Genomic DNA, 456,034 nt, shown 5'->3' with positions numbered 1-456,034 from the left:
GCCTTGCTGCGTCTTGCGCTGGTCTACGACATCCCGATGGCACTCAACCTTTCGACCGCCGAAATCCTGCTGCGTTCTGCCCGTCTTACGGGCCTTCGCACCTCCTCCGATACTCCAGAAGTGGCCGGTCCGCGCACATGAGCCTGACTGTTACCCGCGAACGCCCGTTCGCCTTCCCCGTTCTGGTGGGCGACGTGGGCGGCACCAACGCACGCTTTGCCCTTGTGCTGGATGAAGCAACGCCCGCCGTCAAGCTGCCGTCCCAGCCAACGGCCGCTCATCCGGATATCAACGCCGCCATCCGCGCCTGCCTTGAGGGGCAGGACGTGCCTGCGCCACGCTCGGCGGTCATTGCCGTGGCAGGTCCCGTCACCGGTGACCGTATCCCGCTGACCAATGCCAAGTGGGTGGTGGAGCCGCTGCAAATGATCGCCGGCCTTGGCCTTAAGGACGTGGTGATCCTCAACGATTTCGAGGCGCAGGCGCTGGCGTTGCCCGGCCTTTGCGGGGAAGATGTCGAGCAGATCGGCGGCGGTGAACCGCTGTCCGGCGCTTCCAAGTTCGTGGTGGGTCCCGGCACAGGTCTGGGCGCTGCGGCGATGATCTATGCTGCGGACACCTGGGTGCCTGTGCCCGGTGAGGGCGGGCACGTGGAACTGGGCCCAGTGACGCCGGAAGACTATGAGATCTGGCCGCATATTCCGCGCAACGGCGGGCGCATCGGCGCCGAAGAGGTGCTGAGCGGCACTGGCCTGCCACGCCTTGCCGGAGCCGTTGCCAGTGCCCGCAAGGCGGAGCCGCGCTTCAACTCTGCGGCGGAAATCACGCAGGCTGCCAGCGCCGGGGATCCGGTGGCGGTGGAAACGCTGGAGGTCTTCGCCCGCTGCCTTGGCCGTGTGGCGGGGGACTTCGCCCTTTCGGTTCTGGCGCGGGGCGGTGTCTATATCGCGGGCGGCGTGTCGTCCCATATCGCGCCCTTCCTGCGCAAGGGCGGCTTCCGTGCGGCTTTCGAAGCCAAGGCTCCCCATGCGAAGCTGATGGCCTCCATCCCGGTATTCCTGATCCATCACCCCAATCCGGCGGTAGACGGACTTGCTGCCTACGCCCGCAACCCGGACCGCTTTGCCGTCGGCACCAAGGGCCGCCATTGGTCCGCACAAGGTTGATGGTTTGGGCGGTGTGATCTTTATGCGGGACCTCTCCGCCCCTCCCTCCTGGTGCTGCCGTGTTTACATCTGACCGCCAGTCAGGCACCAGTTCCTCTCCCACCCAAGGGGGAGAGGGGCGCTGCGGCAAAAGGAGAGAGCATCTGATGTCTGACTGGCGGTCACCGCCTCTGCCTATTGATGCGGCGCTGCCGGAACTGCTGGCAGCGCTTGAGGCGGGCAGCAATGCTGTGCTGGTGGCAGAGCCCGGTGCAGGCAAGACGACCCGTGTGCCGCTGGCGCTGCTGGAGGCACCCTGGCGCGATGATGGCCGTATTCTCCTTCTGGAACCTCGGCGCCTTGCTGCCCGTGCTGCCGCCCGGCGCATGGCTGCAAGCCTTGGCGAGGAGGTGGGCGGCACTGTCGGCTACCGGGTGCGCATGGAAAGCCGTGTCAGCGCCCGCACCCGCATCGAGGTCATCACCGAGGGCGTATTCACCCGGATGATCCTGGATGACCCGGAGCTTGCCGGCGTTGCCTGTGTGCTGTTTGACGAGTTCCATGAACGCTCGCTCGAAGGCGACCTCGGCCTTGCACTGGCGCTCGATGTGCAGGGGGCGCTGCGTGACGACCTGAGGCTGGTGCCCATGTCGGCAACGCTGGATGCCGCCAGTGTCGCAAGGCTGCTCGGCGGTGCGCCAGTCATCGAGAGCAAGGGCCGCAGCTTCCCGGTTGAAACCCGCTATCTCGGCCGCAAGGCGGAAGAGCGGATCGAGCCGCAGGTGGTGCGGGCGGTGCGCAAGGCGCTGGCCGAGGAGCATGGCTCGCTGCTGGTGTTCCTGCCCGGCCAGGGGAAATCCGCCGGGTGGCCGAGGCGCTTGAGGGGCAGGTGCCTGCCAATGTGCGCATTGCCCCGCTCTATGGCGCGCTCGATGGCAAGGCACAGGATGCTGCCATCCGTCCGGCAAAAGACGGCGAGCGCAAGGTGGTGCTGGCCACCTCCATCGCCCAGACATCGCTTACCATCGAAGGTGTGCGCACGGTGATCGACAGTGGCCTCTCCCGCGTGCCGCGGTATGAGCCGCAGACAGGGCTGACGCGGCTGGAAACCGTGCGGGTGTCACGTGCAACGGCAGACCAGCGCCGGGGCCGTGCGGGCCGTACGGAGCCGGGAGTGTGCTACCGGCTCTGGGACGAGGCACAGACACACGCGCTGATGCCGGCTGAACGGCCGCAGATTCTGGAAGCTGATCTTTCCTCGCTGGTACTGGATCTGGCAGCCTGGGGCACGGCGGACCCGGCCACGCTGTCCTTTCCCGATGCCCCTCCCTCCGGTGCCTGGGCAGAAGCGCGCAGCCTGCTGACGCAGCTTCACGCCCTTGATGCCGAAGGCCGCCTGACGCCGCATGGCCAGCGCCTTGCCCGTCTGCCCATCGAGCCGCGTCTGGCGCATATGATCGTGGAAGCTGAGGCGCTGGGCCTTGGACGGCTGGCGGGAGAGGTCGCGGCCATCCTGTCCGAACCCGGCCTTGGCGGCATGGATGTAGACCTGCGCGAGCGGGTGAGACGCCTGCGCCGTGACAATGATCCGCGCAGCCGCGATGCCCGCGCCCTTGCGGCCCGCTGGCAGAAGATGGCAGCCGAAGGCAGCGCGAAGACGGAGCAGGACAGCGGTGGCGGTGCGCCGGAACTGGCCGGCGAAGTGCTGGCACTGGCCTTTCCCGAGCGGGTGGCACAAAGACGCGGCCAGCGCGGGCGCTTCCGCCTTGCCAATGGGCGGGGGCGGAGCTGCCGGAAGAGCATGCGCTGGCCGCTGAGCCCTTCCTTGCCATTGCCGATATTCAGGGCAAGGCCCAGTCAGGCCGCATCATGCTGGCAGCGCCGCTTGGGCTTGAAGCCATCGAGACGATCTTTGCCGCCGATATCGCGGAGGCTGATGACGTGCGGCTGGAGCCTTCCGGCCTCGTGCGGGCGCGCCGTGTCGTGCGGCTGGGCGCGCTGGAACTTGCCTCCCGGCAGATCACCAGCCCGGATGCGGCGATGGTGGCAAAGGCGCTTCTGGGGAAATTGCCCGGCGCGGGGTTGCCCGTCTGCCCTGGAGCAATGATCAGCTGCGCCTGCGTGCCCGCGCCGGGTTCGTGCGTGCTGCGGGTGCTGAGCATCTGCCGGACCTTTCCGACGCTGCCCTTCAGGAGACGCTGGAAGACTGGCTGCTGCCCTATATGGCCGGATCTACCCGTGTTTCGGACGTGGATGCCGCCTGCCTTGGCAACGCGCTGGCCGGACTGCTGGGGTATGGCGGCGCAGCGGAGATTGACCGGCTGGCGCCATCGCATTTCACAGCGCCCACCGGCTCGCATGTGCCGATTGATTATGGGGCGGAGAGCGGCCCCTCCATATCAATCCGCGTGCAGGAGCTGTTCGGTCTCGCCCGGCATCCCTCCGTTGCCGATGGCCGCATTCCGCTGACGCTGGAGCTGCTGTCACCCGCTCACCGGCCCATTCAGATCACGCGGGATCTGCCGGGCTTCTGGGCAGGGTCCTGGGCAGATGTGAAGGCGGAAATGAAGGGCCGCTATCCGCGCCATCCCTGGCCGGATGACCCGGCATCCGCAGAGGCGACAAGACGCGCCAAACCACGTGGAACGTAAATTCAAGCCCGTGCGGCGCCTGAGCAAGTTCAAGGCGTGATGCGTCAGCATCTCAAAGCCTTGGAATAAGAGCTTCGCGGTCGCTTATCGGCAGTCTTCGTGGTAGATCTGCGTCAACTTCAGTTCCAAGAGAGTATCTGCCATGACCGCCGCCGCCTTTGATCCCAAGGATATCATCGCCCGTTTCACTGCAGGCGAGGGCTTCCCGGAGGCTGACGTCCGCGAATGCCTGTCCACGCCGTCTGCCTCCGTTCCGGCGCTGATGGCCATCCTGGAAGACCGCGTGGCGGGTGGCACGGGTGAGCTCAGCCAACTCGACGAGAAGGGCGATGCCTGCTTCCTCGCAATTCACATCCTTGCCGATCTCAAGGTTACCGCTGCATTCCAGCCGCTGATGCGCCTTCTGCGCAGCACAGACCAGGATCTTGAAGCCCTGTTTGGTGACTGCCTGATCGAAACCATGGGGCCGATTCTGATCGCCCTCAATCCGGGCGGCTACAGCGTTTTCGAGGAAGGGTTCTCCGACCGCACGGCGGACGATTACGCCCGCGATGCCATGATGGTGGCCTGGGTCTATGGCGTGCTCTCCGGTGAAGTGCCGCGCGAACATGCGCTTTCCGTGCTGAAGGCCTTCCCGAAGACCGTGCGCCCGGCTCCGGACAGCTATCTTTGGGGCAGCTACATCGGTGCTGCCGGTGACCTTGGCTTTGAGGAACTGGAGGAGCCGATCGCAAAGCTGTTCACCGATGGCTCGATCATGATGGACGAAGGCGGTTTCCGTCCGGTGGACCCGGAGGACTTCGCCCTTCATCTGGAAGCGGCCAGCCTGTCGGAAGAAAACGAAGAATCCCGTGAGCTCTGGATGGCATCGAACCGCTATTTCCCCTTCGAGGACACGGTCGAGCTTCTGGGCGAATGGTCCTGGGATGGCGATGAAGACGAGTGGATGGATGTGCCCTTCCTGGAAGCTGCCGAGGACGAAGAGCCCTATCTGCCGAACTGACGGGCGCTGGCTGCCGGTCCTTGCTGTCTACTGCTTTGCCCTCTGCTGCCTTGCGGTGCTTGCCCCGCTGGCCGCAGGGCAGGCAATGGCCCAGGACATGGGCAGCCGCTTCCGCATTGGCGTGGTCACGGCCGGGCGCGATGATGCCCGGTCCGAGGCCGAGCCCTTTCGCGACGAGCTGGAATACCGTCTTGGTCTTCCGGCTGACCTTTTTCTCATGGATACACTGGGCGAACTGACGGACGCGCTCATTGCTGGTCACGTGCACTATGGCCGTCTGTCGGCCAGTGCCTATGCCGCGGCGCAGAAGGCCTGCGGCTGCATTGAGCCGCTGGCCGCGCCACGGGACGGAGACGGTGCAGACGGCTTTCACGCCATCCTGGTGGCCAAGGCTGGTGAAGTGGCCTCTCTGGAGGCGCTGGCGGGAAAGCGGTTGACCGTTGGTCCTGCCCGCTCCACGGCTTCCTTCCGCGTGCCGCTTGCCGGTCTTGCGGCCTCAGGACACGATCCCCGCCAGTTCTTCTCCGCGTTTGTTCCGGTCTCAGGCCCCGAAGAGGGTCTTGCCGCGCTCTATGACGGTCTGGCCGAGGGCGCGCTGGGCTGGTCCACATTGCTCGGCGAAGCAGACACCGGCTACAGCGCCGGAACCCTGATGCAGGCCTATGACAGGATAAGGCTGGATGTGGGGCGCCTGACCGTGGTCTGGCAGTCGCCGCGCATTCCCTTTGCCGTGCATGTGGTGCGCTCCGATCTGGCTCCAGAGCTGAAGGACCGGCTGCGGCAGATGCTCTCCGCCCTGCAGGACGAAGCGCCGGGCGCCTACTTCGCCATTGAGCCGGACTTTGGCGGGGGCTTCGTGCCGGTGCTGCCGGAAGATTTCTCCGCAGTGATGCTGCCGCTGGAGCCGCAATGGCAGGCGATGCTGAAAGACATCGCGGACCAGCAATCCAGTGCTCTTGCACCCGTGCCGGAAGACGGCGCGGCAGGGGATCTGCCGCCGCCGTGAACCGGGCTGTTGTTTATGCCCCCAGCGCCTTCAGCGTATGCCGCCGGATCATTTCTTCCTCGTTGGCTGGCACCACCATGAGGGTGACGCGGGAGGCAGGAGTGGAGATGATGCGGGCACTTGCGCGGTTGGCGCCGTCATCAAGCTCCGCACCCAGCCAGCCGAGCGGCGCGCAAACGTCGCGGCGGACATTGACCGCATGCTCGCCGATGCCGCCGGTGAAAACTATGGTGTCCACGCCATTGAGAATGGCCGCCATGGCGCCGATTTCGCGGCGGACGCGGAAGGTGAAATACTCGATGGCCTTGCGGGCCGCCTCTGTTCCGGCAGCTTCCAGCTCGCGCATATCCTGGCTGAGGCCGGACAGGCCCTTGAGGCCGGACTGCTTGTAGAGCAGATCCGATATTGCCTCAGCGCCCATGCCCTTTTCCTGCATCAGATAGAGCAGGACGCCCGGGTCCAACTGGCCGCAGCGGGTGCCCATGGGCAGGCCGTCCAGCGCGGTGAAACCCATGGTGGAGCCGATGCTGCGCCCGTTCTCAATGGCGCACATGGAAGCTCCGTTGCCAAGGTGAGCGACAATCAGCCGGCCTTTTGCAGCCTCAGGCACCGTCTCGGCCAGATGCTGCGTGATGTATTCATAGGACAGGCCGTGGAAGCCGTAGCGCCGCACGCCCTCGTCATAGAGGGAGAGCGGCAGGGCGAAGGCATCACTCACCCAGGGGTGATTGCGGTGGAAGGCCGTGTCGAAACAGGCCACCTGCAGCGCATCGGGAAAAGCCTTCTGCGCGGCACGGATGCCCGCGAGGTTATGCGGCTGATGCAAAGGTGCAAGGGGAACGAGGCGCTCCAGATCAGCCATCACGGTTGCATCAATGACGGCAGGGGCCTCAAATCCGATGCCGCCATGTACCACCCGGTGCCCGGCGGCTGAAATCCGCAGGCCCTCGAAGGCCTCACGGATGAGGCCTAGAACCGCAGAAAGGGCCGCTTCGTGCCCGGTTGCCGCAACAGCTTCGGCAGGAGCCTCCAGAGTAGCGTCAAGCCGCGTGCCATCGGCTGGCCGCTGTGCCTTCAGCCGCATGGTGGTGCTGCCGATGCCTTCGACCTGGCCTTTCATGAGCTCAGCCGAGCCCTGATAGAGGTTGAATTTCAGCGATGAGGAGCCAGCATTCAGCACCAGTATCGCCTGATCCATCTGTGCTCTGCTCATTCGGCGGGGTCCATGTCACCGCTAACGGCCGAGGAGCCCGTGGTCAGCCAGTGCTGATAGAGCAGGGCCAGCGCGCAGGAGGCAAGACGTGCCCGGTCATCATCGGCGCGGCTGGTCAGGATCACCGGCACCTTGGCCCCGGCAACGAGACCAGCTGTCTCGGCATGGGCGAGGAACGTCAGTTCCTTGGCCAGCATGTTGCCTGCCTCAAGGTTCGGCACGATCAGCACTTCCGCCCGGCCTGCCACCAGTGAATTGATGCCCTTGGTCCGGGCGGCCTGCAGATCGATGGCATTGTCCATGGCCAATGGCCCGTCCACGAGGCCGCCGGTAATCTGGCCGCGCTCGGCCATCTTGGACAGGACGGCGGCGTCGAGGCTGGAGGTGATGGCCGGATTCACCGTCTCGATGGCCGACAGAATGCCCACCTTCGGCTCTGCGAGGCCAATGGCGTGGCCGACGTTGATGGCGTTCTGGATGATGTCCACCTTGGTCTCCAGATCCGGCGCGATGTTGATCGCCGCATCGGAAATGAGAACAGGCGTGGGGTGGCCGGGTACATCCATGACGAAGACATGGCTGATGCGCCGCCGTGTGCGCAGGCCGCCATCACGCTTCACCACATGTTTCAGCAGGAGGTCGGTGTGCAGATGCCCCTTCATGACGGCGGAAACGCGGCCCTCATGCACCATGGCAACACCACGTGCGGCGGCGTCGGATTCGTCGGGTACATGCTCAATTTCGAAAGCGTCCAGCGGCGCCTTCAGGGACTGCGCGGTCTTTTCGATCTTTGCCCGGTCACCAATCAGGATGGGGCGGATCAGGCCTTCGTTGGCAGCCAGAAGCGCGCCGCCCAGCGAGTTGGCGTCTTCGGGAGCAATCACTGCCGTTGCCAGCGGCGGCAGGCGGCGGGCGGCACTGATGAACCGGTCGAAATGGCGGTGCCGCTCCAGCAGCAGCGACGGCAGGTCCGCCGTGTCAAAGGTGATCTGCTCATCGGGAGCGGTGACGATGGCGATGCCGTCCGCCACGGCCGTACCATCGGCACGGGTGACCCGCGTCGCAAGCCGCACGATCCGGTCAGCTTCCTTGGCCAGCACCTGCACGCTGACGTTCAGCGTGTCGCCCAGAAGGACGCGGCCATGGAAGGAAAAGGTCTGGCTGCGGTAGATGGTGCCGGGGCCTGGCAGGATGTTGCCCAGGACGGCTGAGACAAGCGCGCCAATCCACATGGAGGGCGCGAAGGGCGGCTCACCTGTGCGCACACTGCCCTCCGCCTTCGGCAGATGCAGCGGGTTGGTGTTGCCGGAGGCGTGGGCGAAGATATAGAGGTCGTTCGCAGTGCAGGTTCTTGAAACGGTTGCCGTTTCGCCAATGGTGATCTGTTCGTAGGTGCGGTTGCTCGCCATGCGTTCTGCCTCGGTCTTACCTATGCCTGCCGTCTGTCACAGCATCGCATGGCTTTTCGCAGCGATGATGACAGCTGCCCATGACACAGCTCAAAGGCGCCTGACGAAAATTTTGGCGCCCTAATTAAATGTCACCTTGTTGCTCAGCCGCGGCAGCAGGAAATAAGTGTCTTCCATGAAAATGGATGCAGCGCGCGGGAAGAGGCTCTGCGCCATGCTGGCGAACAGGGGAGTGTAAGTGCTGCTGGCGCGGCCAATGACAATGCTGGTTCCCGCTTGCGCTGTTCCTTCAGGGAAGTTTACCGGCGGGGCCGAGCCTTTGCTCCAGGGGTGCCGCCAGCCTGATTCACGCTCCAGTCCACAGTTGCCTTGCCTCTTGAGTCAAAGCTCACGCTTGCAATCACCACTGTGAGGTCATCTGCGGGAAAAGGCTCCATGATGGCTCGGGCTGCCACCATGATGTCGTTCATCTCGGCAGAGGATAGGCTTGATGATTGCGACACCAGATCAGCCATCGAAAAGGCAACCTGAGAAATCTTGCGCTTATAGCTGAGCGCTGTCGTGGTCTCTGCCATGCCGATCATCAAAATGAGAAGGAACGGCAGGATGAGCGCAAATTCGACGGCTGCCACACCCCGCCGGTCCCGTATCAGGCGGCGGGTTGAAGATGCGCATGCAGTCAGGGCTTTGCGCATGGGGACGAGCAGGGTGCGGGGGCTGACCATGGGAAAGGCTCATTGCGGAAGACGGCGGTGGAAAACAGCAGACGTTCCATGTTGCCGGTGTCTCCAGCATTCGTCTGCAGCAGTGAGGTGAACATCGGCCACCGGTAAAGCACCCGAGCGACGACAATCTGTCCGCCGTTGCCGGTGGCATAGCTGGACCGGCCCGTCGTGTTGCCGTCTGCATCAACAAGATCCGGCAAGGCAATCTGCGAGAAGCTGTTGAAGACCCGGACATCGACTTCAAGACGGCTTTCGTTGCAAAGGGCTGTTGTAAGCTGCTGGCAGATGGCCGTCTTGAACTCAGCTTCGTTCAGACCTTGTTTCTGCGCCTGGCCGGTCTTGATCAGCCGGGTCGCATCCGCCACCGAGTTATCCAGGACCCGGTTGATGAAGAAGGCAAGGCCAAACTCGATAATGGCAAAGACAACGGCCAGGAACGGCATGGCGACAATCGCAAACTCGATCGCCGTTGCTCCGGAACGGTCACGCCGGAACGCGCGGAACAAGCTCCGTACTTGTTTGCGCTTGTTTTCCTGCTGCACCTTCTGTCTTCCCCTGTCCAGAACACTTTCAATGAAAGCGGAGCTATTGAAAGTGCTCGATCTGTTTGTCTGCACACAATTCCGGACGTCGCTCAGGCCCCGGCTTTGCTGGCCCTGCTCTAGCGCGGCATCGGCAGGCCCGAGGCTTCCTTGCCCACAGCCTGCAGTGCCATCTGATCACGCTGCGTAATCTGCTCGGCAACTGTCGAGAAAGCCTCCTTGCCGTCACCCGTTACAGGTATCGCGGCGCAGTTCGGCGCGCAGCTGTAGCTGTAGCGTGTGTCTTTGCGCGTCACCGTGACGGTGTTCTGCGACCCGGCGGTGACGAAAAGCGGCTCGTCGATGATCGGCTGGGAGTCAGCATCCAGTATGATCAGGTTCGTGGTGCCCGCTGACTTGCCCGTGACCACGACCGTGTAACGGTCATGCATGGTGACGGCGGCAAAGACCGGGTTGCCGACAATCACGGTGCTCGCAGGCTGCTCGATCCGGAAGACCTTCGACTGGTCTACAGGGACAGAGACACCCTCAGCGGCCATCAGCGCGACCGGCAGCAGGACAGCCAGTCCAGCCAGTGGTGCAAGCGCCCGTGCTGCAAGCGCCCGTGCAGCAAGCGAATGTGTGATGCGCGGCATGTCTCACTCCATCAGGGCCATAAAGGTCATGAATCCCGTCAATCATGACGTTGTTTGGTGAATGAAACCCTAATGAGAAGCTCCAGTTTCTAAACGGCATGGTGCCATGGATAAGTATCGATACTTAGGATTATTTGGGAAATTATAGGAAAATTTTACCGATAAAGGAAGCTCTTCATTAACCATTAAAGTAACATCGGGGCGTCTTATGATAAATGCCGATAATTTTAACTAGATAGAAACATGGGGGCCGTAGCGTCAGCTCAAGTTCGATCGGCCGGAAACAAGGCCGGCGGGCGGAGCTGTCAATCATGTGACGTTGGAGCAAACCAGATGAAGAAGCTTTTTGCGCGTTTCGCCAAGGATGAATCCGGCGCAACCGCCATTGAATATGGCCTGATCGCAGGTCTGATCTCAGTCGTGATCGTGGGTATTCTGCAGGCGACGGGCGGTTCGTTGACTGCAGTGTTCACCAATGTGAACACTGCTCTTCAGGCCGCAGTGGGTGGTGGCGGCAACTGATCCGCATCAGTTAATCGCATGCCTCGTCTTCTGGACGGGGCGGGGCATGCGTCACCCGAAGGCTCGGGCCCTGAGATGCCTGAGTGTGTCAGGGCCTGGCCTGCCAGTATATCTCTAACCTGCTATTGAAGCTCAAACCCGGTGAAACAGGATGATTGAAGCAGCCCTTCTTGTCGTCTTTCCGGTTTTGGCCGCTTTCGCTGCCTCGTCTGATCTGTTGACCATGAAGATCCCCAACAGGGTGTCTCTCCTGCTCGCCGGTGCTTTTTGCATCCTGGCGGCCGCGACGGGCATGCCTGTTTCTGCCTTTGGCCAGCATCTTGCCGCTGGGGCGCTCGTGCTTTCCGTCTGTTTCGGGATGTTTACCATGGGCTGGATGGGGGCGGTGATGCCAAGTTTGCCGCCGCTGCTGCGCTCTGGTTCGGACTGGGCCAGTCCCTGACCGAGTTTCTTCTTCTCACAGCAGTCTATGGCATGGTGCTTACGCTGGGTCTCTTGCAGTTGCGCCAGATGCCATTCGTTCCAAAAATGCTCGGACGTCATGATTGGTCTGCGCGGTTGCTTGATCATAAATCCGGCATTCCCTACGGAATTGCCATCGCAGCGGCGGCACTTCACGTCTATCCCTCCAGTTATTGGTTCGGCTTGATCGGTTAATGTGCCGACCGTAACCTTTGCATGACTAAATTTACTTCTTCAGCTGAACGCAGGAGCGCGCCGCAAGCGGTTAATACGGGTTAACCAATTCTCCTCACTCTTGGTTAACTATGTTTTGACGAATTGCCTGCCACACTATCAACAAGCCTGCGAAGGGCTGAATTGTGTTGGTGGATGAGTTGCGATGAAACATGCAAGGCTTCTGGTGCTCGGCATCGCGATCGGCGCGGGACTTCTCGCGGCGCGCATGGTGATATCGTCGCGCGCTCCCGAACAGCCTGCGCCTGTTCAGGCAGAGGTTACCGTCCAGCCCACGGTCCCTGTTCTCATCGTCACCCGCGACATCAAACCTGGCGAGTTGCTTCAGCCTCACGATCTGAAGTGGACCGATTGGCCACGTGACGTGGTGCCAGCCGGTGCCATCACCCGCGACCAGCAGCCTGAGGCAGAGCTCTCGATGGCGGGTCAGATTGCGAAGACGCCGCTCTACAATGGTGAGCCGGTGCGCGAGCAGCGCCTGATCACCGCGGCCAATGGTTACATGGCATCCGTTCTGCCCAAGGGCATGCGCGCAATCGCAGTGTCGGTCGAAACGGAAACGATGGCTGGTGGTTTCATCCTGCCGGGCAACAAGGTTGACGTGATCCTCACAAGAACCGTTCAAGGCAGTGTCACCACCGCTGTTTCCGAAACGATCCTGCAGAACGTCAGAGTTCTGGCCATCGACGCGATCGTTGCCGGAGAGCGGGATGTCAAGATTCTGGAGCCTGAGCGCACCGCCACACTCGAGCTTTCTCCGGAACAGGCCGAGATGATTGCTCAGGCACAGCAGCTCGGCAAGATTGCCCTCACGTTGCGCAGTGCCCAGGATTCTGCTGATGGCGATGTCGAGGATACGCCGCGCAGAGGCAACGACGGCGTCAGCTTCGTGCGCTACGGCGTTTCCAGCAATGGCGCAGGACAGTGAGGCCGCGATGCGTATTGATGGCGGGACAGCAACCGGGAAGGAAAAGGCCATGACTGGGAGATGGCTGGCCGTCATGCTGCTGGCAGCACAAGTGGCTCTTGGCACTCTCCTGGGCGCCCCGGCGCCTGCCGCGGCACAAGGCTTCCCCAAATCGGTCAGCATCGCCGCAGGCGAGGGCGGGCGAGCGTATCCTGCGTGTCGGCCTTGGCCGCTCCGTGGTGGTCGATATCGCCGAAGATGTGGCGGATGTGCTGGTGTCTGAGCCGGAGATCGCAAATGCCACGGTGCGCAGCCGCAACCGCATCTATGTTGTTGGCAACAAGGCGGGCCAGGCGAGCGTGGTGCTCTTCGGCACTTCCGGCCGCGAGATCGCAAGCTTCAGCGTGCGGGTTGAGCCGGATACATCGGACCTGAACGCCATCATCCGCAAGCTGATGCCGAACACGGATATCCGAGCGGATCTCGCTCAACGGAAGCGTGGTCCTGACGGGCACGGCGCAAAGCACAGGGGATGCACAGAAGGCGGCTGACCTGGCAGCACGGTTTCTGGCGCAGTCCGGAGGCAGTGGCGGTCAGGGCGGTTCTGAGCAGGCCGTGCTCAACATGATCACTGTCGGCGGCAAGGATCAGATCCAGCTCAAGGTGACCGTTGCCGAGGTCGACCGTTCTGTCATCAAGCAGCTCGGCGTCACCATGTCCGGAACGCTGTCGAGTGGCAGTTTCGGCTTTGGAATCGCCAATGCGGCCAGCTTCCCCGTCAATACCGGGATTACATCCCAAGGCAGCCTTCTGGGGAGCTTCTCCTCTGGCGGTTCCACCTTTTCGGCCCAGCTCCGCGCCTTGCAGCGCGATGGTGTCATCCGCACTCTGGCCGAGCCGACACTGACGGCCATTTCCGGCGAGAACGCCAGCTTTATTGCGGGCGGCGAGTTCCCCATTCCCGTGAGCTATGACAACGACAAGCTCGGCATCGAGTTCAAGAAGTTCGGTGTCGGCCTGGATTTCACGCCCATTGTTCTGAACGAAGGCAATGTCAGCCTCCGGATCAAGACGGAAGTCAGCGAGCTTTCGGATGAAGGGGCGGTGATGACAGGTGGCATCACGATCCCGGCGATCAAGGTGCGCCGGGCAGAATCGACAGTTGAGCTTCCCTCCGGCGGCACGCTGGTGATGGCGGGCCTGCTGAAGGAGAGCTACCGGCAAACCGCGAGCGGCGTGCCCGGTCTCATGCAGATCCCCGTGCTGGGGGCATTGTTCAAGAGCCGCGACTTCCTTCGCCAGCAGACGGAGCTGGTGGTTTTCGTGACCCCCTATGTCGTCAAGCCGGTGGCGCAGAGCGCGCTTGCCCGGCCGGACAGCAACTTTGCGCCTTCTTCCGACGGTGAGGCCATTTTCTTCAATCAGCTGAACCGGGTGTTCAACACCGCCGGGGCTCCGGTTCCGGGCAGCTATCAGGGCCAGGTGGGGTTCATCTATGAATAGGGAACAGACCAAGCGCTCCGTGAAGGGGAAAATTGCCATCGCCGTTTGTGCGGCAGCGGTTCTGGCGGGATGTCAGACCCAGCCCACGCCTGCAGTCATGGCGTCCAACGACTACCGGGTCAGGCACCCGATCATGATCTCCGAGCAGGCGGAAGTGCTCGACATTCAGCTCGCTGCCTCGGCGCGCAACCTTGGGCGTGACTATGCGGCCCGCATTGCGCAGTACGGAGCAGAGGCACGTGCCTCGGGTGCGTCCACGGTCGAAGTGCTGGTCCCGTCTGGCTCGGCCAACGAGATCGCCGCCAGTACGGTTGTGCCGCAGATCCGGGCGGCGCTTGTGCAAGGTGGCGTGGCGCAGCGGAACGTGCAGGTCCGCAGCTATGGCGTCGCTGATGCCCGTCTCTCCACGCCCGTCCGCCTTTCCTATGCAAAGATGAAAGGGGCGGTGGGACCTTGCGGCACCTGGCCGGAGAATATGGCCAGCACCATCGGCCCGAACAACGACTATTATGACTTCGGCTGCGCAACGCAGTCCAATCTCGCCGCCATGGTCGCCAATCCGGCTGACCTCATGGGCCCGCGCGCGATTGGAGCTTCGGACCAGAACAGGCGCGGCGTTGTGCTCGAGAAATACCGCAAGGGCGAGCAGACGGCGACCGACTACAAGGAAGGTACCGGTGCCAATGTCTCCGGCGTGGGCAACAACTGACGGCATGGCAAGGAGGGCGGCATGAGCAATGCAAGCGGCCAGAACTGGGCCATGCAGGAGCCGGAAGACGGGCTTGCCGGCGAGGCATCCTATAAGCCTGTGCAGGACATCCGCCCGGTGCCGCGCATTTCCATGCAGGCCTTCTGCATGGACGCGGAGACGGCGCGTACAATCGAGGCTGCGGGCGAAGACCGCCGTATGACCAAGGCGCACCTGAAGGTGCACATGGGTGGCATCCAGGCGGCTATCGAGCACTTCTCGCAGGCTCCGACGCCCAATCTGATCGTGATCGAGTGCGGCGCGAGTCAGCAGAGCCTTATCGCAGATCTGGACCGGCTGGCCGAATATTGCGACGCGGGCACCAAGGTGATCGTTATCGGGCGCATCAATGATGTGGCGCTTTACCGCGATCTGATCCAGCGTGGGGTCAGCGAGTATCTCGTGGCGCCTGTCACAATCCTGCAGGTCATCGGTGCTGTTGGCGGCCTCTACAGCGATCCTCAGTCCGAACCGCTGGGCCGGACCATGGCCTTTTTCGGGGTCAAGGGAGGATGCGGCTCCTCGACACTGTCGCACAATGTGGCATGGAGCCTCGCTCGTGCATTTGGCAGTGAGGTCGTGCTGGCTGACCTTGACCTGCCGTTTGGGACGGCTGGCCTTGACTACAATCAGGACCCGCTTCAAGGGGTCTATGAAGCCGTTTCGGCGCCCGAGCGGCTGGATGAGACTTTCCTCGACCGCATTCTGTCGCGCTGCACGGATCATCTCAGCCTTCTGGCCGCTCCCGCTTCTCTGGAGCGCGGCTACGATTATTCAGAGACCTCGTTTGACCCGCTGGTGGATGTGATGCGGCAGGGCACGCCAGCCATTGTGCTGGATCTGCCTCATGCCTGGAACAACTGGATCCGTCATCTGCTGCAGATCTCCGACGACGTGGTGATGGTGGCAGAACCGGACCTTGCAAACCTGCGCAATGCCAAAAACCTGGTCGACACTCTGAGGCAGATGCGTCCCAACGACCAGCCGCCTCATCTGGTGCTGAACCGTGTCGGCATGCCGAAGCGGCCTGAGATCAAGCCGGAAGAATTTGCCAAGGCTCTCAATCTGCCTGTCCTGGCATCGATTCCTTTGATCCGCATCTGTTCGGGACCGCCGCCAACAATGGCCAGATGATTGGCGAGCTGGATTCCCGCCACGCGGTGAATGACCTTATTTCCCAGATTGCCCATTCGGTCTCTGGCCGGGGTGAAATCAAGCGGGGCCGGCGCTCGCCGGTGTCGGCCCTTATGGACCTGCTCAGGAAGGGCAAGTAACGGCTGTAAGGCCGCAGGAGCAAGAGCTGCAGATGTTTGGCAGGCGCGGTACCCCAACAAGCGGAACGGAGCAGGGCGGTAAGATCCGCCCGGCCGCACCTGTTTCGCGTGCGCCGGATCAGGCATCGCAGTTGATCAACGATCTGCGTGATGCTCCGGTGGCATCTTCCCGGCCTGCTGCACAGTCCTCTGCTTCGCAGGCAGAGGCGCCAGCGGAAGACCGGCTGCGCAAGCGCTCGGCTGAATATTACGCCACGAAGGCTGCCATTTTCAGCGCGCTCGTCGAGGCGATTGACCTGTCGCAGCTGAGCCGCCTCGGGCCGGAAGACGCGCGTGACGAAATCCGCGATGTGGTGAATGACATCATCGCGCTGAAGAACGTGGTCATGTCCATTTCCGAGCAGGAAGACCTGCTGGAGGACATTTGCAACGACGTTCTGGGCTACGGGCCGCTGGAGCCGCTGCTGGCACGTGACGACATTGCCGACATCATGGTCAATGGTGCCCACACGGTTTACATTGAAACCGGCGGCAAGATGCAGAAGACGGGCATCTCCTTCCGCGACAATGCGCAGCTGATGAATATCTGCCAGCGCATCGTCAGCCAGGTGGGCCGCCGCGTTGATGAATCGAGCCCGATCTGCGACGCCCGCCTGCCGGACGGTTCGCGCGTCAACGTCATTGCGCCGCCGCTTGCCATTGACGGGCCTGCGCTCACCATCCGCAAGTTCAAGCGTGACAAGCTGACGCTCGACCAGCTCGTCCGCTACGGGTCGATCTCGCCGGAAGGTGCCGTGGTTCTCCAGATCATCGGCCGGTCGCGCTGTAACGTGCTGGTCTCGGGGGGCACGGGCTCAGGCAAGACAACACTGCTGAACTGTCTCACGGCCTATATAGACACCTCCGAACGCATCATCACATGTGAAGACTCTGCCGAACTGCAGTTGCAGCAGCCGCATGTGGTCCGGCTTGAAACCCGTCCGCCGAACCTCGAAGGTGAAGGCGAGGTCACGATGCGCGATCTCGTCAAGAACTGCCTGCGCATGCGGCCGGAACGCATCATCGTCGGCGAAGTGCGCGGACCGGAAGCTTTTGATCTGCTGCAGGCCATGAACACCGGCCATGACGGCTCCATGGGCACGTTGCATGCCAACTCGCCCCGTGAAGCGCTGTCGCGTCTTGAGTCCATGATCACGATGGGCGGCTTCTCGCTGCCCTCCAAAACACTGCGCGAGATGATTGTGTCTTCCGTGGACGTGGTCGTTCAGGCCGCCCGCCTGCGCGACGGGTCCCGCCGTATCACACACGTCACCGAGGTGATGGGAATGGAAGGTGACGTGATCATCACGCAGGACATCTTCCTTTACGACATTCTTGGCGAAGATGCGCAGGGCCGCATTCTTGGCCGGCACCGGTCCACCGGCATTGGCCGTCCACGGTTCTGGGACCGCGCCCGGTATTATGGTGAGGAACAGCGGCTGGCTGCGGCGCTTGATGCCTCCGAAGCGCCGGAGATGGGCTGATGGAGATCTTTGGTGTCACCCTCAGCCCTGAGATGACCAATCTTGCAGCTGCGCTTCTGGTGGCCCTCAGCATCGGCAGCGTTCTCTATGTGCTGCTGGAACCGTTGCTCAATGGATCACGCAAGAGAAAAGAGCGTCTTGAGACGATTTCGGCGCGGGAAGTCTCTGCTGTCGACCGCCGTCCGCAGCGGGATGCGGACCGGCGCCGCAAGTCGGTGCAGGACCAGCTCAAGGAGTTCGAGGACAAGCAGAAGGCGCGCCAGAAAAAGCCAGCAGCATGCCGCTTGCTGCAAGGTTGGAGCAGGCAGGCCTCGACTGGGAACGCAAGCACTTCATCTATTTGAGCGCCGCATGTGCTGCGGTGTTGCTGTTTCTGGGGTTGATCATCTCGGGCGGGTCGTTGCTGATTGCGCTGGCTCTCGGTTTCGTCGGTGCCTTGGGCGTGCCGCGCTTTTATCTCAACATGCGGCGCAAACGGCGCCTCAACAATTTCATCGATGAGCTGCCCAACGCCGTGGACATTATTGTGCGCGGCGTGCGTGCGGGGCTTCCGTTGACGGACTGCATCCGGATCGTGGCTGCAGAATCGCGGGAGCCTGTGGCCACCGAGTTCCGCAAGATCGTCGAGGCGCAGGTCATGGGCATATCCTTGACGGATGCTGTCGCCCGAATGCCGGACCGGATACCACTGCCGGAAGCCAATTTCTTCTCGATTGTCGTTGCGATTCAGCAGCAGGCCGGTGGCGGCCTGTCTGAGGCGCTCAGCAACCTTGCAAAGGTTCTCCGCAGTCGAAAGACGTTGAAAGGGAAGATCAAGGCGCTTAGCGCAGAGGCCAAATCTTCCGCTGCAATTATTGGGTCGTTGCCAATTGTTGTGTCTCTAATTCTGTATACGGTAGCCCCAAAGTACATAACTCTCCTTTTTACGACGACGGGAGGTCATTACATCCTTGCTGGCAGTGCTATCTGGATGTTCATGGGGGTTCTCGTCATGCGCAAAATGATCAATTTTGACTTTTAGGGGGAAGACATGGTGTTTTTCGGCTTCTTCCTGGACACTCAGTTCCTCATCGCGCTGCTGACGATGGTTGCGGTCGCTGGCACAGTGTTCGCGCTGGTCTTGCCTGTGCTGGAGCGTGATGGCCTGAAAAGCCGAATGAAGTCGGTTGCGCTCGAACGCGAGAAGATGCGCGCCCGCGAAAGGGCCCGTCTTGCCACAGAGAAGGCGGAGACCCGTGTCTCCTTGCGCAACCAGCCGAAGGACCGGGTCCGCAATCTGGTGGACAGGCTCAATCTCAAGGCGGCGTTTGCTGACGAGCAGACGAATGACAAGCTGCGCATGGCTGGTTTCCGTGGCCCTGCGCCGCTCTACACTTTCGTCCTGTCCAGGCTCGTGGTGCCTGTTGTGCTTTTCCTGCTGGTGCTTTTCTACGGCTTTGCGGTCATGCCGGCATCTCTGCCGCCCCTGACCAAATTTTGCATTGCGCTCTTTGCCGGCGGCGTGGGCGCGTTTCTGCCCAATCTCTATGTGCAGAACCTCATCACAAAGCGTCAGCAGTCAATCCGCCGGGCTTGGCCGGATGCACTGGATCTGATGCTTATCTGTGTGGAATCCGGCATGTCCATCGAGGCGGCTTTCCGCCGGGTGGCAGAGGAAATTGGTATCCAGTCGGTGCCGCTTGCCGAAGAACTGACGCTTACCAATGCCGAACTGTCCTTCCTGCAGGAGCGGCGGCAGGCCTATCTCAATCTGGCGGCCCGTACGGGTGTTCCAGCAGTGAAGAACGTCACCATGGCGCTCATTCAGGCCGAGCGCTACGGCACGCCGGTTGGTCAGGCCTTGCGGGTCATGTCTGATGATGTGCGCGAACAGCGCATGCAGGAGGCAGAGAAGCGGGCAGCCTCGCTGCCGCCGAAGCTGACCGTGCCGATGATCATCTTCTTTCTGCCGGTCCTGTTTGCCGTGATTATGGGACCCGCGATCATGCAGGTAATGGACACTTTCCGCTGAAGAAGCGCTCTGCTCAGCCTTGCCGTTGAGGGCTGACTTGCCGTGTCTTCTGGGCGGCGAGAACGGCGCGCAGATAGGCCATGTTGGCCTCCGCCTGCTGTGGGTCCAGTTCATTGAGCGCCACCTGCTGGGCCTCGGCGAACTTCCCCTGCAGACCCAGCGCCAGTGCGAGATTCTGGCGGATGCGGCTGTCAGCACGCGGACTTGCGGCAGCGCGGCGCAGATAATATTCCGCGTCCGGCGCCTGACCTGCCAGTAGGAAGGACAGGCCCAGATTGTTGAGCACAGTCGGCTCTTCCGGCACGATCTTCAGGGCCTGATTGTAAAGTGCCCGTGCCCGCTGCGGATTGCCCATCTGGTCATGTACGGCGCCTTCGGCCGAAAGCAGGCGCCAGTCCGGGTTCGCCGGTGTCTGGGCATTCTGCAGCACATTCAGGGCTTCCTGCAGGTTGCCGTTGATGGCGAGGATCTTGCCGTAGGCCGATGCAATGTCCCGGTCTGAGCCGTGCTTGATGATGGCGGCACGCAGCACAGCCATGGCCTGTTCGGACTGCCCATTGCGGCGCAGGGCATTGGCAAAACCGATGATTACCTGCCGGTCATCCGGGCTGCGCTGGTAGGCACTGGACCATGCGGAAACCTCTCGCATGGCTTCGGCAGACCCGGGCTGCACGTATGCGGCAGTGGCAGAGGAATTGGTGCTGGTCTGTTGCCGGGTGGAGTTGCAGCCGGCGGCCAGGATCACGGCGAGTGCGGTCATGGCAATGCGGCAAGCTTTCGCCGCGCGATGCCTTGTCCGGAGTTTCCCAGCCTGTTCCATGGACAGCTCCCTGTGCGGCCTACTGTTGCGGCCTGCTGCTGCGGCGAGGCCTGCCGATTTGACTCGATCACAGAAATAGCTTGTTAACCCTAATGCATGGTTAACCTGCCGCAGATTGCAAAAGCTTAATGCCTGGAAGCATTTGCACGTGATTGCATTCGCTGCTCCGGGGCATTACCACTTGTGTCAATCCTGAAGGTCATTGGAAGGAAATGAACATGCCTCATGCTCTTCTGCCTGGCGATGCCAGCCTGACGCCGGTGCCTGTCGAGGCCGTAACTCCGGCGACTTTGCCCGATGTTCTGGCCCGGATTGGCGGGACGGCAGAGGCATGGGCCAGCCTGCAGGGTTACAAGGCCGCCGCAGGCTCTGTCCTGCTGGTTCCGGCCGCTGATGGAACGCAGGCTGCGGCGCTTTTCGGGCTTGGCGACAATGGCCTGATTGATCCCTTCGCGCCTGGCGCACTGGCAAATGCACTGCCCGAAGGGGACTACGTGCTGACCGAAGGCTTCCCGGATGCGGAGACTGCGCTCGTCGCCATCGGTCTGACTGCGTACCGCTTTACCCGTTACCGTTCTGAAATGCCCAAACCGCTGCCACGTTTCCGCGTCGCCGATGAGGCGGTGCTGACCCGAGTAGCCCGGATCGTGCGTGCGGTGTCTTTGGCGCGTGATCTGGTCAACACGCCCTCGAATGACATGGGGCCGGACGAACTGGAAGGTACGGCTCGTGCCCTGTTCAGCGCTCATGACGGGGCTTCAAGCGTCATTTGCGGGGATGCGCTGATCGAGCAGGGCTTCCCGATGATCCATGCGGTGGGCCGGGCCAGTCCCCGTGCGCCGCGCCTCATTGACTGCACCTGGGGTGATGAAAGCCATCCGAAGATCACGCTGGTTGGCAAGGGCGTGGTGTTTGACACCGGCGGTCTCGACATCAAGCCCTCCAGCTCCATGCTGCTGATGAAGAAGGACATGGGCGGGGCGGCCAATGTGCTGGGTCTTGCTTCGCTGATCATGGATGCCCGCCTGCCGGTGCGCCTGCGCGTGCTCATTCCGGCAGTGGAAAACGCCGTCTCGGGCAACTCCTTCCGTCCCGGCGACATCCTGCCAAGCCGAAAGGGCCTGACCATTGAGATCGGCAACACCGACGCGGAGGGCCGTCTGGTTCTCGCCGATGCACTGACGCTGGCCGACGAGGAAGAGCCGGACCTTCTGATTGACATGGCGACCCTGACCGGTGCGGCGCGTGTGGCGCTGGGCCCGGATCTGCCGCCCTTTTACACCGGCGATGAGGCCCTTGCGGGCGAGATTTCCGCGCATGCGGTGAAGGTCAATGACCCGCTGTGGCGTCTGCCGCTGTGGCAGCCTTACATGAAGTATCTCGACAGCAAGTGTGCCGACATGAACAATGTCAACCAGTCTGGCGGTGGCTTTGCCGGGTCGGTGACTGCGGCGCTGTTCCTGTCCCGCTTCGTCGCTAAAGCCAAAGCCTGGGCGCATTTCGACATCTTCGCATGGACGCCTATCGATCGGCCCGGCAAGCCCTACGGCGGTGAGGCGCAGGCTATCCGGGCGCTGTTCTCCCTGCTGGAAGCGCGCTACGGCGCAGGTAAATAACGCATCCGAAACGATTTCGTGCTCTTCTCCGGATCTGAACAGGATCTGGGGAAGCGCCTTACATGGCAGTGGACATCCGCGCCTCGCAGGCGCTCAGGCTGTGGCACGAAGTCAATCTTGAACTGGTGCGCGACGGGGAGCAGGATCTCTCCGCCCGCCAGATGACGATCCTGCTCACGGTCTATCTGGAACCGCCTCCGCACACCGTGCGCGGGCTGGCGGCAAAGCTGAACGTGACCAAGCCCGCCATCACCCGTGCGCTGGACACGCTGGGCAGCATGCGGCTTCTCTCGCGCAAGCGGGATGAGGCCGACAAGCGCAACGTCATCATCACCCGCACCGTTGAAGGCGCGCTGTATCTTGACCGGCTGGGCGATCTGGTGTCCGAAAAGGCCAAGGAACTGCCGCGCTGATCCTCCTGCTTCGATTGTCTTTGAGGGCCATCCATGTCTGACATGCTCGACCGCCGCCGCCATCCCGTGCGCCCGGATCTTGCCGCCCGCACCTATGAGGGCCGGGTGAGCCCGCGCCGCTTTGCCGATGGGGAACGCTTCCGGATCGCGGCGGATGTTGTGGCCCTGCGCAAGGAGCCGCGCCCTGATTGCGGACTGGATACGCAGGCGCTCCATGGGGAAACGGTGATGGTCTACGAGACCACGGCGGAGGGCTGGGCCTGGGGCCAGCTGGACAGCGACGGCTATGTCGGCTGGCTTCCATCCGACGCTCTGGCGCCGGTGGAAGAGGTCACCCATGTGGTGCGGGCGCTGCGCACCTTCCGTTATCCGGGTGCGGACCTGCGGCTCCCGGCACTCGGGCATCTTTCTCTCGGTGCGAAGGTGCGTGTCGTGGGGCAGGTGGAAACACGCGGTCTGGTCTATGCAGTTCTTTCCGACGGTTCGGCTGTGGTCTCCGGCCATCTGGTACCGGTGGGCAGCGCTGAGCCGGATTGGGTGACGATTGCCGAAAGCCTTTTGGGCACGCCCTATTTGTGGGGGTAAGTCTTCGCTGGGGCTCGACTGTTCGGCCCTGATCCAGCTCTGCGCGTCTTTTGCCGGTCACACCCTGCCGCGTGACAGTGACATGCAGGAAGCCGAAGCCGGTGAGCGTCTGGATTTCGCGGAAGGTGGTCCGCTGCCGCAGGATCTGCGCCGGGGGACCTGCTTTTCTGGCGCGGCCATGTTGGTGTGCTCAGCAGCCCCACTCTCCTGACCCATGCCAACGGTTACACCATGACCGTTTCGCAAGAACCCCTCGACGCCGCCCTTGCCCGCATTGGCGCCAAGGAATATGGCGCGCTGACCTCCATCCGAAGGCTTTGAGGGGAGTGAGATTGCAGGGGCGCACTGCCTTCCTGCTCACTCAGGCGGTTGCCCTTATTCCTCCCCCGCCATCAGCCGCACACGCTCTCCTGAAGAAGACACTGCCTCGCCACGCACTTCTCCAAGATCCAGTTCCTCAATCCGGCGGCCGCGCTTTGAGATCTTGTCGGTGGAGATCAGGATCTGGTCGATGTCCTTGCTGGCCTGCGCAAAATGCGCTTGCAGTTTGCCGGTGCGGTCGTTGAGGCGGGCGATATCGGCGGTGAGATGCGCGACTTCGGCCTGAATGAGATGGGCCTGCTCACGCATGCGTGCATCGCGCAGCACAGCCTGAATGACCTGGATGGACAGCATCAGCAGCGACGGGGAGACGATGACGACGCGGGCCCGGTGGGCTTTCTGCACCAGATCCTCGAAATTCTCGTTGAGCTCGGCAAAGACGCTTTCCGAGGGCACGAAGAGGAAAGCCGTATCCTGCGTCTCGCCGGGGATGAGGTAGCGCTCCCGGATGTCCTGAATGTGCTTGGTAAAATCACGCCGGAACTGCGTCTGCGCCTGTTTCAGTTCCTCCTCCGACTGGGCCTTGCGCAGGAGGTTGAAGGCCTCCAGCGGAAACTTGGCATCAATGGCCAGCGGGGGCGCGCCGTTGGGCATGTGCACCAGACAGTCGGGCCGTGAGCCGCTGCTGAGTGTGGCCTGAAAGCTGAAGCCGGACGGCGGCAACTGGTCCTGAATGATGGCTTCCATCCGCCCTTGCCCGAAGGCGCCGCGCGTCTGCTTGTTGGCAAGGATCGCCTGCAACTGGCCAACCTGACCGGAGAGATCCGTGATGGTTTTCTGTGCCCGGTCGATCACCGCCAGCCGTTCGTGCAGCTGGCGCAGGCCATCGTGGGTTTGCCGGGTGGTATCGGCCATGGAGAGGCCAAGCTTGTGGCCCATGCCATCCAGCCGCTCGTTGACGGCGCGCATCATGTCGCCCTGACGGCTGGAGAACACCTCGGCCATGGTCTGCATGCGGCCGGTGATTTCCCCTGCGAGCGCAGCATCCGGGCCAGATGCTCCTCCAGTTCCTCGATCCTGTCTGCCGCAATGGCTTCACTGGTGGCCCGCGCCTTGATCTGGCGCAGGGCGCTGACCACCAGAAGGGTGATAAAAGCCAGCAAAAGGAGCGCGGCGAGAACGCTGGCTTCCAGCAGGCTGACGGGTCGGGTGCCGAAGGTGAAAACTGTGTCTTGCATGAAACAAACATAGAACGATTCGCCCTTGGGCGCAGACTCTGCCTTGCGCGGGCCCGGCGCAGGACACAGAAGACCGAAAGCTGGTGCTCCGGCATGCGAAAGCTTGCGGAAACGCGTTGACCGGCTAACCGCCTTTGCCTATCTGGATCACATGACGAAACGCACCATCATCACCCTTCCCGATCCCGTGCTGCGGCAGGTCTGCGCGCCTGTTGCCGCCGTTGGCGATGACATCCGCCAGCTGGCCGACGACATGCTGGACACCATGTATGACGCACCGGGCATCGGTCTTGCCGCAAGTCAGATCGGGGTGCTGCAGCGCATCTTCGTGCTGGATGTGGCCAAGGAAGACCAGCCGAAGGCGCCCATGGTCTTCATCAACCCGGAAATCGTCTGGTCCTCTCCGGAGCTGTCCGTGTATCAGGAAGGCTGCCTGTCGATCCCCGAGTACTACGATGACGTGGAACGTCCGGCTTCCGTGCGCGTGACCTTTCAGAACCGGGAAGGCGCGCAGCAGGAAATTCTTGCGGACGGGCTTCTGGCCACCTGCATCCAGCACGAGCTGGATCACCTCAACGGCAAGCTCTTCATTGACTACCTGTCGAAGCTGAAGCGCGACCGGGTGGTGAAGAAGTTCCAGAAACAGGCCCGCACCACGGGCAAGCCCTGACATGGCAGACGGCCCATTGCGGGCCGTTCGCATTTTCCGGGCCATGACGGCCCCGCACAGATTTTCGGAACCAGCGGCATGACACTTCGCATCGTCTTCATGGGTACGCCTGATTTCTCCGTGCCTGCCCTCATGGAAATCGTGGGGCAGGGGCATGATGTGGTGGCCTGCTACAGCCAGCCGCCGCGCCCCGCAGGCCGTGGCATGGAGCTGAAGAAATCGCCCGTGCATGAGGCGGCAGAAGCGCTGGGCATTCCGGTGTTCACCCCGCTGAGCCTCAAGGGCGCAGAGGAACAGGCCGTCTTTGCCGGGCATGACGCGGATGTGGCCGTAGTCGTTGCCTATGGCTTGCTGCTGCCGAAGGCCATTCTGGATGCCCCGCGTGAGGGCTGCCTCAACATCCACGCCTCGATCCTGCCGCGCTGGCGCGGGGCTGCCCCGATCAACCGGGCGATCATGGCGGGTGACACGGAAACCGCCGTGCAGGTGATGCGCATGGAAGAGGGGCTGGACACCGGCCCCGTCTGCATGTCCGAAACCGTGGCAATCACCCCGGACATGACCGCGGGCGATCTGCATGACCGGTTGTCGGCGCTGGGCGGGGACCTGATCGTGCGGGCGCTCGCTGCCCTGTCGCGCAATGCGCTGGCGCAGGTGCCGCAGACGGAAGAGGGCGTGACCTACGCAAAGAAGCTCAGCAAGACTGAGACGCGGATCGACTGGACGCGGCCCGCCAGTGAGGTCCACAATCACATTCGCGGCCTCTCGCCCTTCCCTGGCGCCTGGTGCGAGCCGGTGATTTCCGGCACGGCCGAGCGGGTGAAGGTGCTGCGCTCTGCGCTGGCCGAAGGGCAGGGTGCGCCGGGCGAAGTGCTGTCCGTCGACGGCGCTCCGGTAATTGCATGCGGAGACGGCGCGGTGCGCCTTGTCAACGTGCAGCGTGCAGGCAAGAAGCCGATGGGCGGCGAAGAGTTCCAGCGCGGTGCCAAGCTTGCCGCTGGCGAGCAGGTCGGCTGAGCGGCGTTAGTTGAGATTGAGGGAGCATCCGGTGATGACTGCAGCGCAGAACAGCCCCGTCTTCACGGTCCGTCCCGTCACTGAAGGTGACGAGAAGGAGGTGGCTGGTATCATCACCGCCGCCTTCAACCAGCAATCTGAAGTCCGGCTGGTTCATAACCTGCGCCACTGCGGCGCGCTGCTGGTGGAACTGGTGGCGCAAGGCGAAGATGGACGGCTTCTGGGCCATGTCGCCTTCAGCCGGGTGACCGGGGCTGGCGCTGGCCACCGGCTGCAAATCTCCTGCCTTGCGCCCGTTTCCGTATTGCCCGAGGTGCAGAAGCTTGGGGTCGGCTCGGCGCTGATCAAAGCCGGGCTTGAGGAACTTCGGTCGCAGGGCGAGGATCTCGTTCTGGTGCTGGGCCCGCCTGCCTATTATCCGCGTTTCGGCTTTGATGCCGGGCTGGCAAAGCAGGTGCAGGCGCCCTACGCAGGTGCAGCTTTCATGGCGCTGGCGCTGACGGATGCCGGGCGCACGCAGCTGCCGGTGGAAGTGAGCTTCGCAACGCCCTTCCAGGAATTCGAATAGATCAGGGAATTCGAGTAGGCCGATGCCCCGCTATAAGCTGACCATCGAATATGACGGCCGTCCCTTCTGCGGCTGGCAGCGGCAGGCCAATGGCCCCTCCGTGCAGGCGGTGCTGGAGCGCGCCGTCAAGGCCTTCAGCGGCGAAGAGGTTGCCATTGGCGGCGCCGGGCGCACCGATACGGGCGTACATGCCACCGGGCAGGTGGCGCATGTGGATCTGGAGAAGGACTGGCCGGCCGAAACCGTGATGGGGGCGATGAACTTCCATTGCCAGCCGGACCCGGTCGCCATTCTCGCCTGCGAGAAGATGCATGAAGGCTTCGACGCCCGCTTTTCCGCCATCCGCCGCGCCTACCGCTACCGGATCCTCAACCGCCTGCCGCCGCTGACCTTCGAGAAGGGGCTGGCCTGGCACGTGAAGCAGCCGCTGGATGTGGAGGCCATGCACGAGGCCAGCCAGGTCTTCATCGGCCACCACGACTTCACGACCTTCCGCCACACCCGATGCCAGGCGAAGAGTCCGGAAAAGACGCTGGAGACCTTCAGCGTCCGCCGGGAAGGGGATTTCGTGATTGCGGAATGCTCCTCCCGCTCCTTCTTGCACAATCAGGTGCGCTCCATGGTGGGCACCCTGCGGCTGGTGGGGGAGGGGCGCTGGACGGCAGATACCGTGCGCGAGGCTCTTGCAGCCCGTGACCGCAAGGCCTGTGGTCCCGTCGCGCCGCCGGACGGGCTCTACCTCACCCGCGTTGACTACCGCCCCGCCGCCACCGACATCGCTTCCCACGCCGAGTGGCACGCCCGCTCAGCGGCGGTGGAGGATGACGGGGATGACGGTGAGGTGTGAGGGAATGCCTCAGACCCCGCACCGCTGAAAGAAATCCCGCTTGTCCCTCACTCCGCCTCCGGTTCCACCGCGATCCTGTAGATGTGCCAGGTCGTGTGGCCTAGGATGGGGAGGGTGAAGACGAGGCCCATGAAGGACGGCACCATCGAGACGATCAGGGTCAGCGTCACCGCAATGCCCCAGCCGATCATTGGCAGGGGCGAGGTGGCGACGGTGCGCACGCTGGTGATCATGGCGGTGATGAAGTCCCGGTCCCGGTCGAGCAGCAGCGGGAAAGAGATGACCGTCAGCGAGAACAGCAGCAGCGACAGGATAGCCCCGACGATATGACCGGTGAGCAGGAACATCAGGCCTTCTGGTGTCGAGATCACCGTGTCGATGAATTCGGGGAAGCTGGTGAATGACTGGAAGCCGAGGAACAGTGCCAGCAGCAGCCGCACCTGATACATCCACATGATCAGCACGAACAGGACGGCAAAGGCCATCCAGCCGATTTCACGGCTGCGCTGTGCCCAGATGACGCCGAGCACGCCGCCCCATGTGAGCGGGGCATCCTGCTCCAGCCTCCGGCTTACCTCGTAAAGGCCGCAGGCGATGAAGGGGCCAACGAGGGCAAAACCCGCCGCCAGCGGATAGCTGAGATAGCTCATGTGCAGGGCAGAGGCCGTCAGCAGCACGAGGATGCCGCCAAGCGCATAGATGCCGCCGAAGAACAGGCCGAACTGCGGAGCCCGCCTGAAGTCACGCAGACCCTTGCCAAGAGCGGTAATGATGTCCGCTGTCCTGATCTTGCGGACCTTTGGGTCCGGCCGGTGTGCCGGAGCTGCTTGAGGCGAGGCGCCGCCTGTTTTGTCGATACTGGTCTCTTCCATCGCCGGTTTCTCCTCCCTGCGTTGCAGACCTTCGTGTCAACAGTGGCGTGAAAACATCACGCCGCCAATCGTATTTTCCGGTAGGGGCTACCGAAATTTTCCATTCTGCACCTACATATTGGGTGTGGTGCTGCTTTTGCTTGATCCCCATGACGGACCGCAGTACCTGCCACGTCAGGATCTGACCTCATCCGCTGGAGCAACAATGGTTTCCGGACTTCCCCTGCCCAGCTGAGCCCCGGCATCCGCTGGCTACTGCTCAGCCCGATTGGCCGCGTCTCGCGCAAGGTCTATTGGTACGGGCTTGCCTTCAACTGGGTGATCATCGCGATAGCTGCGAACATGTGGGTGAAGTCGCTGCCGGGTGATGTGGACCTCGCCTCGCTCACCTTTGGCGACTTCATGGGCTCCAACCCGCTGTTTCCCGTGCTGTTCGTCGTGGTCACCTGGTTCGAGATGGCGCTGCTGATCAAGCGGCTGCAGGATGTAGGGCTGCCCGGCTTCTTTGCGCTGGTGGCCTTTGTGCCGGTGATCAATTTCTTCGCGGTACTGACGCTTGGCTTCCTTCCCAGTGCTGAAGGGCCCAACCGCTATGGCCCGCAGCCCGACAGTTATTACCGCCGCCGCTGAAACGGCACGCATTGACCCATGCCCCCAAGCGGGGCTAGGACTTTAGCCATGACCCAAGCTCTGTCTCCTGCCGTTGCCATCGCCCGCGATCTCATCCGTTGCCCTTCTGTCACGCCCGCCGAAGGCGGTGCGCTGGCGTTTCTGGAGCAGCTTCTGGGGGATGCAGGCTTCACCGTCTCCCGTGTCACCTTCTCCGACGCGGATACGCCGGACGTGGAAAATCTCTTTGCCACCATCGGCAGTGGCGCGCCGCATTTCGTCTTTGCCGGCCATACCGATGTGGTGCCGGCAGGTGCGGAAAGCGACTGGCAGCATGATCCCTTCGGCGGCGATATCCGCGATGGTGTGCTTTACGGGCGCGGCGCCGTGGACATGAAGGGCGGCATCGCCTCCTTCGCAGCTGCTGCACTGGGCTTTATCGCAGAGCGCGGCAAGGCCTTCGGCGGCACCATCTCCTTCCTCATCACCGGCGACGAGGAAGGCCCGGCGGTCAATGGCACGTCGAAGCTCCTTGCCTGGGCGAAGGAGCAGGGCCACGTGTTTGATGCCTGCATCGTCGGTGAGCCGACCAATCCGGCAGCGCTTGGAGATGCCATCAAGATCGGCCGCCGTGGTTATCTTTCTGGCATCGTCACGGTGGAGGGCACGCAAGGCCACGCCGCCTATCCGCAGCTCGCCGACAACCCAATCCCCGGCCTTCTGGCGCTGATGAGCGCGCTGGATGCGCTGGTGCTGGACGGGGGCAACGAGCGGTTCGAGCCCTCGAACCTCGAGATCGTCAACCTGCATGTGGGCAATCCGGCCTTCAACGTCATCCCGGCCCGCGCCGAGGGGCGCTTCAACATCCGCTTCAACGACGAATGGACGCTGGATGCACTGAAGGCCAGGCTGCATGAGACGCTGGCTACGGCTGCCCGGCCCGGTCTGCGCTACAGTCTCGACTTCCGCCGCGATGCGGGCGAATCCTTCCTCACCCGTGATGATGCACTGATCACGGCACTGGCCGATGCGGTGGAAGCTGTCACGGGCCGCCGTCCGGAACTGTCCACCAATGGCGGCACTTCGGATGCCCGCTTTATCAAGAGCTACTGCCCGGTGGTGGAATTCGGTCTTGTCGGCCAGACCATGCACAAGGTGGACGAGTGCACGCCGGTCGCCGATCTCGACCAGCTCGCCGCCGTCTACCGCCGCTTCCTCGACAGCTATTTCGCGGGCTGAAGCGGCGGCATTCTTCCCCGCGTTAATCGGCAATTATCAGTAGCCTGTCATAGTCCCTGTCATTGGGTCCCGGCATCAGCCGGGACTGCAGAGCCTTTGCTGTGCCCAGATCCGGGAGTTGTCCCTTGCTCGATGTATCGCCGGTTTCCACCCAGAATTCGTTTCGCAAGAAACGCGTTCAATCTCTCGCCCGCATCATTGACGACTATATCGCTGCGAAAGGCCATTGCCAGATCATTGACCTGGGGGGCACGCGCGGCTTCTGGGGCGTGTGGAAGAGCGAGCTCGATTTCGCCAATCTGTCGGTTGATTGCGTCAACCTGTTTCCGGACAGCGATCCCAACACCACTGACATGCCCAATGTGCGCATGACGCAGGGCAATGCCTGTGACCTTGCCGGCGTGGCGGACGGGGCTTACGACCTCGCCTTCTCCAACTCGGTCATCGAGCATGTCGGCTCCTGGAGCAACAAGAAGGCATTTGCGCGGGAGGCGGGGCGTGTGGCGCGCAGCTACGCCATCCAGACGCCGAGCTTTTCCTTCCCGGTCGAACCGCATGCCCGCAGCCTGTTTCTGCACTGGCTGCCGGACCCGGTGCGCTACCGCATCCATCTGGCGCGGACAACCGGCTTCTATCCGAAGGCTGCGAATATCGACGAGGCCATGGCCTCGCTGGAAGACGCCCGCATGCTGGACCTGCGCCAGATGCGCTATCTCTTCCCCGATGCAGTGATGGAAAAGGAAAAGTTCTTCGGTCTCACCAAATCCTTCACTGCCGTGCGGCACCTGCCGCTGCGCTGAGCTTCGTCAGAAATAAAAATCCCCCGCCGGAGCATCCTCCGGCGGGGGATTTTCTTTGCGTGATGTCAGCCCTGGCGCAGGGTCTTGACGAACTCAACCACTTCCCGCTGCAACGTGCCGGACTGATCGTTCAGGTCGGACGAGAGCGTCATAAGCTGGGTGGAGGCGGCGCCGGTCATTTCGGCGGCAGTGCCGACACCCGCGATGTTCTGCGTCACGTCATCGGCACCCGTGGCGGCGCGCTGGGTGTTGGCTGCAATCTCGCCCGTGGCTGCGCCCTGCTCCTCGACGGCGGCGGAAATCGCCTGCGCCACTTCCTGAATGTTGCCGATGGTGCGGACGATGCGCGAGATGGACTCCACCGTGGTGTTGGTCGAGGACTGGATTTCACCGATCTTCTGGCTGATTTCCTCGGTGGCCTTGGCGGTCTGGCTGGCCAGTCCCTTCACTTCGGAAGCAACAACCGCAAAGCCCTTGCCGGCTTCGCCTGCGCGGGCAGCTTCAATCGTGGCGTTGAGGGCCAAAAGATTGGTCTGCTCGGCGATGCTGGTGATCAGCTCGACGACCTCGCCGATCTGCTGGGCAGCAGCCGAGAGGTTCTGCACATTGCGACTGCTGGCCTCCGCTTCCAGGGCTGCATCATTGGCAATCTGGGCAGAGCGGGCAACCTGGGAGGAAATCTCCCGGATCGAGGCGGACAGCTCTTCTGCGCCGGAAGCAACGGTCTGAACATTGAGGAAGCTTCCTCAGCCGCACCTGCAACAACCTGAGCCTGGCGGGAGGTCTCTTCCGCCGTGGCCGAGAGATTGCGCGCAGCTTCTGCGACCTCGTTCGACGACCTGACGAAGGACGTGGCCAACTGGCCCATGGTCGCCTCAAAGCGATTGGCGATCGAGTGCCGTTCGCTTGTAAGCTTCTCCGCGTTCAGGCGCTCGGTTTCCTGCTGCTCGGCGCGCAGGCGCTCGGTTTCAAGCAGATTGTCACGGAAGGTTTCCAGCGCGCCCGCCATGCTGCCAAGCTCGTTCTTCTTGTCCGTGTAAGGGATTGCCGTTGCCAGCGCGCCGGACGCAATCTGACGCATTGCTTCCGTGATCTGGTTGATGGGGCCCGTTACCTGGAAGACCACGAAGTACAGGCAGACCAGACCGATGAGACCGGCGATGACGGCACTGATGATGGTGGTGTTCATCACGCTGGCATAGACGGCCTGGCTCTCCTCTCCTGCTTTCTGCGAACCGGCAACATTCATTTCGGTCAGCTTCTCAAGCACGTCTGAGGCGGCGTTGTAGGCCGTACGCAGCTCTCCTTGAAAAAGCTCAACAGCCTGCACTTTGTCCCCGGTTCGGGAAATGGAAACCAGTGTATCATTCAGCCTGGCATACTGTTGCCATGCACTCTGGAAATCCATGAACATCTTGCGCTCTGTTTCGGATGCAATCAGGGGCTCGTAACTGCGCTTGATTGCCTCTATTTTCTGCAACTCTTCTTGCAGACGGCGTTCTGCGCGGCTCATCTCTTCAGGACTTTGGGCGATGACGTGATTTGCGCCGCTGATACGATAGTCGGCGGTTGCAGTGTTCATCTCGCCCAGATACCGAACGCTTGGCAGCCAATTGTCCTTTATCTCGATGAGGTTCCCATTCAATTGATTGGTACCGCGAAGCGCGATAACCGCTAGCGCGCCGGTGAGGGCGAGCATAAGAATTGTAAGCGTGATTAATAAATTCCGGATCGAGAGTTTCATCTGCCAGGCTCCAATACATTTCTTTTCATGTACATCTCCGATTCTATGTTAATGTATTATGAATCATGAAATATAATTCATCCGAATTAATTACGATAACCTAGAGTTGCTATGTATTAATATGGTGAATTTTAGAAGATAAACTTCGATCATATGTGAGTTCTGAGATCAAATATCGATATTTGCCTATATGGTATCGTTTTCATTCTTTCTGGTATGATTTTTGAGAAAGTATATTGACAGCTTTCGATGCATTTTCGGGATGTGCCCTATTTTTGGGCGAGTGCGGCTTTCGTACGCTACGGCAGATTTGCAGAGGCCCCGTTGAACGACTTGGTGTGCAAGCTCATCCGGTGCCGGGAACTCTTTTAGGCTTCAAGGAAATGGAAAGCGCGCGGGGCTGAATGTGGCGGCATAACAAATGATGCAGCCCTTGCGTGTGGTTTGATTGTTTCGAGCAGTCCGGATGCCGGAACTCTGGCCGCCCCACGCAAAGAAAAAGCCCAGGATGAAGTATCCTGGGCTCGGTGACCGCTTGCTATGCAGAGCCTTGGAGCTGTTGCTCCAAGGCATCTGATTTCAATCGCGCAGCAGCTCGTTGATGGCGGTCTTGGCGCGGGTCTGGGCGTCGACGCGCTTGACGATCACGGCGCAATAGAGGCTCGGGCCGGGGGTGCCATCCGGCAGCGGCTTGCCGGGCATCGAGCCGGGCACCACGACGGAATAGGCCGGAACCTCGCCGATGAAGACTTCGCCGGTGGCGCGGTCGATGATCTTGGTGGAGGCGCCGATGAAGACGCCCATGGACAGCACCGCGCCCTCACGCACGATCACGCCTTCCACCACTTCCGAGCGGGCGCCGATGAAGCAGTTGTCCTCGATGATCACGGGGCCTGCCTGCAGCGGCTCCAGCACGCCGCCGATGCCGACGCCGCCGGACAGGTGCACATGCTTGCCGATCTGGGCGCAGGAGCCGACGGTGGCCCAGGTGTCCACCATCGTGCCTTCACCCACATGGGCGCCGAGGTTGACGAAGGAGGGCATCAGCACCACGCCCTTGCCGATAAAGGCCGAGCGGCGGACGATGGCGCCCGGAACGGCGCGGAAGCCGGCTTCCTCGAAGTCCACACCGCGCCAGCCGTCAAACTTGGACGGCACCTTGTCCCACCAGGTCGCATCGCCGGGGCCGCCCTTGATGACGTCCATCGGGTTGAGGCGGAAGGAGAGCAGCACGGCCTTCTTGGCCCACTGGTTCACGATCCAGTCACCGCCGTCCTGCTTTTCTGCAACGCGCAGCTGGCCACGGTCCATCAGGTTCAGGGCAGTGTCCACGGCCTGACGCACGTCACCCGTCGTGTGCGTGTCGATATTGGCGCGGTCTTCGAAGGCGGCGTCAATGGTGGCGGCAAGTTTCACGAGATCGGTCGACATGGAAATGATCGGCTCCGCAAAGGGGTCGGTTAGGGTTCGCCGGATAAAAGGCGGGTGCGGGGCTTGAGTCAATGGTTCATGCGGCTTGAGAAGCGCTCAACTGCGCAAAGGCCGCAAACAGGCGACATTGAGGACGGTTTCTCCCGCATCTTCTCAAGCCCGCAGGCCGCCTCTCATGGAACTCTGGATTCCCATCACTCTCTTTGCCGCCTTCTGCCAGAACCTGCGCTCGGCGCTGCAGAAGCACCTGAAGGGCCGCCTTGGCACCAGCGGGGCGACTCTGGTGCGATTCGCCTATGGCTTTCCCTTTGCCCTTGCCTATGTGCTGGTGCTGCATCTGGCCTTCGGCATGGCCTTTCCGGACATGAACGGCCGCTTCCTTCTGGCGGCGGCTCTCGGCGGTCTCGCCCAGATCATCGCGACCTTTCTGCTCGTCCACCTCTTTTCCTTCCGCAATTTTGCGGTCGGCACGGCTTATTCCAAAACCGAGCCGGTGCAGGCGGCGATCTTTGGCGTGGTCATCCTTGGCGAGCATGTGACGGGCTTGACGGCGGCTGCCATCGGCATTGGCGTTGTGGGGGTGATCCTCATTTCGATGGCACGTGTGCCGCTTACAGGCCGGGCCATCGTGGCCTCACTCGCCGGGCGTCCGGCGCTTATTGGTCTGGCTTCTGCGGCCTTCTTCGGCGGTTCGGCTGCGCTCTACCGCATGGCTTCTCTGTCACTGGAAGGGCCCGGCTATCTGATGCAGGCCGCCTACAGCCTTGCGGTGGTTACCCTGATGCAGACGGTTGCCATGGGGCTCTACATGGCCTGGCGTGAGCCGGATCAGCTGGCTGCGTCTGTTCGCCACTGGCGGCAGGCGGTGTGGGTAGGGCTTGCCGGCGTCGCTGGATCTGCCGGCTGGTTCACGGCCATGACGCTTCAGCAGGTTGCTCATGTGCGGGCGCTGGCTCAGGTGGAACTGGTCTTCACCCTCATTGCGTCCTGGTTCTTCTTCAAGGAACGCATCAATGGCCGCGAGATCAGCGGCTGCGTGCTGATTGTTGCCGCCATTCTGGTTCTGCTGGCCGGAACGTGATCCTCACCCGGCATCCGCCGCAGAGGTGCCGATCAGCCAGTCCCGGAAGCCTGAGATTGGGCGGGAGAGGGGCGGTTGGGTGAACGGACGAACCAGTAGCCACTGTCGAGTTGCAGCACCGGCCAGTCCGGCATGACGAGATGCCCGGCGGCCAGCTCCAGCATGACAAAGCGCCGGTCGATGACGATGGCCCCCATGCCCGCAATGGCGGCCTGAATGGCAAGGTCGCGGCTTTCCAGCACCATGCCGGAACCTGCGTCCGGAAGCTTCAAGCCAGCATGGGCCAGCCAGCGTGACCAGTCATCGCGCCGTGAGGCGCTGTGCAGCAGCTTGATGCCGGGAAGTGCGGTCTCTGGCCCCGTTGCCTCGCGCATCAGGCGCGGCGCCATGGCGACGGCCAGATGTTCGCGCCACAGCAATGTTGCGTCGATGCCCGGCCAGTCACCCCGGCCAAGCCGGATGGCGCAGTCATAGTTCTCCCGGTCAAGATCGACAACGCGGGTTGAAGCCGAAAGCAGCAGCTCAACATCGGGCTGCGCCGTCTGGAAGTCAGGCAGGCGCGGGATCAGCCAGCGGGTTGCGAAGGTGGAGACGGTGCTGATGCGCAGCTCCGTCCGGCCCCGGCGGCGGAAGCCATCCACGGCGGACTCAATGCGCTCGAAGGCATCGCCCAGTCCGGCCGCCAGCCGCTTTCCTTCTTCTGTCAGAGACAGGCCGCGCCCGTCGCGCAGCACCAGCGTGGCACCCAGCTCGCTTTCCAGCTTGCGCAGCAGATGCGACAGGGCGGATGGCGAAATGCCGAGGTCATCTGCCGCCTGCGCGGCGCGGCCATTGCGGGCAAGAAGAGCAAAGGCATGCAGGGCGCGCAGGGAGACCATGGGTTCACACGAAGGGGTTGGCAGGCCGGGGAGGCTTGCGGGATTATTGAGTTTACATCAATAAACCGGCGAAGCTCATCCGGTCCAGTGCCTCACGCCTCAATCGCCCCCAGAACCCCTTCGAGAAAGCCTGCAAGATTGCCGGTCACGAAGTCGATGTGCGGAGCATCGTGGCCTTCCATCTCCCACTCCTCGCGGAAGACTTCGCGGGTTTCCTTCGGCACGATCAGCGCCGTGCGCATGCCCAGCTTGTGCGGCACCAGCAGATTGCGCGGCAGATCCTCGAACATGGCCGCCCTCGCGGGCGAAACACCAGTCTTTGAAATGAAGGTCTGGTAGGTCTCAAGGTTCGGCTTCGGCAGCAGGCCTGCGGCAACAATGTCGAAGATATCCTCGAAATGATCGCTGATGCCAAGGGCTGCCGCAGTCCGTTCCGCATGGGGGCGGTCGCCATTGGTGAAGATGAACTTGCGGCCCGGCAGCCGGCTGATTGCCGCACCGAGTGCAGGGTCCGGCTTTACCGGCGAATAGTCGATGTCATGCACATAGGCCAGAAAGTCGTCCGGATCGATCTTGTGCTGCATCATCAGCCCGCGCAGCGTGGTACCATAGTCGCGGTAGAATTCTTTCTGCTTCACCCGCGCGGCATCTCTGCCAATGTCCAGCAGCTTCGCGATGTAATCGGAGATGCGGATGTCGATCTGCGAGAACAGATCAATTTCCGCCGGATACAACGTGTTATCCAGGTCAAAGACCCAGGCCTCCACGCCGGTGAAGGCCCGCAGATCATTGCGATGGGCGCCCTGGCCTTCGCCAGGTGAGGGATTTGTGTCTGTCACTTGCTGATCAAGGTCCCGGCGCCACGGTCGGTAAAGAGTTCCAGCAGAACGGCATGCTGCACCTTGCCATCCAGGATGACCACGCCTTCGACGCCACGGTCCAGCGCCTCGATGCAGGTTTCTACCTTGGGGATCATGCCGCCGGAAATGGTGCCATCGGCAATCAGCTCACGCGCATGGGCGACGGTGAGGTTCTTGATCAGCTTGCCTTGCTTGTCGAGCACGCCGGGCACATCGGTCAGGAACAGCAGGCGCGAGGCATGCAGCGCACCGGCAATGGCGCCGGCAAAGGTGTCAGCGTTGATATTGTAGGTCTCGCCATCCGCACCGGGCGCCACCGGGGCTACCACGGGGATCAGGTCCTCCTTCAGCATCATTTCCAGCATCACTGGATTGACGTGCGCAGGCTCGCCGACGAAACCGAGATCAAGGATCTTCTCGATGTTGGAATCCGGATCCACTTCGGTGCGGGTCAGCTTGGTGGCCGTCACCAGATTGCCGTCCTTGCCGCACAGGCCGACCGCACGGCCACCCTCGGCGTTGATCAGCTGGACGATTTCCTTGTTGATGGAACCGGCCAGAACCATCTCGACAATCTCGACCGTTGCCTTGTCGGTGACACGCAGGCCGCCACGAAACTCGCTGGCGATGTTCAGCCGCTTCAGCATGTTGCCAATCTGCGGGCCGCCGCCATGGACGACAACCGGATGCACGCCGGACTGGCGCAGCAAGGTAATGTCAGCGGCAAAGGCCTTTCCCAGATCTGCATCGCCCATGGCGTGGCCGCCGTACTTCACCACGATACGCCGCTTGTCGTAGCGCTGCATGTAGGGCAGTGCCTGGGCGATGATGTGGGCGTTGTTGCTGAAGTCCGGTGTGCTCATGGGTGGGAACACTCGCTGCTGCGGTGGCGGGAAAGGACGCGGACCCTTGATCGGAAACAAGGGCATGCAGCGTCTATAACCGGTTTGGGTGGGTATCTCAACGGATGGGATAACGATAGAGGCGGGTTGTGTCAGCCCGCCTTCCGGCGTCCTGGGGTCAGGAATACGCCTCCGCGGCCAGCTTCCGGGCAAATGCTTCTACTGTCATGGGGAGCATTTGCTTCTCGCGCGCGCAGATAAAGCTCGTGCAGCCAAGGGCGGCCAGCCGGGCATCAGGGCCGCCCTGAATGTATCCTTCACCGGTAATGGCGATACCAAGTGTGCGGGCCATTTGCGCAAGTGCATCGTGCAGCTGCGCATCGCCGGGGTGGCAGTTGTGCCCTGCCGGCAGGCTGACCATTTGAATACCGGCAGCGAGCAAACGGGCAGGTGCTGTTGTTCCCGAGCCGTAGCCGCTGATTGAAAGGGTGACATCCATTTCCCTCAGCGACCTGAGTGTGTTCAGCGTCTCCTCTCCGGCAAGGGCAAACACGTCTTCACTGAGGTCAATCTGGAGCGTCGAAGCAGGCATTCCAAGCAGATCAAGGACGGATGCGACTTTCCGGGGCAGTGCCGAGTCACCCAATTGGGCTCTCCCCAGCCCTGCCTTGATCGTGAGAGTGCTGAACAAGCTGCCGCAACAGCCTTGCAGCTCACGCAGCGCACTGACGAAATACCGTGCCGAAATTTCCGCAGCCCTGTCATCACGGGCGATGCTGTCTTCAAGCCGCTCGACCACAGTGGCAGATCCGTCTGGCTTTTCCCAGACGATGCAGGTCTGGCATCCTGTGATCCTGCCATCTTCGGCTGAGCGTAGAGGCCATACGCCAACGCGCGCGCGTCCCTGGTCTGCGGCCTCTATCAGCTGCTGCGCTTCAGCAGCGAGCCTGTCCGCCTTGTGCTGCATACCGGATTGGAACAGCCGGGCAATGCCCCTTCCTGCCTCCTTGGCGGCGTACAGGGCAAGATCGGCATTATCCATGATCTTGCTGGTGCTGCCACCGTCAGCGGGGATCAGGCTCACCCCCATGCTGGCACGGCAGACAAGCTCACGGCCCTTCACATGCATTGGCTGGGCAAGAGCCGAAAGAAGCCTGTCCGCGAAGTCCATTGCATCGCCGGGGCTGTAGCGCCCCTTGAGGACCATGACAAACTCATCCCCGCCAAGGCGGGCGAGGAAACCGCCATCGGGGAGCGCCGTGGACATACGCTCTGCGGTGATGGTGAGGATGCTGTCTCCGGCCGCGTGGCCCATGGTGTCATTTATGAACTTGAACCGGTCCAGATCGGCCATGATCAGCATACCGGGACTGCCTTCCTCAAGCAGCTCCGTCATCCTTGCGGAAAGACCGGCGAAGTTCAGCAGGCCGGTCAGCTTGTCATGAACTGCCAGGAATTCGATCTCGCGGCGGCTCTCTTCCTCAGTGGTGACATTGCGGCTTATGCCCCGATAGCCCCGGATGACACCTCCGGGGCCGGCAAAGGCTTGGCGCTGACGCTGAGATGCACGGTGCTGCCGTTGCAGGGCACTGAATAGCGCTGCTCGCGGAAGGCGTTGACACCGTTCTGTTCGATGAGCATGGCGAGGCCGGGCGTCGGCGTTACGCCCGCTGTGATTAGCCCCTGAGCTTGTAGTGACGATACATAAGCGCGGGCCTGCGAGGACAGAAAGGTCATGTTGCCGTTCATGTCCAGTTCCCAGACCCAGTCGGTCGCAATTTCAAGATAGTCGTTGAACCGGTCCAGTCCGGTTTTTGCTTCAATCAGGCGTCCGGCAAGGCGCAGGACCTGTTCGAGGCGGCGGCAAGCCACTGCCGGAAGGATGTTCAGCTGGCCATCTTGCGTCCAGAGCGTGAGAAGCCCGGCAGTTTTCCCGTTGGTATCGCGCAAAGGAAAGGCGGCGGCAAGTTCATCAGGGATGTCAGAAGCTGAGCCACTGCCAGCCTCACGAAACCAAGGGGAAGCGGCCGATGCCAGCCTTTTGCTCAAGGCAGCGTTCAGGCCGGCAAAGGGTGGCCGCACTCCTGTGTCTGCCTGAGCGGCAGCAGACTGGACACCATGCAGATGCACTGCGCAACCGTGAGCGCCGGAGAGTTCCAGAGCGAGCGCTGCAATATCCTGCATGCAGTCTGAACCGGACGCAGGAAAACCCTTTGGTGAGCCGCCATCATCGCCAGGGGACTGGCCACGAGCATCATCGATGGCTTCGCACGTCACCCGTGAGGCGGAGTGGCTCGGCATCTGGTTCAAAGATCTATACACCCGGCTTGATATTAGTTTGACAGTGAATTGCCGCCGTTAAACAAGCGTATATGCCGTCGCGTAAAGACCGGTCTACCGAATGAAAACCACCTAAATTTATCGTGCTTTAAAGATTCCGCGCCCTGCTGCTATGCAGAGGCGAGAGAATGGATCTCGGCACGCAGCAGATCGATCCCCAGCCCCTTCTCTGAAGAAGTGGGAATGAGCACCGGGTGTGCCGCCGGCCGCTTGCGCAGGATCTCCGCCGTCGCAGCTATCAGCGTGGCGAGCTGGCCGGACTTGATCTTGTCGGACTTGGTCAGCACCACCTGATAGACCACGGCTGCCTTGTCGAGCAGCTGCATGGTTTCAAGATCGTTGTCCTTGATGCCGTGGCGGCTGTCGATCAGAAGGAAGACGCGGCGCAGGTTTGGCCGCCCGCGCAGATAGGAGAAGACCAGCCGCGTCCAGGCGTCGACCAGTTCCTTTGGCGCCTGCGCGTAGCCATAGCCGGGCATATCGACCACGGTTACATCCGCCCCGTCTGCGCCGAAAAAGTTCAGCATCTGGGTGCGGCCAGGTGTGTTGGACGTTCGGGCAAGGCCCTTGCGGCCCGTCAGTGCGTTGATGAGGCTGGACTTGCCCACGTTTGAGCGCCCTGCAAAGGCAATCTCGGTGCCGCGGGAGGCCGGAAGCTGGCGCATGTCGGCAACGCTGGTCTGGAAGGTCCAGGGGCGGTTGAACATCAGCCGGCCGGCTTCAAGCTGTTCGTCGGTATATTCGGGCAAGTCGGTCATGATGTGCTTTTAGCTGGCTCTGGCCCTGCCGTCGAGCGGCTCCGGCAGGCGGATTTTGCAAACAGAAGGGCCTGCCGAGTGGCAGGCCCTTCGAACTCTTGTGCTGAAGAGGACTGGATCAGCTCTTCTTTTCCGCTTCAGGCGCAGCCTTCTTGCGCTTGAACGTGTCCTTGACGTTACCCCAAAGCTCCATCTTCACGCCCTGACGGCGCATGATGATGTACTGCTGGGTGATCGACAGGCTGTTGTTCCAGGCCCAGTAGATCACCAGACCGGCCGGGAAAGACGCCAGCATGAAGGTGAAGAGCACGGGCATCCAGGTGAAGACGATCTGCTGGGCCGGATCGGTCGGCGCCGGGTTCATCTTCATCTGGAGGAACATGGTGATACCCATGATGATCGGCCAGATGCCCAGCATCAACATGTGCGGAGGCGTCCAGTCGATCAGGCCGAACAGGTTGAAGATCGTCGTGGGATCCGGCGCAGACAGGTCCTGGATCCAGCCAAAGAAGGGCGCGTGGCGCATTTCGATGGTGACGAACAGAACCTTGTAGAGCGAGAAGAACACCGGGATCTGCACCACGACCGGAAGACAGCCCGCCAGCGGATTGATCTTTTCGGTCTTGTACAGCTCCATCAGGGCCTGCTGCTGCTTGGCCTTGTCGTCCTTGTACTTCTCACGGATGTCCATCATCTGCGGCTGCACGAGCTTCATCTTGCTCATGGACACATAGGACTTGTTGGCCAGCGGGAAGAAGATGGCCTTGACCAGAACTGTCACCAGCAGGATGGCGATACCGAAGTTGCCAACCAGATGGAACAGCCAGTCGATGACGTAGAACATCGGCTTAGTCAAGAAATAGAACCAGCCCCAGTCAACCAGTAGGTCGAAGCGGTCAATGCCGATGCTCTCTTCGTAGGAGGCCAGAAGCTTGGTCTCCTTGGCACCGGCGAAGAGGTAGGTGCTGGCTTCCTGCGTGGCGCCTGCAGCGACGGTCAGTGCATCGCCAAGGTAGTCAGCCTGGAAGTTGTCGGTTGCCTTGTTGTAGCTGAAGCTCGGCTGGAAGCTCGTGCCTGGAGCCGGAGCAACCGTTGCCGCCCAGTACTTGTCGGTAATGCCGATCCAGCCGCGATTGGACTTCGCGGGGACCTTCTTGCCCTCTTCTGCAAGGTCCTTATACTTGACCTCCAGCAGACCTTCGTCGCCGGCAACGCCGATCAGGCCTTCATGCAGAATGTAGAAGCCTGCCGTGTGCGGCGTGCCATTGCGGACAATCAGGCTGTAGGGATAGAGCGTCAGCCCATTGCCTGTGTTGTTGGTCACCGACTGGGTGACCTTGAACATGTAGTTCTCGTCGATGGAGAAGGTGCGGTTGAACACCACGCCCTGGCCATTGTCCCAGGTCAGGGTAACCGGCGTGCCGGGTGTCAGCTTGTCTTCACCTGCAACGGTCCACACCGTGTCTGCGCCGGGCAGGGTAATCTGTGCGCCAGGCTCGGACACCCAGCCGTTGTCGGCATAATAGGCGCCCTGCGTGCCACGGGGTGAGAACAGGGTGATAAGCGGGCTGTCTTTCTCGACGGTCTCCCGGTAGTCCTTCAGGCGCAGGTCATCGACGCGTGCACCGGTAAGGCTGATGGAGCCGGTCAGGCGAGGTGTCTCGATGGTGACGCGCGGCGAGGCGGCAATGGCCTGCTCACGGCTGAGAGGGCCAGTGGCGGCGCCGGCGGTGCCCGGAACGCCGGCAGCGGTGCTGTCCGGAGTGGCTCCCGGTGTTACGCCCGGTGCGGGGTTGGCACCCTGCTGCGCCTCGGCCTGCTGCTGGGCGGCTTGCTGCTGCTGCTGCTCCAGCTGCGGGCGGGCCACGAAGTACTGCCACCCAAGAAGGACCACCAGCGACAGCGCGATGGCGATGAAAGTGTTGCGGTTGTCAGCCATGAGCTGCGGTTACCCCTGTCTCTGTCCTGACCCCTGTGCGGGTTCCTTGCCTTGTGCCTTCCCGCCAGCCTTTGGCTTGCGGTTGTCGCGGCGGCCCTGCCATGATCCGTTGCCCTTGCGCTCCAGAGCAGGCTTGAGCCCTGAGTTAAGCTCTCTGACCAGATCTGCAAAGGGCTGATTCAATGCGGCGCGGCGTCCGATGATCACAAAATCCGCACCGGATGGCACGGTCTCGTCCTCAAGTTGCGCAACAGCCGCGCGCAGCCTTCTCTTGATCCGGTTCCGCTCGACCGCGTTGCCGGTCTTCTTGGTCACCGTATAGCCGACGCGGGCGGGGCCTTCATCGGTTCGTTTCAGGCCCTGTAACGCAAAAGCGCGCCGGTCTGTCCGTCCACCTTTGGCGACGGCCAGAAACTCGGAGCGCTTTTTAAGAGTTTTCATGTGCTGCGGCGTTCTGAAATCCAGAGCCTCGAAAGGGTGGGTCCGAAGCGCCGCTGCAGGGCGCTATCAGGCGCTCAGGCTCTTACGGCCCTTTGCCCGGCGGCGGGACAGGACCAAACGGCCATTCTTGGTCGCCATGCGTGCGCGGAAGCCATGACGGCGCTTGCGGACGAGGCGGCTGGGTTGATACGTACGCTTCATTTTTCTATTCCGCGCCGTCGCGCGGCCCTTTTATTTGAAACTTGAGGCTGGATGCATCCTGCCGCCACAAGGCAAGCCTGCTCCATGAGACAGGCCGGATGCCGGTCCGAGTCGAGCGCGCTTATACGAGGGCTCTGGCGGTGAGTCAACGCAGAACCGCCTTTTCCCGCGCCATTGCATGGCTTTGCCCTGCCTTCGGGCCGCTGGAGGCAGGATTTACACAGCTGGCTCAGGTTCTGCCATCCGGCTGGCTGCCCGCATCTGCCGTTGCGTTGGGGAATCGCCTGCGTGCGGCGGCTTGACGGCGGGGTAGCTGACATGGCGCCCGTGCCACGTTATAAAGCAGAAGCAGGTGCTTGGGGCGGATGAGGGGCGCTGGAGCAGAGTGATGAAGCACGAACAGCCGCCCATGGCGTCCGGAGGGGCCGTTCCATCCCCCGGTGAAGGGCTGCCCGCCGTCCCGCCCGCCTCTGTTCCCGCAGGCGCCACGGCCCGGCGCCGCTCTGCAGGACTGTCTGCCAAGCTGCTGCTGCTGACGGTGCTTTTCGTCATGCTGTCGGAAGTCTTCGTCTATGTGCCGTCAGTCGCCAATTTCCGCAACACCTGGCTGAAGGACAAGCTCAACACCGCCGGTGTGGCCGCTGCCGTCCTGTCCGAAACCAACACCATCGCCCCCGCCTTCAGGAAGAACTGATGCGGGTGACGGGCGCCGTCGCCATCTCCCTCACCCACAAGGGCCGCCGCAGCCTGATTGCCATGAGCGGCCTGCCGGAGGAGATCCGCTATGTCATCGACATGGAGAAGGAGACGCCCTTGAGCGCCATCCGCGACAGTGTCGAGGTGCTCTTCTCCGATGGCTCCGGCCTGATGCGCGTCAGCCAGCCGCTGCCGATGGGCTCCAGCGCCGGTGATGACGTGCAGAAGGTGGACATCGTCCTCCCGGTCTCAATGCTGCGCAAGGACATGCTGGCCTTCTCGGGCCGCATCCTCGGGCTGACGCTGATCATCTCGGTGATCACGGCCAGCCTCGTCTACCTGGCGCTGCGCTGGATGTTCGTGCGCCCGCTTCAGCGGTTGTCGGCGTCCATGGCCCGTTTTGCCGAAGACCCTGAGGATACGGCGCGCATCATTGTACCGGGCGGACGTGACGACGAGATCGGCGATGCGGAAAAGCGGCTGGCGGACATGCAGCAGGGCCTTTCCCGCGCCCTGCACCAGAAGCAGAGGCTGGCTGACCTCGGCCTTGCCGTTTCCAAGATCAATCACGACCTGCGCAACCTTCTGGCCTCGGCACAGCTCTTCATGGAGCGTATCGAGCATGTGCCCGATCCAACCGTGAAGCGGCTGGTGCCGAAGATTCTGGCGACGCTGGATCGTGCGGTCGGCTACACCCAGGCCGTGATGGCCTATGGCAAGGCACGGGAAGAGCCGCCGCGCCGCCGCCTGATCCGCCTCGAGCGGGTGGTGAGCGACGTGGCCGAGCTGCTGGCGCTTGCCGAGCACCCGGACATTGAATTCGAGAGCCGCGTGGCCGAAGGCTTCGAGCTGGAGGCAGACCCGGAGCAGCTGTTCCGGGTGCTGGTGAATCTGTGCCGCAATGCTGTTCAGGCCATGGAGGCAGGGGCAGATGCCGCACATGTCTGCCGGCTGACCATTGAAGCGGCGCTGGTTGAAGGCGAATGCCTCATCCGTGTCAGGGATACGGGGCCCGGCATTCCCCCTGCCGTGCGTGCGGGCCTATTCCGGGCCTTCCAGAGCGGAACAAAGAACGGCGGCACCGGCCTGGGTCTTGCCATCGCCCTTGAAATCGTGCGCGCCCATGGCGGACGCCTCGTGCTGGAAGAAACAGGCCCTGGCACCACCTTCTGCATTCAGCTGCCCCAGCGCGCCGCGCCGGAGGCGTGACAGGCTTGCGGCAAGCCTGACCCATCGAGACGCGCCGGCCTCTCTGCGTCTGGTTATGCGTAGGCAAGTGGTTGGTGGAGCGAGGCGTCAGTCTTCACGGCGGGGTGGATGCTGTTCCGGCCCCATGAGCAAATCAGATTGATGGCTTTTGCGAAGGCATGTTCGCCAGGGCCCTTTGCCGGATATGTTATCCACCGCCATGCACAGCGGCGTGCCTGTTATTTTTCCGCAAGAGACTGCGGTTTTCCGGTGCGCGATAAAAAACTCGAAAACGCCCCTTGCATTCCGGCCGGGAGGCCGGTAGATACCCCTCGTTCGCAGCCGCCGCGGCAACGCGGTGAACGAACAGCTGTCCGGTTCCTTCAACGGTTTATCCTGAAGGCCAGCAACCGGACACTGCCTCACACAGGCAATGCGCGCCCGTAGCTCAGCTGGATAGAGCACCAGACTACAGAATCTGGGGGTCAGAGGTTCAGAATCCTTTCGGGCGCGCCATTTCTTCTCAGAGCGTTTTCCGGCCATTCTGTATCATATCAACATGATGCGAAGTCGTTTGCGTCGTCTCTCGGCTTGAAGATGTCGACGAGTTTGCCGATGAGGTTGCACAGGCCTGACACGGTACGTTCTCCGGCCTTTCGGAGCATCGCTTTCAGGCGCGGGAATGCTTTTTCGACGGGGCTGAAATCCGGACTGTAGGGCGGAAAGAACCGGAGCGTGGCGCCCGCCGCCTAGATCTTCAACAGCTCGGTGCGCAGTTCATCCATGGTGATGTCCCGGTTGGCTTCCCAAAGCTCAAGAATGCCGGTCGCTTTCGCCTCGACTGATGCGAGCGCATGTCGCCGCCTTGGGCCTTGGGTTCAAAGTGGCCAACATCGCACTGCTGCGCGTGCCGCCGGATCGCCGTAGAAGGCGCAACGTCAAATCGGGCCGCAGCCGCCCGGCAGCTCATCCCCTCATCAATCGCCGCGATCAAGCGAACACGCAGATCCATCGAAGGAGGCTGTCCCATCCGATTCAAGAGGCTCGAAAGCCTATTCAGACGCGCTGTCATGGCTGCGCCCTACATAGAAGAGGGATGGAGAGCAAAAGGGCATTCGACTGCCTGATCTGCGTCCGCGAGGGCCTCAACAGTGATTGAATGCCGCCAGTCGGCGCAGAATTCATGGATATAATTGAAGGCAGTGATACTGCGGTCCACAGTTCATGGTGCCGCAGAATTGCTTCCGCAGGCGCTTGGTGCTCGGGTTGGCGAGCTGAAATAGGCTTCGGTAAAGGCTGTAAAAGCCTGAATGACTGGCCGCCGAAGCGTCGCGCCGCGATGGGCAATGGCAATCCGATGCGGTGGCGGATGGCCGGCCAGAGGCACACGGACTACTGGACTGCCATCGTAACAGGTGTCGCCAGGCAGGTCAGTTGCCAACAGGCCGATACCGAACCCGTTGGCCACCATTGATCGCAGCATTTCAATCGAGCCGGTTTCGTGGGCGACCCGTACCGGGACGCTGGCATTCTGCAACAGCGACAGGAAATAGCTGCGGCTGTGCGGCAGGTTCACCAGGATGACCGGCTCCTGTGCCAGCTCTTCGCCGTGCAGGCTGCTCCGTCCGGCGAGCCTGTGTCCCTGCGGCAGCAGGGCATAGGGCTCGGCCGCGGCCAGGGGCCTGATGACGAAGTCGGACGGAATACCGAAATCGTAGAGCAGCGCCAAGTCAATCCGGCCCTCGCTGAGCCAGTCGAACAGCGTTTGCAGGTCGCCTTCAAGGATACGGACTTCGGTGTTGGGGTGGGCGTTCAGAAAGTTTCGCACCAACTGCGGAGCGTGGCGCGGCCCCAGGGTGGAAAACACCCCGAGATGCAAGAATTCCGGCGTTCCTTCACCGCCGCTCAGGACCCAGCGCGCCTGCTTCTCCAATTCGCGCAACTGGGCGAGCTTGTATTGCCCGAATGGGGTCAGTTCCATCCCGCGTCCGGGGATACGGATGAAAAGCTTCTGCCCGAACACTTCCTCGCAGCGGGAAATGGCCAGCGAAACTGCGGGCTGCGAGGTATTCAGCGCGCGGCTTGCCGCAGCGGTGCTTCCGGTGTCCGCGACTGCCAGCAGGACTTCGACTTGACGGAAGTTCAATGGTATATTCAAACGAGAATATCCTTTATATCGCGCTCTTATTTCCGAGTATACCCAACCGGACGCTATCCTCCAGTAAACAAATGATGGGGGATGCATGTTCGAAACTAACAGAACCGCAGGCCGCAAGCCGCTCGAGGGTGTTCGGGTGCTGGATTTCTCCCGCGTTCTGGCCGGGCCCTACTGCACGGCGCTGATGGCCGATCTGGGTGCGGAGGTTATCAAGGTCGAGCCTCCTGCGGGCGACGATTACCGCCATATCGGTCCGTTCAGGGACGGCGAGAGCCTGCTGTTCCAATCGGTGAACCGCGGCAAGAAATCGATCATTCTGGATCTGAAATCCGAAGAAGGAGCGGCGGCGGCCCGCGCGCTGGCGGCGGAGTGCGACGTACTGGTCGAAAACTTCCGCCCCGGTGTGATGGAGCGGTTCGGGTTGGGGGCGCAGGCGCTGTGCGAGGCCTGTCCCAGGCTGGTCTATGTTTCTGTGTCCGGGTTCGGCCAGACAGGCCCGAACCGGATGCTGCCGGCCTATGACGTCATCATCCAGGCGATGAGCGGGCTGATGGATATGACTGGCGCCGGAGACGGGCCGCCCATGATGGTCGGCGAAGCCTTTGCCGACGTTGCCGGCGGCATGTTCGCGGCCTTCGGGGCAATGGTGGCGCTGTTCGACCGCAGCTGCAGCGGCAGGGGGCGGCATGTCGATCTGGCGCTCTACGACTCGTTGGTGTCGATGATGCCGGTTGCGGCCTGCCGGGCTCTGATGGCGGGTGAGACGCCAAGACGGACGGGCAACAAGCATGCGCTTTCGGCCCCCTTCGGCACCTATCCGGCGAGTGACGGCGGATTCACCGTCGCGGTGCTGAACGACCGGCTGTTCGAGCGTTTCGCGGCCGCCATCGGCGCGCCGGACCTGGCGGGCGATCCGCGTTTTGCCAGCGATGCCTTGCGGCGGCAGAACGAGCCGGCGCTGGCGCAGCACATCGAAAGCTGGGCCGCCGACCGCAACGCGAAGGAGGCTGTAGCGATTCTGTCCGAGGCGGGCATTCCGGCTGCGGCCCTGTGCTCGGTATCCGAGGCCTGGAACTCGCCGCAAGTGCGCGCTCGCGGGCTGGCATCAACAGTGGAGCATCCCGCCCTCGGCACTGTCACCGTGCCAGAGCAACCGGTGCATTTTAGCGGTGCGCCGCGGGGCGGGCGCCGGCCGGCGCCCGCCCTGGGCGCCCACACCCAGGATATTCTGCAACAACTGCGGCACAAGCAGGAGAACCCCGATGAGCCTTGACCTGAACAGCGAAGAACAGGCCGTCATCGGCCAGATCGAACGGTTCTCCAGAAAGATACTGGCGCCTGCCGCCGCCGAAATCGATGCAAAGTCCCGATTTGCGACCCTGCATCGTCCGGCGTTGGCCGAGATGGGCATCATGGGGATGAACCTGCCCGAAGCTTATGGCGGCATCGGCCTGTCCGGGCCGGCGCTCTACTGTGCGGTGGAGGCCATCGCGGGGGCCTGCGGCTCCACCGCCTCAATGCTGACCGCGCATTTCCTGGCCACGGATTCGCTGCTTCTGGGCGCGGATGAAGCGCTGAAGCAGCGCATTCTGCCTGCCGCAGCGGCGGGTGAGGCTCTGGGGGCCTTTGCCCTGACGGAACCGATGGCCGGCTCCAACCCGGCGGACATGCGCAGCACCGCCACCCGCGACGGCGACGGCTACCGGCTGAAGGGCTCCAAGTGCTTCATCTCCAATGCGGGAGAGGCGGATTTTATTGTAGTCTACGCCAAGACAGACAGTGCTGCCGGCGCCCGCGGGGTCAGCGCTTTCGTGGTGGAGCCGGCCAGGATCGAGGGGTGGAGATCGGCAGGCACGAGGAAACCATGGGCCTGCGCGGCGGCCATGTGTTCCCGGTCTCGTTCGACTGCCACGTGCCTGCGGAAAACCGGCTAGGCGACGAAGGCACCGGGTTCCGCACCGCGATGAAGGTACTGGACAATGGCCGTATCGAAGTGGCTGCTCAGGCCACCGGCATTGCACGCGCCGCGCTGGATGCGGCTGTGTCCTATGCCAGGGAACGCGAGGTCGGCGGACAGCCGATCGGCAGTTTCCAGGGGCTGCAATGGATGCTGGCCGACTGTGCCACCGAACTGGCGGCTGCGCGGGCCCTGGGGTTGCAGGCCGCCCGCAAGCGCGGAACGGGAGAGCGCTATTCGCGGGACTCCGCCTTTGCCAAGCTCTACGCTAGCGAGGCGGCCTGGCGCATTGCAGACCGGGCGCTGCAAATCCACGGCGGATACGGCTACACCCGCGACTTTCCGCTGGAACGCCACCTGCGGGACCTGCGGATCTTCCGGATCTACGAAGGTTCCTCTGAGATCCAGCGAACCATCATTGCCCGTGACCTGCTGAGCTAGATATTTAGTTCCGGGAATGGCGATCACGTCTGCCCCGCTCTTGAAGCGGAAGAGCGGGGCGACAGGGCCGAAGGTGTCCTTGCGGACCAGCATCACCCCGGTGCCGAGAGGCTGACACATCACCCCTGTCTCCCCTTCGTTTGGCGCTTCCTCCGAGGTCTAGCAAGACAACAGAAAGGCGCTCCATAAGGGGGCGTTTTTGCCTCGCAGAGGTTAGATGCGTGACCAATGTCAATTTGGTGGCATGCCGGGTCAGTTCACTCTTGCGGCCGCTCCACCCGGCGGGCAGCGATGACGGAACGGCCGCAAGAGGCTGGGCTACCATTCAACGGGCAGCCCTGTCTGGTGTGTTTTCAGCCTTGAGAGGAGTTAAAAGGCGTAGGACGCACCAAACATCAGACGGTGACTGGTGGAGCTTTCCTTGAAACTCGTGGAGCCGAAAGACTGCTTCTTGTTGCTGCCCATCGTCAGCGTGTAGTCGGCGCGCAGGCGCATGTTGCCAGCCATGGCCATCTCCAGACCGCCACCGACCACCGGCCGCACAGAGACAGACTTCTTGTCCTTGAAGCCTTGCATTTGATAGGTGTGCTGTGTCAGGGCAACGCCTGCCGACAGATAGGGCATGAAATGACCCATCGGCATCCCGACGCGGCCTTTGATGTCCGCCGCCCAGGGCGAATGGGCGCGTATGCCGCTAAGTGCACCGGTTCCTACGGCTGTCTTTTTGTTGCCGAGATACATGGCAGAGCCTTCTACACCGGCGACAGCATTGCCTACCTGCCAGTTGTAGCCACCGAATAGACCAAAGGCCGCGTCCATCCGCGACGAGGACTTCTTGCCGCTATCCTTGCTTTTGTCAGTCTTGCCGGACAGTCCGGCCGCAAGGCCCATGTAGCCGCCGGCAAAGCGCGGTTTCCCGTGCTCGTGAGCACCGGTGTTCTCATAGTCCGGCAGGCTGCCGGGCAAATCGGCGGCAAAGGCTGGCAATGCAGCCGAGTAAACAATCGCCACAGCGAGGCCGCGTACTCCTGTGCGGACGGCAGAGCGGCTCAGGGAAACAAAGGAAAGACGCATAGAGAGTTCTGCTCCGGTTGATAACCGCTGCGCCAGCAGTGTCACTGGCGGCGGAGATGGCACTTCAATTACACAATCGGTTGCATTGTAAAATTAATGCAAAACGATAATTTATTGATGTTTGATTCTGATTTTTTTGTCAATAGCATTATTTTTAGGGGCTCCGCTATGCCTAGAGCCGGATCCTGCAAAAGCTGCCCGGGCAGATTTCACGGAACTCGGGCGCTGCGTTTGTCCCGTCCCTTGTTTGATCTGGAGTCACACTGAAGGGGCCTGCAGCCAAGGCTGCTGCGACGAGCAGGGCGGTGGACAAAAGTGCTGCGGCGATTGCCCGTGCAGGCATGGGGCCGCCGGTGTGTTTGCAGGAAGCTGCGGAAACACGCATGGGTTCTTCTCCAGTGAAGTGATGGCAGACTGGCAAGCTGTCCGGGGACGGATAGATTCCACCGGTCCGGGCAGGCTGAGTTTTATATTTTCTTACTGTCTAACAATAATTTTCAAATGAAGTAATTATATTTTTTTGTCAATAGCATTGTTTTTTGATTGCGAGCTGTCGCGCCGGGGGCTACAAGCGAGCCTGGAAAGATCATGAGGAGGTTTTCCATGACGTCCGGTAGCCGTGTATCCCCATCCGAACTCAGCAATGAACGGGCATTTCGCCTGCAGCGCATTCAGTCCGTCTCGATCTGCATGAAGTGGATACTAACCGGACTTGTTGCCGTTACGGGTCTGTTGGGCTTGCTGGTCTGCTTGCAGCTTCTCGCACCGTGGCTGCTCGGCCTTGACCCATCTGAGACGGTTGACATCGGTGATGTTAACCGCGTCATTCTGGATCTCAGCCTCACGCAGCGCATTGGCGTAACTCTGTTCCTGCTTGTCCTGCTCGATGCCATGCTGATGATGCTGTGGAGACTGCGCCAGCTCTTCACCCAGTTTGCTCAGCTCGACTTTTTCTCCAGCCACACCTTGTCTTGCGTCGTCCAGGCGGGTTGGTGGCTGGTGTGCCTTGGCGCTATGGATCTGGCGTTCGATCCGGTCAGCTCAGTGTTGATGACACTCGATTTGCCCGCCGGGGAAAAGCAGTTCTCCCTTTCCCTGGAAGGTGGACAGATCCTGTTCCTGGTTATGGGCGCACTTGTGCTTCTGTTCGGATGGGTGATGCGCGAAGCGGCCCTCGCGCATGAAGAAAACCAGCAGTTCGTCTGAGGTCCCTGTCATGCCCATCATCATCGAACTTGACGTCATGCTCGCCCGCCGCAAGATGCGGTCAAAGGAACTGGCCGAGAAAATTGGTATTACGGAGCAGAATGTCTCCTTGCTGAAGTCCGGCAAGGTAAAGGGTGTCCGCTTCGAGACACTGGAGCGGATCTGCGAAGTGCTTGAATGCCAGCCAGGTGATATTCTCATTTACCAGCGCGAAGAGAGTGCCGGTTAGCGCGGGGTCACTGCGTGGAGCATCCGGGCCTCAACATCCCCAAAAAATCCCCCGAAGCCTGTCAGCTCCGGGGGATTTGCGTTTCAGTCTTTCGCTGTCCTCAGATGCTGAGGCAGAGGTATTTCATCTCGGTGTAGTCCTCGAGGCCATAGCGGGAGCCTTCGCGGCCCTGGCCGGACTGCTTGATGCCGCCGAAGGGGGCGACTTCGGTGGAGATGAGGCCGGTGTTGATGCCGACCATGCCGTATTCCAGCGCCTCGGCGACGCGGAAGATCTTCGACACATCGCGGGAGTAGAAATAGGAGGCGAGGCCGAACTCCGTGTTGTTGGCCATGGCGATCACGTCCGCCTCGGTATTGAAGCGGAAGAGAGGTGCGACCGGGCCGAAGGTTTCCTCGCGGGCAATCTTCATGGCCGGGGTCACGTCGGTCAGCACCGTCGGCTCGAAGAACAGACCGCCGCGCTGGTGCGTCTTGCCGCCCAGCATCACCTTGGCGCCCTTGGAGGTGGCGTCGGCGATGTGATCGTTGACCTTGGCAAGGGCGGCGTCATCAATCAGCGGACCGGCATTGACGCCTTCCTCGAAACCGTCACCCACCTTCATGGCTGATACCTTGGCCGCGAGCTTTTCGGCGAAGGCGTCGTAGACATCCGCATGCACGTAGATGCGGTTGGCGCAGACGCAGGTCTGTCCGTTGTTGCGGTACTTCGAGACCATGGCGCCTTCGACGGCGGCGTCGAGATCGGCATCCTCAAAGACGATGAAGGGCGCGTTGCCGCCCAGTTCCAGCCCCAGCTTCATGATGTTATCCGCGCCCTGACGCATCAGGATGCGGCCAACCTCGGTGGAGCCGGTGAAGGTGAGCTTGCGCACCTTGGCGTTGCTGGTGAATTCCTGGCCGATGGCGGGCGCATCGGTGCCCAGGATCACGTTGTAGAGGCCTGCCGGAAGACCGGCGCGCTCTGCGAGCACGGCAAGGGACAGGGCGGACAGCGGGGTTTCGGCGGCGGGTTTGGACACCATGGCGCAGCCGGCTGCCAGCGCCGGGGCGAGCTTGCGCGCCAGCATAGCATTGGGGAAATTCCACGGGGTGATGGCGGCGACCACACCCACCGGCTGGCGGATGATGATGATGCGCTTGTCCGGCTGGTGGCCGGGGATGGTGTCGCCGTAGACGCGCTTGGCCTCTTCGGCGAACCATTCCATGTAGGAGGCGCCGTAGAGGATTTCGCCGCGCGCTTCGGCCCAGGGCTTGCCCATTTCCATGGTCAGGATGGTGGCCAGATCATCGGCATTGGCGACCATCAGGTCGAAGAGCTTGCGCAGCACGGCTGCCCGGTCCTTGCCCGTGCGGGCGGCCCAGGCCACTTGTGCCGCATGGGCGGCGTCGATCGCCTGCGCGGTTTCCTCGCGGCCCATGTCCGGCAGGGTGGCGATGACCTCGCCGTTGGCCGGGTTGGTAACCTCAAAGGTGGCACCGCTCTCGCTGGCCGAGCGCCAGGAGCCGTTGATATAGGCCTTGTCGGTGACGAGCGAAGCGTCCTTCAGGCGGGACAGGAGAGAGTTGGAAATCGTCATGGTTCAGCCTTCCTTCGCGCTCAGAAGCGCGGCTTCGAGAATGTCCAGCGCCTCGCTGAACACATCATCGGGAATGGTGACGGGCGCAAGGAAACGGATGACGTTACCGTAGACGCCGCAGGTGAGAAGGATCAAGCCGCGCTCCAGCGCCTTTTCGCGTACCCTGTTGGTGAACTCCGGGTCCGGCGTGGTGGTTCCCGGAATGTTGAACTCCACCGCATTCATGAAGCCGGGGCCGCGCACATCGGCGATCTGCGGCACGCTGGCGGCAAGGCCGGAAAGGCGCTGCTTCAGCCGGTTGCCGAGGTTGACAGCGCGCTCGCACAGGCGCTCTTCCTCGATCACTTCCAGCACGGCGAGACCGGCTGCAACGCCAATCGGGTTGCCGCCATAAGTGCCGCCCAGGCCGCCGGGGGCAGGGGCATCCATGATCTCGGCCCGGCCCGTGACGGCCGCAATCGGGAAGCCGCCGCCGAGGCCCTTGGCCATGGTGGTGATGTCCGGCACCACGCCGTAATGCTCCATGGCGAAGAGTTTGCCGGTGCGGGCAAAGCCGGTCTGCACTTCGTCGGCAATCAGCAGGATGCCGTGCTTGCGGGCGATCTCCTGTAGCTTTTCCATGAAGGCGCGCGGCACTTCATAGAAGCCGCCTTCGCCCTGCACGGGCTCGATGATGAAAGCGGCAACGCGGGCCGGGTCCACATCCGCCTTGAACAGCTTGTCGAGCACGGAGAGCGTGTCCTCAACGGAAACGCCATGCAGCTCAACGGGGAAAGGCACGTGGAACACATCCGGCATCATGGCACCGAAACCGGCCTTGTAGGGCTGCACCTTGCCAGTCAGCGTCATGCCCATGAAGGTGCGGCCATGGAAGGCGCCGGTGAAGGCGATGACGGCAGGCCGGTTCGTGGCCGCACGGGCGATCTTGACGGCATTTTCCACCGCTTCGGCGCCGGTGGTGACGAAGATGGTCTTCTTGGCAAAATCGCCGGGCACGGCAGCGTTCAGTTTCTCGGCCAGCGCCACATAGTTCTCGTAAGGCACGACCTGGTGGCAGGTGTGGGTGAAGCTGTCGAGCTGCGCCTTCACGGCTTCGATCACCTTCGGGTGCCGGTGGCCGGTGTTGACCACGGCGATGCCTGCCGCAAAATCGATGTAGCGGCGGCCTTCCACATCCCAGATCTCGGCATTCTCGGCCTTGTGGGCATAGACCTGCGTCGTCACGCCGACACCGCGTGAAATTGCAGCAGCCCGCCGGGCCGCGATCTGTGAATTCTGCATCTTTATCTCCAGACAGGGAAACATGGCGAAAATTGCCAGTCCGCACCACCAGGTCAAAACTCTACATTTTTTCTGTAGAGTTGCAATCCCGCCTGTGCCACTTTTTAGTGCCTTGAGGATTCGGACAGCGGAGCGGCGCAAAGCCATGACAGAACCGGTGCGTTTCAAGATCGCCGAAGCGGCGCGCATGGCCGGAGTATCTGCGTCCACGCTGCGGCTTTGGGAGAGCCAGGGCCTGATCGAGCCGCTGCGCACGGACAAGGGCCAGCGGCTCTACAGCGAGGCCCATGTGGAGCAGCTGAAGAAAATCAGCTGGCTGCGGCAGGAAAAGGGGATCAATCCGGCTGCCATCCGCGAGGGGCTGGCGGAAACGGCGGGCAAGCCATCCCGGCAGCGCAAGGCTACCCGCCGCACCGCTGTGCCGCAGCTGGGGCCGAAGTTCCGCCATCTGCGGCGGGAGGCAGGGCAGACGCTGGGACATGTTAGCATGGCTATCGGGGTGTCATCTTCCGTGCTGTCCACGTTCGAGCGCACCTCGCAGGGGCTGTCGCTGAAAGCGCTGCGGGATCTGGCAGGGCATTTCGGCACAACGCTGGCAGGCCTTACGGGTACGCAGGGCAGTGGGACGGGTGAATCTCTGGTGCGCAGCGGCACCTGGGCCAGCTGGCCGCCCACGGCGTCGGGGGTCGTGGTGCAGGTGCTGGCGGAAGGGCCGTTCCAGATGGAGTGCCACCGCTTCGTGCTCGCCCCCGGCGCGTCGAGCGAAGGCGCCTATGCGCACGAGGGCGAGGAGTTCGTCCATGTGCTGTCCGGGTCGCTGGAAATCGTTCTGGAGCAGGACCGCTTCATCACGCTTCAGGCGGGCGACTCCTTCTACTTCGAAAGCCGCCGCCCGCATTCCTGGCGCAACCTCAGCGATGGTGAAACCGTGCTTCTGTGGGTCAACACTCCGGCCTCGTTCTGAGGAGCCTGAAGGCGAAAGGGAGGCCGGGAGGGAACGGCCAGTGTGGTGCGGTGGTGCCGCCCCTCCCGTCCCGGACGGGCGTTACCGCCCGCCGGTCAGCATGCGGTAGCGGTACTGGTCCGCTACCACGGCAAGGATGAGCAGCCCGCCCAGCAGAACCATCTGCATGTAGGAGCCGATCTGCATGATGTTCATGCCGTTCTGCACCAGCACGATGAAGAAGGCGCCCAGCACCACATTCTCCACCCGGCCAATGCCGCCGCGCAGCGACACCCCGGCAATGACGCAGGCGGCGATGGATTCCATGGCGATCGTGCCGCCCAGATTGGTCTCACCGCTTTCCACCCGCGCCGTCAGCAGGATGCCGGCGATGGAGGCAAGCGCGGCGCAGACGAGATAGGCGATAAAGAGGGTGCGTGCCGTATTGATGCCGGAAAGCTGCGCCGCCTTGATGTTGCCACCGATGGCATAAATGCGTGCGCCTGTGCGGGTGCGGTTCATCAGCACCCACATGGCCAAGATGGCAAGCACTGCCACAAGAACGGGGACAGGAATGCCAGCCACCCGGCCAAAACCGAAGAGGTCGCCGAATTCATAAGGCAGGTTGCCGACCGGAACGCCGCCGGTCAAAAACAGCGCCACGCCTGCGCCAGCCGACTGCACGCCCAGTGTCATGATGAAGGGCGAGACCCCGAATTTGGCAACGCCAAAGCCATTGACCATGCCGATGGCCAGCGCCGCAGCAAGGCCCGCAACAAGGCCGGGCAGGATCACCAGCCAGCCAGCATCCGGATAGAGCCCGGCGAAATGCACCATGGTCATGGCCGAGACCACGGATGTCATGGCGATGGCGGTACCAACGGCAAGGTCAAAACCGCCGGTTATGAGCACGGTCATCTGGCCCAGCGAAACGAGGATCAGATAGACCGACTGGCGCGCCACGTTGGTGAGGTTGTCCAGCGTCAGGAATTGGGGCGAAGTGAGTGTAAAGATCACCACGGCGGCGGTCATGAACAGAGGCAGAACCCCCGTGCGCAGGAAGGTCTCCCGCGCAAACGAGCCTGCGCGGCTGGGCAGCGTTCTGGCGGTCATGGGTGCGGTCCCGGCGTCGAGCGTCATGCGGCATGCCTTTCGTTGCTGAAGAAGGCGCGCAGCACCGCCTCTTCGGAAATCTGGGTCTGGTCGAATTCGGCGGAGATGCGCCCTTGTGAGAAGACGATGAGCCGGTGGGCGAGGTGCATGACCTCATGCAGGTCTGAGGAGATGACGACGACCGCCTTCCCCGCTTCCGCCACCTGTTTGATGATGCGGTAGAGTGCGGCGCGCGTGCCCATGTCTACACCGACAGTTGGCTCGTCGAAGATGTAGATCTCGCGGTCTTCGGCAAAGCCCTTGCAGAAGAGGATCTTCTGCTGGTTGCCGCCAGAGAGGCTGGAGGCCATGCGGCCCATGTAGGCATCCGCCAGATCTACCTTCCTGCCAATGCGGCCCGCCTCTGCGGACAGGCGAGAGGGGAGAGCAGCCCGGCCGTGCTGCGCATGTCTGCCCGGTCCATCAGCGCCAGTTTCAGGTTGTCACGGGTGGTGGCGCCCAGCACGAGGCCTTCGCTCTTGCGGTCAGATGGCAGGTAGAAGATCCCTTCGCGCAGCAGCTGGCGAATGGGCTTGCCCGTCACGTCCTGTCCCTTCAACCGCACTTCACCCGCCTCGATGCGGTTGAGGCCCAGCATGGCGCGGAAGCAGCGGGACTTGCCCGAGCCGACCAGTCCGGCGACGCCCAGCACCTCGCCCCGGCGGATATCGAGATCCACCCCTGCAACGCCCCAGGCATGAAGACCGCGGATGGAGAGTACCGGTTCGGGCAGGGCAGCGCGGTCAATGGCCGGATAGATCTCGTCCACGGGACGGCCCGTCATCATCTCCACCAGCGCCTTATCGCTAATGCCCTGTGCGTCCACCGTGCCGATCAGCCGCCCGTCGCGCAGCACGGTGATGCGGCTGGCGATGGCCTGAAATTCCTGGATGCGGTGGGAGATGTAGACGACACCCACGCCTTCGGTCACGGCAGAGCGGATGAAGGCGAAGAGCCGTTCTGTCTCGCGCTCGGTCAGTGAGGCTGTGGGCTCGTCCAGAATGAGAATGCGAGCCTTGCGGTGCAGCGCTTTGGCGATCTCCACCATCTGCTGCTCGGCGCGGGAGAGCGACAGCACCCGGCGGCTCACGTCGACATCGAAACCGAGACGGGCGAAAAGGGCCCGTGCCTCGCGCCGCATGGCACGCCGGTCAATGAAGGCGCCGCGCCGGGGCTCGTCGCCCAGATAGATGTTCTCGGCCACCGTCATGGTGGGCACCAGCGAGAATTCCTGAAACACCGCGCCGACACCTGCGGCCTGTGCATCACGCACACTTGTAAAATGCACCGGCTCCCCATCAATGCGGATCTCTCCGGCGCTGGGCTGGTTCACGCCCGCAAGGATCGAGATGAGCGTGGACTTGCCCGCGCCATTCTCGCCGAACAGCACATGCACTTCCCCCGCCTCCAGAGTGAAATTCACGCCATCGAGGGCTTTCACGCCGGGATAGTGCTTGGCAATCCCGGTCATCTCTACGAGTGGCTTCCGGCTCACGGACATCTGCCATTCTCCTTCAGGACTGTACCTGTGGTGTCTTCCTGGCTGTTGCGGCAGCGTTCTTGACGATGATCCGGGCACCATCCCCCTCCCCGCAAAGGGGAGGGGGCAGAGGCGCGTCGTCACAGATCCGTTTCATCGCTGCGGGCTTTGCCTCGCATCATTCCACCGTGAACACCGGCTTGAAGCCGTCCGGGGGCAGGATGCTGGTCTTGGAGACGGTGGCGATGTTGTCCCCATCCACGACGAAGATCTTCGGGCCCACGTGCTTGATCAGGTTCTTGCCTTCGAGGGCGCGGACGGCCTGATCAATGGCGATGCGGCCCTGGATGACCATGGAGTCGGCGGGGGCGGCTGCGATGAAGCCGCGCTTGATGCCTTCATAGACGCCCGGTGTCATGTAGAAGGCGAGAAGGTCCACCTTCCCCTTCAGTCCGCGCTCGCGGATGAGGCCCTGTGCGGCTTCGGCGGTGACGGCGGTTCCGGCGATGTAGCGCACGTCCGGCTCGGCCTGCAGCACGTCTTCCACCAGCTTCAACTGGGCTTCCTTGCCGGTGTCGCCATATTTGGGGTCGAGCACGTTGAGGGCAGAGTCCTTCACCGCATCCATGAAGCCCTTGTTGGCCGCTTCCACCCAGCCTGCGCCAGCCGGGCCGGGGAACCAGCCCACCTTCACCGGATCGCTGCCTTTCGGGTGCTTGGCGGCAAGGTATTTCCCGGTCTCAAAGCCCATGGTGTAGAAGGAGACGAGTGACTTCGCGGTCAGATCCGGCGAGGACATTCCGTTGACGACATCGATGACCGGGATCTTCTTGGCCGCCAGTTCGGAGACGAGGTTGTTGAGCCCGTCATAGGAGATGGCGCCGATCACAACGGCCTGCGCCCCGCCGGCGACGCAATCCTCGATCTGCGAGATTTGCTTGGCGAGCTCCGTGTAGCCCCCTGCTTCCACGAGCGTCATCTTGACGCCGAGGTCTTTGGCCTGTTCGGCAACGCCATAGTCCACGCCCAGCCAGTAGGCATCCTTCATATGCGGGAAGGAAACGCAGATCCGGTAAGGCTGGCTGGCCTTTTCGAGCGGCGTGTATTTCACTTCGGAGGCCTTGCCGTCCGACGAGAAGGCAGGGTGATCTCGATGGCATCATAGGGATACCAGGTCTCGGCCAAAGACGGGACCATCGAGGCAAGCAGGATCATTGAGGCAGAAAGCCCCTTGAAGGCAGTGCGTGTCATGTTGTCTTCCCCGGTTGAAAGGTTGCGTCTTGTTCTTGTTATGCGAAGTCAGAAAAGCGCCCTGATGCGGCTGATCAGCTCTGCCCGTTCCCGGCGGGCATTCAGGGCGTCCTCCATGTCCACCCGGACAAAGCGGGTGGGGGTGTTCGGCTGCATCTGGCCGATGAGGTCCATGTCAGCCGAAATCACGGTACCCACCATGAAGTAGCCGCCTCCCGACACAGCGTCGCGGTGCAGGATGATCGGCTCGCTGCCGCTGGGCACCTGAATGGAGCCATAGGGGTAGCAGCTGTCGACGATGTTGGACGGGTCCGAGCCTGCGCCGAAGGGCGGCTGGCGCGGCACGAAATCGAGCGGGCGCCCGCCTCGGAAGCGGTAGCCCATGCGGTCGGCTTCCGGTGCCACCTTCCACTCATCGGCAAAGAAGGCTTCCTGTGCCTCTTCGGTGATGCGGTGCCAGTAAAGCCCTGGCAGCACGCGCAGTTCTGCCGGAGTGCCCGGCTTGCGGCGAAGGTCTTCCGGAATGGTCCGCCCTTCCGTACTGGTGCCGGCGTCCCCGACCGGCAGTTCGTCACCGGCGGCAATCGCCCGGCCGTTGAAGCCGCCAAGGGCGCCGATGGCATAGGTGGAGCGGCTGCCAAGCGCCTGCGGCACGTCGAGGCCTCCCGACACGGCGATACAGATACGGGCACCGGATTTCAGGAAGTCGAAACTGAGCACCTGTCCAGCCTTCACCGCAAACGCAGTCCAGCCGGGCCGGGCCTCGCCGTCGAGCTTCACGGGCATGTCCGCACCGGTGACGGCGACGGTGGCATCGCGGGTGAACTCCAGCTTTGGGCCGATGAAGACCGCCTCAAGACCGGCAGCGCCCTCGTCATTGCCCACCAGCAGGTTGGCTGCCCGCATGGCCAGCCGGTCCATGGCCCCGCCAATGGGGATGCCGAGATGGAAATATCCAGGGCGGCCGAGGTCCTGAACCGTGGTGGCAAGGCCGGGATGGAGAACCTTAATCGCCATAGAGGACGCCCTCCAGTTTCTGGTTGTAGCCGTCGATGTCCTTGCTGAATTCGGTGAGGTCGAAGCTCACCTCGCGGACCGGCGGGGTGAAGTGCCCCTTGGCCACTTCTTCCACCGCCGTGTCATAGCCATCCCGGTCCACCGGCTTGAACTTGACGATGTCGCCAGGGCGGAAGAACACCATGAAGTCCTTGAGGTAGCTCGTCTCCTGCGCCGGATCATAGATCGGCATGGGGGTGATGCCGAACATCTGGTAGCCGCCTGCACCGCGCACCGAATAGATGCAGCCGAAGCAGCCGCCATGGCCCACCGTCAGCCGGGGCGTGTCCGTGCGTGGGCGCAGGTATTTCGGCACTTCGATCTGCCGCTGCCGCTCCACCATCTGGTACATGAAGGGCAAACCCGAGACGAAGCCCACCATGGAGACGAACCAGGGCGAGCCGGAATGGGCGGTGATGAAATCGCTCACCGTCTCATAGCCGTTGATCCGGGCGGCGTAGTCGAGGTCGGTTCCCGTTGGGTCCTGATGGCGCTCGCGGAAACGCATCAGCGTCTCATGTGTCCACGGGTCATTGTAGAACACCGGGATCTCGACGATGCGGGTGCGGATCACCGGCTCGGCTTTGGCGGCGGCCGCCTCAATGGCTTTCACCTCGCGCATGAGGTCGTCCGGATGGATCACATCGGGATTGAACTTCACCTGAAACGAGGCATTGGCCGGGCAGATTTCTGTAACACCGCTGATGCCTGCATCCCGGATGCCATTGGTCATGGACAGGGACTGGAAGAAGGCATCGAGGGACATGTCCTCGCTGCATTCCACGAAGAGGTGCTCGTCACCGCCGAATGTGTAACGCATCGCCATTACGCAACCTCCTCAAGTCCAGCATCCGGCCGGAAGCTCTCTTCGAGCCAGGGTTCCAGGAAACGTGTGTGAACGGCGCCCGCCGTCACGCTGTCATCGCGGCACAGGGCCAGATGCAGCGGCACGGTGGTGGCAAGTCCGCCGATCTTCAGCCCCTTGAGGGCCTGTTCCAGCCGGGCGATGCAGGCGGCGCGGTCATCGCCATGGACGATCAGCTTGCCGAGCAGGGAATCGTAGAAGGGCGGCACCGTGTAGCCCTCGTAGAGCATGGTGTCGAAGCGGATGCCCTTGCCCTCCGGCACAGTGAGGCTGGTGATGGTGCCAGGGCCGGGAACGAAGTTGCGGGAGGGATCTTCCGCATTGATGCGGCATTCGATGGCATGGCCCGACAGGCGGATGTCCTCCTGCCGCAGGCTCAGCTTTCCGCCGCCTGCAATGCGGATCATTTCCTGCACCAGATCAACGCCGGTGATCATTTCGGTCACCGGGTGTTCCACCTGAATGCGGGTGTTCACCTCGATGAAATAGAAGGCGCCTGCGTCCTCGTCATAGAGATATTCGACGGTGCCAGCGCCCTTGTAGCCAACCGATTTTGCGAGCGCGACAGCACTGGCGCACAGGGCATCGCGGACATCAGCGGGCAGGGTAGAGGAGGGGCTTCCTCCCAGACCTTCTGGCGGCGGCGTTGCAGCGAGCACTCCCGCTCGAACAGGTGAATTGCGTCCACCCCGTCGCCCAGGATTTGCACTTCCACATGCCGGGCACGCTCGATCACCTTCTCGATATAGAGCCCGCCATCGCCGAAGGCGGCCTTGGCCTCGGCGGAGGCCAGTGGGAACTGGCGCTCGAAGTCTTCCATGCTGGCGGCAATGCGGATGCCACGCCCGCCACCGCCGGCTGCGGCCTTGATCATCACCGGAAAACCAGTGCGGGCGATAACGGCGCGGGCAGCCTCGATATCTGCAATGAGGCCATCGCTGCCCGGAACGGTGGGCACACCGGCAGCCGCTGCCACCTCGCGTGCTTTCACCTTGTCACCGAGCAGGCTGATGGCCTCTGCGCTGGGGCCAATGAAGATCAGCCCGGCATCGGTGACGGCCTGCGCGAAGGCGGCATTTTCGGACAGAAAGCCATAGCCGGGATGGATCGCATCAACGCCGGCCTCCTTGGCGGCGGCCACCACGCGCTCGATGTTGAGATAGGATTTGGCGGCAGACGGCGGGCCGATATCGATGGCCTCATCCGCCAGCTTCACCGCCAGCATGTCGGCATCGGCGGCGGAGTGGACCTGCACGGCACGCAGGCCCATGGCCTTTGCCGCTTTCACGATCCTGACGGCGATTTCGCCCCGGTTGGCCACAAGGAGAGAGCGGATCGTCATGCGTCAACCTCTGCCAGAACTTGCCCTGCCATCACCGGCTCGGCATCTTCCACATGGAAGATGATGTTGCTGCCGGAAAGGCCTGCCGGGATCTCGTGGAAGGTCTTCATCACCTCAATAAGGCCGATTACATCCGCCTCGCCAACACTTGCGCCGTCCTGCGTGAAAGCTGCCGCATCGGGGGAGGGCTTGCGGTAGAAGATGCCCGGAAGGGGCGATCTGATCTCGAGCTTGCTCATGCGCTTCTCCGGAAGTTTTCTTTTGCGATTTCTGAGACGGGAATGATCTTGATGCCGGCGGCCTTCAGGCCCTCGCGCATGGCTTCGCCGATTTCCTTTGCGCCCAGCGTGTCGGAATGGAAGCAGATGGACTCGAACGGTACCTTGATGTCGGTGCCCGTTACGGTTGTCACCACGCCTTCCTTGCAGGCACGCACCACCTTGCGGGCAATGGCTTCCGGGTCCGGCCGCCCCACATCGCGGGTGAAGACGATGGAGCCGCTGTCGTCATAGTCACGGTCGGCATAGAACTCGCGGATGACCGGCTGGCCCGCTTCAAGCGCGGCGGTTTCGGTGGCAGAGCCCGCCATGCAGAAGACAAAGGCGTTCGGTGCCACGGTCTGCATGTAGGTCATGAACAGCTGGGAGAGTTCGGTGTTGACCGCCATCTCCATGTAGAGCGCGCCATGCGGCTTCACGTGCTGCAGGCTGGCGCCATGGCGGCGGGCGAATTCACGCAGTGCGCCGACCTGATAGATGATGTCGTTCAGAAGCTCGCGTGCCGTGCCGTCGATCCGGCGGCGGCCAAAGCCTTTGAGGTCGTTGTAACCGGGATGTGCGCCGATGCCGACGCCATGCTCCACCGCCATGCGCACGGTGCGGTCCATCAGGTTGGGATCGCCCGCATGAAAGCCGGTGGCGATGTTCGCCGAGCTGATCAGGCCCATCAGTTCGGCATCCTCGGTATCACCGATGCGCCAGCGGCCGAAGCCCTCTCCCAGATCACAATTGATGTCGACAGCTTCGAGTGCCAATGTCCGCCCTTTCACCGCCTGCCTGCCTTTTGAGCAGGGAGGTGGGGTGCCTCTGTTTTCGTCAGAAATGACGCTAGGACAAAAAAGAGCGTTTGAAAATTTTTATGTTTTGCGCTTCTGTATCTGGAAAGAAGAATAATGACGTCCGTGCACAGAGGGAATTAATCAATAAATATCAATAAGTTACCGATTTATGAGCAAGTTTTGTCAGCTTGTTGCTCAAGATGAAGGCGGCGTCATCTGAAAATCAGATAAGGAATGATTGGAAAAAGTGGGGGAGATACAATCATGTCGATCAGCTTGAGGCAGATCCGCTACTTTGTGGCGACGGCTGAGCAAGGTCAGGTGTCACAGGCGGCTATTCATCTGTCGATCTCTCAGTCGGCGGTGACGACGGCGATCAAGGAGCTGGAGCAGATTGTCGGTTCCCCCTGTTCGAGCGTGTGTCCCACGGCATGGAACTGACGGAGGCCGGGCGTCAGTTCCTCTCCCACGCCTATGAGATCCTGCGCAAGGTGGAGGAGGCGACGCATCTGTCGCTGACGGGCAGTGAGTTGACCGGGCGGCTGACGGTGGCCGCGACCTATACGGTGATGGGCTATTTCCTGCCCTTGCATATCGAGCGCATCCGCCGCCGCCTGCCGGGGCTGGACATCCAGCTGCTGGAGATGAACCGGGAGTCCATTGAGGAGGGGCTTCTGACCAACCGGCATGACATCGCCGTGCTGCTGACCTCCAACATTCTCAATCCGGAGCTGGTCACGGAAAAGCTTATGAGCTCCGCCCGCCGTCTCTGGGTGCCGGGTCAGCACCGGCTTCTGTCTGCTCCTTCAGTCGGGCTGCGGGAAGTGGCGGAAGAGCCCTACATCATGCTGACAGTGGACGAGGCTTCGCACAGCTCTCTGAAATACTGGAGTCAGTCCGGCTATCAGCCGCGCATCACCTTGCGCACCTCATCGGTGGAGGCGGTGCGCTCGCTGGTCGCAAACGATCAGGGCGTCGCCATTCTGTCCGATATGGTGCACCGGCCCTGGTCGCTGGAGGGGCGGCGCATCGAGACGATCAACCTGCGCGATCCGGTGCCGTCCATGGATGTTGGCCTTGCCTGGCGCAAGAACGCAGAATTCACCCCCGCCATGGCTGCCATCCGCCGCTATTTCCGCCAGACCTTCCATCTGCCTGGGTGAGATCTGTCCGGCGCTTCCTGACTGAACCTGCGTGACGTGATGACCTTTCAGGGAACGTCCGCCGCCAGGCTGATCCGGGTTAGCACAAGGCATTGACGATTGCAGCCCGCCGCGCCGGGGTCAGCCTCAACAAGTGGGTGACCTCGACGCTGGAGCGGGCTGTCAGCTAGGGCCGGTTTCACACCCCTTGCGTGCAAGGCCGGTGATCACATCGAAAGACAGCATCACGTCCTCGCGAGTGGCTTCGAACTGGCCTGCCTGGAAGCGCAGGACGAAGCGGCCGTCCACCAGCGTCTGGGTGAGGTAGATCCGCCCGTCCGCATTGATGGCCTCCAGCAGCGCCCGGTTGGCGGCGGCAATCGCCTCTTCATCGCCGGAGAGATGCGCCGGGCGGTAGCGGAAGGTGAAGAGCGAGAGCATGGGCTCGGTTCCGATCTCGAAGTCGGGCTCGCCGCGGAGTTTTTCCGCCAGTTCCACCGACCAGGCCACGTGATTGCGGATCATCTCACGCAGACCGGCAAGGCCATGGGCACGCATCAGGAACCAGAGTTTCAGGGCCCGGAAACGGCGGCCCAGCACCACGGACCACTCGGAATAGTTGGTGATTTCGTCCTGACCCGCCGTCTTCAGATATTCCGGCCGGATGGCAAGGGCGCGCACCTGCTGTGAGGGATCGCGCAGGAACTGCACCGTGCAATCGAACTGGGCACCCAGCCACTTGTGCGGATTGATGACGATGCTGTCCGCGCCCTCAATGCCCGCCCACAGTTCACGGAATTCCGGGCAGATCATGGCAGACCCGGCCCATGCCGCGTCCACATGCAGGTACAGATCTTCGCGGGCCGCAATCTCCACTACGGCGTGGATATCGTCCGTGCCGCCGCAACCCGTGCCGCCCACGCAGGCGATGATACCGGCGGGCTGATATCCGGCCTCACGGTCGGCCGTGATCGCGGCTTGCAGCGCCTGCGGGTTCATCGCCCGGCTAGGTCCTTCAACGGGAATGCGCACCAGATTGTTCGCGCCAAGGCCTGCAAACCAGACCGCCCGGTCGATGGAGGTGTGGACTTCGCCCGAGCAATAGACCCTGAGGCGCGGCTGGCCGGAGAGGCCTTTCTGGTTGCCTTGCCAGCCAAGGGCACGTTCGCGCAGGGTCAGAACGGCGGCCAGCGTCGCAGAGGAGGCTGTGTCCTGCAGCGTTCCGGCGAAATCTGCAGGAAGACCAATGGCCTGACGGAACCAGTCCGTCACCCGGCCTTCCAGCTCGGTTGCCGCCGGTGAGGTCTGCCACAGCATGCATTGCGCGGCCATGGCGCTGACGAGATATTCGGCAACGACGGAGACCGGTGCGGCATTCGCGGGGAAATAGGCGAAGAAGCGCGGATGCTGCCAGTGGGTCATGCCGGGCAGGATATCGGCCTCGAAGCTCTTGAAGATCGCCTCCATGGCCTCCGGCTCTTCCGGCGGAGAGGCGGGAATACGGGCGGCAATTTCCCCGGGGATGTCTGGGCGCGAACGGGAAGGTCCCTGAGGCCTGCCCTGTAATCAGCGCCCCAATCGGCTGCGCGCCGCGACCAGTGCCGGAACTCTTCGCCGTCCATATATGCCTCCCTGTAAAGACGTAAGGCAAAACTGTTAGCGCCAGTCCTGCGGTTCAACAAGCTGCAAGCAGCTGGACCGGCAGCAGGCGGGGGTGAATATTCAACTCGCGCGCATGCCGCCGGGTCTATGTACCGGCGCCGCGCAGCCGGCACATGAAGGACGGTTGTTGCCACTGCACCAGACCATTTTGCCCTGTTCTCTCCGTCTGTCAGAACACGCCATCCTTGGAGTTGCGCTACAAAAACAGTTTGAATTAGATTTTCACGCCAGACAGCTCATTTCACGCTGGCGCTGCTTGTTTCCCGATGAGATATTCATTATTGATAATTTGGTAATATCATTACATTGCAGCGCCTCCGCTCATTCGGGCGGTGCCTGTGCCGTCCGCAGATATGGTTCAGTGGAGGGGCTGAGGTGACGCCCGAGCAGATACAACTTGTGCAAACGAGCTTCGACCGGCTGCGTCCGCAGGGGGCATCGATTGTATCCGGCTTTTACTGCCGCTTCTTTGAACTTTCGCCCACCTTGCGCCCGTTGTTCCGCACCCCGCTGCCTGCTCAGGAGTTGCGTCTTCTTGAGGCTCTGTCTGCAGTTATCAGCATGCTGTCCAATCTGCAGATGCTTCTTCCGGAGCTTGAAGCCCTCGCCAAGCGCCATGTTACCTATGGCGTCAGCGCCGCCCATTATCATGCGGCTGGCGATGCCCTTCTGTGGACACTCGAGCGCCACCTTGGCGAAGCCTTCACACCTGCGGTACGCTCTTCATGGATAGCGGCCTATGCAACGCTGTCTGACATCATGATTGCGAGCGCGGAGTACCGCGCAGCCTGAGCAGGCGTGCAAAACTGGCAGCTTGCCGGGGTGCCGCGCCCGCGCCGGCAAACCGGAGTTTCAGCCATGGACCCGATTACAGTGCTCGGCACGATCAGCGGCACCTCTGCCGATGGGATCGACATGGCCCTGATCACGACAGACGGAGAGCGGCTGCTGTCGGCAGGGCCAGCAGAAACCGAAGCCTATGCTCCCGAAACCCGCGAGGCCATTCTGGCGACCATTGCGGCAGGCCCATCCCGCCGGGATCTGTGGCCGGGGCTTGCCGAGGCAGTCACCCGCGATCATGCCGTGGCCATAGCCGCCTTTCTGGCGCGGCTGGAGCGCAAGCCGGATCTTGTTGTCTTCCATGGCCAGACAGTCTGGCATGATCCTGCTGCAGGCGAGACCGTCCAGCTCGGAAATCCGCAGAAGCTGGCGGATGTTCTGGGCCTGCCGGTCGTTGGCGATGTGCGGCAGGCGGATATGGAAGCTGGCGGGCAGGGGCGCCGCTGGTGCCGGTCTATCACCGGGCGCTGGCCGCCAGCCTGAAGCAGCCGCTGTGCTTCCTCAATATCGGTGGGGTGTCCAACCTCACTTACATCGACGGCGAGCACCTGATGGCTTTCGACATCGGCCCGGGCAATGCGCTGCTGGATGACTGGATACGTCAGTCAGGCCTTGGCGATTTCGACCGGGATGGACGCTGGTCCGGGGCGGGGCATGTGGAAGCCTCGCGTCTGGAGATTGCCCTGCGGCATCCCTATTTCGCTCAGCCCGCGCCCAAGTCTCTCGACAGGAACGCCTTCACGCTGCAATGGGTGGAGGGACTGTCCTGGCTGGATGGTGCCGCCACACTTGCCGCCATCACGGCGGAGGCTGTGGCCCGGTCCTCGGCGCTGCTGCCACGCACACCCAAGAGCTGGATCGTCTGCGGTGGCGGGCGGCGCAATCCGACGATCATGGCGGAACTGGCGCAGCGCCTGGATGCAGATGTGGTCAATTCGGATGTGCATGGCCTTGACGGTGATTCACTGGAAGCACAGGCAATGGCTTTCCTTGGCGCGCGCTTCATGGCAGGTCTTCCTACCAGCTATCCGCATACGACGGGCGCGCGCGAGCCGGTGATCGGCGGACGCCTCTACCGCCCTACAGTCCGAGGCGCCTGAAGATACATGGATAAGAGCAGACCCATTGACGAAGACGAGGTCTTCGGAAACCGCGAGCGGCACGACGAGCGGCTGAACGGCGCCGAAATCTACCGCCGTCTGGTAGAGGCCATCGAAGACCGGACACTGAAGCCGGGTGACCGCCTGCGTGAGGCGGAGCTTGCCGAGATCTTCGGCGTCAGCCGCACGCCGATCCGCGAAGGCCTCAAGCGGCTGGAAGCGCAAGGCCTCGCCATCCACGAGCCGAATCGGGGCATGGTCATCCCGACGCTGGACCACCGGCAGATCTCCGAGGTGTATTACATGCGCGAGGTGCTGGAAGGCACAGCCGCCCGCCTTGCTGCCCAGCATGCGTCCAATGCCGAAATCGAGATCCTGAGCGAACTGGTTGAGGCGGACCGGCAACGGGTGGCGGACGAAAAGTCCATGGTGCGCTCCAACAGGGAGTTCCACCGGCGCATCTATCTCGCCTCCCACAACCGCTATCTTGTCGGTCAGATCGACCATCTGCGCCTGTCGATGATCCTCATGGCGGGCTCGACGCTGGACACGCCCGAGCGGCGTGAAACGGCCATTGAAGAGCATGCCGCCATCGTGCGGGCCATCGCCTCGCGTGATCTGGATGCCGCCGAATCTGCCGCCCGCCGCCATATCGAACACGCCCAGAAGACCCGCCTCAAACAGAACTGAGGCGCGCGCCTGTTTGTCTCACTCAGCCGGAAAGAACCGCCAAAACAACAGTTTCCATCTGGTCAAGCGGCCTTTCTGCGGTCTACGATCAGGAGTGGAAATTCTGTTTCGGGTCAGGAACCCGCCGGGAGGTTAATCAATGAAACGCCGTGATTTTCTGAAAACGGGCGCGCTTGCGGCTGCGGCTGCGCCTGCCCTTGCAGCGCCCGCCCTTGCTCAGGCAACGCTGAACCTCAAGCTCGTGGGCGGTTTTCCGCGCGGCTTCCCCGGTGTGGGCACTGGCGCCGAAAAGCTCGCCAAGCGCATCGAGGCGATGAGCGATGGCAAGGTGAAGATCACCTATTACGGCGGTGGTGAACTGGTCCCCCCTTTGAGGTGTTCGGGGCAGTGTCGAGTGGTGCAGCCGACATGGGCCATACGGCGTCTTATTACCACGCGGGCAAGGTGCGCGCTGCGATGTACTACACCACCGTGCCCTACGGTCTGGAGCAGTCGGAACTGTCCGGCTGGATCGCCTATGGTGGTGGTCAGGCATTGTGGGACGAGGCTTATGCCCCCTTCGGCGTGAAGCCCTTCTACGCGGGCGGCTCGGGTGCGCAGGCCGGCGGCTGGTTCAAGAACCCGGTCGCCAAGCTGGATGATCTGGCGGGCCTCAAAATGCGCATTGCCGGTCTTGGCGGCGATGTCATGCGCAAGCTGGGCGTCGTGACGGTGCTGACCCCGCCGCCGGAAATCTATCCGGCGCTGCAGTCCGGTGTCGTCGATGCGGCCGAGTTCGTCGGCCCGTGGAACGACGTGGCGCTAGGGCTCTACAAGATCGCACCCTACTACTACCTGCCGGCTTTCCATGAGCCGGGCGCCGCTCTGGAAATGATCGTCAACCAGAATGTCTGGGGCAACATGTCTCCGGCATTGCAGGCGATCTTCGCCAGCGCCGCACAGGCGCAGGGCGAGGATACGATTGCCGAGTTCCGCTACAACAACACGCGTGTTCTGGCCGATCTGGTCAGCAAGGGTGCCAAGGTCTCGGCCTTCCCGGATGACGTGGTGGCGGCGCTGGGCAAGGCCTCGCGCGAGGTGCTGGAAGCCTATCCGAAGGGTGATGCCGTGGCCGAAAAGGTCCACGCCTCCTACGTTGACTACATCAAGCAGTGCGCTTCCTACACCAAGGCCATGGAAGAACGCATGTATCACGACCGCGCTGCCGTCTGGGGCGTATGACATGAAAAAGCCCGGACGGCTGGCAGGCCGTTCGGGCTTTCATCTTTTGGCGGGCGGATGGCCTTTCCGCCGGGACCTGAGTTAAGCCACAGTCAGGACGATGCCCGTCACCGCAGAGATGGCGAGGGTGGCGAAGGTGAGGATCATGCCGCTCATGCGGAAGATGAGATTTTCCTTCCGCTGGGAGACACCGTAAGCGTGCGAGATGCGGCCGATCGTGAAAGCAAGGCCGAGGGCATGCACGAGCAGAACCGGCGCCCCCTGCAATTCGCACATGAGGATCAGGATCAGCACCAGCGGCACATATTCGGCGAAGTTGCCGTGGACGCGCTGGCGGCGCAACATTTCCGTGTCGCCGCCATCACCCAGCGCCAGCTGAAGGCTCCTGCGGCGGTCGACGACGCGGAAACTCAGGTAAATGTATATCAGCCCCAGAATTCCGGCATAGATGGGAGTGGCGCTGAGAAGAAGTGCTGTCTGCTGCAAGATAGTTCTCCCGCTTCGGGCGTTGCATGCTGCCCTTGCCCTGACGCGATGGGAACGTCCGTCTCCCGCCAGTGTTTCAGCACTCGACAATATTCGCGGCGAGGCTTCTGGTCGAGCTTTCTTGTATTCTCCCGGCAGACCTATCTGATGCTACGGCGCATGCCAGACCTCTTGCCGCTTTGCCGCGCAGATAGGATCCTGCGAACAAGCATTCCTGTCACGGAGCCGTGTCAGGACCACAAAGCCTCAAAAACCGCGAGCGAGAAGCCGATATGATCCGTCAGAAGGCGGGCGGCGCGGTCCGGGTCCCTGTCCAGCGCTGCCTGCATCAGTTCTGTATGCGGTCCAAGGCCAAGCGTTTTTTCATAGGTTTCCCGCAGCCGCCCGTGCGGGTCGTCATCCATGCGGGCGCGCACCTCAGGAGAGCTGAGCATGTGCCGCTGGTGGCGCCGTAGCTGATCATTCACCTGGCTGGCAAAAAGCTGCAGCCAGGGTGCCTGCGTGCCCGAAAGAAGGGCGGCGTGAAATGCATCGTGCCGCCGCTCCCACAGGTGGATGGCATCGCGCGCTGCATGCGGCACCGGAACAGGCGTGGAAGCCAGCTGGTGATGGGCCGCGACCACACGCCCTTCCCAGTCTTCCCCACCCTCGGCAATGGAGCGGATGAAAAGCCTTGGTTCGATTGCAAGCCGGGCCTCCTGCAAATCGCGCAGACTTTCCGCCGAGACGCCGCAGACCCTGTAGCCGCGATTGGGCATGAGAACCACCAAGCGCTCAGCCTCCAGCCGCGACAGGGCTTCGCGCAGCGGTGTCCAGCCAAAGCCGAACCGCTCTTTCAGCAAGGAGACGGTCAGAGGCGCATCCGGTGGCAGTGCGCATTCCAGAATGGCGGAGCGCAGGGCGTTATAGGCGTCTTCGGTCTTCGGCATTCCGCACGGGGGTCCCGGTTGTGATTTCCCGTGCATCTGATCAGGAATATATGACCTGTCAAATTATATATAATCCTTGCGGGCGTGCAGGTCCCCTGTTAGCGTGACCGCATGAGGCAGCCGTTGCTGTGGCAGTGTGCGCCCAAGGGCGCAGCAAGTCTGACTGAGGGAGATTTCATGACCGGAGCATCCAGCGTTCATCCGCTTGATCAGGGCGACCCGCTTGGCCCCAAGCGCGCCGCCTTTGCCCTGCCCGAGGGCGTCATCTATCTGGACGGCAACTCCTCGGCACGCTGCCGGCGCATGTGCCGCAGCGGGTGGCAGATGTGGTGAGCAAGCAGTGGGGTGAAAGCCTCATTCGCGCCTGGAACGAGCATGACTGGGTTGATCTGCCACGCCGCGTGGGTGACAGGATCGGCCGTCTGGTGGGCGCGGCGCCCGGCACGGTGATCGCCGGTGACAGCACCTCGATCAACCTGTTCAAGGTGCTCTCGGCTGCCCTTGCCCTGCGCCCGGAGCGCAAGGTGATCCTCTCCGACACCGGCAATTTCCCGACGGACCTCTACATGGCGCAGGGCTTGCGGGACCTGCTGGATGCGGGACATGAGCTGCGCCTCGTCGCGCCGGAAGAGGTGGCGGGCGCCATCACGGATGAAATCGCGGTGACAATGATCACGCAGGTCGATTACCGCACGGGCCGCCGTCATGACATGGCTGAGCTGACCCGGCTTGCGCATGAAGCTGGCGCTTTGGCCATTTGGGATCTCGCCCATTCTGCCGGCGCCTTCAAGGTGGAGCTGGACGCCTGCGGTGCCGATTTTGCCATCGGCTGCGGCTACAAGTATCTCAACGGTGGGCCCGGTGCTCCGTCTTTCCTCTATGTGGCAGAGCGCCATCAGGCCGTTGCCCGCCAGCCGCTGAATGGCTGGATGGGCCACGATGCGCCTTTTGCTTTCGATCTCGATTACCGCGGTGCCAAGGGTGTTGACCAGTTCCGCGTCGGCACGCCGCCAATCCTGTCGCTCTCCGCACTCGATGCGGCGCTGGATGTGTTTGACGATGTGGACATGGAGGTGCTGCGGGCCAAGTCCGTTTCCCTGTGCGAGTTGTTCATCCGTGAGGTGGAGAGCCGCTGCGAGGGGCTGGAGCTTGCGAGCCCGCGCAATCCGGATGAGCGTGGCAGCCAGGTGTCCTTCCGCTTTGCCGAGGGCTATGCCCTGATGCAGGCACTGATCGCGCGCGGCGTCATCGGCGATTTCCGGGCGCCGGATATTGTCCGCTTCGGCTTCACCCCGCTCTACCTGTCGCATGCTGATGTGGTGAAGGCCGTCGACATTCTGGCCGATATCCTTGCCACCCGCAGCTGGGATGCGCCGCAGTTCAAGACCCGCGCCAAGGTGACCTGAGATGACCGCCAAGACCCCTTATGATCCATCGGAAGATGGCGCGCAGATGCGCTTTGACGGGCGCATGTCCTATGGCGACTACCTGTCGCTGGACAAGATCCTGACGGCTCAGGCGCCTCTGTCCGAAGCGGATGACGAATTGCTGTTCATCATCCAGCACCAGACTTCCGAATTGTGGATGAAGCTGGCGCTGCATGAGCTGGCTTCGGCCAAGGCCCATATCGCCAGCGGCAACGTTCAGCCAGCCTTCAAGCTGCTTACCCGCGTGGCGCGGATATTTGAGCAGTTGAATTCGGCCTGGGACGTGCTGCGCACCATGACGCCCAGTGACTACACGACGTTTCGCACGGCGCTTGGCCAGTCTTCCGGCTTTCAGTCGTTCCAGTACCGGGCGATCGAATTCATGGCGGGCAACAAGAACGCAGCCATGATGCGTCCGCATGAGCATGTGCCCGGCGTTCATGGCTGGCTGGAAGCAATCCGTCAGGAAACCAGCCTTTATGACGAGGCCATCCGCCTGCTTGCCCGCTCCGGCTTCGAGATTTCAGACGCAATGCTCAACCGGGATGTGTCGCAACCCTATGCCGCCGACGAGACCGTTCGCGCCGCATGGATCGAGGTCTACCGCGACCCGGCGCGTTACTGGACGCTCTACGAGCTGGCGGAAAAACTGGTCGATTTCGAGGATTATTTCCGGCGCTGGCGCTTCAACCATGTGACCACGGTGGAACGTGTGATCGGCTTCAAGCGCGGCACCGGCGGCACCAGCGGTGTGGTCTATCTGCGGCGCATGCTCGAGGTGGTGCTCTTCCCCGAACTATGGGATCTGCGCGCAGACCTGTGATCTTGCTGCAAATCCCGATGCGCGGGTTTCATCGGGACCGGGTCAGCCCCGGCGGGCGCTCACCTGCCGGGGCTTGCGCACTTTCAGCACCTTGGACTGCGTGCGCCGCCGCTCCTGATCCTCTTCGCACTGCTGGATGAGATCGGCAAAAGGCACCGGCCGGCTGAAGAGGAACCCTTGATATTCATCGCAGCCATTGGCTCGCAGCCATTCAAGCTGCTCGGCTGTTTCGACACCCTCCGCCACGATCCGCACATTCAGCACATTGCCGAGGGAGATGATCAACCGGGTGATCGGAGCTGCCGTCTTCAGGTCATTGATGAAGGTACGGTCAATCTTCAGCACATCAATCGGATAGTTCTGCAGATAGGCCAGGTTGGAATAGCCCGTGCCGAAATCATCGATCAGGATATTGTAACCGCACTTCTTCATGCGTGAGAGGGAGAAGCGCATGGAGGGGCTGTCCCCCAGAAGCATGGACTCGGTGATCTCGAAACCGATCCTGTGCGGATCACATCCGGTCTCCTGCGGCAGCAGCAGGAGCTTTTCGATCAGCTCCTGATCCTGGAACTGGCGCACGGAGAGGTTCAGCGAAAGGCTGATGTCAACGCCTGCGTCCTGCAGGTGCTTCTGGTGCTGAGCCACTTGCCGGTAGACCCATTCGCCCACCTCCACGATCAGGCCGGTCTCTTCACAGGCCGGGATAAAGCTGCCTGGGCCCAACAGTCCGCGAGTGGGATGCTGCCACCGGATCAGGGCTTCGGCTGAGAGGATAGCGCCGGTTCTGACGCAGACACGAGGCTGGAAATGCAGCAGGAACTCGTTGTTCTCCAGCGCCCGCCATAGGTCTTGCTCCAGCGCCACACGCTCATCAAGACGCTGACGCAGGTCCATGGAGAACGGGGTGACCTTGTTGGCGCGTCCGCCCCGCGCTTCGTACAGCGCAAGATCGCCATGACGCATCAAGGTGTCCATGTCCTTGCCGTCGTTCGGGCAGACGCTCATGCCTGCCGAAGCGGTGACCTGCAGCAGCTGGCCGCCGATGTCCATGGGTTCACTGAAAAGATCCAGCAGCTGACGGCCGAACTCCTGCGGGTTGAGGCCGTCGATCTGGTCAGGAATGCAGACAATGAACTCATCGCCGCCAAGCCGCGCAACTGTTCCTCTGTCTCCGGTAAATCCGGACAGGCGGGCAGCGGCCGCGCTCAGCAACAGATCTCCCGTGACATGGCCCAGCGTGTCATTGATGACCTTGAAGCCATTGAGATCGATGAAATAAAGATAGAGGCTCCGCCCCCGGTCAGAGCCGCGTTGATCATGGCCGGGAGATGAGACTGAAGATAGAGCCGGTTGGGCAGGCCGGTCAGGAAATCGTGGTCGGCCAGAAACCTTGCCCGTTCCTGGGTTTCCTTCAACTCGGTGACATCAATCTCGCTCACCAGATAGGCCTGCACACCGGTGACCGCATCGCGGCAGGTTCTGGCGGTTATCTCGTGCCAGCGGATGCCATTCGAGGTGCGGGTCTGCGCCACGACCTTGCAATCCGAGCCATAGTCCAAGGCTCCCATCATGGCCTCTGCGATGGACCCGTCCACAAGCCGGTTCTGGAGGGTGAGATCTGTCTCGATCTGCGAGGCGCGTGAGGCAGGATTGCGGTAGAGCGGAGCGCCTTTGCGGGAATAAAGGGAGATCATGACAGGCGTATGCAGCAGCGCTTCAGCACTGCGCAGGGTCTCCGGCCTGATCTCGTGATTGACGATTCCTTCGCACAGCATGCCGGTGCGGCCATCCTTCAGACGGATACCCCGGAAGATGACCTGCAGCGTCTTGGGCACACCGAGAGGATACAGCGTCCAGGTTTCCGCGAAGCTTGCATCGCTTCGCTGGAAGTCAGCCTTATACTGATTCAGCCGCTCAGCCACTGTTCGGGACATATCCGAGCCGAGATCACGGGACCGCAATTGTTCGAGGCTCGACGCTCCCCAGACCTCGAGGCCGCTGGCATTGGCCCACATGATACGCTTCAGATCGAAGTCATAGATCCACAATGCGGTCGCGATCCGTCCAAGCTGGTCAAGCAGCTCGTCTGCCTCCACCTCGCAAGTCCGGAGGATATCGTCCGTCTCTGACTTCATTGACCTGGTGCCATATAGCCTTGGGGTTAATTCTCAAAAATCAGCATTTGCATCTACGATGACGAATTGATGTTGGCATTGTGAGGTTTAACAGGTTTTGACAGGATCCAAGAAATGCCAAGCCCCTTTCAATCTCTAATCGCACTCTTGTATGTCAGTATTCATTGAATGTGTTTTTCAAGGCTTAATCGGGATAGTTACGAATAAGTAAATTCCAATGCGTGCATGTTGCCAATTTCATTTGAAATTATGCGCTTTCCGGCATTTCTTGCCCTCGTTCCCTATGCCTATGGTAAACAAGGGGGAAGCGCCAGTGTCATGGAAGGGTCTGAAAATACTTGGAATTTCTCTGCCGTATTCATCGGATTGAGGCTTTTTGTGGCGATATGTGTATCTAAGGTTGAATATGGGTGGTTGTGGCTGGTCAAGTCTGCGGAATTAGGAAACGTTTTCATCTCGCCGGATTTGGCTTGTCACGAAAAGCCGAAAGGCACTCTTGATATGTTTTAAATTTAAAGTAATCTCATTTTCAGACTGCTTTTGCGCTGTATTGCGCCCTGCTATCTGGAGGCCGTGAGCTTCTGCCGCATCCCGCCTTGATTGTTCAGTCGCGGCAATGGCTTTAGCTGTGTTCAGTGTGTCAGGCCCTTTCAGCGTTGGTATGACTGGCCGTAACCGGAGTTTGCCTTGTCCCGTCTTATCGACATTACACCACCGCTTCGGGCCAGTTCTGCCGTGTTTCCAGGGGATGCCAGTTTTGAGCTGCGGCAGACTTTTTCCATAGGTCCCGGCTGCCCGGTCAATGTGGCGGCTTTTTCCATGTCGGTGCATTGCGGTGCCCATGCGGACGCGCCGCTGCATTACGCAAAGGATGGCGCCACAATCGATCAGCTGGCGCTGGAGGATTACGTCGGTCCGGCCCGGGTGATTGACGCAAGAGGCGCAGGCCCGCTCGTTGAGCCGCAGGACATTGAGGCGGCTCTTGCGGGCGTGCCGCAACGGGTGCTGCTGCGCTGTGAGGAAAGCCTTGACCCGGATGTCTGGCCGGAAGGCTTCCGCACCCTTGCGCCGGAAACGGTCGAGCTGCTGGCATCACGAGGTGTGCGCCTGGTAGGTGTCGATGTGCCGTCGGTAGACCCCGATACCTCAAAGGACCTTCCGTCTCACATGACTGTGTTCCGCCATGACATGCGGATTCTGGAAAATCTGGTACTGGCGGGCGTTGAGCCGGGGGATTATGAGTTGATTGCTTTGCCCATCCGGCTACAAGGACTGGATGCGGCGCCTGTCAGGGCTGTCCTGCGTACGCTCGCGGGAGGGTGAGGGAAACCTGATACGGGGCGCAAAAAGAAACAATAAGGGCGCTGCCAATTGCAGCGGCGGGGAAAAACAGATGCTGGAACTCGACCAGCTTGTCATGCAGTTTGGCGGCTTTACGGCTGTTGATCACTGTACCTTCCAGGTGAAGGAAGGCACGATCACAGGCCTGATCGGTCCCAATGGCGCTGGCAAGACCACACTCTTCAATCTCATTGCAGGTGCATTTCCTCCGGTGGCGGGCAAGATCCGCTTCTGTGGCGAGGATGTCACCGGCCTTCCGGCCAACAAGCTGTTCCACAAGGGTCTGGTGCGCACCTTCCAGATCCCGCATGAGTTTCACCGGCTGACGGCGCTGGAAAACTTGATGATGGTGGCTCCGGCGCAGCCGGGGAGAACCTTCTGTCCAACTGGTTCAACTGGGGTAAGGTGGCCAGCACAGAGGCGGAAGTGGTGCGCCGGGCGTGGGAGACGCTGGACTTCCTTGAACTTACCCATGTCGCGGGCGAGCGGGCCGGCAATCTCTCCGGCGGGCAGAAGAAGCTGCTGGAACTTGGCCGCACCATGATGACGGATGCCAAGCTGGTTTTGCTGGATGAGCCGGCGGCCGGCGTCAACCGCACACTGTTGCGCAAGCTGGAAGAGAAGATCCAGATCCTCAACCGGGAACGCGGTTACACTTTCATCCTCATCGAGCATGACATGGAAATGATCGAGAAGCTCTGCCATCCGGTCGTTTGCATGGCGGAAGGCAAGGTTCTCATCGCCGGAGACTTCCAGACCGTGCGCTCCGATCCAAGGGTGCTCGAAGCCTATCTCGGTGAATCGCAGGGAGATGCAGCATGAGCGCGCTCCTGACGATGCAGTCCCTCACCGGGGGCTATGGCGAGACCAATATCCTCAATGAGGTGTCGATGACGGTGAATGACCGCGAGATCGTGGTCATCGTCGGTCCCAACGGCGCGGGAAAGTCGACCGCGATGAAGGCCATCTTCGGCCTTCTCACCATTCGCGGCGGTTCCATCACCTTCGATGGCACCGATATCACCAGCTGGGAACCGAACCAGATCGTCCAGCGCGGCATTTGCTATGTGCCCCAGGTGGACAACATCTTCCGCGAAATGAGCATCCACGAGAATCTCGAAATGGGTGCCTTCCTGCGCAAGGGTGATCTCTCGGCGGCCTTTGACCGGGTCTACACACTGTTCCCGGATTTGAAGGAGCGCCGCAAGACGCCCGCAGGCAACCTGTCTGGTGGCCAGCGGCAGATGGTTGCCATGGGCCGGGCGCTGATGCTCGATCCCAAGCTCCTGTTGCTGGATGAGCCGACGGCGGGCCTCTCGCCGAAATACATGGAGCAGATCTTCCAGATCAGCCGCGATGTCCGGGAAACCGGCGTTGCCATCCTGCTGGTGGAGCAGCATGCCAAGCAGGCTCTTGCCTTTGCTGACCGGGCCTATGTGCTGGCGGCAGGGGCAAACCGGCACGAGGGCACGGGGCAGGCGCTTCTCGCCGACCGCGAGGTCGCAGAAATGTTCCTGGGCGGGTGAGGCTGAGACAAGATGACCTTTCTGGATTTCATCAATTTCTACATCGTGCCGGGGCTCGTCATGGGCTCCATCTATGCACTGGGCGCAGTCGGCATCACGCTGGTGTTTGCGATCTTGCGCTTTGCGCATCTGGCCCATGGTGATCTGGCAACGCTGGGCGCCTTCCTGGCGCTGGCAATGGTGACGGCCCTTGGCATTCCGCCCCTGGCGGCGCTGCCCTTTGCCATCCTGGCGACGGCTGGTGTGGCGGTGGGGCTCGACAAGCTGTTCTATGAGCACCTGCGAAACCGGCCGAAGATCATCACCGTGATGGCAACACTGGGTGCGGCTCTGATGGTCCGTGCCGTGGTGCAGGTGGTCTGGGGTGTTGATACCCAGACCTATTCCCGTGGGCTGGTGCGGCCGGAGGACTACTTCGGCATCCGCGTGCGGGACCGGGAGATCTACACGCTCATCGCCATGCTGGTGCTGGTGGCCGGGCTTCAGCTCTTCCTGTCCCGCTCCAAGTGGGGCAAGGCGATGCGCGCCATGTCGGACAACCCCAATCTGGCGCTGCTGTCGGGCATCGACAACCGCAAGGTCGTGATGCTGACCTGGATCATCGCGGGCGGCCTTTGCGCGGCCTCCGGTGTCTTCCTCGGGCTTAACACCGAGCTGAAGCCGATGATGGGCTGGTCCATGCTGCTGCCGATGTTTGCAGCCGCCATTCTGGGCGGCGTCGGCCGTGTGGAAGGGGCCGTGCTTGGCGGGCTGATCGTCGGCATCGCGGAGGAAATGTCCGTGATGTTCATTCCGAGCGAGTACAAGGCAGGCATGGCCTTTGCCATCCTGCTGTTCATGCTGCTGGTGCGGCCTACGGGCCTGCTGCGCGGCAAGGTCCTCTGACAGGGAGATTGCGCCATGGAACTCATCGGCCTTGCAAACTATGCCCTGTTCATGGGCGTCTTCATCGGCATCTATGCGCTTCTGGCGCTGGGGCTGAACATTCAGTGGGGCTTCACCGGCCTGTTCAATGCCGGCATCGCGGGTTTCTTTGCCGTTGGTGCCTACACCTCTGCCATTCTGACGAGCCCGCACGTGGACGGCCGGATCGGCGGCTATGACATGCCGGTGCTCGTGGGCTGGGCCGGTGCCATGCTGGCAGCCGGCGCCATCGCCTGGCCGATCGGCAAGATCTGTCTGCGCTTCCGCTCCGATTATCTGGCGATTGCGACCATCGGCATCGCCGAAATCATCCGCCTCGTCATCAAGTCGGAGGACGCGCTGACGGGCGGCGCTCGCGGCATTACCGGCATTCCGCGCCCCTTCGGAGACCTGCCTTACGTTCAGTCGCAGATGGCCTATCTGGCCATCGTGATTGTGGTGCTGGGCGTCGCCTACATGCTGATCCAGCGGCAGATCAACTCGCCCTGGGGCCGCATGATGCGCGCCATCCGCGACAACGAACTAGCAGCGACGGCCATGGGCAAGGACATTGCTTACCGCCGTTTGCAGTCATTCATTTTCGGTGCAGCGATGATGGGTCTCGGCGGAGCGCTGTTCGCCCATTTCAACCGCTCGATCACCCCCGAAGCCATCGACCCGATGATTGCCACGTTCCTCGTCTGGATCATGCTGATCCTCGGCGGGTCGGGCAATAACAAGGGGGCAATCCTGGGTGCAGCGATTGTATGGATCATTTGGTCTGTTTCAGAGATTGCAACGGACCGCCTGCCGCATGAATATGCGGTTAAGGCCAAGTATATCCGCGTCTTCCTTATCGGACTGATGCTGCAGCTTGTCCTGCGCTTCCGCTCCGAAGGGCTGTTGCCGGAAACCCTTCCGGATAACCCGCCCAGGCCGCAGAAGCAGGGGACTGGTGCCTGACCTGGCCGCGGGACTGAAAGTTTGTAATGAGGGGCAAAAGCCCCCGCTTTGTGGAGGTAATGAAATGACGCATAAGCTTCTCGCTCTGGCAGGTTCGCTCCTGGCCGCGACTGCTCTGGCCAGCGTTCCGGCCAAGGCAGATGTGAAGGTTGGCCTGCTCGGCGGCATTTCCGGCCCGATTGCGGCCATGGCCCCGGCCATGATCGATTCCGCCCAGCTGGCGATTGCCGAAGTGAACGAGCAGGGCGGCATTATGGCCGGTGAAAAGCTCGTCCCGGTCATCGGCGACAGCGCCTGTAACCCGCAGAACGGCACGGACGCAGCCACCAAGGCTGTCAACATCGACGGCGTTGTCGGCATTGTTGGCCCGCACTGCTCGGGCGCCGTGATTGCCACCGCCAACTCGGTCACCATCCCGGCTGGCATCGCGCTCATCACCCCGTCGGGCACCTCGCCGGAAATCACCGGCCTGAAGGACAATGACACCGTGTTCCGCACTGTGCCGTCCGACGACTTCCAGGGCCGTGCCCTTGCTCGTACGTTGAAGGCTCAGGGCTATGGCAAGGTGGCCGTTGCCTACCTCAACAATGACTACGGCTCCGGTCTCGCCAATGCCTTCAAGGCCGAATACGAGGCCATTGGCGGCGAGATCGCTGGTTTCGCAGCCCATGAGGGCGAGAAGGCCTCTACCGCTCCAACCTGGCCGAACTCGCAAAGGGCGGTGCAGACACGCTCGTCATCTTCGACTACGGCGATGGCAGCGGCCTGACCATGCTGCGCGAGGCACTGGAAAACGGCTTCTTCGAGAAGTTCGTCGGCGGTGACGGCATGAAGTCCGACGCTCCGATCCGCGAGCTGGGTGCTGACAATCTCACCACCTTCGTGGCGTCCTCGCCAGTCGGCGAGAAGTCGGCAGCTCTTGAAGCCTTCAATGCAGCCTTCAAGGCCAAGGGCGGCGATCCGGATGCGATCTTCGTCACCACCTCCTATGACGCAGCCTTCCTGATGGCTCTGGCCATTGAAAAGGCCGGTGGCGACAAGTCCAAGGTGGCAGCTGCCATCCGTCAGGTGGCCGGCGCTGAAGGCGGTGAGCCGATCCTTCCGGGCGAGTGGAAGAAGGCCAAGGAACTGATCGCCGCTGGCAAGGCCATCGACTATCAGGGCGCTGCAGGCGAGCATTCCTTTGACGAGGCCGGTGACGTTCCGGGCGCCTACTCCCTGTTCAAGGTCGGTGCAAACGGCTTCGAAGTCCTGACCGAAATGAAGTGATGTGAGGTGTTGGCCCCAAGGTTGGGCTGGCACTTGGCATAAATGATCACATGAGACCGGCGGCCCCAAAGGCTGCCGGTTTTCGTTTCTACAGGGCAGGAATCAGCCGCGGAAGATGAAGCCTGCGCCAAGGGCGATGAGCGAGAAGCCGATCAGGTGATTGAAGCGCAGCGGCTCCCCCAGATAGAAAACGGAGAAGAGCACGAAGACCGTCAGCGTCAGCACTTCCTGAATGGTCTTCAACTCGGCGGCATTGAAATAGCCGTAGCCGATGCGGTTGGCTGGAACCTGCAGGCAATACTCGAAAAAGGCGATCCCCCAACTGACCATGATGACGATCCAGAGCGCAGTGCTCTTGAACTTCAGATGGCCATACCAGGCGAAGGTCATGAAGATGTTGGAGGCCAGCAGGAGACCGATGGTCACCAGCGGAACGGGAAGGGAAGCCATGTCTGGATATACTCCGGCGGGGAAAGGCGCTGGTCAGGCATGTTTCCTGCCGTGTGACCAGACGCCTTCACTTGCGCGCAGTTTGCGGCGCGCGCAAGGCCTTCTTGCTTCCTCTTGGCATCATTTTGTCAGAATCAGTTTGCCGAGCTTGGTGATCGTCAGCCGGTAGGTCTCGTCATTGTGCCGGATGCGCACTTCGCGTGCGCCCTTGAACAGGGATGTGCTTTCCAGCGCGCCGTTGTGGTCTGCCGCTGCGCTCTTGCGCATGCCGGGCAGGCTCAGCTTTTCCTGGCGCAGGCTGTTCTGGCTGGGCACGGCGTGGGAGGGAGGGACGTGGCGCATGAAATTACCTCGACAGCTCAACAGTTTGGACAAGTTCCAATGTGCGGCGAGCCCGCAACATTTAACTTGACTGTAATACTCATAATAAGCTATCAAGACAAGGCCTGAGCGGCGGTGCTTCGGAAATCGCGTCCTTCGAACCACACTCCTCAGGAGGCTGACCTTCAGTCAAAATGCCTGGCAAGCCAGCTGTTTTCTCCTCTCCCTCAGACAGCAAGCCAGCCCGGCGTTCCCCGCCTCAAGCGGGGAGGCCTGCGGGCCCGATTCTGCCCTTTGAGGCACACTCTCCCAGAACAGTTTCCGGAAAAGACATTCATCCGCAGGCAACCCTTCGGTTGACGCGGCATGAGCGCCTCATCGCTGCCCTCCAATAAAAAACGCCGGACCTGTCAGGACCGGCGTCTCAATGCGATGGCCTTTCGGCCCGGCTCCAGGCCGTGCTGCCGGTCAGCTGGCGGCGGCGAGAGAAATTTCGCCGATGTTCAGCAGCTGGCGCAGGTCCTTGCGGTTCTCGGAGATGTCCTCGATGGTCTTGCTGTCGAGCACGTCCATGAAAGCCTCCAGCGCCTCATGCAGAACGCCGTTGAAGCCGCAGGTCGTCAGGATCGGGCAATCCTTCCGGCCGGAGTTGAAGCACTCAGCCAGATAGAAGGATTCTTCGGCAACCCGCACGACCTCGCCCAGCGTGATCTGGTCGGCGGGTCTCGCCAGCACGATCCCGCCATTGCGGCCGCGAAGGGTCTTGATGAGGTCCGCATCCACCAGGATCTTCATGATCTTGAACAGGTGCGTTTCGGACATGCCGAAGCTGGCGGCAATCTCTGCCACCTTGCTGGGACGGTCCGGGTTCGCTGCGCAGTACATCAGCGTGCGAACGGCATAGTTGGTTTGTTGAGTAAGACGCATAGGTTTTAATATGTCCTCAACAGGGGCTACCGTCAATGGGATAAACGCGTAAGGACCGCAGCATTCTGCGGCTCACGGCCTTGGTGCCGATACGTCAGTTTTTGAGCGTCTCCGGCGGGAGATTCCCCGGCAGGAAGATGTCGATGCCGATCCGCTCCTGCTCTGCGATCACCGGCGTGCCGTCGATCAACGCCTTCAGCACCCGGACTGCACTGCGGATCTCGTGTCCGGGGTTCTGGGCGATCAGCGCATCAATGGTGCCGTCGATCAGCGCCCGGCGGGTGTAGGGTGTCAGCTCATGGGCGATGAAGGTCACCTGCCGCGCAACACCGCGTTCCTCCAGCGCCGAAATGACTCCCCGGTTGCCTCCGCCTGCATTGTAGAGCCCCTCAAGGTCCGGATGCTCGTCCAGCAGGCGCAGGGTGATGTCGCGGGTGCGCTCGTTGTCGTCACGGCCTTCACGCACCTTTAGGGCCTGCAGTCCGGGCTGAAGCTCTTCCAGCACCTCAAGACAGCTGCCGTGACGCTCAGCGTGATCGCGCAGGCCAAGCGAGCCTGCGATGAAGCCGACCTTGGCCGTAGCACCGGGCCGGTTTCCGGCAATGAACCGGGCAAGCAGCTGCCCGGCAGAGCGCCCCGCCGCCACGTTGTCGATACCGGCGAAATGCGCACGTGCCGAGGCTGGATGATCGGAAATAAGGGTGACGACCGGAACCTCCCGCATGGCCAGCCGGTCGATGGCGGCGCGCACTTCCGGTGAACTTGGGGCAACCACGGCCACCCCGTCGCAGATGGTCTTGTCGAGCACGGCCAGCGTTCCGGCGACCGAATGGCTGTCGAAGGCATCGATGGGGGTGATGGTCATTACCACCCGCTCGCTGGCAACGCGCTGTGCCACCTGTTCGGCCTCACGCTTCAGGTCTTCCATGAAGGCGTTGGTGCTTTGGGGGATGAGGAAGTGAAGCCGGTAACGGCGGCGTTTGGCAAGGTTGGCTGCATGAACATCGGGCGTATAGCCCAGCTCCCGCACGGCTGTTTCAACCCGTTCCACCGTGGCCGCCCGCACACCGGGCCGGCCGTTCAGCACTCTGTCAACGGTGGCAAGGCTCACTCCGGCCCTTGCCGCCACATCATGAATGGTCACACGCTGCATCATCACTCCCCAGCTGCCCCGACTATAGCGGCCGCAACGGGCTTGTCAGCAAATTTGTGCGATGCAGCAAGTGCAGCTTTTAGCCGAGTACAGCCTGCCCTGCCGCATGGCCCGAGGCCCAGGCCCACTGGAAATTGAACCCGCCGAGATGCCCGGTCACATCCACCACCTCGCCGATGAAATAGAGCCCCGGCACATCATTGGCTTCCATGGAGCGGGAGGAGAGGGCGGTTGTGTCCACACCGCCCAATGTCACCTCCGCCGTGCGGTAGCCTTCCGTGCCTGCGGGCAGCAGCTGCCAGCTGTTGATGGCGCTGCCCATCTTTTGCAGCACCTTGTCGGGCTGGTCGGCCAGCCGTCCGCCAAAGCCATGGGCGGCGCTCAGCTCTTCGGCTAGCCGTTTGGGCAAAAGCCCGGCGAGCGCAGTGCGCACATCCTGCTTGCCGTGGCTGGTCTTGCCCGTCTTTAGTGCGGCAAACACATCCGTCTGCGGCAGCAGGTCGATGGTGACCGGCAGGCCCTCGCGCCAGTAGGACGAGATCTGCAGGATCGACGGGCCGGAAAGCCCCGGTGCGTGAAGAGCAGCCCCTCGCGGAAGCGCGTCTTGCCGAAGCTGACGACCGCATCCACCGACACGCCCGCAAGTTTCGTGCAGAGGATCTTGTTGTCGTCCGAAAAGGTCAGCGGCACCAGCGCGGGGCGGGGCGGAACCACGGCAAGGCCAAACTGCTTTGCAATCTCGTAGCCGATGCCGGTGGCACCCATTTTCGGGATCGAAGGCCCGCCTGTCGCCACCACCAGCGCCCGGGCGCGCAGGGCCCGCGTGAGGTGGCAACGGAAAACCGGTCATCCGGCTTGCTGACGGCGGTAAAGGACGTTTCCATCCACAGCTTCACCCCCGCCGCCTCCGCTTCGCGCAGCAGCATATGGATGATGTCCATGGCCGCGTTGTCGCAGAACAGCTGGCCCAGCGTCTTCTCATGCCAGGGAATGCGGTGCGCCTCCACCAGCTTGAGGAAATGCAGCGGCGTATAGCGCTTCAGCGCCGAAACGCAGAAGCGCGGGTTCTGCGACAGGAAATTGGCCGGCGTGGTGTGCAAATTGGTGAAGTTGCACCGCCCGCCGCCGGAAATGCGGATCTTCTCCGCCGGGCGTTTGGCATGGTCGATCACCAGCACGGAAAGCCCCCGCTTTCCCGCCTCAATCGCACACATCAACCCGGCCGCCCCGGCGCCGAGGACAAGAACATCAATATCTGTCATGGGCTGCTTATAGGGCTTTGCCGGTGGGACGGCTAGCGGGGGCTATCCGCTTCCTATGCTTGTTGGTGCAGTCTGATTATAAGGTTGCAATGTGCCGGGGTTACGAGAGAGACACAGCACTGTCCGGTGGCCGCAGCGCCCCTCTCCCCCTTGAGGGGGAGATGTCTGCGTTAGCAGACAGAGGGGGGCAGCGCTTCAGTACGGCAGGACCTCTCTCACATGCGGGCAGGCCGTTACCCCCTCTGCCCCCCTGCCGGGGGCATCTCCCCTCAAGGGGGAGAGGAGTTGGTGCCTGACGGGCTAACCGGACTAATCCCTGCCCTGTTCCCCCTCAATAAGCCGCCTCAGTCCGTCCCATTTCCACGTAGACGCTCTTGATCTGGCTGTAGTGGGCAATGGCCGCGTGGCCGTTTTCGCGGCCGATGCCGGAAGATTTGAAGCCGCCGAAGGGCATTTCGATGGGTGTGAGGTTGTAGGTGTTGATCCAGCAAGTGCCCGCCTGAAGCTGGCCGATGACCCGGTGGGCGCGCTGGATGTCGCGGGTGAAGACACCGGCGCCGAGGCCGAATTCGGTGGCGTTGGCGCGGGTGACGACTTCTTCTTCCGTTTCGAAATCGAGCACGCACATCACCGGGCCGAAGATTTCTTCCCGGGCAATGCGCATGGAGTCCTGAACATCGGCAAAGACGGTCGGCTCCACGAACAGGCCTTGCGGGAACTGCGGCACCTGCGCGGCCTTGCCGCCGCAGACGAGCCTTGCGCCTTCGTCCTGGCCCAGCTTCATGTAGCCGAGCACCTTGTCGTACTGCGCCTTTGACACGAGCGGGCCGAGGTTGACGGCCTCGTCCAGCGGGTCGCCCATCACCGCATTGGCGGTGCGCTCGGCAAGGCGCTTCAGGAAGGCTTCCTTCAGGCCCTTCTGCACGAAGACGCGGGTGCCGTTGGAACAGATCTGGCCGGTGGAATAGAAATTGGCGTTGATGGCTGCCGAGACGGCGCTTTCCAGATCTGAATCATCGAACAGGATCAGCGGCGACTTGCCGCCGAGTTCCAGCGTCAGATGCTTGAGGTTGGAGCCCGCAAGGCCAGCCACCTTGCGGCCCGTCGGCACGGAGCCGGTGACGGAGACCTTGGCGACAGCCGGATGGGAGACGAGCTTTGCCCCCACATCGCCCGCGCCCTGCACCACGTTGAACACCCCGGCAGGAACGCCAGCCTCCGTGAGCGCTTCAGCCAGCTTCAGGGCGGAGAGCGGCGTCACTTCCGAGGGCTTGAAGATCATGGCATTGCCGCAGGCAAGGGCGGGAGCGGCCTTCCAGCAGGCGATCTGGATCGGGTAGTTCCATGCGCCGATCCCAACGCAGATGCCCAGCGGCTCGCGGCGGGTGTAGGCGAAGGAGCCGCCCAGATCGATGTGCTCGCCGGTCAGCGTGGCGGCGAGATTGCCGAAATATTCGAGGCAGTCCGCGCCGGAAGCCGCATCGGCGATGAGCGTTTCCTGCAAGGGCTTGCCAGTGTCCAGCGTTTCAAGCTCGCTCAGCTCCCGGTTCTGCTGGCGCAGGATGTCCGCCGCCCGGCGCAGCACCCGGCCGCGCTCGGCGGCAGGTGTTGCGGCCCAGAGTTTCTGCCCTTCGCGGGCGGCTGCCATGGCCGCTTCGATGGTGGCGTCATCTGCGCCATGCAGCCGGGCGATCACTTCGCCGGTAGCCGGGTAGATGCTGTCGAATGCAGAGCCTTCGGGGCTCTCCACATAGGCGCCGCCGATATAGTGGGAGGCTGCGGGTTGCGCGCGCATGGGCTTCGCTCCGTTCTGTTGACTGGGTGCCGCTTCGGGCACTCTTCTGTTCGGTCTTTTGGATCAACGCTGGCTGTTTTGCCAGTCCGGATGGATCCACGGTTCCTGATTGGAGGCGGGCAGGGGCGTGCGGCCAAGGATATGGTCCGAAGCCTTCTCGCCCACCATGATCGAGGGGGCATTGAGATTGCCGTTGGTCACCTGCGGGAAGATGGAACTGTCCGCCACCCGTAACCCATCAACGCCGATCACCCGGCATTCCGGGTCCACCACGGCCATGGGATCGTCCTTGGCCCCCATGCGGCAGGTGCCGCAGGGGTGATAGGCGCTTTCCACATGCTCGCGGATGAAGCCGTCCAGCTCCTCGTCGCTTTGCAGATGGCTGCCGGGCTGAATTTCCTTGCCCCGGAAGGGAGTGAAAGCCTCCTGCCCGAAGATCTCCCGCGTCAGGCGGATGCAGGCACGGAAATCGGCCCAGTCATCGGCATGGGACATGTAGTTGAAGCGGATCGACGGCTTGTCCAGCGGATCACCGCTTCTGAGCCGCACCGCGCCGCGTGACTTGGAGCGCATCGGCCCCACATGGGCCTGGAATCCGTGCCCCTCCGCCGCCGCCTTGCCGTCATAGCGCACGGCAAAGGGGATGAAGTGGAACTGGATGTCCGGATAGTCGATGCCGGCCTTGGAGCGGATGAAGGCGCAGGTCTCGAACTGGTTGGAAGCCCCAAGCCCCTTGCCGGTGAGAAGCCACTGCGCCCCGATCAGCGCCTTGGAAATGAGATTCCAGTGCTTGTAGAGCGTGACCGGCTGGGTGCAGGCTTGCTGCAGGTAAAGCTCCAGATGGTCCTGCAGGTTGGCGCCGACGCCGGGCCGGTCTGCCACAACCTCGATGCCGTTGTCCTTCAGATGCTGCGCCGGGCCGATGCCGGAGTGCATCAGCAGCTTGGGCGAGTTGATCGACGAGGCGGAGATGATCACCTCGCGCCGGGCATGGACCACCTGAGGTGTGCCGCTGCCGCGCTGATATTCCACGCCTGTGGCCCGGCCATTTTCGATCACTACCCGCCGAACAAGCGCGCCGGTGATCAGGTCCACATTGCCGCGCTTGAGGGCGGGCTTCAGATAGGCATTTGCGGCGGACCAGCGCTGACCCTTGTAGACGGTCATCTCCATGTCGCCGAAGCCTTCCTGCTTCTCGCCATTGTAGTCGGCAGTGGTCTCATAACCCGCCTGCCGCCCGGCTTCGATGAAGGCATTGAACAGCGGGTTGTGCTTGGGCCCGCGCTGCACATGCAGGGGCCGCTGCGCCCGCGCCAGCCATCGTCACCAGCCTTGGCATTCTCCATCCGCTGGAAATAGGGCAGCACATGCCGGTATCCCCAGCCGCTGGCGCCCATCGCTTCCCAGGTGTCGAAGTCCTTCGCGTGACCGCGCACATAGACCATGCCGTTGATTGAGGAGGAGCCGCCGATCACCTTGCCGCGGGGTGTCGCCAGCACGCGGCCGCCCAGATGCGGCTCCGGCTCGCTGGCAAAGCCCCAGTCATAGCGGCGCATGTTCATGGGATAGGAGAGGGCGGCCGGCATCTGGATGAAGGGCCCGGCATCCGTGCCGCCAAATTCCAGCACAAGCACGCGGCTAGACGGGTCTTCCGACAGCCGCGCGGCCATGGCGCAGCCCGCAGAACCGGCGCCAACGATGATGAAGTCATATCCGCTCATGGCTGCACCTCGGGTCTGGCATTGGACTTTGAAGCGGCCTGACGCATACGGATCTGCGCTTCCACATAGTCCTCCACCATGCGGATGGCGGCTTCCCGGTCCGGCGATTTCCGGCTCAGGGCCTGACGGATCCACACGCCGTCGATCATGGAGGCGGTGCCTTCGGCGACTTCCGCCGCATCTCTCGCAGACAGGAAGGCCTTGAGGTTGAAGGTGAGGTTGGAAGTCAGGCGCGCGGCATAGATGCGCAGCAGGCGCTGGTTGGATTCGGCTGTCTGGGCCTGCGCGTAGAACGACAGCCACGCGGCAATCACGGCCTCGCGGAACTGCTCCGGATCGAAGTTCCCGGCGATGATGGCAGAGATCCGTTCACGCGGGGTTGAGGCGGCAGCAAGCCTTGAGCGGATGCCCTGACCCAGCTCGTGCAGCAGGTGCCGCATGGTGGCCGCAAGCAGTTGATCTTTCGAGCCAAAATAGTGGTGAGCCAGTCCGCCGGATACTCCGGCGCGGCGGGCGATCTGCGCAACTGTCACATCACAGAAACCCGTCTCGTGAATCGCGTCCACCGTCGCTTCGATGAGGGTGCGGCGGCGTTCCGCTTCCATCCCGATTTTCGGCATCAGGCACTCCTTTCCATGCCCTATGGATATTTTTAATTGATCGATCAATCAATCAAAACTTGCCAAGCCTGCGGCAAAATGTTTCATTAGCAAAATCCAGAGGGGCAATCCGCACCGCAAAGACGGGCATAGAAAAGGTTCCCCATTGCATAAGGGGTCCTGCCGGGTTCATTTGACCGTGAACACCGGGGACGAGTCCTGTTATTACAGGGCGTCAACGCGAAAGCAGGAGAAAGAACCGGATGAAGCGTAGATCCACTTTCATCGCCGGGACGGCAGCGGGTTTTGCCCTTGCCATGACCTTGACGAGCAGCGCCATGGCGCTGGAACCTGAAAGCTGCAAGATGGTGCGGTTCTCGGATGTGGGCTGGACCGACATCACCGCGACAACCGCCGTCACCACCACGCTTCTCCAGGCGCTGGGCTACGAGACGGACATCAAGATCCTCTCCGTCCCGGTCACCTATGCATCGCTCAAGAACAAGGACATCGACGTCTTCCTGGGCAACTGGATGCCGACGATGGAGGCCGACATCGCCCCTTATCGCGAGGATGGCTCGGTCGAGACGGTGCGCGCCAATCTGGAGGGCGCCAAATACACGCTCGCTGTGCCGCAATATACCTACGACAAGGGCCTCAAGAGCTTCGCTGATATCGCCAAGTTCAAGGACAGTCTGGACGGCAAGATCTACGGCATCGAGCCTGGAAACGACGGAAACCGTCTCATCATCGGCATGATCGATCAGGACCAGTTCGGCCTGAAGAGTTTCGAGGTGGTGGAAAGCTCCGAGCAGGGCATGCTGGCGCAGGTCGCCCGTGCCACCAAGCGCAAGGAAGATGTGGTCTTCCTCGGCTGGGCGCCGCATCCGATGAATGCCAATTTCGAGATCGCCTATCTGGAAGGCGGCGATGACGTGTTCGGCCCCAACTATGGCGGCGCGACCGTCTACACCAATGTGCGCAAGGGCTATGTGTCCGAATGCGCCAATGTGGGCAAGCTGCTGACCAATCTCGAGTTCTCGCTCGACATGGAAAACGAGATCATGGGCGCGATCCTGAATGAGAGCGCCGATCCCGCCAAGGCGGCAACCGCATGGCTGAAAGCCAATCCGGCCAGCTTCGAAGGCTGGCTTGCGGGTGTCACCACCCGTGACGGCGGCGAAGCCATTCCTGCCGTGAAGCAGGCCCTCGGTCTCTGATCCCACCCGCTCTGCTCCGGTGAGTGGCCCGCAAGGCCGCTCCCGGCTGGATGACACGTTGACTGGCCGGAGGCTCCATTCCGGCTGGAAGGGGGTGAATATTGACCTTTCCTGACTTTACCTTTCTCACCACGGCGCAAGCCGGGGCTCCCCGCTCTCGCAGGCCGTGGACTGGCTGACCAGCCACAAGATTCCGATCGGCCAGTGGGCCAAATCCGTGGTCGACTGGCTGACCACCCACGCCTACATGGTGTTTGATGCCATCGCCTATGCCATTGAGGGGCTGATCGACGGCATTCTCTGGTGCCTGCAAACGCCGCATCCTCTGGTCCTCGTCGCCGTTGTAACCCTGCTGGCCTATGTAGTCCGCCGCAACATCGGCTTTCCGCTTCTGGTTCTGGGCTCCCTGCTGCTGATCATCAATCAGGGCTACTGGGATGCCACCATGGATACGCTGGCGCTGGTGCTCGGCTCGACAGCAATCTGCATGGCAGTGGGCGTGCCGATTGGTGTCGTGGCTGCGCATAACCCGCGCTTCTATGCCTTCCTTCAGCCGGTGCTGGATCTGATGCAGACGATCCCGACCTTCGTCTACCTCATTCCCGCGCTTATCCTCTTTGGTCTCGGCATGGTGCCGGGGTTGATTGCCACGGTGATCTTTGCGCTGCCTGCGCCGATCCGCCTGACCCAGCTTGGCGTGTCTTCGACTCCCACACAGCTGCTTGAAGCGGGCGAGGCCTTTGGGACTACGCGCTGGCAGCTGCTTTGGAAGGTGGAACTTCCTTATGCCCTGCCGCAGATCATGGCCGGCCTGACGCAGACGATCATGCTGTCCCTGTCCATGGTGGTGATTGCCGCGCTGGTGGGTGCCAACGGCCTTGGCGTGCCGACGCTGCGGGCGCTCAACTCGGTCAACATCGCCATGGGCTTCGAGGTGGGCGTGGCCATTGTTCTCGTCGCCATCGTTCTCGACCGGTTCTTCAAGGGGCGCTCGGACAAAACCCGCAAGGGAGGCGCAAATGACTGAAGCTGCCGTTTCCTTCCGCAACGTGGATATTGTCTTCGGCCCAGAGCCGAACTCCGCCCTTCCGCTGATTGATGCGGGCCGCACCCGCGCCGAAATCCAGGAAGAAACCGGCCAGACGCTGGGCGTTGCCGGGGCCACGTTCGACATCATGCCGGGCGAGGTGATTGTGCTGATGGGCCTGTCTGGTTCGGGCAAATCCACGCTTCTGCGCGCGGTCAATGGCCTCAACCCGGTCATCCGGGGCGAGGCGCTGGTGCGGGACGAGGACGGGCTGGTCAATCCGGCCACCTGCGGGCCGGAGCGCCTGCGCCGGTTGCGCCGCAGCCGGGTGGCCATGGTGTTTCAGCAGTTTGCCCTGCTCCCCTGGCGCACAGTGGCCGAAAATGTCGGCTTCGGCCTCGAGGTCGCTGGCATGCCGGTGGCTGAGCGGCGGCGCAAGGTTGCCGAACAGCTGGAGCTGGTCGGCCTTGCAGGCGTGGGCGGCAAGCAGGTGCATGAGCTGTCCGGCGGCATGCAGCAGCGCGTTGGCCTCGCCCGTGCCTTTGCCACGGATGCGCCGATCCTGCTGATGGATGAGCCCTTCTCGGCACTGGATCCGCTGATCCGCGACCGGCTGCAGGATGAGCTTCTGGAGCTGCAAAGCAAGCTCAACCGCACCATCGTCTTCGTCAGCCATGACCTCGATGAAGCGGCCAAGATCGGCTCGCGCATCGCCATCATGGAAGGCGGGCGGATCATCCAGCTCGGTACGCCGCAGGAAATCGTCCGCTCTCCTGCAACGCCCTATGTGGCGGATTTCGTCGCCCACATGAACCCGCTCAACGTGCTGCGGGCGCAGGATGTGATGGTGCCGCTGGAGCCGCAAGGCACTGCGCCGGAAGGCAGCACGTCCTGTGGTCTGGCAACCCCCTTGCGAGAGGTCATTGCCCTCAAGCGCCAGTCGGCAGGCCCCGTTGTGGTCCTCAATGGCGGCGTGCCTGCGGGTATCATCCGTGAGGGAGAGCTGCTGGCGGCGATGGGGTAAGGGGAAACAGGCTTCTGCCTCTCCGCCGTGATGCCATGGCCTTAATCATGGCATCTACTTCCTTTGCTGCGGCTGTGTTTACAACGGATTGTAAGTCAGGCTCCAACTCCTCTCCCCTCAAGGGAGAGGGGGCGCAGCGGCAAAAAGAAGGCCCGCTCCTTCTTCCTGCGTTCAAAGTGAACATTGGCCTTTCCTGCCGGTTGGCGCAAAGGCTGATGCGGGGGAGAGAAGCCCTCTCGAGCCCGTGACCGGGCAATGGCATGACGGATACGGATAGTGCGTGGGGAGGGTCTCCTCCTCCGCAATGCTCTCAATCCGCCGGGCGTTCCGGATCGCGGGCATGGCGCAGGGCTTCGAGGGCTTTCATGCGCTGCTCGCTGCGGTCCCAGTTTTCCTGCGTCACACCGGCAATCAGCGCTTCGGCGATGGCCATCAGCGCGGTGGAGGAATCCCAGGGTGACGGAACAGCCACGCGGGCAGGAAGCACGTGGGCAGCAATCCGGGCAATCGGCGACATCCAGCTGTCGGTGATCAGTCCCACGGTCACCCCTGCCGGGCTGCGGCTTCGGCAAAGCGGATGATTTCGGTCTGATAGCGGCGTATGTCGAAGACGACCAGCACATCCTTGGGGCCCATGCCGATCAGCTGGTCCAGCCAGTTGCCTTCCTGTCCGGCCACGTGCTGCACGCCGGGGCGCACGATGCGCAGATGCGCGGCCATGTAGCGGGCAAGGGCATCGGTGAAGCGCCCGCCAATGAGGTGGATTGTCCGCTTTTCGTCCGCAAGCAGCCGGACAAAAGCGTCAATGTCCTTCTGCGGCAGATGCTGGAAGGTCTCGCGCAGGTTCTCGACAAGCTTGTCGGCAAAGGCGTTGCCACAGCCTGCGCCTGCTTCCGGCAGCGCAGGGTCGCGGGCGAGAGGAGATTTCAGCTGGTTCTCAAGCTCCGCGCGCAGCCGTTTCTGGAAATCGGCAAAGCCAGGAAAGCCAAGCCTCGCCACGAAGCGCAGGATTGTCGGTGAACTGACGCCTGCGGCCTCCGCGAACTGAGCAACAGTCTCCAGGCCCAGCATCGGGTAATTGGCCAGCAGTGCCACTGCCGCCCGCCGTTCGGTGGTGGTGAACTCGTCCAGCCGCTCCCGGATTTCCTCGGTCAGTGCACGTTCCATGGGCTGTTCCCGGTTCTGTCTGCCGCTTGCCGAGGCAGGTGGCACATGTTGGGCAGGTGCCGTCGTTTTGTGTTTGACACGGCTTCAAACTGTGTATCAAATCATACACAGACAGCCGGACTTCGCAAATCTGTAACAAAAAATACAAGCGCAGATCCGGCCGCCAGAGGTATCGGGAGCAGCTATGGGGCAGGCAGGGGAGCCGCAGCCGGAGCACGGCACAGGGGCGGCCATTTCCATCGAGAACCGCAAGGGACAGAGCGATTTTGTCCTGCTTGTCGATCACGCCTCCAACGTGATCCCGCCGGAGTACGGCGATCTTGGCCTCAGCGCGGAAGCTCGTGTGGCCCATATTGCCTGGGACCCCGGCGCGCTGGGTACCGCCCGCGAGATGGCGCGCCTGCTGGATGCGCCGCTGATCTATCCGTTGGTTTCGCGTCTCATCATCGACTGCAACCGCCAGCATGATGCCCATGACCTGATCCCGGCCATCAGCGAGACGACCCGCATTCCCGGCAATGAAAATCTGACGGACGAAGAAAAGCAGAAGCGCATTTCGCTGGCTCACGCCCCGTTTCATGCGGCGGCGGAATCCGTGCTCGCCGAGCGTGAGGCACGCGGGCAGGCCAGCATCGTCGTTTCGGTGCACACCTATACCCCGGTCTACAAGGGTGCCAGCCGCCCGTGGGAAATCGGCATCATCGCTGCGCAGGACCGGCGGCTGGCCGATTTCATGATCCGTGAACTTGAAGCCGAAGGCGGGCTGACGGTGGGCGACAATGAGCCCTATTCCCCCGCCGATGGCGTCTATTACACAGTGAACCGGCATGGAGAATCCAAAGGCCGGGCCTGTGTGATGATCGAAGTGCGCAACAACGAGCTGGTGACGGCGCAGCAGGAACTGGAGTGGGGCGCAAGGCTTGCCCGCATTCTTGAGGCTGCGCGCGCAAGCCTCGCCCTTTCCGGAAACGGGGAGGGGCGCAATGCCTAAGGCAGCGCTTGCCTATATCCGCTGGGTTGATGGCTTCAATCAGGGGCTCGGCAAGCTCGTCATGTACGGGCTGTTCATCCTGATGGCGATCCTGCTGTGGTCGTCCATCTCCAAGACCTTCTTTCAGCCCTCGCTCTGGACACTGGAAGCGGCTCAGTTTGCCATGGTCGCCTATTATATCCTCGGCGGCCCCTATGCCATGCAGGCGGGTGGCAGCGTGCGGATGGACCTGTTCTATGCAGAGTGGTCCTTGAAGAAAAAGGCCTGGTTCGACGCTTTCACTGTCTTCCTGCTGATATTCTATCTCGGCGTGCTGCTCTATGGGGCGGCCGGTTCGGCGGCCTATTCGCTTGGCTATTTCGGTGATCAGCCCTTTCATTTCTTCGGTGAGCTGATCCATGCCTATGTTACCGGCGGCAGCGAGGCTGCGGGCAAGGTGATGGGCTATCTGGAGCGCAGCCGCACCGCCTGGCGGCCCTACCTGTGGCCGATCAAATTCGTCATGTGCCTCGGCTTCCTGCTCATGCTCATGCAGGCCTTTTCGGAGTTCCTGAAGGACGTTGCGCGCATCCGTGGGGAGGAAATCTGATGTCCTACGAGATGATCGCCATCCTGATGTTCTCCTCGATGATGCTGATGCTCCTCACCGGGCAGCGCGTCTTCGGGGCCATCGGCGGTATCGCCACCATCGCCTCCCTGGCTCTTTGGGGCACCGGCTCCTACGACATTCCCTTTGCACAGGCCATGAAGCTGATGGCTTGGTATCCGCTGCTCACGCTGCCGATGTTCATCTTCATGGGCTATGTGCTGTCGGAGTCGCGGATCGCTGAAGATCTCTACCGCATGTTCCATGTCTGGATGGGCCCGGTGAATGGCGGCCTGGCCATCGGCACGATCCTCCTCATGGTGCTGGTGTCGGCCATGAACGGGCTGTCGGTCGCCGGCATGGCCATTGGCGCCACCATCGCCCTGCCGGAGCTTTTGCGGCGCGGATATGACAAGCGCATGGTCTCGGGTGTCATTCAGGCCGGGTCATCGCTCGGCATCCTCGTGCCGCCCTCCGTGGTGCTGGTGCTCTATGCCATGATCGCCCGCGCGCCTGTGGGCCAGTTGTGGCTGGCAGGCGTTCTGCCGGGCCTCATGATGGCAGCCATGTTCATCCTCTATGTGGCCGTGCGCTGTGCCCTGCAGCCCAAGCTCGGGCCTGCGCTGCCGGTGGAAGAGCGCGACATTTCCATGGGCGAAAAGCTGCGTCTGCTGACGGCGGGCCTTCTGCCTATCGGCATCTTCCTCATCATGATGGTGCCTTTCGTGCGCGGCTGGACCAGCCTCGTCGAAAGCTCGGCCATCGGCGCAATCGCAGCCTTTGCGCTCGCCATTCTGAAGCGGCGGATGACGCTGCAGATTTTCCGGTCCTGTGTTCGGCAGACCCTGCTGATCTCCTGCATGTTCATGTGGATCATTCTTGCTGCGCTTGGCTTTGGCGCCGTGTTCGACGGGCTCGGGGCGGTGAAGGCGATCGAGAGCTTCTTCACGGTGGAGCTGGGGCTCAACCCATGGACCATCCTGATTCTGATGCAGGTGTCGTTCCTCGTCATGGGCACGTTCCTGGACGATACGGCCATGCTGGTGATTGTCGCGCCGCTTTACGTGCCGCTGGTGGCCAAGCTGGATCTGGGCCTTCCGGCAGATCAGGTGCTGATCTGGTACGGGGTGCTCTACACGATCACGACGCAGATCGCCTACATGACGCCGCCCTTCGGCTACAACCTGTTCCTCATGCGCGCCATGGCGCCGCCGGAGATCAGGCTCAGCGATATTTACGCCTCCATCGTCCCCTTTGTTCTGGTGATGCTGCTGGCGCTGATTATCATCATGCTGTTTCCGCAAGTGGCGCTCTGGCTGCCGCAGCAGGTCTATGGATAGGGCACGGGGGCACCAGCCCGCGTGCAGGCAAGGCAAGCCGCTTCATCTGCTTTCGGGCGGAACCGGGGCGGACGGGGAGGACTGAAACCGGAACGGGCGCGGGGCAATCCGCAAGGCCCGCCGCTTAGGGGAAGCCGGACAACCGAGAACAAAGGCCGCAAAGGCAACCGTCTGGCGCATCATGAATGTCCATCAGGGCATGACCAACAGGGGAGTTAGCAGACATGACCAGCAGACGTGATTTCCTGAAGAATGCGGGCCTTGGCGCAACTGTTGCGGCGGGCGCCACCACGCTGGCCGCTCCGGCGGTTCTCGCCCAGGCACCGATCAAGTGGCGGCTGCAGACCTATGCCGGTCCTGCCCTCGGCGAGCACGTGATCAAGCCTGCCATCGACGCCTTCAATGCGGCAGCCAATGGCCAGATGGAAATCGAGCTGTTCTACGCCGACCAGCTGGTGCCAACGGCCGAACTCTTCCGCGCCATGCAGAAAGGCACCATCGACGCAGTGCAGTCGGACGATGACTCGATGGCCTCGCCGACGGAAGTCACCGTCTTCGGCGGCTACTTCCCCTTCGCCACGCGCTACTCGCTGGATGTGCCGGTGCTGTTCAACCAGTATGGCCTGAAGCAGATCTGGGAAGAGGAATATGCCAAGGTCGGCGTGAAGCACATTTCGGCAGGCTCCTGGGACCCGTGCCACTTTGCCACCAAGGACCCGATCAACTCGCTGGCTGATCTCAAGGGCAAGCGCATCTTCACCTTCCCGACCGCCGGCCGTTTCCTGTCGCAGTTCGGCGTCGTGCCGGTCACTCTGCCGTGGGAAGACATCCAGACGGCAGTGCAGACCGGCGAGCTGGACGGCATCGCCTGGTCCGGCATTACCGAGGATTACACCGTCGGCTGGGCGGACGTGACCAAGTACTTCCTCACCAACAACATCTCCGGCGCCTGGATCGGCCACTTCTTCGCCAACATGGACCGCTGGAATGAGCTGCCGGATCATCTGAAGATCATGCTTCAGCTGGCCATGGATTCCTCTCATCTTTACCGCCAGTGGTGGTACTGGGGCGGCGAGGCGGACCTGCGCGTCAACGGCACCAAGTTGCAGCTGACCTCCATTCCGGATGAGGAATGGGCGACGGTTGAAACCGCAGCGGGCAAGTTCTGGGAAGAGATTGCGGCCGAGTCCGAGACCAAGGCCAAGGTTGTCGAGATCATCAAGAAATACAACGCAGCCATGACCAAGGCCGGCCGTCCGTACCGTTACGGCTGATCTGCCTGAAGCCAGCGGCGGCGCGGAAGCCCTGCGCCGCTGCCTGCGATCAACGGCGGCGCGGGAGGCTGCGCCGCCCGGTCACTTTCAAGAATGAACGGAACGATCATCCAGATGGCTGCCAACATGACATTCGACGCCCTGAAACAGGCCGTTCAGGAAGGTACGGTCGACACGGTTCTGGCCTGTATCATCGACATGCAGGGCCGCCTGATGGGCAAGCGCTTCCATGCGCGCCACTTCATCGACAGCGCGTATGACGAGACCCATTGCTGCAACTATCTGCTGGCAACCGACCTCGAAATGTACACGGTCGAAGGCTATGCCTCGACCAGCTGGTCGCGCGGCTATGGCGACTATGTGATGAAGCCGGATCTTTCCACCATCCGCCGTCTCGGCTGGCTGGAAGGCACGGTGATGGTGCTGTGCGATGTGCAGGATCACCACACCCACGCCGACGTGCCGCATTCGCCCCGCGCCCTGCTGAAGGGGCAGGTGGCCCGGCTGAAGGACATGGGCTTTCAGGCAATGATGGCGACGGAGCTGGAGTTCTTCCTGTTCGAGAAGAGTTTTGACGAGATCCGCAAGTCCGGCTTCCGCGATCTGGAGCCGATCTCCGCCTATAACGAGGACTACCACATCCTCGCCACCACCAAGGAAGAGCATGTGATGCGCCCGGTGCGCAACCATCTCTACAACGCGGGCATTCCGGTGGAGAACACCAAGGGCGAGGCTGAGGCCGGGCAGGAGGAGCTGAACATCCGCTACGCTCCGGCCATGCTCTGCGCTGATTATCACACCATCGCCAAGCATGCGGTGAAGGAGATTGCCTGGCAGAAGGGCCATGGCGTCACCTTCCTGCCCAAGTGGCACAAGGACCGCACGGGATCTTCCGCGCATATTCACCAGTCGCTGTGGACGCTGGACGGCAAGCCCGCCTTCTTTGATGGGGCAGACAGTCTCGGCATGTCGGCGCTGATGAAGCAGTATATGGCCGGCCTCATCAAATATGCGGGCGATTACACCTATTTCCTGGCGCCCTATGTGAACAGCTACAAGCGCTTCCAGCGCGGCACCTTCGCGCCCACCCGCACGGTCTGGTCCATCGACAACCGCACGGCCGGTTTCCGCCTTTGCGGCGAAGGCAGCAAGGGCGTGCGCGTGGAATGCCGTATTGGCGGTTCCGATCTCAATCCCTATCTGGCTCTTGCGGCCCAGATCGCGGCTGGTGTTCGCGGCATCGAAGAAAAGCTGGAGCTTGCTCCGCCGATGACCGGTGATATCTACCAGGCGCAGAAGGCCAAACAAATCCCGCGCACCCTGCGCGATGCGACGGAGACCTTGCGCAAGTCGAAGATGCTGCGCGAGGCCTTCGGCGACGGCGTTGTCGAGCATTACGCCCGCGCCGGGGAATGGGAGCAGGAAGAATTCGACCGCGTGGTCACGGACTACGAGCTGGCCCGCGGGTTTGAACGCGCCTGAGAGGTGCCCGGCTGGTGCCGGGCGCCCTTCCGGCATAGCATTGCCGCCTGAGGGGCGGTGTTTTTGAGGTTATCTCATGTCTGAAACGGTGAAACTCATCTCCCCGGTCGATGGATCGGTTTACGCCGAAAGGGCGGCAGCCGATGCTGCGGCGGTCGACCGGGCGGTAACGGCGGCAAAGGCGGCGCAGCCGGGCTGGGCGGCAACGCCGCTGGACGAGCGCATCGGCCTGTGCCTGAAGGCGCTTGAGGCGCTTTTGGCGATGAACGAGGAAATCGTGCCGGAACTGGCCTGGCAGATGGGCCGTCCGGTGCGTTTCGGCGGCGAGAAGGGCGGCGTGGAAGAGCGCGCCCGCTATATGGCCAGCATTGCCAAGGAAGCGCTGGCGAACATCATCCCGCCGGAGCGTCCCGGCTTCAAGCGCTACCTCAAGATGGAGCCGCTGGGCCTCGTCATGGTCATTGCGCCGTGGAACTACCCGTTCCTGACGGCGGGCAACACCATCTTCCCGGCGCTGATGGCGGGCAACGTGGTGCTGCTGAAACATGCGGCGCAGACGCTGCTGGTGGGCGAGCGCTTTGCCGCTGCCTTCAAGAAGGCAGGTCTGCCGGAGGGCGTGTTCCAGAACATCGTCATGACACACGAGGGCACGGAGAAGCTGCTCGGCTCCGGCCTTGTTGATCACGTCAACTTCACCGGATCTGTCGCAGGTGGCCGGGCTATCGAAAAGGCGCTGGCCGGAACCTTCGCGACCATGGGGCTGGAGCTGGGCGGCAAGGACCCGGCCTATGTCATGGCCGATGCCGACCTCGACTATGCCGTCGCAAATCTGGTGGATGGCGCCTTCTTCAACTCCGGCCAGTGCTGCTGCGGCATCGAGCGCATCTATGTGCATGAAAGCCGTTACGACGCCTTCGTTGATGGCTTCGTGGATTTGACGAAGCAGTACAAGCTTGGCAATCCGCTCGATGCGGAAACCACCATCGGTCCCATGGCCCAGACGCGCTTTGCCACCTGGGTGCGCGAGCAGACCGAAGAGGCGCTGCGCAAGGGAGCAAAGGCGCATATCGACACGTCCGCCTTCCCGATGGACAAGGCCGGAACGCCCTACCTTGCCCCGCAGGTTCTCACCAGCGTCAATCACCAGATGTCGGTGATGCGCGAGGAAAGCTTTGGCCCGGTCGTCGGCATCATGAAGGTGAAGGACGATGCGGAAGCCATCCAGCTGATGAACGACAGCCCCTACGGCCTCACCGCATCGATCTGGACGGAAGACCTCGACGCGGCCGAGCGGATCGGCGGCGAAATCGACACTGGCACCGTCTTCATGAACCGTTGCGACTATGTGGACCCGGGCCTTGTCTGGACCGGCGTGAAGGACACCGGCAAGGGCGCCGCCCTGTCGCAGGTGGGCTTTGCCAATCTGACGCGGCCCAAGTCCTTCCATCTGCGCAAGGAGCACTAAACGGGTTTGCGGTGCTGGCCGGACAGCTTCCGGGCGAAGCCAGATGCCGCAAGTCTCCTGAGTTTGGCCGCAGCCTCTCGCCCCCTCCCCTCAAGGGGAGGGGAATGGCACGGCCCAGCCTGTTCATTGTTCAACACTATCGACCGCGTTGATCCCGACGCATCAATTGACTGAAAGCCTGAACCATGACCACCGTTCCCTCTGTCAACTGGTCCTATCCGACTGCCGTGCGCTTTGGTGCCGGGCGCATCAAGGAGCTGGCCGCCGTTGTGAAGCTTGCGGGCATGAAGCGCCCGCTGCTGGTCACCGATCCCGGCCTTGCTAAGCTGCCGATGACGGCTGCCATGCTTGATCTGCTCAAGGCCGATGGCATCGAGGCGGCCGTCTTTTCCGACGTGAAGCCGAACCCGGTCGAAAGCAACATTTCCGCAGGCGTTGCCGCCTACAAGGCAGGCGGCCATGATGGCGTCATCGCCGTTGGCGGCGGCTCGGGCCTTGATGCGGGCAAGCTGATTGCCTTCATGTCCGGCCAGACCCGCCCGATCTGGGACTTCGAGGATATCGGCGACTGGTACACCCGCGCCGATCCGGCCGGTATTGCCCCGATCGTCGCCGTGCCCACCACTGCCGGTACGGGCTCGGAAGTTGGCCGCGCCGGTGTGGTCACCAATGAAGAGACACACACCAAGAAGGTGATCTTCCACCCGAAGATGCTGCCGTCCTATGTCATCTGCGATCCGGAACTGACCACCGGCATGCCGCGCATGATCACCGTCGGCACCGGCATGGATGCGCTGGCCCACTGCCTTGAGGCCCTGTGCTCGCCCTTCTATCACCCGATGTCGGAAGGCATCGCGGTTGAAGGCGCACGCCTCGCGCTGGAAAACCTGCCGCTGGTTGCCGCCAATGGTCAGGATCTGGTGGCACGCGGCCACATGATGAGCGCCGGTGCCATGGGCGCAGTTGCCTTCCAGAAGGGCCTTGGCGCCATCCACGCCCTGTCCCACCCGGTTGGTGCGCTCTATGACACGCACCATGGCATGACCAATGCTGTCTTCATGCCCTATGTGCTGAAGTTCAACCGTTCCGCCATCGAGGCCAAGATCGAGCGGCTGGCCGGGTTCTGCGGGATCAAGGGCGGCTTTGACGGCGTCCTGGAGCACATCCTCAAGATGCGTTCCGACCTCGGCGTGCCCCACACCATCGGCGGCCTCGGTGTTGATGGTGCAAAGCGCGATCTGATCGCGGATATGGCGATCGTTGATCCGACCGCAGGCGGCAACCCGGTGGAACTCACCCGCGATGCTGCGCTTGCCATCTTCGACAAGGCGCTCTCCGGTGAGCTGTGATCTGCATGTGAAGCAGAACTGAATTGACGGAAGGCGCGGCCCGCGAGGGCGGCGCCTTTTGTTTTGAAAACCTCTCCTTCGTCATACCGGACGCAGCGAAGCGGAGATCCGGTATGACGAAGGAGAGGCAGTTGATGCAGCGGCCCCGGTGCGCAGCGCTCCCGGATCGGCTAGGCTCTCTTTCCCGTCTCAATCATCCCATCAGGAAATCCCATGAACAGCGAAGATGATGCCGCCCGCCGCAAACGCATTTCCGTGCGCGCCCGCCGGATGGTTTACGAGGGCCGCTGCACGGTGGAGGAGATCACCGTGGATCAAGCCCGCAGCGACGGTGCGCAGCAGACCATCGTGCGCGAGGTGGTGCGCTATGGCCGTAATGTGGTGGCCATCTTGCCGGTGGACCGCACGCGCAAATGCCTGCTGCTCTGCCGTCAGCTGCGTGTGCCGGTGATGGCCGATCAGGACGACCCGTTCCCCTGGGAGGTCTGCGCGGGCCGTCTTGAGGAGGGCGAGGACGTGCTGGACGGGGCAAGGCGCGAGCTGATGGAGGAATTCGGCGTCGAGGCCAAGGGGCTGAAACTGGCCTGTTCCAGCTATTCCAGCCCCGGCATTCTGGGCAGCCGTGTTGATCATTTCCTGTGTGACTATGCCGGGACTGAGCGCCACGCCGGTGGCGGTCTGGTGGAGGAAGGCGAGGATATCACCGTCCATGAGCTGACTTGTGCGCAGGCGGCTGCGCTTTGGCGGCAGGGTGCAATCCGCGATGCCAAGGCCTTGATCCTGTTGCAGCATCTGATGCTGACAGAGCCAGACCTCTTTTCTGGCGAGGATTGATTGCACCGGCGTTTTTCATCCGTTAGCGTGCAAATCATGTAACGCGCAGACAGGTAATTGGCGGCGCCGGGACAACGGCACCCGCCTGTCAGTCATGCGAGCAGGGAGGAAGTCATGCCATTACGGACCATTGCGGCAGGGGAAGTGCTGAAGCCTGCAGCCATCATTGATGGCGAGCGGGTGTTCACGCCGGACGGGCAGGTGTTTGAAAGCCTGTGCCCCTCGGACGGCAAGGTCATTGCTGTTATTCCGCGCTGTGATGCTGCGGAAGTGGGCCGGGCAGTTGCTGCCGCCCGCAAGGCGTTTGAAACCGGCCCCTGGCCGAAGCTGACGGCGGCAGATCGTGGCCGCCTGCTGATGAAGCTGTCGGCACTGGTCACGGAGCATCATGACGAACTTTCCGCGCTGGAAAGCCTTGATGCGGGCAAGCCGCTGAAGCAGGGCAAGGCGGATATCACCGCACTCGCCCGCTATTTCGAATTCTATGGCGGAGCGGCAGACAAGGTGATGGGGGACACCATCCCCACCGCTGACGGCTTCCTGGCCATGACCCTGCGTGAGCCGCATGGCGTTGTCGGCGGCATCATCCCGTGGAACTATCCGGCGCAGATCATGGGCCGTGTCGCCGGTGCAGCGCTGGCCATGGGCAACACGCTGGTGCTGAAGCCGGCGGAAGACGCCTGCCTCAGCGTGCTGCGCGTCGCCGAACTGGCGCTGGAGGCTGGCTTTCCGGCTGGTGTCTTCAACGTGGTGCCGGGGCTTGGCTCCGAGGCTGGCGCAGCGCTTTCCAACCATCCGGGCCTTGATTACCTCACCTTCACCGGCTCGCCGGAAGTGGGCGTCATGATCCAGACGGCAGCGGCTAAGAACCACATCGGCTGCACGCTGGAGCTGGGCGGCAAGTCACCGCAGATCGTCTTTGATGACGCCGACCTTGGCGCGGCCCTGCCGGTCATCGTCAATGCGATTATCCAGAACTGCGGCCAGACCTGTTCGGCCGGCAGCCGCGTGCTGGTGCACAAGGGCATCTGGGATGAGGTGGTGGAAGGGCTGCGCACCCGAATCCGGGCTCTCGTTTCCGGTCCGCACAGCGCCGATCTCGATCTCGGGCCGCTGATCAATGCGGGCCAGTTGCGGCGCGTGCAGTCCTTTGTGGACCGTGCACTTGCCGATGGCATTCCCCTTGTCGCTGAAGGCGCGGTTGCGCCGGACGCTTCCAGCGATGGCTATTTCGTTCCGGCCCGCGTCTTCGGCCCGGTGCCCGTGGACCATGTGATTGCCCGGGAGGAGATCTTTGGCCCCGTGTTGTCGCTCATTCCCTTCCGCGATGAGGAAGAGGCCCTGCGCATTGCCAATGGCACCGAGTTCGGTCTCGTAGCAGGCGTGTGGACGCGCGACGCCCAGCGGGCGGTGCGGGTGGCCAAGGCGGTTCGTGCGGGGCAGGTCTTCGTCAATGCCTATGGTGCGGGCGGCGGCATCGAACTGCCTTTGGTGGCTTCAAGAAGTCCGGCCATGGCCGCGAGAAGGGCTTCGAGGCGCTCTACGATTTCTCGGCAACCAAGACACTGGTGCTGCGTCACGGCTGACGCAGGCCTTTTGGAATAATCAGCAATTCAGGGAGGAATTCATGGCAGACCGGCTCAAGGGCAAGGTGGCAGTCATCACTGGCGCAGGCTCCGGCTTTGGCGAAGGCATGGCGAAGCTCTTTGCCAGCGAGGGAGCGAAGGTCATCGTTGCCGATCTCAATGGCGACGCGGCGGCGCGTGTGGCCTCGGAAATCGGCGAAGCCGCCATTGCGGTGACGGCAGATGTGACGGTGCGGGCCGATGTGGAGGCGATGGTCAAGGCGGCCACGGGACATTTCGGACGGCTGGATATCCTCGTCAACAACGCAGGCTATTCCCACCGCAACGGCTCCATGCTGGGCGTCGATGAAGAAACCTTCGACCGCATCTTTGATGTGAACGCCAAGGCGATCTATCTGGCGGCCTTGGCCGTTGTGCCGGTGATGGAAGCGCAGGGCGGTGGTGTCATCATCAACACGGCCTCCACCGCAGGCCTGCGTCCGCGTCCGGGCCTGACCTGGTACAATGCCTCCAAGGGCTGGGCCATCACGGCCACCAAGTCCATGGCGGTGGAACTGGCCCCGGCGAAGATCCGCGTCAATGCGCTCTGCCCGGTGGCAGGTGAGACGGGCATGCTGCATCTCTTCATGGGTGAGGACACGCCGGAAAAGCGCGCTCAGTTCCGCGCTTCCATTCCGCTTGGCCGTCTCTCCACCCCGCAGGATATCGCCAACGCCGCCCTGTGGCTTGCCTCCGATGATGCCGAATTCATCACTGGCGTTGCCCTCGAAGTTGACGGCGGCCGCTGCATCTGAGGATACAGGCCTTCAAAAGGAACCGGCGGCCACTTGGCCGCCGGTTCTGTTTTCAGAAGTGCCACCATTCAGTTCCAGATTGAGCCTGCGTCCGTTTTGGCGCTTTCCAGGACGTACTCCGTGTCTGCTGGCAGCATGAGGCCTTCGGCAATCAGGCCGTCGGCTGCCGCTTTCACCGCCTCCAGATAGGCCTGCTGGTCCTTGTAGCGTGCCTCGATCGGCATGCGGCTGTCACTGGCAACCGCCGTCGTGGGGAAGGGCTGGTAGCTGCCGGTCAGGCTGCAAAGTTCACCTTCGGCAAAGTCCTTTGCACGCAGATTCCAGCCTGCATAGGAGCCGAGCGGAGCCGCAACTGCGGGAAGGCGTATGCCGCCAAGCGGAATGCCGTCCTTGTCAACGGCAGGAACATATTCCGCATAGGTGGCGCCTTGCAGAGGTGGCTGAATGGAATGGTCCATCACCCGCAGCGTGTTGAACCTTGGCTGCGCAGCCGCTCCGTCAATGATCGGCAGCTTGAGTTCGTCCAGCTTGACCAGTGTTTCATCGGAGAATGAGGGGTAGCGGCTCGCAGGCGGGGCTTTGTCTTCCGCCACCCAATCCTCCATCGCGGCATAAAGTGCCCGCATGACCGGTGCCGCACTGAGCGGATTCGTGGGATTGACGCAGGTCTTGCTCATTTCGGACTTGAGCCCCCAGCCGTTGAAATGGGGCGCGCCTGCCAGGAAATAGAGCCTGACATTGTCCGGCATTGTCAGCGGCTCTCCTTCAGGTGACGTTGACACCAGATAGGCACGGCCCTGCCAGAACTCGGTCGACGTGTCCGAATGCATGATTTTCGGACAGGTGTCCGTTGCCATGCAGGTGCTCAGAATGCTCTCGCGTTTGTTCGTGAGAGGGTCGGTTGTAAGGGCGTAGGTGAAGGGAAACTGGTCACCCGGATAGTCATGGTCCTCATGCTGGCGGGAATAGCGCCCGGGCTGGGCAAAGCGGTAGTTGGTGTAGCTCTTGCGCGAGCCCGCTATATGCGCCATCGCGCCGTCGAAGACCTTTTGCCCGCCCTCATCGGCATTGAAGCCCTGATAGATGAAGTCGCGCAGGAAACGGCCTGACTGGGAAATACCCATGCCGACCGTGTGCTTGATGCCGGGGAGCGGGTTTTCTGCGTCATGGCCTTCGTTGCCGCGCAGGAAGGAAATCACATCCCGTGTTGCGGCAAAGGCAAGGCCCGAGGGCACGCTGCCTTCCGCCGGATAGACGAAATCATAGATCGCCCCGGCATCCATGCCCGCAGGGCGGGTGATCTCGATTTCGGTATTGCTGACATACTTGAAGGTGAGATCCTCCGGCGTGGCCGGCGCATCGTCAGGTGTTGCACGCACAGTAAGGCTTGCCTTTGACGGATCAAGATCTGCCGCCGGATAGGTAAGGGGATCTTTCCCGTCTCTCCGGGCTTGTCGAAGATCATCTGCTCACGGGAGATGCCCTTGACGCCGGACAGCTTCGGCAAGGTGATGTTGATGCCTGCCTCAGGTGCATCGAACTGCCAGCCGCTCCAGACAACTGTGCTGCCCCGGTTCATGAGAAAGCCGTCTCCGGCATCTTCAGCCTTGGCAGGCACGCCCGAGCCTTTTGAGCGGTTGAGTAAGGTGAAGCTCAGGTTCCGGCCCCGGTTGGGAACTTCATAAAACAGGAAAGACGACTGCTTTTTCGCATCGGCCGGACGCAGGATGAAGACCTCGGTGGTGAACTCCACCTCTCCTTTGGCGTTTCGGGGGCCTTGCCGAGATCAGCAATTCCGGCATTGGCCGGTGCATCCGGGTCAACTGCTATTGTGGCAACTGCGTCGATCCGCTCATAGGCGCCCGTATCTGCGAACGTGGCGCCGTCAAAGGCGGGGCCGGTTGACTGAATCTGGAACCCGGTTACGCGGGCATTTGCGGTGCCGGACAGGACCGTTGCTGCCAGGAGAACCGCTGGCAGAGCATGTCTTCCTCTCATGATTTTTCCTCCCATGCCGCTTGAGATCTTCAAGCGCAAGGGATCGTGGTGCATCTTTGCGCACAGAGTCAATCATCTTGTATACGTAAGTTCGTATCCGTGCATTCGAGATGCTTCTTGCAAGGATGAGCATGAACGGTCGCTGCGGTTGTGTGGCTTGCTGAGTTGCGCGCGGATGGCCGATCTTGTGCGTGGAACCTGCGAACTGAGGATTCTTTTTCTCCCCTTTTCAAGGTTTGAAAAACGATGCCCGGCATAATTGCCGTGCAACGGCTATTGTGCGTGTCATCATTAATGCAGGAGTGCCTACATGTCCGGTACCGGGTCAGCATCCGGCGAGCCCCGCGAGAACAGACGCCACCGGCGTCTCGACGTGTTCCCGGCCTTTCATAAGGTCGCGGACCGGCGGGTTGTCGTGGTTGGCCATGGCGGCGAGGCGGCGGCCAAGGTACGGCTGCTGGGCGAGACCAATGCGCTGATCGAGGTCGTTTCCGCACACATCGAGCCGGAACTGGCCGAGGTGATGGAGACGGTTGGGGCAACCCATGTGGCGGAAGATTTCCGCCCGCGCCATCTCAACGGTGCTGCACTTGTTTTTCCGCCCGCGAGGACGAGGCGCTGGACCGGGCCGTGGTGCAGGCTGCGCGCATTCTCGGTGTGCCCGCCAACGCGGTGGATAAGCCGGAACTCTGCGATTTCTATACGGGCGCTCTTGTCAACCGAGCACCCATTGCCGTTGCCATCACCTCCACAGGTGTCGGTCCGGTGCTGGCGCGCCACATCCGCGCCCGCATCGAAGGCATGCTGCCGCGTGCGACCGGCGATCTTGCGCGCCTTGCCGAGAGCCTGCGCGACACGGCGGCAAAGGTACTGACCGATGGCGCGGTGCGCCGCCGGTTCTGGGCGCGGTTCTTCTCGGGCGCCGTCGCCACCAATCTTTACGCCGGGCGTGCCGATGCAGCCCGGGCCGAGGCACAGCGCCTGCTGAACAGCGCCACGGATGACAGGGGCTTTGTCTGGCTGGTGGGTGCTGGCCCCGGCGCTGAGGATCTTCTGACCCTGCGCGCTCAGCGGCTGCTGCAGGAAGCGGACGTGATCGTGCATGACGCACTGGTGCCGGACCCTGTTGTCGCCATGGGCCGCCGCGATGCGCAGCGCATTTCCGTCGGCAAGCGCAAGGGTGCCCATTCGGTGCCGCAGGGCGAAATCAACAAGGTGCTGGTGGAACTGGCTGAGGCCGGGCACAAGGTGGTGCGGCTGAAGGCGGGTGATCCGCTGGTGTTCGGCCGTGCGGGCGAGGAAATGGAAGCGCTGCGCGAAGCGGGGATCAGCTTTGAGGTGGTGCCGGGCGTGACAGCGGCCTTTGCGGCGGCAGCCTCTGCCCAGATCCCGCTGACCCTGCGCGGCGTGGCATCTACGCTGGTGTTTGCGACAGGACACAATGCCGAGAGCGAAACTCTGCCAGATTGGGCCAATCTCGCCCTGCGCGGCTCCACTGTTGCGGTCTATATGGGGCGCAGCGTGGCGGCGGCCGTGTCGGTGCGGTTGATGGCGGCGGGGCTGAAGCCCACGACGCCGGTTGCGATTATCGAGAACGCCGCTCATCCGGACGAGCGCCAGTTCGCCGGAACGCTGGCCGACCTGCCGCAGCTGGCCGGGCGCAAGGATGTGAATGGCGCCGTGCTGATGGTGATCGGTGAGGCCGTGGGTCATGGCGTGATGGAAAAGGCCGAGCCGATTTCGGCGGCGGCAGAAGCGATCAAGGCGGCCTGACGCGGGCCTGCCGGAATTTTGCAGGCAGCGGGCAAGCCCGCGCCTGATGAGGAGAAGGCATGAAGGTGATCACCGCCAACCGTCTGATCGACGGCGAGGTCGTGTTTCAGGGCAAGAACGGCGCCTGGGTCGAGCTGATCGGCGAGGCGCGCCTGCTCGATGGCAAGGACGCGGTGGCCGAGGCGCTGGCACTGGCTGCAAAGTCGGTTGCTTCCCGCGAGATCGTTGATCCTTACGACATCGAGATCAAGGAAGAGGATGGCAAGCGGGTGCCAGAGCGTCTGCGTGAGAAGATCCGCGCCGCCGGCCCGACCACCCATCCCGCCCTTGGCAAGCAGGCCCGTGCCTGAGTGAATTGCCCGAGTGAAGCAAAGGGGCCGGTGCACCGGCATCCGCCCCGTCAGATGACAGATTTTCGGCGCAGCCCGGCTGCCGCCCTGGAGACGCGACATGTACCGCTACGATGAATTTGATCAGGCTTTCGTCAAGGAGCGCACAGCGCAGTTTGCCGATCAGGTGCGCCGCCGTCTGTCCGGCGAGCTGACCGAAGACGAGTTCAAGCCGCTGCGCCTGATGAACGGGCTGTATCTGCAGCTTCACGCCTACATGCTGCGCGTCGCCATTCCCTATGGCACGCTCAATAGCCGCCAGATGCGCAAGCTGGCCCATATCGCCCGCACCTATGACAAGGGCTATGGCCATTTCACGACCCGTCAGAACATCCAGTTCAACTGGCCGAGCCTGAAGGACACGCCGCGCATTCTCGAAGAGCTGGCGGAAGTGGAGATGCACGCCATCCAGACCTCCGGCAACTGCATCCGCAATGTGACTGCTGATCATTTCGCCGGTGCTGCCGCTGACGAGATTGCCGACCCGCGCCCCTATGCGGAGATCCTGCGCCAGTGGTCGTCGCTCCACCCGGAGTTCTCGTTCCTGCCGCGCAAGTTCAAGGTGGCCATCACCGGCGCCCCGCATGACCGCGCGGCGGTCCAGGTGCACGACATCGGCCTGCAGCTGACCCGCAACGGCGAGGGTGAGATTGGCTTCACCGTCTTCGTCGGCGGCGGGCTAGGCCGCACGCCGATGATCGGCCGTAAGGTGCGCGACTTCCTGCCCGAGGAAGATCTGCTGGCCTATTCGGAAGCAATCCTGCGCGTTTACAACCTCTATGGCCGCCGCGATAACAAGTACAAGGCGCGCATCAAGATCCTCGTGCACGAGACGGGCCTGGAAGAGCTGAAGGCCGATATCGAGGCCGAGTTCGAGAAGATCCGCTATGGTGTGCTGCGCCTGCCGGATGAGGAAGTGCGGCGGATCGAGACCTATTTCGCGCCTCCTGCGCTGGAGCCGCGCGATGCGGTCAGCGCCAAGGTGGAGGCCCGTGTGGCGGCAGACCCGGCCTTCGCGCGCTTTGTGGCACATAACCTCAACCCGCACCGGGTGCCGGGTTACACCAGCATCACCATCTCCATGAAGCCGATTGGCGGCATTCCGGGCGATGCGACGGATGCGCAGATGGATGTGGTGGCGAACCTTGCGGAGGCCTATGCCTTTGACGAGATCCGCATCAGCCACGAGCAGAACGTCATCCTGCCGCATGTGGCGCTGGATGATCTGCCGGAAATCTTCGACGTGCTGTTGAAGAACGGCCTGGCCGAAGGCAATGCCGGGCTCATCACCGACATCATCGCCTGCCCGGGCATGGACTATTGCGCGCTGGCGACTGCCCGGTCGATCCCGGTGGCGCAGCGCATCTCCGAGCGTTTCGGAGCGCCGGAACGGCAGAGCGAGATTGGCGAGCTGAAGATCAAGATCTCCGGCTGCATCAACGCCTGCGGCCATCACCATGTGGGCCACATCGGCATTCTCGGCCTCGAAAAGAAGGGCGAGGAGTTCTACCAGGTCACGCTCGGCGGATCGGCCAACGAAAGCTCGTCCATCGGCGAAATCATCGGCCGCGGTTTCTCCTCGGAAGAGGTGGTTGATGCCATTGAGACGCTGGTGGATGCCTATCTCGGCCTGCGCCAGTCCCCGCAGGAGACTTTCCTGGAGGTCTATCGCCGCGTTGGCGAAGACCCGTTCAAGGGAGCGCTTTATGGCACTGAGTGAACTCAGCGGCCTGGCCTTTGATCCCGAGCTTGGTGCTGGCGCCGAAGCGCTGGCCTTTGCCCGGCAGTATGAAGGCGAAAGCCCGCAAGCGATCCTGCGCGATGCCATCCGCGATCACTACGCGGGGCGCATTGCGCTCGTCTCCAGCTTTGGCGCGGATTCGGCTGTGCTCTTGCACATGGTGTCGGAGGTGGATCGCTCCACGCCTGTGATTTTCGTTGAGACGGGCAAGCATTTTCCGCAGACACTTCGCTACCGTGACCTGTTGGTGGAGCAGCTTGGGCTCACCGGCGTCAGGGATGCTAAGCCCGACCCCGAGGCGCTGGCCGCAGTGGATGCCGGCGGCATGCTCTGGATGAGCGACACGGATGCCTGCTGCCACGCCCGCAAGGTGGTGCCACTGGCAACCGCGTTGAAGGGCTTTGATGCCTGGATTTCCGGCCGCAAGCGCTTTCAGAGCAGCACCCGTGCTGCGCTGCCGGTGTTTGAGGAGGAGGATGGCCGGGTTAAGGTCAATCCGCTGGCGAACTGGACAGCTGCGGATATCCTCGCTTATGCAAAGGCCCACAATCTGCCGCCGCATCCGCTGGTGGCTGAAGGCTACCCCTCCATCGGCTGCCTGCCTTGCACCAGCAAGGTTGCTCCGGGGAGGACCCTCGCTCCGGCCGCTGGCGCGGTCAGGAGAAGACTGAATGCGGTATCCATCTGTCTCTGGACGCCTCCGGCGCCGGGCCAGCGACTGGCGCCTGATGCGGCTGCCTGACGAATTTTGCGAAGGACGCAAGTGATGACCTCGATCTACGCCAATGGCGGCTTCACACAGGAAAGCTGGGAACGCCTCGACAAGGACGCTGAGCTGCCAGCCCATCCCTTTGCAGATGGCCTGAAGCTTCTGGTGCCGCAGGCGCGCTTTTGGCGGATGCCGGCACATTCCTTGCGGTGGCCGCTGATATCGCCGTTCTGGTGAGCCCGGGTGATGACGTCGAGGCGCTGGCGCCCTTCGCCGCCCGCCTGCCGCGCATTGCCGTGGAGTTTCCGAAGTTTAGCGACGGCCGGGGCTTTTCCTCCGCCCGCATTCTGCGCGAGCAGATGGGTTATGAGGGCGACATCCGCGCCATCGGTGACTTCATCCTCGACCAGATTCCCCTGATGCTCCGCTGCGGCGTCTCCAGCTTCGAGATCAGCAAGCCGCATGTGGAAGCCGCGCTCAAGGCGGGCATCTGGCCGGAAGTGACCCATTACCTTCAGCCGGTCGGTACAGTCACCGAAATCCCGGCTGGTACCCGTCCCTGGGCCCGCCGCTCCGAGGGCAAGCGCAAGTTCTCGACCGGCACCGTGGTGGAGTGAGGGCTTTCAATCCAGCCCCTAACCTCACCCCGGCTGATCCATCACCGCTGCTGCCGATTTGACGGAGAGTGTGACAAGGGCGATGGCCGGGTCGTCGGGGAGGTGATCATGGTGAAGCCGAGGGATTCGCACATGGTCAGCATGCTGGTGTTTTCCTTCAGCACCTCGCCCTTGATGGTCTCGATGCCGTCCACCTCCGCATAGCGGATGATCAGCTTCATCAGCGCCCAGCCGAGGCCCCGGCCTTTCAGGTCCGAGCGCACCATCACTGCATATTCGCCGGTCTTGTGGTCCGGGTCCGCATGGAGGCGCACGACGCCGAGGAGATCGCCTGTGTCCGGGTCGATTGCCGCCAGCGCCATGGCGCGGGCATAGTCGAGCTGGGTCAGCCGCGATAGGAAGCGGTGGTCGAAGTCCTTCACTGGGGCAAAGAAGCGCAGGCGCAGATCTTCCGTGGACACCTGCTCGAAGAAAGCGCGGAACAGCTCCTCGTCTTCCGGGCGGACGGGGCGGACGAATACTCTTTCCCCTTCGCGCAGTGTCAGCGTCTGTTCCCATTCCTGCGGATAAGGCGCGATGGCAAGACGGGAGGAGCCCGCACGGCCTGCCTGCACCGGCGCTTCGCCCACGACGATGCGCGCATCCAGCGCCAGAACGCCCTGTGGCAGGGCGACAAGCGGATTGATGTCCAGTTCCCGCACCTGCGGCAGATCGATGGTGATCTGCGACAGCTTCATCAGCGTGAGCGCAACGGCCTGCATGTCCCGTTCCGGATGGCCACGGAAAGCCTGGAAGAGGCGTGAAACGCGGGTGCGGCGGATGAGCTGATTGGCAAGGTTCAGATCCAGCGGCGGCAGTTCCAGTGACACATCACCGGAGACTTCCACGGAGGTTCCCCCTGTCCGAAGGCAAGGACTGGCCCAAAGGAGGGATCATCTCCAAGCCCGGCAAAGAGCTCCAGCCCATGCTTTGCTTCCAGCATTGGCTGCAGGGTGAAACCCTCAATCCGAGCCGTTGGATGAGTGCGGCCGACGAGATCGATCAGTTCCTGTGCCGATTGCGCGGCGGCATCGGCGCTTTCGATGCCAAGGCGTACACCGTCGATATCGGACTTGAAGGGCAGGGCAGTGGACCAGGCCTTGACGACGCAAGCGGGATGGCGCTCCAGCAGGCTGCCCGCCATCTGCCGTACCTGATCAATGGTGCGGGCAAGATGGGTTTCAATGACGGGAACACGGTAGGCCGACAGAAGTGCGGTCGTCTCCGCCGGGTCCAGCATGCTGCGGCCTTCTGTCAGCGCTGCGGTGACAATGGCGCGGGCAGCATCCACATCGGGCGAGAAGTCCGACGGCAAGCTCGGCGGAGAAGCCATCAGGGCCTCTTGCGCTTCGGCACTGCGCTTCAGGTACAGGATGCTGCGCACGGCTTCGGCCGGGCTGCCATAGACCGGAACACGGGCGAAATCGAGCGCGGCACGCGGCAGCGGATCTTCCCCCACCATGGCGGCGACCACTGCCTTGCGGCGGCCAAGGCGGCGCTTGTCCTTGTCGGCGGCATTGGCAATGGCGCGGGCCACATCTTCACCCGGCACAAAGGGATTGGGCGCTGCCAGAACCAGAACGCCGTCCACTGCCGTGCTTGCCAGCATGGTGGTAACTGCCTGTTCCACGGCTTCGGGTGCAGCACCCTCGGGCAGGGTCAGTGGGTTGCCGGGCTGGGTGCCCGGACGGATCAGAGGCTGCAGGCTCGCAAGGGTTTCGGCGTCCAGTTCGGCCAGTTCCGCCCGGCCATCCTGCAGCCGGTCGGCGGCAAGGGTGGCAAGGCTGCGGCCATTGGCGATGACCCCCAGCCGCTGGCATTTCGGCACCTTTAGCCGGGTCAATGTTTCAACAGCCTCGAACAACTCATCCAGATCGGCGATGCGAAGAATACCGGCGCGGCGCAGGGCGCTTTCATAGACCGCATCTGCACGGGTCAGCCGGCCCGCATGGGTGTTGCCACTGACGGCTGCATCGCGGCTTCGCCCCGAACGAATGAGAATGATCGGCTTGCTGCGCGCCGCAGCCCTTGCAGCGGAGAGGAACTTGCGCGGATTGTGTACCGCCTCGACATGCAGCAGGATGGCGCGGGTGCGGTAGTCGGAGGCAAAATAGTCGATCAGGTCGCCGCCATCCACGTCGCTGCGCTGGCCCAGCGAAGCAACCCCGGAAAAACCGATCTTGCGGGACGACGCCCAGGACAGGATGCTGTTGACGACCGCGCCGGAGCGGGCGATCAGCGCCAGATCTCCGGCCTGCGGGGCATCGCGGGTGGCAAGAAGATTGAGTCCCGAGTGGGGGCCGCAACGCCAAGACTGCCGGGGCCGATGAGGCGCACCGCATGGCTCCGGGCGGCCTGCATGGCGGCAGAAACGGTGGCTTCAGGCCAGGATTCATAGCCTGCCGACTGGAGCGCAACGGCCTTGACCCCACGCGCTGCCGCTTCGGTGATGATGGCGGGGGCTGCTTCTGCTGGTCCGAGGTAGATCAGCAGGTCTGGCGTGAATGTCAGCTCAGCAATGCTGGCAAATACGGGCCAGCTGTCGGCTTCATCCGGGGCTTCCAGATTGATCAGCGCCGTCCGCCCCCGGAAACCTGAGGCCTGTAACCGGCTGATGATCAGGCCTGGCAGTCCGGCCGTTTGGGCATTGGGCCCGTGGATGGCAAGACTGCCGGGCGCGAAGAGGCCTTCCAGATTGCGGATGGTCATGGTCTGAACACTCCGGCGGGACGCGTGGTTGGGCTGCGCGGGCGAAGGGTGCAGGGTGCGGCCTCAACAGTCAACAGTGCCCGGCGCGGGTTGTGAACTTTCGCTTGCCATCGGTGAGGGATCGCGTTCCCTCCGGCCTGTCTTGCGTTTCCTTTTGGCCGAGGAGTTGCAGGCGCGATCATGTTCTGGCCCCGGCTCAAGCCCGTAAGGAGGCTGTCAGAAGCCATAGGCACATTGAAAACATACTGCATTTGGCTCCTGACGGCCAATTCTGTGAGAATGCAGCCGGAAACCGGGAAGACGGCACCCCGCAGGCCATCGTTCTTCCGAGGGTTGCGTTTGAAGAATTTTGCTGGCGTTCAAGTCTGCATCGACTTATAACGATAACATATATAATTGATGGACTTATAACAATGCTGCTGCTTCGGCATTATGAGTTGCTTGTCGTCCTTGCAGAAGAGCTGCATTTCGGCCGTGCGTCGGAACGCCTTGGCATTTCTCAGCCGCAGTTGACACTACAGCTCAAACAAATGGAAGAGCTGATTGGCGCGACCTTGTTCGAGCGCAACCGCCGCAATGTCGGCCTTGCTCCGGCGGGGCAGCTGCTGCTGCCGGAGGCGCGTGCCGTATTGCGGCATGCGGCGAGGGCTGAAAGCGTTGCCATGCGCGCAGGGCGGGGAATGATCGGCGAACTGGCGCTCGGCTACATCGGGGCGGCGGCCTTCAACGGTGTCCTGACCAAGCTCGTGCGCGGTTTCCGGGAGAAGGCACCCGACACGCAGCTTCGCCTGACGCTTATGGATCTCGACCGGCAGATCCCCGAAGTCTCGGCCGGCAATCTGGACGCCGGAATTGTCCGCCTCCCGTTCCCAAATATGCCGGACAATGTGGTGATGCGCACCCTGTGCCAGGAGAGGCTTTGGCTCGCCATTCCACAGAGCCATCCTCTGGCAGAGAGTGACACGCCCGTGCATCTTGCCAGCCTTGGCGGCGAACCCTTCGTCACAACCCATCTGCCGCCGAATACGGGCTTTGCCGCCGCCATGCACCGGGCATGCGCAAGGGCAGGCATCACGCCCGATGTGGTGCAGCGCTCTCCCCAGTTTGCTTCGATCGTGAGCCTTGTCGCGGCTGGGCTTGGCGTAGCGGTCGTACCTCAATCCGTCCGCAACCTCCTTATGCCCGGCGTGGTCTACAAGCCGCTGGCCGATGTGGAGGAAACAGCCAACATCTCTCTCGTTTATCAGGTGGAACGGCAAAGTCCTGCACTGGAGCTTTTCCTGTCCTGCCTTGATGACCTTACACTCCAGGAGCCCGCCAATTGACCTGCGAAACCTTTACTGCCCTCGACGGCCTTTATCATGGCTACCGCCCGGCTGCAGAGGGCGCGCCGGTGCTCGTATTTGCAAATTCCCTTGGAACAGACCTGCGGGTCTGGGACAGGGTCGTTGCGCGGCTGCCCGCCTCATGGGGCCTGTTGCGGCATGACAAGCGCGGCCACGGATTGAGCGCTGCACATGCGACCCTGTCGATCGAAACCATGGCGGATGATCTGGAAACCTTGCTGGATCACCATGGCATCACCCGGTTCACTGGCGTTGGCCTGTCCGTCGGCGGGCTGATCATGCAGCGGCTTGCCCTGCGCCGTCCGCAGGCCATGACCCACCTCGTGCTCTCCGATACGGCTGCGAAGATCGGCTCCCCCGACATCTGGAACCCGCGCATCAGCACCGTGCTGTCCGAAGGCATTGCCTCCATCAGCGATACCATTCTCTCCCGCTGGTTCGCCCCGGGCTATCAGACGAGTGAAGATTTCCAGATGTGGCGCGCCATGCTGGAGCGGACACCTGCAGAAGGGTACGCCCAGGTCTGCGCAGCCATCCGGGATGCGGATTACACGGCGGATCTGGCCAGCATTGCGCAACCCACTCTCGTCATCGCCGGAGCCGAAGACGCCTCAACCCCGCCCGCTCTGGTGAAAGCCATGGCGGATCAGATCAAGGGTGCACGTTTCGTGGAAATCGCAGCAGCCGGCCACTTGCCCTGCGTCGAGCAGCCAGAGCGTTTCACGGAGCTGCTGCGCGCCCATATTGGCGCCTGAGCCAAGGCAAAATACAGCAAGGGAGCGGCCCGGCAGGACCGCTCCCTTGAATTTTATCTTCTGCCTTCATGCAAGAACGGCGGCACCGCCTGCGCTGGGAGATCTACCCCGCAGTCACACCGCCGCAGACGAAAAGCGTCTGGCCGGTCACGAAGCCCGCTTCTGGTGCGCAGAAGAAGGACACGGCGTTGGCAACGTCCTCACCGGTGCCAAGGCGCCGGACGGGGACCCTGTTGATGATCTCTTGCGTCCTTTCCGCCTCGGGCGGGTTGTTGCGCCAGAAGGCATCCGTGGCAATCGGCCCCGGTGCGACGCAGTTGACCGTAATGCCATGCAGGCCCAGCTCGAGTGCCCAGGTCCGCGCCATGGATTGTGCGGCCCCCTTCGTGGCGGAATAGAGCGTCCGCAGCTCCTTGCCCTTGGTTACCCGGCTCGTGTTCATGACGATGCGGCCACCGCCGAGCGCCTTCATCACCGGCAGGAATGCCCTCGCGCAGACGATGGAAGGCCGGAGATTGATGTGCATCAGGCGGTCAAAGTCCGCCATCTCCAGATCTTCCAGCGCAGCCGGGGCAACAATGCCGGCGTTGTTGACCAGACAGGTCACCTCTTCTTCTGCCGCAAGCATGGCACACAGGCTTTCCAGGGCATCCGCTTCGGCAAGATCCACCTTGTGAAACCTGTCTGCCGGACGGGTGGGCTCCGTCAGGTCAAGAACGATGGTCCGGAAGCCGTCGGCCTTCAGCCGCTGCGTGATGGCAGCGCCGATGCCGTTGCTGCCGCCGGTGATGACGGCAGCACGCCGTGAAAAGCCGGTCACTGGTCGCCCGGATGAATGGACGAGGGATGGCGGTTCAGAGGCGTCACGCTGATATCCATGTAGGGATAGAGCGGCAGCCCCATCAGCACCTCGTGCAGGTGGTCATGGTCCCGGCAGTCAAAGATGCTGACGTTCTCGTAAAGCCCGCTGACACGCCAGATATGCCGCCAGACACCCTCTTTCTGCAGTGCCTGGGAATAGGCCTTTTCCTCAGCCTTGATCTGCGCGGCAACGGCAGGATCCATGTCTGCGGGAAGGTTCACGGTCATGGCAACGTGATAGAGCATTCAGTCCTCGTTTAACGTGTTGCGGCCATCGAGATAGGCCTTGCGCCAGCGCAGCACCTCGACCCGCTGGAACAGGCCGCCCTGATGGAAGGGATCTGCCTCGATGAAAGCCTGCGCCTCTTCCCTGCTGTCCACATCAAGCAAATACAAGCCACCACTGGCAGTCTTGCCTTCGTCGTCCAGCTTGGCACCGCAGGCCAGCAGCAGGGCCTTGTTGGCCTCGAGATAGTCAAGGTGAACCGGGCGGAGCTGGCTGCGCAGGTCTGCGCAGCCTTCCTTGTCGAAAGTTTCAATCATCCATGGCATGGCCGGTCAGACTCCCATGTAACCCCAGATGGCAACGGTCGCGAGAAACAGGATGCCGAGGTAGAACAGCACAAGGACCATGTATCCCATGAGATCCTTGAGCTTCAGGCCAGAGATGGCCAGAGCCGGCAGAAGCCAGAACGGCTGTACCATGTTGGTCCACTGGTCGCCGATCTGGACGGCAAGTGCCGTTGCCGGAATGGAGGCGCCGAGCTTTGCGGCCGCATCCATCATCACCGGACCCTGGATCACCCACTGACCGCCACCCGACGGCACGAAGATGTTGATCAGGCCCGCCGAGAAGAAGGACCAGATCGGCAGGGTTTCGGCGCTGGAGAAGGAGACGAACCAGTTGGACAGGGTCACGATCAGGCCGGAACCACCAAGGATCGCAAGGATACCTGCATAGAACGGATACTGGATGATGATGCCGCTGACGACCTTCACGCCTTCGTTGACAGCCCCAAGGAACCGGCTCGGCGTGACGAACAGCGTGATGCCGAGGAATAGGAACAGGAGGTTCACGAAGTTGAGGGTGACACCGCCGCCTTCAAACAGATAAAGGCCGGCATAGAAGAGACCGAAGAGGCCGGTGCCCACACCGATGATCCGGGAGTTGTTCAGCCGTTCGGCAAGGGTGTTCTCCCGCACCACCGGTGCAGCATCCTTGGACTCCAGTTCCGGCTCCGGCTTGGCTTCGATCACGTCTTCCGGCTTCTTCGGATGCAGCATCACGTTGAAGAGCGGCAGCGTGACCAGGATGACGAGGTTCATCGCGATCAGATAGGGCGAGAAGATGGTCTCGTTCAGCGGCACAAGGCCAATGGTCTTCTCCAGGAAGTGCCCCGGCGTGTTGATCAGCAGCGGCACGGAACCGGACAGCCCCACGCCATAGACCGCAAAGCCGGAATAGCCTGCGGCAATGACCAGCGGATAGTGCAGCCCCTTGACCTTGCGGCCCAGCTTCTGCGCGATCAGCGTGCCGAGAACCAGACCGAAGCCCCAGTTGAGCCAGCTGCCGACGCCGCCAAACAGCGTCGCGGCAATGATGGCCGCGCGGGGCGTGCTGATGCCCATGACCACCCAGTCCATCAGCTTGTCCACGGCCGGCGTCCGGGCAAGGATGTATCCGGCCAGCAGGATGACCGTCATCTGCATGGTGAAGGCGAGCAGGTTCCAGAAGCCGCCGCCCCAATAGCGGGCCACGTCAACAAAGCTGCTTCCCTCCATCGCAATGGCAAAGACCACGCTCAGAGCAGTCAGCAAAATGGCCACGACCATTGGGTCCGGCATGTAGCGGTTCACAATCCGCGTAAAAACATTCGCGATAGCGTTCACGGTTCCTCCCCTGGGGCCTCCCGCCCCGATGTCAGCTTCTAATATTTATTGCTAATCACTCATACGAACTTATATTGTCAATATATATCTGTTGGAGGGCGATGAATGAAGAAGGTTGCCGTCATCGGCGCCGGGGTGATGGGAACCCGGATCTGCAGGCATTTCCTGCAAGCTGGCTATCGCGTGGCGCTGGTGGACCGCTCTGGCGAAGCGCTTGAAAAAGCACGGGATTTTCTCGATCACGAGGACAGTCCGGTCGAGTTCGCGACCCGGCTGGAAGTCCTCGGTGATGAGTGGAAAGATGTGGAGGCCGTGTTTGAGGCCGTTCCCGAGAAGCTGGAGCTAAAGCACCAGGTTCTGCGCGATCTGGAAGATTTTTTCGCAAGTGAGACCATCATCGCCTCCAACACCTCCGGTCTGCGGACGGATGATCTCACCCGGGGCATGACCTGTCCCGGCCGCTTTCTCATCGCGCATTTTTTCAATCCCGCCGATCTCATTCCCGCTGTCGAAGTCGTGCCGGGCGCGCAGACACGGGAAGACGTGACGGACAGGATGGTGCGGATTCTGGAAGCCTCGGGGAAAAAGGTGGCTCGTCTCAACACCGAGGTGCCCGGCTTTATCGCCAACCGGCTGCAGCACGCCATGCTGAGAGAGTGCTTTCACCTGATCGGCAGCGGCGTGGCGGATGCCGCAACCATTGATTTGGTGACCCGCTATTCGATCGGCGTCCGGCTGGCGCTGATCGGCCCGATGCTGCAGCGGGATCTCAATGGCCTCGATACTCACCTCAACATTGCCTCCTACCTCTACCCGGAGCTTGATGCGCGCCAGAGCCCGCCGGAGAGCCTGTTTGCAAGGGTTGAGGCCGGAGAACTGGGCCGGAAGTCAGGACAAGGCTTTTATGCCTGGGATGCAACCCTTACACAGCGTATGGATGAAATCGAGCGCTTGCTGCCACAGGTCATCCGCCTTGCCGCAGCGGCCGGTGAACCGGAGGAGGACAGCACATGCCGAAATGGGTGAACACGCCGGAGGGCTCGAACTGGGGAGACTTCGGCGAAGACGACCAGCTGGGAACCTTGAACTACATCGGTACGGAGGAAAGGCTGGCGGCAGCGCAAGAGATCCGCGAAGGCCTTGCCTTCTGCCTGTCGCTTCCGCTCGATCTGCCCGGAAAGCTGGTCCTCAACCCCCGGCGCAAGCCGCCCCGTCTTGCCCCCACCTGCCTCGGCGGCACGCCATACATCAACTATCCCCTGAGCGAGACGGACCCGCTGCTGAAGGACGTGCTCAGCGATGATCAGGTGCTGCTCTCGACGCAATATTCCACCCAGTGGGATTCGCTGGCCCATGTCGGCGCCTTGTTTGATGCTGACGGAGACGGCGTGGCGGAGCGCTGCTACTACAACGGCCACCAGGCAGATGTGGATGTGCTGGGCGAGGGCGGCGAAGAAGGGCACGCCTCCTACGCAAGGCGTCTTTCCGTTGCTGAAATGGCACGGACAGCCATTCAGGGCCGCGGCGTCCTCATTGATTTCGTCCGCCACTTCGGCACCGGCCGCACGATCGTCAGCCTGGACATGCTGAAAGAAGTCATCAAGGCGCAGGACGTGGAGATCCGCAAGGGGATATCCTGCTGCTGCGCACCGGCTATGCCGAAGCGCTGCAGGACATGCAGGACGCACCGGACCCTGACCGGCTGAACGCCACGGGCGCGGTGCTTGACGGAACGGACAAGGCCCTGCACGAGTGGATCACGCAAAGCCGGATCGCAGCCATCGCCGCCGACAATTACGCCGTCGAAAACCCGCATACGGACCCGCATGCCTGCTGCCTGCGCCTGCCGCTGCACCACCATTGCCTGTTCAAGCTCGGCCTGCCGCTCGCCGAATTGTGGGACCTGCGCGCCCTTGCCACCGCTCTGGCTGCCCGCGGACGCAACGCCGCCTTCCTCACGGCGCCTCCGCTCTTTCTCCCTGGTGCCATCGGCTCGCCGGTGACGCCCGTGGCAACCATCTGAAATGTGATGCGGCGGCTTCGCTCCGGTGTTCCAGACACGGGAAAGCAGGGGCCAATGCGCTGATCGCGCCTTGGCCCCTAAGCCCCATGCCGGGGCATTTTCTCATTTGGGGAGGGAGGGAAGCTGTGGCCAGCTGGAAATCCGGCTGTCAGGAAGCTTCCCTCAAATACGGCCGTCAATGCGCCATTAGCACTGGCACGGTCATGGCAGAGAGGATGTCGCGGGTGGCGCCGCCGAAGAGGAACTCGCGCACGCGGCTGTGTCCGTAGCCGCCCATCACCACGAGATCCTTGCCGTTGTCGCTGACATAGTTCAGCAGCGTTTCGGCGATACTGGTCTGGGTGTTGGTGATCACGTCCACGGTGACGTTGAGGCCATGGCGGGCGAGATAGGTGGCCATGTCAGCGCCCGGCTCTCCGGCCATCTTGGAGCCCTTGTTGACGATCAGCACGGTCACCTTCTTTGCCATGGCAAGGATCGGCAGGGCAGCATGGACCGCACGGGTGGCGGTGGAACTGCCATCCCAGGCGACCAGCACATTCTCAAACTTCGGTGCCGGGGCGCCGATGTAAGGCACGATCAGGACCGGCACGCCGCTTTCAAACAGGGCCGTTTCGATCAGTAGCTCGCGCATGGGTTCCGGCTGGTCCGGGTTTTCCTGGCCGACAACGATCAGATCGGTCAGGCGGCAATGGCGCAGCACCGGCTCCATCGGGCCACCGGTGATGACTTCGGCCAGCCGGCCTTCGGATTTGACGCCGCCAAGGCGGGCCAGCTCGTTGAAGGTGTCCAGCGACGTCTTTGCCGAAGCCAGTGCAAACTGCCTGCTCTGCTCGATGAAATCGACCGGAACGGGGGCCGCAGCAAAGGCCGGAACCACGGGCTCATAAGCAAGGGCAAGACCGGTGGCATGGGCGTCGCAGCGGGCAGCAAGTTCGATGCCGTATTTCACCGCCTGCTGATCGCCCGACAGATCGGTCACCATCAGAATGTCTCTCAAAGCCATTTCAAGTCTCCCGTCGCTTGGCCCCTCATGAGCCCTTCAGGTCTCACGTTAGGCTGGCAAGCATGACCGTACATTGACACGGGTCAATCCCGATATTTTCAACCCTTGGTCAGATCCGGCTGCTCAAAGGGGAAATGCCGCGCGAAACTTGTTTGTTCCGCGCGCTGCTGCGACGGGAGAAGAATTGTCTCAGGCTTTGGCAGCCTCCGCGGCAGCACGGATCTGGCTGAGCGATGCAGCCGGAGTGAGGGCTTCCGGATCGAGCTTCAGATGCAGCAGCGACAGCTTGCCGCTGGCCCGTGCCCGCTCGAAGGCCGGCCCGAAGTCCTCTGTTGCCGTCACTGTTTCAGCATGGGCGCCATAGGCGCGGGCAAGGGCGGCGAAGTCCGGGTTTTCCAGTTTCGTTGCCGAGATGCGGCCCGGATAATGCCGTTCCTGATGCATGCGGATGGTGCCATACATGCCGTTGTCGATGACAAACACGATGACGGCAGCTCCTTCCTGTGCCGCAGTGCCCAGCTCTTGAATGGTCATCTGCAGGCAGCCGTCACCGGCAAAGCAGACCACATCCTGCTGCGGGAAGGCGAGCTTGGCAGCAATGGCGCCCGGCAGGCCATACCCCATGGAGCCGGAGGTGGGAGCAGCCTGCGTGGCGAACTGGCGGAAGCGGTGGAAGCGGTGCAGCCAGGTGGCATAGTTGCCTGCGCCATTGGTAAAGATCGTGCCGGGAGCGGCGTTGGCCTCCAGATAGTCCATGACGCCTGCCATCTGCAGGGCGCCCGGCGTCTGCGGCCTGGCTCCCGACCAAGCGAGGTAGTCTGCATGCGCTTCAGCAGCGGTGCCCGCGCACTTGTTGCTCACTGGCGGCTGCAGTCCTTCAGCCGCCTTGCAGAAGGCGGTGGGGGAGGCGTTGATGGCAAGGCTGGGGCGGTAGACGCGGCCCAGCTCGTCGGGGTCCGGATAAACATGGATGAACTGCTGCGACGGCTGGGGAATGTCCAGCAGCGTGTAGGACTGGCTCGGCATTTCGGACAGGCGCCCGCCCACAAGCAGCACGAGGTCGCTGGCCTTGATACGCGCGAGCAGCTTAGGATTGGCGCCAATCCCCACGTCGCCGGCATAATTGGGGTGCAGGTTGTCGAACAGCATCTGGCGGCGGAATGAGCAGGCAACTGGCAGTTCGAAGCGTTCGGCAAAGCGGGTGAAGGCGGCGACGGCCTCTGCCGTCCAGCGGCTGCCGCCGAGAATGGCGATGGGGCGCTCTGCCGCCCACAGGCGCTTTTGCAGATCGGCCATCTGGGTCAGGCCCGGATGGGTTTCCACCTGCTTCCACGGCTCGGGCTGGGCCACATCCGCCAGCTCCACCAGCGTGTCTTCCGGCAGGGCGAGAACGACGGGGCCGGGGCGGCCGGACGTGGCCACGTGATAGGCACGGGAGATGAACTCCGGCACCCGGTCTGCGTGGTCGATTTCGGCAACCCATTTGGCGATGCCGCCGAACATCTGCCGGTAATCAACTTCCTGAAACGCCTCACGCTCGCGCATGCCGCGTTCGATCTGGCCGATGAAGAGGATCATCGGGGTTGAGTCCTGCGCGGCCACGTGTACGCCCGCAGAGGCATTGGTGGCGCCGGGACCCCGGGTGACCATGCAGATGCCGGGCCGGCCCGTCAGCTTGCCGTGGGCCTCGGCCATCATTGCTGCGCCGCCTTCCTGACGGCACACGGTCACCGGGATATTGGCATCATGCAGGGCGTCGAGAACGGCGAGATAGCTTTCGCCCGGAACGCAGAACACGCGCTCCGCCCCATGGGTTTCCAAAGCCTCCACAAGGAGCTGACCGCCGGTCTTCTGTGCCATGTCCGTTTTCCCGCTGTTGGTGCAGATGCGCAAGGCTGCGCAAGCCTGCCTGCTCTATAGCGCAGCTGCGCGGGAATTGGCACGGCACATGACACCGGCTCCGCACGGCTTTTTGCAATGACTTCATTCCAGATCAGAATGAAGAGCCGCATGGAGCCGGAATTTCATCAAGGATCACACCGGAAGAACGGTGACCACCTGGAATGTATGCAGCTCGCCATCCTCATCGCGGATCGACACATATTCCCCCGGCTGGAAGGCATGGGCGCCGAAACGGTAACCGGCCTCATCGTCATCATCGCCGTCAATGTCATAGCGGAAAGCCCAGGAGCCGCCGGGGCGATGCACCAGATGGCCAATCTCTTCCTCCTCGCTGCCCCAGAAGCGGCGGACGCGGCAATGGTCCCGCGCTGCTTTCCATGCAACGGCGTCGATATGGCCCGTTTCATCCAGCGGCGCGGTGAATTCATAGCCATGATGCGCCGAGCCATTGGGGAACTCCTTGGTCCGGGCGAGGTTCAGTCTTATCTTCTTCAGGTCGTGGCTTGCGGTCATGGGCGGGTCCCTCCTTGCATCCTCCGGCGTTTTGCCGGTTCTTCCGGCATCAGACTGGCACAGGGCTGCGGCGGGTCATTGAGCAGGATCAATTCGGCAGGCTGGTATCTGCCGCATGGTAGAAGCTGCTGCCGTAGCGGAAATGAGAGATGCACATGCCCTCGCCAGAACGCCATCTGCCAGATGATCAGAGCGAAGCTTACGCCTTTCTCGATGCGCAGGTGCGGGCGGAGCCCGGATCGCGGCGGATCGACACCCACGCCAACACGGTGTTTCTGATTGGCGGTGATGCCTACAAGATGAAGCGAGCCGTGCGCTTTCCTTCCTGGACTATTCGACGCTTTCCCTGCGCCGCCGGGCCGTGACGGCGGAGCTGACCCGCAACCGCCTGTTCGCGCCAGAGCTTTATCCGGGCGAGACAGCAGTGATGCGGCGTGCGGACGGAACGCTGGCGCTGGGCGGGGAAGGGGAGCTTGTGGAGCCGCTGGTGCACATGCGCCGCTTTGATGAAAGCGTGACGCTGGACCATGTGGCGGCAGAAGGGCCGCTGCCGCAAAGCCTCATCTCTGCACTGGCAAAGACATTCGCTGCGGCCCATGCGGCTGCGCCCGTGCGGAGTGCGGCGGAGTGGTTCGCCGGGCTTTCCAGCTATGCGGTGCAGAACGAAGCTGCCTTCCGCGCTGCGCCGGAGCTGTTTCCCTCCCATGAGGTTGAGGCTCTGGTCTCCGCCACCTGTGCTGCGCTTGCCCGCATTGAGGATCTTGTGCTCCAGCGCGGGCGCAAGGGGCTGATACGGTTGGCCCATGGCGACGCGCACCTCGCCAATGTGGTGTTGATTGACGGCGAGCCGGTGCTCTTCGATGCGGTGGAGTTTGACGATGGCATTGCCACCGGCGACGTTCTCTATGATCTGGGGTTTGCGCTGATGGACCTGATCGACCGCGGCCAGACACCTGCTGCCTGTCATCTGCTGAACCGCTATCTCGACCTGACACAGCTGCCGGAGATGGGCGAGGGGTTGGCGGTTCTGCCGCTCTACATCTCCATGCGTGCCGCCATCCGGGCGAAGATCGCGGCGGCCAGCATCGCCACCCAGCAGGATTCCAAGTTGGCTGATGTACAGCGCGAGGCGGCGCGCGCCTATTTTGCGCTGGCGTGCCGGGCATTGGAGCCAGCAACTCCCCGGCTCATCGCTATCGGAGGCCTTTCCGGCACGGGCAAGTCAACGCTGGCGGGGGTGCTGGCGCCGCAACTTTTGTCACTGCCGGGGGCGCGGGTGCTGCGCAGCGATGTGTTGCGCAAGCGAATGCTCGGCCTTTCCGAAACCAGCCGCGCCCCTGCCTGCGCCTATACGCAGGAGGCAAGCGATGCGGTCTATGCGGCGATGATCGCAGAGGCGCGGGCAGCACTTGCGGCGGGGCAGAGCGTTATTCTTGATGCCGTCCACGCAAGGCCGGGCGAGCGGGAGGCGGTGGCGGACCTGGCAGCTGTGATGGAGCTGCCTTTCAACGGGCTCTGGCTGGAGGCTGAGGAAGCCACGCTCAAGGCACGGGTCAGCGCCCGCAAGGGGATGCGTCAGATGCGACGGCAGAGGTTGTCTCCCGCCAGCTGGCCTATGATCTGGGGCCGATGAGCTGGCAGGTTATCGGGGCCGGCGCAGCTCTCGAGGACACACTCGCCGCAGCGCTCAAGGCGCTCAGTTTAGAACCCTAAGGCGCGGGCGCCCGCAGCTGCCGCAATGGCCAGCACCACCGCTACGATATCCTTGCGCAGCAGAGCCATGACGGCGGCGGCGACCATGAGGCACAGGGCGGCAGGTATCCCGCCCTTCAGTGCGATGGGCAGGATCGTTGAGACGATGATCGCCCCCGGCAAGGCTTCCAGCCCCCGGCGGATGCGCGGGGTCAGAGGCACCTGGCCCATGACCCAGTAACCTGCGGCGCGCATCAGATAGGTCACGCCGGTCATAGCAACGACCGTCAGGAAAAACAGAAGATCGACGGAGAAGGGGCTCTCAGCCATTTTGCTTCTCCGGAGCAGAGTCAGTGGCATTGGGGTCGCTGGCATAGGCTCCGGCGATGGCACCTGCAATGGCGCCTGTCAGCACGAACCAGTAGCCACCGATCAGCTGCCAGCTGGCAAGGGCAACCACGGCGGCGACGCCCCAGCTCAGTGTCTGGCGGCGGCCCTTCCACAAGGGCACCAGCATGGTGATGAAGAGGGCGGGCATCACCAGATCGAGGCCCCAGCGCTGCGGCTCGGCAAACAGCTGGCCGAGGAAATAGCCTGGAATGACGGCCACTGCCCACAGCACCCAGATGAGCAGACCGCTGCCGAGATAAATGCCCCAGTCACTGCCGCCGCCTGCGCGGTAGCGCAGGGCGAGCAGCCAGTTCATGTCGGTGAGGAAGTAGAGCGAGGGGTAGACCTGCCAGGCGGGGAGCCCCCAAGCCAGGGCCGCAGTGAGGCCCCCAGCAGCAGCATGCGCAGGTTGACCGCAGCGGCGATGCCCGTCATTGCCAGCAGAACGGCGGGTGTCACCGGGTCGCGGTAAAGCTCCATCGCCACGAATTGCGAGGCGCCCGCGAAGACGAAGGCGTTGATCAGCAGGGTTTCCGCAAGTGTCAGCCCCTTCTGGGCGCAGACCGTGCCAAACACGGCCGCAAATGTGATGATGCCCGGAACGAGCGGCAGGGTCTGCCGCACGCCGAGCATCATGCCGCTTTGGGTAATCGGGGCGCTGTTGTCCGTCATCCTGCCATTACGCTGTAGATCATCCTGGCTCCGGTGAATGCAAGAAACGCGGCGAAGACAAGTCTCAGCTTGGCTGGCGGCAAGGTGTGCGCCAGCTTCGCGCCCACGGGGGCCATAAGAAGCGAGCCAGGGATAATCAGAATAAAGCCAAGAAGATTGATATAGCCGAGTGAAAACGGCGGCAAGTCCGGATTGCCATAGCCGAAATAGATGGAACTGAGCGTGCCCGGCACCGCAATGATGAGGCCGATGGCTGCCGCCGTGCCCACAGCCTTGCGGATCGGGTAGGAGAAGAGCGTCAGGATCGGCACACCCAGGGTGCCGCCGCCAATGCCCATCATCACCGAGACGCCGCCGATGAGCGCGCCCAGCATTTCTCGGATGGGGGAGCCAGGCAGTTTGTCCGCAATGCCACTGCCTTCCTTGCGCAGGATCATGTTGGCCGATACCAGCAGCGCCACGGTGCCGAAAACCAGCGAAAGCGCGCCGCCGCTGAGATTGCCTGCAAGCGTTGCCCCGGCGATGACGCCGGCCGAAATCGGCAGCCACCAGCGCTTCAGCAGGTCCATATCTACGCTGCCACGCGACCAATGCGCTCTCGCTGAGGAGTAACCAGTGGCGACGATGGTGGCGAGCGACGTGCCCACCGCCAGATGCATCACGATTTCCTCCTCCACCCCGACCAGCGGAAAGACGTAATAGAGCACCGGCACGATGACGATGCCGCCGCCAACGCCGAGCAGTCCCGCCGCAATGCCTGCGATGGCGCCGGTGGCCAGCAGGGCGGCGGCCAGTGACGCCAGCTCCATGATGTTTATCTGATCCATGACTGTTCTTTCCGTTTGGGAGGATGCGTCTCTGCGCAGGTGTGTCGGCATTGATACCGTCAGTGGCGATTATTGTATACAATAATGATGCCTTGAAGGGCTCGGGATACGGTCCGGCCGGGTGATTTCCTGTCAATTGGCATTTCATGGTCCCGGGTCAGTACAGGGGCATGCGTCCTGGAAGACCACCACAGATTATCCTTCTCGAGTTCGGCCACGGCAAAGTGGTGTCAAAGTCTGTGGTGGCGCATACCAACTTCGACTCTACGTATTTTTTATGTATTAATTTGGAAAAATAGTCGTTATAATTAACAATATTTGGATTATTAACTAATTAAGACAAGTGGAATACAATGTATATTTGTATTGCATATTGGATGATTTGGAGTATTTTTGCATTCTTGTATTATTATATAACGCGTGAAATAATGCGTGTTTATCCTGATATTCTTAATCTATCTGGGTAGTTGTTTGTTAATGTTCTTGCGACTAAAGAAAAATTCACGTGATTTTTGAATGATGGAAAGAGGCAGTCATGAAACTGACCGTTCGTGCGAAACTTTTTGGCGGCTTTGGCCTTTCGGTGGCAGCGCTTCTGGGTGTGTCTTTCATCGGATACACCGGGCTGCAATCTGCTGCGGATTACTTCACGCACTACCGGCTTGCAGCTCGCCATACGCTGACAATTTCGGAGGCGTCGTCAGCTTTGACGGACGCCCGTCTTGCCGTTGTAAGGTACATGAACCGTCCGACGCCGGAGTTTGCGTCAGTCGTCAACAATGCGTTGACCGCGTTACATGCCGCGAATGAAAAGGGGCGTGAGGCCTTTGATGGGTCTCCCTTCCGGGCGGACATGGATAATGCCAGTGAGAATGCCAGCACTTATGCAGCTGTATTTGCCTCCTACGAGGCTGCGGTTCAGGCGACTGGCAACGATGTCAAGGCCATGCAAGCGGTGACTGTTCCTTTTACGGAGGCACTCTCCGGGGTCATCAGTCAAAGCATCTCCGAGCAGAATGAGGTCGTGGCTATTGCAGCAACGCAAGTCCTGGAAAAAGTCATGGGGGCTCGCCTTTACGTTGCGCGCTTTGGGTTCACCGGCAGTCCGGAAGACATAGGGCAGGCCCAGACACGTTACGCAGCAGCCGAACAGCAACTGCGAAGCTTGTCCACGGCACCGCAAAGCGCGGATCTGGGAAAGCAAACAGCGCGGCTTGTCAGCGATTTTGAGAAACTCAAAAATCAGGTGGTGCAGTTCGAGCGGAACACCAATGCAGCCGAGGTCTTGCGAAGCCAGATACTGAAGGATACAGGCCCCCAAACCTCCGCTGCTTATCTGAACGCCGCTAAGAAGGTTACGGCTCTTCAGAGTGAGATCGGGCCAGAGGCGCAAGCGGGCATAGCCCAAACAACAACAATGGCGCTCACGCTCGCCGGCATTTTCACACTCGTGATGGCGGCAATCGCCCTGGTTCTTGGCACGACTATTTCCCGTGCGATCAAGTCGATCACAGATTGCATGAAGGCAGTGGCTGCGGGTGACCTGACGATGAAGGTCTATGGCTCGGGCAGGGCGGATGAGATTGGCGACATGGCGGCGGCTGTGGAAGTGTTCCAGGTCAATGGCATCGAAAAGGTGCGCCTGGAGCAGGAGCAGGAAGCACTGAAGGTGCAGCAGGAAGAAGACCGCCGCCGCATTATGCACGAGCTTGCCGACAGCTTTGAGCTCGCAGTCGGCAACATCGTGGATACGGTCTCTTCTGCCGCGCAGGAGATGCAGGCTGCGGCCAACACGTTGAGCGCTTCTGCCGAAGAAACGGCCCAGCAGTCCACCGCCGTATCGGCTGCCTCGGAAGAGGCTGCTGCCAATGTGCAGACGGTTGCCTCAGCGACCGAACAACTGGCGGCTTCCGTGAACGAGATCGGCCGCCAGGCGGAAGAGTCGTCCAATATGTCCCACCGGGCTGTAGGGGACACCCAGACCGCGAGCGAACGTATCGCGTTCCTGTCTTCTGCTTCACAGAAGATCGGTGACGTTCTGGGCATGATTTCAGACATTGCCGGTCAGACCAACCTGCTGGCGCTGAATGCCACCATTGAAGCCGCCCGTGCCGGGGAGGCCGGAAAGGGCTTTGCGGTTGTGGCGACGGAAGTGAAGGCGCTGGCAGAGCAGACATCCCGTGCCACACAGGAAATCTCCGGCCAGATCGCCGAGATCCAGGCTGCGACCAGTGCGTCCGTGGATGCCATCCAGAACGTAGGCGATACGGTTGCGAAGATGAACGGCATCGCGGCAACGATTGCGGCGGCTGTCGAAGAGCAGAATGCAGCAACGTCCGAGATTGCCCGCAATGTTCAGCAAGCCTCTGCCGGGACCTCCGAGGTCTCAGCGAATATCACCGGTGTCAGCCGTGCGGCAGAAGAAACGGGAGCTGCGGCCTCGCAAGTTCTGGGCTCGGCCGGTGGTCTTGCCCGCGATGCGGAGATGCTGAAAATGGAAGTCGCCCGCTTCATCGCACAGGTGCGTGCGGCTTGATGCTCACACCTTAAAATGCGGATCGAAGGCCGGGCAGCCATGTCCGGCCTTTGCCGTTTGCAGCCGCCCAACAGACTTCTTCAGCTGTTTAGCAGGAAGTCGTGCCGCCGGGAGGACTGGGTGACAACAGCCAGAAGCGTCTCCAGTTCCCGGGTGTGCAACTGCAGCAGCGCGAGAGTGTCGACGGCGTGGCTGAGTTCCTGCAACACTTCAGACGCGAGCTGGAGACAGCAATCCGGCGCGGTGACCGTGGTTCCGGCAAAGGCCCTTCCGAGTGTGTATCCTTCGCTCAGCACCCGCAGGTTCTGGTGCCTTGTGTCTCTCGAAATGCGGCCGAACGTGTCTTCAACGTCGTCCGGTTCACCCTCGATAGTCTGGAAGAACTTGTTGCCCGTGAAGAACAGGCAGCCGGTTAGTCCAAGCCTGGCATTGTTTCTGAGGCATTGCTGACCGATGGCGCGAATGCTTTCACACGTGTCCGGCCCCAGGGCATAGGGCTTTGCATCACTCATGTATGAGATGTGATAAAGCTGCGGCATGTTATCCCCTCCGCTCAATTGTCCGCGAATTTACGTAGGGGAAATTCAACTCGAGTTAAATGTAGAGATAAAAATTAAATTTTTGCGATAGATGTATTCCCTTGAAATACAATCTGAGTGGACTGGTCCCGAGAGGCCGCCAGGTGCAGGCCTTGGCTAGAGACTTGCGTGCCTTCAGGGAGTTTCCCGGCTCACCCGGCCAGAAGTGCATCCTGCTTGCGGCTTTGTTGGGTAACAACTGAAAGCAAGGTGCGGATCTCCCGGATGTGGAGCTGATGCTGGGGGTAATCCAGCACAGCGCTGATCTCCGCCAATGCCTCCGCGGTCAGCGTTTCATCGCCGCCGCAGTTGACAGCCATCTCGGGAAAGTCACGTGCCTCGATGGGACCTTCGCTCAGAACCCGCAGATCGGTGTGCCGCGTATCGCGCGAGATCCTGCCAAAGGTGTCTTCCACGTCTTCCTGCATGCCTTCGATCACCTGCAGGAAATGCTGCCCCGTAAAGATGAGGCAGCCAGTCAGGCCCGCTGCGGAATTCGCCTTGCGGGCCTTGTCCTTGATGTCCTCAAAGCCTTCTTCAGGTGTTGGCTGAAGGGCAGACAGCTTTGCGACACTCAGGTAGCAGATGTGATAAAGACCCGGCATGGAAACCTCCGTGTTCCCGTCGATATCAAGACCTTACACACAGGCTGCTTTGCTTCGATTAAGCTTTCAGATAAAATTTAAAGATTTTTCTTTGCAGAAGATTTCAGAACTCGCGCTCTTCACCTGTCCAGCGGAAGAAACGCCCTGTTCGTGTAATGTCAAAATTATCGATCAGGCTCACAACGCCGCTGGCCACTTCTTCAGCCGTCAGGTCAGCCTCCCCGCCGCCCATATCCGTGCGCACCCAACCCGGATCAATCAGGCCGACTGCGATGTTTTCTGGCTCCAGATCGGTGGCAAGGCATTGCATCACCTTGTTTACCGCTGCCTTTGACGCCCGGTAGGCGACCCGGTCGGACTTGGCATAGCCCATCCATGACATCTGGCTGGAGATCGTCAGAATCCGTGGCTGAGCTGCCTTGCGCAGACGCGGCAGAAAAGCCTGTGCCACGGCAAGAGGGGCGAGGGTATTGATCTCCAGAGTGCGCAGAAAACCACCAAAATCCATATGGAGAGCGCTCTGGTCCTGCCCGTCTGGCCCGATGATCCCGGCGTTGTTGAGCAGAACATCAATTGCCTGCGGGCTGGATGCAGCCGATGCAGCAAGTGCGTCCCTGTCCGCCACATCAAACAGTTGCGGTCGGAACAGAGGTCCGAGTTCTGTGGCAAGCCGGTCCGCATCCTCTTCCCGCCGCATGCTGCCGAGAACTGTCCAGCCACGCGCAAGAGCAACCCGTGCAACAGCCAGGCCGATCCCCTGTTGGCACCCGTGATGAGCATGACCGGCATGGACAAAGAACCTCTTGCACACGAAAGAAAACGCCGCCGGACGTGACCGGCGGCGACCGTTTCATATCAACCTAGGGCGGCCCTGGCCGCCCGGCAATGGCACAGATCAAATCCGGTGCGGTTGCCGCCCGCCGCTCAGAGCGTGATGCGGTAGCGGGCAAAGCCATCGGCGCCGTCACCGGCCGGTTCGATCTTCACGCCCTTGACAGCAGCCGCGTGGGCCTTGCCACCGGGGCCGGTGTCGAACAGGACGGTGGTGCCAGGCATGGGCTTGAAGGTCCAGTTTGCATCCGCGCTCGGGCTGATCGTGCCCTTTTCGACAATGTAGCGGACCAGCGCATCGCGGTTGGTGTCCGGGCCAGCAAAGATGACAACGCTGTCGTTGATGCCCGGGAAGCTGCCGCCGCCGCTGGCACGGTAGTTGTTGGTCACGACAACGAACTTCTGCTCCGGATCAACCGGTGCGCCGTTATAGGTGAGATTGACGATGCGGTTTGCCTCAGGGTTCACCACTTCGCCCTTCTCGCCATACTTGGACGGCTGCGATAGATCCACCTGATAAGTGACGCCATCGATGATGTCGAAGTTGTAGCTCGGGAAAGTGGGCTCGATCAGCATCTCGTCCTTCGCGCCCGGCGTGATCTGGCGGAAGATGCCCACAGACCGTTCCAGCCATTCTTTCACATCCTTGCCAGTGATGGCAACGGCCTGAACCGTGTTGGGATAGAGGTAGAGATCGGCAACGTTCTTGATGGCGACATCGCCCACCGGCACATCGGTGTAATACTCGGGGCCGCCGCGTCCGCCTGCCTTGAAGGGGGCGGCAGCGGAGAGGACCGGCAGGCTCTCCCATTCTGTGCCCTTGAGCATTTCGGTGATGTACCAGATCTGCGCCTGCGAGACGATCTGCACGCTGGGGTCATCGGCCACCAGCGCGAAATAGGAATGCAGCGGAGCATCGGTCTTGCCGACAGGCCGGCGCACATAGGCGAGCGTCGCCTCATGCTCTGCGGTCACGGCGTCCAGCACGTCCTTCTGGCTGTCCACGGTTGGCGTGACCGTGCGGCCTTCCTTGGTGTAGATCGGCCGTGCTTCGGTGCTGAAGCCGGTGATGCGCCAGCTGTTGCCATCGCGCGCCAGCATCAGGTCGATGACGCCCAGATGCGAGCCCCAGAAGCCGCCCATGGCCGCGGGCTTGCCGAAAAGCGTGCCCTTGCCCGTGTCTACACCCTCAAGGCCGTCAAAGGCGGTGCCGGGGAAAACGAGATGCTGGTGACCGGTGAAGATGGCGTCGATGCCTTCGACGGCGGCCAGGTGCAGCGAGGCGTTTTCCATACCGCCCGCATAGGTGTCTGCCGAAATCCCGGAGTGGGAGAGGGCGATCACGATGTCGCAGCCCTGCTCGCGCATCTCCGGAACAAAGGCCTTTGCCGTCTCCACGATATCGCGGGCGTTGACGCTGCCTTCCAGATGCTTGCGGTCCCAGTTCATGACCTGGGGCGGAACGAAGCCGATGAAGCCGATGCGGATCGGATAGTCCTTGCCCGAGCCATCCCGGATGGTCTTGTCGACGATGACATAGGGCTTCAGCAGGGTGGTGTCGGTACGCGGACCGGCGGAAAGCTGGCCCTTGGCAAGGTTGGCGCAGACGACCGGGAAGTTGGCGCCCGCCAGAACCTTGTCGAGGAACTCAAGGCCGTAGTTGAACTCGTGGTTGCCCAAGGTCGCTGCGTCATAGTCCAGCACATTCATGCCCTGGATCACCGGATGCAGGTCACCGGCCTTCATGCCGCGCTCATAGGCAATGTAGTCGCCCATCGGATTGCCCTGCAGGAAGTCGCCATTGTCGACCAGAACAGAGTTGGTGGCTTCATTGCGGATGGCACGGATCAGCGAGGCTGTACGGGCAAGGCCTGCGGTGTCCACCGGCTTGTCGGCGTAATAGTCATACGGGAAGACATGGACATGGAGATCGGTTGTCTCCATCAGGCGCAGGTGCGCCGTGCCTTCCTGCGCGCGCAGGGAATAGGGATGAAGGGCGGCGGCAAAGCCGGAGGCCGCTGCACCCAGCAGCAGGCCGCGCCGGGTGAGGCGGGGGAAAGCAACTCGTTCATACCGAAATCTCTTCGCAAGGCCGTGGCCTGTGGAACGGGGTAGGGCAGGCCGTCACGAGCCTGCAGGGACAAGTTGTAGGCCTGCAATCTTGTCGCTGCAATGACGGTTGCGGCACCTGGTGCGATTGACGGGGGCGGGTGAGAGGATAAGTTACGGCACCAGGAGAGCGGAGTGCTTCGCACACGCCCGCAAGCAGACAGGACGCCATCAGCATGACGGAACAGATCAAGGCGGCAGTGCATCAGGCTCTGTCGCGCATTCCCGGCCCGGACGGAACCGGTGATATCGTATCGCTCGGCCTTGTGTCCGATGTGTTCGTATCCGATGGCCGCGTTGCCTTTTCCATCACCGTTCCGGCAGACAGGGCGCGTCAGATGGAGCCCCTCCGGCTGGCGGCCGAGAATGCGGTAAAGGTCATTCCGGGCGTTGAAAAGGCGATGGTGGCGCTGACGGCAGAGCGCACCTCCGGTTCGGCTCCTGCTTCGGCCCCGCAGGCGCACGGCCATTCTCACGGCCACTCCCATGCCCAGCCCGCCGCTCAGCCACGCGCGCCGCAGCCGCAAGGTGCAGGGCCTGCCAAGGCCGGTGTCCCGGGTGTGTCGCATATCATTGCCGTGGCATCCGGCAAGGGCGGCGTCGGCAAGTCCACCACAACGGCCAACCTTGCGCTGGCGATGAAGGCTAATGGCCTGAAGGTTGGTGTGCTGGACGCAGATATCTACGGTCCTTCCGTTCCGCGCCTCTTCGGTGTTTCCGGCCGGCCCGAGCCGGTGAGCGGGCGCATCATCAAGCCGCTGGAGGGTCATGGTCTCAAGGTCATGTCCATCGGCTTCATGGTCGAGGAAGACACGCCGATGATCTGGCGCGGGCCGATGGTCATGTCGGCCCTGACGCAGATGCTGCGCGAAGTGGCCTGGGGCGAACTGGACGTGCTGGTGGTCGACATGCCCCCCGGCACGGGCGATGCCCAGCTGACCATGGCCCAGCAAGTGCCGCTGTCAGGTGCCGTCATCGTCTCGACGCCACAGGATCTGGCGCTGATCGATGCGCGCAAGGGGCTGAACATGTTCCGCCGCGTGGATGTGCCAGTGCTCGGCATCATCGAGAACATGAGCTATTTCATCGCCCCCGATACCGGCAAGCGCTACGACATCTTCGGCCATGGTGGCGCCAAGGCAGAGGCAGAGCGGCTGAACCTGCCATTCCTCGGCGAAGTGCCGCTCGACATGGACATCCGCATCAACTCCGACGCGGGCATACCCACCGTGGTTGCCGATCCGCAGGGGGCGCATGCTGCCGTCTACCGAGATATCGCGGCAAAGGTCTGGGCCAGCGTGACGGGTGAAACGGGTGAAGCCCGCCGTGCGCCGCCGCGCATTGTGATCGACTGACGCCGTTTCCCGCCTGTGCCGCTCCGCCTCTTGCAGTGCGGCACAGGTGGAAGGTTGACCTTTGCACATAAAGGCGGGAAAGATTTCCCACGTCTTCCGCTTGTGGCACCTGTTCTGTGCCCGGCGCTCCCGGATCAGGATTGTCACGTGGATCTTCGAGAAAACAGCAAGGCCATCACGGCGATGTTGCTGGCTATGGCTGCGTTCCTCACCAACGATGCCATCGTCAAATTCATTCATGACGAGTTGCCGCTCGGCCAGATCATCGTCATGCGCAGCGTCTTTGCCTGCGCGTTGATCTATGCGGCATCTGTCGCCACGGGAGTGCACCGGGAGTTCCGGCATCTGGCACATCCGACCGTGGCCATCCGCACGCTGGGTGAGCTGGGGTCAACCTTTTTCTATCTGGCAGCTCTCATCCATCTGCCGATAGCCAACATCACTGCGGTGCTGCAGTCCTTGCCGTTGCTGGTGACGGCGGCCGCCGCCATCTTCCTCGGCGCGACAGTCGGCTGGCGGCGCTGGACGGCAATCGGCATCGGCTTTGCCGGTGTGCTGATCATCATCAGGCCAGGTGTGTCGGGTTTCAATGCATGGTCGCTCGTCGCCTTGTGCGGCGTGTTCTGCATGGTGCTGCGCGATCTCTCCACGCGGCGTATGCCGCAGGTCATTCCGACATTCGGCGTTACCTTCGTGACCTGCCTTGGCGTCATGGCGCTGGGCGGGGTAATGGTGATTTTCGAGGGTTGGGAGCCTATGACAGCCCGTCAGCTTGGCTTCATTGCTGCTGGCTCCCTGTTTCTGCTCGCCGGTTATATCTTCATCATCATTGCCATGCGGCTTGGGGATATCGCTGTCGTTTCCCCTTCCGCTACTCCAGCATTCTCTGGGCCATTTGCATTGGCTATGTGGTCTGGAGCGAGATTCCCGATGCCCTGACCCTTTTAGGCACCTCCATTGTGGCGGCGACGGGCGTCTACACTTTTATCCGCGAGCGCAAGCTGGCGCAGCAGGGGCAGGGCTGAGACATGGACGCGGGAGGAAAGAGCACGGAAAAGACGCAGCAGGCAGACCCCTCAGGCGCGCTGCGGCCCTCGCTTGCGATCCTCATTGCCATTTCCACGATCAGCCCGCTGGCGATGAACATCTACCTGCCGTCGCTCGCCGGCATGATCAAGTCACTGGAGAGCACGGCAGCGGAAGTGCAGCTCACCATGTCGCTTTATCTGGCGGCGGTTGGCCTCTCTCAGCTTGTGCTTGGTCCGGTGTCCGACCGCTACGGCCGCCGCCCGGTGGTGATTACCGGCATGGTGGTTTTCGTTCTGGGCACGATGATCTGCCTTGCCGCTTCCTCGGTCGAGACTGTCATTCTCGGGCGCATCGTCCAGGCGATTGGCGGTTGCACGGGGCTGGTGCTGGGGCGCGCCATTGTGCGTGATCTTTACGAGCGCGAGCAGGCCGCCAGCATGATCGGCTATGTCACCATGGGCCTCGCGGTCGGTCCGATGCTTGCCCCTGCCATGGGCGGCGCACTCGACGGGGTGGCGGGCTGGAAGGGCGGGTTCTACCTCATGCTCGCCATTGGCGTTGCGGTGACGCTGGCTGCCTGGGTCAACCTGCATGAAACCCATCACAACCGCAGCCACTCTGCCGGACTGTCCAGCCTTTTGGCGAGTTACCGGGCGCTGGGGCGGGAGCCTCAGTTCTGGGCCTTTGCTTCTGTTTCCATGTTCACTTCGGCCGTCTATTTCGCCTTCCTAGGCGGTGCACCTTTCATCGCTTCGGACGTGTTGGGGATGACGCCGCTTACAATGGGGCTCTATTTCATGATGGTGGCGGGTGGTTACATCGTGGGTAATGGCCTGTCGGGGCGCTTTGCGGCTCGTATTGGTGTTCTGCGCATGGTGACTATCGGCTCGATGCTTCCGGTGGTGACGGTTGTTCTGGCGGCCGCTCTCTTCGGCGCAGGCATCTATCACCCCTTCTCGCTGTTCCTGCCCATGTGCATTCTGGGAGTTGGAAACGGGGTCTGCCTGCCGAGCGCCCTGTCCGGCGCTGTCAGCGTGCGGCCCGATCTGGCCGGTGCAGCGTCCGGTCTTGCCGGCAGCATGCAGATTGGTCTGGGCGCGGGCACATCGGCGCTGGTGGCCTGGCTGTTGTCACAGAGCATGTACCCCGGCACGGTGTGGCCGCTGCTGGCCGTCATGGCGGTTTGTGCGACGCTGACGCTCATCTCGGTCATTGCCTGCTACCGCAGCGAACGGCCGTAGAGCGGTATTCCTGCTCAGCCGCCCGTCACGCTCATGTGGCGGGAAACGGAGGGCTTGTTGGTCCGCCGGTCGATGACGAAATCATGGCCCTTCGGCTTGCGGCCAATGGCTTCGTCAATGGTGCGGGACAGAAGCTCATCGCCCTCCGAAGCGCGCAACGGCGCACGCAGATCGGCGCTGTCGTCCTGGCCGAGGCACATGTAGAGCATGCCCGTGCAGGTGATGCGCACCCGGTTGCAGCTTTCGCAGAAATTGTGGGTCATCGGCGTGATGAAGCCGATGCGCCCGCCGGTTTCCTCGATCTGCATGTAGCGGGCCGGTCCGCCGGTTTTGTAGGGAATGCCGGTGAGCGTGAAACGCTCCGCCAGCCGTGCCCGCACTTCGCTCAAGGGCAGATATTGATCCGTGCGGTCACCGTCGATCTCGCCCATGGGCATGGTCTCGATCAGTGTCAGGTCATGGCCCTCGCCGTGGGCCCATTCCAGCATCGGAACAATCTCATCCTCGTTGACGCCTTTCAGTGCCACCATGTTGATCTTGATGGAAAGGCCTGCGGCCTTGGCGGCCTTGATGCCTTCCATCACCTTGGGCAGATCGCCCCAGCGGGTGATGGCACGGAACCGGTCAGCATCCAGCGTATCGACGGATACATTGAGCCGCCGCACGCCTGCGTCTGCCAGCTCGGTGGCGTAACGGGCAAGCTGCGAGCCGTTGGTGGTCAGCGTCAGTTCGTCCAGCGCGCCTGATTGAAGGTGGCGGGAGAGGGAACGGATCAGCCCCATGATGCCTTTGCGCACAAGCGGCTCGCCGCCGGTCAGCCGCAGACGCCGCACGCCCTTGCCGATGAAAGCGCTGCAAAGACGGTCCAGCTCTTCGAGCGACAGCACCTCGCGCTTGGGCAGAAAGGTCATGTCCTCCGCCATGCAATAGACACAGCGGAAGTCGCAGCGGTCCGTCACCGACACACGCAAATAGGAAATGTCGCGCCCGAAAGGGTCGGTCATGCGTGGCATGGCCGCAGCGTCACTCATGCATCTCTCCCTCATCCGCAGCATCAGTCTGGCCGCGTTCTGGTCCTTGGGGAATAACGTAGACGGTTTTTTCGCGAGGGCAAGATGGCATCGGGTAATGTGATCTTGCAGACGCAGAATGGCGTACATCCAATCACTTGATATTTATCCCGGACAGCCTTGCCATGCCCTCTCAGTCACGTGACCGAACCACGATCGTCTGGTTCCGCCAGGATCTGCGCCTTGCCGATAATCCGGCCCTGTCTGAGGCGGCAAAGGCAGGCGCCGTTATACCGGTGTTCATTCTGGAAGAGCCGGGTCACAACAGCGAAACCCATCCGCTGGGTGGGGCCAGCCGCTGGTGGCTGCATCATGCGCTGGCGGCGCTCGACGAAAGCCTGGACGGAAGGCTGGTGCTGATGCGTGGGGCCGCCGGCAAGGCGCTTGACGCCTTGGTGAAGGCAACAGGTGCCTCCGCCGTTCACTGGAACCGCTGTTATGAGCCGCACGCGATTGCCCGCGACAAGACGCTAAAGGTGGATCTCATGGCAGCGGGTGTCGAGGTGCGCAGCTTCAACGGTTCGCTCTTGCATGAGCCATGGGAGCTGGAGACGAAGACCGGTGGCCCCTTCAAGGTCTATTCGCCCTTCTGGCGCGCAGCGCTTGCCAAAGCCGTGGCGGCGCCTTTGCCTGCGCCGGAGGCAATGGATGTGCCCAAGGTCAGTCTGTCTCTCCCGCTGTCAGACTTCGCGCTTCTGCCGGTGAAACCTGACTGGGCGGCGGGCTGGCTGGACCTCTGGCAGCCGGGCGAAAAGGGCGCTGCGGAGCGGCTGGCGGATTTTCTGGAGGAAGGCCTTGATGGCTATGGCGAGCTGCGCAACCGCCCGGATCTGCCTAATGTCTCGCGCCTGTCGCCGCATCTGCATTTCGGTGAAATCTCGCCCCGCCAGATCTGGGCGGCCACACGGTTCCACACGGAACAGCATGGCCACCTGCAGAAAGACGGCGACAAGTTCCTGTCGGAGATCGGCTGGCGGGAGTTCTCCTATCACCTTCTCTACCACTTCCCGCATCTGCCGGAGCGCAACTGGAAGCCTGCCTTCGATGCCTATCCCTGGGCCGAGGATGATGCGGCGCTGAAGGCCTGGCAGAAGGGGCTGACTGGCTACCCCATGGTGGATGCAGGCATGCGCGAGCTTTGGGCAACCGGCTACATGCACAACCGGGTGCGGATGCTGGTGGCGTCTTTCCTCGTCAAGCATCTGCGCCTGCACTGGCACCATGGTGAGGCCTGGTTCCGAGATACGCTGCTGGATGCGGATCTGGCTAACAACTCCGCCAGCTGGCAGTGGGTGACGGGCAGCGGCGCTGATGCCGCGCCCTACTTCCGCATCTTCAATCCGGTGGGGCAGGGGCAAAAATTTGATCCCGATGGCGCCTATGTGCGCCGCTGGTGCCCGGAGCTGGCAAAGCTGCCGGACGAATTCCTCCACTGCCCGCACGAGGCGCCTGAGCGCGTCCTGAAGGCGGCAGGTGTCGTTCTGGGCCGCACCTATCCCCGGCCCATCGTCGACCATCCCGCCGCCCGCAATGCAGCGCTCTCAGGTTATGACGCGGTGAAGCAGGCGGGGCTTGAGGCGGCGGGGTGAGTCGAAAGACCTTGGCTCACCGGCACCGGATCTCGGCTTCGCTCTCGTCCGGTATGATGAAGGAGGGGCTCCATGCGGTCATGCCGCAGCAGGTGCCTTGCCACCAGCCTTGACCTTTGCGGGCAGGGGGCTATCGTCCGGCGCGAACCGTCATCCATCAGGACAAGCCCGAATGACCGCCGTCTGGCCCACCGAACTGCGCCTTTCCAGCGACAAGCGCACCCTCACCGTCAGTTTCGATAATGGCGAGACGCATGCCTTTCCGGCGGAATATCTGCGCGTCTGCTCGCCCTCGGCTGAGGTGCAGGGCCACGGGCCGGGGCAGAAGAAGACCGTGCCGGGCAAGCGCAATGTGCTGATCTATCAGGTGGAGCCGGTCGGCAACTACGCCGTCCGCCTGCATTTTGATGACATGCACGACACGGGCATCTTCACGTGGTCCTATTTCCTCGAACTTGCCCACGAGGAAGACCGCCACTGGGGCACATATCTGCGCGAACTGGAAGAAAAAGGCCTCAGCCGCGACCGGTGAGGCCAGTTTTCTTTCAGCGCTTCACGATCACCGTCGCACCGACGTCCACGTTTTCATAGAGATGGGTCACATCATCATTGGCGAGGCGGATGCAGCCGGATGAGACGGCGGTACCGATGGTCCAGGGCTGGTTGGTGCCGTGGATGCGGTAGAGCGTGGAGCCGATGTACATCGCCCTTGCGCCCAGCGGGTTGTTCGGCCCGCCTTCCATATGCGCCGGCAGGATGCGGCCCTTGGCGCGCTCGCGGGCGCGCATCTGCGGCGGCGGCGTCCAGCCCGGCCATTCGGCCTTGCGGGTGATCCGGTGGGTGCCTGCCCATTGCATGCCTTCCTTGCCCACGCCGATGCCGTACTTCATGGCCTTGCCGCCTTCGCGGATGTGGTAGAGGCGGCGCTCGGTGGTATCTACGATGATCGTGCCGGGCTTCTGCGGTCCGTCATAGCGCACCATCTGGCGTTCGACCGGTGACTTGCCGTTGTTGTACAGGCCCGGTCCGTATTCCACCCAGCTCTTGGTCGCCGGATCAAAAAACGCCCAGCCTGCGCTGCCGCAGAATTGGCTGCTGCGATAATCATCAGCGCTGCCAGAGCGCCCGAAACTCTTTTCATTTCTGTCCCCTCCGTGCCTGTCTGGACGGTTTACCAATCCACTCCGGTGATGACGCTATGTCACATCACATTTCCGCGCGCTTAACGCCGCCGCGAAGACATAAGAAAACCATAGAGAAGACTTGAAAGGAGACTGTGCCACCCGTCACAGGCTGGGCGGTTGCGCATTGAAGTCTGCGGCATAAGAAAAGGGCCGCGTGGCCCCTTTCCGGATCGTGATAGAAACAACTGCCAAAGGCTCAGGAATAGAAGTCCGGAGCCTTCTTGAAGTTGGCCCAGGCGTCCGGATCATGGCCGGTGACGACCATGGCGCCGGTCCGCTCCGCCAGGGTGCGCAGCTTCTGCACCGAGCGCACTGTATCAACGGTGGAGGCGAGGAAGCCAGGCAGTGCCTTCTCTTCCCAGTGATCCACCGTATAGGCGGCATCAATGGTCAGGAGGATCGGCTTGCTGTTCGGCAGGCGCACGAGGAAGGACTGATGGCCCGGTGCATGGCCCGGCGTGAACACCGTGGTCAGCGTGCCGTCACCATAGATGTCGTAGTAGTCATCCTGCGTGCCATTGAGGAACTGCCACTTCAGGCCCGGACGGTCGAAGTCCTTGCGGATGTAGCCGCCGCCGGCGAACCAGTCCGGCGTGAAGGCATATTCATACTCGCAGCGCTGCACGATGTGCGTGGCATTGGGGAAGCGGCCGATGGCGCCGGTGTGGTCAAGGTGCAGGTGCGACTGCACCACATACTTGACGTCTGCCGGATCAAAGCCGAGCGCCTTCACCTGATCGACGCAGCCCTTGTCCTTGTCCAGAACCGGCGTATAGACGTCGCAGATCGAGCCCCAGTAGCCATAAGGGTCCGTTGCCACCTCGATGGCGTTGCCGCCGTCAATGATGGTGTGGCCTTCAGGATGGGTGATCAGGAAGAAGGGCACGGGGATTTCATAATCCGCGCCATCGCCCTGGTTCATCTTGATGTTGTGCACCTTGCATTTCAGGGTGCCGGACTGGAGCATGTACAGTCTGATATCGGTCACGTGGATCCTCCCATGGGTTGTGACTGATTGACAGGAAACGATCAGCGCGGATCAGTAGGCCTCGCGGTAGAGAGCGAGCGCGTCTTCCTCGCGGACTTCGACAGGATTGTTGACCAGCAGCCGGGTCTGCTTCATGGCATCGGCGGCGAGCATGGCGAGGCTGTTGTCCGTGACGCCCACATCGCGCAGGCGGCGGGGAGCGCCGCTGGCATCCATCAGCTTCTCCATATGGGCGACGAAATCAGCGGAGCGCTTCTCTGCATCGCCCGTGCCAGCAACACCCAACACGTCGGCAAGTTCCGCATAGAGCGGCGCGGCGGCCTTGGCGTTGAAGCGCAGGACTGGCCCGAGCATCAGCGCATTCGAAAGCCCGTGCGGGATGTGATAGTGCCCGCCCAGCGGATAGGCGAGGGCGTGGACGGCAGCTACCGGCGAGTTGGCAAAGGCCTGACCGGCCAGCGTCGCACCCAGCAGCATGCCCTCGCGCGCGGCGCGGTTGCTGCCATCTTCGCAGGCGGCAACGAGATTGGCGCCGAGCAGGCGCAGCGCCTCGCGGGCGAGCGCGTCGGACAGCGGATTCTTCTTGTGGCGGCTGGTATAGGCCTCAATGGCATGCACCATGGCATCAATGCCGGTGGCTGCCGTGTGAACCTTCGGAAGGCCCACAGTGGTCTCAGCATCCAGCAGCACATAGTCGGCATAAAGCTGCGGCGAGACGACGCCCATCTTGGTGGTTTCGCCCGTGGTGATGATGGAAATGTTGGTCACTTCCGAGCCGGTTCCGGCCGTCGTCGGCACCAGAACCAGTGGCAGGCGGCTGCCCTTGACGTTGCCGATGCCATACATCTCCGCCAGCGGCTGATCGGACTGCAGCAGCACGGCCACCAGCTTGGCAATGTCGAGCGACGAGCCGCCGCCAAGACCCACGACGATGTTGACGCCTGCCTTGCGGGCCTCGTCGACGCAGCCATGCACCACATGCTCCGGCGGATCGGCAACCACCTTGTCGAAGATCGTGACGCCGAGCCCGGCGGCCTTGATGTTCTCCGCAATCGGCGCGATCAGCCCGGCCTTCACCAGCCCGGCATCGGTGACCAGCAGCACGTTCTGTGCGGAGAAGCGGGCCTTGAGGATCTCTCCCAGCCGCTGCGCGCCGCCCCAGGCCACTTCCATGGCCGGAACCGTCCGGAATTCAAAGGGGTTCATGGTCATCTCGTTTCCTCCGTTGCCCCTGACGGCTGACAGGCAGGCCGGGACATATTTTTGCTTTCAGAATCATCTTTCCTGTGGCTGCCGTGGCCGCAGGGCAGGGAGTAAAGATTCAGATTGACCAATTCTTCCTCCCTGCAGTAAGTTCAATATATTGAACCTGTATCAATGTGTTGAACTTATGATGACGGGATGTGCTGAAAATTGTCAAGGCCGTTAGATGCAGCTGCTGAGGCCGTCTCTGGCCAGCCCTCCGCCGACACGGTGCCTGCGCTGCGCAGGACGGTGATGGTGATGGATCTCGTTTCGAGCTCCGCAGAACCCTTGACCGCAGCCGATATCACCCGCGCCCTGAAGTTGCCGAAAAGCACGGCGCACGGGCTTTTTGCGGTGATGCAGGAGCTGAACCTTCTGGTGAAAAAGCCGGACGGCACGTTCCGGCTTGGTCCACATCCACTGCGCTGGGCCAATAGTTTCCTGTCGGAGCTGGATGTTCTGGCCGTCTTCCGGTCCTACTTCGAGAAAGACACGGCCTTTGCCAGCTACACGCTGACCCTGACGGTGCTGGACGGGCGGGAGGTCGTCTATATCGGCTGCCGCAACTCCGACCAGCCGCTGGGCCACACGTTCCGCATTGGCATGCGCCTGCCCGCCCCCTTCACGGCTACAGGCAAGATGCTGCTGTCACAATTGCCGCCAGACGAGGTGCAGCGGCTCTTCGCTGCGGGTTTCCCCGAACCCATGACACAGCACAGTGTGAAGGACCTTGCCGCCCTGCGGCAGGAGCTGGCCGAAACCGCCGCACGCGGTTACTCGATTGACGACGGCCAGATCCGCGAAGGCATGGTGTGCCTTGGCGCTGCCCTGCGCGATCACTCGGGCCAGGCCATCGCGGGCATCGCCATCAGCCTGCTGCGCAGCGAAGCAACAGCGGAAGCCATTGCAGACCTCGGCATCCGCATCCGCACCACCGCCGCAGACGTCTCCCGCCACCTCGGCCATCATGGGGTGTGAGGAGGGGGCCAGTAGACGAACGGGCGGCCCGTTTGGGCCGCCCGCGTTATTTGTAAGCCTGTGCCGGTGATCCGGCGGGCGGGGCTTACCCCAGGTTCAGTTCCTGGAAGAAGTCGTTGCCCTTGTCGTCCACGACGATGAAGGCGGGGAAGTCTTCGACTTCGATCTTCCAGATGGCTTCCATGCCGAGTTCCGGATAGGCGACCACTTCCACCTTCTTGATGCAGTCCTGTGCGAGGCGTGCAGCCGGGCCGCCGATGGAGCCGAGGTAGAAGCCGCCGTGGGCCTGACAGGCGCGGCGCACCGCCGGGGAGCGGTTGCCCTTGGCCAGCATCACCATGGAGCCGCCTGCAGCCTGGAACTGGTCCACATAGGCATCCATGCGCCCGGCGGTGGTGGGGCCGAAGGAGCCGGAGGGCATGCCTTCCGGGGTCTTGGCGGGGCCGGCGTAATAGATCGGATGGTTTTTGAAATAGTCCGGGAGCGGCTCGCCCGCTTCCAGCCGCTCGCGCAGCTTGGCGTGGGCCAGGTCGCGGGCCACGATCAGCGGGCCGGTCAGCGACAGGCGGGTCTTGATCGGATGGCGCGACAGTTCGGCCAGAATCTCCGGCATCGGACGGGTCAGGTCGATCTTGACCACGTTGTCCGAGAGGTTCTCATCCGTGACTTCCGGCATGTAGGTTTCCGGATGCATCTCCAGCTGCTCAAGGTAGATGCCATCCTTCGTGATCTTGCCGGTGGCCTGACGGTCAGCCGAGCAGGAGACGCCAAGGCCGATGGGCAGCGACGCACCGTGACGCGGCAGGCGGATGACGCGCACGTCATGGCAGAAATACTTGCCGCCGAACTGGGCGCCAACGCCGGTAGCCTGGGTCAGCTTGTGGATCTCGGCTTCCATCTCAAGGTCACGGAAAGCGTGGCCAAGCTCGGAGCCCTGCGTGGGCAGGTTGTCGAGATAGCGGGCGGAGGCCAGCTTTACGGCCTTGAGGCACATTTCCGCCGAGGTGCCACCGATGACGATGGCAAGGTGATAGGGCGGGCAGGCAGCGGTGCCGAGCGTCAGGATCTTTTCCTTGAGGAAATCGATCATCCGGTCATGCGTCAGCAGCGAAGGGGTGCCCTGGAACAGGAAGGTCTTGTTGGCCGAGCCGCCGCCCTTGGCCATGAACAGGAACTTGTAGGCGTCATCGCCTTCCGCATAGAGCTCGATCTGCGCGGGCATGTTGTTGGAGGTGTTCTTCTCCTGGAACATGGAGATCGGCGCCAGCTGCGAGTAGCGCAGGTTGCGCTTGAAATAGGCGTCACGCGCACCTTCCCCGAGGGCCTTCTCATCGGAGCCGTCGGTCCACACGCGGCGGCCCTTCTTGCCCATGACGATGGCGGTGCCGGTGTCCTGGCACATGGGCAGCACGCCGCCCGCGGCGATGCTGGCGTTCTTCAGCAGGTCGAAGGCAACGAACTTGTCGTTCTCGGTTGCTTCCGGGTCATCGAGAATGGCGCGAAGCTGGGCGAGATGGCCCGGACGCAGATAGTGGTTGATGTCGATGAAGGCCTGCTCTGCCAGAAGGCGCAAGCCCTCGGGCTCCACCATCAGCATCTCCTGGCCGTTGAAGGTGGTGGTGGAGACGTAATCGGACGTCAGCTTGCGGTAAGGCGTCTTGTCCTCGCCGAGCGGGAACATGGCGCTGTGCTGGTAGTCCGGAGGCGTGACGGGAGCATTCATGGCGGTCTCTCGCATCAGGGTCTTGGAAAACGTCCACCCGTGGGCTGTGCCCCGGGCAGCTCGGTCTTTGGCTGGCTCTTCTTTACGGCAAAAGGGCCGGTGGCAACAAGCGCCCCGGCCCCTTCTGGCATCGCAATTTTGGATGAGGCTCAGCGCGTGGCGGTGAGGTCGACCGTGACCGCTACGTCATCCTTGAGATTGTCCTGCCCAACGCTTGCGCCGATGCCATAGACGCTGCGCGACAGGGTGGCCGTGCCCTTGGCAACAGCGGTATCGCCGGAGATGTCCAAGGTGAAGGCCAGCGTGACCGGCTTTTCCTCGCCGCGCAGCGACAGGGTGCCTTCGGCCTCATAGGCGTTGCCGCCCTTGGCCGTGACTGTGGTGGAGGTGAAGCGGGCTTCCGGGAAGGCTTCCGATGCCAGCCAGTCCGCACCCGGCAGCATGCCGGTGAACTGGGCATTGGCCATCTGGGCGCTGCCGGTGGCAATGGTGGCCTCGATCTTCGCAGCGGAGACATTCTCCGGATCGAAGTCGATTTTTGCAGTCCAGCTGCCGAAGGTGCCGGAGACCGGTGAGCCGCCCTGTTCGACGGTGAAGCCGATGCTGCTCTTGGCGGGGTCCACGGTCCATTCGGCGGCAGATGCGGCGCTGGCGGCGAGGATCAGGCTTGCTGCGGTGAAGGCGGCTGCGAAAGTCTTGCGCATGGGAAACTCCATGAAACAGAGGGCGAGCGGGCTCAGCCCTTGGCCGGGTGGACGATGCGCTTCAGCACGCCGTCCCGGGCGATGAAATGATGCTTGAGGGCCGCACCGATATGGGCGGCCAATAGGGCAATGAGAGCCCAGGCGAAAAGGCTGTGCAGGCCCTTGAACAGGCCTTCCGCTTCTTCCTTTGTGCCGAGCGCCTCGGGAACCGGCAGGTGTGGCACATGCACGGTGTTGAAGAGGATGGTCGGGATGTTCCAGGGCGAAGCAGACACCATCAGCCAGCCGCTGAGCGGAATGGCGAGGATCAGCGCATAAAGCCCGATGTGACCCAGATGCGCGGCAGCCTTTTCCCAGGCGGCCATGCTGTCCGGCAGGGCGGGAGTGGTGTTCATGAACCGCCAGACAAGCCGCAGCACGGCAAGGGCCAGCACCACGAAACCGATGGATTTATGCAGCTGGAAAATGGCAAAGGTCGAGGGATCGGACATGGGCAAACCGTCCATGTAAAGCCCAAGGCCGAGCATGCCGATGATGAGGATGGCCATCGTCCAGTGAAATGCAATGGCAAGCCAGCCATAGCCTGCGGCGCTATTGCGCATCATGGAAACTCTCCCTGCAACATGCGCGCGGGGCAGTGCGTCACTGCCCCGCGCTTTCATGCTTACTGAGCCTTGGAAGCCTCGGCGTGCAGCACGATGGTCACGTCATCACCCACGTACGGGGTGTACATGTCCATGCCGTAGTCAGAACGCTTGATGGTGGTGGTACCGGCAAAGCCAACCCACGGCTTCTTTTCCATCGGGTGCTCGCCCATGGACGTGACGGTCACATCCAGCGTGGCGGGCTTGGTGATGCCCTTGATGGTCAGGTCGCCATCGATCTTCAGAGTGTTCTCACCGGTCTTTTCCACCTTGGTGCTCTTGAAGGTGGCTTCCGGGAACTTGGCGACATCGAAGAAGTCGGCGCTCTTGAAGTGGGTGTCACGTTCGGCCCAGAAGGTGTCCAGGCTGTTGGTGTCGATCGTCATTTCGAGCGAGGAGTTCTCCGGCTGATCGGCATCGATCATCAGCTTGGCATCCCAGGTGCCGAAACGGCCGTCGGTGGTGGAATAGCCAAGGTGGTTGTAGGAGAACGAGAGGTTGGAATGGCTCTTGTCGAAGTCATAGGCCACGGGAGCGGCCAGAACCGGCGCAGTCAGCAGGCCGAGAGCAAGGGCAGAGGCGGCAAGACGGATCATCAGAAATCTCCGAACAGAAAAGTGTCTGAACAGGGCGCTTTGTCGCAGCCCAGCCAACTATGTAATGATTTTTCCGCACTGCACAACTTGACGGACCGTTTCGAATAAGTGAACGGTGATCAAGAACGGACGTGAACAGGTAAAATATTGTTGATCAATTGATCTTGCAGAAAACCCCTCTTTTCAAGCGGAAATATGGCAGCTTGACCCGTCTCACTTCCGGCACCATATGAACGCGGCAGAGGACGGCCTCTGTCGCCCGGTCATGGGTGCCAGCATTCCGGGACGGCCCGCCACGAGGTCAATATGTCCTGGATTTATCTGCTCGCTGCCGGAATTTTCGAAGTCATCTGGGCCTATGCAATGAAGCTGTCAGACGGTTTCACAAGGCCTGTTCCAACCCTTGTCATGATCGTTGGCATGATCGGCTCCTTCGCGCTGCTGACGCTTGCCATGCGCGATTTGCCGCTCGGCACGGCTTACACCATCTGGACCGGCATTGGTGCTGTGGGGGCCTTCTTGCTCGGCATCATCATGCTTGGCGAGGTGGTTTCGCCTGCGCGCATGGCGGCAGCGCTTCTCATCATCAGTGGCATGGTGCTGATGAAGCTATCTTCCTGAGCTGACTAGCTTTTGGGCCAGGGCAGCCGCCCCGGCCCAAAAGCGCCTTCAAATCACTTCAACGCCTGCAGGATCGACACATAGTTGGCAACTGCTGCGCCGCCCATGTTGAAGATGCCGCCGACTTCCGCATTCTTCACCTGAATGCCGCCCGCCTGGCCTGTCAGCTGCATGGCCGTGAGCACATGCATGGACACGCCCGTGGCGCCGATCGGGTGGCCCTTGGCCTTCAGGCCGCCGGAAGGGTTCACCGGCAGCTTGCCGTCCATCTCGGTCCAGCCTTCGAGGATGGCACGCGCCCCTGGCCTTCCGGTGCAAGGCCCATGGCTTCGTACTCGATCAGTTCGGCGATGGTGAAGCAGTCATGGGTTTCGACGAAGGAAAGGTCCTCCAGGCCCATCCGCGCCTGCGTCAGAGCCTGACCCCACGCGTGGCGGCAACCATCGAACTTCAGGATATCGCGCTTGGACATGGGCAGGTAATCCTGCACATGAGCGAGCGAGCGGAAGGCAACGGCCTTCTTCATCCCGAGAGCGGTGGCCGTATCCGTCAACACCAGCGCCGCCGCGCCATCGGAGACGAGCGAGCAGTCGGTGCGCTTCAGCGGGCCTGCCACGAAGGGGTTCTTCTCGCCTTCGTTGCGGCAGAACTCGTAGCCGAGATCCTTGCGCATCTGGGCGTAAGGATTGTTGACGCCGTTCTTGTGGTTCTTGGCAGCGATGCGGGCGAGCGCATCCGACTGGTCACCGTGGCGCTGGAAATAGGATTCTGCAATCTTGCCGAACACACCGGCAAAGCCACCTTGAACGTCACCTTCTTCGGCAAGATAGGAGGCTTTGAGCAGGTTGCGGCCAATCTCCGGCCCTGGGGTCGTGGTCATCTGCTCGACACCCACGACCAGCACGAAACGCGCTGCGCCCGAACTGATGGCACGCACGCCCATGTGAACCGCCGTGCTGCCGGTTGCGCAGGCGTTCTCAACACGGGTGGCTGGGGTGAAGCGTAGCGCCGGGTCTGCCTGCAGAACCAGTGAGGCGGTGAAATCCTGGGCAGAGAAGCCTCCGTTGAAATGGCCGAGATAGATCTCGCCCACATCTTTCGGCTCCAGACCTGCATCACTGATGGCATCAACGGCCACCTTGACGATCATGCTCTCGACGGTTTCCTCCGCGTGCCGCCCAAAAGGCAGGTGCGCCCATCCAACGATTGCCGCTGTCATTCCGGATCCTCCACTGGCATCCGGCAGCTCCCGGCTGCGGATGACCTTTTCTGTCACGGGACAAAGCCTCAATTGACTTTAACGTAACATAAGCCGGTCCGGCGCTGCATTGCCAGCAGGTTTTGCCTCGTCTGTTTGGGGAGCCGCCGGCACCGTCAGAATCCGATGACTGACAGGAAACGTATCAGATCGCGCCTCAGGTCATACGCCTGTCATCAATAGCCGCGATAAGGGCGTCATTCCGTAACGTAAAAATTATTTAAAGTGTTGCTGGAAATTCTAAGGCCGGGCTCCGCAGGAACCCGGCCTATTATTATCTGTGTGTGAGCCTGTCGTCAGGCAGCAGCAAACTCACGCACGAAGGTCTCCACCACCTGCCGCAGTTCTCCGGCTTGCGCAGATAGCCCACTGGAGAGGCCCAGCAATGCGTTGGACGACGATCCGGTCAGCTCGGCTGCCTCGCCGACGCGAGAAATGTTCTCGGTCACTTCCGTGGTGCCGGAAGCGGCCTGCTGGCAGTTCCTGGCGATTTCGGAGGTTGCGGCCCCCTGCTGTTCCACCGCACCGGCGATGGACGAGGCGATTTCCTTGATGTTGGTGATGACGCGCACGATCTCGTCCATGGACTGGATGGTGCCTTCGGTCGCCTGCTGGATTTCACCCACCTTGGAACCGATTTCATCGGTTGCCTTGGCCGTCTGATCCGCCAACTGCTTCACCTCGGCTGCCACAACCGCAAAGCCCTTGCCGGCCTCGCCCGCGCGGGCAGCTTCAATGGTGGCATTCAGTGCCAGCAGGTTGGTCTGATCGGCAATGCCCTTGATAAGGTTGATCACGTCACCAATGGCTGCGGCAGCAGATGCCAGCGTGCTGATGCGGCTGCTGGAGGCCTGGGCTTCCTCGTAAGCCTTGTCGGCGACCTGTGCGGAATGAGAGACCTGTCCGTTGATCTCGTGTACGGAGGCGGCCATTTCCTCGGAGGAAGCTGCCACGGTCTGCACGTTGGCGGCCGCCTGTTCGGCTGCGGCTGCCACGGTCTGGGCCTGTTTCGACGTCTGTTCGGCGGTCAGGGAAAGATTTCTGGCAGAGTCTGCCACTTCACCCGAGGATTGAGCAAAGCTCGCCGAAAGGGCCTGCATGCGGGTCACGAAGTCCTGTGCCAGGTGTTCGCGGCGGGCAAGAGTTGCGCGCTCTGCCTCCTCACGTGCAGCCTGTTCACCCGCGAGACGGCGGGCGTCACGCATGCGGTCACGCATGTAGAGCACGCTGGTGGCAATGATGCCGATTTCGTCTGTCCGGCCTGCGGTTGAGACCTGTACATCCAGGTTTCCGTCCGCCATGGCGCGCACATCCTGCGACAGAGCGGATAGCGGTACGGTGATCGAGCGTGAGAAGAAGAACGCGACGGCGCAGAGTGCTGCAATGATGAGGGCGATCAGCGTGCCGAGGTACCAAAGACGGTCCTGGAAGGCACTGTCGATGTCATCCACATAGACGCCCGTTGAAACCACCCAGTTCCACGGCGTGAATGGGGCGTCGTAGGAAATCTTCTCGTACGGGGTCTTGGTGTCATCGCCCGGTTTGGCGAAATAGTAGGATGTGTAGCCGCCGCCCGCCTTTGCATTGGCGATCTGCTGGCGGATGAACTGGTTGCCAGTGGCATCCGTCTCGTTCAGGCGGTACTTGCCCTCCAGATCCATCCGGACGCCATGCAGCACCGTGTTGCCGTCGAAATCATAGACAAAGAGGTAGTTGTTGCCGTCAAACCGGGCGGTATGGATCAGGTTCGCAGCGCGGGCCTTTGCCTCTTCTGCGGTGATCTCGCCTTTCTGCGCGGCAGCGTGAAAGCCGTTGATCTGCGTAACAGCGGTTTCGACGACCCGGCGGACCGCTTCCTTGCGCTCCGAAAGCATGCTGTCGTGAATATCGACCAGGCACACAGCAGCGACAGCCAGAAGGCCAAGAACGAACGCCCCGGTTTGCAGAAAAAGCCTGTTTCGTATTGAGAATGAAAACATATGTGCACCTGTCTGATGCGGCGCTTCGATGCGCCGCCGGATATATGGAAAGGGCTGCAGTATCGACTTTGCCTTATCTGAATGAATACTTATAAATATATTACACTTAGGTAAACGTAACGAATATAAGCGCGGAATATAGAATGCTTATTTCTGACGTGGCGTAATATAAAAGGGTTGTTGATTGAAATTACCATGCCGTTGCGGAAGGTTTTTCTGGCAACGTCAGGACTTGAGGAGTCGGGGTGGCTGGATCAGCAGGCTGGTTGCCAGCCACATGGCCAAATGGTATCTGCGGCTTATTCCTGTCCCGGTGACGCTGTAGCGCAAACTCCGGCGGCGAGGCCCCGAATGCGCAAAAGAGGCATGCAAATCCGATGACTGCTGCGGTCGAAATTCCCGGAACCGTCACGATCTGCGTCACCAGCTGCGGGCGGCTGGATCTGCTGGCCGAGACGCTTGCCTCTTTCCGCCGCTTCAACACGGGCGGTGCCTTCCTGATCCACGAGGATTCCAGGGACGAAACCATCATCGATGAAGTGCGCCGGACCTACCCTTGGGCGGAGGTCATTTCCAGCCCGGAACGTATGGGCCTGATGGCCTCCATCGACAGGCTCTATTCGACGGCTACAACGCCTTATATTTTCCATCTGGAAGATGACTGGCAGTTCGATGGTCCGGTCAACTGGGAAGCCGCCATCCGGGCCTTGGAGACCCATCCGGAAATCGCCAATGTGTCGCTGCGCGCCTATGACGAAATCAAGGAAAAGTACCGGGAAAAGTCGGATCCGCTGACGGTGGAGGGTGTTGATTTTCGCCTGATGCGGGCCGATGCCCACCCCGAGTTCTTCGGCTGGTCCAGTAATCCGGGGCTGATCACCAAGGCGCTGTACGAGTCCTATGCGCCCTTCGCCCAGCATTTTCATGACAAGATGTCGGCCGTCATCAAGCAGGATGGCAAGCGCGTTGCCTATCTGCTGCCGGGGGTCGCGCGTCACATAGGCCAGAAGCGCAATGTCACCGATCCGACGATGCCACCGCGGCCGAAAAACAAGCTAGGCAAGCTGATGCGCTCCATCCGCAAGAGGCTCTATTACGCGGGCCTGCGCAAGGACCCCTTCTGATACTGGTGCAAGCACCGGAAGAACAGGTCAATCCGTCTTGACGTGATTGGAGATGAAGCGGGACAGGTGCAGGCGCATGCCCTTCAGGAACGTACCCTTCTTGGTCCGTTTCACGTTGTAGAAGTAACGGTGCCGGTAGCCGAAGTCCTGATGCTCGGAGACGAACGTCCCCTAAAGCTCATATTCCGAGAAATGGTCTGCCCTGTCCTTCACAAGTGACTGGAGCGCTTCCAGCCAGGGCGTGTTGAAGCGCCGCTCGATATGGGACTGCAGGGCGGCCATGGCCCCGCGCCGGAAGATCATCGTGTGCGCCACCAGCGACCAGGGAAACTGTTTCGGGCGGCCGAGGGCCTTCTCGACAAAGCTGTTCCAGCCCGGGTTCTCATCGTCTGCCGTGAACAGCCAGTGGTGCCCTTCGGGGCTGATGTAGCTGGCCGGGCGGTTGATGAAGGTGTCCGCATCGAGAACGATGCAGCTTTCTGAACTGACATAGGATGGCCAGCTCAGCTTGATGATCTGCTGGGTGATCCAGCCACTGCGCTTCTTGTCCTCGCTGTCGGTAAAGCCCTGTGCCGAGAAATCTGCAGGCAGCACCTGCGCTTCCGGAATGATCCGCACCGGGCAGGCATCTACTGAAAAGCCTTCCAGTTCCGCACAGGCTTTCGCTGTGCCCACCAGGACGAGTTCATCAACAGGCTGGACGAGGTTCTTCAGTGTGGTGCCGATATGCTCGCGGAAGAAGGGCAGGTCCTTCTCATGCAAGGGGATCAGCAGCGTGCTGGAAAACGGCGAGGGCTTGTCGCCGCGCAGGAACCAGATCAGCACATAGTTACACAAATTATGCCGCAGCCTGCGGAAGCGTCTGAGAAATGCGCCTTGCGTCATGTATCTGCCGTCCTGTGTGCTGAGGCATACTGCCCAGCGGGCTTCGCTGTGAGGGCCTGTTTATCCATCCCGCTTGATCCGATCAAACTTTTCCGCAATACCTCGCAGCCGGGCAGGCCGTGACACAGTGCTTCCGGCTGCCGTTTGCTCTCAAGCCCGCTTCTCCCGTCTGGTGGCCGCATGTCTGACGTTTCTGCCCCGATCTCCGTCCTGATCCGCTGCTTCAATGAAGGGGACCGCATTGGCCGTACCTTGCAGAGCGTGCAGGGGCTGGGTCGGGAGATCATCATCATCGACTCCGGCTCGACCGATGACACGGTTGCAGTCTGCGAGTCATTCGGGGCGCGGGTGATCAGCAATCCCTGGGCTGGATTTGGGCCGCAGCGGAGCTTTGGCGAAAAGCAGTGCCGCAATGACTGGGTTTTCTACATGGATGCCGACGAGGTTGTGACGCCGGAGCTGCGGCAGGAGATTGTGGGCCTGTTCCGGAACGGCGAGCCGCAGCATGCTTGCTATCTGGTGCGCAACACCATCGTTCTGCCAGGGGATGACAAGCCGCGCCCCTTCGCCGACTTCCGCAAGGTGCCGAGGCTCTACAATCTGAAACACGCCCGAATCCGGCTGGAGCCCTCCTATGACCGTATGGATGTGGATAAGGGCTTCACAACCGGCATCCTGATGGGCCGCCAGCATCACTTCTCGTTCCGCACCTGGGGCCACGCGATTGCCAAGCTGAACTACACGTCAGACCTGGCGGCTGCCACGCAGAAGAATAAGAACGGGCTGCTGCTGCGCCTGCGTCTTGTCACTGAATTTCCAGTCGAGATGCTGAAGTACCTGATCATGCGGCGCTTCATTTTTGCAGGCTGGAAGGGCTATGCCTTTGCGACGATCCAGTCCTTCGGCCGTTTCGTGCGGATCCTCAAGATGCTCGACAAGCAGCGGACGTCCAGTTGAGGGCACTGGGTCCGTCCGCCTAGCCGATCAGGCTTTCTGTCTCTGTGGCCATTCCCTGTTGCTGCTGTGAGCCGTCCAGTTGGGCGTGGACCTGCTGCCCCTGTCCCGGTGACGGCATTTTGCTTCGATCGGCCGCTGAGGCCGGCGCAGGGGAGGGCACACCAGACGCAGGGTCTGCGAACAGAACTTCCTGCCGCTTCACCCGGATGGGCTGGCGCAGGCCAGTCAGGCGGTCGAACTGCGACAGGCGCTTGATGGTCGTTTCCGTGAGCTGGTGACCGCGTGACAGGACAAGTTCATGGCTGCCATCGGTGATGATGTCGTCGATGAGAATATCCCCGGGCCGCAGGGCGCGGATATGGCAGGCGACAGTCTGGAAGCGCTCACTAAGTTCAGTGTCTGTTTCCAGCAGGCAGGCTCGGACAACTTTCAGGAGCGCAGGGTCATACTGACGCCGGTTGATGTTCAGCGCTTCGAAGGCAGCCAGATCCACGCCCGTGTCAGGGCTGGCGTACCACAGGTCGATCAGGATCTTCAGAATGCGCGAATGCAGCGGTATGTCCTTGCCGATCGGGCCATCCGTTGGAAAGCCCGAACCATCAAAGCCTCTGCCTGAATAATACAGCACCTCGGCAATCCGCTCGAACTGGGGAATGTTGCGCAGGAGGTCCCGGCTCTGTTCCGGGGCGCGGGCCAGCAACTCACGCTGGGGGTCCGTCAGGGTCTTTGCCGAGCGGTAGCGGGAGAGGATTTCCCGTGGCAGCAGCGCCTCGCCGAGCGGCGAGAACATGACGGCCATTTCCAGTTCCCAGACTTTCTTCAGTCCAAGCGCCTTGGCCACCTTCAGTGCCTGCTGGCGCATGAGGGTCGTTTTGCGGAAGGCGTCCGTATGAAACAGGGCCAGCATGTCGATCAAGAGCTTCACCGAGCCGGAAAGGGTCTTCTCCAGCAGGCTTTTCTCTTTCAGAACCCGGTTGTGATAGGCAAGGCCTGACCGGATGGCGTTTTCGATCTCCTCGGCCGGGCAGGGTTTCAGCAGATGCATGAGGACATTGGCCTCATTGACTGCACGCCTGGCGACGTCCAGAGAGCGGTCTGCCGTCAGCATGATGCGCGCCGCGACAGGTGCGAAATCGGTGACGGACCTGAGAAACTCGACGCCGTTGATGTCCGGCAGGTTGAGACTGGAAATGACGACAGCAGCAGACGGATTGCGTTCGAGCCAAGCGGTTGCCTCCAGGGCACTGCGGGCAGTGACAATCTGGAACTTGCTCCCCAGCAGCTGCTGAAACGCCGTCAGCACCTTGACGTCTGCATCGACAACGAGAATAAGCTTCTGCGTGTCTGGCATGCTGTATTCTCCATGCTCTGGGCCGGAGTGCTGGCAGACGGGTCACGATGGACACCGATTCTAGCCGGACTTGACCTTGACTACAGCAAGCGGCCTCATTTGCTAATAAAATCCTGTTTGCTGCAAATTTTTAGAGGTAACCGAAGGGAAAAGTGAATTTTTCTCGTAAAATTGTCCTCTTCCGCAAGTTTATGGTCTGCAAAATCAGGATGAATTGGTAAAATGACGGATGTGGTAATCGTAGGTTCTGGTCCTGCGGGTTTGGTGGCTGCGGATAAACTTTCGGCAGCCGGGAATAAGGTGGTGATCGCTGATCGCATGCCATCGCCCGCGCGCAAGTTCTTGCTGGCCGGCCGGGGCGGTTTGAACCTGACACATTCCGAAGACATCGACGGCTTTCTCGGGCGCTACGGCAGTGCCCGCTCCTTTCTTGAGCCGCTTGTTCGCCGGTTTGATCCGCAAGCTCTCCAGCGTTTTGCCGAAGAGCTGGGGCAGGAGACATTTGTGGGCTCCAGCGGACGTGTGTTTCCGAGGGCGATGAAGGCCTCGCCGCTGCTGCGTGCCTGGCTGGCCCGCCTGGAGAAGCAGGGGGTTACATTCCGTCTGCGTCAGACCTGGGAAGGGCAGGACGCCGAAGGCCGCAATCTCTTTCGCACTCAAGATGGCTCGCTGGACGCACTGCCTTCCCGTGCCACGCTTCTGGCGCTGGGTGGTGGCAGCTGGCCCCGCCTTGGCTCGCGCGGCGACTGGCTCTCCGTTGTTGAAGGCTGGGGTGTTGATGTGGCGCCGCTGCGCCCATCCAATTGCGGTTTCCTGTGCAACTGGTCACCGTTCTTAGCTGAGCGTTTTGCCGGTCAGCCGCTGAAGCGTATTGAGCTTGCGCATGGTGATATCCGCCAGCGCGGTGAGGCCATGATCAGCCGAACGGGTATTGAAGGTGGAGCGGTCTATGCCCTCTCGGCCTCCCTTCGCGAGGCGATCGCGAGCGAAGGAGAGGCCGTGCTCTTCATTGACCTGCGCCCGGATATGGACATGGCAGCGCTGTCTGCCCGTCTTTCGAGGCCGCGGGCCAAGCAGTCGCTTTCCACTTTCCTTCGCAAGGCGGCGGGGCTTTCACCGCTGGAGATTGCACTCTTGCGGGAATCGGTGGCGCCGCAGGATGGAACGGCGGAGGCTCTTGCTGCGGCGATCAAGCAGGTGCGGCTGAAGCTGACGGGTACGAGCGGCATGGAACGGGCGATCTCGACGGCCGGTGGCATCCGGCTCGGCGCGCTTGATGACGGCCTGATGCTGCGCCAGCGTCCCGGTGTCTTCGCCGCCGGTGAAATGCTGGACTGGGAGGCGCCAACGGGCGGCTATCTGCTTCAGGCTTGCTTTGCAACGGGAATGGCGGCTGCCGAAGGCATTCTCGCCTATCTGGGCTCAGGAAAGGCTGCTGCATGACGGTCATCTACATCGACGCGGACGCCTGCCCGGTGAAGGACGAGGTGGTGCGCGTCGGGGAGCGGCATGGTCTGCGCATGATCTTTGTGTCCAACGCCTTCATGCGCTTGCCTGTCAGCGAGCTGGTGGAGCGTGTGGTGGTGTCCGAGGGGCTGGATGTCGCCGACGACTGGATTGCGGAGCGTGCAGGCCCAGGCGATGTGGTGGTGACGGCGGATGTGCCGCTGGCAGCGCGTTGCGTCAAGGCTGGTGCCAGTGTGCTCGGGCCTTCCGGGAAGCCGTTCCGCGACGTGGGTCTGGCGCTGGCCATGCGGGACCTGAAGACCCATCTGCGTGAAATTGGCGAGATCCGCGAAAGTGGTCCGTCCTTCTCCCGGCAAGACCGGTCCCGCTTTCTGCAGGCACTGGAAAGCGCCGTGCGTGGTGCCTTGAGAGCATCGCCGGGCGGACAGTCCTAAAATCAGTCTTGCAGCAGGAACGGAAAAGGCCCTCGCCTTGAGTGAGCGAGGGCCGATTGAGTTGGCGGTTGTCCGCCAGACAAGATTTGGGCAAACCAGACAAGTGCCTGATTATTGCGCCTCCTGACAGCGCAGGCCTGCAATAAGGCCGCCTCCTCGAAATTCGAAGCCGAAAAGTCTGGTGTGGGGATGGCGTGCCATCCTTGCCAACGTCCTGCTGAAAATGCCTTGGCCTACTGGCAGAACACGTAGCGGCCCGAATAGCTGCGGAAATAGCCGGTTCTCGGGTCAAACGAACGGTAGCGCGACGAGCAGTACTGATACCATGCCGGGCTCCAGGGAGCCGGACGGTAATAGACCGGCGCGGGCTGACGGTAATAAGCCGGCGGCGGGGGCGGGGCTGCATAAACAGGCGCCGGATAGCGCGGCGCCGCAAGCGCGGATCCAATGAGCGCGCCTGCCGCAAGTCCGCCAACAACCGCCGCACCGGTTTCCCAGCCGTGATGGCGGTGGCGGCGGCCAGCTTCCGCCGTAGACACGGCGGCAAGCACGACAGCCGCCGACAGAAGTGACGCAGATGCGATCCTGACTGTTCTGTTCAACATGGCAAGCCCTCCTTCTCCGGCATGTTCTGTCTCTTCCGGATGATCCGGACTGGCAGCACTGCCTGCAGCTCATGGTGACAACGTAGCCGCAGCCGTGTTGTTCCACTGTGATGAAGGTCACGCTGCGGCAGATTATGCTCGCCCGATTTTATGGCATGAGCTGGGCAAGGAGCCGGGAAGATAAAGGCCCCCGCAAGCGCTGGCTTGCGGGGGCCTGTCTGGTTCTGAAATGCAGCCTTACATCAAGCAGCGACCTTGCCTTGACGCTTGAGTTCTGCCCAGGTGTCGTCCAGCGTCTTGCGGGCCAAAGCGACAAGTTGGTCGGCTTCGTCGTGGCTGATGACCAGCGGCGGAGAGATGATCATGCTGTCGCGCACCGCGCGCATGATCAGCCCGTTGCCGAAGGAAATGTCACGGCAGAGGGTGCCGACGGTGCCGGTGTCTGGAAAGGCGTTCTTGCGGTTGCCCTTTTCCGGCACCAGCTCCAGCGCGCCGACGAGACCGGTCATACGGGCTTCGCCTACGAGCGGGTGATCGCCAAGCGCCCGCCAACGGGCCTGCAGATAGGGGCCGATGTCATTGGCCACCCGCTCCACCAGCTTCTCGCGCTGGATGATTTCAAGGTTCACCAGCGCAGCGGCGGCACAGGCCGGATGACCGGAGTAGGTGTAGCCGTGATAGAACTCGCCACCCTTGCCGATGACACCCTCCGCCACCTTGTCGGACACCAGAACGCCGCCCATGGGCAGGTAGCCGGAGGTCAGGCCCTTGGCGATGGGCATCAGATCGGGCTCGATGCCGAAATACTCGGAGCCGAACCAGGTGCCGAGGCGGCCAAATCCGCAGATCACCTCGTCGGCGACGAAAAGGATGTCGCGTTCTTTCAGGATGCGGGAGATTTCCGGCCAGTAGGTCGAGGGCGGAATGATGACGCCGCCTGCGCCCTGAATGGGCTCGGCGATGAAGGCGGCCACCTTGTCCTCGCCGATTTCGTCGATCGCACGCTCAAGCTGGCGGGCGACGGCGATGCCGAAGTCTTCCGGGGACATGTCGCCACCTTCACCGAACCAGTAGGGCTGGTCGATGTGGCGCACACCCGGCACCGGCAGGTCGCCCTGCTCATGCATGGCCTTCATGCCGCCCAGGCTGGTGCCGGCCAGCGTCGAGCCATGATAGCCGTTCCAGCGGCCGATGATCACCTTCTTCTCCGGCTTGCCCATCTGGTCCCAGTAGAAGCGGACCATGCGGAACACGGTGTCGTTTGCCTCGGAGCCTGAGGAGCAGAAGAAAGTGCGGTTAAACTGCGGTGGGGAGATTTCCGCCAGCTTCTCGGAAAGGGCAACGACGGGCGGATGGGTCGTCTTGAAGAAGGTGTTGTAGTAGGGCAGTTCCAGCATTTGCTTGTAAACCGCCTCGGCCACTTCCTCGCGGCCATGGCCGATCTGGGCGCACCACAGGCCTGCCATTCCGTCGAGAATACGGTTGCCGTCCGAGATCCGTCAGCCACACCCCTTTGGCACTGGTGATCACCCGGCTGCCTTCCGCGTTGAGCTGGAGCGTATCCGTGAAGGGATGGAAATGATGTGCCGCATCAAGGGCACGCAGCTCTGCGGTCGGGTAGCGGTTGGATACACCGGTCATTTCAGGCTCCGTCGGGCGTTATGGCCGGGCAGGGGCTGGAGTTGCGCTCCTGCCCGGCGGGATTTCAGACATTGAGCAGGAGGTATTCCCGCTCCCAGGGGCTGATCACGGACATGAAGGTCTCGAACTCTTCCTGCTTGATCGCCCGGTAGGTGGCGACAAACTTTTCGCCGAAGACCTCGGTCAGTTCCTCGCATTCCTCGAACAGCGTCACCGCTTCGATCAGGCCGCGGGGCAGTGACTGATGGATGTTGCTGGCATCGGACATGCGCGGCTCATCCGGCTGCAGCTTGCCCTCGATGCCGAGATAGCCGCAGGCGAGGGACGCCGCGATGGCGAGATAGGGGTTCACATCCGAGCCCGGTACGCGGTTTTCGAGGCGCCGCGCATCCGGCTTGGAATAGGGAACGCGCAGGCCGACCGTGCGGTTGTCGTAGCCCCAGTAGACATTGACCGGCGCTGCCGTGTTGCGGGAGAAGCGGCGGTAGGAGTTCACGTAAGGCGCCATCAGGCACGTTACATGAGGCAGATACTCCTGGTGGCCGGCGATGAAGGACAGGAACTCGTTGGTGGCGTCACCGTCTGCGTTGGAGAAGATGTTGCGGCCCGTTTCCAGGTCTGTCACCGACTGGTGAATATGCATGGCCGAGCCTGGCTGGTTCGACATGGGCTTGGCCATGAAGGTGGCATACATGTCGTGGCGCAGCGCTGCTTCACGGATGGTGCGCTTGAACAGGAACACCTGATCGGCCAGTTCCAGCGGATGGCCGTGGCGCAGGTTGATTTCCATCTGCGCCGCGCCTTCCTCGTGGATCAGCGTGTCGATCTCCAGCCCCTGCTTTTCGGACAGGTCGTAGATGTCGTCGATGAGGTCATCGAATTCGTTCAGCGCCGAAATGGAGTAGGACTGGCGCCCAGCCTCCGGGCGGCCAGAGCGGCCGGTCGGCGGTTCCAGCGGATAATCTGGATCGGTGTTCGGGCGCACCAGATAGAACTCGATTTCCGGCGCGATCACCGGCTGCCAGCCCTTTTCCTCATAAAGGCCGAGCACGCGCTTGAGCACGTTGCGCGGTGCCGTTTCCACCGGAATGCCATCACGGGTGTAAGCATCGTGGATAAGCTGGGCCGTCGGATCGGTTTCCCATGGGACGGTGGTCAGCGTCGAGTAGTCGGGGCGGAAATAGAGGTCGCCGTCGATGGGATTGTGCTGGAAACGGTCATCGTCTTCCGGATAGTCGCCGGAAATGGTCTGGGCGAAGATCGATGAGGGCATCGTCATCACCGGGCCGGTGAGGAACTTTTCCGTCGGCATCATCTTGCCGCGGGCCACGCCGGCCAGGTCCGGCGCAATGCACTCGATGTCCTCGATGCCACGGTCGGCAAGCCAGGTCTGGGCCGCCGCCATATCAGCCACGCCGCGCGGGCTCGTCACGGGCTGGGCTTTCTTCTTCTTGCTCACGCTGGGCTCCTGCATATCGGTGTCAGCCCGGATTGGCGCATGCCGCATTGCAACGCCGGGCGCAGGCATCTTGCGCCCGGATGGCGTTCCGTCAAGCAGATGCAGGCTGCCCGGTTTCTCTTGCCGGTTGATGAGCCGTATCCTCGTCCGTTCATTCGGCCTGATTTTGTGATCACAAAATGTGGCTGGTCAACTGTTTTCTGTGCGGGCCGGGTGTCCGTTCCGTCCCTGAGCCTGCTCGATGAAGTCCATGCCGTCCTGGATGTCTGCGGCGATTGCGGCAGCCAGAGCCTCGTCCTTGTGCTGGCGGATGGCGGTTATGGCCTCCTTGTGGTGGTCCACCAGAACTGCGGTGCCAAGGCGGCCATAGACCGTACGCATGAAGGGGGCGAACTGCAGCCATAGGCTTTCCACGAGCGGCAGCAGCACAGTAGAGCGGGCGGCGGAATAGAGGCGGAAATGGAAGGCGTGATTGAGCCGCATGTAGCCTTCGGCATCGCCGCTGGCGATGCTGACATCCATTTGGTTGTCAATGTCTTCAAGGTCCTTGGCATCGGCCTTCCCAAGGGCGGGAAGGGCACGGCGGGCCAGTTCCGGCTCCAGCAGCAGACGGGCGCGCAGGATTTCGTCGAAGCGCTCCGGTGTCATGTCCGGCACCTGAACCCGGCCATTGGTACGGATCGACAGGGCGTTTTCGGCAGCAAGGCGCTGAATGACCTCGCGCACTGGCATGGGGCTGACACCCAGTTCGGCCGCAAGACCGCGCAGGGTGACGGCCTTGCCGGGGATGAAACGGCCGGTCAGCAAGGCATGGCGGATGCTGCGGTCCACATGGCTGCGCGCCACGCTGCGTTCTGCTGCTGGTTCCAGCCCCTTCTCCGGCGGGCGGTGTGCTGTTGCCCCCGCTGGCGGGGGCTCGTTCGAGGCTCCGGTCTTCGCCACTGTGGCTTGCCCTTTCGATCTTGCATGTCTGGCAGGCGCGATTGCCGTTTGGGCAGCTGCGCTTGACAGGTTTGGTTCAACGTGATCACAATTTGTCTCACGGTGCAACTGCGGGCCACAAGGCCAGCCGGATGCCGCTGACGCCGGAAGGAGAGCCATCATGCATACGATTCCCCGCCAGACCTGGGTGCGCCCGGAGGATGAGGGCTGGGAGGAGGTGCTGGAGCGCTTTCTGGCTGAGCACCCGGACATAGACACCTTCGAGGTAATCCTGCCCGACACCAATGGTGTGCTGCGTGGAAAGTGGTTGCCTGGCACGGCCATCCGCAAGGTATTCGAGGAAGGGGTGGCGCTGCCCTTCGCCCTGTTTGGCGTGGACGTGTGGGGGCGTGAGGTGGAGGAGACCGGCCTTCACATCGAGACCGGGGACATGGACGGCGTCTGCTGGCCTATCGCCCGCACGCTGACGCTGGCGCCATGGGCCGAGCGCAAGACGGCGCAGGTCTTGATGCACATGTATGACCGGGAGGGGAAGCCTTTCCTTATCGACCCGCGCCATGTGCTGGACCGGATGAACGGCAAGCTGGCCAGCCACGGCCTGTCGGCAACGGCGGCCTTCGAGCTTGAGTTTTATCTCTTCGAGGAAAGCGACGGCGACTGGAGTGGTCCGCCCAAGCCGGTTTTGCCACCCATCTCGGTCCGGCCCGGCAGAACATGTATGCCCTGTCGGATCTGGAATCCTTGATGACGCTGGTGGATGAGATCCGCCGCGGGGCAGAGTTGCAGGGCATTCCAGCCGATGCCGCCGTATCGGAAGCTGCGCCCGGTCAGTTTGAGCTCAATCTGCATCACCGGCGCGACGCACTGATGGCGGCAGATGATGCGGTGCTGCTGCGACGGCTCGTGGCGGGTGTTGCGCGCAAACACAATTTAAAGGCCTCGTTCATGGCCAAGCCCTTCGTGGACTGGCCCGGAAACGGCATGCATGTGCATGTGTCGCTGGAGAACGAACTGGGCAACATATTTGCCGATCCGGTGGAGGGCGAAAACCGCTTGCAGCATGCCATTGCCGGGTTGCTGGACACCATGCCCCAGTCACTGCTGCTCTATATTTCCACCTTCAACGGCTTCCGGCGCATGCAGCCTGGCTCCTATGCGCCCACGTCAATCTGCTGGGGCTATGACAACCGCTCGGTGGCCCTGCGCGTTCCGGCCAGCAAACCGGCAGCCTCACGCATCGAGCACCGGATCGCGGGCGCCGACGCCAATCCTTATCTTGTGCTCACCGGTGTGATTGCCGGGATGCTGGAAGGCATCAATGCCGGTGTCATGCCGCCGCCGCCGGTGGAGGGGAATGCCTATGATAAGGGCTACAAGCGCCTGACGCCCTGGATGGACGAGGCGATTGATGCCTTTGAGGCTTCGTCGCGGATGAAGGAAGCGGTTGGCCATCACATGCACAAGGTGCTGACAGACATAAAACGGGAGGAACTCAACGCCTTTGGCCGCGAGATTTCCAGTCTGGAGCGGCAGACATATTTGTGACGTGCAACCGTGCTGAAAGGGTAGGCGGAAGTGTGCCGCAAAAATGATCGCCCGGAGCCTATCAAGCTGTTGAGCCTTTGAGATTTCGCTTCTAGTCTCAATGGCAATGGCATAGACGCAGGCCGGTCGCGGCCTCGCCTCCGGCCTGGCGGCTATGCGAGAAAAACCGGGCGCAGGCCCGCTGCAATCAGTGGAGACGGAACAGATGTTGAAGGCCATTCTTTCGGGTGTCGCGCTCACCGCCATCCTGGCGGGAACTGCAACCGCGCAGGAGCGCGTGGTGAATGTCTACAACTGGTCGGATTATATCGACGAATCGATCCTTGCCGACTTCACCAAGGAAACCGGCATCAAGGTGGTCTATGACGTCTTCGACAGCAACGAGACGGTCGAGACCAAGCTGCTGGCCGGCGGCACCGGCTACGACATCGTTGTTCCGACGGGCACCTTCCTTGGCCGTCAGATCCAGGCCGGCGTGTTCCAGAAGCTGGACAAGTCCAAGCTGCCGAACCTCGTGCACATGTGGCCGGAAATCTCCGAGCGCCTGACCAAGTACGATCCGGGCAACGAGCATGCCATCAACTACATGTGGGGCACCACCGGCATCGGCTATAATGTCGAGAAGATCAAGGAACGCATGCCTGACGCGCCGATTGGCAGCTGGGACATGGTGTTCAAGCCGGAGGTGATCTCCAAGTTCGCGGACTGCGGCATCTTCGTGCTGGACACGCCGGAAGAAATCATCCCGGCTGCTCTGAACTATCTCGGTCTTGATCCGGACAGCAACAATCCGGATGACATCGAGAAGGCTGGCGAGCTGCTGCTCACCATCAAGCCCTACATCACCAAGTTCCATTCCTCGGAATACATCAATGCGCTTGCCAATGGCGACGCCTGCATGGCCGTGGGCTGGTCGGGTGACATCCTTCAGGCCCGTGACCGCGCAGCCGAAGCCAACAATGGCGTGACGGTGCAGTACACGATCCCGAAGGAAGGCGCGCTGATGTGGTTTGACAACATGGCGATCCCGGCGGACGCAAAGAACGTTGCCGAAGCGCATGAGTTCCTGAACTACATCATGCGTCCGGAAGTCATCGCCAAGGCCTCGAACTACGTGTTCTATGCCAACGGCAACAAGGACAGCCAGCCGCTGCTGAACAAGGAAGTCCTGGAAGACACCGCCATCTACCCGGATGCAGAGACGATCCAGAAGCTCTACACCGTGTCCACCAAGGACGCGAAGGTGAACCGCGTTCAGAACCGCGTCTGGACCAAGGTCAAGAGCGGCAGCTGATCCGAACTTCATACCCGGCGCAGCGTGAGGCTGCGCCGGGTATCATGAGGCATCCCAAGGGGTGGGACGCTGGACAATTCCGGTAGCGTTGGGGGTGGAATTTGGCCAAGAAACCGATCGGGCCGGTACGGCGGTCCTTTGCACCCTGGGAGAATCCCCAGTCGGTCCCTTTCATCGAGTTTCGCAATGTCACCAAGCGCTTCGGTGACTTTACGGCCGTCGACAATCTCAGCCTGAAGATCTACGAGCGCGAGTTCTTCGCCCTGCTCGGCGGGTCTGGCTGCGGCAAGACGACAATGATGCGCATGCTGGCCGGTTTCGAGACACCGACCGAAGGCGAAATTCTGCTGGATGGCCACAGCCTTTCCGGCGTGCCGCCCCACCGCCGTCCGGTCAACATGATGTTCCAGTCCTATGCCCTGTTCCCGCACATGAGCGTCGAGGCCAATATTGCCTTCGGTCTCAAGCAGGATGGCATGGGCAAGGCAGATATTGCGGCGCGCGTGAATGAAATGCTGCGCCTGACCAAGCTGGAGAAATTCGGCAAGCGCAAGCCGCATCAGCTTTCCGGTGGCCAGCGCCAGCGCGTCGCGCTCGCCCGTTCTCTCGCCAAGCGGCCCAAGGTGCTGCTGCTGGACGAGCCGCTGGGTGCGCTGGACCGCAAGCTGCGCGAGGAAACCCAGTTCGAGCTGATGACGCTTCAGGAAGAACTGAAGATGACCTTCCTTGTCGTCACGCACGATCAGGAAGAGGCCATGACCATGGCCGACCGTATTGCTGTCATGGATGCGGGCAAGATCATTCAGGTGGCAACGCCGGCAGAAATCTACGAAACCCCGAACAGCCGTTTCGTGGCTGACTTTATCGGCGATATCAACCTGATCGAAGCCACGGTGACGGAGCGCAGCGATGGCGGCACGAAGCTGTCCGTCAGCGGCGATCATGGCGGGTTCATCATCGATACGTTGCAGGAGACCGGTGCAGCGGTAGGGGAAACCGTCTGGTACGCGGTGCGGCCCGAAAAGATCACCATCGAGCACGGCACGCAGGAGCCGGGCGCCGTCAACAAGGTGGCGGCAGAGGTCTGGGACATTGCCTATCTCGGCGACATGTCCGTCTACCATTCGCGTGCGGGCGAGGGTGTGACAATGCGCTCGACCGTGACAAACCGTACCCGTCTCGTCGAACGGCCGATCGGCTGGGATGACAAGGTTGTCCTGTCCTGGGGGCGGGATGCAGGGGTGATCCTCACACGCTGAGGCCATGACAAGACCATTATCATGAGCCGCAAGGCCCAACCGCTTGCAAGGCCACCCGCCTGCAAGGCACAGGGCAGCATCGGGAAGGGACGGGGACGATGGAAGAAACCGGTCTTGAAAAGATCAAGAACAAGCTGGGGAAGTGGCTGGTCATCAGCGTGCCCTATGCGTGGCTTCTGCTGTTCTTCCTCGCGCCCTTTTTCATTGTCTTCAAGATTTCCCTCTCGGAAGTCGCCGTTTCCATTCCGCCCTATGCGCCGGTCTTTGACTGGTCTGCCGGTTGGGAGGGGTTCAAGGACACGCTGTCCGGGTTCAGCTTCGACAATTACCTCTGGCTGACGGAGGATGACCTTTACTGGCGCTCCTATCTGTCCAGCGTATCGATAGCGGCAGTGTCGACCTTCATCACGCTGCTTGTCGGCTATCCAATCGCCTATGGCATGGCCCGCAGCCCGAAGTCGTGGCGGCCAACGCTGCTGATGCTGGTGATCCTGCCGTTCTGGACCTCGTTCCTGATCCGCGTCTACGCATGGATCGGCATCCTGAAGAATGAGGGACTGCTCAACCAGCTGCTGCTGTCGGTGGGGATCATCGATCAACCGCTCAATATCCTGAACACCAATACGGCCGTCTATATCGGCATCGTCTATTCCTATCTGCCGTTCCTTGTCCTGCCGCTTTACGCCAGCCTTGAAAAGCTGGACGAAAGCCTGCTGGAAGCGGCGCAGGATCTGGGCTGCCCGCCGTGGAAGGCGTTCTGGACGATTACCTTCCCGCTGTCACTGCCGGGCGTGATTGCAGGCTGTTTCCTTGTCTTCATTCCGGCGGTGGGTGAGTTCGTCATTCCTGACCTGCTGGGCGGCTCGGAAACGCTGATGATCGGCAAGACCTTGTGGATGGAGTTCTTCAACAACCGGGACTGGCCCGTGGCGTCGGCTGTCGCAGTCGTGCTGCTGCTCATTCTGGTCATTCCCATCGTGCTGTTCCAGCGTCAGCAGCAGAAGGCATCGGAGAAGGCGGCATGAAGAACGGTCCCTCCTGGTTCAACGTCACGTCGCTGGTTCTGGGGTTCTCCTTCCTCTACCTGCCGATCGTCATTCTGGTGGTCTTCTCCTTCAACGAGTCGCGCCTTGTGACCGTGTGGGGCGGGTTTTCGACCAAGTGGTATGCGGAGCTGATGAACAACCAGCAGCTTCTCGACGCTGCGGGTGTGACCTTACGTGTCGCCTTCCTCTCCGCCACTCTGGCCACCATTATCGGCACGCTGGCGGCCCTTGTCCTGGTGCGGTTCGGCCGTTTCCCGGGCCGGACGCTTTTCTCGGGCATGATCTTTGCGCCGCTGGTCATGCCGGAAGTCATCCTCGGCCTGTCGCTTCTGCTGCTTTTTGTGGCTATCGATCAGGCGCGCGGGTTCTGGACGATCATGCTGGCCCACACCACTTTCGCGGCCTGCTATGTGGCCGTGGTGGTGCAGTCCCGTCTCTCCGGCTTTGACCGCTCTCTGGAAGAAGCTGCGCAGGATCTCGGTTGTCCGCCGGCGCGGACGTTCTTCGTCATCACCCTGCCGTTGATCCTGCCGGGCGTCATTGCCGGCTGGATGCTGGCCTTCACCCTGTCGCTGGATGATCTGGTGATTGCCAGCTTCACCACGGGGCCGGGTGCGACGACGCTGCCAATGAAGATCTATTCCCAGGTGCGCCTCGGCGTAACGCCGGAAATCAACGCGGTCTGTACGATCCTTGTGACGATCGTCACTGTGGTCGTCATTGCCACGTCCATTCTGACAAGGCGCAGTGAGCTGCAACGCGAGCGGGACCAGCGCCGGGCAATTGCCGCGGGCGGTTAAGAGCCGTCCAGTCCGGAGCCCTATCCGAGCGGCTGAACGTGATGGTGGGTGCCACCTCGCCAGATGCGCCCTAAAATTGCGCTCAATGTCCGGCGCATGAAGGGTTGCTTTAGATTTCTTCCCTACAGTCCTGTGCATCCGGTCCATCCTGTTGGACCGGTCTGTTTCATGTGTGTGCGTATCAGGAGTTCCGGGTGGAGAGCGTTTCTGCGGAGCCGCAGGTCTTGGGCTCGGCTGCTGTTGAGGCAGCGAGCGGCATTCGTGGCATTCTTCACAGGGAGGTCACACGGCCTCTGCTTGGACGCCTGTTCGCGTCTCTTCCGGGCAATGCCATCGCCACCGCATTTCAGCGTCCGGACGTGCTGGACGCCCTTAACCGCAATGTGGCGGCATCCGCAGGTGCGCAGATGCGCCTTCTGGAGGTGCGGGATGGAGTGACAGGCCATGCCCGGATGCTTGTGCCCTTGATGGTCACACGCCGTGGCCCGCTGCGTATCGGCGGTATGCCCGACTTTGATCTGGCTGATCTTTGCGCTCCGGTGCTCGCCAGTGAAGCGCCGTTCCAACCCTTTGAGGGGGAGTCATCTGGCCGTTGATCGACGAGGCCCTGCGGGATGTGGATTTGATCCGCTTTGCCAAGATGCCGCCGCGTATCAGTGGCTTTCCGAATCCACTGTTTCATCTGCTGCGCCAGCCAGAAGCCGAGCCGACATATGTTCTGGACCTTGAGGGCGGCTATGGCCCCGGCGGCTGGCGCAAGCGGTCGGTCTACAAGGAAGCACGGGGTAAATTCCGCAAGCTGCAGGCCGAGGGCATCAGCTTCGTTCGGGCCGATGGCGTGGAGCAGAAGGCTGAATTCCTGCGTGAATTGCGCCGCCAGAGGGCGGAGCGCTTTGTCGAAAAGGGATGGGCCAACCTGCTGGAGCAGGATGCCTCGCAAGGGCGTTATTATGACGACCTGCTGGACGGGCCTATCGAGGTCTTTGCCTTGCAGGCACAGGATGGTGAGATCGCCGGAGCAATCTGCGTGCTGTGTCACAACAGCATGGTCAGCGCGACGCTTATCTCCATGGGAGATGCCAAGTGGCGCCGCTTCTCTCCAGGGCTTGTGCTCTTTGCCAAGCTGATCGAATGGGCGGAAGCCTCCGGCTACAACGAGCTGTGCTTTGGCGCAGGCGTTCAGTTCTACAAGCAGCGCTTCGGAGGTGATCCTGTCGAGACGCTGTTCCTTGAGCGGGCGCTCACGACGGCAGGCAGCGCCTATCTCGCCCTCCGGCGGCTGAAACGCATCGCCCGGCGGCTGCGCTCCGAGACGCGGGCATTCTCCGGGGCGGATGAATAGGACCTGCGCTCCCCGGCCGGATGCGTCATCTCCTGAATTGCTCATGACCTTCACCTGCTTGAAGGCATGAGAAAAGCCATTCCCGCCTTTCTGCCAGTTGACGCCTGCCGAAAATCTTAGTCTTGTTGCGTTGCAACCTGGCCAGAGGGCCGGACCGGGCTGTCCGGTGCGGCCGGTCCTGCGGGAGGACTGCCGTGAGCGCGCAGACGCTGTGCCCGGCAGGGCTTGAGGGCAGTGGCCAGACTTGAGGAGATAACGATGAACAAGGTGTACCCGAACGCAAAAGCCGCCCTTGAGGGGCTTGTGTTTGACGGAATGACCATCATGGCTGGCGGTTTCGGCCTCTGCGGAATCCCGGAAAACCTGATTACGGCCCTGCGCGACAGCGGCACGAAGGACATTACGGCCATTTCCAACAATGCGGGCGTGGATGACTTCGGCCTCGGCCTGCTGCTGCAGACCCGCCAGATCAGCAAGATGATTTCGTCCTATGTGGGTGAGAATGCCACCTTCGAGCGCCAGTACCTCAACGGTGAACTTGAGCTGGAGTTCAACCCGCAGGGCACCCTGGCCGAGCGCATCCGTGCGGGCGGCGCGGGCATTCCGGGCTTCTACACGAAGACCGGCGTCGGCACGCTGATCGCAGAGGGCAAGGAGCACAAGGACTTCAACGGCGAGACCTATATCCTGGAGACCGGTCTCGTTGCGGATGTCTCGCTCGTCAAGGCCTGGAAGGCCGACAAGGAAGGCAACCTGATCTACCGCAAGACCGCGCGCAACTTCAATCCGATGATGGCGACAGCTGGCAGGAAGACGCTTGTGGAAGTCGAGGAGATCGTCGAAGTGGGCGAGCTGGATCCGGACCAGATCCACACCCCCGGCATCTTCGTTGACCGCATCGTCGCCGGCACTTTTGAAAAGCGCATCGAAAAGCGCACCACGCGTGCAGCCTGAGGGGAGTTGGAAGATGGCCTGGACTCGCGAAGAAATGGCCCAGAGGGCCGCGCAGGAACTGGAAGACGGCTTCTACGTCAACCTCGGCATCGGCATCCCGACGCTGGTTTCGAACTACATTCCGGAAGGCGTCAACGTCACGCTGCAGTCGGAAAACGGCATGCTGGGCATGGGGCCATTCCCCACGGATGATGAGGTCGATGCCGACCTGATCAACGCTGGCAAGCAGACGATCACCGAGCTGCCTCACACCAGCTACTTCTCCTCCGCCGACAGCTTCGGCATGATCCGCGGCGGCCACATCGACCTGTCGATCCTGGGCGCCATGGAAGTGTCGGAAAAGGGGATCTCGCCAACTGGATGATCCCCGGCAAGATGGTCAAGGGCATGGGCGGCGCCATGGATCTGGTGGCTGGCGTCAAGCGCGTCATCGTGCTGATGGATCACACGTCCAAGGCTGGCGAGAGCAAGCTGCTGAAGTCCTGCAGCCTGCCGCTGACCGGCGTTGGCTGCGTTGACCGCATCATCACCAACCTTGGCGTCTTCGACGTGAAGGAGGATGGCCTGCATCTGGTGGAGCTGGCCTCCGGCGTGACCCTCGATGAGGTCAAGGCAGCCACGGAAGCCAAGCTGATTGCGGCCTGACAAGGACCGCACAAGACCGGAAACAGATAAGGGGGCAGTGGTGGCTGCCCCTTTGTCTTTCATGTGACGTGCCGCTGTCACTCGCCCATGGCGGTGCCTTCGCGGCGCGGATCGGCACTGCCGGCCAGTCCATCGGGCGTGAACTCGATCACATGCAGGCCCGAGTTCATTTCGCTGAGCTTCACTTCATATCCCATCGCTTTCAGCGGTTCGGCGAACTGTTCAGCGGCTGTTCCGGCCTCCAGATCATAGGTGCCGAACCGGTTGATCAGATGCGGCTGAGCGACGATCTGCTCCACTGGCATCTGCCAGTCGATATAGGCAATCAGTGCCTGCGCCACGTAGCCGATGATCTGGCTGCCGCCAGGCGAGCCGATGGCGAGCAGCGGCTTGCCGTCCTTCATTACGATGGTGGGTGCCATGGAGGATCGGGGCCGCTTGCCCGGCTCCACCCGGTTGGCCACCGGCAGGCTGCCGTCGTGGGTCTTGAAGGAGAAGTCGGTCAGCTCGTTGTTGAGCAGGAAACCGCCCGTCATCAGCCGCGAGCCAAATCCGCTTTCAATGGTTGTCGTCATCGACACGGTGTTGCCGTCCTTGTCGGTGATGACGAAATGGCTGGTCGAAGGCATGTCGAGCGCTTCGCCAATGCCATAGTTGAAGGCGTGGTCCCACTCCGGCTCTCCCGGCTTCACGGCATCGGCTGCCAGCGCCTTTCCATCGTCGAGAAGCGCAGCGCGCTTGGCGAGATAGTCCTTGGACGTCAGGCCCTTGATGGGCGCAGGCACAAAGTCCGGATCAGCGAGATAGCGCTCCCGGTCCGCAAAGGCGAGGCGCTGCGCATCGCCGATCACGCGCCAGCTCTCAGGATTTTGCGGCCCTAGCGCCCGCAGATCGAAGTTCTCCGCGATGCCGAGGATCTGACTGACAGCTACTGCACCAGAGGAGGGAGGCCCCATGCCGCAGACATCCAGTGCCCGGTAGCTGATGCAAACCGGATCGCGTTGCTTGGTGCGGTAGTTGGCAAGATCGGTCAGGGAGAGGACGCCGGGATTGCCTTCAGCCCCGCGCACGGTCTGCACGATCCCCTCGGCAATAGGCCCCTTGTAGAAAGCATCCGCGCCGCCGCTGGCAATGGCCTTCAGCGTTTCAGCATAGGCGGGGTTCTTCAGAAGGGTGCCTTCCTGAAGCGGGGCGCCGGATGCATCGAAGAAATAGCTGCGGGCGGCCTCATTGGTCTTCAGCCGGTCCCCATCTGCGGCAATCAGTTTGGCCAGTCGCGGCGACACGGCAAAGCCCTCCGACGCCAGCTTTTCGGCCGGCTTGAACAGGCTCGCCCACTCCATGCGCCCATATTTGCGGTGCACATCCTCCATCAGACGAACGGTGCCCGGTGTGCCGACGGAACGTCCGCCAATGACGGCATCCATGAACTTCAGCGGCTGGCCTGCGGCATCAAGGAACAGTTTGGGCGTCGTCTCCGCAGGGGCCGTTTCACGCCCGTCGAATGTGGTCAGCTCGCCCGTTGCTGCATCGAAATAAACAAGGAAGGCGCCGCCCCCGAGACCGGAACTTTGCGGCTCGACAAGACCCAGAACCGTCTGGACTGCAATCATGGCATCAATGGCGCTGCCGCCAGCCGCCAGCACATCCCGCCCGGCCTGCACGGCCAGAGGATTGGCTGCGGCCACCATGAACTGTTTTGCCTCTGCGCGTGTTGCCGCCGCAGTCCCCGTCGCCCGCTCGGGAGCGATGTTGTCGGACGCCTGCTGAGCGCTGCCTGGTGCTGCGCCGAACAGGAGCATCAACGCAAGACTTGCAAGGAGCTTTGATCGCATTGCCTGATCCTTCTATCTCTGGTGGGCCTTCAGCCTAGAGACGGGTCAAGCCCTGGACAAGGGCGAGTATCCAAACAGTCAGTACGATTGCGGATCTGTCCCGTTTTGGGGCGCAATATCGGTATTTTTAGCAATTCACGTGCAAGGGGTTAACACTGCACGGTGACGCCGCGCGCTGGTAATCGCGTCCCAGGTGCAGGCAGGCCTTGCTTTCGGCGCTTTTTGTTTAGGTGAATAAGGAAGCATCATGGTTTCCCGGCGGTCGGTATTTTTCTCCAGACCGTCAATCGCAATGATAACTTTTCCTGAGAATATGAAACAGCTGGGGTTGGGCAATGCGACGGGATTGGCCGGGGAACGATGGCACTCGCACTGGGCAAGGCGTGGAAGCGGCGAACGGGCCAGCGGTTTGGACTGCGAATGCGGTTCACACTGTTCGTGGTGGTGCTGTTCGCATGCCTGACGGCAATTACATTGGTGACAGCCAGTGTTCTTGACTATCAGGATGAGCAGACGAAGTCCGTTGCTCATGTCCACTCGATCGGGGCTACCGTCAGCCAGCTTGCGGTGCCGCAACTGGCGAACCACCATTATCTTATCCTTTCCCAGGAGCTTGAAAGCATCGCGGCCAGTGGTCTGGTGCAGCAGGCCTATGTCTGGGACCCGCGCCGGACGATCCTGGTCGATTCTGATCCTGCGACCGGCATTTTCGACCAGCAGGAGATCAATCCGCTTCTGCTGAAGGCCTATTCCGCCAAGGAAGATCAGATACTGGTCGAGACCGGGCGCATCTCGGTTGCCATGCCGGTCTGGTCCGCCGATGGCGGAACGGTGGCGGGTGCCGTTCTGGTTTCGGTGGAAAGGACGGCCATTTCCAGTCAGTTGCACAGCATTTGGCTGCGCAATGCCGTTGTCGCCCTTTGTCTGCTGGCTGTTGCCGTGCCTTTGCTGCTGCACTTCGGGAACGGTTTTCTGAAACCGATCAAGCGTCTCACGTCCATTGCCCATCAGGTGAGTGCCGGGGAATTCGATGTGAAATTCCCTGTCGAGCGGACTGACGAGATCGGCGTTCTGGCGCGTGCTTACAGGGACATGGTAAGTGAGATCAGCTCCAACATGGAGCAGATCAACAAGCTGGCTTTCACCGATTCCGTGACGGGCCTGCCCAATCGCGAAGCTTTCCGCCAGCATTTCGCCCGCTACATGCGGCAGACCGATGGCAGTCCGAGGCCGCTGACGGTGATGTTTATCGACCTTGACCGGTTCAAGCGCATCAATGACAGCTACGGTCACGAATGCGGCGACATTCTCCTGCGCGAAGTGGCATCCCGCTTTGAAACGGTTCTGCAGACATTCGGGCGTTCCGAGACCGGGTTCACGGCCGGTTACGGCATGCAGATCCGCTATCTGGCGCGCCTGGGCGGCGACGAGTTTGCCCTGATCTATCCCGCCGGAGAGGACAGGCGGGAGGAAATTCTGGCGCTTGCAGGTGAAATCCTGAAGGCCGTGGAAGAACCTTGCGATGTCAACGGGTTGCAACTGTCCATCGGCGCGAGCATCGGAATCGCAAACTTCCCCTCCAATGGACGGGACTTCAGCGCCATTCTGAAGAACGCCGACATAGCGATGTATGCCGCGAAGAACTCCGGCGGCAACAGCTGCTTCACCTTCGGCCAGATTGCCGCAGATGTGCGGGCGCAGGAGCGGCTCGCTCTGGAAGCCGAATTGCCTATGGCGCTCGCGGCCGGTCATATCTCTGTGTTCTTCCAGCCGAAGGTCTCTGCGGCGACCGGCGAAGTGACGGGAGCGGAAGCTCTAGCACGCTGGCTTCATCCGGAGCGCGGGCTTCTGACACCTGCCACTTTCATTGCCATCGCCGAGGAGACTGGGTTGATCCTGCGCCTTGGGGACAGGGTTCTGGAGCTTGCCTGCCGTCAGGGGCGGGAGTGGCTTGATCAGGGCAAAGGGCTCTCCCTGGCGGTCAATGTCTCGATGCGTCAGCTGGAATGGCCGGAGTTCCCCTCGCGCGTGCTGGAAATTCTGGACCGGACGGGCTTCCCGCCTTCGCTTCTGGAGCTGGAAGTCACGGAGAGCGTGGCCATGGCCGACCCGGAGCGGGTGCGGAGTGCGACAGAGCGCCTGCGCGTGGCCGGGATCCGCTTTGCCATTGATGATTTCGGAACTGGCTATTCCAGCCTTGCCCATCTTCAACGGATGCACTTCGATACATTCAAGATCGACCGTTCCTTCGTGGCCGGGCTTGGTGAGGACAAGAGCAACCGAGCCATCGTCCAGACAATTCTCGCCATGGCGCAGAGCCTTGACTATGACGTGGTGGCCGAAGGGGTTGAGACCGAGTTCCAGCTCGACTTCCTGCGCCTGTCTGGCTGCAAGACGGTGCAGGGCTATCTGCTGGGCAAGCCGATGGCGGCGGGCACGTTCATGGAGTGGCGGGCCGCGCACGAAGGCAAGAACTGTGAAGACCTGCGGGCCATCGCCTTGTCTTCCGATGTGTTGATGGAGAACGCCGGCGGGGCAGCCATTCACGCTGCCTGACCGATGCCGCTTCTCATGGCGCGGAAGCGAGGCCCCGCTTGCTGACGCTTTGCCGGAAGCTGCGAGCGCTGGTGCTGGCCAGAAGGATCACCGGGACAAGCCCCGTCAAGACGATTGCCAGAGCCGGCAGGGCCGCCTCCTCGAAGGCCTCGCGTGATGCTGCTTCATAGACGCTCGTCGCCAGGGTGTTGAAGTTGAAAGGCCGCAGCAGGATCGTCGCAGGCAATTCCTTCATGCAGTCAACAAAGGTGATGAGCAGCGCGGACAGCAGTACCGGGCGCAGCAGGGGCATGTGCACCTCGCCCAGAATGCGCGTTGACCCACGCCCGAGTGTGCGGGCTGCCATGTCGAGGTTTGGCGAGATCTTGCCGAAGCCGCCTTCTATCTGCCCATGCGCCACTGCAAGAAAACGGCAGAGATAGGCATAAACCAGCGCGGTCCCAGACCCGATCAACAGCAGACCGGTACCGAAACCGAACATTTGCTTCATCATCGCGTCGATGGTGTTGTCGAGGCTGGCGAGTGGAATGAGAATGCCAACGGCAAGCACGGTTCCTGGCACGGCATAGCCGATCGAGGCAATGCGCCCGCTCATATACAGCAGCTTCGATTTGTGCAGCCTTGCTGCATAGACAAGCGTGATGGCAAGGCCGGTGATGAGGCTGGAAGCAATGAGCGCCATCATCACGCTGTTGCGCACCGACAGCAGGAAGGCGGGATCGTATATCTGCTCAAGCCGGCGGAATGCCTGTCCGGCCAGCATGCTGGCGGGCACGATGAAGCCGAGCAAGACGGGAAGCGCGCAGACGGATATGGCCAGCAACGCCTTCAGTCCGCCGAGCTGGTAACGTGCCGGAGCGTGGTGCTTGCCCCGGCTGCTGTCGAAGCGCAGATGCCGCCGGGCGCGGCGCTCCAGCGCCAGCAGGACCACAACGATGATCAGCATGGCGCAGGCAAGCTGCGCGGCGCCGGCCAGGTTCGACCGGTTCAGCCAGGTCTCATAGATCGAGAAGGTCAGGGTCCGCACACCGAAGAAGGTGACGGCGCCGATGTCGTTGAGGCATTCCATCAGCGCAAGGGCGATGCCAGCGGCAATGGCCGGGCGTGACAGCGGCAGGGCCACGCGCAGGAAAAGCCGAAGAGGTCCGGCTCCCAGCGTCCGGCCCACATCCAGCGCACTGGCGGATTGCAGCAGGAAGCTCGCCCGTGCCGAGAGATAGACATAAGGGTAGAGAACGGCGCTCATCACGAAGATGGCGCCGCCGAGCGACCGGATCTCGGGGAACCAGTAGTCCCGCGCTGTGCGGAAGCCGAAGATGGCTCGGACCGCACTCTGCACGGGGCCGGAGTAGGCCATCACGTCCACATAGGCAAAGGCGATGATGTAAGTCGGCACGGCCAGCGGGATCAGCAGCGCCCAGTCAAACAGCCGCCGTCCGGGAAAGCGGCACATGGTGACAAGCCATGCGGTGACGACACCTGTCATTCCGGTCAGGATGCCGACGCCCAGAAGCAGCAGTGCGGTCGTTTGCAGGGCGCGCGGCAGGACAGTGGAGATCAGATGACCCCAGTTGCCACCGGAGGACTCCAGCGCCATCAGGAACAGCGCCGCGACAGGCATGAGGATCAGGACAGCGGAAAGAATGGCTGAGATCAGCCAGATCCGGTCTTTTCTTGGGGCTGCGTTCATGCGCGCTCTTGTCGTGGCTCTTCTGGATGGACCGGCATCTTCACCCTGCGTCATAGCACATCACAGGACGGCAAATGCAAGCAGGGTGCCGGAAATAATCTTCCGGCACCCCATTTGATCAGCCCAGATCAGGCGGTCAGGACTGCGGGCCTTCGTCGAAGGCAACCTTGTCGACCAGCTCGCTGGCTTCCTTGCGGAACTTTGCCACTTCCGAGAGCGGCAGGCTGTCAGCCTTCAGTTCGCCCCAGGACTTGACCAGATCGGACGGCTCCACACCCGGCGTCACCGGATATTCGAAGTTCGCCTCGGCGTAGATCTTCTGGGCCTTGGCGGTCGTCAGGAATTCGATCAGCTTGACGGCATTGTCCTTGTTCGGAGCGTTCTTGGCGAGCACAACGCCGGAAATGTTGACGTGAGTTCCGCGGTCGTCAGCGTTCGGGAACAGGATCTTGGCAGAAGCTGCCCATTCCTTCTGTTCCGGCTCCTTCTCGTTGGTCATCATGGCACCCATGTAATAGGTGTTGCCAAGCGCCAGATCGCACTCGCCGTTCATGATGCCCTGAACCTGGGAGCGGTCGTTGCCGGAGGGCTTGCGGGCGAGATTATCGCGCAGGCCAACGAGCCACTTCTCGGCCTCCTCGGAGCCCTTGTTGGCAATCATCGAGGCGACGAGGCCGATGGTGTAGACGTGCTGGCCCGAACGGGTGCAGATCTTGCCCTTCCACTTCGGGTCGGCCAGTTCCTCGTAGGTGATCGTGTCCTGTGCGACGCGGTCCTTCGAAGCGTAAATGACACGGGCGCGTGACGTCAGGCCGATCCAGTTGCCTTCCGGATCACGGAACGCAGCCGGGATGTCATTGGCAACCACTTCCGAAACGACCGGCTGTGTAATGCCGGCCTGCTTTGCGCCATCAAGGCGGCCAATGTCCACGGTCAGCAGCACGTCGGCAGGGAGTTTGCACCCTCAGCCGCAATGCGCTCCTCAAGGCCTTCGCTGGCGAAAATCACGTTGGTCTTGATGCCGGTTTCTGCCGTAAAGGCATCGAGCAGCGGCTGAATAAGCGTAGGCTGGCGATAGGAGTAGATGTTCACCTCGCCATCAGCGACAGCAGCCGTGGAAGCGGTTGCAGCAAGAAGTGCTGCCAGCAGGCTGGTGCGGGCAAGGGAGTTCATCTTCGTCAGTCTCATTTCAATCCTCCGGTCAGCGGAAAGGACATTCCGCATAACTTGCCTCAGGCGGCCACCTGAGGCGCGCGAAATATGAGTTTTAAGTTCCGGTATGTCAACAAAGGCGTTAAATCAATAAGTTAGAATGATTCTAAAAGATGACTTGATAACTCCCCTTTTGCGTTCGGGAGGAAGAGCGTCTTTGCTGCGCGCCCGTCTTGAGATCATCAGGAAAGGTGCTGCCTCAGCCATCCGGGAAGCTCTGTAACCTGCGGAAAATGCTGATGCCGCTGCGAAATACGCAGCCTCGGCCAACGCATGCAAAGCCAGACATTCTGGCGGCAACGGGTATCTGATGCGGCAGCGTTTGATGCAGATATCACGCCGGATCACGAAGCCGTGATAAAGAAAAGCCCCAGATGCAGTGCATCCAGGGCTCACGTTCAGCGGGGCCGAAAAGTTTCCGGCCCGAGTGGAAGGCCGCCTTAGGCTGCCTTCAGATCCTTGAAGGACTTCTCGACAGCTTCCTTGACCGGCGCGGTGACGTCGGTGGTCAGCTTGGTCGCCAGTTCCTGCATGTCCTTGGCCTGTGCGCTCAGCGTGTCGAACTGCTGGCGGGCGAAAGTGGACTGCAGCTCGATGGCTTCGGCAACGGTCTTCACCGACATCAGGTCCTTGATGAAGGAGAAGGTGGCGTCGGTGTTGGTCTTGGCTGCGTCGAGAGCCTTCATGTTGAACTCGACAACGCCCTGACGGGAGGTCTCGAAGGTGTCTTCGAGCAGGTCAGTCGCCTCTTCGGCAGCGGACTTCACCTTGGTGTAGGCGTCGCGGGCCTGTTCGATACCTTTTTCGGTCATTTCACGGACCATGGCGGGAACTTCGATCTTGGGCATAGCAAAAGCCTCGAATTCAGCAAAGGGGAAGCGGCAGTGGCCGGCTTGGTGGTCTTGGTGGCACGCGCCTTCGGCGCAGCCTTGGCCGGGGTCTCCGGCGTCATCATTTCGCTCATGTGTCATCTCCTGCTTGGGCCGGAGTCGATCACGTGACAATCGCACCCGGCATGAGGGCGGCAGGCCCGTATGGCCCCGTCCTCGTCATCCGCATGCTTAATATAGGTGAGGTTTTGCTGCATTGCAATATTATTTTGCACTGCACAAAAATACAGTAAGCCCAAGCGTCTCCTGCATCGCTGCAAGAGCTGGCATGGGATCTTCTGTGCAAGGAACCCGGCAAGAGCCAAACAGTTCCGCAGCGGGAGCGCCCGAGCCTTCAATCCGGCAGCCGGCTGGCTACGTGCTGAGAGGCGCGGGCGGTGTCTTTGTTATTCCTTGACGGCCTTGGCGGCGTCCTGAGCCGCGCGGGTGGCGGTGTCGCTGAGGTCACGCGCCTGTTCGCCAAGCTGTTCCATCTGGCGGCGCAGATAGTCCTGCTGCAGCTTCATCATTTCTTCCGCGTCCTTGGCCCGCACCATCTGCTGGGCGAAGCGGAAGGCCGCATCCACGTGCTCTTCGGCGTAGCTGAGGGTCTTGCGGTTGATGTCGGATGCGCCGGACTGCACCACGGTGGCAGAGCCCTCAACGTTCGAAACCGTCTTGTGGGTCAGGGAGATGAAGTCGTCAAAGGCCTTGCGGGCCTGATCAACGCTCTTCTCGGCAAAGTCGCGCATCTGATCGGGAATCTCGAACGTGTTCTTGTCCGCAGCCATGTGGTATCACTCCCCTGTGTTTCACTCGGCGGGGCGCAAGTGCCTGATGCCGCAGTGCCGCAACTCCGTAAGGGCTGCGACCCGATTTCTAGCTGCACTGCACATTGTCCCCGTGGAGGGATCAAAACACGCTGGGGCGGCGTTAGGCAAGTCTCGCGTCCCATGGGTTTGAAAAATACGGAACTTCCCGCATGGCGTGTGGCGCCTTCTCTCCTGCGTGGCAAGGCCGCCAGCCGGAAGAGTCAAATTGGCGTAGTGCTGTTATGGTCTTGTTTACCCTGAGATAACAAGGCCGTGGACGCAGCAGGATGACGCCTTGGGATTAACCACAAGGCAAGGCCGTTCCTGCGATGGGGGCTCTGGCGTGGACGCTGGCAGGCTTTGACGGTATTTAACTAGATATTTACCGAAAGGCTCCGGTTGGCCGCGCACATTGTTGCTGGCCTGAGACCAACCGGTTCGCAGGTTCCTTTCCGGCGTAGTGGAGTTGACCCATGGACGAGCACCTGACGACCTTTCTGGAGCTCGGCAGCCTGGCGCAGGTGGCGCGGCTGACCGGTTCCGGCCGTCCGGCCTGGATCTGGAACGGAACTGCGGACAGCATTCTGTGGGCCAATGCCGCAGGCGCGGCCTTTTTCGATGCCGCATCGGCCGAGGAACTGGCGCTGGTGCCGGGGCTGGAGCGGGCGCAGGCCCGCCCGCATCTGGCGCGGATCGCGGCTGAAGGCCCTGCCGGCAAGCCGGTGCTGGAGCGGCTGCGCTTCTACAAGGGTCTGCGCGCCATTCAGCTGACCTGCCAATGTCAGCGGCTGGAACTGCCGGATGGCAGCCACGGCGCTCTGATTGCGGCTGTAGATGGGGCAGAGGCGCCGGGCGATGCGCTGGCGGCCTATGTCAGCCTGCTGCAGGGGCCTGAGCACAGCGCCTTCATGCTGGACGCGAACGGGCTCGTCCTGGCTGCTGCCGGGGTGCTTGGCACGCGGCTGACGGTCGGAGAGGCCGCCGGTTTCGAGCCGGACACCGGCACCCTGATGATTGGGGGCTTTTCACGATGCCCTGCGCCTGTCGCTTGCCGATGGCCGCAGCCTGATGCTGGTCGATGATCAGCCGCTGGAACTCGACGCCCCGGATGAGGTGGAGACAGAAGCTGCCGCCAGTGAAGCTGCAGGAGCTGATGCCGTTGAACTGACAGCAGAAGAAGACATTCAAGGCGGGGAGGCCGCGTTGGCTGAGGCCGCAGATGTTGCGGCCCCTCAACCCGTTGAAGCGCCTGTTTCCGATGAACCCGTCAGGGAAGCTGTTGATGTGCCCGTAGAAGATGCCCGGGCATCGGAAACGCCCGCACGTTTCGAGCCTCGGGAGCGCTCCGTCCGCTTTGCCTGGAAGATGGATGTGGACCAGCGCTTCACTTTCGTCTCGCCGGAATTTACCGATGCGCTTGGCCCGGATGCAGGGGCCATCACGGGCATGACCTGGAACGAGGTGGCCGAACGCTTTGGCCTTGATCCACGCGGCAGCATTGCCCGTGCCCTTCAGCGCCGCGACACCTGGAGTGGCAAGACGCTGGACTGGCCCGTCGATGGCGGGCGTCTGGTTGTACCAGTGGACATGGCTGCGCTGCCTGCCTTCGACCGCCGCCGCGTCTTTGAAGGCTATCGTGGCTTTGGTGTGGTGCGCCTTGGCGACGCGGAACCTCAGGCGGGAGCGATGGCGCAGGCCATGCCGCTGGCAACAGAACCTGCCGGAACCGCTGAAAGCCCGGAACCAGAAAGCCCGGAACCTGTAAGCGCGGCGCCTATCACCGGAGAGGTTTTCACCGCAGAATCCGCTGTCGAGACGGCGCCTGTTGTCGAAGCGGCGTCTGCGGCCGAGCCTGTCGAGGCTTTGCCGGATACCATTCTGGCGCCGGAGCCGGAACTGGCTGAGACGGTTGTCTCTGGTGTTGAGGCCGGGGCTGAAGATGCCGCTCCCGTTGAGGAGGAGGCCGTAGAGCCCGAGCCTGAAGCTCAGTCCGTATCTGAGGCCGTTTCCGGCACTGAGGAACTGGTGCCAGAGAGTGATCACGCCGAAGAGGATGAAGCTCCGGCAGAGAATGCACATCCGCAGGCCATGGCGCCCGTATCCCCGGCACGCAGCTGGATCGAGGATATCAAGGCGACGACGGCGGCCCGCAAGTCCGACGCGCCGCGCGAAGCAGATCTTTTTGGCGAGGCGCCGAAGGTTGGCATCACCGGTGATCAACCGTTAAAGCCTAAGGAAATCGAGAAGGCAGTGCGTACGCTCGCCCGCGAGTTCGATGCTGCTGTCGAGCGCCGGGCTGCGGCACGTGAAGCCGCCAATGCGGCCGCCAGCGCGGAGCCGCGCGCCTACCGTCAGAGGGCTGAGGAGACTGTTGCGGAAGAACCGGCCGTAGAGGCCGTGCCAGAGCAGGAAGCCGTCCTGCCGCACGACGCGACGGCGCAGGACGCAGCTTCAGATGCTGTGGCTCTGTCCGGTCCGGGGGCGAAGCGGCTGAAGGCGCTGAAGACGTGATCCTCTCTGAGGTGGATGATGAGGCGGAAGCGGCTTTTGAAAGCGAAGCTGCCGAAGGTCAGGACGAACCTGTCATTCATGAGAACGCTGCCCTCCGGCAGGAAGAAGCTCCGCAACTGCAGGCTGACGAGGCCGGTGGCGGGGATGCCGGTGACGTAGCCGAGGCCGCCCCGGCGGCGGATGACTTTGCAGCGCTGGAAGAGGCGATGCAGATTGCCACCGCAGAGCCGGAAGCACTGCCGGAACCGGACGCAGAGCCGGAATCCGAAGTGGCTGCCGTTGCCGAGCCTCAGCCTGCGTCCGAGCCCGCCGCCCAGCCGCGCCCGGACAGCCGCGTTGTGCCTTTCACCGGCAAGCCCACCCGCGTGGTGCCGGTCGATGCCTCACGCCTGACCAAGCCGGAGCGCGCTGCCTTCCGCAAGATCGCCGAAGCGCTTGGCGCGCGGCTGGAAGGCGACTTTGGTCTTGACGACGATACGGAAGAGGAAATCGCCGAAGCCGCAGCGAGGATGCGCCCGGTGGCGCCGCCTGCTGCACCGGTTGATCCGCGCCTTCTCGACCGGTTGCCCATCGGCATTGCCATCGTGCGCGACCGTGAGGTGCTCTACACCAACGAGACGCTGCTGGCGCTGCTCGGCTACCCCAATCTGGAAGCTTTGGACGAGGCAGGCGGCTTCGAGGCACTGTTTGCAGGCCCCGATCATCTGCCGGGCGACCGGCTGGAAGGCACGCTGGACGAGACCATGAAGCTGCGGCTGGCCGATGGCCGCCTCAAGCCGGTCTTTGCCCGCATGCACACGGTGCCGTGGAACGGCGGGCGCGGGCTGATGGTTTCCATCATCGAATGCCGTCAGCCGCCGGCAAGTGAGGTCGCACCGGCACCGGTTGCTGCGGCTGCCGCCCAGCCCTCGGCCATTCCGGCGCAGGTGGAGCGGGAACTTGCCCGCGCCCGTGAGCAGATTGCCGAAATGGACACGATCCTTGAGACGGCAACCGACGGCGTTTTGCTGCTGGACCGGTTCGGCACGATCCTCAAGGCCAATGGTTCGGCCGAGGCGCTGTTCGGCGCCTCCCGCGTGGATATCACCGGTGCTCCGCTGACCGAGTTCCTTGCCCCGGAAAGCCACCGCTCGGCGTTGGATTATCTCGACGGCCTTTCCCGCAACGGCGTTGCCAGCGTGCTCAACGATGGGCGCGAGGTGATTGGCCGGGTGTCTTCCGGCGGGCTCATTCCGCTGTTCATGACCATGGGCCGGCTGGGGCAGGGCAACGATACGCTGAAGTTCTGCGCTGTGCTGCGCGACATTACCCAGTGGAAGGCGGCTGAGGAAGAACTGACCAAGGCCAAGCGCCAGGCGGAAACTGCCAGCTCACAGAAGTCGGACTTCCTGGCCAAGATCAGCCATGAGATCCGCACTCCGCTCAATGCCATCATCGGCTTCTCGGAAGTGATGATGGAGGAGCGTTTCGGCGCCATCGGCAACGAGCGCTACAAGGAATATCTGAAGGACATCCGCACGTCCGGCTCGCACATCATGAGCCTGATCAACGATCTTCTCGACCTGTCGAAGATCGAGGCAGGCAAGATGGACCTGACCTTTGCCGCCGTCTCCGTCAACGAGATCGTGCGCGAATGCGTCGCCCTGATGCAGCCGCAGGCGAACCGGGAGCGGGTGATCATCCGCGCCAGCCTGCCGGGCACCGTGCCCAATGTGGTGGCGGACCTGCGTTCGCTGCGCCAGATCGTGCTGAACCTTCTGTCCAACGCGATCAAGTTCAACCGCTCCGGTGGGCAGGTGATCGTGTCTTCGGCGCTGGAGCCCACGGGCGAAGTTGCGCTGCGGGTGCGCGATACTGGCACCGGCATGAATGCCAAGGATCTGGCCGCCGCGCTGGAGCCCTTCCGCCAGCTTCACACCGCCCGTCCTGGCAGCGGCACCGGCCTTGGTCTGCCCCTGACCAAGGCGCTGGTGGAAGCCAACCGCGCCGCTTTCCGCATCGACAGCGTGCCTGATCAGGGCACGCTGGTGGAAATCATCTTTCCGCCCCAGCGCGTGCTGGCGGAATGAGCTGAGAGCAGGCCGCAAGTCTGCGGCTTGTCCGGCTTGCCCACAGGGCAGGCGGCTCGATGTTGATGACACTGCTTTTTGCTTGCCGCCGCAGGAAAGCTCGATTAGAAGACCGCTTGCAAAGACGGACCGCAGCGCTGACGGTCCGCGCCGTTGTTTTGCTGGCCAAGGGCCTCGAACTTGCGGAAGCGCTGATGCGGGAGGCTTGCCCTCTCAGCCCGTGCAGACGTAGCTCAGTTGGTTAGAGCGTCGGATTGTGGCTCCGAAGGTCGGTGGTTCGAATCCACCCGTCTGTACCATTTCTCTTCCACAAATGATGTGTGTGAAGCGCCGTTGCGGCCGCGTTACGCCTTTGCGCTTCGCAACAACCTGACCGCTCTGGGAGTGAGTGGTTTCCGGATCTCCGCTTCGCTGCGTCCGGGACGACGGCCTGAAGGTTCTCTCGCACAACAAAAAACGCCGCAGGGGTGAGCTGCGGCGTTTGATCTGGCATCTGCGAAGCCTCAGGCTTCCAGGATTTCCGTGGCCTCGATCTTGATGTCGAAGCCTTCAAGGCCGACGTAGTGGCGCTCGCGGGAGGAGAGGAGGCGGATGGAGGTGACGCCGAGGTCCTTGAGGATCTGTGCGCCAATGCCAACCTCGCGCCACTGCTCCTGCCGTGCCTGCGCCGAACCGTGCTCTTCCGTCTCTGCGGCTTCCAGATCCGTGCGCTGGCGGCGGGACTGCCGGGCAACGCCCACGGAGCCTTCGCGCAGGAACACGATCACGCCGCGTCCGCGGTCCGCAAAGCTCTTCATCACCGCATCAAGCGGCTGGGTTGCACCGAACACATCGTCCAGCACCGATTCCAGCTGCAGGCGCACCGGCACGCTGCGCCCGTCGAGAATGTCGCCATAAACGATGGCGACGTGGTGCATCGGGTCGTAGGGCGTTGAATAGGTGACGGCATAGGCCGGACCTGCCACGGTCTGGATCGGTTGCTCGTTGACGCGTTCGATCAGCTTTTCCGTACGCTGGCGCCATGCGATGAGGTCGGACACGGACACCATCTTGAGGTCGTGCTCGGCAGCAAATTCGGCCACCTGCGCGCCGCGCTTCACTGTGCCGTCGTCGTTGACCAGTTCCGAGATGACGCCCACCTGCTCCAGCCCGGCAAGGCGGCACAGGTCTACGGCGGCTTCCGTATGGCCGGAGCGGATCAGGACGCCGCCTTCCTTGGCAATCAGCGGGAAGATGTGGCCCGGACGGACGAAATCGGACGGCCCCGCATTCGGGTTCGCCAGTCCGCGCACAGTGGCGCAGCGCTCATCGGCCGAAATGCCGGTGGTCAGGCCATGGCGGTAGTCGACCGAAATGGTGAAGGCTGTCGAGAGCGGTGCGTCGTTGTTCGACACCATCGGGTCAAGGCGCAGGCGCTTGGCGGCCGCCAGCGTCATCGGCGCGCAGACGATGCCGGAGGTGTGGCGCACGATGAAGGCCATCTGCTCCGGCGTCACCTTGGTGGCGGCAACGATCAGATCGCCTTCGTTTTCGCGGTCGTCATCATCGGTGACAACAACAATTTCGCCGCGCTCAAAGGCACGGATCGCTTCGGCTACACGGGCCTGGGACACGGGATGCTCCTTGGTGATGGAAAGACCGAGAAAGTCATTGGGGGTGACGCCGCCTCCGGTGGCCTCGGCAATCTTGCGTGCCATGTCACGCGATACCCAGGCGCCGGGATCGTTGCACAGAGCCGTCACCGAAGCCGGTGACAGACCAGCCCGCCGCGCAAATGCGCTGCGGCTTTCTCCGTTTGCTGCAAGCCAATGATCTAATCTCATGCGTTGACGCTAGCGCATCGCGCATTCAGCCGCAAGGAAAAGACGATCAAATTTTCAGTGAGACTGAAAGATCAGCCAACCTGCCCGCGATGGCGCAGGAAATGGTCCGCCAGCACGCAGGCCATCATGGCCTCGCCCACCGGAACCGCGCGGATGCCGACGCAAGGGTCATGGCGGCCCTTGGTCATCACATCCACTTCGTCGCCCTGCCGGGTGACAGACTGGCGCGTGGTGAGGATGGAGGAGGTGGGCTTCACCGCAAAGCGCGCCACGATCGGCTCGCCGGAAGAGATACCGCCCAGAATGCCGCCTGCGTGGTTGGAAAGAAACAGCGGGCGGGCATTGCCGGCGCGCATCTCGTCGGCGTTTTCCTCGCCTGTCAGGCCCGCGGCATCAAAGCCGTTGCCGATCTCCACGGCCTTCACCGCGTTGATGGACATGAGGGCGCTGGCGATATCCTGATCCAGCTTGCCGTAGAGCGGGGCGCCAAGGCCTGCGGGCACGCCCTCGGCCACCACTTCGATCACCGCGCCAACGGAAGAGCCCGCCTTGCGGATGCCATCGAGATAATCCGCATAGAACGCTGCCATCTTTGCATCGGGGCAGAAGAAGGGGTTGTTGTCCACTTCCGCCCAGTCCCAGGCGTTGCGGTCGATCTTGTGCGGGCCCATCTGAACCAGCGCGGCGCGGATGGTGATATTCGGAATGATCTTGCGGGCAACAGCGCCAGCGGCGACGCGCATGGCGGTTTCACGGGCTGAGGAACGTCCGCCGCCGCGATAGTCGCGGATGCCATACTTGGCGTCATAGGTGTAATCGGCGTGGCCGGGACGGTAGCGGTCCTTGATCTCGGAATAATCCTTGGAGCGCTGGTCCGTATTTTCCACGTAGAGGGAAATCGGCGTGCCGGTCGTCTTCTGCACGCCGTCCTCATCCACCATCACGCCAGAGAGGATCTTCACCTCGTCCGGCTCGCGGCGCTGGGTGGTGAAACGGTTCTGGCCAGGCTTTCGCTTGTCCATGAAGCCCTGAATGTCGGCTTCCGTCAGCGGGATCAGCGGTGGGCAGCCATCCACGACACAGCCGATCGCCGGCCCATGGCTTTCGCCCCAGGTGGTGAAACGGAAGAGGTGGCCGAAGGAATTGTGCGACATGGAAAGCCCGTGGCGGTTCGTGCTGGTTCGTAACAGTTCTGGGGCCAGTGTCTTAGGTGGGAAATGCCCCGCGGTCAAATGGCCTGCGCAGCGGAAAGCTGCTGCTGCCGCTCCTTGAAAGCCCGGGCGGCAACGGACAACCCGCCATCGGCTCCATCCACGAAATGCACATGCTGGCGTCCGGCCATGTCGGAGACGAGGCAGGTCATCAGGGCGGTGTCTGACTGATGCAGGCCAAAGATGATGCGCCCGGCCGCGAACTCTGCCTCCAGAAACGCCTTGAGGCCGCTGATCTGGGTTTCGCTGAGGTCCAGAACCAGCCGCAACGTGTCGTCGAACTTGCGGTAGTCGGTGTTGGTCAGCATGTCCTGCATGTATTCTGCAGGCTTCAGCGGCCCCATGGCCCAGCCGGTCCAGCGGGAAAAGCGTACAGCGGCGATGCCGAAAAGGATCTTCAGTATCTGCTTCAGCCTGACTTTGCCGCCGCCGAGCAGCCTGGCTTCCCGGGTCAGAGTGTCCGGGGCTGTACGCAGGGACAGGTTTTCCGGCGTGACGGGTGCCTCCGGCATTTGTGTGGCCTGCGGGTCGCTGCCCGTTGCCTGGCGCAGGCCACTCATCAGGGCCTTGAGCGCAGCCGGATTGCTCGTCGATGCAGGCCTTACCATCAGGCTGACCATCTGCCCATTGCGGGAGGGCAGGGGCTCCCAGCGGCAGGAAAAGCCGGTGAGATCAGGATCGGAAGGCGCGTCGACGCCTGTCAGAAAGGGGCGCACAGCCTCTGTGTCCTTCAGGATGCTGTCGGCGAGCTGCAATCCATCACCCGCAAACATCGCCAGATAATTGCCTGGGCTCAGCTCGAACTTGCGCACAAGCACATCAGCGCCCCGCCTGCGCAACTCGCTGACGGGGATGAGTGCCGTGCGAAGGTTCAGCGAAAAGACCTGTTCCGCCAGCAGAGCCACACCAGCGAGAGCCCCGGCCGCCACGGCCCGCGCTTCCGGTGGCACCAGCACCGTTGCGCCGTCCCCGCCAAAGACGAAGGGGACCTGATCGACGCCCAGCTTGTTGGTGAGGGCGGAAATCACCGCCACGCCCACCATGTTCACATCCTTGTAACGCCCGGCGGCGATGGCTGCCGTGGATTGCATGATATCGGCGATGCAAACGATCCAGTCACCGGGAACCGGGGCGTAGCCGCCTGCGTCAGCAATGCCGGCAAACTCTGTGAAGGCCGGCAGGCTGGCATAAAAACTCGCGGGATTGCCGGATCCTGAAACGGTTTTCATGATCGTGCCACACCTTCCTCCGGTGATATCCGGATCCTGCCAAGAAAACGCCTTCAGTTTCCCTTACAGGTTTGCTTAAAGTCGTTCCATTGCTTCGCGTGCTGACATAGGCAGGTCAGCGGCTGCGGGCAAGGATTGGACGGCCAGACCTTCGGATGCCAGACACGATGGGCACCCGCCGATAGACCGGAGTTGAGAATGAAGCATGTGCGTGCAGGTTTGATCGCCCTTGGCCTGATGGGGCTTGTGAGCACGGCAGCTATGGCTGACGAGGCAACCGGCGAGATCGCGCAGGTGAATGTGGATGCGGCAACCATCACCATGACCGACGGATCGACTTACACCTTCCCGGTGGACTTCTTTGTCGATGACATCAAGCCGGGTCAGAAGGTGCGCGTCTTTTATGACGTCGAGGATGGCAAGCGGAAGCTCTACGACCTGCAGATCGAGGGCTGAGGCCCTCTCAGATCAGGCTGAGATTTCCGTCTTTCCACAGATAGACAACATCCTGAGGCACATCGAGCTTCGGGATCCCTGCGGGCTCGATGTCTTCCAGCAGCCCGCGCAGCACGCGGATGACACCGCCATGGATGACGGAGACCGACGGCTCCGTCTGTTCCGCCAGCCAGCCGCTGATTCTGCTGTGACAGCATGGCATAGCTTTCCCCTGTGGCGGCACGAAGCCCCACTTGTCCGCACGGCGCTGGGCGACAAGATGCGGGTCGCTCACCGCCAGCTCCTCAAGGGTGCGGCCTTCCCACTCCCCAAATGTGATTTCCTTGACGCGCGGCTCCAGCTCATAGCCCCCCGGAGGCAGGCCCATGGCCTCGCGCATCAGGTCCATGGTCTCGCGGGTGCGGTCGAGGGGAGAGGCGATGAAGCGCAGGGATGCGGGATCAATGCCTTCATGCTGCAGAAAAGAAGCCAGTGCACGGCCATTGCGGCGGGCCTGGCCTCGGCCGGTATCATTGAGCGGAATGTCTTTCTGACCCTGCATCCGGCCTTCCGCATTCCAGTCGGTCTGGCCGTGGCGGATGAAGATGAGCAGTTTGGAGACTTGCAGCTTCATGCGGAGTGTTCCGGTCTCGGTGAGGTCGGCCATGACATCTCTTTCGGGAAGATACGCAGCGGGCGGGGCACTGGATGCTGCTGTGCGAGAATGCCATGTGTTTGTAAACAAGGCATGTGTCCACCGGAAGAAGCCTTGGTAAATTTTGCGGTACTGTACCGTCTGCGCACCAAAGAAAAAGGGCACCCGGTGGGATGCCCTTTCAGTCAAGCTTCAGGTGCTGGACCCAAGATCACTCTTTGACCACCGAAATGTCCGGTGCGTCCACGGCCTTCATGCCGACGACATGGTAGCCGCAGTCCACGTGCTGGACTTCGCCGGTCACGCCACGGCCGAGGTCCGACAGGAGGAACAGGGCGGCATCGCCAACTTCCTCGATGGTGACCGTGCGGCGCAGCGGAGCGTTGTATTCGTTCCACTTCAGAATGTAGCGGAAGTCGCCAATGCCCGAGGCGGCAAGCGTCTTGATCGGACCTGCCGAAATCGCGTTGACGCGGATGTTCTGCGGGCCGAGGTCTGCTGCCAGATACTTGACGCTGGCTTCAAGGGCTGCCTTGGCAACGCCCATGACGTTGTAATGCGGCATCACCTTTTCGGCGCCGTAGTAGGTCAGTGTCAGCACGGAGCCGCCACCGGTCATCAGCTTTTCGGCGCGCTGGGTGACAGCGGTGAGCGAATAGACCGAAATGTCCATGGTGCGGGCAAAGTTGCCCGGCGTGGTGTCTACGTAGCGGCCAGTCAGCTCTTCCTTATCGGAGAAGGCGATGGCGTGGACGAGAAAGTCGAGCTTGCCCCAGGTCTTTTCCAGATGGGCGAACACGTCGTCAATGCTGGCTGCGTCGGTGACGTCACAATGACCGGCAACAATGGCGCCCAGTTGTTCGGCCAGCGGCTCGACGCGCTTCTTCAGGGCTTCGCCCTGATAGGTGAGGGCGATTTCTGCGCCTGCATCCGAGAGGGCCTTGGCGATACCCCAGGCAATCGACCGGTTGTTGGCAACGCCCATCACGAGGCCGCGTTTGCCTTTCATCAGTCCGTGCGTTTCCGCCATGTTTTTCTCCAGATGACTTCCTTAACCGTCTGCCCGGCGGGCTGGCTTCCTATGGCACACGCGGTTGCCCGCTTCAAGTCATCTGCCACGCCTGTGGCAAAGCTCCGGCTGGACCGGCGGGCCGCGATATGATAGCGGCGCGCTGTCGTCAGTTTTGCCCCCTGCCGGGGCCGGACCTTCAGGGAGCCCGTCATGGCCGATACTGCCCACGCCGCCCGTTTTGCCGAAATCATCGGCGCTGCCAATGTTCTGACTGCTGCCTCGGATAAGGCGCCATACCTCGTAGAGTGGCGCGATCTTTATCAGGGGTGACCCCGATGGTGCTGCGCCCCGGCTCGACAGCGGAGGTCAGCGCGGTGCTGCGCTACGCCGACGAGCAGGGTCTCAAAATCGTCCCTCAGGGTGGCAACACGGGCCTCGTCGGCGGCCAGATCCCGCAGGAATCCGGGGATGAGATCGTCCTCTCGCTCGGCCGCCTCAACAAGGTGCGCAACGTCGATCCGGACGGTTTCACCATCACTGTCGAGTCCGGCGTTGTTCTGGAAGCCCTTCAGCGCGAGGCAGAGAAGGTCGACCGTCTGTTCCCGCTTTCGCTCGGCGCACAGGGCTCCTGCCAGGTCGGCGGCAACCTTTCGACCAACGCTGGCGGCACCGCAGTGCTCGCCTATGGCAACAGCCGCGATCTGGTTCTGGGCCTCGAAGTGGTGATGGCAAACGGCGACGTCTGGAATGGTCTTCGCGCCCTGCGCAAGGACAATACCGGTTATGATCTGAAACAATTATTTATCGGCGCAGAGGGCACTCTGGGGGTCATCACGGCTGCGACGCTGAAGCTTTTCCCAAGCCGAAGAAGCTGGAAGCCGCCTTCGTTGGTTTGGCGAGCCCGGAAGATGCGTTGCAGCTCTTTTCGCTCGCCAAGGGGCAGGCCGGACCGATTCTCACCGGCTTTGAGATCATGCCGCGTGTCGGCCTTGAGTTCTGCCTGCGCCACCTCAATGGCGCCCGCGATCCGTTGTCTGGCAGTCATCCCTGGTACGTGCTGATGGAACTCTCCTCTGGCACCGAAGCCTTCCCGGTGCGCGATCTGCTGGAGTCCATTCTGGGTGAGGCCTTCGAGAAGGGTGTCGTCGAGGACGCCGCCTTTGCCGAGAGCCTGCAGCAGGTGAACGATTTCTGGCACATCCGCCACGGCATGTCGGAAGTGCAGCGCGCCGAAGGCGGTTCGATCAAGCATGACGTGTCTGTGCCGGTCGCTTCGATCCCGGCTTTCCTCAACAAGGCCATTGCCGCTGTTGAAGCCATGGTTCCCGGCTGCCGCCCGGTGCCTTTCGGTCATCTGGGCGACGGCAACATTCACTTCAACGTCAGCCAGCCCATCGGCGCCGACAAGGAAGCCTATATCGCGCGCTGGGATGAGATGAACGAACTGGTCCACGGCATCGTGCACGAGTTCAACGGCTCCATCTCTGCCGAACACGGCATCGGCCGCCTGAAGCGCGATCTGATGAAGCAGGTGAAGAGCGAGCTGGAACTCGATCTCATGCAGCGCATCAAGACCGCCTTCGACCCGAAGAACACGCTCAACCCAGGACGTGTGCTGTAAGGTAAAATGAGTGGGGCTGGCCTGTGGTTTATGACACAGGCCAGCCGCCTTCAGACAGGCCTGAGGTGGCTGCACGCCTCCCTCTCTCCGTTCCCCCTCAAATCCCCTTCAGCGTTTCCCGGGCGATGATGAGACGCTGGATTTCGCTGGTGCCTTCGTAGATCGTCGTGATTCGGGCATCGCGGGCATAGCGCTCCAGCGGGTAGTCCTTGATGTAACCGGCGCCGCCGTGCAGCTGCAGAGCCGTGTAGGTGGCTTTCTGCGCTGCTTCCGAGGCGAAGAGCTTGGCCATGGAGGCCTCGCGTGCGAAGGGGCGGCCCTGATCCTTAAGCCATGAGGCCTGCAGGATGAGAAGGCGGGCGGCTTCCAGTTCGGTTTCCCGGTCGGCGATCATCCACTGGATGCCCTGCATGTCAGAGAGCGGCGCGCCGAACTGATGGCGCTCCTTCACATAGGCCTTGGCCGCATTCATGGCGGCGCGGGCGATGCCCAGCGACAAGGCGGCGATGCCGATGCGCCCGCCTGCGAGTTCTCCCACCGCGACACGGAAACCCTGATTTTCCTGTCCCATCAGGGCAGAGGCGGGAACCCGGCAGTCCTGAAACAGAACCTCGTTGGTGGCTGAGCCTGTCTGGCCCATCTTCTTTTCTGCCTTGCCGATGATGAGCCCCGGCGTGCCGGCCTCGACGAGGAAGCAGGAAATGCCCTTGCCCTTCGGCGCGGCAGGATCGGTGACGGCCCAGACGACGAAAATGCCCGCGTATTCGGCAGAGGTTATGTAGAGCTTGGCTCCATTGAGGATGTAGTTGTCCCCATCCTTTACGGCGCGGGTCTTCATGCCGGCGGGGTCGGAGCCTGCGCCTGCTTCCGTCAGACAGAAGCCGCCGGCCGCATAGGTGCCATCGGTCAGCTTGGGCAGATAGGCGGCGCGCTGCGCTTCGTTGCCGACTGCCTGGATCACCTCTCCCACCATGTTTGTCACCGACACGGTAACGCCGGTGGAGGCGCAAGCCTGGCCCAGAGCCTCGACGGAGAGCGCAAAGGCCAGCGTACCCGCTTCCGTGCCGCCGTAGTCGGCTCGCACATTGAGGCCCATGAAGCCATTTTCGGCCAGAACCTTCAGGTTCTCCAGAAACGCCTCGCGTCCGCCGCCGTGATCGAGCGTTTCGGCCAACGGCGCAAGCCGGTCAGCCGCCAGTTTGCGGGCGGTTTCGGCGATGAGGTTCTGTTCCTCGGTCAGGTCGAAATGCATGGCTTGGCTGCTCCCGCAATGAGGCCGGATCTTGCGGGCACGCTAGCGAAGGGGGCTCTGCTGTCCATTGCGGGGGTGCCCTCCAAAGGGCTGAGCCTCCCGCGAAAATCGGGCCGATCCTTGCCTTCAGAACAGGCTGCCCTGGCTGGATGCTGGTGCGTCCGGCTTCGATGCGGCAGTCCTGGCTGCGCGGGGCTTCTTTGCGGGCGGCAAGGAGGTGCCGCTGGACGAGGACGTGGCAGGGCCGTCACCCTCCACCACTTCGGCGGCGATCTGACCGCCTGCCAATTCGATGGAAAGCAAGGTGCCTGCCGGTGCGTCTGCGGGATTGCGCAGTGGCTGGCCGTCGGCGGCGCGCACCAGCGCATAGCCACGTGACAGCACATCCTTGTAGGACAGGGACTTCAGCAGCTTGGACAACCCGTCGAGCCGGGCACGGCGTTCCTGCGTCAGCTGCTGGCCGGTGCGGTCCAGCCGGGTGGACAGCATGCCAGCCCGCTCCTGTCCCAGCCGGATCTGGCGGGTCAGTGGCGCTGGCGTCAGGCGGCCCGACACAGCATTGAGCCTCTGCGCCTGGGCGGCGATGGCAACGGTGAGGGCACGGGCAAGCCGCTCTTCCAGACCCGTCAGCCGGTCGCGGGCCTGCGTGGTGCGGCGGGCCAGCGTCAGCGGTGTGAGCAGGGCCTCGGCGCGCATCAAACGGGTGCGGTGGGCACGGGTGTTGACGGAAAGACCCCGCTCCAGATTGCTGGCGGCAAAGTCAAAACGCTGGCGCGGCAGAGCCAGAAGATCACGCGGGGCGGGCAGGGCGGCAGCGGCAGCGCGCAGTTCCGTCCGGCGGCTGGCCACCAGCCGCAAGAGCCCGGCGGAGAGGCGCCGGTTCAGGTCATTGAGCGAGGCCAGAAGCTCCGCCTTCACCGGCACTGCGATTTCGGCAGCGCCCGTGGGCGTCGGCGCGCGCAGGTCTGCGGCCAAATCAATCAGCGTCCAGTCGGTTTCGTGGCCGACAGCAGAGATCAGCGGGATCGCGCTTTCAGCAGCAGCACGTACGACAGCTTCGTCGTTGAAGCCCCAAAGATCCTCAAGGCTGCCGCCGCCGCGGGCAACGATGATCAGATCCGGCCTTGGAATGGCCCCGCCCTCGGGCAAGGCGTTGAAGCCACGGATGCCGTTGGCGACTTCCGCCCCGCAGGTTTCGCCCTGCACGCGCACCGGCCAGACCAGCACATGCAGCGGAAACCGGTCGGAAATGCGGTGGAGGATGTCGCGGATCACGGCGCCGGTGGGTGAAGTGACGACGCCGATGACACGCGGCAGGGTCGGCAGCGGCCTTTGCGCTCGGGCGCGAACAGGCCCTCGGCGGCGAGCTTGCGCTTGCGCTCTTCCAGCAGCGCCATGAGCGCACCGGCGCCTGCCGGTTCCAGCGCATCAATGACCATCTGGTACTTGGACTGGCCGGGAAAGGTGGTGACTTTGCCGGTGGCAATCACTTCCAGCCCCTGTTCGGGCTGGATCTTCAGCTTGGATACGGCCCCCTTCCAGATGACGGCGGAGAGAACCGACCGGTCATCCTTGAGGTCAAGATAGATATGACCGGAGCCGGGCCGCGAGATCCGGCCCAACTCACCACGAACCCGCACATAGCCGAAAGCATCCTCAAGCGTGCGCTTGATGGAAAAAGAGATATCGGAAACCGTGAATTCGGCGATGTTGGAATTCGAGGAAGCTTCGGTCACGCCACTTGTCCTGCCAGTTGGCGGTAAGGTGGACGGACGGGCAGCCGGGGTCAAGAGTGCGGGGCGTCCTGCTCCAGATTGCCTGTGAATGCGGCCGGAGGATGGGCCAGAAGCTCGGAAAGGCGGTCAAGCCGCTGAAGTATTTCCTCTTCGGAAAAGGGGCAGACGGAAAACATCATCAGCTGCCAGACGCCCTCGATCGCGAGGAACGCAATTTCTGCAAGTTCCGGCGTTTCGCAGGTCGCACGGATCTCGCGGACGAGGCTGACGTGATGCGCCTTGACCGGGGCCAGCAGCTCAGGCTCTTCGGCAATGGCGGCAAGCATTCCTGCGGGCGGTTCGCTCAAAGGGCAGACGTCCCGCGCCACGGCAATCAGATAGGCCCGCATCAGGGCGTTGGGCTTGTTGTCGCGCGATGTTTCCTCGAAAGCCTCGCTGACCGACTTGCTGACCATCGCCATGTGCCGCTCGACCATGGCGCGCAGGAGTTCGGATTTGGACTTGAAGTGATAGAGCAGCCCGCCCTTTGAGACGCCAGCTCTTTCGGCAACAGCCTCAAGCGACAGCTTCCGGGCACTTTCTGCGTAGACGAGTTCCACGGCCGCATCAATGAGCCGCTCCCGTGTCGCTTCCCGCTTTGCCTGCCTTGAACCCTGTTGCATTTCAGTCACATTTACCGCCGATGTTCGTCATTTTCCGCAATGCGTCATCTTGACTTTACCGTCCGGACGGTAAAGTTTGCAAGCCAATGAGCGTGAATGGGGGATTGCCCTTATAAAGAGTGATCGAAAATCTCTCGCTCCAACGATACTATCCGCGGCGAAACCCTGCAGGAAACTGCGGGGGCAGTCGCATTAGAAAGCGGCCGGTTCGCCGCATGACCGGGAAACAGATGAAACGTTTCATTATCGGGCTTATTGCCATTGCGATCGTAGGTGGCCTTGCATATGGCGCCTGGTGGTTCGACAACTTCCGCGCCAGCATGATTCAGGCGTTCTTCGCGCAGCCGCGTCCGCCGATCACCGTTTCGGCGCTGACCGTCGAGCCGGAGCGGGTCGAGCCCGTGATCCAGTCCATCGGCACCATTCGCGCACGCCAGGGTGTGGATGTTCCTGCCAGAACGTCGGGCATCATCAAGGAAATCCTGTTCACCTCCAACCAGGACGTGGAAAAGGGTCAGCTGCTGGTGCAGCTCGATGATGAGACCGAACAGGCAGACATGATTGCTGCCAAGGCGAACGAAGCCCGCGATGCACAGGCCCTGAGCCGTGCATCGGCACTGAACACCCGTGGTTTCAGCTCCACCTCCGAGCTGGACAATGCCACGGCTGCGCTGGATGCCTCCCGCTCGCAGGTTGAACGTGTGCAGGCAGCCATCAATCTGAAAAAGATCGTTGCGCCTTTCTCCGGCACCATCGGTATTGCCAAGGTGGATGAGGGCCAGTTCCTGCAGGCTGGTACCGCGATTGCCACGCTTCAGGATCTGAAGGTCATGAAGGTGGACTTCACAATCCCCGAACAGCAGCTGCCGCTTGTCAGCATTGGGCAGGAAATCAAGGCAGGCCTGACGGAAGGTGAGTTCAGCCATCGCGGCAAGATCACCGGTATCGATCCCAAGATCGACCCGCAGTCGCGCCTGGTCTCTCTTCAGGCGGAAGTGGACAACTCGGAAGGCCTGCTGCGTCCCGGCCAGTTTGCCTTTGTCGATGTCGTGCTGCCGGCCGAGGAGAACGTTATTGCCCTGCCGCAAACCGCAGTGGTGCAGAGCCTCTATGGCACTTACGTCTTCCGCGTCGTTGATGCCAAGCCCGAGGAAGGTGCTGCCGCTGACGCGCCGAAGAAGCAGATCGTCGAGCAGGTATTTGTCACCGCAGGCCGCCGCTTCGGCACCCAGATCGAAGTCAGCAAGGGCGTTTCCGCCGGCGATGTCATCGTAAATGCCGGGCAGAACAAGCTTGCTGCCGGCAACAGCGTGACCATCGACAATACGATCATGCCTGATGCCACGGGCATGACGACCGGAGAGTAAGAATGAATTTCTCCGAAATCTTCATCAGGCGGCCAGTGCTGGCAATAGTGGTCAACGTGTTGATCCTATTGATGGGCGCGCAGGGCATCCTGAACATGACCATCCGCCAGTACCCGAAGATCGACGAAACGGTGATCACCGTTTCGACGGCCTTCGTTGGTGCCAGTGCGGATCTCATCCAGGGCTTCATCACCACGCCCATCGCCAAGGCCGTCGCCTCGGCGGAAAACGTGGACTATGTGTCGTCCAAGAGTACGCTCGGCGTGTCGACCGTCACGGTCAACATGAAGCTGAATTCTGACCCGGATAAGGCGCTGACGGAGGTCATCTCCAAGGTGCAGCAGGTGCGCGGGCAGTTGCCCACGGAGGCCGAAGATCCGGTCATCCAGAAAGGCACCGGCCAGTCCTTCGCCATCATGTACCTGACGGTGCTGTCGGATGTGATGTCGCCGCAGGAAATCACCGAGTTCACCTCGCGCGTGATCCAGCCGCAGCTGTCCATCGTTGAAGGTGTGGCGGATGCGCAGATCCTGGGTGAGCAGACCTTCTCGATGCGCATCTGGATCGATCCCATCAAGCTCGCCGCCCGCAACGTGACGGCAGCAGAAGTGCTTTCGGCCATCCAGAGCGCAAACTTCCTGTCGGCTCCCGGCAAGACGGAAAACGAATACGTCGCCTATCAGATCGAGACGAAGACCACGCTGCAGACCCCGGAAGCCTTCGGTGCCCTGCCGGTGCGCTCTGATGGCATCGATGTGGTGCGCCTGCGTGACGTGGCCCGCACCGAACTCGGCTCGAAGAGCACCGATGTGCGCGTGTCCTTCAACGGCCAGGGCGGTATCTTCCTCGGCATCATGCCGACGCCGTCCGCCAACCCGCTCGACACGGCACAGGGCATCCGCGATGCACTGCCCAAGCTGCAGGAAAACCTGCCTGAGGGCATGTCGGTCGTGATCACCTATGACTCGACCCAGTTCATCAGCGCCTCGATTGAGGAAGTGTTCAAGACCATCGGCGAGGCCGTGATCATCGTGATTCTGGTGATCCTGCTGTTCCTCGGGTCCTTCCGCTCGGTGATTATTCCGATTGTGACCATCCCTCTGTCGCTCATCGGTGTGTGTTTCTTCCTCTGGGCGCTGGGCTATTCGCTCAACACCCTGACGCTGCTGGCCATGGTGCTTGCGATCGGTCTCGTGGTGGATGACGCCATCGTGGTGGTGGAGAATATTCACCGGCATCTGGAGGAGGGCCTCAAGCCCATCCCGGCGGCAATCATCGGCATGAAGGAAATCTTCGGGCCGGTGGTGGCGATGACGATCACGCTGGGTGCCGTGTATGCTCCCATCGGTTTTGCGCAGGGGCTGACCGGCGCACTGTTCCGCGAGTTCGCCTTCACGCTGGCCGGAGCCGTGTTCATTTCCGGCTTCGTTGCGGTCACTCTGTCGCCGATGATGTCATCGCGGCTACTGACGGCAGAACAGAGCCGCTTCCAGAAATTCGTGGACCGGATTTTCTCCCGGCTCACGATCTGGTACGGGCGCCGCCTCAAGGCCTCGTTCAACTACAAGCCGGTGACCCTTATCGTTGTCATCGGCCTGATGGGCCTGACGGGCTTCATGTTCACGCGGATTTCCTCGGAACTGGCCCCGGAAGAGGATCAGGGTGCGCTGTTCTCGCTTGTGACAGCTCCGCAATACGCGACATCCGACTACACCCAGCTCTATACGAACCAGTTCTATGAACTGACTGATAATGCGCCGGGCGTGGATACGCGGTTCCAGATCGTCGGTTTTGGCGGCACCAACAGCGCGTTTGCAATCTGGGTGCTGAAGCCTTGGGGCGAGCGGGAACAGTCGCAGAAGGAGATCCAGCAGATCGTGCAGGCCGGCCTGCAGAAGTCCGCGGGCGTTGAAGCCTTCGTCTTTGCGCCGGAATCTCTTCCAGGTGGCGGCGGCGGCTTGCCGATCCAGTACGTCCTTCAGACCACCGGCTCTGCCGAACAGGTTTATGAAGTGGCGGACAAGGTGAAGCAGCGTGCCATTGCCTCGGGCAAGTTCATCGTGGTGCAGAACTCGATGTCCTTCGAGAAGCCCCGGACCACGGTGACCATTGACCGCGACCGTGCGGCCGCTCTGGGTGTGCCGGTTTCGACCATCGGTCAGACCCTCAACATCCTTGTCGGTGATGCCCAGGTTGCCAAGTTCGACCGTGATGGCCGCGCTTACGAGATCATCCCGCAGGTCGCCAAGCAGTTCCGTATGAACCCCGAAAAGCTGGCGGAACTCTATGTCCGCTCGGCGAGCGGATCGATGGTGCCGCTTTCTTCCGTGGTGAAGATCGAGACCAACGCAACGGCCGTGGCCGAAGAGCAGTTCAATCAGCTCTATTCGGCAACCCTGTCAGCCCTGCCCATGCCGGGCGTGACCACGGGTGACGGCCTTGCGACCCTGCAGCAGATTGCCCGTGAGGAAATGCCGGAAGGCTTCTTCGAGGACTATGCTGGCCAGTCGCGCCTTGAGGTGAACGAAGGGAACACCATCATCATGGCCTTTGGCCTCGCGGTGATTGTGATCTACCTCGTGCTCGCAGCTCAGTTCGAAAGCTTCCGCGATCCGTTCATCATCATGATGTCGGTGCCGCTGTCGATTTTCGGAGCCGTGGTGCCACTGTTCATGGGAGCGGGAACGCTCAACATCTACACGCAGGTGGGCATGATCACGCTTGTGGGCCTCATCACCAAGCATGGCATTCTCATGGTTGAGTTTGCCAATGCCCAGCGTGAGGCGCACGGCCTGAGCAAGCATGAGGCAATCATCGAAGCTGCACGTGAGCGCCTGCGCCCAATCCTCATGACCACTGGCGCCATGGTGCTGGGCGTGCTTCCGCTTGTCATGTCGGAAGGTGCCGGTGCCGCTGCCCGCTACTCGATCGGTCTGGTGATCAGCACAGGTCTTGCGGTCGGCACGCTCTTCACCCTGTTCGTTGTGCCGATGTTCTACATGTACATCGGTCACGCCGATCACAAGAAGACGGACGAGGACGACGAGGTGCCGGCAGGCCATGGCAACGCCCATGGCGCAGGCGAGGGACCGGCTACGGCCTGATATGAGCCTAAGGCTTGAATGATTGAACGCCGCCCCCACAAAGGGGCGGCGTTCCCGCTTGTCCTGCAAGCTTTCAGACCTCTGCCCAATCAGGATGACGCCATGGCCAAATATGAATTCCGCATGCAGCGCTTGTTCGTGGAGGCTGCGCTTACGCCGGATGCTGAAATTGCCGCAGACAAGACCCAGGCCAACTACCTTCTCAACGTGTTGCGGTTGAACGAAGGCGATGAAGTGCTGCTGTTCAACGGCCGGGATGGGGAATGGCGCGCACGCCTGAAGCTTCCCAGCCGAAAGAGCGTTCTGCTTTGCCCGCATGCGCAGACGCGGCCACAGCCTTCCTCTGACGGCCTCGTCTATCTCTTTGCGCCATTAAAGCACGCCCGCCTCGACTACATGGTGCAGAAGGCGGTTGAGATGGGGGCAGCGCGGCTCGTGCCAGTCATCACCGCCCACACCCAGGCAGCCCGCGTCAATACGGAACGCATGACCGCCAATGTGATCGAGGCTGCGGAGCAATGCGGCATCCTTGGCCTTGCAACCGTCGACGAGCCGCGGGCCCTTGCTGCCGTGCTGGCGGACTGGACAGCGCGGGAAGGGGCGCGGCGCATCATCTTCTGCGATGAAAGCGATGACGGTGCCAACCCTCTCCAACTGCTTGCTGCCCTCAAGGCTGAAGACGGGGTTGCGGTGCCTCCGGCGGTTCTGATCGGTCCGGAAGGCGGTTTCTCGGCCGCTGAACGCGCGCAGCTGAAGAGCCTTCCGTTCGTGACCGCCATTCCGCTCGGCCCCCGGATACTGCGCGCCGACACGGCTGCGGTGGCCGCTCTGGCGGTTGTTCAATCGGTACTTGGCGATTGGTAATCCCATTCATCAAACAAGTTTGATTGTGCGGCGCGCTGCCCCCGGTAATGTGCGCGCCGATCTCAAGTTTGAAAGACGACGCATGGCCCGCGATACCGTTGATTCCACCCCGATTTCGGGCGTCCGTGAACTCGCCGAACATCTCGCATCCGGCTGCAAGCCGGAAGACAGCTTCCGGCTTGGCACCGAGCACGAGAAATTTCCGTTCTACAAGGCGGACTTCTCACCGGTCCCCTATGAGGGGCAGCGTGGTATCGAAGCACTGCTGAACGGCATGGAAGGAATGCTGGGCTGGGAGCGGATCTCCGACAAGGACAAGATCATCGGCTTGGCTGATCCTGTCGCTGGCGGTGCCATTTCCATCGAGCCGGGCGGACAATTCGAGTTGTCGGGCGCTCCGCTCGACAACCTGCACCAGACCTGCCGCGAGACCAACGCGCATCTGGCGCAGCTGCGCGAGATTGCCGAACCACTCGGTATCGGTTTCCTCGGCCTCGGCTTCACGCCTGACTGGCGGCGGGACCAGATCCCGGTCATGCCCAAGTCACGCTATGCGATCATGACCGATTACATGCCGAAGGTCGGCTCGCTTGGCCTCGACATGATGTACCGCACCTGCACCATTCAGGTGAATCTCGACTTCTCCAGCGAAGCCGACATGGTGAAGAAGCTGCGTGTCAGCCTTGCGCTGCAACCGGTGGCCACCGCCATCTTCGCCAATTCCCCCTTCACGGAAGGCAAGGTGAATGGCTTCAAGTCGTTCCGCGCCGAAATCTGGAAGGACACGGATGCGGACCGCACCGGGCCGATGCCTTTCGCCTTCGAGGACGGTTTCGGCTTTGAAGCCTACGTCAACTGGGCCATCGACGTACCAATGTATTTCGTCAAGCGCGGTGACACCTATCACGATGCGACGGACACCACCTTCCGCCAGTTCATGAACGGGGCGCTGAAGGACCGGCTGCCGGATGGGTTGCCGACCATTGGCGACTGGAACAACCACTTGTCCACCTTGTTCCCGGACGTGCGGCTGAAGAAATACCTGGAGATGCGCGGCGCCGATGGTGGCCCCTGGCGCAAGATCTGTGCACTGCCCGCGCTCTGGGTTGGCCTGCTCTACGACAAGGGCATCCTTGAGGATGCCTGGCAGATGGTGAAGGACTGGACGGCGGAAGAGCGTCTTGCACTGCGCAATGCTGTGCCGATCCATGGTCTTGAGACGCCGTTCCGCAAAGGCAAGGTGCTGGATCTCGCCCGCCAGATGACGGCTCTGTCGCTTGAGGGGCTGAAGCGCCGCGCCCGTCTGAATGACGGCGGCCTGGATGAGCGGGTCCATCTGGCGACTGTGGAAGAGACGCTTGCCCTCGGTATTTCCCCGGCTGACCAGATGCTGGCGAAGTTCCACGGTGAATGGCAGGGCGATGTGACCCGCGCCTATGCGGATTATGCCTACTGAAAATACGCTTTTGACCGGCCTGCCCCTCAACTCCCTGTTGATGGGCAGGCCGGAACCGGCACAGGCGCAACGCGCCATTTGACGTCCGCCGCCGTTGCGCGGATCATGGGGGAGGCTCACGATCCGGTGCGAGGCATTATGAACGGCATGGCAGGTCAATCCTTCTCATTCGATCCCGCACAGGTTGTCGATGCCGTGCGCCAGCAGTTCGGCCTGAACGAGGCTGATGTGGCCCGGGCCATGGGCGCGCTGATCCCCACGGCCTTTACCGGCCTCAAGCATACGACGGCCGCCCCCAACGCATTTCAGTCCTTCATGAGCTTCCTGCAAGGACAGGGACCATCGGTCATGGCCGAACCTTTCTCGGCGGCTCCCGTGCCCTGGTTCTACGGCTCCGATCCGCTGCAAAAGGCAGTCGCTTCGCAGATTTCGGCTTTCACAGGCGTGCAGCAGGAGGCCGTGGCCGCGCTCATGCCTGTCGCCGCAACATTGGCGATGGGCAATGTGGCCCGGCCTTTCCTGCAAGGGCAGGCGCGTGACCTGCTGGATGCCTTCTTGGCCGGTTATGCTAGAGGCCGCCCGAAGCCCATGCCGGGCGCGGCAATGATGGCAGGCTATGGCGAAGCCGTGCAGTCGTTCTGGTCCGGCTTTTTCGGTTCTGCCGCAGACGCTGCGGGCAAGGCAGCCAGCTTCTGGGGCGTGCCGGCCACCGGGCAGGGCAGCAGCAGGGAGCCTGAGCCCGCACCCGCAGCGCCTGACACCGCAACACGCCCGGCAGCGGCCACACGAAAGCCTGAACCGGCTCCCGCCCCTGAAATGCGGCCCGAGCCTGAAGCTGCAGCACAGGCTCCTGCGCCGGGAGCCTCCATTGTTGAAGACTGGCTGTCCGCAGGACGCGCCTTTCAGGAAAATCACATGAAGACGATCGAAGGTCTGTTCGAGCGTTTCGGCCCTTCGGCCTTGCCGGGCCGGGCCTGAGATAAAAAAGGCCCGCCGGGGGAGGCGGGCCAGGTATTGTCGGCAAGGCAATCGCCGACGGGGTAAGGCGATGGACCGGGTCTCAAAGCCTGCGCGGGGGAAGACGCGGGCGAGATCCTGTCCATCAGTCTCAGGCGGCCATTTGCGGGCCTGCATTGGAGGCAGAAGCAACCGTTGCGGCGGTTCTGCGGGTCTGGGGGATCAGCACGATGCTTGCCGGAACTCCGGCCTGAGAGGCATGTGCGTTGCGCCGGGAGGCCTTGGTCAGCGCAAACGACGGATCACGGAAGAAGGGCGCCGCAAGAGCTGCGCGAACGTCCCTCCTTGTCAGCCCGATATCCGCAAGCTGAGCATCTGTGAGGTCATTGAGTTTGCGCGCCTGATGGCGGTTACGCAGCACGCGCCATGCTCGCGCTGCGATACCGGCGATGCGGTGGATCAGCTGCGTCTTGAGCGGGGCGTACATGGCGTCAAACTCCTTCATCTCCGGGAGGCTGCGCCCCCGTCAGTGTCTGTCATATTTATCCGGCCGAGCTCAGTAGTTTTACGCTCTTCCGATGGGGCGACCATGTCAGAGCCGCTTGAATTTATCTAACGAATGTTTTTAATGGGTTTGATCAATGTTGGTGATGGAAGGCGCTGCAATGCAGGAAAAGTCCTGTATTTCCGCGCCTCCGGCATCTGTATGGCGAGGGTTTGATGCTCGATCTCGATCAATTGCGCACATTCGTGGCCATTGCCGAATATGGCAGTTTCACCCGTGCGGCGGAGATGGTGCATAAGACACAGTCTGCTGTGTCCATGCAGATGCGGCGGCTGGAGGAGAGAATCGGCCGCCCCATCTTCATGCGTGAAGGGCGCCTGTCCCGGCTCACCGAAGAGGGTGAAAAGCTGCTGCATTATGCCCGCCGCCTGGTGCAGCTGAATGACGAGACGCTGGCCGCCTTCGACGAAACCGAAGTTCAGGGCATGGTGCGGCTGGGCACACCGGATGATTATGCTGACCGCTTCCTGCCGGAAATTCTGGCGCGTTTCTCCCGTTCCAATCCCAAGGCTGAGGTGAGCGTGGTCTGCGCCCCGACGGCTAATCTCATCGATCTCGTCGTCGCCAATGAGCTGGATGTGGCGATCATCACTCACGTGGAAAAGCCCGGTGGCCAGCGCGATGAGGTGATCCGGCGTGAACCGCTGCTCTGGGTCACGTCAGCCCGTCATGCGGTGGAGAACGAGGACGTGCTTCCTCTGGCGCTTGGCCGTGCCACCTGCGGCTGGCGTCGGGCCGCGCTGCTGGCGCTGCGCTCCGTCGGGCGGGAGCACCGGCTGCTTTATTCCAGCTGGAACTCCACGGCCGTGGGAGCTGCCGTTCTCGCGGGGCTGGCTGTCTCCGTGCTGCCTGAATCGGCTCTGCGCCCCGGCATGAGGGTGCTGGCGGAAGCCGACGGTTTCCCCAAGCTGCCGGAGTGCGAGATTGCCGTCATGCGCTCCTGGCACCAGCACTCCCGTGTCACGGAAGCGCTGGTGGAGCACATCATCTCGTCCCTCGACAACCTGTCGGTGCCGCAAGCGGCTGAATGAGCCGCCCGCCTGTTAGCGGCTGCGCAGCATGATCACGTTGCCGGCGATGACAAACACGAGGCCCAGCAGGGCAGCGAAGGTCCACACGTAACCTTCAAAGATGGTGGATACCGTCAGCGCCACCACGGGGAAAATGACCGTGGAGTAGCCTGCCCGTGCGGGTCCGATGCGCCCAAGCAGCGTCAGGTAGGAGGCGAAGGCCAGCACCGAAGCGATGATCGACAGATAGGCGAGGCTGCCGAGATAGGTGAGCGTCGGCTCCACCGTGAAACTGTCCCCGCGCAGCAGGCTGAAGGTACCCAGCAGCGCCGCACCATAGATCATGCCCCAGGTGGTGGCGGATGTGATGCTGATGCCCGCCTTCTGGTTCGACGAGGACACCATGTTGCCGAGGCAGAAAGACAGCGTGCCTATGGTGCACAGCGCAAGGCCCTTCAGCGCGTCAAGGTTCAGCTCCGCCCCTGCAATCTGCGGCCAGAACATAAGGGCAATGCCGGAAAAGCCGATGAGCCCGGCGGCCAGAATGATCAGCTTCGGCCTCTGGCGGAACAGCACCACGCCGAGGATCAAATTGAAGACTGAGGCCAGCGAGAACACCACTGCGAGCAAACCCGAGGGCAGGTATTTGGCGCCATAGTAGAACAAGGTGAAATTGGTGGAGAAGATGAAGAGCCCGAGCGCCGCAAAGCGCAGGTGTGTCTTCACGGGAAAGGCCAGTCTTTCCCGCCGGATCAGGCTCCAGCCCAGCATCACCGATGCCGCCAGCACGAAGCGCCAGAACACGGAGACCTCGGGCGCCACATTCGCCACCTGCCCCTTCATGGCAATCCAGCTGAAGCCCCAGGAGAAGACGGTGAGGCCATAAAGGCCGAGGTCCTTCGAAGTCAGCGGGGAGGCGGGGGCGGCAATCCGGCTTTCGGCCATCGTCATCTCATATCTCTCTTCTGCCGGGTGTCAGGGCGGGGAGAATGCGCCGTAGACGCGTGAATTTCAAATGATAGTCGTTGAAGCAACCGATCTGGTTTGTGAATGAAAGCGCAGCAAAGCTTCAGGATGTGTGATGCCAGATTGGCTGATATCCGCCAGACAGGGCCGCTAGTGACAGCGCCGGAGTGACAACCCGCAGTCCCGGAACGCCGCCTGCCGCCGCATATCCGTCCGGGCTCCAGCGCAGCAGGCGGCCCGATCTGATGGCAAAAATCCGGTCCCATCTGTCAGCATGGCACCATCCGGCAGGTTGCCGGGACCCGCATCGTCGACTGGTTTGCCCTGCCAGCGGGGGCGCGTTCTTTTGCCAGCTGCCGGTCCATCCAGTCTGCGCCGGGTACGGCGTCAAGGCCAAGATGCCGGGCCGCCGCCGTGGCGTAGTCTTTTGCCCCGGCTCGCCTGCACTCGAAGCAGGGACGGTGCCCGGCAGCAAGGGCTGTCACTTCATCCAGAAAGAACAGCTCCGTATATCCTTCGCCCATCACCTGGCGGCGCCGGCCCTTGAAGGAGAGGACGCAGCAGATCCAGCGGCGGGACGTCTGCCACCGTCTTATGGTTTTCGTTGCCGGATCGTGCAGGCGTCCGCCCCGGTTGCCCATCAGCAGACCCCGGCAAGGGTGAGAGACGATCTCTCCATCGGGCCAGACCCGGTTCTGGAACGGCATGTCGAAGTCTCCATTCAAAGGGAAGGCTGCGCGCCGTCTTCCCTTGACTAGGGCAGCGATACTGCCACATTCGCAAGCGGCCCCGATAGCTGCCGGAGACCTCATGCGCGTTCTTGTCATCGAAAACTACCCGCTCACCCCGCATGGTCAGGTTGGCCGTGCGCTGAGGGATGCGGGTGCGGAACTGACTGTGGTCAAGGCCTACGAAGGCGAGCCGGTGCCGCAGGGCGCAGAGCAGTTCGCAGGCCTTGCCGTTTTTGGCGGCGGGCAGAATGCGCTGGACGACGAGGGCTCGCCCTTTTTGCCGCAGATTTGTGATCTGATCCGGGATTTTCACGCCGCGCAAAAGCCGGTGCTGGGCATCTGCCTTGGCTCGCAGCTCATTGCCCGTGCCTTCGGCGGGCGCAACATCATCGGCAGGCCCATCGAATTCGGCTGGCATGAGGTGAAGCCAACGGATGCGGGCAAGGCTGACCCGGTGCTTTCGGCGCTGGGTGAGGGCGCGCCGTTGTTCCACTGGCACAATGACACGTTCGACCTGCCGGAAGGTGCGGTGCATCTAGCCGCAAGTGCCCACACACCTCACCAGGCCTTCCGGATGGGCAGTGCCACCTATGCCATCCAGTTTCACTTTGAAGCGGCCGAACCGGAAGTGCGTGACTGGTCGCGCGACTTTGCAGGGATGATCGCTGAGAACACTCCGGACTGGGCGGAGCGGCTGGAGGCCGAGATTGACCGGCATGCGCCCCGTGCTGATGCCACCGGCGCCCGCCTTGCCGCCAACTGGGTCCGCCTGCTCAGGTGAGGCGGACCCGGCTTGTCCGTTAGCGCCAGCGATCCGCGAAGTCAGCCGGCAGCAGCAGGTTGTGGCGGCCCAGATCCTTGACGTTGCGCTCGCCGCAAAGCGCCATGGTGATGTCCAGCTCCTTGTGGATCACCTCAAGCGCCCGCGTTACCCCGGCCTCGCCCATGGCGCCAAGACCGTAGACGAAGGCGCGGCCGATCATGGTGCCCTTTGCGCCGAGGGCCAGCGCCTTCAGCACGTCCTGACCGGAGCGGATGCCGTTGTCGAGATGGACTTCGATCTTGTCTCCCACAGCATCCATGATCTTCGGCAGGGTCCGGATGGAGCTGAGCGCACCATCGAGCTGGCGGCCGCCGTGGTTCGACACGACGATGGCATCTGCCCCCACATCCAGTGCCTTCTTGGCATCTTCAGCGTCGAGAATGCCCTTGAGGATGACCGGCCCGTCCCACCACTTGCGGAACTCGCGGATGCGGTCCCAGTCCAGTGACGGGTCGAAGGATTCGGCCGTCCACGTGCTGAGGGACGAAGGATCCGTAACACCCTTGGCATGGCCGACGATGTTGCCAAAAAGCGCCGCTTGGTTTGCAGCATCTCCAGGCCCCAGGGCACCTTGGTAGCAAGATTCAGGATGGAGGAGGGGTCAGCTTCGGGGGCGCTCAGGCCGTTCTTCAGGTCCTTGTGGCGTTGGCCAAGCACCTGAAGATCGACGGTGATCACCAGTGCCGAGCAGTTTGCCGCCTTGGCGCGTGCAAAGAGGCGGCGCATGAAGTCGTCATCCTTCAGGGTGTAGACCTGAAACCAGAACGGCTTGCTGGTGTGTGCCGCCACGTCCTCGATGGAACAGATCGACATGGTGGAAAGCGTAAAGGGTACGCCGAATTTCTCCGCAGCGCGGGCAGCCTTGATCTCGCCGTCAGCCGATTGCATGCCGCACAGCCCGACGGGAGCAAGTGCCACCGGCATGGTGCAGTCTTGCCCGAGCATCTGCGATGCCGTGCTGCGGCCTGCCATGTCGACGGCCACACGCTGGCGCAGGCGGATCTCGTCAAAGTCGGAGGAATTTTCGCGGAATGTCTGCCCGGTCCAGCTGCCGGTCTCCGCATAGTCGTAGAACATCCGTGGCACACGGCGCTTGTACAGCCGCTTGAGGTCTTCGATCTCGGTTATCACAGGCATGCGTTCAGATCCTTCCCTGTGTCTTGGGACTTCAGTCCGGGTTTCATGTCTGGCGGGCGGTTGCCAGTGCCGCCGTCTTGGCTGATGACTTCGCCTTGGCGCGCCGGGGTTTGGGCAGGCTGGCAATGCGCTGATCAAGCCTGAGGTTCGAGAGGCGCTGCGCGCGCCTTCCTGCCCGGCTTCCGCCAGCGCCCGGCGTACAAAGGCAATGTGTGCTTCTGCCGCCTGCCGTGCGCCTTCGCTGTCGCCCGCGATCACGCGCGAGAGGATGGTCCGGTGCTGGCCGAGCAGCGCCTCGCGCGCGCCGGGATGGCGGAAAAGCTTCTGCTGGCTGAAATAGACGCCGGTCTCCAGCAGACGGTAACAGGCCCTGAGCGTGTGCAGCAGGATCATGTTATGGGCTGCTTCTCCGATGGCCTGATGAAACTCCACATCAAGCCGTGCCTCGGCTTCATGGTCCTCTGCCTCGAAGGCGGCAGCCATGGCCTCGACAATGCGTGTCAGCAGCGCATGGTCGGCAGAGGTGGCCCTCGCCGCTGCCTTGGCGGCGGCAAGGCCTTCAATATCGCTGCGGAAGTCGAGGTAATCCTCGATGGCAGCCGGGTGGCGGGCGATGAGATCCAGCAAAGCTTCAGAAAACACAGAGCCGGTCAGGTCGGCCACATAGGTGCCGCCGCCCTGGCGGCTCACCAGCAGCCCGCGCTCTTCCAGCGTCTTCAGGGCTTCGCGCAGGATCGGCCTCGACACATCAACCAGATCCACCAGCTCCCGCTCGGGCGGCAACCGGTCGGCCGGGCGCAATACGCCATTGAGGATCAGATGCTCGATCTGATCCACCACGGCATCGGCGGTACGGGCATGATTGACCTTGGCGAACATGCGGGCGCTCCTTTATCTTGCCATAATTGGTCAAACTTTTTGTCCAATTGCAAGGCGATCTTTGAAATGAGCCCACACATTGTGATGCCGCTTGTCTCTGTCGCAATTTTGCGCATGACAGATGCGAGACTCCTGCGCCACTTTGGAGCAGGAAGACGGGGGCGAGAATGAACGCGGATGCAAACATGCAGCAGACCGGTGGCTTGCTGCCATTCGGCAAGCATCACCTCAGGGCGGTCGTGCTGGGCGAGCTGCATGCCCGCCCGTTCCGCGCACTCGAAAGCCCGCGCATCCTTCTGCACTATGCCTTTACCTGTGATCCGCAGGCCATCAGCGAGGACCGGATCTGGTTTGCAGATCTCTGCCGCAGTCAGGGGGTAAAAGGGCCGAGTGAGGGCGACCGCTCGCATGTACTGCCGATGGCAGGCGGCTCCTTGCGCTGGGAGCAGCATTCGGAATTCATCACCTACACTTTTGACGTGGCGCCAGGCGGTGTGCACCCCTTCGGTCCTTTACCGGCGGGGCATCCCTTTGGATCGGGCTTCCGGGCTCCGGGGCCGATGCTGGTGGCTGCAAGGCTGGACGTTGTGCCGGAAAATGGTCACGACGAGGCTGCACTGACCCGGTGGTTCGACCGGGCGAGCCTTACAGCCCTTCAGTCGGAGGAGGGACGGGCCGTCGCCATGACGGATTTCCGGCAGGATGGCGAGGGGCTGACCCGCATTCTGCTGATCGACAGAGGCATGGCACCCAGCCAGACCGGCGCGCTGGCGCAGCGTCTCATTGAAGTGGAAACCTACCGCACGCTCGCGCTGCTTGGTCTGCCCCTGGCTTCGGAGCTTTCGCCGGATGTCCGGCGGATTGAGGAGGAGCTTGTCCAGTTGACCGGGGAGATGCGCGGGACGTCGGATATGGACAGCAACCGCCACCTGCTGGAGCGCCTCTGCGATCTGGCTGCGGACCTTGAGGCGGGCGCAGCAGCGAGCGCCTATCGCTTTGGCGCGAGCCGTGCCTATCACAGCATTCTCAAGGCCCGGCTGGGGACAATCGAGGAAGCCATAGTTCCGGGGTATCTCGGATTGAGTCCTTCCTGGCGCGCCGTATTGCTCCAGCCATGCGCACCATCGAGTCGGTTGAGAGCCGGCAAATCAACCTGTCACGCAAGCTTGCCCGCGCCACCACGCTGCTGCGCACGCGGGTGGATGTGGACATGGAGCGCCAGAACAGGGATCTGCTCGATTCCATGAACCGCCGCGCCCGGCTGCAATTGCGCCTGCAGCAGACGGTGGAGGGGCTCTCGGTGGCCGCCGTCAGCTATTATGTGGTGGGACTGGTGGGCTACCTCGCCAAGGGACTGAAGGAGGCGGGCGTGCCCATGCCCGACCCGGGGCTTGTCTCGGGGCTCTCCGTGCCGCTGGTTCTGCTCGCCGTCTGGTGGACCGTCCGCCGCATCCGCGCGCATCACACAGATACTGGGGAGCCGCATTGAGGGGGACGTGACGCAGAGCGCTCAAAACAACAACACCCATCATTCCATGACTTGATCATGGCATGACGAAAATATCGGATTTTTACTGAGAAATATATTCATGAAAACGCAAAAAGGCCGGGCGATGGGCCCGGCCTTGCAGTTTAGGATTACTTCATCGAACCGTCCGCATTGAACTGGTTCATATAGGCGATCACGTCCAGGACTTCCTGATCCTTCTTCAGACCGGCGAAAGCCATCTTGGTTTTCGGGACGAGGCCCTTGGGATCTGCCAGATAGGTGTGCAGGGTTTCAGCGTCCCAAACCTTGCCGCCGGCGCCAAACTCGGTCATGGCCGGCGAATACTTGTAGTCGGCAACCGAAGCTACAGGCCGCCCGACAATGCCATTCAGTTCCGGGCCAACCTTGTTCTTCGCGGATGCACCGACATCATGGCAGACCATGCACTTCTTGAAGACTTTCTCGCCCGCAGCAGCATCGCCGTCCGCACGTGCTCCCGTCGCCGCAGCAGCCAGCATGGCCGCAGCCAGCATTACATATTTCATCGTATCTCTCCCTCACTACGGCCGCCAAGCCGATAACAGGGAGAATATTCTAATCATACTATGTGGCAACCGGGTGCGTCACTGTGGCTCATAGGAAGAGCTAAGCCCTCAGCCTGCGGCGCGCTCCACGCTGCCGAGCCAGCCAGACAGGCCCTCGTCCCAATAGGGTTGCGGACCGTAGAGCTGGGCCAGAAAGTCAATGAACACCCGGACTTTGGCCGGCAGGAAGCGGCGCGTGGGATAAACCGCATGCAGGCCCACGTCCTTGGAGGCGCGGTACTGGGGCAGCACGATCTGCAACTTGCCGTCGCGCAGCTCGGGCCCAACGTCCCAGGTGGAGCGCAGGGCAATGCCGACACCGGCCAGCACTGCTTCGCGCACGACCTCGCTGGAATTGGTGCGCAATGGGGCGCTTGTCTTGACGATCTCTACCCCACGCGGCCCCATCAGCCGCCACGGGTCCTGTGCGGCAGCGGCAACCCGCACATGGTTCGCCACAAGCTCATCAATGCTCTTCGGCTCGCCATGCCGTTCGATGTAGGACGGGGACGCACAGAGCACCCGGTGCACGGGCGCAAGGCGCCGGGCAACGAGGCTTGAGTCGGACAGCTCGGCAATCCGGATCGCCAGATCGTAGCCTTCGCCAACGATGTCGACGAACTCATCCGACAGGTCGAGGCTGACATACAGGTCCGGATTGGCTTCGAGGAACCGTCCGAGATAGGGCGCAACATGCATACGGCCGAAGGATGTGGGCGCGCTGACTTTCAGCGTGCCGCGTGCCTGTGCCGAGCCGCGGTTGACGAAGGTTTCGGCTTCCTCGACCGAGGCAAGAATAGCGAGAACCCGGTCATAGAAGCCGTGACCTGCCTCTGTCAGGGCAATCTGCCGGGTGGTGCGTTGCAGAAGACGGGTGCCGAGCTTGTCTTCCAGCCGCCGGATGCGTTTCGACACGACGGCGGGGAAAGCCCCATCTCCCGTCCTGCGGCCGACATGCTGCCAGCGGTGACGACCCGGGCGAAGATTTCCATATCGGTCAGATTGCTCATTTTATTCCCGCCGGAAAGAGAGCTAGTAAGGGACCAGATATTCCGCTTGCACCGGTTTTTTGCCAGACTGTCTTTCCGCAAGGCCGACAGGAGGCATTTCCGGGGCCGTGGAGCCGGTCCGTTTCGTGTCTTACGGGCAAGAGGGCAAGAATGGATCACATTTTTGCCGGAGAGGAGAGAAAATGGCCGGACTTGCCATGCCGCAGCCGGATAGCGCCGTTCTGGCGCGCCGGGCGGAGATCGTTTCCGCGCTTCAGGCCATCGTGCCGGGGAGGGAGTTATTGCCGACGACACCGGCATGCGCCCCTACGAGACCGACGCGCTGACCGCCTATCGCCAGATGCCGCTGATCGTCGTGCTGCCGGAAACGGTGGAGCAGGTTTCGGCTGTCCTGCGCTACTGCTACGACAATGGCGTCAAGGTGGTGCCGCGTGGCGCCGGTACATCGCTCTCCGGCGGTGCGCTGCCGGTGGCCGATGGCGTGCTGATGTCGATGATGAAGTTCAACCGCATCCTCGATATCGACTTTCCCAACCGTGCTGTCACCGTGCAGCCGGGCGTGACCAACCTTGGTATCACCCGCGCCGTGGAGCATGAGGGCTTCTATTACGCCCCCGACCCGTCCTCGCAGATTGCCTGTTCCATTGGTGGCAACATCGCGGAAAACTCCGGCGGCGTGCACAGCCTGAAATATGGCCTCACCACCAACAACGTGCTGGGTCTTGAGATGGTGCTGGTGACGGGAGAGGTGATCCGGCTTGGTGGCAAGCATCTGGATGCGGAGGGCTACGACCTTCTGGCCATGATGACCGGTTCCGAAGGGCTGCTGGGTGTCGTCACAGAGGTCACAGTGCGTATCCTGCAGAAGCCGGAAACGGCCCGCGCTGCGCTGGTTGGTTTTTCTGCCACCGAGGATGCCGGTCGCTGTGTGGCCGATATCATCGCAGCCGGCATCATTCCCGGCGGTCTGGAGATGATGGACAAGCTGGCGCTGGAAGCGGCAGAGGATTTCGTCCATGCCGGCTATCCGCGCGAGGCCGAGGCGCTGCTGATCGTGGAACTGGACGGACCGGAGGCGGAGGTGGACTATCTGCTGGCCCGCGTCGAGGAGATCGCCCGCTCCAACAACTCCGGCTATCTGCGCGTTTCAACCAGTGAAGAAGAGCGGATGGTGTTCTGGGCCGGGCGCAAGGCCGCTTTCCCGGCAGTGGGGCGCATTTCGCCCGATTATCTTTGCATGGACGGCACCATTCCCCGGCGCGAGCTGCCGCGTGTGCTGGCCGGCATGCGGGCACTGTCGGAAAAGCATGGGCTCAGGGTCGCCAACGTCTTCCACGCCGGAGACGGCAATCTGCATCCGCTGATCCTTTATGATGCCAATCTGCCGGGCGAACTGGAGGCCGCCGAAGCTTTCGGTGCCGACATCCTGCGGCTTTGCGTCGAAGTGGGCGGGGTGCTGACCGGTGAGCATGGTGTCGGCATCGAAAAGCGCGACCTGATGCCGGAGATGTTCACCGAGGATGACCTGAAACAGCAACAGCGGGTCAAATGCGCCTTCGATGAGCGCCAGCTCCTCAATCCCGGCAAGGTCTTCCCCGTGCTGCACCGCTGCGCCGAGCTTGGTCGCATGCATGTGCACAAGGGGCAGATGCCCTTCCCGGACATTCCGCGTTTCTGAGCAGGTGGAACAGATGACCCCAGACCAGACCACCACCGCTCCGATTGCCTCGGCTCCGGGCGCAGCCTTGCAGGCCGTGAGGCCCCGCAATGCCGAAGAACTGCGCGACCTGGTGGCCCATGCTGCTGCCGAGGATCTGCCGCTTGAAATCATCGGGCAGGGCTCCAAGCGGGCGCTTGGCCGTCCGGTTCAGGCGGGACTTGTTGCGGACCTGTCGGCTCTCTCCGGCATCCTCGTCTATGAGCCCGCCGAACTGGTGTTGACTGCGCTGGCGGGCACGCCGCTGGCGGAGATCGAGGCGGCAGTGGCCGCTGCTGGGCAGGAGCTTTCCTTCGAGCCGATGGATTATGGCCTGCTGCTGGGCGGCACTCCGGCTCAGGGCACACTGGGCGGCACGCTGGCTGCCAATCTCTCCGGCCCCCGGCGCATCAAGGTAGGCGCTGCGCGCGATCACGTGCTGGGGCTGGAAGCCGTGTCAGGGCGGGGAGATCTTCCGCGCAGGCGGGAAGGTGGTGAAGAACGTCACGGGTTACGATCTGCCCCGTGCACTCTGCGGCTCCTGGGGCACGCTGGCGCTTTCGACCGAACTGACGCTCAAGGTCAATCCACGGGCGGAAACCAGCGCCAGTCTGTTGATCGCGGGGCTGGACGATGCCACGGCGGTTGCCGCCCTCTGCCGGGCGATGGGCACGCCTGCCGAAGTGTCGGCGGCGGCGCATCTGCCTGAAGGCCTGTTTGCAAGGCTTGGCCTAGCAGGGCAGGACCGGGACAAGGCAGTGACGCTGATCCGGCTGGAAGGTTTTGGCCCTTCCGTCGATTACCGTTTTGCCGCGCTGTCCCGGCTGTTGGCTGAGGCCTTGCCTGGCGGAGCCGCCATTGAACGGCTGGAGGATATGGCCTCCCGTGCCGCCTGGGCCGCAATCCGCGATTGCCAGCCCTTTGCAGGCGGCAGCCTGCCGGTCTGGCGCGTCTCGCTGCCGCCAGCTTCCGGGGCAGAATACGTCGCCAGCCTGAAGCAGAGCATTCCCGTGGAATGCTTCTACGACTGGAGCGGCGGGCTCGTCTGGCTGCAATGCCTTGATGGCAATGCGCATGACGTGCCCATACGTGACGCTCTGGCGGATCATGGCGGCGGCCATGCCACACTGGTGCGGGCGGATGCGGGTTTGCGCTCCAGTGTGCCAGTGTTCGAGCCGCAGGCGCCTGCGCTTGCTGCGCTATCCCGCCGGCTCAAGGCCCAGTTCGACCCCAAAGGCATTCTCAATCCCGGCCGTATCGCGCCGGATCTGTGACCCTTGACCCTCAGGTGACGTATGCAAACGAATTTCACCGCCGAACAGCTCGCAGATCCGCATGTGGCCGAGTCTGAAAAGATCCTGCGCAAATGCGTGCATTGCGGCTTCTGCACGGCCACGTGTCCCACGTTCACCCTTTTGGGGGATGAGTTGGATAGCCCGCGCGGGCGCATCTACATGATCAAGGACATGCTGGAAAACGGCCGTCCGGCGGATGAACAGATCGTGCGCCATGTGGACCGCTGCCTGTCTTGCCTGTCCTGCATGACCACCTGTCCCTCGGGCGTGAATTACATGCATCTGGTGGACCACGCCCGCGCCCATATCGAGCAGACCTGGCGCCGTCCGCTGGCTGACCGGCTGATCCGCTCGCTGCTGGCGGCTGTCCTGCCTTATCCCGGCCGGTTCCGGCTGGCGCTGGTGGGGGCCTATATGGGGCGTCCGCTGGCGGGAGCCTTCAAGGCGCTGGGCGGACCCTTTGCCAAGCTGGGCGCGATGCTCTCGCTTGCCCCGGCCAGGGCGCCGGGGCGTGGCCAGTATGAGGCGCCGGGCAACTTCCAGCCGCAGGCGGCGGCGAAGAAGGGCAGGGTCGCCCTGCTCAACGGCTGTGCCCAGCCGGTTCTGGCTCCTTCCATCAACGATGCCACCATCCGCCTGCTGACGCGGGCCGGATATGAGGTGGTACTGCCCAAGGGCGAAGGCTGCTGCGGGGCGCTGGTGCATCACATGGGCCGGGAAGACGATGCCCTGACCAATGCCCGGCGCAATGTGGATGTGTGGATGCGCGAGGCGGATGGCGAGGGGCTCGACGCCATTCTCATCACCGCTTCCGGCTGCGGCACGACGATCAAGGACTATGGCTTCATGCTGCGCAATGATCCGGCCTATGCGGAGCGGGCGGCGAAGGTGTCAGGCCTTGCGAAGGATATCACTGAGTTCCTGACTGGCCTTGATCTCGGGACGCCGGTACGTCCCGGCGGGCTGACCATCGCCTATCACTCGGCCTGTTCCATGCAGCACGGTCAGAAGATTACCCGCCAGCCGAAGGATCTTCTGAAGGCGGCTGGCTTCACCGTGAAGGATGTGCCGGAAGGGCATCTGTGTTGCGGCTCGGCTGGCACCTACAACATTCTCCAGCCGGAAATCGCCACTCGCCTCCGGGATCGCAAAGTCGCCAATATCCGCAAGACAAAGCCGGATCTGGTTGCCACTGGCAACATCGGCTGCATGACGCAGATCGGAACCGGCATCGACATCCCCGTAGTGCACACGGCGGAGCTGCTCGATTGGGCCTATGGTGGGCCCTGCCCGGAAGCGCTGGCAGGCACAAGCCAGACCGCCGCACAGAGCTGAGGTCTCAGTTCTCCGGAAGGCCGAGCTGGATGGGTGTTCGGTCCTTCTCTGGCGCAGGTGGCTGTTCGCCTGCAAGGCGTAGCGTGCGCTCCAGCAGCATTTCATAGATCGGCCGCCCGTTCAGCGCATGGGCGGCAAGCGTTGCGGCCGCGCAGGTGACGAGGACCGGCAGCAGCAGCGGGTATGCGCCCGTCAGCTCCAGAACAAGGACGACAGCCACCAGCGGCGCCCGCACCGACGCGGCAAAGAAACCGCCCATGGCAGCGATAGCGAAGGCCTGCGCCGGAAGATCTGCGCCAGGAAGCAGCAGGCTTGTCACAACGCCGAAGGCAAGGCCCGCACAAGTGGCAATGGAAAGCATCGGCGCGAAGATGCCACCCGGCACACCGATGCTGTAGGACACCAGCGCTCCGGCAAAACGCAGCGCTGTCAGCAGTAGAAGCAGGCCAAGACCCAGATGATCGGCCGTGACGAAGCTGACCAGCTTGTCGCCGCCTCCCGTTGCGAGCGGGAAGGCAATCAGCAGGATGCCGGCGAGGCCGCCCGCAGTGACAGATGGAAGCCACCAGAGTCTTTTGGGCAGCTTCTGGACTGCGTCTAGACTGGCGAGGACGGCGCTGTTGAAGCCGGTGCCAAGAGCACCCAGCAGAGCGCCGAGAAGAACGAAGAGCGGAAAGCTCAAGACAGGGAGAGCTCCGGTTTCGATCTCCAATGCCGGACGGGTGCCCAGTAACCCCTCGACAGTCAGGCCGCTGGCGATGCTGGCCAGGATCACTGCCATGTAGGTGCGGTAGCCATAGGGAAACTGGCGCCGGGTTTCTTCCACGATAAAGAGAATGGCTGCGAGTGGGGCAGAAAAGGCCGCAGCAAGACCGGCAGCCGCGCCTGCTGCGAGCAAGCCGCGCCGGTCGTCCGCCGTAAAGCCCATGCCTTGCGAGAGGCCTGCGGCGGCAGCGGCCGACATGTGGATCGTCGGGCCTTCGCGTCCAAGAACAAGGCCGGAGGAGAGTGCCAGAAGCCCGCCGGTGAACTTCGCCACCATCACGCGGAGCCAGCGCATGGGACGCAGCCCCTCCATGGCGCCTTCCACTTCCTGGATACCGCTGCCAGCCGCTTCCGGTGCGATACGGCGTACGATCAGCGCGGCCAGGAGCGCGGCCAGTGCGGAGATGACGGCAGTCATGAGCCCTGAGAGCACTGGATCCGTCACCGCCAGGCGCATATCGCGGTACAGGCTGGAGAGGGTGTCCACGCCAAGATGAAAGGCGGTGCCTGCCAGCCCGCCGGAAATGCCAGCAGCAACGGCTGCCAGCAGATAGACTACGCCCGCATAGGGAGCAGCAGAGCGCCGGGATCTGGAGAAGGGAAACATGGCCGGGATCTTTCGCGCCAGACGGCAGCAGCCCCGTTGAGGACTGCTCCGCCAGATCAGATGACGATCACCGTCGCACCGACGCCGACACGCTCGTAGAGATCCGTCACGTCCTCGTTGCGCATGCGGATGCAGCCGGAAGACACCGCATGACCGATGCTCCAGGGCTCGTTCGAGCCGTGAATACGGTAGAGCGATGATCCGAGATAAAGTGCCCGGGCTCCCAGCGGGTTGTTCGGCCCGCCTGCCATGAAGGTGGGCAGTTCCGGGCGGCGCTTGCGCATGGAGGCAGGCGGACGCCAGTCCGGCCATTCCGCCTTGCGGGTGACCTTGTGGGTGCCCGCCCATTCAAAGCCCGGCTTGCCGACGCCGATGCCATAGCGGCGCGCGGTGCCGTCATTCTGCACCAGATAGAGATAGCGGGTGTTGGTATCCACCACGATGGTGCCCGGCTTGTGCGGACCTTTGTAATCCACCACCGCAGGCAGGAACTTCGGGTCCATCTGGCGCGTAGCCTGCGGCGCCTTGCGGGCAGGCTCGGCATGGGCCAGCTGTACGGGGGCAGGAGCGGCTCTCTGACCGAAGGAGAACCAGCTCTGCTGCGCTGGCTGCGGCCTTGGCGGCTGGATGCCATGGGGGCGCAACTGCAGCAGCCAGGGTTCCGCAAGATCGGGGCTAAGCACCACAGGCGGTGGCGTGGCGCTGTGCGTGCTCTGGGCCATGGCACTGCCACAGACGGCAGGCATCAGCGCAAGGGCATTGATAAGCCCCATGGCGGTCAGGGTCAGGTTCCGCTTCATTGGCGTTACTCGCAAACAGATAGCCTTAAGGCCGGATACCGGCTTTGGTTCAAATTTTAGGTATCTGACCGCATGTAAAGGATGAACGGCGCGCCAATCGGCCCTGCAATCTGGAATCAAGGTAAAGAAGCCGTTTGCGGATATGGTGAACGGCTTGTTATCCCACTTCCTGGCTGCAAGTTCAGGGCTGAATCCGCCGTCGGACGTCACGCACGACCACTGGCAGCACCTTTTCTGCTTCGGAAGGGGACATGCCTGACTTGATGCGCGGGTCGTAGAGCATGTTGAGAAGCAACTGGTCGAAAACGGTGAAGCGGTTGTGGCGCGAGCTGTCGTTGAAGACCGAATGCACGAGGCGGTCATCATCATTCATGGGGCCAAGCCCCTGAAGCAGTTCCTCGACCAGACAGCGGCGGAACAGGAAGTCGCCCTCATCGGCAACTATTACGGCACGGGAGTTCTTGATGCCGCGGCGCCCGGATTCCACGCGCACCAGGCAGCGGCCCGGCGCATCGGCGGTCATGTCCTTGTAGACCGACTGACGCACCACGTCCTCATATTGGTGCCGGTCGACGATATAGACGTCAAAGTTCGGTTCTTCCGTCGCACTGGCCACCTGCAACGAAATGCCTGCGATCTTGCGGTCCATTTCCGCAATGAAGGCCTCAACCTCGGCCCTGTGGTCCTTTGAGGACAGGCTGAAGATACGGAACCGGACGGGCTTGACGAATTTCTTCACCTGGTAGGGTTGCCAGCTCCATGTGCGGTATTCGAGGCCAAAGACGGTCGCGTTGAATCCGGTCACGAGTTCTTCAGTCGTGAAGGTATCCGGCTGCGCCAAAGCTTGGCTGGCGATGCTGCCAGCCAGCAGAAGAGCAAGACATGTAACGGAAATGCGCGGCATCTGAGACTGCTTCACCGGGCTGCGGAACCTTCCTGACGCGGCATTAACCATCCACGCTGGCGGACTTTAATCGCTTGCGCCGCAGCTTGAAAACCAAAATCGCATCAAGGGCGTGAATCCGTCTCATCTGCGCGTTTCAACGTAAGCCGGGAACATTTCCTTAAACATCGGGGGTTATAAGTCAGTCTAAGGATATGCAATCTCCTACAGTATTTGCGTGATAGCAGGAGCAGTTATGGCGGCGGCAAAGCGTGCATTCCGGGTTGAGAGTCTTTTCCGTGATGCGACGGCTGCAGCGCAGCCAGAAAGACTGGAAGAGTACCGTCATCAGGAATTGATGGCGGAGATTCGTGCGCTCAAGTCGCTCGTCCAGGGCAGTGAGCCCGCAGACAGCAAGTCCATCAGCGATCAGGTGCTGAAAGAGTTCCGCAAGGAGCTCAATGAAGCAGCCAAGCTGAAGGCTGAACTGGACGCGATCTACGAGGCAATCAACGCCACGAAGAAGGAAATCGCAGCCCTTCACCATACGACCGGGTCGGAAGGTGAAGAGATGGCACGCGTTTCCAACGAGCTGGATGCCGTTGTCGAGGGGACCGAAGGGGCCACCGAGAGCATTCTGTCTGCCGCCGAGTTCATCGACGAGACCGCGAACACCCTGTCGGCCCGCATCACCGGTCACGACCGGGAGATGGCGCAAGATATCCAGGAAAAGGTCATCCAGATCTTCGAAGCCTGTAACTTCCAGGACTTGACCGGCCAGCGTATCACCAAGGTGATCAACACCCTGCGCTTCATCGAAGAGCGCATCATCGACATGATGAACATCTGGGGCGGCATCGAGAGCTTCAACGACCTTGAGGTCAAGATGCGGGCTCAGGCCGAGGGCGATGCAGCCCTGCTCAACGGCCCGTCGCTCAAGACCGACTCCAATGTTGCCTCGCAGGACGACATCGACGCTCTGTTTGCCTGATCCTTCCAGGCACGACGAGATCAGAAAGCCGGCCCTCGCGCCGGCTTTTTCGTTTGCGGCATGGATCAAAAGGATATAGAACAAAAAAGAACAAATTGCCTGTGCCGGAGGCGGGAATGGATGGATTGATCGAGGGGCCGGATGGTCAGCACCGCTGCAAGTGGTACGGCGGGCTCGAGGATTACCGCATCTATCATGATGAGGAGTGGGGCTGGCCGGTGACCGATGATCACCGCCTGTTCGAGAAGATCTGCCTTGAGGGCTTCCAGTCCGGTCTGTCCTGGCTGACCATCCTGCGCAAGCGTGAAGGCTTCCGCGCTGCCTTCGCCGGATTCGATTTCGACAAGGTGGCTAATTTCGGCGATGAAGACATTGCCCGCTGCCTTGCAGATACCGGTATCGTGCGCCACCGTGGCAAGATCGTCTCCACCATCAACAATGCCAGACGCGCCATCGAGCTGAAGGCCGAGTTTGGATCTCTGGCCGCTTATTTCTGGCGCTTCGAGCCGAAGCCGGAGGCGCGCCCCTTGCGCTGTGACCGCGCAACCCTGTCGCAGATCACCCAGTCAGCGGAAAGTGTCGCCCTGTCCAAGGATCTCAAGAAGCGCGGCTGGAGTTTCGTGGGGCCAACCACCGTCTATGCCTTCATGCAGGCGATGGGGCTGGTGAACGACCACCTGGAAGGCTGCTGCCGCCGTGCGCCCCTTGAAGAATACCGCGCCTCATTCGCGCGTCCTGTGGGTATTCCGGCCTGATCCGCAGGACGGATGTCCGCGTATATCTGGCAACCGTGAAGCATTGGCAGAAGCGGTTCCCGGTGCCGCAGCCTCCGTGCCGCGCACCGGTCTTCCCCGATGACACTGGCCGCCTTGCGTTTTCTAGCCCGCAAGGCGGCCATTTTTTCAGGGCCTTACCTTTTCCGCCAATGGATCGAACAGGCGGTTGGTGCTGCGGAAGATGTAGTCCGGCGTTTCGACGCTGACCGTCTGGGCGCCATGCTCGATCAGCTTCTGGGCGCAGTCGGCCACCTGATCCTTGGGGCAGAGCAGGGCGAGAACCGTTTCGTCAGCCGGATGGCCAAAGGCAAGCTCGGCCCCCAGCGGCAGTACGGCCTTGACGGCGCCGCGCGGATCGGTGACGAGCGCACGGATGATGCGCAGGCCCCTTGCGGTTTCTTCTGCCGCCACACGGTCCAGAATGGTGCGCGCTGCGCCCAATGCCGTTTCGCTCCAGTCCGCCTTGAGTGACGCCACCAGATGCGCCTGGCTTTTCAGGATGACGCCATCCTTGAGGATCTTCAGCGCGTTGGCTTCCAGCGTCGAGCCAGTGGTGGTGATGTCGACGATGAGTTCCGCCGAGCCGGCCGCCGGCGCGCCTTCCGTGGCGCCGGCGCTCTCGACGATCCGGTAATCGGCGATGCCCTGACGGGCGAAGAAGGCACGCGTCAGGTTCACGTATTTGGTGGCAACCCGCAGGCTGCGGCCATGGCGGGCGCGGAAGTCGGAGGCAACGTCGCCGAGGTCGGCCATGGTTTCCACGTCGATCCAGGCCTTGGGCACGGCGACGACAACGTCCGCCGATCCGAAGCCGAGCGGGGTGACGACATGCACGAGACGCTCCGGCGCGGCGATGCTCTCATGCACGAGATCCAGTCCGGTGATGCCGAAGTGGATGGTGCCTTCCGCCAGTTCGCGTGCGATTTCGGAGGCGGAGAGGAAGGCGATTTCTGCATCCTCCAGGCCCTTGATGGCGCCCCGGTAATTGCGGTCGCCGCCCGGCTGGACGATCCGCAGCCCGCTGGCGGCGAAGAACTCCGAAGTCTTTTCCTGCAAGCGGCCCTTGGAGGGAATGCCGATGATCAGACGGGTCATGCGCGTGCCTCCAGAACGGTCTGCAGCCGGTCCAGCCACAGCGAAAAGCCGACGGCGGGCACCTCGTGCGGGGCGCCCAGCAGCCGAAGCAGCTTGTCATAGCGCCCGCCGCCGACGATCTGCCCCGGCAGGTCATGGCCTGCGGCGGTCATCTCGAAAACGAAGCCGGTGTAATAGTCGAGGCGGCGGCCGAAGTCGGCGGCAAACTGCATGCGCGAGGCGGCAAGGCCATGTGCATTGATGGCCGCAAGCCGGGCCTCGAAGGCGGCAAGCGGGCCGGAAAGATCCAGTCCATGACGGCGGGCGAAGGCCTTCAGCTCGCCAAGCGCCACATCCGGCTGGCCCTTGATGGAGAGATATTCGCGCAAGGTTGCTGCCGCCCCGGCATTGGCGCCCGAGCCGTTGGCAAGGGCAGCCTGCTCCAGAAAACGCTCGGCAATTTCGCTTGCGCTGCGTCCGGCCACGGCGGTGATGCCGGCGATGGACAGAAGATCGGTGACCACCTGCTGCGCGGCTTCATGATTGGCGCCATCGAGCGCGGCGAGGAAGCCGAGGCGTGTGGCGCTCTCATCCTGCGCGCCTTCACCGCCCATGCGGGCGATGGCGGCTTCCAGCCGCGCCGTCTCGCCAAACAACCCGCGCAGGCGGCGCTGCCACACCACGGGCAGGTTCAGCCCGGCAAGAACTGCGGTGAAGATGGTTTCGTCGCCGATGCGGATCACGGGATCACTGATGCCAAGGTCGGCCAGGACGCCGGTGGCCAGCGCCAGCATGGCGGCATCCGCCTGTTCCCGGTCGGAGCGGCCGAGGCTTTCGGCGCCCACCTGCGGGATCTCGCCAATGCCGCCGGGGCGCTGGCGGAACACGGGGCCCGCGTAGCAATAGTCATCGCGCCGGTTGGCCGGTTCGCTTTCCAGATGCTGGCGGCAGACGGGAATAGTGAAATCCGGGCGCAGGCACAGCTCCGGCCCATCGGCACCGTTGGTCAGAAACAGGCGGCGTCGGATGTCCTCGCCCACCAGATCCAGAAAGGTGTCCGCAGGCTGCAGGATCGGCGGGTCGATGCGCGTATGCCCCGCGGCCTGCAGCCGCGCCAGTGCGGTTGCGGCCAGCCTTGCGGTGCCGGCATCAGCCCCTGATCCGTTTGCTGCGGTGCTTCCCGTCATCGTCCTGTCCTCAGCTTGCCGCGCGGGCGCGGTCTTCGGCCTGCCCGGCCAGCATGCGCTTCACGGTGTCCACCAGCTCGCCTGCGGCCACCGTCACCTGCGCCGGGCGGCTTTCGCGCCATGTTACATTGTCGGTTATTTCACCTGAAAGACGCTTGCCCTCGATCAGGTCCTTGATCTGGATTTCGCCATTGGCGCGCTCATCCGAGCCCTGGATGATGGCCAGCGAACAGCCGCGCTTGTCGGCATATTTCAGCTGGTTGCCGAACTTCTTCCAGTTGCCCTGATACATCTCGGCGCGGATGCCTGCCTGCCGCAGCTGCTGGGTCATGGCCTGATAGCTGGCCATGGCCTGCGCATCACCGTCCATGACGGTGACGAGAACCGGCGGCAGCGTCTCGCTGCCTTGCAGCTTGCCGAGGTTCTTCAGCGCGCTCATCAGGCGTGACACGCCGATGGAAAAGCCCGTGGCCGGAACATCGCGGCCGGTGAAGCGTTTCACCAGCCCGTCATAGCGCCCGCCACCGCCAACGGACCCGAACTGCACCACCTCACCCTTTTCATTGGTGACGGGGAACAGCAGCTCGGCCTCATAGACGGGGCCGGTGTAATATTCGAGGCCGCGCACGACGGAGGTATCGATCTTGATGCGTTCAGCGCCATAGCCTGCAGCGCGGACGAGGCCGGAGATGGCGCGCAGCTCCGAGAAGCCGTCATGAAGTGCGGCATTGAAGGGCAGGGCCGCCAGAGCCGGTGTCTTGAAGGCGAGGTCCTCGCCATCGGCCAGCAGGGCTTCCAGCGAGCCGCCTTCCAGGATTTCGAGGATGGCGGCGATGGCTGCCTCGGCAAGCCCGGCGCCCTTGGTGAAGTCGCCGCTCTCGTCCTTGCGCCCGGCGCCCAGCAGCAGGCGCACGCCTTCGCTGCCGAACTTGTCGAACTTGTCCATGGCGCGCAGCACGGTCAGGCGCTGTTCGCCGTCCGCCTCGCCGCCAAGGCCGATCGCTTCCAGCACACCGTCCAGAACCTTGCGGTTGTTGACGCGCACCACATACTGGCCCTTCAGCCCCAGGGCCTCCAGCGTGTCGGCAAACATCATGCACATTTCGGCGTCTGCCCCGACGCCCGGCGCGCCGACGCTATCGGCGTCAAACTGCATGAACTGGCGGAAGCGGCCGGGGCCGGGCTTTTCGTTGCGGAACACCCAGCCCGCGCGGTAGCTGCGGAACGGCAGCTGAATCTCGTTGATGTGCTCGGCCACATGGCGGGCGAGAGGGGCCGTCAGGTCATAACGCAGGCTCAGCCACTGCTCGTCATCATCCTGCACGGAGAAAACGCCCGCATTGGGCCGGTCCGTATCGGGCAGGAACTTGCCGAGACAGTCGGTGTATTCGAACATCGGTGTTTCGACCGGATCAAACCCGTAAAGTTCGTAAACCGCCTTGATCTTCGCGACCATTTCTTCCGTGGCGCGGATATCTGCTGCCGAACGGTCAACAAAGCCGCGCGGCAGCCGCGCCTTCAGTTTCTGGGTCTTCGGATTTGACATGGAACAGGCTGCTTTCCGGGATGCTGTGCAACAGGCTTGCGGTCATGTCCAGCGGCATTCATGCCCCTGAAACGGCTGGCTGTTTCCTAGACGAAACCAGCCCGCCGGGCAAGGCATTGGGCGGGAGAGGGGCAATGCCTGTTTTCAGGCTGCATGCCCTATTCCTGTGGTGAGCGTTGTTTAAAATGGATGGCAGGAGGCAAAAGGCTGTTTGCCCTGCACAGCACGGCGGTTCAGTTCCCCTCCCCTCAAGGGGAGGGGAGCGGATAGACCCTACCGCAGACCAGAGAGCGCCTTCCCCTTATTCCTCTCCGAACAGAAATCCCGGCGGGCGGTCGAAGGGGGTGCCGAGCATGGCGAGCCAGAGGCTGGTGGCGATGCGTTCTGCCTGGCGGATGACGACAGTTGCGGCTTCCGGATCAGCGAAGACACTGCGGGCAGTGGAGCGGAAAAGGGCAAGCCAGTGGCGGAAGTCATCACTTTCCACCTCCTGGCGCATGGGCAGGTGGGCGGGCACAGGACGGCCCTTGTACTCACCGGTTTTCAGGAGCACCGACGCCCAGAAGCCCTTCATCCGCTCCAGATGCGCGTCCCAGTGCCCGGCCATGCGGGCCTCGAAGATCGGGCCGAGGCGTTCGTCGGCGCGCACGGCGTCATAGAAGCTGTCCACCAGCGTGTTGATCTCTTCGCGGGTAATGCTCTCATGCATGGGCACGCGGGTGACGGCGGGGCGGATATCGACAGAAGTCATGGCCTGCTTTCCTGATCAGACCCCCAGTCTAGCGGCCAGCCCCTGCAAAGGCACGGCAAAACCGGAGCAGGCGGCAACGGGCCGCAGGCTGGCGTCAACCGTGGCTCGCTTGCAAATGGCGGCCTTTTGGCTATGTTCCCGGCCAAACAGACCGGCTGGCAAATGGCCGCCGCAAGATGATTGAAGAACGGATTTTCCGCATGGATGTGAGCCTGAACCGGGCAGAGGCGCAACACGGCGCCGCGCCGGAACTCACGGTGGTTCTGCCGACCTATAATGAGCGGGGCAACGTGCCGCTGGTGATCGCGGCGCTGCGCAAGGCGCTTGAAGGGGTGGCCTGGGAAGTCATCTTCGTTGATGACAATTCGCCCGATGGCACCGCCGCAGCGGCCCGTGCCATTGCCGCCGAAGATCCGCGCATCCGTGTGATCCGCCGTGTGGGCCGCCGTGGCCTTGCGGGTGCCTGCGTCGAAGGCATGCTCGCGTCTTCTGCCCCCTTCGTGGCGGTGATGGATGCGGACATGCAGCATGATGAGACACTGCTGCCGCGTATGCTGGCGGAGCTACGCTCCGGCGAGGTGGATCTGGCAGTCGCCAGCCGCAAGGTGGAAGGCGGGGATATCGGCGATGGCCTGTCCGCAATCCGCAAGGCCGGGTCCAACTTTGCCAACGCGCTGGCACGCAAGCTGCTGAAAGTGACGCTTTCCGACCCGATGAGCGGATTTTTCATGCTGCGGAGGGAAGTGGTGGACGAGCTGGCCCCACGTCTCTCGGCTCAAGGCTTCAAGATCCTGCTGGATATCGTGGCCAGCGGTGAGGGGCGCCTGCGCATCCGCGAGCTGCCCTTCGTCTTCCGCGAACGGCAGGAGGGGAAAGCAAGCTCGATACGCTGGTGACGCTCGATTATCTGGGGCTGCTCGTCTCCAAATACCTGGGCGACATGGTGTCTGTCCGTTTCCTCATGTTCAGTCTGGTGGGCGCCAGCGGTGTGCTGGTGCATCTGGTGGCGCTGCGCGCCTCCTGCTGGCGCTGGAGCTGGACTTCAATCAGGCCCAGATTGCCGCGACCTTCGTCGCCATGACCACCAACTTCGTCCTCAACAACCAGCTGACCTACCGTGACCGGCGGCTGTCAGGCCTTGCCATGCTGCGTGGCCTCGTCACCTTTTATGCGGTGTGCAGTGTCGGCGTGCTGGCCAATGTGGGCGTCGCCAATCTCATTTATGAGAGCGAGCCGGTGTGGTGGATTGCGGGTGCTGCAGGTGCGGTGATGGGCGCGGTGTGGAACTATGCCGCTTCGTCCGTGTTGACCTGGCGCAAGGCCTGAGGGTGATCTGATCATGGCTGGACAGACTGGCGCACTGGAAACTGGCCGCGAAAAAGTGGCTGACCTGCCACTGTGGCTGCAGCCGAAGCTGCTTGTCCTGCTGGTTCTGGCCCTGACGGTTCTGCGCCTGTGGACCGGCGCCAGCGCCTATATCGTCGAGGACGAAGCCTACTACCGGCTCTGGGGCCTCTATCCGGCCTTCGGCTACTATGATCACCCGCCAATGGTGGCCTGGTGGATCTGGCTGGGTCAGCAAATTGCGGGCGACAATGCTCTCGGGCTGCGGCTCGTCAGCATCCTGTCGGCGGCCATCGGGTCGCTGGTGCTGTGGCGCACGGCCTTTCTGTTGTTCGGCCCTCGCGTGGCCGGACTGTCCGTGCTGTTTCTCAATGCGACGCTGCTTGTTGGCATCGGCGCTGTGCTGGCGACACCTGATGCGCCCTCCGTGTTCTTCTGGGGACTGACGCTCTGGGCTTTGGCAGAGCTTACCACCTCGGGAAAAGCGAACTGGTGGCTGGCGGTCGGGCTGTTCGCAGGCTGCGGGCTTGTTTCCAAATATTCCGTGCTGTTCCTTGGGGCCGGTATCGTGCTGTGGCTGCTGCTGCCCGCAAACCGCCGCTGGTTCCTCTCCTGGCAGCTCTGGGCTGGCGGGTTTGTCGCTATCGTTCTGCTTTCGCCGGTGCTGATGTGGAATGCAGGCCATGATTGGGCCTCGTTCTACAAGCAGTTTGGCCGTGCCGGGCGGGGGAGTGGACGGAAAAGTTCATCATAGAATTCATCGGCGCCTTCCTTGGCCTGCTCAATCCGCTGGTCGCCATTCCTGCACTGGCCGGGCTCTGGCACCTGATGCGGCGGATGAGCAAGGGCGAGACGGGCGCGGGGCTGATCGTTCTGACCACGCTGCCGTTCCTCGCCTATCTGCTTATCCATGCGCTGCATTCGCGTGTTCAAGGCAACTGGCCGGCACCCGTGTTCCCGGCCTTCTGCATCATGGCGGCGGTGTTTGTGGCTGGTAGCACAGCACGCTTCTGGCGCGGCCTTGCCACAGCAGCTGTGGTGTTGGGGCTCGGGTTTGGCGCAGCGGTGCAAGTGCATGCGGTCTCGCCCTTCACCGGCAAGTTCGCGCGCAAGGACCCTACGTTCCAGATGCGCGGCTGGCCGGAAATCCATGATGAACTTCGCCAGATTGCGGATGCGCAGGGGGCCGGTTACATCGCCACCATGGGCTACGGCCTCAACGGCCAGATGGCCTTTGCCTTCCGGGGCGAGATCCCGGTGGTCCAGCTCAACGACCGCATCCGCTATGCGATGATGCCGGAGCCGGGGCCGGAGCTGTTCTCCGTGCCGGGGCTCTATGTCACTGAAGCGCGCCGCGATGCGGCTGAGCACCTGTCGGAAGTCTTCGGGCGGGTGGAGCTGGTAGCAACCTTGCCCCGCAAGGTAGATGGCGTGCCATTGGAAGACCTTTTGGTCTATGTCATCGACCAGCCAGAAGGCTCGCCTCTGGAGCCAGTCGACCCTGCCTTATGGAAGAACGCGCAATAGGTTGATGCCGCTAAGGCATGCCTGAATTTTGTTTCCGATTGAATTCCAAGCCTTTTTACGGTTAGCAAAGAGGCATGGTATCCCGCGATAATGCGGGTAGGGGGCGGAATGAAACGGATCACCCTGGCGGCAGTCGATTATGGCTTCGCGTTCGGCACGGACCGGGCGATCCGGGAGCTTTTGGCACAGGGCCGCCTCAGTGCCGTGGGATGCCTTGCCTTTTCCGAACTCTGGCGGCGCGAGCATGCGCCGTTGCGCGAGGTGGTGGATGGTGCGGCCAGCCACGCACTCGTTGGCCTGACACTGACACTCACAGGGGCGTTTGGCGAGCCGATGAGCCCGCGATGGCGGCGGGAGCTGGGGCCATCGTTCCGCAGCCCTGGCTGGTTTGCCCGGCGGGCACGTTTCGGCCTGCTTCCCGATGAGATCATCCTTGAGGAGATGTCGGCGCAGATCCGCAGCTTCATGGAGCATTTCGGCGCTGAGCCGCAGTTCATCACCCTGTCCGATGGTCTGATGCGCCACCGTGCGCTGGTGCGGCTTCTGGCGCAAGCGGTGGAGGCAGAGGGCCTTGTCACCCGTCCGCTCGCCGTTTTTCCGCAAGGGGAAGGAAGGACTCTACGCCGTTTCAGCCGCTTCGCGATGAACTTCGGCTTTCCGGTGCTGGCCAGTGGTCCCGTGCTGCCAGATCCGCCCAGCGAGGCCGAGCTGCAGGAGGCACTGAGGCATCATTTCGACGGACTTCCCGAGATGGCCTTCGTGGTGGCGCGGCCCTCAATTATTGATGACCGGCTGCGGCGGCAGCTTCCCAGGGCGGAGCTTGCACGGCGCGAACGGCATTTCGCCGTGCTCAAAAGCCTCAAGTTCTTTAACACACTGGCAGAGAAGGATATCTTCCTTTACTGAGGGCGTGCCAGCCGGTCTTCTCCCGCCAGTTCTCAATCTGCCTTCCGGAAACGGAAACGGCTCCAGTGGGGGGCCTGGAGCCGTTCTTCGGGAGGAGACAAACAGCTTTCGCTGTCTGCTATTGTGGATGTGGGTTGTTTTTGCGAGATTGCCAGAGGCAGGGAAGACATTTTTCACGAGACAGGCGAGCGGCGCAGGGCTGCCGTCCTGTCATGAGCAAGGGGCTGCATCGCGTGTCGGATCTCAAGGGTTTCCTCGAAAACAGTTTCACGCTTGAGGGGCTCCCGTCCGATCTTGCGGATGGGCTGACCCGCATTGCGCGTCCCATGAAAGTGAATCAGGGAGCGATCCTGTTTGAGACCGGTGATCCGGGCAATGGCTGCTACGCCATTCTGGAAGGCTCGCTCAAGGTTTCCATTCTCTCGGTCGAAGGCGACGAGCAGCTTCTTGCTGTGCTAGGGCCGGGCGATCTGGTGGGCGAGCTTGCGCTGTTGGACGGAAGGCCCCGTTCGGCCACCGTTACGGCATTGAAGGCGGCACGGCTTGCCTTTATCGATAAGTCGGCCTTCGAGCGTTTCGCAGACGAGAACCCGCAGCTTTACAGGCACATGCTGTCGATCGTCGGCAAGCGGCTGCGACAGTCCAACGACGTGCTGGCCGCGCGCTCCTTCCTTCCTCTGCCGGGCCGTGTGGCGCAGACGCTGATGCAGCTGGCCGAGACCTTCGGCAAGCCGCTGGACAATGGCCGCATCCTCATTCACTACAAGCTCAGCCAGTCCGAGATTGCCAATATGGCCGGTGCTGCGCGCGAGAACGTCAGCCGTGTGCTGAATGACTGGAAGCGGCTCGGCACCATCAGCCGTATTTCCGGTTATTACTGCCTGGAGCGCCCTGAAGTGCTCAAGCAGGCGGCAACCCTCTGATTTTCCCCCACCGTCTTTCATGGAGAGCCATGTGACAGCCACTTCGGACGCAGAAACCGAACAGCCAACCGGTGACCTGACCCTTCGCACCATGGCCATGCCGGCCGATACCAACGCCTCGGGCGACATTTTCGGCGGCTGGGTGCTGTCGCAGATGGACCTTGCAGGCGGCATCGCCGCGGGCCAGCGTGCCGGTGGCCGTGTGGTGACCATTGCCATCGACCGGATGAAGTTCATCCGCCCGGTGCATGTGGGCGATGTGCTGTGCATCTACACCCGCGTTGGCCGGATCGGCCGCTCGTCCATGGAAATCAACATGGAAGCCTGGGCTCTGCGCCACCGCTACGGCCAGCGGGAGAAAGTGACCGAGGCGATGTTTACCTTCGTCGCTGTGGATGAGGATGGCCGTCCGCGTCCCGTCCCTGAGGAGTGCTGAGGTCTGTGATGGCAAGCATCATGGCTTGCCCCGCTGATGCACGCCGTCTCACTTTCGGCATCGGCTGAGGGATAGACTGAAAAAGCCGGTCAGGTGGGCCTGACCGGCTTGCGGCCTGCGGTGGTGCAGGCAAAACAGCACGGAGCACAGGGCTTTGCAGCCATGGCACGTGAAAATAGCGTGGTTCGGGAGCGGGTTCCGCGGCGTTTCAGCCGGGAAGGGTCTGCCGGGCGCGACGCTCGAGATCGGCGTAAAGGCTCTCGTCGATCGCTTTGGAACAACCGGTGTTCCATAGCGCGATCAGCCCTTCCACCCGTGTCTTGCGCATCTCTGAGGTCAGCGGCGCATGTGTACGGCGGAGCGCGGCGGTCAGTTTCAGCTGACGCAGGCGCTGCAGGACATAAAATTCCGAGGCGGTCAGGGAAGAACGGGCGGCAGGCGCGGCCAGGTCCTTCAGCTGTGCCCCGGCCAGGACAATCTGGACGGATGCGTTCACGGCGTTACTCTCTCTTCTCGACATTAAAAAATCCTCCTTCGGTTTCCCGAGGAGGACTGGCGCATTGACGTTCTGACCGCTTGGTTGCCCTGGGTTTCCCCATGGCCACATCCCTTTGCGGGGACCACCTTGCCCGGCCGGGCAGGTTGGCGAGGGCGCCAGCCCTTCTCTTGATGATGGCGGCGTTATGCCATGGACGGGGCCTAGGGTCAATCACCTGAAAACAGCCGGCTCGGAACTGTCGCCAAGGCCCGGTTTGCGGCTTGTGGGCAGGCAACAACTCCTTAACGGGATGCGGCGCAGGGTGTCGGCAGAGCAGATGTGCCGCGAAGACAAGGATGTGGGCGCGGCTGAGGGACAATGGGCAGGGATACATGACGGGCGAAGGGATGAGCCGCCAAGGGCTGTTTGATCCGGCCCGGCCGTTGACCGCAATGATGCTGGCATTCTGTGCCTGTTATGTCGACGTGATCTGTGTCCTTGGCCTGTTCCACACCTTCACCGCCTTCGTCACGGGCACGCTTGTCGTGCTGTGTACGGAGATCTTTACCCTGCCGGAGGACGCCAAACTGAAGCTGGTGGTGCTCGCGACCTTCTTTGCCGCAACGCTCGGCTGGTACGAGCTGATTGTCCGGCTGAAGGCGGCAGGGCACCTGCGGCTGGCGCCACTGCTGGTGCTGGAAGCTGCACTGCTGACTGTGTTCCTGCTCGTTACCATGCTGGCCGGGCCGCTGGAGCGCCCCTCGCGCTGGCAACAATCGCTGCCGTTATGATCTCGACCCTCGCCATGTCGTTGCAGAACGTGATCATGAGCGAGCTGCTGAACTACCATGCGCCGACAACCTTCATGACAGGCAACACGATGCGCCTGATTGCCGGACTGGTTTCCGGCTGGCTGTCCACGGCACCGGCGGCACCCGGTCAGGTGGCGGATGCCCGGGCAGGGGCCATCCGGCACGCGCAGGTGATTCTTGCCTTCGTGGGTGGCGGGCTGATGGCGGGCTTCGGCATGATGCAGTTCGGCTTTCTTGCGCTGCTTCTGCCGGTTGGCATTCTGCTGACCATGGCGGCGGCACAGCGGCCTGTATCTCCCGGGCAAGGCTGACCCCTCACAGCTTCCTGGCGGGCGCGTCTTCATTCATGACCCTGTTCATGCCGGAAGGCGAGGCCTTCTGCAGCCGTGAGGACCTGCCCATGCCGCCGCAAGATGACGCCAGCCTGATGATGATCAACGCAAATAACACAGGCTTCGGAACGGTACGCCTCGATCCGCAGGCGGATGAAGGGAACTATCTCAACCACCTCGCACTGACGCCGCAACAGATGCCAAGCGTCTACTATGGCTCCCCCATCAACAACAATACGCTGCGGCTGCGCCCGCTGCACGAGCATGGCTTTGTTGGCACGACGGCCGGAACGCGGCTGTATTTCGCCGTGGCAGGCCTTCTTGACGAGATGCATGACCCACGCAATGCATTGTCGACGAGCTGGGAGGCGGTTACAGATCCGATCTACAAGAGCAAGTATTACGTCTATGTCCGGCTCGGTGTTTCCGGCGCCAATTTTGCCCAAACTCTTGCGGCGCTGCAAAACACCGCGGACTTGATGTCCACCGATGAGCTGGTGAACGCCAATGCCGCCAGCAACGTCACCGGTCCAACCCGGGTCGTCTATGTCACGGGTGGTGACCTTGCCGGCACATTCTGGGCCTTCAAAAGGTCTGGCTGGAAAAGCGATATTTTTGGGCGCAGTGATCTCAACAAGCGGTACCGGCCGTTGTGCCTGATGGATTTTCCCATTGGCGGCGCGCAGGTGGGGGCTGCTCAGGCTACGGGCCCCAACTTTGGCAACGCGCTGGCGCTGATCCCTGATGACCGGGCGAATGTGCACGTGGGGCACAGCCTGATCGATGCCAACAACCTCAGGGCCTATTATCAGGCACAGGTCTATCCCAGTCCCGCTGGCAATGTGGATGGTGACACGATCTGGACCAACTTTAACCGGCTGGGCTCATTCATCCAGCGCGCGTCTTATCCAGGCCTGCACGGTGTTGCCGTGACCGGCCCGGTCATCCGCGCCGGAAGCCAGTATTATCCACGTGACTATTTCCGCAGCTTTCCAGCCTATGACCGCAACTTGCCATCCACTCAGGTGACGGCAAACCAGGCCGGTACCATCGCTGCGATGATCAACGGCTTCGTGGGTGCCTGACCGGGGCTGAGGACGCGCACCGAAGCGAACTTCGCAGCCTTGCTTAATAATGCGGCGGGCGGGTGACGGGATGGGCGGAAATGCCCGTCTCGATCAGCTCGTCGATCTGATCCGTCATTTCCCTCAGCTTACGCGTCAGCCGTTCGATCTGCTTACCCTGCTCGATAACCACGGCATTGAGATCGTCGATGGTGCGGATGGCATGGGCGAGGCCGATTTCCAGATTCACGACGCGGTCTTCATCCATCATGGCAAGGGGCCTCTCGTGATATGCGGACGTTTCTCAGCCGCTGGTTCGGGAAAACTGACAGGGCATGGACTTGGCAGGGCACATAGGATGCTTAAGTTAGACAAGCGGGGCGTCCTGCTTCGCGCCTTATCTCTTCTCCCGCCTTATGGCACAAGTGCGAAAGCCTGAACATGACAAGCCTTGCGGATTTTCCGATCACCCGGAAGTGGCCGGCCCAGCATCCTGACCGTATCCAGCTTTACTCCCTTCCGACGCCGAACGGCATCAAGGTTACTGCCTTTCTGGAAGAAGCGGGCCTTGCCTATGAGCCGCATCTGGTGGACTTCGGCTCCAGTGACCAGATGACGCCCGAGTTCCTGTCGCTCAACCCGAACAACAAGATTCCGGCCATCATCGACCCCAATGGCCCGGATGGAAAGCCTTTCGGCATATGGGAATCTGGTGCCATCCTCATCTATCTTGCGGAAAAGACCGGCAAGTTCCTGCCGAAGGACCCGGCCGCAAAATATGAGACGATCCAGTGGCTGATGTGGCAGATGGGCGGCCTTGGCCCCATGTCCGGCCAGCTCGGTTTCTTCCACAAGTTCGCGGGCCGCGAATATGAGGACCGCCGTCCGTTTGAGCGCTACCGTGATGAGGTGAAGCGCCTGCTCGGTGTGCTCGATCAGCGTCTTGAGGGCCGTGAATTCATCATGGGCTCGGACTACACAATCGCGGATATGGCCTCCTGGCCCTGGCTGCGGACCATTTCCGGCTTCTATGAAGCAGCGGAGCACGTTGACCTGGCTACCCGCAAGAACGTGCTGCGCTGGTTTGAAACCTGCATGGCCCGCCCGGCCAGCCAGAAAGCGGTCAACATTCCGGCACGGGGCTGAGACCGGGTTATCTCAAGCCGTCTGATGCAGGCACATCAGGTCTTGAAGGTGCTCAAGCATGTCCCGTGCTTGAGCGGAACTGCAAGGGCGGCCACTGGCCGCTCTTTTCCTTTGAAGAACCCATGGTCTCACGCGGCCAGCTGCTGTGCGTCTCCTATCTGGAAGCTTCCTGTGCCAGAAGCCCAGCTGTTGTGGAGACCAAGCAATGACCGCGCAAACCAACCCCACGCTTTCCATTATCGAAGAAAACAACATCGGTTTTGGAACCGCCCGGCTCAACAATGCGGGGGACGCTTTCAAGGCAATGCAGTTGCCTTCGATGTATTACGGTCAACGCTCCAGCTATCTGACGACGCGCTACCGCCCCTTTCACCGGGATGGTTTCACGATCACCAACGCAGGTACGCGCATCTATGCAGCCGCCGCAGGCCCCAATGTTCCTCTGGGCCAGAATGACGTTCCGGTAAATGATCACAATGTGAACGGCTGGAACGGCTACTTGCACCGCACGGACGACTGGCTGATGTTCGTTCTCGGCGTCAGTCTTGAGGACTTTCAGGCTCAGTTGACCGGGATCATCAACAAGGCGACCAAGTGGACGACCGAGACGTTCCTGGCAAGCAACCCGGCTGCCAATGCTCTCAACTCCAGCGTCATCTTCATAACCTCAGGAGCTCTGATGGGCACGTTCTGGGGTTTGAAGTACGGTGGCTGGAATGCTGGTGTGCAGTACCAGTATTACCCGTTTGTCGTTCGGGACTATCGCTTTCCAGCAAACAACATCGCCAACATTTACAATGGTATGGGGCAGCTGAACCAGGCGGCACTCTACAACGCGTTCATGAATGGCCGTGGTGCTGCCGCACACTATCACCGCGGCCATGTCCTTTGCACCGTTGAAGGACTGAAGAGGTTCTATTCTGTCAACACTGTGGATGTGCAAACGCCCCTTCAGGCGGCTCCTCCTGCGCCGGATATTGCAACCAAGAATCTGTTTACGCGTCTGCAGGCGATCGGGCCCCGTGTGCAGACAGTCAATTATCCACCCTTGGGCTATAACAATCAGATAGTGAATCCAGCCGCGCCGTTGTTCTCTTTGAATGACGTTCAGCTCAATCCCGGTGCTTTTAACCTGATACCGCCTCTTGGTGCCGGCCAGGCTGAAGCTGCGCAGTTCAAGGCAATCGCGCAGATGATCGCCGAATTCCAGATCTAGGCCTGAGACGAAGGTTTGGCCAAGCCCCGGTGGGCTCAGCGCACCGGGGCTTTTCATTAGGGAGGCAGCCTTCAGGAGGAGCTGTCTTGAACGTCGCTGCAGATGGCGTGACCAAGGCGTCTGCCGCTGTGCTGCTCACTTCAGCGGGAACATTTCGTACCAGGGCCGCGCACCGGCATGGCGGGCCTCCTCAAGTGTCACGATGGCGGGGTGGAGCGTTAGGCGGTTGCGGTTGAACAGGAAGTCCTGCATCCGCCGGGCATCAATGAAGAGGCAGCCCTCGCTCATCCGGTGCTCCGGACCGGTAAAGCTGGTGTAGAGCACGAAGACCGGATGCACATGCCGGTGCCCGTGGGATGCGGCTTCTGCCGCGGCAATCAGGCTGCGGATGCCATCCACCTCAAAGGGAAAGTAGTTCAGCCCCAGATGCCGCTCGCGCTCCAGCCGCAGGGCGCGCACCAGATAATGCCGGTCGTCCAGGCTCCACGCCCAGCTCGCCCCCAGATCCTCCGCAAGGCCTGGGTCCTCCTGCCAGGCTGTGACCAGCCCGATCTTGGCAGCGCGCGTCATCTGATGGATCGTCACCAGATTGACCGTCGTCAGAAACGGCTCCGCCACATGTGCGCCCAGATGGGCCGTGGCTTCCATGAAGTCTGAGGTCCAGACCGACCTCTCGGCGAGAATTTCCTGAATATTCATGACCATCCCGGCACCAGCTGTCCTGCCTTGAAGGACGCTGGCGGGGGAGGGATGTGAATATAATCCGGTGGGGTGGGGCCATGCAAAAGGGCGGCCCGAGGGCCACCCTTTCCGTATTTCGAGGCTGATGGACTTCTTAGAGGTCCATGCCGCCCCCGAACCCGCGCTAGCGGGTTCAAGACTTAGTCTGATGGGTGGCCATGCAAAAGGGCGGCCCGAAGACCGCCCTTTCCGTATTTCGAGGCTGATGGGCTTCTTGGAAGTCCGTGCCGCCCCCGAACCCGCGCTAGCGGGTTCAAGACTTAGTCTGATGGGCGGCCATGCAAAAGGGCGGCCCGAAGACCGCCCTTTCCGTATTTCGAGGCTGATGGACTTCTTAGAAGTCCATGCCGCCCATGCCGCCCATGCCGCCGCCCGGCATTGCCGGAGCTTCCTTCTTCGGAAGCTCGGCAACCATGGCACCGGTGGTGATCAGCAGACCGGCGACGGAAGCAGCGTCCTGCAGGGCAGTGCGCACGACCTTCGTCGGGTCGATGATGCCGGCTTCGATCATGTTGACATAGGTCTCGGACTGGGCGTCAAAGCCGAAGGTGACGTCCTTGTTCTCGAGGATCTTGCCAACGACGATGGAGCCTTCCACGCCGGCGTTCTCGACGATCTGACGGATCGGGGACTCAAGAGCGCGCAGAACGATCTTGATGCCAGCCTGGATGTCAGCGTTGTCGGAGGACAGCTTCTCGACAGCAGCCTTGGAGCGCAGCAGAGCCGTGCCGCCGCCCGGGACGATGCCTTCTTCAACGGCAGCGCGGGTTGCGTTCAGGGCGTCATCGACGCGGTCCTTCTTTTCCTTCACTTCGATCTCGGTCGCACCGCCAACGCGGATGACGGCGACGCCGCCAGCCAGCTTGGCCAGACGCTCCTGCAGCTTCTCGCGGTCGTAGTCCGAGGTGGTTTCCTCGATCTGCGCCTTGATCTGTGCAACGCGGCCAGCGATGTCGTCCTTGGAGCCAGCGCCATCAACGATGGTGGTGTTTTCCTTGGAGATGGAGACCTTCTCGGCGCGGCCGAGCATGTCGAGCGTGACGCTCTCCAGCTTGATGCCGAGGTCTTCGGAGATCACCGTGCCGCCGGTCAGGATGGCGATGTCTTCCAGCATGGCCTTGCGGCGGTCGCCGAAGCCCGGAGCCTTGACAGCAGCGATCTTGAGGCCGCCGCGCAGCTTGTTGACGACGAGGGTCGCCAGAGCTTCGCCTTCGACGTCTTCAGCGATGATGAGGAGCGGCTTGCCCGACTGCACCACAGCTTCGAGAACCGGCAGCATGGCCTGCAGGTTGGAGAGCTTCTTCTCGTGCAGGAGAATGTAGGGCTTCTCCAGCTCGGCGAGCATCTTCTCGGCGTTGGTGACGAAGTACGGGGACAGGTAGCCACGGTCGAACTGCATGCCCTCGACGACTTCCAGCTCAGTCTCGAGAGACTTGGCTTCCTCGACGGTGATCACGCCTTCGTTGCCGACGCGCTGCATGGCTTCGGCAATGTCCTTGCCAACCTGCACGTCGCCGTTGGCGGAAATGGTGCCGACCTGAGCAACTTCTTCAGAAGTGGTGATCTTCTTGGAGGAAGCAACGAGGTGCTTCACGGCTTCAGCAGCAGCCATGTCGATGCCGCGCTTCAGATCCATCGGGTTCATGCCAGCGGCAACAGCCTTGGCACCTTCCTTGACGATGGACTGAGCCAGCACGGTGGCGGTGGTGGTGCCGTCACCGGCGATGTCGTTGGTCTTCGAGGCCACTTCGCGCACCATCTGGGCGCCCATGTTCTCGAACTTGTCTTCCAGCTCGATTTCCTTGGCAACCGACACACCGTCCTTGGTGATGCGCGGAGCGCCGAAGGCCTTGTCGAGGACGACGTTGCGGCCCTTCGGGCCGAGGGTCACCTTGACAGCGTTTGCGAGGATATCGACGCCGCGCAGCATTTTCTCGCGGGCATCAGCACCGAACTTTACGTCCTTAGCAGCCATTTTATCGTCTCACTCTAATTTGGGTTGATGTCAGTGAAATCCGGAGGTCCGCCTGATCAGGCGATCACACCCATGATGTCGGATTCCTTCATGATCAGCAGGTCTTCACCGTTGATCTTGACTTCAGTGCCGGACCACTTGCCGAACAGCACGCGGTCACCAGCCTTAACGTCAACCGGGATCAGTTCGCCGTTGTCCTTGCGGGCGCCAGCGCCGACGGAGACGACTTCGCCTTCCTGCGGCTTTTCCTTGGCGGTGTCCGGAATGATGATGCCGCCAGCGGTCTTCTCTTCGGAGGTTACGCGACGAACAACGACACGGTCGTGCAGCGGACGAAACGTCATTTGGCTCTTTCCTCTCATGCGGCGTGCCCCCATATGAAGCAGCACGCAATCCATAATGTTGATGGCTCGAGAGATCGCGGGTTGCCCCGCGTCTTGTTAGCACTCCTCAACAGCGAGTGCTAACAGCCCCCGATTTAGGAGCGCCTGCGGGCCTTGTCAATGCCGGAGCAAACGAAAAATCCTCCGGCCTGGTTGGCCGGAGGACTCGGGTTTTCGGGCTTTTGGGGCTTGCGCCGTGCCGCTCTGGGTCACATGGCGGCAGAGCGCTCCGACCACGACTGCTTCTTGCGGTAGATGGTCGAGGGGCTGATCTCCAGTGCCGCAGCAGCCAGTGCAATGTTGCCGTCGAAGGCATCCAGCGCATCTTCGATGATCCGCCGTTCCTGCGCCCAGAGGGGCTCTATGGCAGCCAGCGGGCGGGCGCCGCGCGCAGGCCGGCGGCGCTCACGCGCCTCGTCGCTGCCAAGCCGTGCGCGGGCAGAGCTTTCCCGGATGAAATGCGGCAGCATGTCATAGGTGACTGCCGTGCCATTGTTCATCACCACGATCTGCCGGATGGTGTTCTCCAGCTGGCGGACGTTGCCGGGCCAGGCATAGGCCTCCAGCCGGGCTTCTGCATCTGCGTCAAAGCCGCGGAAGGATCTGCGGTCTTCACCGGCAAAGCGGGTCAGGAACTCCAGAGCCAGCGGCAGGATGTCCTCGCGCCGTTCGCGCAGTGGCGGCAAATGAACGGGCAGCACATTCAAGCGGTAATAAAGGTCTTCGCGCAGTCGCCCTGTTGCGACCTCCGCCAGAGGATCGCGGCTGGAAGAGCACATGATGCGCAGGCTGCTCGGCGCGCCATTCTCAGACTTCGCCAGCCCCTTGTCCTGAAGCAAAAGCAGAAGCTTGGCCTGAAGAGACAGGTCCAGCTCGTTCACTTCGTCAAGGAACAGGGTGCCGCCTGCCGCCTGTGCCGTTGCGCCTGGATAGGCCTCGCTGCCATCACCGAAAAGCTCCGCGTCGATCCGCTCCACCGAAAGCCCGGCACAGTTGATCGCGACAAAGCGGTTGCCAGCCCGCCCTGAAAGAACGTGGATCGCTTCGGCGCACAGGCTTTTGCCTGTGCCGGATTCGCCGGTGATGAAGACCGGAGCATCAGATGGCGCAAGGCGGCCAATCTGATTGTAGACGCCTGTCATCAGCTGTGATGTGCCAGTGAAGCGGCCAATGGGAACGCGGGTCGAAGGGTCCAGCTGACGCATGGCCGGGGTGTCCCGGCGTGCGCTCTGAATCTGAGCCTGTGGGCGCCGGCCGTCGAGCTGGGCCTGCACCTTGCTCAGCAGCGCATCCAGCGTGAAGGGCTTGGCGATGAAGTCATGTGCTCCGGCGCGCATGGCATTCATGGCCTGCGTGACGGAACCGTGGGAACTGGTGGCGATGATGATCGCGCCGGGGCTGCGCACGGCGAACCGGGCAAGCGCCTCGTCTCCACCGGCCGTCTCGATGTCGATGATAAGCACATCGGCTGAAGCATCGCTCAGCGCATCAAGGCATTGGCGCGGGTCGGAATAGACCAGCGGCTCGGCAACTTCGCCGCTCAGCCGCGCACAGACCGTGGCCGCACGGGTTGCGTCCGCTGGACTTGCGTCAAGAACGCGCACATGAATGGACCTCATGAGGTCCGGAAGGCTCCCCATCCCCGGGTTACTCCCGCTCTTGTCAGATTTCTTCAGGCAGGTCTTGTCTGAACTGTCGGCTGAGTGTCGTGCAAACGTGGTAAACAAAACGTTGTCAGCCTCGTAAATAATGACGGCTCAGCCTTCCAATCCGCCAGGACCTCACGATTTCATAGTTGATTTTTCTGACGGATTTTCTCTGGTGCCGTGAAGCTTCAGGCAAAGCCGCACCACTTTATGATGCATTCTGCAAAGGAGGCTGGCTAAAGGTGCGCGGCGGCGTAGCCCGCTGCGAAGGCAATCGCCATCAGCGGAAAGAAAACCTCCGGGCGCAGAAGAGCTACCGGAAAGCCAGGCCCTTGCAGTGTTCCTAGCGGCTTTGCACTGGAGGGGGAGGCGTAACTGGTGGATCGGCGGAGAGCGGTAGTTCTGGCCGTGTCTCCGGTTCTGCTTCCGGCGTGGGGCTGGATCCCGGCGCGGGCATGAGGTGAAAGCCTGGCAGATAACTGCCCCTGGGGATGATAATGCGCACCGGATCGCCATGGCCGGTGCCCGCATAATAATCCTCAAGGCGTTTTCGCAGTCTCGCCGCTTCAACCCGGACGATGGGATCTGTTGCAGGGTTGAAGCTGTCGTCCCGCCCCAGCGCCTGCGTGGCGATGGTGTAGCCCTTGAGAGGGACAGGCGGATCGGCGATAGAGGCCTCCACCACGAATGTCAGGAACTGGCGCAGTTGCAGGGATGCGGAGAACTCCGGGCTGCCGGTGATCTTGTGCAGTGTCAGGCGGATGAGGTCGCGGTTGAGGGCTGTCTGCGGGCTATGGCCTTTGCCGGGCACAGACCGAGCAGACCTTTCCGCGCCGTCAAGGCGCGCTTTTGGCTCCCGTTCACTGGCCAACTGTCCTTCCACTCCGCCAATCTCCCCGTTTGTTCAAGAGATAGCGGGCCTCCCGTTTCAGCCCCTGAGGATAAGGCTATGGCTCTTGCAGCGAATTGCAAGGCTTTTTGCGGCTGGCTGCCGTTTCGTTGCAGGAAGGCCTCAGCACTGCGCTGTTAACCATTGTTAATGCGTTTTAAAGAGCGCTAGGCAAAGTTTTCCCCGTAAAGGCTGGCTTTGAGAGTCGGAACTGCCGTGGCTTTCGGGCAAAATCGTTAACAGAGTATTGATTCGGGGTAGTGCGGCCAAAGGCATGGGGCGTTTAGCGACCATCATCATTCTGATCTGCATGGGCGTGATTGCCCTGTCGGCTGCTGCTGTGCTCGTTTATCAGTTTGGCCGCCCGCCGGCTGAAGCGCTGTCGCTATCGCTTGCGTTGATGTGCACCATGATTGTCGTGCAGGTCGTGCTGGGCCGTGGTCGCGACCGGGGCGAGGTCAGCGACGTTGTCGAGCGTCTGGAAGACCGCCTGCTTGAGCTGGATGAGGATGTCAGCAACCTCGAGGGGCGGCTGACGGGGGTTGAGCACACCATCCCGCGCCGCACGCGCGAGGAAATCGACCCGCTCTTTGCTGAAATCGAGGTGCTGGGCACGCTGGTCAAGCAGATGGCGGAAGCCATGTCCGACATGGAAACCCGTATCGAGGACCAGCGGGCCGTTGCTGGCCCTGCGCCCATGCAGGGCCTTGGCTACCACGGTCAGCCTTATGAGCAGGCGCCGCAGCACATGCAGCCGCAGCTCGCCGCGCCCCAGCAGCCCCATCAGCCTCAGTATCAGCAGCCGCCCTATGCCCAGGCGCCCTACTATCAGGATGCGCCCCAGCAGCCGCAGGCCTATGCCGCGCAGCAGCCGCAAGCCTATCAGCCGCCGCAGCATCAGGGCCATCACGCTCCTGAGCCGGAGCCGCAACACGCGCCGCACCAGCCGCATCAGCACCAGCAGGAGCAGATGCCCGGCGGGCGGATCGAACCGGTGTTTGGCGGTTTCGAGCAGCCCGGCTTCCGCAGTGAGCCGGAGCCTGCGCGGACCGCATTCCAGCCGCAGCCCCCGGTTCCGCAAAAGGCAGACCCGGCTATGCGCGAGATGATCCGCTCGGCGCTGAATGCCAACCGGGTGGATCTTTTCCTGCAACCGATCGTAACCCTGCCACAGCGCCGGGTGAAGTATTATGAGGCCTTCACCCGCCTGAGGGACGGCAACGATCAGGTTCTGGAGCCCGCCGTCTTCCTGCCGGAAGCGATCCGGTCCGGATTAATCCCGCGGATCGACAATCTGCTGCTGTTCCGGTCCGTGCAGGTGATCCGCCGCCTGACGACACGCAACCGCGATGCGGCGCTGTTCTGCAATGTCTCCTCCATTTCGCTGGCAGACGAGACGTTCTTCCCCGGCTTCCTGGAGTTCGTGCGCAACAACAAGAGCTTCAGCGATCTGCTGATCCTCGAGTTTACGCAGGATGATGTGGCGCAGATGGGTGTTGTGGAGATGGAAAGCCTCGGCGCTCTGGCCGAGATCGGCTTCCATTTCTCTGTGGACCAGATCCATGACCTGAAGATGGACTTCAAGTCACTGGCCGAGCGTGGTTTCCGCTATGCCAAGCTGCATGCGGACTACCTCATCGGCCGCCGCAGTTCCGACCATGGGCACATCCATCCGGGTGATTTCGGCAATCTGCTGCACCGCTATGGCATGACGCTGATTGCCTCCCATGTGGAGACGGAATCGCAGGTTCTGGAGCTGCTGGACTTCGATGTGTCCATGGCTCAGGGTCATCTCTTCTCCCCGCCGCGCCCGGTTCGCGCAGAGGTTCTCCAGGGCATGCCTGCACCCGCGCCGCGTAAGCGCGCAAGCTGAGATGCCGCCGGACGGATGGGCGAAGGGCGGAGAGGTGGCTCTCCGAAGCCATCCATCAGATAGCAAATCCACCCATCGTTACCCCGGACGAAAGCGAAGCGAAGATCCGGGGCTGGTGAGCCGAGGCCTATCGGACTGAGACCGCGCAAAGGCACCTTGGCTCACCGGTCCCGGCTCGCGCTACGCTTGGCCGGGAAGACGATTGAGAGGTGGTGCCAGGCGCCGGTAGCCCTTTTGCACCAAACAAAAAGCGTGCTGACCTGGGCCAGCGCGCTTCTTTGGATCTCTGGGGCCTGAGACTTATTCGCCGACTTCGTTGGCCGGTTCTGCCTGCAGCATGCCGTAGCGCTCTTCGCCAATGCGGCCGAGCAGTTCAAGCTGGGTTTCGAGGAAGTCGATGTGGCCTTCCTCATCCTTCAGCAGCTCTTCGAACAGCTGCATGGAAACGATGTCGCCTTCCTCACGGCAGATCTCGCGGGACTTGGCGTAGGCAGTGCGAGCGTCATATTCGCCAGCGAGGTCGCACTCGAGCACTTCCTTGATGGTCTGGCCAATCCGCAGGGGAGCCAGCTTCTGCATGTTGGGATGGCCCTCGAGGAAGATGATGCGTGACGTGAGCTTGTCCGCATGCTGCATCTCTTCGATCGACTCGGCGCGCTCCTTCTTGGCAAGGCGCGTATAGCCCCAGTCATCCAGCAGGCGGTAATGCAGCCAATACTGGTTGATGGCGCCCAGTTCGAGGAACAGGGCCTCGTTGAGGCAGTCGATGACTTTGGCATTGCCCTTCATGATGTGACTCACTTCATTCAGCGGGGTTGAACTGGATCTACATTAGAATGGTTCTATGTTTTGTGTCCAGCCCCTGCGGTTGTGAAAATGCAGTTTTTCCTGTGCCGCAGTGTGGAGACGCATCAACGGAATGACGGTCCGTGGCACCAGCATGTCAGCGAGTAGCGCCGCCCGCTGGAGACCGGGGTAACCCTGTGTAGCATGAAGCTGGCAAAAAGCGTCGCAGAGCCTTGTTCTCTGGGGGCTGCCCATTTGGCGCTGCCCAGATCAAGGTCGAGGCTGCCGCCGGTGTAGAGGTCTGGCTGGCTCAGCTGAACGACAATTGTAAGTTTGCGCTGGCGGGCGATGGCGCCATCGCCAATGTCTGAATGCCAGTCGTAGTGGCCTTCATCCGTCTCGTCGTAAGCGGCGACCTGCAGCCGCTCCTGAAAGTCTGTGATGTCAAACTGGAAAGCCTCGCGGTTGGCGGAGGCCACTGTTTCCAGAATGCGGTTCATGACGAAGGCGGCGCTGCCTTGGTCATCGAGCCAGGAGATACGTGCGCGGCGGATGTTGTGCTGTATGCCGCCGACCAAGCCCCCGTCCTGCATCTCCACATTCTCGGCGAGGGCTATGATTTCTGCGCATTCGGCAGGGGTGAAAACGTCCTTCATCGTATGCTTGAACATGTGCCGATAACTTTCTGATCGACGCGAAATGGTGCGCGATCAATACTGACGGCATGGAAAAAGCAAGAGGAATCGCAAGGTATTGATTAATATGGAAAATTGGCCGAGGTCGCCGGTCTCTATCGCCTTGCGTGCGTAATGATCTTGCGCATTACGGTCGGAAGGGCTTCATCCGCCAGGTCTTCAGGTTCGGACCACCAGAATCCCTCGGGCAGGGAGTGCCTGCCGGCAATGTTCCGCTGTAGACCGTCACCTCCAGGTGGAAGTGCGTGAAGGTGTGCGTGGCAACGCCCGCATGCTTGTGCCACTGCGCGTTGACTGGAGCATATGAAAGCGCCGTCTCTTCGGCAAAATCCGTGCTCCAGACCGTGCCAGGCACTTCGGCCATGCCGCCCAAAAGCCCCTTGGGCGGGCGCTTGCGCAGGGCAAGGGCGCCATTGGCATTCCGCAGCATGACAAAGGCCGCGCCCCGCCGGGTTGGTTTCTCTGTCTTTGCAGCCTTACGGGGCAAGGTGTCGGCGATACCCTGACGGCGGCCTTCGCAAGCTGCGCTCCAGGGGCACAGAGCACACGCCGGGCGGCGCGGGGTGCAGATGGTCGCGCCCAGGTCCATCACGGCCTGCGCAAAGTCGCCAGGTCTTTCTTCAGGCGTCAGTGCATCCATAGCCGCACGGATTGCAGGCTTAGCGCCGGGTAGCGGCTCTTCGATCAAATGCAGCCGCGACAGAACGCGCTCCACATTGCCGTCCACGACGGCAGCGCGCTGGTCAAAGGCAATGGCGGCGATGGCTGCCGCCGTATAGGGGCCGATGCCGGGCAGGGCCTTGAGGCCTTCTTCCGTCTCGGGAAAACGGCCGCCAAACTCGAAGGCCACCTTTTCAGCGCAGGCCTTCAGGTTGCGGGCGCGGGAGTAATACCCCAGTCCGGCCCATGCCTTCATCACGTCATCGGTTTCAGCGTTGGCCAGATCCGTAACCCGCGGCCATTTGGCGGTGAAAGCCAGGAAGTAATCCTTCACTGCGGCAACGGTCGTCTGCTGCAGCATGATCTCCGACAGCCACACCCGGTAAGGATCAGGGATAACACCCACCGCCCGCTCATGCGGCGGCACGCGCCAGGGTAGGGCACGGGCATTGCGGTCGTACCAGGCCAGAAGCTCTTGTGCGCGCTGAGCGGCGGCCTGTTCCTGCAGAAGGGGCGAAGATGATGCGTCCATGGCGCAAAGCTTGGCCGTGAGTGGCGGTAAATCAAGGCTCGCCATGTGCGGCAACTGGGGAAAAGCAGGTGAAAATGCCCCGTCATTTGAGCGTTAAGAGGCTGGTCTTGATTTCGGCGCAAACTGCAAGGAGGAGTTTGACATGGAGATGCGGGCACAATGCGCCCGCCGCAGAGGGAACTGGGCACAGCGATGAGCAGCTTGGGCGGATCGGGCAGACAGGGGCGGGTGCAGTCGCGTCCGCTTGCCGATCTGATCGGCAAGGCGATGGAGCCCGTCTTCCGCAAGCGTGGCTTTGCCTCGGCCGATCTGGTTGCCAGCTGGCCGGATATCGTTGGCGAGCGTTACGGCGAAAGGGTGCGGCCCGAGCGGCTGATCTGGCCGCGCACGCCGGACAGGGATGGTTCAGGCGTGCCGGAACCGGCAACCCTTGTGGTCAACACCGATGGGGCAACGGCTCTGATGCTGACCCACGACATGCCCATCGTGCTGGAACGCATCAACGCTTACTTCGGTTGGGCAGCGGTGGGCCGCATCCGAATTGTTCAAAAAACCGTGACTGTGCCAGTGAAAAAACAGCGGCCTGTTCTGCGTGCATTGACGGATGATGAGCAGAAGAAGCTGGATGCGAAGCTTGACGGGCTTGAGCACAAGGGCCTGCGCCAGGCGCTCGAAACCCTCGGCAAGCAGGTCATTGCCCGTTCTTCCGGCAGCTGAGCAGGGCCGTTAACGAGACAAATTTCCGCCATCCATATGCCGTTCTGCCGATGCGGCAGGCTTTTGACATCACGGACACGTGTGTTTCCCACTGCTGCCACAATTGCACTGTCCGGTTGACGTGTCCCTTGCAAGCGGGCACATGACTGCGACCGCCAAACAGTATCAGGCAGGATATGATCGTGAACCTTACCCGCAGACAGCTTCTGGCCAGCGCCGCCGCAACCACCTTTGCCGCCGCCCTGGTAACCTCCGTTCCGGCCTTTGCCCAATCGGCAGATGTTGCGAAGCTGATGGAGCCGGGCCCCCTCGGTGACATTGTGCTTGGCAATGAAGATGCACCGGTGACCATCATCGAATACGCGTCGATGACCTGCGGCCATTGTGCCAACTTCCACAAGAACACGCTGCCGGAGCTGAAGAAGCAGTATATCGACACGGGTAAGGCGAAGCTTATCCTGCGCGAGTTCCCGCTTGATCCGGTTGCCTCAGGCGGCTTCATGCTGGCCCGCTGTGCGCCCAAGGACAAGTACTATGATGTGGTTTCGGCCATGTTCGCTGATCAGCGCAGCTGGGCGTTCACGCAGGATCCGTACAACTCGATGCTGAACTTCTCCAAGCAGCTGGGCTTCACGCAGGAAAGCTTCGAGGCGTGCCTTGGCAACCAGCAGCTTCTGGATGGCATTACCGCCGTGCAGGAACGGGCCTCCAAGGAATTCGGCGTCAATTCGACCCCGACCTTCTTCGTCAATGGCGAGCGTATTGTCGGCGCTGCCTCGTTCGACGAGTTTGCCAAGGTGATCGACAAGCACCTCTGAGCCCGCGGCTCCGGTTGAGCTTCCACCCCGCCGCAGGACCGCTGCGGCGGGGTGTTTTATTGCCGTTTTCCCCGCTATTCCCGCAATTGGCGGTTTGATCCGTGCGGCATGCCGCGGCTTTTCCTTGACAAGAGCCCCTCTCGTCAGCCGGAGTCTGTTCCAAAGGGTATGGCTGGGGAGCCATGCCCCGCAGCTGTCTGGCCCTGGGCTGGCGGCATCTTTCCGGGGCGCATACGCGTGACAGAAATGCTCGACAGGGTAATGGCTTCTGCCTGCCCGGCCCTATGGCCGGGGAGGGACGGCTGTGCCCTGGCTGGGGCAGAGGGGGTATGCAGCCCCTCGCTAACTCCGGACACTTGCGGCGTGCTGATACGCTTTTACCCCCTCTGTCTGCTGTCGCAGACATCTCCCCCTCAAGGGGGAGAGGGGCGCTGCGGCCAGATCTCCGGCGTGTCAGTCCATTCCCTCCTCCACACGGTTGGAGGCGCGGCGTGAAGTTCAACAAGCTGCGCGTGGCCGGATTCAAGTCCTTCGTGGAGCCGATGGAATTCGTCATCGGTGAGGGGCTGACCGGCGTTGTTGGCCCCAACGGCTGCGGCAAGTCCAATCTTGTCGAGGCTTTGCGCTGGGTGATGGGAGAAAACTCCTACAAGAACATGCGCGCCTCCGGCATGGACGACGTGATCTTTTCGGGCAGCCTCAACCGCCCGGCCCGCAACACGGCGGAAGTCACGCTCTTCCTCGACAACGCCGACCGCAAGGCGCCCACCGGCTTCAACGACAGCGACATGCTGGAAGTCAGCCGCCGTATCGAGCGTGAGGCAGGGTCTGTCTACCGCATCAACTCGCGCGACGTGCGTGCCCGTGATGTGCAGCTGCTGTTCGCCGATGCCTCAACCGGTGCCCGTTCACCTGCCATGGTGCGTCAGGGGCAGATCGGCGAGTTGATCTCCGCCAAACCCACCTCCCGCCGTCAGATCCTGGAAGAGGCGGCAGGCATCTCTGGTCTGCACAGCCGGCGCAACGAGGCGGAGATCCGGCTGCGCGCTGCGGAGCAGAATCTCGAGCGTCTGGAAGACGTTCTGGTGCAGATTGACGGCCAGCTCGACAGCTTGCGCCGCCAGTCCCGGCAGGCGGCACGCTACCGCAATCTGTCTTCAGAGATACGGTCTGCGGAAGCGGCGATATTGTATCTGCGCCTGAACGAGGCCCGTGAGGGGCTGGAGGAGGCGGACCGCATGTTCACCGCTTCGCGTGCCGAGGTGGTGGCGGCTGCGGAAGCGCAGACAGAGGCCGCAAAGACGCAAGCTATCGCCTCCCACCGCCTGCCGGAGATACGCGATGCTGCGGCGCGTGCCGGTGCCGCCCTGCAGCGGCTGGTCATCGCCCGCAATGAGCTGGATGCTGAAGACCGGCGCGTGCGTGAAAAGCTGGTGGACCTCAATCGCCGCCTTGTTCAGCTGGCGGAGGATCTTGCCCGCGAAGAGCGGATGATTGAGGAAAACAGCGAGGTTCTCGAGCGGCTTGCCGAAGAGCGGGCCGAACTGCTGGAAGAAGCCGAAACCGCTGCCGAACGTGCCGAACTTGCTGCGGAGCGCGTCGAGGACGCGGGCAGCAAGGTTCGCGATCTTGAGGAAGTTCTCAACGAGAAGACCGCAGCCGAGGCCCGTGTGACGGCGCAGCGCCAGCAGATGCAGCGTACGCTGGATGAAGCACGTGGCAAGGCCGAGCGCTTGCGCTCCCAGTCTGCCGATGCCTCCCGGATGTATGAGGCACTGCGGGCCGAAATGGATGCCGCCGACGGCGTTGCCGAGCGTGCTGAAGAGGTGGAGCTGCGCGAGGCGGCCGTTCTGGAGGCTGAAGAGCGGCTTGAGACGGCCGAACAGGACACCCGCAACGCCCGTGAGGCGGAGCAGGGCGCCCGTGCGCCGCTGGCCGAAACCGAGCGAGTTCTGCAACGCCTTGAGACCGAAGCCCGCACGCTGGAAAGCGTGCTCAATATGGTGGCCGCCGGGGCGCATGCGCCTGTGGTCGACAGCATGACCGTGAAGCCCGGCCTGGAAACGGCCTTGGGTGCAGCGCTGGGCGATGATCTGGAAGCCTCGCTGGACGAGGGCGCGCCCGTGCGCTGGTCGGGAACGGCAGAAAACGCGGCGGCAGCTGATTCTCCCCTGCCATCCGGCGCGAGCCCACTGGCAGCGGAGGTCCAGGCCCCCGCTGAGCTGCGCCGCCGTCTGGCGCAGATCGGTGTTGTTTCAGCGGAAGAGGGGCCACGTCTTCAGGCACTGCTGAAACCGGGTCAGCGGCTTGTTTCCCGCGAAGGGCACCTGTGGCGCTGGGATGGCTTCACTGTCGCTGCGGACGCTCCGACGCCTGCGGCCCAGCGGCTGGCACAGCGCAACCGGCTCGCCGCTTTGGCTGGCGAAATCGAGATTGCCGGAGAGCGTGTTGAGACGGCCCGTGAGGCGCTGGAAATGGCTTCCGCGCGGGTGCAGCAGGCCGGGGAGCGGGAACAAGCGGCACGCCAGCAGTTGCGCGATCACCAAAAGGCCCTGAGCGACGCTCGTGAAGCGCTGATGGCAGCAGAGCGGGTGCTCTCCCAGCTGGCGCTCCGTCTGCAGGGCGCAGAGGATCTGGCGCGGCGCCTGTCCGCCGAAGCCGAAGAGGCCGCCGAACGGGTGGAGGAAGCGGCTGAACGGCTGGAGGAACTACCGGACTCAGGCGGGCTGACGGAGGAAATCCATCAGCTTCACACACAGCTGGCCGCCGCCCGTAGCGCCCTGTCCGAGGCACGGGTGATGGCCGACAGCATCGCCCGCGAAAAGCAGATGCGCGACCGGCGGCTGGAGGCAATTGCCCGCGAGCATGAAAGCTGGCGCAGCCGCGCTGCCAATGCCACTTCGCAGATCGAAACGCTGCGCGCCCGCATGGGCGAGGCGGTGGACGAGCGGCAGGAGCTGATCGAGGCGCCGGAGGACATCGAGATCCGCCGCCGCGACCTTTTCAGCGCCTTTGCCAAGGCGGAGGCTGCCAAGCAGGAGGCGGACGACACACTTGTGAAGGCCGAGGCTTCCCTGTCAGATGTTGACCGCATGGCACGGGAGGCGCAGGAAGTGCTGTTCCGTGCCCGTGAAGGGCACGTGCGCGCCGAAGAGCGCGTGGCCGCCGCCCGTGAGCGTGTGGAGGCAGTTATTGCCCGCATTTCGGAAGCGCTGGATGTGCCGTTGATCCAGCTGCCGGAGCTGGCGGGCTTCACCGAAGGTGCGCCGCTGCCGGACCCGGAAAGCATGGAGCGCAAGCTGGAGCGGCTGAAGGCCGAGCGCGAGCGGCTGGGCGGGGTGAACCTGCGCGCTGATGACGAACTTGCGGAGATCGACACCCAGCGCGAGACGCTTGCCCGCGAGCGTGACGATCTGATCGAGGCGATCAAGCGACTGCGCACCGGCATTTCCAACCTCAACCGCGAGGCGCGCGAGCGCCTGCTGGCTTCCTTCGAGATCGTCAACGGCCATTTTCAGCGCCTGTTCACCCATCTCTTCGGTGGCGGCACGGCAGAACTTCAGCTGGTGGACAGCGATGACCCACTGGATGCCGGCCTGGAAATCGTCGCCCGTCCGCCGGGCAAAAAGCCGCAGACCATGACGCTGCTGTCGGGCGGCGAGCAGGCGTTGACGGCCATGGCACTGATTTTTGCGGTGTTCCTGACCAATCCGGCGCCGATCTGTGTGCTCGACGAAGTGGATGCGCCGCTGGACGACGCCAATGTGGAGCGCTACTGCGACCTACTGGAAGAAATGGCGAGGCGCACAGAGACGCGCTTCGTGGTGATCACCCACAACCCGATCACCATGGCACGGATGAACCGCTTGTTCGGCGTCACCATGGCCGAACGCGGCGTATCGCAGCTGGTGTCCGTGGACCTTGAAACCGCAGAGCGATTCCGCGACGCGGTATGACGAAACACCGAACTGTGGCAAGGCAAGGGCAAACAGGGCGGAAAAGTCGCGCCGGAACTTGTTCACGGAACCGGAAAAATCAATCGTTTCAATAAGTTGAATTCCATATCCATGTTCTTGACAGGGCAGGTGGTGCCGACTATTGTGCGCCCGGCTTAAGGGGGCGACGGAGGGTCGGCGTTTCCTTTGTTGGATGTGAGGGACCTATGGACCGTTCGCCGCAACAAGGGGATGCCAAAGAAGGATCCTCTGAAATTTCCGAAGCTGACCTGTCGTCTCGACGGGAGAAGCTCAATCAGCTGCTGGAAGAGCGCCGCCAAAGCGAAATACGCGCAGAGGCAAAGGCGAGCCGCAGTTCGACGGCCGGCATGGCACAGGCAATGAAGCTCTCTTCGGAGTTCATTGCAGGCATCGTGGCGGGCGGCATGATTGGCTGGCTCCTGGATCAGTGGCTGGGAACGATGCCCATCGGGCTTGTCGTTTTCATTCTGCTGGGGTTCGGTGCGGGGATTCTCAATGTGCTCAGGTCAGCCGGAGTGGTGCCTGAACAGGGAGAGGCCTGGCGCAAGCCGGTCACACCGGGTGAGAAAGATGAAGATTCTGATGAGTCTTCTCAGGATTCTCCCCGAAAGTGACTTGACGTGACGGCGGTGTGACGACTAAGAGCCCGCGCAAACAGCGCTTTGTGAACGATAGAACGAAGGTTGACCGGTGGCGAACGATCCGATCCATCAGTTTCATATCAAGACGCTCGTCCCGATTGAGGTCGGCGGTATCGATCTGTCCTTCACCAATTCCGCCCTGTTTATGGTGGTGACGGTCATTACCGCTGCGGCGTTCCTGATTTTCTCGTCTTCCAGCCGCGGCCTGATCCCGTCCCGCTGGCAGTCCATGGCAGAGCTGAGCTACGAATTCGTGGCCGGGATGCTGCGCAATGGCGCCGGGACGGAAGGCATGCGCTTCTTCCCGCTGGTGTTCTCGCTGTTCATGTTCGTGCTGGTCGCGAACCTGCTCGGCATGTTCCCATACTTCTACACGATCACCAGCCAGATCATCGTGACCTTCGCTCTGGCTATGCTCGTGATCCTGACGGTCATGGTCTACGGCTTCGCCCGTCACGGGCTGCACTTCCTGCACCTCTTCGTTCCGGCCGGTGTGCCGGGCGCACTGGTGCCGCTTGTTGCGCCGATCGAAGTGATCTCGTTCCTTTCCCGCCCGATCAGCCTCTCCGTTCGTCTTTTCGCGAACATGCTGGCGGGCCATATCACCCTCAAGGTGTTCGCCGGGTTCGTTGTCAGCATGAGCGCCATGGGTGCAGCTGGCATGTTCGGGGCCGTCCTTCCGCTCGGGATGACGGTGGCGCTGACGGCACTGGAGTTCCTCGTTGCGTTCCTGCAGGCGTATGTGTTCACGCTGCTGACCTGCATGTACCTCAACGACGCCCTTCACCCGTCTCACTAAACTCACCAACTCATGTGGCCGCAAAGGCCGCCTGACAACGCTGACAAACGTCAATTAGGAGCACGTGTCATGGAAGCAGAAGCAGCAAAGTTCATTGGCGCTGGTATCGCCGCTCTCGGCATGGGCCTCGTCGCCCTGGCTCTGGGTAACATCTTCTCCAACTTCCTGTCGGGCGCTCTGCGTAACCCGTCCGCCGCTGATGGCCAGTTCGGCCGTCTGGTGTTCGGCTTCGCCGTGACCGAAGCTCTGGGCATCTTCTCGCTGCTGATCGCCCTTCTGCTCCTGTTCGCCGTCTAATCGTCCCTAACGGCGTATTGGAACGAATGAGACCGGGGGCGGCGCACCTGCGCCGCCTTCCCGGTATCCGGAGGCGATAATGGCAGGCGAAACCCATACTACTGTGGACGGTCAGGTTCTCCTGGACGTTCCGGCACAAGAACACGGGGCAGGTTTCCCGCCGTTCGACCCGACCCATTTTGTCTCGCAGCTGTTCTGGCTGGTTGTCACCTTCGTGGTCTTCTACTGGATCATGAAGAATGTGGCGCTGCCGCGTATCGCTGGTATCCTCGAGGACCGTCACGACCGCATCGCGGGCGACATGTCGGAAGCCGAGCGCCTGAAGCGCGAGACCGACGAGGCCATTGCTGCTTATGAGCAGGCCCTGTCCGAAGCCCGTGCCCGTGCACGTGCCATCGCGCAGGACACCCGCGAAAAGCTCAAGGCTGAAACGGATGCACGCCGCGCCACCGCCGAGCAGGGCCTTGCGGCCAAGCTGGCAGAGGCCGATGCGCACATCTCGTCCATCAAGGACAAGGCTCTTGCCCAGGTTGGTGAGATCGCCAGCGAGACATCTTCTGCCCTGGTGGAAGCTCTCATCGGCGTGGCTCCGGCCAAGGCTGAAGCAGACGCTGCCGTTCAGGCTGCGGCTAAGTAAGGAGACCGGTCATGGATGCATCATTCTGGGCACTGGTCGGCCTGATCCTGTTCTTTGTCCTGATCGCCTGGCTCGGTATTCCGGCCAAGATCTCGGCAGCGCTCGATAGCCGCGCAGTCAAGATCCGCACGGATCTGGAGGAGGCCCGCAAGCTTCGTGAAGAAGCTCAGGCGCTCCTGGCAGACTATCAGCGCCGCCGTCACGAAGCCGAAGCCGAAGCTGAAGCAATCGTGGCTGAGGCCCGTGCAGAGGCAGAGCAGCTGACGCTTGAGACCACCCGGTCTCTGGAAGAGCTGATTGCCCGCCGCACCAAGTCTGCTGAAGACAAGATTGCCCAGGCCGAAGCTCATGCCATCGCGGAAGTGAAGGCAAAGGCTGCTGATCTGGCGGTTGCTGCTGCGGAAAGCATGCTGGTGGCCAAGGTGACGGGGTCCGTTGCCGAGGGTCTGACGGCAAAGAGCATCGAACAGGTCAAGTCTGGCCTCAACTGAAGCTGGACCGGATCACTGATCTCATGAAAGCGGCCCTTGCGGGCCGCTTTTTGTTGCGCGTGAAGGTCAATTCCGCACTGCTGCGGCCACGGGCCGGAACGACATGCGGTGAAGGGGACAGGGGCCGAGCGCCGTCAAGGCGCTGGCATGGGCTGGTACGCCATAGCCCTTGTGCACGGCAAAGCCGTAGCCGGGAAAAAGCCCGTCTGCCCGCTCCATCATCCGGTCACGGGTTACCTTGGCAATGATTGAGGCAGCAGCGATGGCAAGACACCGCCCATCGCCCTTGATCAGCGCCTGCCCATCCACCCCAAGGCCCGGTGGCACATCGCGGCCATCCACCAGAACATAGCCTGCCTTCCGAGAGAGGCCAGCCACGGCGCGGCGCATGGCGTCCAGAGTTGCAGCCCGGATGTTCATCCGGTCGATTGTGGCGGCCGAACTGCTGGCAACACTGACGAAAGCCGTAGCGCAGATCTCGTCATAGAGGGTATTGCGGCGGCTTTCCGTAAGCTTCTTCGAATCGTTCAGCCCTACTGGCAGGTTCGCGTAGTCGAGGATCACGGCTGCCGTGACGACGGGCCCGGCCCAAGGGCCACGTCCCGCCTCATCGACACCGCATAATGCGCCGTTGAGGCCTGATGCATGTGCAGCTTCAAGCATTGGGTCCAGCGTTTCGCCGAATCGCAGATCAAAAAGGGAAGGGGCCTTGCTCATGCAGCGGATCGTGATGATTCCCTGCAGCAATGCAAGGGCTTGGACCTGCCACGCGCTATATCAGAAAAGGGAAAGCTGCACCCCGCCCACCTGCGGTGGGGTGAAAAGCTCCATATTCAGCTTCTTGCGCCGCTGGTTCAGTCCCAGCCGCTTGCAGGCAAGGCTGAAGCGCTGGCCGATCTGCTGGGCATAGGGACCGAGCCCGCGCATCCGCTGTCCCCATTCCGCGTCGTAGTCCTTCCCGCCGCGCATGGAGCGCAGAATGTTCATAACATGGCGGTAGCGGTCCGGCCGGTTGCGCAGAAGCCAGTCGCGGAACAGCTCGGACACTTCCAGCGGCAGGCGCAGCAGGATGTAGCCCGCCTCGGTTGCGCCATGCTCTGCGGCGGCCTCCAGAAGAGCTTCGATCTCGCTGTCGGTCAGGGCCGGGATTACCGGCGCCATCATTACGGAAGCCGGAATGCCGGCCTCCGACAGGCCCTTCAGGGCCGCCAGGCGCCGGTGCGGCGCGCTGGCACGCGGCTCCAGCGTGCGTACAAGATCCTTGTCGAGCGAAGTGATGGATAGCGCCACCTTGGCAAGCCCCTTCTCTGCCATGCGCGACAGAATATCCGCATCTCGCAGCACCAGCGCTGACTTGGTGACGATGGCGACCGGGTGATTGTAGGTCTCCAGTACAGTCAAGATCTCCCGCATCAGCTTGTAGCGCCGCTCGATGGGCTGGTAGGGATCCGTGTTGGTGCCGATGGCGATGGTGCGCACCTGATAGCCCGGCCGGGCCAGTTCCCGTTCCAGCAGCTCCGCCGCATTGGGCTTGGCGAAGAGCCGCGTCTCAAAGTCGAGGCCGGGGGAAAGTCCCATGAAGGCGTGACTGGGCCGGGCAAAGCAATAGATGCAACCATGTTCACAGCCCCGGTAGGGGTTGATCGAACGGTCAAAGGAAATGTCAGGCGAGGAGTTGCGGGTGATGATGGTGCGCGCCTTCTCCTCCTGCACCGTTGTCTTCAGTGGAGGCAGATCGTCTGGCGTCTCCCAGCCATCATCAAAGCCTTCGCGTTGCTGGCTCTCGAAGCGTCCCGGCATGTTGAGCGCGGCCCCGCGCCCGCGCCGCAGATCCTCATCAAGGCGCAATGCGGCCATGGCAGCTTCCCGTGTATCCTGTTCCGTCTGATCAATCCGCGCCATGCTTCAGCGACTCTCCAAGTGAGAACATAAGCAGAACATTAGCTGAAAATGCAAGCCGGGCAAGGCCTCTCTCGCCAGACCCCGGAAAAGGCGCTACAACCCGTTTCATGATCAGTGTTGTCCTTGCCACACATGACAATGAAGCCCAGCTTGCGCATGCGCTGACGGCCCTTGTGCCGGGCGCGGCGGACGGCCTCGTGCGCGAGGTCCTCGTGGTGGATGGCGGCTCGTCCGATGCCACGCACAGGGTCGCGGACGCGGCCGGCTGCGAGTTTGAGGTGTTGACCAAGGGTGAGGGAGCACGTTTCGCTCATGGGGCGAAACTGGCACGCAAGTCACCCTGGCTGCTGTTTCTCAATGCCTCAACTGTGCTGGAGCATGGCTGGCATCAGGATGTCCAGACATTCATCGAGCGGGTAGAGCGCTCCGGTCAGGCGGACCGATGCGCTGCCGCTTTCCGGCTGAAGCTGGATGCCTTCGGTTTCGGGGCGAGGCTGGCCGAGTTTGGCGCGTTGATGCGCAGCCAGGTGCTGGCAATGCCGAATGCGGATCAGGGGCTGCTGATTTCCCGCAGGTTCTATGAGGAACTGGGTGGTTACAGGGATCTTGCAGGCATGGCCGATCTCGACCTGGTGCGCCGCATTGGCCGCAGCCGCATCCGTCTTCTGCGCAGCAGTGCGATTGCCGGAGTGCCGGGCCGGGAGGCGCGGACAGGACTTCGCCGCACCGCGGCCCGCATGGCGGTCGCCGCACTGCGCGTTCCGCCTGCACTGGCGGCGCGGCTGCACGGCTGAGCTGGATTTCTCTGCGCGCTCCAGGTGCCCGGTGCTATCAGGCAGCCGGGGCATTGCCGGGATGCGGATATTTGATTGACGGGAATTGGCATTAGCTCAACGCCGGAGTTTTACGCTCGAATGAGGCTCATTGCATTTGCGCTCGCTTTTGCTTTCAGCTTGGCTGTGGCACGCGGAGATGAGGCGCGCGACAGCTTCATCCAGTCCAACATCATTTCAACACTTTACCACGAGTTCGGCCACGCCCTTGTGGATGTGCTGGAACTGCCGGTTCTGGGGCGCGAGGAAGATGCTGCCGACGCTCTGGCCACATTGCTGATCCATGAGCTGTGGGAAGAGGATGCGGCGGTCACCATCGTTTATGATACGGCCTATGCCTATAGTCTGGCTCATGACGAGACTGAGCGGGAAGGCGATGGGCCTGTCTATCACGGCCAGCACGGAACGGATCTTCAGCGCTACTATATGCTTGTCTGTCATTTCTACGGCGCAAATCCGGACGAACGTGCCGAGGTGGCACGGGAACTGGAACTGCCTGAGGAGCGGATGGAAGACTGTCCCGACGAATGGGAGCTCATGGCTTCCTCCTGGGGCAAGGCGCTTGATGCCATCGAGAAGCCATCGGGCAAAGGCAAGCTGGTGCTCGTGCCGGGAAAGGGCGGTGAGCCGGCCCGCTCGCTGGTTGCCTCGGAGGTCAAGGATCTCAACGCGCTTTTCAGCCTGCCAGTGACGGTGCATGTGCGGATCGAGTCCTGCGGCGAGGCCAACGCCTTCTACTATCCGGGCGACAAGGCGATTGTTGTCTGCACCGAATATGCTGAAGACCTGGGCCGGATGTGGGACGAGGCACCCGATGAGGCACAAGAGGAAACAGCCACCAGCGGGGAGTGAGGCAAGCAGCCTGCGCCTTCCTGTTGTTCCAGCCGCCTGATCGGGCCTCCGGTGCGTGTCAGACCGGTTTCTTCCGCCCCGCCCGCAGTGTTTCAGCTGGTGTCTCGCCGAAGAGTTCGCGGTACGAGCCGGCCGCACGTCCGGCATGCAGCAACCCGCAGGCCTGCATCAGCGTAGTGATGTTGGACGCGCCATCCCTGCGGCCGCGCGCGGCCATCAGGTGCTGACGCAGCATGCTGAGCCGCCTCTCCTGAAGCGCTTGCGAGATCGTCTGGCCCCGCTCGGCCTGAAAGGCGAGTTGCAAGGCCCGCAGGCTGTAGCCGCAGGCGCTGGCCAGCTCAGCGAAGTCGATGGGGTCTGCCAGATGGGCGTCGATGTAATCGAGTGCCCGGGCGACCTTGCGCCCGGTACCCGCCAGATCTTCAGGCGCGGCGCAAAGTCTGTCCCGCGCCGTGCCTGCATGGGTCCACAGCAGCGCATGGGTGGTGGACCAGCCAAGCCGGTTCAGCGCGTCTGCTCCGGCCGGATCTTCGCGCGGGATCTGGTCAGCCAGCCGGGCAAGCGCAAGGATTTGCGCCCCTAGCGTCCGCCCTGGCTCGCTGTCGAGCCGAAGCTGCGGATCGAAGACGATCTCCCGCGTTTCAGTTCCCGTCAGCGCGGCGAACATTTCCTCAACGGCCTGCCGCTCAAGTTTGAGGATGACTTGGCCGCAGCTGGCTTTCCAGCGCATCAGACTTGGCCGGGTGGGGGAGAGTACGGAAGCGGCGCGTGAGGCTCCCGTCGTAATCATCTGGCTGCCGATGCGCACTTCCGCACCGCTGCTCAGCGGGATCTGCACCAGAAAAAACCGTTCCAGGCAGCCAGGATCAATCTCTACCTCGCCGCCATAGGCAACATAGTTGATCGAACCGCCGGAGAAGGCGCGGCTGTTGTGGCAGGCGAAGAAGTCATGGCCATGATCGCGCGGACGCAGGCGGTGGGAGCAGAAGATCCGCCCGACCTCCTCCGCCGCCTGATCTACATCCTGCGTCGCCACCCGGGCGAAGCCGGCAAGTGGTATCTGGCTCGCTTGCATCTGCATGGTTTGCACCAGCGGTTTCTGGCCCGTCCCCTCGGCTTTTTCGCTCATTGCTGGACCAGTCAGTACAAATGCTAACACCGGAGAGCCGGCGAAGCAAAGCGGGAAACGGCGGTTTTTCGCGCAGCGCATGGAGCCTTTCGCCCAGCGGATAGACGAGAGGAGGCAGAAGCGCGTCTCGTAGGGGCAGGCCGGAGACAGGCACGGGGCTCAAGTCCATCACAAGTGCCACCCGGCCAGAGGAGAACAGCGCGCCCGCAACGGGCCAGGACGGAGAGAACCAGCATGAAGACTGCCATTGCGAACATGGTTCAGGTGAACACGGAACCCGGCATCACCCGCGCCGGAACCGGCCTTGACGACGTGGAGTGGAGCATTCTCGGCCATACCTATTGGATGAAGTCCGAGGGCGAGGCCTGCTTCTCCTTTGAAACGCTGGATCCGCCAGGAACCTTCGTGCCGCCGCATATCCACCCGACGCAGGACGAGTTCATCTATGTGCTGGAAGGCCGTCTCGATCTTTATCTGGGTGGCGAGCATCACGTTGCCAATGCGGGCGATGTGGTGCGCATGCCGATGGGCATTCCGCACGGCTACTACAATCTCACCGACAAGCCCACCCGTGCCATCTTCTGGGTGTCGCCTGCAAGGCGCCTGCGCGAGCTTTTCGATCAGTTGCACAATGTGGGCGATCCGGCGGAAGTGGTGCGCCGCTCTGCCCTGAGAGAGGTGCACTTCCTGCGCCCGGATGAAATGACCTTCGATCCGCTGACCCTGAAGATCTGACGGCCTTCCGGCCAAAGACACAAAGTCAGGTTGCCGGTGCGGCCGGAGCTGTCCGGCCCGCCGTGCGGGACAGGAGATTTCGATCATGACCAAACGCAAACAGGTCTGCGTCATCGGCGCGGGCGTGAGCGGGCTTGCGGCCGCGCATGCCTTTCACGAACAGGGGCATGTGGTGACTGTGCTGGAGCGCAGCCACGAGCTTGGCGGTGTCTGGGCGCCGCACCGTTCCTATCCCGGCATCCGCACCCAGAGTCCGAAGGAGCTTTACCGCTACACGGATGCCGCCATGCCGGAGACTTATCCGGAGTGGCCGTCCGGGGCGCAGGTGCATGCCTATCTGGAAAGCTATGCCAGGGAGAAGGCGCTGCTGCCATTGATCAGGTTCAACACCACCGTCACCGGTCTGTCCCGGCGCGATGGTGGCGGCTGGTGGGTGGAAACGGCGGAAGGCCGCACAGGCTATGATTTCGTCACCATTGCCAGCGGCGTCTTCAGCGACCGTAACGAGCTGGTCCATCCGGGTATGGATGAATTCAGGGCAGGTGGTGGCCAGATACTGCATTCCAGCGAATACACTGACCCGGCACTGGTGAAAGGCCGCAAAGTGGTGATCCTCGGCTTCTCCAAGTCGGCGACGGATGTTGCGGTCAATGCGGTGCAGCAGGGGGCGGCATCGGTCACGATCGTCTATCTGGAACCGGTCTGGCGGGTACCCTATCACTTCGCCGGATTGATCAACTTCAAGCGCATCCTCTATTGCCGCGCTTCGGAGGGCATGTTCCCCGGCTGGGAGATGTCCTGGGGTGAAAGGCTGCGCCATGCGCTGACCAAGCCGCTGGTCTGGGCCAACTGGCGGGCACTGGAAAGCCTGCTGACCATGCAATTCGGGCTGAAGAAGCTCGGTATGCGGCCAAAACAGCCGATCGAAAACGGCATCGCCTGCGGCCTGTCTCTGGCGACCGAAGGCTTTTACTCGATGCTGAAGGATGGGCGGATCAAGGCCATTCAGGGCACGATTGCCGGATACGAGCCGGGTACCGTGATCCTGTCGACCGGAGACCGGCTGCCGGCGGATATTGCCCTTCTTGCCGTCGGCTGGAAGATGGGCGTGCCCTTCCTGCCGGACGAGGTGCGGCAGAAGCTGGTGGAGCAGGACGGGCAGTACAGGCTCTACCGGCTGGCGGTGAACCCGGATGTGCCTGATCTGGGCTTCGCAGGCTTCAACTCCTCCTTCGCCACGGTGCTGACCAGCGACATGGTGGCCCGCTGGCTGGTGCGCTACGCCGATGGCAAGCTGGCGCATCAGCCCTCAGCCAGTGAGATGAACGGCTGGATCGACCGGCATCTGGAATGGCGCAGGACGGTGCGCCCCGCAGCCAAAGGCTATGGCGGGCTGTGTTCTGCGCCTTATCACTTCCGCCATCTCGATGATCTGCTGGCCGATATGGGGGCGGCACAGCGCAGGCGGGCCAATCCGTTGGCGGAAACCTTCCTGCCACCGGACGCGGATGCCTACCGCGGCCATCTCGCCACCGTTCCTGCCTACAGTCTGGACAGTTGAAACGGCGTCAGGCTTGTTGCAGCTTGCCGCGCTTCAGGTGCTCATCGAGGCGCGGCATGATCTCCACGAAATTGCAGGGCATGTGGCGGTAGTCGAGCTGCCACTTGAGAATGCCGTCCCACGCATCTTTGCAGGCGCCCGGTGAGCCCGGCAGAACGAAGATGTAGGTTGCGCCCGCAACGCCTGCTGTGGCCCTTGATTGCACGGTCGAGGTGCCGATTTTCTCATAGGAAATGCGGTGGAAGACATAGGAGAAACCCTCCATCCGCTTCTCGAACAGCGGCTCGAGGGCTTCCGGCGTCACGTCACGCCCGGTGAAGCCTGTGCCGCCGGTGGTGATCACCACGTCGATGCTGCTGTCCGCGATCCAGCCGCGCACGGTCTCCCGGATGGCCTCCACATCATCGGGCACGATGCGCCGGTCTGCCAGCGTGTGGCTCGCACCTGCGATCCGCTCCACCAGAATAGTGCCCGAGCGGTCATCTTCCAGCACCCGCGTGTCGGACACGGTCAGCACCGCAATGCGCAGGGGGATGAAGGGGCGGCTGTCGTCGATGCGGCTCATGGCTCGGTCCTTGCGATCTTGATTCTGCCGCAGACATAGGGCCTCCGGGGCATTTGCGCCAGACGGCTATGGACATGTGCAGCTTCAACAAAATTGCGTCAGCGGGACATGAGAAGAATTTTTGCTGCTTATAGGTAAGCAATATTGACGTTTTTGAACGCCTGTGGTTCTGTCACTGCATCAGACGGGCCGGATTCCAAGGCCCGCAGAACGCCGGGAAGAGACCCCCATGCTGGACTGGGAACATGTGTTCGCGACGCGCTCGAAACGGATGCGCGCTTCGGAAATCCGTGAACTTTTGAAACTGCTTGACCGCCCCGACATCATTTCCTTCGCAGGCGGCATTCCTGATCCGGCTCTCTTCCCCAAGGACGTATTTGCTGAAAGCTATGCCCGTGTGCTGACCAGCGAAGGCGCAAACACGGCGCTGCAATATTCGGTCAGCGAGGGCAATCTGGCCCTGCGCAAGTGGCTGGTGGGCTATATGGCCAGCCTCGGCATCACCTGCCAGGTGGAGAACATCATCATCACCTCCGGTTCCCAGCAGGGGCTGGACTATCTCGGCAAGCTGCTGCTTTCGCCCGGTGACACGGCGCTGGTCAACTGGCCGACCTATCTGGGTGCGCTTCAGGCCTTCAACGCCTATGAACCGCATTACGACCGTCTGATCCCGCTTGGCAACCGTCCGGCGGAGGACTTCGTCAAGGCGGCGCAGGAGCGGGGCGGTGCGGTGAAATTTGCCTATGCCTCCGCTGACTTCGCCAACCCGACGGGCGAAACGCTGGACCGGCAGACACGCGAGCGCATTCTGGATTTGGCGGGTGAGCTGGACATTCCGGTGATCGAGGATGCCGCCTACCAGTCGCTGCGCTATGATGGCGAGCCGGTGCCGCCGATGCTAGCCCTCGACATTGCCCGCTGCGGCCATATCGACGCATCGCGCACCATCTATTGCGGCAGCTTCTCCAAGACGTTGTCTCCCGGCCTGCGCGTGGGCTGGATCTGTGCAGCAGCTCCCGTCATCAGCCGTCTGGTGCTGATGAAGCAGGCGGCAGACCTCAACACCTCCACCATTAACCAGATGGTTCTGGCGGACGTGGCTGAGCGCTATTTCGACACGCAGGTTGCCACGATCCGCAAGGCTTATCAGGCCCGCCGAGACTGCATGCTGGATGCGCTTAGCCGCCACATGCCGCAGGGGTGCAGCTGGTCACGCCCGGATGGCGGCATGTTCGTCTGGGTTACCCTGCCGGAGGGGCTGGACGGCGCGGCCCTGCTCGCCCGCTCGCTGGAGACGGTCAAGGTCGCCTTCGTGCCCGGCAAGGCTTTCTTCGCCGATGGCTCCGGTGCCAACACCCTGCGCCTCAGCTTCTCCTGCGCCAACGAAGCCATGATCGAGGAAGGCATCTCCCGCCTTGGCAAGCTAATCTCGGAAGCTTGAGAGCTCAGGACTGCTGAAATGGAAGAAAGGGCGGTCTGCGGGCCGCCTTTTTGTTTGCAGGAATGGCGATATGCCAAGGCTTTTGATGCTGACGCATCAAGCCTTGAATTTGCTCAAGCGCCGCGCAGGCTTAACCAACTCTCGATGTGTCAAGTTCATCGGGAGTTGGTACTAGCGGCGGTTGATGGTTATTGCGCGCCGGTCCCGGATTGCTTCTGCCAGCGCGCTTTGCAGGATCTTGGTGAAGCTGCGGCTGAAGGCACCAAGCCGGGCGCGTGGTTCGAAATAGAAGGACTGCTCGGGCAGGTCGGCGTTGAATTCATCGCAGACCACCCAAAGCCGGACCATCTCGTCCAGACCGGCGCGCTTGCGCTCAATCTCGGGAACCTCGACATGGGAGCGTTCTGCTGGTGGCTGCTGCGAAGTGACCGGCAGCAGGATCACTTCCATCTGGCCCTGATGCTTGCGCACAGCCAGCGCAACGGCACAAGGACGTCTTTTGCGCCCTTCTTCCTCGCCCCGTTCTGCCTGCCATGCCCACAAATATGGGTAATTCCAGAGGTCGCCGGGCTCGGGCAGAGGTGGTGCCGAGCGGTCAGTCATCCTTTATGCTGTCCGCAAGGGCTGAGAGCAACTCGCCGGCTTCGTTGTCCGTCAGAGACGACACGTGAACAGCCCGGCGCGTATCGTGCGGCGAAGTCAGGCGCTCATATTCTTCTGCTGACAGCATCACGAAACGCGGTTTGCCATGCCGCTGAATAGCAACAGGCTCCTGCGCTGCCGCTGCAAGCACATCTCCTGTCTTGTTGGCCAGTTCCGTGGCGCTGAATGTGCGCATGCTTAGTCTCCGTGCGGGATATCAAATTCACTATATTAGCTAAAATGGGCATTTTCAATATGGTGGGTGGGTGGGGCATGAAGACCTCTGCCAACCCCAAAACACCAAGGGGCAGCCAAATGGCCGCCCCTTGTCATTTCCGGTCTGCCTAGGACGGTCAGCTTGCCTGCGGACCAACAGTGACGATCAGCGGCGTCTTGCCGTCCAGCAGGCGTTTTGCGACGCGCTGGACGTCCTCGAGGGTCACGGCTTCAATTTCGGCATTGCGGCGGTCGAAATAGTCGATGCCGAGGTCTGCAAGCTTCAGTGCAACCAGCTGGGCTGCGATCTTGCCCGACGTGTCGAAGCGAAGGGCGTAGGAGCCGGTCAGGAAGCTCTTGGCCTTGTCCAGTTCTTCCTGCGAGGGCCCCTGTTCCGCCATGCGCTTGAACTGCTCCTCAATGATGCTGACGGTTTCGTCTGCCCGGTCGGCACGGGTCGCGGCAGAAGCAACAAGCAGGGCAGAATGGTCATCCGGAGCCAGATCCGAGCCGACGCCATAGGACAGCCCGCGCTTCTCGCGCACCTCTTCAAACAGCCAGGATGTGAAGGTGCCGCCGCCCAGAATGTGGTTCATGACAAAGGCGGCCTGATAGTCCGGATCGTCGCGCTTCAGGCCCGGCAGGCCGATGAGGATCGTCGTTTGCGGCACGTCCAGCGTCCGGGAGATACGCTCGCCCGTCTTCGGCTCCACATCTGCGACTTCAGGCAGCTTGTTCTTCTCCGGAAGTTTGCCGAAAACCTCGTCCAGCAGAGGCGCCAGCGTCTTCGCGTCGATGGCGCCCACGACGCCGATGGCAAGCTTGTGGCGGGAGAGTAGATCCCCGTGCATGGTCTTCAGATCGGCTGGGACAAGCTTCTCCACGGTCTCAACGGTCCCATCCCCCGGCTTGCCATAGGGATGGCCGCCAAAGGCTGCATTGCGGAAGGTTTCAGAGGCAATCGCGTCCGGGTCTTCCTGCCGCTGGCGAAGGCCGGCAAGGATCTGCGATTTCACGCGTTCCACGGGCTTCTCGTCAAAGCGTGGCTCGTTGATGGCAAGGCGCAGCAGATCGAAGGCTTCGTCCCGTGTGCCCGTCAGCGTGCGCAAGGTGCCGAACAGCTGGTCTTTGCCGGCATTGAAGTGGATGGAAACGGCCAGCTCTTCGAGCTTGCCCTGAAAGGCTTCGCTGTCCAGGTCCCCGGCGCCTTCGTCCATGGTACTGGCCAGAAGATTGGTCAGGCCTTCCTTGCCATCGGGGTCCTGCGCGGAGCCACCGTCAAAGGCGAAGTTCATGGAGATCATCGGCAGGGTTTCATCCTGCACCAGCCAGGCCTCGATGCCGCCGGGGCTGACCACCTTTTCGATGGTGGTTGCGCCCGCAGGCAGGGCGCCGAGCATCAACAGGCCAATGCCTGCAACGGCCCGGGTGAAATGCGCCCGTGCAAAACGGGCAGGAGCAAAAAACTGCGTCATGCGCATATGTCCTTGTCAAACAAGCCGGTTTCAGGACTTCTGGTCGCTGACAGCGCCGTCCGGCGATTGGCCGGGGGCGGTGAGATAGCCGGTCACCGGATCCTTCAGAAGGTAATCCTGTGCCACCTTCTGAATGTCAGCCGGAGTGACGGCTTCAATCTGCGCGGGCCATGTCTGCACATCCTCGATGGTCTGGCCGCTGGTCAGGGCAGCGCCGAAAAGGCGGGCAAGGGTGACCTGGCTGTCTTGCGCATAAATGGCTGAAGACATGAGCGAGTGCTTGGCCCGGGCCAGCTCCTCTTCCGTCACGCCGTTCTCGGCAACATCCTTGATCGTGCGCTCAAAGATCTCCTGCAGCCCTGTCAGCGTTCCTTCGCCACGCGGCGAGCCATAGACCATGAAGCGAGTCGTATCGAGCGAGGTTTCGAGATAGTAGGCGCCGACACCGATGGCCACCTGTTTCTCAAGGACCGCTTCCTTGTAGAGGCGGCTGGTCGGTCCGCCAGTGAGAATCTGAGCCAGAAGTTCGAGGGCTTCCGGTTCACGGCCCTTGCCGGTGGCCTGGCTCGGCACCAGCCAGCTTTCGGAGACGGACGGCTGGCGGACGCGCTCGTCTTCCAGATGCACGCTGCGCTCTCCGCTCAAGGGCGGCTCTGCGGGGCGGACGCGCGGGCCGGGCTCTGCGCGGCGTGGCAGCTTGCCGTAGGTGGCTTCCGCCATCTTGCGCACTTCGGCCTCTTCCACGTCACCTGCCACCACCAGAACGGCGTTGTTGGGCGTGTAGAAGCGGTCATAGAAGGAGATGATGGCGTCGTGGTTCAGCGCCTCGATCTCGCTCTGCCAGCCGATCACGGGCGAGCCATAGGGATGGTTCACATAGGTGATGGCTGAGAGCGTCTCCTGCAAACGGGAAGAGGGGTCGCCATCGACACGCATGCGCCGTTCTTCCAGCACGACCTGCTGCTCCGGCTTGATCACCTCGTCGCTGAGGACGAGATTCTCCATCCGGTCCGCTTCCAGTTCCATCATGCGCGGCAGGTGTTCCTTGGCCACGCGCTGGAAATAGGCGGTGTAGTCATTGCTGGTGAAGGCATTCTCCTGACCGCCGATATCGGAGACGATCTTTGAGAAAACACCATCCGGATTCTCTTTGGTGCCCTTGAACATCAAATGCTCAAGGAAGTGGGCAACGCCAGACTGGCCGGCCGGTTCATCGGCGGCACCGGTCTTGTACCAGATCATATGGGTGACCACGGGGGCCCGGTGATCGGGGATCACCACCACCTGAAGACCGTTTTCCAGCGTAAAGCTGGACAGGTTTGGAGCAATGACCGGCGGCGTTTCGGCGGCCGTCTGGGCCATGGACAGGCTGGCACCCGAAACAAGGCAGGACAACGCCGTGGCGAAGATAAGGCCGCGCCGTTTCACAGCGGGAAAGGTCATCTTGGGGAACTCCCGGAATTGAAATGGGGCGCGAACCATGCCGCGCCTGCGAATATGAATGCGTCGCCTGCAATATAGGCGCTGGCGTGGCCCTGACGCCTTAAATTTTCGTCATGTGGGAAGATGCCAAACAGAAACGGCGGCCAGTGGCCGCCGTTGCAGACAATTCATGGGCGTCTGCGTCAGTAGACGCAGGTCTCCGTTGCACTCGGGGTGCAGTTCGCCTTGATACGGCCGCCATCCATTTCGAGCTGCTTGCGGTCCTGAATCTGCTGGCGGTCGTTTGGCATTGCCAGCGGTGCATTGCCCGCAGGCGTGGAATAGGCAACCGGCGGCTCGACGAGATAACGGCGAACCGGCTTGCCGTCTGCGCCGAACAGTTCCGACGTGTCGACACGCGTCAGCGGTCCCTTGCTCTGCTGCTTCATTTCAGCCGGCGTCATGCGGGCGCCATCCATGATCTCGCCATCGCGCACATCCGCAGCGGTTTTTTGCTGGCGCTGTGCTCCGGAAATCTGGACACCCCGCATCTGCTCGGGCGTGAGCAGCTCGCCATCGCTGCCGCGGCCGGGCTGCGCATAGACAGCCCGCACGTCCTGAAGGGACTTGTCTTCCTTTGTCGGCCAGTTGGCCGCGGTCTCGGTCACAGGTGCTTCAGGCTGGGGCAGCTGATCGAGCTTTGCAGGCATGGCCAGCGGGGCACGCGGCTTGTACTCGATCGGCTTGGCCTGCGGGTCGACCGCGCCAATGCCTTCCATGATCTTGCGGACGGCGACCTTGTCGACGGCTTCCTGCTCGCCGTAGGAGTTCGTCACGCAGCCAGCCGCGAGAGCGCCCAGCATGACAGCAGATACAACACCACGCAGCCCGCCGAGGCTTACGGTCCGGGAACTTGCCAGAGAAAACTTGAACCGCACGTAACCTATCCCGTTTCCTGTGAGCGCAAGGCTGCAACGGCGGCTTCCGGCCTGCCTGCTCGCACTCGCTGTCCCAATTATCCCGCTTTGCGGCCTTTAGAACCGCTCTTTGAGGCTTTATTGGGGCTTCCTCGCCAACCGTCATACAGGAGAGCAGCCACTCCGGCAACGATTGCAGCATCCGCAATGTTGAAGACATACCACGAGAAGCTGCCGAAGTGGATGTGGAGAAAGTCGTAGACCGCGCCATAGGCGAAACGGTCAACCCCATTGCCAAGAGCGCCGCCGATGATCAGCGCCAGGCTGATGCCGGCAAACTTGCTGGTGCTGCGCACCGCCCAGACCCACAGCGCGATTGCCGCAAGAACCGTAAAAATAGCCAGAGCCCAGCGGCCCAGATCCGTTTCCTGCTGAAGCAACCCGTAGGAGATGCCACGGTTCCAGACCGTGACAAGCTCCAGGAACGGCAGCACGCCGATGTTGCCCTGCCGGGGCAGGTCATAGACGAACAGCAGCCAGAGCTTGCTGGCCTGATCGGCGGCGAAGATGATGGCGGCCATGACCGCCACCATGGAACTGAGCGGCCCCCACAGCCATCTGCGGGTGAAACCTGACGGGGGAGCCGCTTTGCTCATGCTTCGTCCTTCATTGCTTCAAGTGTGGCCGATACAGGCCGGGACAGCCGTCAAGCACCCTTGTGGGCTGCATCCCATTCACGCAGCGCAGCCGCATCACGCAGGGTCACGTCCGGATAGTCCGGGTCAGAGCCCACCTCGGGAAGGATCTTCCAAGAACGGGCGCATTTCGTGCCCTGTGCAAGGCCCGGAACCACGGCAACGCCCTTCACATCTTCAAGCGTGAATGCGCCGTCGGGAGCCGCTTCGCCCGTGAGCGTGAGCTGGCTGGTGATGCAGATATCAGCCATGTCCATGCCGGCAAGGGCCGCCATCAGCTCAGCGTCCGTGACATGCACCACCGGATGGGCTTCGAGTGACGAGCCGATGCGCTTTTCACGCCGCTCGATTTCGAGAGCACCGGTGACCACACGGCGGACTTCGCGGATCTTGTCCCACTTGGCTGCCAGCGGGTCATTGCGCCAGTCCGCAGGAACTGCCGGGAACTGCTGCAGATGCACAGAGTTGTCCTCGCCCGGATGACGGGCCAGCCAGCTTTCCTCCATGGTGAAGGGCAGCATCGGCGCCATCCAGGTGACGAGGCAGGTGAACAGCTGCTCCACCACCTGCAATGCGGCCTTGCGGCGCACCGAGGACGTGGGGTCGCAGTAGAGCGTGTCCTTGCGAACGTCGAAATAGAAGGCCGACAGTTCCACCGTCATGAAGGTGAAGAGGTGGTGGAAGACCTTCTTGTAGTCGAAGTCCTCGTAGCCCTTGCGCACGAGCGTATCCAGCTCGGCGAGGCGGTGCAGCATCAGCCGCTCCAGCTCCGGCATGTCCTTGAGCGCGACTTCCTCGCCGGTGGCATGGGCGAGGGTGCCCAGCATCCAGCGCAGGGTGTTGCGCAGCTTGCGGTAGCTGTCCACCGAGGTCTTGAGGATTTCCGGCCCGATGCGCTGGTCTTCGGTATAGTCGCCGGAGGCCACCCACAGGCGCAGGATATCGGCGCCATACTGCTTGATCACATCCTGCGGGAACACCTGATTGCCCAGGGACTTGGACATCTTGCGCCCGTCCTCGGCCATGGTGAAGCCGTGGGTCAGCACCGCGTCATAAGGCGCGTGGCCACGGGTGCCGCAGCTTTCCAGCAGGGAGGAATGGAACCAGCCGCGATGCTGGTCCGAACCTTCGAGATAAAGCACGTAGTCTTCGCCGCCATTGACCTTGCGCTTCGGGCTGAGGTCGGCGCGCTTTTCCAGCCAGAACGCATGGGTGGAGCCGCTGTCGAACCAGACATCAAGGATGTCGTCAACCTTGACCCACTCATCGGCCTTGTAGCCGGCACCCAGGAACCGCTCCTTGGCACCTTCCGCGAACCACACATCCGCGCCTTCCGCCTTGAAGGCTTCGAAGATGCGGGCGTTGACGGCTTCGTCCTTCAGCACTTCTGCCGTGTCCTTGTGGATGAACACGGTGATCGGCACGCCCCAGGCGCGCTGGCGCGAGAGCACCCAGTCCGGGCGGCCCGCGATCATGGAACGCAGGCGGTTCTGGCCGGACGCGGGCACGAAGCGTGTGTCGTCGATGGCCTTCAGTGCGCGGGTGCGCAGGGTGTCACCCGGACCATCCAGCGCGCGGTCCATGTAGACGAACCACTGCGGCGTATTGCGGAAGATCACCGGCTTCTTCGAGCGCCAGGAATGCGGATACTGGTGCTTGAGGCGGCCAAGGCCGATCAGCGCGCCCGCTTCCTTCAGCTTTTCGATGTTGGCCTTGTTGGCCGTGCCCTTCTCGCCCTTGTGGGTGATGACCTGCTGGCCCTCAAAGCCCGGCGCATCCTTGGTGTAGAAGCCGTCATCGGCAACAGTGAAGGGGATGGCCGTCTCGATGCCGCGCTCTTCCAGCTCGGAGCGCTTGGCGATCCAGATCTCAAAGTCGTCTGTGCCATGGCCGGGGGCCGTGTGGACGAAGCCCGTACCGGCATCATCAGTAACGTGATCACCATCCAGCAGCGGCACGTCGAACTGATAGCCGCCAAGGTCCAGTTCCCGGTAGGGATGGGCGCAGGTCATGGCCGCCAGTTCATCGGCAGAGACCGGCCGGACAAGGGTGAAATCGGTGATGCGGGCGTTCTTGAAGACATCGGCGGCCAGCTTGTCCGCAAGGATCAGCTTATCGCCCTTCTGCACCCAGTTGTCATCCGCAAGGCCTTCCTGCGTCACCTCATAGAGGCCGTAGGAGATGGCCGAAGAATAGGAGATGGCGCGGTTGCCGGGGATGGTCCAGGGCGTGGTCGTCCAGATGACAACGGCAGCATCCAGCAGGTCTTCGGCGGCAGCTTCATCCAGGCTACCGGCCTCTATCACCGGGAACTTCACCCAGATCATGTCCGACTGGTAGTCGTGATACTCGATCTCGGCTTCGGCCAGCGCAGTGTTTTCCACCACGGACCACATCACCGGCTTGGAGCCACGGTAGAGCTGGCCGGAGGTGGCGAATTTCATCAGCTCGGCGGCGATCACCGCTTCGGCTTCGAAATTCATGGTCAGATACGGGTTCTCCCAGTCGCCCTCGATGCCGAGGCGGCGGAATTCCTCGCGCTGGATGCCGACCCAGTGGTCCGCATAGCTGCGGCATTCCTGGCGGAAGGCGATCATCGCGGCAGAGTTCTTCAGGTCCGGCTTCGGCTTGCCCTTGGAGCGGTAGTTCTCTTCCTCGATCTTCCATTCGATCGGCAGGCCGTGGCAGTCCCAGCCCGGAACATAGTTGCTGTCGAAGCCCATCATCTGCATGGAGCGGGTGACGATGTCCTTCAGCGTCTTGTTCAGCGCGTGGCCGATGTGGATGTTGCCGTTGGCATAGGGAGGGCCATCATGCAGGATGAACTTGCGGCGTCCCGCAGAGGCAGTGCGCAGGCGCTTGTACAGGTTCATCGCCTTCCAGCGGGCGATGATTTCCGGCTCCTTCTGCGGCAGGCCCGCGCGCATCGGGAAATCGGTCTCGGGCAGGTTCAGCGTCGTGGAATAGTCACGGGCAGTCGTTTCGGTCATTGCATGCAATCCGCAAAATCAGGAGAGGCAAGGCGGGCGCCTTGCAAACTGTCAGGGAGGCGGACCTTGCCGCATCCCGTCACGAAGGGATCCCGGTCCCTCGGCGCGCGAATGCGTCAGCCGAAGGCCGGGCAGCTAATTCGTGAGATCGCGGGGCCGGAAAGGCATCCGGCAGGGAGAATGACTGTCATGGCCGATCTAGTATCAGTCAAAAGCCTCTGAATAAAGCGGCAAATGCGGGCGGTATGCTGTCCGTTGTGCCAGTTCAGGCTTCCTTGCGGATGCGCTCCCGGTGGGCGATGTACATGCCGCTGGCAACGATCAGGGCGATGCCCGCCCAGGTCATCAGGTCGGGAAAATCGCCGAAGACGAGGAAGCCGAAGAGCGTGGCGCTGACGATTTCCAGATAGTTGAACGGTGCGATGACGGAGGCAGGCGCCAGCGCCAGGGCGCGCACGATCAACCCGTGCGCCACGAAGGAAATGGCGCCAACGGCAACAAGCAGCGAGGTTTCGATCGTGTTGGGCATGGCTATGACAATGCCCGTCGTCTCCACGCCGAGAAAAGCCGTCACGGCAATCACGATGGCGAGCGTTGCCCCGCCGCCAAGGGCGGTGGTGAACTGCATCGACAGCATGCCATCCTCTCCCGCTAGAATGCGGGTGGTCAGAAGATAGAGGGCAAAAAGGCAGGCGGTGACCATTGGCAGCAGCGCCACGATGCCGAAGGCATCGAAGCCCGGCCGGATGATCATCAGGGCACCTGCAAGGCCAACCACCACGGCCGCCCAGCGGCGGGGGCCAACCTGTTCCTTCAGGAAAATGGCGGAGAGCGCTGTCAAAACCATCGGCTGGATGAAGAAGATGGCGATGGCATCGGCTACGGGCATCACCTTCAGCGCGGTGAAGAAGGCGAAGGTGGCGCCCGCCAGAAAGATGCCGCGCAGCATGTTGACGCCCCAGCGCTTCGGCTTCAGCGTCCGCAAACCGCCTGTCATGATCATGGCGCCAAGCAGGGTGAAGAACGCCTGGAAGAAGAAGCGCCCGAAACCGATGATCAGCGGCGCGACCGTGGCCGACAGATATTTTGCCAGCGTGTCCATGCCGGGTATGACGATCATGGCAATGGTCATCAGCAGGATGCCCTGCAGAATTTCGGCCTTGGTGGAGATCTGGCGCGCGGGGACGGCGGTCATGTCAGCGGCACGGCGCCGAGCGCGAGATCGAGGGCGGACAGGGGCTGCATGCTGGCAAGCGCAGCGCGGGCTTCTGCGCTGTCCCGGTCCATCTGCGCAATCAGCGCATCTACGCTGTCAAAGCGCTCCTCCGGCCTCAGATACGAAACGAATCGCACCCGCAGCGTCTTGCTATAGAGGTCGCCGGAGAAGTCGAACAGGAACACCTCCAGCAGCGGCGCCCCGTTGTCGAATGTTGGACGGCGGCCGAAGCTTGCCACACCATCATGACGCTGGCCGTCGACTTCCACCCGCACGGCATAGATACCGTGTTTCAAGGTGCAGTCATCGGCAAGGCGCAGGTTGGCTGTGGGATAGCCCAGATCGCGGCCGCGCTTTTCGCCATGGCGCACCTCAGCTTCGGCAAACCAGCGGTAGCCGAGCAGGCCGTTGGCCAGCGCCAGATCCCCTTCTGCAAGGGCTGCCCGGATGCGGGAAGAGGATATGACCTCGCCGCTCTCGTCATTTTCGGCCGACACAATGGTCACGCCGAAACCGTGCTTCTCGCCGGAGGCACGCAGGAAGTCCGGCGTTCCGGCCCGGCCCTTGCCGAAGTGGAAATCATAGCCGGTGACTGCGTGACGGATGCCGAGGGCGCCGATCAGGATTTCCTCAACGAAACGCTCTGCCTCAAGACTGGCGAAGTCGCGAGTGAAGGGCAGCACGATCAGCCCATCAAGGCCAAGCGCTTCCATCACCTCTGCCTTGGCATGGGCTGGTGTCAGCCGGAAAAGGGGTACATGCGGGGCAAAGACCGAGCGTGGATGCGGCTCGAATGTCATGGCCGTCACGGGGCGCCCGTGACCATGCGCCTCGTCGATGGCGGCTTGCAGCACGGCCCTGTGGCCCCTGTGCACGCCATCAAAGTTGCCAATGGCGACAACGCTGCCTTTGAGATGGGCAGGCAGGGAAGCCAGATCCTCGACAACTGAGAAAGGTGTGGCGGTGACGGTCATCAGAGATGAGAACCTGCGGGCTGGACTGCGGGCGGATCTGCAGCCGACATGAAACAAGCGTCCTGACACGGGGGTGCCCTTTGTCAGGATTTGCCGGACCCTGCCGTTTTCATGGCCTTTCGTCAAGCGCACATTGGCCGCCGTCCGCGCTGTCTTTTTCCCTAGCTCTGATGGCCGGGAAAGTCCCGTTCGGTGCCCCGTGCCGGGACCTTGACCATGGCCTCACCTTCCAGAACCACCGTCTCCCCAACGCGGCAGATGCAGGAGAGGCGGGCCCGGTTGCCCTTTGGCAAAAGCTCCGCGACCTTGACCTCCACCGTGACATCATCACCAATCCGGACCGGCGCCTTGAAGTTCAGGGTCTGCGAAAGATAGATCGCGCCGGGTCCCGGAAGACGCGTGCCAAGCAAGGCTGAGATAAGGCTCGCAGTATAAAGCCCATGGGCGATGCGCGTCCGGAAGGGGTGCGTGCGGCAAAATGCTCAGACAAGTGGATTGGATTGCGATCACCCGACACCTCGGCAAAACCTACAATATCAGATGCGCTCACGTGCTTCGTCAGAGTCTCGCTCATGCCCTCGCTCAGGTCCTCGTAGCAAAGCTGACGCAGCTCAAGCATTTTTGCCTCCCAATACCAGAAACGTGCCCTTAAATACCGGTATGCACGCTATGGTGCAGAGTGCTCAGGCACAATACGCCTTTGGGGGAAGAAAATGGCTTGCGCTATTAACGGTCTTTTCAGGGGAACCGCTTAGATTGCCCAAGTATGGGGAGGTGGGAACACGACAATCGTGTCTTCCTCCTGAAACGTCAGATCTCGTCATTTCCGGCCCAGAGGGTGGGCCCTGTAATTGACAGTATGGAGTAGACAATGGCCCTTGACCTTTCGATGCCGGTCCTGGTGGTCGACGATTACAAGACCATGATCCGGATTATCCGGAACCTGCTGAAGCAGCTTGGTTTTGAAGATATCGACGATGCAGCCGATGGTACGGAAGCCTTGGAGAAGATGAAGCAGCGCAAGTATGGGCTGGTCATCTCCGACTGGAACATGGAACCGATGACCGGTTACGAGCTGCTCAAGCAGGTTCGTGCTGACGCCAGTCTCTCCAAGACGCCGTTCATCATGGTGACTGCCGAATCCAAGACCGAAAACGTGATCGCTGCCAAGAAGGCCGGCGTGAACAACTACATCGTGAAGCCGTTCAACGCGCAGACGTTGAAGGGCAAGATCGAAGCAGTCTTCGCAGACTGACGGAATTCGCTCACCCCGGCGGACTGTGCTGCTCCTCTCGCAGCCAAGTCCGCCTGAGTGACCGGTCAGCCGATTTTCTCACGTCTGTCATGGCCCGGATGGCACTCCGGCATATGGCACAGGGCGCTGGACCTGTTCTTGGCGGCAGAACGGGTGATCGTTGCTGGCTATGCAAAACGGAGGGCTGAACAATGGCCACAATGACTAAAGAGAATGTGGTCCGCGTCATCGAGTTTTTGGAAAAAAACAAAAGCCGTGACGGGGAAGTTGGCCTGAATGACGTGATGCAGCTTGCTGAGGTTATGAGCGGCTCCATGCACGATTTCCTGCTGGCGGTGCAGCCGGCAGTGACGGGCGAACTGAAGGCAATCGCCGGCGAAATCACGCGGATGAAGGAAGAAATCACTGCGCTGCGTGCCAACGACATGAAGCAGCAGAAGATTCCTGATGCCGGGCGCGAACTTGATGCCATCGTCGAGGCGACCGAGTCGGCAACGCACACGATCATGACGGCTGCCGAGGAAATCATGGGCGCCGACACGTCGGATGGTTTGGCCTATCAGGAACTCGTCAACAACAAGATGATCGAGATCTTCGAGGCCTGCGCATTCCAGGACATCACCGGCCAACGCATTTCCAAGGTCGTCGGCACCCTCAATTACATTGACCAGCGTGTCTCCGCCTTCGTCGAAAAGCTGCGCATCGTGGAAACGATGGAACCTGCAGCAGAAGAAACCGAAGCCGAGCGCCGCAAGCGCGAGCTGATTCTCCACGGCCCCCAGATGGCTGGTGAAGGCGTGTCGCAGGATGATGTTGATGCCATGATGAATGGTGGTGGTTCTCAGGACGACATCGACAAGCTGTTCGGCTGACGCCTGACCGCATTTGAAATGTAAGAAGGGCCGCAGCGGCGACGCTGCGGCCCTTTGATTTGGAAGGGTTACCAGTTGAGGCGTGGAAGCGCGGCGCGGGCCGAGTAGCCCTCTTCTGCGAGACGGCGGCGGATCAGCGCCTCGTCCGGAGTCTCAACCGGACCAAAGTCCGAGGCATGAATGCCGCCGGTGATGAACAGCACGTCCAGATTCTGTGCATCCGCGCCGCGAATGTCTGTCGGCAGGCCGTCACCGATGGCCAGCACCTTTGAGCGGTCGAAATCCGCCCCTGGATTTGCTGCAGGCGGTCAAGCGCGGCATCATAGATCGGCTTGTGTGGCTTGCCGGGCTGAGTGACGCGGCCGCCCAGATCCTCATAGAGCCGGGCAAGGGCACCGGCGCACCAGATCAATTTGTCACCACGTTCCACCACGATATCCGGGTTGGCGCAGACCATCAGCAGACCGCGTGCGGCAAGGGCCTGGAGCTGGTCCCGGTAGTCATCTGGAGTTTCGGTCTCGTCATCAAAGAGGCCAGTGCAGCTGATCAGATTGGCATCTGCCTCGCTCACAATCTCAAGGCCGGTGCCGTCATAGAGGCTGAGGTCGCGTTCCGGGCCGATGTGGAAGCACTTGCGCTCGGAGCTGCTGGCCAGCAGGTGGCGCGTCACGTCGCCGGACGTGACGATGTCATCGTAGGCGTGGCGCGGCACGCCAAGCACAGCCAGCTGCTCGTGGATCGGCTCGGACGGGCGCGGAGCATTGGTGATGAGCACGACCGTGCCACGCTGCTCCTGGCGGAAGCGGGTCAGCGCCTCATGAGCGGCAGGAAAGGCGGCTACACCATTGTGCAGTACGCCCCAGACATCGCTGAGAATGCCCCTGTAGTCAGGCGCAATGGCGCCAAGGCCGGGGATGAGCAGGGGGCTGTTGCGTTCATGGGGGCCTCTTCCGGGCTGATCTGGTAACGTTGGCGGGAATCGGGAGGTTGTCCCGCGCAGGCTGGCGGACAATATACGAAGCCGCGCGCGGGAGAAACCGGGCATGACAGGAACCCGGACAGAGACGGCGGCGGACAGGCAGATGGCAGTCAGACAACTGGGCGAGGCGGTGATCAACCGCATCGCGGCAGGCGAGGTGATCGAACGGCCCGCCAGCGTGATCAAGGAACTGGTGGAGAACGCAGTCGATGCGGGCGCCTCCAGCATCGATATCGTCACGGCTGCAGGCGGCAAGACGTTGATGCGGGTTTCCGACGATGGCCTCGGCATGACGGCAGATGATCTGGCTCTTGCCGTGCGCCGCCACTGTACGTCCAAGCTGCATGAGGAAGACCTCTTCGACATTCGCACCCTCGGCTTCCGGGGTGAGGCGCTGCCATCCATCGGCTCAATCGCAAGGCTGGGCATCACCACCCGCCATGCCAGCGAGCCGCATGCCTGGCGCATTGAGGTGGAAGGCGGCACGGAGAGCGATGTACATCCGGCAGCACGGCACAAGGGCACGCAGGTCGAGGTGCGGGATCTCTTCTTCGCCACACCCGCCCGCCTGAAATTCCTCAAGACCGACAAGGCGGAAGCTGCCGCCGTGACGGATGTGGTGCGGCGTATCGCGCTGGCCTATCCGGAGGTTGGTTTTCAACTGTCCGGCTCGGACCGGACCGCGCAAAGCTGGCCGTCGGCGCGCGGCGAGGATCCGCGCATGGCCCGCCTGGCGCAGGTGCTGGGCAAGGACTTTCTTGACAACGCCATGGAGATTACGGCGGAGCGGGAGGGTGTGCGCCTGACCGGTTTCGCCGGATTGCCGACCTACAACAAGGGCACGGCGCAGCAGCAGTTCTTCTATGTCAACGGCCGCCCGGTGCGTGACAAGCTGCTTCTGTCCGGCCTGCGCGGTGCCTATGCTGACGTGCTGGCCCGCGACCGGCATCCGGTGGTGGTTCTCTATATCGATCTGGACCCGGCGCTGGTGGATGTGAATGTGCATCCGGCCAAGGCGGATGTGCGCTTCCGCGATGGCCAGCTGGTTCGCGGGCTTCTCGTCGGAGCCATCAAGCAGTCTCTGGTGATGGCAGGACACCGGTCGTCCACCTCCAATGCCGCTGCTGCAATGGAAGCGTTGCGAACCGGCATGGCGCCGGGAATGGGTGAGGCGTCTGGAGCCGATCCTTTGCGGTCTGCCGCCTATCAGGGGAACTATGGCGGAAGCCCGCGAAGCGGCACGCCGGGCTGGCGCCCCGCCACAGGCTCTTCGCCGGCACAAGGCGGCTGGGACTGGCGCAGTTCTGCCTACCGGCCAGCAGAGGGGGCAATGTTCCTGCAGATGAGACTGGCTTTGCCGAGGCGGCACAAGCGGCATTGGCTGAAATCGTCATGCCCTCTGCCGATGCAAGGGCGCATAGCGAACCGGCAGGCCAGGAGAACATGGCCCGTCCGCTGGGCGCTGCCCGTGCCCAGGTACATGAGACCTACATCATCTCTCAGACCATGGATGGCGTCGTCATCGTTGACCAGCATGCCGCCCATGAGCGGCTGGTCTATGAACGGCTGAAGGAAATGCTGGCGGCCCGCGACGTGCCGCGCCAGATGCTGCTGATCCCTGAGATCGTGGAACTGCCGGAGGAAGACGTGCACCGGCTGGCTGAACATGCGGATGAGCTGGAGGCGGCGGGTCTGGTGCTGGAGCCCTTTGGCCCCGGTGCTATCGCTGTGCGGGAAACGCCCGCCATGCTGAAGTCGCTCAACATCCGCGCGCTGGTGCAGGATCTTGCGGATGAACTGACCGAGTGGAAACGGCCTCCGGCCTCAAGGAAAAGCTGGATCATGTGGCAGCCACCATGGCTTGCCATGGCTCCATCCGCGCTGGCCGCCGCATGCGGCCGGAGGAGATGGACGCACTCTTGCGCGAGATGGAGGCAACGCCGCTTTCAGGCCAGTGCAATCATGGCCGTCCGACCTGGATTGAACTGAAGCTTTCCGACATCGAGAAACTGTTCGGCAGGAAATAGCCGGTCCCACCCTTTTGCAGGATCTGCGGAAAGAAGAGGGCCGCACATGGGCGGCCCTCTGGTCTCGTCCTGGGAGGGACTTTGTCATAACGAGGCATGGAGCATGAATGCCAGGCCTCGGTGTTCTATCCTTAGAACACGCGCTCGACGCGGATCGTGGTGTAGAACTCGTCGCGGTCGCGGCGGCCTGCGGTACGGTTGTAGTCGAAGCTGCGGTAGGCGAACTCGGTACCGATCGTCAGGTCAGACACTGGCTTCCAGTTGACGTTGAAGTTTGCGCCCCACTGCTTGAAATCGTTGGCAGTGCCAGCCGCATCTGCCGAGTAGTAACCGCCTTCAATGTTGGCGTCCCACTGCTCGCTGAAGTTATGCAGGAAGCCAGCAGCAATGCCCCAGGCCTTTGTGGTCTTGAGTGCGGTGCCGACCAGTGTCGCGTCGGTGATCGACGCATCCCAGGAGTCGAGAACATAACCGGACGCACCATCGCCATACATGGCCTGCAGGGCGAAGGCATCCCCCTTGGCGAAGTAGGGCACGTTGATCTGCACACCGGCGCCAATGCCGTAGCCAACCTTGGTGTCGGAGCCGGGCGAAACAGCGCGTGCTTCGTGGAGAGCGCCCATGATCTGGGCCGAGCCCCAAGCCTGGTCAACACGCAGGTTCGCCACCAGATCAGGCACGCGATGCCCCGCATAGGCACTGCCACCGATGCCCCAGCGGCGTGTGGTGCCATCCTCGATCGAGATGGTCGCGCTCAGGCCATTGCCCAGTGATGCCGTGTAGGCGGCGACCCAGTTGCGCACATCGGTGTATTGAGTCTGGAAGTTGCCATAGGAGTAACCGGTCCAGAAGTCATACATGGACGCTGTGCGGCCGAAGGTGAAGTTGCCGAACTGGACGAAGGCGTGCTCGAGTGTCGTCGATGCGCTTGTGCCTGCGTTCGAGGTATTTTCGATGTAGGTGTTGATGTAGGCGCGGACGAGGCCGTACTCGCTGTTTGTACGGGCATCCAGACGGATGGTGCCACGGGCGCGGGTGTAGGTGCTGAAATCCGTGCGGTCATCCCAGCCGTTGTCACTGTCACCGAAGTTATCGAAACGGTACTCGGCGCGAACGCGGCCTTCGACGCGCAGGCAGGTCTCGGTGCCGGGGATGTAGAAGAAGCCGGTGCCGAAAGCATCACAAACGCGGACGTAATCAACCGGCTCGGGAGCAACCGGCAGATCGGCTGCAAGGGCGCCAGTGGACGTGGCAGCCAGGAGGGTCATTGCGGTAATCAGACGTGTACTGCGCATTCAGAAATCCTTCCTGAAGAACCAGCTCCACCCTCAGACGGCAGGAGAATCAGCGTTCGATAAACAAATGATATGCTGGCTAGGAAAAATTGAAATCGGCAGAAATGCAGGTCTTACTTATTTGTCAGAGTAGATGCAGAAAAGTCACGCAGTTGATAAATGATGTTAATTTTGACCATGAAGAATGCATTAGGATGAAAGCTTTGGCAGGGAAATAGGAGCAAGGCGCCTTGTTTTTGATCACATGATGAATCGATGTGCGCTGGGCCTCGAGTGCGAATTCAGGATGGTGGCACAAGTATCCGGCTGGCGCAGGAGCTGCGCGTCATAGTCCCTTAGTCTCACTGTCATGTGCCTGTCTTGGGGGCGTGGCAAGCAAGCTGCTCGGAAGAGGCAGACGTTCTGCCGAGCAGCTGCCGTGGCCATGGCCGGGAGACGATGGATTCAGATGAGAACTCTTGTCTGGCTGACGGCGCCACTGGTCCTGCTCGCGGGGCTTGTCACCTTGCCTTTGCCGCTGCCAACCGGACTGCCTCTCATTGCGCTCGGTCTTGTCATGGTGCTGGCCGCAAGCCCTTGGGCTATCCGCTTGCTGCGGCGCCTGCGGCGGAAGTCCCCTCGGCTTGACGGCTTGTGCCAGGCCCTCGAAGACAGGTCGCCGGCCCGGCTCGGGCGCATCTTGCGCCGCACACGTCCCCGCCCGAAGAAAACAGTGCCGTAATCAGGCGGGGAGATTGCGCGCGAAGAGCACCTGACTGTCGCCGCTTGTGCGCTGGTCGAGAAGCTCGAAGCCAGCCGGAAGCGTGACCGTGTTGCTGGCCCGCTCTTCCAGAATGCAGATGGCACCATCTGCCAGCCAGCCGCCTTCTCGGGCCGACGCCAGCGCCAGTTCGCCGAGGCCCTTGTCATAGGGGGATCTGCAAAGAGCAGGTCAAACGGTTCGATTGTTCCTGCTGCGCCCAGCTTCGTTGCGTCCCGGCGCAGGATCTTGGCAGCGCCGTTGAGGCCGAAGGCTTCCATATTGCGGCGGATCACGCCGCGGGCATCGGTGCCTTCCTCGACGAAGGTGGCATGTTTCGCACCCCGGCTGATGGCCTCGAAGCCAAGGGCGCCTGTGCCGGCAAACAGGTCCAGCACCCGTGCGCCCTCAAGATCCGCGCCAACCCCATGAAGCAGGATGTTGAAGATGGTCTCGCGCAGCCGGTCGGAAGTCGGACGCGTGGCGTCCGACTTCGGCGTGGCAAGGCTTGCGCCCTTGAAACGTCCAGCAACGATGCGCATGGCCTGTCCTGCTTAGCCGCGTGAGCGGGGCTTGAAGCCGCCACCGCCGCCGCCGCCGCGCTTCGGCCCGCCGGGACCATTGCGTGCAGGGCCGCTGCGAACGGGCCGGTTGCCACGATCGGGACGGGGGCCGCGATCATCACGCGGACCACGGTCAGGCCTGTCATTGCGCTCGAAACGGCTGCCTCCTTCGGGGCGCTCGCGCCGCTCCGGACGGTCAGGGCGTTCGGAACGCTCGCGCGGACGGATCGGCCGGTCATCCGGGTCACGGAATGCGGGCTTGCGGTCACGGCCGGTGCGCTGTTCCTGCTGCTTGTCCTCAACGAGGCCCTCGGCCCCCCAGATGCGGCGGGGACGGGGTGTGCGCTGCGGACGCTCGTCTTCTGCCTTGCGGACAGAAGGCTCACGGGTCAGGCGGAAGCGGCTGCGCGGGGAAACCTTCTGCGGGCGCTGGGCCTCGGCGCCTTCGCGCTTTCCACCTTCGCGGCCACCCTCACGGTTGCCGTCGCGGCCGCCAAAGCTGCGCTCGCCGCCCTCAGGGCGCGGCTTGCGCGGGCCTTTGGGCCGGTTCACGGCTTGTGCACCGTCACGGGCGGTCATCCACTCGCCGCGGGTCTTGGGGCCCTGCTGCTGCGGCTTCTTCTTTTTCGGCTCTTCCTTCGGAGCGGCCTGCGTTAGCACAGGAGCCTCGAAATCAGCCCCAGCAGCTTCCGCAAGCTTGTCGCCGAGCTGGTCACGCAGAACGCGGCCCTTGATCTCGCGGGCCTCGCCCTCAGGCAGGTCGAGAAGCTGGAACGGGCCGAAAGAGAGACGGATCAGCCGGTTGACCGAAAGACCCAGATGCTCCAGCACGCGCTTGACTTCGCGGTTCTTGCCTTCGCGCAGACCCAGTGTCAGCCAGACGTTGTCGCCCTGCGTCTTGTCCAGAATCGCTTCGATGCCGCCGTAAAGCACACCGTCAATGGCGACGCCATCAGCCAGCGCGTTCAGCTGGTCCTGGGTGATCTCGCCAAAGGCACGCACCCGGTACCGGCGCAGCCAGCCGGTGGCAGGCAGTTCCAGCACGCGGGCCAGACCACCGTCGTTGGTCAGCAGCAGCAGGCCTTCGGTGTTGATGTCGAGGCGGCCGACGGACACCACGCGCGGCAGGTCCTCCGGCAGCTTTTCAAAGACAGTCGGGCGGCCTTCCGGGTCGAAGTTGGTCGTCACCAGGCCGCGCGGCTTGTGATAGAGCCACAGGCGGGTGCGCTCCTTCTGCGGCAGCGGTTCGCCATCCACCAGAATGATATCGTCTTCTGTCACTGTGATGGCCGGCGTGGTCAGCACGGTGCCGTTGACGCTTACGCGGCCGTTCGTGATCCACACTTCCGCATCGCGGCGTGAGCACAGCCCGGCGCGGGCCATCACCTTGGCGATACGTTCGCCCTCATGCGACGACACTTCGGGCGCAACACGCACAGCCTGCGGCTTGGGAGCCGTCTGGCGCTTGGGCGCAGGCTTGCTGTCCGCACGCTTGGGCCGGTCGTTGCGCATCGGGCGCTCATCACGATAGGGACGGTCGCCACCACGCGGGGCCCAGCCATCGCGCTGCTGCGGACGGTCGCCACCACGGGGAGCCCAGCCATCACGCTGCGGGCGGTCACCGCGCGGGGCGCCGTCATGACGGTCGCCGCGCTGGCCGCCACGCGGGCCATTGCCGCGTTCGCCGAAGCCGCCTTCGCGGCCCTGACGGTCACCCTGACGTTCGCCCTGCGGGCCGTTCTTGCCACCGAAGCGGGGGCCAGAAGAGCGGGGGCCAGAAAAGCCTTTGCCGGGCGCACGGTTGTCACCGCGTCCGGAAGAGGAAGAGCCTGCGCCATCGTTACGGCGCGACGGGCCGCCGGGGCGATTGCCGCGGGGCCGGGAAGGAGTTTTGTTGCCGGTCATGGCCGCCTCATAGCAGAGCTTGCACGGTTTAGGAATCAAGCAAATGCGGCTGCCGCACAAAATTCGCAGCTCTTGGCAAACGCCTCATGTGAGGGAGCGGCTGACGCGCGGCATGCTTTGCTCTAAAAGTATCAGAAAGACAGGCAGATAGCAGCGTAACCGGCATGAAACCACCCAAGGCAGAAGAGCACAATGCCCCCGTCCGGTCCTTCATGGATCTGGCGCTTGAAGAAGCGCGTCTGGCAGCTTCACGCGGTGAAGTTCCTGTGGGAGCCGTGCTGGTGCGCAAGGGTGAGGTTCTGGCAAGAGCGGGCAACCGCACGCTGGAGCTCAACGATCCGACAGCCCATGCCGAGGTGCTGGTGATCCGCATGGCCTGCGAGGCACTTGCCTCCCAGCGCCTGCCTGACTGCGATCTCTATGTCACGCTGGAACCGTGCCCGATGTGTGCTGGCGCCATTTCCTTTGCCCGCATCCGCAGGCTCTACTATGGAGCGGGGGATGAAAAGGGTGGTGCCGTGGATCATGGCGTGCGCTTCTACGCCAGCCCTACGTGCCATCATGCGCCGGAGGTCTATTCGGGTTTCGCCGAAGCCGAGGCCGCGACGCTGCTGAAAGACTTCTTCCGAAGCAGGCGGGAAGAATAAGGGTGGTTATCCGCCGCCCGGCATCATAACGACCACCGTGCGCTGCTCTGGAAGCATCTTGCGGGAAAGAACGGCAGCAGAGGTGGGGTAGGGCGTTACGGCCCATCCTTCACTTGCAGCACGCGCCAGAAAACGCTCCAGCGCCCCGCCGAAATGGAAGTGCATTGGCACCACGACGCTTGGCTTGATGCCGTCCAGCACAGCCATCAGGCTGTCGAGGCGCAGGGTGGCTGCGTTGTCCACTGGTGCCAGCACCACATCGATCCGGCCGAGCGTGGCCAGATCATCGGCGGTCAGCTGATGATGCAGATGGCCGAGATGAGCGATACACAAGTCCGCCAGCTCGAAGATGAAGATGGAATTGCCGAAGGCGCGTGTTTCCCCGTCCCAGCCGCGGGCGTTGGTCGGCAGGTTGCGGATGCGCACATCCTCGACGCGGATGTCGTGATGGATGGGGCCACCTTCCGGGTTCCAGCCCGTCAGCACGTGCTCGATGGCGGGATTGGGATTGAGCGTAAAATGGGTGGAGTGGGCGTTGTTCATGGTTGCAACGCGCGGCGGCAGGGAAGGTCTTTCCCTGTCGTTATAGTCTGTAGCGATCCGCACCCCTTTGGGGCTTGTGATCTCGAACGTCGAATGGCCGATGTAGCGCAGGCCCACTTCATCTTGAGCCAGGGAAGCCGCCTGCGCCAGCTGCAGGGCAAGTTCCGGCGAGGCGCTGGCCACTCTGATACCGGACGGCAGCACCCAGCCACCGGTCTGAGGCGTCTGCGGGCCGGAAGCAATCAACTGGCAGGTTGCGGCAGCGGGAGTGGCAAGGCTAAGGCCTGCCAGAAGCGGGGCGATGCGCCATAGGGAGGAGCGCAGTTGCCGCCATGCAGCGTTGAGCTGTCCGGCCGATTGCGTGAGACTGGCAGACCTGCGGTGGCTTGCAGAACGATCCCTGACCATGGCGCACCCCGTCCTGATGCGTTGACATAGTAGACCCTAGGTCAGTTTCGCTCGGCGGCAAGCTCACATTTGCGTCAGTGCCCGGCTAGCGGACAAAGAAAAAGCGCCGCTCCGGATGTCTTTGCTGGGGGAAGACGGAGCGGCGCGAGGAGGGGGCAGGCGGGAGGAAATACCTTACCCCTTGATGGCATAAAGAGTGACTGGCGGTCTTGCGCCCCGCTGGGGCTGGAACTTGTCGCAAGGCAGGCTTGACTGCATCTCGCGCGACTGACGGTAGAGAATCTCACCGGCATGACCGGCTTCGTCGAGCAGTGCGCGCAGGCTGCAGCCTGCTGCGATCATCAGCCCGATGGGCCGCAGATGCGCCTTGTGGTAGCAGAACACGGCAAGGCGGGCCTTCTGCTCTTCCGGCAAATCTGCTGCTGCACTGGCGGCGGAAGCCGCGTTCAGGTGCATGAGATTCTGGAAGGTCTCTTCCGAGACCGGGCAGGTGTCCTCATCCAAGGACCGGGATGCAACGCGGGTCATGCGGTTTCTCCTTCTGGATACAAGAGAAATTCTCAACCGCGCTTATTAAACAATGGTTAATTTGGCAGTTTGCGTCAAATAATGGCATGAAAAGATATCATAATGCGGGACGAATACACGGAGGCCGCGAATTTTCGCGGACTACGCCGCTTTTTCGAGCAATTTGGAGAGCTGAATTTTCACAAACTCACGTAGCGGTGCTGCGGATTCGAGCACCATTTTGGTCTTCATGAAGTCGAGGACGCGGATGTCGTCGACGGATGGGCGGACAAGTATATCCGGGCGTTTTTGCTTGAGTTTTTCTGCTGTAATTGTTCTCATTAGTATTTGTGACGATCCGAACACGGCGTCAAGCGTGGAGGGTGCATTCCGGTGAGTTTTGCGGGGCACGGGCACGCCCACCACATCCACGGCAACGGTGATCTCGCAGTTGGCAGGCAGAATGTCAAAGGGCAGCGGATTGGCAATACCGCCGTCGATCAAAACCTTGCCGTCCATTTCCACGGCCCGGAAGACGGCCGGGATGGCAATGGAGGCCGCGATGGCGGGGCGCAGCGGACCCGTTGTGATGTCGATCTCGCCGCAGCCATAGAAATCAGTGGCCAGCACCGTCAGCGGGATCTTCAGATCCTCGAAATGATCCGGGATCAGATCAGCGGCAAACAGATTGACGACCTTCAGCGGGTCGAATTGCGCAATTCCGCCGGTAAACATGTCGGTGAAGCGTTTGGGCCGGAGCTGCCACAGCCGGGCAATGAGCGCATTTCGGTGGCGGAAGGTTTCAAGCGCATAGTCATGCAGTTCCGTGCCAGACAGGCCCGCCGCATAGCCGGCCCCAAGCAGCGCGCCGATGGACGAGCCGGTGATGTGGCAAGGCTTCACGCCCAGATCGTCAAAGGCCTGAAACACCGGAATATGCGACATGCCGCGTGCTCCGCCGCCGCCAAGGGCAAGGCCGATCCGGGGGTGGGTCATCTTGAAACTCGCTTCCTGCATCTGCGCGGGGAAATGTTCCTGTATCAGGGTTGTGCCTGTCTTGCGTGATTTATCCGGCAGGAAAATGACAGGAACATTCGCCGCTTAGTCACCCTGAAGGAACGGCAGAAGCGCCGCCAGCGTTCCATCCGGGTTCTCTTCTGCGAGAAAATGCCCGCCGTTCACTCCCTGACCTTCCGCCTGTGGTGCCCAGCGGCGCCACACATCCAGCGGCGTGCCTGCGCCCGGTGCAATGCCCGATGCGCCCCATAGGGCGAGCAGCGGGCAGGAGATCTGGCGTCCTGCGGCGATGTCCGCGCCATCATGCTCAAGATCCGTTGTGGCCCCGGCGCGGTAGTCCTGGCACATGGCGTGGATGCGGGCGTGCTGGCGGAAGGCGAGGCGGTAACAGTCCAGCGCCACCGGATCAAACGCCGCAAGGCTTCTGCTGGCTGTCCAGCTCGCGATGGTGTGATCGATATAGTAGTCCGGGCTGCCGCCGATCAGCGTTTCGGGCAGAGGCGCTGGCTGGGCGAGGAAGGCCCAGTGGTAGACCTTGAGCGCGAACTGCCGGTCCATGCGGGCCCAGTAGTCATGTGTCGGCAGGATATCAAGCACAGCGGCGCGGGTGACTGCCTCCGGATGATCCAGTGCCAGCCGGTAGGTGACGCGTGCGCCCCTGTCATGGCCGCAGACCATGAAACGGTCATAACCAAGACCGCGCATCAGTTGCAGCACGTCCTGTGCCATCTGCCGTTTGGAGTAAAGACTGGCATCCCCTTCTGGGGCATCGCTGGCGCCATAGCCGCGCAGGTCCGGGATCACAAGGGTGAAATGCCGTGCAAGCTCCGGCGCAATGCGGTGCCACATCACATGGCTTTGGGGAAAGCCGTGGAGCAGCAGCAGAGCGGGGCCTGATCCGCCGAGGCGGCAGAACAGGCGGATATCGCCTGCATCCATCATGCGGGCATCAAATCCGGGAAAAAGATCTGCCTCTGGCGCTGTCATCATCTGCTCCTTCCTGTGTTGAAGACAGGATGGCCGGAGGGCGGAACAGGCGCAAGGGAGATGCGTGTTTATGAAAGCAGGAAACCCGGCACAGCGGATGCCGTGCCGGGTTTCTTCAATCAGGTGCGGAGTTATCTGCTTTCAGAGGGCGCGCCAGGCAATGTCGCGGCGGCAGAAGCCCTCTGGCCAGTCGATCAGGTCCACGGCCTTGTAGGCCCGCTCGCGGGCTTCGGCGACGGTCTTGCCAGTGGCGGTGACGTTCAGCACGCGTCCACCGGTGGCCAGAATACGCCCGCCATCAGCTTTTGTGCCAGCGTGGAAGATTTTCACGCCTTCCACTTTGCCCGCCGCCTCGAGGCCCCTGATCTCGGTATTCTTCTCGTAAGCCGCCGGATAGCCCTTGGCGGCCATGACAACTGTCAGGGCCACGTCATCGCTCCAGGTTGCCGTGTGCTGGTCCAGCGTGCCTTCTGCGGTGGCGATCAGCAGCGGCAGAAGGTCTTCCTTGAGGCGCAGGGTGATGACCTGGCACTCCGGGTCGCCAAAGCGGGTGTTGTATTCGATCAGCTTCGGGCCGTTTTCACCAATCATCAGACCGGCGAAAAGCACACCCTTGAACGGGGTGCCGCGCTTTGCCAGGGTTTCGATGGTCGGGCGGATGATCTCTTCCATGGTGCGGGCGATGACCGCATCGCTGGCTACTGGAGCAGGCGTATAGGCGCCCATGCCACCGGTATTCGGGCCTTCGTCTCCGTCATAGGCGCGCTTGTGGTCCTGTGCTGCCACGAGGGGCAGGGCGGTCTTGCCATCAGACAACACGAAGAAGCTGGCTTCCTCGCCAGTGAGAAATTCCTCGATCACCACTTCGGCTCCAGCTGCGCCGAAACTGCCATCGAAACAGGCGCTTACCGCCGCTTCGGCCTCTTCCAGCGTCATGGCAACGACCACGCCCTTGCCGGCGGCAAGGCCATCGGCCTTGACCACAATCGGCGCGCCCTGCTGGCGCAGATAGGCCAGCGCCTTGTCCTTGTCCGCAAAGCGGCCATAGGCTGCGGTCGGAATGTTTGCCTCGGCGCAGAGATCCTTGGTGAAGCCCTTGGAGCCTTCCAGCTGGGCTGCGGCCTTTGAGGGCCCGAAGGCCTTGATTCCAGCCGCCGCCAGATCATCCACGATGCCCTCCACCAGCGGGCCTTCCGGACCGACGACGACGAAGTCGATCGCCTTTTCCTGACAGAAGGCAATCACAGCCGCATGGTCTGCAACGTCCAGAGCAACGAGTTCAGCCTCTTCGGCAACGCCGGCGTTGCCCGGAGCGGCGTAAAGCCGGGAGGTGAGCGGCGACTTGGCGATGGCATAGGCGAGGGCGTGTTCACGGCCACCGGAACCGATGAGGAGAATATTCATGGGTAAGCTCTCACGTCTGCGCGGCGTCGCCGCTGGGCCTTCCAGAGTTGCGGCGCGGATTAGCACGGCAGGCCGGGTGCGGCAATCCGCTGAGGCGCGAGAGCTTGGCCGATGATGCGGCCCGGCGGCTTTTCGTTGATGCTTGGAACGGCTGTCACGGCGCCGCGTATTGTCGAACTCGCGGGCCGCATGCGCGGTGAAACAGGACTGCCGATGACGCGGGCGCAGGAAAGCGCTCTGCGCATGCTGATGGTGGACGCAAATCTGGGCCGGGCGTGGCTTGCCAGCTTCCGGGATCAGCCTGCGGGCTACGCCGTGGCGTTCTTCCGCCATTCCGTGGAAATGGGTGGCCGTCTGGCGCTGTTCGGTGAGTTCTACATCGCCCCGGAAGCGCGTGGGCGCGGTCTGGGCCGCCGTCTGCTGCGCGGGGCCTGTTCCGATCTTGCCGATTTCGGCATCCGGCATTTCCAGGCAGCTGCGCCGCAGAACTCCGCAGCTGCCGGGTTGATCCTCTCCGAAGGCTTTGGCCGCAGCCCGCTCACGGTCTACGAGCGGGAGATAGGCGAGGAAGATGACCTGGGGCCATAACTGGCTGCCCGCTGCCGCCCCCTCTACCGGCCTTCTTCAGCAAAGCGGCCGTTGCGCCTTGAGTTTGCCAAAGCCGGAGCCTATCCCTGTCATTATTGCTATTGATGGGATTTTCGGTGGACCGGCATGCAGGTTGACACAAACCAGACACTCGAGATCAAGGGCTCCCCTCTGAAGCTCGTCGGTCTGCTTCTCGCGGGCATTGTCATGACAGGCCTGAGCGCAGCTATCACCTTTCTGCCTGCCGTGTTTGGCCCGGCTTTGATCTTCGGCATTCCTGGCATGCTGTTCTTTGGGGCATGTACCTGCATCGCCCTCTACCGGCTGGCCATCAGCAGCGGCGTCATGGTCACGATTTCGCCGGACGGTATCCGGGACCTCCGGGTTGCCCGCAAGATGATCCCTTGGGGCGAGGTGCGGGAAGTGTTCGTCTGGTCGTCCAGCGGTCAGAAGTTCATCATTCTCAATGTGGATCCGGACTTCGAGAAAACCCTGGACCTTGGCTGGATCCCCCGCATGACGCGTTCCGCCAATGCAAAGCTTGGAGCCGATGGTCTGGCGATAGCGCCAACCGGCATTCGGATCAGCTTTGACGATCTCTTCGAGATCATTCTGGCGCATGTTGCCGCAGCGCAGGGGCCATGGGGTGGCGCGGCTGGCCCTGTGCGCCACGTGGACGTACCTGCGCTCTGAACGCATGAAGCATTAAAATTACTCAGGTTGACCTGCCCTCAGGCCGTCAGACCTCATCCTGCGCTGAAGTGACTCGCATCTGGAGGGCTCGCCAGAGGCTACAGGCTCGTGATAACGAAGTTCCATGAGTCTCAAGATCTTCGGCACCCGCGACACGGGCCCGGTTTCTGATGCGGTAAGGCGTCACTGGGTCGATACGAAATTGCCCGTCTGGGCCCGGCCTTATGCGCGCCTGGCGCGCTGGGAGCGGCCTATCGGCTGGCAATTGCTGCTTTGGCCCTGTCTCTGGTCATCCGCGCTGGCAGCGATTGCTGCGGGAAATGCCTATCCCAACCCCTGGCATCTGCTGCTGTTCCTCATCGGGGCGGTGGCCATGCGCGGGGCGGGCTGCACCTATAACGACCTCGTGGACGAGAAGATCGACGCGCAGGTGGAGCGGACCCGTTCGCGGCCGATCCCTGCAGGTCAGGTGACACGCTCACAGGCCAAGCTTTTCATGGCTCTGCAGGCTCTCGCGGGCGGGTTGGTGCTGATCCAGTTCAATCTGTTCACGATTGTGCTCGGCTTTGCCTCGCTGCTTGTCGTGGCCATCTATCCCTTCATGAAGCGTTTCACCAGCTGGCCGCAGCTGTTCCTCGGCTTTGCCTTTTCCTGGGGCGCGCTGATGGGCTGGGCTGCCCTGTTCGGCAAGCTCGATACGGCGCCTTTTCTGCTTTATGCCGGTGGCATCCTTTGGACGATTGGCTACGACACGATCTATGCCCATCAGGACAAGGAAGATGATGCGCTGGTTGGGGTTCGCTCCACGGCGAGGTTGTTCGGGTCCTGGACGAAAGTGGCGCTGGCGCTGCTTTATTCCGGCGCAACGGTGCTTTTCGCGCTCGCTGCGGCTTTTGCGGACGCGGGGCCTTTTGCCTTTGCCGGCATTGCGCTGGGCGCACTGCATCTGTTCTGGCAGATCGTGGTGCTGGATATTGATGATGGCGATCAGTGCCTGAAGCTGTTCCGTTCCAACACCCGCTACGGCTGGATTGTCTTCGCCGGGTTCTGCCTTGAGGCATTGGTCAACCGTATGTGACGGCTTACTGGATGGCCGATGCTGCGGGCAGGTGGAGCACCTGAATAACGGACGTGTTCGCGTCCAACTCCTCATGCTGGCCTGTTATGGGTTTGTCATGGCCGTTGCGAACACGGTTTCTGCCCGCTCGCTTGGCTGAATAAAGCCCGCGATCGGCGGTCGCCAGCGTTTGTTCCAGGCCATTGGCGCCGCTTCGGCCCGCAGCGATACCTGCGCTGACGGTGACAGGCATGACGCCGCCGGACTTCCGCAAGGCCTTTTCGGCAAAATCAGCGCGCAGACGGTCTGCAACAGCCTCCAGTGTGCGTATGTCTGTATCCGGCAGGAACACGGCAAATTCCTCACCGCCAAGCCGGGCAGCGAAGTCGCCCTTGCGGGTATTCTCCCGCAGAACTGCCGCGAAGATCGTCAGCATTTCGTCGCCGGCAGCATGCCCATGCAGATCGTTCACCTGCTTGAAGTGGTCCAGATCGAACAGAGCAACGGCAAATGGCTTGTCGGCAAATGCATGCTTCTCCAGCCAGCGGCCCGCATCATCAAAGAAGGCGCGGCGGTTGGACAGTTCGGTCAGCGGGTCTCGCAGGGCCTGTTCCCGCAGCAGTCTCTCCTCCCGTTCAATCACCATAGCAAAGACAGAGATGATTGTGGCGAGCGTTGAGATGATGAGCGTGAGCAGGTAGATGGCGGTCAGGTTAGCCTTGATTGCCGCTTCAAAACTCTCCAGACCTGTGAGCGAGAAACTGAAAATCATGGCCATCTTTGACATGATCTCAAAGATCATGCTGTCGCGGAGCCACTTTGCCGACTTCAGACGATCATGATTGCATTTCCGGATGACCTGGATCGAAGTGAGCAGGAGCAAAATGATCAAGGTGTTGACCAGAACAACGCGCGCCAGGAAGTTTTCATAGAATACCGGAACGAGGCAAAGGGACATCCATAGGGCGGCGGGGGCTGCCGTTACAATCCAGCTCTCCTGCCGGTTCCAGAACATCTTGATTGCCTTGAGGCGTAAACTCATCGCCAGAAGAACGATGCCGTTGCCGATCGCAATGCTCGGGAAATCAGGGATATGTCCGCGCAGGCTGATCAGAAAAATTCCAACTCCCATTATTCCGAGCGCAACAGCCCAGAAGCGAACACTGTCGGCGTGGGCGCTGGGTCTTTTGATAGAGAACCGGAACACGAGCATCAGCATGCCAGCGCCCAGCAGAAGCATGAGCGAGACTGCAGTCGAAAGCGTAACTACATCAAGGTGCATGTGACGTCATTCCTGTCCGGAAGGTGACAGATCTAGCGCAGAAAATGTTGAAATATCCGTTAGGTAAAACGCTTAGGGGCAAAAAAATGCGCTTTGATGAAATAATAAATCCCAGAATTTTCAAATAGATACTGAAAAAGAGAAGAGGCGGCTCAAGGCCGCCTTCCAGTCATTGTATTTCATGCGGTCCGGCGGAAGCTCAGTGCCGGGCAATGATCTCGCGTTCGCCGCGGTGCACCGGTTGCAGGGCAATGCCACGCCCGGTCTTGCGGCGGTTCAGGAAGCGGGGGCGATGGCCGGTGAGGGCGTAGACCTTGCGCCGCAGGCAATGTCTTGCGGGAAAATGCGGCTGCGCGGCATCCTGGACAGTGGAGACACTGCCGTCCGGCTCCACGATCTGAAGCGGCAGGTTGAGTGCTTCTGCCCAGCCGGCCCAGTCTTCGGCCAGATCTTCGGCGTTGTCGGCTTCGCGCAGCGTCAGGCAGAGGGCCGGATCCGGATGGCGCAGGAAAAGCCGCGCAACCAGCGTGCCGAGAAGCCCGGCGGGGCGGATTTCCACGGCAATGCCTTCAAAGACATTCAGCGGAACCACAAGCGTCAGCGGCAGTCCTGCCAGCGGACGCTTGATGATGGCGGTGTCACGGTCCAGATAGACCCTGGCATCGACGCGGGCGCTGCCGGCAGCGGGCGGCGCGCTCATGGTGGTGTCGAATCTGACCGGAAGGGTTGCCGGGTCGAGCCGCTCTGCGCGGCCCGCCCCGGCCTCCAATGCTCCGTCGATAGCTGTCTGACGTCCCAATTGCCTCTCCATCGGGCCCGGGTTTTTTGAGGTGGGCCTCGTGAATGACACAAATCTACGCAGCAGCCGGTGGGCATTGCCTTAACAGGCGTGGTTAAGAAAAGATGATCTGATTCAGGGTTATCAAAGACTAACCAGTTACTTAAGGAAAAACTTACTTTGCTTGCCTGCCGGGCTGGCACGGCGGTCTTGCCGCCTGTGCGCCCGCGCCTTAAACAGGGGCATGACAAGGAGAAAAGACCAGCCATGAGCGATCTCGTCGACAAGCGGGTACTGGAAGAGCGGGCCGCGCGCCTTGTGGAGGCTGCGCGCCGTGCAGGCGCCGATGCATGCGATGCGGTGGCCATCACCGGTGTGTCTCTGGGCGTCGAGGTGCGGGAAGGCAAGGTCGAGGAAACCGAGCGCGCCGAGGGGGATGACGTCACTCTGCGCGTTTTCGTCGGAAAGCGCACCGCCTCCGTTTCTGCCAACACGCTGCAGGATCTCGATGGCCTTGCCGCCCGGGCCGTTGCCATGGCCCGCGTTGCCCCGGAGGACCCCTATGCGGGTCTTGCCGAAGAAGACCGCCTGCTGAAGACCTTGCCGGAACTGGAGCTGCTGGACAGCCATCAGCCGTCCGCCGATGAGCTGAAAGAGATGGCGCTGGCCGCCGAAGCTGCCGGGCTTTCGGTTGCCGGTGTCAGCCGTTCTGGCGGAGCCAGTGCCTCCTGGCGGCTGGGCGGCATGGTACTGGCGACGAGCCACGGTTTCACCGGCTCCTATACCAGCTCCCGCTTTGGCCTGTCCATGACGGCGGTTGCCGGAGAGGGCACGGCCATGGAGCGGGATTATGATTTCGATTCCCGGACCTTCTTTGAAGATATGGACGCTCCGGCCCTGATCGGACAGCGTGCGGGTGAGCGGGCCGTGCGCCGGCTTAATCCGAAGAAGCTGTCCACCCGCAAGGGACATGTGATTTATGAAGCGCGTGCGGCGCGCAGTCTGCTGGGGCATCTGGCCGGCGCCATCAATGGCGCGGCCATTGCCCGCGGGACGAGTTTCCTGAAGGACCGGATGAATGAGCGGGTCTTCGCGCCGGGCATCCGCATCAGCGACAATCCGCACAAGCCGCGCGGGGCGGCCACCCGTCCCTTCGATGGGGAAGGGACTGGCGCGCTGCCGCTCGATATGATCGAGGATGGTTTCCTGCGGCATTGGTTTCTGGATGGGGCAACCGCGCGCGAACTTGGTCTTACCGTCAATGGCCGCGCCCACCGGGGGCTCCGGTACCTCGCCTGGCGCAACGAACCTGACGCTGCATCCCGGCACGGAAAGCCCGGAGGAGATGATGCGGGCCCTCGGCTCTGGCCTGCTGGTGACCGATCTGATCGGCCATGGCGCCAATGGCGTGACCGGTGACTATTCACGCGGGGCCTCCGGCTTCTGGTTCGAGAATGGCGAACTCGTCGAGGCCGTCAGCGAGATTACGATCGCAGGTAACCTCAAGGATATGTTCGCACGCCTGCGCCCGGCCAATGATCTGGATGCGCGTTACTCCACAGCCACTCCCTCTGTCGTCATCGAGGATCTCACCATTGCCGGAAACTGACGCTGGCCTTTTGGCGGATCTTGCGCTTCTGGAAGCTGCAGCCCGCAAGGCTGGAGAAATTACCCTCGGCTTCTTCGGACGCGATCCGCAGACCTGGATGAAGGCGGGCAGTTCGCCCGTTTCTGAAGCCGATATGGCGGCGGATGCCTATCTGCGCGAGACGCTGCTCGCCGCCCGGCCGGACTATGGCTGGCTGTCGGAGGAAACGGCGGATACGCCCGACCGTCTCGGCAAGACCCGCGTCTTCGTCGTGGACCCGATCGACGGTACGCGGGCCTTTCTGGCCGGCAAGGATGAGTGGACGATTTCGCTGGCGGTGGTCGAGAACGGCCGTCCGGTGGTGGCGGTTCTGCTCAATCCGGTGCGGGGCGAGCTTTTCAGCGCCATCGCGGGCTGCGGCGCCCGCCTCAACGGGCGGCTGGTGACGGCGCGTGTGCGCGAGGAGTTGAAGGGGGCTACGCTGCTAGGGCCGCAGGGCATTCTCAACCGTGCTGCCGAAGAGGGCGGCATTGTGCCCGCCGGGACCATTGGTTCCCTGGCCTACCGTATCGCCAAGGTAGCCGCCGGAGATGTGGACCTCGCCGCTGCGCGGGCCAATGCCCATGATTGGGATCTTGCGGCTGCCGATCTTTTGGTGCAGGAAGCGGGTGGACGGCTGACGGACTGGTCCGGCGCTGTATGTCTCTATAACCGCGAGACGTTGCAGCATCCGGAACTGGTGGCAGCCGGTGAGGCGCTGTCGGCAAAGGCTTCTGCCTTTCTGCGCGGCCTGAAGCTGCGCTGAGGCCCTGCGCCGCCGGAATGGCACCCGATTGCCGCAAGAGAAGACGCAAGGAGCACATCGTGACGAACAGCACCGGAAACGAGCCCAAGCAACTGCTGCATCTGGTCTTCGGCGGCGAGCTGGAGAGCCCGGAGGGCCTGACCTTCCGTGACCTGGAAAAGCTCGACATCGTCGGCATCTACCCCAATTACGCGACGGCCTACACCGCCTGGAAGAGCAAGGCGCAGGCCACCGTCGACAACGCGCACATGCGCTATTTCATCGTCCACATGCACCGCCTGCTGGACCCGGAAACCGCCGCCTGAGAGCCTCTTGATCCCTCGGGCGTGACGTCAGGAACAGAATGCTAAAGAAACTCGGCCGGAATCCCGCGCTGTTGAAAGCCGCTGGCTCGCTGCTGGCGGCTTACCTGCGTTTCGTGCGCAAGACGAACAGCATGGTCATCGATCCGCCGGATGCCTATGAGCGGCTGCAGCCGCACCGGCCCTTCATATGTGCCATGTGGCACGGCCAGCATTTCATGATGCCCTTCACCCGGCCTGATGACTGGGACGTGCATGTGATGATCTCCCGCTCTGCGGATGGCGAGATCAACGCAACGGCTGCCGAGAAGCTGGGCCTGAAGCTGATCCGCGCCTCGGGCAGCCAGAAGTCCTATCAGATCACCAAACGCGGCGGCATGCGCGGCTTCATCGAGGGCCTGCGCGTGCTGAAGGATGGCGGCATCATGGCCCTGACGGCAGACGTGCCGAAGGGCCCCGCCCGTGTTGCCGGGCAAGGCATCGTGCAGATGGCGCGCCATTCCGGCTGCCCCATCGTGCCCATTGCCATTGCCACCAGCCGCTTCCTCACCTTCAACAGCTGGGACAAGGCGAGCCTGAACCTGCCGTTCGGACGCGCCGCCATTGCCATTGGCGAGCCCATCTATGTGGCCAATGACGCCGATGATGAGGCGCTGGAAGTGGCCCGCCTTGCCGTTGAGGCAGGCCTCAACGAGGTGACCGCCCGCGCCTATGCCCTGACCGGTAAGCGCCATGGCTGACGCGCGCGCTGCTGCCGCCGCATCTTTCCCCTTGCGCGCCTATGGAGCCGTAGCAGGGCTGGCCTTGCCGGTCCTGAAGCTGCTGCATGCCTCCCGCGTGCGGGCGGGCAAGGAAGATCCGGCACGGCGCGGCGAGCGTTTCGGCGTTGCCTCCCGCCCACGCCCGCAAGGCCGGCTTGTCTGGCTGCATGCGGCCAGCGTTGGCGAAACCAACTCGGTTTTGCCGCTGATCGAACGGCTGACGGGTGAGGGCGCCAGCGTGCTCCTGACCACGGTAACGCGCACATCGGCGGAAATCGCCGCGCAGCGCCTGCCGCAGGGCGCGTTCCATCAATATGCCCCCTTTGATGCACCGCAGCTTGTCCGCCGGTTCCTGGCTCACTGGCAGCCGGATCTGGCGCTGGTGGTGGAATCGGAGATCTGGCCCGGCACCTTTGCCCGGCTGGCGCGGATGGGCATTCCGCTTGCCATCATCAACGGGCGCATGTCGGCCCGTTCCGGCGCCAAGTGGGAGAAGAGCGGCGCTTTCGGCCGTGCCGTCTTCGGCTGCGTCAGCCTGTGCCTCGCCCAGAGCGAGGCGGATGCCGCACGCTACCGCAAGCTCGGCGTGGCCGATGTGCGCTCCCCGGCAACCTGAAATTCGACGCCGCCGCGCCGCAGGCCGATCCTGCCGCCGTTGCAGCCCTTTCGGCGCAGATGGCAGGCCGGCCGCTGTGGCTCGCCGCGTCCACCCATCCGGGCGAGGACGAAATCGTGCTCGCCGCCCACAAGCACCTGGCGGAGCGGTTTCCCGGTCTGCTGACGCTGCTGATGCCGCGCCATCCGGTGCGCGGCGGTGATATCGCAGCCCTTGCCGCAGGCGCGGGCCTCAAGGCGGCACAGCGCTCCTGCGGAGCGTTTCCGGACGCGGATCTGGATGTCTATATCGCCGACACGCTGGGCGAGATGGGGCTGTTCCTGCGGCTGGCACCGGCCGTCTTCCTCGGCGGGTCTTTTGCGCCCGTGGGCGGCCACAATCCGGTGGAACCGGCACAGCTTGGCGTGCCGCTGGTCACCGGGCCGCTCGTCGCCAATGCCCGTGCCGTCTACCGCGACCTGTGGGATGCGCAGGCGGCGGTGCGCGTTGATGATCCGCCAGGGCTGGGCCCGGCCATTGCCCGGCTTCTGGCCGATGAGCCGGGGCGCAAGGCCATGGCTGCACGCGCCCTTGCCGTTGCGGAGGCGGGCGCAGGCGCACTGGATCGCACGCTGGAACATTTGCGGCCTTTGCTCTACGCTGACAGCGGTGCAAGGGACGGGATTTCCGGGGAATGAGAACGGCTCCAGCCTTCTGGTGGCGTGACAGGATCAACCTGAAGGCCGCGCTGCTTTCGCCTCTCTCCTTCATTTATGGCGCGGTCTCTGGCCGGCGCATGCACCAGGCGCCATCGGCCCATGCCAGCCTGCCGGTCATCTGTATCGGCAACTTTGTCGTGGGCGGGGCGGGCAAGACGCCCTTTGCCCTGAAACTCTGCGCCCTGCTCAAGGCCGAGGGACACAAGCCGGTCTTCCTGCTGCGCGGCTATGGCGGGCGGCTGAAGGGCCCGGTGCTGGTGGACCCGCAAGAACACAGCGGCGCCGATGTAGGCGACGAGGCGTTTCTGCTGGCGGCCGCCGCTCCCACGATCGTTGCCGCCAACAGGCCGGAAGGCGCAGCCTTCGCTGCCACGCTGGAGGCAAGCCTCATTCTGATGGACGATGGCTTCCAGAACCCGGCGCTGGCCAAGGATCTGACGCTGGCTCTGGTGGATGCGCAAGTCGGCACCGGCAACGGCTTGTGCCTGCCTGCCGGGCCCTTGCGCGCGCCGCTTGCCACCCAGATCCGCAAGGCCGATGCGCTGGTGGTGGTGGGCGAGGGAATCGCGCATCCAAAGCCGTGCATCTGGCGGCCCGGCGCGGCCTGCCGATCATCGAGGCAAAGATCACGCCCACAAACGGCGCGGAGTTCGAGGGGCAGAAGGTGCTGGCCTATGCGGGCATCGGACGGCCTGAGAAATTCTTCGCTAGCCTTACCGCCGCAGGGGCCGAAGTGGTGGAGACCCGCGCCTTCGGCGATCATCATCCCTATTCGGAAGCCGAAGCCCAGAGCCTTCTCACCCGTGCCGAGGCGGACAACCTGCAACTGGTGACCACCGCCAAGGACATGGCCCGCATCGAAAGCGCCGAGGGCGAAATCTACCGCTGGCTTGCCAAACGCTCCGCCGTGCTGGAAGTGGACATGCGCATCGAGCCGCAATCCCGCCTCATGGACCTCATCGCCGAAACCCTCCGCCACCGCCCCTTCCGCAGCCGGTGAGGGGCAAAGCCCCTCTATCGTCTTTCCGGACGACGCGCAGCGGAGATCCGGGACCGGTGAGCCGGGGGCAATGGAGGGATGTCAGGGCGGGAGTGTGCTGGTTGGCCTGGCAGTCAGACCGCGACTCCTCTCCCCCTTGAGGGGGAGATGCCCCCGGCAGGGGGCAGAGGGGGTAACGGACTGTCCGCTCATATGAGAGGTGGTGCTGTGTTGAAGCGCTGCTACCCCCTCTGTCTGCTGGCGCAGACATCTCCCCCTCAAGGGGGAGAGGGGGCTGCGGCAACAGGAGGGGCTGAAGGTTCTCTCAGCAATTCGGACGCCTTGCTTCCGGCAGGGCCTGCCCAGCTCATGCCTCACGCAGAAATGACCTCAGAGGTCCTTGCCCTCGAACTGCACGAAGCGGGTGTGGGCAGCGGCGGGGTCCACATAGGCCTCCTGACGCTCCACGTTCCAGTATTTCAGCTCGTCCAGCGGAATGGCCTGCCCGGTTACGGCGCAGCGCACGAAGGTGCCGGGAGACTCGATCTGGAAATCACCATCCAGATAGCGCAAACGCGCCTCGCCCGGCATGCGCGGGGTTTCCATACGGTTCATCACATCTCTCCTGCATCCGGCCCACCCCACAGGCAGGGCCAATTCTTGCGCCGGTTATGGCCGGAAGCCGGGGGATGGTCAATGCTGGGAGATGTTTAGTCTGATGGAAGTCAAATCGTGCAAGCTCCCCCACAGGGGATGAATTCCCCCACCTGACCCGCTATGTTACCTCAAGACCGGTGCCGCCTGTGCGCCGGGTCCCTGTTTCGCAAGTCAGCTGAAAGACACCGATGAGCCAGTCCCCTTCTGCCGCCGCAATTCCGGATCTGATTGAAGCCACCGGGCTCGGGATGGAGGCGGCGCGGCGGATCGTGGGGGAGGCGCTGGCGGGGGCGGATGATGGGGAGCTGTTTGTGGAATACCGGCAGTCGGAAGGGCTGGTGTTCGACAATGGCCGCCTGAAAGGCGCCAATTACGACACGTCGCAGGGTTTTGGCCTGCGGGCTGTCTGCGGTGAGGCGGCCGGTTATGCCCATTCGGGCGAGATTTCGGAAGCGGCGCTGAAGCGGGCGGCGGATGCCGTGTCTGCGGTGCGCTCCGGCCATGCGGGCAGCTATGCCGCCGCGCCCGCCCGCACCAATGTGCAGCTTTACCCGGATCTCAACCCGCTGGCGGGGCCGAGTTTTGAGGAGAAGGTGAAGCTGCTGCAGGAGATTGATGCCTTTGCGCGGGCGCGTGATCCGCGCGTGCGGCAGGTGACGGCCTCTATCGGCGGCTCCTGGCAGGTGGTGGACATTCTGCGTGCCGATGGGCACCGGGTGCGTGACGTGCGGCCCATGGTCAGCCTGTCCATTTCCGTTGTGGCGGCTTCTGGCGAGCGTATGGAAACCGGCTCCTTCGGCTGCGGCGGGCGCGAGGGCTTCGCCCGCTTCATCACGCCTGAGGCCTGGCAGGCGGGCGTGGACGAGGCGCTGCGCCGGGCGCTGGTCAATCTGGAGGCGGTGCCTGCGCCCGCCGGTACGTTTGACGTGGTGATGGGCCCCGGATGGCCTGGCATTCTGCTGCATGAGGCGGTCGGCCACGGGCTGGAAGGGGATTTCAACCGCAAGAAGACGTCTGCCTTCGCCGGGCTGATGGGCCAGCGCGTGGCGGCCCCCGGTGTCACCATCGTCGATGACGGCACGATTGCCGGCCGGCGCGGCTCCATCACCGTGGATGACGAGGGCACGCCTTCGGCCTTAACGCCGCTGATCGAGGACGGCATTCTGGTGGGCTACATGCAGGACCGGCAGAACGCCCGGCTGATGGGCATGAAACCCACCGGCAATGGCCGCCGCCAGTCCTTTGCGCATATTCCCATGCCGCGCATGACCAACACCATCATGATGGGAGGCGACAAGGATCCGCAGGAAATCCTCTCCTCGGTGAAGAACGGCATTTATGCCGTGTCCTTCGGCGGTGGGCAGGTGGATATCACCAGCGGCAAGTTCGTATTCTCCTGCACCGAAGCTTACCGCATCGAGAACGGCAAGGTCGGCGCGCCGCTGAAGGGGGCGATGCTGATTGGCAACGGCCCGGATGCGCTGACCCGCGTCAGCATGATCGGCAATGACATGGCGCTGGATCCGGGCATGGGCACCTGCGGCAAGCAGGGGCAGGGGTGCCGGTCGGCGTCGGCCAGCCGTCACTGCGGCTCGACGGGCTCACCGTCGGCGGCACGGCTGTCTGATTCTATCCCTTCGCTCAGATCAGCGGGACCTTGCATGACCATCAGCTTCGTCATCTTTGACATGGACGATGTGCTTTATGATTTCGACCGGGAGGCCCGGCGCGACGCACTGGAGCGGCTGACTGGCCGCCCGCGCAGCCTGTTCGAGCCCGCCATCTGGGGCTCGGGCTGGGAGGCTCGGGCGGAAGCGGGCGACCCGGCAACGGCGGAATCCTATCTGGCGGGCTTTTCGCAAGGGCTGGGCCACCCCATTTCCGAAGCCGACTGGGCGCGCATCCGCAAGTCTGTCATGCGCCCGCGCCCGTCCGTGCTGGCGCTGGCCAATGCGGTGAGCGAGCAGGCCGATACGGCGCTTTTGACCAACAACGGCATGCTGCTGGGCAAGGTGCTGGGCCATTGTGCACCTGAGGTGACGGATATCTTCGGCGAGCAGGCGCATGTTTCGGCAGAATTCGGTGCCCGCAAGCCTGACCCTGCCGTCTATCTGCGCCTGTGCGAGCGCTACGGCCATGATCCGGCGGCAACGCTGATGGTGGATGACCTGCCGGAGAATATCGAAGGTGCTGAGGCCGCCGGTCTCAAGGGGCATCTCTATCAGACGCCGGAGGGCCTGCGCGCCGCTCTGCGCAGCTTCGGCTTCGAGGTGTGAAGCGGGCATCGGGAACTTTCCGCCTTGTCAGCACCGGGGCTGCTGTGGGTATAGAGGCCTGAACATCAGGAAACATCCATGGCCGCAGCATCCGCCCCACCGCTCTTCAATGAAGCCATCATCTTTCTGGCCGCAACAGTGGTTGCCGTGCCGCTGGCCAAGCGGCTCGGCATCGGCTCTGTGGTGGGCTATCTGATCGCTGGCATGGCCATCGGCCCTTTCGGCCTCAATGCCTTCGGTTCGGCAACCAATGTTCTGGGCGTGGCCGAGCTGGGCGTGGTTCTGCTGCTCTTCGTCATCGGGCTGGAGCTGGATGCCAGCCGCCTTTGGCGCATGCGGCGGGATATTTTCGGTCTTGGCACCGCGCAGGTGCTGCTGACGGGCGCGGCCCTTTATGGCATGTTGCGCCTTATGGGCAAGGACCTCGAACCCGCGCTTGTCGCCGGGCTTGGCCTTGCGCTGTCTTCCACCGCCTTTGCCCTGCAGATCCTGCAGGAGCGAGGCCAGCTTTCCTCGGCCTACGGACAGAGAGCCTTTGGCGTGCTGCTTCTGCAGGATATCGCCATTGTGCCGCTGCTGGCGCTGGTGGCCATCCTGGCCCCCTCCGGTTCGCAGGGCTCGTCTCAGGGGGTGCTGCAGGAAATCGGGCTGACGCTGGGCGCGGTGCTGGGGGTGGTGGTGGCCGGGCGTTATCTGATGACGCCGCTGTTCCTGCTGCTCGCCCGCAGCAAGGCACGGGAGGTGATGCTGGCTGCCGCACTGCTGGTGGCGCTCGGCAGCGCCGGGGTGATGCACGCGGTCGGTCTTTCCATGGCGCTGGGGGCATTCTTGGCCGGTGTGCTGCTGGCCGAATCCAGCTTCCGCCACACGCTGGAAGCCGATATCGAGCCTTTCCGGTCTCTGCTGATGGGGCTGTTCTTCGTGGCCGTGGGAATGACGCTCGACTTCACGGTCCTTGGGGGCAACTGGATGCTGGTGGCTGGCGGTGTCATTGCGCTGATGCTGGTCAAGGGGCTGATGCTCTGGTCGCTGGCGAGGATCTCCGGTTCCAGTAATGCCGATGCGCTGCGCATCGCCGTTACCCTGCCACAAGGCGGTGAGTTTGCCTTCGTTCTGTTCACGGCGGCCGTTTCCCAGCAGATTTTCAGAGCGGATGAGGCCAGTGTGCTGACGGCTGTGGTGATCGTCTCCATGCTGCTCACGCCGGTGGCCTGTGCCGGGCTGGATTATCTCGGTGCCCGGCTGAAGGCGCGCGGCGTCGAGACGCCGTTTGCGGAGACATTTGAGGATGCGACACCCGTTGTCCTCGTCATCGGCTTTGGCCGCTTCGGCATGATGGTCGCGCAGCTTCTGACATCGGAGGGGCTGGGGATCACGGCAATCGATCTGCGGCCGGAGCGCATCGCTTATGCCCGCAAGCTCGGATACAAGGTCTATTATGGCGATGCCACCCGCGCCGATGTACTGATGGCAGCGGGGGCGGGCAAGGCGGCGCTGATCGCCCTTTGCGTTGAAAACGACGGGGTGATGGAGCGTGCAATTCACGCCATCCGCGAAGCCTGCCCGCAGGCGCGGCTGTTCTGCCGTGCCAGCAGCCAGACCCATGCTCTGGCGCTGACGCGGCTCGGTGTGGAATTCCACATCCGGGAAACGTTCGAATCCAGCATCGCCTTCGGCCGGGCAGCGCTTGAGGCGCTGGGGATTCCTGGATGAGCGGATCAACGAAGTTGTGGAAGATGTACGCCGCCGCGACCGGGAGCGGACGGAACTGCAGCTGAATGAGGGCGAATTTGCCGGCTCGGACCGGCTGCATGCGCTTACCCCGCGCGATGAGGCGCCAAAGCGGGAGACGTGAGCAAAATGAAAAGACCCGCCAGCAGAAGCCGCAGGCGGGTCTTGAAAGCTCTGGGTACTGACTGCGCGGTTACGGCAGGGCGTCGAAACCGGCGGAGAAGCCAGTCAGCGAAATCGGGATGCCGATGCCTTCTTCCGGTGTCTGGAAGATGATGAAAGTTGCCTGCTTGCCGCTGCGCAGCTTGCCCACAACGTCATCCTGCAGGATCACTTCGGCGATGCAGCCATTGGGCAGGCAGCGGACGAAAGCCGCGCGGCCGATATCGGCATCATCAACACGCAGGCCAAGGCCGGAGGGCAGCAGCACGCCAAGCGGTGCCAGAACACGCAGGATGCGTGCCTGCTTGTCAGCGGTCTTCAGCACGATGACGGAAAGACCCACATTGTCCCGGTCTTCTGCGGTCACGTTCTGGATGAGGGCGCACTGCTCGCTTTCGGCTCCCGGAGGGTGTCGCAGCGCATCTGCCAGTCACCGTGAACAGCCTTCACCTCGCCCTGCGCAAGAGCGGGGCTGGTGATGGCCTGTGCTCCCAGGCCCAAAAGAAGGCCTAAAACCGGGGCGGCAAAAGCGGCAAGGCGCGGAATACGGGTCAGCAAGGACTTTTCTCCGACTGGGGTCATTCAACGCCGCAAGGGGCGAATCAGGTTCTTAAAACTCAACGCACAATGCCGCAAGCGGGCAGCGTGATCCACATTTCAATAGGCTACATGGCATAAGCAAGGCGGAAACGCCGCCGGAGGCTGGAAAAATGCTCACAAGCCAGCAGCTGCGTTGATTCTGATCAACCTGTGCGTGGCGCAGGCCCCAGGCCGGAGGTTTCAGCCAGGCTGCAAAATATTGACAAGGATCAAGGCGGGGAAATGGAGAAGCTCTGGCGAAATCACGACAAACCCATTGCTAAGGCCGTTCTCTTGTGGTTTTTGTGCCCGGAGAGGGAGAAGTGAAAAGGCTGCGGCAGAACGTCGCTCCTCCCTTCGCCGCATCGTGCGGGATGCGGTTATATGCGTATTATCATACGCGAAACGGACGCGAGACACTCCGGTCTGATGCAGGGCGCCAAGAGGGCGCCGGCCTCGGGCGGGAGGTTTGGTTGTCCCGGGAAATTTTGAAGGTTCTGCCTCACCAGTGAGGCAACAGGCACCCGCCGGATACCGGACAAATGCCGGATTTTCTCCGGCCCGGCCGGCCTGCTGGCAGAACTGGAAGATGTCTCTGCCTCTCAGGTGGGGACGGTGCATCTCTGCTGCAAGGGCAGGCCATGCAGGCCGCCCGGAGGCAGACACAAGGAAAACCGCCGCAAGGCGGGCGAATTGAGCATGATCCGCCCCGGGGGGCGGGCAAGGGAAGGGAGCGCGGACGTGAAGGCAAACTTCAAGCGTCTCATTGCGGCAGGTGCAGCGGCTGTCTTGCTGGCGGGAACCGCCGGTGCGGCAATGGCCGAAGTTTCGGGCGGTATGTCCAGCTGGCAGCTGGGCCTGCAGAATTCTGTTACCACCGTGATGGACGACATCCACTGGTTCAAGAACTTCACGCTTGGCATCATCACCATCATCACGCTGTTCGTGCTGGCGCTGCTGATCTACGTAATGGTGCGGTTCCGCCGCAAGGCCAATCCGTCGCCCTCGCGCACCTCGCACAACACGATGATCGAAGTGGCATGGACGGTTGTGCCGATCCTGATTCTGGTCGTCATCGCCGTGCCGTCCTTCCGGCTGCTGTACAAGCAGGTCGATCTTCCGGCCTATGACATGACGGTCAAGGCGACGGGTTACCAGTGGTACTGGGGCTATGAGTACACCGATGAGGCTCTGGCCGGCATTTCCTTCGACGCACTGATGCTCAAGGATGACGAGCGCCAGAAGGTGGCAGATGAGCGCGGTGTGCCGCTGCAGGACGTGCCGCGTCTGCTGGCGACCGACTATGAAGTCATCATCCCGGTCAACAAGACCGTGCGCGTTCAGGTCACGGCTGCTGACGTGATCCACTCGTTTGCCATGCCCGCTTTCGGCATCAAGATCGACGCGATCCCGGGCCGGCTGAACGAAACCTGGTTCAACGCCCGCGAAACCGGCATCTACTACGGTCAGTGTTCCGAGCTGTGCGGCAAGGACCATGCCTTCATGCCGATCGCCATCCGCGTTGTCACGCAGGAGCAGTTCGACGCCTGGGCTGAGGCCGCGAAGACGGATGTCGATGGCGCGAACAAGCAGCTGATGGCCTCCATCGCCGCCGAGCGCAAGATGGCTGTCGCCGCCCGCTGAGGCAGATGAATATGGTGCGGTGGCCTGGCCACCACACTTGCTGAAGCTGAAACGGGTGTTGCGGGGTTTCCGCAGCATCCGGTCAAATCCCAAGGGGCGCGGAGGGCAAGAGGAGCCGCCCGCCCTGTCGTGAATTTCAAGAGGGAGCACGATCATGGCTGCGGCTGCTGCGCATGGCGCTCATGACCATCCGACTGGTTTCCGCCGGTGGGTCTTTTCGACCAACCACAAGGACATCGGCATTCTCTATCTCATCTTCGCAATCATCGCCGGCATCGTCGGCGGCGCGCTCTCGGTCGGCATCCGTATGGAGCTGCAGGAGCCGGGGATGCAGATCTTCTCCAACCCGGATCTGTTCAACGTCTTCACGACGGCCCATGGCCTGATCATGATCTTCTTCATGGTCATGCCGGCGCTGATCGGCGGCTATGCCAACTACTTCGTGCCGATCATGATCGGTGCGCCGGACATGGCATTCCCGCGCATGAACAACATTTCGTTCTGGCTGCTGCCGCCCTCCTTCGCGCTGCTGCTGCTGTCGCTGTTCGTGGAAGGCGCACCGGGCTCTACCGGCGTGAGCGGCGGCTGGACCATGTATCCGCCTTACTCCTCCTCCGGCCAGCCTGGCCCGGCGGTGGATCTGGCGATCCTGGCGCTGCACATTTCCGGTGCCTCGTCGATCCTGGGTGCGATCAACTTCATCACCACCATCTTCAACATGCGTGCGCCGGGCATGACCCTGCACAAGATGCCGCTGTTTGCCTGGTCGGTGTTGATCACGGCGTTCCTGCTGCTGCTGTCGCTGCCGGTTCTGGCTGGCGCCATCACCATGCTGCTGACGGACCGCAACTTCGACACGGCCTTCTTCAATCCGGCCGGCGGCGGTGATCCGATCCTGTTCCAGCACCTGTTCTGGTTCTTCGGCCACCCGGAAGTGTACATCCTGATCCTGCCGGCCTTCGGCATCGTCAGCCACATCGTGTCCACCTTCTCCCGCAAGCCGATCTTCGGCTACCTCGGCATGGCCTATGCCATGGTTGCCATCGGCGTCGTCGGTTTCATCGTGTGGGCGCACCACATGTACACCGTCGGCATGTCGGTCGAGACGCAGGCCTACTTCGTCGCCGCCACCATGGTGATTGCGGTGCCGACGGGTGTGAAGATCTTCTCGTGGATTGCGACCATGTGGGGCGGTTCCATCGAGTTCCGCACCCCGATGGTGTGGGCCATCGGCTTCATTTTCCTGTTCACCGTTGGCGGTGTGACGGGTGTGCAGCTGGCCAACGCCGGTCTCGACCGCGCGCTGCATGACACCTACTACGTTGTGGCTCACTTCCACTACGTTCTGTCGCTCGGCGCCGTGTTCGGTATCTTCGCTGCCTGGTACTACTGGTTCCCGAAGATCTCCGGCTACATGTACAACGAGACGATCGGCAAGGCACATTTCTGGATCACCTTCATCGGCGTGAACCTGGTGTTCTTCCCGCAGCACTTCCTGGGCCTCAACGGCATGCCCCGCCGCTATGCCGATTACCCGGATGCGCTGGCCGGCTGGAACTTCGTGTCCTCCATCGGCTCCTACATCTCGGCCTTTGCGGTGTTCGTGTTCCTTATCGGCATCGTGGAAGCCTTCATGAAGAAGCGCGTCGCGGGCAACAACCCCTGGGGTGAAGGCGCGACTACGCTGGAGTGGACACTGTCCTCGCCCCCGCCGTTCCACCAGTTCGAGACGCTGCCGCGCATCAAGTAAGCAGCGCTCCTGCAGGAAAGAGATGCCGCGCCGCCTGGGCGCGGCATTTCGCCCGGATCCTTCATACGGAAAAAGCCGTATTCTTGACGGACCCGGCAGACAGGACTGCTGTCTGCACCCTGTTCCGGCAGGGAACTCGAAAAGAAGGGGCAGCACCTGGCCGCAGGGCCATGGGAAAAAGCCCTCATCTCCGCAACCGCCGCGGAGCCCAGGACGCACAGGTACGAGGAAGAGCCGATGTCTCTCGCAGAGAGCAATGACAGGATGACTGCCAGCCCCGCCGTCTGGAACGGTGGCATGGGCTCGGTTGGTGACTACATCGCCCTGCTGAAGCCGCGGGTCATGTCGCTCGTGATCTTTACCGCCTTTGTCGGCATGATGCTGGCGCCAGGCTCGATCCATCCGCTTTTCGCCGGTGTTGCCCTGCTGTGTATCGCAGTCGGCGCGGGTGCCTCCGGTGCCCTGAACATGTGGTATGACGCGGATATTGACGCCGTGATGACCCGTACCGCCAAGCGGCCGATCCCGGCAGGCAAGATCACGCCGGATGAGGCATTGGCCTTCGGCATGGTGCTGTCGATCGGCTCTGTGCTGGTGCTCGGCCTTTTGGTCAACTGGTTTGCCGGGGCCTTCCTCGCTTTCACGATCTTCTTCTACGCGGTTGTCTATACCATGTGGTTGAAGCGCTCGACGCCGCAGAACATCGTCATCGGTGGCGCAGCCGGCGCCTTCCCTCCGATGATCGGCTGGGCCTCTGTCACGGGCAGCATCAGCCTCGAAAGCGTCGTGCTGTTCCTGATCATCTTCATGTGGACGCCGCCGCATTTCTGGGCGCTGGCCCTGTTCAAGAGCGGTGACTACCGCGCGGCTGGCATCCCCATGCTTCCTGTTGTCGCCGGTGAGGCCGCAACGCGCCGCCAGATCCTGATTTACTCCATCATCCTGGCTCCGCTGGCTGTGGCGCCCTATGCGCTTGGCTTTGCTGGTGTGGTCTATGGTGTGGCCGCGACCGTTCTGGGTGCCGTGTTCCTGGGACTGGCAGTCGCTGTCTACCGCAAGCGCGAGGGCGAGGCGGCCCGCAAGGCGGCCGTGCGGCTGTTCAGCTTCTCCATCCTCTATCTTTTCCTGCTCTATGCCCTGATGCTGGGTGAGAGCCTTGCCGGGCGGATGCTTTGAGCCATGACGGAAGACGGTATCAAGCTCACCGATGAACAGTTGAAGCGCCGCAAGGCCCGCTCGCTTGCGATCGGCCTGTCCCTGGCTGGTCTTGTGGTTCTGTTCTACCTCGTCACCTGGTTGAAGCTGGGCGCTGCGGTTCTGCAGCGTCCCTTGTGAGGCCCCATGACCAGCGAACCGAACGGAAACGATCTTCGCCGCCATAATGCCAGCAATCGCCGGGTCGCGCTTGTCTGCGGTTCCATCTTCTTTGCGATGGTCGGTGCATCCTTCGCTGCCGTGCCGCTTTATGAAATGTTCTGCCAGGTGACCGGCTTCGGGGGCAAGACACAGCGCGCCGATAGCGAGAGCGGCACGATCATCGACCGCAAGATCACCGTCCGTTTTGATGGCAACATCAATGGTGCGCTGCCTTGGAGCTTCAAGCCGCAGCAGCGCAGCGTGACACTGCGCATGGGTGAGACCACGCAGGTGGCCTATGAGGCGCACAACACCAGCTCTGACGTGACGACGGGCACATCCGTGTTCAACGTCACACCATTCGAGGCAGGGGCCTATTTCAACAAGATGCAGTGTTTCTGCTTCACCGAACAGGCGCTGGCCGCCGGTGAGAGCGTTGAAATGCCTGTGGTGTTCTTTGTCGACCCGGCGATGGATCAAGATCCTGACCTGAAGCACGTCAAGGAAATCACCCTGTCTTATACCTTCTACCCGGTGCAACATCCGGTCAAACCAGTCGCTGCCAGACCTGCAGATCCGGCAGCGGGGAGCAATTTGTGATGGCCCTGGCCGCTGAACGGCCGGTCCGTCCGGAACGCATTTGGAACTTCGGGGAGCATGCCCATGGCTGAGGCACATACCAAGAACCACGACTACCACCTTGTGGACCCAAGCCCCTGGCCGTTCCTGGCCTCGATGGGTGCTTTCATCCTCGCTCTGGGCGGGATCGGCTTCATGCGCTCGCATAAGGGTGCCGACTTCACCATTTTTGGTGCTGATCTGACCGGTTGGGGCCTGTTTGCCGTCGGCCTGATCATCGTTCTCTATGTGATGTTCGCCTGGTGGCGTGACACCGTGCGGGAATCGCTGGAAGGCCACCATACCCGCGTGGTCAGCCTGCACCTGCGCTACGGCATGATCCTGTTCATCGCTTCGGAAGTGATGTTCTTCGTTGCCTGGTTCTGGGCTTTCTTCGATGCCTCGCTCTTCACCGGCGAAGCCATCCAGTATGCCCGTGTCGAGGCAACTGGCGGCGTCTGGCCCCCGCATGGGATCACGCCGTTTGACCCCTGGCACCTGCCGCTGCTCAACACGCTGATCCTGCTCACCTCCGGCACCACCGTGACCTGGGCACATCATGCGCTGCTCGAGAACGACCGTCAGGGCCTCAAGTGGGGTCTGACCCTCACCGTGATCCTTGGCGTGATCTTCTCGATCTGCCAGGCCTATGAATATTCCCATGCCAGCTTTGCCTTCTCGGGCAACATCTATGGCGCCACGTTCTACATGGCTACCGGCTTCCACGGCTTCCACGTGATTGTCGGCACCATCTTCCTGGCGGTCTGCCTCATCCGTGCTTCGGCCGGGCAGTTCACTCCGCAGAAGCATTTCGGCTTCGAAGCGGCCGCCTGGTACTGGCACTTCGTGGACGTGGTGTGGCTGTTCCTCTTCGCCACCATCTACATCTGGGGCGCCTGGGGCGTTGCCACGCACTGACACGGCGCTGAAGCTGGTATAAACGGATTGGGCCCGGGCGGGTGGCGCGCATGCCATTCGGCCGGGCCTTTCGCTTTCAGCCGGGCCTCTGGAGGGCACAATGCAGGACAGCTTTCAGGACAAGGCGGTCTACCCGCCTCAAAACCCGGTTTCCGCAGGTCTCGGTTGCCGCTGCCCGCGTTGTGGCGAAGGGCGGCTGTTCCGCGGCTTCCTGACGCCGCGCCCGGCCTGCACGGCCTGCGGGCTGGACCTTGCCTTTGCGGCAGAAAGTGGCGATGGCCCGGCGGTTTTCGTCATCATGATTGTCGGCTTCATCGTGGTGGGGCTGGTGCTTGCAGTCGAACTGGCCTATGCGCCGCCCATATGGCTGCACCTGCTTCTCTGGCTGCCGCTGACCGTCATCCTCGGCCTCGGCGTGCTGCGCCCCTGAAAGGCCTGATGATCGCCATGCAATATCGCAACGATGCGGCCGAAGGCAAAATTGATGCAGGTGACCGGGACGAGGTCTGAGCCCGGCCTATCTCACCGGCAAGTCGAACAGGATCGAAGCACGTGTCAGCCACAAACCGCACCTCGCCTTCTCCCGGCCCTTCCGCGCTCCGCCGCCTGCTTGTGCCGGGCATTGCTGCTGCTATTGGCCTTGCCATTCTCGTCAATCTTGGTCTGTGGCAGATGCAGCGTCTGGCCTGGAAAGAGGCCTTGATTGAGCGGGTCAACGCAGATGTGACGCGGCCGGCTGTTCTGGCGCCAGGCCCCAAGGATTGGCCGCAAACCGTCGCGGATCCCTTGGCAGACTACCGGCATGTGGCCGTCAGCGGGCGTTATCTGCCGGGTGCGGCCTATTACTACACTTCCCTTGCCACCACGCAGGGAGCGCCATCCGGCCCCGGTTACCTGATCTACAGCCCGCTCGTCACGGACGAAGGCTGGCTGGTGATGGTCAACCGTGGCTTCGTGCCACAAGGGCTCGCTGCGGACCTGATGGCTGAACTTGAAACCCCGCCGCTGGGCGAGCAGAAGCTGACGGGCCTTTTGCGCCTGCGGGAACAGCCGAACTGGACAACGCCCGCCGTTGATGCCGCAAAGCGCATCTGGTTTGCCCGTGACACGGATCGTATGGCGAAGGTGCTGGGTGCCAGCGGCAGCCTTGCGCCCTACAGCATCGATCTCGACGCCGCCTTCACAGGTCCGCAGGGGCTACCGAGAGCGGGCCAAACAGTGGTGAAGTTCAAGAACGACCACCTTGGTTATGCCCTCACGTGGTTTGGTCTTGCCGCAACACTTGCTGGTGTCTTCATTGCCTATGCCGTGCAGGTCTTCCGCCGGAGAGCATGAGTGCATCGCGGTGGGGCTGCCTTCCGCCAGACCCTGCCTTCAATCGGGCTCGCCTTTTTTCGGTTTGCTGAGGGCGGTCTGCCGCAGGCGATGACGGTTCGCGGCGGGCTTTGACTTGCCTTGCCGGGCAGCTCCCAGAGCCTGCCGGGGCGACAGGATGATGCGGGAGCGGCTGTCCGGCCCCGGTATGCCGAAGGGGGCTGCGGCTGCATCTGCAAGGGTGCCAGTGAGCGCACTATCGGCCTGCTTCTATCCGCCATCTCGAGGGAAGGGCCACAGGTGGAAGGGGAGGAAGCGGCGGGTGTGCCAAGTGCAGGTGCCGCAGCAAGGTCTGGCTCCGCAGCAGGCTTGACCGGGTGTCCAGACACCTGCCTGGCCAGCAGCCCTTCGCCATGCGCCCGAAGGCTGGCTGTGCCCCTTTCAACCAGTGCCAGCATGGGCCTGTCCATATTGGGTCTGCCCACACAGGCTCTGTCCGTGCTGGGCCTTTCCGGCTCTGCGCAGCCCGTAGAGGGCTTGCGCGTGTGCCGCTGCCCGGCATGAATGGCGGCAACAGACGCCACCACAAGGGACACTGGCCACAGAACAGCCGCTGCAAAAGCGAGAGAGAAGGACAGGCGGCTTGTGCGCCTGTGTTCCGCCAGTTCAAGCATGGCGGCAGTCAGAAAAACAAAAGCAATAAGGCCATAGATGCCAAAAGCCACGGCACCGGCAAGGCCGCCAACAAAGCCAAGCGCGGACATTTCCCGCTCCTCATGCTGCTTGCCACCCTCAATGAAGCATGCAATCACAATGCGGCGAAATTCAAGTCCACCACCTGGCCCGATGTAAAAAATCAGAAAAGAATGGACACCGCGACGCCGGTAGCAGCCAGCACGAGAATCATTGAGCCCCAGAACAGAAGATTTTTAATCAGCAAAAAAGAGGCAGTTACGCCTTCTCCAGCCGCATCAGCAGACTGGCTGGCACTTTCCCAGGCTTCATCCTGCAGATCTTCAGCCCAGGCCGCATCGGCAGGTGCGGACTGTCCGGAAAGCCTGTGCTCCGGCACACCGGATGTCTTGCGGGTTTCGCCTGCTGCCGATTGCATCAACTCACTACTCCTGACTGGCGTTACGCTGACCGAGTAGGCCTGTCAATCGTTAACAACTGTTAAATATTGGCATTGCAAGTTGAAGGAAACGCCGGATACCGGTGGGCCTGTGCACATGTGCCCGCGTCCAGCCGGTAAACGCTCTGCGGCACGTGGCTGCATCCTGCTCCGATGAGCTTCACTCATCTGCAGAACTCAAGGCTTACACCGCATCCGGGCCATTTCAAGGCCTGATGTATCCGAAGCAAAAAGCGCCGCTGACACGGCCTGTCTCAGGCACGCCAGAAGGGCTTTGAAACTTCGAGAAGGACGGCAGACCGCTCGAGGCCAGCGTCGGCAAGAACGCTGTCGGGCTGTGGCAGCAGTTCCTTGCGCAGCATGCGCCGGTGGTTGATCCGGTCCAGCCAGATACGGGCCCACCCAGGGGCAATGGGGCACAAGCTGCGTTCGCAGGTGTGATCCTGCGCAGTGATGCCTCGATCCGGCAAAATGTAAATGACGCTGGGCATGATCTTTCTCTCTGTTCTTTTTCCTTGATGTAGCCAAGCGGATATGCGCAGAAAAATTGAATAATTCTCGGGACTCTGTAACCAAAAGGAACAAGGATGCGCCGTCTGCCCCCACTGACAGCCCTGCCGTCCTTTGAGGCTGTGGCACGGCTGGGGTCTGTCACCGCCGCCGCACGGGAGCTGGGGCGCACCCACAGCGCTGTAAGCAAGCAGACCGCTCATCTGTCCGAAGACCTTGGCGGCAATCTGTTCGAGAAGGCCGGCACGGGGTTGAAGCTGACAGCGCGCGGCGAACGCTTGCGGGAGACGGTCACTGCCGTTCTGGATCAGCTGGACGGGGTGTCGCGCGGCCTGCGGGGCGAGGTTGGCGGCAACCATATCACCCTGCTGCTCAGCGCCACCCTGGCGACCCGTTGGCTGACGCCCAGATTGCCGCGTCTCTACCGGACACATCCCGGGATCGAGATACGCCTGTTGATGGCAGGGCCCGGACGGGTTCCCGATCACGAATTCGATCTGATGCTGAGTTATGACCGCCTTCGCAGCCCAGCGGCTGAGCCTGGTGCCACTTCGATCGGGGATACCTCCTACGGGCCGGTCTGTTCGCCAGACTATCCCTTCAGCGCCCAGGACGGCATATGGACCGCACCGGTCAGTCTCACGCATCTGGAGGCGTCTGGAAGCTGGCAGGAATGGTCGCGCCGCGCTGGCATCACGTTTCAGGCCGGGCAGGATCTGGAGCACCCCCACCATCTGCTGGCGATCGAGGCGGCTGCCGCCGGTCTGGGTGTGGCCCTCGCCGAGCGGAGACTGGTCGAGCGTGATCTGGCCACTGGACGGCTGACCGCCCCTTTGGGGTTCGTGGCAGTTCCCGGCGGGTTCCATGCGAAGATTACGGCCAAGGCCGCTCCCCGGAGGGCCTTGCGGGATCTGCTCGGCTGGCTCACGGAAGAGCTGGAGCGGGGCGCTCCTTGAAGGGCCCCGCGCAAGGGCGCGTCCCCCTGCAACGGGTGTCCCTGCTTTGCCGGGGAGGGGTTAGCCCTTGGCGCCTTGCCCGCGGGAATAGATGTCGTCGTAGCGGATGATGTCGTCTTCGCCGAGATACGCCCCGGTCTGCACCTCGATCAGCACCATCGGCACCTTGCCGGGGTTTTCCAGCCGGTGCGCCGCGCCGAGCGGGATGTAGACCGACTGGTTCTCGGTGAGCAGCTGCACGTCCTCATTCACCGTCACCCGTGCGGTGCCCGACACGACGATCCAGTGTTCGGAGCGGTGCAGGTGGCTTTGCAGCGACAGGGCAGCGCCGGGATGCACGACGATGCGCTTGACCTGGAACCGGTCGGCAAGTGCCAATGTCTCGAACCAGCCCCACGGCCGGTGATCGCGCGGGAAGGTTTCTGCCTGCCGCGCACCTTCCTTCTTCAGGGCCTCGACAGCGAGCTTCACGTCCTGTGCACGGGACTTGTCGGCCACCAGCACCGCGTCATTCATCGCCACGGCGATGATATCCTTGAGGCCAATGCCGACGATCTGAAGCCCCTCACTGTCCGAGCGCAGCAGTGTGCCGTCACAGTCAATGGCCGTGGCCTCGCCGCCCAGGCTGTTGCCGCGGGTGTCCGGCCCCATTTCCTTGGCCACCATGTCCCAGCCGCCAAGGTCCGACCAGCCAGCGCCGAAAGGCACAGCCGTGAGGTTGGTGGCGCGCTCCATCACCGCATAGTCGATGGAGATGGACGGCGCGCGGGCAAAGGCCGCCGGATCAAGCCGCAGGAAACCAAGATCCGGCTTTGCGTCCTCGACCGCACGGGTGACGGGCTCCATCAGGTCCGGCGCCAGCGCGTTGAAGGCGCCGAGAATGGTGGAGACCTTGAACAGGAAGATGCCGGCGTTCCACAGATAGGACCCGGCGGCGAGCATCGCTTCGGCCTTGTCCCGGTCCGGCTTCTCGACAAAGCGCTTCAGCACCACCGGCTCGCTTTCGGCGGCAGCGGCGGAGAGTTCAAGCCAGCCGTAGCCGGTCTCTGCATGGGTGGGGCGGATGCCGAAGGTGACGATCTGCCCGGCCTCTGCGGCCGGCACACCGGCGGCGACCGCTGCGCGGAAGGCTGCCGGGTTGGGCACCACATGGTCGGAGGGGGCAACCAGCATCAGCCCGTCCGGATCGGATTTTGCGATGTGGAGCGCGGCAGCGAGCACGGCCGGGGCCGTGTTGCGCGCCTCCGGCTCGATCAGGATGGCTCCGGGATCAATGCCCGCGGCGGCAAGCTGTTCGGTGACGATGAAGCGGTAATCCGAACCGGTGATGACGACAGGTGCGGCAAAGCCTTCCGCCGAAAGCCGCCGTGCCGAGCCCTGAAACAGGCTTTCCCCGCCGATAAGCGGCGCAAACTGCTTCGGATAGCTCTTGCGTGACAAGGGCCAGAGCCGCGTGCCCGAACCGCCGACGAGGAGAAGGGGAGTGATCATGAGAGCCTCAATACTCGAAATCCACGCTGAGCGCTGCATGCAGGCCCCAGACACCAGTCTTGGCCAGGCAGGGTGAAGAATATGCCAAATTGCCAAGGTGCAGAGCCGCGCGGAACCTTGTCAGCTTGGAGAGGTGTTCGTTCTCAAATATTGCTTCGGTCGATAGTTGAATAGTTGAACAAGGGCACCAAAGTAGAACAGCGTCGCAAGCCTGTTTGACAATCCTGCGTTACTTTCCGTGACGCCTAATACCAGAAATGCTGCTGAAATGACAACAAATCTGACTGAGACGGCGTAGCTCTCATTGGTTGCCTGCTTAATCGCCCTCCAAAGAGAGTATACGATCAACGCAAAGAATAAAGAAAATCCTACCCAGCCTAAGTTCAGGATAATATCTAGATAGCTATTATGGGATGAAGTGAATTTTGTGTAGACGAACTCACGTAAGGGCGCAACGACTTCCTCATACTCCATTATCGAGTTGTATCCATACCCGAAAACTGGTTTCTGCCTGTGCACGTTCAGAAGGTAAGACCAGAACTCAGTCCTCCCTGTAAGGGTTGCGTCCCGGCCAAGGAGCGAGAAGACGACTTCAGCGTATGAAATTGCGAATGCGAACAAAGCCAATGCAATGAGAATTGTTGGCAGTATTAGGATCTTGTTCCTCTTTCTTATCAGTTTTGATGAAGAGAAGTAGGCGAAAACAACAACGAGAAGCAGCACAAGGGATGTTGCTGATCGAGCCAGTAGAACAGATACTATTGTTAAAAGAAACAGGAATAGTTTCCTGCGAGAAGACATTGTGCTGGATGTTAAAAGCCAGGCAAAGGTGAGAACCGCAAAAGACGCAAAAATGTTCTTGTGCGTGAACAAGCCACGCACACTCCCATCAAGTCCTGCCGAACGCATCACGGCAAGAGACGGTGCAATGGCCGCAAGCAAAAGCGATCCAATTAATGTCAGCAAGAATACGCGTTCAATGCCTTTGTCAAATTCTGCTTCAATCTGATAGGCTGAAATGGCGGTAAACATAAATAAAATTGCCAGAAATCGAATGTATTGCAAGATGGCATAATCATATTTTGGTGAAAAAATGGCAGATAGAAGCATGTATATAGATAGGGTGAAGAATATGAAGGGTAATCTTGATGTGATTTTTATTTGTCTTTGATTGAAAGAAAGAAAGAGAAGGCCGAGGGCTGCGATGCGGAAAGCGTCGCCTCCAAATTTCTCGACCAGCGCAACCTCTCCATCAGATGCAGTCCAGAGCCATATCCCGGCAACATCGATATAGAAGAGGATGCTTGCAGTAAGCGCCAAGAGTGCTCTGAAAGAAAGGGTTCCCTCTTTCGTAACTGACGAACTCATAAAGGGGCCTTGCGCTTATTTGATAGGAACAGGAAGGTCATCATCAAGATTGAGAGTGTTGCATATGATATTGCAAGAACATATGGAATATCTTCAATGTTGCGATAATTTAATGCATATAAGCAGAGGCATGTATTTAACGTTAGTTCCAGAGCGCTAAACAGCAATCTCACCGTGAATCGGCCAAAAGCGGCAAGGAATGGCAATCCTGTCGCATATACAATATAGAACGGGATCACAAAGGCGAAACGTTCCATGATCAGAATTGCGCCATCATATTCAGAAGAAAAGAAAAAGACAGATAGCTTGAGCATAAATAAACGCTGATAGCGATCGCCAATCCTGCGGCAAATGACGAAGAAAAGATATGGACTCTTCTCCCTTGCAAAGTTTTTAATTCGGATCCGTAAAAAAATATTACAAAGTGTTTTTGAAGTGCTTGAATTAATGAGGTTACAACCTGGTAGATGCGAGATCCAAGTAGGTAGACACCCGATATGTCTGGGCTGATTGCGGCATAGGCAATTGCTATCCGGTCTGAGGATTGGGCGGAGAACCGGCTGAACCCCGAAGCCATGAAGGTCATGGCCGTTCTCATATTACTTTCTGTAAGACGAGCTGGATGCATGATGTCAACTCTTGCGCAAAGAAGACTTCCGATCGCACCAATAATCGTCACAAAAAAATACAAGACACAAAACAGCTCAAAAACAGGTGTTGCACCAGACACGAGAACAATGGGTGCGGGAAGCAGTTTGATAGCCGCTGCTGCGACTCTTATTGTATCGGCGGTTCTCGTTCTTCGGTCTGCTATCGCCGTATGCTCCGCGATCGTTATCAGCCGCTGCCCAAAGCTCTCCGAAATTGTTAGCAGAAGAATGTAATAGCTAAATTTTTCAACCGCATATCCAGCAATGAAAAACAGCACGGGCACAATAAAAATTGCCGAGATAATCGACAAGGCCACTGCTGTAGCCGCATGTGAAGAAATCAAATTGGGATCCCTGATCCCGTTAAGCATCACAACGTCACTATAGCCGAGCCCAATAAGCTGTGCAGCTATTGTTGAAAATGTTATAACTAAAATAAATGATCCAAAGTCGACTGGTCCTAACGTGTTCGCGTTCAATACAATAGCGAAAAATCCGAGGGACAGGGTTGCCCCCAGTGCGCCAAATGAGAAAATGATTGAAAATATTTTCGATTTCATTGTGCTAGGCGCTTTGGATGTTTGTGAATGATTGCAGAACTTTCGTGAGTTGATGATTTACAGTTTCCTGTTCAAAGGTATCCAGGAAGACAAGTCTGCCGTTGCTCCCCTTCTGGGCAGCTGACGTGGGATCCGTGACTGCTTCGCGGATCGCCGCTGCAAGTTTGTCGGGCGCTTGCGGCGGGACGAGCGTGCCCGTCTCACCGTCGCGGACTATCTCAACAAGACCGCCGTGCGCTGTGGCAATGACCGCGCAGCCGTGCGCCATCGCTTCGATGGCTACACGGCCAAATGGTTCAGGCAAGCGGGATGGGACCACTACCACATCTGCCCACCGGTATGCGTCCGTCGGGTCTGTGGTGAATGGATGGATGCTCACGACGTCTTCCAGGCCGTGCGCAGCGATCAGCTCGTTTAGCCTGTCGAGGAAGTGGGTCTGGTCTTCGAATACGCCACCCACAATGCGCACCTCGATACGGCGGCGCTCATCAGGGGCGAGCATGGCAACAGCCTCGATCAGCTGGTCCTGACCCTTCCAGCCATTGATACGCCCGATGCAAAGCACCCGGAGCGCCCGGCCATCAAAAGGCGCGGGCGCCGGTGGCTCGCCAGGGTCTGTGAAACCATTCCACACGACCGCCTGTTCTACGGCAGGTGGCATGTCAAACGCAGCTTTGGTTGCCAGGGAATTGAAGATGAGCTTGGCACCCGACCGGATCAGCAGAAAGCGGATCACCCGCATCGCGATCCCGGTCGGAATCTCACGCACATGGACGACGAGACTGCGGCGCGTGATCCAGCCGGCAAGCAAGTAATCGACAATCACACAAGTGTTGACATAGGTCGTGTCTGCCCTGCGCATGCCCGCGACTGCCCGCCGGATCGCGGCAATGGACTGCGGCAAACGTGTTGTCAGGGAACGGATGATGGTAGCCTTGCGCAACACGAACAGGTCAGCGAAACGAACGGTGCCGTTAAACCCTTCGAACAGGCTTTCGATTGGTCCGCGGCGTGGCAACAGGACCTCGAAGTTCGCGTCGGCCTGACTGGCGAACGATCGCACAGCATCCGCGAAAGACCTGTCCGACCCATACAGTTCGTGGCCTTGGTGGACACAGAGCACGACCGCACGCGCAGTTGGCGCTCCGGTCGTTGCGGTTTCGGTGCCCTTGGTTCTTGAAGCGGTCATGTTCACCGTCATCCTTCCGGATTTGCCTCAGCGTTCAGATAGTTGAAGCAGGCTTCCGTTTGAGCGGGGTCGAATACATGCTCATAGCTTGCAAGGACATGGCCCCATGTCAGACCGCGCGCATGCCGGGTCTGCGCGGCATTTCGCGCCGCTGCGCAAACGGAAGCATCACGAGCCAAACGGTCCATCAGTTCCGAGCAGCTCGTCTCGTCATTGAAATAGAACTGCCCGTCACCTGCCACCCATCTGTTGAATCTGTTGTCATGTGCGATGACGGGGCTGCCGCAGCCTAGGGCTTCCACGAGGGAGGGATTGGTGCCCCCGACCTGGTGGCCGTGCAAGTAGGCACGGCAAAACACACGCAGCGCTTCAACGGTGGCCTTTTCGTAAATGGCACCTGGAAAGATGACTTCGCCGGAAGCGGCTTCCTGCACCGCGCGGTGGTAAGGTTTGCCGGGCTCAAGCTTGCCAAGCACGACCAGCTTTATTCCTCGCTCCTTGAGGGAGAAGGCCCGAACGATCTCCAGAATTGAGTTCTCGGGCTCGATGCGGGCGATTGAGACGAAGTACTGGCCGGGTGACAGGCCATAGGGAGCGAGACGGTCCGGTTCGGCTTCTGTGACAAGATCTGCCCCATAGGGAATTACCACGGAGCGGCGGCAGCCGATCCGGGAGAGATGCGAAGCGATCTCGGGGTGGTCCGCAATCGGCGTCGAGCTGACATGTGCGCCGACAATCTCATTCAAGAGGAACCAGGCTTTGGCCGGCAGAGACCACTTGGCGCGCTTCCACTCAATGCCGTCCATGTTCATGATGACGCGCCGTCCCCTCAACCGTTGCAGGACGGTGAAGACAGCTGTGTTGTACCCCAGGACAAGATCGATACCTGGGCGTTTCAGCACATCGCGGGTGCACTTCCAGTCGAACTCGATCGTACCAATTGGCCCATCACGTTTGACGCCGATATGGATGCGGTGAATGCCTTCCCAGTTGTCCTCATAATAGGGTGCGGAGGCTGGGACAGAGCCATCATCAACCTGACAATAGACATTCACGGTCCAGCCATGATCGCGCAAATATGGGGCAAGTCTCGCGGCAAATGTCTCAAACCCGCCGTGGGCAGCAGGCAATCCGCGAATACCAAGAATATTGAGGGTCTTTTCTGCTGACACGCGTGCAGTCTCCCTATTGGTCATGGCTTCGAGACCAAGGCGCGTACGTAGGCTGCGTAGTTGCCCTTGCCTTGCGCGCCGGGTGAGGCCAGAAGCGCATCCTCAGAGATGAAACCCATCCGCCAAGCCACTTCTTCCGGACAAGCGATTTTGAAACCCTGACGCCGCTCCAGCGTGGCCACAAATTCGGCGGCATCCAGCAGGCTGTCAGGAGTTCCGGTGTCGAGCCAGGCGTAACCCCGGCCCATGATCTCTACGGAGAGCGTGCCGGAATCCAGGTAACACCGGTTGAGGTCTGTGATCTCCAGTTCGCCGCGGGCGGAGGGCTTCAGGCTGGCGGCATAGTCCACCACCTTCTCGTCGTAGAAATAAAGGCCGGTGACTGCCCAGTTCGACTTCGGCTTCAGCGGCTTTTCCTCGATAGAAATCGCTCGCATCGAGCTATCGAACTCGACCACGCCATAACGTTCCGGATCCGTGACATGGTAGGCAAAGACGCTCGCACCATCGGGCCGCTCGGCCGCGCGGCGTGTTAACTCCGGCATGCCGTGGCCATAGAAGATGTTGTCGCCGAGGATCAGGCAGGAGGGGCCACCAGCGACGAAGTCAGCGCCGATAATGTAGGCTTGGGCAAGGCCATCCGGGCTTGGCTGTTCGGCATAAGACAGAGCAAGACCCCACTGCGAGCCGTCGCCAAGCAGGCGCTGGAAGTTTGGCAGGTCATGCGGTGTCGATATGATCAGGATTTCACGGACGCCCGCAAGCATGAGAGTCGTCAGCGGATAATAGATCATCGGCTTGTCGTAAACCGGCATCAGCTGCTTCGATGTTACCAAAGTCATCGGATGCAGGCGCGTGCCGCTGCCGCCTGCAAGAATAATACCTTTCATGCCTTATCCCCTTGAATATAATCATGCGATTATTGATTTCACGATATGATTGATTGAACTGCGCCAGTTCGGCAGTTTAACTTGATGAATATTGAAAAGTCTGGAGCCATCCATAGTCGAATTGGCCGGACGGGTTGCCGAAACCGGATAGTCAGCCGACGCTATCGGATTGACCTGGATGCGTTTTCCAAGGAAGTGCTCGGCCTCATGAAATACGGCACTTGCGAGCTCTGCCCAGCTTGCGGTTCCTTCTGGCGCCATATGGAAGGTGCCACGCAGGGTTCCGTCTTCGGGGTTGCGCAAGAGATTGGCGGCAATCTTCAGAATGCCATCTGCAATATCAAGTGCGGAGGTTGGTCCGCCATGCTGATCTGCCACTACACTGACCGCATCGCGTGTGGCGCCAAGGCGAAGCATCGTCTTGACAAAATTGTTCCCGAAGGGGCTAACGATCCATGCCACACGAAGGATCACATGGTCCGGATTTGCGGCGGCTACCGCAAATTCTCCGGCGAGTTTTGAGGAGCCATAGACGCTCAGCGGCCCCACGGGATCGCTTTCCAACCAGGGCGCGTCTTTCGTGCCGTCGAAAACATAGTCGGTCGAAAGATGAATGACAGGCAAGCCGAGCCTGCGCGCCGCACCGGCAACAAAGCCTGCCCCGCCTGCATTGATGCGCCAGCATGAATCGCGGTCCGTCTCTGCCTTGTCCACGGCGGTATAGGCCGCAGCCGAGACGATCAGATCAGGCCGGAGCCTCTCAATCGCCGGAAGGACGGAGGCCTGATCGAGAAGATCAAGATCGGGCCGCCCCACCGGAAGAATGGTTACCCCGGACATGAGGCCCCGCTCAGCCAGGGCCGAGACAACCTGTCCCTTTGTGCCCGTGACAGCGATCCGCATCACAACGTCCCCAGCCGTTCGCCGGTGTAGACCTTGTCGCGCAAGGGTCTCCACCACCACTGGTTTTCCAGATACCACTGAACTGTTTTCTCGATGCCGCTGTCGAAAGTCTCTTCCGCGCGCCAGCCGAGTTCGGTTTCAAGTTTCGTGGCGTCGATCGCATAACGGTGATCATGACCCGGCCGGTCGGATACGAATGTAATCAGCTCGCTGCGCGGCCGGTCTGCAGGTTGCAGCTTGTCGAGAATAGTGCAGATCGCCTGCACCACATCGATATTCTTGCGTTCATTGCGGCCGCCGACATTGTATTTCTCGCCGAGCCGTCCTTTGCCGCCAATCAGATGCAGGGCTTTGGCATGATCTTCCACATAGAGCCAGTCACGGATATTCGTCCCGTCGCCGTAAACCGGCAGCGGCTTGCCGTGAAGCGCATTGAGGATGATCAGCGGGATCAGCTTTTCAGGAAAATGATAGGGGCCGTAGTTGTTGGAGCAGTTGGAAACCAGGGCCGGAAAGCCATAGGTCCGCTGCCAGGCAATGGCCAGATGATCGGAGGCCGCTTTCGACGCAGAGTAGGGTGACGAGGGATCATAGGGCGTCTCTTCATGGAAGAGGCCATCCGGCCCAAGCGAACCGTAAACTTCGTCGGTGGAAACGTGGAGGAAGCGGAAGTCCGCTTTTGCTTGCTCCTCGAGTCCGGACCAGTAATTTCGCGCGGCTTCGAGCAGCGTAAAGGTGCCGACGACATTGGTCTGGATGAAGTCGCCGGCGCCTGTGATCGAGCGGTCGACATGGCTTTCTGCTGCCAGATGATACACCCGGTCCGGGCGGAAGCTGGAAAAAGCCTCATCCATGGCCGCGCGGTCACAGATGTCCGCCTTCAGGAAACGGTGGTTCGTACGGTCGCTTACAACCTCCAGAGACTGCAGGTTCCCTGCATAGGTAAGCTTGTCGACGGTCAGCACCTCGGCCCCCGCCTCAATGACAAGATGGCGAACAAGCGCTGAGCCTATGAAGCCGGCACCGCCGGTAACGAGAATACGCATAAAGCGTCAGGCTCCTGTACTCTTGTATTGAAAGGGCGGCTCAATGGCGGCCAGCACCGGCGCGGCACGGTCTTTGGCTGAGAGGGTGAGTGTTTCTTCTGGCATAGGCCAGTCGATGCCCAGCGCCGGATCACTCCAGAGGATGCCTCGATCGTGTGTGGCGGAGTAGTAGCTGGTCACTTTGTAAAGAACGGCCGTATCCGGCTTCAGCGTCACGAAGCCATGAGCGAAGCCAACAGGAATCCAAAGCCAGGCGCCGTTCTCCGGAGATAGCTCGACGGTGACATGCTTTCCGTAGGTGGGGGAGCCGGAGCGAATGTCGACTGCAACGTCGAGTATCGCGCCCGAGAGGCATCTGACCAGCTTGCCTTGACCTGCAGGCTCCAGTTGGAAATGCAGGCCCCGCAAAGTCCCGGTGGCTGCCGACAGGGACTGGTTGTCCTGAACGAAATGGACGGGGCCTACCTCTGCCTGAAAAAGGTCTTCGCGGAAAATTTCGCTAAAGAATCCGCGCGCATCTCCATGGAACTTGGGCGTGATCTTGACTACTTCTGGGATGGCTTGCTGTTCAAAAAGCACTTGGACCCCCGCAATTGAATGATTATCGAACTAAACCACATACATCCGTGCGCGCTAGCTTGATGCTCCCTGTCCGCCCCCGCTCCTGCGGCTCGTAAGATGCGCCACCGCGCAGCTGGAAGGCGTGATACGGGTTCGGGGAAGCCTTCGCGCTTAGCCGTACTTTCACGCGCGAATGAAGGTCATGATAGAAGAAGAGAAAGCCCGCAGGCTTGGGTAAGGTTGTTGGCATCAAAATGCCACGAACATTATTTTCGCCGGAAATATGCCTCAAGCTGAGGCGTGTCTTTTTTCATGACAAGAGGCTGCTTGTACTGCCCTCATGATTAATACCCTGACCAATAAAAACAAATTTCAACCAAAACGAAATTTCGATACAGGCCAAGTCTACATATAAAAATCAGGCTGACCGGCCTTACAAAAGAAATGCCCTAAAATGTTATGCGGGACCTCTTAAATCCATTTGGTAGCCGAGTTTTATGCCACTTTCAATTCGATATTGCCCCTAGGTTGGTCAATGGGTGTTTAACCCTTTGGAAGGGTTAATATACTGGGATCATGCCCGGGCATTCAATCTTGACCTTGATTGCCGTTGTCTTTGGACTTGAGATGTCTAGCGACAACAGTGAAACCGCCTCAACGCCGCGTGGCCGTTTCCCTTACGGAGGGGTGATGGTCGCCGGCCAAGACCTCAGGACAATTCATGCCGTTCCGGACCGGACGCCGCGCGCATATGACCCCGCTGTGCAGGATCGGAGGTCCAAAACAGGTTTTCTGAAGATGGGGCGCCGTCCGCTGGCTGCGGCATTTGCCGGCCCCGGAGCCTTGAGGCCATGCTTGCAGTCCGCCGCCGCATGGGGCAAAGCTGCCGTGTTTGCGGTGGCCGGGTTTCCCGCAGGTGCGGTCTTCGTTTCGAAGGAAAGACAATTGCCATGACGACGCTCATCACCGGCGGCGCCGGCTATATCGGCAGCCATATGGCCCATTGCCTGGTCCGGGCGGGCGAGAAGGTCGTGGTGCTTGACAATCTCACCACCGGCTTCGGCTGGGCTCTGCCGGCTGAAGCGCAGCTGGTTGTGGGGGATGTGGCCGATGCCGCGCTGGTGAGCCGTCTGCTGGCGGATCACGGCATAGAGGCTGTGATCCATTTCGCCGGATCGGTCATCGTGCCGGAATCGGTGTCGGATCCCCTCAAATATTACCGCAACAACACCTCTGCCTCGCGCAGCCTGATCGAGGCCTGTGTCGCGGCCGGGGTGGACAAGTTCATCTTTTCCTCCACTGCCGCCGTCTATGGCGATCCGCTCACCGTGCCGGTGCCGGAGGATGCACCGCTGGTGCCGCTGTCGCCCTATGGCATGTCCAAGCTCATGACGGAGCTGATGCTGAAGGATGTCAGCGCCGCGCATGACTTCCGCTACACGGCGCTGCGCTACTTCAATGTGGCAGGGGCAGATCCCGAGGGCGCGACAGGGCAGAGCACGCCGCAGGCGACGCATCTCATCAAGGTGGCCTGCGAGACGGCGCTTGGCCAGCGCCCGCAGATGAGCCTGTTTGGCAGCGACTACGACACGGCGGATGGAACGGCGGTGCGCGACTATATCCATGTGAGCGACCTTGTGGAGGCGCACCGGCTGGCGCTTCTGCGCCTGCGCGAAGGCGGGGCCAGCGCGGTGATGAACTGCGGCTATGGCGAGGGCTATTCCGTGCGTCAGGTCATCGAAACGGTGAAGGCTGTGTCGGGCGTTGATTTCAACGTAGCGGAAGCCCCGCGCCGGGCAGGTGATTCCCCGAAAGTGGTGGCGGACAGCACCCGCGCCCGGCAGGAACTGGGCTGGCAGCCGAAATACAATGATCTTGAGCTGATCGTCCGCCATGCCTTTGCCTGGGAAGAGAAGCTGAAGGCCCGCCGGGTCAACTCTTCCCAAGCAGACTGACAAGGCTGGGGCAGGGGCTTTCCCTGCCCCGCATGGGCCTGAGACGAGGCTTTAGCCTGTCACAGGATCGGCCTGCGCCCATCCGGTGGCACTGACAAGAGGACTTGCGCCAAAGGGACTGGAGGGCACTGCGATGCTGGCCGGGCCGGTTCCGGTTGCGTAGGCTGTGGTTATTTCCAGGGTGGCGCCGGTCCCGGCAGTCAGCACAACGGCAGCGGTGCCCTGTGGGAGATGAAGGGTCAAGGCATCTTCCGGCCGCGACACTGCCGAGCCGCGTGTAAGCACCGGGGCGCTGAGGCCGCGTGCATTGAGTGTCGCGGCTGTTGTGGTTTCCAGATGGGCGCCTGCCAGACGGAGTGTCAGGTCAAAAACGCCGGAAAGCGACAATTCAATGCCCGCGCGCAGGCGGGCCGCAGTGGCATTCTCGACTGTCCAGCTGCGCTCATACCGGGCAAGGCCCGCCGCTGTGGCGGCAGGCGGCAGCGGTGTCACAGGCTCCACCTGTCTCGACAGATAGGCGCCGCTGGCGGTCAGCTCGGTCAGGCGCAGACGGCAGATGGCGTTCGTGAGGGTGCCGGCCACCAATGCCAGGTTGAGACCATACAGAACAGCGCTGCCGGGCGACGAAGGCATGTATGTGCCTTCCCCGTTCGAGAAAGACAGCTGCAGGTCTGTGACGGTTGAGCTGCCCCAGAAGCGGACATCCACATATGGAAGGCCGCCAATATTGCCTTTGGCAGTAATCCGGGCCCGGATGTTTGAGCCATCCACCCGCGACTGCCCCCAGCTGCCGGGCAAGCCGTCCAATGTGTCTGTGGTGGAAAGAGTTGCTCCGGCGCCAGTGCTGTCTGCAATGGCGTTATTGACCGAAGGAGAGAGAAACAGGCCAAGGTCCGTGCGGGAAGGCACATCGGCGGCAAAGCCCTGATAGCTGCCGTCCAGGGCAGGGGCCAGGGCCTCGCCGCCGCGCGTCAGGCTGAAGGCAGAGGCGGGCGTGATGCTGCGCCCACCCGCCATGTAGCGGTGCTTGCGGAAATCGGCGGCATAAAGCGCCCCGCGGGGCCACCAGCCGCCGTGCCGCTGCGGGGCGGCAAGTCCAAGACCGAGCACCGGCCCCAAACAGAGGCTGGGAGCGGCGAGAGAGGGAATGGCGGCGCTCACAGCAGACCGACCAGGCCGGAGGCGGTGGTGCCGGTGGCTTTCACCGCGATTGCGCGCAGCGGCAAGAGGCTGCCGTCGGGCACATTGGTGAAGGTGATGGCCGCGCCGCTGCGCAGGGTCAGGGTGAGGGAGCCGCCGGTGCCGACATAGAGTGCGCGCACCACTTCGCTCAAGGCGGAGCTGTCGCTGGGGGTAATGGAAAAGCCGTGGCTGGCGGGGGCTGTCAGGCCGGTGCCATGGCTGTCGAAGCGGTCCGTCATCGCATCTGTCTCCTTCTGCCAAGGCGGATCAAGCCGACGGATCACGCCCTGAGGGTGCTGCAGGCCGTGCCTGCGGGGAAGTCAGAATAGGACTGCCGGAGGATGCGGGGATAAACGGCTGGCAGCGTGACGCTGGCAAGCCGAAGCGCACAGCTATGGGCCGGTACGGGGCTTGAGCTTGTGTCTGGCCGGTTGCGCGGGTTTAGGATTTGCGATGATTTTCAGATGCTTGCAGGCGCCACGCTCAGGCAGGGCTTCGGCAAAATCAGTGAAGAAGAATGGCTGGGGCGGGAGGATTCGAACCTCCGAATGTCGGTACCAAAAACCGATGCCTTACCACTTGGCGACGCCCCAGAATGAGGAACAAGCGGTGTCTCACCGCGCCTCAGGGGCGCTGTATGCCTCAAGCCCGGCGCGGGCGCAAGTCTTCCGGTCAAACACCTTCCACACATCCACATGATGCAGCAGCCCTTGTTTCGTGAAACAGGGGAGGTCGTACAGGGACTTATCCACCGTCCCAGGGCAGATTGCGGGGCACTGGCAAACTTTCTTTGCCGATGTGCGAGAGGGGGCTTGCGGGGCAAAAAAGCAGTGCTAATACCCGCCACATCGACGGGGCAGCGCCCCGGCGGTTCCCGGCCCGGGTTTCCCGGTGCTCGACTGGATCGGAGTGTAGCGCAGCCTGGTAGCGCACCTCGTTCGGGACGAGGGGGTCGAGTGTTCGAATCACTCCACTCCGACCATCCAGCCTTCTTTCAAGAAAATCAGATAGATAGCCGCCCTTGGGCGGAACAGTCACGCCGTATGCGCCGCTATTCCGGATAGAGCCGCACACTCTGCGCCGCCCCGGGGCGAAGCGCTGCGCTTGGCTGGGATGACCCGGAGGGGGCAGTGCTGTATCTGACGATAGGGCGGATTAGCGGAAGATGAAAAGACGCAACCGTGCCGCACACTCTGCGTCGCCCCGGGCGGAGCGAAGCGCAGACCCGGGGACCACTCGCTTGCAGAGCATTGAGGCCTGAGCGAAGCGTTGAAGCTTGCTCAAGATGATCCTGCTGCAGCACCGCTCACGAAAACGGCGTCTCTCTGCAAGCGAGTGGGTCCCGGCTCGCGCTGCGCTTGGCCGGGATGACTCGGAGACCGGTCTGCGCTCAGAGAAAACTGACTGATCCAAAAAGAAAAAAGCCGGAGACTTGTGCCTCCGGCCTTGCGTATTTCTGTCTCAGGCGGGGCTGAGAGGATCAGAGCGCTTCCAGCATGGCGGCGGCACCGGAAACGGTGGCTTGGCCGGGTGCGTCTTCCACGTTGAGTGCGGTAACAACGCCGTCCTTGGCGATGAGGGCGAAGCGCTTGGAGCGGATCCCCATGCCGAAACCGGAGGCGTCCAGCTCGAGGCCCAGTTCCTTTACATAGGAGGCGCTGCCATCGGCGAGGAAGAGGATCTTGTCACCGGCGCTGGTGGCCTTCTTCCAGGCGTCCATGACGAACATGTCATTGACGGAGACCACGGCGATGGTGTCCACGCCCTTGGCCTTGAAGGAATCGAAATGCTCGACGAAGCCCGGCAGATGATTCATGTGGCAGGTCGGGGTGAAGGCGCCGGGCACACCGAACAGCACAACGGTCTTGCCGTTGAAGATGTCGCTGGCCTTCATCTCCACCGGGCCGTCGCCGCCGATGACCTTGAATACGCCGTCCGGCAGACGGTCGCCAATCTTGATGCTCATCCGGATCTCTCCACGTCCAAGTCAAAACGCATGAGGCCCGCCGCAGACAATGCGTGCAAAGGCGGACCGCCTTTCGACATAGGGTCATATGCTGGCGCCGTCGAGCCTTTTTCAGCGTTTGGCAGGATCGTCCGTCCGGCGGATGCTGCGGGTCCGGCGGTCAATCTCGTAGGTTGCCTCGGCCGCGCCAGTGTCCGTCACCAGTACGAGGCGCAGGGGCAGGGCCTCCTCCGGCCCGCTCAATCCCTTGAGTGACAGGCTCCAGCGGGCCGTGCTGCCGGTCCACTCACCTGGTTTGGGCAAGCCGTTGGCGGAAGCTGCTGCACCCTCGGCAAAGAGATCGGCGGAACCTGCGTCTCCCACATCAGCGGTGATGTCGAGTTTCAACGCATTCTTGCCTTCCCGGAAGCTGAAGCCGGTCAGGCGCGGGCCTTCGGTCTCTTGCATCGGAACGGGCAGTGCAGCCCGCGCAGTGTCGATGAGGCGGGCGGCGATGCGGTCCGGCTGCGGATCGGAAGCCAGATCCAGCGAGAACAGCGCTTCAGCTGGCACACAGATTTTATTGCAGACGCCAAAGAAGGCCTTGGCCTCCAGCTTGAGCGGCTTATCCGCCGCTGCTGGCGTCAGCCGCAGGGGCAGAAGCACGCCGCTCGTGTAGACAATCGACTGGCTGAAACCGTCATCATAGCGTTCCGGAGCAGGGAAGGAGAGGCTTCCATGCGCCAGATTCGCGCTTCCCTCGAAACTGAGTTCTGGCGGAATGCCCGTTTCGCCCGGATAGCGCCAATAGGTATGCCACTCCGGGTCCAGCGCGATTTCAAGGCCAGCCTCGTAGCTGCCATCCGGTGCCTTGCCTGCCACCACCATCCGCACGGCGCCGCCCTCCACCATCTGCCAGTCCGTAATGAGCGCAGTGGCGGGCGCGGGTGCTGCAATCAGCAAGGCGGAGCAGAGCAGAGCACGGCTCACTGCTGCAGAGCAAAGGAAAGGGCTGGTCTGATCGTTTGGCTGATGTGAAGGCATGTTTCAGGTGATAGCGCAAAGCCTGCGCCGCGTCCTCCTCTTCCGTGGCTTGAGGGCACTCATAACTCTGTGAACGCTGCAAAAATTGCCGGTGTTCAAAGCCTCAAGCAAGTTAACAAATCACCTGGCAGCAGGTAGTCTCTGCAGGAGTGCAATGCAAAAGGGAGGCTGCATGACACAAGGTTCGGATACAGGCTGGCTCGACGGGCAGTTTCTCATTGCCATGCCGAACATGCCTGACAGCCGGTTTGCCCACACTGTCATCTATCTCTGTGCTCACTCTTCCGATGGGGCGATGGGGCTGATCATCAATCAGCCATCCACAAGCCTTTCCGTTGCCGATCTTCTGGTGCAGCTCAACATCGTACCGGAAGGCGAGTCGATCCGCCTGCCCAATGCTCTGCGCGGCATGAGCGTCTATCGTGGCGGCCCGGTGGAAACCGAACGCGGCTTTGTGCTCCATTCCGATGATTTTCGGCTGGAGAGCTCCACCCTGCCCATTCAGGACGGCATCTGCCTGACGGCAACGATGGACATTCTGAAGGCACTGGCCGAAGGGCGCGGGCCGTCGCAGGCCATGCTGGCGCTGGGCTATGCCGGGTGGGCGCCCGGCCAGCTGGAACAGGAGATTCAGTCCAACGGCTGGCTGACCGGCCCGGCTGATCCGTCGATCCTGTTCGACACCGAAATCGGCACCAAGTGGCAGAGAGCCTTGTGGCAGATCGGCGTTGATCCTTCCATGCTCTCCGGCGACTCGGGGCATGCCTGATATGAAGCAGGGCACCTGCCAGCCATGCTGGAGCGGGCGGGCAGGTGTTCTCAAATGCAGTTTGCGCGCCTAGGCAAACTGTCTTATGGGTCATGGTCCCGGGACGCCCGTCCCGCCGAAGATCAAACGCCTGTTGACTGCGCCCGCCGCAAATTGGCTGTGGCGCAGGACTGTAGCCAGACATAAAGGGATCCGGCGCGGTGAGATATGTCAGTACGCGTGGTGACGCACCTGTTCTCGATTTTGCAGATGTTCTTCTTCAGGGCCTTGCCCGTGACGGCGGGCTCTACCTGCCCGAAACCTGGCCGCAGTTTGATGCCAAAACCATCGCAGGCTTTGCCGGCAAGTCCTATCAGGACGTCGCCTTCGAGGTGATCCGCCCCTTCACCGGCGGCACAATCAAGGACGCCGATCTCAAGCGGATGATTGATGAGGCCTATGCCTCGTTCCGCCATCCGGCGGTGACGCCGCTGGTGCAGATCGCGCCGGGCCGCTTCGTGCTGGAGCTGTTCCACGGCCCGACACTGGCCTTCAAGGATGTGGCCATGCAGCTGCTGGGCCGCCTGATGGACCATGTGCTGGCCGAGCGCAACCAGCGCGCCACCATCGTTGGCGCCACCTCCGGCGACACGGGCGGTGCGGCCATCGAGGCCTTCCGCGGCCGCGAGCGCACGGATGTGTTCATCCTCTTCCCCGAGGGGCGCGTGTCCGACGTGCAGCGCCGCCAGATGACCACCCCCACGGAAGCCAATGTTCATGCGTTGGCCGTGGAAGGCAATTTCGATGATTGCCAGGCCATCGTGAAGGGCATGTTCAACCACTTCGACTTCCGCGACCGGGTGGGCCTGTCGGGCGTGAACTCCATCAACTGGGCCCGCATTCTGGCGCAGATCGTCTATTACTTCGTGGCAGGCGTTGCCGTTGGCGCGCCACACCGGCCGGTCTCCTTCACCGTGCCGACGGGCAATTTCGGCGATATCTTTGCAGGTTATGCCGCCATGCGCATGGGCCTGCCGGTGGACAAGCTGGTGATCGCCACCAATCGCAACGACATTCTGGTGCGGACCCTGGAAACGGGGCGCTATGAGATGCGCGGCGTCTCGGCAACCATTTCCCCGTCCATGGACATCCAGATCTCGTCCAACTTCGAGCGGCTTCTGTCGGAAGTGCATGGCCGTGATGGTGCCACGGTGAAGGCAATGATGGGCAGTCTCTCCCAGTCCGGCAGCTTCACCATTGGCGATGGCCCGATCGCGGAGATGCGCAAGCTCTTTGCGGCAGGGCGCTGCAGTGAAGATCAGACGGCAGCCACCATCGCCCGCACCCATGAGCAAACCGGCTACCTTCTCGACCCGCATACCGCCATCGGCGTGCATGTGGCCGAAGAGCTCGGCAGCAGCGAGGCGCCGATGATTGTGCTGGGCACGGCTCATCCGGCGAAGTTCCCGGTTGCCGTCAAGGCAGCCAGCGGCGTCTATCCGGCACTGCCCGAACAGCTGGAGCCGATGATGACCGCGCCGGAGCGCAAGAGCGTGCTGCCTGCGGAACTTGGCGCCATTGAGCGCCATGTCGAGGCAAATGCCCGTGCCGTGAAAGGCACGGCCTGAAACTGATGCGGGGAGGGGCGCAGAATGCTTGCGCCCCTTTCTGCTTGAGCTGCCATCTGGCCGTGCCCTAGGGTATGTGTCACAAGAATGACAAGGGCTGACAAAGGCCCGGAAGCCATGAAACAGTATTGCCGCAGCCGGAGCGCCGGAATGCCTGAGGGCAGGAGGGCTGAAACGAGGGCAGGCGCGACGCGCCGCCCGCTCCCCTGTGAGCCCGGGAGGACCGCATGGAAGTAAGGACGACCCGGTTGGCAAATGGGCTGACCGTCATCACGGACCGGATGCCGAGCCTGAAGACTGCGGCGCTCGGGGTGTGGGTGAGGACCGGGTCAAGAGCGGAAACGCCAGAGCAGAATGGCATCACCCATCTGCTTGAGCATATGGCCTTCAAGGGCACCACCACCCGCAGCGCCCGCCAGATTGCCGAGGAAATCGAGGCCGTAGGGGGCGAGCTGAACGCCTCGACCAGCGTCGAACACACCAATTACTATGCCCGGGTGCTGGCCGAAGATGTGCCCCTGGCGGCAAACCTTTTGGCCGATATCCTGAAGAACTCCGTTTTTGATGCCGAGGAGCTGGCGCGCGAGCAGCACGTGATCCTGCAAGAAATCGGTGCCTCGCTCGACAGCCCGGACGATCAGGCCTTTGATCTGTTCCAGTCCACTGCCTGGCCAGATCAGCCGCTGGGCCGGCCGATCCTTGGCACGCCCGAAACCTTGATGAGCTTCGACCGGAATTCGCTGACGCACTATCTGGCGAACCGTTACCGTGGGCCTGACATGGTTCTGGCGGCGGCGGGTGCTGTTGATCATGACGAACTGGTGCGCATCGCGGAGGACCAGTTCTCCAGCTTCAGCGGCGAACAGGCGGCACCTGTTGGCGATGCCTCCTATGCCGGAGGTGAAGGCCGTCTGGAAAAGGACCTGATGGAGGCGCAGATCCTGCTGGGCTTCAAGGGCAAGTCCTACGCTTCGCCGGATTACTATGCCTCGCAGATCCTGGCTTCGGTGCTGGGTGGCGGCATGTCTTCCCGCCTTTTCCAGGAAGTGCGTGAAACGCGCGGCCTCTGCTATGCGATTTATTCGTTCCACTGGGCCTTCAACGACACGGGCCTTTTCGGCCTGCATGCGGCAACGGGAGAGGACAATCTCGAAGAGCTGATGCCGGTGATCCTGGGGGAGCTGGAGCGCGCAGGCAGTGATATTTCCGAGGAGGAGGTTGCCCGTGCCCGTGCGCAGATCCGCGCCGGACTGATGATGGCGCTGGAAAGCCCGGCCGCCCGTGCCGGTCAGATCGCCCGGCAGATGCTGATCCATGGCCGCACGCTGAGCCTTGAGGAAGTGTCGGAGCGCATCAATGCAGTGACGGCCGAAAGTGTGCGCCGTGTGGCTTCGGATATCTTTACCTCCAGCCTTCCGACGCTGACGGGCCTTGGCCCCATCAGCAAGATGATGACACTGGACGAGGTGCAGAAGCGCCTCAGCGGCCCAGTGCCGCAGCGCGCCTTCGCCTGAAACGGCCTGGTATAGGGAGGGCGTCAGGTGGCCTTGCTTCTGTCCTTCGGAACGTCGGAGACAGAACCCACATTGCGGGGGCAGGGCTTCTATCTGCGCCCGCCGCTGATGGCGGACTTCCCGCAGTGGTCCGTGCTGCGGGAAGAAAGCCGCAGCTTCCTGACCCCGTGGGAACCGCTCTGGCCGGTTGATGATCTGACCAAGCCCGCCTTCCGCCGCCGCCTTCGCCGGTATGCCAACGACCGCAAGGAAGGCCGCAGCTATCCCTTCTTCCTCTTTTCACAGGACGGAACGCTTCTGGGCGGGGCAACCTTGTCCAACATCCGGCGCGGTGTCGCTCAATGCTGTTCGCTCGGATACTGGATGGGAGCACGGCACGCTGGAAAAGGTCACATGTCCCGCGCGGTCGCCTTGATCGCGCCATTCTGTTTCGATGTGTTGCGCCTGCACCGGATCGAAGCGGCGTGCCTTCCCAGCAACGGGCCGTCGATCCAGCTTCTACGCAAGAACGGGTTTACACGCGAAGGTTATGCGCGCCGCTACCTCAATATCAACGGTCAGTGGCAGGACCATATCCTCTTCGCGCGCCTGGCGGATGATCCGGTGCCGGCCGTTACGGCCGCCTCTCCACAATGGACCAGCGGCGCCTCGAAAGAAATCTTGTGACATGGCCGACAACCCTTTAACTGTTCGAGCCATGCTCGCCACTCCACTTCAACTGCCGGTGACATTTCTCCGGTTCCTGGCTGCCGTATTGCTGCTGCTGACTGCGACCCTGTTCGCAGGCCGCGCCCTTGCGCTTGAGCCGATTCCAGTGCCGCTGGATGTTGAGGCGCTGGAACTCACCGGCGCGATCGATCTTTACCGCGATGCCGGACCGCGCCTGCAGGTTTCCACCGCGCCCGGCGCTGATGGCATTGTCCGGCGTATCGAGGTGGCCTCGCGCGATGGCCAGAACACCAACTGGGCTGTTTTCTCGCTGACCAATACGTCTGACGAGCAGATCGACCGGCTCATCGTCGCACCTTTCTATCAGCTGGCCGGATCACACATGATCTGGCCGGATCTGGGCACCTCCCGAGTGGCTTCGATTACGCCCAGCCAGGGCATTGCTCCGGAGCGGCAGAAAAGCCTCGAAGCCGATGTCTTCCTGATCACGCTCGATCCGGGCGCCATCGTCACCTATGTGGCCGAGCTGCGCACGCCCGAGCTGCCGCAAATACGCCTCTGGGAGCCAGACGCTTACAAGGAAACGGTCAACGCCTACACGCTTTACCGCGGTATCATTCTTGGTATTTCCGGTCTTCTTGCGCTGTTCCTGACCATTCTGTTCGTGGTCAAGGGCACGGTGATGTTTCCGGCAACCGCCTCGCTGGCCTGGGCGGTTCTGGCCTATCTGTGCATTGATTTTGGCTTCTGGAGCCGGGTGTTCAACCTCACGCAGGGCGAGGACCAGCTTTACCGGGCAAGCGCCGAAGTCATGCTGGCGGCCAGCCTGATCATCTTTCTCTATGCCTATCTCAACCTGAACCGCTGGCACATCCGTTACAGTCACCTGGCATTGGGCACGCTCAGCCTGCTGCTCGGGCTTCTTGGTGTTGCGGTATGGGACCCCTCGATTGCGGCCGGTATCGCGCGTCTGTCGCTCGGCTTCATCGGCTTTGCCGGCTTTGCCACGGTTCTGGTGCTGGCGCTTCAGGGGTATGACCGGGCGATCATGCTGATCCCCACCTGGTTCCTGCTGATTGTCTGGCTCATTGGCTCGGCGATGACCGTTCTGGGCGTGCTGAACAACGACATTGCCCAGCCGGCGCTGGGCGGCGGTCTGGTGCTGATCGTGCTTCTCATCGGCTTTACGGTGATGCAGCACGCCTTTGCGGGCGGCGCCATCGTTCAGGGGCTTATTTCGGATGTGGAACGGCGCGCTCTGGCACTGACCGGCGCAGGGGATATCATCTGGGATTGGGATATCGACCGTGACCGCATCTACACCGGTCACGAAGTCGAGGATCTGCTCAACCTGCGCCATGGCACGCTGGATGGACCGGCGCGTGACTGGCTGGACGTGCTGCACCCGCAGGACCGCGACCGCTTCCGTGCTACGCTGGATGCTGTGGTCGATCAGCGCCGTGGCAAGGTTCAGCAGGATTTCCGCTTGCGCTCAGAAGACGGGCATTTCCGCTGGTTCCGGCTGCGTGCCCGCCCCATTCTGGGCTCCGATGCCGAAGTCATCCGCTGCGTTGGCACGCTGCTCGACATTACCGAGCAGAAGACTGCCGAAGAACGGCTGCTGCATGATGCGGTTCATGACAACCTGACTGGCCTCGCCAACCGGGAACTGTTCATGGACCGGCTGGAGGCCGCTCTTGCCCGCTGCAAGGCGGACAGCAGCATTGCAAAGCCGACTGTGCTTCTGCTCAATCTGGACCGGTTCAAGCAAGTGAATGACGGCATCGGCCTGTCGGCAGGGGACTCGATCCTTCTGACAATCGCCCGCCGTCTGGACCGTATGCTGCAGCCTCAGGATTCCCTGGCCCGTCTCAGTGGCGACCAGTATGGCATGATCCTTCTGTCGGAACAGGAGGCAGGCCGCATTGCCCAGGTGGCCGACGCTTTCCGCAAGGCTGTGCGTGCGCCTGTAACTTATGGCGACCGTGAGGTCTTCCTCACCTGTTCGATCGGATTCGCCCTGTTCGAGGGTGGGCGCCAGACGGCGGAAGAGCTGGTGACGGACGCGGAAATCGCGCTGAATCACGCCAAGCGTCTCGGCGGCGACCGCCAGGAAGTCTTCCGCCCGATCCTGCGTCCGCTGGGCCGCAATGTGATTGATCTGGAAGGCGACCTGCGCAAGGCGATCAAGGATGGCGAACTCGCTGTCCATTTCCAGCCCATCGTGCGCCTGTCGGATCAGTCCGTCGCCGGGTTCGAGGTTCTCTCCCGCTGGAAGCATCCCAAGCGCGGGCCGATTGCTCCCAGCGAGTTCATTCCGATCGCTGAACAGTCCGGTCTGATCAATGAACTGGGCGTCTATGTGCTCGACAAAGGCGCCCGGCAGCTGGCCGAATGGCAGGACAAGATCCGCACGCCGGTGCCGCTGTTCCTCTCGGTCAACATCTCTTCCCGCCAGCTGCTGCGTCATGACCTCATCAACGAGGTGAAGGCCATTCTGTCGCGCTCGCGCATCGTCCCGGGCACTTTGAAGCTGGAGCTGACCGAATCCATGGTCATGTCCAACCCGGAATATGCCGCAAAGGTGCTTGAGCGCCTGCGTGCGCTGGGGGCCGGACTGTCACTGGATGATTTCGGCACGGGCTATTCTTCGCTGGCCTATCTGCAGCGCTTCCCCTTCGATACGATCAAGATCGACCAGTCTTTCGTGCGGCACAACGGCCAGTCAGCGCGGCCGGTCATCCTGCGTTCCATCATCGCGCTTGGCCATGATCTGGGCATGTCCATCGTCGCGGAAGGCGCAGAGAGCGAGTCCGATGCGCTGGAGCTGTTCCAGCTGGGCTGTGAATTTGCACAGGGCTATTTCTTTGGCGAAGCCATGACTGCCGACGAAGCCACCGCATATCTGCGTGAGCACCACGAGGCTTGAGCGGGCCCGCTGTTGGCCTGCAAGTCTGTGCTGAGCCGGCCGGTTAGTGCTGGGATGCGCTAGCAGTAACCCCTCACCCCACCAGCAGGGCCAGCGGACGCTTTCCGTCGGTCAGCGTCAGCGGAGTGACGCCGAAAGGGTCACCGTCAATCTGGGCGGGAACTGCGCGGCGGCTGGTCAGGGTCAGGCTGCTCACCGGCACCAGCGTGACGCCCTTCGTCTTGTGCAGGCGGCCAGTCAGCAGGGCGAGGCCGAAGCGCAGAGCGGCCAGCGGCGTATCCTTTTCGAGAGCCAGGAGATGCAGGCCGGACCGCGTCACACCGCCATCCGGGCAGATGACAAAGGGGCCTCCGTAGTGGCGGGCCTTGGTGACGACGGCGAGGCGGCAGGTCAGTGTCCGGCCGGCATGGGTGCCATTCTCAGGCTCATTGCCAATCTCTACGAAAATGTCTTCCCCATGGCGCGAGAAAGCGATGTCGAGTGCGGTCAGCACATAGGCCAGCTTGCCGAGGCGGCGCTTCAGGGCCAGCGGCACCGCATGCACCACTTCCGCATCAAACCCGGCAGAGGCCATCAGCACGAAAGGCCGGCCATTGGCGAGGCCGTAATGCAGCGGCACGCTGCGCCGTTGCAAAATCATGCGGGCGATGCCTTCGGCGGTGCGTGGAAGCTTGAGCTCAGCCGCCAGAACATTGGCAGTGCCGCAGGGAATGACTGCCAGTTCCGGAGCCGCTGGGGCCGGGTTTTGCTGAAAACCGCGGATGGCTTCATTGACCGAACCGTCGCCGCCAGCCACGGCCAGAATGCCGGTCCTCAAGGCCGGGTCGGCGCAGATCTCACCGATCTCTCCGGCCCGGGCTGTCAGGCGGATGGTTACCGAGCAGCCCTGCGCTTCCAGTCTGGCTGCAATGTCCTGCAGAAGGCGCGGGCGATAGCCGCCGGAAGCCGGATTGGCGATGATCATCACACTGCGCGCAAGAATAGCGGCGCTGTCATGCGAGCCGGAGCCGCTTTCCTGAGAATGAAAGCCTGCCCGAGCCTCCTCCGGCTCGGAGCTCTCCTCTCCCGCCATAAAATCTGCCTTGCGCAGGGGCTTCATCCGTTGCCGTCTCCGGCGGCCTTGCGGCCTTTCTGGTAGGGCTTCATGCCAAGGCGGGCCAGTTCGTCGGCCCGTTCATTCTCCGGGTGTCCGGCGTGGCCTTTCACCCAATGCCAGGAGATCTGGTGCTGGCGCTGTGCTGCGTCCAGGGCTTGCCACAGATCGGCGTTCTTCACCGGTTTCTTGTCCGCCGTGCGCCAGTCGTTGCGCTTCCAGTTGAACATCCACTTGGTGATGCCGTCGCGCACATAGACGCTGTCGGTGTAAAGATCGACGACGCAGGGGCGTTTGAGGGCACTCAGCGCCTCGATGGCTGCCGTCAGTTCCATGCGGTTGTTCGTGGTGTCCGCCTCGCCGCCGTTGAGCTCCTTTTCGTGGGAACCGAACCGCAGGATCGCGCCCCAGCCGCCAGGACCGGGATTTCCCGAGCAGGCTCCGTCCGTGTAGATGACGACCTTTGCGTCCACACTCATGCGTCCAGCCCGTAATCTTGAGCGGAGACGGCGCCCCTGTGGAAGCGCAGCTTGCGCAGATATTCCGTCGGGTCCTTTGGCGTCACTAGCGCACCGGGGGGCACGTTGAGCCAGTCATAAAGGCGCGTCAGCAGGAAGCGGATGGATGCGCCACGCGCCAGCAGGGGCAGGGCGTCAAACTCTTCCGGCGTGAAGGGGCGGATCTTGCGGTAGCCATTGAGGAAGGCGCGGGCCTTTGTCACGTTGAAGGCACCATCCGCCTCGAAGCACCAGGCGTTGATGCAGATGACCGCGTCATAGGCGAAGCTGTCGGTGCAGGCAAAATAGAAGTCGATGAGGCCGGACAGCTCGCTGCCAAGGAAGAACACGTTGTCGGGGAAGAGATCCGCATGGATCACGCCGCCCGGCAGATCCTGTGGCCAGTTGGCTTCCAGATAGTCGAGTTCTGCGGAAAGCTCTTCCGCAAGGCCTGCTGCCACCGTATCGGCTCGCTCTGCCGAGCGGTTGAAGAGCGGGCGCCAGCCGCTTACGTCCAGCGCATTGTGCCGCTTCATCGGGAAATCGGAGCCTGCCAGATGCAGCCGGGCGAGCGCTTCGCCAAGGGCTGCGCAATGCTCGAGCCGCGGGCGGCGCACCCACATGCCTTCCAGGAATGTGACCATGGCAGCCGGGCGGCCCGACAAAGTGCCCAGCATGGTGCCGTCTTCGGCTACCAGCGGCTGCGGGCAGTTGATGCCCTTCTTCGCCAGATGCTGCATGAGGTTGAGGAAGAACGGCAGATCGTCCGGGTTCACCCGCTTCTCATAGAGGGTGAGGATGAAATTGGCCTGATCGGTGCGCACCAGAAAGTTGGAGTTCTCAACGCCCTCGGCAATGCCCTTGTAGGACAGGAGACGGCCAACGCCGTATCGGGCGACAAAGGCGGCAAGGTCTTCGTCGGCAACTTCGGTATATACGGCCATTGGGGGCTACTCGGCTGCGCTGGGAACGTCTGCCATGGTGCGAAGCTCGCGCGGCAGGTTGAAGGCGATGGTTTCTTCCGCCGTACGCACCTCGTTCACCGTCACGGTGAAACGCTCTGCAAAGGCGGCAATGATTTCCTCGACCAGGGTTTCAGGCGCGGAGGCGCCAGCTGTCAGGCCGAGGCTGGAAATGCCCTCGAAATCGGCCCAGTCGATGTCCGAGGCCCGCTGTACGAGAACGGCCTTGTGGCATCCGGCCCGTTCCGCCACCTCGCGCAGGCGCTGGGAGTTGGAGGAGTTGGGCGCGCCCACCACGATCATCGCATCCACCTGCGGCGCCACTACCTTCACCGCATCCTGACGGTTGGTCGTGGCGTAGCAGATGTCTTCCTTGTGCGGAGCGACGATATCGGGGAAACGCTCCTTCAGCACCTCGACAATGCCCTTGGTATCATCCACCGAAAGGGTTGTCTGGGTGATGAAGGCAAGCTGACGTCCGGTGCGCGGCTGGTAGTTGCGCGCATCCTCTTCCGTCTCGATCAGGAATACTGTGCCTTCCGGCAGCTGTCCCATGGTGCCGATCACTTCCGGATGGCCGGCATGGCCGATCAGCAGGATCTCGCGGTCGCGCCGGTCGTGAATCTCGGCTTCCTTGTGCACCTTGGAGACGAGAGGGCAGGTGGCGTCCAGAAAGAACATGTTCCGTCCGCGCGCGTCTTCCGGCACAGCTTTCGGCACGCCGTGGGCGGAGAATATGACCGGGCGGTCGCGCTGGTCTGCCGGGATCTCGTCAAGCTCCTCGACGAAAACGGCGCCTTTGGCCTTCAGTCCGTCAACCACAAACCGGTTATGTACGATTTCGTGGCGCACATAGACAGGGCGGCCGAACTTCTCCAGCGCGAGTTCGACGATCTGGATGGCACGGTCCACCCCTGCGCAGAAGCCGCGCGGTGCGCACAATTTCACGTCCAGCGCCGGAAGAGCGCCATGATTGCCGGTCATGTCAGGTCCTTGAGCGTGGCTCATGGGGGCAATAGAGTGATCACCCCATGGCCTGTCAAGGGGAAGCATGCGCATTGCTGCGGGGCAAGCCCTGCATTATGCGCCGTGCATGCATCCAGACAGGCTGCGTCTCGCCAAAACGGATGTGGCCTGTTATAGACCGGCGAACAGGTTTCGAGTGAAGTGGAACTTCTGAATGCTGCAAGTCGAACGCATTTCCGCCCGTTCTGCCGCAGGCCGCGTGGCCACCTTTGCCGCGCTGGCGGGGCTTCTTTCCGGCTGCATGTCATTCGGCGGCGGTGATTCCGCCGATGCGGGCGGTGCTCCGGCAGGCCCCAGCCTGACGCAGAAGATTGTGACCGGCGGCCAAGGGCCGATCGAGGTTGACCCGCAGGCCTTTGAAAAGCAGCCCTATTGTCCGCCAATCGAGCTGCAGTCAGACACGTTCCTCATTTCCAAGTATGAGCGCGGCAAGGAAAACGATGCCCGTGCTCTGCTCTATCAGGCCAATCTTGAGGAGTGGGCGCGTGAATGCCGCCGTGAGGGCGATCAGACCCGGGTTAAGGTTGGTCTTGCAGGCCGCGTAACGCCTGGGCCTGCATGGCCGGGCGGTGAGATCATTCTGCCGCTGCGCGTTGCCATCATTCCGCAGGGAGTGGAAGGTGCGGCCCCGGTGGTTTCGCAGCTTCTGTCTGTGCCGGTTACGGTTGGTGCAGCGGCTCCGGCTGAAACATGGTCACTGGTGGAAGATTCCTTCCTGGTGCCGCGTGACGCATCGCTCAAGATCGTCTTCGGTTTTGACGAAGGCGCACCGCAGAAAAAGAAGAAGCGCTGAGGCGCGGCCTGTGCTTTGACCTTCGCCGTCATATGGGGCGGGAATACCTGCCCGTCTCAGGATGGCGCATATTGACAATGGCAGGACGGAAATAGACAATCGACGTGCTCATCCGGGTCGTGACGGGTGAGCGGAGCGGCGGCGGCTGCATTTCCCAATGCAGACGCTGGCGGTTCAAAAAGGCGACAGCGGGAGAGGCTGGAGAGGTGCCTTGCAGCAATGTGAGGGGTCTGAGACAGCGCCGAAGGAGCAACCACCCCGGAAACTCTCAGGCAAAAGGACCGCTTCGCTTTGACGCTCTGGAAAGCAGGCCCCGCACTTTGATGCGTGAGGCCTCACCGAAGGAGTAACCTTCCGGCTGCATTCGTGCACCGGACGGGAAATCTCTCAGGTACTCGGACAGAGGGGGTGCGGATGGGCCGTTACAGGTCTGTCCCGGCGCCACTGACGACGAGGACCCTTGATGGCCACGAGTGATTCTGCGGCCGCCCCTGAGGCGGACCTGAAGCGTACCCCCTTCATGACCTGCATGTGGCGCTTGGCGCCCGCATGGTGCCTTTTGCGGGCTACGAGATGCCCGTGCAATATCCCACGGGCATTCTGACCGAACATCTCCATACCCGCGCAGCCGCCGGATTGTTCGACGTGTCGCACATGGGGCAGGCCTGGCTGATCGGCCCGGACCATGCCACCACCGCCCGCGCGCTGGAGGCTCTTGTGCCCTCCAACATGGTGGAGCTGGGCCGTGGCAAGCAGCGCTACACGGTTCTGCTCAACGCAGAAGGCGGCATCGTCGATGACCTGATGGTCGCCCGCCCGGTGGCTGAGGAAGATGATGGCCGCCTGTTCCTGGTGGTCAATGCCTCGCGCAAGGACGTGGACTATCCGCTGATCGCTGCCGCGCTTCCCGAAGGCGTGCGCCTGGAGATCGTCGAGGACCGGGCGCTGATCGCAGTGCAGGGGCCGCAGGCCGTTGCCGCTGTTGCCCTGCATGCTCCGGAAGCCGCCAGCCTCGGCTTCATGAGCGCGGCCTGGATGGATTTTGACGGCATCCGCTGCCACGTGTCGCGCTCCGGCTACACGGGCGAGGACGGGGTGGAAATGTCCGTTCCGGCAGATGCTGCAGAGGCGATCGTCAAGGCGCTGCTGGCAGATGAGCGGGTAAAGCCGATTGGCCTTGGTGCGCGCGACAGTCTGCGCCTTGAAGCCGGGCTCTGCCTCTATGGCCATGATCTTGACGAGACCACGTCGCCGGTCGAAGGCGATATTACCTTCATCCTGCAGAAGCGCCGCCGCGAGGAAGGCGGCTTCCCCGGTGCAGGCCGTGTTCTGAGCGAACTGACAGCTGGCCCGGCCCGCAAGCGCGTTGGCCTGAAGCTGGAAGGCCGTGCGCCCGCCCGTGAGGGTGCAGAGATCCGCGTTCCCGGTGGCAGCGAGGCCATCGGCACCGTCACCTCCGGCGGCTTTGCACCGACCCTCGGCCAGCCCATCGCCATGGGCTACGTTGCCGCTGCCCATGCCGCCCCTGGCACGAAGCTTGCGCTGATCGTGCGCGGCAAAGAGCTGGAAGCCACAGTCACCACGATGCCTTTCGTGGAGCACCGTTACGTGCGCGCCGCCAAGGCGTAAGCCGTTCAGAAACAGAAGATCATCCAGTCTGGAGACCAGAGAATGACGACCTATTACTCCAAGGATCATGAATGGGTTGCCGTGTCCGGTGGCGTGGCCACCGTCGGCATCACCACCTATGCCCAGAGCCAGCTTGGCGATGTGGTCTATGTGGAGCTGCCTGATGTCGGCCGCACCGTCTCGCAGGGGGATGACGCCGCCGTGGTGGAATCGGTGAAGGCCGCCAGCGAGGTTTATGCCCCGGTCAGCGGCGAGGTTGTCGAGGTCAACTCCAAGCTCTCCGACAACCCGGCCAATGTGAATGAAGACCCGGAAGGCTCTGCTTGGTTCATGAAGCTTCGCATCTCCAACGAGGGTGAGCTTTCGGAGCTGATGGACGAAGCGGCCTACAAGGCCTACGTGGACACGCTGTAAGCCATGCCCGGCCATCTCTACACCGCCGAAGTGATCTGGCGCCGCGAGGGTGAGTTCCGCACCGGACGCTACTCCCGCGGCCACACCTGGCGCTTTGATGGAGGTGTGGAGGTGCCAGCCTCTGCCTCGCCCACCGTCGTGCCGCTGCCCCATTCGGTGCCGGAAGCCGTGGACCCGGAAGAGGCCTTCGCGGCCGCCATCTCCTCCTGCCACATGATGACCTTTCTTGATCTTGCCCGCCGCGACGGGCTTCTGATCGAGGCATACGAGGATAGGGCAGAGGCGGAAATGAGCCGCATTGCGCCGGGGCGTATGGGTATCACCTGCGTCACCCTGCGCCCCGTGATGACCATCATCGCGGACAGCCAGCCAGACCCGGCCCGGCTCGCCGAACTGCACGAGAAGGCGCACGAAATGTGCTTCATCGCCAACTCGGTGAAATGTGAAATCGTCGTGGCGCCCGGCCCGGTGCGCCTCGTTGCTCCGCAACCGCATGAAGGGACGTAAACCCGATGCGTTATCTGCCGCTTTCCGACACAGACCGCGCCGACATGCTGGCGCGCGTCGGCGTGTCTTCGATTGATGACCTGTTTGCCGATATCCCGGAAGCTGCTCGTCTCAAGGGCCTTGTCGACCTGCCCAGGCGCAAGTCCGAGATCGAGGTGGAGCGCCATCTGAACCGCATGGCCGGCAAGAATGTCGCCGCCGGTTCCGTGCCCTTCTTTGTGGGGGCAGGCGCCTACCGTCACCACGTTCCGGCGACGGTTGATCACCTGATCCAGCGTTCGGAATTCCTCACGTCCTACACGCCCTATCAGCCGGAAATCACGCAAGGTACTCTGCAGTACCTGTTCGAGTTCCAGACGCAGGTAGCACGCCTCACCGGCATGGAAGTGGCTAACGCCTCCATGTATGACGGCTCCACCGGCACCGGCGAAGCCGTGCTGATGGCGCACCGCGTCACCCGCCGCAACAAGGCGGTGCTCTCCGGCGGGCTGCATCCGCAATACCGTGCTGTGGTCGAAGGCCTGTCCAACCTTTCCGGTGACAAGGTGGAAGCGCTTCCCGCAGATCCGATGGGCACCGAGGACATTCTGGCGGCCATCGACGGCGAGACATCCTGCGTGGTCGTCCAGTCCCCGTCCTTCTACGGCCAGATCATCGACCTGAAGCCGATTGCCGAGAAGGCCCATGCGCATGGGGCGCTGCTGATCGCCGTCTTCACCGAAGTGGTGTCGCTGGGGCTGATCGAGCCGGCCGGTACGCAGGGCGCCGATATCGTCGTCGGCGAAGGCCAGTCCATCGGCAATGGCCTCACCTTCGGCGGTCCTTACGTTGGGCTCTTCGCCACGAAGCAGAAATACATGCGCCAGATGCCGGGGCGGCTTTGCGGTGAGACCGTGGATGCGGAGGGCAAGCGCGGCTTCGTGCTGACGCTCTCCACCCGCGAGCAGCACATCCGCCGCGAAAAGGCGACGTCGAACATCTGCACCAACTCCGGCCTTTGCGCGCTGGCCTTCACGATCCACATGACGCTGCTGGGCGAAGCCGGGCTGACGCGCCTGGCCCGGATCAATCACGCCAATGCGGTGAAGCTGAAGAAGCTTCTGGCCGCCGTGCCGGGCGTCGAAGTGCTGAACAAGGCCTATTTCAACGAGTTCACCATCGCCCTGCCGAAGGTGGCCGATCAGGTTGTCGAGGCGCTCGCCGAACGGGGCGTCCTCGCCGGTGTGCCGGTGTCGCGGCTGGAGCCGCGCAACAAGGACCTTGCGAACCTTCTCGTTGTCGCCTCGACCGAAATCAACACCGATGAAGACCGCGCTGCCTTCGCAGCCGCGCTCAAGGAGGTGCTGGCATGAGCATGAACACTCAGGGACGCCCGACCGCTGCGGGCGATGCGGGCGCGGCATTCCGGCCCAAGACCTTCACCGGCAACCGTGCGCTCGACATGGAAGAGCCGCTGCTGTTCGAGATCGGCCGCCTGGACGTGACGGGCGTTGATCTGGATGAGCCGGAGGCTTTCGAGGCGGAGCTGGGCGCCCACGTCCGCACGGCGAAGATCGGCCTGCCGGGCCTCTCCGAACCGGAGACGATGCGCCATTACGTGCGCCTGTCGCGCAACAATTACGCCATCGATGCCGGGCTTTATCCGCTCGGTTCCTGCACCATGAAGCACAACCCGCGCCTCAACGAAAAGATGGCGCGCGTGCCGGGCTTTGGCGACATTCACCCGCTGCAGCCGCTGTCCACCGTCAAGGGTGCCGTGGAGCTGATTTCCGAGCTGGGTGACTGGCTGATGGAGCTGACCGGCACCACTGCCGTTGCCATGAGCCCGAAGGCTGGCGCCCATGGCGAGCAGTGCGGGATGATGGCGATCAAGGCCGCGCATATCGCGGCGGGACGTGATCCGAAGATCGTGCTGGTACCGGAAAGTGCCCATGGCACCAACCCGGCCACCGCTGCGCTGCTCGGCTTCAAGGTCGTTGCCATCGACGCCAAGGAAGACGGCACGGTGGATCTGGCCTCGGTGAAGAAGGCGATTGCGGACAATGACGGCAACATCGCCGCCATCATGCTGACCAACCCGAACACCTGCGGGCTGTTCGAGCGGGACATCATGGAGATTGCCGCCGCCATCCACGCAGCAAACGCCTATTTCTACTGCGATGGCGCCAACTTCAACGCCATCGTCGGCAAGGCGCGGCCGGGGGATCTGGGCATCGACGCGATGCACATCAACCTGCACAAGACCTTCTCCACCCCGCATGGCGGCGGCGGACCGGGCTCCGGTCCCGTGGTCCTATCGCAGCGCCTTGCTCCTTTGCGCCGCTGCCGTTCGTTCGCAAGTCGGACAGCGGGCTGGAATTGGTGGAAACGGAAGCTGGCCTCAAGGATGGCGAGAAGCCGTTTGGCCGCATGACGGCCTTCCACGGCCAGATGGGCATGTTCGTCCGGGCGCTGACCTACATGCTGAGCCACGGCTCGGACGGGTTGCGTCAGGCCTCCGAGGATGCGGTGCTGAACGCGAACTATGTCCGCGTTGGCCTGCAGGACCTGATGAGCCTGCCCTTCGGCGAGCGCCCCTGCATGCATGAAGTGCTGTTCGATGACAGCTTCCTCAAGGACACGGGCGTGACCACCCTCGACTTCGCCAAGGCGATGATCGATGAGGGCTATCATCCGATGACCATGTATTTCCCGCTGGTCGTCCATGGGGCAATGCTGATCGAGCCGACCGAGTCCGAAAGCCGGGCCTCGCTGGATCTGTTCGTTGCCACGCTGCGCGATCTCGTCATGTCTGCCAAGCGCGGCGAGACGGAGCGCTTCACCGGCGCGCCCTACCTTGCCCCGCGCCGCCGCCTTGATGAAACCCGCGCTGCCCGCAGCCCGGTTCTCACCTGGAGCGAACCCGCCCCGGCCAGTGTCACTCCGGCGGCTGCTGAGTAAGCCCCGGCAAGGCCCAAGACACAAAGCCCCGTTGCGTCACCGCTTCGGGGCTTTTTCGTTTCGGCGGGCCGATAAGGATCGAAGGAAGGGCTCCGATCTCACTTTCCAGGCAGGTCGCGCCCCAGACGCCATATGCCGTAGCCGGTGGCGATGAGGGTCAGACCGCTGACCACCGTTCGTATCTGGTTGAAGGTCTGCCAGCGGGGAGTAAGGCTGCCAGATCGCACGGGCCTCCTCGATGTTGTCCGGCACGCTGACGAGGGCCAGTGCCTCGTTCATCGGCACGTTGAAGCGCATCGTCAGAACCAGGCCACCCAGAAAGTACAGGAGCCCGCCTGCCAGGAATGCAACACCTGCGCCGCGCGCCTTCAGCCGCAGGGCCAGCAGTCCGGTCAGGGCTAGCACGACCGGCGTGGCAAAGAACGCCGGCGCGAAGACGGCATTGCGGACGGAGCCGTTCATAGCTTGCATCGCGGCGATCGCGATCCGCGGATCTGCGGCATCCAGCCCCCACATGGTCGAACAGACCCAGGCATAGAAGAAACCGAATATCGCTCCGGAAAGGATGAGTGACAGGCCGGCGGCGGCCAGACAGATGCGTTTCATGCGGTTCAACTCCCTCGCATGGCTGCCCCCAGCCAAGTCCGTCTGCCCGGCGTCATCCTAGCGGCAGCATGCGCATCATTTTGTCGAAACTTGTCGCAGCGGGTAACAGGTTGCCGCAAAATAAGATGACAATTTTATTGTCATATTGACATTTTTCATGTCAATATACCCCCCATGACCAATGCTGATCCAGATGACGCAGCTACGCGGCTTTATGGCCTCGTCCGGCTGATCCGCCCGGCCCACCGCCGTCTGGCGCGCTCTGTTGCAGCCCATCTTGATGGCACAGGTGTCGGGCTCGGTGCACGCGCCGTGCTGGAGCTCTTGCACGACAATGATCCGGCCGGCCTGAGTGTGCCCGACGTTGCACGGCGGCTGTTTCTTGCCCGCCAGCAGATCCAGCTCGCGATGGATGGACTCGAGCGGGACGGCCTTGTTGTTCGCCGGTCCAATCCGGCACACCGGCGCTCGCCCTTGTTTGGCTTGACGCAGCGAGGACAGGACATCTTCACCGCCATTCATGCGCGGGAGCTTGAGGTCCTTGGCGGCATTGCCGGTGGCCTTGCGTCGGCAGACGTGGCCGCGGCGCTGACTGTCATGCAGGCGTTGGTCGATGGCTTTGGTGCATATGAAGATGAGCCGGATGCACCCGCCGGGCTTGCCTGAACGGGACCGTGAACAGATCGAGGAAGACAGGAAGCTGGTATCTTGGAAACTGCAATCTATGGCCTGATGGCTGGAGGGACTGTCGTCGTTCTTGCTCTTTCGGTCTACGCCATTCGGGCACTCACGGCCATCAGCCGCCCTACGACAGGCCCAGTAATCGACAGTGAGGAGCGGCCAAACCGGGCGCTGCTGCTGATTGACTTGCAAGGCGATTTTTCCCGCCGCACGGGTAAGGGTGCCTATGGGGAGACTGTGCGCGCCGCAGCCGTGGCCCAGGCAAATACGCTTGCGGCTGAAGCCCGGCGCCTGGGAGAGCCGGTGATTGTGGTGCGTCATGTCTGGCATGGCTGGCCCGCGCGCCTTGTCGCCCGCCTCGCGCTCGGCGGCGCAGGCAATCCCGGCCGCAAGGGGCTGGCGCTTGATCCCGATCTGCATCCAGGCGAGGCGATCGACATCGTCAAGCACGTCGGCGACAGCTTTTCCGTTCCGGACCTATCCGCGCATCTCGAGCGCCTGAAGGTCGGGTCGCTGCGGCTTGCCGGCCTTGATGCGTGCCATTGCGTGCAGCTGACAGCGCGGGGCGCCGCCGCGCGGGGCTACAAGGTCGAGATCCTCGACGATGCCGTTCTCGCTTCGGTGCCGGCGGACTGGCAGGCGTTGAAGCCAAAGCTCATCGCGGAGGGCATCCGGATTACCCCTGCACCAGTGGCTTGACAGGCGTGATGCTTTCGGGGCATCTATCCTGCCATGATCAAGACCGCCGCCTCCTTTGTGTATTTTTATTACGTCACCTCCATACCGGCGGCTGCGTAGGATCTTGCTCATTTGATCAAACCCGAAAAAGCCGCCGCGTCAGGCGGCTTTTTGGTTTTCAAAGGCTCTCCTGACAGGGGCAAACTCCCGAAGGAAGCCGCAAGTGACCCAGCATATGATAGAGGCCGGAAAACCGGCCAGCCCGCTCAAATCCGAAGCTCTGCAGGTGCTGTTCGAGCGCGGGCTCGTCAACCAGACCACGGAACTGGAGGCGCTGGATGCGCGCCTCGCGGAAGGGCCCGTCACGGTCTATGCCGGTTTTGATGCCACGGCCGCGAGCCTGCATGTCGGCCACCTGATGCCGCTGATGACCATGCGCTGGCTGCAGAAACTTGGCCACCGGCCCATCATCGTTCTGGGTGGCGGCACCAGCCAGGTGGGCGACCCCAGCTTCCGCAACGAGGCCCGGCCTATCCTCGAAAAGCAGCAGATTGCCGCCAACATCGCCGGCATCCGCCGCTCGGTGGAGACGCTGATCGACTTCTCCGGCGCAGAAGGCGCGCTGCTGGTGGACAATGCCGACTGGCTGACGGAAGTGAAGTTCCTCGAATTCCTGCGCGATTACGGCAGTCATTTCACCGTCAACCGCATGATGACCTTCGACAGCGTCAAGTCCCGGCTTGAGGCGCAGATGCCGCTGACCGTGCTGGAATTCTGCTACATGATGCTGCAGGCGGTGGATTTTCTGGAACTCTCACGCCGTCATGGCTGCAGCCTTCAGGTCGGCGGTTCGGATCAGTGGGGCAACATCATCAACGGTGTCGAGCTTGGCCGCCGCGACGGGCGCAAACTGCACGGCCTCACCGTGCCGCTGGTGACCACGGCGAGCGGGGCCAAGATGGGCAAGACGGCAGCGGGTGCCGTGTGGCTGCATCCGGAGCATCTGTCGCCCTTCGGCTTCTGGCAGTTCTGGCGCAACACCGCAGATGCGGATGTGCCGCGCTTCCTGCGGCTTTTCACCGAGCTGCCCTTGAGCGAGGTGGAACGCCTGTCCGATCTGCAAGGTGCCGAACTCAATGAAGTGAAGAAGCTGCTGGCCACCCATGTCACCGGCATCGTCCACGGTGCAGATGCCGCCCGCCACGCGCTTGAGCAGGGCGATGCGCTCTTCTCCGGCGACGAAATGAGCGCCGAGCCGACGCATACGCTTCCGCTCGCCATGCTGGCGCAGGATCTGGGCTTGCTGGAGCTGCTGGTTGCCACCGGCTTTGCCGCCTCCAACAGCGACGCCCGGCGTCTGGTCGAAGGCAGCGGCGTCCGCCTCAACGGCAATGTCGCCGACGACCCGCGCCGGCGCATTTCCAGCGGCGATCTGGGCGCCAACGACCGCCTTACCCTCGCTGCGGGCAAACGCCGCAAGGCGTTGGTGGCCTTCGTGTAGAAAGAGAAGCGGCAGTGGGCTGAGACCCGCTGCCGCTTCTGCTCAAATGATCCGCTTGCCGTCCGCGTCCAGAACCTTTTCACCGTCTTCCTTGGTGAAGGCGCCTTTGTGGGTGTCTGGAAGGATCTCCAGCACCACTTCCGAGGGGCGGCAGAGGCGGGTGCCGAGCGGGGTGATGACGAAGGGGCGGTTGATGAGGATAGGCTCGCGCATCATCGCGTCGAGCAGCGCCGTATCATCAAGGTCTGGGTTGCCAAGGCCCATTTCCTCGTAGGGCGTGCCCTTCTCGCGCAGGGCGCCGCGCACGGTGAGGCCGGCGGCGGCGATCATCGCAGCCAGTTCCTCGCGGGCGGGCGGGGTCTTCAGATATTCGATGACCGTGGGCTCGATTCCGGCGTTGCGGATCATCTCCAGCGTGTTGCGCGAGGTGCCGCAAGCGGGGTTGTGATAGATCGTGGCATCCATGATTCAGGCCTGTCCTTCTGTGGCGCTGCGGGCGGAAACGGCGCGGGAGGCCTCGTACCAGCCTTTGCTGCGGTTGACGACGGCGACCAGCGCCAGCATCACTGGCACCTCGATGAGCACGCCGACGACCGTGGCCAGCGCTGCGCCGGAGTTGAAGCCGAAGAGGCTGATGGCTGTGGCGACGGCCAGCTCGAAGAAGTTCGAGGCACCGATCAGAGCGGAGGGGCCTGCGATGCAGTGAGCCTCACCGGTCACCCGGTTGAGGATATAGGCAAAGCCGAAGATGAAGACGGTCTGCAACAGGATCGGCACAGCCAGCAGGGCGATCACCAGCGGCTGGGCGATGATCTGGCTGCCCTGGAAGGCGAAGAGCAGGACGACCGTCAGCAGCAGCGCGCCGATGGACAGCGGCTGGATCTGCTCCTGAAACCGCGCCAGCGCCCGGCCATCCCCTGTGCCCAGCGCCTTGCGCAGCAGCTGCGCGGCAATCACCGGCACGACGATGAATAGGGCAACCGAGATCAGCAGCGTGTCCCAAGGCACAATGATGGAGGACACGCCCAGCAGCAGCGCAACGATGGGGGCGAAGGCCAGCACCATCACCGCATCATTGAGGGCAACCTGCGTCAGGGTGAAAGGCGCATCGCCCTTGGTCAGGTTCGACCAGACGAAGACCATGGCCGTGCACGGTGCAGCCCCCAGCAGGATCAATCCGGCGATGTAGCTGTCGATCTGGTCCTGCGGCAAAAGCGGTGCAAACAGCCAGCCGATGAAGATCCATCCGAGCACAGCCATGGAAAAGGGCTTCACCGCCCAGTTGGAAAACAGCGTGATGCCCATGCCGCGCCAGTGCTGGCCGACCTGCCGGATGGCGGCAAAGTCGATCTTCATCAGCATGGGGATGATCATCAGCCAGATCAGCAGGGCGACAGGCAGGTTCACCTTGGCGATTTCCATAGTGCCGATCACCTCGAACACCTGCGGCAGCAGATGGCCGAGGGCGATGCCGGCGAAGATCGCGAGCCCCACCCAGAGCGTCAGGTAGCGTTCAAACAGGGACATGGTTTACTTCACCTTTTCAGCAAGGGTGGTGGCGCCTTCAAGCGTACCGATATCGGAGAGCTTCTTCTTCAGCGCCATCGCGTCGATGGAGGCCAGCGGCAGATTGAGAAAGGCGCTGATGCGGTTCTTGAGGTAGCGGGCGGCCTGGCTGAAGGCCTGCTCCTTCTCAAAGGCCGCGCCCTTAACGGCTGCAGGGTCCTCGATGCCCCAATGGGCTGTCATCGGCTGGCCCGGCCACACGGGGCAGGTCTCTCCAGCGGCGTTGTCGCAGACCGTGAAGACGAAATCGAACTGCGGTGCACCGGGTACGGCGAACTCATCCCAGCTCTTTGAGCGGAAGCCCTCTGCCGGATAGCCAAGGGCATCCAGCGTCTTGAGGGCAAGCGGATGAACCGTGCCATTTGGCTGGCTGCCCGCAGACCAGGCGCGGAAACGGCCGCCGCCTACAGCGTTCAGGATGCCTTCCGCGAGGATGGAGCGGGCGGAATTGCCGGTGCAGAGGAACAGCACATTGTAGGTCTTTTCAGTCATGGTGGGCTCCTTACGGCATCCGGTTTCCGGCCGGTGGGGCACAGCCCGGTGTGCAGGTCTCGGTACAGCTCCCGGTCAGTTCGGCAATCAGCGGCTCGCACAGGCTGGCCTTGCCGCTGCAGCAATCCTTCAAGAGGTAGAGCGTCATCTGCCGGAGCTGATCCAGATTTGCGTGATAGACGATAGAGCGTCCTTGCCGCAGTCCCGTGACAAGCCCTGCCTGCGCAAGAACTGACAGATGCGCGGAAAGCGTGTTTTGCGGTACGCCAAGGCGCTGGGCAAGTTCACCGGCGGCAACGCCTTCCGGTTCTGCCTGCACGAGTGCGCGGAAGGCCTGAAGGCGGGTCGCTTGAGCAAGGGCTGCCAGGGCAGCGATGGTTTCTGATTCATCCATATATCCAGAATTACGGATATATAATACTCAAGTCAATCCCCCGGCATCGGGCTGCCGTACAAAAAACACCCCCGGCCTCGGGGAGCCGGGGTGTTCCGGGAATTCGCGGGGACGCGAATGTCCAGCCTTTCGCTGATGGATCAGGCGAAGAGGCGGGATCTGAGTTCCTTGCGCAGGTCATCCACCGGGTTGAAGCTGCCCCGGTCCTTCAGGTGCCAGAAGGTCCAGCCGTTACAGCTTTCCGCGCCCTGAACGAGCGCGCCCACCTTGTGGATGGAGCCGGAATGCTGGCCGCTGACCAGCGAACCGTCAGCGCGCACAATGGCCAGATGCTTGCCCTTAGGGCAGATGAGCTCCGTTCCCGGTTCCAGCAGGCCTGCTTCCAGCAGCGAACCGAAGGGAATGCGCGGCTCGGCGCGCTTGCCCTTCTGCATGTCGAGGGACACACCTTCGGCCGGCACGATGGCATTGATGCGGGCGGTGGCCGCATCAATGTAGCTCTGTTCACGCTCGATGCCGATGAAGTTGCGGCCAAGGCGCTTTGCGACGGCGCCGGTGGTGCCGGTGCCGAAGAAGGGATCGAGCACCACATCTCCGGGGCGGGACGAGGCCGTCAGCACCCGGTAGAGCAGGGATTCCGGCTTCTGGGTCGGATGGACCTTCTGCCCGTCCTCATCCTTCAGCCGTTCTGCACCCGTGCACAGCGGCAAGTGCCAGTCGGAGCGCATCTGCAGATCTTCGTTGAAGGTCTTCAGCGCATCGTAGTTGAACACCGGCTTGGAGTTCTTGGACTTCGACGCCCAGATGATCGTCTCATGGGCGTTGGTGAAGCGTTTGCCACGGAAGTTCGGCATCGGGTTGGACTTGATCCAGACGATGTCATTCTGAATCCAGAAGCCCAGATCCTGAAGGATCGCGCCGACGCGGAAGATGTTGTGGTAGGAGCCGATGACATAGAGCGAGGCATCGTCCTTCATCACGCGGTGCACGGCCAGCAGCCATGCGCGGGTGAAGGCATCATAAGCCTCGAAGCTGTCGAATTGGTCCCAGTGATCGTCGCAGGCATCTACCTTCGACTGGTCAGGACGGTGAAGATCGCCGCCAAGCTGAAGATTGTAGGGCGGATCGGCAAAGACCAGATCCACCGACTTCGAGGGCAGCTTGCTGAGGGCGGCAACGCAGTCGCCCTTCAGGATCGTGTTCAGCCAGGCCGGAGTGGCGGCATTGTCTTGGGTTTCAAGGGGTGTCACAGAGGACACCCCAGTACGCAGAACTTTCATTGCGACGCAGCACCTCACGCAATTTCGAGGCTCATGGTTACCGGATCTGGTAAATCGCGGGTTAAGGCGCGCTCTAATTTTTCTTTTTGATTTCAATGCTTTCTTTAGGTTTTCGAAACTTGCGCAGAAGGTTAACTTTTGACCGGAAAAAACTGGCGGAAATCATGTGCTTTTCTGGCAGGCGAGGCCGGGACGGAGGTGACGGCATTAACCATGATGCCGGCCAGAGGAGGTGGTCAGAAAGTGGCGCTGTCATGTGGAAGCGCTTCGTACGATTCACCATGTTGGCTTCCGTCATGGTCGTGCCATCGAATTTGGGCAGAATGCAAAATCATTCGCCTGATGAAAAATATTTCAAAACTTGCCTTGAGTGACTTGACGGAAGCGGAGCTCTGTTAGAGCCTGTCCGGTTAAGAACAATAAGGAGAATGCATTTGAAAGACCGGCCCTACCGAAATCCCCTCACGGATCCCCGTCCGTTCGTACTGGCTCCCGCTGCACCGCTGGAGCCCTTCACCGACGCGGCAGCCGCCGTCGCCCGGTTGATGGAGTTGTTCGAGCGCAACACCGCCTTCATCCGGGATGCGTTCCGTGATCTCGTCAATGGGACGGCGCCAGAGGGAAGGGTGAGGGCCTATTATCCGCAGATCCGCTTGATCACGGAGAGCCATTCGCGCCTTGATAGCCGCATGCCGTTCGGCTTTGTCTCTGGTCCCGGCATACACGCCACCACGATCACCCGGCCGGATCTGTTTCAGCAGTATCTGACGGAGCAGATCTCGCTGTTGATCCGCAATCACGGGGTTCCGGTGCATGTGGGGGATAGCACGACCCCTATCCCGCTGCACTTCGCCTTTTATGACGGTACTCACGTCGAAGGTGCTGGAGCCATGCCCGGTGACCGGCCACTGGCGGACATGTTCGATCTGCCGGACCTGACGCTGATGGATGACGCCATCGCCAACGGCACCTATGAGCCGGTGGACGGCATCATGCCGCTGGCGCCTTTCACCGGCCCGCGCATCGACTATTCGCTCCACCGCCTGCAGCACTACACCGCGACCGCGGCGGAGCATTTTCAGAATTACGTGCTTTTCACGAATTACCAGTTCTACATCGACGAGTTCTGCCGCATGGCGGAAGCTGCCATCGCCGATCCGCAGAGCGGCTACACCGCCTTCGTCGAGCCCGGCAACCTGCTGACGCTGGCCGGCTCGAAGACGCCCGCGTCGGGCACGGCACTGGCCAAGCTGCCGCAGATGCCAGCCTATCACCTGAAGCGGGCGGACAACTCCGGTATCACCATGGTCAACATCGGTGTGGGGCCCTCCAACGCCAAGACCATCACCGACCATATCGCCGTGCTGCGGCCGCACGCCTGGTTGATGCTGGGCCACTGCGCTGGCCTGCGCAACAGCCAGACGCTGGGCGACTATGTGCTCGCCCATGGCTATGTGCGCGATGATCATGTGCTCGATCAGGACCTGCCGCTGTGGGTGCCGATCCCGCCTCTGGCGGAGGTGCAGGTGGCACTGGAAAGCGCCGTTGCCGAAGTGACCGGTTTCTCCGGTTATGAGTTGAAGAAGGTGATGCGCACCGGCACGGTTGCCTCCATCGACAACCGGAACTGGGAACTGTGGGACCAGCGCGGCCTCGTGCAGCGCTTCTCCCAGTCCCGGGCCATTGCGCTGGACATGGAATCTGCCACTATCGCCGCCAACGGTTTCCGCTTCCGTGTGCCTTACGGCACGCTGCTCTGTGTCTCCGACAAGCCGCTTCACGGTGAGTTGAAGCTGCCAGGCATGGCGACGGATTTCTACAAGCGTCAGGTGGCCCAACATCTGGAGATCGGCATGCGGGCCATGGAGCAGCTGCGCTCCATGCCGCCGGAACGCCTGCATTCGCGCAAGCTGCGCAGCTTTGCGGAGACGGCCTTCCAGTAAGCGGGAGAGTGGGCAGCCCTGGTGCGGCTGGCTGTGTCCGTCCTCGAAAAGCTGCAAAGGCACCCTTGCCGCTGTCCCGGCGCTGGTACATCTCACTGGGACAGCAGACGCGGAGGTGAAGGCATGAACTGGACGGAACCGCTGAACAATTACTGCGAGCGGCTGGATGCCAGTTTCTGGTCCGAGCCGGTCAATGCCATCACCAACGCCTCCTTCATTCTGGCAGCGGTGGTGGCCTTCCAGATGTGGCGCAAGCGGTCGCCGGGCGACTGGCTGGCTCTGGCGCTCATCCTGATCACGCTGGCCACTGGCATCGGTTCGTTCCTGTTCCACACCTTTGCCAACCGCTGGTCGCTGCTGGCAGATGTGATCCCGATTGCCTTTTTCATCCATGTCTATCTTTTTGCGGCGCTGAACCGGTTCCTGGGGCTGCGCTGGTACTGGGCTCTGGGCATAACGGGCCTCTTTTTCGCAGGCTCACCTTTCGCGGGGCGGCTTTTTGCCCCGCTGGTGGGATCATCCGCCGGCTATCTGCCCGCGCTTGCTGCCATCTTCGTTGTCGCGGCACTAGCCTGGCGTTTGAGCGCCCGGCTGGCGAAGGGGCTTGCGGTGGCCGGGCTGGTGTTCGCCGCCTCGCTCACCTTCCGCATGCTGGACATGCCGGTATGCGGCAGCCTTGCACTGGGCACCCATTTCATGTGGCATGTCCTCAATGGACTGGTTCTATTCCTGCTTTTGCGGCTGCTTTTGCCTGCAACCGGTGGAGCAGGTACGAAATAAGGTTGAACCGCACGCGCGGATGGGCCATGCCTCCTTGAGGGAAAGGCGGCCGAGACCGCTGTTGAGACGAGAGACGACATGAGCGACAAGAATCCAGCTGGAAGCGACCTGACCGACCCCGCACTGTTCTTCCACATGCATCCGCGCCCGGGCAAACTCGAGATCAAGGCGACAAAGCCGCTCGGTAACCAGCGCGATCTGGCTCTGGCCTATTCTCCCGGTGTTGCCGCTCCCTGCCTTGAAATCGCCCGTGACCCGTCGACGGCCGCGCTTTACACCTCCCGCGCCAATCTTGTGGGGGTGATTTCCAACGGGACCGCCGTGCTGGGTCTCGGCAACATCGGTCCGCTCGCCTCCAAGCCTGTCATGGAAGGCAAGGCCGTCCTGTTCAAGAAATTCGCCGGGATCGATGTCTTCGACATCGAAGTTGACGAGCTCGACGTCGACCGGTTTGTCGATGCGGTTGCCGTTCTGGAGCCGACCTTCGGCGGCATCAACCTTGAGGATATCAAGGCGCCGGAGTGCTTCCAGATCGAAGCCAAGCTGCGCGAGCGGATGAATATTCCGGTGTTCCACGACGACCAGCATGGCACGGCGATCATTGTCGGTGCTGCGGTCAAGAACGCACTGGAACTGGCTGGCAAGCCGATTGATCAGGTGAAGATCGTTGCCTCCGGTGCCGGCGCTGCAGCGCTTGCCTGCCTCAATCTCATCGTCTCGCTCGGCGCAAAGCGCGAAAACATCTGGATCTCGGACATCGAGGGCGTGGTCTATGAAGGCCGCGAAGCCTTGATGGACCCGTGGAAGGGCATCTTCGCCCAGAAGACGGACAAGCGCACCCTTGGTGAGATCATCGAAGGGGCCGACGTGTTCCTCGGCCTGTCCGCCGCAGGCGTGCTGAAGCCGGAGATGGTCGCCAAGATGGCGCCGAACCCGCTGATCCTGGCGCTCGCCAACCCCAATCCGGAAATCATGCCGGAAGCCGCGCTTGCAGTGCGTGATGACGTGATGATGTGCACTGGCCGTTCGGATTTCCCGAACCAGGTGAACAACGTCCTGTGCTTCCCCTATATCTTCCGCGGCGCGCTGGATGTGGGCGCGACGGCGATCAACGAAGAGATGAAACACGCGGCTGTGAAGGCCATCGCGGATCTTGCCAAGGAAGAGCCGTCTGATGTTGCCGCCCGTGCCTATGGCGGGGCGACCGAGACCTTCGGGCCGAAGTTCCTGATCCCGTCGCCCTTCGATCAGCGTCTGATCCTGCGCATTGCACCGGCTGTGGCCCGCGCAGCGATGGAGACTGGCGTCGCCACCCGGCCGATCGAGGACTTCGATGCCTATCTCGACACGCTGAACCGCTTTGTCTTCCGCTCCGGCCTCGTGATGAAGCCGATCATTCAGGCTGCGACCCGTGAGCCGAAGCGCATCATCTATGCGGAAGGCGAGGATGAGCGCGTGCTGCGCGCAGCCCAGGTGCTGATCGAGGACAAGGTGGCCGTGCCGATCCTCGTGGGCCGTCCGGACGTGCTGAAGGCCCGTTGCGAGCGTTTCGGTCTGAAGATCCGCCCTGGTGTCGACTTCGAGTTCGTCAACCCGCAGGACGATCCGCGCTACCGCGATTATGTTGAGGAGTATTTCTCCTGCGTTGGCCGCAAGGGTGTGCCGCATGATGCGGCGCGAACCATCGTGCGCACCAACTCCACCGTCATCTCGGCGCTGGCGGTGCGGCGCGGGAAGCCGATGCGGTGATCTGCGGCCTTGAAGGGCGCTTCATCCGTCATCTGCGCGATATTCGCCAGATCATCGGACTCAAGGCCGGCGTGCGCGACCTTTCGGCTCTGTCGCTGCTGATCAACGATCGCGGCGCTATCTTCCTGACCGATACATTCGTCAGTGAAGACCCGGATGCAGCCGAGCTGGCGGAAATGGCGCGGCTTGCAGCCGAGGAAATCCGCCGCTTCGGCATCGCACCCAAGGTGGCGCTGCTGTCGGCTTCCAACTTCGGCTCGCGTGAGCTGGCTTCTGCCGACAAGATGCGCAAGGCGCTGGAGATTCTGTGGAGGGAATGTCCGGAGCTGGAAGTGGACGGCGACATGCACGGTGATGCGGCCCTGTCCGAACTGCTGCGCCAGCGCGTCATGCCGGACAGCCGGCTGAAGGGCGAGGCAAACTTGCTGCTCTTCCCGAATCTGGATGCGGCGAACATCGCGCTGAACCTTCTGAAGGTGGCGACGGAAGCTCTGCATGTGGGGCCGATCCTGCTTGGCACGGCCAAGCCTGCGCATATCCTCACCGGTTCGGTGACATCGCGTGGCGTGGTCAACATGTCGGCTCTGGCCTGCGTCGAGGCGCAGAAGAAGGCCGAAGCCTGAGCCAGCTATCCCTCGCGCCTGCCGGCGCAAACAGCACCGGCAGGCGTGACGGCTTTCATCCTCTCCGGCTTGGACAGGCAAAGGGCCTTATGGAATGAAACCTGCGAAGGACTGCGTCACCAAGGGTGACATCCGGACGGAGATCGACCGGATCGACCAGCTTCTTCTGAAGCTCTTCGCCGAGCGGCAGACCTATGTCCGCCAGATGGCGCAGATCAAGCAGCATCCCGACGAGGCCTTTGATGCCGAGCGGATCGAGACCATGATCGACCGCCTGCGCGGGCGTGCGGAAGGCCTTGGACTGGAAGCCGATCAGGCCGAAGCTGTCTGGCGCGTGCTGATTGACTGGAATGTCGATTATGAGCGCCGTGCCATTGCCGCCCGGCTGGGGCTTCTGCCGCAGGGCGCCGTTTTATCTTGACTTTCAGGCTTTAGGCGCCGATACAGGCGCCAAGATACGGCTTGGCCGCCGCGTGAGCGGCCTGCGTCCTCTCCACGCGCCTGCCCCTCACATGTTGTTGCGGGGCACCCGCAGCTTCTGCGGTCTGGCAGATCCGGCCCCTCCCGAAAGGTGATCCGTGACGGAGACAGACAGGATGCGTGAGCCGTTCCGCGTCGCGCCAAAGGCTGCGATGCCTTTTCCCAGGTTCCCATTTCACGCGGGGTTCTGACGGTCCGGATTGCCAATCGGCCCGAACCGTAACCGCCACGAAAGGCTGGTCCATCATGGGCCGGTCCACCTTGTGCGCGTGCCCGTTGATGCGGCAGGCGCGACAGTTGAAGGTTCTCATTTGACTCAGTTTGAAGCTCTCGGGCTTTCCCAGTCGATCCTCAAGGCCATCGCCGCGATCGGCTACGACCAGCCGACCCCGATCCAGCGCGAAGCCATTCCTCTCATTCTCGCCGGCAATGACCTGATGGGCCTGGCCCAGACCGGCACCGGCAAGACCGCCGCTTTCGGCCTGCCGCTGGTGGAGCGCATGCTCGCCAACCCCAAGCCGGCTCCGGCCCGCGCCACCCGCGCCCTGATCCTGGCTCCGACCCGCGAGCTGGTGAACCAGATCGCGCAGAACCTCATCGGCTTCATCAAGTCGACACCGCTGCAGGTCGCCACCATCATGGGCGGTGTTTCCATCGGCCCGCAGATCAAGCGCATGACCCGTGGCTGCGACATTCTCGTCGCCACACCGGGCCGTCTGCTCGACCTGATCGACCGAAATGCCCTGCGCCTTGACCAGGTGGAATATCTGGTTCTGGACGAAGCCGACCAGATGCTGGACCTTGGTTTCATCCACGCCCTGCGCAAGATTGCAAATCTGGTACCGAAGAAGCGCCAGACCCTTCTGTTCTCGGCCACGATGCCGAAGCAGATCGAGGAACTGTCCCGCTCCTACCTGACCGATCCGGTCCGTGTGGAAGTGGCTCCGGCCGGCCGCACGGCGGACAAGGTGACCCAGTGCGTTCATTTCGTCTCGAACGGCGACAAGATCAGCCTGCTGATCAACTGCCTGTCTGAGCGCCCCGACGATCTGTCACTGGTCTTTGCCCGCACCAAGCATGGCGCGGACAAGGTGGTGCGCCGTCTGGAAGCCGCCGGTTTCAAGGCCAATGCCATCCACGGCAACAAGAGCCAGAACCAGCGTGACCGCGCTATCAAGGAACTGAAGTCCGGCGAGACCCGTATTCTGGTGGCCACCGATGTGGCTGCACGCGGCATCGACATTCCGGGCGTCAGCCACGTCTACAACCTCGACCTGCCGGATGTGCCGGAAAGCTACGTTCACCGCATCGGCCGCACCGCCCGTGCAGGCGCTGATGGCGATGCCATCGCCTTCTGCGCACCGGACGAAATCGGCTTGCTGCGTGACATCGAGCGCCTGACCGGCATTCGCATCCCGGTCGCCAGCGGCGAAGCTCCGCCGGAAGGCCGCGCAGCTGCCAAGCGCCCGGCACGTGGCGGCGTCCAGCAGGGCCGTGGCCAGGGCCATGGACGCGATCAGGGCCGTGGTGAACAGGGCCGCCAGCACAATGCCCGCTCCGAAGGCGGCCGTGGCCGTGGTGAAGGCGGCAAGGGCGGCTTCGGCAATGGCCATGGCAAGCCCCATGGCAGCCAGGCTCGCAAGCCCGGTGGCGGCCAGCGCCGCCCGCAGAATGGTGGCCCGGCCCAGATTGCCGCGCAGGTCCAGTCCCGCGGTGACCGCCGCGATGCCCGCCCGTAAGGGTGAGGCTGCTTTCGGTCTGAAAGCTTCAAGGCCCGGCGGGAAACCGCCGGGCCTTTTGTTTGGGCGTCTGCCATGATCAGTGAGTGGGGCTGTTCAGGCAGTCTCTCTGGGGCTCGACGTCGTTCCGTCCGGGGCGGCGCGGTGTGAGTGGCCAGCATGTTCTTCAAACAAAAAGCCCGCAGCGGTGGCGTTCCGCAGCGGGCTTCTTGTTTCAGGTGGCTGAACTCAGCCTGAGACCTTGGAGAAGTCGGCGACGAGGCCGGCGATGTCGCGGATCTCGGCGAGGAGCTTCAGGCGGTTGGCGCGCAGCTCGGCTTCATCGGCGTTGACGAGGATATCGGCAAAGAACCGGTCCACCGGCGCACGCAGGGCCGCGAGGGCCTCCATAGCGGCGGCAAAGTCTTCGCCCGAAAGCGCCTCGCTGACCGCAGCGCGGGCCTTGTCGATGGCGCTGGCCAGCGCAATCTCGGCTTCTTCGCGGAAGTGGCTTGCGACCGGGCGGCCGGAAACGGCTGCACCGTCCTTCTTCTCCTCGGCCTTGAGGATGTTGACCGCACGCTTGTAGCCCGCCAGCAGGTTGGCCCCGTCCTCTGTGGCAAGGAAGGCCCCCAGTGCCTCGACCCGGCGCACGACCATCAGCAGGTCATCCTGTCCGCCAAGGGCAAAAACGGCATCAATCAGATCATGCCGCGCACCTTCTTCCTTCAGATGGACCTTGAGACGGTCGGCGAAGAATCCCATCCACGAATCAAATATTTGCTCGGCTGCTCCGTGCCACAGCTCTTTGGAGTACTTTCTGCTTTCGTAAAAACCTTTAATTCCCTCTGCAGAAATCTCTCGATCAGCAAAGACAATAACACCTATGCACGTGTCCATATGGTCTAGCCTGTCGGCAACTTGACTATATGCAAAAAATGCTTCTTTTGCGTTCTCGTCTGTCTCGTGAATTATAGAGAATTCAACCGAAGCAATCAGAGAGCCCTGTTGGTCGATCATGCCGTCGTGGTTCAAGTAATAGCGATAGGGAGGTTTTGACCAACCGCCAGAACTAAGGCTACCGTTCTTTGACTCAACGGCTCCCAGCAAACTCCGGTATCGCCCGGAATGGGGTTCTAGGCCCCAGAGGAGATAAGCAAGAAGCGTAACCGGCAGCACGTCCGAGAGCTTCAGCCGCAGCTTGTTTTCCAGAATGATGCGGATGACGCCAAGCGCGGCACGGCGCAGGGCGAAGGGGTCCTTGGAACCTGTCGGCTTTTCGTCGATGGCCCAGAAGCCGGTGAGAAGGTCCAGCTTGTCGGCGAGCGCAACGGCCACGGCAACCGGGTTCGACGGCACGCGGTCAGACGGCCCCTGTGGGCGGTAATGGTCTTCGATGGCCGTGGCAACGGCGGCGCTTTCGCCCTGGTGGGTGGCGTAGTAACGGCCCATCAGTCCCTGCAGCTCGGGGAACTCGCCAACCATGCCCGAGACGAGATCGGCCTTGGCCAGACGCGCAGCGCGGCGGGCTTCACCAGCATCAGCGCCGCATGAAGGTGCAAGTTCAGCGGCCAGCGCCTCAAGGCGCTTCACGCGCTCCCCTGCGAGCCAAGCTTCTCGTGGAAGACGATGCTGTCCAGCTTCGGCAGATTGTCTTCCAGACGGGTCTTGAGGTCGGTTTCCCAGAAGAACCGGGCATCGGACAGACGCGCGCGGATCACCTTTTCGTTGCCTGCGATGATTGTCTTGCCGCCGTCCGCCGCAATCAGGTTCGACGTCAGCACGAAACGGTTGGCGAGGCGGCCCGTCGCCGGGTTGCGCAGCACGAAGCACTTCTGGTTGGCGCGGATGGTCAGGCGGATGCACTCGTCCGGGATCGACAGGAAGGCCTCGTCGAAGGAGCCCGTCAGCACCACCGGCCATTCCACCAGTCCAGCCACTTCCTCCAGCAGGCCTTCGTCTTCCACCAGCTCCAGTCCAAGTGCCATGGCCTGATCGCGCGCATCATGCACGATCACGTCCTTGCGCCGGTCGGCATCAAGGATGACCTTCTGCTTTTCGAGCTTGGTCATGTAGTCATCGAAGCGGCGGACGGTGAAAGCCTCGTTGCCATGGAAGCGGTGGCCGCGTGTCGTGTTGCCTGCGGTGATGCCGTCGATGTCGAAGGCGATCACTTCCGGCTCTTCCGTTTCCGGGCCGAAGGTTGCAACGATGGACTTCAGCGGGCGCACCCAGCGCAGCGAGCCTGTGCCCCAGCGCATGGACTTGGGCCAGGGAAGTTGCGGATGATGCCGGGCATCACGTCCGCAATGATTTTTTCTGCCGGACGGCCCGGCTTCTCGATGACGGCGATGTAGAACTCGCCCTTCTTCGGATCGCTCTGGATCGTGGCTTCCTCGATGGAGGAGAGGCCTGCACCGCGCAGAAAGCCTTCCAGCGCCTGTGCCGGGGAGCCGACACGCGGGCCCTTGCGTTCTTCGCGAGTGGCCTGTGAGGCAACAGGCAGGCCTGCGATGTGCAGGGCAAGGCGGCGGGGCGTGGCGAAAGCCTTTGCGCCTTCATAGGTCAGACCGGCATCCACCAGCGCATTGGTGACCAGCGACTTCAGGTCATCGGCAGCACGGCGCTGCATGCGGGCAGGGATTTCCTCGCTGAACAGTTCAAGCAGGAGATCAGGCATGGGTCTGAACCTTCGATAGAAAACATCGGGGCAGGGTGCGGGCAAGCACTCGCACACTGCAGCGCGTGTGCCTACCAAGCCCGGCCAAAAATGTCACCCCCAACCTTGCGGCCAACACCGGGAAATGGCGCCTTTCCAGCCTTCTCCGCCTGCTGCATCCAGCTGGGCTCCCGAATATATTTTCAGGTTTAACAGTTCTGTTTCATGCTTTTTCAATGGGCATCAAGAGATACTCCATGAGATGCAGATTGGAGTTCGCCCGAACGTGGCAAAGATATCAATGAGAAATAGAATAGGTTATATTATATTTCTAATTGTGGAAAAAAGTTCTGCTTACCAGCGATTGTGTTTGCGATTCTGTTTGCTGTGTCCTTATCTGCTGCTATGGCATTGGCCAATCAGGGGGATAGCTGGCCGAATGCCATCTTGATCGCTTTGTCTGCGCTTCTCAGCGCCGCTTCCGGAGCATGGGCAGGAGCAGTCCTCAAGAAACGCGAGTTGTCCCATGCCCTGGAAGAAGCAGATGCCGCGCTGGCCGAAGCGCAGGCTCAGGCGCAGCACGATCCGCTGACCGGCCTGCCGAACCGGCGTCATATTGAGATGGTGTTTCCGTCCATGGTGCACATGATGGAGCCGGACGAGTTCCGCGCCGTCATCATGATGGATATCGACGGGTTCAAGCCGGTCAACGACGTCTATGGCCACAGCTTCGGTGACCTTCTGCTGAAGGAATTTGCCAGCCGCCTGTCCGAAACGATCGGAGAGGGCGGGCTTGTCGCCCGGCTGGGCGGCGATGAGTTTGCCATCGTCACTGGCGTTCTGGCGCACAAGGATGCGGCGACCGGTATTGCCCGGCGGGTGTTGAACCGGGTGCAGGAGCCATTTCTGATTGGCGCCCGGCAAGTCACGGTTGGCTCAGGCATTGGCGTCGCCGTTTTCCCGGATAACGGCTATTCGATTGTCGAACTGTTGCGCCGGGCTGACGTGGCGCTCTACCGGGCGAAGACATCCGGCCGCTCGACGTTCCGCTTCTTTGAGACAGAGATGGATGCGGCGATTCTGCACCGCACGCTGCTCGAACAGCGTTTGCGTGGGGCCATTGCCAGCAATCAGATCAGCCCCCACTTCCAGCCGATCTGGGACTTGCGCAGCGAGAGGATTACGGGGTTCGAGGCTCTGGCCCGCTGGACGGACAGGGATTTCGGCAAGGTGCCACCGGCACATTTCATTCCCATTGCGGAAGATTGCGGCCTGATGCCGGAGCTGACCGATCACCTCCTGACCAGGTCCTGCGAGGCTGCGTTGCAATGGCCAAAGGATGTTTATCTCTCCTTCAATCTCTCCCCGGTGCAACTGCACGACCGGATGCTGCCCCTGCGGATCTTGACCATTCTGGGCAACACTGGCTTTACGCCAGAGCGGCTTGAGATTGAGATCACGGAGAACGCCCTGATCAAGGATCCCAAAACGGCAAGGGAGATCCTTGGTCAGCTGTCAGATGCGGGCATCCGCATTGCGCTCGATGACTTCGGCACCGGACATTCCAGCCTCAGGTACCTCAGGGATTTCCGCGTCGACCGCATCAAGATCGACCGGTCTTTCGTCGCAGGCATGGCAGAAGGTGGCGAGAACGCTGCCATCGTGCGCGCCATTCTTGGCCTTGCGGCAGGCCTTGGCATCGAGACCATCGCGGAGGGAATTGAACTGCCGGAGCAGCGGGCGCAACTTCACCATGAAGGCTGCAACTTCGGACAGGGATTCCTGTTCTCTCAGGCGGTCAGCGCGGATGATGCCCATGCGCTGATCTGCGCCAACATTGCCCGTCAGCAGAGCCTGGATACTTCGCTGCCTGTTTGAAAAAAGGGGCCCCGGCTTCGCGGATGCCCCTTCTCAAGCTGTCTTGATCGCCAGCCCGGCTGAAACGTTTCAGCCAGTATAGCCCACGCCGCCGGCTGCCGTCTGCAGGAAGGCACCGCCGCAGGCCTTGGCGAGTTCGCGCACGCGCAGGATATAGCTCTGGCGTTCAGTCACCGAGATCACGCCGCGTGCATCCAGCAGGTTGAAGGCGTGGCTGGCCTTGATGCACTGGTCATAGGCGGGCAGCACCATCTGGTGCACGTCAGCGCCGGCCGCCTCTTTGGCCGCTTCGCCAGCGGCAAGCAGACGGCGGCATTCTTCTTCAGCATCGCGGAAGTGGCGGAACAGCATCTCGGTGTCCGCATGTTCGAAATTGTGACGGGAGTATTCCTGTTCGGCCTGCAGGAACACATCGCCATAGGTGATCTTGTCCGCGCCTTCGCGGCCGTTGTAGTTCAGGTCATAGACGTTATCGACGCCCTGAATGTACATGGCGAGCCGCTCCAGCCCGTATGTCAGCTCGCCGGAGACGGGCGAGCACTCGAAACCGGCCACCTGCTGGAAATAGGTGAACTGCGACACTTCCATGCCGTCACACCAGCATTCCCAGCCAAGGCCCCAGGCGCCAAGGGTGGGGCTTTCCCAGTCATCTTCCACGAAGCGCACGTCATGCACCGACGGGTCGAGGCCGATGGCGTAGAGGCTGTTGAGATAAAGTTCCTGCAGGTTCTCCGGCGAAGGCTTCAGGATCACCTGAAACTGATAGTAGTGCTGGAGGCGGTTCGGGTTCTCGCCATAGCGTCCATCCGAGGGGCGGCGGGATGGCTGCACATAGGCCGCCTTCCATGGGCGCGGCCCGAGCGAGCGCAGTGTCGTGGCCGGATGGAACGTGCCTGCACCCACTTCCATGTCATAGGGCTGCAGCACGACGCAGCCCTGATCCGCCCAGTAGCGCTGCAGGGTCAGGATCAGCGCCTGAAAGGAATTTTCAGGGCGCATGTGGTCCGGAAGGGTTTCATTCGGCATCTGGCATTTCCCGGTCGTTCGAGACGGAGAGGGCGCGGCGCAGCAGGCCACTGCCCTGATTGGCCGGAGAGGTGCCACGGAGGCGGGGCAAGGTCAAGCCGCACCCGCACGCAGGAGCATGAAATGCCTTCACGCAGGGCCACGGGCGCTCAATAGCGCCTGCGGCCAGTATTGGCCCAATCAGTCCTGCGGCCGATAACGGCCGGTGCTGGGATCAAGCTTCAAGGTTACCGGAATGGGGGTGCCCGGTGCGGGACGAACCTTCGACAGGCGCTGGTCCACGCGGGACATCTCCCGGCGCATGGCGCGTGCAAGAAGGAGACCGGCGGTTCCGGCAAGGGCGATGATGGCGAGAGGGTGCATGCGGACTATCTCCAGATGATGTGCAATCCTCCCGCCCGATCGTGGCGGAGACAAGGCATAAATTGCCTCAGGTCGCAGCGTTCCGGTCAAAAAATGTCACAGACCGTAACGGGCCCAAAGGCTGCGGGTCTCCAGTGCATCCAGCACGTCTGCGGTGATTGCGCCTGCTGCCGGTGAAAGGCCAATGCCTCCTGCAGGCCTGCGGCCGAACAGCCCGCGTGGCTGGCTTATGAGGACGGGCTCTGCCTTGTTTCCGAAACGCTGCTTCAGCACCGTGACCAAATCGCCTTCCCGGTCTGCAAGGCCAAGGCTGCAGGCGGTGCGCCCGGTCCAGAAAAGGCCGCTGAACAGATCCGGATCCTGCGAGAGCAGTTCGCCGCGCCGTGCCTTGACCATGGTGATGAACACGTCATGGATTTCGGCCTGCAACGACTTCAGATGTGCCACGTCTTCGGGGTTTTCTGGGCTGAAGGCATCGAGCGACACCTTCCGCGTACCGGCGGTATAGACGCGACGCTCCACGCCGATCTTGCCGATCAGTTCCGTGAAGCCGAAGCCTGCCGAGACAACACCGATGGAGCCGACCACAGACGAGGGGTCAACAATGATCTCATCTCCCGCGACGGCGATCATGTAGCCCCCGGATGCCGCAACATCCTCCACAAACACGAGCACCTGCTTGCCATGCTCTTCGGCAAGGGCGCGGATACGGGTGTAGATGAGACGGGACTGCACGGGTGATCCGCCGGGCGAGTTGATGATCAGCGCCACGGCTGGAACCTTCTTCATGGAGAAAGCCCGTTCCAGCGGTTTTGCCACCGACGCCAGGGAGAGGCCGCTTCGCAAGGGGCCACCGCCGCCAATCACGCCCTGCAGCCGGACAACGGGGATGGCAGTACCGCCGCGTCCGAGGAGCTTCTGAAGTCTGTTCTTGAGTGCTGTCAGCATGAAATCCCGTTCCGGCTTGCCAGTGGCAGGCGGTTCGCCTGCCGGTCAGCATTAGATAGTACCGCGCGCGAGAAAATCAGCCTTTGTCTTGGCCGCCAGTTGGTTGACGGCATCCCAGTTGAGGCGCAGGCCTGCGGCCTCATCGTCACACCACATGACCTCCGCCACGATGGCGCGCGGCATGCCCAGCACGCGCAGGTGGATCGTCTTGCCCAGATGCTTGACGCCTGCCGCCTGCACACGGCATCCGGAACGGGCCGCGTCGACGATACGGCCTGTGACGCGGCGCGTGCGGTCCGGATCGGTCAGAACCACCTGAATGGAGACGGCACGGCGCGCTTCTGCCCGCTGGCTGGCGGCCTCATTCTGGACGCCAGAGAAGACAATTGTCGCATCCTCCCCGTTGATGGAGGTCACAGTCGCGGCGCGCAGGCTTTTCTCGTCTCCGAAGCGCAGAGCGATATTCTTCTGGAGCAGCTTTATATCGGGCGAGGTGAGGACGCATCCCCATTGGGTGAGATTTGTGACCGTCACCGGTAGGCAGGTCAGGCGTTCCACGTCAATGGCAAGAACAGTCGGGGCGCTGGCTTCCGGCGCTGCGGGTGGCCTTGCGCGGCGCGGTGATGCAAATCCGGTGTGGGAGGCGGCCGGTTCCTGTGCCTTCTCCTGCACCATTTGCGGCGTCCGGGGTGCGTGTGTTTGCACAGGCCGTTTCGCGGGTTCGGGGCCGCGTGCTTCAGCCGGTGCCGGTCCAGGCACCTGAGCCGGTTTTGTCCGTCTTGTGATGAATGCTGTATCCGTCATCGTAACCGATGTCCTGCCCACTTTGATGAAGCTAGACGGAACAACTTTAACAATGAGTATATTCACGAGTGCTACGTACTGGCGAACCGCGTTAGTTCAAGCAGATAGCGCCTGCTTCAACGCGAGGAAATCGCGCCAGGCCAGCCGCTTTTCCAACGGGCTGCGCAGAAGGTAGGCCGGGTGATAGGTGGCGATGGCGCGGATCTTGCGGCCTCCTGCATCATAATCCATCCAGTGTCCGCGCATGCGGCGGATACCGTCCGTGTTGCCTGTCAGTGCCTTTGCGGAAGCTGCACCCAGGAAGACAAGAAAGTCCGGACTGGCCAGTTCGATCTGCCGGGCGATGAAGGGGCGGCAGATTTCTGTTTCCTGTGGTGTCGGCGTCCGGTTGCCCGGCGGGCGCCAGGGCACGACATTGGCAATGTAAACGGAAGACCTGTCGAGCCCGATGGCAGCCAGCATCCGGTCCAGCAGTTGACCGGAGCGGCCAACGAAGGGCACGCCTGAAAGATCCTCGTCCCGGCCCGGCGCTTCGCCCACCAGCATCACGCGGGCGGAGGGATTGCCATCTGCAAACACCAGAGACTTCGCCGTGAGGCGCAGATTGCAGCCGTTGAAGGCAGCAAGGCAGGCCTTGAGATCTTCCAGTGATGCCGCAGACTTCGCCGCCTCCCGGGCAGACTTCACAGCCTGCTCGCCAGGGATGACCGCCGGATCCGTAGAGGCAGAAACTGGTGCCTGCGCCTGCGGTTCAGGCGTTGCATTGCGGTTAAGTGATGGCAGGTTCAGCGGTGGCGGGGCTGCCTGACCGGCAATGCGCGACTGAATCTGTCCTTGCGGTTGAGGCGGAGCCGGCTGGCTGTAGCCGCCATCGAAGCTGCGGGCCTGTGGCGCCTGTGTTCCCGGCTGCCCCGGCGCTCCGCGCGACTGGCGCGCCATGGCGGCTTGCTCTGCCTCCAGCGCCGACTGGGCAAAACGGTCGATGACGTCATCTTCAACCCAGCCATCCACACCAGCACCCTGGAAAAACTCCAGAAGCGCCTCGATGTGCCGGGCGGTAAGGCCAGATGCTGAGAAAGACGTGTTCATGCCGTCAATGTAACGGCAGATGGCGCAAACACAACAGACCTTGCCCCGCTCTCCCGTGATATCGCTTGCATTCCTGCGGCAAGCTGGCTGGTTGACTAACGCTTACGTTAACGTAAAGTCGTGACCAGCCGAAACGGAGGAATTGCAGGTCTGTTTGAGCTGCTCTAAAGAGAACGCGACGCTTAGACAGTCAAGCGGGCAGGGTGGGGCCGCCTGCTGCAATTGCGCCAGTCTGTTCGCAGCCTGGCGTGCTTGAGAGGGAGAGTGCGATGACGGAAGAGCTTGAGCTGCCCGAGCGCGAAAGCATGGATTTTGATGTGGTGATTGTCGGTGCAGGCCCTGCTGGCCTTTCTGCCGCCATTCGCCTCAAGCAGATTGCCAACGAGAAGGGCGAAGAGCTGTCCGTCGTGGTCCTGGAAAAGGGCTCGGAAGTCGGCGCGCACATTTTGTCGGGCGCGGTCATTGATCCGATCGCCCTGGATCGCCTGCTGCCGGACTGGCGCAGCGAGGATACGCCCATCAAGACGGCCGTGACGGCGGACCATTTCCTTGTGCTTGGGCCTGCCGGCTCCATGCGCCTGCCGAATGTTCTGATGCCGAAGCTGATGAACAATCATGGCAATTACATCGTATCGCTGGGCAACGTCTGCCGCTGGCTGGCCACCAAGGCCGAAGAGCTGGGCGTAGAGATCTACCCCGGCTTTGCTGCCGCCGAAGTGCTCTATGACGAAGAGGGCAAGGTTGTTGGCGTTGCCACCGGCGACATGGGCGTTGGCCGCGATGGCAAGCCCAATGACAGCTACACCCGTGGCATGGAGCTGCGCGGCAAGTATGTGCTGATTGCCGAAGGCGTGCGCGGCTCGCTGGCCAAGCAGCTGATCTCCCGCTTTGAGCTGGACAAGGATGCGGATGTGCCAAAATTCGGCATCGGCATCAAGGAACTGTGGCAGATCGATCCGGCGAAGCACAAGCTGGGTCTGGTGCAGCACAGCTTCGGCTGGCCGCTGGACAACCGCACGGGTGGCGGCTCCTTCCTTTATCATCTGGAGGACAATCAGGTCGCCGTAGGTTTTGTGGTGCATCTCAACTATCAGAACCCGCACCTGTCGCCGTTTGACGAGTTCCAGCGCTTCAAGACGCATCCGGCCATCCGCGAGACCTTCGAGGGTGGCAAGCGGCTTGCCTATGGCGCACGCGCCATCACTGAAGGCGGCTACCAGTCAGTGCCGAAGCTTTCGTTCCCTGGCGGCCTGCTGATCGGTTGCTCCGCCGGCTTCGTCAACGTGCCACGCATCAAGGGCTCTCACAACGCCATGCTTTCCGGCATGATCGCAGCCGAGCATGTGATGGAAGCGCTGGGCAAGGGCGAGGCCAACGCCGAACTGAAGGCCTTTGACACGGCCTGGCGCGAAAGCGACATCGGCAAGGATCTGAAGAAGGTGCGCAACGTCAAGCCGCTGTGGTCGCGTTTCGGCGCGGTGATGGGCGTCATGCTCGGCGGCCTCGACATGTGGACGAACGAGCTGTTCGGCTTCTCCTTCTTCGGCACCATGAAGCACGGCAAGACCGATGCGCAGAGCCTGAAGCCGGCCGCCGAATGCAAGCCGATTGCCTATCCGAAGCCCGATGGTGTCGTGTCCTTCGACAAGCTGTCCTCGGTGTTCCTGTCCAATACCAACCATGAGGAGGATCAGCCGATCCATCTGAAGGTGAAGGACATGGCGTTGCAGAAGTCGTCCGAGCATGACGTCTTTGGAGGACCGTCGAACCGCTATTGCCCGGCCGGCGTCTATGAATGGGTCGAGGAAGGCGAGGGCGCGCCCCGCTTCCAGATCAACGCGCAGAACTGCGTCCACTGCAAGACCTGCGACATCAAGGACCCCAACGGCAACATCACCTGGACGGTGCCGGAAGGCTCCGGCGGGCCGAACTATCCGAACATGTAAAACCTCTTCAGCCCCCGGCGAGCCCAGCTTTCCGGGGGCTGTTTTTTGGGGGGCACACAGGAACACTCCCGCGCCGTCCCGCAGATTCTGCGTCGTCCCGGACGAAGCGAAGCGGAGATCCGGGAACCACTCGCTTCCAGAGCGATGAGAGGTGTTGACGCCGGAACGGCTCGCATCGGGCGAGAGCCTGCCGCCAGGCCCTGGGCAATCGCCCTTCTCTGCAAACGAGTAGTCCCCGGCTCGCGCTACGCTTGGCCGGGGTGACTCTGTGCCGGTTATAGCGCCGGTGCATGGGCGTATGGCGGCAGGTGGGGCGTTGCTGTGCAAATCATTCAACGCCTTAACCATGATCCACGCCCTCAAGGAAGAACTAACGCTGGGGCAGACTGGAAATTTCGCGTCATTAACTCCTTCTCAAGGTTAACAGGACAAACTCAAGATCAAAGCTTGATGGAATGTCCCCTGTTGCGTTCGCCGCCCTGTAAAGGCGCGAAAAGTTGGAGTTGCGTTGCGTATGTTCGGCCCCGTTTATCTCTGCGGCAAGCCCATCCGACCGCGCCGGCGCTTCAAGCTCCGTCATGCGCTGGCCGCCGCCCCTCTCGCGTTCATTGGCCTCACCGGTTCGATCGGTCAGCAGGATATCGGCGCACTGATGGCCGCTGGCGGTATGCCCTCCTGGATGCAGGCGTTGGAGACCGTCGATTTCAGCTCTCAGCTTCCCCCGACGTTGACCCTGGCCCAGGCAACGCCCTTGCCTTTGCCCGAACCGGCTGCTCAAGGGGTTACTGTATCGGCTCCACAGGGCATGCAGAACACCGCTATCAAGGGGCTTGAGCCTCTGGTGCGCGAAACCCTGCCGAAGGAAGTGCCGGACGAGATCAAGATCAACCGCACTGGCAAGGGCGACCGGTTCATGTCCATGGCGCCGGACCGGGAAATGCTGGAGCAGGCCTCCGGCTCGGTCTATTCCATGGCAAGCCTCATTGGAAACGGCGGCCAGGCCGACATGCCGCGCGTTGCCTTCGTCAAGCCTGAGCCGCTGACGGCAGATCAGCGCAACCAGTTTGCCAGTGCCGCGAAGCAGCCGAAGGGTGGCCGCCGCAAGGGCATGGAAGAAGCTGGCGATCCGATGGATCTGCAGCGCATGATGATGGCGCGCAATGCGGCCGCTGCCGGCTTCTCGCTGGTATCTGCTTATGCACCAGAGGCCGCCGATACCAGCCGCGATCCGTTCAACGCCCTGTTCGGGCCGCAGTACGAAGTGGACCTGCCGCCACCGGAAGATCCGCAGAACCCGCATTGGTGGGCGCAAAAGCCGTTGCCGCTGTCCGTGGCAGAGCCGAAGGAGCAGCGCTGCATGGCTGAAGCGCTTTACTTCGAAGCGCGCGGGGAGTCCGAGGATGGGCAGATTGCCGTTGGTCAGGTGGTACTGAACCGGGTGAAGAACCCAGCTTATCCCAACTCCATCTGTGAGGTGGTGTATCAGAACCGGACAAAGCGCAACCAGTGCCAGTTCTCTTTCGCCTGTGACGGCATCCCGGACAGGATCACGTCGCCGGACGCCTGGGCCACGGCGCAGCGCCTCGCCAAGCAGGTGATTTCAGGCCAGCAGTATCTGAAGATGGTGGATGCCTCAACGCATTATCACGCCACCTACGTCAAGCCGCGCTGGGCCGGTCAAATGAACAAGCGCGGCCAGATCGGCCTGCACATCTTCTACAAGACCAAGGCTGGCGGCTGGAACTGAGGTTGATCAGGAAAGGCTGTGGGGCGGCAATACCGCCCCTCTGCTCATTCGATGCCGATATCAAGCCCGAGGTCGAGAACCGGGGCGGAGTGGGTGATCCAGCCGGAGGAGATGAGGTCAACGCCAGCTTCTGCCACGGCGCGCACGGTGGTCTCGCCGATGCCGCCGGAAGCTTCCAGCAGCACTTGGCCGCCAACGATGGCGACGGCCTCGCGCAGGCGGTCCGGACCCATATTGTCCAGCATGATGACGTCGGGCTTTGCCTCCAGTGCTTCGCGCAGCTGGTCAAGCGTGTCCACTTCCACCTCGATCTTTACCAGATGTCCGGCAAAGGCCTTGGCTGAGTGGATGGCTTTGGCCACGCCGCCCGCAACGGCGATGTGATTGTCCTTGATGAGGATCGCATCATCGAGGCCGAAGCGGTGGTTGGAGCCGCCGCCGCAGCGCACGGCGTATTTTTCAAAGGCGCGCAGGCCCGGCGTTGTCTTGCGGGTGCAGACGATCTTGGCCTTTGTATGCGCAATGGCATCGGCAAAGCGGGCGGTTGCCGTGGCAATGCCGGAGAGGCGCCCCAGATAATTCAGCGCCACGCGCTCTGCCGCCAGCAGCGCCCGTGCCGGGCCTTCGATGCGGGCGACGATGGCGCCCGGTGTCAGCCTTGCGCCGTCGCGCAAGTGCACATCCACCTTCAGCTGCGGTGAGGTGAGGGCAAAGGCGGTGATGGCAAGGTCAATGCCTGCCAGCACGCCGTTCTTGCGTGCGGCGATGACGGCACTTGCGGTTACATCCGGGCCGATGGTGGCCTGTGACGTGATATCCCCGGCGCGGCCCCAGTCTTCCAGCAGGGCAGCGCGGACAGCGTCTTCCACCATCAGATGCGGCAGTTCGGGAAGAAAGGCGGTCATGCGCCTTCTCCGGCCATGTTGACGAGATCAAAGCCAGCCAGCGGATCCTTCACCGCCTCAGCTGCGCCTGCGGCTGCCGCGTTGACCTGATCCAGCGTCAGATAGCTGCGCTTGGCCTGTGCCGCATCGGCCTGCGGGAAGTCTGAGCGGTAATGCGCGCCCCGGCTTTCCTTGCGCAGGAAGGCGGCAGCGGCAACGATCTTGCCCGCAATCATCATGTTGCGGATGGAGGTGCGCTGTACCTGCGCCTCAGCAGCGGCAATGCGGGCAAGGGCGGTCTGAAGGCCCTCCGCGTCGCGCTCCACACCCACCAGATCATTCATGGTCTGGCGCAGGATGGAGATAGCCGTGCGCTCATCATGGTTGCGCTGGCTGGGCAGGCCCGGCTCGTCGTCCAGCTCCTCCCAATAGGCGGTGCGCGGGGTCGGCATCAGGCCCTGAATGTCCTCGGCAATGCGTGCCGCAAAGACGACGGCTTCCAGCAGCGAGTTGGAGGCCAGCCGGTTCGCGCCATGGGCACCGGTGGAGGCGACTTCGCCAGCGGCCCACAGGCCGTCCAGCGAGGTGCGGCCGTTCGCGTCTGTCAGCACGCCGCCCATGTGGTAGTGCTCGGCCGGGGCAATCGGGATTGGCTGCGTCACCGGGTCGATGCCTGCAGCCATGCAGGTGGCGTAAACGGTGGGGAAGTGCTCGGCAAAGCCTGCGCCGATCGCCTCGCGGCAATCGAGGAACACGCCGCGCCCGGCAGCCCGCTCACGGAAGACGGCGCGGGCAACGATGTCACGCGGGGCAAGTTCGGCCAGCGGATGCACGTTCTGCATGAAGCGTTCACCCGCGGCGTTCACGAGGATCGCGCCTTCGCCGCGCAGGGCCTCGGTGGCCAGCGGTGCCGGGTCGCGGCCAAGGTCCAGAGCGGTTGGATGGAACTGCACGAATTCCGCATCCGCCAGCACGGCACCGGCGCGGGCGGCCATACCGAGGCCGTGGCCGTTGGCTTCGCCCGGATTGGTGGTGACCGAATAGAGATGGCCGATGCCGCCGGAAGCCAGGACAACGGCAGGGGCCTGGAAAGCGAGGCGCTCCAGCCCGCCGCGGCGGCGGGCCATCACGCCCGTGACATACCGGCCCTCGGTGATCAGGCTTTCGCCCAGATAGCCTTCGATGACACGGATGGACGGCGTGTTGCGAACCGCTGCGACCAGCGCATCCATGATGGCGCGTCCGGCCATGTCGCCGCGCACGCGGACCACGCGGCTCTGGGAATGGGCGGCCTCGCGGGAGACCTGCAGGCGGCCTTCCAGATCCTTGTCGAACGGCACGCCATAGCTCAGCAGGTCATGAACCCGGCGCGGCGCTTCCGCCGTCATCATGGCAACGATCTTGTCCTGGCAGATGCCGCCGCCCACAGCCAGCGTATCGGCGAGATGGCTCTCGGACGTGTCACCGTCGGAAACAGCAGCGGCAATGCCACCCTGCGCCCAGGCCGAGGAAGCCCCTTCACCAATCGGTGCATTGCTGATGATGGTGACGGGACGCGGGCTGAGTTTCAGCGCGCAGAACAGGCCTGCAAGACCACCTCCGAGGATCACCACATCGTCCACGCCGCGCGCAGACAGGGAGGGGGCCAGGATTTCGCTACGTATTGCCATCGCAGGGGCTTTCCAAACGGCGCCGGAAGGCAGCTCCGCCTCCGGCCGCAAGGCCGTACCCGGACAGATGGGGGAGGAAAGGTCCGGGCCGGTCAGAAAACAGGACAGGCCGGTGCGGCAGGGCTCCGCACCGGCCTGCCGGTCAGCTCTTCAGGTTGATCATACGTTCCACCGCCCGGCGCGCAAGGCCGGCGACGGCAGGATCAACCGTGACTTCTTCCTTCATCTCGACCAAGGCGTCGAGGATCTTGGACAGGGTGATGCGCTTCATGTGCGGGCACAGATTGCAGGGGCGGATGTAGTCCACGCCTGGCGTCTCGCTCGCCACATTGTCCGCCATGGAGCATTCGGTGATCATCATCACCTTGGCGGGCTTCTTTTCCTTCACCCAGTCGATCATGTGCTTGGTTGAACCGGCAAAGTCGGCCTCGTCCACCACTTCCGGCGGGCATTCCGGATGGGCAATGATCTTCACGTCCGGATCGATCTTGCGGTAGTCGCGCAGTTCCTGTGCAGTGAAGCGCTCATGCACTTCGCAGGCGCCATCCCAGATCAGCACTTCCACGTTGGTCTTGCGGGCGACGTTGGCGGCCAGATACTTGTCCGGGATCAGGAACACCCGGTCCACGCCAAGGCTTTCCACCACCTCAACTGCGTTGGAAGACGTGCAGCAGATGTCGCACTCGGCCTTCACAGCGGCAGAGGTGTTCACATAGGTGATGATCGGCACGCCGGGATTGCGCTCGCGCAGGCCGCGCACATCCTCAGCAGTGATGGACTCGGCCAGCGAGCAGCCTGCGCGGCTGTCGGGGATCAGAACCGTCTTGGACGGATTGAGGATCTTGGAGGTCTCAGCCATGAAATGCACGCCGCACTGGACGATCACGTCCGCACTGGTGCGCGTTGCCTCGATGGCCAGCTGCAGGCTGTCGCCGACCACATCCGCAACGCCATGATAGATGTCCGGCGTCATGTAGTTATGCGCCAGAATGACAGCGTTGCGCTCCTTCTTGAGCTTGTTGATCGCATGGATCGTCGGCGCAAGAGCGGGCCACTCGATGGCGGGGATGATATGCTTGACCTTCTCGTAGATGGGGGCCGTCTCGCGCGCCACCTCTTCCGTGTAGGCCAGATCCGGACGGTTCACCGCACCATGACGGTCAATCGCCAGTTCCGCTGCAGGCCTGACCTCGCAGGCGGAACGTGAGGAAATCAGCGTGGTAGCCATAGGGCCGTACTCCCTTTGGAGCTCAGATCTATTATGCTCATTTTGAGCATATGGCCGGTAAAAGAAAACGGGACCTTCCGCCCCTTGCCTGCCACCGTCTTTTGCTCTTCATGAGCTTATATAGTCCTGCGCGCAGGCCAAATCTACACTTTCTGACGCTGAAACGTCATATTTTTGAAAAGATGATATTTCCCAGTGACTTGTTTGTGTGCCGGCAATCGATTGGCCTTAATATGAAGCCTTCGCAAGCTGCGTCGGATTTTCAACCTATCCATCAGAAGCTCTCATCCCGGCATCACAAACATTCACTTGAGCAAAACAGCTGCAAGGTCATAGTAGCGTGCGAGGGGCTCATCACACGGCCCGGAGTGTGTGAATCGGAGAAACCGGGCATGTCCGCAGCTTCAATGCCTGCAAAGGCAAATATTCCGCTGATCATCATCTGCGGCTGTGCCATTGCGCTTCTGTCCTTCGGGCCGCGCTCGACCATGGGTATGTTCTTCCAGCCCATGACGGAAGCGCGGGACTGGACACGCGAGATCTTCTCGCTGGCCATTGCCATCCAGAACCTGATGTGGGGCATCGGCCAGCCGGTGGCGGGCATGTTTGCTGACCGGTTCGGCACCTGGAAGACGATTGCCCTGGGGGCGGTTTTCTATGGCTCTGGCCTCTGGCTGATGGCCGATGCGGAATCGCCGGTGGCGCTGCACATGACGGGCGGCGTGCTGATAGGCCTTGGCATCGCCTTCTCCAGCTTCTCAATGGTGCTGGCGGCCTTTGCCCGCGCGGTGACGCCGGAAATGCGCTCGCTCGCCTTCGGTGTCGGTACGGCTTCGGGTTCGCTGGGCCAGTTCCTGTTTGCGCCGCTGGGGGCCACACTGATTACGGAGATCGGCTGGCACAACACGCTGCTGGCCTTCTCCGGTCTGATGGCGCTGCTGCCGCTTCTCGCCATAGCCCTGCGTGGCAAGCCGGATGCGGCCGCCTATGCTGGTACCAGCGCTGACCAGAACCTCAAGCAAGCCATCGCCGAGGCCTTCAAGACACGCGGTTACCTGTTGCTCACGCTGGGATTCTTTGTCTGCGGCTTCCACGTGGCTTTCATCACCGTGCACCTGCCGCCCTATATTTCCGACCTCGGCCTTGAGGCGCGTTGGGGTGGATATGCCATCGCCCTCATCGGCCTGTGCAATATCGTGGGATCGCTGCTGTCGGGCTACATCGGTACACGCCATTCCAAGCCGCATTTCCTGTCACTGATCTATTTTGCCCGCGCCGTTGCCATCACCCTGTTCCTCATGGTCCCGGCCTCACCGGCATCGGTGCTGATCTTCTCGGCGGCCATGGGCTTTCTATGGCTTTCCACAGTGCCGCCCACGTCGGGCCTTGTGGCTGTCATGTTCGGCCCGCGCTACATGGCGACGCTTTTTGGCTTCGTTTTCCTGTCGCATCAGATCGGTTCGTTCCTTGGCGTCTGGCTGGGCGGCAAGCTTTATGACGAGCTGGGCTCCTATGATGCGGTCTGGTGGATGGGCATTGCCCTGGGTCTCCTCGCGGCCATCGTCCACTGGCCCATCCGCGAACAACCCGTCGCCCGCCTCGCTGCAGCGGAGTGAGGGCGAAGGGGCTCTGCCTCTCTTCCTTTAACGTCCGCCAACCCTGAGCCCTGGCGCGGGGCGTTCCTTCAGGATTTCGCGGCGGAAGCGGAAGAGGGCGGCGGGGCGGCCGCCGGTGGCGGTGGAGGTGGCGCCGGTTGGCTCCACCAGTTCGGCGTTTTCCACGAGGCGGCGGAAGTTCTGCTTGTGCAGGTGCCGCCCGAAAATCGCTTCCACCGTCTGCTGCAACTCGGTGAGAGTGAAGGTGTCCGGCATCAGCTCGAAGATCACCGGGCGGTATTTCAGCTTGCCGCGCAGGCGTGAGAGGGCGGTGGCCAGCACGCGGCGGTGATCGAAACGCATGGGCCGGCCGAACTTCGGCAGGTCCGGGCAGGCCAGCGCCTCGGGCCGCCCGTCGCGCAGGGCCTCCTGCACAAGCCCGGCGCCATAGATCAGCTCGTAGCGGTCAAGCGCCCGCTCTTCGTCCCAGCTGCTCTCATCCTCGCCAAAGGCAAGGCGGATGCGCTCGGCCCTGCCAAGGCCGGTGTGTGGCTGCTCCGGCGGCATGCGCCCGGAGGCAGCATGCAGCGCAGGCAGAAGATCCCGGTCGAGCATTGCAGGGCGCCCGTCGCGCCAGTCTTCCCAGGGGAAGTAGTCATACCAGGACCGCCAGGACGAATGATGCCGGGAGAGTACATCTTCGCTGTCTGTGCTCTTGCGGGTGAGGGCGAGATAACCGACGGAGACCACATGCGGGCCGCTGTCGCCGGTGGTCATGTGGCGGCCCCGGTCGCCAAAAGTGTAAAGCTGCTCCACATAGCCGATGGTGAGAGCGGTCTGTTCCTCCACCCAGGTGCGCAGCCCGCTTTCAAAGGTGCGGTGATGCAGCGGATCGAACGGGCCGAAGGGAAGGCCTTCCGCGTCGTCCTCACCACCACCTGCAAAGGTCACGACCTGTGGCACGCCCTCGCGCACAGCAACGATCACGGCGTTCAGGCCGATTTCGATGGTTGCCGTGGTCTGGTTCATCCGCGCCTGCTCCTTCAGGCCAGAGGCATTTCAAAGGGCGTGCCCTCGAAGGCATCAGCCCCCCGCCCGATGGCCCGGATTGCCTCGATCATGCGCCCGTTGCGGCCCAGCATGCGGTCGGCAATCGCCACCAGCCTGGCATTGGGCGTTGCTGAGGGCGCACGGGCGCGCAGAACAGATGCAAGTTCGGCCTCATCCGCATCGGGCGTCAGGGCGCAGGCGGTGATGAAGGCTCCAGCCGTTGACCGGCTGATTCCGGCCCAGCAATGGATGACGAGCGGGGCGGATTTTTCCCAGTCCCGCACGAAGTCGATAAGGGAGTTCACATGCGCCTCGCCGGGAGGCACGAGGCCTTCCACCGGGTCTACGATGTCGTTGAAGCCAAGGAACAGGTGACTGTCAGCCGCAATGGACTGGGGGCGTTCCACTGGCGTGCCAGCATTGATCAGGCTGACCATGCGGGTTGCACCCGTCCGCTCCACCGTTTCCTTCAGGCGGGAAAGAGAACACACGTAAAGCATCAATCGGTCATCCTGAAACTGTGCCTTTTGAGAGTAACCTTTTTAAATCCCCGCGTCACCGCCCGCGCACGGCCTTCTGAGGCGCGTTTGCGGCAAGGGCAGCTATGGCCTCGAAGCGTTCGGTGAAGGCAATCTGGGCAGTGGCGGCTGGCATTGGCTCAAGCCCGAGGCGCGGTGCGTCTGCCGGGCCGGTTCCGAAACCCTTGGGCCGTCCGAAGATCTTGCCTGCCTCTTCATCGCCGAAACCTGCCAGCTCCACTGCCTCGAAATAGGCGCAGATGATATCGGCCTTCTTCGCCAGTTTCTTGACAGCCTCGGGCAGCTTGCCCGGCAGGCCGAAACGCCTGTGGATGGCTTCCTGAAGGCGGCCTTCCACCAGCTTGTAATCACCGCCCATCACCGCCTTGAAGGGGAGATCATGTCGCCGATCACATATTCCGGCGCATCATGCAAAAGCACAGCAAGGCGCCATTGCGGGGTAAGGTCCGGCTTCAGTTGCAGGGCGATGTCTTCCACCACAAGGCTGTGCTGTGCGACGGAAAAGGCGTGGTCGCCGTGGGTCTGGCCGTTCCAGCGCGCGACACGGGCAAGGCCGTGGGCGATGTCAGACAGTTCCACATCCAGCGGTGAGGGGTCCAGCAGGTCGAGCCTGCGGCCGGAAAGCATGCGCTGCCAGGCGCGAGGTGGAAGTTCGGGGCGGTCGGCAGCCATGGATGCTCCGTCAGTCTTGGGCCCGTCAGTCTTGGGCCAGTGCGGCGAAAGGGTTGAAGGGCTTGTCAGGCGCCTTAAGCACCTGCGCCGCTGCCGCTTTCAGGCCAGGTGAAACGCGCCCAGCCGGGAAGCGTTACATCGAGCGCCGTTCCGGCGGCAGTCAGTTGGACGCCCTTGTCGAGGGCAGCCTTCACCTTGTCAAGCCGCAGCAACGCCAGTCCCCGGTGACCTGCGGACGAACCAAGCGTGCCCACCTCCTGCTCTCCTGCCAGTACCGGGCTGCCCATGGCGGGCAGGGCCTCTGCCGCTTCCACCATGACGAAGCGCTTGCGGGCCGTCGAGCGGTGCTCCATGCGGGAAACGATCTCTTGCCCCACATAGCATCCTTTGCGAAAGGAAATGCCGTTGAGCTGGTCCATGTCTGCGTCATGGGGAAAACCTCGCCATAAGCGAAGTCGCTTTCTGCCTCCGGCACGCCAAGGCCGATGCGGTGGGCGTGCCAGTCTGCGGGCTGTGCCGCCTGCAGCCCAAGGCCTTCCAGAATGTTCGCCAGCCCCGTTGGCCCGGCTACCCGCAGCCCTAGCGCGGCGAGGCGCGGATCGGTTGCGGCCAGAAGACCGGAGGTCAGCGGCGCAGCGGGCAGGGCATCGCCAAAGATCACGGCCGCCTCATGGGTGCTGGAGCAATCCTCCAGCGTCACCTTGGCGCGAAGCCGGTAAAAGCCGAGCCGCTTCACAAGGGCTGATACCTGAGAGGCCGGCGTGTCGAGCAGGAAGCCGTCCGCGTCCTTCAGCACCAGAAAATCGAACAGGATCTTGCCTTGCGGCGTGAGCAAAGCGGCAAAGGCAGCTTCGCCGGTGGTCAGGTTTTCCACGTCCCGGGTCAGCAGGTTCTGCAGGAAATGCGTGGCTTCCGGCCCGCTCACGCGCACCAAGCCACGGTCAGGCAGAAGGGCAAAACGGGCAGCGGACATGAGGGCCTCCAGTGAAACTGCGTATATCTCTCCCGTTGAGATAGCCCCGCGTCCGCCCGGCGGCAAGGCGCGGCGTTGCCGGGCAGGCGGTTTCCCGAAAAGCCTGTGGACCCGTGCGCCCTGCCAATCGTATAAGCGCGCCAGAAAAAGCCGAGCGCAAGGCCCGCGCCGAAGATGGAAGAGGAGTCATCAATGTCTGCTGCCCATGATCTCATTCTCACCGGCGCCACGGTCGTCAATCAGGACGGCACCGCGATCCGCGATGTGGCTGTGCGCGGCGGGCGCATTTCCGCTATTGGCGATCTGCGGGGCGCAAAGGCGGCAGAGGTCATCGACTGCAAGGGCCTCACCATTCTGCCGGGCGTCATCGACACGCAGGTGCATTTCCGTGAGCCGGGCCTCACCCACAAGGAAGACCTTGAAACCGGCTCCCGCGCTGCCGTCATGGGCGGTGTGACGGCGGTGTTCGAGATGCCGAACACCAACCCCAATACCACCACGGCCGAAACTCTGGCGGCAAAGGTGGCAGCGGGCCATCACCGTATGCACTGCGACTTTGCCTTCTTCGTCGGCGGCACGGCGGAAAACATCGAAGAGATCCCGATGCTGGAGAAGCTGCCGGGGGCAGCGGGCATCAAGGTGTTCATCGGCTCGTCCACCGGCAACCTGCTCGTGGAGGATGACGAGAACCTGGCGAAGATCCTGAAGAAGATCACCCGCCGCGCCTCGTTCCATTGCGAGGACGAAATGCGCCTGCGCGACCGGATGAACCTGCGCGTGCCGGGAGATCCCCGTTCGCACCCGGTCTGGCGCGATGAAACGGCAGCGCTTCTTGCCACCCAGCGGCTTGTCACGCTCGCCCGCCGCCTCGGCAAGCGGGTGCATGTGCTGCATATCTCCACCGGCGACGAGATGGAGTATCTGGCGGACCACCGCGATGTGGCCAGCACGGAAGTAACGCCGCATCACCTGACCCTGTTTGCCCCGGACTGCTACGAGCGGCTTGGCACCTACACCCAGATGAACCCGCCGGTTCGGGATCTGTCGCATCAGAAGCGCCTTTGGTGGGGCGTCAATCAGGGCGTCGCCGACATTCTCGGCTCCGATCACGCGCCGCACACCCGTGAGGAAAAGGACCACGCCTATCCTGGTTCCCACTCCGGCATGACTGGAGTGCAGACGCTGGTGCCGACGATGCTGGATCACGTCAATGCCGGCCGGCTGACGCTGGAACGTTTTGTCGATATGACCAGCGCCGGTCCCGTCCGCCTTTTCAACATGGCACGCAAGGGGCGGATTGCCGTGGGCTATGACGCTGATTTCACCATCGTCGACATGAAGCGCAAGGAAACCATCCGCAACGAGTGGATCGCCTCCCGCGTTGGCTGGACGCCCTACGACGGTGTGGAAGTCACCGGCTGGCCGGTCGGCACCTTCGTGCGTGGCAACAAGGTGATGTGGCAGGGCGAACTGACAACCCCCTCGCAGGGCGAAACCGTCCACTTCCAGGACGCGCTCCAGCCGCAGGGGTGAGAGAGCTTCCAACTGAATAGGAACACGAGAGGGCTGGAGCGTCAGGTACGTTCCGGCTTTTCTCAAATCCGGCGAAAATGTGACAGGCGCCACAGCGAGTTCAGAGTTAAACTTCTATGACCGGAACCAGTCAAATTTGCACACTTCGGTAACCCTGTTCCCTAACCCTAAGTACACGGAGCGGGGGTAAGGTGGGTGCGGGCTGACGGGTATGGCGTAGATGAGGCTCGCATGGTGATGGAGACGGCAGCACGGTTTGATGGAGGCTTGAAGCAGGGCCGCATCTGGCGCATGGCGCTGATGACGGGCTGTGCCCTTGCCATGATGCATTTCGCAGTTCCGCAGGCGAGGGCTGAAGTTCAGGCCGGGCTGAGGCAGGTCGCAGGGTTGGCGAAGCCTGCCGGGGCGTCCATGGCCGCCAGTCCAGCGGAAACCGTGCAAGGGGCTGCCGAGATCAGTGATCCCGAGCACCCGATGCAGATCGTCGTGTCCCTGCGCGAGCAAAATCTCAAGGTCTATCGCGGATTGGAGCTTGTCAGCTCTACGCCGGTCTCCTCCGGCAAGAGCGGGCACAGCACGCCGACGGGCGTGTTCTCCATTCTCGAAAAGCGGCGCAAGCATTTCTCCAATCTCTATGACGATGCGCCCATGCCTTTCATGCAGCGGCTCACATGGTCAGGTATTGCCCTGCATCAGGGCAAGCTGCCCGGCTACCCGGCATCGCATGGCTGCGTGCGCCTGCCCATGGATTTTGCCCAGAACCTGTTCGGCATGACTGAACGCGGCATGCATGTTGTGATCACCGACGGCGAAATCGCGCCCTTGGCCATCACCCACACCGCGCTGCCGCAGCCCTATGTGCCGGGCACTGCGGTTGCGAGCCTTGACGAAAGCATTGTGCCTGCCAGCGGCGGCCTGCGCGGTTCCATCGTCACGGACACCGCTTCGACGGCATCAATCGCACCGCAGACGGAAACGCAAGCCGCAGCCGAATTCGGACCGCCGCTGCGCATGATCATCACGCCCCGGCCACAGGGCCGCGAGGTCCACGATCTGCAGTCCATGCTGAACCGTCTCGGCTTTGACGCCGGCCCTGTCGATGGCATCATGGGCCGCAAGACGCGCGAAGCGATCCGTCTGTTCCAGGAAGGCTATGAGCTGCCTATCACGGGCAACTACAGCCATGGGCTTCTGAAGCGCGTCTACCGCGAGGCGGGCGAGGATCTGCCGCTGAATGCGGAACTGCGCATCCGCACTAAGTTCAAGGACATCTATCAGGCTGGCGTCACCCTCAAGGATCCGAAGGCGCCCATCGGTACCGTCATCTTCACGGCGCTGGGCTTCAAGCCCGGAGACAGTGAAACTGGCTGGATGGCCGTGGTGGCGGAAGAGGCTGCCGGCGTCACCCCTGCGCAGATCCTTGACAGGGTTGACATGCCCGCAAAGGTGCGCAAGGAAGTTGGTGCCATGCTGGTTCCGGGCTCTTCGCTTATCGTTACCGACCGCTCTTTCCTGCGCAACACCGGCCTCGGCACCGACTTTGTGGTGACGACAACGAACTGATGTGCCGGAGCAGCTTCAAGGCTGCCTCCGACGTCATGTCCCCGCCGTCATGTGTCTGTCGCGTGTCTGCAGTATCGCTCCCCCTCAGGTTCTTATCCGGCGGAAGAATCGCCGGTGGGCAGTCCCTGAGGGAGCGAACAATGCCGGTGAGCACGCTTGAAGCATCGAAAGCCAGACTGAGTAAGGCCGTCCACCGGTCCAGCGCCACGTCCCGCGAGGGCTTTCTGGAGCGTATGTTCACCTTCGCCTTCAAAGGGCTGGTCTATCCGCAGATCTGGGAGGACCCGGATGTGGATCTGGAGGCGCTGCAGCTTCAGCCGCATTCGCGCATGGTCACCATCGCCTCGGGCGGCTGCAACGTCATGTCCTATCTGACGGCTGATCCGGCGGAAATCACGGCGGTGGATCTCAACCGCGCCCATGTGGCGCTGGGGCGGCTGAAGCTTGCGGCCGCGCAGCACCTTCCGAACCACGATAGCTTCTACCGCTTCTTCGGAGAAGCGGACGAGAAGGCCAATATCGCCGCTTACGAGCGCTTCCTGCGCGACAGGCTGGACGAGGAAACCCGCAGCTACTGGGAAGGGCGCGGCATCAGCGGCTTTGGCCGCCGCCGTATCACCCTGTTCTCGCGTGATCTCTATCATCACGGGCTTTTGGGTTACTTCATCGGCGTGGGCCATTTCGTTGCCCGGCTTTATGGCATCGATCCGAAGCATTTCGTCCGCGCCCGCACGCTGGATGAACAGCGCAGCTATTTCGAGACGGCGCTGGCCCCCTGTTCGACAAGCGGCTGGTGCGCTGGGCGACCTCCAAGAAGATGTCGCTCTATGGCCTCGGAATCCCGCCCGCCCAGTATGAGGCGCTGGTCTCCGCCAGCCCCACGGGTGACATGTCCGACGTGCTGAAGCAGCGGCTGCAGAAACTCGCCTGCGATTTCTCGCTGTCGGACAACTACTTCGCCTGGCAGGCCTTCAACCGGGGCTATGCGCCGCAGGGTGGGGAGGAGAGCCGTGGTGCCTCCGGTCCGCTCCCGCCATATCTGAAGCGCGAGCATTTCGATGCAATCCGCGAGCGAGCTTCCCGTGTCCAGGTGATCAACCGCAGTTTCACCGAACATCTGGAAGGCGTTGAGCCCGGCAGCCTTGACGCCTATGTGCTGCTCGATGCTCAGGACTGGATGACGGATGAGCAGCTGAACGGACTGTGGTCCCAGATCACGCGCACCGCCCGCCCCGGCGCCCGCGTCATCTTCCGCACCGCTGCCGAGCCAACGCTGCTGCCGGGCCGTGTGGAGGACGCCATTCTGGACCGCTGGACCTATGAGGCTGAGAAGAGCCTTGAGCTGGGCCGCCGCGATCGTTCCTCCATCTATGGCGGGTTCCATCTCTATGTCTTCAATGGGTGAAACCGGCGGCCAGAACGGCGCTTCCGCTGCGCTGATGGACAGCGTGTACCGCAACCAGCGGCACATCTATGACCTGACGCGCAAATATTATCTGCTGGGCCGCGACCGGCTGATTGCCCGGCTTGTGCCGCCGCCGGGCGGCGCTGTGCTGGAGCTTGGCTGCGGCACGGGCCGCAATCTGATCGAAGCGGCGCGTCTCTATCCCGATGCCCGTTTCTATGGTCTCGACATTTCGCGGGAGATGCTGGCAACGGCTGAGGCGAATATCCGCCGCGCCGGGCTTGAGGAGCGTATCCGGCTTGCCTGCGGTGACGCTTCGGCTTTCGAGGCAGAAGCGTTGTTTGGCCGTGGCAGCTTCGACCGGGTGTTCATGTCTTACACTCTGTCGATGATCCCGCCCTGGCGGGAAGCCATGGCGGCCGGCTTTGCGGTGCTGGCCGCCGGCGGGCAGCTGTCAGTGGTAGACTTCGGCCAGCAGGAACGTCTGCCAGGTCTCTTCCGGCGCCTGCTTCATGCCTGGCTGGCGAAATTCCACGTTACGCCACGGGCGGACATGCTGGACGCGGTGCAATCGCTTGCTTCGCAGCATGAGGCGCGCAGTGAGGCTGGTTCGCTCTATCGCGGTTACGCTGTCTGGGCGGAGATCACCCGCGTTTGACAGGCGCGTGCGGCGAGATTGCCGCCCGCCTCACTCGCCCGCGACGAAATAATGCAGCGTGCCATCCGGGCCAATGCCGACACGGTAGAACAGCCAGGCGCCATAGGCGTCCATCTCCGCAAAGTCCGCGGCCGTGACGACGCGGTACATCTCCACCTTCTGGGCTGGTGTCAGCTTGTCGAAGGGATAGCGGGAAAAGTAGGGCCAGATGTACATTTCCTGCGGGGTTCCGGCATCCACATGTACCCAGCCCGCTTCCATCACATCCAGAAGGATTGCGAGGATTTCCTGCCCTTCGCCATCACCGGAGCTGCTCTTGAGGAACTCGATCGGGTCGCCGATTTCCGCCAGAGACAGGGTCGGCATCATCTCGTTACCTTCCAGCACCATGCGCATGCGCTCGATGTCGCCGCTGCGGGCCGCTTCGATCAATTGATCACGCATACGGGCGACCGGCGCTGGCAGGCCCTCAGGCCCATAATGCACCTCAGGGACGGGAAGCTGGTTCTGGGGAGAGGCTTCAGTAGACTGGCCATCCGCCGGGCTTTCGGCATCTTCAGCCGGATCCGTCTCATCCGCCGGTCCAGTCGCATCATCCGCGCCGGCCTCTCCGGAGGGGGCGGGAAGAAGGTCTTCAGGTGGAATGGAGGGGTTGCCGGAGGTGGATTGTTCCGGCGGCGTCACCAGGATCGTCTCGGTTCTCACAGTCGCTGCGTCCGCAGCCGGAAGCAGCAGGAGTGCAAAACAAAGGGTGGCAATACAGTTGCGCAGCATGGTCAGACTCAGCCGGGAGAATTTTCAACGACTATACGCAGCCACGGCGGAAAGGCCATTCAAAACAGCCTGCGCGCTTGGCATCGGCGCTGCCTTTCGTTAAACCGCAGGCAGATGTGCCATTTTTGCCAGAGCTTTGCCGCATGACGCCCGCCTTCTCCTATGCCTTGCTTGGATTGGGCATCGGCCTCATGACCAGTGCCCCCGTGGGGCCGGTCAACATCATGGCCCTGCGCCGTGCCATTCATTTCGGCTTCAGTGCCGGGATTCTGGTCGGGCTTGGGGCCGTTGTGGCCGATACGCTGTTTGCCGCCGCTGCGCTGTTCGGAATTTCAGCGGTGGCGGAATTTGTCGAGCTGCATGAGTTCTGGATCAAGGTCACGGGAGCCGCGCTTCTGGTGGTCTTCGCCATTGCAGTCTTGCGCAGTCATCCGCACGTGGACAGGGACCGCGAGGGGTTTGATCATACCCTTCTGCGCGATTCAGCAGCTGCCTTTGCCATGACGATCACCAATCCGGGAGCAGTGCTCGGGTTCCTGGCGATTTTGGAAGTCTGGGCGACTGGGCGCCTCAGCCGGGAGACCATTTCGGCGCAGCGGCCATGCTGGCCGGCGTGTCGTGCGGCGCCTTCCTGTGGTGGTGTCTCGTTGCCGGGGGAGTGACAGCCTTGCGTGACCGGTTCACGGACAAATGGCTGGAAATGGTCAACAGGATTGCCGGTATTGCCCTGATTGTCTTTGCCAGCGCTATCGCCGCAAGCCTGTTCTGAAATTCAGGGTACAGCCGGAGCGCAGGAAGCAAGCCGCGCGCTCCGCCTTGGGACTACTTACTGAAGGACGCGATTGACCGAATAGTCACCGCGCAGAATACGCTCCGGCAGACCTTCCGCCAGCTTGGCGACAGCATCTTCGCCATATGTGGAGACAAGATCAGCAAGGGCAGTAAACATGGCTGCGTGAGCAACAGCATCTGTATCAACGCCGCAGGCAATCGCCTCGGACCATGCATCCTGAATGAAACCGAGCGCAGCACGGCGAATATCGTCGTCTTCAAGGTATTGGACGTCCGCAGACATCTCGCTGAATTCGTCGTTGGTCATGCTGTCCCTTAGGTCTTTGCCGCTTTCGCTTCGGATGAGTCGGTGCCGTTCCCCGAATCTGCGAAGACCTTACCATGGGAAGACTACGCGGGAAGCGAGTGTGAAGGCATTCTTAACGTCCACCCACAAATTATACGTGGAGGGTTAAGCCTTTGGTAACGGACTGCCGCTAGCGCGCGTAACGGGCCGCAACGTCACGGCTCAGCTTCTCGCCTTCCTGGATATAGGCGTTCATGGCTGCTCGTGCCGCTGGCGTACAGCTTTGATACACCGAAGAAAATCCGCGATAGCCAAGGTTGAAGCGTTCGATGTGGCGGCGCTTGCGCACTTCGCCCTGCATTTCGGCATCCAGAAGGTCTTCCATCCGCTCCCGCCAGCTTGGTGCATCATCACGTCCACACAAGGGGCGCAGGAAATGCAGGGCGCCGAGGATCTCCGACAGGCGGAGCAACTGGCGCTCATAGGGAGCTTCGGACAAAGAGGTCTGAGCATGGACAGGCACGGCTGTCAGCATAAGAGCCGCAACCGCAAGGCATGACAGTACGCTCGCCGTATTCCGCCGCCCGGTGCTGGTGATTCTGCTGGCTTTCATTCTTTCCTGCCTGTCCGGCTGGATAATGGGCTGCAGGGACCCATGGCGCAAGGCCGCGGTTTGGCCTTCAACAGCGCAAAGCGCTGGCACTCACTCAGCTTCACGCCCTGATGCAAGCCTCAAGATCCGCTCTGCGATGCCGGGCGTCATCTGAAGGCCATCGAGTGCGGAAAGCGGCATGAAACAGGCCTCCGCCGCGTCATCGCCCGCAACAGGCTCGCCGGAGAGGTGTTCTCCGGCAAAAACGGTCAAGTGAAAGCGGGAGCGAAGCGCGCCGCTGTCATCGCGGCTGTCTATTGTCAGCGTTTCGGCCGGCTCGCCCAGCCGTGCGCTTACACCTGTTTCTTCCAGAAGTTCGCGGTGTGCGGCCTGAAGAAGGCTTTCTCCAGCTTCCACCTTGCCGCCGGGCAAACTCCAGTAGCCGGCATAGGGGGCTTGCCCCTTCGTACGAGCAGCACTTGGCCGTTTCTGAGGCAAAGAATGCTGACGCCGGGCGTGAGGGGCGGAAGGGAGGAGGCCTCGCACATGTCTCGGGTAAACCTGCTTCAGGCGAACAGGGCGTCGATTTCCGCCTGCGTTTCGGAGCCCTCGTGGGCAGGCACATCCTGCGTGCTGATGTGGCCATGGATCACGCCGCTCGCCATGGCGATGAGCGGCTTTATCTCGTTGGTGGCCTTTTCTGCCAGCTCGAAAGCCACTTCCGAAGGAGAGGCGGCATTGCGAATCATGTCCTGCGCATTCAGCACAGCCGAATTGATTCCGGATACGAGCGTTTCCAGATGCGCGCGCAGACGCAATGGAGCAGCATGATACGCAACGATGGCCAGCTGACGCTCGGAGAAGGTGGAGTTCTCGAAGTGAGTCTCGTAGTCTGCCGGACTCCAGGCAAGTACGTCCTCGGCGCATTCAGGCATGGCCGGGAGCATTTCGAGCAGCATAACCACTTCGTTGAAGTGGTTCAGATAGTCCGTTGCAAGGCCGGTTGCCGGGTTGATATTGGCTTTGGCAAGCCGCTCGGCAGACAGATCGCCGGTGCCCAGCACTGGATCCTCCTGCGTCATGCCATCCCCCGGTTGAACTCTACTTCTCCCGAACCTAACCTGCCTTTGTTGCCAAAGAACTAATCAGATCAATGTAAGGATTTTCATGTGCGGACGCTTCACGTTGACGTCACCCCCGGATGCGGTCGCGCAACTCTTCGGTTACCGGGACAGGCCGGAGTTTCCGCCGCGCTACAACATTTCGCCCACCCAACCCGTGGCTACCGTCCGGTATGAGCATGGGCAGCGGCGCTTTTCGCTAGTGCGATGGGGGCTGATTCCCGGTTGGGTAAAAGACCCGGCCAGCTTCACCCTCCTGGTCAACGCAAGGGCAGAGACCGCGGCGGAGAAGCCTTCTTTCCGGGCGGCCATGCGCCACCACCGCTGCCTTGTGCCAATGGATGGCTTTTACGAATGGCGGCGGACAGGCGGGCAGAAACAGCCCTTTTTCATCCGCCCGAGAGGTGGCGGACTGATGGCGGTGGCCGGGCTTTGGGATACGTGGTCCGATCCATCGGGCGGAGAAATTGATACGGGTGCCTTGCTGACCGTGCCCGCCAACCGGGCGATGCAAGCCGTACATGACCGTATGCCGGCTATTCTTTTCGAACAGGATTTCGAGACTTGGCTGGATACGGGGCGCGTGAGGGCAGAGGAAGCCCGCCGCCTGTTGCGCCCGGTGGCGGATGACTATCTGGAGTTCATCCCGGTCTCGTCCCGTGTCAACAGTGCCGCGCAGGATGATCCGGGATTGACCGAGCTTGCGCCAGAGACTGCCCCTGAAGCTGGATCTGAAAAGGCTCCGAAAACCCGGCCCGCCCGCAGAAAGGCGCAGGAAGACGGTGGCAGCTCCGGTCAGCTTGATCTTTTCTAGGAAAACTGCCGCTTTCTTCGGATTGCTAAACGAAAATGTAAATGCCTTCGCGTTAGTCCTTGGGCACCAAGGACGGAAGGGGCAGCATGCGGGCCGCGTTGGATGATCATTCGGCTGACGTGCCGGAACCGAAGACTGCACGCATGGTCCGCCCGATGCGCCAGGATGATCTTCCGGTGGTCGCAGGGCTCTTCGGCCGCGTGTTCCGGCCCTCCGGGGTCAAGGATGCGGCCGCGCTGGAAGCCTATCTTGCCGAGTTGCTCTTTGGCAGCCCTGCCTACAGCGAAGCATACGGCAGTCTCGTTCATGACGATCCCTCTACGGGCATCACGGCCGCTGTCTTGAGCGTTCCCATGACTTTCAATGTCGAGGGCGAGCGTGTGACGGCTCGGCTGCTTTGTTCCTTTATGTCTGAAGGGCGGGGAGGGTTGTCCGGTGCTGCCCGGATTTCAGGCGCCTTGAGGGCCAAGAGGCAGGACTTTCTTCTGTCAGACAGTGCCTCTTCCTTGAGTGCCAAGCATTGGACCGCTGTCGGCGGCCAGGTCCTGACAACCCAGAGCCTTGACTGGCGGCGTGTCTTGCGTCCCGCTTCAGCGACCCGGGAGATCTGGGGGCAGAGGCTGCCGCGGCTGCGCCTCCTGCTGGCGTTGCTGCCTTGTGGGGCGATTGATGCTCTTGCCCGCCGGCTGAAGCCCGCTCTTGTCCCGGAACTGCAGAGTGAATGTACTGTCGAAAAGACGAGTGCAGCGGAGTTCCTCAACTCCGCAAGGCCCTTGCTCGCCCGCTTTCCCGTTCATCCCTTGTGGCCGGAAGAGGAGTTCTCCTGGCTGACAGATCTAGCCGCACGGAACCACGCACTTGGAACCTTGCACTTTGGCCGCATGCGCGATCCGGATGGCGTATTCGCTGCAATGGCCTGGTACTCTGACGGGCGCAAGGCAACGGTCTTACATCTGCTGACAGACGAGGGACGGGAGCTTGACGCAGTCACGTCCATGCTGGCCGCGTTCGATGCTGAAGGCCTTGTTATGGCCGAAGGCATGGCCCAGCCGTTTCTGATGCGGGCGCTTCTATCACAGCGCTGGATCACCTTTTTCCACGCGGCTTCTTTTGCATTGGCAGCCGCTTTTCGACTGTCAATGACGCTGCACGCCGGGGGATCTTTATGCGGGCGGCTTTGCCTCGGAAAGCTGGAGCCGCCTGTTGACGGATCTCTGATCCGGTCCCGCACGCCGTGATTGCGCCTGTCCTTTTCTGGCGGAGAGCGGTAAGAGGCGAACAGGAATACCGCATGCAGGAAAGGGCTGACCATGGCCGAAGAAGAAGAGACCGCGTCCTTTGACGAGGAAGCGCTGGCCGAGGTCTATAACAGGGGCCTTGATCTGGAAAAGGCCGGAGATCTGGATGGCGCGGAAGCGGCCTACCGGGAAGCTCTGACCATCGATCCGGCGGACCATTGCGGCGCCAGCGTTCGCCTTGCCGCCATGGGCCGCGATGCAGCACCCGATGCCATGCCGGAAGCCTATGTGGCGACGCTTTTTGACCAGCACGCAGATGTGTTCGAGGCCATTCTCGTCGATCAACTGGGTTATTGCGTACCGCTTTGCTGCGCGAGCAGCTGCGTATCCATGCGCCCGGGCCTTTCCAGACGGCGCTGGATCTTGGCTGCGGCACTGGCCTGACCGGTGAGGCACTTGGCGATGTCTGCGAGGCGATGACCGGCGTCGATCTGTCCGAAAAGATCGTCGAGATCGCCTTTGACCGTGAGGTTTACACAGACCTTTACGTCGGCGAGGCGGTCGCCTTTCTGGAAGAGTTCGAGGACGACGATGGCCAGCGTCCGGTCTATGACCTGATCGCGGCGACGGATGTCCTGCCTTATCTTGGCAAGATTGAGCGGATCGTGGCTGCTGCCGCAGACCGGCTGAATCCGGGCGGTGTTTTCGGCTTCTCCACTGAGACGCTGCCGGATGAAGCGCTGGGGGGCAGGGACTATCTCGTCGGCCCGAAGCGCCGCTATGCCCATTCGCAGGGCTATCTCACCCGCGTGCTTGAAGCGCACGGTTTTGCCATTCTGGCGATGGACCCGATCACCGTGCGCCTTGAGGAAGGTGAGCCGGTCCCCGGCCATCTGGTGCTTGCCCGCCGGGCGTGATGCGATATGGGCGCTAGCGTTGAAAGACTGGCGCCCTTCTCTGAAGACCTGTGCTGGTCAGCCTAGATGCTGCTTGAAGAAGGCGATGGTCCGCTCTTCCGCAAGCTTTGCCGCAGCCTCGTCGTAGCGGGGCGTGGTGTCGTTGTGGAAGCCGTGGTTCACGCCGGGATAGATATAGGCCGTATAGGTCTTGTCATTGGCCTTCAACGCTTCCTCGTAAGCTGGCCAGCCCGCATTGATGCGCTCATCCAGCTCCGCATATTGCAGCAGCAGTGGTGCCTTGATGGCCGGAACGCCGTCCAGCGGCGCCTGACGGCCATAGAACGGGACACCTGCCGAAAGCTCCGGATAGGCAACGGCGATCGCATTGACCACCCCGCCGCCGTAGCAGAAGCCGACCGCGCCCACCCTGCCAGTGCTGTCTTCGCGGGCCAGCAGATGCTCGAAACCGGCGAAGAAGTCATTCATCAGCTTCGCCGGGTCTACCGTCTGCTGCAGCTCCCGGCCCTTGTCGTCATTGCCCGGATAGCCGCCGACCGAGGTGAGCCCGTCCGGCGCCAGCGCCATGAATCCGGCCTTTGCCATGCGCCGTGCCACATCCTCGATATAGGGGTTGAGGCCGCGGTTCTCGTGAATGACGAGAACGGCCGGCAGCTTCGCCGGCGCTCCGGCTGGCTTCACCAGATAGCCGTTTACCTTGCCATTGCCATTGGGTGAATCGTAGGTGATCCGTTCTGCCTCGATCCCTGCATCATCAGGCGCCACCTGCTGGGCGAAGGCATAGTTGGGAGCCAGCTGATCCAGCAGCATGGCTGCAGTGATGCCGGCGACCGTAAACTTGGCGGCCTTGTCGAGAAAGTCACGCTTGGTGATCTTGCCGTGGGCATAGAAGTCGTAAAGGTCGAGCAGTTCCTGCGGAAAATCCCGCGCGGTCTTGCGCTGTACGGGCGTCGTGTCGTTCATCGTGTGCTCCTCGCCGGATGATGCGCCCGCCCCCGGGCAGTGTCATTCACCAGCTGGTACACTAATGCGCGCCGATGCAAGTTCGAGGATTGTTGCTCGTCCGCACGGAAACGTGAACGCCCGTGATCAGACGCCGCAGCCGGGTGCAAGCCGCTGCGGCGCTGTCTTTCCGTTACGCCCGTTCCAGCGCCGCCACTACTTCCACATGCGGAGAGTAGAGGAACTGGTCCACCGGCGTGACGCGAGTGACCTTGAAACCGCCGTCGATCAGGATGCGCAGATCGCGGGCGAGCGTCGCCGGATTGCAGGAGACAGCCGCAATGCGCTTCACCTTGGAAAGGGCAAGCTGTTCGGCCTGCGCCTGTGCGCCCGTACGCGGCGGGTCAAAGGTGACGGCATCAAAACCTGAAAGCTCAGCTGCCATCAGCGGGCGGCGGAACAGGTCGCGCCGCTCAAAGGTGATCTGCCTGAGGCCGGCAGGCTGGCGCGATGCGCGGTCCAGTGCTGCAACGGCAGCGGCCTCGCCTTCCACCGCATGCACGGACATGGTTTCGGCCATACGGAAGGTGAAGGTGCCAATGCCGGCAAACAGGTCAGCCGCCTTCTTCGACTTGCCAAGGGCGGCCAGAACCAGATCTGCCAGATGCGCTTCGGCATCTGCCGTTGCCTGCGTGAAGCCTCCCGGTGGTGGCACGGCGGCCACCTTGCCCATAAGTAGGGCCGGCGCGCGCGCTTCCAGAATGATCTCGCCATCGACGGAAAGGCGCGCAAGACCGAGATCCGCCGTCAGGCCGGAAAGCTGCACCAGTTTCTTCTCAATGCCGGGCGCCGCATTGGCCAGCGCCACATCAAGGCCGGCCGATGTTGCCAGAACCGTGAGCCGCAGTTCGCCCTTGCGCGGCATCAGCACTTCGGCAAGGCGCTTTAGGCCCGGCACGGCGGCCACGATCTTCGCGTCCAGCACCGGGCATTCGGTAATGTCCACCATCCGGTTGCTGGCGCGCTCGTGATAGCCGAGCAGCAGCTTGTGACCGGCGCGAACAGCCGTCAGCACGGCGCGGCGGCGGGAGCCGGGGGTGCTGGGGAAGACCTCATCCACCGGCACTTCGATGCCCCTGTCCTCCAGCGCGCGGACCACCTGATCCCGCTTGAATGCGAGATAGTCAGGCTCGGCCATATGCTGCAGCGAGCAGCCGCCACAGGCCTCGAAATGGCGGCAGGAAGGCTCCACGCGGGCAGGGCTCGGGGTGAGAATTTCGAGGAGGGTGGCCCGGTCTCCTTGCGCCTTTACACGCAGGATATCGCCCGGCAGTCCGCCGGGAATGAAGAGGGGCCTTTCGGGCCAGAAGCCAGCCCGTCGCCCAGGTGGCCGAGGGCGGTGATGGTGATGTCGATTGTCGCGTCCGTCATCGCCGTGCGATACCCCGCCCCGCCGCCAACCGCAAGCGCGGAATTGCGGGGTTTATGCAAGACACTCGCCTTCCCTATGCCAAGGCTTTCAGATGCTGACGCATCACGCCTTGAATTTGCTTAGCCGTCCTTGCGGCCGTAGAGCAGGAATTCGCGGTTGCCGTCGCCACCTGTGACTGGGGAGGGGATGAGGCCGCAGGCTGTCCAGCCGGGCTGGGCATCCAGCCAGAGACGCAGCTCTTCGGCGCAAGGCTCCACCAGATCCGGCTGCACCAGACCACCCTTGCCTATGCCCTGGCGGCCCACCTCGAACTGTGGCTTGACCAGAAGAATGGCTTCAGCGCCGGGCGCTGCAAGTTCCAGCGCCGGGGGCAGGGCGAGTTTCAGGGAAATGAAGCTGACGTCCGAGACGATCAGATGCGGTGCGCCGCCCTCAAGGTCCGCAAGCGTCAGGTCGCGGGCATTGAGCCCGTCGCGGCGGTTGACCTTCGGATTGGAAGCAATGCGCTCATGCAGTTGGCCGTGGCCCACATCAATGGCGTGGACACGTGCCGCGCCGCGCTCCAGCAGCACCTGCGTGAAGCCGCCGGTCGAGGCGCCGACGTCGAGGCAGGTCTTGCCCGCCGGATCAACGGGGAAAGCCTCCAGCGCCGCGAGAAGTTTCAGCGCGGCACGGGAAACGTAGTTTTGTGCCGGGTCGGCCAGGGTGATCTTCTGGGTGGAAGCGACAAGCTGCCCCGGCTTGGTGATGACCACACCGTCCACGCTGACGGTGCCGCGCAGAATGGCATCCCGGGCACGGGCACGGCTGGGCGCAAGGCCGAGGTCTGCAAGGCACTGGTCAAGGCGCTGGCGGGTGGACATGAGAAACGGTTCCGGAGCGTTGAGGGCCGATGGTTCAGAGGCAGCCGGCGAGGCCAGCTACCAGAACATCGAAATAGAGCTGCTCGCCATAGCGCAGCCAGCCGAAAGCGGCCAGCGCAATCAGCGCCCCGCCCGTCAGCCCGCCTGCCGCTATCCAACGCACCGGTACCACGTCCAATGGCTCCTGTTTCCCTTGCCGCCGCAGGGACCCGCTGTCAGGCCCCGTTGCGCGCGATCAGGTTCTTCAGCTTCTGCAAGGCAGTTGCCGGATCTTCCTCATAAGCGATGGTGCCGACGAAGCGGTTGCTGCCATCCATAAGGTAGATCATGGCCGAATGATCCATCGTATAGCCGCCGCCGTCCAGCGGAACTTTCTTGGCATAGACGCGGTAGGCCTTGATCATTTCGTCGATCTGCTCGCGTGAGCCGGTCAGCGGCGTGATGCGCGGGTCGAAGGCCGCAACATAGTCGCCGATGACCTGCGGGGTGTCACGCTCCGGGTCAACCGACACGAAGGCATAGCTCATCTTGTCCGCGTCCGGTCCAAGCTGCTCGATCCAGCCCTGCAGATCGGACAAGGTGGTGGGGCAGACATCCGGGCAGAAGGTGAAACCGAAGAAGATCGCCAGCGGCTTGCCCGCAAAGTCCTTGTCGGTCACGGTCGTGCCGTCGCCGCGCACGAGCGTGAAGGGGCCGCCGATGCTGGCAACGGAAGCGGTCTGGGCCGTCCCGCCGCCGTTCTGCATTTGCGCGACGGTGACATATCCTGCGCCGATGGCGAGGGCGGCAACTGCCGCCCATGCGCCGTAGCGGATGAATTTCAGAGAAGACATGTTCCCTCTCAGTGGCTGTGGGCTGCCCCGTTCGGGCCGCCGTTGTCGTTACCTTTTGCGCCCATCTTCTCGACCTTGAGCGTCACATCCACCTTGCCTGCTTTCTCGAAGGTCAGGGTCATGGGGATGCTTTCGCCTTCGGTGAAAGGCTGCTTCAGTTCCATCATCATGATGTGCAGGCCACCCGGCTTCAGCTCGGTGTCCTGACCGGCCGGCAGCGCGACGCCGCCTTCGACTTCCCGCATCTTCATGATGCTGTCGACAACGGCCATTTCATGCAGTTCGACGCGGCCTGCTGCCGGCGAGCTTGCCGAAATCAGCTTGTCATCAGCAGCGCCGCCATTGTGTACCTTCAGGAAGCCGCCAGCTGCCGGCGCATTCGGCGGGGTGGCGCGGGTCCACGGATGATTGATGACGAGGTCGCCGAGCTTGAACTCATGCGCCATGGCGGTGGAAGCAAGCAGGGCGAGTGCGGCGGCTGCGCCGGCAAGGGTCTTCAGAATGGTCATGTGTCTTCCAGTCATGTGGGGCGGCAGCATCAGGCATGCCGCAGATCATCAGGGGTAAATGCGTGCGGGGAATCAGATCGCAGGCGGCGCCCTGATGGCCTTGCCCGTCAGCAAGGCTTCTATGACAGGAAGAGATTGCTCCTGCAGCGGCAGCACGGCCACTTCAGGAATGCGCAGGTTTGGTGTGCTCAGGGGCTCCGCAAACAGCGGGCCTGTAATGGCGCTGTGGCAGCCTGTGGCGCAGACGCAGGCTGCTGGATCATGCGGCGTCTTGGGGGCTTCTCCGGGCTGAGAGGCCTCAACACCCTGACTTGCGCCCAGACAGATGCTGCCAAAATCCACGTCCCCGGCCAGCACCGCTGCCTGGGCGGGGAAGCAAGCAGGAAGAGCCTGAAAACGAGCGCAATCACCGCCATCAGCACGAATGGCGTGCGTTCTGTGCGCAGGATTGCAAACAGGCTCGAGGGCATCTTCATGGGCGCACTATGACTATTTCCTGTGCACCGTGCGAGCGCAAATTTGCCGCACCTTGCAAGTCAGCGATGGGTATCCGGGCCGTCCTGGTCTTGTCCGGCGCCGGGGACATTTTCCTCCGTGACGCCGGGCTCTGCCGGGTCGAAGGCCTGCGTGTCATAGGCCGGGAATTCTTCCGGCGGAATGATGAGCGGATCGGCGGTGTCCAGCGGGTCGGGGGCGATGACCGAGCCGACCTGTGCGGTCGCGGCATATTCGAAGTCTGTCTTGTCTTCCTGCGCGGGGGTCTTGCGTGCCAGCAAACGGCCGGAGACGAACAGGATCGTCACCACCTGCACCAAGGCAACCTGCGCATAGAGCCCTTCCGAGCCCATGGCATACATCAGCAGCGATGCCGACATGGGACCGAGGATCGAGCCGATGCCATAGGCAAGCAAAAGGCCGGAGGACGTCTCCACATATTCCGCCGGGTCTGCATGGTCATAGGCATGGGCAACGGCGACGGAATAGGCGGGCTGCAGAAAGGCGCCGACGCTCATGGTCATCAAGGTGGCAATGAGCGGGTTGGATGGCTTGAAGAGAACGATGATGCAGGCCATCAACAGGGTCGCCATGGCAAGCCCGACCAGTACGATACGGCGGTCCATTCTGTCCGACAGGCGGCCAAAGGGCCACTGCGCAAGCACACCGCCGCCGATGTATGCCGCGGCATAGAAAGCGGCCTGATCGTTGCTGAGGCCGATCTGGGAGCCATACAGCGGCGTCAGCGTCCACATCGCGCTGCCGGCGACACCGACGAGGAAGCAGCCGACAAGTGCTGCGGGAGACGTGATGTACAGTCTCACGGGCCTGAACCGGACCAGCGTAATGGGGGCCGGCTGGTTGGCGTTGGTCAGAGATACCGGAATGACCGCAAGGCTGACCATGACAGAAGCCACGGCAAAGGGCAGGAAGCTTGTGATGCCGGTGGCTGAGACGGACACCTGACCGACCATCATCGAAGCGTAAAGGACAACGATATAGACCGACATGATTGTGCCGCGGTTGCGGTTGTCGGCAGCCTCGTTCAGCCAGCTTTCCACCACCATGTAGAAGCCTGCGAGGCAGAAACCGGAAATGGCCCGGATGAGGCTCCAGGACACGGGGTCCATCAACACGGGATGCAGGATCACTGCTGCGGACATCAGCGAAACCAGCGCAGCGAAGGCGCGAATATGGCCTGCGCGCATGATCACGTAAGGCGAGCCGAGACAGCCCAGCACCATGCCGACGAAATAGAACGATGACATGAAGCCGATTTCGAGATCGGAAAACGATGCCTGCTGCGCGGCAAGAGGTAGAAGCGTGCCCTGCAGGCCGTGGCCGACGAGCAGCAGCGCCACCGAGGCAAGCAGGGCGGAGATGGAGGCCAGAGCCTTGATCATGATGTCATCCTCAACGCACCCGAGGCAGAAGTCTACCCGGTGGTTGTGAAAATTTTCGTGCGGTAGTGCGGCAGCAGTCAGGCGCGCAGGGCGAGACCTGCAGCGTCCTTGCCCAGCACCTCGAAGACCTTGCGCATGATGCCTTCGGCGTTGAGGCCTGCATCCCGGTACATTACGTCCGGCTTGTCATGGTCCTGATAGCGGTCGGGCAGGGTCATGGTGCGCACCTTGAGGCCCTTGTCCAGCGCGCCAAGCTCTGCGAGTGCACTCAGGACATGACTGCCGAAGCCGCCAACGGAGCCTTCCTCGACCGTTATCAGCACTTCGTGCTCGCGGGCCAGCCGCGTCAGCAGGTCCAGGTCCAGCGGCTTTGCGAAACGGGCATCGGCCACTGTCGTCGAAAGCCCGGCCGCATCCAGCTCATACGCGGCTGTCATGCATTCCGCCAGACGAGTGCCGAAGGAAAGCAGCGCCACCTTGGTGCCTTCCTTGCGGATGACGCCCTTGCCGATCGGCAGCACCTGTCCGCGTTCCGGCAGTTCGATGCCAATGCCTTCACCGCGCGGATAGCGGAAGGAGATGGGGCCTTCGTCATAGGCTGCGGCTGTTGCCACCATATGCTTCAGTTCAGCCTCATCGGCGGCCGCCATCACCACGAAGCCGGGCAGGCAGGCAAGGAAAGCCGTGTCGAAAGCGCCTGCATGGGTGGGGCCATCGGCGCCCACCAGACCGGCGCGGTCGATCGGGAAGCGTACTGGCAGGCCTTGAATGGCCACATCATGGACGACCTGATCGTAGCCACGCTGAAGGAAGGTGGAGTAGATGGCAACGAAAGGCTTGTAGCCTTCGCTGGCAAGACCGGCACCAAATGTCACCGCATGTTGTTCGGCAATGCCAACGTCAAAGACGCGGGCCGGGAACACCTGCTGCATCAGGTCAAGGCCTGTGCCATCGGGCATGGCGGCGGTGACGCCAACGATCTTTTCGTCGCGCTCGGCCTCTTCCACCAGCGAGCGGGCGAAGACGCTGGTGTAGCTCGGCGCGTTGGCCTTGGGCTTGTCCTGCTTGCCGGTGATCACGTCAAAGCGGGCGACGCCGTGATACTTGTCCTTGGCCCCTTCCGCCGGTCCATAGCCCTTGCCCTTCTGTGTGACCACGTGAATGAGCACCGGGCCCTGATGGGTGTCGCGCACATTCTTCAGGACGGGGAGCAGATGGTCCATGTTGTGGCCATCTACAGGGCCGACGTAATAGAAGCCGAGTTCCTCGAAAAGGGTGCCGCCGGTCCAGAAACCACGGGCATACTCCTCCGCCCGTGCCGCCTTCTCCTGAAGCGGGCGCGGGAGGGTGTGGGCAATCTTCTTGGCGGCATCACGCAGCGACTTGTAGGCCGGGCCCGACACGAGCCGAGCAAGGTAAGCCGACATCGCGCCCACGGGCGGGGCGATGGACATGTCGTTGTCGTTGAGGATGACGATAAGCCGGGAGTTGAGCGCCCCGGCGTTGTTCATCGCCTCATAGGCCATACCGGCTGAAATCGAACCATCGCCGATGACTGCGATGACATTGTTATTGCGCCCGTCAAGGTCGCGGGCCACGGACATGCCAAGGCCTGCGGAGATCGACGTTGAGGAATGGGCAGCGCCGAAGGGGTCAAATTCACTTTCGCTGCGCTTGGTGAAGCCCGACAGCCCACCCGGCTGCCGCAGGGTGCGAATGCGCTCGCGACGCCCCGTCAGGATCTTGTGCGGGTAGCACTGGTGCCCCACGTCCCAGATCAGCCTGTCATCCGGTGTGTTGAACACATAGTGCAATGCCACTGTCAGCTCGACGACGCCAAGGCCCGCGCCAAGATGGCCGCCAGTCTGTGAGACTGCATCAATTGTCTCCAGGCGCAGTTCCTCGGCCAGTTGGCGCAGGTCGCTCTCGGGCAGGGCGCGCAGGGCGCCCATGCCGGTGATCCCGTCAAGCAAAGGGGTATGCGGCTTAGAAGACACGCTTTGGGTCACTCCATGACACGGCAATGATGCGTCGCAAACAAGGTTCGAGCCTTACACCAACCATCTGGGAGGCGCAAACCGTTCGGCAAGGTGTCTCGTTTCCGATAGCGGTAATAGTGAAGCAATCGGCGGCCGGCGCTGGAAGAAAACATATCAGAAGCCACCCGTTGTCACCCGAAAGGGTGATGCAGCAAGGTTTGAAATGTCCTAAGGGTTACGCGTGGTCGATGGGGCCACGTGCACAGTGATAACTTGGACCGTGTTTCGGCACGGTCCTTTTTTACCGATAATGTTGACCTTACGTCAATTTTTGAGCGTGAAGCCGGTTTGAACTGAGGCCGTGCCTCGGCAGTTTTACCGAGGGATCAGCAGTACAGGCTCGCCAGCCGGAAGACCGCCTGTGCCAGCTCAAGCTGTGAGCGGGTCCCCGTTTTTTCGTAGATCCGGCGCAAATGCGTCTTGGCCGTATTGCGGGTGACCGAAAGCGTATCCAGCGTGTCCGTCAGGGAGCCGCTTGCGACCAAAAATTGTACCAGCCGCGCTTCGCTCCGGGAAAGGCCGTAAACCGTCTGCAGGGCTGCGCTGATCTCGGCAGGAATGCCGCGCGGCAGGTGTATGCGTATCACCATCTGCGGCGGTTTGCCGTTTCCGTCCTGGCCACAGAGTTTCAGCACGATGCGGCAAGGGGTTCCGCTTTCGGTGATGAGAACAAGCTCCTGCGGGCCATCGCATTCTGATAGCCGTTTTTCAGACCGGGCCGGGCCAAGCAGAAGCCCGGGAGCCATCTTGTCGGCCATTGGCTCGAAAAGCTCTTCCAGTTCCCGTGCCAGAATATTGAGCCGTCCGTTACGGATCTCCAGAATCTGGTTGAGGCCGAGTTCTTCCAGAGCCGGTCCCCGGGTCGCGATAATGCGGCGCATCGGGTCCATCAGCATGGCCAAATGGCAGCCCGAGCTTGCCATCAGCGCCGCCTGCTCAGCCTCCTGCCGCGCATCCCTGACGCGCGAAGCGCATTCGAGAGCAATGTTGAGCCGCTTCGACAGAAGGTCGACGTAATAGAATTCCTGAACCTCAAAAGAGGGCTGTGAGGCTGAACGGCAGGCAACAAGCAATGCCTTGTACCCGTCCTTTTCGTAGACGCGGGTCATCAGCGCCTTGGTGTAGCGCAGGTCGTCCCTGGCGGGCGAGGGCTCCAGTTCATGCTGCAATGCCGGGCAGATGATCTTGCGCTTGCAATGGTAGGTCAGAAGACCGGCATCATGCAGCATATAGGCTATGACGGACTTGCCGCTCTCCACCTGACTGCGGGCCAGATGAATGAGCACCGGCTCTGCAACAGAACGGTCACAGAAGCGGGCATCGTGGCGGCCGTCGGGGCCGAACGTCATGAGCAGCAGTTGCGCCTCAAGGTGCTGCTCAAAAGCAGCGCAGACAGCACCCCACCCAGCAGGCTCGAGCACCGCATCAAACACGGCATCAAGTAGATGGCCGAAGGCAGAATCGGCTTCCTCACGGCAGCCGCCGAAAAACTTCTTGTCTCCGGTTGCGTCCATGATCACTGGAACCTCGCATCGCGGGCCAGTCAGGCCTCAGGATCAAGCGGTACGGTTTTGGCCGCGCGGCCGTCAGTTCCAAGCTGGATCTTCTCCACCTTTTCTTCTGCTGCTTTCAGAAGCTGGTCGCACCGGGCCCGCAGCCTGTCTCCACGCTCGTACATTTCGATGCTTTTTCCAGTGGCACATTGCCCTGTTCCAAAGCCCGGACAATGGCTTCCAGTTGGCTCAGTGCCTCTTCGAAGGACAGGGCAGCCAGAGCCGCAGCTTCGTCTTGTGAAAGCGTTCCGTTCGCCATGGTGTCATCCTCGCCGGTTGGTCAAGTTGGCGACCCTTGCCGGAACGCTGCCGGGCGTCAAGTCTGACAAACCTGTTTTGCCGAAGTTTCCTACCCCGTCATCAGCGTCATGACATGGGCCGCCGTGGAGCGGGCCAGGCCTTCAAGATCGTACCCGCCTTCGAGCAGCGAGACTACGCGTCCACCGGCATGCTGGTCCGCCACATCCATCAGCACGCGGGTGATCCAGCCGAAATCAGCCTCCACCAGGTTCAGGCCGCCGAGCGGATCACGCACATGCGCATCGAAGCCGGCGGAGATGACGATCAGTTCCGGCTTGAAGGCTTCAAGGCGGGGCAGAATGCCGGTTTCCACCGCTTCCCTGAAAATGGCGCCGTCATCGCCTGCGGACAAAGGCACGTTGACGATCGTGTCTGCCTCTCCACGCTCGCTGGCCGCACCCGAGCCGGGGTAAAGCGGCATCTGGTGGGTCGAGCAGTACATCACCGTGGGGTCCGCCCAGAAGATGTCCTGAGTGCCATTGCCGTGATGCACGTCGAAGTCGACGATGGCAACGCGGCCAATGCCATGCACTGCCTGCGCATGGCGGGCGGCGATCGCGGCGTTGTTGAACAGACAGAATCCCATCGCCCGCTCATGTTCCGCGTGGTGGCCGGGGGCGCGATGCCACGAAGGCATTGCTGACCTTGCGGGTCACCACTTCATCGACGGCCTGACAGGCAGCGCCTGCGCCACGCAGGGCCGCTTCCCAGCTTCCCGGGGAAAGCGTCGTGTCGGCATCAAGGCGCACCAGACCTTCTTCCGGCGCAGCCTTGTAGAGCCTGTCCACATGCGCCATGGGATGTGCCCGGGCGATGGCTTCCACCGTGCCCATTGCAGCCGTTTCCCGCTCCAGCGCCTGAAACCGCTCGTGCTCCAGTACCCTGTCTATGGCCCGCAGCCGGTCGGGCCGCTCCGGATGGCCTATGGGTGTCAGGTGGTCGAGGAAACAAGGATGGGAAATCAGCAGGGTGGACAAAGATCTGCGCTCCTCCGCAAGAACAGGGGTGCCAGTGAGCGGCATTTCAACCCGGCCTGTCAATCCGTGAGGTCATGCTTGCGCTGATTGCTGAGGAGAATGGGACTTGAGGGGAGACAAAAGAAAGGACCTGGCCACAAGGTCAAGTCCTTTTGAAGGTGCGAGCATCGCTATGCTCGGGGAGGTCCGCTGCATCTCCTGTCCTCAAGACTATTGGTAGCCGATTCTGTGCCGCCTCACGCAGGTGATTACAGTAAAAACTGCCGGACAGGCTGTGCATAAGCCAGCTCAATAACGGTGCAAGGTGGTTCTGATATTGGCGAAATGGTCAGGCAGTCAAAATGCTTACGCTGATTAGCCCATGAGAATTCAGCAGTATGACGCGCCAGCTGCCCTGGAGGTTTCTCACCTTGGGGCAGCTGCGCGGCGCAGCCTGTCGTTGATTGCCTCACCCAGTCCTTCGCCGGGGATCGCCTGCACTGCAATGACAGCGGTCCCGCTCGCATCCAGCTGGCGCAGGGCCGAGAAGAGATTGGCTGCTGCTTCCACAAGATCACCAGTGGGAGAGAGGTTGAGGCTGGCCGTTGCCTGTTCTGCGCCGGGCAGGCCAACGGGGCCAAACAGCAGCGCGGCCTCACCAGCTTCAATGCTTTTTGCCTCAAGCCGGACGGCGGCAGAGGGAGCATAGTGAGAGGTCAGCATGCCGGGGGCCTGGGGGGCGTGGTCATCGGCGGCGGCGCGGATCAGGCGGCAGCCCAGCACCGCTTCAATCTCTTCCGCCGGAACGCCGCCGGGCCGCAGCAGCACCGGGATCTCACCGGTCAGGCTGACAATGGTGGATTCGATGCCGATGGGGCACGGGCCTGCATCAAGAACATGGGCAACCTTGTCCCCAAGATCCGTAATCACCGCGTCGGCATCCGTGGTGGAAATGCGCCCTGACAGGTTGGCGCTGGGCGCTGCCAGCGGGCGGCCAAGCTGGCTGGCCAGCCAGCGCATCACGGGGGCGGCAGGGACGCGCAGGGCGACGCTGTCGAGCCCGGCTGTCGTCAGGCTGGCGATGGGCGAAGCAGGATTGCGCGGCACCACCATGGTCAGCGGCCCCGGCCAGAAGGCAGCGGCCAGCGCCCGTGCCCTTTCATCAAACAGGCCATGCCGTTCCGCCGCTTCAAGGCTTTCCACATGCGAGATGAGAGGATTGAAGCTCGGCCGTCCCTTGGCTTCATAGATGCCTGCACAGGCACGCCCGTTCGTGGCGTCGGCGGCAAGGCCGTAGACGGTTTCCGTTGGCACGGCCACCAGCTTGCCTTCGGCCAGCGCCTGAACAACAGGCTGAAGCAGGCCGGACATCATCCAGTCGGTGGACTTCAAATTGATCGGCCAGCGCTGCATTCTGGGGCTCCGGAAGCCGGGGCGGCTGCGCTGTGCCAACAGAAAACGGCGCGGCCTGCCTCAGGGTAACGTATTGACGTTTACGTAAACTGCGATACGTTCGCAGGAGACATATGAGATGCGCGGCTTTTGCGGACTTCAGCGGTCCGCGTCAAGCTCCAAGCGCGTCCGGATCAGGGAGAAACAGGATGTATCGCGCGCCGCTCGCCGAAATTGCCTTCACGCTCAAGCATGTGGCCGGACTGCCGCAGGTCCGGGACGCCTATGGCGCGGAGGAGCTTGGCGAGGATCTGGTCGAGGCCATTCTGACAGAGGCTGGCAGGTTTGCCGCTGAGGAGATTGCACCGCTCAACAAGGTTGCCGACCGGCAGGGCACGCCCTTCGTCAATGGCGATGTCACGACTCCGGAAGGCTGGCGCGATTGCTATCATCACTGGATCGAGGGCGGCTGGAATGCGCTCGCAGCCAGCGCTGATTTTGGCGGGCAGGGCCTGCCGGTGATGCTGAACATCGCGGCGCTGGAAATCTGGAACTCCGCTTCTATGGCTTTTGCTCTCGGCCCCACGCTGACCATGGGCGCCGTCGAAGCGCTGGAGAAGCATGCCGCGCCGGAGCTTCAGGAGAAGTATCTCGCCAAACTCGTTTCCGGCGAGTGGATGGGCACCATGAACCTGACCGAACCGCAGGCGGGGTCTGATCTCAATGCGTTGAAGGCGCGGGCGGAACGCAATCCGGATGGCAGCTACCGTATCTTCGGGCAGAAGATCTTCATCACCTATGGCGAGCATGACCTGACGGACAACATCATCCATCTGGTTCTGGCGCGCCTGCCGGATGCCCCGCTGGCACGCGCGGCATCTCGCTGTTCCTGGTGCCGAAATTCCTCGTCAATGAGGATGGCTCGCCTGGCGCGCGCAATGATGTGCGCTGCGCCGGTATCGAGCACAAGCTCGGCATCCACGGCTCGCCCACCTGCACCATGATCTATGGGGATGAGGGCGGCGCCACCGGCTGGCTGATTGGCGAAGAGAACCGGGGCCTTGCCTGCATGTTCACCATGATGAACAACGCCCGCCTTGCGGTGGGCGTGCAGGGGCTGGGCGTTTCTGAGCGGGCCTTCCAGCATGCGCTCGCCTATGCGCTGGACCGCCGCCAGGGCCGCGCCCCGGGCGACAAGGGGAGGGCATGAGCCCGATTGCCTTGCATCCGGACATCAAGCGCACCTTGCTGGCCATGCAGGCCCGCACGCAGGTTGCCCGTGCCATTTGCTATTCCTGCGCTCATGCCATCGACATGGCGCATCTTGCCAAGACGCCGGAGGAGCGGGCGCATTGGGCCAGCCGCGCCGGGCTGTTGACGCCCATTGCCAAGGCGTTGTCCACCGACTTCGGCGTGGAATCGGCTTCGCTCGGCGTGCAGGTTCACGGCGGCATGGGCTTCATCGAGGAGACGGGGGCTGCGCAGCACCTGCGCGATGCCCGCATCGCGCCGATCTATGAGGGCACCAACGGCATTCAGGCGATCGACCTCGTGCAGCGCAAGCTGCCGCTGGAGGGCGGGGCGCATGTGGACGGGTTTATTGCCGAACTGAAAGCGATTGCTGAGGCCGCCGCAGCTCAATCGGATGAGGATATCAAGGCAACTGCCGCCCATCTTCTGCCCGCTCTCGACGGCCTGTCCTCCGCGACAGCCTGGCTGAAGCAGGCTCAGGCTGATGGCCGGGTGGCGGAAGCGCTGGCGGGTGCCACGCCGTACCTGCGGCTGGCCGGGCTGGCGCTGGGCGGCGTGCTGCTGGTCAAGGGCGCGATGGCTGCTGATGGGCAGGACCCGGCAGCAGAGGCCCACCGCCGCCTGCTGGCACGGCACTTTGCCGAAACGCTGCTTGGCGAGACAGCAGGCCTTGCGGGTGATGTAACCGGCGCAGCAGGCGCAATCCTTGCCTTTGATCCGGCGGCACTTTCGGCCCGCATCGGCTGATGGCTGAGGTTGCGGCGATACATGAAGCGGGGAGGGCGGCATGATCCGTCATGAAAGCAGGGATGGCGTGAACCTTGTCAGGTTCGACCGGCCGGACAAGAAGAATGCCATCACCGGCGAGATGTACCTCGCCCTTGTCGATGGGTTGATGGCGGGTGAGGCGGACGCGGATATTGGCTGCCACCTCATCAGCGGCTCACCTGGCGCCTTCACCGCGGGCAATGATATTGCCGACTTCATGCGTTACGCTTCGCAGGGAGATCTGTCGGACACGCCGGTGCTGAAGTTCCTGTCTGTCCTCTCCCGGCTGGAAAAGCCGTTGGTCGCAGCGGTGGATGGGCTTGCCATCGGCGTTGGTACCACGCTGCTGTTCCACTGTGACATGGTCTATGCAACGCCCCGCACGGTGCTGCGCACGCCGTTTGTCGACCTTGGCCTGGTGCCGGAAGCAGGTTCCAGCCTGCTGGCACCGCGTATCATGGGCCACCAGCGCGCTTTCGCGCTTCTGTGCCTCGGCGATCCTTTCACGGCGGAAGCGGCCCGCGAGGCGGGCATCGTCAATCATGTAGTCAGCGAGGCTGATCTCGAAACGGCTGCCTTTGACTGCGCCAGCCGCATTGCCGCGCGGCCTCGGCAGGCCATGGCTCTCTCCCGCCGTCTGCTGCGCGGAGACCGCACGGAGGTTTTGGCGCGGATGGACGAAGAGGCCCTCATCTTTGGCCAGCGCCTGTCCTCCCCGGAAGCCGCTACCGCCTTTGCAGCCTTCATGGGCAAGGCGAAGGGGTAATCGGGAGGTGTTGAGTCCGCTCTGTCGGGACACGCTGCCTTGCAGCTTGCGCAGGCGTCGCCCCGGCCTTTGAGCCGGGGCCCACTCGTTTCCAAAGAGAGGCCGCTGTCCGGATCTGCGCTTTGCCCCGTCCGGGGGCTACGCCCGGGAATGCTTGAAGGCAGCAGCCCGCCGGACCACTCCGGCGGGCTGCATCATTTTCGGTCGTGCCGTATGGGCCGCGATCAGTCGAACTCAGGTCCCCGTGCCGGGTAGGGCGTGACTTCCCGCCACGCCTTCATCAGCGTTTCCAGCTCTTCGTCGGCATGCGGTGGCAGCACGATTTCGAGGCGGACCAGAAGGTCGCCATGGCCGCCGTTCTTGGTCGGAAGGCCTTTGCCCTTGAGGCGCATGGTCTTGCCGCTGCTGGAGCCCGGCGGGATGGTGAGATAGGCTGCGCCGTCGAGCAGGGGCGTACGTACCTTCGCCCCCAGAACCGCTTCATAGAGCGCCAAGGGCAGATCGAGATAGATGTCGTGGCCTTTCACGGCAAACAGCTTGTGCGGCTTGAGACGGATCTCGATCACTGCGTCGCCTGCCGGCCCGCCGTTGATGCCGGGCTGGCCCTGACCGCGCAGCCGGATCTTGTCGCCTTCCACGGTGCCTGCCGGGATCTTCATGTCGATGGTCTTGCCATTGGGCAGGGTGACGCGTGTCTTGCCGTCACGGCCCAGCTCCTCGACGGTGACCTGCGCGATCATCTCGACGGTCTGGCCCGAGCGGGGCCGCCGCCGCGTGCTGCGCCCGGATCCCCGGCAAAGCCACGCGCTCCCGCGCCTGCACCGGGCCCGGCGCCAGCGCCACCCCGGCGCGCACCAAAGCCGCCGAGAATGTCGTTGAGAATGTCGTCAAAGGCACCGCCCGTGAAGCCGCCGCCACCGCGCGAACCTGCGCTCTCGCGGAAGCCATCGAAGCCTTCAAAGCCGTGGGCCTGAAAACGCGGCTTGCCGTCGGCGCCGATTTCGCCACGGTCGAACTTCTGCCGCTTCTCCTTGTCACCCACGATCTCATAGGCCTGGTTGATCTCGGAAAAGCGAGCCTGTGCATTCGGATCATTGGCGTTCTGATCCGGGTGATATTGCTTTGCAAGCTTGCGGAATGCCCGTTTGATGTCCGCTTCGCTTGCCGTTTTGGTTACGCCAAGAACGGAGTAGGGGTCTTTCATTGTCGGTCCGCTATGTGGTGAAGGCGCCCGGAGCATCCGGACGACTGATAAGTTTAGTCACGTCTCATATGGGAAGCGACAGGAAATGATGCCAGTACAAGCTTGCACGTAGCTCATACAACGCGGGAACGGGAATATCTTCTTCAAACCCCAAGCGCAGCAAGGCTGATGACGGCCAGGGTCTGGCGGGCATCCCGGCAGGCGCTGCCCTCATAGGCCTTCACGCCTTGAATTGTATTGGCCGTGGTCCGGAAGCTCATGCACCCGGGCACTTGCTCTCCTTCACCTGACACTTTGGTGATGGTGCCGGAGTTGCCGCTTTCAGGGTTGAGCCAGGGAATTTCGACTTCGCCGCCCCCTGAAGGGGCTGTTCCGGCAAGGGCCAGAGCGATGACCTGGCGGTCTGTCGCATCGACGCCTGCACTGGCATCCGTGGGCATGCCACTGATGGAGTTGGTCAGATCCAACGGCGTGACCATGTCGTTCGTGCCAATGGGTGCGGAGGTCTGCGCGCAGCCAGCTGCAAGCCAGCCCAGCGACAAAATCACGCCAAGCGGAACCAGCCGCTTGGAAAGCGGCCGGGGATATGAAAGGTTACGCATCACAAAAGCCCTTCTTTCCCCGGGTCGGACTATACCGCCCGGAGGCAAAGCGCCCATCAGAAGCAGTCGTGAAAGCCGATGACCCATACAGTAAACACTCCCCGGAAGCGTTAACAAAAGGTGACTTCACGGAAGTAGCGGAGCCATTTCAGCTTTTTGCTGAATGGCTTGCGGACGCCACGGAGAAAGAGATCAATGATCCCAACGCCGTAGCGGTCGCAACGGTCGATGACAGCGGATTGCCGAATGTGCGCATGGTGCTGTTGAAGGATTTTGATGAACGGGGCTTCGTGTTCTACACGAATCTGGAGAGTGCCAAGGGGCGCGAGCTTCTGTCGGCTGGCAAGGCCGCCATGTGCTTCCACTGGAAGTCTTTGCGCCGTCAGGTGCGGGTGCGCGGGCTGGTCACGCAGGTCAGCGCTGAAGAGGCGGACGAGTATTACAAGTCCCGCCCGCGCGGCAGCCGTATTGGCGCCTGGGCGTCCAAGCAGTCCCGGCCGCTGGAAAGCCGGTTTGCGCTGGAAAAGGAAGTCGCGCGTTTCACGGCCAAGTTCGGCATCAGCGATATTCCCCGTCCGGACCATTGGTCTGGTCTGCGCATCGTGCCGGTAGAAATCGAGTTCTGGCACGACCGTCCGTTCCGCCTGCATGACCGGGTGAAATTCACCCGGACATCGGAAGGCGAAGCATGGACGAAAACCCGTCTCTATCCGTGAGGCACAGGAAGCTGCCCTGACCCTTGTCAGAGCAGCTTTTTCCAGCGGAAGTAGAGGAAGGTCAGCAGGATGGACAAGACCATCAGGCCGATCGAATAGGGGTAGCCCCAGGCCCATTCCAGCTCGGGCATCTTCGCAAAGTTCATGCCGTAGATCGAAGCGATAAGGGTCGGCGGCAGGAACACCACAGCCAGAACCGAGAAGATCTTGATGATCTGATTCTGTTCCAGATTGACGAGGCCAACGGTGGCGTCCAGCAGGAAGCTCAGTTTGGCATCCATTGCATCTGCGTGTTCCTTGATCGACTGGATGTCGCGGCCCAGCATCTTGCAGGCCGCCACCTGCTCGTCCGTGAGGCTGACCCGGGAAGAGCGTGCGGCGAGGAACAGGAACAGCCGGGTCAGGCTGGCGCAGACATCATGCATGCGCGCCACCTGCAGGCCGATGCGCCCCTGCGTGCGGATCGCCGCCCGGTAGGTTTCCGCCTTTCGCGAACTCAGTCCTTCCTCGAAGACATGCATCGACATGCGGTCGAAGGCATCGGAGGCTTCCTCCATCACATCGGCACAGCGGTCGCATATGATGTCCAGAAGCACGAACAGGACACCCGGCCCGTTGCGGGGGATTGTGCCATCCTGCTGCACCCGGCGGGCGCAGGTCTGAATCGATTGCGGCTCGCCGTAGCGCACGGTCACGAGGCGCCGGGCGCTGAGCACGAATGTGACGGATGACATGCGCGGATCCGGCATCCGCGCCGCCATGGGCAGGACGGCCGTCATGACGATGGCGCCGGGCTCCTCATAAAGCCGCTCTGACGTTTCGATGGAGGAGATTTCTTCACGCGTCGGGATTTCCGCGCCCATCAGCTTTTCCGCGAGCCGCTGCTCTTCAAAGGTTGGATTGAACAGGTCAATCCATACAGCTGACGGAGGGATCTGCGCGCTGCCGGTGACTTCCACCCGGGCCATTGCGGCAGCGGTTGGCGTGTATGCAATGATCATGAAGGAACTCCCGCCCGATGCGCCGGGGTGACGATGCCACGCCGCATACGATTCCACCATGACAGAAAGACGACAGGCGCCGGCCCGTGTGAATCAGCGTTCTGCAATAAAGGCGCCCCAAAAATGCAAGAGCCGGGCACCCTCCTCAGATGCCCGGCTCAAAAATCGGCGCCCATGCGCGTTACTTGCGGGCGGAGCCGGCCTTGGCGGCCTTGCTCTGCTTGACGCACATGGCAGCAGCAGTCACAGCCTGAATGCCAAGGGGCTTGTAGAGGTCCGCAAGGTTCGGGGCAGTGGCGGCTTTCGAGGTCTGCTTTGCAAGGGTCGACATTGTTCCTGGTCCGTTGGGTGTTGAATGGCGCGCTCAGTGATGCCCGATTGCGGCATCTATATGGCTTTCGCGCGGGCTTTTTCTTGTCTTTCCAGTGAAAAACACATGAGAAAGACACTGAATAAAACGTAAACTTCGACAGTTTACGTCCGGTAAACACTTAATCCCTCGGTGGGGCGAGTTGAAGGCAAATGCCGGTCAAATAAAATGTCGGCTTGTTACAATCCGCTCACGCCTTGGACCGGCCCATGCCCAGCATGGCCGTTCCAAAGGCGGCAAAGGCAAAGCGACGGATGCTGCGGGATAAAATCCAAGGAAACCGTGTCCCTGGTTCAGTCGGGTCTTGCATGGGCGGGCAAGTCATGTCTGTCTGCGCAAAAGGGCGGAATCAGCCCGCAACAGAAGTTTGGTCCCGTCTCCGGCCTTTCGTGTCCGGCTCCGGGCATCGGAGACGCAAGGCATGAGCATACGGCCGCAAACCCCGGTCAAGGCAATCCTGTTCGACAAGGATGGGACACTAATCGATTTCCAGCAGACCTGGTCGCCCGCCTTCGCGCGGCTGCTCGACACGATGGCCGCCGGAAATGCTTTGGTGAAGACCGAGCTGGCGCGGATCACTGCCTTCAATCTGGAAACCGGCCTGTTCGAGCCACATTCCCCCTTCGTTGCCGGCGCAAATGATGCGGTTATTGGCGAATGGGCTCAGGTGATGGGCATTGCCGACACTGCCGCGCTTCTGCGTGAAATCGAGACACATCTGAAGGCCTTTGGCCTCGAAAGCCTTGCACCGTTCCCGGCGCTGGAAGCGACAATCCGGACGCTGCATGAGGCTGGCTACATCCTCGGCATTGCCACCAACGACACGGAAAGCTCCGCCCGCGCCCAGATGCGCGCACTGGGGATCGAACAGTGCTTTGCCCAGATCTACGGCTATGACAGCGGTTTCGGCGCCAAGCCTGCGCCGGGCATGGTCATGGCCTTCCAGGAGCAGAACGGACTGCACCCGCACGAGGTCGCAATGGTTGGGGATAGCCTTCACGATATGCACGCTGGCCGTCAGGCCGGTGCTGTCGCGGTGGCCGTTGCCACGGGCACTATTGGTGCAGAGGTTCTGGCGCCCCATGCGGACCATGTTCTCACCGGTCTGGATGACCTTCTGGACTGGCTCGATGCGATGATGCCGGCGCACTGAACAGGTTCGCTTCGAGGAACGGCGTTTCTGCTCTTGCTTTTGACGGTGACAGACGGCACCCAGATAGGGAAGCTGCCTTCGGGTGGCCATTCCGGCAACAGGCCCATTTGGGCTGGCAGGAGAGCAGTTGGTGAGAAAGCGGTATCCCGTTCCGCGATCCGAGCTTGGACGCGCCTCGCGCTTCATGGCGGCGATGGGCGTTCCGACGCTGTTTGCCGCTGCCGTCGCCTATCGAAGCGGGATCATTGCAGCCAACCAGCTTGAACTCAGCCTGCTGCTCGGGGTCGCTCTCGGGCTCTCCGGTCTTGGTCTGGCCATCACGGCCATTATCCTGTGGTGGCAGCGTGGAGGAACCGGCGTCGGCGATGCCGTGCGCGCGGTGTTTTACGGCGTTGTCCTGCTGGTGCCGCTGACGCTGCTGGCAGCGGGCTGGAACATGTTTCCCCAGATCAATGACATCAGCACGGACCCATCGGATCCGCCTCCGGCCGTTGAAGCCCTTTCTGCCCGTGATGCGCTCGCGCCCCCGCGCTTCGATGCCACATTGCAGATGCAAGCCTACCCGGAAATCGTCTCGCGGCGCTTCCGGCTGGAGCCGGTCGATCTGCACGCAGCCGTACGCAAGGTGATGGAAAAGAACGGCTGGGAGATCGTCACCGAGCTGAAGCCTGACATGCGCGATTCTCCCAGCCTGTTGCAGGCGGTCGCCCGGGTTCCGTTTATCGGGCTTCCTGCCGGTATCTCAGTGCGTGTGGAGCCAGATGTGACCGGATCCATCCTCGATGTCAGGGCGAGCTCGCGTTTCGCTGTGCATGACCTGGGTTTCAATGCGCAGCAGATCCGCCGTTTCTACCGGGATCTCGATGCAGCATTGACCGAGGCCTACGGCAGTATCGGCCGGCTCAACGTCACTGAAGAGGAAGCCGAAGAGGCCCGTGCTCAGGCTGAAGAACTGCCATTCCTGACCGAGCAGCCGCAAGAAGATGCGAACCGGCCTGTGCCTTTGCCCGGATTCAAGCCCTATCAGGCGCCGGAGCCTGCCGCTGCTGATCCGGAATTCGATGAGATCTACCAGGGTGACGATACGCAGGGTTAGGAGCAGCTTTCAGGACGCTGCTCTGTAGAGCCCTTCGAGCCGTGCCTCGCCATCGCATTGCGCCGCTCCCGTCTCCACCAGCCGCTCCAGCTGCGCAAAAACGGACAAGGCGGCCGCCCCTTCAGGCGCGGGTCCAGACCGGTGTAAACGGCCTCAACGATCTGCGGAATGCTGGACTGTCCAAGACGCTGCAGCACGCCGAGGATCGCCGTCCTCTCTGTATCCGGTGCGCCTTCAGGGCTGCCATGTAGTCTTGCGCGCCTTGCAGAATGCCGCCGTGACCGGGCAGATAAAGGCTTTCACCGCGCTCCATCATCCGGTCCAGAGACTGGAGATAGGCCTGCATCGATCCATCCGGTGGCGCAACGATTGAGGTGGACCAGGCCATCACGTGATCTGCCGAGAACAGCACGCCCTCGTCAGGGAGTGCAAAGGCAAGGTGATTGGCGGTGTGGCCGGGGGTTTCCACCGCTTCGAACAGGCGCCCGCCAATCGTGAACTGCTCACCATCTGCAAGCTGCCGGTCCGGCTGGTAGTCCATGTCTGCGCTGGCATCCAGCGGGTTGATCTCGTTGCCATGCAGGGCTCGTGCAGGCCGGTGCGGCGCGCAGCCGAGAACCGGCGCGCCGGTGAGCGCGGCCAGCCTTGCGGCGGCAGGGGAGTGATCCTTGTGCGTGTGGCTGACCAGAATCGCCGTGACGCTCTGGCCGCGGGTTGCGGCGAGAATGGCCTGCAGATGGGCCTCATCCTCCGGGCCTGGATCCAGCACGGCCACTTCGGCCTCGCCAATCAGATAGGTGTTGGTACCGTGAAAGGTAAAAGGCCCGGGGTTGTTCACAGTCAGCCGGCGGATGCCGGGGTCACCTCCACCGGCTCGCCATGGCGCGGATCGAAGGAAAGATCGTGCTGCAGTTTGGTCATCACCGGTCTCTCTGAAAGGGCAGGCTGGCTGTTCCTTTGCATCTGTTCAGTGCAGGCCAAGTCAAGTCAAGCGATTGTCAGGTCTGGCTCCCGTCGGGATTGACCTGCCGCATTGGCGCTACTGGCATGAATCGGTAATGTAGGACCGGTAGAAAGGGCATGTGCGGCCTGACTTCCCGCCGGCGGAAGTTGATGCGGCATGTGTCAGCGACCTGCCAGACAAGGACAGACAAGGCCTCATGCCCGAACATGCTCTTTCCCTGGAAGCCGTTCTGCCCCTCAAGCGTGAAGCGGCCTTTGCCCTGACTGTGGACAGGATCGCTTCCTGGTGGCCGAGACATGATCCCTTTTTCGGGCAGTCCGCCAAGGACGTCATCATTGATCCGCATCTGGGCGGGGCCTGTTCGCGGGTGGATGAAGATGGCCGGCGGGTCATCTGGGGCACGGTCCTGTCCATTGAAGCGCCGCTCTACCTGCGGCTCGCCTGGCAAATCGGACCGGATGGAAAACCGGTTGCGGATCCTGCGGCGGCAAGCCGGGTGGTGCTGTCCTTTCGCGACGCGGGGAGGCGGCGCGGCTTGAGGTCACCCATGGAGATTTCATCCGCCATGGCGCCGCAAGCGAGGATTACCGGGCTTTCATGGCCTCGGAGGCTGGTTGGCCGCGCCTGCTGGCCGCCCTGACGAAGGCAGCTGCTTCACGCTACAACACCTTTGGATGAGTACCTTCCGGCGTGCTGCAACGGCCTGTCTCCTCTCAGCCTTTTGCGGGCACGGGGCGCGTGCCGTTTCGTGCGGCGGCGGAACATGTGAAATGCCGTCAAAATGACACGGGACATTCATCTGGACGTTGGTTCGATACGCTAATCTGGCATTTGTCGTGTGAGTGACATACAGCCGGGTTATTTCACCGGCTCATGATATCCCGTGTGGGCAGCGGGGCGGAAGCAGGCACAGGTTCGCAATGACCGAGACACAGATTGAAGACGAAAAGCTGCCTCCGCGCGAGCTGCAGGCCAGGCCGTCGCAGCGGCTGAAGGATGCGCGCTGGGTGCTGGTCACGGCAGGCGCCGTGCTGATTTTGCTCTGGGCTATCTTCCCCGTTCCGCTTCTGGCCGTCCTTTGCGGGTTTTTTGCCGTGTTTCTGGCTGCTGCTCTTGGCCCCCGCCGCAGCGACGCTGCGCGCGCCCTGCAACTTGAGAACAAGCGCGACCTGCGCCGGATGTGGCCGGGAACCGGCATCAAAGTGACGGCAGACGCGCTGCCCATGCCTTGCTTCATTGCCGATGGCCGGGGCATCACCCGCTATGTGAATGCGCTTGCCCGCGATCAGTATCCGTCCGTCCGTCCAGGAGATCCGATTTCCTTCGGCCTGCGCACGCCCTCCCTTCTTGAAGCCTTTGACCGTGCCCGCTCGCAGGGGACGGTGGAGCGGATCGAATGGGCGGAGAAAGTGCCGACTGAATCCTGGTTTGAAGCCAGTATCGCGCCGATCTATTTGCCCTCGCTGAAGCCGGGACAGGCTGAACCTGCCATGCCTGATTTCCTGCTGGTGGCCCTGCGTGATCTGACCGAGCAGCGCCGCCTGGAGCGCATGCGCACCGATTTTGTCGCCAATGCCAGCCATGAACTGCGTACGCCGCTGGCATCGCTGACCGGCTTTATCGAAACCCTGCAGGGACCAGCGAAGGATGACGAGCGGGCGCGGGAGCGGTTCCTCGCCATCATGCTGGAACAGGCGAACCGGATGCGCAGGCTGATCGATGACATTCTGTCTCTCTCCCGCATCGAGCTCAAGGCCCATGTGCGCCCGGACAAGCTGGTGGATCTGTGTGAGGCAGTGCGCCACACCAATGACGCCCTGTCTCCGCTGGCCCGCGAACTCGGCTTGGAAGTGCACATCGAGGTGCCAGAGCAGGAGGCGCTGGTCCGCGGTGACCGCGATGAGCTGATCCAGGTGACGGAAAACCTCGTGGAAAATGCGTTGAAATACGGGAGCACCGGCAAGCGTGTGGATGTATCTGTCCGCCCGCAGGCAAGCGGGCAGGGCTGGGTACTGACCGTCAGGGACTATGGCGAGGGCATTTCGTCGGAGCATCTGCCGCGGCTGACAGAGCGGTTCTACCGCGTCGATGTCGCCTCCAGCCGCGCCATGAAGGGCACAGGTCTTGGGCTTGCCATCGTCAAACACATCCTCACCCGGCACCGGGCCCGGCTGGATATCGAAAGCCAGCCTGGTGAGGGTGCTGCATTCTCGATCACCTTCCCCGCAGATGGACAGACCGGAGCCGCAGCTTCACGTTGAACGATCAAAAACCGCAGGGCGTCATGGAACTCTCACACCGTGCCATTAGGACATGTGCTATAGGCAGTCCCGCCGAAGCGGCCATCACTGGATGAAGGCCCCGCTTGAGCTGCACGCCGGAGATCATCAGCATGACAAGAAGCTATCTTGGAGCTGCGTTGTTTCTGCCCGTCCTCGTGGGCGCGTGTCTGCCTGCACAGGCGCGTGACAAGGTTCAGATTGTCGGTTCGTCGACTGTTTATCCCTTCGCGGCAGCGGTCGCTGAACAGGTTTCCCTTCAAAATGGCGGAAAGTTCCCGGTCATCGAGTCCACCGGCACCGGAGGCGGCATCAAGCTGTTCTGTGCCGGATCCGGGGATGCGACGCCGGATGTGGCAAATGCCTCGCGGCCGATGAAACCGGCCGAGCTGGAGGAATGCCGCGCAAATGGCGTAACCCCGGTTGAAATCCGCTTCGGCTTTGACGGCATTGTTCTTGCTGGCGCCGTGTCCGGGGCTGATATGGATCTTTCCCTCGAACAGGTGTTTCTGGGGCTGGCCCGCAAGGTTCCCGTCGAGGGGAAGCTGCAGGAAAACCCCTTTCAATCCTGGCGTCAGATCAGCGGTGCGTTGCCCGACAAGCGTATTGAAATCCTCGGCCCGCCACCCACCTCCGGCACCCGCGATACATTCGTTGAAATTGCCATGGAACAGGGATGCGCAACAATTGCGGACGCGAGCAGTCTTGGCCTGAAGGGCGCAGCCTGTCATGCGTTGCGGCAGGATGGCTCCTTTCTGGAGACAGGCGAGAACGATGACCTCGTTGTTTCCATGCTGGAGCAGAATCCGAAGGCACTGGGCATCTTTGGCTACTCTTTCCTTGAACGGAACCGCGGCAGCCTGAAACCTGTCAGGATCTCGGGTGTTGAACCGTCCGCAGGGATGATTGCATCGGGGACCTATCCTTTGTCCCGGCCGCTTTATTTCTACGTCAAGAAGGAGCATCTGGGAAAAATCCCGGGGCTCGAGGAATACCTCCTTGAATTTGCGTCTGAAAAAGCGCTGGGGCCGGACGGCTATCTCGCCATGATCGGCCTCATTCCGCTTCCGAAGCATCAGCGGCTTGAAAACGAGAAGCTGGCCGGGGAGCTTGCAGCTGCTCATTGATGCTGCCTTGGCGGCATTGCCGCGCCGTGCAGTACCGTTTTCCTCGGCATGAGCCGCTACGGCCAAAGCTTCTGTGCTGCAGCCGGCAAACAAAATCTCTCAGACCTGCGCTGTCATGCCGCCCGGGGCGGCGCCTTGCGTCCGGATATGTCACAAAACTGCGGTCTTTTTGGCTGGGTTCTTGAAATAATTCATATCTGTCAAAGACTTAAATTGTCACAAAAGTGATATGGAACTGACATAGAAGTCACATCTGAGACCGGTAGGTTCCGCTCGTCGCCAGGGCCTCAGGGGAGGCTGGGTGGCGCGCCCAAAAACCTTGACATTCAAAGGGAGTGGTCAAGTGAAGTTCAAAACCCTCGTAAGCACGGTTGCCCTCGCGGTTGCCGCCACCGCAGTCGCCGGCGCCGCTCAGGCTCGTGACCAGATCCAGATCGCCGGTTCGTCGACGGTTCTGCCCTATGCCTCCATCGTCGCTGAAGCTTTCGGTGAAAACACCGACTTCGCTACCCCGGTTGTCGAGTCTGGCGGTTCTTCCGCTGGCCTGAAGAAGTTCTGCGAAGGCGTTGGTGAGAACACCATCGACATCGCCAACGCTTCGCGTCAGATCAAGACCTCGGAAATCGAGACCTGCGCTTCCAACGGTGTCAAGGACATCGTCGAAGTCCGCATCGGCTACGATGGCATCGTGTTCGCCTCTGACGTCAAGGGCAACAAGTTCGCCTTCACTCCGGCTGACTGGTTCAAGGCTCTGGCTGCTGAAGTCGTCGTGGACGGCAAGGTCGTCGCCAACCCGGCCAAGACCTGGGCCGACGTGAACCCGAACTTCCCGGCTCAGCCGATCCTCGCCTTCATCCCGGGCACCAAGCACGGCACCCGTGAAGTGTTTGAAGAGAAGGTCATTGCACACGGCTGCAAGGACTCCGGCGCTCTGGAAGCCTTCAAGGCTGCTGCTGGCGGTGACGACAAGGCTGCTGCCAAGAAGTGCCTCGCCCTGCGCACTGATGGCGTCTCCGTGGACATCGACGGTGACTACACCGAGACCCTCGCCCGCATCGAAGCCAACAAGGATGGCATCGGCGTGTTCGGTCTGTCCTTCTACGAGAACAACACCGATAAGCTCCAGGTTGCGACCATGAACGACGTTGTTCCGTCGGTCGAAACCATTGCTTCCGGCCAGTATCCGGTCTCCCGCCCGCTGTTCTTCTACGTGAAGAAGGCTCACATCGGCGTGATCCCGGGCCTGAAGGAATTCGCCCAGTTCTTCGTCTCTGACGAGATCGCTGGTCCGTCCGGCCCGCTCGCTCAGTACGGCCTCGTTGCCGACCCCAAGCTGGCTGAAGTCCAGAAGGCGGTTGCCGACGAAAAGACCCTGGGCCAGTAAGCCCAATGGTTCTTGGAGGGGCGGCTTCGGCCGCCCTTCCTGTCATTGCTTCCGGCAAGGCTTTTTCTGATGTCCCTCTCCATCGTTCTTCTGATCATCGCTGCCATGGCTGCTTCCGGCTTCTTTGCCGGCCGCGCCCGTGCGCTGAGCAGTGCCAACGGCGGCGGCCGTGGCCTTCATTCGCTGCCCGGCTACTACGGCTGGCACGCCTCTCTCATGGTTCTGGTGCCGGCGCTCTTTGCTCTTGCAGTCTGGCTTCTGGTTCAGCCTGCTGTCATCAACAGCCGCGTTTCCTCGATGATTGCGCCGCAGTCCGTTGCCGCCAGCTCGCTGGATCTGGTGATGAGCGATGTGCGCCGCGTGGCAAGCGGCCTTGATGCGGCTGTTGCCCAGGGTGCCATGAGCGAAGAGCAGGCCTCTTCTGTCCGCGTGGAGCTGACGGATGTACGTGGCCGCCTCGGCGAGGTGGGGGTTGCCCTTGGCTCTGATGTTTCCTCCGAGACGCTTCGTGCCGCGCAGGTCTACCGCACCATGGCTGCCGCTGGGGATCTCTACCGCAGCATCGTCGTGATTGCAGTGGCGCTGGCCGGGCTGGCTTATGGCCTGTCCAAGGCGCGCGGAGATTTCTGGGCTCGTAACCGGGTCGAGACCATCGTCACCGGCATGCTGATTGCTGCGGCCTCCATCGCGATCCTGACGACGGTGGGCATCTTCCTTTCACTGGTGTTCAACACCTGGGCGTTCTTCGAGCGCTATCCGGCTGCCGACTTCTTCTTCGGCCTGACCTGGAGCCCCAGCTTCGGCGGCGGTTCCTCGCTCGGCATACTGCCGCTGATGTGGGCGACCTTCTACATCTCCTTCATCGCTCTGGCGGTTGCCGTTCCAGTTGGCCTCTTTGCGGCCATCTATCTCTCGGAATACGCCAGTCCGATGGTTCGCTCCGTCGCCAAGCCGCTGCTCGAAGTGCTTGCCGGAATTCCGACGATCGTCTACGGCCTTTTCGCACTGCTGACGGTTGGCCCGCTGCTGGTCGATCTCTTCGGTGAGGGCGGGGCACTCGGACTTGGCTGGATGCAGGGTGGCACTGCCGTCATGACGGCTGGCATCGTGATGGGCATCATGCTGATCCCGTTCATGAGTTCCCTCTCGGACGACATCATCAACGCGGTGCCCCAGTCCCTGCGGGATGGTTCCCTGGGCCTTGGTGCAACCCATTCCGAAACTGTGAAGCGGGTGATCCTGCCCGCAGCCTTGCCGGGTATTGTCGGCGCCTTCCTGCTGGCGGCCTCGCGTGCCATTGGCGAGACCATGATCGTGGTTCTCGGTGCCGGTGCTGCGGCCAAGCTCAGCCTCAATCCTTTCGATGCCATGACAACGGTGACGGCCAAGATCGTCAGCCAGCTGACGGGTGATGCCGACTTTGCCTCACCGGAAGCGCTTGTCGCCTTCGCACTCGGCATGACGCTCTTCGTCATCACGCTGGGCCTGAACATCATCGCCCTCATTATCGTGCGCAAGTACCGGGAGCAGTACGAATGACCGACGCGACCGCTGAAAACCTCGCGGCTTCTGACAGCCGCCCGGCTGCGGCCACCTCGCTGCTGCATGTCAGCCCCCTGACGCGCAAGCGCAATGCCACCGAAGCCCGGTTCAAGATCTATGGCATCGTTGCCATTGCCATTGGCCTCTTCTTTCTGGTGGCGCTGCTCTATGCCATCCTGACGAACGGCCTCTCCGCCTTCTCGCAGACTTTCATCTCGGTCTCGATTCCCCTGCAGGAGCAGGCCATTACCGCGGCCGAGGCTTCGGTGGTCAAGACCTCGAAGTACAATGAGATGATCGACAAGGCGCTGGCAGAGAAGCTCGCTAATGCTGGCATCCAGTCGGACATGAAGCCGGCTGACCTGCGCAAGATGCTGTCGTCCGGCGCTGCCGCGCAGCTGCGCGAGTTCGTTCTCGCCAACCCGCAGGACATCGGCAAGACGGTCTCCTTCGACTTCTACGCCTCATCCCGTGTCGATGGCTACCTGAAGGGCCGCGTGACCCGCGCTGCGCTGGTCAACGACAAGAACCTGGATGCCGCCCATCTGGATATCATCGACAAGCTGGAAGCGGCTGGCACGGTGGTGAAGAAGTTCAACTGGGACTTCATCCTGGGGTCTGATGCGTCAGATTCCCGTCCCGAGAAGGCCGGCCTTGGTCTGTCCATGCTTGGCTCTCTCTACATGATGATCGTCGTGCTGGTGCTGGCTCTGCCGATTGGTGTGGCAGCCTCGATCTATCTGGAAGAGTTCGCTCCGAAGAACCGCTTCACTGACCTCATCGAAGTGAACATTGCGAACCTCGCGGCCGTTCCTTCCATCGTGTTCGGTATCCTCGGCCTCTCTGCTTTCATCCAGTTTGCGCATCTGCCGCAGTCTGCGCCTCTGGTTGGCGGTCTGGTTCTGACGCTGATGACGCTGCCGACCATCATCATCTCGACGCGTGCCGCCCTCAAGGCCGTGCCGCCGAGCATCCGTGATGCAGCCCTTGGCATTGGCGCCTCCAAGATGCAGTCCGTGTTCCACCACGTCCTGCCGCTGGCCATGCCGGGCATCCTGACTGGCACGATCATTGGCCTTGCCCAGGCTCTGGGTGAGACGGCGCCCCTGTTGCTCATCGGCATGGTCGGCTTCATCGCCTCCAACTATCCGGATGGCTTTGCCGCAGGCTTCCTGTCTCCCAACTCCGCCATGCCGGCCCAGATCTACGAATGGGCCAAGCGCGCGGACCCTGCATTCTATGAGCGGGCCTGGGGCGGCATCATCATCCTGCTGGTGTTCCTAATGGTCATGAACATCATTGCCATCATCCTGCGCCGCCGCTTCGAGCGCCGGTGGTAAGGAGGCCCGCCATGAACGACATGAACATGTCCACGATTGTTTCGACGAAAGCCGGCATCATGAACGAGACCAAGATTTCCGCCCGTAAGGTTCAGGTCTATTACGGCGACAAGCACGCCATCAAGGACGTGGACATCAACATTGCTCCGCGCTCGGTCACGGCCTTCATCGGCCCCTCGGGCTGTGGCAAGTCCACGTTCCTGCGAACCCTCAACCGCATGAACGACACCATCGACATCTGCCGCGTCGAAGGTGACATTCTGATCGACGGTGAGAACATCTACGACCCGAAGGTCGATCCGGTGCAGCTGCGCGCCAAGGTCGGTATGGTGTTCCAGAAGCCGAACCCGTTCCCCAAGTCGATCTACGAGAACGTGGCTTACGGCCCGCGCATCCACGGTCTTGCCAAGAACAAGGCGCAACTGGATGAGATCGTATCTGCCTCGCTGCAGAAGGCCGGTCTGTGGAACGAAGTGAAGGACCGCCTTGATGCGCCCGGGACGGGCCTGTCCGGCGGCCAGCAGCAGCGCCTCTGCATTGCCCGTGCCATTGCCGTCAGCCCCGAAGTGATCCTCATGGACGAGCCCTGCTCGGCCCTTGATCCGATCGCCACCGCCAAGGTTGAGGAGCTGATCGACGAGCTGCGCACCAACTTCACCATCGTGATCGTGACGCACTCCATGCAGCAGGCCGCACGCGTGTCCCAGCGCACCGCCTTCTTCCATCTCGGCAATCTGGTCGAGGAAGGGGCAACGCAGGACATCTTCACCAATCCGCAGGACAAGCGCACGCAGGATTACATCACCGGCCGTTTCGGCTGATAACGGATCTTGCGCTCTAGAATTTGAGAGGAACACGACATGTCGGAGCACATTGTCAGCTCGTATGACGAGGAACTGCGCGCACTGGCCGGCCGCGTTGCGGAAATGGGTGGCCTTGCCGAGAAGCTGGTGAATGACGCGGTCTCCGCCCTGCTGACGCATGATCTGGCCAAGGCGCAGGCGACAGTTCAGGCTGATGCCAAGCTGGACGAGATGCAGCAGGAAATCGAGGCGAAGTTCATCCGTATCGTCGCCCTGCGCCAGCCGATGGGACAGGACCTGCGTGAGATCATGGCCGCAGGCCGCATTGCCAACGATCTGGAACGCGTCGGCGACCTGGCCAAGAACATCGCCAAGCGTGTCATCGCCATCGACGGTATCTTCAATTCCAAGAAGGCCGCATTCGGTGTCGAACATATGTCCGATCTGGCACTCAACCAGCTCAAGTCGGTGCTGGATGCCTATACGGGCCGCGATGCCGAAGCCGCCAGGGCTGTGCGCGAGCGCGATGATGAAGTGGATGCCATCTACACCTCGCTGTTCCGCGAGCTCTTGACCTACATGATGGAAGATCCGCGCAAGATCACCCAGTGTGCCCATCTGTTGTTCTGTGCCAAGAACATCGAGCGCATTGGTGACCATGCCACGAACATCGCCGAAAACGTCTACTTCATGGTGACGGGTGACCAGCTGCTGGAAGCCCGCCGGAAGATCGACGAGATGGGCATTGCCGAGAACGAAGGCGCCTGATCCGCCTGCCAGTGATCTCCGGAGCATACTGCCATGCCGAAGGTTCTTATCGTTGAAGACGAAGAGCCCCTGAGCCTCCTGCTGCGCTACAACCTGGAAGCGGAAGGTTATGACGTCGACTCCTGTGACCGGGGGACGATGCCGAAATCCGGCTGCGGGAAACGCAGCCGGACCTCCTGCTGCTCGACTGGATGCTGCCGGGGCTCTCGGGCATCGAACTTTGCCGCCGGGTCCGGGCCCGCTCCGAGACCGAGCGCCTGCCGATCATCATGCTGACGGCACGCGGCGAGGAGGCCGAGCGTATTCGTGGCTTGGCCACGGGCGCAGACGACTATGTGGTGAAGCCCTTCTCGATCCCCGAGCTGATGGCGCGCGTGCGTGCCATCCTGCGCCGGGCCCGTCCGGAAGTGGTGTCGACCATGCTGCGGTCCGGTGACCTGGAGCTCGACAAGGAAACCCACCGGGTCCGCCGCAATGGCAAGGAGATCCATCTGGGGCCGACGGAGTTCCGCCTGCTGGAGTTCCTGATGACCTCACCCGGCCGTGTCTTCTCCCGCGAGCAGCTGCTGGATGGTGTGTGGGGGCATGACGTTTATGTGGACGAGCGCACCGTTGACGTTCACGTCGGGCGCCTGCGCAAGGCGATCAACAAGGGCAAGGTGAAGGACCCGATCCGCACCGTGCGTGGCGCGGGTTACGCCTTCAACGACCAGTTTGCCGTGGCCAGCTGATCGGCTCTGCTGTAGTTATTTTGAAAAGGCCCGCCATTCGTGCGGGCCTTTTTGCTTTTGAGATGCATGCTGCGCCGCCGTCACCCGCCTTGTCATCCCGAAGAAAGTGGGGATCCAGTACGCCCGGTCTGCAAATCTCACACTCAGGGGGACTGGATCCCGGTCTTGCCGCTGTGCGGCAAACCGGGATGACTCCGGTGACGTTTCCATGCCGGTTCACGGCCGCTCTGACAGAGCCTTTGCGTTGCCGTTCGATGTCTTTCAGAAAAAATGCCACTGCGTCTGGCCAACAAAAAGCCTGCCGCAGCGGGCAGGCTTGATTGGGCGAGGGAGCCGTTTGGGGTGCTGGTTGGCCCCCTCAAAAGCATCAGCCGCGAAGGGCTTTCTTGTCCGGAGCTGCGCGGCGGCGGTCATTGACCGGCTGGTAGGCAATCCGGCAGTGCTGCGGGCAATAGGGAACGCCAGGCTCCGAATGGCGGCCGCAGAAATAGAAATCGGAAGAGGACGGATCACCGATCGGCCATTTGCATGTGCGCTCGGTGAGGGTGAGGATCGTGGCGCGCTCGGTGAAGGGCACCAGCTCGGCCAGCGGGGCTGCTTCCACGTCGATGGCCACATCTTCCTGCGGTGCCATCTTCAGGGCCGTAGCGCCGCGCATCTGCGGCGTGGCAGCCGAAGGCGTACGGATCGTGGAGGTCGCCTGCACCATGGTCTGCTGTGGCGCAGCCGTTGCAGAAACCGGCGCAGTGGCCGTACGCGGGCGGCGCTGCTTGGTGACAGGGGCTGCCGTTTTGGCACGGCCCGAAAGGCCAAGGCGGTGAACCTTGCCGATGACAGCGTTGCGCGTGATGCCGCCAAGCTCGGCAGCAATCTGGCTCGCACTCAGACCGTCCGTCCAAAGCTTCTTCAAGAGATCTACGCGTTCGTCAGTCCAGCTCATCTGTCGCACCCCGTACGTTTGCGGCTGTAGAATTTTACGCATTAACCATGAATTAAGGCACGCGTGTTCCGCGCCTTAGTGGCCATATCCAGTATGATTTGGTGAACTACAGCACGACATGTCGTATCCGACTGGTTGGACACTACAATGGGCGGCGAAGGCGAGGCAAGTTGGGGGCAAACATGAACCGGGGACGAAACGACTTTTCCCCAGATAACCGGGGTTGACTTTTACCATCTGCGGTAATGGCGGAAATGCGCCATTTGCATTGACACCCCCATGCTAGACCGTTGTATAAACGGTCCTTGTTCGGTGTGCCGCCTGTGAGGGCGGCACAGTTCGTTTTGAGAACCCGTTGATGGTAGACGCCCTGGCATGAACCTTATGCGGAAGGCGCGCTTAACTACCTGAAGGAGCAAGGGAAATGACTGCGTCGGCACTTTTCGGCACATACGCACGGGCGGACTTCGATTTCGTCCGCGGAGAAGGCGTCTGGCTGGAGACCGCTGACGGGCGACGCTTTCTCGACTGCGGATCGGGAATCGCGGTGAATGCCCTTGGTCATTCCCATCCTCATCTCGTCAATGCGCTGAAAGAGCAGGCCGAGAAGCTGTGGCACATCTCCAACCTCTACAAGGTTGCGGGGCAGGAAGAGCTTGGCCAGCGGCTGGTGGATGCCACCTTTGCGGACCGGGTGTTCTTCTCCAATTCCGGCGCCGAGGCGATGGAAGCCTGCATCAAGACGGCGCGGCGCTATCACTACGTGAATGGCCGTCCGGAACGGATCGGCATCATCACCTTTGAAGGCGCTTTCCATGGCCGGACCATTGCCACCATCGCGGCAGGGGGTCAGGCCAAGTATATGGAAGGCTTCGGCCCGAAGGCACCGGGCTTCGATCAGGTCAAGACCGGCGATCTGGACGCGCTGAAGGCGGCCATCGGCCCCACCACCGCAGCGCTCTGCATCGAGCCCATTCAGGGCGAAGGCGGCGTGCGCGAGGTGGATGCAGAGTTCCTGCGCAAGCTGCGCGAGATCTGTGATGACGAAGGCCTGCTGCTGATTTTCGACGAGATCCAGACGGGTGTTGGCCGTACGGGCAAGCTCTTTGCCTATGAATGGGCGGGCATTACCCCGGATCTGATGGCGGTGGCCAAGGGCATCGGCGGCGGTTTCCCCATGGGGGCCTGCCTTGCCACGGAAGCTGCTGCTGCCGGCATGGTTCCCGGTACGCATGGCACCACCTTTGGCGGCAACCCGCTCGCCATGGCCGTCGGCAATGCGGTGCTGGATGTCATTCTTGCGCCAGGCTTCCTGGAGGAAGTGCAGCGCAAGGGCTTGCTGCTGAAGCAGAGGCTGGCTGCCGTGATCGACGCTCATCCCAAGGTGTTCGAGGATGTGCGCGGGCGCGGCCTGATGCTCGGCATCAAATGTGTTCGTCCGAATACGGAAGTTCTGGCCAAGGTGCGGGCCCACGGCTTGCTGGTGGTTCCCGCCGGTGACAACGTGCTGCGTATCCTGCCGCCGCTGACGATCACGGATGAGGAAATCGGCGAGGCTGTGGCCCGCATCGAGGCGGCCGCAGCGGCCGTTGAGGCCGATCTGGCCAAGGAAGGGGATGGGGTGTGAACATGTCTGCGAATGGGCGTCATTTCCTCGATCTGACGCAGTTTGACGGTGAGGAACTGCGCGGAATTCTGGCTCTCGGGCGCAAGCTGAAAGCTGAGCGCAACGGTGTGCGCCGCGGTGAAGGTCCGCTTGCCGGCAAAGTGCTGGCGATGATCTTCGAGCAGCCCTCCACCCGCACCCGCATTTCCTTCGACGTGGGCATGCGTGAACTTGGCGGCGAGACGCTGATGCTGACTGGCGCGGAAATGCAGCTGGGCCGGGGCGAGACCATCGCCGACACGGCCCGGGTGCTGTCCCGCTTCGTTGATGCCATCATGATCCGTATCCTCAACCATGATGACCTGACCGAGCTGGCGGAAAATGCCACCGTTCCGGTCATCAATGGCCTGACGAAGCGCTCGCATCCCTGCCAGATCATGGCCGATCTGATGACCTTCGAGGAGCATCGCGGCTCCATCAAGGGTAAGTCCGTGGCCTGGACCGGCGATAGCAACAACGTATTGGCTTCCTGGGTCCATGCGGCTCCGCGTATGGACTTCGAGCTGCGTATTGCAACGCCGCCGGAACTGGCCCCGCCGTCTGCGCTCATTGACGCCGCGCGTGCGGAAGGCGCCTCGATCATCGTCACCGATGATCCCTTCGCCGCCGTCAAGGGCACCGATTGCGTCATCACCGACTGCTGGGTGTCCATGGGCGATGAGGACGAGGCAACCCGTCATAACTTGCTGAGCCCCTATCAGGTCAACAAGCGCCTGATGGCGGAAGCGCACGCAGATGCCCTGTTCATGCACTGCCTGCCCGCGCATCGCGGCGAGGAAGTGACGTCGGAGGTAATGGACGGACCCAATTCTGTGGTCTTTGACGAGGCCGAAAACCGGCTGCATGCCCAGAAGGGCATTCTGGCTTGGTGTTTCAACGGCCTTTGAGGACGTAAACGTGGCACTTGATCTAGCATCCTTCGGCGTGACGCCTGCGGGCCCTGATGCCGTCCGGCCCTTCTCTGTAGAAGGGCTGGATGTGCGCGGCCGCGCCGTAGCGCTTGGCCCCATTCTGAACCAGATCCTTGACCGGCATGACTATCCGGCGCCGGTCGCCCGTCTGCTGGGCGAAGCCATTGCGCTCACAGCATTGCTCGGCACTTCGCTGAAATTCGAGGGCCGGTTCACCCTGCAGACCCAGACCGATGGTCCGGTGAACATGCTGGTGGTGGACTTCTCCTCGCCGGACGCCATCCGTGCCTATGCCCGCTTCGACGCGGAGGCCTTTGCGCCAGGCGGGGCAGGGGAGAACGGCGATGCGGCTGCCCTGTTAGGCCGTGGCCATCTGGCGATGACCATCGACCAGGGCAAGCACATGCAGCGCTATCAGGGGCTGGTGGAGCTGGACGGCATTTCGCTGGAAGAGGTAGCACGCCGCTACTTCGCCCGCTCCGAGCAGATCCCGACCGAAGTTCGCCTTGCTGTTGGCCGTCTCTTCACACGCCGTGAAGGTGAGGCCCCGAGTGAGAAGTGGACTGCTGGCGGCATTCTGGTGCAGTTCCTGCCCGAGGCGCCGGAACGCATGCGTCAGGCCGATCTCCACCCCGGAGACATGCCGGAAGGCGCTGAAGAGCACAGCATTGATGAGGACGATGCCTGGACCGAGGCCCGCAGCCTCACCGGCACCGTGCGCGATGATGAGCTGACCGATCCGGACATCCCGGTCGAGGAACTGCTGTTCCGCCTGTTCCATGAGCGGGGCGTGCGCCTTTTTGACGCCCAGCCCATTGCCGACCGCTGCCGCTGCTCGCGTGAGAAGATCGAAGGCATCTTCCAGAGCTTCTCCGAAGAGGAGAAAGCGGAGATGGTTGTCGACGGCAAGGTGGTGGTGACCTGCGAATTCTGCAGCGCCGTCTACGAGTTCAAGGCTGAAGCCGTCTGAATGAGCTGTAAGGTGCCCGCCCTGTTGAGGGCGGGCGCTTTTTTAGGCTGCCTCCGGCCCTGCAATGACGGCGCCTTCCGTCCTATTGCTTTCCAGAAGCTTCCCGATCAGGCCGGAACTGCGGGAGCGGGCAAGAAATGCGTTGAGCGCCTCGATCAGGCGGGGATCCCTGCCTGCGGGCACACCGAGGGCCTGCTTGATCACCATGAAACGCTCGGGCAGCAGACGCAATCCCGGCACGCGCCGCTGATCTGCTTCCAACTGCTGGCGGACGCCGGCCGCGACTTCCAGGTTCTCACGCATGAAGAAGTCCACCACCTCTTGTGATGTCGTGACTTTCTCAAGGGTGGCTGAGGTGATGGCGCGGCTGAGATAAAGGTCATAGGCGCTGCCACGTCCCACGGCGATCCGGATGCCCGGACGGTCCACTTGGTCCAGTGCCGTGATGGGCGAGTTCTCGCGCACCAGATACCAGCCCTCGATCAAGAGCCAGGGGTTAGTGAAGGCAACCACCTCTGCCCGTGCCGGATCGACCGCGAAGAAACCGATGTCGGCGCGCTCCTCAGCCACCAGAGCCACGGAGGCCGCAGCATTCGTGACCGGCAGAAGCTCAAGCTCAAGCCCGCGTTCGGCGGCAAATGCACGGGCAAAGTCAACCGAGACGCCAGCTGGGTGCTGCCCTTCGCCTGGCCTTGTCAGGATTGCGTTCCCGGTGTTGATCACCACCCGCAGCACCCCTGATGGAGCGAAAAGAGCGTTCAGGCCGTCATTGGTCATTAGGCTTCTCCCTGGATGCGGCTGGTCTCAATCGCCTCAACAACACGCGCAGTGAAGGCGGTCGTTCCGAGCGGGCCACCCATGTCGCCGGTTCTCCATTCCGGAACAGCGATAACACGTGTGACCGCAGTTTCAATCAATCTGGCGGCCTCATCCAGCAAGACGTCCTGCCGCCGCTCCGCCAGCCAGCGCAGAAGCATGGCCGCGGAATTGATCAGGGATGCTGGGTTTGCCCGGTCCTGCCCTGCAATCGAAGGGGCTGAGCCGTGCTGGGCCTGTGCCATTGCATGATCCGTCCCCGAGTTCAGCGAGGCTGCCAGCCCAATGCTTCCAGCGATTTCGGTCGCCTGATCCGAAAGTATGTCGCCGAACATGTTTGTCGTTACGATCGTGTCAAAGGCGGAAGCGTCGCGCACCAGTAAAGCCGCCATTGCGTCGACAAGGACTTCCTCCACCTGAACATCGGGGTAGGCCTTGGCCGTCTGGCGTGTGCAGGACAGGAACAGCCCGTCGCTGATGCGCAGGACATTTGCCTTGTGCACCACGGTCAGCTTGCCGCCGCGCTGACGCGCCATTCGGAAACCAGCTTCGGCAATTCGCAGTGAACCTTGACGTGTCACCTTGCGCATGGCGATGGCCACATCCTCGGTGGGCATGAACTCTCCCGTCCCGGCGAACATGGTGCGGTCGGCGTAAAACCCCTCGGTGTTTTCCCGAACGATGACCAGATCCACCGGAACACCGCAGCGGGCGGGAAAATCGGGATGTGACTTCGCCGGGCGGATATTGGCAAACAGGTCCAGATGTTTGCGCAGATGCCCAGACGGATTGATGCCGCCTTCCGGCGCGGGCGGATAGTCGTTGTGGGACACCGGGCCCAGGATCACGCCATCTGCTGCCCGCGCCAGCTCAAGCAGACCATCAGGGAAGGTGGTGCCTTGCGCGGCGAGCGGACGCAACCCCACCTCGGCGCGGTTCATCTGAAACCGCAGGCCAAGCTGGCGCTGCACAGCCTCCAGCACCTTGAGCGTAGCCTCGGTGATTTCGGGACTGATGCCATCGCCGTCGAGGACCAGCAGGGAAACGGGTGCAGATGGCTGGGCAGTCATGTTCGGCTCCAGTGTTGAGTTCGATCCTGCATATATCCATTTTTAAATTTAAAAATGCAATGTCAAAACAGGGGCGCCGTGATAGGGTGCAATCCTGTTCTCACACGCATAGCCAAAGCACTGCCCTTGACCGCTTCGTCCACCTCGCGCAGCAGCATAAGTTCCCATCTGGCGACCGATATTGCGGCCTTCATCGAGGCCGAGTCGCTGCCCGCAGGAGCGCATCTGCGCACCGGCGAGCTGGCGCGCCGTTTCTCGGTGTCCCGCTGGCCGGTTGAACAGGCGCTGAAACAGCTGGCCGAGGCAGGACGTGTCAGGCACGAGCCAAATCGCGGCTTCTTCGTTCGCGATGCAAGTTCAGCAGGTCTCCCGGTGGCGCAGGATCCAATCCATGCGGCCTATCTGAAACTGGCAGGCCTGCTGGCCAGCCGGACCATAGGGCCGAGGGTGACGGAGCAGGAACTCCGCGACCGGTTTGCGCTAACGAAGAGGCAGACAGCGGATCTGATGGGCCGCATGATCCGAGAAGGCATTGCCGAGAAGCGGGCAGGCTATGGTTGGGACATCAACACCGAACTGACTGCGCCGGATGCTCTGGCCCATACAACACAGTTGCGGCTGATCCTTGAGCCTGGCGCCCTGCGGCTTCCGGGTTACCGTTTGCCCCAGGAGGACATTGCGCGGTTACAGCGCGTGGAGCACGATTTGCTGGAGGGCGGCATCGACCGTGTTCCGCCCGATACGCTCTACCTGCGCGGAGCGCAGTTCCACGAGACGCTGATGACGGGCGCGGGAAACCCGTTCATGCTGCAGACCCTCGTGCGCGTCAACCGGTTGCGACGTCTGCTGACCTATCAGGCAATGGAGGATCGGGAGCGCTATTACCGGCAGGCCCGGCAGCACTTGCGCATTCTCGAATTGCTCGAGACAGGGGATTGCGAGGGCGCAGCACAGGAGATGGAGCACCATCTCCGTCAGGTGCGTGACAGCCTGTCGGCCCTTGGTTTCATTGTGCCGCAGGACAGCTCAGAGCTTTCTTGAAAGACGACGCGGCGGCTCTGGAAAGGCAGGCCGCCGGATCTATAATGGCAGGTATGAACCTTGCCTTGCCCGCCACGCCGCCGCTTCCCCCTGTTGTCCATCATCCGGCCTATTGCGCCGAACTGCCCGAGGAGCATCGTTTCCCCATGAACAAGTTCCGCCGTGTGGCGGAGCTGGCAATGGCGGAGGGGCTGGTGCCGGGCGGCAAATTCATGAAGCCACGCGCAGCTCCTGCGGAGTGGGTGAGGCTGGCTCATGACCCGGCCTATGTGGAGCAGGTGTTCAGCACGGACGTGCCGCCTGCCATTGCCCGTGAGATCGGTTTTCCGATGACGCAGAGCATCGCCTTGCGCGGGCGTTGCGCCACCGGAGGGTCGGTGCTGACCGGCTATTTGGCGCTGGAGCACGGCCTTGCCTGCAACACGGCAGGCGGCAGCCATCATGCCCGCAAGGCGCATGGCGCGGGCTTCTGCGTATTCAACGATGTTGCCGTGGCCATCCGCGTCATGCAGGCCGATGGCGTTATCCGCCGGGCGCTGGTGGTGGACCTGGATGTGCATCAGGGCGACGGCACGGCAGATATCTTCGCGGGAGATCCGTCCGTCTTTACCTTCTCCATGCATGCGCAGAAGAACTACCCGGTGCGCAAGGTGCCTTCGGACCTTGACCTGGGGCTCGACGACGGGCTGACGGACGCACCCTATCTGGACCTTTTGGCAGAGCATCTGCCGCAGGTGATAGAGCGGGCTGAGCCGGATATCGTTTTCTACAATGCCGGGGTTGATCCCTTTGCGGGCGACAAGCTGGGGCGTCTGGCACTCAGTCACGAAGGCCTGCGGTTGAGGGACGAGCATGTCATCCGAACCGTGCGCCGTCTGGGCCTGCCGCTGGCCGGTGTACTCGGAGGTGGCTATTCCACCGACATTGATGAACTGGCTGGGCGCCACCTCACACTTTTGCGGGCGGCGGCCATTGTCAGCCAGGAGGCGCCTGTAACGTCAGTTTGACCGGCTTGCCATCAGCCGCATGACCAGCCACACCGGCACCACCACGACAGCGCCAAGCACCAGATAGCGCCAGACCTGTTCGATGGCTGAAAAGCCCATGTTCCAGAGGCGTTGGACGAAGGAGATCAGCAGGTCGAAAAGACCAAGGGGATCAAGGTTCAGCGCCGACAGGATGACGCCCACCACCAGTGACAGAAACACGAGGCGCAGCAGCACCCGCGCCGGACTGTCACCCAGAAACTTGTTGAGGCCACCGGACATGCGGAACTCCCTTGAAGCAGCGTCTGCGCCTCAACATAGGGATTCGACTGCTGTTCCGCATCCCCAATGTGAGATCAGACGGCAGCTTGTCAGCTGAGTTGGCCTGAAGTCTCCCCATGCAGCCGCACAGCCTTGGGCGGCACGCCGTACCAGGTCTTTACCGCGCGGGAAAACGCCGAGAGCTCCGAGAAGCCCAGCAGGAAAGCGATTTCCTTCAGCGGCAGTGCCGTGTCGCGCAGGTAGCGGGCGGCCATGTTGCGGCGGATTGTTTCCGTCAGCTTGCGGAACGAAGTCCCTTCTGCCTCCAGCAGGCGCTGCAGCGATCGCTGCGACATGCCCAGTTCACTGGCCACATGCTCGAGACTGACCGCACCGGCCTTCAGGCTTTCGTTGATGGCATCGGCCACGCGCACGAGCGGGTCGCTCTGAACGCGGAACTCCTCCATCTCCCGGATCGCGGCTTGCTCCACGATGCTGTAGAGATTTTGCTCGCTGTTCGGTGTTGGCCGGTCGAGATATTTCGCGGGGATGAGGATCCTGTCCATCGGCTGGCTGAAGCGCAGCCGGCTGCCATAGCGCTCCTGAAAGGCAGACCGGCATTTGGGTGCTGGCTGGCTGATGTCGATGCGCAGCTGCACTTGTGGGTCTTGCGTCGCATATTCGACCCGGCTGGCCGCCCAGCCGATCCGTTCAAATGTGTGTTGAGTCCGGGGCATGCCGCGCTCCGGCACCTCCCACTCGAGGATGCCCCAATCCTCATCCTCGTGAAAACTGAGGCCGTAGCTGTTGGTGCGCAACGGCAGGAAGCGGACCCAGTTGCGTATGCCGGTACGCAAATTGGGTGCACACAGGCCCACATAGTCAAAGGTTGAAAACACGCCTGTGGGGGTGCTTGAGGCCACATCCAGAATGATGGCATCATCACGTGTCTCAGCCGCCACGAATTCGCAGACAGACAAGGCGATGCGGTAGGGAACTGTCGCGCCGGTCTGGTGGATTGTCTCCGGAGCAATGCCGAAACGCCGGGCGATACGGGGCCAGTCGAGGCCTTTTTCTTCGCAGATGAGTTCCAGTGATTGCAGCGTATCTGCACGGCACCAGTCCTCTACCATGCGGCGAGGCATTGGCTTTTCCATTGGTGCTCCCCCGTATTCATCCTCCGATTGCACAGGATGATACAACTCCCGCGCTGGCGCAACATGTCAATTTTCCGTCAGCTTCAATCAACAATCCCGCCATACAGCACGCTGGCCATTCATCGCCGCACGGGTCCCGCTCCCATGCCGGCCGCTTATCATGCCTCAGCTGTTGCGTCTGAAAAGAAGGGAAGACTGCCTAGCGAATTCTACGTCGGCTGTTAGGGGAGGGCAGAAGGGAGCGCGCAGCAGCAGACGGTATCTCTGGCCCTTGCGCTGGGGGCGTCTCCGGCAAGTCGAACGGATTTTCCCAAGCGGGGAGTTGAACAACGCGGTTCGGCTGCTCTGTTCCGGTTGCCCCGGTGTAGACCGGCTGCTGTGGTGTGGCCATGTCATCAAGCACCCCCGTCATTGCAGCTTGTGGGGGCAGTAGGGCCTCTGGCAGGGGCTCGAAATCCGTGCGCTGCCATCGGCCGAGCCCTGCACTGCGGGCGGCAGCTTCAGCTTCGGCATAGCTTTCAGGTGCATCCGCGTTGGCCTGAGCCCAGCCCTGCTGCAGCATCCAGAGTCCGAGGTCCACGGATCCTTTGCTGCAGGTTGCGGAGATCTTCCCGGGTTCAAGGGGCACCACAGGGAGGCAATCAACCCGGTGACTGCGCAGAAGTGCACGCAGAGCCGTCAAGGCCCTTGCGCCGCAGGGCCATGACTGGCCGCTTGCTGTCTGACAGGTCTCTGAAGCAGACATCCCGGTAATATTCGCGAGTTCGACGGACAGCTTGCCGGATGTGAGCGTTGTCTTTTCCAGCGCGAGAGGCCGGACAAGGTGAAAACTGCGTGTTGGCAAGGCCGCAGCTTCCGTCTGACGCAAGGCCTGAGGCCGGGGAGTTCAACCCGTTGCAATGGGGCCGTAACCTGAGGAATGGCGACCCCGGGTGGAGAGACATTGCGTACGGCTGCCTGGCCGAAGACAGGTGTAGCCACCAGTGGCAGTATGCAAATCAAAGCGCCGCGTATCATCTGGCGCAACGGAAGCCGTTGTCCGATTTCCCTTCCGGTCATGCAATTCCGTCTCTTGCCATCCTGATCTATTGACTGGCCCAGACGATCCGCGCCATCCAGGCGATACTGTCGAGGTCCATCGACGTGATCGTGCCTGAGGCGCCCAGCGTATGCAACTCCAGCCGCCGCGCTGTGCGCATCACGAAACTGCCGACCATCATTTCACCGTTCAGCCGCCGCAGCACAATCCGGTCGCCCCGGCGTATGGGGATGCCCGGTGCGATGACGATAATGTCCCCGTCCCGGTAAAGCGGCAGATAGTCATCGCCGCCCACACCCAGTGCATAGACTTGGCTGCCCAGATCATCGGGAAAGGAAATCTCGTCCCAGCCAGTGCCTGCCGGGTGGCCAGCTGCATCGAAGAAGCCAGCGCCCATTCCTGCTTCACAGAGACGGGCAAAAGGCATGGTTATGCCGTTCTCTGTTTTTGCGGGTGTGAGGATTGCATCGCCTTCCACAAGTTGTGCAAAGTCGGACAGCTGCGCACCCGTTGCCTCCAGTATCTTGGCAAGAGACTCCGTCGAGGGCCAGCGGGGGCGGCCGTCGCCAGCGACCCGCTTTGACGGATTGAAGGTGGTCGGATCCAGCCCGGCACGGCGCGCGAGAGCCGAAGGCGAAAGACGCTTGCGTGTGGCCAGGGCGTCAATCGCTGCCCAGACGCGCTCGTGCGAGAGCATGGTTCTTTCCTCCACGTGCTGCCTCATCAGGAATAAATCCCTTTGAATTCCATTGATATTGGCAAATATTCCTGATGCAAATGAATAGGCGGTTGATCCTGTGGGGCGTGCTGGTTGTCCAATGCAAAATCCCGGACTAGGGTCCGCCTCAACCAACGCACAGGGGCCATCTCAAAGGCTCCTTCACAGCACATGGGCGGATCCGCATGACGGTGATTTTCAAGATACTGACGCGCAGCCTCTGGGATGATGCCGTGAGCCGCGGCAGGTTCGATGGTGCGCCGGTCGACCTTGCCGATGGCTATATCCACTTCTCGACAGCGGAGCAGGTGCGCGAAACGGCAGCCAAGCATTTTGCGGGTCAGGAAGACCTCTTGCTGGCTGCCTTCGACAGCGAGGCTTTCGGGGAGCCGGTCAAGTGGGAGCCCTCCCGCGGTGGCGCACTGTTCCCGCATCTCTATGCCAGCTTTGATCCGGCCTGCGCCCTGTGGGTCGAGGCCCTGCCGCTTGGCCCGGATGGGCAGCATGTGTTTCCTGACCTGACGAAGTGATCTCACGCCCATGTTCCAGTCCCTTGCCAATCGCCTGACCCTGCGGGCTCTCCATTGTGTCGACGCCGAAACGGCCCATGGCGTGACGATCCGTGCGCTTGCCAGCGGGGTTTATCCGCGCTTCTCCAACGCCAGTCTGCCTTCCCTGCGGCAGGAGGTGCTGGGATTGAGCTTCCCGAACCCGCTTGGCATGGCCGCAGGGTTCGACAAGAACGGCGAAGTGCCCGACGCGGTTCTCGGAATGGGCTTCGGCTTTGCCGAGGCAGGGACCGTGACGCCGCGCCCGCAGGAGGGCAATCCGCGCCCGCGTCTGTTCCGCCTCCCGGACGATCAGGGGGTGATCAACCGCTTCGGCTTCAACAACGAGGGGCATGCGGCGCTTCTGGCCCGGCTGGAAGCGCGCAAAGGCAGGGGCGGTATCGTTGGCGTCAACGTGGGGGCCAACAAGGATGCAGCGGACCGGGTGGCCGACTATGTGTCTGGCATCCGCACCTTCGCGCATCTGGCCTCCTACTTCACCGTCAACATCTCCTCACCCAACACACCCGGCCTGCGTGATCTGCAAGCAAAGGCCGCGCTGGATGAGCTGCTGTCCGCCGTCATGGCAGAGCGGGATGCGCAAAGCCTGCAGGGCGGACGCCAGGTGCCGGTATTGTTGAAGATTGCGCCGGATGTCTCAGCCGAGGGGCTGGAGGACATTGCCGAGGCGGTGCTGACCCACAAGGTGGATGGACTGATCGTCTCCAACACCACGCTGTCCCGCACCGGCCTTCGGGACACGCAGACAGCGCAGGAAGCAGGCGGGCTTTCCGGACGGCCGCTGTTCCGCCGTGCCACGATCATTCTTGCCCGCACGCGCAAGCTGGTGGGGCCGGACCTTCCGATTGTGGGTGTTGGCGGCATCGACAGTCCGGAGACAGCACTGGTCAAGATCACTGCCGGGGCAACGCTGCTGCAGATCTACTCGTCGCTGGTCTACAAGGGGCCGGGGCTGGTTCCCGCCATCCTCAAGCATCTGGATGGGGAGTTGAAGCGGCAGGGGCTGACCCACCTCGCGGAGCTGCGCTCAGTCAATGTGGATGCCTGGGCCAGCGAGAATCTCGACTGATTGATATAGGAAAGGCCGGAGCTTCATCGCCCCGGCCTTTTTGTCTGGCTCTTGGCCAGTGAGCCTCAGCGGCCCGCCGTCTGTTGGCGCAGTGTTTCGACCTCCCGGCGCAGAGCGCGGATTTCTTCCAGAATGATACCTGTTTCATCGTGGATCGCCTGCCGGTCTGCTTCGGCGATTGTTTCCGTTTCGGACTGCATGGCAGAAACGATGATACCGATGAAGAGGTTGAGCACTGTAAAGGCCGTGCAGACAAGGAAGGGCAGGAAGAAGGCCCAGGCATAGGGGTGAACTTCCATCACTGGCCGCACGATGCCCATGGACCAGCTTTCCAGCGTCATGACCTGGAACAGGGTGTAGAGCGAGCGGCCAAGATCGCCGAACCACTCGGGGAATGTTTCGCCATAGAGCTTCGTGGCCATGACGGCGAAGACATAGAAGACAAGGCTCATCAGCACCATGATGGAGCCCATGCCGGGCAGGGCCGTGATCAGTCCGCCAATGACCCGCCGCAGCGAGGGAACCACCGAAATAAGGCGCAGCACGCGCAGGATGCGCAGCGCACGCAGCACCGCAAAGGGCCGCTGGCGGGAACAAGGGCAATAGCCACGATCAGGAAATCGAAGATGCTCCAGGGATCGCGGAAGAAGGACAGCCGGTGGACATAAAGGCGCAGAATCAGTTCCGCAACGAACAGCCCAAGGATGATCTTGTCGAGCGTTTGCAGCAGCGGACCAATCGACCCCATGACCGTAGGGCTGGTCTCAAGGCCCAGCGTGATGGCGTTGACAACAATGATCGCAATGATGGCCGCTTCCCAGCGGCCTGAGGTGATGAGTGCCTTTAAAGTCTGGCGCATATTGAGAAATATCCATTTGGAAACACGGCCGGATGCCGCCCGCGCAAACTGGCGTCTCCGCTATAGATACGCAATAGGGCGTACACTTGAAGGCGCGGATTTCGGCATCTTTTGCCTTCTGCCGTCTATTCCGCCGCGGCGGGCCGAATGGGGAGTGCGAGCAGCCGTTGAAAAGCCCTGTCACGCTGCTTGACAGAACCGCTGCCGCAGGCGATCTAATGCGCCAAGGCCACGGCATCCGGGCACACCTTGTCCCCTCTCGATGCCGTCATGCTCCGGCGGGTATGATGTAATGGTAGCCTGTCAGCTTCCCAAGCTGAACGCGCGGGTTCGATTCCCGCTACCCGCTCCAGATCCTTTCTTTTCTTTCGTCATGGACGGGCTTGTCCCGACCATCTGCAAATCATTGATTTGTATAGATCCTCGGCACAGGGCCGAGGATGACGATGGAGGAGTGACTGGTTTCTCAGCAGTCCGGCGTCACTGGTGCTATTCTTGTGCCTGAGAACGAAGGCCAGATCATGAAACTGACAATCAATGTTGATGACGAGCTTCTTGAGGCGGCCCGAGACCTGACTGGCACAATGGAGACCACTGCCATCGTGCATCAGGCGCTGGAGACGCTGGTGCGGGTAGAGACTGGCAGGCGCCTGATAGCGCTTGGTGGCACAATGCCGGATGCTGAGGCCGTTTCCGATACCTATGAGCGCTGGATCGAGGAACGGATTGAAATGGCATTGGCCGATCGCCGTCCCTCCGTTTCAGGGAGCGATGCTGACCTTCAGATCGAAGCAGTTCTTGCTCTCAAGACGTGAGCTCCATGGCAGGCCGCGTCAGAAGTCTATCATGAGAAATTGCGGCCCAGCTTCAGCGTTTGAGGTTCAGCAGCCCTCTACCCACTCCCATCCTCCTCTTTCTTCCCGAAATCCGGTGTCTTGCGCTTGCGGGCGGTGCCGTGGGTGGTTTTGTGCCAGTGGTGGGGGCGGATGAAGAAATCCCAGACGGCGCGGTAGAAGGCGAAGCTGGCGCAGAGCCAGTAGGCGGGGATGAGGGCGAGATCGCCGACGCTTGGGTCGAAGCCGCGGGCGCGGGCCGCGCTGCGCCCGGCAATGACGGCCGCGCCATAGCCGGAGATGGCGGCAAGGGCGCTGAGGCAGACGGTTATGTCGGACATGAGCCCATCGGGCACAGGCATGTTCCACAGGCCAATCAGGTAGCCCATCAGAATCATGCAGAATATGGGATGAAGGGCGAGCGTCAGCAGGCTGCCACCGATGAGGAAGGCGATTGGCACCGCGCGGCGCGGGCTCATGTCATGCCACAGCATGGAGGGATCGCGCAGGTGGACAAGCACCGTCTGCAGCCAGCCCTTGTACCAGCGCGCCCGCTGCGCGTACCAGGTTTTCCACGTCACCGGCGCCTCTTCATAGGTGGCACTGTCGAGTGCGGCACTGGTGAAGCCGAAGCGGGCAAGGCGCAGGCCCAGGTCTGCATCCTCTGTCACGTTGAAAGGATCCCAGCCGCCTGCCATGACGAGGGCAGACCGGCGGAAGTGGTTTGAGGTTCCACCCAGCGGAAAGGGCCATTCCTCACCAGAGAACCAGGGTATGACCTGATCGAACAGGCTGGCATACTCCATCGCAAACTGACGGGTAAAGAAGCTCTCCTCCGCGTTGTCGATGACAAGGCTGGCCTGCAGGCAGACAAGGCTTTCCGGGCTCTGCCGGAACCTGCGGGCCGCCTTTTTCAGCTGTCCTGGCTCAGGCCGGTCTTCCGCGTCATAAATCGTGACGAACTCGCCCATCGAGGATTCCAGCCCATAGGCAAGTGCCCTTGGCTTGGTGCGAGGATGGCCCGGCGGAACCACCACCACTTCCATGCCCTCGCGCAGTTGGCCCCGGAAAGCGGCGCGGGTTTCCCGGTCGTCCTGCTCCACCAGAAAGCGGATGTCGAGGCGGTCTGCCGGGTAGTCGAGCCTGGCAAGGCCTTCCACCAGCGACGGCACGACCGCCGCTTCCTTGTAGAGCGGAACGAGCACCGTATAGAGCGGCCACTCTTCTTGAGAGGGCTGCATCTGGCGCTCCGGTGCCGTCTGATGGGACTGAAACCAAGCTTCGTCTGCGGCGTGGCGGGCCCGCTCCTGTGCCTGCCGTGCGCTCGAGAGCCGGGCGATTGCGGTGAGAATACAGGTGAGGCCCACGACAAGGCTCAGCAGCAGCATCTGGACTTCAAAGGGCAGAACCATGCCGGTGAAAAAGCTGGCCACCATGGCGCCCGCGCCAATTTGCTGGCGCGGCGTCACGCGGGTGCGGGCTGACATGTGGGGAAAGCGCGCTTCCAGCTCGCCGGCGGGCGCATTCAGCACCGTCAGAGCGTGGCGCAGGGCAGAAGGTGTGGCAATGCGCACGGCTGCACTCCAGTCCGGGTGGCGCAGAAAGAAAGCGCGCAGTTCGGACACGTGCTCAGGTTCCGGCGCAACCACATAGACCGGTCCCCCCGGCCGAGGCCGATCATCATCGGGCCGGCCTCACCCGGTCCGCATTGCAGCACGTGACCATTGACCAGCAGCGGGCGGAAGCTGCCAACTGGCAGAAAGGGAATGCCACAGACTTCCGCCACTGCGCTGTAATAAGCCTCTTCCGTGAGGATGGAGTTGCGCATCATGTAGTGCGCGGGATGGACGCCGTGATAAGATGCCAGCTGACAGGCAGATCGAAGCGCAGAGGCGGAAAGACCCCGTGACACAAGGACATGCATCTCCTCTTGCAGCAATTGCTGCGGCGCGCCTCGATCAATTTTCGGGACTGACCCGTCTTCTGAAGGGCCGGGACAGGCTTCTGTCTGCCACAGGGGAAAAGGAGTTTCACACTGCAGGAAAGCGGTGCCGGTTTCTGCTGCCATTTCTGGCAGCTTCCCGTTGTCTGACGCAGTTCCCTCTGCCACTACAGACATCGCCCGCCCCTTCCGAGGCCGCCGGACACACACTCGTCCGGCCGCTGCAAGGAGTACGTCAGAAGATATTCCCACAATCAACAGTTTTATATTTTTTATTCTCAATTGCGGTTGGTTTTATTCCGCCCGGTGTCCTCGCTCAGGAAACTGCAGCTCCCTCGCAGTTGAACGAAGCGGGCATGACCATTGTCATTCCCAACTTCCGCGACCCGCGTGCGCTGGTGGAGCGCCCCGCACAGCCGCCGGAGAAGATTGAATTCCTGGCTTCGGATGATTTTCCGCCTTTCTCCTTCCGTGATCCGCAAGGCCGCCTGACTGGCTTCAACGTGGATCTGGCGCGGGCGGTCTGCGAGGAGCTTGGTGCCTCCTGCAGCTTGCGGGTGAAAGCGTTTGAGGCTTTGCCGGACGCCCTGATGGCGGGGAGGGGGATGCCATTCTCTCCGGCCTCGCCAAGACGGAGGCTTTGCGGCGGGAGATGGCCTTCTCCGATACATACATGCGCCTGCCTGCCCGGTTTGTGCTGGGGCAGGGCAAGGACCGCTTTGATCCAGGCATGGCGTCGGCAGAGCGTGTCAGTGTGGAAGCCGGCAGCCGCCACGAGGCCTTTCTGAAGGCAGCCTTCCCGAACCTTGCTGTCGAGCCGTTCCCCACAGCCGCAGAGGCAAGGGCCGCGCTGAAGGAGGGCAAGGCTGACGTGCACTTCGGCGACGGCATGGCATTGTCCTTCTGGCTGGCCAGTAAGGAGGCGGATGGCTGCTGCCGGTTTGCCCCTGGCCCTTGGCTGGAGCCGGGCTATTTTGGTGGCGGTCTTTCCATCGCCTTGCGCCGTGATGACCAGCCGCTTCTGGATGCGTTGAACTATGCCCTGCGCCAGGTGCAGGACAAGGGCATCTATGGCGAGCTTTACCTGCGCTACTTCCCGATCGGGTTCTACTGAGGCCTCGGTCCGCCAGCAAACCCATTGCCAGACCGGCTTGTTCTGGATAAGCCGGGTCACTCTTTGCGCGCGGAGCCCATCCGCCGCCACAACAGGACAGCCTGATGACCGAATTTCTCTGGACCCGCCCGGAAGGCACGCCGGATGCAACTCTGCTTCTGGCCCATGGCGCGGGTGCGCCGATGGACTCCGCCATCATGAACCGGCTTGCGACAGCCCTTGCGGCCGAAGGCATCGCCGTGGCTCGGTTCGAATTTCCCTATATGGCCGCGCGCCGCACCACGGCCAAGAAGGCTCCGCCACCGAAGGCAGAGCTGCTGGTGGGGGCCTATCAGAAGGCCATGCAGGCGCTAATGGGCGAGGTGCAAGGCCCGTTCCTGATCGGCGGCAAGTCCATGGGCGGGCGCGTTGCCGCCATGCTGACGGCAGGCGCTTCGCTGCCGGGCCGCGTGAAGGGTGTTGTCTGCATCGGCTATCCGTTCCACCCGCAGGGCAAGTCCGATGTCTGGCGCCTTGAGCCGCTGGAACAGTCGCGCCGCCCCATCTTCATTGCACAGGGCGAGCGTGATCCCTTTGGCAGTCAGGTAGAACTGGAAGACGTAACCCTGCCGGGCACCTGCGAGATCCTGTTCCTGGAAGACGGCAACCATGACCTCGGTCCCCGCGGCCAGTCGCCTGCCACCTGGGACAGCAACATCACCGCGACTGCAAAGGCTGTTGCTGAGTTCGCCCGTAAGCTTCTGGCCGCCTGATTGTGCAGGCCCGGTGCGTCTGGCGCACCGGGCATTCCGTCAGCTGAGTGGACGGAAGTGCTTTGAGAGCTTCAGCTCCTGCCCCTGATAGTTGGAGCCGATACCTTCGCCGTAGAGCCGATGCGGACGTTCGGCCATGTGCTCATAGACGAGCCGCCCCACTGTCTGGCCATGTTCCAGAATGAAGGGAACATCGTGCGAGCGCACTTCCAGCACGGCGCGTGAGCCTGTGCCGCCCACCGTGCTGTGTCCGAAGCCGGGGTCGAAGAAACCGGCGTAATGCACGCGGAACTCGCCTACCAGCGGATCGAAGGGCACCATTTCTGCGGCAAAATCCGGCGGCACATGAACCGCCTCCTGGCTGACGAGGATGTAGAACTCGTTCGGGTCCAGCACCAGTTCGGCCGCTCCGCGCCGGTAGATCGGGTCCCAGAAGTCGAGCGGGTGATGCGCATCCTTCAGGTCCACGTCGATAACGCCCGTGTGGTGCTTGGCGCGGTAGCCGACGAGGCTGCCATCGCCGGAGCCTTCCAGATCGATAGACAACTGCACGCCGCCGCCAATGCGCTCCATGCCACCCGAGACAAGGCGCAGGCGGGCATGCACATCTTCCAGTTCGCTGTCCGGGATCAGCGGTTCACCGGCGCGGAAGCGGATCTGCGACAGGCGGGAGCCACTGCGTACCAGAATGGGGAAGGTGAGCGGTGAGATTTCCGCATAGAGCGGTCCGTTGTAGCCAGCAGGAACCGTGTCAAAGGCGCGCCCGCCGTCGGTGATCACGCGGGTGAAGACATCAAGACGGCCGGTGGAGCTTTTCGGGTTGGCAGTCGCCGAGATGGCATCAGGCAAGGCGAGGCTTTCCTGAAGCGGCACGATGTAGACGCAGCCCGTCTCCAGCACAGCGCCACGTGTCAGGTCGATGGTGTGCAGCGCGAAGGCATCCAGCTTGTCGGCGACGCTGACGGAACTGCCCGGCAGGAAACTGGCGCGCACCCGGTAGGCAAGGCCACCAAGGCGCAGGTCAAGGCTGGCCGGCTGGATCTGGCCGTCAACAGGCGCCAGCTCGCTGCGGATCGTTCCGGCGCGGAACATGTCCTCGATCATGTGTGCGGGCAGAATGCCGTCTGGGCGCATGGCAAGCCTTTCATGGAGCCGGGGAGGGGCGTTATCTTCCTCTGCGCTGTCATTAGCCGATGGCAGGGCCTTGGCCAACCCTTTCATGGCTGGTTCACCGCTGGCAAAGATTGACCACAGGCCCTGAATGGCGTATTTGGCGGAACAGGATCCGTGGTGATTTGAGCCGGCCGGCTTGCAGCCACGTTAAACAAGTTGCTAAAGAGGCCGGGGAGAAACACCCGGCCTTTATGGCCGGTTTTTTGTTTCTGGAGCGAAGACCGATGAGCGCATCCGATACCCCGTCCTCCCGTCCCCTGCGTCCGGCTACCCGTCTTGTTCATGGCGGAACGATCCGCTCCCAGCATGGCGAGACGTCCGAAGCCATTTTCCTGACGCAAGGCTTTGTCTATGCCACGGCAGAAGCTGCGGAAGCGCGCTTTAACGGCGAGGACCCGGGCTACGTCTATTCGCGCTATTCCAACCCCACCGTTGCCATGTTCGAGCAGCGCATGTGCGAGCTGGAAGAAGCAGAAGCCGCCATCGGTACCGCCAGCGGCATGGCTGCGGTCAATCTGGCGCTGATGGCCTCTGTCAAGGCGGGTGATCATGTTGTGGCTGCCAAGGCGCTCTTCGGCTCCTGCCGCTACATTGTAGAAACCCTGCTGCCGCGCTTCGGCGTCACCAGCACGCTGGTGGACGGTACGGACCTTGACCAGTGGCGCGCTGCGGTGAAGCCCGGCACCAAGGCTGTCTTCTTGGAAAGCCCGACCAACCCGACGCTGGATGTGATCGACATCGCCGCTGTTGCAGAAATTGCCCATGCCGTCGGGGCCCGCGTCATCATCGACAACGTCTTTGCCACGCCCATCTTCCAGTCGCCGCTGAAGCTGGGTGCCGATGTGGTGGTTTATTCGGCCACCAAGCACATTGACGGTCAGGGCCGCTGTCTGGGCGGTGTCGTGCTGTCCGATGCCAAGTGGATCGAGGAAGAAGTGCTGCCGCTGGTCAAGCACACTGGCCCAGCCATGAGCCCGTTCAACGCCTGGGTGCTGCTGAAGGGGCTGGAGACGCTGCCGCTGCGCGTTGCCCAGCAGTCTTCCAGCGCGGCCCGCATTGCGGACCGGCTGGCGGGCGACCCGGCCATTGCCCGCCTGATCTATCCGGGCCGTGACGATCATCCGCAGGCCACTGTTGCCCGCAAGCAGATGCGCGGCGGCTCTACTATGCTGGCCTTCGAGCTGAAGGGCGGCAAGGCAGCAGCCTTCGCCTTCACCAATGCGCTGGAAGTGATCAAGCTGTCCAACAATCTGGGCGATGCCAAGAGCCTGATCACTCACCCGTCCACGACCACGCACAAGAACGTGGCCGAAGAGGCGCGACTGGAACTGGGCATCACCGAAGGCATGTTGCGCCTGTCCGTGGGCCTCGAAGATCCACTGGATCTTCTCGAGGATATCGAGCGGGCGCTGGCTGCAATCAGCTGAGCATGTACCGGCTTTCAGAACGGGGTGGCGGGCCTGCGTGAAGGCGCGCCGCTCCGTAATACCAAGGCGCCGGGATCCTGGGACATCACGCCTTGAGATTGCTCGAATGCCGCCCAAGCTTGACCGGCGCTTGATGAAGCAATCTCATTGAGCCTTGGTTTCATTCATTTTCATGCTTGCACTTTTCGGGCGCGCTGCGGCGCTCTATATTTTGAGAATGATATGCGGAGCTGGCAACCACCTGAGCCGCATAACGAATTGTTGAGGAGCCGGAAGGCCATGTACCGGGCCGTTACCAACGGGATACAGGTCACAGTCGAACCGTTCTATCTGGCGGACCAGTCCTCGCCGGAGGAGGGCAGCTATGTCTGGGGCTATACGGTCGAGATCGTCAATCTCGGGGACGTGGCTGTTCAGCTCCGGCGCCGCCATTGGCTGATTACAGACGGCAACGGCCAGATGCAGGAAGTGGAAGGGCCGGGGGTGGTCGGGGAAGAGCCGGTCATCAAGCCGGGCGAGGCCTTTGAATATTCCTCAGGCTGCCCGCTGACGACGCCCTCCGGCATCATGGAAGGCGCCTATCTGATGGAGCTGCCGGACGGGCGCATGATGAATGTCTCCATCCCGCCCTTCTCGCTGGACACTCCGAA

The 456,034-nt window shown here is 62.1% G+C and carries 393 protein-coding genes, 5 tRNA genes, 59 pseudogenes and 4 riboswitches (2 of these 461 only partly in view); of the genes and pseudogenes, 234 read left to right on the top strand and 223 right to left on the bottom strand.

What is annotated here, in order from left to right; all coding sequences use genetic code 11:
* From ACQB61_RS16085 to ACQB61_RS16065, 5 genes and pseudogenes are all read left to right on the top strand, one after another.
* Positions 1–141, top strand: partial view of a methylglyoxal synthase gene (locus ACQB61_RS16085; RefSeq protein WP_430513438.1) — the 3' end only. 303 nt of this gene lie to the left of the window's left edge; only the last 141 of its 444 coding nucleotides appear in the window; its start codon lies off the left edge, out of view; its stop codon occupies positions 139–141.
* Complete coding sequence (gene glk, locus ACQB61_RS16080) at positions 138–1,166, top strand: glucokinase (RefSeq protein WP_430513437.1); 1,029 nt, start codon at positions 138–140, stop codon at positions 1,164–1,166. Before ACQB61_RS16085 ends, glk begins: the two co-directional genes overlap by 4 nt.
* A gap of 146 nt (positions 1,167–1,312) precedes the next feature.
* Positions 1,313–3,796, top strand: a pseudogene (hrpB, locus tag ACQB61_RS16075) (ATP-dependent helicase HrpB).
* Between the two features lie 142 nt (positions 3,797–3,938).
* Entirely contained in the window at positions 3,939–4,799 is an 861-nt protein-coding gene (locus tag ACQB61_RS16070; RefSeq protein WP_430513436.1) for a DUF1186 domain-containing protein, read from the top strand.
* 85 nt (positions 4,800–4,884) lie between these two features.
* On the top strand, positions 4,885–5,805 hold the full coding sequence (locus ACQB61_RS16065; RefSeq protein WP_430513435.1) for a phosphate/phosphite/phosphonate ABC transporter substrate-binding protein: 921 nt from the start codon (positions 4,885–4,887) through the stop codon (positions 5,803–5,805).
* 13 nt (positions 5,806–5,818) lie between these two features.
* Here the strand turns inward: ACQB61_RS16065 and ACQB61_RS16060 are convergent, their stop codons facing one another.
* The 5 genes from ACQB61_RS16060 to ACQB61_RS16040 form a co-directional block, all read right to left on the bottom strand.
* Positions 5,819–7,018, bottom strand: a complete 1,200-nt coding sequence (locus tag ACQB61_RS16060) for an acetate/propionate family kinase (protein WP_430513434.1) — start codon at positions 7,016–7,018, stop codon at positions 5,819–5,821.
* Positions 7,015–8,427, bottom strand: a complete 1,413-nt coding sequence (locus tag ACQB61_RS16055; RefSeq protein WP_430513433.1) for a bifunctional enoyl-CoA hydratase/phosphate acetyltransferase — start codon at positions 8,425–8,427, stop codon at positions 7,015–7,017. The genes ACQB61_RS16060 and ACQB61_RS16055 overlap by 4 nt, the downstream gene beginning before the upstream one ends.
* Positions 8,428–8,726: 299 nt before the next feature.
* Complete coding sequence (locus ACQB61_RS16050; RefSeq protein ID WP_430513432.1) at positions 8,727–9,059, bottom strand: TadE/TadG family type IV pilus assembly protein; 333 nt, start codon at positions 9,057–9,059, stop codon at positions 8,727–8,729.
* A gap of 47 nt (positions 9,060–9,106) precedes the next feature.
* A complete protein-coding gene (locus ACQB61_RS16045; protein WP_430513431.1) occupies positions 9,107–9,658 on the bottom strand; it encodes a TadE/TadG family type IV pilus assembly protein in 552 nt (183 codons plus the stop codon).
* Between the two features lie 155 nt (positions 9,659–9,813).
* Complete coding sequence (locus tag ACQB61_RS16040; RefSeq protein ID WP_430513430.1) at positions 9,814–10,329, bottom strand: pilus assembly protein N-terminal domain-containing protein; 516 nt, start codon at positions 10,327–10,329, stop codon at positions 9,814–9,816.
* Between the two features lie 333 nt (positions 10,330–10,662).
* On the opposite strand from ACQB61_RS16040, the gene ACQB61_RS16035 reads away from it, so the two are divergent.
* A complete protein-coding gene (locus ACQB61_RS16035; protein WP_430513429.1) occupies positions 10,663–10,851 on the top strand; it encodes a Flp family type IVb pilin in 189 nt (62 codons plus the stop codon).
* Positions 10,852–10,983: 132 nt separating this feature from the next.
* Here the strand turns inward: ACQB61_RS16035 and ACQB61_RS16030 are convergent, their stop codons facing one another.
* Positions 10,984–11,469 carry a hypothetical protein gene (locus ACQB61_RS16030; RefSeq protein WP_430513428.1) on the bottom strand — a complete coding sequence of 162 codons (486 nt, stop codon included), beginning with the start codon at positions 11,467–11,469 and terminating at the stop codon, positions 10,984–10,986.
* Positions 11,470–11,692: 223 nt separating this feature from the next.
* Here ACQB61_RS16030 and cpaB point away from each other — a divergent pair, with 223 nt between their 5' ends.
* The 9 genes and pseudogenes from cpaB (at position 11,693) to ACQB61_RS15985 (ending at position 19,513) form a co-directional block, all read left to right on the top strand.
* Positions 11,693–12,475: a Flp pilus assembly protein CpaB gene (gene cpaB / locus ACQB61_RS16025; protein WP_430513427.1), complete on the top strand. Its 783-nt coding sequence runs from the start codon at positions 11,693–11,695 to the stop codon at positions 12,473–12,475.
* Positions 12,476–12,573: 98 nt separating this feature from the next.
* Positions 12,574–13,005, top strand: a complete 432-nt coding sequence (locus tag ACQB61_RS16020) for a pilus assembly protein N-terminal domain-containing protein (protein ID WP_430513426.1) — start codon at positions 12,574–12,576, stop codon at positions 13,003–13,005.
* 73 nt (positions 13,006–13,078) lie between these two features.
* Complete coding sequence (locus ACQB61_RS16015; protein WP_430514394.1) at positions 13,079–13,957, top strand: type II and III secretion system protein family protein; 879 nt, start codon at positions 13,079–13,081, stop codon at positions 13,955–13,957.
* Positions 13,950–14,666, top strand: coding sequence for a CpaD family pilus assembly protein (locus ACQB61_RS16010; RefSeq protein ID WP_430513425.1), 717 nt, complete (start codon positions 13,950–13,952; stop codon positions 14,664–14,666). The genes ACQB61_RS16015 and ACQB61_RS16010 overlap by 8 nt, the downstream gene beginning before the upstream one ends.
* 21 nt (positions 14,667–14,687) lie before the next feature.
* Positions 14,688–15,979 (top strand): annotated as a pseudogene (locus ACQB61_RS16005) (AAA family ATPase).
* Between the two features lie 32 nt (positions 15,980–16,011).
* Positions 16,012–17,502, top strand: coding sequence for a CpaF family protein (locus tag ACQB61_RS16000; protein ID WP_430513424.1), 1,491 nt, complete (start codon positions 16,012–16,014; stop codon positions 17,500–17,502).
* Entirely contained in the window at positions 17,502–17,846 is a 345-nt protein-coding gene (locus ACQB61_RS15995) for a hypothetical protein (RefSeq protein ID WP_430513423.1), read from the top strand. Before ACQB61_RS16000 ends, ACQB61_RS15995 begins: the two co-directional genes overlap by 1 nt.
* Complete coding sequence (locus ACQB61_RS15990) at positions 17,780–18,523, top strand: type II secretion system F family protein (RefSeq protein WP_430513422.1); 744 nt, start codon at positions 17,780–17,782, stop codon at positions 18,521–18,523. Before ACQB61_RS15995 ends, ACQB61_RS15990 begins: the two co-directional genes overlap by 67 nt.
* A gap of 9 nt (positions 18,524–18,532) precedes the next feature.
* Positions 18,533–19,513 (top strand): type II secretion system F family protein, encoded by a 981-nt coding sequence (locus ACQB61_RS15985; protein ID WP_430513421.1) that lies wholly within the window; start codon positions 18,533–18,535, stop codon positions 19,511–19,513.
* Between the two features lie 13 nt (positions 19,514–19,526).
* On the opposite strand, the gene ACQB61_RS15980 is transcribed toward ACQB61_RS15985, so the two are convergent.
* Positions 19,527–20,273 carry a tetratricopeptide repeat protein gene (locus ACQB61_RS15980; protein WP_430513420.1) on the bottom strand — a complete coding sequence of 249 codons (747 nt, stop codon included), beginning with the start codon at positions 20,271–20,273 and terminating at the stop codon, positions 19,527–19,529.
* Positions 20,274–20,551: 278 nt separating this feature from the next.
* On the opposite strand from ACQB61_RS15980, the gene ACQB61_RS15975 reads away from it, so the two are divergent.
* The 4 genes from ACQB61_RS15975 (at position 20,552) to ACQB61_RS15960 (ending at position 23,268) form a co-directional block, all read left to right on the top strand.
* Positions 20,552–21,949, top strand: a complete 1,398-nt coding sequence (locus ACQB61_RS15975; protein ID WP_430513419.1) for a leucyl aminopeptidase family protein — start codon at positions 20,552–20,554, stop codon at positions 21,947–21,949.
* Between the two features lie 62 nt (positions 21,950–22,011).
* On the top strand, positions 22,012–22,362 hold the full coding sequence (locus ACQB61_RS15970) for a MarR family transcriptional regulator (RefSeq protein WP_430513418.1): 351 nt from the start codon (positions 22,012–22,014) through the stop codon (positions 22,360–22,362).
* 33 nt (positions 22,363–22,395) lie between these two features.
* Complete coding sequence (locus tag ACQB61_RS15965; RefSeq protein ID WP_430513417.1) at positions 22,396–22,947, top strand: SH3 domain-containing protein; 552 nt, start codon at positions 22,396–22,398, stop codon at positions 22,945–22,947.
* A gap of 186 nt (positions 22,948–23,133) precedes the next feature.
* Positions 23,134–23,268, top strand: coding sequence for a hypothetical protein (locus ACQB61_RS15960; protein ID WP_430513416.1), 135 nt, complete (start codon positions 23,134–23,136; stop codon positions 23,266–23,268).
* A gap of 54 nt (positions 23,269–23,322) precedes the next feature.
* Here the strand turns inward: ACQB61_RS15960 and ACQB61_RS15955 are convergent.
* Positions 23,323–24,506, bottom strand: a pseudogene (locus ACQB61_RS15955) (DNA recombination protein RmuC).
* 151 nt (positions 24,507–24,657) lie between these two features.
* Here ACQB61_RS15955 and def point away from each other — a divergent pair.
* The 4 genes from def (at position 24,658) to truA (ending at position 27,608) form a co-directional block, all read left to right on the top strand.
* Positions 24,658–25,176 (top strand): peptide deformylase, encoded by a 519-nt coding sequence (def, locus tag ACQB61_RS15950; RefSeq protein WP_430514393.1) that lies wholly within the window; start codon positions 24,658–24,660, stop codon positions 25,174–25,176.
* Positions 25,177–25,254: 78 nt separating this feature from the next.
* The gene (gene fmt, locus ACQB61_RS15945) at positions 25,255–26,193 is read left to right on the top strand and encodes a methionyl-tRNA formyltransferase (protein WP_430513415.1); all 939 of its coding nucleotides are present in this window, start codon (positions 25,255–25,257) and stop codon (positions 26,191–26,193) included.
* Positions 26,194–26,227: 34 nt separating this feature from the next.
* Positions 26,228–26,761 (top strand): GNAT family N-acetyltransferase, encoded by a 534-nt coding sequence (locus ACQB61_RS15940; protein WP_430513414.1) that lies wholly within the window; start codon positions 26,228–26,230, stop codon positions 26,759–26,761.
* A gap of 22 nt (positions 26,762–26,783) precedes the next feature.
* Complete coding sequence (truA, locus tag ACQB61_RS15935) at positions 26,784–27,608, top strand: tRNA pseudouridine(38-40) synthase TruA (RefSeq protein ID WP_123193519.1); 825 nt, start codon at positions 26,784–26,786, stop codon at positions 27,606–27,608.
* Between the two features lie 47 nt (positions 27,609–27,655).
* On the opposite strand, the gene ACQB61_RS15930 is transcribed toward truA, so the two are convergent.
* Positions 27,656–28,480 carry a DUF2189 domain-containing protein gene (locus ACQB61_RS15930; protein WP_430513413.1) on the bottom strand — a complete coding sequence of 275 codons (825 nt, stop codon included), beginning with the start codon at positions 28,478–28,480 and terminating at the stop codon, positions 27,656–27,658.
* 318 nt (positions 28,481–28,798) lie between these two features.
* Here ACQB61_RS15930 and ACQB61_RS15925 point away from each other — a divergent pair, with 318 nt between their 5' ends.
* The 3 genes from ACQB61_RS15925 to ACQB61_RS15915 all read left to right on the top strand — a co-directional run bounded on the left by ACQB61_RS15925 (position 28,799) and on the right by ACQB61_RS15915 (position 31,128).
* Entirely contained in the window at positions 28,799–29,110 is a 312-nt protein-coding gene (locus ACQB61_RS15925; RefSeq protein WP_430513412.1) for a DUF805 domain-containing protein, read from the top strand.
* A 48-nt stretch (positions 29,111–29,158) separates the two neighbouring features.
* Positions 29,159–30,328 carry a succinyl-diaminopimelate desuccinylase gene (dapE, locus tag ACQB61_RS15920; protein ID WP_430513411.1) on the top strand — a complete coding sequence of 390 codons (1,170 nt, stop codon included), beginning with the start codon at positions 29,159–29,161 and terminating at the stop codon, positions 30,326–30,328.
* Positions 30,329–30,453: 125 nt separating this feature from the next.
* Positions 30,454–31,128: a class I SAM-dependent methyltransferase gene (locus tag ACQB61_RS15915; RefSeq protein ID WP_430513410.1), complete on the top strand. Its 675-nt coding sequence runs from the start codon at positions 30,454–30,456 to the stop codon at positions 31,126–31,128.
* Positions 31,129–31,193: 65 nt separating this feature from the next.
* Here ACQB61_RS15915 and ACQB61_RS15910 read toward each other — a convergent pair whose 3' ends face one another.
* The 3 genes from ACQB61_RS15910 to dapD all read right to left on the bottom strand — a co-directional run bounded on the left by ACQB61_RS15910 (position 31,194) and on the right by dapD (position 34,303).
* Positions 31,194–31,733 carry a methyl-accepting chemotaxis protein gene (locus ACQB61_RS15910; protein WP_430513409.1) on the bottom strand — a complete coding sequence of 180 codons (540 nt, stop codon included), beginning with the start codon at positions 31,731–31,733 and terminating at the stop codon, positions 31,194–31,196.
* Positions 31,682–32,872 (bottom strand): MCP four helix bundle domain-containing protein, encoded by a 1,191-nt coding sequence (locus tag ACQB61_RS15905; RefSeq protein WP_430513408.1) that lies wholly within the window; start codon positions 32,870–32,872, stop codon positions 31,682–31,684. The genes ACQB61_RS15910 and ACQB61_RS15905 overlap by 52 nt, the downstream gene beginning before the upstream one ends.
* A 579-nt stretch (positions 32,873–33,451) precedes the next feature.
* Positions 33,452–34,303, bottom strand: coding sequence for a 2,3,4,5-tetrahydropyridine-2,6-dicarboxylate N-succinyltransferase (dapD, locus tag ACQB61_RS15900; protein WP_430513407.1), 852 nt, complete (start codon positions 34,301–34,303; stop codon positions 33,452–33,454).
* Between the two features lie 175 nt (positions 34,304–34,478).
* Between dapD and ACQB61_RS15895 the strand changes: the two genes are divergently transcribed.
* Positions 34,479–35,384 carry an EamA family transporter gene (locus tag ACQB61_RS15895; RefSeq protein ID WP_430513406.1) on the top strand — a complete coding sequence of 302 codons (906 nt, stop codon included), beginning with the start codon at positions 34,479–34,481 and terminating at the stop codon, positions 35,382–35,384.
* A gap of 32 nt (positions 35,385–35,416) precedes the next feature.
* Here ACQB61_RS15895 and ACQB61_RS15890 read toward each other — a convergent pair whose 3' ends face one another.
* The 9 genes from ACQB61_RS15890 to rpmH all read right to left on the bottom strand — a co-directional run bounded on the left by ACQB61_RS15890 (position 35,417) and on the right by rpmH (position 43,643).
* On the bottom strand, positions 35,417–36,262 hold the full coding sequence (locus ACQB61_RS15890; protein ID WP_430513405.1) for a LysR substrate-binding domain-containing protein: 846 nt from the start codon (positions 36,260–36,262) through the stop codon (positions 35,417–35,419).
* 92 nt (positions 36,263–36,354) lie between these two features.
* Positions 36,355–37,101: a pyrimidine 5'-nucleotidase gene (locus ACQB61_RS15885; protein ID WP_430513404.1), complete on the bottom strand. Its 747-nt coding sequence runs from the start codon at positions 37,099–37,101 to the stop codon at positions 36,355–36,357.
* Positions 37,098–37,985: an acetylglutamate kinase gene (argB, locus tag ACQB61_RS15880; protein ID WP_430513403.1), complete on the bottom strand. Its 888-nt coding sequence runs from the start codon at positions 37,983–37,985 to the stop codon at positions 37,098–37,100. The genes ACQB61_RS15885 and argB overlap by 4 nt, the downstream gene beginning before the upstream one ends.
* Before the next feature lie 157 nt (positions 37,986–38,142).
* Positions 38,143–39,417, bottom strand: a complete 1,275-nt coding sequence (locus tag ACQB61_RS15875; protein WP_430514392.1) for a diguanylate cyclase domain-containing protein — start codon at positions 39,415–39,417, stop codon at positions 38,143–38,145.
* A gap of 47 nt (positions 39,418–39,464) precedes the next feature.
* Positions 39,465–40,148 (bottom strand): hypothetical protein, encoded by a 684-nt coding sequence (locus ACQB61_RS15870; protein WP_430513402.1) that lies wholly within the window; start codon positions 40,146–40,148, stop codon positions 39,465–39,467.
* Positions 40,149–40,414: 266 nt separating this feature from the next.
* On the bottom strand, positions 40,415–41,062 hold the full coding sequence (gene yihA, locus ACQB61_RS15865) for a ribosome biogenesis GTP-binding protein YihA/YsxC (protein ID WP_430513401.1): 648 nt from the start codon (positions 41,060–41,062) through the stop codon (positions 40,415–40,417).
* Between the two features lie 118 nt (positions 41,063–41,180).
* Positions 41,181–43,001 carry a membrane protein insertase YidC gene (yidC, locus tag ACQB61_RS15860; protein WP_430513400.1) on the bottom strand — a complete coding sequence of 607 codons (1,821 nt, stop codon included), beginning with the start codon at positions 42,999–43,001 and terminating at the stop codon, positions 41,181–41,183.
* Between the two features lie 9 nt (positions 43,002–43,010).
* Entirely contained in the window at positions 43,011–43,442 is a 432-nt protein-coding gene (gene rnpA / locus ACQB61_RS15855; RefSeq protein ID WP_430513399.1) for a ribonuclease P protein component, read from the bottom strand.
* A gap of 66 nt (positions 43,443–43,508) precedes the next feature.
* Positions 43,509–43,643, bottom strand: a complete 135-nt coding sequence (gene rpmH, locus ACQB61_RS15850; protein WP_026355454.1) for a 50S ribosomal protein L34 — start codon at positions 43,641–43,643, stop codon at positions 43,509–43,511.
* A 388-nt stretch (positions 43,644–44,031) separates the two neighbouring features.
* Between rpmH and ACQB61_RS15845 the strand changes: the two genes are divergently transcribed.
* The 3 genes from ACQB61_RS15845 (at position 44,032) to ACQB61_RS15835 (ending at position 46,043) form a co-directional block, all read left to right on the top strand.
* Positions 44,032–44,337, top strand: coding sequence for a hypothetical protein (locus ACQB61_RS15845; RefSeq protein WP_430513398.1), 306 nt, complete (start codon positions 44,032–44,034; stop codon positions 44,335–44,337).
* The gene (locus tag ACQB61_RS15840) at positions 44,337–45,548 is read left to right on the top strand and encodes a sensor histidine kinase (protein WP_430513397.1); all 1,212 of its coding nucleotides are present in this window, start codon (positions 44,337–44,339) and stop codon (positions 45,546–45,548) included. Before ACQB61_RS15845 ends, ACQB61_RS15840 begins: the two co-directional genes overlap by 1 nt.
* 416 nt (positions 45,549–45,964) lie before the next feature.
* A tRNA-Cys gene (locus ACQB61_RS15835) sits at positions 45,965–46,043 on the top strand.
* A 38-nt stretch (positions 46,044–46,081) separates the two neighbouring features.
* Here the strand turns inward: ACQB61_RS15835 and ACQB61_RS15830 are convergent.
* A pseudogene (locus ACQB61_RS15830) lies at positions 46,082–46,276 on the bottom strand (IS630 family transposase); the annotation flags it as partial.
* Between the two features lie 473 nt (positions 46,277–46,749).
* A complete protein-coding gene (locus tag ACQB61_RS15825) occupies positions 46,750–47,673 on the bottom strand; it encodes a LysR family transcriptional regulator (protein WP_430513396.1) in 924 nt (307 codons plus the stop codon).
* A 97-nt stretch (positions 47,674–47,770) separates the two neighbouring features.
* Between ACQB61_RS15825 and ACQB61_RS15820 the strand changes: the two genes are divergently transcribed.
* From ACQB61_RS15820 to ACQB61_RS15810, 3 genes are read left to right on the top strand one after another with little or no spacing between them, the layout of a single operon-like run.
* Positions 47,771–48,958, top strand: a complete 1,188-nt coding sequence (locus tag ACQB61_RS15820) for a CaiB/BaiF CoA transferase family protein (protein ID WP_430513395.1) — start codon at positions 47,771–47,773, stop codon at positions 48,956–48,958.
* On the top strand, positions 48,948–49,619 hold the full coding sequence (locus ACQB61_RS15815) for an acyl-CoA dehydrogenase family protein (protein WP_430513394.1): 672 nt from the start codon (positions 48,948–48,950) through the stop codon (positions 49,617–49,619). The genes ACQB61_RS15820 and ACQB61_RS15815 overlap by 11 nt, the downstream gene beginning before the upstream one ends.
* A complete protein-coding gene (locus ACQB61_RS15810) occupies positions 49,550–50,083 on the top strand; it encodes an acyl-CoA dehydrogenase family protein (RefSeq protein WP_430513393.1) in 534 nt (177 codons plus the stop codon). The genes ACQB61_RS15815 and ACQB61_RS15810 overlap by 70 nt, the downstream gene beginning before the upstream one ends.
* A 369-nt stretch (positions 50,084–50,452) precedes the next feature.
* On the opposite strand, the gene ACQB61_RS15805 is transcribed toward ACQB61_RS15810, so the two are convergent.
* A complete protein-coding gene (locus ACQB61_RS15805) occupies positions 50,453–51,157 on the bottom strand; it encodes an outer membrane protein (protein WP_430513392.1) in 705 nt (234 codons plus the stop codon).
* A gap of 603 nt (positions 51,158–51,760) precedes the next feature.
* Between ACQB61_RS15805 and ACQB61_RS15800 the strand changes: the two genes are divergently transcribed.
* A complete protein-coding gene (locus ACQB61_RS15800; protein WP_430513391.1) occupies positions 51,761–52,363 on the top strand; it encodes a DUF2975 domain-containing protein in 603 nt (200 codons plus the stop codon).
* A 10-nt stretch (positions 52,364–52,373) separates the two neighbouring features.
* Complete coding sequence (locus tag ACQB61_RS15795) at positions 52,374–52,592, top strand: helix-turn-helix domain-containing protein (RefSeq protein ID WP_430513390.1); 219 nt, start codon at positions 52,374–52,376, stop codon at positions 52,590–52,592.
* Positions 52,593–52,692: 100 nt separating this feature from the next.
* Here the strand turns inward: ACQB61_RS15795 and ACQB61_RS15790 are convergent, their stop codons facing one another.
* A complete protein-coding gene (locus tag ACQB61_RS15790) occupies positions 52,693–54,171 on the bottom strand; it encodes an NAD-dependent succinate-semialdehyde dehydrogenase (protein ID WP_430513389.1) in 1,479 nt (492 codons plus the stop codon).
* A 3-nt stretch (positions 54,172–54,174) separates the two neighbouring features.
* Positions 54,175–55,452: a 4-aminobutyrate--2-oxoglutarate transaminase gene (locus ACQB61_RS15785; RefSeq protein WP_430513388.1), complete on the bottom strand. Its 1,278-nt coding sequence runs from the start codon at positions 55,450–55,452 to the stop codon at positions 54,175–54,177.
* A 145-nt stretch (positions 55,453–55,597) separates the two neighbouring features.
* Here ACQB61_RS15785 and ACQB61_RS15780 point away from each other — a divergent pair, with 145 nt between their 5' ends.
* On the top strand, positions 55,598–56,416 hold the full coding sequence (locus ACQB61_RS15780) for a MerR family transcriptional regulator (protein WP_430513387.1): 819 nt from the start codon (positions 55,598–55,600) through the stop codon (positions 56,414–56,416).
* 81 nt (positions 56,417–56,497) lie between these two features.
* Here ACQB61_RS15780 and ACQB61_RS15775 read toward each other — a convergent pair whose 3' ends face one another.
* The 9 genes and pseudogenes from ACQB61_RS15775 to ACQB61_RS15735 form a co-directional block, all read right to left on the bottom strand.
* Entirely contained in the window at positions 56,498–57,508 is a 1,011-nt protein-coding gene (locus ACQB61_RS15775; RefSeq protein ID WP_430513386.1) for an ABC transporter permease, read from the bottom strand.
* Between the two features lie 23 nt (positions 57,509–57,531).
* Positions 57,532–57,867 carry a hypothetical protein gene (locus tag ACQB61_RS15770; protein WP_430513385.1) on the bottom strand — a complete coding sequence of 112 codons (336 nt, stop codon included), beginning with the start codon at positions 57,865–57,867 and terminating at the stop codon, positions 57,532–57,534.
* 17 nt (positions 57,868–57,884) lie between these two features.
* The gene (locus ACQB61_RS15765) at positions 57,885–59,048 is read right to left on the bottom strand and encodes a sugar ABC transporter ATP-binding protein (protein ID WP_430513384.1); all 1,164 of its coding nucleotides are present in this window, start codon (positions 59,046–59,048) and stop codon (positions 57,885–57,887) included.
* 157 nt (positions 59,049–59,205) lie between these two features.
* A pseudogene (torT, locus tag ACQB61_RS15760) lies at positions 59,206–60,242 on the bottom strand (TMAO reductase system periplasmic protein TorT).
* Positions 60,243–60,326: 84 nt separating this feature from the next.
* The gene (locus tag ACQB61_RS15755) at positions 60,327–61,295 is read right to left on the bottom strand and encodes a biotin-dependent carboxyltransferase family protein (protein WP_430513383.1); all 969 of its coding nucleotides are present in this window, start codon (positions 61,293–61,295) and stop codon (positions 60,327–60,329) included.
* The gene (locus tag ACQB61_RS15750; protein ID WP_430513382.1) at positions 61,285–62,160 is read right to left on the bottom strand and encodes a 5-oxoprolinase subunit B family protein; all 876 of its coding nucleotides are present in this window, start codon (positions 62,158–62,160) and stop codon (positions 61,285–61,287) included. The genes ACQB61_RS15755 and ACQB61_RS15750 overlap by 11 nt, the downstream gene beginning before the upstream one ends.
* Positions 62,160–63,541, bottom strand: a pseudogene (locus tag ACQB61_RS15745) (acetyl-CoA carboxylase biotin carboxylase subunit). The gene ACQB61_RS15750 and the pseudogene ACQB61_RS15745 overlap by 1 nt, the downstream one beginning before the upstream one ends.
* A complete protein-coding gene (locus ACQB61_RS15740; RefSeq protein WP_430513381.1) occupies positions 63,538–63,780 on the bottom strand; it encodes an acetyl-CoA carboxylase in 243 nt (80 codons plus the stop codon). The pseudogene ACQB61_RS15745 and the gene ACQB61_RS15740 overlap by 4 nt, the downstream one beginning before the upstream one ends.
* Positions 63,777–64,574 (bottom strand): 5-oxoprolinase subunit PxpA, encoded by a 798-nt coding sequence (locus tag ACQB61_RS15735; protein ID WP_430513380.1) that lies wholly within the window; start codon positions 64,572–64,574, stop codon positions 63,777–63,779. The genes ACQB61_RS15740 and ACQB61_RS15735 overlap by 4 nt, the downstream gene beginning before the upstream one ends.
* Positions 64,575–64,862: 288 nt before the next feature.
* Between ACQB61_RS15735 and ACQB61_RS15730 the strand changes: the two are divergent.
* Together ACQB61_RS15730 and ACQB61_RS15725 are read left to right on the top strand one after the other, a co-directional pair.
* Positions 64,863–65,761 (top strand): annotated as a pseudogene (locus ACQB61_RS15730) (LysR family transcriptional regulator).
* 89 nt (positions 65,762–65,850) lie between these two features.
* Positions 65,851–65,931 (top strand): annotated as a pseudogene (locus ACQB61_RS15725) (toxin-antitoxin system HicB family antitoxin); the annotation flags it as partial.
* Here the strand turns inward: ACQB61_RS15725 and ACQB61_RS15720 are convergent.
* Positions 65,924–67,362, bottom strand: a pseudogene (locus tag ACQB61_RS15720) (pyridoxal phosphate-dependent decarboxylase family protein). The pseudogenes ACQB61_RS15725 and ACQB61_RS15720 sit on opposite strands and share 8 nt — an antisense overlap.
* A 415-nt stretch (positions 67,363–67,777) precedes the next feature.
* Between ACQB61_RS15720 and ACQB61_RS15715 the strand changes: the two are divergent.
* The 4 genes and pseudogenes from ACQB61_RS15715 (at position 67,778) to ACQB61_RS15700 (ending at position 71,253) form a co-directional block, all read left to right on the top strand.
* Positions 67,778–68,194, top strand: coding sequence for a globin domain-containing protein (locus tag ACQB61_RS15715; RefSeq protein ID WP_430513379.1), 417 nt, complete (start codon positions 67,778–67,780; stop codon positions 68,192–68,194).
* A gap of 66 nt (positions 68,195–68,260) precedes the next feature.
* Positions 68,261–69,342: pseudogene (locus ACQB61_RS15710) on the top strand (anhydro-N-acetylmuramic acid kinase).
* A 72-nt stretch (positions 69,343–69,414) separates the two neighbouring features.
* Complete coding sequence (locus ACQB61_RS15705) at positions 69,415–70,032, top strand: GntR family transcriptional regulator (RefSeq protein ID WP_430514391.1); 618 nt, start codon at positions 69,415–69,417, stop codon at positions 70,030–70,032.
* A gap of 387 nt (positions 70,033–70,419) precedes the next feature.
* The gene (locus ACQB61_RS15700; protein WP_430513378.1) at positions 70,420–71,253 is read left to right on the top strand and encodes a TRAP transporter substrate-binding protein; all 834 of its coding nucleotides are present in this window, start codon (positions 70,420–70,422) and stop codon (positions 71,251–71,253) included.
* 81 nt (positions 71,254–71,334) lie between these two features.
* Here ACQB61_RS15700 and ACQB61_RS15695 read toward each other — a convergent pair whose 3' ends face one another.
* Positions 71,335–71,739, bottom strand: coding sequence for an MAPEG family protein (locus ACQB61_RS15695; protein ID WP_430513377.1), 405 nt, complete (start codon positions 71,737–71,739; stop codon positions 71,335–71,337).
* 230 nt (positions 71,740–71,969) lie between these two features.
* Positions 71,970–72,668, bottom strand: coding sequence for a GntR family transcriptional regulator (locus tag ACQB61_RS15690; RefSeq protein ID WP_430513376.1), 699 nt, complete (start codon positions 72,666–72,668; stop codon positions 71,970–71,972).
* Positions 72,669–72,845: 177 nt separating this feature from the next.
* On the opposite strand from ACQB61_RS15690, the pseudogene kynU reads away from it, so the two are divergent.
* Both kynU and kynA read left to right on the top strand, forming a co-directional pair.
* A pseudogene (gene kynU / locus ACQB61_RS15685) lies at positions 72,846–74,074 on the top strand (kynureninase).
* Between the two features lies 1 nt (position 74,075).
* A complete protein-coding gene (kynA, locus tag ACQB61_RS15680) occupies positions 74,076–74,918 on the top strand; it encodes a tryptophan 2,3-dioxygenase (RefSeq protein ID WP_430513375.1) in 843 nt (280 codons plus the stop codon).
* Positions 74,919–74,960: 42 nt separating this feature from the next.
* On the opposite strand, the gene ACQB61_RS15675 is transcribed toward kynA, so the two are convergent.
* Together ACQB61_RS15675 and ACQB61_RS15670 are read right to left on the bottom strand one after the other, a co-directional pair.
* Complete coding sequence (locus tag ACQB61_RS15675) at positions 74,961–76,166, bottom strand: putative bifunctional diguanylate cyclase/phosphodiesterase (RefSeq protein WP_430514390.1); 1,206 nt, start codon at positions 76,164–76,166, stop codon at positions 74,961–74,963.
* A complete protein-coding gene (locus tag ACQB61_RS15670) occupies positions 76,124–77,053 on the bottom strand; it encodes a hypothetical protein (RefSeq protein ID WP_430513374.1) in 930 nt (309 codons plus the stop codon). The genes ACQB61_RS15675 and ACQB61_RS15670 overlap by 43 nt, the downstream gene beginning before the upstream one ends.
* A 687-nt stretch (positions 77,054–77,740) precedes the next feature.
* Here ACQB61_RS15670 and kynB point away from each other — a divergent pair.
* From kynB to ACQB61_RS15635, 7 genes and pseudogenes are all read left to right on the top strand, one after another.
* Entirely contained in the window at positions 77,741–78,376 is a 636-nt protein-coding gene (gene kynB / locus ACQB61_RS15665) for an arylformamidase (RefSeq protein WP_430513373.1), read from the top strand.
* Between the two features lie 70 nt (positions 78,377–78,446).
* Positions 78,447–79,216 (top strand): annotated as a pseudogene (locus tag ACQB61_RS15660) (ABC transporter ATP-binding protein).
* A complete protein-coding gene (locus tag ACQB61_RS15655; RefSeq protein WP_430513372.1) occupies positions 79,213–79,920 on the top strand; it encodes an ABC transporter ATP-binding protein in 708 nt (235 codons plus the stop codon). The pseudogene ACQB61_RS15660 and the gene ACQB61_RS15655 overlap by 4 nt, the downstream one beginning before the upstream one ends.
* 12 nt (positions 79,921–79,932) lie before the next feature.
* Positions 79,933–80,805, top strand: a complete 873-nt coding sequence (locus ACQB61_RS15650; RefSeq protein WP_430513371.1) for a branched-chain amino acid ABC transporter permease — start codon at positions 79,933–79,935, stop codon at positions 80,803–80,805.
* A gap of 15 nt (positions 80,806–80,820) precedes the next feature.
* Positions 80,821–81,786, top strand: coding sequence for a branched-chain amino acid ABC transporter permease (locus ACQB61_RS15645; RefSeq protein ID WP_430513370.1), 966 nt, complete (start codon positions 80,821–80,823; stop codon positions 81,784–81,786).
* Positions 81,787–81,850: 64 nt separating this feature from the next.
* Positions 81,851–82,555, top strand: a complete 705-nt coding sequence (locus ACQB61_RS15640; protein ID WP_430513369.1) for an ABC transporter substrate-binding protein — start codon at positions 81,851–81,853, stop codon at positions 82,553–82,555.
* On the top strand, positions 82,486–83,055 hold the full coding sequence (locus ACQB61_RS15635) for a hypothetical protein (RefSeq protein WP_430514389.1): 570 nt from the start codon (positions 82,486–82,488) through the stop codon (positions 83,053–83,055). Before ACQB61_RS15640 ends, ACQB61_RS15635 begins: the two co-directional genes overlap by 70 nt.
* 102 nt (positions 83,056–83,157) lie before the next feature.
* On the opposite strand, the gene ACQB61_RS15630 is transcribed toward ACQB61_RS15635, so the two are convergent.
* The 8 genes and pseudogenes from ACQB61_RS15630 to betI form a co-directional block, all read right to left on the bottom strand.
* Positions 83,158–83,505, bottom strand: a complete 348-nt coding sequence (locus ACQB61_RS15630; protein ID WP_026355444.1) for a DMT family protein — start codon at positions 83,503–83,505, stop codon at positions 83,158–83,160.
* Positions 83,506–83,625: 120 nt separating this feature from the next.
* Entirely contained in the window at positions 83,626–83,847 is a 222-nt protein-coding gene (gene hemP / locus ACQB61_RS15625) for a hemin uptake protein HemP (protein ID WP_430513368.1), read from the bottom strand.
* A gap of 447 nt (positions 83,848–84,294) precedes the next feature.
* Positions 84,295–84,753, bottom strand: coding sequence for an Rrf2 family transcriptional regulator (locus ACQB61_RS15620; protein WP_430513367.1), 459 nt, complete (start codon positions 84,751–84,753; stop codon positions 84,295–84,297).
* Positions 84,754–84,847: 94 nt separating this feature from the next.
* Positions 84,848–85,909 (bottom strand): LacI family DNA-binding transcriptional regulator, encoded by a 1,062-nt coding sequence (locus ACQB61_RS15615; protein WP_430514388.1) that lies wholly within the window; start codon positions 85,907–85,909, stop codon positions 84,848–84,850.
* Between the two features lie 76 nt (positions 85,910–85,985).
* Positions 85,986–87,168 (bottom strand): annotated as a pseudogene (locus ACQB61_RS15610) (NAD(P)/FAD-dependent oxidoreductase).
* Between the two features lie 331 nt (positions 87,169–87,499).
* Positions 87,500–88,963, bottom strand: coding sequence for a betaine-aldehyde dehydrogenase (gene betB / locus ACQB61_RS15605; protein WP_430513366.1), 1,464 nt, complete (start codon positions 88,961–88,963; stop codon positions 87,500–87,502).
* Between the two features lie 63 nt (positions 88,964–89,026).
* Positions 89,027–90,684 (bottom strand): annotated as a pseudogene (gene betA / locus ACQB61_RS15600) (choline dehydrogenase).
* Positions 90,681–91,304: a transcriptional regulator BetI gene (gene betI, locus ACQB61_RS15595; RefSeq protein WP_430513365.1), complete on the bottom strand. Its 624-nt coding sequence runs from the start codon at positions 91,302–91,304 to the stop codon at positions 90,681–90,683. The pseudogene betA and the gene betI overlap by 4 nt, the downstream one beginning before the upstream one ends.
* Positions 91,305–91,600: 296 nt before the next feature.
* Here betI and ACQB61_RS15590 point away from each other — a divergent pair, with 296 nt between their 5' ends.
* The 3 genes from ACQB61_RS15590 (at position 91,601) to choV (ending at position 94,554) form a co-directional block, all read left to right on the top strand.
* Complete coding sequence (locus tag ACQB61_RS15590; protein ID WP_430514387.1) at positions 91,601–92,503, top strand: choline ABC transporter substrate-binding protein; 903 nt, start codon at positions 91,601–91,603, stop codon at positions 92,501–92,503.
* A gap of 166 nt (positions 92,504–92,669) precedes the next feature.
* On the top strand, positions 92,670–93,530 hold the full coding sequence (gene choW, locus ACQB61_RS15585; protein ID WP_430513364.1) for a choline ABC transporter permease subunit: 861 nt from the start codon (positions 92,670–92,672) through the stop codon (positions 93,528–93,530).
* A complete protein-coding gene (gene choV, locus ACQB61_RS15580; RefSeq protein ID WP_430513363.1) occupies positions 93,523–94,554 on the top strand; it encodes a choline ABC transporter ATP-binding protein in 1,032 nt (343 codons plus the stop codon). The genes choW and choV overlap by 8 nt, the downstream gene beginning before the upstream one ends.
* A gap of 310 nt (positions 94,555–94,864) precedes the next feature.
* Here the strand turns inward: choV and ACQB61_RS15575 are convergent.
* Positions 94,865–95,721, bottom strand: a pseudogene (locus ACQB61_RS15575) (MurR/RpiR family transcriptional regulator).
* Positions 95,722–95,905: 184 nt separating this feature from the next.
* On the opposite strand from ACQB61_RS15575, the gene ACQB61_RS15570 reads away from it, so the two are divergent.
* From ACQB61_RS15570 to ACQB61_RS15525, 10 genes and pseudogenes are all read left to right on the top strand, one after another.
* The gene (locus ACQB61_RS15570; RefSeq protein WP_430513362.1) at positions 95,906–96,712 is read left to right on the top strand and encodes an N-formylglutamate amidohydrolase; all 807 of its coding nucleotides are present in this window, start codon (positions 95,906–95,908) and stop codon (positions 96,710–96,712) included.
* A complete protein-coding gene (locus ACQB61_RS15565) occupies positions 96,705–97,301 on the top strand; it encodes a TRAP transporter small permease subunit (RefSeq protein ID WP_430513361.1) in 597 nt (198 codons plus the stop codon). Before ACQB61_RS15570 ends, ACQB61_RS15565 begins: the two co-directional genes overlap by 8 nt.
* Positions 97,301–98,638: a TRAP transporter large permease gene (locus tag ACQB61_RS15560; RefSeq protein WP_430513360.1), complete on the top strand. Its 1,338-nt coding sequence runs from the start codon at positions 97,301–97,303 to the stop codon at positions 98,636–98,638. The genes ACQB61_RS15565 and ACQB61_RS15560 overlap by 1 nt, the downstream gene beginning before the upstream one ends.
* A 224-nt stretch (positions 98,639–98,862) precedes the next feature.
* Positions 98,863–99,912: a TRAP transporter substrate-binding protein DctP gene (gene dctP, locus ACQB61_RS15555; protein ID WP_430513359.1), complete on the top strand. Its 1,050-nt coding sequence runs from the start codon at positions 98,863–98,865 to the stop codon at positions 99,910–99,912.
* 114 nt (positions 99,913–100,026) lie between these two features.
* Positions 100,027–101,394 carry a glutamine synthetase family protein gene (locus tag ACQB61_RS15550; protein ID WP_430514386.1) on the top strand — a complete coding sequence of 456 codons (1,368 nt, stop codon included), beginning with the start codon at positions 100,027–100,029 and terminating at the stop codon, positions 101,392–101,394.
* Between the two features lie 76 nt (positions 101,395–101,470).
* Positions 101,471–102,859, top strand: a complete 1,389-nt coding sequence (locus tag ACQB61_RS15545) for an aldehyde dehydrogenase family protein (protein ID WP_430513358.1) — start codon at positions 101,471–101,473, stop codon at positions 102,857–102,859.
* A gap of 185 nt (positions 102,860–103,044) precedes the next feature.
* Entirely contained in the window at positions 103,045–104,208 is a 1,164-nt protein-coding gene (locus tag ACQB61_RS15540; protein ID WP_430513357.1) for an iron-containing alcohol dehydrogenase, read from the top strand.
* A gap of 213 nt (positions 104,209–104,421) precedes the next feature.
* Positions 104,422–105,042, top strand: coding sequence for an NUDIX domain-containing protein (locus ACQB61_RS15535; protein WP_430513356.1), 621 nt, complete (start codon positions 104,422–104,424; stop codon positions 105,040–105,042).
* Between the two features lie 114 nt (positions 105,043–105,156).
* Positions 105,157–106,628 (top strand): annotated as a pseudogene (locus ACQB61_RS15530) (aldehyde dehydrogenase family protein).
* Between the two features lie 41 nt (positions 106,629–106,669).
* Positions 106,670–107,422 carry an SDR family oxidoreductase gene (locus ACQB61_RS15525; protein WP_430513355.1) on the top strand — a complete coding sequence of 251 codons (753 nt, stop codon included), beginning with the start codon at positions 106,670–106,672 and terminating at the stop codon, positions 107,420–107,422.
* 68 nt (positions 107,423–107,490) lie between these two features.
* On the opposite strand, the gene ACQB61_RS15520 is transcribed toward ACQB61_RS15525, so the two are convergent.
* On the bottom strand, positions 107,491–108,801 hold the full coding sequence (locus ACQB61_RS15520; protein WP_430513354.1) for an alpha/beta hydrolase domain-containing protein: 1,311 nt from the start codon (positions 108,799–108,801) through the stop codon (positions 107,491–107,493).
* A 929-nt stretch (positions 108,802–109,730) separates the two neighbouring features.
* Between ACQB61_RS15520 and cysG the strand changes: the two are divergent.
* The 6 genes and pseudogenes from cysG (at position 109,731) to ACQB61_RS15490 (ending at position 114,649) form a co-directional block, all read left to right on the top strand.
* Positions 109,731–111,193: pseudogene (cysG, locus tag ACQB61_RS15515) on the top strand (siroheme synthase CysG).
* 59 nt (positions 111,194–111,252) lie between these two features.
* Positions 111,253–111,543 carry a DUF2849 domain-containing protein gene (locus ACQB61_RS15510; protein WP_430513353.1) on the top strand — a complete coding sequence of 97 codons (291 nt, stop codon included), beginning with the start codon at positions 111,253–111,255 and terminating at the stop codon, positions 111,541–111,543.
* A 100-nt stretch (positions 111,544–111,643) separates the two neighbouring features.
* The gene (locus ACQB61_RS15505) at positions 111,644–113,302 is read left to right on the top strand and encodes a nitrite/sulfite reductase (RefSeq protein WP_430513352.1); all 1,659 of its coding nucleotides are present in this window, start codon (positions 111,644–111,646) and stop codon (positions 113,300–113,302) included.
* Positions 113,289–114,052: pseudogene (locus tag ACQB61_RS15500) on the top strand (phosphoadenylyl-sulfate reductase). The gene ACQB61_RS15505 and the pseudogene ACQB61_RS15500 overlap by 14 nt, the downstream one beginning before the upstream one ends.
* A 37-nt stretch (positions 114,053–114,089) precedes the next feature.
* Positions 114,090–114,269: a hypothetical protein gene (locus tag ACQB61_RS15495; protein WP_430513351.1), complete on the top strand. Its 180-nt coding sequence runs from the start codon at positions 114,090–114,092 to the stop codon at positions 114,267–114,269.
* Positions 114,242–114,649 (top strand): DUF934 domain-containing protein, encoded by a 408-nt coding sequence (locus ACQB61_RS15490; protein WP_430513350.1) that lies wholly within the window; start codon positions 114,242–114,244, stop codon positions 114,647–114,649. The genes ACQB61_RS15495 and ACQB61_RS15490 overlap by 28 nt, the downstream gene beginning before the upstream one ends.
* A gap of 41 nt (positions 114,650–114,690) precedes the next feature.
* On the opposite strand, the gene ACQB61_RS15485 is transcribed toward ACQB61_RS15490, so the two are convergent.
* The 3 genes and pseudogenes from ACQB61_RS15485 to ACQB61_RS15475 all read right to left on the bottom strand — a co-directional run bounded on the left by ACQB61_RS15485 (position 114,691) and on the right by ACQB61_RS15475 (position 117,397).
* Positions 114,691–115,263: a GNAT family N-acetyltransferase gene (locus tag ACQB61_RS15485; RefSeq protein ID WP_430514385.1), complete on the bottom strand. Its 573-nt coding sequence runs from the start codon at positions 115,261–115,263 to the stop codon at positions 114,691–114,693.
* A gap of 72 nt (positions 115,264–115,335) precedes the next feature.
* Positions 115,336–116,891 (bottom strand): annotated as a pseudogene (locus tag ACQB61_RS15480) (acetate--CoA ligase family protein); the annotation flags it as partial.
* A 32-nt stretch (positions 116,892–116,923) separates the two neighbouring features.
* Positions 116,924–117,397, bottom strand: a complete 474-nt coding sequence (locus ACQB61_RS15475) for a CoA-binding protein (protein ID WP_430513349.1) — start codon at positions 117,395–117,397, stop codon at positions 116,924–116,926.
* Positions 117,398–117,810: 413 nt separating this feature from the next.
* On the opposite strand from ACQB61_RS15475, the gene ACQB61_RS15470 reads away from it, so the two are divergent.
* Together ACQB61_RS15470 and pcaD are read left to right on the top strand one after the other, a co-directional pair.
* Positions 117,811–118,722, top strand: coding sequence for a LysR substrate-binding domain-containing protein (locus ACQB61_RS15470; protein ID WP_430513348.1), 912 nt, complete (start codon positions 117,811–117,813; stop codon positions 118,720–118,722).
* Positions 118,719–119,498 (top strand): 3-oxoadipate enol-lactonase, encoded by a 780-nt coding sequence (gene pcaD / locus ACQB61_RS15465; protein WP_430513347.1) that lies wholly within the window; start codon positions 118,719–118,721, stop codon positions 119,496–119,498. The genes ACQB61_RS15470 and pcaD overlap by 4 nt, the downstream gene beginning before the upstream one ends.
* Positions 119,499–119,601: 103 nt before the next feature.
* Here pcaD and ACQB61_RS15460 read toward each other — a convergent pair whose 3' ends face one another.
* The 4 genes from ACQB61_RS15460 to ACQB61_RS15445 are packed head-to-tail and all read right to left on the bottom strand — an operon-like array spanning position 119,602 to position 122,249.
* Positions 119,602–120,318, bottom strand: a complete 717-nt coding sequence (locus ACQB61_RS15460) for an SDR family NAD(P)-dependent oxidoreductase (RefSeq protein WP_430513346.1) — start codon at positions 120,316–120,318, stop codon at positions 119,602–119,604.
* On the bottom strand, positions 120,315–120,605 hold the full coding sequence (gene catC / locus ACQB61_RS15455) for a muconolactone Delta-isomerase (protein ID WP_430513345.1): 291 nt from the start codon (positions 120,603–120,605) through the stop codon (positions 120,315–120,317). The genes ACQB61_RS15460 and catC overlap by 4 nt, the downstream gene beginning before the upstream one ends.
* The gene (locus ACQB61_RS15450; RefSeq protein ID WP_430513344.1) at positions 120,606–120,902 is read right to left on the bottom strand and encodes a YciI family protein; all 297 of its coding nucleotides are present in this window, start codon (positions 120,900–120,902) and stop codon (positions 120,606–120,608) included.
* A gap of 15 nt (positions 120,903–120,917) precedes the next feature.
* The gene (locus ACQB61_RS15445; RefSeq protein WP_430513343.1) at positions 120,918–122,249 is read right to left on the bottom strand and encodes a short-chain fatty acid transporter; all 1,332 of its coding nucleotides are present in this window, start codon (positions 122,247–122,249) and stop codon (positions 120,918–120,920) included.
* A 105-nt stretch (positions 122,250–122,354) separates the two neighbouring features.
* On the opposite strand from ACQB61_RS15445, the gene ACQB61_RS15440 reads away from it, so the two are divergent.
* From ACQB61_RS15440 to ACQB61_RS15430, 3 genes are read left to right on the top strand one after another with little or no spacing between them, the layout of a single operon-like run.
* The gene (locus ACQB61_RS15440; RefSeq protein ID WP_430513342.1) at positions 122,355–123,275 is read left to right on the top strand and encodes a 3-hydroxyacyl-CoA dehydrogenase family protein; all 921 of its coding nucleotides are present in this window, start codon (positions 122,355–122,357) and stop codon (positions 123,273–123,275) included.
* On the top strand, positions 123,260–123,955 hold the full coding sequence (locus ACQB61_RS15435; protein WP_430513341.1) for a cyclase family protein: 696 nt from the start codon (positions 123,260–123,262) through the stop codon (positions 123,953–123,955). The genes ACQB61_RS15440 and ACQB61_RS15435 overlap by 16 nt, the downstream gene beginning before the upstream one ends.
* Positions 123,925–124,272: a hypothetical protein gene (locus tag ACQB61_RS15430; protein ID WP_430513340.1), complete on the top strand. Its 348-nt coding sequence runs from the start codon at positions 123,925–123,927 to the stop codon at positions 124,270–124,272. Before ACQB61_RS15435 ends, ACQB61_RS15430 begins: the two co-directional genes overlap by 31 nt.
* A 175-nt stretch (positions 124,273–124,447) precedes the next feature.
* Here the strand turns inward: ACQB61_RS15430 and ACQB61_RS15425 are convergent, their stop codons facing one another.
* The 3 genes from ACQB61_RS15425 to ACQB61_RS15415 all read right to left on the bottom strand — a co-directional run bounded on the left by ACQB61_RS15425 (position 124,448) and on the right by ACQB61_RS15415 (position 127,693).
* Complete coding sequence (locus tag ACQB61_RS15425) at positions 124,448–125,278, bottom strand: universal stress protein (protein WP_430513339.1); 831 nt, start codon at positions 125,276–125,278, stop codon at positions 124,448–124,450.
* 189 nt (positions 125,279–125,467) lie between these two features.
* Positions 125,468–127,138 carry a thiamine pyrophosphate-binding protein gene (locus ACQB61_RS15420; protein WP_430513338.1) on the bottom strand — a complete coding sequence of 557 codons (1,671 nt, stop codon included), beginning with the start codon at positions 127,136–127,138 and terminating at the stop codon, positions 125,468–125,470.
* A 174-nt stretch (positions 127,139–127,312) separates the two neighbouring features.
* Positions 127,313–127,693 (bottom strand): hypothetical protein, encoded by a 381-nt coding sequence (locus tag ACQB61_RS15415; protein WP_430513337.1) that lies wholly within the window; start codon positions 127,691–127,693, stop codon positions 127,313–127,315.
* 155 nt (positions 127,694–127,848) lie between these two features.
* Here ACQB61_RS15415 and ACQB61_RS15410 point away from each other — a divergent pair, with 155 nt between their 5' ends.
* The gene (locus tag ACQB61_RS15410) at positions 127,849–128,058 is read left to right on the top strand and encodes a hypothetical protein (protein ID WP_430513336.1); all 210 of its coding nucleotides are present in this window, start codon (positions 127,849–127,851) and stop codon (positions 128,056–128,058) included.
* On the top strand, positions 128,055–129,326 hold the full coding sequence (locus ACQB61_RS15405) for an AAA family ATPase (RefSeq protein ID WP_430513335.1): 1,272 nt from the start codon (positions 128,055–128,057) through the stop codon (positions 129,324–129,326). The genes ACQB61_RS15410 and ACQB61_RS15405 overlap by 4 nt, the downstream gene beginning before the upstream one ends.
* Before the next feature lie 68 nt (positions 129,327–129,394).
* Here ACQB61_RS15405 and ACQB61_RS15400 read toward each other — a convergent pair whose 3' ends face one another.
* The 4 genes from ACQB61_RS15400 to ACQB61_RS15385 are packed head-to-tail and all read right to left on the bottom strand — an operon-like array spanning position 129,395 to position 131,274.
* On the bottom strand, positions 129,395–129,715 hold the full coding sequence (locus ACQB61_RS15400) for an AzlD family protein (protein WP_430513334.1): 321 nt from the start codon (positions 129,713–129,715) through the stop codon (positions 129,395–129,397).
* Positions 129,708–130,091, bottom strand: a complete 384-nt coding sequence (locus ACQB61_RS15395) for an AzlC family ABC transporter permease (protein WP_430513333.1) — start codon at positions 130,089–130,091, stop codon at positions 129,708–129,710. The genes ACQB61_RS15400 and ACQB61_RS15395 overlap by 8 nt, the downstream gene beginning before the upstream one ends.
* Entirely contained in the window at positions 130,088–130,447 is a 360-nt protein-coding gene (locus tag ACQB61_RS15390) for an AzlC family ABC transporter permease (RefSeq protein WP_430513332.1), read from the bottom strand. The genes ACQB61_RS15395 and ACQB61_RS15390 overlap by 4 nt, the downstream gene beginning before the upstream one ends.
* Complete coding sequence (locus ACQB61_RS15385; RefSeq protein WP_430513331.1) at positions 130,444–131,274, bottom strand: sulfite exporter TauE/SafE family protein; 831 nt, start codon at positions 131,272–131,274, stop codon at positions 130,444–130,446. Before ACQB61_RS15385 ends, ACQB61_RS15390 begins: the two co-directional genes overlap by 4 nt.
* A 535-nt stretch (positions 131,275–131,809) precedes the next feature.
* Between ACQB61_RS15385 and ACQB61_RS15380 the strand changes: the two genes are divergently transcribed.
* A complete protein-coding gene (locus ACQB61_RS15380) occupies positions 131,810–133,810 on the top strand; it encodes a HAMP domain-containing methyl-accepting chemotaxis protein (protein WP_430513330.1) in 2,001 nt (666 codons plus the stop codon).
* An 80-nt stretch (positions 133,811–133,890) separates the two neighbouring features.
* Here the strand turns inward: ACQB61_RS15380 and ACQB61_RS15375 are convergent, their stop codons facing one another.
* From ACQB61_RS15375 to ACQB61_RS15360, 4 genes are all read right to left on the bottom strand, one after another.
* Positions 133,891–134,349 carry a BLUF domain-containing protein gene (locus ACQB61_RS15375; RefSeq protein WP_430513329.1) on the bottom strand — a complete coding sequence of 153 codons (459 nt, stop codon included), beginning with the start codon at positions 134,347–134,349 and terminating at the stop codon, positions 133,891–133,893.
* Positions 134,350–134,540: 191 nt separating this feature from the next.
* A complete protein-coding gene (locus ACQB61_RS15370) occupies positions 134,541–134,993 on the bottom strand; it encodes a BLUF domain-containing protein (RefSeq protein ID WP_430513328.1) in 453 nt (150 codons plus the stop codon).
* A 103-nt stretch (positions 134,994–135,096) separates the two neighbouring features.
* Positions 135,097–135,804 (bottom strand): SDR family NAD(P)-dependent oxidoreductase, encoded by a 708-nt coding sequence (locus ACQB61_RS15365; protein WP_430513327.1) that lies wholly within the window; start codon positions 135,802–135,804, stop codon positions 135,097–135,099.
* Between the two features lie 113 nt (positions 135,805–135,917).
* Positions 135,918–137,768, bottom strand: a complete 1,851-nt coding sequence (locus tag ACQB61_RS15360; protein WP_430513326.1) for a bifunctional 2',3'-cyclic-nucleotide 2'-phosphodiesterase/3'-nucleotidase — start codon at positions 137,766–137,768, stop codon at positions 135,918–135,920.
* A gap of 341 nt (positions 137,769–138,109) precedes the next feature.
* Between ACQB61_RS15360 and ACQB61_RS15355 the strand changes: the two genes are divergently transcribed.
* The 3 genes from ACQB61_RS15355 (at position 138,110) to ACQB61_RS15345 (ending at position 141,558) form a co-directional block, all read left to right on the top strand.
* Positions 138,110–139,288, top strand: a complete 1,179-nt coding sequence (locus ACQB61_RS15355) for an Mrp/NBP35 family ATP-binding protein (RefSeq protein ID WP_430513325.1) — start codon at positions 138,110–138,112, stop codon at positions 139,286–139,288.
* A 147-nt stretch (positions 139,289–139,435) separates the two neighbouring features.
* Complete coding sequence (locus tag ACQB61_RS15350) at positions 139,436–140,227, top strand: DMT family transporter (protein ID WP_430513324.1); 792 nt, start codon at positions 139,436–139,438, stop codon at positions 140,225–140,227.
* Positions 140,228–140,316: 89 nt separating this feature from the next.
* Positions 140,317–141,558, top strand: a complete 1,242-nt coding sequence (locus tag ACQB61_RS15345; RefSeq protein ID WP_430513323.1) for a multidrug effflux MFS transporter — start codon at positions 140,317–140,319, stop codon at positions 141,556–141,558.
* 14 nt (positions 141,559–141,572) lie between these two features.
* On the opposite strand, the gene moaA is transcribed toward ACQB61_RS15345, so the two are convergent.
* Positions 141,573–142,589, bottom strand: coding sequence for a GTP 3',8-cyclase MoaA (gene moaA / locus ACQB61_RS15340; RefSeq protein ID WP_430513322.1), 1,017 nt, complete (start codon positions 142,587–142,589; stop codon positions 141,573–141,575).
* Positions 142,590–142,753: 164 nt separating this feature from the next.
* Here moaA and ACQB61_RS15335 point away from each other — a divergent pair, with 164 nt between their 5' ends.
* Positions 142,754–144,217, top strand: coding sequence for a cryptochrome/photolyase family protein (locus tag ACQB61_RS15335; protein WP_430513321.1), 1,464 nt, complete (start codon positions 142,754–142,756; stop codon positions 144,215–144,217).
* A gap of 172 nt (positions 144,218–144,389) precedes the next feature.
* Entirely contained in the window at positions 144,390–144,749 is a 360-nt protein-coding gene (locus tag ACQB61_RS15330; protein ID WP_334250028.1) for a DUF971 domain-containing protein, read from the top strand.
* 13 nt (positions 144,750–144,762) lie between these two features.
* On the opposite strand, the gene ACQB61_RS15325 is transcribed toward ACQB61_RS15330, so the two are convergent.
* The 3 genes from ACQB61_RS15325 to ACQB61_RS15315 form a co-directional block, all read right to left on the bottom strand.
* Positions 144,763–145,395, bottom strand: a complete 633-nt coding sequence (locus ACQB61_RS15325; RefSeq protein ID WP_430513320.1) for a L,D-transpeptidase — start codon at positions 145,393–145,395, stop codon at positions 144,763–144,765.
* 202 nt (positions 145,396–145,597) lie between these two features.
* Complete coding sequence (attM, locus tag ACQB61_RS15320; protein ID WP_430513319.1) at positions 145,598–146,389, bottom strand: AttM family quorum-quenching N-acyl homoserine lactonase; 792 nt, start codon at positions 146,387–146,389, stop codon at positions 145,598–145,600.
* Between the two features lie 51 nt (positions 146,390–146,440).
* Positions 146,441–147,601, bottom strand: a complete 1,161-nt coding sequence (locus tag ACQB61_RS15315; RefSeq protein WP_430513318.1) for an iron-containing alcohol dehydrogenase — start codon at positions 147,599–147,601, stop codon at positions 146,441–146,443.
* Positions 147,602–147,802: 201 nt separating this feature from the next.
* Here ACQB61_RS15315 and ACQB61_RS15310 point away from each other — a divergent pair, with 201 nt between their 5' ends.
* Positions 147,803–148,612: an IclR family transcriptional regulator gene (locus ACQB61_RS15310; RefSeq protein ID WP_430513317.1), complete on the top strand. Its 810-nt coding sequence runs from the start codon at positions 147,803–147,805 to the stop codon at positions 148,610–148,612.
* 85 nt (positions 148,613–148,697) lie between these two features.
* Here the strand turns inward: ACQB61_RS15310 and ACQB61_RS15305 are convergent, their stop codons facing one another.
* The 4 genes from ACQB61_RS15305 to ACQB61_RS15290 form a co-directional block, all read right to left on the bottom strand.
* Positions 148,698–150,293, bottom strand: a complete 1,596-nt coding sequence (locus tag ACQB61_RS15305) for a fumarate hydratase (RefSeq protein ID WP_430514384.1) — start codon at positions 150,291–150,293, stop codon at positions 148,698–148,700.
* A 191-nt stretch (positions 150,294–150,484) separates the two neighbouring features.
* Positions 150,485–151,039, bottom strand: coding sequence for a YceI family protein (locus tag ACQB61_RS15300; RefSeq protein WP_430513316.1), 555 nt, complete (start codon positions 151,037–151,039; stop codon positions 150,485–150,487).
* Positions 151,040–151,071: 32 nt separating this feature from the next.
* Positions 151,072–151,644 (bottom strand): cytochrome b, encoded by a 573-nt coding sequence (locus ACQB61_RS15295; protein ID WP_430513315.1) that lies wholly within the window; start codon positions 151,642–151,644, stop codon positions 151,072–151,074.
* 59 nt (positions 151,645–151,703) lie between these two features.
* The gene (locus tag ACQB61_RS15290; RefSeq protein ID WP_430513314.1) at positions 151,704–152,279 is read right to left on the bottom strand and encodes a YceI family protein; all 576 of its coding nucleotides are present in this window, start codon (positions 152,277–152,279) and stop codon (positions 151,704–151,706) included.
* Positions 152,280–152,585: 306 nt separating this feature from the next.
* Between ACQB61_RS15290 and ACQB61_RS15285 the strand changes: the two genes are divergently transcribed.
* Entirely contained in the window at positions 152,586–152,900 is a 315-nt protein-coding gene (locus ACQB61_RS15285) for a DMT family transporter (RefSeq protein WP_430513313.1), read from the top strand.
* 53 nt (positions 152,901–152,953) lie between these two features.
* Here ACQB61_RS15285 and ACQB61_RS15280 read toward each other — a convergent pair.
* Both ACQB61_RS15280 and ACQB61_RS15275 read right to left on the bottom strand, forming a co-directional pair.
* Positions 152,954–154,119: pseudogene (locus tag ACQB61_RS15280) on the bottom strand (acetyl-CoA acetyltransferase).
* A 335-nt stretch (positions 154,120–154,454) separates the two neighbouring features.
* Positions 154,455–156,059, bottom strand: a complete 1,605-nt coding sequence (locus tag ACQB61_RS15275) for a methyl-accepting chemotaxis protein (protein ID WP_430513312.1) — start codon at positions 156,057–156,059, stop codon at positions 154,455–154,457.
* A 455-nt stretch (positions 156,060–156,514) separates the two neighbouring features.
* Between ACQB61_RS15275 and ACQB61_RS15270 the strand changes: the two genes are divergently transcribed.
* The gene (locus tag ACQB61_RS15270) at positions 156,515–157,261 is read left to right on the top strand and encodes a glycosyltransferase (protein WP_430513311.1); all 747 of its coding nucleotides are present in this window, start codon (positions 156,515–156,517) and stop codon (positions 157,259–157,261) included.
* Between the two features lie 171 nt (positions 157,262–157,432).
* On the opposite strand, the gene ACQB61_RS15265 is transcribed toward ACQB61_RS15270, so the two are convergent.
* A complete protein-coding gene (locus ACQB61_RS15265; protein WP_430513310.1) occupies positions 157,433–158,146 on the bottom strand; it encodes a DUF6492 family protein in 714 nt (237 codons plus the stop codon).
* 180 nt (positions 158,147–158,326) lie between these two features.
* Here ACQB61_RS15265 and ACQB61_RS15260 point away from each other — a divergent pair, with 180 nt between their 5' ends.
* Positions 158,327–159,103 carry a glycosyltransferase family 2 protein gene (locus tag ACQB61_RS15260; RefSeq protein WP_430513309.1) on the top strand — a complete coding sequence of 259 codons (777 nt, stop codon included), beginning with the start codon at positions 158,327–158,329 and terminating at the stop codon, positions 159,101–159,103.
* A 19-nt stretch (positions 159,104–159,122) separates the two neighbouring features.
* On the opposite strand, the gene ACQB61_RS15255 is transcribed toward ACQB61_RS15260, so the two are convergent.
* Positions 159,123–160,454: an HD domain-containing phosphohydrolase gene (locus tag ACQB61_RS15255; RefSeq protein ID WP_430513308.1), complete on the bottom strand. Its 1,332-nt coding sequence runs from the start codon at positions 160,452–160,454 to the stop codon at positions 159,123–159,125.
* Between the two features lie 222 nt (positions 160,455–160,676).
* Here ACQB61_RS15255 and ACQB61_RS15250 point away from each other — a divergent pair, with 222 nt between their 5' ends.
* Together ACQB61_RS15250 and ACQB61_RS15245 are read left to right on the top strand one after the other, a co-directional pair.
* Entirely contained in the window at positions 160,677–161,897 is a 1,221-nt protein-coding gene (locus ACQB61_RS15250) for an NAD(P)/FAD-dependent oxidoreductase (RefSeq protein ID WP_430513307.1), read from the top strand.
* Entirely contained in the window at positions 161,894–162,355 is a 462-nt protein-coding gene (locus tag ACQB61_RS15245; protein WP_430513306.1) for a YaiI/YqxD family protein, read from the top strand. The genes ACQB61_RS15250 and ACQB61_RS15245 overlap by 4 nt, the downstream gene beginning before the upstream one ends.
* 233 nt (positions 162,356–162,588) lie before the next feature.
* On the opposite strand, the gene ACQB61_RS15240 is transcribed toward ACQB61_RS15245, so the two are convergent.
* From ACQB61_RS15240 to ACQB61_RS15225, 4 genes and pseudogenes are all read right to left on the bottom strand, one after another.
* On the bottom strand, positions 162,589–162,957 hold the full coding sequence (locus ACQB61_RS15240) for a BA14K family protein (RefSeq protein WP_430514383.1): 369 nt from the start codon (positions 162,955–162,957) through the stop codon (positions 162,589–162,591).
* A 245-nt stretch (positions 162,958–163,202) separates the two neighbouring features.
* Positions 163,203–164,601 (bottom strand): annotated as a pseudogene (locus ACQB61_RS15235) (aspartate aminotransferase family protein).
* Positions 164,602–164,665: 64 nt separating this feature from the next.
* Entirely contained in the window at positions 164,666–166,075 is a 1,410-nt protein-coding gene (locus tag ACQB61_RS15230; RefSeq protein ID WP_430513305.1) for a glutamine synthetase family protein, read from the bottom strand.
* 174 nt (positions 166,076–166,249) lie between these two features.
* Positions 166,250–167,002: a GntR family transcriptional regulator gene (locus ACQB61_RS15225; protein WP_430513304.1), complete on the bottom strand. Its 753-nt coding sequence runs from the start codon at positions 167,000–167,002 to the stop codon at positions 166,250–166,252.
* A 160-nt stretch (positions 167,003–167,162) separates the two neighbouring features.
* Here ACQB61_RS15225 and ACQB61_RS15220 point away from each other — a divergent pair, with 160 nt between their 5' ends.
* The 10 genes and pseudogenes from ACQB61_RS15220 to ACQB61_RS15175 all read left to right on the top strand — a co-directional run bounded on the left by ACQB61_RS15220 (position 167,163) and on the right by ACQB61_RS15175 (position 175,887).
* The gene (locus tag ACQB61_RS15220) at positions 167,163–167,747 is read left to right on the top strand and encodes a hypothetical protein (RefSeq protein WP_430513303.1); all 585 of its coding nucleotides are present in this window, start codon (positions 167,163–167,165) and stop codon (positions 167,745–167,747) included.
* A complete protein-coding gene (locus tag ACQB61_RS15215; protein WP_430513302.1) occupies positions 167,717–168,547 on the top strand; it encodes a glutamine synthetase family protein in 831 nt (276 codons plus the stop codon). The genes ACQB61_RS15220 and ACQB61_RS15215 overlap by 31 nt, the downstream gene beginning before the upstream one ends.
* A gap of 205 nt (positions 168,548–168,752) precedes the next feature.
* Positions 168,753–169,841, top strand: coding sequence for a polyamine ABC transporter substrate-binding protein (locus ACQB61_RS15210; RefSeq protein WP_430513301.1), 1,089 nt, complete (start codon positions 168,753–168,755; stop codon positions 169,839–169,841).
* A 101-nt stretch (positions 169,842–169,942) separates the two neighbouring features.
* Positions 169,943–171,100: an ABC transporter ATP-binding protein gene (locus tag ACQB61_RS15205; protein ID WP_430513300.1), complete on the top strand. Its 1,158-nt coding sequence runs from the start codon at positions 169,943–169,945 to the stop codon at positions 171,098–171,100.
* Between the two features lie 98 nt (positions 171,101–171,198).
* Complete coding sequence (locus ACQB61_RS15200) at positions 171,199–172,125, top strand: ABC transporter permease subunit (protein WP_430513299.1); 927 nt, start codon at positions 171,199–171,201, stop codon at positions 172,123–172,125.
* Entirely contained in the window at positions 172,122–172,946 is an 825-nt protein-coding gene (locus ACQB61_RS15195) for an ABC transporter permease subunit (RefSeq protein ID WP_430513298.1), read from the top strand. Before ACQB61_RS15200 ends, ACQB61_RS15195 begins: the two co-directional genes overlap by 4 nt.
* Before the next feature lie 194 nt (positions 172,947–173,140).
* Positions 173,141–173,542 carry a hypothetical protein gene (locus tag ACQB61_RS15190; RefSeq protein WP_430513297.1) on the top strand — a complete coding sequence of 134 codons (402 nt, stop codon included), beginning with the start codon at positions 173,141–173,143 and terminating at the stop codon, positions 173,540–173,542.
* A complete protein-coding gene (locus ACQB61_RS15185) occupies positions 173,539–174,288 on the top strand; it encodes a GNAT family N-acetyltransferase (protein WP_430513296.1) in 750 nt (249 codons plus the stop codon). Before ACQB61_RS15190 ends, ACQB61_RS15185 begins: the two co-directional genes overlap by 4 nt.
* A gap of 258 nt (positions 174,289–174,546) precedes the next feature.
* Positions 174,547–175,242: a CoA transferase subunit A gene (locus tag ACQB61_RS15180; RefSeq protein WP_430513295.1), complete on the top strand. Its 696-nt coding sequence runs from the start codon at positions 174,547–174,549 to the stop codon at positions 175,240–175,242.
* A 13-nt stretch (positions 175,243–175,255) separates the two neighbouring features.
* Positions 175,256–175,887: pseudogene (locus tag ACQB61_RS15175) on the top strand (CoA transferase subunit B).
* Positions 175,888–175,964: 77 nt separating this feature from the next.
* On the opposite strand, the gene ggt reads toward ACQB61_RS15175, so the two are convergent.
* Positions 175,965–177,722 carry a gamma-glutamyltransferase gene (ggt, locus tag ACQB61_RS15170; RefSeq protein ID WP_430513294.1) on the bottom strand — a complete coding sequence of 586 codons (1,758 nt, stop codon included), beginning with the start codon at positions 177,720–177,722 and terminating at the stop codon, positions 175,965–175,967.
* Positions 177,723–178,142: 420 nt separating this feature from the next.
* On the opposite strand from ggt, the gene ACQB61_RS15165 reads away from it, so the two are divergent.
* A complete protein-coding gene (locus ACQB61_RS15165) occupies positions 178,143–180,278 on the top strand; it encodes a putative bifunctional diguanylate cyclase/phosphodiesterase (protein ID WP_430513293.1) in 2,136 nt (711 codons plus the stop codon).
* 13 nt (positions 180,279–180,291) lie between these two features.
* On the opposite strand, the gene ACQB61_RS15160 is transcribed toward ACQB61_RS15165, so the two are convergent.
* From ACQB61_RS15160 to ACQB61_RS15140, 5 genes and pseudogenes are all read right to left on the bottom strand, one after another.
* Positions 180,292–181,968: an ABC transporter permease gene (locus ACQB61_RS15160; RefSeq protein ID WP_430513292.1), complete on the bottom strand. Its 1,677-nt coding sequence runs from the start codon at positions 181,966–181,968 to the stop codon at positions 180,292–180,294.
* A gap of 136 nt (positions 181,969–182,104) precedes the next feature.
* Positions 182,105–183,141, bottom strand: a pseudogene (locus tag ACQB61_RS15155) (Fe(3+) ABC transporter substrate-binding protein).
* A gap of 479 nt (positions 183,142–183,620) precedes the next feature.
* Positions 183,621–184,028 carry a phasin gene (locus ACQB61_RS15150; RefSeq protein ID WP_430513291.1) on the bottom strand — a complete coding sequence of 136 codons (408 nt, stop codon included), beginning with the start codon at positions 184,026–184,028 and terminating at the stop codon, positions 183,621–183,623.
* Positions 183,989–184,144, bottom strand: coding sequence for a hypothetical protein (locus ACQB61_RS15145; RefSeq protein WP_430513290.1), 156 nt, complete (start codon positions 184,142–184,144; stop codon positions 183,989–183,991). Before ACQB61_RS15145 ends, ACQB61_RS15150 begins: the two co-directional genes overlap by 40 nt.
* A 312-nt stretch (positions 184,145–184,456) precedes the next feature.
* Positions 184,457–184,840 carry a phasin gene (locus ACQB61_RS15140; RefSeq protein WP_430513289.1) on the bottom strand — a complete coding sequence of 128 codons (384 nt, stop codon included), beginning with the start codon at positions 184,838–184,840 and terminating at the stop codon, positions 184,457–184,459.
* 494 nt (positions 184,841–185,334) lie between these two features.
* Here ACQB61_RS15140 and ACQB61_RS15135 point away from each other — a divergent pair, with 494 nt between their 5' ends.
* From ACQB61_RS15135 to ACQB61_RS15120, 4 genes and pseudogenes are all read left to right on the top strand, one after another.
* Positions 185,335–185,943 carry a hypothetical protein gene (locus ACQB61_RS15135; RefSeq protein WP_430513288.1) on the top strand — a complete coding sequence of 203 codons (609 nt, stop codon included), beginning with the start codon at positions 185,335–185,337 and terminating at the stop codon, positions 185,941–185,943.
* Positions 185,876–187,372: a hypothetical protein gene (locus ACQB61_RS15130; RefSeq protein ID WP_430513287.1), complete on the top strand. Its 1,497-nt coding sequence runs from the start codon at positions 185,876–185,878 to the stop codon at positions 187,370–187,372. Before ACQB61_RS15135 ends, ACQB61_RS15130 begins: the two co-directional genes overlap by 68 nt.
* A 491-nt stretch (positions 187,373–187,863) precedes the next feature.
* Positions 187,864–189,441, top strand: a pseudogene (locus ACQB61_RS15125) (PAS domain-containing sensor histidine kinase); the annotation flags it as partial.
* 222 nt (positions 189,442–189,663) lie between these two features.
* A tRNA-His gene (locus ACQB61_RS15120) sits at positions 189,664–189,740 on the top strand.
* Positions 189,741–189,944: 204 nt separating this feature from the next.
* Here ACQB61_RS15120 and ribB read toward each other — a convergent pair.
* From ribB to ACQB61_RS15105, 3 genes are all read right to left on the bottom strand, one after another.
* Positions 189,945–191,264, bottom strand: a complete 1,320-nt coding sequence (ribB, locus tag ACQB61_RS15115; RefSeq protein ID WP_430513286.1) for a 3,4-dihydroxy-2-butanone-4-phosphate synthase — start codon at positions 191,262–191,264, stop codon at positions 189,945–189,947.
* 71 nt (positions 191,265–191,335) lie between these two features.
* Positions 191,336–192,418 carry a chorismate synthase gene (aroC, locus tag ACQB61_RS15110; RefSeq protein WP_430513285.1) on the bottom strand — a complete coding sequence of 361 codons (1,083 nt, stop codon included), beginning with the start codon at positions 192,416–192,418 and terminating at the stop codon, positions 191,336–191,338.
* Positions 192,419–192,492: 74 nt separating this feature from the next.
* The gene (locus ACQB61_RS15105; protein ID WP_430513284.1) at positions 192,493–193,704 is read right to left on the bottom strand and encodes a DUF3095 domain-containing protein; all 1,212 of its coding nucleotides are present in this window, start codon (positions 193,702–193,704) and stop codon (positions 192,493–192,495) included.
* Between the two features lie 198 nt (positions 193,705–193,902).
* Between ACQB61_RS15105 and ACQB61_RS15100 the strand changes: the two genes are divergently transcribed.
* Positions 193,903–194,160, top strand: coding sequence for a DUF1344 domain-containing protein (locus tag ACQB61_RS15100; protein ID WP_430513283.1), 258 nt, complete (start codon positions 193,903–193,905; stop codon positions 194,158–194,160).
* 7 nt (positions 194,161–194,167) lie between these two features.
* On the opposite strand, the gene ACQB61_RS15095 is transcribed toward ACQB61_RS15100, so the two are convergent.
* Both ACQB61_RS15095 and fabI read right to left on the bottom strand, forming a co-directional pair.
* A complete protein-coding gene (locus ACQB61_RS15095; RefSeq protein WP_430513282.1) occupies positions 194,168–194,806 on the bottom strand; it encodes a histidine phosphatase family protein in 639 nt (212 codons plus the stop codon).
* Positions 194,807–195,005: 199 nt separating this feature from the next.
* Positions 195,006–195,824 (bottom strand): enoyl-ACP reductase FabI, encoded by an 819-nt coding sequence (fabI, locus tag ACQB61_RS15090; RefSeq protein WP_430513281.1) that lies wholly within the window; start codon positions 195,822–195,824, stop codon positions 195,006–195,008.
* Positions 195,825–196,016: 192 nt separating this feature from the next.
* Between fabI and ACQB61_RS15085 the strand changes: the two are divergent.
* Positions 196,017–197,427: pseudogene (locus ACQB61_RS15085) on the top strand (FAD-binding oxidoreductase).
* A gap of 97 nt (positions 197,428–197,524) precedes the next feature.
* Here the strand turns inward: ACQB61_RS15085 and ACQB61_RS15080 are convergent.
* The 3 genes and pseudogenes from ACQB61_RS15080 to ACQB61_RS15070 form a co-directional block, all read right to left on the bottom strand.
* The gene (locus ACQB61_RS15080; RefSeq protein WP_430513280.1) at positions 197,525–198,679 is read right to left on the bottom strand and encodes an acyl-CoA dehydrogenase family protein; all 1,155 of its coding nucleotides are present in this window, start codon (positions 198,677–198,679) and stop codon (positions 197,525–197,527) included.
* A gap of 126 nt (positions 198,680–198,805) precedes the next feature.
* Positions 198,806–200,415: pseudogene (xseA, locus tag ACQB61_RS15075) on the bottom strand (exodeoxyribonuclease VII large subunit).
* 50 nt (positions 200,416–200,465) lie between these two features.
* Positions 200,466–201,077 (bottom strand): TetR/AcrR family transcriptional regulator, encoded by a 612-nt coding sequence (locus tag ACQB61_RS15070; protein ID WP_430513279.1) that lies wholly within the window; start codon positions 201,075–201,077, stop codon positions 200,466–200,468.
* A 230-nt stretch (positions 201,078–201,307) separates the two neighbouring features.
* On the opposite strand from ACQB61_RS15070, the gene ACQB61_RS15065 reads away from it, so the two are divergent.
* From ACQB61_RS15065 to ACQB61_RS15045, 5 genes are all read left to right on the top strand, one after another.
* Positions 201,308–202,444, top strand: coding sequence for an efflux RND transporter periplasmic adaptor subunit (locus ACQB61_RS15065; RefSeq protein ID WP_430513278.1), 1,137 nt, complete (start codon positions 201,308–201,310; stop codon positions 202,442–202,444).
* A 2-nt stretch (positions 202,445–202,446) separates the two neighbouring features.
* The gene (locus tag ACQB61_RS15060) at positions 202,447–205,548 is read left to right on the top strand and encodes an efflux RND transporter permease subunit (protein WP_430513277.1); all 3,102 of its coding nucleotides are present in this window, start codon (positions 202,447–202,449) and stop codon (positions 205,546–205,548) included.
* 102 nt (positions 205,549–205,650) lie between these two features.
* Positions 205,651–206,412 (top strand): 16S rRNA (uracil(1498)-N(3))-methyltransferase, encoded by a 762-nt coding sequence (locus ACQB61_RS15055; RefSeq protein ID WP_430513276.1) that lies wholly within the window; start codon positions 205,651–205,653, stop codon positions 206,410–206,412.
* A gap of 82 nt (positions 206,413–206,494) precedes the next feature.
* Positions 206,495–207,868, top strand: coding sequence for a glutamate--cysteine ligase (locus ACQB61_RS15050; protein ID WP_430513275.1), 1,374 nt, complete (start codon positions 206,495–206,497; stop codon positions 207,866–207,868).
* 126 nt (positions 207,869–207,994) lie between these two features.
* The gene (locus ACQB61_RS15045) at positions 207,995–208,846 is read left to right on the top strand and encodes a DUF937 domain-containing protein (protein WP_430513274.1); all 852 of its coding nucleotides are present in this window, start codon (positions 207,995–207,997) and stop codon (positions 208,844–208,846) included.
* A 130-nt stretch (positions 208,847–208,976) separates the two neighbouring features.
* Here ACQB61_RS15045 and ACQB61_RS15040 read toward each other — a convergent pair whose 3' ends face one another.
* Positions 208,977–209,312, bottom strand: a complete 336-nt coding sequence (locus tag ACQB61_RS15040) for a DUF1127 domain-containing protein (protein ID WP_430513273.1) — start codon at positions 209,310–209,312, stop codon at positions 208,977–208,979.
* 233 nt (positions 209,313–209,545) lie between these two features.
* On the opposite strand from ACQB61_RS15040, the gene ACQB61_RS15035 reads away from it, so the two are divergent.
* Positions 209,546–210,421, top strand: coding sequence for a LysR substrate-binding domain-containing protein (locus ACQB61_RS15035; RefSeq protein ID WP_050472049.1), 876 nt, complete (start codon positions 209,546–209,548; stop codon positions 210,419–210,421).
* Between the two features lie 12 nt (positions 210,422–210,433).
* Here ACQB61_RS15035 and ACQB61_RS15030 read toward each other — a convergent pair whose 3' ends face one another.
* Together ACQB61_RS15030 and ACQB61_RS15025 are read right to left on the bottom strand one after the other, a co-directional pair.
* Complete coding sequence (locus ACQB61_RS15030; RefSeq protein ID WP_430513272.1) at positions 210,434–211,351, bottom strand: DMT family transporter; 918 nt, start codon at positions 211,349–211,351, stop codon at positions 210,434–210,436.
* Positions 211,352–211,635: 284 nt separating this feature from the next.
* Positions 211,636–212,073: a hypothetical protein gene (locus tag ACQB61_RS15025; protein ID WP_430513271.1), complete on the bottom strand. Its 438-nt coding sequence runs from the start codon at positions 212,071–212,073 to the stop codon at positions 211,636–211,638.
* 103 nt (positions 212,074–212,176) lie between these two features.
* On the opposite strand from ACQB61_RS15025, the gene ACQB61_RS15020 reads away from it, so the two are divergent.
* The gene (locus ACQB61_RS15020; protein WP_430513270.1) at positions 212,177–212,878 is read left to right on the top strand and encodes a type 1 glutamine amidotransferase; all 702 of its coding nucleotides are present in this window, start codon (positions 212,177–212,179) and stop codon (positions 212,876–212,878) included.
* Positions 212,879–212,897: 19 nt separating this feature from the next.
* Here ACQB61_RS15020 and ACQB61_RS15015 read toward each other — a convergent pair.
* Positions 212,898–214,057: pseudogene (locus tag ACQB61_RS15015) on the bottom strand (alpha-hydroxy acid oxidase).
* A 264-nt stretch (positions 214,058–214,321) separates the two neighbouring features.
* Positions 214,322–214,936: pseudogene (locus ACQB61_RS15010) on the bottom strand (FadR/GntR family transcriptional regulator); the annotation flags it as partial.
* Between the two features lie 167 nt (positions 214,937–215,103).
* Between ACQB61_RS15010 and ACQB61_RS15005 the strand changes: the two are divergent.
* Positions 215,104–216,425, top strand: a pseudogene (locus ACQB61_RS15005) (DUF3422 family protein).
* 149 nt (positions 216,426–216,574) lie between these two features.
* Here ACQB61_RS15005 and ACQB61_RS15000 read toward each other — a convergent pair.
* Together ACQB61_RS15000 and ACQB61_RS14995 are read right to left on the bottom strand one after the other, a co-directional pair.
* Complete coding sequence (locus tag ACQB61_RS15000; protein WP_430513269.1) at positions 216,575–216,970, bottom strand: c-type cytochrome; 396 nt, start codon at positions 216,968–216,970, stop codon at positions 216,575–216,577.
* Positions 216,971–217,078: 108 nt separating this feature from the next.
* Positions 217,079–218,019 (bottom strand): annotated as a pseudogene (locus ACQB61_RS14995) (LysR family transcriptional regulator).
* A 182-nt stretch (positions 218,020–218,201) separates the two neighbouring features.
* On the opposite strand from ACQB61_RS14995, the pseudogene ACQB61_RS14990 reads away from it, so the two are divergent.
* The 4 genes and pseudogenes from ACQB61_RS14990 to glcF all read left to right on the top strand — a co-directional run bounded on the left by ACQB61_RS14990 (position 218,202) and on the right by glcF (position 222,345).
* Positions 218,202–219,697 (top strand): annotated as a pseudogene (locus ACQB61_RS14990) (FAD-linked oxidase C-terminal domain-containing protein).
* A 13-nt stretch (positions 219,698–219,710) separates the two neighbouring features.
* Positions 219,711–220,424: an FAD-binding protein gene (locus ACQB61_RS14985; protein WP_430513268.1), complete on the top strand. Its 714-nt coding sequence runs from the start codon at positions 219,711–219,713 to the stop codon at positions 220,422–220,424.
* Entirely contained in the window at positions 220,330–220,989 is a 660-nt protein-coding gene (locus tag ACQB61_RS14980; protein ID WP_430513267.1) for an FAD-linked oxidase C-terminal domain-containing protein, read from the top strand. The genes ACQB61_RS14985 and ACQB61_RS14980 overlap by 95 nt, the downstream gene beginning before the upstream one ends.
* A gap of 21 nt (positions 220,990–221,010) precedes the next feature.
* Entirely contained in the window at positions 221,011–222,345 is a 1,335-nt protein-coding gene (gene glcF / locus ACQB61_RS14975; protein ID WP_430513266.1) for a glycolate oxidase subunit GlcF, read from the top strand.
* A 4-nt stretch (positions 222,346–222,349) separates the two neighbouring features.
* On the opposite strand, the gene clcA is transcribed toward glcF, so the two are convergent.
* From clcA to ACQB61_RS14960, 3 genes are all read right to left on the bottom strand, one after another.
* Positions 222,350–223,717, bottom strand: coding sequence for a H(+)/Cl(-) exchange transporter ClcA (clcA, locus tag ACQB61_RS14970; protein WP_430513265.1), 1,368 nt, complete (start codon positions 223,715–223,717; stop codon positions 222,350–222,352).
* A 56-nt stretch (positions 223,718–223,773) separates the two neighbouring features.
* Positions 223,774–224,517 (bottom strand): L,D-transpeptidase, encoded by a 744-nt coding sequence (locus ACQB61_RS14965; RefSeq protein WP_430513264.1) that lies wholly within the window; start codon positions 224,515–224,517, stop codon positions 223,774–223,776.
* Positions 224,518–224,698: 181 nt separating this feature from the next.
* Entirely contained in the window at positions 224,699–225,421 is a 723-nt protein-coding gene (locus ACQB61_RS14960) for a DUF2927 domain-containing protein (protein ID WP_430513263.1), read from the bottom strand.
* A 235-nt stretch (positions 225,422–225,656) separates the two neighbouring features.
* Between ACQB61_RS14960 and ACQB61_RS14955 the strand changes: the two genes are divergently transcribed.
* Together ACQB61_RS14955 and ACQB61_RS14950 are read left to right on the top strand one after the other, a co-directional pair.
* On the top strand, positions 225,657–226,391 hold the full coding sequence (locus tag ACQB61_RS14955) for a protein phosphatase CheZ (protein WP_430513262.1): 735 nt from the start codon (positions 225,657–225,659) through the stop codon (positions 226,389–226,391).
* 116 nt (positions 226,392–226,507) lie between these two features.
* On the top strand, positions 226,508–227,146 hold the full coding sequence (locus ACQB61_RS14950; RefSeq protein WP_430513261.1) for a DNA-3-methyladenine glycosylase I: 639 nt from the start codon (positions 226,508–226,510) through the stop codon (positions 227,144–227,146).
* 147 nt (positions 227,147–227,293) lie between these two features.
* Here the strand turns inward: ACQB61_RS14950 and hisG are convergent, their stop codons facing one another.
* The 4 genes from hisG to ACQB61_RS14930 all read right to left on the bottom strand — a co-directional run bounded on the left by hisG (position 227,294) and on the right by ACQB61_RS14930 (position 231,725).
* Entirely contained in the window at positions 227,294–228,262 is a 969-nt protein-coding gene (gene hisG / locus ACQB61_RS14945) for an ATP phosphoribosyltransferase (RefSeq protein ID WP_430513260.1), read from the bottom strand.
* Positions 228,259–229,428: an ATP phosphoribosyltransferase regulatory subunit gene (locus tag ACQB61_RS14940; protein ID WP_430513259.1), complete on the bottom strand. Its 1,170-nt coding sequence runs from the start codon at positions 229,426–229,428 to the stop codon at positions 228,259–228,261. The genes hisG and ACQB61_RS14940 overlap by 4 nt, the downstream gene beginning before the upstream one ends.
* 10 nt (positions 229,429–229,438) lie before the next feature.
* Positions 229,439–230,974 carry a histidine--tRNA ligase gene (gene hisS, locus ACQB61_RS14935; RefSeq protein ID WP_430513258.1) on the bottom strand — a complete coding sequence of 512 codons (1,536 nt, stop codon included), beginning with the start codon at positions 230,972–230,974 and terminating at the stop codon, positions 229,439–229,441.
* Positions 230,975–231,275: 301 nt separating this feature from the next.
* A complete protein-coding gene (locus ACQB61_RS14930; RefSeq protein WP_430513257.1) occupies positions 231,276–231,725 on the bottom strand; it encodes a group III truncated hemoglobin in 450 nt (149 codons plus the stop codon).
* Between the two features lie 200 nt (positions 231,726–231,925).
* Between ACQB61_RS14930 and ACQB61_RS14925 the strand changes: the two are divergent.
* The 6 genes and pseudogenes from ACQB61_RS14925 to ACQB61_RS14900 all read left to right on the top strand — a co-directional run bounded on the left by ACQB61_RS14925 (position 231,926) and on the right by ACQB61_RS14900 (position 236,861).
* Positions 231,926–233,051 (top strand): annotated as a pseudogene (locus ACQB61_RS14925) (glycosyltransferase).
* 13 nt (positions 233,052–233,064) lie between these two features.
* Positions 233,065–233,823, top strand: a complete 759-nt coding sequence (locus ACQB61_RS14920) for a glycosyltransferase family 39 protein (protein WP_430513256.1) — start codon at positions 233,065–233,067, stop codon at positions 233,821–233,823.
* Entirely contained in the window at positions 233,757–234,596 is an 840-nt protein-coding gene (locus tag ACQB61_RS14915; RefSeq protein ID WP_430513255.1) for a hypothetical protein, read from the top strand. The genes ACQB61_RS14920 and ACQB61_RS14915 overlap by 67 nt, the downstream gene beginning before the upstream one ends.
* Before the next feature lie 108 nt (positions 234,597–234,704).
* Positions 234,705–235,502 carry a ChbG/HpnK family deacetylase gene (locus ACQB61_RS14910; RefSeq protein ID WP_430513254.1) on the top strand — a complete coding sequence of 266 codons (798 nt, stop codon included), beginning with the start codon at positions 234,705–234,707 and terminating at the stop codon, positions 235,500–235,502.
* 212 nt (positions 235,503–235,714) lie between these two features.
* Entirely contained in the window at positions 235,715–236,425 is a 711-nt protein-coding gene (locus tag ACQB61_RS14905; RefSeq protein WP_430513253.1) for a Crp/Fnr family transcriptional regulator, read from the top strand.
* 19 nt (positions 236,426–236,444) lie between these two features.
* Positions 236,445–236,861 (top strand): acyl-CoA thioesterase, encoded by a 417-nt coding sequence (locus ACQB61_RS14900; protein WP_430513252.1) that lies wholly within the window; start codon positions 236,445–236,447, stop codon positions 236,859–236,861.
* 208 nt (positions 236,862–237,069) lie between these two features.
* Here ACQB61_RS14900 and ACQB61_RS14895 read toward each other — a convergent pair whose 3' ends face one another.
* The gene (locus ACQB61_RS14895; RefSeq protein WP_430513251.1) at positions 237,070–237,357 is read right to left on the bottom strand and encodes a hypothetical protein; all 288 of its coding nucleotides are present in this window, start codon (positions 237,355–237,357) and stop codon (positions 237,070–237,072) included.
* Between the two features lie 70 nt (positions 237,358–237,427).
* Positions 237,428–237,539, bottom strand: a riboswitch (SAM-I-IV-variant riboswitch).
* 192 nt (positions 237,540–237,731) lie between these two features.
* Here ACQB61_RS14895 and ACQB61_RS14890 point away from each other — a divergent pair.
* From ACQB61_RS14890 to ACQB61_RS14880, 3 genes are read left to right on the top strand one after another with little or no spacing between them, the layout of a single operon-like run.
* Positions 237,732–238,130, top strand: a complete 399-nt coding sequence (locus tag ACQB61_RS14890; RefSeq protein WP_430513250.1) for a DUF1275 family protein — start codon at positions 237,732–237,734, stop codon at positions 238,128–238,130.
* On the top strand, positions 238,127–238,462 hold the full coding sequence (locus ACQB61_RS14885) for a DUF1275 family protein (RefSeq protein ID WP_430513249.1): 336 nt from the start codon (positions 238,127–238,129) through the stop codon (positions 238,460–238,462). The genes ACQB61_RS14890 and ACQB61_RS14885 overlap by 4 nt, the downstream gene beginning before the upstream one ends.
* Before the next feature lie 35 nt (positions 238,463–238,497).
* Positions 238,498–239,568, top strand: coding sequence for a hypothetical protein (locus ACQB61_RS14880; RefSeq protein WP_430513248.1), 1,071 nt, complete (start codon positions 238,498–238,500; stop codon positions 239,566–239,568).
* Positions 239,569–239,611: 43 nt separating this feature from the next.
* Here the strand turns inward: ACQB61_RS14880 and ACQB61_RS14875 are convergent, their stop codons facing one another.
* A complete protein-coding gene (locus ACQB61_RS14875; RefSeq protein ID WP_050472026.1) occupies positions 239,612–239,818 on the bottom strand; it encodes a SlyX family protein in 207 nt (68 codons plus the stop codon).
* 170 nt (positions 239,819–239,988) lie between these two features.
* Here ACQB61_RS14875 and ACQB61_RS14870 point away from each other — a divergent pair, with 170 nt between their 5' ends.
* Positions 239,989–240,693, top strand: a complete 705-nt coding sequence (locus tag ACQB61_RS14870; protein WP_430513247.1) for a glutathione binding-like protein — start codon at positions 239,989–239,991, stop codon at positions 240,691–240,693.
* 205 nt (positions 240,694–240,898) lie between these two features.
* The gene (locus ACQB61_RS14865) at positions 240,899–241,909 is read left to right on the top strand and encodes a hypothetical protein (RefSeq protein ID WP_430513246.1); all 1,011 of its coding nucleotides are present in this window, start codon (positions 240,899–240,901) and stop codon (positions 241,907–241,909) included.
* Between the two features lie 135 nt (positions 241,910–242,044).
* Here the strand turns inward: ACQB61_RS14865 and ACQB61_RS14860 are convergent, their stop codons facing one another.
* The 5 genes from ACQB61_RS14860 to ACQB61_RS14840 form a co-directional block, all read right to left on the bottom strand.
* Positions 242,045–242,614: a hypothetical protein gene (locus tag ACQB61_RS14860; protein ID WP_430513245.1), complete on the bottom strand. Its 570-nt coding sequence runs from the start codon at positions 242,612–242,614 to the stop codon at positions 242,045–242,047.
* 370 nt (positions 242,615–242,984) lie between these two features.
* Positions 242,985–244,625 carry a chaperonin GroEL gene (groL, locus tag ACQB61_RS14855; RefSeq protein WP_430513244.1) on the bottom strand — a complete coding sequence of 547 codons (1,641 nt, stop codon included), beginning with the start codon at positions 244,623–244,625 and terminating at the stop codon, positions 242,985–242,987.
* A 56-nt stretch (positions 244,626–244,681) separates the two neighbouring features.
* A complete protein-coding gene (groES, locus tag ACQB61_RS14850; RefSeq protein ID WP_019963183.1) occupies positions 244,682–244,969 on the bottom strand; it encodes a co-chaperone GroES in 288 nt (95 codons plus the stop codon).
* Between the two features lie 248 nt (positions 244,970–245,217).
* The gene (locus ACQB61_RS14845; RefSeq protein ID WP_430513243.1) at positions 245,218–246,627 is read right to left on the bottom strand and encodes a sigma-54-dependent transcriptional regulator; all 1,410 of its coding nucleotides are present in this window, start codon (positions 246,625–246,627) and stop codon (positions 245,218–245,220) included.
* Positions 246,628–246,997: 370 nt separating this feature from the next.
* On the bottom strand, positions 246,998–247,465 hold the full coding sequence (locus ACQB61_RS14840; protein WP_430513242.1) for a hypothetical protein: 468 nt from the start codon (positions 247,463–247,465) through the stop codon (positions 246,998–247,000).
* Between the two features lie 352 nt (positions 247,466–247,817).
* Here ACQB61_RS14840 and ACQB61_RS14835 point away from each other — a divergent pair, with 352 nt between their 5' ends.
* Positions 247,818–249,416 carry an EAL domain-containing protein gene (locus ACQB61_RS14835; RefSeq protein ID WP_430513241.1) on the top strand — a complete coding sequence of 533 codons (1,599 nt, stop codon included), beginning with the start codon at positions 247,818–247,820 and terminating at the stop codon, positions 249,414–249,416.
* 300 nt (positions 249,417–249,716) lie between these two features.
* Here the strand turns inward: ACQB61_RS14835 and bfr are convergent, their stop codons facing one another.
* The 3 genes and pseudogenes from bfr to mutY form a co-directional block, all read right to left on the bottom strand.
* A complete protein-coding gene (gene bfr, locus ACQB61_RS14830; protein WP_430513240.1) occupies positions 249,717–250,205 on the bottom strand; it encodes a bacterioferritin in 489 nt (162 codons plus the stop codon).
* A 122-nt stretch (positions 250,206–250,327) separates the two neighbouring features.
* The gene (locus tag ACQB61_RS14825) at positions 250,328–250,873 is read right to left on the bottom strand and encodes a 2OG-Fe(II) oxygenase (RefSeq protein WP_430513239.1); all 546 of its coding nucleotides are present in this window, start codon (positions 250,871–250,873) and stop codon (positions 250,328–250,330) included.
* A 119-nt stretch (positions 250,874–250,992) separates the two neighbouring features.
* Positions 250,993–252,089, bottom strand: a pseudogene (mutY, locus tag ACQB61_RS14820) (A/G-specific adenine glycosylase).
* 192 nt (positions 252,090–252,281) lie between these two features.
* On the opposite strand from mutY, the gene ACQB61_RS14815 reads away from it, so the two are divergent.
* From ACQB61_RS14815 to ACQB61_RS14780, 8 genes are all read left to right on the top strand, one after another.
* Complete coding sequence (locus ACQB61_RS14815) at positions 252,282–252,806, top strand: DUF721 domain-containing protein (protein WP_430513238.1); 525 nt, start codon at positions 252,282–252,284, stop codon at positions 252,804–252,806.
* Positions 252,807–252,982: 176 nt separating this feature from the next.
* Positions 252,983–253,624 (top strand): DsbA family protein, encoded by a 642-nt coding sequence (locus ACQB61_RS14810; RefSeq protein WP_430513237.1) that lies wholly within the window; start codon positions 252,983–252,985, stop codon positions 253,622–253,624.
* A 491-nt stretch (positions 253,625–254,115) separates the two neighbouring features.
* Positions 254,116–257,580 carry a chromosome segregation protein SMC gene (gene smc / locus ACQB61_RS14805; protein WP_430513236.1) on the top strand — a complete coding sequence of 1,155 codons (3,465 nt, stop codon included), beginning with the start codon at positions 254,116–254,118 and terminating at the stop codon, positions 257,578–257,580.
* Positions 257,581–257,786: 206 nt separating this feature from the next.
* Positions 257,787–258,215: an AtpZ/AtpI family protein gene (locus ACQB61_RS14800; protein ID WP_430513235.1), complete on the top strand. Its 429-nt coding sequence runs from the start codon at positions 257,787–257,789 to the stop codon at positions 258,213–258,215.
* 76 nt (positions 258,216–258,291) lie between these two features.
* Complete coding sequence (locus ACQB61_RS14795) at positions 258,292–259,041, top strand: F0F1 ATP synthase subunit A (RefSeq protein ID WP_430513234.1); 750 nt, start codon at positions 258,292–258,294, stop codon at positions 259,039–259,041.
* 69 nt (positions 259,042–259,110) lie between these two features.
* Positions 259,111–259,338: a F0F1 ATP synthase subunit C gene (locus ACQB61_RS14790; RefSeq protein WP_019963171.1), complete on the top strand. Its 228-nt coding sequence runs from the start codon at positions 259,111–259,113 to the stop codon at positions 259,336–259,338.
* 79 nt (positions 259,339–259,417) lie between these two features.
* Positions 259,418–259,975: a F0F1 ATP synthase subunit B gene (locus ACQB61_RS14785; protein ID WP_430513233.1), complete on the top strand. Its 558-nt coding sequence runs from the start codon at positions 259,418–259,420 to the stop codon at positions 259,973–259,975.
* An 11-nt stretch (positions 259,976–259,986) separates the two neighbouring features.
* Positions 259,987–260,466 (top strand): ATP F0F1 synthase subunit B, encoded by a 480-nt coding sequence (locus ACQB61_RS14780; protein ID WP_430513232.1) that lies wholly within the window; start codon positions 259,987–259,989, stop codon positions 260,464–260,466.
* Between the two features lie 66 nt (positions 260,467–260,532).
* Here ACQB61_RS14780 and ACQB61_RS14775 read toward each other — a convergent pair whose 3' ends face one another.
* Together ACQB61_RS14775 and ACQB61_RS14770 are read right to left on the bottom strand one after the other, a co-directional pair.
* Positions 260,533–261,183: a ribonuclease HII gene (locus ACQB61_RS14775; RefSeq protein WP_430513231.1), complete on the bottom strand. Its 651-nt coding sequence runs from the start codon at positions 261,181–261,183 to the stop codon at positions 260,533–260,535.
* A 60-nt stretch (positions 261,184–261,243) separates the two neighbouring features.
* Positions 261,244–262,368, bottom strand: coding sequence for a PA0069 family radical SAM protein (locus ACQB61_RS14770; RefSeq protein ID WP_430513230.1), 1,125 nt, complete (start codon positions 262,366–262,368; stop codon positions 261,244–261,246).
* Between the two features lie 107 nt (positions 262,369–262,475).
* Here ACQB61_RS14770 and ACQB61_RS14765 point away from each other — a divergent pair, with 107 nt between their 5' ends.
* Both ACQB61_RS14765 and ACQB61_RS14760 read left to right on the top strand, forming a co-directional pair.
* Positions 262,476–263,162: a glycosyltransferase gene (locus ACQB61_RS14765; RefSeq protein WP_430513229.1), complete on the top strand. Its 687-nt coding sequence runs from the start codon at positions 262,476–262,478 to the stop codon at positions 263,160–263,162.
* Positions 263,163–263,282: 120 nt separating this feature from the next.
* Positions 263,283–264,053, top strand: a complete 771-nt coding sequence (locus ACQB61_RS14760) for a DUF4344 domain-containing metallopeptidase (protein ID WP_430513228.1) — start codon at positions 263,283–263,285, stop codon at positions 264,051–264,053.
* Between the two features lie 58 nt (positions 264,054–264,111).
* On the opposite strand, the gene ACQB61_RS14755 is transcribed toward ACQB61_RS14760, so the two are convergent.
* Positions 264,112–265,134, bottom strand: a complete 1,023-nt coding sequence (locus tag ACQB61_RS14755; protein ID WP_430513227.1) for a helix-turn-helix domain-containing protein — start codon at positions 265,132–265,134, stop codon at positions 264,112–264,114.
* Between the two features lie 282 nt (positions 265,135–265,416).
* On the opposite strand from ACQB61_RS14755, the gene ACQB61_RS14750 reads away from it, so the two are divergent.
* A complete protein-coding gene (locus tag ACQB61_RS14750) occupies positions 265,417–265,917 on the top strand; it encodes a cupin domain-containing protein (RefSeq protein ID WP_430513226.1) in 501 nt (166 codons plus the stop codon).
* Between the two features lie 85 nt (positions 265,918–266,002).
* Entirely contained in the window at positions 266,003–267,478 is a 1,476-nt protein-coding gene (locus tag ACQB61_RS14745) for a flavin-containing monooxygenase (RefSeq protein ID WP_430513225.1), read from the top strand.
* A gap of 7 nt (positions 267,479–267,485) precedes the next feature.
* Here the strand turns inward: ACQB61_RS14745 and moaB are convergent, their stop codons facing one another.
* Complete coding sequence (moaB, locus tag ACQB61_RS14740) at positions 267,486–268,043, bottom strand: molybdenum cofactor biosynthesis protein B (RefSeq protein ID WP_430513224.1); 558 nt, start codon at positions 268,041–268,043, stop codon at positions 267,486–267,488.
* 229 nt (positions 268,044–268,272) lie between these two features.
* On the opposite strand from moaB, the gene ACQB61_RS14735 reads away from it, so the two are divergent.
* Positions 268,273–269,484, top strand: coding sequence for a PLP-dependent aminotransferase family protein (locus ACQB61_RS14735; RefSeq protein ID WP_430513223.1), 1,212 nt, complete (start codon positions 268,273–268,275; stop codon positions 269,482–269,484).
* A gap of 171 nt (positions 269,485–269,655) precedes the next feature.
* Here ACQB61_RS14735 and ACQB61_RS14730 read toward each other — a convergent pair whose 3' ends face one another.
* The 10 genes and pseudogenes from ACQB61_RS14730 to ACQB61_RS14685 form a co-directional block, all read right to left on the bottom strand.
* Positions 269,656–270,087: a hypothetical protein gene (locus ACQB61_RS14730; protein WP_430513222.1), complete on the bottom strand. Its 432-nt coding sequence runs from the start codon at positions 270,085–270,087 to the stop codon at positions 269,656–269,658.
* Positions 270,080–270,322 (bottom strand): type II toxin-antitoxin system Phd/YefM family antitoxin, encoded by a 243-nt coding sequence (locus ACQB61_RS14725; protein WP_430513221.1) that lies wholly within the window; start codon positions 270,320–270,322, stop codon positions 270,080–270,082. The genes ACQB61_RS14730 and ACQB61_RS14725 overlap by 8 nt, the downstream gene beginning before the upstream one ends.
* A gap of 157 nt (positions 270,323–270,479) precedes the next feature.
* The gene (locus tag ACQB61_RS14720; RefSeq protein WP_430513220.1) at positions 270,480–271,817 is read right to left on the bottom strand and encodes a M16 family metallopeptidase; all 1,338 of its coding nucleotides are present in this window, start codon (positions 271,815–271,817) and stop codon (positions 270,480–270,482) included.
* A 30-nt stretch (positions 271,818–271,847) separates the two neighbouring features.
* A complete protein-coding gene (locus ACQB61_RS14715) occupies positions 271,848–273,260 on the bottom strand; it encodes a M16 family metallopeptidase (protein ID WP_430513219.1) in 1,413 nt (470 codons plus the stop codon).
* Between the two features lie 182 nt (positions 273,261–273,442).
* Positions 273,443–274,177 carry a hypothetical protein gene (locus tag ACQB61_RS14710; protein ID WP_430513218.1) on the bottom strand — a complete coding sequence of 245 codons (735 nt, stop codon included), beginning with the start codon at positions 274,175–274,177 and terminating at the stop codon, positions 273,443–273,445.
* Positions 274,178–274,254: 77 nt separating this feature from the next.
* Positions 274,255–274,749, bottom strand: a complete 495-nt coding sequence (gene lspA, locus ACQB61_RS14705) for a signal peptidase II (RefSeq protein ID WP_430514382.1) — start codon at positions 274,747–274,749, stop codon at positions 274,255–274,257.
* 113 nt (positions 274,750–274,862) lie between these two features.
* Entirely contained in the window at positions 274,863–277,841 is a 2,979-nt protein-coding gene (ileS, locus tag ACQB61_RS14700; RefSeq protein WP_430513217.1) for an isoleucine--tRNA ligase, read from the bottom strand.
* Between the two features lie 265 nt (positions 277,842–278,106).
* Positions 278,107–279,036, bottom strand: coding sequence for a DMT family transporter (locus ACQB61_RS14695; protein WP_430513216.1), 930 nt, complete (start codon positions 279,034–279,036; stop codon positions 278,107–278,109).
* Positions 279,033–280,031 carry a bifunctional riboflavin kinase/FAD synthetase gene (locus ACQB61_RS14690; protein ID WP_430513215.1) on the bottom strand — a complete coding sequence of 333 codons (999 nt, stop codon included), beginning with the start codon at positions 280,029–280,031 and terminating at the stop codon, positions 279,033–279,035. Before ACQB61_RS14690 ends, ACQB61_RS14695 begins: the two co-directional genes overlap by 4 nt.
* A gap of 161 nt (positions 280,032–280,192) precedes the next feature.
* Positions 280,193–280,650: pseudogene (locus ACQB61_RS14685) on the bottom strand (MaoC family dehydratase).
* A 252-nt stretch (positions 280,651–280,902) separates the two neighbouring features.
* Here ACQB61_RS14685 and ACQB61_RS14680 point away from each other — a divergent pair.
* Positions 280,903–281,286, top strand: a complete 384-nt coding sequence (locus ACQB61_RS14680) for a response regulator (RefSeq protein ID WP_019963146.1) — start codon at positions 280,903–280,905, stop codon at positions 281,284–281,286.
* Between the two features lie 191 nt (positions 281,287–281,477).
* Entirely contained in the window at positions 281,478–282,158 is a 681-nt protein-coding gene (locus ACQB61_RS14675) for a protein phosphatase CheZ (RefSeq protein ID WP_430513214.1), read from the top strand.
* A gap of 68 nt (positions 282,159–282,226) precedes the next feature.
* Here ACQB61_RS14675 and ACQB61_RS14670 read toward each other — a convergent pair whose 3' ends face one another.
* Both ACQB61_RS14670 and ACQB61_RS14665 read right to left on the bottom strand, forming a co-directional pair.
* On the bottom strand, positions 282,227–282,424 hold the full coding sequence (locus ACQB61_RS14670; RefSeq protein WP_430513213.1) for a hypothetical protein: 198 nt from the start codon (positions 282,422–282,424) through the stop codon (positions 282,227–282,229).
* A gap of 74 nt (positions 282,425–282,498) precedes the next feature.
* Positions 282,499–283,203: pseudogene (locus tag ACQB61_RS14665) on the bottom strand (TIGR01459 family HAD-type hydrolase); the annotation flags it as partial.
* Between the two features lie 37 nt (positions 283,204–283,240).
* Between ACQB61_RS14665 and mutL the strand changes: the two are divergent.
* Positions 283,241–285,164 (top strand): annotated as a pseudogene (mutL, locus tag ACQB61_RS14660) (DNA mismatch repair endonuclease MutL).
* A gap of 131 nt (positions 285,165–285,295) precedes the next feature.
* Here mutL and ACQB61_RS14655 read toward each other — a convergent pair.
* The 3 genes and pseudogenes from ACQB61_RS14655 to ACQB61_RS14645 form a co-directional block, all read right to left on the bottom strand.
* On the bottom strand, positions 285,296–286,459 hold the full coding sequence (locus tag ACQB61_RS14655) for a porin (RefSeq protein WP_430513212.1): 1,164 nt from the start codon (positions 286,457–286,459) through the stop codon (positions 285,296–285,298).
* A 721-nt stretch (positions 286,460–287,180) separates the two neighbouring features.
* Positions 287,181–287,740: pseudogene (gene rsmD / locus ACQB61_RS14650) on the bottom strand (16S rRNA (guanine(966)-N(2))-methyltransferase RsmD).
* Between the two features lie 12 nt (positions 287,741–287,752).
* Positions 287,753–289,273 carry a pseudouridine synthase gene (locus ACQB61_RS14645; RefSeq protein ID WP_430514381.1) on the bottom strand — a complete coding sequence of 507 codons (1,521 nt, stop codon included), beginning with the start codon at positions 289,271–289,273 and terminating at the stop codon, positions 287,753–287,755.
* Positions 289,274–289,830: 557 nt separating this feature from the next.
* On the opposite strand from ACQB61_RS14645, the gene ACQB61_RS14640 reads away from it, so the two are divergent.
* Positions 289,831–290,313 carry a nucleoside deaminase gene (locus ACQB61_RS14640; protein ID WP_430513211.1) on the top strand — a complete coding sequence of 161 codons (483 nt, stop codon included), beginning with the start codon at positions 289,831–289,833 and terminating at the stop codon, positions 290,311–290,313.
* A 6-nt stretch (positions 290,314–290,319) separates the two neighbouring features.
* Here the strand turns inward: ACQB61_RS14640 and ACQB61_RS14635 are convergent, their stop codons facing one another.
* The 5 genes from ACQB61_RS14635 to purD all read right to left on the bottom strand — a co-directional run bounded on the left by ACQB61_RS14635 (position 290,320) and on the right by purD (position 295,179).
* Complete coding sequence (locus ACQB61_RS14635; RefSeq protein WP_430513210.1) at positions 290,320–291,264, bottom strand: MBL fold metallo-hydrolase; 945 nt, start codon at positions 291,262–291,264, stop codon at positions 290,320–290,322.
* Between the two features lie 174 nt (positions 291,265–291,438).
* Positions 291,439–291,792, bottom strand: coding sequence for a hypothetical protein (locus tag ACQB61_RS14630; protein ID WP_430513209.1), 354 nt, complete (start codon positions 291,790–291,792; stop codon positions 291,439–291,441).
* Between the two features lie 141 nt (positions 291,793–291,933).
* Complete coding sequence (locus ACQB61_RS14625) at positions 291,934–292,767, bottom strand: patatin-like phospholipase family protein (protein WP_430513208.1); 834 nt, start codon at positions 292,765–292,767, stop codon at positions 291,934–291,936.
* 105 nt (positions 292,768–292,872) lie between these two features.
* A complete protein-coding gene (locus tag ACQB61_RS14620) occupies positions 292,873–293,778 on the bottom strand; it encodes an alpha/beta fold hydrolase (RefSeq protein ID WP_430513207.1) in 906 nt (301 codons plus the stop codon).
* A gap of 138 nt (positions 293,779–293,916) precedes the next feature.
* Positions 293,917–295,179 (bottom strand): phosphoribosylamine--glycine ligase, encoded by a 1,263-nt coding sequence (purD, locus tag ACQB61_RS14615; protein WP_430513206.1) that lies wholly within the window; start codon positions 295,177–295,179, stop codon positions 293,917–293,919.
* 111 nt (positions 295,180–295,290) lie between these two features.
* Here purD and ACQB61_RS14610 point away from each other — a divergent pair, with 111 nt between their 5' ends.
* From ACQB61_RS14610 to ubiA, 3 genes are all read left to right on the top strand, one after another.
* A complete protein-coding gene (locus ACQB61_RS14610) occupies positions 295,291–295,767 on the top strand; it encodes a GNAT family N-acetyltransferase (RefSeq protein ID WP_430513205.1) in 477 nt (158 codons plus the stop codon).
* Between the two features lie 126 nt (positions 295,768–295,893).
* Positions 295,894–296,460, top strand: coding sequence for an STM3941 family protein (locus ACQB61_RS14605; RefSeq protein ID WP_430513204.1), 567 nt, complete (start codon positions 295,894–295,896; stop codon positions 296,458–296,460).
* Between the two features lie 124 nt (positions 296,461–296,584).
* Positions 296,585–297,538 carry a 4-hydroxybenzoate octaprenyltransferase gene (gene ubiA / locus ACQB61_RS14600; protein ID WP_430513203.1) on the top strand — a complete coding sequence of 318 codons (954 nt, stop codon included), beginning with the start codon at positions 296,585–296,587 and terminating at the stop codon, positions 297,536–297,538.
* A gap of 4 nt (positions 297,539–297,542) precedes the next feature.
* Here ubiA and ACQB61_RS14595 read toward each other — a convergent pair whose 3' ends face one another.
* Together ACQB61_RS14595 and ACQB61_RS14590 are read right to left on the bottom strand one after the other, a co-directional pair.
* Entirely contained in the window at positions 297,543–298,799 is a 1,257-nt protein-coding gene (locus ACQB61_RS14595) for a GGDEF domain-containing protein (protein ID WP_430513202.1), read from the bottom strand.
* A gap of 199 nt (positions 298,800–298,998) precedes the next feature.
* Complete coding sequence (locus tag ACQB61_RS14590) at positions 298,999–299,598, bottom strand: DUF6101 family protein (RefSeq protein ID WP_430513201.1); 600 nt, start codon at positions 299,596–299,598, stop codon at positions 298,999–299,001.
* A gap of 246 nt (positions 299,599–299,844) precedes the next feature.
* Between ACQB61_RS14590 and ACQB61_RS14585 the strand changes: the two are divergent.
* The 8 genes and pseudogenes from ACQB61_RS14585 (at position 299,845) to ACQB61_RS14550 (ending at position 305,347) form a co-directional block, all read left to right on the top strand.
* A pseudogene (locus ACQB61_RS14585) lies at positions 299,845–301,186 on the top strand (TldD/PmbA family protein).
* Positions 301,173–301,970, top strand: a complete 798-nt coding sequence (locus ACQB61_RS14580; protein ID WP_430513200.1) for a 3'(2'),5'-bisphosphate nucleotidase CysQ — start codon at positions 301,173–301,175, stop codon at positions 301,968–301,970. Before ACQB61_RS14585 ends, ACQB61_RS14580 begins: the two are co-directional and overlap by 14 nt.
* Before the next feature lie 59 nt (positions 301,971–302,029).
* A complete protein-coding gene (locus tag ACQB61_RS14575; protein WP_019963126.1) occupies positions 302,030–302,275 on the top strand; it encodes a DUF4170 domain-containing protein in 246 nt (81 codons plus the stop codon).
* Between the two features lie 38 nt (positions 302,276–302,313).
* Positions 302,314–303,012: a lysophospholipid acyltransferase family protein gene (locus ACQB61_RS14570; protein WP_430513199.1), complete on the top strand. Its 699-nt coding sequence runs from the start codon at positions 302,314–302,316 to the stop codon at positions 303,010–303,012.
* Positions 303,005–303,649, top strand: a complete 645-nt coding sequence (locus ACQB61_RS14565; protein ID WP_430513198.1) for a 3-deoxy-D-manno-octulosonic acid transferase — start codon at positions 303,005–303,007, stop codon at positions 303,647–303,649. Before ACQB61_RS14570 ends, ACQB61_RS14565 begins: the two co-directional genes overlap by 8 nt.
* Before the next feature lie 59 nt (positions 303,650–303,708).
* The gene (locus ACQB61_RS14560) at positions 303,709–304,326 is read left to right on the top strand and encodes a 3-deoxy-D-manno-octulosonic acid transferase (protein ID WP_430513197.1); all 618 of its coding nucleotides are present in this window, start codon (positions 303,709–303,711) and stop codon (positions 304,324–304,326) included.
* Positions 304,323–304,868: pseudogene (gene lpxK / locus ACQB61_RS14555) on the top strand (tetraacyldisaccharide 4'-kinase); the annotation flags it as partial. The gene ACQB61_RS14560 and the pseudogene lpxK, both read left to right, overlap by 4 nt.
* Before the next feature lie 59 nt (positions 304,869–304,927).
* Entirely contained in the window at positions 304,928–305,347 is a 420-nt protein-coding gene (locus ACQB61_RS14550; RefSeq protein WP_430513196.1) for a tetraacyldisaccharide 4'-kinase, read from the top strand.
* A 369-nt stretch (positions 305,348–305,716) separates the two neighbouring features.
* Here ACQB61_RS14550 and ACQB61_RS14545 read toward each other — a convergent pair whose 3' ends face one another.
* Positions 305,717–305,941: a DUF2093 domain-containing protein gene (locus ACQB61_RS14545; protein ID WP_040678048.1), complete on the bottom strand. Its 225-nt coding sequence runs from the start codon at positions 305,939–305,941 to the stop codon at positions 305,717–305,719.
* Between the two features lie 290 nt (positions 305,942–306,231).
* On the opposite strand from ACQB61_RS14545, the pseudogene tldD reads away from it, so the two are divergent.
* From tldD to ACQB61_RS14525, 4 genes and pseudogenes are all read left to right on the top strand, one after another.
* Positions 306,232–307,610 (top strand): annotated as a pseudogene (tldD, locus tag ACQB61_RS14540) (metalloprotease TldD).
* A gap of 34 nt (positions 307,611–307,644) precedes the next feature.
* Positions 307,645–308,259, top strand: coding sequence for an HAD family hydrolase (locus ACQB61_RS14535; protein WP_430513195.1), 615 nt, complete (start codon positions 307,645–307,647; stop codon positions 308,257–308,259).
* 78 nt (positions 308,260–308,337) lie between these two features.
* Positions 308,338–309,972 (top strand): monovalent cation:proton antiporter-2 (CPA2) family protein, encoded by a 1,635-nt coding sequence (locus ACQB61_RS14530; RefSeq protein ID WP_430513194.1) that lies wholly within the window; start codon positions 308,338–308,340, stop codon positions 309,970–309,972.
* Positions 309,947–310,114 (top strand): hypothetical protein, encoded by a 168-nt coding sequence (locus ACQB61_RS14525; protein WP_430513193.1) that lies wholly within the window; start codon positions 309,947–309,949, stop codon positions 310,112–310,114. Before ACQB61_RS14530 ends, ACQB61_RS14525 begins: the two co-directional genes overlap by 26 nt.
* 69 nt (positions 310,115–310,183) lie before the next feature.
* On the opposite strand, the pseudogene ACQB61_RS14520 reads toward ACQB61_RS14525, so the two are convergent.
* Positions 310,184–310,734, bottom strand: a pseudogene (locus ACQB61_RS14520) (invasion associated locus B family protein).
* 813 nt (positions 310,735–311,547) lie between these two features.
* Between ACQB61_RS14520 and coxB the strand changes: the two are divergent.
* The 9 genes and pseudogenes from coxB (at position 311,548) to ACQB61_RS14475 (ending at position 319,482) form a co-directional block, all read left to right on the top strand.
* Complete coding sequence (gene coxB, locus ACQB61_RS14515) at positions 311,548–312,375, top strand: cytochrome c oxidase subunit II (protein ID WP_430514380.1); 828 nt, start codon at positions 311,548–311,550, stop codon at positions 312,373–312,375.
* Positions 312,376–312,529: 154 nt separating this feature from the next.
* The gene (gene ctaD / locus ACQB61_RS14510; protein ID WP_430513192.1) at positions 312,530–314,125 is read left to right on the top strand and encodes a cytochrome c oxidase subunit I; all 1,596 of its coding nucleotides are present in this window, start codon (positions 312,530–312,532) and stop codon (positions 314,123–314,125) included.
* Between the two features lie 237 nt (positions 314,126–314,362).
* Positions 314,363–315,301, top strand: coding sequence for a heme o synthase (locus ACQB61_RS14505; RefSeq protein ID WP_430513191.1), 939 nt, complete (start codon positions 314,363–314,365; stop codon positions 315,299–315,301).
* A 3-nt stretch (positions 315,302–315,304) separates the two neighbouring features.
* The gene (locus tag ACQB61_RS14500) at positions 315,305–315,460 is read left to right on the top strand and encodes a hypothetical protein (RefSeq protein WP_019966588.1); all 156 of its coding nucleotides are present in this window, start codon (positions 315,305–315,307) and stop codon (positions 315,458–315,460) included.
* Positions 315,461–315,466: 6 nt separating this feature from the next.
* Entirely contained in the window at positions 315,467–316,081 is a 615-nt protein-coding gene (locus ACQB61_RS14495; RefSeq protein WP_430513190.1) for a cytochrome c oxidase assembly protein, read from the top strand.
* Between the two features lie 63 nt (positions 316,082–316,144).
* Entirely contained in the window at positions 316,145–317,017 is an 873-nt protein-coding gene (locus ACQB61_RS14490; RefSeq protein WP_430513189.1) for a cytochrome c oxidase subunit 3, read from the top strand.
* A gap of 100 nt (positions 317,018–317,117) precedes the next feature.
* Positions 317,118–317,527, top strand: a pseudogene (locus ACQB61_RS14485) (DUF983 domain-containing protein).
* 42 nt (positions 317,528–317,569) lie between these two features.
* On the top strand, positions 317,570–318,352 hold the full coding sequence (locus ACQB61_RS14480) for an SURF1 family protein (protein ID WP_430513188.1): 783 nt from the start codon (positions 317,570–317,572) through the stop codon (positions 318,350–318,352).
* 632 nt (positions 318,353–318,984) lie between these two features.
* The gene (locus ACQB61_RS14475; RefSeq protein WP_430513187.1) at positions 318,985–319,482 is read left to right on the top strand and encodes a hypothetical protein; all 498 of its coding nucleotides are present in this window, start codon (positions 318,985–318,987) and stop codon (positions 319,480–319,482) included.
* Positions 319,483–319,717: 235 nt separating this feature from the next.
* Here the strand turns inward: ACQB61_RS14475 and ACQB61_RS14470 are convergent, their stop codons facing one another.
* On the bottom strand, positions 319,718–319,954 hold the full coding sequence (locus ACQB61_RS14470; RefSeq protein ID WP_430513186.1) for a DUF1127 domain-containing protein: 237 nt from the start codon (positions 319,952–319,954) through the stop codon (positions 319,718–319,720).
* A gap of 96 nt (positions 319,955–320,050) precedes the next feature.
* On the opposite strand from ACQB61_RS14470, the gene ACQB61_RS14465 reads away from it, so the two are divergent.
* Complete coding sequence (locus tag ACQB61_RS14465) at positions 320,051–320,929, top strand: LysR family transcriptional regulator (RefSeq protein ID WP_430513185.1); 879 nt, start codon at positions 320,051–320,053, stop codon at positions 320,927–320,929.
* 60 nt (positions 320,930–320,989) lie between these two features.
* On the opposite strand, the gene ACQB61_RS14460 is transcribed toward ACQB61_RS14465, so the two are convergent.
* The 9 genes from ACQB61_RS14460 to rfbC form a co-directional block, all read right to left on the bottom strand.
* The gene (locus ACQB61_RS14460; RefSeq protein WP_430513184.1) at positions 320,990–322,420 is read right to left on the bottom strand and encodes a mannose-1-phosphate guanylyltransferase/mannose-6-phosphate isomerase; all 1,431 of its coding nucleotides are present in this window, start codon (positions 322,418–322,420) and stop codon (positions 320,990–320,992) included.
* A gap of 120 nt (positions 322,421–322,540) precedes the next feature.
* Positions 322,541–323,740 (bottom strand): O-antigen ligase family protein, encoded by a 1,200-nt coding sequence (locus ACQB61_RS14455; protein ID WP_430513183.1) that lies wholly within the window; start codon positions 323,738–323,740, stop codon positions 322,541–322,543.
* Positions 323,741–324,047: 307 nt separating this feature from the next.
* A complete protein-coding gene (locus tag ACQB61_RS14450; RefSeq protein ID WP_430513182.1) occupies positions 324,048–324,998 on the bottom strand; it encodes a hypothetical protein in 951 nt (316 codons plus the stop codon).
* 4 nt (positions 324,999–325,002) lie between these two features.
* Positions 325,003–326,187, bottom strand: coding sequence for a glycosyltransferase family 4 protein (locus ACQB61_RS14445; RefSeq protein ID WP_430514379.1), 1,185 nt, complete (start codon positions 326,185–326,187; stop codon positions 325,003–325,005).
* Positions 326,188–326,195: 8 nt separating this feature from the next.
* Positions 326,196–327,359, bottom strand: a complete 1,164-nt coding sequence (locus tag ACQB61_RS14440) for a DUF1972 domain-containing protein (protein WP_430513181.1) — start codon at positions 327,357–327,359, stop codon at positions 326,196–326,198.
* Positions 327,360–327,379: 20 nt separating this feature from the next.
* Positions 327,380–328,249, bottom strand: coding sequence for a glucose-1-phosphate thymidylyltransferase RfbA (gene rfbA, locus ACQB61_RS14435; RefSeq protein WP_430513180.1), 870 nt, complete (start codon positions 328,247–328,249; stop codon positions 327,380–327,382).
* 21 nt (positions 328,250–328,270) lie between these two features.
* A complete protein-coding gene (gene rfbD, locus ACQB61_RS14430) occupies positions 328,271–329,152 on the bottom strand; it encodes a dTDP-4-dehydrorhamnose reductase (RefSeq protein ID WP_430513179.1) in 882 nt (293 codons plus the stop codon).
* Complete coding sequence (gene rfbB, locus ACQB61_RS14425; RefSeq protein ID WP_430513178.1) at positions 329,152–330,198, bottom strand: dTDP-glucose 4,6-dehydratase; 1,047 nt, start codon at positions 330,196–330,198, stop codon at positions 329,152–329,154. The genes rfbD and rfbB overlap by 1 nt, the downstream gene beginning before the upstream one ends.
* Positions 330,199–330,204: 6 nt before the next feature.
* Positions 330,205–330,777, bottom strand: a complete 573-nt coding sequence (gene rfbC, locus ACQB61_RS14420; RefSeq protein ID WP_430513177.1) for a dTDP-4-dehydrorhamnose 3,5-epimerase — start codon at positions 330,775–330,777, stop codon at positions 330,205–330,207.
* Positions 330,778–331,709: 932 nt separating this feature from the next.
* Here rfbC and galE point away from each other — a divergent pair.
* Positions 331,710–332,714 (top strand): UDP-glucose 4-epimerase GalE, encoded by a 1,005-nt coding sequence (gene galE / locus ACQB61_RS14415; protein ID WP_430513176.1) that lies wholly within the window; start codon positions 331,710–331,712, stop codon positions 332,712–332,714.
* A 51-nt stretch (positions 332,715–332,765) separates the two neighbouring features.
* Here the strand turns inward: galE and ACQB61_RS14410 are convergent, their stop codons facing one another.
* From ACQB61_RS14410 to ACQB61_RS14400, 3 genes are all read right to left on the bottom strand, one after another.
* Positions 332,766–333,875 (bottom strand): hypothetical protein, encoded by a 1,110-nt coding sequence (locus ACQB61_RS14410; RefSeq protein WP_430513175.1) that lies wholly within the window; start codon positions 333,873–333,875, stop codon positions 332,766–332,768.
* Positions 333,872–334,135, bottom strand: coding sequence for a spike base protein, RCAP_Rcc01079 family (locus tag ACQB61_RS14405; RefSeq protein ID WP_430513174.1), 264 nt, complete (start codon positions 334,133–334,135; stop codon positions 333,872–333,874). The genes ACQB61_RS14410 and ACQB61_RS14405 overlap by 4 nt, the downstream gene beginning before the upstream one ends.
* A gap of 279 nt (positions 334,136–334,414) precedes the next feature.
* Positions 334,415–334,489 (bottom strand) — tRNA-Gln (locus ACQB61_RS14400).
* Between the two features lie 312 nt (positions 334,490–334,801).
* Between ACQB61_RS14400 and ACQB61_RS14395 the strand changes: the two genes are divergently transcribed.
* Positions 334,802–334,878, top strand: a tRNA-Pro gene (locus ACQB61_RS14395).
* Positions 334,879–335,376: 498 nt separating this feature from the next.
* Here ACQB61_RS14395 and ACQB61_RS14390 read toward each other — a convergent pair.
* Both ACQB61_RS14390 and ACQB61_RS14385 read right to left on the bottom strand, forming a co-directional pair.
* Positions 335,377–335,862, bottom strand: a complete 486-nt coding sequence (locus ACQB61_RS14390; RefSeq protein ID WP_430513173.1) for a peroxiredoxin — start codon at positions 335,860–335,862, stop codon at positions 335,377–335,379.
* Between the two features lie 111 nt (positions 335,863–335,973).
* Positions 335,974–336,831 (bottom strand): protein-disulfide reductase DsbD domain-containing protein, encoded by an 858-nt coding sequence (locus ACQB61_RS14385; protein WP_430513172.1) that lies wholly within the window; start codon positions 336,829–336,831, stop codon positions 335,974–335,976.
* Between the two features lie 226 nt (positions 336,832–337,057).
* Between ACQB61_RS14385 and ACQB61_RS14380 the strand changes: the two genes are divergently transcribed.
* From ACQB61_RS14380 to ACQB61_RS14360, 5 genes are all read left to right on the top strand, one after another.
* A complete protein-coding gene (locus ACQB61_RS14380; RefSeq protein ID WP_430513171.1) occupies positions 337,058–337,654 on the top strand; it encodes a YqgE/AlgH family protein in 597 nt (198 codons plus the stop codon).
* 200 nt (positions 337,655–337,854) lie between these two features.
* Positions 337,855–339,261, top strand: coding sequence for a threonine synthase (thrC, locus tag ACQB61_RS14375; RefSeq protein ID WP_430513170.1), 1,407 nt, complete (start codon positions 337,855–337,857; stop codon positions 339,259–339,261).
* 227 nt (positions 339,262–339,488) lie between these two features.
* Entirely contained in the window at positions 339,489–340,775 is a 1,287-nt protein-coding gene (locus tag ACQB61_RS14370) for a M16 family metallopeptidase (protein ID WP_430513169.1), read from the top strand.
* Positions 340,776–340,802: 27 nt separating this feature from the next.
* Positions 340,803–341,441, top strand: coding sequence for a GNAT family N-acetyltransferase (locus ACQB61_RS14365; protein ID WP_430513168.1), 639 nt, complete (start codon positions 340,803–340,805; stop codon positions 341,439–341,441).
* Positions 341,442–341,499: 58 nt separating this feature from the next.
* On the top strand, positions 341,500–344,373 hold the full coding sequence (locus ACQB61_RS14360) for an EAL domain-containing protein (protein WP_430514378.1): 2,874 nt from the start codon (positions 341,500–341,502) through the stop codon (positions 344,371–344,373).
* 73 nt (positions 344,374–344,446) lie between these two features.
* Here ACQB61_RS14360 and ACQB61_RS14355 read toward each other — a convergent pair whose 3' ends face one another.
* From ACQB61_RS14355 to ispH, 4 genes are read right to left on the bottom strand one after another with little or no spacing between them, the layout of a single operon-like run.
* Positions 344,447–345,472, bottom strand: coding sequence for a diacylglycerol/lipid kinase family protein (locus ACQB61_RS14355; RefSeq protein WP_430513167.1), 1,026 nt, complete (start codon positions 345,470–345,472; stop codon positions 344,447–344,449).
* Positions 345,469–345,945: a ribonuclease HI gene (gene rnhA, locus ACQB61_RS14350; RefSeq protein ID WP_430513166.1), complete on the bottom strand. Its 477-nt coding sequence runs from the start codon at positions 345,943–345,945 to the stop codon at positions 345,469–345,471. The genes ACQB61_RS14355 and rnhA overlap by 4 nt, the downstream gene beginning before the upstream one ends.
* Positions 345,942–346,907, bottom strand: coding sequence for a homoserine kinase (locus ACQB61_RS14345; RefSeq protein ID WP_430513165.1), 966 nt, complete (start codon positions 346,905–346,907; stop codon positions 345,942–345,944). Before ACQB61_RS14345 ends, rnhA begins: the two co-directional genes overlap by 4 nt.
* A gap of 6 nt (positions 346,908–346,913) precedes the next feature.
* A complete protein-coding gene (gene ispH, locus ACQB61_RS14340; RefSeq protein WP_430513164.1) occupies positions 346,914–347,909 on the bottom strand; it encodes a 4-hydroxy-3-methylbut-2-enyl diphosphate reductase in 996 nt (331 codons plus the stop codon).
* 196 nt (positions 347,910–348,105) lie between these two features.
* On the opposite strand from ispH, the gene ACQB61_RS14335 reads away from it, so the two are divergent.
* The 6 genes and pseudogenes from ACQB61_RS14335 to gcvPB all read left to right on the top strand — a co-directional run bounded on the left by ACQB61_RS14335 (position 348,106) and on the right by gcvPB (position 354,234).
* Positions 348,106–348,744 (top strand): hypothetical protein, encoded by a 639-nt coding sequence (locus ACQB61_RS14335; protein ID WP_430513163.1) that lies wholly within the window; start codon positions 348,106–348,108, stop codon positions 348,742–348,744.
* 179 nt (positions 348,745–348,923) lie between these two features.
* A riboswitch (glycine riboswitch) is annotated at positions 348,924–349,038 on the top strand.
* Positions 349,039–349,041: 3 nt separating this feature from the next.
* Positions 349,042–349,149: riboswitch (glycine riboswitch) on the top strand.
* A gap of 144 nt (positions 349,150–349,293) precedes the next feature.
* The gene (gene gcvT, locus ACQB61_RS14330) at positions 349,294–350,373 is read left to right on the top strand and encodes a glycine cleavage system aminomethyltransferase GcvT (RefSeq protein WP_430514377.1); all 1,080 of its coding nucleotides are present in this window, start codon (positions 349,294–349,296) and stop codon (positions 350,371–350,373) included.
* Positions 350,374–350,415: 42 nt separating this feature from the next.
* Positions 350,416–350,787, top strand: coding sequence for a glycine cleavage system protein GcvH (gcvH, locus tag ACQB61_RS14325; RefSeq protein WP_430513162.1), 372 nt, complete (start codon positions 350,416–350,418; stop codon positions 350,785–350,787).
* 3 nt (positions 350,788–350,790) lie between these two features.
* Positions 350,791–351,294 carry an OsmC family protein gene (locus ACQB61_RS14320; protein WP_430513161.1) on the top strand — a complete coding sequence of 168 codons (504 nt, stop codon included), beginning with the start codon at positions 350,791–350,793 and terminating at the stop codon, positions 351,292–351,294.
* Between the two features lie 5 nt (positions 351,295–351,299).
* Entirely contained in the window at positions 351,300–352,646 is a 1,347-nt protein-coding gene (gcvPA, locus tag ACQB61_RS14315) for an aminomethyl-transferring glycine dehydrogenase subunit GcvPA (protein WP_430513160.1), read from the top strand.
* A pseudogene (gene gcvPB / locus ACQB61_RS14310) lies at positions 352,643–354,234 on the top strand (aminomethyl-transferring glycine dehydrogenase subunit GcvPB). Before gcvPA ends, gcvPB begins: the two are co-directional and overlap by 4 nt.
* 36 nt (positions 354,235–354,270) lie before the next feature.
* Here gcvPB and ACQB61_RS14305 read toward each other — a convergent pair.
* Positions 354,271–354,876 carry a DUF1772 domain-containing protein gene (locus ACQB61_RS14305; protein ID WP_430513159.1) on the bottom strand — a complete coding sequence of 202 codons (606 nt, stop codon included), beginning with the start codon at positions 354,874–354,876 and terminating at the stop codon, positions 354,271–354,273.
* Between the two features lie 138 nt (positions 354,877–355,014).
* On the opposite strand from ACQB61_RS14305, the gene ACQB61_RS14300 reads away from it, so the two are divergent.
* The 3 genes from ACQB61_RS14300 (at position 355,015) to tyrS (ending at position 357,700) form a co-directional block, all read left to right on the top strand.
* Positions 355,015–355,506: a MarR family winged helix-turn-helix transcriptional regulator gene (locus ACQB61_RS14300; RefSeq protein WP_430513158.1), complete on the top strand. Its 492-nt coding sequence runs from the start codon at positions 355,015–355,017 to the stop codon at positions 355,504–355,506.
* A gap of 42 nt (positions 355,507–355,548) precedes the next feature.
* Positions 355,549–356,220, top strand: coding sequence for a cysteine hydrolase family protein (locus tag ACQB61_RS14295; protein ID WP_430513157.1), 672 nt, complete (start codon positions 355,549–355,551; stop codon positions 356,218–356,220).
* Between the two features lie 214 nt (positions 356,221–356,434).
* Positions 356,435–357,700: a tyrosine--tRNA ligase gene (gene tyrS / locus ACQB61_RS14290; RefSeq protein WP_430514376.1), complete on the top strand. Its 1,266-nt coding sequence runs from the start codon at positions 356,435–356,437 to the stop codon at positions 357,698–357,700.
* 42 nt (positions 357,701–357,742) lie between these two features.
* Here tyrS and arsC read toward each other — a convergent pair whose 3' ends face one another.
* The 5 genes from arsC to ACQB61_RS14265 form a co-directional block, all read right to left on the bottom strand.
* Positions 357,743–358,165, bottom strand: coding sequence for an arsenate reductase (glutaredoxin) (gene arsC / locus ACQB61_RS14285; protein WP_430513156.1), 423 nt, complete (start codon positions 358,163–358,165; stop codon positions 357,743–357,745).
* Positions 358,166–358,168: 3 nt separating this feature from the next.
* A complete protein-coding gene (gene arsB / locus ACQB61_RS14280; RefSeq protein WP_430513155.1) occupies positions 358,169–359,227 on the bottom strand; it encodes an ACR3 family arsenite efflux transporter in 1,059 nt (352 codons plus the stop codon).
* A 3-nt stretch (positions 359,228–359,230) separates the two neighbouring features.
* Positions 359,231–359,758 (bottom strand): arsenate reductase ArsC, encoded by a 528-nt coding sequence (locus tag ACQB61_RS14275; protein ID WP_430513154.1) that lies wholly within the window; start codon positions 359,756–359,758, stop codon positions 359,231–359,233.
* A 10-nt stretch (positions 359,759–359,768) separates the two neighbouring features.
* Entirely contained in the window at positions 359,769–360,152 is a 384-nt protein-coding gene (locus ACQB61_RS14270) for an ArsR/SmtB family transcription factor (RefSeq protein ID WP_430513153.1), read from the bottom strand.
* Between the two features lie 140 nt (positions 360,153–360,292).
* Positions 360,293–361,432: a site-specific DNA-methyltransferase gene (locus ACQB61_RS14265; protein ID WP_430513152.1), complete on the bottom strand. Its 1,140-nt coding sequence runs from the start codon at positions 361,430–361,432 to the stop codon at positions 360,293–360,295.
* 428 nt (positions 361,433–361,860) lie between these two features.
* On the opposite strand from ACQB61_RS14265, the gene ACQB61_RS14260 reads away from it, so the two are divergent.
* The 5 genes and pseudogenes from ACQB61_RS14260 (at position 361,861) to ACQB61_RS14240 (ending at position 368,746) form a co-directional block, all read left to right on the top strand.
* Positions 361,861–363,375: an AMP nucleosidase gene (locus ACQB61_RS14260; RefSeq protein ID WP_430513151.1), complete on the top strand. Its 1,515-nt coding sequence runs from the start codon at positions 361,861–361,863 to the stop codon at positions 363,373–363,375.
* Positions 363,376–363,498: 123 nt separating this feature from the next.
* Positions 363,499–364,155, top strand: a complete 657-nt coding sequence (locus tag ACQB61_RS14255) for a ceramidase domain-containing protein (protein WP_430513150.1) — start codon at positions 363,499–363,501, stop codon at positions 364,153–364,155.
* Between the two features lie 78 nt (positions 364,156–364,233).
* Positions 364,234–366,527, top strand: a pseudogene (locus tag ACQB61_RS14250) (NADP-dependent malic enzyme).
* Positions 366,528–366,621: 94 nt separating this feature from the next.
* On the top strand, positions 366,622–366,948 hold the full coding sequence (locus tag ACQB61_RS14245) for a chorismate mutase (RefSeq protein ID WP_430513149.1): 327 nt from the start codon (positions 366,622–366,624) through the stop codon (positions 366,946–366,948).
* 370 nt (positions 366,949–367,318) lie between these two features.
* Positions 367,319–368,746, top strand: coding sequence for a DEAD/DEAH box helicase (locus ACQB61_RS14240; RefSeq protein WP_430513148.1), 1,428 nt, complete (start codon positions 367,319–367,321; stop codon positions 368,744–368,746).
* 228 nt (positions 368,747–368,974) lie between these two features.
* Here ACQB61_RS14240 and glyS read toward each other — a convergent pair.
* Positions 368,975–371,405, bottom strand: a pseudogene (gene glyS, locus ACQB61_RS14235) (glycine--tRNA ligase subunit beta).
* 498 nt (positions 371,406–371,903) lie between these two features.
* Here glyS and ACQB61_RS14230 point away from each other — a divergent pair.
* On the top strand, positions 371,904–373,262 hold the full coding sequence (locus tag ACQB61_RS14230) for a putative bifunctional diguanylate cyclase/phosphodiesterase (protein ID WP_430513147.1): 1,359 nt from the start codon (positions 371,904–371,906) through the stop codon (positions 373,260–373,262).
* 69 nt (positions 373,263–373,331) lie between these two features.
* Here the strand turns inward: ACQB61_RS14230 and ACQB61_RS14225 are convergent, their stop codons facing one another.
* The 5 genes from ACQB61_RS14225 to ACQB61_RS14205 all read right to left on the bottom strand — a co-directional run bounded on the left by ACQB61_RS14225 (position 373,332) and on the right by ACQB61_RS14205 (position 377,492).
* The gene (locus tag ACQB61_RS14225) at positions 373,332–374,288 is read right to left on the bottom strand and encodes a glycine--tRNA ligase subunit alpha (RefSeq protein WP_430513146.1); all 957 of its coding nucleotides are present in this window, start codon (positions 374,286–374,288) and stop codon (positions 373,332–373,334) included.
* A gap of 180 nt (positions 374,289–374,468) precedes the next feature.
* The gene (locus ACQB61_RS14220; protein WP_430513145.1) at positions 374,469–374,651 is read right to left on the bottom strand and encodes a hypothetical protein; all 183 of its coding nucleotides are present in this window, start codon (positions 374,649–374,651) and stop codon (positions 374,469–374,471) included.
* A 96-nt stretch (positions 374,652–374,747) separates the two neighbouring features.
* The gene (locus ACQB61_RS14215) at positions 374,748–375,599 is read right to left on the bottom strand and encodes a S49 family peptidase (RefSeq protein ID WP_430513144.1); all 852 of its coding nucleotides are present in this window, start codon (positions 375,597–375,599) and stop codon (positions 374,748–374,750) included.
* A 51-nt stretch (positions 375,600–375,650) separates the two neighbouring features.
* Positions 375,651–376,274 (bottom strand): PilZ domain-containing protein, encoded by a 624-nt coding sequence (locus ACQB61_RS14210; RefSeq protein WP_430513143.1) that lies wholly within the window; start codon positions 376,272–376,274, stop codon positions 375,651–375,653.
* A 225-nt stretch (positions 376,275–376,499) separates the two neighbouring features.
* Positions 376,500–377,492 carry a uracil-DNA glycosylase gene (locus tag ACQB61_RS14205; protein WP_430513142.1) on the bottom strand — a complete coding sequence of 331 codons (993 nt, stop codon included), beginning with the start codon at positions 377,490–377,492 and terminating at the stop codon, positions 376,500–376,502.
* A gap of 269 nt (positions 377,493–377,761) precedes the next feature.
* Between ACQB61_RS14205 and ACQB61_RS14200 the strand changes: the two genes are divergently transcribed.
* Together ACQB61_RS14200 and ACQB61_RS14195 are read left to right on the top strand one after the other, a co-directional pair.
* Positions 377,762–379,438, top strand: a complete 1,677-nt coding sequence (locus ACQB61_RS14200) for an electron transfer flavoprotein-ubiquinone oxidoreductase (RefSeq protein ID WP_430513141.1) — start codon at positions 377,762–377,764, stop codon at positions 379,436–379,438.
* Positions 379,439–379,952: 514 nt separating this feature from the next.
* Entirely contained in the window at positions 379,953–381,185 is a 1,233-nt protein-coding gene (locus ACQB61_RS14195) for a cell wall hydrolase (protein WP_430513140.1), read from the top strand.
* Between the two features lie 44 nt (positions 381,186–381,229).
* Here ACQB61_RS14195 and nadC read toward each other — a convergent pair whose 3' ends face one another.
* The 3 genes from nadC to nadA all read right to left on the bottom strand — a co-directional run bounded on the left by nadC (position 381,230) and on the right by nadA (position 384,967).
* Positions 381,230–382,090, bottom strand: coding sequence for a carboxylating nicotinate-nucleotide diphosphorylase (gene nadC, locus ACQB61_RS14190; protein ID WP_430513139.1), 861 nt, complete (start codon positions 382,088–382,090; stop codon positions 381,230–381,232).
* A complete protein-coding gene (locus ACQB61_RS14185; RefSeq protein WP_430513138.1) occupies positions 382,087–383,739 on the bottom strand; it encodes an L-aspartate oxidase in 1,653 nt (550 codons plus the stop codon). The genes nadC and ACQB61_RS14185 overlap by 4 nt, the downstream gene beginning before the upstream one ends.
* Positions 383,740–383,881: 142 nt before the next feature.
* Positions 383,882–384,967 (bottom strand): quinolinate synthase NadA, encoded by a 1,086-nt coding sequence (gene nadA / locus ACQB61_RS14180; protein WP_430513137.1) that lies wholly within the window; start codon positions 384,965–384,967, stop codon positions 383,882–383,884.
* Positions 384,968–385,359: 392 nt separating this feature from the next.
* Here nadA and ACQB61_RS14175 point away from each other — a divergent pair, with 392 nt between their 5' ends.
* Complete coding sequence (locus tag ACQB61_RS14175) at positions 385,360–386,583, top strand: MFS transporter (RefSeq protein ID WP_430513136.1); 1,224 nt, start codon at positions 385,360–385,362, stop codon at positions 386,581–386,583.
* Between the two features lie 27 nt (positions 386,584–386,610).
* Here ACQB61_RS14175 and ACQB61_RS14170 read toward each other — a convergent pair whose 3' ends face one another.
* The 6 genes and pseudogenes from ACQB61_RS14170 to ACQB61_RS14145 all read right to left on the bottom strand — a co-directional run.
* The gene (locus ACQB61_RS14170) at positions 386,611–387,591 is read right to left on the bottom strand and encodes an NUDIX hydrolase (RefSeq protein ID WP_430513135.1); all 981 of its coding nucleotides are present in this window, start codon (positions 387,589–387,591) and stop codon (positions 386,611–386,613) included.
* A gap of 14 nt (positions 387,592–387,605) precedes the next feature.
* The gene (locus ACQB61_RS14165; protein ID WP_430513134.1) at positions 387,606–388,112 is read right to left on the bottom strand and encodes a tyrosine phosphatase family protein; all 507 of its coding nucleotides are present in this window, start codon (positions 388,110–388,112) and stop codon (positions 387,606–387,608) included.
* Between the two features lie 55 nt (positions 388,113–388,167).
* A pseudogene (locus ACQB61_RS14160) lies at positions 388,168–388,823 on the bottom strand (hydrolase).
* 74 nt (positions 388,824–388,897) lie between these two features.
* Positions 388,898–389,035, bottom strand: coding sequence for a hypothetical protein (locus ACQB61_RS14155; RefSeq protein WP_430514450.1), 138 nt, complete (start codon positions 389,033–389,035; stop codon positions 388,898–388,900).
* A gap of 156 nt (positions 389,036–389,191) precedes the next feature.
* Positions 389,192–389,242, bottom strand: a pseudogene (locus ACQB61_RS14150) (hypothetical protein); the annotation flags it as partial.
* A gap of 290 nt (positions 389,243–389,532) precedes the next feature.
* Positions 389,533–389,796: pseudogene (locus tag ACQB61_RS14145) on the bottom strand (YgfZ/GcvT domain-containing protein); the annotation flags it as partial.
* Between the two features lie 192 nt (positions 389,797–389,988).
* Here ACQB61_RS14145 and ACQB61_RS14140 point away from each other — a divergent pair.
* The 4 genes and pseudogenes from ACQB61_RS14140 (at position 389,989) to ACQB61_RS14125 (ending at position 394,955) form a co-directional block, all read left to right on the top strand.
* The gene (locus ACQB61_RS14140) at positions 389,989–391,329 is read left to right on the top strand and encodes a dihydroorotase (RefSeq protein WP_430513133.1); all 1,341 of its coding nucleotides are present in this window, start codon (positions 389,989–389,991) and stop codon (positions 391,327–391,329) included.
* A gap of 231 nt (positions 391,330–391,560) precedes the next feature.
* A complete protein-coding gene (locus tag ACQB61_RS14135) occupies positions 391,561–392,892 on the top strand; it encodes a L,D-transpeptidase (RefSeq protein WP_430513132.1) in 1,332 nt (443 codons plus the stop codon).
* Between the two features lie 140 nt (positions 392,893–393,032).
* A pseudogene (locus ACQB61_RS14130) lies at positions 393,033–394,297 on the top strand (DUF3419 family protein).
* Positions 394,290–394,955 carry a class I SAM-dependent methyltransferase gene (locus tag ACQB61_RS14125; protein ID WP_430514375.1) on the top strand — a complete coding sequence of 222 codons (666 nt, stop codon included), beginning with the start codon at positions 394,290–394,292 and terminating at the stop codon, positions 394,953–394,955. Before ACQB61_RS14130 ends, ACQB61_RS14125 begins: the two are co-directional and overlap by 8 nt.
* Before the next feature lie 30 nt (positions 394,956–394,985).
* Here ACQB61_RS14125 and ACQB61_RS14120 read toward each other — a convergent pair whose 3' ends face one another.
* Positions 394,986–395,660, bottom strand: a complete 675-nt coding sequence (locus tag ACQB61_RS14120; RefSeq protein ID WP_430513131.1) for a hypothetical protein — start codon at positions 395,658–395,660, stop codon at positions 394,986–394,988.
* A gap of 212 nt (positions 395,661–395,872) precedes the next feature.
* On the opposite strand from ACQB61_RS14120, the gene ACQB61_RS14115 reads away from it, so the two are divergent.
* Complete coding sequence (locus ACQB61_RS14115) at positions 395,873–396,391, top strand: LysE family translocator (RefSeq protein ID WP_430513130.1); 519 nt, start codon at positions 395,873–395,875, stop codon at positions 396,389–396,391.
* A gap of 164 nt (positions 396,392–396,555) precedes the next feature.
* Here the strand turns inward: ACQB61_RS14115 and ACQB61_RS14110 are convergent, their stop codons facing one another.
* The 4 genes from ACQB61_RS14110 to ACQB61_RS14095 all read right to left on the bottom strand — a co-directional run bounded on the left by ACQB61_RS14110 (position 396,556) and on the right by ACQB61_RS14095 (position 398,481).
* Entirely contained in the window at positions 396,556–396,828 is a 273-nt protein-coding gene (locus ACQB61_RS14110; protein ID WP_050471916.1) for a hypothetical protein, read from the bottom strand.
* A 169-nt stretch (positions 396,829–396,997) separates the two neighbouring features.
* The gene (locus ACQB61_RS14105) at positions 396,998–397,420 is read right to left on the bottom strand and encodes a TIGR02301 family protein (protein WP_430513129.1); all 423 of its coding nucleotides are present in this window, start codon (positions 397,418–397,420) and stop codon (positions 396,998–397,000) included.
* Positions 397,421–397,510: 90 nt separating this feature from the next.
* Complete coding sequence (locus ACQB61_RS14100; protein WP_430513128.1) at positions 397,511–397,897, bottom strand: NUDIX hydrolase; 387 nt, start codon at positions 397,895–397,897, stop codon at positions 397,511–397,513.
* A 68-nt stretch (positions 397,898–397,965) separates the two neighbouring features.
* On the bottom strand, positions 397,966–398,481 hold the full coding sequence (locus ACQB61_RS14095; RefSeq protein WP_430513127.1) for a hypothetical protein: 516 nt from the start codon (positions 398,479–398,481) through the stop codon (positions 397,966–397,968).
* An 85-nt stretch (positions 398,482–398,566) separates the two neighbouring features.
* On the opposite strand from ACQB61_RS14095, the gene ACQB61_RS14090 reads away from it, so the two are divergent.
* The 3 genes and pseudogenes from ACQB61_RS14090 (at position 398,567) to ACQB61_RS14080 (ending at position 401,489) form a co-directional block, all read left to right on the top strand.
* Positions 398,567–399,334 carry an SOS response-associated peptidase gene (locus ACQB61_RS14090; protein WP_430513126.1) on the top strand — a complete coding sequence of 256 codons (768 nt, stop codon included), beginning with the start codon at positions 398,567–398,569 and terminating at the stop codon, positions 399,332–399,334.
* An 86-nt stretch (positions 399,335–399,420) separates the two neighbouring features.
* The gene (locus tag ACQB61_RS14085) at positions 399,421–400,572 is read left to right on the top strand and encodes a GNAT family N-acetyltransferase (RefSeq protein WP_430513125.1); all 1,152 of its coding nucleotides are present in this window, start codon (positions 399,421–399,423) and stop codon (positions 400,570–400,572) included.
* A gap of 72 nt (positions 400,573–400,644) precedes the next feature.
* Positions 400,645–401,489, top strand: a pseudogene (locus ACQB61_RS14080) (methyltransferase).
* A gap of 57 nt (positions 401,490–401,546) precedes the next feature.
* On the opposite strand, the gene yghX reads toward ACQB61_RS14080, so the two are convergent.
* The 14 genes and pseudogenes from yghX to ACQB61_RS14010 all read right to left on the bottom strand — a co-directional run bounded on the left by yghX (position 401,547) and on the right by ACQB61_RS14010 (position 414,227).
* Positions 401,547–402,452 carry a YghX family hydrolase gene (gene yghX, locus ACQB61_RS14075; RefSeq protein ID WP_430513124.1) on the bottom strand — a complete coding sequence of 302 codons (906 nt, stop codon included), beginning with the start codon at positions 402,450–402,452 and terminating at the stop codon, positions 401,547–401,549.
* A gap of 172 nt (positions 402,453–402,624) precedes the next feature.
* Positions 402,625–403,683, bottom strand: a complete 1,059-nt coding sequence (locus tag ACQB61_RS14070; protein ID WP_430513123.1) for a class I SAM-dependent RNA methyltransferase — start codon at positions 403,681–403,683, stop codon at positions 402,625–402,627.
* A 56-nt stretch (positions 403,684–403,739) separates the two neighbouring features.
* The gene (locus ACQB61_RS14065) at positions 403,740–403,922 is read right to left on the bottom strand and encodes a hypothetical protein (RefSeq protein WP_430513122.1); all 183 of its coding nucleotides are present in this window, start codon (positions 403,920–403,922) and stop codon (positions 403,740–403,742) included.
* Between the two features lie 60 nt (positions 403,923–403,982).
* Positions 403,983–404,726 (bottom strand): TlyA family RNA methyltransferase, encoded by a 744-nt coding sequence (locus tag ACQB61_RS14060; protein WP_430513121.1) that lies wholly within the window; start codon positions 404,724–404,726, stop codon positions 403,983–403,985.
* A 34-nt stretch (positions 404,727–404,760) separates the two neighbouring features.
* On the bottom strand, positions 404,761–404,898 hold the full coding sequence (locus tag ACQB61_RS14055; RefSeq protein WP_334250231.1) for a hypothetical protein: 138 nt from the start codon (positions 404,896–404,898) through the stop codon (positions 404,761–404,763).
* Positions 404,899–404,941: 43 nt separating this feature from the next.
* Positions 404,942–405,559 carry an SCO family protein gene (locus ACQB61_RS14050; RefSeq protein WP_430513120.1) on the bottom strand — a complete coding sequence of 206 codons (618 nt, stop codon included), beginning with the start codon at positions 405,557–405,559 and terminating at the stop codon, positions 404,942–404,944.
* An 8-nt stretch (positions 405,560–405,567) separates the two neighbouring features.
* Complete coding sequence (locus ACQB61_RS14045; protein ID WP_430513119.1) at positions 405,568–406,068, bottom strand: copper chaperone PCu(A)C; 501 nt, start codon at positions 406,066–406,068, stop codon at positions 405,568–405,570.
* Between the two features lie 72 nt (positions 406,069–406,140).
* Complete coding sequence (locus ACQB61_RS14040; protein ID WP_430513118.1) at positions 406,141–406,410, bottom strand: hypothetical protein; 270 nt, start codon at positions 406,408–406,410, stop codon at positions 406,141–406,143.
* Between the two features lie 194 nt (positions 406,411–406,604).
* Positions 406,605–407,966: an MFS transporter gene (locus ACQB61_RS14035; RefSeq protein ID WP_430513117.1), complete on the bottom strand. Its 1,362-nt coding sequence runs from the start codon at positions 407,964–407,966 to the stop codon at positions 406,605–406,607.
* A 77-nt stretch (positions 407,967–408,043) separates the two neighbouring features.
* Entirely contained in the window at positions 408,044–409,918 is a 1,875-nt protein-coding gene (gene dxs, locus ACQB61_RS14030; protein WP_430513116.1) for a 1-deoxy-D-xylulose-5-phosphate synthase, read from the bottom strand.
* Between the two features lie 413 nt (positions 409,919–410,331).
* On the bottom strand, positions 410,332–411,519 hold the full coding sequence (locus ACQB61_RS14025) for a helix-turn-helix transcriptional regulator (protein ID WP_430513115.1): 1,188 nt from the start codon (positions 411,517–411,519) through the stop codon (positions 410,332–410,334).
* 29 nt (positions 411,520–411,548) lie between these two features.
* Positions 411,549–411,817 (bottom strand): annotated as a pseudogene (locus ACQB61_RS14020) (exodeoxyribonuclease VII small subunit).
* Between the two features lie 90 nt (positions 411,818–411,907).
* Positions 411,908–412,835: pseudogene (locus ACQB61_RS14015) on the bottom strand (histone deacetylase family protein).
* Between the two features lie 405 nt (positions 412,836–413,240).
* Positions 413,241–414,227: an L-threonylcarbamoyladenylate synthase gene (locus ACQB61_RS14010; RefSeq protein ID WP_430513114.1), complete on the bottom strand. Its 987-nt coding sequence runs from the start codon at positions 414,225–414,227 to the stop codon at positions 413,241–413,243.
* Between the two features lie 188 nt (positions 414,228–414,415).
* On the opposite strand from ACQB61_RS14010, the pseudogene ACQB61_RS14005 reads away from it, so the two are divergent.
* A pseudogene (locus ACQB61_RS14005) lies at positions 414,416–416,204 on the top strand (acyl-CoA dehydrogenase).
* A 40-nt stretch (positions 416,205–416,244) separates the two neighbouring features.
* Positions 416,245–416,991 (top strand): crotonase/enoyl-CoA hydratase family protein, encoded by a 747-nt coding sequence (locus tag ACQB61_RS14000; RefSeq protein WP_430513113.1) that lies wholly within the window; start codon positions 416,245–416,247, stop codon positions 416,989–416,991.
* 224 nt (positions 416,992–417,215) lie between these two features.
* Here the strand turns inward: ACQB61_RS14000 and ACQB61_RS13995 are convergent.
* Together ACQB61_RS13995 and ACQB61_RS13990 are read right to left on the bottom strand one after the other, a co-directional pair.
* Positions 417,216–418,195: pseudogene (locus ACQB61_RS13995) on the bottom strand (DnaJ C-terminal domain-containing protein).
* A 143-nt stretch (positions 418,196–418,338) separates the two neighbouring features.
* Positions 418,339–418,797 carry an RT0821/Lpp0805 family surface protein gene (locus ACQB61_RS13990; protein WP_430513112.1) on the bottom strand — a complete coding sequence of 153 codons (459 nt, stop codon included), beginning with the start codon at positions 418,795–418,797 and terminating at the stop codon, positions 418,339–418,341.
* Positions 418,798–418,865: 68 nt separating this feature from the next.
* Here ACQB61_RS13990 and pdxH point away from each other — a divergent pair, with 68 nt between their 5' ends.
* Positions 418,866–419,513 (top strand): pyridoxamine 5'-phosphate oxidase, encoded by a 648-nt coding sequence (gene pdxH, locus ACQB61_RS13985; RefSeq protein ID WP_430513111.1) that lies wholly within the window; start codon positions 418,866–418,868, stop codon positions 419,511–419,513.
* Positions 419,514–419,539: 26 nt separating this feature from the next.
* On the opposite strand, the gene ACQB61_RS13980 is transcribed toward pdxH, so the two are convergent.
* Both ACQB61_RS13980 and ACQB61_RS13975 read right to left on the bottom strand, forming a co-directional pair.
* Positions 419,540–420,514 carry a magnesium transporter CorA family protein gene (locus tag ACQB61_RS13980; protein ID WP_430513110.1) on the bottom strand — a complete coding sequence of 325 codons (975 nt, stop codon included), beginning with the start codon at positions 420,512–420,514 and terminating at the stop codon, positions 419,540–419,542.
* A 181-nt stretch (positions 420,515–420,695) separates the two neighbouring features.
* The gene (locus tag ACQB61_RS13975) at positions 420,696–420,845 is read right to left on the bottom strand and encodes a hypothetical protein (protein ID WP_430513109.1); all 150 of its coding nucleotides are present in this window, start codon (positions 420,843–420,845) and stop codon (positions 420,696–420,698) included.
* A 460-nt stretch (positions 420,846–421,305) separates the two neighbouring features.
* Between ACQB61_RS13975 and ACQB61_RS13970 the strand changes: the two genes are divergently transcribed.
* Both ACQB61_RS13970 and ACQB61_RS13965 read left to right on the top strand, forming a co-directional pair.
* Complete coding sequence (locus ACQB61_RS13970; protein ID WP_430513108.1) at positions 421,306–422,037, top strand: HAD family hydrolase; 732 nt, start codon at positions 421,306–421,308, stop codon at positions 422,035–422,037.
* Between the two features lie 130 nt (positions 422,038–422,167).
* A complete protein-coding gene (locus ACQB61_RS13965) occupies positions 422,168–423,133 on the top strand; it encodes a DUF1499 domain-containing protein (protein ID WP_430514374.1) in 966 nt (321 codons plus the stop codon).
* A gap of 9 nt (positions 423,134–423,142) precedes the next feature.
* Here the strand turns inward: ACQB61_RS13965 and ACQB61_RS13960 are convergent.
* Positions 423,143–424,054 (bottom strand): annotated as a pseudogene (locus ACQB61_RS13960) (MBL fold metallo-hydrolase).
* Positions 424,055–424,293: 239 nt separating this feature from the next.
* On the opposite strand from ACQB61_RS13960, the gene ACQB61_RS13955 reads away from it, so the two are divergent.
* The 9 genes and pseudogenes from ACQB61_RS13955 (at position 424,294) to phoB (ending at position 434,071) form a co-directional block, all read left to right on the top strand.
* Positions 424,294–424,737 (top strand): hypothetical protein, encoded by a 444-nt coding sequence (locus ACQB61_RS13955; RefSeq protein ID WP_430513107.1) that lies wholly within the window; start codon positions 424,294–424,296, stop codon positions 424,735–424,737.
* A gap of 280 nt (positions 424,738–425,017) precedes the next feature.
* Positions 425,018–426,358 (top strand): ATP-binding protein, encoded by a 1,341-nt coding sequence (locus ACQB61_RS13950; RefSeq protein WP_430513106.1) that lies wholly within the window; start codon positions 425,018–425,020, stop codon positions 426,356–426,358.
* A 131-nt stretch (positions 426,359–426,489) separates the two neighbouring features.
* Positions 426,490–427,503, top strand: a complete 1,014-nt coding sequence (locus tag ACQB61_RS13945) for a substrate-binding domain-containing protein (RefSeq protein ID WP_430513105.1) — start codon at positions 426,490–426,492, stop codon at positions 427,501–427,503.
* A 343-nt stretch (positions 427,504–427,846) separates the two neighbouring features.
* Positions 427,847–428,887 (top strand): substrate-binding domain-containing protein, encoded by a 1,041-nt coding sequence (locus ACQB61_RS13940; RefSeq protein ID WP_430513104.1) that lies wholly within the window; start codon positions 427,847–427,849, stop codon positions 428,885–428,887.
* 69 nt (positions 428,888–428,956) lie between these two features.
* Positions 428,957–430,426: a phosphate ABC transporter permease subunit PstC gene (gene pstC / locus ACQB61_RS13935; protein ID WP_430513103.1), complete on the top strand. Its 1,470-nt coding sequence runs from the start codon at positions 428,957–428,959 to the stop codon at positions 430,424–430,426.
* Complete coding sequence (pstA, locus tag ACQB61_RS13930; protein WP_430513102.1) at positions 430,423–431,769, top strand: phosphate ABC transporter permease PstA; 1,347 nt, start codon at positions 430,423–430,425, stop codon at positions 431,767–431,769. Before pstC ends, pstA begins: the two co-directional genes overlap by 4 nt.
* 20 nt (positions 431,770–431,789) lie before the next feature.
* Positions 431,790–432,590 carry a phosphate ABC transporter ATP-binding protein PstB gene (gene pstB, locus ACQB61_RS13925; protein ID WP_430514373.1) on the top strand — a complete coding sequence of 267 codons (801 nt, stop codon included), beginning with the start codon at positions 431,790–431,792 and terminating at the stop codon, positions 432,588–432,590.
* Between the two features lie 39 nt (positions 432,591–432,629).
* Entirely contained in the window at positions 432,630–433,340 is a 711-nt protein-coding gene (phoU, locus tag ACQB61_RS13920; protein ID WP_430513101.1) for a phosphate signaling complex protein PhoU, read from the top strand.
* A gap of 33 nt (positions 433,341–433,373) precedes the next feature.
* Positions 433,374–434,071: pseudogene (gene phoB / locus ACQB61_RS13915) on the top strand (phosphate regulon transcriptional regulator PhoB).
* 367 nt (positions 434,072–434,438) lie between these two features.
* On the opposite strand, the gene ACQB61_RS13910 reads toward phoB, so the two are convergent.
* Positions 434,439–435,011, bottom strand: coding sequence for a GcrA family cell cycle regulator (locus ACQB61_RS13910; RefSeq protein ID WP_430513100.1), 573 nt, complete (start codon positions 435,009–435,011; stop codon positions 434,439–434,441).
* A gap of 424 nt (positions 435,012–435,435) precedes the next feature.
* On the opposite strand from ACQB61_RS13910, the gene ACQB61_RS13905 reads away from it, so the two are divergent.
* The 3 genes from ACQB61_RS13905 to ACQB61_RS13895 are packed head-to-tail and all read left to right on the top strand — an operon-like array spanning position 435,436 to position 438,558.
* On the top strand, positions 435,436–436,638 hold the full coding sequence (locus tag ACQB61_RS13905; protein ID WP_430513099.1) for an aspartate aminotransferase family protein: 1,203 nt from the start codon (positions 435,436–435,438) through the stop codon (positions 436,636–436,638).
* Between the two features lie 2 nt (positions 436,639–436,640).
* A complete protein-coding gene (argF, locus tag ACQB61_RS13900; protein WP_430513098.1) occupies positions 436,641–437,564 on the top strand; it encodes an ornithine carbamoyltransferase in 924 nt (307 codons plus the stop codon).
* A 10-nt stretch (positions 437,565–437,574) separates the two neighbouring features.
* Positions 437,575–438,558 (top strand): Hsp33 family molecular chaperone, encoded by a 984-nt coding sequence (locus ACQB61_RS13895; protein WP_430513097.1) that lies wholly within the window; start codon positions 437,575–437,577, stop codon positions 438,556–438,558.
* Positions 438,559–438,600: 42 nt separating this feature from the next.
* Here ACQB61_RS13895 and ACQB61_RS13890 read toward each other — a convergent pair whose 3' ends face one another.
* On the bottom strand, positions 438,601–439,335 hold the full coding sequence (locus ACQB61_RS13890; protein ID WP_430513096.1) for a transporter substrate-binding domain-containing protein: 735 nt from the start codon (positions 439,333–439,335) through the stop codon (positions 438,601–438,603).
* Complete coding sequence (locus tag ACQB61_RS13885; RefSeq protein WP_430513095.1) at positions 439,335–440,444, bottom strand: isocitrate/isopropylmalate dehydrogenase family protein; 1,110 nt, start codon at positions 440,442–440,444, stop codon at positions 439,335–439,337. Before ACQB61_RS13885 ends, ACQB61_RS13890 begins: the two co-directional genes overlap by 1 nt.
* A gap of 126 nt (positions 440,445–440,570) precedes the next feature.
* On the opposite strand from ACQB61_RS13885, the gene ACQB61_RS13880 reads away from it, so the two are divergent.
* On the top strand, positions 440,571–441,485 hold the full coding sequence (locus tag ACQB61_RS13880; protein ID WP_430513094.1) for a GntR family transcriptional regulator: 915 nt from the start codon (positions 440,571–440,573) through the stop codon (positions 441,483–441,485).
* A 44-nt stretch (positions 441,486–441,529) separates the two neighbouring features.
* A complete protein-coding gene (locus ACQB61_RS13875) occupies positions 441,530–442,492 on the top strand; it encodes a histone deacetylase family protein (protein WP_430513093.1) in 963 nt (320 codons plus the stop codon).
* Here the strand turns inward: ACQB61_RS13875 and ACQB61_RS13870 are convergent.
* From ACQB61_RS13870 to ACQB61_RS13860, 3 genes are all read right to left on the bottom strand, one after another.
* A complete protein-coding gene (locus ACQB61_RS13870; protein ID WP_430513092.1) occupies positions 442,484–442,753 on the bottom strand; it encodes a DUF6460 domain-containing protein in 270 nt (89 codons plus the stop codon). The two genes, ACQB61_RS13875 and ACQB61_RS13870, sit on opposite strands and share 9 nt — an antisense overlap.
* Before the next feature lie 89 nt (positions 442,754–442,842).
* On the bottom strand, positions 442,843–443,877 hold the full coding sequence (locus ACQB61_RS13865) for an AraC family transcriptional regulator ligand-binding domain-containing protein (RefSeq protein WP_430513091.1): 1,035 nt from the start codon (positions 443,875–443,877) through the stop codon (positions 442,843–442,845).
* A gap of 1,097 nt (positions 443,878–444,974) precedes the next feature.
* The gene (locus tag ACQB61_RS13860) at positions 444,975–445,625 is read right to left on the bottom strand and encodes a S24 family peptidase (RefSeq protein WP_430513090.1); all 651 of its coding nucleotides are present in this window, start codon (positions 445,623–445,625) and stop codon (positions 444,975–444,977) included.
* 206 nt (positions 445,626–445,831) lie between these two features.
* On the opposite strand from ACQB61_RS13860, the gene ACQB61_RS13855 reads away from it, so the two are divergent.
* Together ACQB61_RS13855 and ACQB61_RS13850 are read left to right on the top strand one after the other, a co-directional pair.
* The gene (locus ACQB61_RS13855) at positions 445,832–446,176 is read left to right on the top strand and encodes a DUF952 domain-containing protein (protein ID WP_430513089.1); all 345 of its coding nucleotides are present in this window, start codon (positions 445,832–445,834) and stop codon (positions 446,174–446,176) included.
* Between the two features lie 10 nt (positions 446,177–446,186).
* Positions 446,187–447,284, top strand: a complete 1,098-nt coding sequence (locus tag ACQB61_RS13850; RefSeq protein WP_430513088.1) for a quinone-dependent dihydroorotate dehydrogenase — start codon at positions 446,187–446,189, stop codon at positions 447,282–447,284.
* Positions 447,285–447,349: 65 nt separating this feature from the next.
* Here ACQB61_RS13850 and ACQB61_RS13845 read toward each other — a convergent pair.
* Positions 447,350–448,143: pseudogene (locus ACQB61_RS13845) on the bottom strand (ion transporter).
* A 278-nt stretch (positions 448,144–448,421) separates the two neighbouring features.
* On the opposite strand from ACQB61_RS13845, the gene ACQB61_RS13840 reads away from it, so the two are divergent.
* Positions 448,422–448,495 (top strand) — tRNA-Gly (locus ACQB61_RS13840).
* 169 nt (positions 448,496–448,664) lie between these two features.
* Positions 448,665–448,832, top strand: a pseudogene (locus tag ACQB61_RS13835) (type II toxin-antitoxin system VapB family antitoxin); the annotation flags it as partial.
* Positions 448,833–449,035: 203 nt separating this feature from the next.
* On the opposite strand, the gene ACQB61_RS13830 reads toward ACQB61_RS13835, so the two are convergent.
* On the bottom strand, positions 449,036–450,601 hold the full coding sequence (locus ACQB61_RS13830) for a glycosyltransferase family 2 protein (RefSeq protein WP_430513087.1): 1,566 nt from the start codon (positions 450,599–450,601) through the stop codon (positions 449,036–449,038).
* Between the two features lie 235 nt (positions 450,602–450,836).
* Here ACQB61_RS13830 and ACQB61_RS13825 point away from each other — a divergent pair.
* Positions 450,837–452,032: pseudogene (locus tag ACQB61_RS13825) on the top strand (transporter substrate-binding domain-containing protein).
* 104 nt (positions 452,033–452,136) lie between these two features.
* Complete coding sequence (locus tag ACQB61_RS13820) at positions 452,137–452,784, top strand: alpha/beta family hydrolase (protein ID WP_430513086.1); 648 nt, start codon at positions 452,137–452,139, stop codon at positions 452,782–452,784.
* Positions 452,785–452,823: 39 nt separating this feature from the next.
* Here ACQB61_RS13820 and ACQB61_RS13815 read toward each other — a convergent pair whose 3' ends face one another.
* A complete protein-coding gene (locus ACQB61_RS13815) occupies positions 452,824–453,918 on the bottom strand; it encodes a 2'-deoxycytidine 5'-triphosphate deaminase (protein WP_430513085.1) in 1,095 nt (364 codons plus the stop codon).
* Between the two features lie 143 nt (positions 453,919–454,061).
* Positions 454,062–454,141: riboswitch (SAM riboswitch) on the top strand.
* A gap of 40 nt (positions 454,142–454,181) precedes the next feature.
* Between ACQB61_RS13815 and ACQB61_RS13810 the strand changes: the two genes are divergently transcribed.
* Positions 454,182–455,384 (top strand): O-succinylhomoserine sulfhydrylase, encoded by a 1,203-nt coding sequence (locus ACQB61_RS13810; RefSeq protein WP_430513084.1) that lies wholly within the window; start codon positions 454,182–454,184, stop codon positions 455,382–455,384.
* Positions 455,385–455,663: 279 nt separating this feature from the next.
* On the top strand, positions 455,664–456,034 hold the 5' portion of the coding sequence (gene apaG, locus ACQB61_RS13805; RefSeq protein ID WP_430513083.1) for a Co2+/Mg2+ efflux protein ApaG. 22 nt of this gene lie beyond the right edge of the window; only the first 371 of its 393 coding nucleotides appear in the window; its start codon is at positions 455,664–455,666; its stop codon lies off the right edge, out of view.

Origin of the sequence: Pannonibacter phragmitetus (genome assembly GCF_050510895.1) — a bacterium.
Taxonomy (GTDB): domain Bacteria; phylum Pseudomonadota; class Alphaproteobacteria; order Rhizobiales; family Stappiaceae; genus Pannonibacter; species Pannonibacter phragmitetus_B.
The sequence above is the reverse complement of the archived record's forward strand: the minus strand, read 5'-3'. Positions and strand labels throughout refer to the sequence as shown.

Bases quoted from the DNA above. Each gene is read 5' to 3' on its own strand.
- ACQB61_RS13865 (WP_430513091.1), bottom strand. From the start codon at position 443,877: ATGCCTCGCCGCATGGTAGAGGACTGGTGCCGTGCAGATACGCTGCAA.
- ACQB61_RS14535 (WP_430513195.1), top strand. From the start codon at position 307,645: ATGACCATCAGCTTCGTCATCTTTGACATGGACGATGTGCTTTATGAT.
- ACQB61_RS14885 (WP_430513249.1), top strand. From the start codon at position 238,127: ATGATCTCGACCCTCGCCATGTCGTTGCAGAACGTGATCATGAGCGAG.
- glk (WP_430513437.1), top strand. From the start codon at position 138: ATGAGCCTGACTGTTACCCGCGAACGCCCGTTCGCCTTCCCCGTTCTG.
- ACQB61_RS14645 (WP_430514381.1), bottom strand. From the start codon at position 289,273: ATGCGCAACGACCGGCCCAAGCGTGCGGACAGCAAGCCTGCGCCCAAG.
- ACQB61_RS15200 (WP_430513299.1), top strand. From the start codon at position 171,199: ATGGAAGAAACCGGTCTTGAAAAGATCAAGAACAAGCTGGGGAAGTGG.
- ACQB61_RS14890 (WP_430513250.1), top strand. From the start codon at position 237,732: ATGACGGGCGAAGGGATGAGCCGCCAAGGGCTGTTTGATCCGGCCCGG.
- ACQB61_RS15025 (WP_430513271.1), bottom strand. From the start codon at position 212,073: ATGCCGTTCCAGAACCGGGTCTGGCCCGATGGAGAGATCGTCTCTCAC.
- ACQB61_RS15260 (WP_430513309.1), top strand. From the start codon at position 158,327: ATGTCTGACGTTTCTGCCCCGATCTCCGTCCTGATCCGCTGCTTCAAT.
- rfbA (WP_430513180.1), bottom strand. From the start codon at position 328,249: ATGAAAGGTATTATTCTTGCAGGCGGCAGCGGCACGCGCCTGCATCCG.
- ACQB61_RS15165 (WP_430513293.1), top strand. From the start codon at position 178,143: ATGCGGTTCACACTGTTCGTGGTGGTGCTGTTCGCATGCCTGACGGCA.
- ACQB61_RS14045 (WP_430513119.1), bottom strand. From the start codon at position 406,068: ATGACCATTCTGAAGACCCTTGCCGGCGCAGCCGCCGCACTCGCCCTG.
- ACQB61_RS15905 (WP_430513408.1), bottom strand. From the start codon at position 32,872: ATGAAACTCTCGATCCGGAATTTATTAATCACGCTTACAATTCTTATG.
- ACQB61_RS14095 (WP_430513127.1), bottom strand. From the start codon at position 398,481: ATGACGCAGGAGGATCCAGTGCTGGGCACCGGCGATCTGTCTGCCGAG.
- ACQB61_RS14405 (WP_430513174.1), bottom strand. From the start codon at position 334,135: ATGACGGACCGCTTCGACAGCCATGGCACCGGCCTGACAGCCCCCGCC.
- ACQB61_RS15775 (WP_430513386.1), bottom strand. From the start codon at position 57,508: ATGACCGCCAGAACGCTGCCCAGCCGCGCAGGCTCGTTTGCGCGGGAG.
- ACQB61_RS15380 (WP_430513330.1), top strand. From the start codon at position 131,810: ATGAAACTGACCGTTCGTGCGAAACTTTTTGGCGGCTTTGGCCTTTCG.
- ACQB61_RS14560 (WP_430513197.1), top strand. From the start codon at position 303,709: ATGGCAGGCCGGCCGCTGTGGCTCGCCGCGTCCACCCATCCGGGCGAG.
- ACQB61_RS14345 (WP_430513165.1), bottom strand. From the start codon at position 346,907: ATGGCCGTATATACCGAAGTTGCCGACGAAGACCTTGCCGCCTTTGTC.
- ACQB61_RS14950 (WP_430513261.1), top strand. From the start codon at position 226,508: ATGGATGGATTGATCGAGGGGCCGGATGGTCAGCACCGCTGCAAGTGG.
- ACQB61_RS14655 (WP_430513212.1), bottom strand. From the start codon at position 286,459: ATGCGCAGTACACGTCTGATTACCGCAATGACCCTCCTGGCTGCCACG.
- ACQB61_RS14255 (WP_430513150.1), top strand. From the start codon at position 363,499: ATGAACTGGACGGAACCGCTGAACAATTACTGCGAGCGGCTGGATGCC.
- ACQB61_RS14985 (WP_430513268.1), top strand. From the start codon at position 219,711: ATGACCCCAGACCAGACCACCACCGCTCCGATTGCCTCGGCTCCGGGC.
- ACQB61_RS15095 (WP_430513282.1), bottom strand. From the start codon at position 194,806: ATGGCCGACCTCACCGAGACCGGAACACTCCGCATGAAGCTGCAAGTC.
- ACQB61_RS13950 (WP_430513106.1), top strand. From the start codon at position 425,018: ATGACCGAGACACAGATTGAAGACGAAAAGCTGCCTCCGCGCGAGCTG.
- ACQB61_RS15570 (WP_430513362.1), top strand. From the start codon at position 95,906: ATGGGGCAGGCAGGGGAGCCGCAGCCGGAGCACGGCACAGGGGCGGCC.
- ACQB61_RS15060 (WP_430513277.1), top strand. From the start codon at position 202,447: ATGAATTTCTCCGAAATCTTCATCAGGCGGCCAGTGCTGGCAATAGTG.
- truA (WP_123193519.1), top strand. From the start codon at position 26,784: ATGCCCCGCTATAAGCTGACCATCGAATATGACGGCCGTCCCTTCTGC.
- gcvT (WP_430514377.1), top strand. From the start codon at position 349,294: ATGGTGCCTTTTGCGGGCTACGAGATGCCCGTGCAATATCCCACGGGC.
- ACQB61_RS15895 (WP_430513406.1), top strand. From the start codon at position 34,479: ATGGAACTCTGGATTCCCATCACTCTCTTTGCCGCCTTCTGCCAGAAC.
- ACQB61_RS14940 (WP_430513259.1), bottom strand. From the start codon at position 229,428: ATGACGGGAAGCACCGCAGCAAACGGATCAGGGGCTGATGCCGGCACC.
- ACQB61_RS15390 (WP_430513332.1), bottom strand. From the start codon at position 130,447: ATGACGGACAACAGCGCCCCGATTACCCAAAGCGGCATGATGCTCGGC.
- ACQB61_RS14465 (WP_430513185.1), top strand. From the start codon at position 320,051: ATGCGCCGTCTGCCCCCACTGACAGCCCTGCCGTCCTTTGAGGCTGTG.
- ACQB61_RS14090 (WP_430513126.1), top strand. From the start codon at position 398,567: ATGTGCGGACGCTTCACGTTGACGTCACCCCCGGATGCGGTCGCGCAA.
- ACQB61_RS14720 (WP_430513220.1), bottom strand. From the start codon at position 271,817: ATGACGCAGTTTTTTGCTCCTGCCCGTTTTGCACGGGCGCATTTCACC.
- ACQB61_RS15795 (WP_430513390.1), top strand. From the start codon at position 52,374: ATGCCCATCATCATCGAACTTGACGTCATGCTCGCCCGCCGCAAGATG.
- ACQB61_RS14955 (WP_430513262.1), top strand. From the start codon at position 225,657: ATGGCGGCGGCAAAGCGTGCATTCCGGGTTGAGAGTCTTTTCCGTGAT.
- ACQB61_RS14470 (WP_430513186.1), bottom strand. From the start codon at position 319,954: ATGCCCAGCGTCATTTACATTTTGCCGGATCGAGGCATCACTGCGCAG.
- ACQB61_RS15690 (WP_430513376.1), bottom strand. From the start codon at position 72,668: ATGCCGAAGACCGAAGACGCCTATAACGCCCTGCGCTCCGCCATTCTG.
- ACQB61_RS14930 (WP_430513257.1), bottom strand. From the start codon at position 231,725: ATGACTTCTGTCGATATCCGCCCCGCCGTCACCCGCGTGCCCATGCAT.
- ACQB61_RS14300 (WP_430513158.1), top strand. From the start codon at position 355,015: ATGACCAATGCTGATCCAGATGACGCAGCTACGCGGCTTTATGGCCTC.
- ACQB61_RS14905 (WP_430513253.1), top strand. From the start codon at position 235,715: ATGAGCAAGGGGCTGCATCGCGTGTCGGATCTCAAGGGTTTCCTCGAA.
- ACQB61_RS15330 (WP_334250028.1), top strand. From the start codon at position 144,390: ATGACCGCCGTCTGGCCCACCGAACTGCGCCTTTCCAGCGACAAGCGC.
- ACQB61_RS15470 (WP_430513348.1), top strand. From the start codon at position 117,811: ATGCTGCTGCTTCGGCATTATGAGTTGCTTGTCGTCCTTGCAGAAGAG.
- ACQB61_RS15940 (WP_430513414.1), top strand. From the start codon at position 26,228: ATGACTGCAGCGCAGAACAGCCCCGTCTTCACGGTCCGTCCCGTCACT.
- aroC (WP_430513285.1), bottom strand. From the start codon at position 192,418: ATGTCGCACAATTCCTTCGGCCACCTCTTCCGTTTCACCACCTGGGGC.
- ACQB61_RS14680 (WP_019963146.1), top strand. From the start codon at position 280,903: ATGGCCCTTGACCTTTCGATGCCGGTCCTGGTGGTCGACGATTACAAG.
- ACQB61_RS14195 (WP_430513140.1), top strand. From the start codon at position 379,953: ATGTTCGGCCCCGTTTATCTCTGCGGCAAGCCCATCCGACCGCGCCGG.
- ACQB61_RS15535 (WP_430513356.1), top strand. From the start codon at position 104,422: ATGAACAGCGAAGATGATGCCGCCCGCCGCAAACGCATTTCCGTGCGC.
- ACQB61_RS14865 (WP_430513246.1), top strand. From the start codon at position 240,899: ATGACCGCGCAAACCAACCCCACGCTTTCCATTATCGAAGAAAACAAC.
- ACQB61_RS15990 (WP_430513422.1), top strand. From the start codon at position 17,780: ATGCCGCTTGCTGCAAGGTTGGAGCAGGCAGGCCTCGACTGGGAACGC.
- catC (WP_430513345.1), bottom strand. From the start codon at position 120,605: ATGCTCTATCACGTTGCCATGACCGTGAACCTTCCCGCAGACATGGAT.
- ACQB61_RS15655 (WP_430513372.1), top strand. From the start codon at position 79,213: ATGAGCGCGCTCCTGACGATGCAGTCCCTCACCGGGGGCTATGGCGAG.
- ACQB61_RS14605 (WP_430513204.1), top strand. From the start codon at position 295,894: ATGCAGGTTGACACAAACCAGACACTCGAGATCAAGGGCTCCCCTCTG.
- rnhA (WP_430513166.1), bottom strand. From the start codon at position 345,945: ATGAGTGTGGACGCAAAGGTCGTCATCTACACGGACGGAGCCTGCTCG.
- moaA (WP_430513322.1), bottom strand. From the start codon at position 142,589: ATGAGTGACGCTGCGGCCATGCCACGCATGACCGACCCTTTCGGGCGC.
- ACQB61_RS16010 (WP_430513425.1), top strand. From the start codon at position 13,950: ATGAATAGGGAACAGACCAAGCGCTCCGTGAAGGGGAAAATTGCCATC.
- ACQB61_RS16055 (WP_430513433.1), bottom strand. From the start codon at position 8,427: ATGGCGAGCAACCGCACCTACGAACAGATCACCATTGGCGAAACGGCA.
- ACQB61_RS15985 (WP_430513421.1), top strand. From the start codon at position 18,533: ATGGTGTTTTTCGGCTTCTTCCTGGACACTCAGTTCCTCATCGCGCTG.
- ACQB61_RS15370 (WP_430513328.1), bottom strand. From the start codon at position 134,993: ATGCCGGGTCTTTATCACATCTGCTACCTGAGTGTCGCAAAGCTGTCT.
- ACQB61_RS14845 (WP_430513243.1), bottom strand. From the start codon at position 246,627: ATGAGGTCCATTCATGTGCGCGTTCTTGACGCAAGTCCAGCGGACGCA.
- ACQB61_RS15550 (WP_430514386.1), top strand. From the start codon at position 100,027: ATGGCTGCCAACATGACATTCGACGCCCTGAAACAGGCCGTTCAGGAA.
- ACQB61_RS13885 (WP_430513095.1), bottom strand. From the start codon at position 440,444: ATGACTGCCCAGCCATCTGCACCCGTTTCCCTGCTGGTCCTCGACGGC.
- ACQB61_RS14110 (WP_050471916.1), bottom strand. From the start codon at position 396,828: ATGACCAACGACGAATTCAGCGAGATGTCTGCGGACGTCCAATACCTT.
- ACQB61_RS14960 (WP_430513263.1), bottom strand. From the start codon at position 225,421: ATGCCGCGCATTTCCGTTACATGTCTTGCTCTTCTGCTGGCTGGCAGC.
- ACQB61_RS15540 (WP_430513357.1), top strand. From the start codon at position 103,045: ATGACCACCGTTCCCTCTGTCAACTGGTCCTATCCGACTGCCGTGCGC.
- ACQB61_RS15355 (WP_430513325.1), top strand. From the start codon at position 138,110: ATGACGGAACAGATCAAGGCGGCAGTGCATCAGGCTCTGTCGCGCATT.
- ACQB61_RS15870 (WP_430513402.1), bottom strand. From the start codon at position 40,148: ATGCAGGATATTGCAGCGCTCGCTCTGGAACTCTCCGGCGCTCACGGT.
- argB (WP_430513403.1), bottom strand. From the start codon at position 37,985: ATGAGCACACCGGACTTCAGCAACAACGCCCACATCATCGCCCAGGCA.
- ACQB61_RS16015 (WP_430514394.1), top strand. From the start codon at position 13,079: ATGATCACTGTCGGCGGCAAGGATCAGATCCAGCTCAAGGTGACCGTT.
- ggt (WP_430513294.1), bottom strand. From the start codon at position 177,722: ATGCGATCAAAGCTCCTTGCAAGTCTTGCGTTGATGCTCCTGTTCGGC.
- ACQB61_RS14800 (WP_430513235.1), top strand. From the start codon at position 257,787: ATGGACCGTTCGCCGCAACAAGGGGATGCCAAAGAAGGATCCTCTGAA.
- ACQB61_RS15285 (WP_430513313.1), top strand. From the start codon at position 152,586: ATGTCCTGGATTTATCTGCTCGCTGCCGGAATTTTCGAAGTCATCTGG.
- ACQB61_RS15345 (WP_430513323.1), top strand. From the start codon at position 140,317: ATGGACGCGGGAGGAAAGAGCACGGAAAAGACGCAGCAGGCAGACCCC.
- ACQB61_RS15030 (WP_430513272.1), bottom strand. From the start codon at position 211,351: ATGACGATGGCCGAAAGCCGGATTGCCGCCCCCGCCTCCCCGCTGACT.
- ACQB61_RS15975 (WP_430513419.1), top strand. From the start codon at position 20,552: ATGCCTCATGCTCTTCTGCCTGGCGATGCCAGCCTGACGCCGGTGCCT.
- ACQB61_RS14860 (WP_430513245.1), bottom strand. From the start codon at position 242,614: ATGGTCATGAATATTCAGGAAATTCTCGCCGAGAGGTCGGTCTGGACC.
- ACQB61_RS16060 (WP_430513434.1), bottom strand. From the start codon at position 7,018: ATGAGCAGAGCACAGATGGATCAGGCGATACTGGTGCTGAATGCTGGC.
- ACQB61_RS13990 (WP_430513112.1), bottom strand. From the start codon at position 418,797: ATGCGTAACCTTTCATATCCCCGGCCGCTTTCCAAGCGGCTGGTTCCG.
- pstB (WP_430514373.1), top strand. From the start codon at position 431,790: ATGAACATGTCCACGATTGTTTCGACGAAAGCCGGCATCATGAACGAG.
- def (WP_430514393.1), top strand. From the start codon at position 24,658: ATGACGAAACGCACCATCATCACCCTTCCCGATCCCGTGCTGCGGCAG.
- ACQB61_RS15050 (WP_430513275.1), top strand. From the start codon at position 206,495: ATGGCCCGCGATACCGTTGATTCCACCCCGATTTCGGGCGTCCGTGAA.
- hisG (WP_430513260.1), bottom strand. From the start codon at position 228,262: ATGACCCGTCTGATCATCGGCATTCCCTCCAAGGGCCGCTTGCAGGAA.
- gcvPA (WP_430513160.1), top strand. From the start codon at position 351,300: ATGCGTTATCTGCCGCTTTCCGACACAGACCGCGCCGACATGCTGGCG.
- ACQB61_RS14780 (WP_430513232.1), top strand. From the start codon at position 259,987: ATGGATGCATCATTCTGGGCACTGGTCGGCCTGATCCTGTTCTTTGTC.
- ACQB61_RS14835 (WP_430513241.1), top strand. From the start codon at position 247,818: ATGGGGCGTTTAGCGACCATCATCATTCTGATCTGCATGGGCGTGATT.
- phoU (WP_430513101.1), top strand. From the start codon at position 432,630: ATGTCGGAGCACATTGTCAGCTCGTATGACGAGGAACTGCGCGCACTG.
- glcF (WP_430513266.1), top strand. From the start codon at position 221,011: ATGCAAACGAATTTCACCGCCGAACAGCTCGCAGATCCGCATGTGGCC.
- ACQB61_RS14750 (WP_430513226.1), top strand. From the start codon at position 265,417: ATGAAGACTGCCATTGCGAACATGGTTCAGGTGAACACGGAACCCGGC.
- ACQB61_RS14105 (WP_430513129.1), bottom strand. From the start codon at position 397,420: ATGAAAGCCAGCAGAATCACCAGCACCGGGCGGCGGAATACGGCGAGC.
- ACQB61_RS14880 (WP_430513248.1), top strand. From the start codon at position 238,498: ATGACCCTGTTCATGCCGGAAGGCGAGGCCTTCTGCAGCCGTGAGGAC.
- galE (WP_430513176.1), top strand. From the start codon at position 331,710: ATGACGACGCTCATCACCGGCGGCGCCGGCTATATCGGCAGCCATATG.
- ileS (WP_430513217.1), bottom strand. From the start codon at position 277,841: ATGACCGAAACGACTGCCCGTGACTATTCCACGACGCTGAACCTGCCC.
- ACQB61_RS14490 (WP_430513189.1), top strand. From the start codon at position 316,145: ATGGCTGAGGCACATACCAAGAACCACGACTACCACCTTGTGGACCCA.
- ACQB61_RS15210 (WP_430513301.1), top strand. From the start codon at position 168,753: ATGTTGAAGGCCATTCTTTCGGGTGTCGCGCTCACCGCCATCCTGGCG.
- ACQB61_RS15505 (WP_430513352.1), top strand. From the start codon at position 111,644: ATGTACCGCTACGATGAATTTGATCAGGCTTTCGTCAAGGAGCGCACA.
- ACQB61_RS15245 (WP_430513306.1), top strand. From the start codon at position 161,894: ATGACGGTCATCTACATCGACGCGGACGCCTGCCCGGTGAAGGACGAG.
- ACQB61_RS14565 (WP_430513198.1), top strand. From the start codon at position 303,005: ATGGCTGACGCGCGCGCTGCTGCCGCCGCATCTTTCCCCTTGCGCGCC.
- ACQB61_RS14760 (WP_430513228.1), top strand. From the start codon at position 263,283: ATGAGGCTCATTGCATTTGCGCTCGCTTTTGCTTTCAGCTTGGCTGTG.
- ACQB61_RS14380 (WP_430513171.1), top strand. From the start codon at position 337,058: ATGACACAAGGTTCGGATACAGGCTGGCTCGACGGGCAGTTTCTCATT.
- ACQB61_RS14175 (WP_430513136.1), top strand. From the start codon at position 385,360: ATGTCCGCAGCTTCAATGCCTGCAAAGGCAAATATTCCGCTGATCATC.
- ACQB61_RS15970 (WP_430513418.1), top strand. From the start codon at position 22,012: ATGGCAGTGGACATCCGCGCCTCGCAGGCGCTCAGGCTGTGGCACGAA.
- ACQB61_RS15360 (WP_430513326.1), bottom strand. From the start codon at position 137,768: ATGGAGACAACCGATCTCCATGTCCATGTCTTCCCGTATGACTATTAC.
- ACQB61_RS14210 (WP_430513143.1), bottom strand. From the start codon at position 376,274: ATGGTGCAGGAGAAGGCACAGGAACCGGCCGCCTCCCACACCGGATTT.
- coxB (WP_430514380.1), top strand. From the start codon at position 311,548: ATGGCCGAAGTTTCGGGCGGTATGTCCAGCTGGCAGCTGGGCCTGCAG.
- ACQB61_RS15410 (WP_430513336.1), top strand. From the start codon at position 127,849: ATGCCCTCGCCAGAACGCCATCTGCCAGATGATCAGAGCGAAGCTTAC.
- ACQB61_RS15650 (WP_430513371.1), top strand. From the start codon at position 79,933: ATGACCTTTCTGGATTTCATCAATTTCTACATCGTGCCGGGGCTCGTC.
- ACQB61_RS14715 (WP_430513219.1), bottom strand. From the start codon at position 273,260: ATGACCTTTCCCGCTGTGAAACGGCGCGGCCTTATCTTCGCCACGGCG.
- ACQB61_RS16035 (WP_430513429.1), top strand. From the start codon at position 10,663: ATGAAGAAGCTTTTTGCGCGTTTCGCCAAGGATGAATCCGGCGCAACC.
- ACQB61_RS14735 (WP_430513223.1), top strand. From the start codon at position 268,273: ATGCTGGACTGGGAACATGTGTTCGCGACGCGCTCGAAACGGATGCGC.
- ACQB61_RS15230 (WP_430513305.1), bottom strand. From the start codon at position 166,075: ATGCAGGAGCCCAGCGTGAGCAAGAAGAAGAAAGCCCAGCCCGTGACG.
- ACQB61_RS13975 (WP_430513109.1), bottom strand. From the start codon at position 420,845: ATGTCGACCCTTGCAAAGCAGACCTCGAAAGCCGCCACTGCCCCGAAC.
- ACQB61_RS15020 (WP_430513270.1), top strand. From the start codon at position 212,177: ATGCGCGTTCTTGTCATCGAAAACTACCCGCTCACCCCGCATGGTCAG.
- hisS (WP_430513258.1), bottom strand. From the start codon at position 230,974: ATGTCAAATCCGAAGACCCAGAAACTGAAGGCGCGGCTGCCGCGCGGC.
- dctP (WP_430513359.1), top strand. From the start codon at position 98,863: ATGACCAGCAGACGTGATTTCCTGAAGAATGCGGGCCTTGGCGCAACT.
- ACQB61_RS15430 (WP_430513340.1), top strand. From the start codon at position 123,925: ATGCAGGACGCACCGGACCCTGACCGGCTGAACGCCACGGGCGCGGTG.
- ispH (WP_430513164.1), bottom strand. From the start codon at position 347,909: ATGACCGGCAATCATGGCGCTCTTCCGGCGCTGGACGTGAAATTGTGC.
- ACQB61_RS15065 (WP_430513278.1), top strand. From the start codon at position 201,308: ATGAAACGTTTCATTATCGGGCTTATTGCCATTGCGATCGTAGGTGGC.
- ACQB61_RS15335 (WP_430513321.1), top strand. From the start codon at position 142,754: ATGCCCTCTCAGTCACGTGACCGAACCACGATCGTCTGGTTCCGCCAG.
- ACQB61_RS13850 (WP_430513088.1), top strand. From the start codon at position 446,187: ATGTTCCAGTCCCTTGCCAATCGCCTGACCCTGCGGGCTCTCCATTGT.
- ACQB61_RS14630 (WP_430513209.1), bottom strand. From the start codon at position 291,792: ATGACCCGCGTTGCATCCCGGTCCTTGGATGAGGACACCTGCCCGGTC.
- betB (WP_430513366.1), bottom strand. From the start codon at position 88,963: ATGCGCGCGCAACCCGCAGCCTCCCACTATATCGGCGGCGCCTATGTG.
- ACQB61_RS14050 (WP_430513120.1), bottom strand. From the start codon at position 405,559: ATGTCTTCTCTGAAATTCATCCGCTACGGCGCATGGGCGGCAGTTGCC.
- bfr (WP_430513240.1), bottom strand. From the start codon at position 250,205: ATGAAGGGCAATGCCAAAGTCATCGACTGCCTCAACGAGGCCCTGTTC.
- choV (WP_430513363.1), top strand. From the start codon at position 93,523: ATGACTGAAGCTGCCGTTTCCTTCCGCAACGTGGATATTGTCTTCGGC.
- rfbB (WP_430513178.1), bottom strand. From the start codon at position 330,198: ATGCGTATTCTCGTTACCGGCGGTGCCGGCTTCATAGGCTCAGCGCTT.
- ACQB61_RS15100 (WP_430513283.1), top strand. From the start codon at position 193,903: ATGAAGCATGTGCGTGCAGGTTTGATCGCCCTTGGCCTGATGGGGCTT.
- kynA (WP_430513375.1), top strand. From the start codon at position 74,076: ATGACCGCCAAGACCCCTTATGATCCATCGGAAGATGGCGCGCAGATG.
- ACQB61_RS13910 (WP_430513100.1), bottom strand. From the start codon at position 435,011: ATGAGCTGGACTGACGAACGCGTAGATCTCTTGAAGAAGCTTTGGACG.
- ACQB61_RS14085 (WP_430513125.1), top strand. From the start codon at position 399,421: ATGCGGGCCGCGTTGGATGATCATTCGGCTGACGTGCCGGAACCGAAG.
- ACQB61_RS13955 (WP_430513107.1), top strand. From the start codon at position 424,294: ATGCCCGAACATGCTCTTTCCCTGGAAGCCGTTCTGCCCCTCAAGCGT.
- rpmH (WP_026355454.1), bottom strand. From the start codon at position 43,643: ATGAAGCGTACGTATCAACCCAGCCGCCTCGTCCGCAAGCGCCGTCAT.
- nadC (WP_430513139.1), bottom strand. From the start codon at position 382,090: ATGACCGCCTTTCTTCCCGAACTGCCGCATCTGATGGTGGAAGACGCT.
- ACQB61_RS15180 (WP_430513295.1), top strand. From the start codon at position 174,547: ATGAACAAGGTGTACCCGAACGCAAAAGCCGCCCTTGAGGGGCTTGTG.
- ACQB61_RS14165 (WP_430513134.1), bottom strand. From the start codon at position 388,112: ATGCTTTACGTGTGTTCTCTTTCCCGCCTGAAGGAAACGGTGGAGCGG.
- yghX (WP_430513124.1), bottom strand. From the start codon at position 402,452: ATGAACGACACGACGCCCGTACAGCGCAAGACCGCGCGGGATTTTCCG.
- ACQB61_RS15965 (WP_430513417.1), top strand. From the start codon at position 22,396: ATGTCTGACATGCTCGACCGCCGCCGCCATCCCGTGCGCCCGGATCTT.
- ACQB61_RS14025 (WP_430513115.1), bottom strand. From the start codon at position 411,519: ATGGACGCAACCGGAGACAAGAAGTTTTTCGGCGGCTGCCGTGAGGAA.
- ACQB61_RS13875 (WP_430513093.1), top strand. From the start codon at position 441,530: ATGGCAGGTATGAACCTTGCCTTGCCCGCCACGCCGCCGCTTCCCCCT.
- ACQB61_RS15420 (WP_430513338.1), bottom strand. From the start codon at position 127,138: ATGGCACAGAAGACCGGCGGTCAGCTCCTTGTGGAGGCTTTGGAAACC.
- ACQB61_RS14170 (WP_430513135.1), bottom strand. From the start codon at position 387,591: ATGAACCAGACCACGGCAACCATCGAAATCGGCCTGAACGCCGTGATC.
- ACQB61_RS14965 (WP_430513264.1), bottom strand. From the start codon at position 224,517: ATGAAGCGGAACCTGACCCTGACCGCCATGGGGCTTATCAATGCCCTT.
- groL (WP_430513244.1), bottom strand. From the start codon at position 244,625: ATGGCTGCTAAGGACGTAAAGTTCGGTGCTGATGCCCGCGAGAAAATG.
- ACQB61_RS13860 (WP_430513090.1), bottom strand. From the start codon at position 445,625: ATGCTCTCGCACGAGCGCGTCTGGGCAGCGATTGACGCCCTGGCCACA.
- ACQB61_RS14635 (WP_430513210.1), bottom strand. From the start codon at position 291,264: ATGGTCAGGGATCGTTCTGCAAGCCACCGCAGGTCTGCCAGTCTCACG.
- ACQB61_RS15315 (WP_430513318.1), bottom strand. From the start codon at position 147,601: ATGACCATGAACCCCTTTGAATTCCGGACGGTTCCGGCCATGGAAGTG.
- ACQB61_RS15630 (WP_026355444.1), bottom strand. From the start codon at position 83,505: ATGGCTTCCCTTCCCGTTCCGCTGGTGACCATCGGTCTCCTGCTGGCC.
- ACQB61_RS15740 (WP_430513381.1), bottom strand. From the start codon at position 63,780: ATGAGCAAGCTCGAGATCAGATCGCCCCTTCCGGGCATCTTCTACCGC.
- groES (WP_019963183.1), bottom strand. From the start codon at position 244,969: ATGACGTTTCGTCCGCTGCACGACCGTGTCGTTGTTCGTCGCGTAACC.
- ACQB61_RS15525 (WP_430513355.1), top strand. From the start codon at position 106,670: ATGGCAGACCGGCTCAAGGGCAAGGTGGCAGTCATCACTGGCGCAGGC.
- ACQB61_RS15265 (WP_430513310.1), bottom strand. From the start codon at position 158,146: ATGACGCAAGGCGCATTTCTCAGACGCTTCCGCAGGCTGCGGCATAAT.
- fabI (WP_430513281.1), bottom strand. From the start codon at position 195,824: ATGGCGGAAACGCACGGACTGATGAAAGGCAAACGCGGCCTCGTGATG.
- ACQB61_RS14745 (WP_430513225.1), top strand. From the start codon at position 266,003: ATGACCAAACGCAAACAGGTCTGCGTCATCGGCGCGGGCGTGAGCGGG.
- rnpA (WP_430513399.1), bottom strand. From the start codon at position 43,442: ATGAAAACTCTTAAAAAGCGCTCCGAGTTTCTGGCCGTCGCCAAAGGT.
- ACQB61_RS15145 (WP_430513290.1), bottom strand. From the start codon at position 184,144: ATGAGCGAAATGATGACGCCGGAGACCCCGGCCAAGGCTGCGCCGAAG.
- ACQB61_RS15805 (WP_430513392.1), bottom strand. From the start codon at position 51,157: ATGCGTCTTTCCTTTGTTTCCCTGAGCCGCTCTGCCGTCCGCACAGGA.
- ACQB61_RS14245 (WP_430513149.1), top strand. From the start codon at position 366,622: ATGAAACCTGCGAAGGACTGCGTCACCAAGGGTGACATCCGGACGGAG.
- ACQB61_RS14205 (WP_430513142.1), bottom strand. From the start codon at position 377,492: ATGAACACGTCTTTCTCAGCATCTGGCCTTACCGCCCGGCACATCGAG.
- pstA (WP_430513102.1), top strand. From the start codon at position 430,423: ATGACCGACGCGACCGCTGAAAACCTCGCGGCTTCTGACAGCCGCCCG.
- ACQB61_RS15035 (WP_050472049.1), top strand. From the start codon at position 209,546: ATGCTCGATCTCGATCAATTGCGCACATTCGTGGCCATTGCCGAATAT.
- ACQB61_RS14445 (WP_430514379.1), bottom strand. From the start codon at position 326,187: ATGACCGCTTCAAGAACCAAGGGCACCGAAACCGCAACGACCGGAGCG.
- ACQB61_RS14775 (WP_430513231.1), bottom strand. From the start codon at position 261,183: ATGAGCAAGGCCCCTTCCCTTTTTGATCTGCGATTCGGCGAAACGCTG.
- argF (WP_430513098.1), top strand. From the start codon at position 436,641: ATGTCTGCGAATGGGCGTCATTTCCTCGATCTGACGCAGTTTGACGGT.
- ACQB61_RS15440 (WP_430513342.1), top strand. From the start codon at position 122,355: ATGAAGAAGGTTGCCGTCATCGGCGCCGGGGTGATGGGAACCCGGATC.
- ACQB61_RS14260 (WP_430513151.1), top strand. From the start codon at position 361,861: ATGCATTTGAAAGACCGGCCCTACCGAAATCCCCTCACGGATCCCCGT.
- ACQB61_RS14185 (WP_430513138.1), bottom strand. From the start codon at position 383,739: ATGGCAATACGTAGCGAAATCCTGGCCCCCTCCCTGTCTGCGCGCGGC.
- cpaB (WP_430513427.1), top strand. From the start codon at position 11,693: ATGAAACATGCAAGGCTTCTGGTGCTCGGCATCGCGATCGGCGCGGGA.
- ACQB61_RS15815 (WP_430513394.1), top strand. From the start codon at position 48,948: ATGAGCCTTGACCTGAACAGCGAAGAACAGGCCGTCATCGGCCAGATC.
- ACQB61_RS13970 (WP_430513108.1), top strand. From the start codon at position 421,306: ATGAGCATACGGCCGCAAACCCCGGTCAAGGCAATCCTGTTCGACAAG.
- dxs (WP_430513116.1), bottom strand. From the start codon at position 409,918: ATGGGCGCCCTGCGCGCCCTGCCCGAGAGCGACCTGCGCCAACTGGCC.
- ACQB61_RS14910 (WP_430513254.1), top strand. From the start codon at position 234,705: ATGAAACGGATCACCCTGGCGGCAGTCGATTATGGCTTCGCGTTCGGC.
- ACQB61_RS14220 (WP_430513145.1), bottom strand. From the start codon at position 374,651: ATGCACCCTCTCGCCATCATCGCCCTTGCCGGAACCGCCGGTCTCCTT.
- ACQB61_RS15255 (WP_430513308.1), bottom strand. From the start codon at position 160,454: ATGCCAGACACGCAGAAGCTTATTCTCGTTGTCGATGCAGACGTCAAG.
- gcvH (WP_430513162.1), top strand. From the start codon at position 350,416: ATGACGACCTATTACTCCAAGGATCATGAATGGGTTGCCGTGTCCGGT.
- ACQB61_RS14125 (WP_430514375.1), top strand. From the start codon at position 394,290: ATGGGTGAAACCGGCGGCCAGAACGGCGCTTCCGCTGCGCTGATGGAC.
- ACQB61_RS15560 (WP_430513360.1), top strand. From the start codon at position 97,301: ATGTCCTACGAGATGATCGCCATCCTGATGTTCTCCTCGATGATGCTG.
- ACQB61_RS15415 (WP_430513337.1), bottom strand. From the start codon at position 127,693: ATGACCGCAAGCCACGACCTGAAGAAGATAAGACTGAACCTCGCCCGG.
- ACQB61_RS15930 (WP_430513413.1), bottom strand. From the start codon at position 28,480: ATGGAAGAGACCAGTATCGACAAAACAGGCGGCGCCTCGCCTCAAGCA.
- ACQB61_RS15790 (WP_430513389.1), bottom strand. From the start codon at position 54,171: ATGACGATTTCCAACTCTCTCCTGTCCCGCCTGAAGGACGCTTCGCTC.
- ACQB61_RS14675 (WP_430513214.1), top strand. From the start codon at position 281,478: ATGGCCACAATGACTAAAGAGAATGTGGTCCGCGTCATCGAGTTTTTG.
- ACQB61_RS16070 (WP_430513436.1), top strand. From the start codon at position 3,939: ATGACCGCCGCCGCCTTTGATCCCAAGGATATCATCGCCCGTTTCACT.
- hemP (WP_430513368.1), bottom strand. From the start codon at position 83,847: ATGCGCCACGTCCCTCCCTCCCACGCCGTGCCCAGCCAGAACAGCCTG.
- ACQB61_RS15195 (WP_430513298.1), top strand. From the start codon at position 172,122: ATGAAGAACGGTCCCTCCTGGTTCAACGTCACGTCGCTGGTTCTGGGG.
- ACQB61_RS14270 (WP_430513153.1), bottom strand. From the start codon at position 360,152: ATGGATGAATCAGAAACCATCGCTGCCCTGGCAGCCCTTGCTCAAGCG.
- ACQB61_RS14785 (WP_430513233.1), top strand. From the start codon at position 259,418: ATGGCAGGCGAAACCCATACTACTGTGGACGGTCAGGTTCTCCTGGAC.
- ACQB61_RS15750 (WP_430513382.1), bottom strand. From the start codon at position 62,160: ATGGCGATGCGTTACACATTCGGCGGTGACGAGCACCTCTTCGTGGAA.
- ACQB61_RS14695 (WP_430513216.1), bottom strand. From the start codon at position 279,036: ATGACCGCCGTCCCCGCGCGCCAGATCTCCACCAAGGCCGAAATTCTG.
- arsB (WP_430513155.1), bottom strand. From the start codon at position 359,227: ATGTCCCTGTTTGAACGCTACCTGACGCTCTGGGTGGGGCTCGCGATC.
- ACQB61_RS15785 (WP_430513388.1), bottom strand. From the start codon at position 55,452: ATGCAGAATTCACAGATCGCGGCCCGGCGGGCTGCTGCAATTTCACGC.
- ACQB61_RS15755 (WP_430513383.1), bottom strand. From the start codon at position 61,295: ATGGCGATTAAGGTTCTCCATCCCGGCCTTGCCACCACGGTTCAGGAC.
- ACQB61_RS15620 (WP_430513367.1), bottom strand. From the start codon at position 84,753: ATGCGTCTTACTCAACAAACCAACTATGCCGTTCGCACGCTGATGTAC.
- ACQB61_RS15215 (WP_430513302.1), top strand. From the start codon at position 167,717: ATGTATGCCCTGTCGGATCTGGAATCCTTGATGACGCTGGTGGATGAG.
- ACQB61_RS14355 (WP_430513167.1), bottom strand. From the start codon at position 345,472: ATGAAGCCCCTGCGCAAGGCAGATTTTATGGCGGGAGAGGAGAGCTCC.
- ctaD (WP_430513192.1), top strand. From the start codon at position 312,530: ATGGCTGCGGCTGCTGCGCATGGCGCTCATGACCATCCGACTGGTTTC.
- ACQB61_RS15645 (WP_430513370.1), top strand. From the start codon at position 80,821: ATGGAACTCATCGGCCTTGCAAACTATGCCCTGTTCATGGGCGTCTTC.
- ACQB61_RS15300 (WP_430513316.1), bottom strand. From the start codon at position 151,039: ATGCGCAAGACTTTCGCAGCCGCCTTCACCGCAGCAAGCCTGATCCTC.
- ACQB61_RS15250 (WP_430513307.1), top strand. From the start codon at position 160,677: ATGACGGATGTGGTAATCGTAGGTTCTGGTCCTGCGGGTTTGGTGGCT.
- ACQB61_RS15545 (WP_430513358.1), top strand. From the start codon at position 101,471: ATGTCTGAAACGGTGAAACTCATCTCCCCGGTCGATGGATCGGTTTAC.
- ACQB61_RS14225 (WP_430513146.1), bottom strand. From the start codon at position 374,288: ATGCCGAATGAAACCCTTCCGGACCACATGCGCCCTGAAAATTCCTTT.
- dapE (WP_430513411.1), top strand. From the start codon at position 29,159: ATGACCCAAGCTCTGTCTCCTGCCGTTGCCATCGCCCGCGATCTCATC.
- ACQB61_RS14215 (WP_430513144.1), bottom strand. From the start codon at position 375,599: ATGCTGACAGCACTCAAGAACAGACTTCAGAAGCTCCTCGGACGCGGC.
- ACQB61_RS14920 (WP_430513256.1), top strand. From the start codon at position 233,065: ATGGCTGGACAGACTGGCGCACTGGAAACTGGCCGCGAAAAAGTGGCT.
- ACQB61_RS13820 (WP_430513086.1), top strand. From the start codon at position 452,137: ATGACCGAATTTCTCTGGACCCGCCCGGAAGGCACGCCGGATGCAACT.
- ACQB61_RS15150 (WP_430513291.1), bottom strand. From the start codon at position 184,028: ATGCCCAAGATCGAAGTTCCCGCCATGGTCCGTGAAATGACCGAAAAA.
- ACQB61_RS15510 (WP_430513353.1), top strand. From the start codon at position 111,253: ATGAAGGTGATCACCGCCAACCGTCTGATCGACGGCGAGGTCGTGTTT.
- ACQB61_RS15395 (WP_430513333.1), bottom strand. From the start codon at position 130,091: ATGAACTGGCTGCTCGCCCTGCGCTACCGCGCAGGCGGCGGCAGTGAC.
- ACQB61_RS15670 (WP_430513374.1), bottom strand. From the start codon at position 77,053: ATGAAGTCAGAGACGGACGATATCCTCCGGACTTGCGAGGTGGAGGCA.
- rfbD (WP_430513179.1), bottom strand. From the start codon at position 329,152: ATGCGGATCGCTGTCACGGGCACAAAGGGACAGGTTGTCTCGGCCCTG.
- ACQB61_RS14790 (WP_019963171.1), top strand. From the start codon at position 259,111: ATGGAAGCAGAAGCAGCAAAGTTCATTGGCGCTGGTATCGCCGCTCTC.
- ACQB61_RS16040 (WP_430513430.1), bottom strand. From the start codon at position 10,329: ATGCCGCGCATCACACATTCGCTTGCTGCACGGGCGCTTGCAGCACGG.
- ACQB61_RS15220 (WP_430513303.1), top strand. From the start codon at position 167,163: ATGCATACGATTCCCCGCCAGACCTGGGTGCGCCCGGAGGATGAGGGC.
- purD (WP_430513206.1), bottom strand. From the start codon at position 295,179: ATGAATATTCTCCTCATCGGTTCCGGTGGCCGTGAACACGCCCTCGCC.
- ACQB61_RS14495 (WP_430513190.1), top strand. From the start codon at position 315,467: ATGACCAGCGAACCGAACGGAAACGATCTTCGCCGCCATAATGCCAGC.
- ACQB61_RS14460 (WP_430513184.1), bottom strand. From the start codon at position 322,420: ATGATCACTCCCCTTCTCCTCGTCGGCGGTTCGGGCACGCGGCTCTGG.
- ACQB61_RS13945 (WP_430513105.1), top strand. From the start codon at position 426,490: ATGACAAGAAGCTATCTTGGAGCTGCGTTGTTTCTGCCCGTCCTCGTG.
- ACQB61_RS13905 (WP_430513099.1), top strand. From the start codon at position 435,436: ATGACTGCGTCGGCACTTTTCGGCACATACGCACGGGCGGACTTCGAT.
- ACQB61_RS15160 (WP_430513292.1), bottom strand. From the start codon at position 181,968: ATGAACGCAGCCCCAAGAAAAGACCGGATCTGGCTGATCTCAGCCATT.
- ACQB61_RS15135 (WP_430513288.1), top strand. From the start codon at position 185,335: ATGGACGAGCACCTGACGACCTTTCTGGAGCTCGGCAGCCTGGCGCAG.
- ACQB61_RS14595 (WP_430513202.1), bottom strand. From the start codon at position 298,799: ATGCACCTTGATGTAGTTACGCTTTCGACTGCAGTCTCGCTCATGCTT.
- ACQB61_RS15590 (WP_430514387.1), top strand. From the start codon at position 91,601: ATGACCTTGACGAGCAGCGCCATGGCGCTGGAACCTGAAAGCTGCAAG.
- ACQB61_RS14115 (WP_430513130.1), top strand. From the start codon at position 395,873: ATGACGCCCGCCTTCTCCTATGCCTTGCTTGGATTGGGCATCGGCCTC.
- ACQB61_RS15640 (WP_430513369.1), top strand. From the start codon at position 81,851: ATGACGCATAAGCTTCTCGCTCTGGCAGGTTCGCTCCTGGCCGCGACT.
- ACQB61_RS14625 (WP_430513208.1), bottom strand. From the start codon at position 292,767: ATGACCCACCCCCGGATCGGCCTTGCCCTTGGCGGCGGCGGAGCACGC.
- ACQB61_RS15800 (WP_430513391.1), top strand. From the start codon at position 51,761: ATGACGTCCGGTAGCCGTGTATCCCCATCCGAACTCAGCAATGAACGG.
- ACQB61_RS13810 (WP_430513084.1), top strand. From the start codon at position 454,182: ATGAGCGCATCCGATACCCCGTCCTCCCGTCCCCTGCGTCCGGCTACC.
- ACQB61_RS13890 (WP_430513096.1), bottom strand. From the start codon at position 439,335: ATGACCAATGACGGCCTGAACGCTCTTTTCGCTCCATCAGGGGTGCTG.
- pstC (WP_430513103.1), top strand. From the start codon at position 428,957: ATGTCCCTCTCCATCGTTCTTCTGATCATCGCTGCCATGGCTGCTTCC.
- ACQB61_RS15105 (WP_430513284.1), bottom strand. From the start codon at position 193,704: ATGAAAACCGTTTCAGGATCCGGCAATCCCGCGAGTTTTTATGCCAGC.
- ACQB61_RS14870 (WP_430513247.1), top strand. From the start codon at position 239,989: ATGACAAGCCTTGCGGATTTTCCGATCACCCGGAAGTGGCCGGCCCAG.
- ACQB61_RS14765 (WP_430513229.1), top strand. From the start codon at position 262,476: ATGATCAGTGTTGTCCTTGCCACACATGACAATGAAGCCCAGCTTGCG.
- ACQB61_RS14500 (WP_019966588.1), top strand. From the start codon at position 315,305: ATGACGGAAGACGGTATCAAGCTCACCGATGAACAGTTGAAGCGCCGC.
- ribB (WP_430513286.1), bottom strand. From the start codon at position 191,264: ATGAGATTAGATCATTGGCTTGCAGCAAACGGAGAAAGCCGCAGCGCA.
- ACQB61_RS14370 (WP_430513169.1), top strand. From the start codon at position 339,489: ATGGAAGTAAGGACGACCCGGTTGGCAAATGGGCTGACCGTCATCACG.
- ACQB61_RS14610 (WP_430513205.1), top strand. From the start codon at position 295,291: ATGATGCGGCCCGGCGGCTTTTCGTTGATGCTTGGAACGGCTGTCACG.
- ACQB61_RS15565 (WP_430513361.1), top strand. From the start codon at position 96,705: ATGCCTAAGGCAGCGCTTGCCTATATCCGCTGGGTTGATGGCTTCAAT.
- ACQB61_RS15980 (WP_430513420.1), bottom strand. From the start codon at position 20,273: ATGACCGCACTCGCCGTGATCCTGGCCGCCGGCTGCAACTCCACCCGG.
- ACQB61_RS15780 (WP_430513387.1), top strand. From the start codon at position 55,598: ATGACAGAACCGGTGCGTTTCAAGATCGCCGAAGCGGCGCGCATGGCC.
- ACQB61_RS15810 (WP_430513393.1), top strand. From the start codon at position 49,550: ATGGGCCTGCGCGGCGGCCATGTGTTCCCGGTCTCGTTCGACTGCCAC.
- ACQB61_RS14200 (WP_430513141.1), top strand. From the start codon at position 377,762: ATGACGGAAGAGCTTGAGCTGCCCGAGCGCGAAAGCATGGATTTTGAT.
- yidC (WP_430513400.1), bottom strand. From the start codon at position 43,001: ATGGCTGACAACCGCAACACTTTCATCGCCATCGCGCTGTCGCTGGTG.
- ACQB61_RS14265 (WP_430513152.1), bottom strand. From the start codon at position 361,432: ATGAAAGTTCTGCGTACTGGGGTGTCCTCTGTGACACCCCTTGAAACC.
- ACQB61_RS15840 (WP_430513397.1), top strand. From the start codon at position 44,337: ATGCGGGTGACGGGCGCCGTCGCCATCTCCCTCACCCACAAGGGCCGC.
- ACQB61_RS14135 (WP_430513132.1), top strand. From the start codon at position 391,561: ATGGTGATGGAGACGGCAGCACGGTTTGATGGAGGCTTGAAGCAGGGC.
- ACQB61_RS15055 (WP_430513276.1), top strand. From the start codon at position 205,651: ATGGCCAAATATGAATTCCGCATGCAGCGCTTGTTCGTGGAGGCTGCG.
- dapD (WP_430513407.1), bottom strand. From the start codon at position 34,303: ATGTCGACCGATCTCGTGAAACTTGCCGCCACCATTGACGCCGCCTTC.
- ACQB61_RS15375 (WP_430513329.1), bottom strand. From the start codon at position 134,349: ATGCCGCAGCTTTATCACATCTCATACATGAGTGATGCAAAGCCCTAT.
- ACQB61_RS14755 (WP_430513227.1), bottom strand. From the start codon at position 265,134: ATGCAGATGCAAGCGAGCCAGATACCACTTGCCGGCTTCGCCCGGGTG.
- ACQB61_RS14725 (WP_430513221.1), bottom strand. From the start codon at position 270,322: ATGCGCACATTCAGCGCCACGGAACTGGCCAACAAGACAGGAGATGTG.
- ACQB61_RS14000 (WP_430513113.1), top strand. From the start codon at position 416,245: ATGATCCGTCATGAAAGCAGGGATGGCGTGAACCTTGTCAGGTTCGAC.
- ACQB61_RS14825 (WP_430513239.1), bottom strand. From the start codon at position 250,873: ATGTTCAAGCATACGATGAAGGACGTTTTCACCCCTGCCGAATGCGCA.
- ACQB61_RS14010 (WP_430513114.1), bottom strand. From the start codon at position 414,227: ATGCAGCGCTGGCCGATCAATTTGAAGTCCACCGACTGGATGATGTCC.
- ubiA (WP_430513203.1), top strand. From the start codon at position 296,585: ATGAGTCTCAAGATCTTCGGCACCCGCGACACGGGCCCGGTTTCTGAT.
- ACQB61_RS15305 (WP_430514384.1), bottom strand. From the start codon at position 150,293: ATGTTCCCGCTCGGCGAGGACAAGACGCCTTACCGCAAGCTGACGTCC.
- ACQB61_RS15615 (WP_430514388.1), bottom strand. From the start codon at position 85,909: ATGATGCAGCGTGTGACCATTCATGATGTGGCGGCAAGGGCCGGAGTG.
- ACQB61_RS15475 (WP_430513349.1), bottom strand. From the start codon at position 117,397: ATGACCATCCGCAATCTGGAAGGCCTCTTCGCGCCCGGCAGTCTTGCC.
- ACQB61_RS15450 (WP_430513344.1), bottom strand. From the start codon at position 120,902: ATGATTGAAACTTTCGACAAGGAAGGCTGCGCAGACCTGCGCAGCCAG.
- ACQB61_RS14505 (WP_430513191.1), top strand. From the start codon at position 314,363: ATGTCTCTCGCAGAGAGCAATGACAGGATGACTGCCAGCCCCGCCGTC.
- nadA (WP_430513137.1), bottom strand. From the start codon at position 384,967: ATGGCTACCACGCTGATTTCCTCACGTTCCGCCTGCGAGGTCAGGCCT.
- ACQB61_RS13980 (WP_430513110.1), bottom strand. From the start codon at position 420,514: ATGATCATTGCATACACGCCAACCGCTGCCGCAATGGCCCGGGTGGAA.
- ACQB61_RS15425 (WP_430513339.1), bottom strand. From the start codon at position 125,278: ATGGCTTTGAGAGACATTCTGATGGTGACCGATCTGTCGGGCGATCAG.
- fmt (WP_430513415.1), top strand. From the start codon at position 25,255: ATGACACTTCGCATCGTCTTCATGGGTACGCCTGATTTCTCCGTGCCT.
- ACQB61_RS14530 (WP_430513194.1), top strand. From the start codon at position 308,338: ATGGCCGCAGCATCCGCCCCACCGCTCTTCAATGAAGCCATCATCTTT.
- ACQB61_RS13855 (WP_430513089.1), top strand. From the start codon at position 445,832: ATGACGGTGATTTTCAAGATACTGACGCGCAGCCTCTGGGATGATGCC.
- ACQB61_RS15435 (WP_430513341.1), top strand. From the start codon at position 123,260: ATGCCGAAATGGGTGAACACGCCGGAGGGCTCGAACTGGGGAGACTTC.
- ACQB61_RS16000 (WP_430513424.1), top strand. From the start codon at position 16,012: ATGTTTGGCAGGCGCGGTACCCCAACAAGCGGAACGGAGCAGGGCGGT.
- ACQB61_RS14810 (WP_430513237.1), top strand. From the start codon at position 252,983: ATGATCGTGAACCTTACCCGCAGACAGCTTCTGGCCAGCGCCGCCGCA.
- ACQB61_RS15080 (WP_430513280.1), bottom strand. From the start codon at position 198,679: ATGCATTTCGACCTGACCGAGGAACAGAACCTCATCGCCGAAACCGCC.
- arsC (WP_430513156.1), bottom strand. From the start codon at position 358,165: ATGGATGCCACGATCTATCACAACCCCGCTTGCGGCACCTCGCGCAAC.
- ACQB61_RS15765 (WP_430513384.1), bottom strand. From the start codon at position 59,048: ATGTCCGTGAGCCGGAAGCCACTCGTAGAGATGACCGGGATTGCCAAG.
- yihA (WP_430513401.1), bottom strand. From the start codon at position 41,062: ATGACCGACTTGCCCGAATATACCGACGAACAGCTTGAAGCCGGCCGG.
- clcA (WP_430513265.1), bottom strand. From the start codon at position 223,717: ATGTTTCCCTTCTCCAGATCCCGGCGCTCTGCTGCTCCCTATGCGGGC.
- ACQB61_RS14545 (WP_040678048.1), bottom strand. From the start codon at position 305,941: ATGAACCGTATGGAAACCCCGCGCATGCCGGGCGAGGCGCGTTTGCGC.
- ACQB61_RS14450 (WP_430513182.1), bottom strand. From the start codon at position 324,998: ATGAAATCGAAAATATTTTCAATCATTTTCTCATTTGGCGCACTGGGG.
- ACQB61_RS15495 (WP_430513351.1), top strand. From the start codon at position 114,090: ATGACCTCGATCTACGCCAATGGCGGCTTCACACAGGAAAGCTGGGAA.
- ACQB61_RS14060 (WP_430513121.1), bottom strand. From the start codon at position 404,726: ATGTCCACCCGCCAGCGCCTTGACCAGTGCCTTGCAGACCTCGGCCTT.
- ACQB61_RS14690 (WP_430513215.1), bottom strand. From the start codon at position 280,031: ATGACCGTCACCGCCACACCTTTCTCAGTTGTCGAGGATCTGGCTTCC.
- ACQB61_RS14875 (WP_050472026.1), bottom strand. From the start codon at position 239,818: ATGATGGATGAAGACCGCGTCGTGAATCTGGAAATCGGCCTCGCCCAT.
- ACQB61_RS14035 (WP_430513117.1), bottom strand. From the start codon at position 407,966: ATGATCAAGGCTCTGGCCTCCATCTCCGCCCTGCTTGCCTCGGTGGCG.
- ACQB61_RS14320 (WP_430513161.1), top strand. From the start codon at position 350,791: ATGCCCGGCCATCTCTACACCGCCGAAGTGATCTGGCGCCGCGAGGGT.
- ACQB61_RS14815 (WP_430513238.1), top strand. From the start codon at position 252,282: ATGAGCAGCTTGGGCGGATCGGGCAGACAGGGGCGGGTGCAGTCGCGT.
- ACQB61_RS15295 (WP_430513315.1), bottom strand. From the start codon at position 151,644: ATGATGCGCAATAGCGCCGCAGGCTATGGCTGGCTTGCCATTGCATTT.
- ACQB61_RS13815 (WP_430513085.1), bottom strand. From the start codon at position 453,918: ATGCGCCCAGACGGCATTCTGCCCGCACACATGATCGAGGACATGTTC.
- ACQB61_RS14275 (WP_430513154.1), bottom strand. From the start codon at position 359,758: ATGACTGAAAAGACCTACAATGTGCTGTTCCTCTGCACCGGCAATTCC.
- ACQB61_RS14390 (WP_430513173.1), bottom strand. From the start codon at position 335,862: ATGAGCATCAAGATTGGCGACCGTCTGCCGGACGGCGTATTCAAGGTC.
- tyrS (WP_430514376.1), top strand. From the start codon at position 356,435: ATGATAGAGGCCGGAAAACCGGCCAGCCCGCTCAAATCCGAAGCTCTG.
- ACQB61_RS15385 (WP_430513331.1), bottom strand. From the start codon at position 131,274: ATGGATCAGATAAACATCATGGAGCTGGCGTCACTGGCCGCCGCCCTG.
- ACQB61_RS14900 (WP_430513252.1), top strand. From the start codon at position 236,445: ATGGAGAGCCATGTGACAGCCACTTCGGACGCAGAAACCGAACAGCCA.
- betI (WP_430513365.1), bottom strand. From the start codon at position 91,304: ATGCCGAAAATCGGGATGGAAGCGGAACGCCGCCGCACCCTCATCGAA.
- ACQB61_RS15040 (WP_430513273.1), bottom strand. From the start codon at position 209,312: ATGTACGCCCCGCTCAAGACGCAGCTGATCCACCGCATCGCCGGTATC.
- ACQB61_RS15770 (WP_430513385.1), bottom strand. From the start codon at position 57,867: ATGGGCCGCATGGCCTCCAGCCTCTCTGGCGGCAACCAGCAGAAGATC.
- ACQB61_RS14730 (WP_430513222.1), bottom strand. From the start codon at position 270,087: ATGACTGACCGCTCGGCACCACCTCTGCCCGAGCCCGGCGACCTCTGG.
- ACQB61_RS15890 (WP_430513405.1), bottom strand. From the start codon at position 36,262: ATGGTCTCCCTGCGCGCCCTGCATGCCTTTGCTCTTCTTGCCCGCAAT.
- ACQB61_RS15290 (WP_430513314.1), bottom strand. From the start codon at position 152,279: ATGATCCGTCTTGCCGCCTCTGCCCTTGCTCTCGGCCTGCTGACTGCG.
- ACQB61_RS14640 (WP_430513211.1), top strand. From the start codon at position 289,831: ATGAAACCACCCAAGGCAGAAGAGCACAATGCCCCCGTCCGGTCCTTC.
- ACQB61_RS15995 (WP_430513423.1), top strand. From the start codon at position 17,502: ATGGAGATCTTTGGTGTCACCCTCAGCCCTGAGATGACCAATCTTGCA.
- ACQB61_RS15070 (WP_430513279.1), bottom strand. From the start codon at position 201,077: ATGCAACAGGGTTCAAGGCAGGCAAAGCGGGAAGCGACACGGGAGCGG.
- ACQB61_RS14770 (WP_430513230.1), bottom strand. From the start codon at position 262,368: ATGGCGCGGATTGATCAGACGGAACAGGATACACGGGAAGCTGCCATG.
- ACQB61_RS16065 (WP_430513435.1), top strand. From the start codon at position 4,885: ATGGCCCAGGACATGGGCAGCCGCTTCCGCATTGGCGTGGTCACGGCC.
- ACQB61_RS15140 (WP_430513289.1), bottom strand. From the start codon at position 184,840: ATGGCTGCGGACAAGAACACGTTCGAGATTCCCGATCAGATGCGCGAC.
- ACQB61_RS15845 (WP_430513398.1), top strand. From the start codon at position 44,032: ATGAAGCACGAACAGCCGCCCATGGCGTCCGGAGGGGCCGTTCCATCC.
- ACQB61_RS15820 (WP_430513395.1), top strand. From the start codon at position 47,771: ATGTTCGAAACTAACAGAACCGCAGGCCGCAAGCCGCTCGAGGGTGTT.
- ACQB61_RS15400 (WP_430513334.1), bottom strand. From the start codon at position 129,715: ATGGCTGAGAGCCCCTTCTCCGTCGATCTTCTGTTTTTCCTGACGGTC.
- ACQB61_RS14620 (WP_430513207.1), bottom strand. From the start codon at position 293,778: ATGATGACAGCGCCAGAGGCAGATCTTTTTCCCGGATTTGATGCCCGC.
- ACQB61_RS14335 (WP_430513163.1), top strand. From the start codon at position 348,106: ATGCTGCAAGTCGAACGCATTTCCGCCCGTTCTGCCGCAGGCCGCGTG.
- ACQB61_RS15270 (WP_430513311.1), top strand. From the start codon at position 156,515: ATGACTGCTGCGGTCGAAATTCCCGGAACCGTCACGATCTGCGTCACC.
- ACQB61_RS13870 (WP_430513092.1), bottom strand. From the start codon at position 442,753: ATGTCCGGTGGCCTCAACAAGTTTCTGGGTGACAGTCCGGCGCGGGTG.
- ACQB61_RS15000 (WP_430513269.1), bottom strand. From the start codon at position 216,970: ATGAAATATGTAATGCTGGCTGCGGCCATGCTGGCTGCTGCGGCGACG.
- lspA (WP_430514382.1), bottom strand. From the start codon at position 274,749: ATGGTGGCGGTCATGGCCGCCATCATCTTCGCCGCCGATCAGGCCAGC.
- ACQB61_RS14140 (WP_430513133.1), top strand. From the start codon at position 389,989: ATGTCTGCTGCCCATGATCTCATTCTCACCGGCGCCACGGTCGTCAAT.
- moaB (WP_430513224.1), bottom strand. From the start codon at position 268,043: ATGAGCCGCATCGACGACAGCCGCCCCTTCATCCCCCTGCGCATTGCG.
- ACQB61_RS14570 (WP_430513199.1), top strand. From the start codon at position 302,314: ATGCTAAAGAAACTCGGCCGGAATCCCGCGCTGTTGAAAGCCGCTGGC.